At 70.9% G+C, this 461373-nt stretch carries 367 protein-coding genes, 1 tRNA gene and 7 pseudogenes; 176 read left to right on the forward strand and 199 right to left on the reverse strand.

Annotation, left to right across the window (positions count from 1 at the left end):
• Nucleotides 1-304 precede the first annotated feature (304 nt).
• The gene (locus tag OHT61_RS00265) at nt 305-2692 is read left to right on the forward strand and encodes a ricin-type beta-trefoil lectin domain protein (RefSeq protein WP_443049596.1); all 2388 of its coding nucleotides are present in this window, start codon (nt 305-307) and stop codon (nt 2690-2692) included.
• A 329-nt stretch (nt 2693-3021) separates the two neighbouring features.
• Here the strand turns inward: OHT61_RS00265 and OHT61_RS00270 are convergent, their stop codons facing one another.
• Complete coding sequence (locus OHT61_RS00270) at nt 3022-6702, reverse strand: S8 family serine peptidase (protein WP_329033914.1); 3681 nt, start codon at nt 6700-6702, stop codon at nt 3022-3024.
• On the opposite strand from OHT61_RS00270, the gene OHT61_RS00275 reads away from it, so the two are divergent.
• Nucleotides 6692-7003: a hypothetical protein gene (locus OHT61_RS00275; RefSeq protein ID WP_329033916.1), complete on the forward strand. Its 312-nt coding sequence runs from the start codon at nt 6692-6694 to the stop codon at nt 7001-7003. The genes OHT61_RS00270 and OHT61_RS00275 overlap by 11 nt on opposite strands.
• A 414-nt stretch (nt 7004-7417) precedes the next feature.
• Here OHT61_RS00275 and OHT61_RS00280 read toward each other — a convergent pair whose 3' ends face one another.
• Together OHT61_RS00280 and OHT61_RS00285 are read right to left on the reverse strand one after the other, a co-directional pair.
• Entirely contained in the window at nt 7418-11002 is a 3585-nt protein-coding gene (locus OHT61_RS00280) for a S8 family serine peptidase (RefSeq protein ID WP_329033917.1), read from the reverse strand.
• Nucleotides 11003-11725: 723 nt separating this feature from the next.
• Nucleotides 11726-12126, reverse strand: a pseudogene (locus tag OHT61_RS00285) (ATP-binding protein); the annotation flags it as partial.
• Between the two features lie 116 nt (nt 12127-12242).
• Here OHT61_RS00285 and OHT61_RS00290 point away from each other — a divergent pair.
• Nucleotides 12243-13673, forward strand: a complete 1431-nt coding sequence (locus OHT61_RS00290) for a protein kinase domain-containing protein (RefSeq protein ID WP_329033919.1) — start codon at nt 12243-12245, stop codon at nt 13671-13673.
• Between the two features lie 482 nt (nt 13674-14155).
• Here the strand turns inward: OHT61_RS00290 and uvrA are convergent, their stop codons facing one another.
• Nucleotides 14156-16627, reverse strand: a complete 2472-nt coding sequence (uvrA, locus tag OHT61_RS00295; protein ID WP_329033921.1) for an excinuclease ABC subunit UvrA — start codon at nt 16625-16627, stop codon at nt 14156-14158.
• A 677-nt stretch (nt 16628-17304) separates the two neighbouring features.
• Between uvrA and OHT61_RS00300 the strand changes: the two genes are divergently transcribed.
• The 5 genes and pseudogenes from OHT61_RS00300 to OHT61_RS32450 all read left to right on the forward strand — a co-directional run.
• The gene (locus OHT61_RS00300) at nt 17305-17730 is read left to right on the forward strand and encodes a MarR family winged helix-turn-helix transcriptional regulator (protein WP_329033923.1); all 426 of its coding nucleotides are present in this window, start codon (nt 17305-17307) and stop codon (nt 17728-17730) included.
• A 98-nt stretch (nt 17731-17828) separates the two neighbouring features.
• Entirely contained in the window at nt 17829-18719 is an 891-nt protein-coding gene (locus OHT61_RS00305) for an NmrA family NAD(P)-binding protein (RefSeq protein WP_329033925.1), read from the forward strand.
• Nucleotides 18720-19850: 1131 nt separating this feature from the next.
• Entirely contained in the window at nt 19851-20225 is a 375-nt protein-coding gene (locus OHT61_RS00310) for a hypothetical protein (RefSeq protein WP_329033927.1), read from the forward strand.
• Between the two features lie 108 nt (nt 20226-20333).
• Nucleotides 20334-20717: a hypothetical protein gene (locus tag OHT61_RS00315; protein WP_329033928.1), complete on the forward strand. Its 384-nt coding sequence runs from the start codon at nt 20334-20336 to the stop codon at nt 20715-20717.
• A 112-nt stretch (nt 20718-20829) separates the two neighbouring features.
• Nucleotides 20830-21018 (forward strand): annotated as a pseudogene (locus OHT61_RS32450) (hypothetical protein); the annotation flags it as partial.
• Nucleotides 21019-21684: 666 nt separating this feature from the next.
• Here the strand turns inward: OHT61_RS32450 and OHT61_RS00320 are convergent.
• From OHT61_RS00320 to OHT61_RS00345, 6 genes are all read right to left on the reverse strand, one after another.
• On the reverse strand, nt 21685-23412 hold the full coding sequence (locus OHT61_RS00320) for a ThuA domain-containing protein (RefSeq protein ID WP_329043029.1): 1728 nt from the start codon (nt 23410-23412) through the stop codon (nt 21685-21687).
• Between the two features lie 20 nt (nt 23413-23432).
• Nucleotides 23433-26264 carry a carbohydrate-binding protein gene (locus OHT61_RS00325; protein ID WP_443049333.1) on the reverse strand — a complete coding sequence of 944 codons (2832 nt, stop codon included), beginning with the start codon at nt 26262-26264 and terminating at the stop codon, nt 23433-23435.
• A 1049-nt stretch (nt 26265-27313) separates the two neighbouring features.
• The gene (locus tag OHT61_RS00330) at nt 27314-28615 is read right to left on the reverse strand and encodes an alpha/beta hydrolase family protein (RefSeq protein WP_329033932.1); all 1302 of its coding nucleotides are present in this window, start codon (nt 28613-28615) and stop codon (nt 27314-27316) included.
• A 278-nt stretch (nt 28616-28893) separates the two neighbouring features.
• Entirely contained in the window at nt 28894-29295 is a 402-nt protein-coding gene (locus OHT61_RS00335) for a hypothetical protein (RefSeq protein ID WP_329033933.1), read from the reverse strand.
• Nucleotides 29296-29518: 223 nt separating this feature from the next.
• Entirely contained in the window at nt 29519-30259 is a 741-nt protein-coding gene (locus tag OHT61_RS00340; RefSeq protein ID WP_329033935.1) for an SDR family oxidoreductase, read from the reverse strand.
• 294 nt (nt 30260-30553) lie between these two features.
• Nucleotides 30554-32524 carry a discoidin domain-containing protein gene (locus OHT61_RS00345; protein ID WP_329033937.1) on the reverse strand — a complete coding sequence of 657 codons (1971 nt, stop codon included), beginning with the start codon at nt 32522-32524 and terminating at the stop codon, nt 30554-30556.
• A 250-nt stretch (nt 32525-32774) separates the two neighbouring features.
• On the opposite strand from OHT61_RS00345, the gene OHT61_RS00350 reads away from it, so the two are divergent.
• Nucleotides 32775-33014, forward strand: coding sequence for a hypothetical protein (locus OHT61_RS00350; RefSeq protein WP_329033939.1), 240 nt, complete (start codon nt 32775-32777; stop codon nt 33012-33014).
• 343 nt (nt 33015-33357) lie between these two features.
• Here OHT61_RS00350 and OHT61_RS00355 read toward each other — a convergent pair whose 3' ends face one another.
• From OHT61_RS00355 to OHT61_RS00370, 4 genes are all read right to left on the reverse strand, one after another.
• Complete coding sequence (locus tag OHT61_RS00355) at nt 33358-34026, reverse strand: SGNH/GDSL hydrolase family protein (protein ID WP_329033941.1); 669 nt, start codon at nt 34024-34026, stop codon at nt 33358-33360.
• A 373-nt stretch (nt 34027-34399) separates the two neighbouring features.
• Entirely contained in the window at nt 34400-35452 is a 1053-nt protein-coding gene (locus OHT61_RS00360; RefSeq protein WP_329033944.1) for a phosphatidylinositol-specific phospholipase C1-like protein, read from the reverse strand.
• 1192 nt (nt 35453-36644) lie between these two features.
• Nucleotides 36645-37109 carry a hypothetical protein gene (locus OHT61_RS00365; protein WP_329033946.1) on the reverse strand — a complete coding sequence of 155 codons (465 nt, stop codon included), beginning with the start codon at nt 37107-37109 and terminating at the stop codon, nt 36645-36647.
• A 34-nt stretch (nt 37110-37143) separates the two neighbouring features.
• Complete coding sequence (locus tag OHT61_RS00370; protein ID WP_329033949.1) at nt 37144-37884, reverse strand: hypothetical protein; 741 nt, start codon at nt 37882-37884, stop codon at nt 37144-37146.
• Nucleotides 37885-38395: 511 nt separating this feature from the next.
• Between OHT61_RS00370 and OHT61_RS00375 the strand changes: the two genes are divergently transcribed.
• Nucleotides 38396-39322 (forward strand): LysR family transcriptional regulator, encoded by a 927-nt coding sequence (locus OHT61_RS00375; RefSeq protein ID WP_329043030.1) that lies wholly within the window; start codon nt 38396-38398, stop codon nt 39320-39322.
• A gap of 663 nt (nt 39323-39985) precedes the next feature.
• Nucleotides 39986-40579, forward strand: coding sequence for a hypothetical protein (locus OHT61_RS00380; RefSeq protein ID WP_329033950.1), 594 nt, complete (start codon nt 39986-39988; stop codon nt 40577-40579).
• A gap of 182 nt (nt 40580-40761) precedes the next feature.
• Here OHT61_RS00380 and OHT61_RS00385 read toward each other — a convergent pair whose 3' ends face one another.
• Nucleotides 40762-41145: a hypothetical protein gene (locus OHT61_RS00385; protein WP_329033951.1), complete on the reverse strand. Its 384-nt coding sequence runs from the start codon at nt 41143-41145 to the stop codon at nt 40762-40764.
• A 347-nt stretch (nt 41146-41492) separates the two neighbouring features.
• Complete coding sequence (locus tag OHT61_RS00390; RefSeq protein ID WP_329033953.1) at nt 41493-42458, reverse strand: TDT family transporter; 966 nt, start codon at nt 42456-42458, stop codon at nt 41493-41495.
• A gap of 968 nt (nt 42459-43426) precedes the next feature.
• Between OHT61_RS00390 and tatA the strand changes: the two genes are divergently transcribed.
• A complete protein-coding gene (gene tatA, locus OHT61_RS00395; protein WP_329033954.1) occupies nt 43427-43696 on the forward strand; it encodes a Sec-independent protein translocase subunit TatA in 270 nt (89 codons plus the stop codon).
• Between the two features lie 486 nt (nt 43697-44182).
• On the opposite strand, the gene OHT61_RS00400 is transcribed toward tatA, so the two are convergent.
• Entirely contained in the window at nt 44183-44698 is a 516-nt protein-coding gene (locus OHT61_RS00400) for a winged helix-turn-helix transcriptional regulator (RefSeq protein WP_329033956.1), read from the reverse strand.
• 145 nt (nt 44699-44843) lie between these two features.
• Between OHT61_RS00400 and OHT61_RS00405 the strand changes: the two genes are divergently transcribed.
• Nucleotides 44844-45200, forward strand: a complete 357-nt coding sequence (locus tag OHT61_RS00405; protein WP_329033958.1) for a nuclear transport factor 2 family protein — start codon at nt 44844-44846, stop codon at nt 45198-45200.
• 415 nt (nt 45201-45615) lie between these two features.
• On the opposite strand, the gene OHT61_RS00410 is transcribed toward OHT61_RS00405, so the two are convergent.
• Together OHT61_RS00410 and OHT61_RS00415 are read right to left on the reverse strand one after the other, a co-directional pair.
• Nucleotides 45616-46248 (reverse strand): dihydrofolate reductase family protein, encoded by a 633-nt coding sequence (locus OHT61_RS00410; protein WP_329033959.1) that lies wholly within the window; start codon nt 46246-46248, stop codon nt 45616-45618.
• A gap of 480 nt (nt 46249-46728) precedes the next feature.
• Nucleotides 46729-47010, reverse strand: a complete 282-nt coding sequence (locus tag OHT61_RS00415) for a hypothetical protein (RefSeq protein ID WP_329043453.1) — start codon at nt 47008-47010, stop codon at nt 46729-46731.
• Between OHT61_RS00415 and OHT61_RS00420 the strand changes: the two genes are divergently transcribed.
• The 5 genes from OHT61_RS00420 (at nt 46916) to OHT61_RS00440 (ending at nt 51584) form a co-directional block, all read left to right on the forward strand.
• Nucleotides 46916-47440, forward strand: coding sequence for a DUF4232 domain-containing protein (locus OHT61_RS00420; protein ID WP_329033961.1), 525 nt, complete (start codon nt 46916-46918; stop codon nt 47438-47440). The two genes, OHT61_RS00415 and OHT61_RS00420, sit on opposite strands and share 95 nt — an antisense overlap.
• 249 nt (nt 47441-47689) lie before the next feature.
• Nucleotides 47690-48055 (forward strand): hypothetical protein, encoded by a 366-nt coding sequence (locus OHT61_RS00425; protein ID WP_329033962.1) that lies wholly within the window; start codon nt 47690-47692, stop codon nt 48053-48055.
• Between the two features lie 518 nt (nt 48056-48573).
• A complete protein-coding gene (locus tag OHT61_RS00430; protein ID WP_329033964.1) occupies nt 48574-49410 on the forward strand; it encodes an alpha/beta fold hydrolase in 837 nt (278 codons plus the stop codon).
• Between the two features lie 22 nt (nt 49411-49432).
• Nucleotides 49433-49966, forward strand: coding sequence for a TetR/AcrR family transcriptional regulator (locus OHT61_RS00435; RefSeq protein WP_329043031.1), 534 nt, complete (start codon nt 49433-49435; stop codon nt 49964-49966).
• A 325-nt stretch (nt 49967-50291) separates the two neighbouring features.
• Nucleotides 50292-51584, forward strand: coding sequence for an alkaline phosphatase (locus OHT61_RS00440; protein WP_329033965.1), 1293 nt, complete (start codon nt 50292-50294; stop codon nt 51582-51584).
• A 163-nt stretch (nt 51585-51747) separates the two neighbouring features.
• Here OHT61_RS00440 and OHT61_RS00445 read toward each other — a convergent pair whose 3' ends face one another.
• Nucleotides 51748-55419 (reverse strand): S8 family serine peptidase, encoded by a 3672-nt coding sequence (locus OHT61_RS00445; RefSeq protein ID WP_329033966.1) that lies wholly within the window; start codon nt 55417-55419, stop codon nt 51748-51750.
• An 818-nt stretch (nt 55420-56237) separates the two neighbouring features.
• Between OHT61_RS00445 and OHT61_RS00450 the strand changes: the two genes are divergently transcribed.
• Nucleotides 56238-59513, forward strand: coding sequence for a S8 family serine peptidase (locus tag OHT61_RS00450; RefSeq protein WP_329033967.1), 3276 nt, complete (start codon nt 56238-56240; stop codon nt 59511-59513).
• 304 nt (nt 59514-59817) lie between these two features.
• Here OHT61_RS00450 and OHT61_RS00455 read toward each other — a convergent pair whose 3' ends face one another.
• Nucleotides 59818-61011, reverse strand: a complete 1194-nt coding sequence (locus OHT61_RS00455; protein ID WP_329033970.1) for a L,D-transpeptidase — start codon at nt 61009-61011, stop codon at nt 59818-59820.
• A gap of 191 nt (nt 61012-61202) precedes the next feature.
• Between OHT61_RS00455 and OHT61_RS00460 the strand changes: the two genes are divergently transcribed.
• The 5 genes from OHT61_RS00460 to OHT61_RS00480 all read left to right on the forward strand — a co-directional run bounded on the left by OHT61_RS00460 (nt 61203) and on the right by OHT61_RS00480 (nt 67003).
• Nucleotides 61203-62375: a lipid II:glycine glycyltransferase FemX gene (locus tag OHT61_RS00460; RefSeq protein WP_443049334.1), complete on the forward strand. Its 1173-nt coding sequence runs from the start codon at nt 61203-61205 to the stop codon at nt 62373-62375.
• Complete coding sequence (murJ, locus tag OHT61_RS00465; protein WP_329033971.1) at nt 62372-64039, forward strand: murein biosynthesis integral membrane protein MurJ; 1668 nt, start codon at nt 62372-62374, stop codon at nt 64037-64039. Before OHT61_RS00460 ends, murJ begins: the two co-directional genes overlap by 4 nt.
• 131 nt (nt 64040-64170) lie before the next feature.
• A complete protein-coding gene (locus tag OHT61_RS00470; protein ID WP_329033973.1) occupies nt 64171-64854 on the forward strand; it encodes a response regulator transcription factor in 684 nt (227 codons plus the stop codon).
• Nucleotides 64851-66374 carry an ATP-binding protein gene (locus OHT61_RS00475; protein ID WP_443049335.1) on the forward strand — a complete coding sequence of 508 codons (1524 nt, stop codon included), beginning with the start codon at nt 64851-64853 and terminating at the stop codon, nt 66372-66374. The genes OHT61_RS00470 and OHT61_RS00475 overlap by 4 nt, the downstream gene beginning before the upstream one ends.
• A complete protein-coding gene (locus tag OHT61_RS00480) occupies nt 66371-67003 on the forward strand; it encodes a hypothetical protein (RefSeq protein WP_329033975.1) in 633 nt (210 codons plus the stop codon). Before OHT61_RS00475 ends, OHT61_RS00480 begins: the two co-directional genes overlap by 4 nt.
• A gap of 198 nt (nt 67004-67201) precedes the next feature.
• Here OHT61_RS00480 and OHT61_RS00485 read toward each other — a convergent pair whose 3' ends face one another.
• A complete protein-coding gene (locus tag OHT61_RS00485; protein WP_329033977.1) occupies nt 67202-69730 on the reverse strand; it encodes an alkaline phosphatase D family protein in 2529 nt (842 codons plus the stop codon).
• A gap of 221 nt (nt 69731-69951) precedes the next feature.
• Between OHT61_RS00485 and OHT61_RS00490 the strand changes: the two genes are divergently transcribed.
• Complete coding sequence (locus OHT61_RS00490; protein ID WP_443049336.1) at nt 69952-70488, forward strand: hypothetical protein; 537 nt, start codon at nt 69952-69954, stop codon at nt 70486-70488.
• Nucleotides 70489-70984: 496 nt separating this feature from the next.
• On the forward strand, nt 70985-71896 hold the full coding sequence (locus OHT61_RS00495; protein ID WP_329033980.1) for a hypothetical protein: 912 nt from the start codon (nt 70985-70987) through the stop codon (nt 71894-71896).
• 309 nt (nt 71897-72205) lie between these two features.
• On the opposite strand, the gene OHT61_RS00500 is transcribed toward OHT61_RS00495, so the two are convergent.
• The 4 genes from OHT61_RS00500 to OHT61_RS00515 form a co-directional block, all read right to left on the reverse strand.
• Nucleotides 72206-72646 (reverse strand): VOC family protein, encoded by a 441-nt coding sequence (locus OHT61_RS00500; RefSeq protein ID WP_329033982.1) that lies wholly within the window; start codon nt 72644-72646, stop codon nt 72206-72208.
• Nucleotides 72647-73197: 551 nt separating this feature from the next.
• Nucleotides 73198-73271, reverse strand: a tRNA-Ala gene (locus tag OHT61_RS00505).
• 316 nt (nt 73272-73587) lie between these two features.
• Nucleotides 73588-75540 (reverse strand): APC family permease, encoded by a 1953-nt coding sequence (locus OHT61_RS00510; RefSeq protein ID WP_329033983.1) that lies wholly within the window; start codon nt 75538-75540, stop codon nt 73588-73590.
• A 241-nt stretch (nt 75541-75781) separates the two neighbouring features.
• Entirely contained in the window at nt 75782-76462 is a 681-nt protein-coding gene (locus tag OHT61_RS00515; RefSeq protein ID WP_329033986.1) for an HAD family hydrolase, read from the reverse strand.
• 536 nt (nt 76463-76998) lie between these two features.
• Between OHT61_RS00515 and OHT61_RS00520 the strand changes: the two genes are divergently transcribed.
• From OHT61_RS00520 to OHT61_RS00535, 4 genes and pseudogenes are all read left to right on the forward strand, one after another.
• Nucleotides 76999-77661, forward strand: a complete 663-nt coding sequence (locus tag OHT61_RS00520; protein ID WP_329033988.1) for a ScbR family autoregulator-binding transcription factor — start codon at nt 76999-77001, stop codon at nt 77659-77661.
• Between the two features lie 234 nt (nt 77662-77895).
• A pseudogene (locus tag OHT61_RS00525) lies at nt 77896-78270 on the forward strand (antibiotic biosynthesis monooxygenase family protein); the annotation flags it as partial.
• A gap of 159 nt (nt 78271-78429) precedes the next feature.
• Nucleotides 78430-79362, forward strand: a complete 933-nt coding sequence (locus OHT61_RS00530; protein ID WP_329033990.1) for a hypothetical protein — start codon at nt 78430-78432, stop codon at nt 79360-79362.
• Between the two features lie 173 nt (nt 79363-79535).
• Nucleotides 79536-80042 carry a DinB family protein gene (locus OHT61_RS00535; protein ID WP_329033992.1) on the forward strand — a complete coding sequence of 169 codons (507 nt, stop codon included), beginning with the start codon at nt 79536-79538 and terminating at the stop codon, nt 80040-80042.
• A 196-nt stretch (nt 80043-80238) separates the two neighbouring features.
• Here OHT61_RS00535 and OHT61_RS00540 read toward each other — a convergent pair whose 3' ends face one another.
• Nucleotides 80239-80496 (reverse strand): MMPL family transporter, encoded by a 258-nt coding sequence (locus tag OHT61_RS00540; protein ID WP_329033993.1) that lies wholly within the window; start codon nt 80494-80496, stop codon nt 80239-80241.
• Between OHT61_RS00540 and OHT61_RS00545 the strand changes: the two are divergent.
• A pseudogene (locus OHT61_RS00545) lies at nt 80411-80587 on the forward strand (response regulator transcription factor); the annotation flags it as partial. The gene OHT61_RS00540 and the pseudogene OHT61_RS00545 sit on opposite strands and share 86 nt — an antisense overlap.
• Nucleotides 80588-80790: 203 nt before the next feature.
• Here OHT61_RS00545 and OHT61_RS00550 read toward each other — a convergent pair.
• From OHT61_RS00550 to OHT61_RS00600, 11 genes are all read right to left on the reverse strand, one after another.
• Nucleotides 80791-81132, reverse strand: a complete 342-nt coding sequence (locus OHT61_RS00550; RefSeq protein ID WP_329033994.1) for a hypothetical protein — start codon at nt 81130-81132, stop codon at nt 80791-80793.
• Nucleotides 81133-81457: 325 nt separating this feature from the next.
• Entirely contained in the window at nt 81458-82339 is an 882-nt protein-coding gene (locus OHT61_RS00555; protein ID WP_329033996.1) for an alpha/beta fold hydrolase, read from the reverse strand.
• Between the two features lie 198 nt (nt 82340-82537).
• Nucleotides 82538-83197 (reverse strand): bifunctional 4-hydroxy-2-oxoglutarate aldolase/2-dehydro-3-deoxy-phosphogluconate aldolase, encoded by a 660-nt coding sequence (locus OHT61_RS00560; RefSeq protein WP_329033997.1) that lies wholly within the window; start codon nt 83195-83197, stop codon nt 82538-82540.
• Nucleotides 83198-83217: 20 nt separating this feature from the next.
• Nucleotides 83218-83547: an HPr family phosphocarrier protein gene (locus OHT61_RS00565; protein WP_329033998.1), complete on the reverse strand. Its 330-nt coding sequence runs from the start codon at nt 83545-83547 to the stop codon at nt 83218-83220.
• 284 nt (nt 83548-83831) lie between these two features.
• Nucleotides 83832-84932, reverse strand: a complete 1101-nt coding sequence (locus tag OHT61_RS00570) for a DgaE family pyridoxal phosphate-dependent ammonia lyase (RefSeq protein ID WP_329034000.1) — start codon at nt 84930-84932, stop codon at nt 83832-83834.
• 66 nt (nt 84933-84998) lie between these two features.
• Nucleotides 84999-85709 carry a DUF4310 family protein gene (locus OHT61_RS00575; protein WP_329034001.1) on the reverse strand — a complete coding sequence of 237 codons (711 nt, stop codon included), beginning with the start codon at nt 85707-85709 and terminating at the stop codon, nt 84999-85001.
• Between the two features lie 13 nt (nt 85710-85722).
• Complete coding sequence (locus tag OHT61_RS00580) at nt 85723-86511, reverse strand: DUF4311 domain-containing protein (protein ID WP_329034002.1); 789 nt, start codon at nt 86509-86511, stop codon at nt 85723-85725.
• 140 nt (nt 86512-86651) lie between these two features.
• Nucleotides 86652-86987, reverse strand: coding sequence for a DUF4312 family protein (locus OHT61_RS00585; RefSeq protein WP_329034003.1), 336 nt, complete (start codon nt 86985-86987; stop codon nt 86652-86654).
• On the reverse strand, nt 86987-87367 hold the full coding sequence (locus OHT61_RS00590; RefSeq protein WP_329034005.1) for an SFCGS family glycine-rich protein: 381 nt from the start codon (nt 87365-87367) through the stop codon (nt 86987-86989). The genes OHT61_RS00585 and OHT61_RS00590 overlap by 1 nt, the downstream gene beginning before the upstream one ends.
• Nucleotides 87368-87418: 51 nt before the next feature.
• Nucleotides 87419-87829 carry a hypothetical protein gene (locus OHT61_RS00595; RefSeq protein WP_329034006.1) on the reverse strand — a complete coding sequence of 137 codons (411 nt, stop codon included), beginning with the start codon at nt 87827-87829 and terminating at the stop codon, nt 87419-87421.
• Nucleotides 87826-89085, reverse strand: a complete 1260-nt coding sequence (locus OHT61_RS00600) for an amidohydrolase/deacetylase family metallohydrolase (protein WP_329034007.1) — start codon at nt 89083-89085, stop codon at nt 87826-87828. The genes OHT61_RS00595 and OHT61_RS00600 overlap by 4 nt, the downstream gene beginning before the upstream one ends.
• Nucleotides 89086-89249: 164 nt before the next feature.
• Here OHT61_RS00600 and OHT61_RS00605 point away from each other — a divergent pair, with 164 nt between their 5' ends.
• Entirely contained in the window at nt 89250-89987 is a 738-nt protein-coding gene (locus OHT61_RS00605) for an IclR family transcriptional regulator (protein ID WP_329034009.1), read from the forward strand.
• A gap of 142 nt (nt 89988-90129) precedes the next feature.
• Nucleotides 90130-90453 (forward strand): plastocyanin, encoded by a 324-nt coding sequence (gene petE, locus OHT61_RS00610; RefSeq protein ID WP_329034010.1) that lies wholly within the window; start codon nt 90130-90132, stop codon nt 90451-90453.
• A gap of 369 nt (nt 90454-90822) precedes the next feature.
• On the opposite strand, the gene OHT61_RS00615 is transcribed toward petE, so the two are convergent.
• Nucleotides 90823-92259, reverse strand: coding sequence for an FtsW/RodA/SpoVE family cell cycle protein (locus OHT61_RS00615; RefSeq protein ID WP_329034011.1), 1437 nt, complete (start codon nt 92257-92259; stop codon nt 90823-90825).
• Between the two features lie 394 nt (nt 92260-92653).
• Nucleotides 92654-93214 carry a hypothetical protein gene (locus OHT61_RS00620; RefSeq protein ID WP_329034012.1) on the reverse strand — a complete coding sequence of 187 codons (561 nt, stop codon included), beginning with the start codon at nt 93212-93214 and terminating at the stop codon, nt 92654-92656.
• A gap of 196 nt (nt 93215-93410) precedes the next feature.
• Between OHT61_RS00620 and OHT61_RS00625 the strand changes: the two genes are divergently transcribed.
• Nucleotides 93411-93995, forward strand: a complete 585-nt coding sequence (locus OHT61_RS00625; RefSeq protein ID WP_329034015.1) for a TetR/AcrR family transcriptional regulator — start codon at nt 93411-93413, stop codon at nt 93993-93995.
• Between the two features lie 56 nt (nt 93996-94051).
• Complete coding sequence (locus OHT61_RS00630; protein ID WP_329034016.1) at nt 94052-94762, forward strand: 2-phosphosulfolactate phosphatase; 711 nt, start codon at nt 94052-94054, stop codon at nt 94760-94762.
• Between the two features lie 119 nt (nt 94763-94881).
• Here OHT61_RS00630 and OHT61_RS00635 read toward each other — a convergent pair whose 3' ends face one another.
• The gene (locus tag OHT61_RS00635; protein WP_329034018.1) at nt 94882-95319 is read right to left on the reverse strand and encodes a hypothetical protein; all 438 of its coding nucleotides are present in this window, start codon (nt 95317-95319) and stop codon (nt 94882-94884) included.
• 285 nt (nt 95320-95604) lie between these two features.
• The gene (locus tag OHT61_RS00640; RefSeq protein WP_329034021.1) at nt 95605-96279 is read right to left on the reverse strand and encodes an ArsR/SmtB family transcription factor; all 675 of its coding nucleotides are present in this window, start codon (nt 96277-96279) and stop codon (nt 95605-95607) included.
• Nucleotides 96280-96646: 367 nt separating this feature from the next.
• On the opposite strand from OHT61_RS00640, the gene OHT61_RS00645 reads away from it, so the two are divergent.
• Genes OHT61_RS00645 through OHT61_RS00655 form a run of 3 tightly spaced genes read left to right on the forward strand, consistent with a single transcriptional unit; the run spans nt 96647 to nt 99598 of the window.
• Entirely contained in the window at nt 96647-97342 is a 696-nt protein-coding gene (locus OHT61_RS00645; RefSeq protein ID WP_329034023.1) for a response regulator transcription factor, read from the forward strand.
• Nucleotides 97335-98456 (forward strand): sensor histidine kinase, encoded by a 1122-nt coding sequence (locus tag OHT61_RS00650; RefSeq protein ID WP_329034026.1) that lies wholly within the window; start codon nt 97335-97337, stop codon nt 98454-98456. The genes OHT61_RS00645 and OHT61_RS00650 overlap by 8 nt, the downstream gene beginning before the upstream one ends.
• A complete protein-coding gene (locus tag OHT61_RS00655; RefSeq protein WP_443049337.1) occupies nt 98453-99598 on the forward strand; it encodes an endonuclease/exonuclease/phosphatase family protein in 1146 nt (381 codons plus the stop codon). The genes OHT61_RS00650 and OHT61_RS00655 overlap by 4 nt, the downstream gene beginning before the upstream one ends.
• Before the next feature lie 89 nt (nt 99599-99687).
• On the opposite strand, the gene OHT61_RS00660 is transcribed toward OHT61_RS00655, so the two are convergent.
• The 3 genes from OHT61_RS00660 to OHT61_RS00670 form a co-directional block, all read right to left on the reverse strand.
• Nucleotides 99688-100527, reverse strand: coding sequence for a maleylpyruvate isomerase family mycothiol-dependent enzyme (locus OHT61_RS00660; RefSeq protein WP_329034027.1), 840 nt, complete (start codon nt 100525-100527; stop codon nt 99688-99690).
• A gap of 187 nt (nt 100528-100714) precedes the next feature.
• On the reverse strand, nt 100715-101047 hold the full coding sequence (locus tag OHT61_RS00665; protein ID WP_329034029.1) for a hypothetical protein: 333 nt from the start codon (nt 101045-101047) through the stop codon (nt 100715-100717).
• Between the two features lie 492 nt (nt 101048-101539).
• Nucleotides 101540-102160, reverse strand: a complete 621-nt coding sequence (locus tag OHT61_RS00670) for a YceI family protein (protein ID WP_329034030.1) — start codon at nt 102158-102160, stop codon at nt 101540-101542.
• Between the two features lie 247 nt (nt 102161-102407).
• On the opposite strand from OHT61_RS00670, the gene OHT61_RS00675 reads away from it, so the two are divergent.
• Entirely contained in the window at nt 102408-102635 is a 228-nt protein-coding gene (locus OHT61_RS00675) for a hypothetical protein (protein WP_329034031.1), read from the forward strand.
• Nucleotides 102636-102933: 298 nt separating this feature from the next.
• On the opposite strand, the pseudogene OHT61_RS00680 reads toward OHT61_RS00675, so the two are convergent.
• A pseudogene (locus OHT61_RS00680) lies at nt 102934-104520 on the reverse strand (ABC transporter substrate-binding protein).
• Nucleotides 104521-105760: 1240 nt separating this feature from the next.
• On the opposite strand from OHT61_RS00680, the gene OHT61_RS00685 reads away from it, so the two are divergent.
• The 3 genes from OHT61_RS00685 (at nt 105761) to OHT61_RS00695 (ending at nt 120120) form a co-directional block, all read left to right on the forward strand.
• A complete protein-coding gene (locus OHT61_RS00685; RefSeq protein ID WP_329034033.1) occupies nt 105761-109756 on the forward strand; it encodes a non-ribosomal peptide synthetase in 3996 nt (1331 codons plus the stop codon).
• Complete coding sequence (locus tag OHT61_RS00690) at nt 109753-119145, forward strand: non-ribosomal peptide synthetase (protein ID WP_329034034.1); 9393 nt, start codon at nt 109753-109755, stop codon at nt 119143-119145. The genes OHT61_RS00685 and OHT61_RS00690 overlap by 4 nt, the downstream gene beginning before the upstream one ends.
• Before the next feature lie 102 nt (nt 119146-119247).
• Nucleotides 119248-120120, forward strand: coding sequence for a TauD/TfdA dioxygenase family protein (locus OHT61_RS00695; RefSeq protein ID WP_329034035.1), 873 nt, complete (start codon nt 119248-119250; stop codon nt 120118-120120).
• A 197-nt stretch (nt 120121-120317) separates the two neighbouring features.
• Here OHT61_RS00695 and OHT61_RS00700 read toward each other — a convergent pair whose 3' ends face one another.
• Nucleotides 120318-121022: an NTP transferase domain-containing protein gene (locus OHT61_RS00700; protein WP_329034037.1), complete on the reverse strand. Its 705-nt coding sequence runs from the start codon at nt 121020-121022 to the stop codon at nt 120318-120320.
• A gap of 434 nt (nt 121023-121456) precedes the next feature.
• Here OHT61_RS00700 and OHT61_RS00705 point away from each other — a divergent pair, with 434 nt between their 5' ends.
• Complete coding sequence (locus OHT61_RS00705) at nt 121457-122662, forward strand: glycosyltransferase (protein WP_329034039.1); 1206 nt, start codon at nt 121457-121459, stop codon at nt 122660-122662.
• A gap of 440 nt (nt 122663-123102) precedes the next feature.
• Entirely contained in the window at nt 123103-123948 is an 846-nt protein-coding gene (locus OHT61_RS00710; RefSeq protein WP_443049338.1) for a DUF3152 domain-containing protein, read from the forward strand.
• Nucleotides 123949-124230: 282 nt separating this feature from the next.
• Here the strand turns inward: OHT61_RS00710 and OHT61_RS00715 are convergent, their stop codons facing one another.
• The 4 genes from OHT61_RS00715 to OHT61_RS00730 all read right to left on the reverse strand — a co-directional run bounded on the left by OHT61_RS00715 (nt 124231) and on the right by OHT61_RS00730 (nt 131363).
• Nucleotides 124231-127692 carry a phosphodiester glycosidase family protein gene (locus tag OHT61_RS00715; protein ID WP_329034042.1) on the reverse strand — a complete coding sequence of 1154 codons (3462 nt, stop codon included), beginning with the start codon at nt 127690-127692 and terminating at the stop codon, nt 124231-124233.
• Between the two features lie 238 nt (nt 127693-127930).
• On the reverse strand, nt 127931-129124 hold the full coding sequence (locus tag OHT61_RS00720; protein WP_329034044.1) for an MFS transporter: 1194 nt from the start codon (nt 129122-129124) through the stop codon (nt 127931-127933).
• A gap of 544 nt (nt 129125-129668) precedes the next feature.
• Entirely contained in the window at nt 129669-130289 is a 621-nt protein-coding gene (locus OHT61_RS00725) for a YceI family protein (RefSeq protein ID WP_329034046.1), read from the reverse strand.
• 387 nt (nt 130290-130676) lie between these two features.
• On the reverse strand, nt 130677-131363 hold the full coding sequence (locus OHT61_RS00730; RefSeq protein WP_329034047.1) for an SDR family oxidoreductase: 687 nt from the start codon (nt 131361-131363) through the stop codon (nt 130677-130679).
• 112 nt (nt 131364-131475) lie between these two features.
• Between OHT61_RS00730 and OHT61_RS00735 the strand changes: the two genes are divergently transcribed.
• Nucleotides 131476-132036, forward strand: coding sequence for a TetR/AcrR family transcriptional regulator (locus tag OHT61_RS00735; RefSeq protein ID WP_329034049.1), 561 nt, complete (start codon nt 131476-131478; stop codon nt 132034-132036).
• A gap of 292 nt (nt 132037-132328) precedes the next feature.
• Here OHT61_RS00735 and OHT61_RS00740 read toward each other — a convergent pair whose 3' ends face one another.
• The 7 genes from OHT61_RS00740 to OHT61_RS00770 form a co-directional block, all read right to left on the reverse strand.
• The gene (locus OHT61_RS00740; RefSeq protein WP_329034051.1) at nt 132329-133387 is read right to left on the reverse strand and encodes a hypothetical protein; all 1059 of its coding nucleotides are present in this window, start codon (nt 133385-133387) and stop codon (nt 132329-132331) included.
• A 211-nt stretch (nt 133388-133598) separates the two neighbouring features.
• Entirely contained in the window at nt 133599-135161 is a 1563-nt protein-coding gene (locus OHT61_RS00745) for an MFS transporter (protein WP_329034053.1), read from the reverse strand.
• Nucleotides 135162-135471: 310 nt separating this feature from the next.
• Nucleotides 135472-136050, reverse strand: a complete 579-nt coding sequence (locus OHT61_RS00750) for a dihydrofolate reductase family protein (RefSeq protein WP_329034055.1) — start codon at nt 136048-136050, stop codon at nt 135472-135474.
• 363 nt (nt 136051-136413) lie between these two features.
• Nucleotides 136414-138225: a vWA domain-containing protein gene (locus OHT61_RS00755; RefSeq protein WP_329034057.1), complete on the reverse strand. Its 1812-nt coding sequence runs from the start codon at nt 138223-138225 to the stop codon at nt 136414-136416.
• Nucleotides 138222-139283, reverse strand: a complete 1062-nt coding sequence (locus tag OHT61_RS00760) for an ATP-binding protein (RefSeq protein WP_329034058.1) — start codon at nt 139281-139283, stop codon at nt 138222-138224. Before OHT61_RS00760 ends, OHT61_RS00755 begins: the two co-directional genes overlap by 4 nt.
• A 130-nt stretch (nt 139284-139413) precedes the next feature.
• The gene (locus OHT61_RS00765; protein WP_329034059.1) at nt 139414-140052 is read right to left on the reverse strand and encodes an HAD family hydrolase; all 639 of its coding nucleotides are present in this window, start codon (nt 140050-140052) and stop codon (nt 139414-139416) included.
• Between the two features lie 255 nt (nt 140053-140307).
• Nucleotides 140308-142647 (reverse strand): M4 family metallopeptidase, encoded by a 2340-nt coding sequence (locus OHT61_RS00770; RefSeq protein ID WP_329034061.1) that lies wholly within the window; start codon nt 142645-142647, stop codon nt 140308-140310.
• Nucleotides 142648-143401: 754 nt separating this feature from the next.
• On the opposite strand from OHT61_RS00770, the gene OHT61_RS00775 reads away from it, so the two are divergent.
• The gene (locus OHT61_RS00775) at nt 143402-147433 is read left to right on the forward strand and encodes a carboxypeptidase regulatory-like domain-containing protein (protein ID WP_329034063.1); all 4032 of its coding nucleotides are present in this window, start codon (nt 143402-143404) and stop codon (nt 147431-147433) included.
• Nucleotides 147434-147801: 368 nt separating this feature from the next.
• Here the strand turns inward: OHT61_RS00775 and OHT61_RS00780 are convergent, their stop codons facing one another.
• Nucleotides 147802-148428, reverse strand: a complete 627-nt coding sequence (locus tag OHT61_RS00780) for a class I SAM-dependent methyltransferase (RefSeq protein WP_329034064.1) — start codon at nt 148426-148428, stop codon at nt 147802-147804.
• Between the two features lie 156 nt (nt 148429-148584).
• Here OHT61_RS00780 and OHT61_RS00785 point away from each other — a divergent pair, with 156 nt between their 5' ends.
• On the forward strand, nt 148585-149253 hold the full coding sequence (locus OHT61_RS00785; RefSeq protein ID WP_329034066.1) for a lysophospholipid acyltransferase family protein: 669 nt from the start codon (nt 148585-148587) through the stop codon (nt 149251-149253).
• Nucleotides 149254-149501: 248 nt separating this feature from the next.
• Here the strand turns inward: OHT61_RS00785 and OHT61_RS00790 are convergent, their stop codons facing one another.
• The 5 genes from OHT61_RS00790 to OHT61_RS00805 form a co-directional block, all read right to left on the reverse strand.
• Nucleotides 149502-150551: a cytochrome P450 gene (locus OHT61_RS00790; protein WP_329034067.1), complete on the reverse strand. Its 1050-nt coding sequence runs from the start codon at nt 150549-150551 to the stop codon at nt 149502-149504.
• A gap of 131 nt (nt 150552-150682) precedes the next feature.
• Nucleotides 150683-150763: a tryptorubin family RiPP precursor gene (locus tag OHT61_RS32455; RefSeq protein WP_399829682.1), complete on the reverse strand. Its 81-nt coding sequence runs from the start codon at nt 150761-150763 to the stop codon at nt 150683-150685.
• A 627-nt stretch (nt 150764-151390) separates the two neighbouring features.
• Nucleotides 151391-151519 (reverse strand): hypothetical protein, encoded by a 129-nt coding sequence (locus OHT61_RS00795; protein ID WP_329034068.1) that lies wholly within the window; start codon nt 151517-151519, stop codon nt 151391-151393.
• A gap of 137 nt (nt 151520-151656) precedes the next feature.
• Nucleotides 151657-152349 (reverse strand): hypothetical protein, encoded by a 693-nt coding sequence (locus OHT61_RS00800; RefSeq protein WP_329034069.1) that lies wholly within the window; start codon nt 152347-152349, stop codon nt 151657-151659.
• Between the two features lie 362 nt (nt 152350-152711).
• Nucleotides 152712-152963, reverse strand: a complete 252-nt coding sequence (locus OHT61_RS00805; protein WP_329034071.1) for a hypothetical protein — start codon at nt 152961-152963, stop codon at nt 152712-152714.
• Between the two features lie 504 nt (nt 152964-153467).
• Between OHT61_RS00805 and OHT61_RS00810 the strand changes: the two genes are divergently transcribed.
• The 5 genes from OHT61_RS00810 (at nt 153468) to OHT61_RS00830 (ending at nt 156330) form a co-directional block, all read left to right on the forward strand.
• A complete protein-coding gene (locus OHT61_RS00810; RefSeq protein WP_329034072.1) occupies nt 153468-153785 on the forward strand; it encodes a hypothetical protein in 318 nt (105 codons plus the stop codon).
• A gap of 31 nt (nt 153786-153816) precedes the next feature.
• Complete coding sequence (locus tag OHT61_RS00815; protein ID WP_329034073.1) at nt 153817-154104, forward strand: hypothetical protein; 288 nt, start codon at nt 153817-153819, stop codon at nt 154102-154104.
• A 167-nt stretch (nt 154105-154271) separates the two neighbouring features.
• Complete coding sequence (locus OHT61_RS00820) at nt 154272-154745, forward strand: carboxymuconolactone decarboxylase family protein (RefSeq protein ID WP_329034075.1); 474 nt, start codon at nt 154272-154274, stop codon at nt 154743-154745.
• A gap of 187 nt (nt 154746-154932) precedes the next feature.
• Nucleotides 154933-155208, forward strand: a complete 276-nt coding sequence (locus tag OHT61_RS00825) for a GlsB/YeaQ/YmgE family stress response membrane protein (RefSeq protein WP_329034077.1) — start codon at nt 154933-154935, stop codon at nt 155206-155208.
• Between the two features lie 408 nt (nt 155209-155616).
• A complete protein-coding gene (locus tag OHT61_RS00830) occupies nt 155617-156330 on the forward strand; it encodes an SDR family NAD(P)-dependent oxidoreductase (RefSeq protein ID WP_329034079.1) in 714 nt (237 codons plus the stop codon).
• Between the two features lie 63 nt (nt 156331-156393).
• On the opposite strand, the gene OHT61_RS00835 is transcribed toward OHT61_RS00830, so the two are convergent.
• Entirely contained in the window at nt 156394-157089 is a 696-nt protein-coding gene (locus tag OHT61_RS00835; protein ID WP_329034080.1) for a type 1 glutamine amidotransferase domain-containing protein, read from the reverse strand.
• Between the two features lie 394 nt (nt 157090-157483).
• Here OHT61_RS00835 and OHT61_RS00840 point away from each other — a divergent pair, with 394 nt between their 5' ends.
• Nucleotides 157484-158173 (forward strand): hypothetical protein, encoded by a 690-nt coding sequence (locus OHT61_RS00840; protein WP_329034082.1) that lies wholly within the window; start codon nt 157484-157486, stop codon nt 158171-158173.
• 23 nt (nt 158174-158196) lie between these two features.
• Here the strand turns inward: OHT61_RS00840 and bla are convergent, their stop codons facing one another.
• Together bla and OHT61_RS00850 are read right to left on the reverse strand one after the other, a co-directional pair.
• Complete coding sequence (gene bla, locus OHT61_RS00845) at nt 158197-159144, reverse strand: class A beta-lactamase (RefSeq protein ID WP_329034084.1); 948 nt, start codon at nt 159142-159144, stop codon at nt 158197-158199.
• Between the two features lie 213 nt (nt 159145-159357).
• Complete coding sequence (locus OHT61_RS00850; RefSeq protein WP_443049339.1) at nt 159358-160620, reverse strand: amidohydrolase; 1263 nt, start codon at nt 160618-160620, stop codon at nt 159358-159360.
• A gap of 165 nt (nt 160621-160785) precedes the next feature.
• Here OHT61_RS00850 and OHT61_RS00855 point away from each other — a divergent pair, with 165 nt between their 5' ends.
• Complete coding sequence (locus OHT61_RS00855; protein WP_327121942.1) at nt 160786-160956, forward strand: thiazolylpeptide-type bacteriocin; 171 nt, start codon at nt 160786-160788, stop codon at nt 160954-160956.
• Nucleotides 160957-161039: 83 nt separating this feature from the next.
• Here OHT61_RS00855 and OHT61_RS00860 read toward each other — a convergent pair whose 3' ends face one another.
• The 10 genes from OHT61_RS00860 to OHT61_RS00905 all read right to left on the reverse strand — a co-directional run bounded on the left by OHT61_RS00860 (nt 161040) and on the right by OHT61_RS00905 (nt 177854).
• Nucleotides 161040-162962, reverse strand: a complete 1923-nt coding sequence (locus OHT61_RS00860) for a TOMM precursor leader peptide-binding protein (protein WP_329043038.1) — start codon at nt 162960-162962, stop codon at nt 161040-161042.
• A gap of 29 nt (nt 162963-162991) precedes the next feature.
• Nucleotides 162992-163747 (reverse strand): ABC transporter permease, encoded by a 756-nt coding sequence (locus OHT61_RS00865; protein WP_329034090.1) that lies wholly within the window; start codon nt 163745-163747, stop codon nt 162992-162994.
• Nucleotides 163744-164721, reverse strand: a complete 978-nt coding sequence (locus tag OHT61_RS00870; RefSeq protein ID WP_329034091.1) for an ABC transporter ATP-binding protein — start codon at nt 164719-164721, stop codon at nt 163744-163746. Before OHT61_RS00870 ends, OHT61_RS00865 begins: the two co-directional genes overlap by 4 nt.
• Nucleotides 164722-164765: 44 nt before the next feature.
• The gene (locus OHT61_RS00875; protein WP_329034092.1) at nt 164766-165890 is read right to left on the reverse strand and encodes a metalloprotease; all 1125 of its coding nucleotides are present in this window, start codon (nt 165888-165890) and stop codon (nt 164766-164768) included.
• On the reverse strand, nt 165887-167029 hold the full coding sequence (locus OHT61_RS00880; protein ID WP_329034094.1) for a lantibiotic dehydratase C-terminal domain-containing protein: 1143 nt from the start codon (nt 167027-167029) through the stop codon (nt 165887-165889). The genes OHT61_RS00875 and OHT61_RS00880 overlap by 4 nt, the downstream gene beginning before the upstream one ends.
• On the reverse strand, nt 167017-169788 hold the full coding sequence (locus tag OHT61_RS00885; protein ID WP_329034096.1) for a lantibiotic dehydratase: 2772 nt from the start codon (nt 169786-169788) through the stop codon (nt 167017-167019). Before OHT61_RS00885 ends, OHT61_RS00880 begins: the two co-directional genes overlap by 13 nt.
• Before the next feature lie 12 nt (nt 169789-169800).
• The gene (locus OHT61_RS00890) at nt 169801-171426 is read right to left on the reverse strand and encodes a nitroreductase family protein (protein WP_329034097.1); all 1626 of its coding nucleotides are present in this window, start codon (nt 171424-171426) and stop codon (nt 169801-169803) included.
• 44 nt (nt 171427-171470) lie between these two features.
• The gene (locus OHT61_RS00895; protein WP_329034099.1) at nt 171471-173453 is read right to left on the reverse strand and encodes a TOMM precursor leader peptide-binding protein; all 1983 of its coding nucleotides are present in this window, start codon (nt 173451-173453) and stop codon (nt 171471-171473) included.
• The gene (locus OHT61_RS00900) at nt 173443-175686 is read right to left on the reverse strand and encodes a TOMM precursor leader peptide-binding protein (RefSeq protein ID WP_329034100.1); all 2244 of its coding nucleotides are present in this window, start codon (nt 175684-175686) and stop codon (nt 173443-173445) included. Before OHT61_RS00900 ends, OHT61_RS00895 begins: the two co-directional genes overlap by 11 nt.
• 269 nt (nt 175687-175955) lie before the next feature.
• Nucleotides 175956-177854, reverse strand: coding sequence for a BTAD domain-containing putative transcriptional regulator (locus OHT61_RS00905; RefSeq protein WP_329034101.1), 1899 nt, complete (start codon nt 177852-177854; stop codon nt 175956-175958).
• 595 nt (nt 177855-178449) lie between these two features.
• Between OHT61_RS00905 and OHT61_RS00910 the strand changes: the two genes are divergently transcribed.
• A complete protein-coding gene (locus OHT61_RS00910) occupies nt 178450-179457 on the forward strand; it encodes a helix-turn-helix transcriptional regulator (RefSeq protein WP_329034102.1) in 1008 nt (335 codons plus the stop codon).
• A gap of 154 nt (nt 179458-179611) precedes the next feature.
• Here the strand turns inward: OHT61_RS00910 and OHT61_RS00915 are convergent, their stop codons facing one another.
• Complete coding sequence (locus tag OHT61_RS00915) at nt 179612-180490, reverse strand: Bax inhibitor-1/YccA family protein (protein ID WP_329043039.1); 879 nt, start codon at nt 180488-180490, stop codon at nt 179612-179614.
• A 226-nt stretch (nt 180491-180716) separates the two neighbouring features.
• On the opposite strand from OHT61_RS00915, the gene OHT61_RS00920 reads away from it, so the two are divergent.
• The 6 genes from OHT61_RS00920 to OHT61_RS00945 all read left to right on the forward strand — a co-directional run bounded on the left by OHT61_RS00920 (nt 180717) and on the right by OHT61_RS00945 (nt 188381).
• Nucleotides 180717-181295: a CGNR zinc finger domain-containing protein gene (locus OHT61_RS00920; protein WP_329034103.1), complete on the forward strand. Its 579-nt coding sequence runs from the start codon at nt 180717-180719 to the stop codon at nt 181293-181295.
• A gap of 605 nt (nt 181296-181900) precedes the next feature.
• Complete coding sequence (locus OHT61_RS00925) at nt 181901-183250, forward strand: ABC transporter substrate-binding protein (protein ID WP_329034105.1); 1350 nt, start codon at nt 181901-181903, stop codon at nt 183248-183250.
• A gap of 79 nt (nt 183251-183329) precedes the next feature.
• Nucleotides 183330-184241, forward strand: a complete 912-nt coding sequence (locus OHT61_RS00930) for a carbohydrate ABC transporter permease (protein WP_329034107.1) — start codon at nt 183330-183332, stop codon at nt 184239-184241.
• The gene (locus OHT61_RS00935; protein ID WP_329034108.1) at nt 184238-185137 is read left to right on the forward strand and encodes a carbohydrate ABC transporter permease; all 900 of its coding nucleotides are present in this window, start codon (nt 184238-184240) and stop codon (nt 185135-185137) included. The genes OHT61_RS00930 and OHT61_RS00935 overlap by 4 nt, the downstream gene beginning before the upstream one ends.
• Nucleotides 185134-187206, forward strand: a complete 2073-nt coding sequence (locus OHT61_RS00940) for a beta-galactosidase (RefSeq protein WP_329034110.1) — start codon at nt 185134-185136, stop codon at nt 187204-187206. Before OHT61_RS00935 ends, OHT61_RS00940 begins: the two co-directional genes overlap by 4 nt.
• Before the next feature lie 197 nt (nt 187207-187403).
• Nucleotides 187404-188381, forward strand: coding sequence for a LacI family DNA-binding transcriptional regulator (locus tag OHT61_RS00945; protein WP_329034111.1), 978 nt, complete (start codon nt 187404-187406; stop codon nt 188379-188381).
• Nucleotides 188382-188445: 64 nt separating this feature from the next.
• Here OHT61_RS00945 and OHT61_RS00950 read toward each other — a convergent pair whose 3' ends face one another.
• Both OHT61_RS00950 and OHT61_RS00955 read right to left on the reverse strand, forming a co-directional pair.
• On the reverse strand, nt 188446-189102 hold the full coding sequence (locus OHT61_RS00950) for a hypothetical protein (RefSeq protein ID WP_329034112.1): 657 nt from the start codon (nt 189100-189102) through the stop codon (nt 188446-188448).
• Nucleotides 189103-189220: 118 nt separating this feature from the next.
• Nucleotides 189221-189643, reverse strand: a complete 423-nt coding sequence (locus OHT61_RS00955) for an organic hydroperoxide resistance protein (RefSeq protein WP_329034113.1) — start codon at nt 189641-189643, stop codon at nt 189221-189223.
• A gap of 761 nt (nt 189644-190404) precedes the next feature.
• On the opposite strand from OHT61_RS00955, the gene OHT61_RS00960 reads away from it, so the two are divergent.
• Nucleotides 190405-190656, forward strand: a complete 252-nt coding sequence (locus OHT61_RS00960) for a hypothetical protein (RefSeq protein ID WP_329043040.1) — start codon at nt 190405-190407, stop codon at nt 190654-190656.
• 77 nt (nt 190657-190733) lie between these two features.
• Here the strand turns inward: OHT61_RS00960 and OHT61_RS00965 are convergent, their stop codons facing one another.
• Nucleotides 190734-192971, reverse strand: a complete 2238-nt coding sequence (locus tag OHT61_RS00965) for a SpoIIE family protein phosphatase (protein ID WP_329034114.1) — start codon at nt 192969-192971, stop codon at nt 190734-190736.
• A gap of 305 nt (nt 192972-193276) precedes the next feature.
• Entirely contained in the window at nt 193277-193564 is a 288-nt protein-coding gene (locus OHT61_RS00970; protein WP_329034115.1) for a hypothetical protein, read from the reverse strand.
• Between the two features lie 344 nt (nt 193565-193908).
• Between OHT61_RS00970 and OHT61_RS00975 the strand changes: the two genes are divergently transcribed.
• Nucleotides 193909-194742 carry an SDR family oxidoreductase gene (locus OHT61_RS00975; protein ID WP_329034116.1) on the forward strand — a complete coding sequence of 278 codons (834 nt, stop codon included), beginning with the start codon at nt 193909-193911 and terminating at the stop codon, nt 194740-194742.
• A 112-nt stretch (nt 194743-194854) separates the two neighbouring features.
• Here OHT61_RS00975 and OHT61_RS00980 read toward each other — a convergent pair whose 3' ends face one another.
• Nucleotides 194855-196576 (reverse strand): cytochrome c biogenesis protein CcdA, encoded by a 1722-nt coding sequence (locus OHT61_RS00980; protein WP_329034118.1) that lies wholly within the window; start codon nt 196574-196576, stop codon nt 194855-194857.
• Between the two features lie 584 nt (nt 196577-197160).
• Here OHT61_RS00980 and OHT61_RS00985 point away from each other — a divergent pair.
• Nucleotides 197161-197553: a TOBE domain-containing protein gene (locus OHT61_RS00985; RefSeq protein ID WP_329034120.1), complete on the forward strand. Its 393-nt coding sequence runs from the start codon at nt 197161-197163 to the stop codon at nt 197551-197553.
• A 131-nt stretch (nt 197554-197684) separates the two neighbouring features.
• Here OHT61_RS00985 and OHT61_RS00990 read toward each other — a convergent pair whose 3' ends face one another.
• Complete coding sequence (locus tag OHT61_RS00990; RefSeq protein ID WP_329043041.1) at nt 197685-198125, reverse strand: molybdopterin-dependent oxidoreductase; 441 nt, start codon at nt 198123-198125, stop codon at nt 197685-197687.
• 459 nt (nt 198126-198584) lie between these two features.
• Here OHT61_RS00990 and modA point away from each other — a divergent pair, with 459 nt between their 5' ends.
• The 3 genes from modA to OHT61_RS01005 all read left to right on the forward strand — a co-directional run bounded on the left by modA (nt 198585) and on the right by OHT61_RS01005 (nt 201398).
• Nucleotides 198585-199367, forward strand: a complete 783-nt coding sequence (gene modA / locus OHT61_RS00995) for a molybdate ABC transporter substrate-binding protein (protein WP_329043042.1) — start codon at nt 198585-198587, stop codon at nt 199365-199367.
• Nucleotides 199364-200242 (forward strand): molybdate ABC transporter permease subunit, encoded by an 879-nt coding sequence (gene modB / locus OHT61_RS01000; protein ID WP_329034123.1) that lies wholly within the window; start codon nt 199364-199366, stop codon nt 200240-200242. Before modA ends, modB begins: the two co-directional genes overlap by 4 nt.
• Before the next feature lie 61 nt (nt 200243-200303).
• Nucleotides 200304-201398 carry an ABC transporter ATP-binding protein gene (locus OHT61_RS01005; protein ID WP_329034125.1) on the forward strand — a complete coding sequence of 365 codons (1095 nt, stop codon included), beginning with the start codon at nt 200304-200306 and terminating at the stop codon, nt 201396-201398.
• A 47-nt stretch (nt 201399-201445) separates the two neighbouring features.
• Here the strand turns inward: OHT61_RS01005 and OHT61_RS01010 are convergent, their stop codons facing one another.
• Nucleotides 201446-202396 carry an EamA family transporter gene (locus OHT61_RS01010; protein WP_329034127.1) on the reverse strand — a complete coding sequence of 317 codons (951 nt, stop codon included), beginning with the start codon at nt 202394-202396 and terminating at the stop codon, nt 201446-201448.
• A gap of 69 nt (nt 202397-202465) precedes the next feature.
• Here OHT61_RS01010 and OHT61_RS01015 point away from each other — a divergent pair, with 69 nt between their 5' ends.
• The 5 genes from OHT61_RS01015 to OHT61_RS01035 all read left to right on the forward strand — a co-directional run bounded on the left by OHT61_RS01015 (nt 202466) and on the right by OHT61_RS01035 (nt 210128).
• Entirely contained in the window at nt 202466-203341 is an 876-nt protein-coding gene (locus tag OHT61_RS01015; protein WP_329034128.1) for a LysR family transcriptional regulator, read from the forward strand.
• A 149-nt stretch (nt 203342-203490) separates the two neighbouring features.
• Entirely contained in the window at nt 203491-204318 is an 828-nt protein-coding gene (locus OHT61_RS01020; protein ID WP_329034130.1) for a siderophore-interacting protein, read from the forward strand.
• A 400-nt stretch (nt 204319-204718) separates the two neighbouring features.
• On the forward strand, nt 204719-207310 hold the full coding sequence (rph, locus tag OHT61_RS01025) for a rifamycin-inactivating phosphotransferase (RefSeq protein WP_329034131.1): 2592 nt from the start codon (nt 204719-204721) through the stop codon (nt 207308-207310).
• Between the two features lie 177 nt (nt 207311-207487).
• Nucleotides 207488-207748: a hypothetical protein gene (locus OHT61_RS01030; RefSeq protein ID WP_329034132.1), complete on the forward strand. Its 261-nt coding sequence runs from the start codon at nt 207488-207490 to the stop codon at nt 207746-207748.
• Between the two features lie 319 nt (nt 207749-208067).
• Nucleotides 208068-210128 carry a phosphocholine-specific phospholipase C gene (locus OHT61_RS01035; protein WP_329034134.1) on the forward strand — a complete coding sequence of 687 codons (2061 nt, stop codon included), beginning with the start codon at nt 208068-208070 and terminating at the stop codon, nt 210126-210128.
• A gap of 567 nt (nt 210129-210695) precedes the next feature.
• On the opposite strand, the gene OHT61_RS01040 is transcribed toward OHT61_RS01035, so the two are convergent.
• Complete coding sequence (locus OHT61_RS01040; protein ID WP_329034136.1) at nt 210696-211586, reverse strand: class I SAM-dependent methyltransferase; 891 nt, start codon at nt 211584-211586, stop codon at nt 210696-210698.
• 353 nt (nt 211587-211939) lie between these two features.
• On the opposite strand from OHT61_RS01040, the gene OHT61_RS01045 reads away from it, so the two are divergent.
• The 4 genes from OHT61_RS01045 (at nt 211940) to OHT61_RS01060 (ending at nt 214851) form a co-directional block, all read left to right on the forward strand.
• Complete coding sequence (locus OHT61_RS01045; protein ID WP_329034138.1) at nt 211940-212116, forward strand: hypothetical protein; 177 nt, start codon at nt 211940-211942, stop codon at nt 212114-212116.
• Nucleotides 212117-212405: 289 nt separating this feature from the next.
• A complete protein-coding gene (locus tag OHT61_RS01050) occupies nt 212406-212738 on the forward strand; it encodes a BatC protein (RefSeq protein WP_329034139.1) in 333 nt (110 codons plus the stop codon).
• Nucleotides 212739-212803: 65 nt separating this feature from the next.
• A complete protein-coding gene (locus OHT61_RS01055) occupies nt 212804-213940 on the forward strand; it encodes a cupin domain-containing protein (protein WP_443049597.1) in 1137 nt (378 codons plus the stop codon).
• 5 nt (nt 213941-213945) lie between these two features.
• On the forward strand, nt 213946-214851 hold the full coding sequence (locus OHT61_RS01060) for a sucrase ferredoxin (RefSeq protein WP_443049598.1): 906 nt from the start codon (nt 213946-213948) through the stop codon (nt 214849-214851).
• Here OHT61_RS01060 and OHT61_RS01065 read toward each other — a convergent pair.
• Entirely contained in the window at nt 214821-215006 is a 186-nt protein-coding gene (locus tag OHT61_RS01065) for a hypothetical protein (protein ID WP_329034143.1), read from the reverse strand. The two genes, OHT61_RS01060 and OHT61_RS01065, sit on opposite strands and share 31 nt — an antisense overlap.
• Nucleotides 215007-215756: 750 nt before the next feature.
• On the opposite strand from OHT61_RS01065, the gene OHT61_RS01070 reads away from it, so the two are divergent.
• Nucleotides 215757-216521, forward strand: a complete 765-nt coding sequence (locus OHT61_RS01070) for an SDR family NAD(P)-dependent oxidoreductase (RefSeq protein ID WP_329034145.1) — start codon at nt 215757-215759, stop codon at nt 216519-216521.
• Between the two features lie 154 nt (nt 216522-216675).
• On the opposite strand, the gene OHT61_RS01075 is transcribed toward OHT61_RS01070, so the two are convergent.
• Nucleotides 216676-217614, reverse strand: coding sequence for a LysR family transcriptional regulator (locus OHT61_RS01075; RefSeq protein WP_329034147.1), 939 nt, complete (start codon nt 217612-217614; stop codon nt 216676-216678).
• A gap of 133 nt (nt 217615-217747) precedes the next feature.
• Here OHT61_RS01075 and OHT61_RS01080 point away from each other — a divergent pair, with 133 nt between their 5' ends.
• From OHT61_RS01080 to OHT61_RS01090, 3 genes are all read left to right on the forward strand, one after another.
• The gene (locus OHT61_RS01080; protein WP_329034148.1) at nt 217748-218995 is read left to right on the forward strand and encodes an MFS transporter; all 1248 of its coding nucleotides are present in this window, start codon (nt 217748-217750) and stop codon (nt 218993-218995) included.
• 44 nt (nt 218996-219039) lie between these two features.
• Entirely contained in the window at nt 219040-219576 is a 537-nt protein-coding gene (locus OHT61_RS01085; protein ID WP_329034150.1) for an NUDIX hydrolase family protein, read from the forward strand.
• A 100-nt stretch (nt 219577-219676) separates the two neighbouring features.
• A complete protein-coding gene (locus OHT61_RS01090) occupies nt 219677-220339 on the forward strand; it encodes a DedA family protein (protein WP_329034152.1) in 663 nt (220 codons plus the stop codon).
• Between the two features lie 190 nt (nt 220340-220529).
• Here the strand turns inward: OHT61_RS01090 and OHT61_RS01095 are convergent, their stop codons facing one another.
• Nucleotides 220530-223046: a carboxypeptidase regulatory-like domain-containing protein gene (locus tag OHT61_RS01095; RefSeq protein WP_329034153.1), complete on the reverse strand. Its 2517-nt coding sequence runs from the start codon at nt 223044-223046 to the stop codon at nt 220530-220532.
• Nucleotides 223047-223948: 902 nt separating this feature from the next.
• On the opposite strand from OHT61_RS01095, the gene OHT61_RS01100 reads away from it, so the two are divergent.
• The 4 genes from OHT61_RS01100 to OHT61_RS01115 all read left to right on the forward strand — a co-directional run bounded on the left by OHT61_RS01100 (nt 223949) and on the right by OHT61_RS01115 (nt 226969).
• Nucleotides 223949-225133 (forward strand): globin domain-containing protein, encoded by a 1185-nt coding sequence (locus tag OHT61_RS01100; protein WP_329034154.1) that lies wholly within the window; start codon nt 223949-223951, stop codon nt 225131-225133.
• Complete coding sequence (locus OHT61_RS01105; protein WP_329034156.1) at nt 225130-225792, forward strand: pyridoxamine 5'-phosphate oxidase family protein; 663 nt, start codon at nt 225130-225132, stop codon at nt 225790-225792. Before OHT61_RS01100 ends, OHT61_RS01105 begins: the two co-directional genes overlap by 4 nt.
• A 419-nt stretch (nt 225793-226211) precedes the next feature.
• Nucleotides 226212-226709 carry a DUF2975 domain-containing protein gene (locus tag OHT61_RS01110; protein ID WP_329034159.1) on the forward strand — a complete coding sequence of 166 codons (498 nt, stop codon included), beginning with the start codon at nt 226212-226214 and terminating at the stop codon, nt 226707-226709.
• Nucleotides 226709-226969, forward strand: coding sequence for a helix-turn-helix domain-containing protein (locus OHT61_RS01115; protein WP_329034161.1), 261 nt, complete (start codon nt 226709-226711; stop codon nt 226967-226969). The genes OHT61_RS01110 and OHT61_RS01115 overlap by 1 nt, the downstream gene beginning before the upstream one ends.
• A gap of 360 nt (nt 226970-227329) precedes the next feature.
• Here OHT61_RS01115 and OHT61_RS01120 read toward each other — a convergent pair whose 3' ends face one another.
• Nucleotides 227330-228355, reverse strand: coding sequence for a C40 family peptidase (locus OHT61_RS01120; protein ID WP_329034163.1), 1026 nt, complete (start codon nt 228353-228355; stop codon nt 227330-227332).
• A gap of 365 nt (nt 228356-228720) precedes the next feature.
• Between OHT61_RS01120 and OHT61_RS01125 the strand changes: the two genes are divergently transcribed.
• Nucleotides 228721-229401, forward strand: a complete 681-nt coding sequence (locus OHT61_RS01125) for a HEAT repeat domain-containing protein (protein ID WP_329034165.1) — start codon at nt 228721-228723, stop codon at nt 229399-229401.
• Nucleotides 229401-230411 carry a HEAT repeat domain-containing protein gene (locus OHT61_RS01130; protein WP_329034168.1) on the forward strand — a complete coding sequence of 337 codons (1011 nt, stop codon included), beginning with the start codon at nt 229401-229403 and terminating at the stop codon, nt 230409-230411. The genes OHT61_RS01125 and OHT61_RS01130 overlap by 1 nt, the downstream gene beginning before the upstream one ends.
• 52 nt (nt 230412-230463) lie before the next feature.
• Here the strand turns inward: OHT61_RS01130 and OHT61_RS01135 are convergent, their stop codons facing one another.
• From OHT61_RS01135 to OHT61_RS01195, 13 genes are all read right to left on the reverse strand, one after another.
• The gene (locus OHT61_RS01135) at nt 230464-231852 is read right to left on the reverse strand and encodes a phosphomannomutase/phosphoglucomutase (protein WP_329034170.1); all 1389 of its coding nucleotides are present in this window, start codon (nt 231850-231852) and stop codon (nt 230464-230466) included.
• Nucleotides 231836-233458: a glycoside hydrolase family 13 protein gene (locus tag OHT61_RS01140; RefSeq protein WP_329034172.1), complete on the reverse strand. Its 1623-nt coding sequence runs from the start codon at nt 233456-233458 to the stop codon at nt 231836-231838. The genes OHT61_RS01135 and OHT61_RS01140 overlap by 17 nt, the downstream gene beginning before the upstream one ends.
• On the reverse strand, nt 233455-234699 hold the full coding sequence (locus OHT61_RS01145; protein WP_329034174.1) for a Gfo/Idh/MocA family protein: 1245 nt from the start codon (nt 234697-234699) through the stop codon (nt 233455-233457). Before OHT61_RS01145 ends, OHT61_RS01140 begins: the two co-directional genes overlap by 4 nt.
• A complete protein-coding gene (locus OHT61_RS01150; RefSeq protein WP_329034176.1) occupies nt 234696-235772 on the reverse strand; it encodes a glycoside hydrolase family 130 protein in 1077 nt (358 codons plus the stop codon). The genes OHT61_RS01145 and OHT61_RS01150 overlap by 4 nt, the downstream gene beginning before the upstream one ends.
• An 8-nt stretch (nt 235773-235780) precedes the next feature.
• On the reverse strand, nt 235781-236713 hold the full coding sequence (locus tag OHT61_RS01155; RefSeq protein ID WP_329034179.1) for a carbohydrate ABC transporter permease: 933 nt from the start codon (nt 236711-236713) through the stop codon (nt 235781-235783).
• Between the two features lies 1 nt (nt 236714).
• Nucleotides 236715-237677: a carbohydrate ABC transporter permease gene (locus tag OHT61_RS01160; RefSeq protein ID WP_329034180.1), complete on the reverse strand. Its 963-nt coding sequence runs from the start codon at nt 237675-237677 to the stop codon at nt 236715-236717.
• Nucleotides 237674-238978 (reverse strand): extracellular solute-binding protein, encoded by a 1305-nt coding sequence (locus tag OHT61_RS01165; protein WP_329034181.1) that lies wholly within the window; start codon nt 238976-238978, stop codon nt 237674-237676. The genes OHT61_RS01160 and OHT61_RS01165 overlap by 4 nt, the downstream gene beginning before the upstream one ends.
• Before the next feature lie 85 nt (nt 238979-239063).
• Nucleotides 239064-240083, reverse strand: coding sequence for a LacI family DNA-binding transcriptional regulator (locus OHT61_RS01170; protein ID WP_329034183.1), 1020 nt, complete (start codon nt 240081-240083; stop codon nt 239064-239066).
• A 355-nt stretch (nt 240084-240438) separates the two neighbouring features.
• Entirely contained in the window at nt 240439-241341 is a 903-nt protein-coding gene (locus OHT61_RS01175) for a class I SAM-dependent methyltransferase (RefSeq protein ID WP_329034184.1), read from the reverse strand.
• A 79-nt stretch (nt 241342-241420) separates the two neighbouring features.
• On the reverse strand, nt 241421-242530 hold the full coding sequence (locus tag OHT61_RS01180) for an NAD(P)-dependent alcohol dehydrogenase (RefSeq protein ID WP_329034186.1): 1110 nt from the start codon (nt 242528-242530) through the stop codon (nt 241421-241423).
• Complete coding sequence (locus OHT61_RS01185) at nt 242527-243930, reverse strand: aldehyde dehydrogenase family protein (RefSeq protein ID WP_329034188.1); 1404 nt, start codon at nt 243928-243930, stop codon at nt 242527-242529. Before OHT61_RS01185 ends, OHT61_RS01180 begins: the two co-directional genes overlap by 4 nt.
• Before the next feature lie 9 nt (nt 243931-243939).
• Nucleotides 243940-244686 carry a (5-formylfuran-3-yl)methyl phosphate synthase gene (locus tag OHT61_RS01190; protein WP_329034190.1) on the reverse strand — a complete coding sequence of 249 codons (747 nt, stop codon included), beginning with the start codon at nt 244684-244686 and terminating at the stop codon, nt 243940-243942.
• 572 nt (nt 244687-245258) lie between these two features.
• A complete protein-coding gene (locus OHT61_RS01195; RefSeq protein WP_329034191.1) occupies nt 245259-245684 on the reverse strand; it encodes a PGPGW domain-containing protein in 426 nt (141 codons plus the stop codon).
• Nucleotides 245685-246089: 405 nt separating this feature from the next.
• On the opposite strand from OHT61_RS01195, the gene OHT61_RS01200 reads away from it, so the two are divergent.
• A complete protein-coding gene (locus tag OHT61_RS01200) occupies nt 246090-247463 on the forward strand; it encodes an FAD-dependent oxidoreductase (RefSeq protein WP_329034193.1) in 1374 nt (457 codons plus the stop codon).
• A 28-nt stretch (nt 247464-247491) separates the two neighbouring features.
• Here the strand turns inward: OHT61_RS01200 and OHT61_RS01205 are convergent, their stop codons facing one another.
• The gene (locus OHT61_RS01205; RefSeq protein WP_329034195.1) at nt 247492-247866 is read right to left on the reverse strand and encodes a hypothetical protein; all 375 of its coding nucleotides are present in this window, start codon (nt 247864-247866) and stop codon (nt 247492-247494) included.
• A 101-nt stretch (nt 247867-247967) separates the two neighbouring features.
• On the opposite strand from OHT61_RS01205, the gene sigJ reads away from it, so the two are divergent.
• Both sigJ and OHT61_RS01215 read left to right on the forward strand, forming a co-directional pair.
• The gene (gene sigJ, locus OHT61_RS01210; protein ID WP_329034197.1) at nt 247968-248885 is read left to right on the forward strand and encodes an RNA polymerase sigma factor SigJ; all 918 of its coding nucleotides are present in this window, start codon (nt 247968-247970) and stop codon (nt 248883-248885) included.
• A gap of 262 nt (nt 248886-249147) precedes the next feature.
• Nucleotides 249148-249891, forward strand: a complete 744-nt coding sequence (locus tag OHT61_RS01215) for a DUF1838 family protein (RefSeq protein ID WP_329034199.1) — start codon at nt 249148-249150, stop codon at nt 249889-249891.
• A 154-nt stretch (nt 249892-250045) separates the two neighbouring features.
• Here OHT61_RS01215 and OHT61_RS01220 read toward each other — a convergent pair.
• Nucleotides 250046-250875, reverse strand: a pseudogene (locus OHT61_RS01220) (glycoside hydrolase domain-containing protein).
• 411 nt (nt 250876-251286) lie between these two features.
• Here OHT61_RS01220 and OHT61_RS01225 point away from each other — a divergent pair.
• From OHT61_RS01225 to OHT61_RS01245, 5 genes are all read left to right on the forward strand, one after another.
• Nucleotides 251287-251817, forward strand: a complete 531-nt coding sequence (locus OHT61_RS01225; protein ID WP_329034201.1) for a GNAT family N-acetyltransferase — start codon at nt 251287-251289, stop codon at nt 251815-251817.
• 222 nt (nt 251818-252039) lie between these two features.
• Entirely contained in the window at nt 252040-255207 is a 3168-nt protein-coding gene (locus OHT61_RS01230; protein WP_329034203.1) for a discoidin domain-containing protein, read from the forward strand.
• Nucleotides 255208-255668: 461 nt separating this feature from the next.
• On the forward strand, nt 255669-257174 hold the full coding sequence (proP, locus tag OHT61_RS01235; protein ID WP_329034205.1) for a glycine betaine/L-proline transporter ProP: 1506 nt from the start codon (nt 255669-255671) through the stop codon (nt 257172-257174).
• Nucleotides 257175-257322: 148 nt separating this feature from the next.
• A complete protein-coding gene (locus OHT61_RS01240; RefSeq protein WP_329034207.1) occupies nt 257323-258735 on the forward strand; it encodes a S8 family serine peptidase in 1413 nt (470 codons plus the stop codon).
• Nucleotides 258736-258780: 45 nt separating this feature from the next.
• Complete coding sequence (locus OHT61_RS01245) at nt 258781-259353, forward strand: hypothetical protein (protein ID WP_329034209.1); 573 nt, start codon at nt 258781-258783, stop codon at nt 259351-259353.
• Between the two features lie 166 nt (nt 259354-259519).
• Here the strand turns inward: OHT61_RS01245 and OHT61_RS01250 are convergent, their stop codons facing one another.
• The 3 genes from OHT61_RS01250 to OHT61_RS01260 form a co-directional block, all read right to left on the reverse strand.
• The gene (locus OHT61_RS01250; RefSeq protein ID WP_329034211.1) at nt 259520-261472 is read right to left on the reverse strand and encodes a LamG-like jellyroll fold domain-containing protein; all 1953 of its coding nucleotides are present in this window, start codon (nt 261470-261472) and stop codon (nt 259520-259522) included.
• Between the two features lie 250 nt (nt 261473-261722).
• The gene (locus tag OHT61_RS01255; RefSeq protein WP_329034214.1) at nt 261723-262427 is read right to left on the reverse strand and encodes a GPR1/FUN34/YaaH family transporter; all 705 of its coding nucleotides are present in this window, start codon (nt 262425-262427) and stop codon (nt 261723-261725) included.
• Nucleotides 262428-262684: 257 nt separating this feature from the next.
• A complete protein-coding gene (locus OHT61_RS01260; RefSeq protein WP_329034216.1) occupies nt 262685-264040 on the reverse strand; it encodes an MFS transporter in 1356 nt (451 codons plus the stop codon).
• Between the two features lie 109 nt (nt 264041-264149).
• Between OHT61_RS01260 and OHT61_RS01265 the strand changes: the two genes are divergently transcribed.
• From OHT61_RS01265 to OHT61_RS01295, 7 genes are all read left to right on the forward strand, one after another.
• Nucleotides 264150-264635, forward strand: a complete 486-nt coding sequence (locus OHT61_RS01265; protein WP_329034218.1) for a MarR family winged helix-turn-helix transcriptional regulator — start codon at nt 264150-264152, stop codon at nt 264633-264635.
• A gap of 62 nt (nt 264636-264697) precedes the next feature.
• Nucleotides 264698-265624 (forward strand): hydroxymethylglutaryl-CoA lyase, encoded by a 927-nt coding sequence (locus OHT61_RS01270; protein ID WP_329034220.1) that lies wholly within the window; start codon nt 264698-264700, stop codon nt 265622-265624.
• A 25-nt stretch (nt 265625-265649) separates the two neighbouring features.
• Nucleotides 265650-266420 carry an enoyl-CoA hydratase/isomerase family protein gene (locus OHT61_RS01275; RefSeq protein ID WP_329034222.1) on the forward strand — a complete coding sequence of 257 codons (771 nt, stop codon included), beginning with the start codon at nt 265650-265652 and terminating at the stop codon, nt 266418-266420.
• Entirely contained in the window at nt 266417-267622 is a 1206-nt protein-coding gene (locus OHT61_RS01280; protein ID WP_329034224.1) for a CaiB/BaiF CoA transferase family protein, read from the forward strand. The genes OHT61_RS01275 and OHT61_RS01280 overlap by 4 nt, the downstream gene beginning before the upstream one ends.
• Before the next feature lies 1 nt (nt 267623).
• Nucleotides 267624-268496 (forward strand): enoyl-CoA hydratase/isomerase family protein, encoded by an 873-nt coding sequence (locus tag OHT61_RS01285; protein WP_329034226.1) that lies wholly within the window; start codon nt 267624-267626, stop codon nt 268494-268496.
• Nucleotides 268493-270112, forward strand: coding sequence for an AMP-binding protein (locus tag OHT61_RS01290; protein ID WP_329034228.1), 1620 nt, complete (start codon nt 268493-268495; stop codon nt 270110-270112). Before OHT61_RS01285 ends, OHT61_RS01290 begins: the two co-directional genes overlap by 4 nt.
• Nucleotides 270109-271098 (forward strand): NAD(P)H-dependent flavin oxidoreductase, encoded by a 990-nt coding sequence (locus OHT61_RS01295; protein ID WP_329034229.1) that lies wholly within the window; start codon nt 270109-270111, stop codon nt 271096-271098. The genes OHT61_RS01290 and OHT61_RS01295 overlap by 4 nt, the downstream gene beginning before the upstream one ends.
• A 62-nt stretch (nt 271099-271160) precedes the next feature.
• Here OHT61_RS01295 and OHT61_RS01300 read toward each other — a convergent pair whose 3' ends face one another.
• Nucleotides 271161-272741 carry a purple acid phosphatase family protein gene (locus OHT61_RS01300; RefSeq protein WP_329034230.1) on the reverse strand — a complete coding sequence of 527 codons (1581 nt, stop codon included), beginning with the start codon at nt 272739-272741 and terminating at the stop codon, nt 271161-271163.
• 458 nt (nt 272742-273199) lie between these two features.
• Between OHT61_RS01300 and OHT61_RS01305 the strand changes: the two genes are divergently transcribed.
• Complete coding sequence (locus OHT61_RS01305; protein WP_329034232.1) at nt 273200-276022, forward strand: PQQ-dependent sugar dehydrogenase; 2823 nt, start codon at nt 273200-273202, stop codon at nt 276020-276022.
• The gene (locus tag OHT61_RS01310; protein ID WP_329034234.1) at nt 276019-277782 is read left to right on the forward strand and encodes a ThuA domain-containing protein; all 1764 of its coding nucleotides are present in this window, start codon (nt 276019-276021) and stop codon (nt 277780-277782) included. The genes OHT61_RS01305 and OHT61_RS01310 overlap by 4 nt, the downstream gene beginning before the upstream one ends.
• Nucleotides 277783-277910: 128 nt before the next feature.
• Here the strand turns inward: OHT61_RS01310 and OHT61_RS01315 are convergent, their stop codons facing one another.
• From OHT61_RS01315 to OHT61_RS01340, 6 genes are all read right to left on the reverse strand, one after another.
• Entirely contained in the window at nt 277911-278735 is an 825-nt protein-coding gene (locus OHT61_RS01315; RefSeq protein ID WP_329034235.1) for an enoyl-CoA hydratase/isomerase family protein, read from the reverse strand.
• Nucleotides 278736-278924: 189 nt separating this feature from the next.
• A complete protein-coding gene (locus tag OHT61_RS01320) occupies nt 278925-279197 on the reverse strand; it encodes a DUF3253 domain-containing protein (protein ID WP_329034236.1) in 273 nt (90 codons plus the stop codon).
• 51 nt (nt 279198-279248) lie between these two features.
• Nucleotides 279249-281024 carry an MOSC and FAD-binding oxidoreductase domain-containing protein gene (locus OHT61_RS01325; protein WP_329034237.1) on the reverse strand — a complete coding sequence of 592 codons (1776 nt, stop codon included), beginning with the start codon at nt 281022-281024 and terminating at the stop codon, nt 279249-279251.
• 161 nt (nt 281025-281185) lie between these two features.
• Nucleotides 281186-282265, reverse strand: a complete 1080-nt coding sequence (locus tag OHT61_RS01330) for a WxL protein peptidoglycan domain-containing protein (RefSeq protein WP_329034238.1) — start codon at nt 282263-282265, stop codon at nt 281186-281188.
• Between the two features lie 73 nt (nt 282266-282338).
• Nucleotides 282339-284315, reverse strand: coding sequence for a metallophosphoesterase family protein (locus OHT61_RS01335; RefSeq protein ID WP_329034240.1), 1977 nt, complete (start codon nt 284313-284315; stop codon nt 282339-282341).
• A gap of 149 nt (nt 284316-284464) precedes the next feature.
• Nucleotides 284465-285676 (reverse strand): HupE/UreJ family protein, encoded by a 1212-nt coding sequence (locus OHT61_RS01340; protein ID WP_329034243.1) that lies wholly within the window; start codon nt 285674-285676, stop codon nt 284465-284467.
• A gap of 172 nt (nt 285677-285848) precedes the next feature.
• On the opposite strand from OHT61_RS01340, the gene OHT61_RS01345 reads away from it, so the two are divergent.
• From OHT61_RS01345 to OHT61_RS01360, 4 genes are all read left to right on the forward strand, one after another.
• Nucleotides 285849-286520: a hypothetical protein gene (locus OHT61_RS01345; RefSeq protein WP_329034245.1), complete on the forward strand. Its 672-nt coding sequence runs from the start codon at nt 285849-285851 to the stop codon at nt 286518-286520.
• 210 nt (nt 286521-286730) lie between these two features.
• The gene (locus OHT61_RS01350; protein WP_329034247.1) at nt 286731-288173 is read left to right on the forward strand and encodes a Gfo/Idh/MocA family protein; all 1443 of its coding nucleotides are present in this window, start codon (nt 286731-286733) and stop codon (nt 288171-288173) included.
• A gap of 55 nt (nt 288174-288228) precedes the next feature.
• Complete coding sequence (locus tag OHT61_RS01355) at nt 288229-289260, forward strand: NEW3 domain-containing protein (RefSeq protein WP_329034249.1); 1032 nt, start codon at nt 288229-288231, stop codon at nt 289258-289260.
• A 225-nt stretch (nt 289261-289485) separates the two neighbouring features.
• Nucleotides 289486-290184, forward strand: coding sequence for a class I SAM-dependent methyltransferase (locus OHT61_RS01360; RefSeq protein ID WP_329034251.1), 699 nt, complete (start codon nt 289486-289488; stop codon nt 290182-290184).
• Between the two features lie 30 nt (nt 290185-290214).
• Here OHT61_RS01360 and OHT61_RS01365 read toward each other — a convergent pair whose 3' ends face one another.
• The 3 genes from OHT61_RS01365 to OHT61_RS01375 are packed head-to-tail and all read right to left on the reverse strand — an operon-like array spanning nt 290215 to nt 292694.
• The gene (locus OHT61_RS01365; RefSeq protein ID WP_329043046.1) at nt 290215-290928 is read right to left on the reverse strand and encodes a polysaccharide deacetylase family protein; all 714 of its coding nucleotides are present in this window, start codon (nt 290926-290928) and stop codon (nt 290215-290217) included.
• Between the two features lie 38 nt (nt 290929-290966).
• Nucleotides 290967-291833, reverse strand: coding sequence for a DMT family transporter (locus OHT61_RS01370; RefSeq protein ID WP_329034253.1), 867 nt, complete (start codon nt 291831-291833; stop codon nt 290967-290969).
• A gap of 39 nt (nt 291834-291872) precedes the next feature.
• Entirely contained in the window at nt 291873-292694 is an 822-nt protein-coding gene (locus OHT61_RS01375) for an SDR family NAD(P)-dependent oxidoreductase (RefSeq protein WP_329034255.1), read from the reverse strand.
• Nucleotides 292695-292874: 180 nt separating this feature from the next.
• Here OHT61_RS01375 and OHT61_RS01380 point away from each other — a divergent pair, with 180 nt between their 5' ends.
• Entirely contained in the window at nt 292875-294089 is a 1215-nt protein-coding gene (locus OHT61_RS01380; protein ID WP_329034257.1) for an MGDG synthase family glycosyltransferase, read from the forward strand.
• Between the two features lie 27 nt (nt 294090-294116).
• Here OHT61_RS01380 and OHT61_RS01385 read toward each other — a convergent pair whose 3' ends face one another.
• On the reverse strand, nt 294117-295355 hold the full coding sequence (locus OHT61_RS01385; RefSeq protein ID WP_329034259.1) for a SpoIIE family protein phosphatase: 1239 nt from the start codon (nt 295353-295355) through the stop codon (nt 294117-294119).
• Nucleotides 295356-295503: 148 nt separating this feature from the next.
• Entirely contained in the window at nt 295504-297504 is a 2001-nt protein-coding gene (locus OHT61_RS01390; RefSeq protein ID WP_329034260.1) for a CASTOR/POLLUX-related putative ion channel, read from the reverse strand.
• Between the two features lie 389 nt (nt 297505-297893).
• Here OHT61_RS01390 and OHT61_RS01395 point away from each other — a divergent pair, with 389 nt between their 5' ends.
• From OHT61_RS01395 to OHT61_RS01420, 6 genes are all read left to right on the forward strand, one after another.
• Nucleotides 297894-298436: a GNAT family N-acetyltransferase gene (locus OHT61_RS01395; protein WP_329034263.1), complete on the forward strand. Its 543-nt coding sequence runs from the start codon at nt 297894-297896 to the stop codon at nt 298434-298436.
• A 157-nt stretch (nt 298437-298593) separates the two neighbouring features.
• Complete coding sequence (locus OHT61_RS01400; RefSeq protein ID WP_329034264.1) at nt 298594-299445, forward strand: enoyl-CoA hydratase/isomerase family protein; 852 nt, start codon at nt 298594-298596, stop codon at nt 299443-299445.
• Nucleotides 299446-299675: 230 nt separating this feature from the next.
• Nucleotides 299676-300620: an MIP/aquaporin family protein gene (locus OHT61_RS01405; RefSeq protein WP_329043048.1), complete on the forward strand. Its 945-nt coding sequence runs from the start codon at nt 299676-299678 to the stop codon at nt 300618-300620.
• A 217-nt stretch (nt 300621-300837) separates the two neighbouring features.
• A complete protein-coding gene (locus tag OHT61_RS01410; RefSeq protein ID WP_329034266.1) occupies nt 300838-302091 on the forward strand; it encodes a GAF domain-containing protein in 1254 nt (417 codons plus the stop codon).
• 104 nt (nt 302092-302195) lie between these two features.
• Nucleotides 302196-303719, forward strand: a complete 1524-nt coding sequence (gene exaC / locus OHT61_RS01415) for an acetaldehyde dehydrogenase ExaC (RefSeq protein ID WP_329034268.1) — start codon at nt 302196-302198, stop codon at nt 303717-303719.
• 379 nt (nt 303720-304098) lie between these two features.
• Nucleotides 304099-305244: an SMI1/KNR4 family protein gene (locus OHT61_RS01420; RefSeq protein WP_329034269.1), complete on the forward strand. Its 1146-nt coding sequence runs from the start codon at nt 304099-304101 to the stop codon at nt 305242-305244.
• A gap of 1 nt (nt 305245) precedes the next feature.
• Here the strand turns inward: OHT61_RS01420 and OHT61_RS01425 are convergent.
• From OHT61_RS01425 to OHT61_RS01440, 4 genes and pseudogenes are all read right to left on the reverse strand, one after another.
• A pseudogene (locus tag OHT61_RS01425) lies at nt 305246-305401 on the reverse strand (IS5/IS1182 family transposase); the annotation flags it as partial.
• Between the two features lie 206 nt (nt 305402-305607).
• Complete coding sequence (locus OHT61_RS01430) at nt 305608-306219, reverse strand: DUF6461 domain-containing protein (RefSeq protein WP_329034271.1); 612 nt, start codon at nt 306217-306219, stop codon at nt 305608-305610.
• 269 nt (nt 306220-306488) lie between these two features.
• Nucleotides 306489-307049: a DoxX family protein gene (locus tag OHT61_RS01435; RefSeq protein WP_329034272.1), complete on the reverse strand. Its 561-nt coding sequence runs from the start codon at nt 307047-307049 to the stop codon at nt 306489-306491.
• Between the two features lie 216 nt (nt 307050-307265).
• Entirely contained in the window at nt 307266-307829 is a 564-nt protein-coding gene (locus OHT61_RS01440; RefSeq protein WP_329034274.1) for an NADPH-dependent FMN reductase, read from the reverse strand.
• A 400-nt stretch (nt 307830-308229) separates the two neighbouring features.
• Here OHT61_RS01440 and OHT61_RS01445 point away from each other — a divergent pair, with 400 nt between their 5' ends.
• From OHT61_RS01445 to OHT61_RS01455, 3 genes are all read left to right on the forward strand, one after another.
• A complete protein-coding gene (locus OHT61_RS01445) occupies nt 308230-308787 on the forward strand; it encodes a MarR family winged helix-turn-helix transcriptional regulator (protein WP_329034276.1) in 558 nt (185 codons plus the stop codon).
• A 216-nt stretch (nt 308788-309003) separates the two neighbouring features.
• Nucleotides 309004-309414, forward strand: coding sequence for a DsbA family oxidoreductase (locus tag OHT61_RS01450; protein ID WP_329034277.1), 411 nt, complete (start codon nt 309004-309006; stop codon nt 309412-309414).
• Between the two features lie 316 nt (nt 309415-309730).
• Nucleotides 309731-310933, forward strand: coding sequence for a metal-dependent hydrolase family protein (locus OHT61_RS01455; RefSeq protein WP_329034279.1), 1203 nt, complete (start codon nt 309731-309733; stop codon nt 310931-310933).
• Between the two features lie 433 nt (nt 310934-311366).
• Here the strand turns inward: OHT61_RS01455 and OHT61_RS01460 are convergent, their stop codons facing one another.
• From OHT61_RS01460 to OHT61_RS01485, 6 genes are all read right to left on the reverse strand, one after another.
• On the reverse strand, nt 311367-311912 hold the full coding sequence (locus tag OHT61_RS01460) for a hypothetical protein (RefSeq protein WP_329034281.1): 546 nt from the start codon (nt 311910-311912) through the stop codon (nt 311367-311369).
• A 553-nt stretch (nt 311913-312465) separates the two neighbouring features.
• Nucleotides 312466-315591: an alpha-mannosidase gene (locus OHT61_RS01465; protein WP_329034283.1), complete on the reverse strand. Its 3126-nt coding sequence runs from the start codon at nt 315589-315591 to the stop codon at nt 312466-312468.
• Nucleotides 315592-315659: 68 nt separating this feature from the next.
• Entirely contained in the window at nt 315660-316835 is a 1176-nt protein-coding gene (locus OHT61_RS01470) for a glycoside hydrolase family 76 protein (RefSeq protein WP_329034284.1), read from the reverse strand.
• 47 nt (nt 316836-316882) lie between these two features.
• Nucleotides 316883-317743 (reverse strand): carbohydrate ABC transporter permease, encoded by an 861-nt coding sequence (locus OHT61_RS01475; protein WP_329034285.1) that lies wholly within the window; start codon nt 317741-317743, stop codon nt 316883-316885.
• Nucleotides 317744-317745: 2 nt separating this feature from the next.
• Nucleotides 317746-318708: a carbohydrate ABC transporter permease gene (locus tag OHT61_RS01480; RefSeq protein WP_329034287.1), complete on the reverse strand. Its 963-nt coding sequence runs from the start codon at nt 318706-318708 to the stop codon at nt 317746-317748.
• The gene (locus OHT61_RS01485; RefSeq protein WP_329034288.1) at nt 318705-320018 is read right to left on the reverse strand and encodes an ABC transporter substrate-binding protein; all 1314 of its coding nucleotides are present in this window, start codon (nt 320016-320018) and stop codon (nt 318705-318707) included. Before OHT61_RS01485 ends, OHT61_RS01480 begins: the two co-directional genes overlap by 4 nt.
• Nucleotides 320019-320304: 286 nt before the next feature.
• Here OHT61_RS01485 and OHT61_RS01490 point away from each other — a divergent pair, with 286 nt between their 5' ends.
• The 5 genes from OHT61_RS01490 (at nt 320305) to OHT61_RS01510 (ending at nt 328851) form a co-directional block, all read left to right on the forward strand.
• Entirely contained in the window at nt 320305-322017 is a 1713-nt protein-coding gene (locus OHT61_RS01490) for a class I mannose-6-phosphate isomerase (protein ID WP_443049340.1), read from the forward strand.
• A complete protein-coding gene (locus tag OHT61_RS01495) occupies nt 322014-323012 on the forward strand; it encodes an ROK family protein (RefSeq protein ID WP_329034290.1) in 999 nt (332 codons plus the stop codon). Before OHT61_RS01490 ends, OHT61_RS01495 begins: the two co-directional genes overlap by 4 nt.
• 188 nt (nt 323013-323200) lie before the next feature.
• Nucleotides 323201-324184 (forward strand): LacI family DNA-binding transcriptional regulator, encoded by a 984-nt coding sequence (locus OHT61_RS01500; protein ID WP_329043053.1) that lies wholly within the window; start codon nt 323201-323203, stop codon nt 324182-324184.
• A gap of 97 nt (nt 324185-324281) precedes the next feature.
• The gene (locus OHT61_RS01505; protein ID WP_329034292.1) at nt 324282-327344 is read left to right on the forward strand and encodes an alpha-mannosidase; all 3063 of its coding nucleotides are present in this window, start codon (nt 324282-324284) and stop codon (nt 327342-327344) included.
• Between the two features lie 292 nt (nt 327345-327636).
• The gene (locus OHT61_RS01510; RefSeq protein WP_329034294.1) at nt 327637-328851 is read left to right on the forward strand and encodes a glycoside hydrolase family 3 N-terminal domain-containing protein; all 1215 of its coding nucleotides are present in this window, start codon (nt 327637-327639) and stop codon (nt 328849-328851) included.
• A 115-nt stretch (nt 328852-328966) separates the two neighbouring features.
• Here OHT61_RS01510 and OHT61_RS01515 read toward each other — a convergent pair whose 3' ends face one another.
• From OHT61_RS01515 to OHT61_RS01570, 12 genes are all read right to left on the reverse strand, one after another.
• On the reverse strand, nt 328967-330319 hold the full coding sequence (locus tag OHT61_RS01515; protein ID WP_329034296.1) for an LLM class flavin-dependent oxidoreductase: 1353 nt from the start codon (nt 330317-330319) through the stop codon (nt 328967-328969).
• Nucleotides 330316-331716 (reverse strand): NtaA/DmoA family FMN-dependent monooxygenase, encoded by a 1401-nt coding sequence (locus OHT61_RS01520; RefSeq protein WP_329034298.1) that lies wholly within the window; start codon nt 331714-331716, stop codon nt 330316-330318. The genes OHT61_RS01515 and OHT61_RS01520 overlap by 4 nt, the downstream gene beginning before the upstream one ends.
• A 123-nt stretch (nt 331717-331839) precedes the next feature.
• Nucleotides 331840-332802, reverse strand: coding sequence for a fumarylacetoacetate (FAA) hydrolase (locus OHT61_RS01525; RefSeq protein ID WP_329034300.1), 963 nt, complete (start codon nt 332800-332802; stop codon nt 331840-331842).
• Between the two features lie 36 nt (nt 332803-332838).
• The gene (locus tag OHT61_RS01530) at nt 332839-334137 is read right to left on the reverse strand and encodes a pyridoxal phosphate-dependent aminotransferase (protein WP_329034301.1); all 1299 of its coding nucleotides are present in this window, start codon (nt 334135-334137) and stop codon (nt 332839-332841) included.
• Between the two features lie 14 nt (nt 334138-334151).
• Nucleotides 334152-335900: an AMP-binding protein gene (locus OHT61_RS01535; RefSeq protein ID WP_329034303.1), complete on the reverse strand. Its 1749-nt coding sequence runs from the start codon at nt 335898-335900 to the stop codon at nt 334152-334154.
• A complete protein-coding gene (locus OHT61_RS01540; protein ID WP_329034305.1) occupies nt 335900-337015 on the reverse strand; it encodes a Glu/Leu/Phe/Val dehydrogenase dimerization domain-containing protein in 1116 nt (371 codons plus the stop codon). Before OHT61_RS01540 ends, OHT61_RS01535 begins: the two co-directional genes overlap by 1 nt.
• Before the next feature lie 56 nt (nt 337016-337071).
• Entirely contained in the window at nt 337072-337635 is a 564-nt protein-coding gene (locus tag OHT61_RS01545; RefSeq protein WP_329034308.1) for a type 1 glutamine amidotransferase, read from the reverse strand.
• Nucleotides 337632-338462 carry an amino acid kinase family protein gene (locus tag OHT61_RS01550; RefSeq protein ID WP_329034310.1) on the reverse strand — a complete coding sequence of 277 codons (831 nt, stop codon included), beginning with the start codon at nt 338460-338462 and terminating at the stop codon, nt 337632-337634. Before OHT61_RS01550 ends, OHT61_RS01545 begins: the two co-directional genes overlap by 4 nt.
• A complete protein-coding gene (gene argC, locus OHT61_RS01555) occupies nt 338459-339514 on the reverse strand; it encodes an N-acetyl-gamma-glutamyl-phosphate reductase (protein WP_329034311.1) in 1056 nt (351 codons plus the stop codon). Before argC ends, OHT61_RS01550 begins: the two co-directional genes overlap by 4 nt.
• The gene (locus OHT61_RS01560; protein WP_329043055.1) at nt 339511-340365 is read right to left on the reverse strand and encodes an ATP-grasp domain-containing protein; all 855 of its coding nucleotides are present in this window, start codon (nt 340363-340365) and stop codon (nt 339511-339513) included. Before OHT61_RS01560 ends, argC begins: the two co-directional genes overlap by 4 nt.
• Nucleotide 340366: 1 nt before the next feature.
• Complete coding sequence (locus OHT61_RS01565; protein ID WP_329034314.1) at nt 340367-340552, reverse strand: lysine biosynthesis protein LysW; 186 nt, start codon at nt 340550-340552, stop codon at nt 340367-340369.
• A 37-nt stretch (nt 340553-340589) separates the two neighbouring features.
• Nucleotides 340590-341747: an isopropylmalate synthase gene (locus tag OHT61_RS01570; protein WP_329034316.1), complete on the reverse strand. Its 1158-nt coding sequence runs from the start codon at nt 341745-341747 to the stop codon at nt 340590-340592.
• Between the two features lie 260 nt (nt 341748-342007).
• Between OHT61_RS01570 and OHT61_RS01575 the strand changes: the two genes are divergently transcribed.
• A complete protein-coding gene (locus OHT61_RS01575) occupies nt 342008-342766 on the forward strand; it encodes a maleate cis-trans isomerase family protein (RefSeq protein ID WP_329034317.1) in 759 nt (252 codons plus the stop codon).
• A gap of 108 nt (nt 342767-342874) precedes the next feature.
• On the opposite strand, the gene OHT61_RS01580 is transcribed toward OHT61_RS01575, so the two are convergent.
• The 4 genes from OHT61_RS01580 to OHT61_RS01595 form a co-directional block, all read right to left on the reverse strand.
• Nucleotides 342875-343591: a response regulator transcription factor gene (locus tag OHT61_RS01580; RefSeq protein ID WP_329034319.1), complete on the reverse strand. Its 717-nt coding sequence runs from the start codon at nt 343589-343591 to the stop codon at nt 342875-342877.
• Nucleotides 343575-344807, reverse strand: a complete 1233-nt coding sequence (locus OHT61_RS01585; RefSeq protein ID WP_329034321.1) for an IS701 family transposase — start codon at nt 344805-344807, stop codon at nt 343575-343577. Before OHT61_RS01585 ends, OHT61_RS01580 begins: the two co-directional genes overlap by 17 nt.
• Before the next feature lie 376 nt (nt 344808-345183).
• Entirely contained in the window at nt 345184-346446 is a 1263-nt protein-coding gene (locus tag OHT61_RS01590; RefSeq protein ID WP_329034323.1) for an MFS transporter, read from the reverse strand.
• Nucleotides 346447-346525: 79 nt separating this feature from the next.
• Nucleotides 346526-347095, reverse strand: coding sequence for an SDR family NAD(P)-dependent oxidoreductase (locus OHT61_RS01595; RefSeq protein ID WP_329034324.1), 570 nt, complete (start codon nt 347093-347095; stop codon nt 346526-346528).
• Between the two features lie 187 nt (nt 347096-347282).
• Here OHT61_RS01595 and OHT61_RS01600 point away from each other — a divergent pair, with 187 nt between their 5' ends.
• The gene (locus tag OHT61_RS01600; protein WP_329034325.1) at nt 347283-350786 is read left to right on the forward strand and encodes an AfsR/SARP family transcriptional regulator; all 3504 of its coding nucleotides are present in this window, start codon (nt 347283-347285) and stop codon (nt 350784-350786) included.
• A 35-nt stretch (nt 350787-350821) separates the two neighbouring features.
• Here OHT61_RS01600 and OHT61_RS01605 read toward each other — a convergent pair whose 3' ends face one another.
• Entirely contained in the window at nt 350822-352954 is a 2133-nt protein-coding gene (locus OHT61_RS01605) for an alpha-galactosidase (RefSeq protein ID WP_329034327.1), read from the reverse strand.
• Between the two features lie 180 nt (nt 352955-353134).
• On the opposite strand from OHT61_RS01605, the gene OHT61_RS01610 reads away from it, so the two are divergent.
• The 7 genes from OHT61_RS01610 to OHT61_RS01640 all read left to right on the forward strand — a co-directional run bounded on the left by OHT61_RS01610 (nt 353135) and on the right by OHT61_RS01640 (nt 363322).
• Complete coding sequence (locus OHT61_RS01610; protein WP_329034329.1) at nt 353135-354322, forward strand: ROK family transcriptional regulator; 1188 nt, start codon at nt 353135-353137, stop codon at nt 354320-354322.
• Nucleotides 354319-355629 (forward strand): ABC transporter substrate-binding protein, encoded by a 1311-nt coding sequence (locus tag OHT61_RS01615; protein WP_329034331.1) that lies wholly within the window; start codon nt 354319-354321, stop codon nt 355627-355629. The genes OHT61_RS01610 and OHT61_RS01615 overlap by 4 nt, the downstream gene beginning before the upstream one ends.
• Nucleotides 355630-355688: 59 nt before the next feature.
• Nucleotides 355689-356663 carry a carbohydrate ABC transporter permease gene (locus tag OHT61_RS01620; RefSeq protein ID WP_329034333.1) on the forward strand — a complete coding sequence of 325 codons (975 nt, stop codon included), beginning with the start codon at nt 355689-355691 and terminating at the stop codon, nt 356661-356663.
• Nucleotides 356660-357580: a carbohydrate ABC transporter permease gene (locus tag OHT61_RS01625; protein ID WP_443049341.1), complete on the forward strand. Its 921-nt coding sequence runs from the start codon at nt 356660-356662 to the stop codon at nt 357578-357580. The genes OHT61_RS01620 and OHT61_RS01625 overlap by 4 nt, the downstream gene beginning before the upstream one ends.
• Before the next feature lie 56 nt (nt 357581-357636).
• Nucleotides 357637-359469 (forward strand): alpha-galactosidase D, encoded by a 1833-nt coding sequence (locus OHT61_RS01630; protein ID WP_329034336.1) that lies wholly within the window; start codon nt 357637-357639, stop codon nt 359467-359469.
• A 176-nt stretch (nt 359470-359645) separates the two neighbouring features.
• Nucleotides 359646-362084: a glycosyl hydrolase family 95 catalytic domain-containing protein gene (locus tag OHT61_RS01635; protein ID WP_329034337.1), complete on the forward strand. Its 2439-nt coding sequence runs from the start codon at nt 359646-359648 to the stop codon at nt 362082-362084.
• Complete coding sequence (locus OHT61_RS01640; RefSeq protein WP_329034339.1) at nt 362081-363322, forward strand: SGNH/GDSL hydrolase family protein; 1242 nt, start codon at nt 362081-362083, stop codon at nt 363320-363322. The genes OHT61_RS01635 and OHT61_RS01640 overlap by 4 nt, the downstream gene beginning before the upstream one ends.
• 59 nt (nt 363323-363381) lie before the next feature.
• Here OHT61_RS01640 and OHT61_RS01645 read toward each other — a convergent pair whose 3' ends face one another.
• On the reverse strand, nt 363382-364206 hold the full coding sequence (locus OHT61_RS01645) for a class I SAM-dependent methyltransferase (protein WP_329034341.1): 825 nt from the start codon (nt 364204-364206) through the stop codon (nt 363382-363384).
• A 180-nt stretch (nt 364207-364386) separates the two neighbouring features.
• On the opposite strand from OHT61_RS01645, the gene OHT61_RS01650 reads away from it, so the two are divergent.
• Nucleotides 364387-364725 (forward strand): lysine transporter LysE, encoded by a 339-nt coding sequence (locus OHT61_RS01650; RefSeq protein ID WP_329034343.1) that lies wholly within the window; start codon nt 364387-364389, stop codon nt 364723-364725.
• A gap of 73 nt (nt 364726-364798) precedes the next feature.
• Here the strand turns inward: OHT61_RS01650 and OHT61_RS01655 are convergent, their stop codons facing one another.
• The 4 genes from OHT61_RS01655 to OHT61_RS01670 form a co-directional block, all read right to left on the reverse strand.
• The gene (locus tag OHT61_RS01655) at nt 364799-367732 is read right to left on the reverse strand and encodes a hypothetical protein (protein ID WP_329034345.1); all 2934 of its coding nucleotides are present in this window, start codon (nt 367730-367732) and stop codon (nt 364799-364801) included.
• 2 nt (nt 367733-367734) lie between these two features.
• Nucleotides 367735-369582, reverse strand: coding sequence for an HSP90 family protein (locus OHT61_RS01660; protein WP_329034347.1), 1848 nt, complete (start codon nt 369580-369582; stop codon nt 367735-367737).
• Between the two features lie 111 nt (nt 369583-369693).
• Nucleotides 369694-370683: a hypothetical protein gene (locus OHT61_RS01665; protein WP_329034349.1), complete on the reverse strand. Its 990-nt coding sequence runs from the start codon at nt 370681-370683 to the stop codon at nt 369694-369696.
• A gap of 225 nt (nt 370684-370908) precedes the next feature.
• Nucleotides 370909-371382, reverse strand: coding sequence for a VOC family protein (locus tag OHT61_RS01670; protein ID WP_329034351.1), 474 nt, complete (start codon nt 371380-371382; stop codon nt 370909-370911).
• 794 nt (nt 371383-372176) lie between these two features.
• Between OHT61_RS01670 and OHT61_RS01675 the strand changes: the two genes are divergently transcribed.
• On the forward strand, nt 372177-372611 hold the full coding sequence (locus OHT61_RS01675) for a hypothetical protein (protein ID WP_329034353.1): 435 nt from the start codon (nt 372177-372179) through the stop codon (nt 372609-372611).
• Nucleotides 372612-372833: 222 nt separating this feature from the next.
• Here OHT61_RS01675 and OHT61_RS01680 read toward each other — a convergent pair whose 3' ends face one another.
• From OHT61_RS01680 to OHT61_RS01695, 4 genes are all read right to left on the reverse strand, one after another.
• On the reverse strand, nt 372834-373010 hold the full coding sequence (locus tag OHT61_RS01680) for a CsbD family protein (protein WP_329034355.1): 177 nt from the start codon (nt 373008-373010) through the stop codon (nt 372834-372836).
• 373 nt (nt 373011-373383) lie between these two features.
• Nucleotides 373384-373677 carry a hypothetical protein gene (locus OHT61_RS01685; protein ID WP_329034357.1) on the reverse strand — a complete coding sequence of 98 codons (294 nt, stop codon included), beginning with the start codon at nt 373675-373677 and terminating at the stop codon, nt 373384-373386.
• Between the two features lie 131 nt (nt 373678-373808).
• Nucleotides 373809-374651 (reverse strand): alpha/beta fold hydrolase, encoded by an 843-nt coding sequence (locus tag OHT61_RS01690; protein ID WP_329034358.1) that lies wholly within the window; start codon nt 374649-374651, stop codon nt 373809-373811.
• 211 nt (nt 374652-374862) lie between these two features.
• On the reverse strand, nt 374863-375714 hold the full coding sequence (locus OHT61_RS01695; RefSeq protein ID WP_329034360.1) for an endonuclease/exonuclease/phosphatase family protein: 852 nt from the start codon (nt 375712-375714) through the stop codon (nt 374863-374865).
• Between the two features lie 178 nt (nt 375715-375892).
• Between OHT61_RS01695 and OHT61_RS01700 the strand changes: the two genes are divergently transcribed.
• A complete protein-coding gene (locus OHT61_RS01700) occupies nt 375893-376363 on the forward strand; it encodes a DIP1984 family protein (protein WP_329034362.1) in 471 nt (156 codons plus the stop codon).
• A 460-nt stretch (nt 376364-376823) separates the two neighbouring features.
• Nucleotides 376824-377645 (forward strand): thioesterase II family protein, encoded by an 822-nt coding sequence (locus OHT61_RS01705; protein ID WP_329034363.1) that lies wholly within the window; start codon nt 376824-376826, stop codon nt 377643-377645.
• 27 nt (nt 377646-377672) lie between these two features.
• Here the strand turns inward: OHT61_RS01705 and OHT61_RS01710 are convergent, their stop codons facing one another.
• A complete protein-coding gene (locus OHT61_RS01710) occupies nt 377673-378221 on the reverse strand; it encodes a GNAT family N-acetyltransferase (RefSeq protein WP_329034365.1) in 549 nt (182 codons plus the stop codon).
• A gap of 176 nt (nt 378222-378397) precedes the next feature.
• Here OHT61_RS01710 and OHT61_RS01715 point away from each other — a divergent pair, with 176 nt between their 5' ends.
• On the forward strand, nt 378398-378619 hold the full coding sequence (locus tag OHT61_RS01715) for a hypothetical protein (RefSeq protein WP_329034367.1): 222 nt from the start codon (nt 378398-378400) through the stop codon (nt 378617-378619).
• Between the two features lie 244 nt (nt 378620-378863).
• Here OHT61_RS01715 and OHT61_RS01720 read toward each other — a convergent pair whose 3' ends face one another.
• Entirely contained in the window at nt 378864-379259 is a 396-nt protein-coding gene (locus OHT61_RS01720) for a TraR/DksA family transcriptional regulator (protein WP_329034369.1), read from the reverse strand.
• 126 nt (nt 379260-379385) lie between these two features.
• Nucleotides 379386-379889, reverse strand: a complete 504-nt coding sequence (locus tag OHT61_RS01725; RefSeq protein WP_329034371.1) for a metallophosphoesterase family protein — start codon at nt 379887-379889, stop codon at nt 379386-379388.
• A gap of 268 nt (nt 379890-380157) precedes the next feature.
• Here OHT61_RS01725 and OHT61_RS01730 point away from each other — a divergent pair, with 268 nt between their 5' ends.
• Nucleotides 380158-380547 carry a DoxX family protein gene (locus OHT61_RS01730; protein WP_329034373.1) on the forward strand — a complete coding sequence of 130 codons (390 nt, stop codon included), beginning with the start codon at nt 380158-380160 and terminating at the stop codon, nt 380545-380547.
• 118 nt (nt 380548-380665) lie between these two features.
• Here the strand turns inward: OHT61_RS01730 and OHT61_RS01735 are convergent, their stop codons facing one another.
• Nucleotides 380666-381052, reverse strand: coding sequence for a hypothetical protein (locus tag OHT61_RS01735; RefSeq protein ID WP_329034375.1), 387 nt, complete (start codon nt 381050-381052; stop codon nt 380666-380668).
• Between the two features lie 84 nt (nt 381053-381136).
• On the opposite strand from OHT61_RS01735, the gene OHT61_RS01740 reads away from it, so the two are divergent.
• The 3 genes from OHT61_RS01740 to OHT61_RS01750 all read left to right on the forward strand — a co-directional run bounded on the left by OHT61_RS01740 (nt 381137) and on the right by OHT61_RS01750 (nt 383636).
• Entirely contained in the window at nt 381137-381571 is a 435-nt protein-coding gene (locus OHT61_RS01740; protein ID WP_329034377.1) for an RICIN domain-containing protein, read from the forward strand.
• Between the two features lie 160 nt (nt 381572-381731).
• Nucleotides 381732-382145, forward strand: a complete 414-nt coding sequence (locus OHT61_RS01745; protein WP_329034379.1) for an SRPBCC family protein — start codon at nt 381732-381734, stop codon at nt 382143-382145.
• Between the two features lie 162 nt (nt 382146-382307).
• Nucleotides 382308-383636: a cation:proton antiporter domain-containing protein gene (locus tag OHT61_RS01750; RefSeq protein WP_329034380.1), complete on the forward strand. Its 1329-nt coding sequence runs from the start codon at nt 382308-382310 to the stop codon at nt 383634-383636.
• Nucleotides 383637-383845: 209 nt separating this feature from the next.
• Here OHT61_RS01750 and OHT61_RS01755 read toward each other — a convergent pair whose 3' ends face one another.
• From OHT61_RS01755 to OHT61_RS01780, 6 genes are all read right to left on the reverse strand, one after another.
• Nucleotides 383846-384124: a hypothetical protein gene (locus OHT61_RS01755; protein WP_329034382.1), complete on the reverse strand. Its 279-nt coding sequence runs from the start codon at nt 384122-384124 to the stop codon at nt 383846-383848.
• Between the two features lie 142 nt (nt 384125-384266).
• Nucleotides 384267-384518: a hypothetical protein gene (locus OHT61_RS01760; RefSeq protein ID WP_329034384.1), complete on the reverse strand. Its 252-nt coding sequence runs from the start codon at nt 384516-384518 to the stop codon at nt 384267-384269.
• A 62-nt stretch (nt 384519-384580) separates the two neighbouring features.
• A complete protein-coding gene (locus OHT61_RS01765) occupies nt 384581-385315 on the reverse strand; it encodes a hypothetical protein (RefSeq protein WP_329034385.1) in 735 nt (244 codons plus the stop codon).
• Nucleotides 385316-385448: 133 nt separating this feature from the next.
• The gene (locus OHT61_RS01770) at nt 385449-385802 is read right to left on the reverse strand and encodes a PRC-barrel domain-containing protein (RefSeq protein WP_329034387.1); all 354 of its coding nucleotides are present in this window, start codon (nt 385800-385802) and stop codon (nt 385449-385451) included.
• Between the two features lie 466 nt (nt 385803-386268).
• Entirely contained in the window at nt 386269-386583 is a 315-nt protein-coding gene (gene mihF / locus OHT61_RS01775; protein WP_329034389.1) for an integration host factor, actinobacterial type, read from the reverse strand.
• Nucleotides 386584-386748: 165 nt separating this feature from the next.
• Complete coding sequence (locus tag OHT61_RS01780) at nt 386749-387858, reverse strand: AI-2E family transporter (protein WP_329034390.1); 1110 nt, start codon at nt 387856-387858, stop codon at nt 386749-386751.
• A gap of 241 nt (nt 387859-388099) precedes the next feature.
• Between OHT61_RS01780 and OHT61_RS01785 the strand changes: the two genes are divergently transcribed.
• Both OHT61_RS01785 and OHT61_RS01790 read left to right on the forward strand, forming a co-directional pair.
• The gene (locus OHT61_RS01785; protein ID WP_329034392.1) at nt 388100-388603 is read left to right on the forward strand and encodes an MSMEG_6728 family protein; all 504 of its coding nucleotides are present in this window, start codon (nt 388100-388102) and stop codon (nt 388601-388603) included.
• 402 nt (nt 388604-389005) lie between these two features.
• The gene (locus OHT61_RS01790) at nt 389006-389833 is read left to right on the forward strand and encodes an aldo/keto reductase (RefSeq protein ID WP_329034394.1); all 828 of its coding nucleotides are present in this window, start codon (nt 389006-389008) and stop codon (nt 389831-389833) included.
• Between the two features lie 190 nt (nt 389834-390023).
• Here OHT61_RS01790 and OHT61_RS01795 read toward each other — a convergent pair whose 3' ends face one another.
• Nucleotides 390024-390731, reverse strand: coding sequence for an NUDIX domain-containing protein (locus OHT61_RS01795; RefSeq protein ID WP_443049342.1), 708 nt, complete (start codon nt 390729-390731; stop codon nt 390024-390026).
• A gap of 151 nt (nt 390732-390882) precedes the next feature.
• Between OHT61_RS01795 and OHT61_RS01800 the strand changes: the two genes are divergently transcribed.
• Together OHT61_RS01800 and OHT61_RS01805 are read left to right on the forward strand one after the other, a co-directional pair.
• On the forward strand, nt 390883-391644 hold the full coding sequence (locus OHT61_RS01800) for a DeoR/GlpR family DNA-binding transcription regulator (RefSeq protein ID WP_329034398.1): 762 nt from the start codon (nt 390883-390885) through the stop codon (nt 391642-391644).
• 149 nt (nt 391645-391793) lie between these two features.
• Entirely contained in the window at nt 391794-392603 is an 810-nt protein-coding gene (locus OHT61_RS01805; RefSeq protein ID WP_329034400.1) for a hypothetical protein, read from the forward strand.
• Nucleotides 392604-392695: 92 nt separating this feature from the next.
• Here the strand turns inward: OHT61_RS01805 and OHT61_RS01810 are convergent, their stop codons facing one another.
• The gene (locus OHT61_RS01810) at nt 392696-395704 is read right to left on the reverse strand and encodes a family 16 glycoside hydrolase (protein ID WP_329034401.1); all 3009 of its coding nucleotides are present in this window, start codon (nt 395702-395704) and stop codon (nt 392696-392698) included.
• Between the two features lie 377 nt (nt 395705-396081).
• On the opposite strand from OHT61_RS01810, the gene OHT61_RS01815 reads away from it, so the two are divergent.
• Nucleotides 396082-396726: a dihydrofolate reductase family protein gene (locus tag OHT61_RS01815; RefSeq protein ID WP_329034403.1), complete on the forward strand. Its 645-nt coding sequence runs from the start codon at nt 396082-396084 to the stop codon at nt 396724-396726.
• 184 nt (nt 396727-396910) lie between these two features.
• Here OHT61_RS01815 and OHT61_RS01820 read toward each other — a convergent pair whose 3' ends face one another.
• Nucleotides 396911-397525, reverse strand: coding sequence for a hypothetical protein (locus tag OHT61_RS01820; protein ID WP_329034404.1), 615 nt, complete (start codon nt 397523-397525; stop codon nt 396911-396913).
• Nucleotides 397526-397729: 204 nt separating this feature from the next.
• Here OHT61_RS01820 and OHT61_RS01825 point away from each other — a divergent pair, with 204 nt between their 5' ends.
• Together OHT61_RS01825 and OHT61_RS01830 are read left to right on the forward strand one after the other, a co-directional pair.
• Nucleotides 397730-398221: an ATP-binding protein gene (locus OHT61_RS01825; RefSeq protein ID WP_443049343.1), complete on the forward strand. Its 492-nt coding sequence runs from the start codon at nt 397730-397732 to the stop codon at nt 398219-398221.
• Nucleotides 398222-398472: 251 nt separating this feature from the next.
• Nucleotides 398473-398889, forward strand: a complete 417-nt coding sequence (locus OHT61_RS01830) for an ATP-binding protein (protein ID WP_329034405.1) — start codon at nt 398473-398475, stop codon at nt 398887-398889.
• Nucleotides 398890-398966: 77 nt separating this feature from the next.
• Here the strand turns inward: OHT61_RS01830 and OHT61_RS01835 are convergent, their stop codons facing one another.
• The 4 genes from OHT61_RS01835 to OHT61_RS01850 form a co-directional block, all read right to left on the reverse strand.
• Nucleotides 398967-399392, reverse strand: a complete 426-nt coding sequence (locus tag OHT61_RS01835) for a DUF6003 family protein (RefSeq protein ID WP_329034408.1) — start codon at nt 399390-399392, stop codon at nt 398967-398969.
• A gap of 421 nt (nt 399393-399813) precedes the next feature.
• Entirely contained in the window at nt 399814-399975 is a 162-nt protein-coding gene (locus OHT61_RS01840) for a hypothetical protein (RefSeq protein ID WP_329034409.1), read from the reverse strand.
• A 301-nt stretch (nt 399976-400276) separates the two neighbouring features.
• The gene (locus OHT61_RS01845) at nt 400277-401617 is read right to left on the reverse strand and encodes a geranylgeranyl reductase family protein (protein WP_443049344.1); all 1341 of its coding nucleotides are present in this window, start codon (nt 401615-401617) and stop codon (nt 400277-400279) included.
• Nucleotides 401618-401967: 350 nt separating this feature from the next.
• The gene (locus tag OHT61_RS01850; protein WP_329034412.1) at nt 401968-403431 is read right to left on the reverse strand and encodes an L-fucose/L-arabinose isomerase family protein; all 1464 of its coding nucleotides are present in this window, start codon (nt 403429-403431) and stop codon (nt 401968-401970) included.
• 928 nt (nt 403432-404359) lie between these two features.
• On the opposite strand from OHT61_RS01850, the gene OHT61_RS01855 reads away from it, so the two are divergent.
• Together OHT61_RS01855 and OHT61_RS01860 are read left to right on the forward strand one after the other, a co-directional pair.
• Nucleotides 404360-405226: an isocitrate lyase/PEP mutase family protein gene (locus tag OHT61_RS01855; RefSeq protein ID WP_329034414.1), complete on the forward strand. Its 867-nt coding sequence runs from the start codon at nt 404360-404362 to the stop codon at nt 405224-405226.
• A 61-nt stretch (nt 405227-405287) separates the two neighbouring features.
• Nucleotides 405288-405926: a LysE family translocator gene (locus tag OHT61_RS01860; protein WP_329034415.1), complete on the forward strand. Its 639-nt coding sequence runs from the start codon at nt 405288-405290 to the stop codon at nt 405924-405926.
• Nucleotides 405927-406035: 109 nt separating this feature from the next.
• On the opposite strand, the gene OHT61_RS01865 is transcribed toward OHT61_RS01860, so the two are convergent.
• A complete protein-coding gene (locus OHT61_RS01865) occupies nt 406036-406587 on the reverse strand; it encodes a DoxX family protein (RefSeq protein ID WP_329034416.1) in 552 nt (183 codons plus the stop codon).
• 264 nt (nt 406588-406851) lie between these two features.
• On the opposite strand from OHT61_RS01865, the gene OHT61_RS01870 reads away from it, so the two are divergent.
• On the forward strand, nt 406852-409164 hold the full coding sequence (locus tag OHT61_RS01870; protein WP_443049345.1) for an FUSC family protein: 2313 nt from the start codon (nt 406852-406854) through the stop codon (nt 409162-409164).
• A 57-nt stretch (nt 409165-409221) separates the two neighbouring features.
• Here OHT61_RS01870 and OHT61_RS01875 read toward each other — a convergent pair whose 3' ends face one another.
• Entirely contained in the window at nt 409222-409479 is a 258-nt protein-coding gene (locus OHT61_RS01875; RefSeq protein ID WP_329034420.1) for a hypothetical protein, read from the reverse strand.
• Nucleotides 409480-409617: 138 nt separating this feature from the next.
• On the opposite strand from OHT61_RS01875, the gene OHT61_RS01880 reads away from it, so the two are divergent.
• Nucleotides 409618-410094, forward strand: coding sequence for a DUF6924 domain-containing protein (locus OHT61_RS01880; RefSeq protein WP_329034422.1), 477 nt, complete (start codon nt 409618-409620; stop codon nt 410092-410094).
• 132 nt (nt 410095-410226) lie between these two features.
• On the opposite strand, the gene OHT61_RS01885 is transcribed toward OHT61_RS01880, so the two are convergent.
• The 3 genes from OHT61_RS01885 to OHT61_RS01895 form a co-directional block, all read right to left on the reverse strand.
• Nucleotides 410227-411027 (reverse strand): class I SAM-dependent methyltransferase, encoded by an 801-nt coding sequence (locus OHT61_RS01885; protein WP_329034424.1) that lies wholly within the window; start codon nt 411025-411027, stop codon nt 410227-410229.
• A gap of 208 nt (nt 411028-411235) precedes the next feature.
• A complete protein-coding gene (locus OHT61_RS01890) occupies nt 411236-412324 on the reverse strand; it encodes a polyprenyl synthetase family protein (protein WP_329034427.1) in 1089 nt (362 codons plus the stop codon).
• A 422-nt stretch (nt 412325-412746) separates the two neighbouring features.
• A complete protein-coding gene (locus tag OHT61_RS01895; RefSeq protein ID WP_329034428.1) occupies nt 412747-413430 on the reverse strand; it encodes an alpha/beta fold hydrolase in 684 nt (227 codons plus the stop codon).
• Nucleotides 413431-413932: 502 nt separating this feature from the next.
• Here OHT61_RS01895 and OHT61_RS01900 point away from each other — a divergent pair.
• Nucleotides 413933-414292 carry a UBP-type zinc finger domain-containing protein gene (locus tag OHT61_RS01900; RefSeq protein WP_329034430.1) on the forward strand — a complete coding sequence of 120 codons (360 nt, stop codon included), beginning with the start codon at nt 413933-413935 and terminating at the stop codon, nt 414290-414292.
• Nucleotides 414293-414388: 96 nt separating this feature from the next.
• Here OHT61_RS01900 and OHT61_RS01905 read toward each other — a convergent pair whose 3' ends face one another.
• The gene (locus OHT61_RS01905; RefSeq protein WP_329034432.1) at nt 414389-415018 is read right to left on the reverse strand and encodes a TOPRIM nucleotidyl transferase/hydrolase domain-containing protein; all 630 of its coding nucleotides are present in this window, start codon (nt 415016-415018) and stop codon (nt 414389-414391) included.
• A 154-nt stretch (nt 415019-415172) separates the two neighbouring features.
• Here OHT61_RS01905 and OHT61_RS01910 point away from each other — a divergent pair, with 154 nt between their 5' ends.
• From OHT61_RS01910 to OHT61_RS01925, 4 genes are all read left to right on the forward strand, one after another.
• Nucleotides 415173-417272: a DUF4139 domain-containing protein gene (locus OHT61_RS01910; protein WP_329034434.1), complete on the forward strand. Its 2100-nt coding sequence runs from the start codon at nt 415173-415175 to the stop codon at nt 417270-417272.
• A 7-nt stretch (nt 417273-417279) separates the two neighbouring features.
• Nucleotides 417280-418839, forward strand: a complete 1560-nt coding sequence (locus OHT61_RS01915; protein WP_329034436.1) for a mucoidy inhibitor MuiA family protein — start codon at nt 417280-417282, stop codon at nt 418837-418839.
• A gap of 209 nt (nt 418840-419048) precedes the next feature.
• Nucleotides 419049-419969, forward strand: coding sequence for an AEC family transporter (locus OHT61_RS01920; protein ID WP_329034437.1), 921 nt, complete (start codon nt 419049-419051; stop codon nt 419967-419969).
• A gap of 89 nt (nt 419970-420058) precedes the next feature.
• Nucleotides 420059-420418, forward strand: a complete 360-nt coding sequence (locus OHT61_RS01925) for a DUF6204 family protein (protein WP_329034439.1) — start codon at nt 420059-420061, stop codon at nt 420416-420418.
• A 90-nt stretch (nt 420419-420508) separates the two neighbouring features.
• Here the strand turns inward: OHT61_RS01925 and OHT61_RS01930 are convergent, their stop codons facing one another.
• On the reverse strand, nt 420509-420799 hold the full coding sequence (locus OHT61_RS01930; protein ID WP_329034440.1) for a hypothetical protein: 291 nt from the start codon (nt 420797-420799) through the stop codon (nt 420509-420511).
• A gap of 521 nt (nt 420800-421320) precedes the next feature.
• On the opposite strand from OHT61_RS01930, the gene OHT61_RS01935 reads away from it, so the two are divergent.
• The 5 genes from OHT61_RS01935 to sbnA all read left to right on the forward strand — a co-directional run bounded on the left by OHT61_RS01935 (nt 421321) and on the right by sbnA (nt 429602).
• Nucleotides 421321-423852, forward strand: coding sequence for a Pls/PosA family non-ribosomal peptide synthetase (locus OHT61_RS01935; RefSeq protein WP_329034442.1), 2532 nt, complete (start codon nt 421321-421323; stop codon nt 423850-423852).
• Nucleotides 423849-426326 carry a non-ribosomal peptide synthetase gene (locus OHT61_RS01940; RefSeq protein WP_329034444.1) on the forward strand — a complete coding sequence of 826 codons (2478 nt, stop codon included), beginning with the start codon at nt 423849-423851 and terminating at the stop codon, nt 426324-426326. The genes OHT61_RS01935 and OHT61_RS01940 overlap by 4 nt, the downstream gene beginning before the upstream one ends.
• 27 nt (nt 426327-426353) lie before the next feature.
• Entirely contained in the window at nt 426354-427361 is a 1008-nt protein-coding gene (locus tag OHT61_RS01945; protein ID WP_329034446.1) for a TauD/TfdA family dioxygenase, read from the forward strand.
• Entirely contained in the window at nt 427358-428428 is a 1071-nt protein-coding gene (sbnB, locus tag OHT61_RS01950; protein WP_329034448.1) for a 2,3-diaminopropionate biosynthesis protein SbnB, read from the forward strand. The genes OHT61_RS01945 and sbnB overlap by 4 nt, the downstream gene beginning before the upstream one ends.
• A gap of 115 nt (nt 428429-428543) precedes the next feature.
• Nucleotides 428544-429602: a 2,3-diaminopropionate biosynthesis protein SbnA gene (sbnA, locus tag OHT61_RS01955; RefSeq protein ID WP_329034450.1), complete on the forward strand. Its 1059-nt coding sequence runs from the start codon at nt 428544-428546 to the stop codon at nt 429600-429602.
• Between the two features lie 288 nt (nt 429603-429890).
• On the opposite strand, the gene OHT61_RS01960 is transcribed toward sbnA, so the two are convergent.
• Complete coding sequence (locus OHT61_RS01960) at nt 429891-430436, reverse strand: MOSC domain-containing protein (protein WP_329034453.1); 546 nt, start codon at nt 430434-430436, stop codon at nt 429891-429893.
• Between the two features lie 334 nt (nt 430437-430770).
• Between OHT61_RS01960 and OHT61_RS01965 the strand changes: the two genes are divergently transcribed.
• A complete protein-coding gene (locus tag OHT61_RS01965; RefSeq protein ID WP_329034454.1) occupies nt 430771-430974 on the forward strand; it encodes a cold-shock protein in 204 nt (67 codons plus the stop codon).
• Nucleotides 430975-431044: 70 nt separating this feature from the next.
• On the opposite strand, the gene OHT61_RS01970 is transcribed toward OHT61_RS01965, so the two are convergent.
• The gene (locus OHT61_RS01970) at nt 431045-431461 is read right to left on the reverse strand and encodes an SRPBCC family protein (protein ID WP_329034456.1); all 417 of its coding nucleotides are present in this window, start codon (nt 431459-431461) and stop codon (nt 431045-431047) included.
• A 77-nt stretch (nt 431462-431538) separates the two neighbouring features.
• On the reverse strand, nt 431539-432549 hold the full coding sequence (locus tag OHT61_RS01975) for an aldo/keto reductase (protein WP_329034458.1): 1011 nt from the start codon (nt 432547-432549) through the stop codon (nt 431539-431541).
• A 147-nt stretch (nt 432550-432696) separates the two neighbouring features.
• On the opposite strand from OHT61_RS01975, the gene OHT61_RS01980 reads away from it, so the two are divergent.
• The 4 genes from OHT61_RS01980 to OHT61_RS01995 all read left to right on the forward strand — a co-directional run bounded on the left by OHT61_RS01980 (nt 432697) and on the right by OHT61_RS01995 (nt 436415).
• Nucleotides 432697-433599, forward strand: coding sequence for a LysR substrate-binding domain-containing protein (locus tag OHT61_RS01980; protein WP_329034460.1), 903 nt, complete (start codon nt 432697-432699; stop codon nt 433597-433599).
• 161 nt (nt 433600-433760) lie between these two features.
• A complete protein-coding gene (locus OHT61_RS01985) occupies nt 433761-434267 on the forward strand; it encodes a GNAT family N-acetyltransferase (protein WP_329034461.1) in 507 nt (168 codons plus the stop codon).
• Between the two features lie 118 nt (nt 434268-434385).
• Nucleotides 434386-434766: a hypothetical protein gene (locus tag OHT61_RS01990; protein WP_329034463.1), complete on the forward strand. Its 381-nt coding sequence runs from the start codon at nt 434386-434388 to the stop codon at nt 434764-434766.
• A 143-nt stretch (nt 434767-434909) separates the two neighbouring features.
• On the forward strand, nt 434910-436415 hold the full coding sequence (locus tag OHT61_RS01995; RefSeq protein WP_329034465.1) for an alpha/beta hydrolase: 1506 nt from the start codon (nt 434910-434912) through the stop codon (nt 436413-436415).
• An 81-nt stretch (nt 436416-436496) separates the two neighbouring features.
• On the opposite strand, the gene OHT61_RS02000 is transcribed toward OHT61_RS01995, so the two are convergent.
• Nucleotides 436497-436763, reverse strand: a complete 267-nt coding sequence (locus OHT61_RS02000) for a hypothetical protein (protein ID WP_329034467.1) — start codon at nt 436761-436763, stop codon at nt 436497-436499.
• A gap of 288 nt (nt 436764-437051) precedes the next feature.
• Between OHT61_RS02000 and OHT61_RS02005 the strand changes: the two genes are divergently transcribed.
• On the forward strand, nt 437052-437483 hold the full coding sequence (locus OHT61_RS02005) for a VOC family protein (RefSeq protein WP_329034470.1): 432 nt from the start codon (nt 437052-437054) through the stop codon (nt 437481-437483).
• A 56-nt stretch (nt 437484-437539) separates the two neighbouring features.
• Here the strand turns inward: OHT61_RS02005 and OHT61_RS02010 are convergent, their stop codons facing one another.
• Both OHT61_RS02010 and OHT61_RS02015 read right to left on the reverse strand, forming a co-directional pair.
• On the reverse strand, nt 437540-438307 hold the full coding sequence (locus OHT61_RS02010; RefSeq protein ID WP_329034472.1) for an NPP1 family protein: 768 nt from the start codon (nt 438305-438307) through the stop codon (nt 437540-437542).
• A 208-nt stretch (nt 438308-438515) separates the two neighbouring features.
• Nucleotides 438516-439526: a hypothetical protein gene (locus OHT61_RS02015; RefSeq protein WP_329034474.1), complete on the reverse strand. Its 1011-nt coding sequence runs from the start codon at nt 439524-439526 to the stop codon at nt 438516-438518.
• Between the two features lie 279 nt (nt 439527-439805).
• Here OHT61_RS02015 and OHT61_RS02020 point away from each other — a divergent pair, with 279 nt between their 5' ends.
• Complete coding sequence (locus OHT61_RS02020) at nt 439806-440315, forward strand: GNAT family N-acetyltransferase (protein ID WP_329034476.1); 510 nt, start codon at nt 439806-439808, stop codon at nt 440313-440315.
• 147 nt (nt 440316-440462) lie between these two features.
• Here the strand turns inward: OHT61_RS02020 and OHT61_RS02025 are convergent, their stop codons facing one another.
• Both OHT61_RS02025 and OHT61_RS02030 read right to left on the reverse strand, forming a co-directional pair.
• A complete protein-coding gene (locus tag OHT61_RS02025; protein ID WP_329034478.1) occupies nt 440463-441275 on the reverse strand; it encodes a PepSY domain-containing protein in 813 nt (270 codons plus the stop codon).
• 225 nt (nt 441276-441500) lie between these two features.
• Nucleotides 441501-441755 carry a DUF5133 domain-containing protein gene (locus OHT61_RS02030; protein WP_329034480.1) on the reverse strand — a complete coding sequence of 85 codons (255 nt, stop codon included), beginning with the start codon at nt 441753-441755 and terminating at the stop codon, nt 441501-441503.
• A 276-nt stretch (nt 441756-442031) separates the two neighbouring features.
• Between OHT61_RS02030 and OHT61_RS02035 the strand changes: the two genes are divergently transcribed.
• From OHT61_RS02035 to OHT61_RS02045, 3 genes are all read left to right on the forward strand, one after another.
• The gene (locus OHT61_RS02035; protein WP_329034482.1) at nt 442032-442286 is read left to right on the forward strand and encodes a DUF6296 family protein; all 255 of its coding nucleotides are present in this window, start codon (nt 442032-442034) and stop codon (nt 442284-442286) included.
• 222 nt (nt 442287-442508) lie between these two features.
• Nucleotides 442509-443456, forward strand: coding sequence for a 1-phosphofructokinase (gene pfkB, locus OHT61_RS02040; RefSeq protein WP_329034484.1), 948 nt, complete (start codon nt 442509-442511; stop codon nt 443454-443456).
• A 137-nt stretch (nt 443457-443593) separates the two neighbouring features.
• Entirely contained in the window at nt 443594-444028 is a 435-nt protein-coding gene (locus OHT61_RS02045; RefSeq protein ID WP_329034486.1) for a protein-tyrosine phosphatase family protein, read from the forward strand.
• Here the strand turns inward: OHT61_RS02045 and OHT61_RS02050 are convergent.
• Nucleotides 444001-444336, reverse strand: a complete 336-nt coding sequence (locus OHT61_RS02050; RefSeq protein WP_329034487.1) for a hypothetical protein — start codon at nt 444334-444336, stop codon at nt 444001-444003. The genes OHT61_RS02045 and OHT61_RS02050 overlap by 28 nt on opposite strands.
• A 123-nt stretch (nt 444337-444459) precedes the next feature.
• Nucleotides 444460-444891: a DUF2000 domain-containing protein gene (locus OHT61_RS02055; RefSeq protein WP_329034489.1), complete on the reverse strand. Its 432-nt coding sequence runs from the start codon at nt 444889-444891 to the stop codon at nt 444460-444462.
• 85 nt (nt 444892-444976) lie between these two features.
• Here OHT61_RS02055 and OHT61_RS02060 point away from each other — a divergent pair, with 85 nt between their 5' ends.
• A complete protein-coding gene (locus OHT61_RS02060) occupies nt 444977-445783 on the forward strand; it encodes a helix-turn-helix transcriptional regulator (RefSeq protein ID WP_329034491.1) in 807 nt (268 codons plus the stop codon).
• Between the two features lie 142 nt (nt 445784-445925).
• Here the strand turns inward: OHT61_RS02060 and OHT61_RS02065 are convergent, their stop codons facing one another.
• From OHT61_RS02065 to OHT61_RS02090, 5 genes are all read right to left on the reverse strand, one after another.
• Complete coding sequence (locus tag OHT61_RS02065; protein ID WP_329034493.1) at nt 445926-446558, reverse strand: FG-GAP repeat domain-containing protein; 633 nt, start codon at nt 446556-446558, stop codon at nt 445926-445928.
• Nucleotides 446559-446995: 437 nt separating this feature from the next.
• Nucleotides 446996-447502 (reverse strand): mycothiol transferase, encoded by a 507-nt coding sequence (locus OHT61_RS02075; RefSeq protein ID WP_329034496.1) that lies wholly within the window; start codon nt 447500-447502, stop codon nt 446996-446998.
• An 87-nt stretch (nt 447503-447589) separates the two neighbouring features.
• The gene (locus OHT61_RS02080) at nt 447590-448597 is read right to left on the reverse strand and encodes an alpha/beta fold hydrolase (protein WP_329034498.1); all 1008 of its coding nucleotides are present in this window, start codon (nt 448595-448597) and stop codon (nt 447590-447592) included.
• A 168-nt stretch (nt 448598-448765) separates the two neighbouring features.
• Nucleotides 448766-449203 carry a nuclear transport factor 2 family protein gene (locus OHT61_RS02085; RefSeq protein WP_443049346.1) on the reverse strand — a complete coding sequence of 146 codons (438 nt, stop codon included), beginning with the start codon at nt 449201-449203 and terminating at the stop codon, nt 448766-448768.
• A gap of 98 nt (nt 449204-449301) precedes the next feature.
• A complete protein-coding gene (locus OHT61_RS02090; RefSeq protein WP_329034502.1) occupies nt 449302-450006 on the reverse strand; it encodes a DUF4230 domain-containing protein in 705 nt (234 codons plus the stop codon).
• Between the two features lie 1213 nt (nt 450007-451219).
• On the opposite strand from OHT61_RS02090, the gene OHT61_RS02095 reads away from it, so the two are divergent.
• The gene (locus OHT61_RS02095) at nt 451220-452965 is read left to right on the forward strand and encodes a glycoside hydrolase family 6 protein (RefSeq protein WP_329034504.1); all 1746 of its coding nucleotides are present in this window, start codon (nt 451220-451222) and stop codon (nt 452963-452965) included.
• Between the two features lie 233 nt (nt 452966-453198).
• Here the strand turns inward: OHT61_RS02095 and OHT61_RS02100 are convergent, their stop codons facing one another.
• Nucleotides 453199-453990, reverse strand: a complete 792-nt coding sequence (locus OHT61_RS02100) for a VanZ family protein (RefSeq protein WP_329034506.1) — start codon at nt 453988-453990, stop codon at nt 453199-453201.
• Between the two features lie 62 nt (nt 453991-454052).
• Between OHT61_RS02100 and OHT61_RS02105 the strand changes: the two genes are divergently transcribed.
• A complete protein-coding gene (locus OHT61_RS02105) occupies nt 454053-454553 on the forward strand; it encodes a tetratricopeptide repeat protein (protein WP_329034508.1) in 501 nt (166 codons plus the stop codon).
• Between the two features lie 252 nt (nt 454554-454805).
• Here the strand turns inward: OHT61_RS02105 and rpmG are convergent, their stop codons facing one another.
• The gene (gene rpmG / locus OHT61_RS02110; RefSeq protein WP_329034510.1) at nt 454806-454970 is read right to left on the reverse strand and encodes a 50S ribosomal protein L33; all 165 of its coding nucleotides are present in this window, start codon (nt 454968-454970) and stop codon (nt 454806-454808) included.
• Between the two features lie 509 nt (nt 454971-455479).
• On the opposite strand from rpmG, the gene OHT61_RS02115 reads away from it, so the two are divergent.
• Nucleotides 455480-456913 (forward strand): PP2C family protein-serine/threonine phosphatase, encoded by a 1434-nt coding sequence (locus OHT61_RS02115; protein WP_329034511.1) that lies wholly within the window; start codon nt 455480-455482, stop codon nt 456911-456913.
• A 100-nt stretch (nt 456914-457013) separates the two neighbouring features.
• Here the strand turns inward: OHT61_RS02115 and OHT61_RS02120 are convergent, their stop codons facing one another.
• Complete coding sequence (locus OHT61_RS02120) at nt 457014-458510, reverse strand: DNA-binding protein NsdB (protein ID WP_329034512.1); 1497 nt, start codon at nt 458508-458510, stop codon at nt 457014-457016.
• Between the two features lie 231 nt (nt 458511-458741).
• On the opposite strand from OHT61_RS02120, the gene OHT61_RS02125 reads away from it, so the two are divergent.
• Nucleotides 458742-459878, forward strand: a complete 1137-nt coding sequence (locus OHT61_RS02125) for an aminoglycoside phosphotransferase family protein (protein WP_329034513.1) — start codon at nt 458742-458744, stop codon at nt 459876-459878.
• A gap of 99 nt (nt 459879-459977) precedes the next feature.
• On the opposite strand, the gene OHT61_RS02130 is transcribed toward OHT61_RS02125, so the two are convergent.
• Complete coding sequence (locus OHT61_RS02130; protein ID WP_329034515.1) at nt 459978-461309, reverse strand: N-acetylmuramoyl-L-alanine amidase; 1332 nt, start codon at nt 461307-461309, stop codon at nt 459978-459980.
• Between the last annotated feature and the right edge of the window lie 64 nt (nt 461310-461373).

The following is a 461373-nucleotide window of genomic DNA, read 5'->3' on the forward strand; positions in this document are numbered from 1 at the left end:
GCGCAGGGTCCAGCCGTCCGGTTTGACCGCGCGGTGCGCCTGGTCGGTGATCTCGACCCACTCCGCGGATTTCACGGAACTTTGTACGCGCTCATGACAAAGCATGGACGTGCCCGGAGGAAGTCCCTACTGTGTGCGACGCGGCGGTGAGGCGATGGTACGTGCCTCACGCATCACCGTCCGCATATCCGCAACTCTCCGTATCCGGAACGACGGCGCGCTCCGGCGGCGGTGGATCCTGCACCTTGCCCCATTTGCGTTCCCCGGCATCGGGGGACCTACAGGAGGTCACGTGTATCCAAGGATGTTCTCCCACCGACTCGGCAGACGTCTGGCCGTAGCGCTCACCGTTCCGTTACTGGCCCTCGGCCTGTCGCGTCCCGCGATCGCGGCCGCCCCGCAGGTGGAGCCCCTTCCCCCGCAGGAACCCGGTGTGACGCTCCGCGTCTTCGACGTACAGGCGTCGCTGAAGACGCTCTGCACCCTCAAGCCCGGACAGACGCCGAACATCGACAAGAAGATGTCGGTGATCAACTGGACTTCCGACGCGGACTTCGGGCTTGCGTCCAACTTCGTCAGCCAGGTCACCGCAAACCTCAACGTCGTCACGAACGGCAGTCACACCTTCCGGCTGGCCAGCGACGACGGCTCCCGCCTCTACGTCGATGACCAACTGGTCATCGACCACGACGGCCTGCACGGTTCCGACCTGCCCAAGGACGCCACGGTCTCACTCACGGCCGGCCACCACTCCCTGCGGATCGAGCATTTCGAGGCGGGCGGCGGCCAGCAGATCACGCTCTCCTGGAAGCCCCCAGGCGCCACCGGCTTCAGCGTCGTACCGAACTCGGTGCTGAGCACCGACGCCGGCGTCGTGCGCGTGACATCGCCAGGTCGCAAGGAGTGCGAAGGTGCCCTTGATACGCCAGGGGACGGCCTGCCCCTGACCGGGGTGCACCCGAACTACACCCTGACGAACCTGCGGCCGGCCGGCTTCGAACCGCAGGTCTCCGCCATGGACTGGCTGCCCGACGGCCGCCTCGCGGTGACCACCTGGGGCGGCACGGACAACAGCACGGGCGAGGTGTACCTGCTGAGCAACGTGACCGGGGCAACCGGACCCGACAAGGTGACGTACAAGAAGATCGCGAGTGGGCTGAAGGAGCCCATGGGCGTCAAGTACGTGGACGGCAAGCTCTACGTCTCCCAGAAGCACGAGCTGACCGAACTGAACGACACCAACGGCGACGGCGTCATCGACGAGTACAAGCGCATCGCCACCTGGCCGTTCGGCAACAACTTTCACGAGTTCGCCTTCGGCCTGCTGTACAAGGACGGGTTCTTCTACCTGAACCTGTCGGTGTCGATCAACTACGGCGGCGCAACCACGGACCCCCAGCCGGCACCGAACCGCGGCACCACGATCAAGGTGAACAAGTCGAACGGCGCGATCAGTTACGTCGCGGGCGGCCTGCGTACCCCCAACGGCATCGGATGGGGCCCGGACGGCGACATGTTCGTCACCGACAACCAGGGCGGCTGGCTGCCCTCGTCGAAGTTGGTGCACATCAAGCAAGACCGCTTCTTCAACCACTACATGAACCCGGGCGGGCCCTTCGACTCTCGCCCGGTGAGCAAGCCGGTGCTGTGGCTCCCACAGAACGAGATAGCCAACTCGCCGAGCACTCCCCTCCAGTTGAAGGAAGGCCCCTTCGCCGGCCAGATGCTGTTCGGTGACGTGACGTACGGCGGCATCCAGCGCGCGTTCCTGGAGAAGGTCGGCGGTGAGTACCAGGGCGCGGTCTTCCGTCTCACGCAGGGGCTGGAGGCCGGCGTCACCCGGATCAGCGTCGGCCCGGACGGTGCCCTCTACGCAGGCGGACTGGGTGCGGGCGGCAACTGGGGCCAGGAAGGCAAGCTCAGCTACGGTCTGCAGAAGCTGACACCGAACGGCACCGACGCCCTCGACATCCGCTCCATGCGCGCAGTGCCGGGCGGCTTCGAGCTGGAGTACACCCAGCCCGTGTCGACGGAGACCGCGGCCAACCTTGCCGGGCACTACAAGTTGAGACAGTGGCGCTACGTGCCGACCGCGGCCTACGGCGGCCCCAAAGTCGACGAGGAGAGCCTCACCGCCCAGTCGGCCACCCTCTCGGCCGACCGCAAGACGGTCACGCTGGCGGTCCCGGGGCTCAAGGCCGACCGAGTCGTCCATGTGCGCTCGGCCCGTCCGTTCAGTACGACCGACGGCAGACAGCTCTGGAGCACCGAGGCCTGGTACACGATGAACCAGCTGCCCGGAGTCACTTCGCGGACCGGCGAGGTGACGGGGGTCGCCGGCAAGTGCCTGGACGTGGACAACAGCAGCACAGCCGACGGCACGAAGATCCAGCTGTGGACGTGCAACGGCACCGCGGCCCAACGGTGGACGGTTTCCGGAGACGGGACCGTGCGCGCCCTGGACAAGTGCCTGGATGTCGACAACGCCGGCACCGCTGACGGCACCAAGGTGCAGTTGTGGACCTGCAACGGAACCGCGGCGCAGACCTGGCAGCCCCAGGCCGACGGCTCTGTACGCAACCCGCAGTCCGGCAAGTGCCTCGACGCCTCCGGGGGCGTCTGGAACGACGGCACACAGGTCCATTTGTGGGCCTGCCACACCGGTTCCAACCAGAAGTGGGTACTGCCGTAGGACGGCGGGCGGCACGCGTAACCCGTGAGGGTTGACCCCAGGGGGCAAGGGGCGGAGCGCACGTCCCTTGCCCTCGCTTCGGACCGCGCTCCCCCGGCCTCTGGTTCGGTACTGTCGGCGGGCCCCCTCACCTCCGTCTGTGGGTTGTGCAGGTCATCACCTTTCCGTATTCCCGCCGAGGTGAGTGGTGGCCTGTAGGGGGAAATCGGCGGGTCCCTCCCCCTCGGGTCGCCGCTGCCGCCGTCGATCAGCCCAGCCCGAGCCAGCCCTGGGACCTGTCGACCGGACGGGCCGTTGAGCGCGGTCCCCGACCGGTCGACAGGAGGGTGCTACTTCAGCCCGAAGGCGCGGGTGATCTTCTGCGTCACGCTGTTGCCCCGGCGGTCGTGTGCCGACGTGCGCAGGGTGGCGTACGAGGCTCTGGAGGAGGCGTGGAGCCTGGTCTCCCAGCTGTCACCTCTGCGGGTGAGGCTCGTCTTCTGCCAGGTGGTGCCGTCGTCGTAGGAGATGTCGAGAGTGAGTGCCCTGATGTCCTTGGAACTCGGTCCTCCGGGGAGATGGGAAGGGGTGACCAAGAGTGTGGCGTTGCGTCGTGCCTTGCCCTCGGGATCGGTGTCGACCCCGTAGTCCAGCTGGATCAGAGGCAGTACCGTGGCCTTTCCGGGCACATCGGCCGCCGAGGTGAAACCCCATTCGGTCCGGGTGCTGGTGGAATACGGATTCGTCCAGTAGCCCCGTGCGTTCTCGGAGACGAGCCGGTAGGCAAGGGGGTCGGGGTTGAGTCCCGCGAAGGCAACATAGTCGGAGTACTCCTGGGTCAGGAGCGTGTCTCCCTGGTACAGCGACACCATGTTGTCCACTCCCGGATTGCCCAATGTGCTCCCGACGTGGCCGCCACCGGAGTCGCCCCAGCCCGGGACGTTGACGTAGAACGCGTCGTCGGTCCGCTGCTGCACTCCTGTCCGGTTGTCGAGGCGCGGGCGGTGGATGGGGCCGAACCAGTGGAGATCGGTGGTACTGCCCGCTCTGTAGCGCACCGCAGCGGACGACTCCTGGACCTCGCCGGGAATCTGGACCCGCTCCAGCCATGGGGTGTCCGTGTCGGCCGAGACCCAGTCGGTGCGATGTCCCTGGGCCGGAACCTCGTGCAGGAAGGACGCGCCCATGGCAACACCCTCCCAGATGTCCGAACGGTAGTCGGACGCCCGGGCCTGCCGGTGGTTGCGGAAGGAGACGTCGACTCGGGCGAGGTCGTCCGTGTCCGGCCGATAGGTCGGGTCGGCGGGTATCGAGCCTTCGTAGCGACGGACGAGGTCGTAGAGGTAGTCGGTGACACGGCTCGCGTGCAGTGTGAGCGGGGTCCTTCCACGCCGGATCCGGGCCATCAGCTCCTCACCCCCGTCTCGGGTGAGGGTGGCCACCGTGACGGGTGGCGGGGTGGCGAAGGACTGTACCCCGGTGGGCCACGGCTCGAGGCGGCCGGATCCGTCGTTGACCACCAGCAGCAGTCGTGCGCCCGCCTGCGCGGCCGCGGAAGCCTGCTCCTCCACCGTGGCGGCATCACTGCGCAGCACTACGGCGGCCTTGCCCCTGGCATCGAGTCCGGCATAGTCGGCCGCGGCGCCCTGGCCGGCGAGAACCGGCGCAAGGGTCGTCCGTCCGTCGGGAAGCGGAGTGCCGCCCCGCTGGACCCTGAGGTCGTCGAATCCCACGCCCCCGGCGTCCACCGTCAGTGCCGGTTCCTCCTTGCGCCAGCGCGCGCCGAAGGCGAACTCGCCCTTGGTGACCTTCTTGCCCGTGGGCAGCACCCACATACTGTCGTAACCCGGAGTTCCGGGATCCAGGGTGCCGAGGGTGTAGTGGTCGGAGTCGAAGGACCGGTACAGGTCCATGCGGACTTCGGAGTCGGTGGTCTTCTTCGGGACCACAGCGCTGACCTGGCGGGCCTCGGTGGCGTCCAGCACCACATGCCGGTCGCGGTCGAGCCTGATCTCGGGGACGCTCAGCATGGCTTTGCCCAGGGAGTGCGGGCCGTGCGTGCCCTGTACGTCCGCATCGAGCCACAGGGCGTACGTACCGACCGGGAGCCGCACGGCGGATGTGCCCGACTCACCCAGCGTGTACTGATGGAAGTAGTTCCTGGCCGCCACGGTGAGCACCCCGGAGAGCGGCTTGCCGCCGCGGTCCTTGGCGGTGACTGACAGGTTGTAGCGCTCGGCTTCCTTGCCGACCCCGACAAGGGTGTGGGCGACGGCCTTTCCGTCCTTGCCGACGGCGTTGATCACACCGCTGAAGTGGCTGTCCGGCGGGGCTTGGTCCAGGTCTGCCGTGAGCGTCACATCGACGGCTCCGTGTGCGGGTACGGTCACCATCCTGGTGGACAGGCTGAAGAGACCCTGCGGTGCGTTCGGGGCATGGACCGTCAGGTCCAGAGTGATAGGGGTTGGTGCGATGTTGGTGTAGGTCACCGACCTGTCGGTCTTCTCCCCCCTCGGGTGCGGCCACAGGTGGTAACCGGAGTAGGCGCTGCCGGTCGCGAAGACCGTGTTCCGCACGGCGGCCGCGACGTCGAGGCGGCCGGCGCCGGCCTCGTAGGGTGTGTACTTCGGGGTGGGTGCGGCGGTACTGATCAGAGCGTCCTTGAGCATCGAGCCGGTCCAGTCCGGGTGCGCCGCAGCGAGCAGGGCGGCGGCTCCCGCGACGTGCGGGGCGGCCATCGAGGTACCGCTCATCGTCCGGTACAGGCCGTCGCCCTCGGACAGGTGCGAACGTGCCGCGAGGACGTCTACTCCCGGTGCGGTCAGCTCCGGTTTGAGTCCGTAATCGCCCGCGCGCGGACCCTGGCTGGAGAAGCCTGCGAGCTGATCCGAGGCGTTTACGGCCCCGACGGTGAGCGCGGCGTCCGCGGCGCCCGGCGAGCCGACGGTGGAAGGGGCACCACTGTTGCCGGCCGAGATCACGAAGAGCGCGCCGGTCTCCGCGCTGAGCCGGTTGACGGCCTGGCTCATCGGGTCGTCACCGCTGGACGGGGCACCGCCCAGGCTCATGTTGATGATCTTGGCGTGCCGGTCACGGGCGGCCCACTCCATGCCGGCCAGGATCCACGACTCCTTGCCCTGGGCTCCGCAGCCGCCGACGTCACATGTCGTAGCAAGGACCTTGCCGATGTGGAGGACCGCACCGGGGGCGACACCTTTCTCCCTGCCGTCCGAGGCGGCGCCGGTTCCCGCGACGGTCGAGGCGACGTGTGTGCCGTGGCCGACGTAGTCGTCGAAGACGCTCTCGTCGGGCACGAAGCTGACGGCGCTTTTGATGCGGTCAACCAGATCCGGGTGGCCCGAGTCCACGCCCGTATCCAGTACGGCGACGTCGACACCCTTGCCCGTATTGCCTGCTGCCCATACCTCGGGTGCACCGATCTGCCCGGTGCTGTCCGCCAGTGCGGCTTCGACCTTCCCGTCCAGCCAGACCTTGGCGATGCCGTGGGCGAGCGTGGGCGAGGCGCCGGCGGCGCGTTCGGTGCCTCGTTCCCCTGGTTCGCCGGTGAGCCCTGACCAGAAGGCATCCGCCCGGTCACGCTCCTCGGTCAGCGCTGCGCCACGGATGCTGGTCAGTGTGCGGACCTTCGTGGCTCCCGCGGGAAGCGCCCGCACGCGGGCGGCGCTGCTGTCGGTAAAGCTGACAAGCAGAGGGAGGCCGTTGGTGTGCGCGTCGTCGTATCCGTCGGCCAGAAGGCGCGTGACGTTGAACAGACTCTTGTCGAGGAGACCGGCGGAGACATACGGCAGGGCGGAGTGGGGGTAGACGTAGGTGTCCTTCCCCGCCTTGTTGATCTCGAAGGCGATGCCCTCGCCTTGCGGGCCCTCGACCTGCCGGGGCTCGGTGCCGTCGGCGTCGAGGGTGACGGTGTCTCCGGTGATCAGGGTGACGGTACGAACGGCGGCGGCACGCTCTCGGACGGCGTCGGACGTACCCGGCGCCGCGGGCGGTGTGTCCGGGGTGGTGGCCATCGCCGGTGGCACGGCCGCGAAAATCGCGAGGGCGGATCCGAGAGCCAATAGCTTCGATCTGCGAAGGATCGGGGTCGACAAAGAGAACTCCCGTCAAAAGGGCACACTTGGCGGCCAACTGGCCGTTCAGGGTGCGTTGTTATACGTTTCGGACCTCAGCGGGCCGAACAACCTGCCCATGATCACGTCGTTTTGCCCGCTGCGCGTCTTCCCGGTAGTACAGGTAGTGCAAAATCAGGCCACCAGGGGCTCCCGGCTCGTACCAGAAATCACCATCTCGGTTGATCTGTCTGCACGTTGAGACCAGCCGCCCACTCGGACGAACCGCAGCTCAAACCCTCCGCGTTCGCGCGGTGACCTCTCCCGGCACCGGCCGCCGCCGCTCCCGCCGCCGCCCGTCAACGCGGGACACGCGTCGTCCGCGACGGGGCACACGTCGGGAGCACGACCTGGCGCGGCACCGCCCTCCTCGACACACACTTGGCAACTACGTGTGCCCGATCCGCGTCGCTTCGCTGCGCCGCTCCGGCCCGTTGTCGAGTACCGGCCCGCCCGATGCGGGTGCGCGGCCCCTTGGGTGTGATCGTTCACGGCCGGAGCTCGATCACCGTCACGGCTGAGACCGAATCCGGAAGGAGCCCGCCCCGCGGCCAGGCCTTTCGGCCTGGCCGCGGGGCGGGTGACCGCTATGCGCGGATCGGATCGCCCCTGTCGCTCATCGGACGATGCCCGCGGCTCTCACCACGGTCTGTGTGACGGTGTTGCCGCGGCTGTCCCCGGCGTGCACGCGCAGTGTGAGGTACCGCGCGGACTTGGGCGCAGCGAGCGTGGTACTCACCTTTCCGTCGCCACGGCCACTGATGCGTGCCGTCGTCCAGGTGGTGCCTTCGTCATAGGAGACCTCCACCTTTCGTGTGTGCAGCGCCGCACGCGGGCCACCCTGCAGGTGTACGGGCTTGACGATCAATGCCGCGTCCCGGGCAGCCCTGCCGTCCGCGTCGGTGGGCAGGTCGTAGTCCACCTGGATCAAGGGGAGTTGCTCGGTCCCATCGGCACTGCGGGGTGTGGATGAGACGAACGACCACTCGGTGCGGGTACGGGTCGAGTAGGGATACTCGGAAGTGCCGTCCCGGGTTCCCGTGTACACCAGACGGTAGGCGCCCTTGGCGGGCGGAACCGTGATCCAGACTCCGTTCTCGCTCGTGCCGAGCAGGGAGGAGCCTCGGTACAACTCGGTTTTGCCCGTGGTCTCGGCACTCCCGAAGGAGGAGAAGTTTGCGTGGTCACTGCCCGAGTCGCCCCAGCCCGGGATGACGACATCGATGAGGTCGCCGGTTCGGGTGGGCCGCTGGACCGTGCTGTTGATGCGTGGGCGGATCACCGCTCCGAACCAGTGCACGTCGGTGGTGCGGCCGGCCGGGTAACGCACCTGGTCGGAGGTGCTGAAAGCGACGGGGAAGAGCAATGCCTCCTCGGACCAGCTGAACGCGTCATCGGCCGTGACGTAGTCGGTGCGGTGCGTGCCGGCCGTGCTCAGTCGGGTGGTGTCGACGTTGTACGCCGTCCACGGGTGGATGTCGTAACGGTTCTCGTACACCTCGCGCCCGTTCGGGTTGCGGAAGTCCGTCTCGACGCGGGCGAGTTGCCGGTCCTTGGGGGCATAGGTGAGATCTGCGGGGATACGTCCCTTCCAGGTGCGGACGAGGTCGTACAGGTAGTCGCTGTCGGGGTGGGACGCGGCGCGTAGGGACACGCCGGCCGAGGGACTAGCGTCGACGCGAGCCATCAGCTTCTCGCCCTGGGTGCGGGACAGGCCCACGACCTGGATGCTCGACTTGATGATGGGTTCCCGCAGACGCCCGTCGAGGTCGTTCACGAACAGGAGCAATTTCACACCGGCTGCCTGCGCGGCCCTGATCTGGTCGTCCGCGGTGTCGTCGTCGCTGGAGTCCCAGGGCACGACGGCGGCCTTGCCGTTGGCGTCGACACCCTTGTAGTCCGCCGCCATGCCGGCGCCGGGGTGGATCAGGTCGAAGCCGTGGTCGCCGTCAGGGAGACTTGCGGATCCGGGCAGGATCCACAGGTCGTCGAACTCCTGGGATCCGGCGGTCACCGACAGCAGCGGCTGCTGGTCGCGCCAGCGGACAGTGAGGTACTGGGAGCCGTCGGCGCCCGGTGCGGTGGGCGCCGTCCAGATGCTGTCGTAGCCGTCACCGAGCTGGACGCTGTCGGTCAGCGAACTGTGGTCGTCGAACTGACGGTGGAAGTCGAGGCGCCGGAAGAGGTTCTCCGTCTTCCGCGCCGTCCTGGCGGAGACCTCACGCAGTTTCGTGCCGTCGAAGACGAGGTCGGTGTCTTCGGTGATGTCCACCTGCGGGAGGACCATGCGTGCATAGCCGGCCGAGGCCGCGCCGTGCGTGCCTTCTACGCGGAAGTCCGCGTAGACGGTGTACCGGCCGGACGGCAGCAGTTGGTCGGAGACACCTCCGCCATAGATGTAGGTACCCGCGTAGTCGTCACCCTTGCGATAGAAGGTGAGGGCGCCGGAGGTGGCCTCACCTGAGCGCCCGGTGATCTTCGCGTTGACGTGGGTGAGCCGCTGGCGGGTGCTGACGCCGAGCAGGGTTCGGGTGCGAACCTTGCCGTCGGCGGACGCGGTGAGCCGACCGGTCCAGCGCTGCAGTTCGCCGGCCTTGCCGCGGTCGGTGCGGACGGTCACGGCCGCGGTGCCGTGGGCGGGGACCTCCTGCCGGTCCTGGGACAGGGTGAAGACGCCCGCCGGGACACCAGGTGCGTCCACCGCCAGGTCCACGGTGACGGCCCGGTCCGATGTGTTGGTCCAGGTGACCGTGGACTCGACGACGGCCTGTCCCTCGCCGGGCGCGTGGATCCCGGCGTCCGCCGTCCCGGTCGCGGTGAGGGTTCCCACTGCTGCGGCGGCGTCGACGCGACCGTTGCCGCCGTCGTCGATGGTGTTACCGGGCGTCGGATGGACCGTGCTGACCAGCGCGTCCTTGAGGCGGGTGCCGCTCCAGTCCGGGTGGGCGGCGGCCACCAGGGCCGCTACGCCGGCCACGTGCGGTGTGGCCATGGAGGTACCGCTGAGAGTGAGATAGGAGCCGGATCCCGTAGGAGCGTACTGCGATCTGGCGGCGAGGATTCCGACGCCGGGCGCGGTTATCTCGGGCTTGAGGGCGTCGTCGCCGTAGCGCGGGCCGCGGCTGGAGAAGTCCGCGACCGCGTCGGCGGAGTCCACCGCGCCGACGGTCAGTGCAGAGTCCGCGGTGCCCGGCGACCTGACGGTCTGGGCTTCGGGTCCGCTGTTGCCGGCCGCGATCGTGAACAGCGCACCGGTCTCCGAGCTGAGCGCGTTCACCGAACGGGCGAGAAGGGTCTCGCCGTCGGCGCTCTCGTTGCTGCCGAGGCTCATGCTGACGACTCGGGCGTGCACGTCCCGCGCGGCCCATTCCATGCCGGCGACGATCCAGGAGTCGTAGCCCGACCCCGCGTTGTCGAGGACCTTGCCGACATGCAGGTCCACGCCGGGCGCGACACCCTTCTCCTTGCCCTCGGAGGCAGCGCCGCTGCCCGCGATGGTGGAGGCCACGTGCGTGCCGTGCCCGTTGCGGTCGGTGACATCCTCGCCGGGCACGAAGCTGTCGCTGTCCTCCACGGCCCCCTTCAGATCAGGGTGGCCGGGGTCGTAACCCGTGTCCAGGACGGCCACGTCGACGCCGTCGCCGGTGTTGCCGCCGGCCCAGACGTCGGGGGCACCGATCTGGGCGGCCGAATCGTTCAGCACGGCCTCGGCCTTGCCGTCGAGCCACACCTTGGAGATGCCGCCCTTGAACGTCGCGTCGGCGTCCCGGGCCGAGCTTGCGGAACCGGAGCCGGTCAGAGCGGCCCACAGGGCGCCACCGTCCTCCCGGTCCCCGGCCAGCGCGACACCGTTGACGCTGCTGAGCGGCACCGTGACGTCACCCGGGATCGCGTCACCACGGCGGCGCAGGGTTGCCGCACCCGCGTCCTTGCCGCCATAGGTCACGATGAGGGGCAGATGATCGAGACGGGCGTCGTCGTAACCCTCAGCAATGAGCTGGGTGACGTTGAACAGCCGCCGGTCCAGGGATCCGGCCGCCAGGTACGGGCGGGCTGAGTCCGGATAGACATAGGTGTCGCCGCCCACCGTCATCACCCGGGCACCCGCGGGCTGACCATCGGGATCTTCTACGGCTACGGTGCCGGGGCCGCCGTCAGCGGCGGGAGTGACGGTGACCTTGTCTCCGGTGAGGAGGGTCACGGCCACTGCGGTAGGTCGGCCGGTGGAGGTTCGGGCAACGATGTCGGACTGCGCGGAGTTGGCCGCGCCTGGAGCCGGGGAAGGGTTTGCCGACGCGGGCACGAGCGGGGTCGCCGCTGTGACCAGGACGGCGGCCGCGAGCACGAGCAGGCGGTTCCGTCTTCCAGAAGGTTGGTGTGTCAACGGGAATCCTGACTTGAATGATCTTACAGGCCGACGGGAATGTATGTCCTGGAGGTCGATCTTGGGAACCCCCTGCGCCAGACGCAACACACCGTCAATTCCCAGGTGACAAAGGCTAGTTGCCGTTCGATATTTCGATCACCGGTAGGCGGTAGGCGGTAGGCGGAACGGTTGCCGCTGGTTTCGGTTCCGGCCCGCACCGTCGGTGCATCGGTCGGTCATGGCCTGGGCGGAAGTCCGACCCGGAAGCAAGGTGGTCACACCGCCGGGGCGTTTCCGTGGACCGCGTCGCCGTGAGCCCACGCAGCGGCCAGGTGCGGATGGGACGTGAGACCGCCGGGGTGTACACCGGCCCTTCGCAGCTCGTCGTTGGCCGAACCTCCCGTGACGGCGTTCTGTGAAAGAGCCCGCCGGCCGGGGCGGTTCCTCCGGTACTCCTCGTCATGAAGCTGACGTCAGTGCGGTCGTACGCCTCCGCCTCGTCGTGGTAGCTCGAGTCCCGGTCTCCCCTGCCGGAGCGCTGCACCCTGGTGAGCCTGCTGCGGGCTTGAGGTTGCGGACCATGTGTCGTCGAGGCTGGTGAAGTAGATCGAGTAGCCCGTCCGACAGGCGGCGATCGCGAGAGCGACGGCGACGGCGATGTGCGTCTGGCCCGCTCCTGGCGGCCCGAGCAAGGCGGCGTTGGCTTTGGCCTCGACGAACGACGACGTGGCGAGATCCTTGACCTTGCGCGGGTCGAGTTCGGGCTGAAAAGAGAAGTCGTAGTCGTCCAGCGTCTTGTGGTGAGGCGGCTTCGAGATTCGCAGACCGGTGCGAAAGCGGCGGTCTTCGCGGACGGCGAGACCTTCGGAGAGGACCAGGTCGATGAAATCGAGGTGACCCATCTTGGCCTCGTCGGCGCGCTGGGCGGATTACGTCGGGTCTTCGGCCAGGTGTGGCAGGTGCCGGCGTACACGTGAATGCGTGAGGCTACTCCAGTTCCTGGCGGGTACCCGTGGCGGAGGCGCGTCGTCACGGACTCGCCAAGGGTGCGAGCCCTCCGACGCAGGGAGTGGAAATGAGGCTGCGCGACTTCGCTCGAGCCACGGCTTCCCGGGGTTCAGCAGAGGTGCTGAGCGGCCGGTACCGTTTGGACGGCCGCCTCGGCTCGGGCGGCGCCGCGGACGTGCACCGTGGGTTCGATCTGCGGCTGAGACGACCGGTCGCGGTCAAGATTTTCCGGCCCGATGCAAGTATCAGCGGGAAGGAGGGCTTGGACAGCGAAGCGCTGATCTTGGCCCGGCTCCACCACCCCGCACTCGTTACCGCTTTCGACGCCGGGCAGCACGACGGGCGTGCCTTCCTGGTCATGCAACTGATCGAAGGCATCACGCTGAAGGAGCGCATAGCCCAGGGACCGCTGACCCCTGAGGTCGCTGCCTCACTCGGGGCCGCTGTCGCTCTGGCTCTGGATCACGCGCACGCAGCCGGAATCATCCACCGCGACGTGAAACCCTCCAACATTCTTCTGGACCACGCCGACCACCCCTACCTGGCTGACTTCGGCATTTCCCGTCTTCTAGACACCACCAGTCACACGGCCACTGGCACACTCATCGGCACGCCCGCTTACCTCTCGCCCGAGCAGGTCCTCGGCCGGACCGTCGGCCGGCCTGCCGATATCTACGCCCTCGGCCTGGTACTCCTCGAATGCCTCACGGGAACGCTCGAATACGAGGGCTCCCCTCTGGAGGCCGCGATCGCACGACTGCACCGTCCCCCGATCCTGCCCCCTGAGCTCCCCGAACAACTAAGCCGCCTGCTGAGCAGGATGACGGCCCTGGACGAACAGGACCGTCCACCGGCCCGCGACTGTGCCCGCGAACTGCGCGCAGTAGCCGACACAACAGCCCCCCGTCCCCTCGTTCCTGTGCCCCCCACCACGAGCCTCGTCGCCACAGGACCGTCATCACAAACGGGCGGCTACACGCACCCCCGTCCCGGGCTCGGCGAAAGGCAATACACCAGCCCACCTCCGCCCGCGCGGAGGCGCACCCTCGTCGCCGGCACGGCCGTCGCACTCACCACTGTCGTGGCGACCGCACTCGGCGTCACCGGCACCTCCACACCGCAAGACAACGACCGCATCGCCACCAGGGCCACAGGTGCCCCCAGCGGCATGACGGACACACCCGGCAACACAACCCAGCAAAGGACACGCGGTGCCTCGCCGACGGCGTCGTCCCCTGACCACAATGCCTCTTCCGACAAGCGCCCCGACGCATCCGCAGGCAACTCAGCGGACGGGTCAACACGACCCACACCAAGGAACAAGGACACTCCAAGAGTGCCAACGGCAAGTGACAAGGCGACCCACTACCGCCCCCAACCACCCGGTCATGCAAAGAAGGCAGACACGGAGGACAGCAAGGCCCGAAAGAAGAACAATCAGCGGCCCCGAAACGCTGACGTAACACCCCCCGGGAAGGAGCATCCGGACGGGCCGTAAAAGTACTTAGTCAGGGCCGCTTACACCATCGCCGGGAGGTATCCGGCCCGTAATTCGCGTGACCCGCTATTTCCGGCGAATGACAGCCGCCTGTATGAGCGCTCTGCGGCCGGCTGCCTCACGAGCGCCCAACCAGGTGCGGATTCCGGTAGCGCCCCTCTGCTACAGGTGGCTGACAAGGCATGGTGGGTGAGGATGTGACGTGGCGACACCTTGGAGCGGGTCGGGTGGAAGGGAGTGAAGCTTGCGCCGCCGTCTCGCTCCCTCGGCCCAGCCCACCGCAGTGCCGTACTGGTGAGTGACACCATTGGCGGGGCCGCGCGGTGGCCGCGGTAGGCCGGGGCGGTTCGGCTGAGCACCCCGCCTACCGCGTGGCGAAAAGCGGTCACGGCCCGGCAGGCTCTGGGTTCGGCCGGGCCCCGCGTTGTCCTTCTCGCTTCCCCCGGTGCCGGGATGTGACCGGTGCTCAGCTCATCGCGCCGTCAGGAGCCCGCGAGTCGGGCCGCGAGGTAGGGCGCGGTGGCGCTGCGGCGGGCCTTCGCCACCTTGGCCGGCGGGCCCACCGCGACCACCCGCCCGCCCGCGTCGCCGCCGCCCGGCCCGAGGTCGATGACCCAGTCGGCGGTGACGATCGTGTCGAGATCGTGCTCGACGAGGACGACGGTGTTGCCGGCGTCGACGAGCCGATGCAGTTGTCGCAGCAGCAGTGCGACGTCCGAGGGGTGCAGCCCCGCAGTCGGCTCGTCGAGCAGGTAGAGCGCGTGGCCGCGGCGGGCTCGCTGCAGTTCGGTGGCCAGTTTGATGCGTTGTGCCTCACCACCGCTGAGTTCCGTCGCGGGCTGTCCCAGCCGCAGGTATCCCAGTCCCACCTCGCGCAGCGTCTCCAGGCTGCGGGAGGCGGCCGGGTTGGCGGACAGGAACGTGGCGGCGGTGTCGACGGACAGCCCCAGGACTTCCGCGATGTTCTTACCGCGGTAGGTGATTTCCAGCGTCTCGGCGTTGTACCGGGCGCCCCGGCAGGTCGGGCACGGTGCGTAGGTACCGGGAAGGAACAGCAGTTCCACCGCGACGAAGCCCTCGCCCTGACAGGTATCGCACCGCCCTTCGGGCACGTTGAAGGAGAACCGTCCGGCCGAGTAACCGCGCGCCGTCGCCTCGTCCGTCGCCGCATACAGCTTGCGGACCGCGTCGAACATCCCTGTGTACGTGGCCAGGTTGGACCGGGGAGTGCGGCCGATGGGCCGTTGGTCGACGCGGACCAGCCGGTCGAACGACTCGACCCCTGAGGCGTCTTGGACGTCGACCTCCAGCTGCGCCTCGTCTGGCTCCTCGGGTACGAGTCCGAGGTGTCCGCGGACGACCTCGGCGAGCACCTGGGTCACCAGCGTCGACTTCCCGGAACCGGACACGCCCGTCACCGCCGTCAGTACGCAGAGCGGTACGTCGATGGACACGTCGTGCAGATTGTGGCGGGAGACGCCGCTCAGGTGCAGCCAGCCTTGCGGAGTGCGCGGGCGGTGATCGAGTGGCGTGGCGCGCCCGAACAGGTACTGGCTGGTGGCCGACTCCCTCACCCGCTCCAGACCGGCGACCGGACCGCTGTGCAGCACGCGCCCGCCGCCCTCGCCCGCGCCGGGGCCGATGTCGACCACCCAGTCGGCCCGACGTACGACGTCCATGTCGTGTTCCACGACGAACAGAGAGTTGCCCGCCGCCTTGAGGCGGTCCAGCACGTTCAGCAGCGGTTCCGCGTCAGCCGGGTGCAGGCCCGCGGAGGGCTCGTCGAGTACGTAGACGACGCCGAACAGCCCCGAGCGCAGCTGGGTGGCGATCCGCAGGCGCTGCGCTTCGCCGGGCGACAGGGTCGTCGAGCGGCGCCGGAGGCTGAGATATCCGAGGCCCAGGTCGAGCAGTACATCGACCCGCGCGACCAGATCACCGCAGATGCGGACCGCGACCTCGGTCGTCTCCCCGGATCGGGCGGTCGACGTGGTCGCGTCTGCCTCGTCCCGCCTCGCGACGGGCCGCAAAAGGACCGCGACCTCGGTGAGCGGCATCGCGTTGATCTCCGCGATGGAGTGTCCGGCAAAGGTCACGGCGAGCGCTTCGGGACGTAGTCCGCTGCCCTGGCACTCCGGGCATGGCACACTCCTGACGAACCGGAGCGCCCGTTCGCGCATCTTCTCGCTCTTGGAGTCGGCGAGGACGTGCATGACGTGCTTGCGGGCACTCCAGAATTTGCCCTGGTAGCCGTAGTCGACGCGGTCCTCCTCCGGCTCGATGTACACGGAGGGCTGCTCGTCCGTGTACAGCAGCCAGTCCCGGTCCTTCTTCCTGAGTCTGCGCCACGGGCGGTCGATGTCGATCCCCAGGCCGTTCACGACGCTGCGAAGGTTGGCGCCCTGCCAGGCGCCCGGCCAGGCGGCGATCGCTCCCTCGCGGATGCTCAGCGAGGGGTCCGGGACGAGGAGGTCCTCAGCGACGTCGTGTACGACGCCCAGTCCGTGGCATTCCGGGCAGGCGCCGGCCACGGTGTTGGGTGAGAACGATTCGGCTTCCAGCCGTGCGCTCCGGGGCGGATACGTGCCGGCGCGGGAGTACAGCATGCGCAGCAGATTGGACAGCGTGGTGATGGTGCCGACCGTCGAGCGCGAACTGGGCGCCCCGCGTCGCTGCTGCAGGGCCACGGCCGGTGGCAGTCCGGTGATGTCCTGCACGTGGGGTGCACCGACTTGTTGCAACAGCCTTCGGGCGTACGGTGCTACGGACTCGAAGTAGCGCCGCTGGGCCTCAGCGTAGAGCGTGCCGAACGCGAGCGAGGACTTGCCCGAACCGGAGACACCTGTGAAGGCGACCATCGCGTCCCGCGGGACGTCGACATCGATGTTCCGCAGGTTGTTCTCACTGGCGCCCCGAACATGCACATAGGGGTCGACCGTGTCCTTGTTCACCATTCCTGAGTACCTGATTGCGCCCGGAACCGCGCGACGGGCGCTGTCACCGTGCCTCGCTCACACGAGCGTCCGGCGTGCGTCCGGCGTGTCCCGGACCCACTTCGACGCACGACCTGGCCGGGTGTTCGTGTCGTCACGGCGGGTCACGTGAGCCCTGCCCGGGTGACGAACACGGCGGAAACGACGAGCGTCCAGCGGGCACGGGTAGCGCGGCAGAGGCCTGGAGGCCACAGTCGCCGGTCGCGCGGCGGCAGGGACGGGCGGCCCGGGCTTCCCTGTGGCTCCGTAGGGCGCCCGGCCCGGTGGCTCGTCGAACGTTCGCCACGCCGCCCGGCCGGTGCCACACTGGTCGGACGAGCCCGGCACGGGCCGGCGCCGGTACGAGCGGCCGCGACGGGTGCCCTGAAGAAGCGTGCGGATCACTCGGGCCGCCTCTGGCAGCCTAGCTGTACCGCCTGCCCGGCCGGGATGGTCTGACGCGACGGTGAGCGGCCGTTCGCGGACCCGTGCCCGCGGGGCTCAACGCGCCAGGACCGGCCGGGAGGCGGCCAGTGATTCCGCCATCACTCACATTGTGGGGACGAGCATTGATCGCCGAGCCCGGAAGGCCGCCCAGTGCAGACTGCCGGCCCGCGACGAGTAGGCTGATCGTTCGTGGTCGGACCGGGGAGGTCGGCGTGGACTATGGCGACAAGCTCTTCTGGCTTTCGGTAGTGATTCAACGCAAGTACGCGCAGATCTGCGCCGAGTTCGACCTGACCTCCTCGCAGGCCACGCTGCTCTGCGCAATCAGGGACGAGCCGCGGCGGATGGCCGACCTCGCCGCGTCGTTGGGTATGACCAAGAACGCATTGAGCCAGCTGGTGGATCGCACCGCTCGGCGCGAGTTGGTCGGCAGGGCAGGTTCGGCGCAGGACCGGCGGGTCGTCATGCTCAGTGTGACACCCACGGGGAAGGTGCTGGCCGAGGCCGTTTACGCCGAGGTCGCCAAGCGCCTGCCCGAGATCGCGAGGAGCCTGGACGCCGACGACCAGCGCGACTTCGAGCGCCTGGCCACCGCCATCGTGGACACCTCGGACCTCTCTTCGCCCACCTCGGACTGACGCATCACGCCGCGAGGTCCCTCTTTACCCGCACCTTGACGTAGTTCATGCCGTGAACTAATTTCGTTCACGCCGTGAACTAGTGAAGGGTGGCAGCGATGAGCACACAGACGACCGGCACGATCGCGGTCTTCGGCGCAACGGGGCAACAGGGCGGGGCGGTGGTCGACGCACTGCTGGACCACAAGGCACGGGTGCGGGCCTTGGTCCGCAACCCGCAGTCCGACCGGGCTCAGGAGCTGACCGCCCGCGGCGTCGAGCTGGCGGCCATCCGGGTCGACGACCCGGCGTCGCTGGCCGCCGCGCTGGCGACGGTCGAGGGGTTCTACTTCATGACCCCGGAGGCGAACAGTCTCGAAGAGGTCGAGGCGGAGATCCGCATCGGGACAGCACTCGTCGACGCGGCGGTCGAGGCAGGCGTCCCGCACGTCGTGTTCAACTCGGTCTTCGGAGCGGAACGGGAGTCGGGTGTGCCGCACCACGACTCGAAGCACTGGATCGAAGAGCACCTGAGGAAGTCCGGCCTCAGGGCCACGATGGTTCGCGCGACCGCCTTCATGGAGAACTTCGCGAGCGTGATGGCACCGAGCCTGGAGCACGGGGAGATCGTGCTGAGGCTGCCGCTGCCGGAGGACGTCGCCCTGAAGATGATCTCTGTCAGGGACATCGGCCGGGTCGCCGCCGCGCTCCTGCTCGACCCCGCAAAGGCGCCCGGCGGAGCCGTCGCGCTCGTCGGCGACGAGCTGACAGGCCCCCGGATCGCCGCGGCGTTCGGGACGCGCGCCGGGCTCCCGGCACGCTACGAGGCCCTCCCGTTGAGTGTGCTTCCCAACGACCTCGACCAGGCGATGTTCCGCGAGTTCGCGACGGCGGCGCAACACACTTCGGACCCCGCGGCGGTGCGCTCGATCGAGCCGGCCACCCTGGACCTGGTCGGGTGGATCCGCGCTACCGGCTGGACCGCGTCCAAAGACGTGGCTGGATCCTGAGCCTCCGGCCGCGAAGCCACGCTCTCTACCTGCCTCGCGGCCTTCGGTCCGGACGGGTCCGGACAGGTCCGGACGGAGACTCTCTGCAGCAATTCCGCGCCCTGGGACCTGCACGTCTCCGTACGCTCGAAGAGCATGCAGGAGGGATTTTCCCGCCACCCGGACCCGGACCCGGACGACGAGTCGGCGTTCTTCTACCGTCACTTGGCCGCTGTAGGGACCAGGCACTCGTATGAGACATCGCAGGAGGCTGCCGGCTACCGGGCGCAGCCAGCCGTCCGGGCCTGGGTGGATGTAGCGCCGGTACTGGCCCGGCCCGACGTCGCGGACGACCACCTTTGGTTGGGACCCGGTAGGAATCGGACAACGCAGCCGCGAGGAATACGCCAGGACCTACGAGCTCAGCCTGCTGCCCCTGCGCGACGTGCTGACGCTCGGTGGGTGGTGGTACGAACTTGGTGATGCTCCCCTGCACCGGGCGCATGCCACGGTCCCCTCGAATGCGTCCACGAGCCGTACTTCGGCTTGGAACGCGAAGGGGTTCAGGCGTATCTCATCGCGCTCCCCGTCGACACTCTGCTCGTCAACGTGCACGGCCACGTCTGATCCACCCCACCCCTACGGCCGTTCGACGTCAACTCGTGCCCGGCCCCCGCACCGCGCCCGAGGCGGAAGTCGCCCGTCGGCGGCGGACGGTGGGTCCGGGTCGGCGACCTGAAGTGCAGCCCGCCCGGCATCGCTCCCGGTCGGCTGGATCGTCGACCGGTGTGGCGCCCGGCCGGGGAGGGCCCGAAGCCACCGTTCTCGCGGACGGCTCGATTGGGCTACGCGTCGCACCCACTCCGCCCTGTCGCGGATCCAGCCGTTCCGTCCCGCGACGTCCCGCCCCAGGGACTCGGAGAGTGGCGTCTGCGCAGGTCAGCGCGCGGGACGTCTCGGGACGAGGCCACTTCTGCGTTGGCTGTGGCCAGTCACCGCACCGCACCCTCAGTCTCGTTGTTGTGGCGGCCGGCACGTTGGACACCGCCCGTCTCGGGTCAATCGAGGGACACGGCCTTCACCGCCATGGCCGGGGTCGCCGCCGGCGACAGCAATCCCGTTCGACGCACAACTGAGCAAAGGAAGAGTCCGATGAAGAAACGCGTGAGTCTGCGGAGCGGGCTGGCCGCCAGTGTGGCCGCCTCGGTTCTGGCCGGGGGGTCCGTGGTCTTCGGAGCGTCTCCTGCGGCGGCTGCCGCCTGTGGCGCATCGCTCAGCGCTCAAACGGCAGGAGCTTCGGCCGCGTGGGACGTGGCCTGCGACGCCGGCCATATCCGCGTCGTCGGATGGGTCAAGGACACCGACAACGACGGCCAGTGCGCCCGGGTGCGCGTGGAGTACGCCAACGGGGACAAATGGTATAGCCCCCGGGCGTGCCCCAAGGGAACGAAGGTCAGCTTCGGGTCGCCCTGGAGCAGCACCAAGTCCCAGATCATCAACGCGTATCTGTACGAGTTCGACGTCTGAGTGCGGCGGGCGGCCCGCTGCCCGGAGAAGGCTGATCGAGGACTCCGGCAAGTGCATTGCCTGGCCCCGGGGTTCCTATGAGGAAAACACGAAAGTAGGGAACTCGCAGTGAAGGCTTCACGGAAGATCCGCACACTCACCGCTGGTACGGCGGCCTCGCTCGTCTTGGGCGTCGGTGCGACCCTGCTGACTGCCGGCCCTGCCGCGGCTGCCGGCTGCGGGGCCGTTTTGAACCCCGAGACGACCGGTGCCGAGGCGTTCTGGGAGGTGAAGTGCATCACCGAAAGCAACGGAGCCAAGCGCGTAGGCATCGCCGGATGGGTGAAGGACACCGACAACGACGGCCAGTGCGCCCGTGTCAAGGCGACCTTCCCGAACGGGACGACCTACTACAGCCCGCAGGCCTGCCCCAAAGGCACCAAGGTGAACTTCAGCTCCGGCTGGCGCAGCGGAGCACTCGTCGACGCGTACCTGTACGAGTACGACGTATGACGTCCTGACCACGGTCATGCCCGTACGGCAGCGGGGCCGGACACGACGTTCCGACGCCGTTGGTCAATTCTGGCTCTTGCCTGACGTCGGCTCCCAAGGCCTGGTTGTGGTCTTGGGAGCCGACGTTGTTGTTCGGGGGGGCCGGTGTCGATGCGGCCGCAGGAGGCGGGAAACTCCGGTGGAGACCGTGCGGGTGGCGCGGGCGGCCTTCCCGAAGAGGAACCTGGCGATTCGGGTTCAGGATGGCCTGGTTGTTCTGTTCACCGATGAGCAGTTCGAGAGTCTGTTTCCAGTGCGGGGGAATAGTGGTGGTCAGCGCTGTCCGATCGAGGCGCAGCGGATGGTGAGCTCCTGGACTTGCACTTCCTGCTCGGCGGGTTCCTCCCCAGCTCCGCACGTTCCGTCTCGGACGCGGACAGCTCATCGGCGCGCGTGCGCCGCTCCGCCTTCGTACGGTGAAGGGCCTGTTCACGACCGCGCTCTAGGTCCTGCGACGTCTGGCGCAGGGCGACGATCGCGCCTCCTTGCCGATCATTGGGCCTTGTCAGCGGGGCGAGCTCGTTGGTCAGTGCGGTGTGCTGCCGCTCCAGGGCGGCCAACTGCGACGTGAAGGAGGCGCGCTCGTCGCTGAGAGTGCATAGCCGCCTCGCACATGGCAGCTCCCCTATGGAGCGGAATGGCACCGCAGGCGAGCGGTGTCGAGGCGAACGGGCGGGCAGGAAGCGATGTTCGGGCTGAGCACGCACCGAGTGGGTGATGGAGGGGGCGTCGAGGAGGCCGTGGACGTCGTCGTAAGCCTGGGCGGAGGTGCTGTAGCCCCAGATGATTGCGGGCGCCTTGCGAAGCTGGTCCGTCTCACCGCTGCTTTCGGTGCACGGCGGCGGACGGGCCCCGGTCTGTCCGGACCCCGCCCGCCGGCCGGGGCGCCGACGCCCCGTCAATTCCTCCAGGTGTACTCTGCCGGCGCCTACCTCCCGAGGGTGAAGGTGTCGATGTCGAACAGGGATCCCGCGCCGCCGGTGAAGGTGAGGAACACCGGTCCGGTCGGTGTGCCGGAGAGCGCTGTGGAGACCGTGCTGAAGGTCTCCCAGCCTCCGGTGTTGGGCACGGAGACCGTCCCGATCACCGGTCCGGTGGCCGAGCCGGAGCGGACCTGTACGGTGCCGCCCGCCCCGGCCGAGGAGACCTTGGCGGTGAAGGTCTTCGCACCCGTCAGTGATGCCTGGGCGTAGCCCGCCCAGTCGCCGTTCTCGATGTAGCCGAGCGTCCTGCCGCCGCTGGCCGGGGCGTGGTCCGCTGCCTGGACCCCCTGCGAGGAGGTGTAGGACTCCCCCTCGTAGGTGGTCGAGGTGGGCGGGTTCGTGCCGCCCAGTTCCTTGATCCGGATGTTGCGGAAGGCCACGTCGTCACCGGTGCCGTGGTTCTGGATCCCGATGTATCCCTGCGCGAGCGAGCGAACGGGGTCGGTGTTGGTGAAGTCGTTGACCCTCGTTCCGTTCAGGAACACCTGGAGCCGTTCGCCCTCCACCCGGATCTCGTACGTGTTCCAGCTCCCCGGCGGGTTCAGCGCCGCGTCGCGCGCCGCGATGTCCGCCGACTTGAAGCCGTAGACGGCCCCTGTGGTGCGGTCGGCGGAGTCGGTGGCGTCGATCTGGATCTCGTACCCCTGGCTGACGGCCGAGTTGGGGTCGTCGGAGGCCGGGAAGCCGACGAACACGCCGGAGTTGTCGTCTCCCGGCATCCGCCAGTCCAGCTTGAGCGAGTAGGAGGCGAACTCCTTGGCACGGTACCAGTACAGGCCCATACCGCCCGTCGACGTGAGGGTGGCGTCGGTGTTGGTGAAGCTGCCGGGCCCTGCCTGGGACCAGCCGGTGGTGGAGCCGTTGTAGAGGCTCGTGTAGCCGGTCTCTGGGCGGCAGTCCGCCTTGGCGAAGCCCGCCGCGTACCGGATGCCGCCGAGCAGCAGCGAACGGAAGGCGGGGTCGGCGTACGACTCCTGGGTGTGGCCGAGTCCCGTGTAGAAGGAACGGCCGCTGCCCTGCGGGTGGCACCACGTGATGGGGTGGTCGCCGCTCATCTCGCCGCCGTTGTAGCTGCCCTCGTCCAGGCTCTGGAGCACCCGCACGTCGGGGCGCGGGTTGGTGCGGTAGTTGTACCACTCGTCGGTGCGGCTCCAGGTCTGGCCGAGGTGGGAGGTGGCCGGGTTGGCCCGGTCCTCGGTCCGTACCGTGGCCTGCTGGATCGCCGGGTGGCTCTTGAACCAGGCGCCGACGAGCTGCTGGTACTGCGGCCATTCGTACTCGGTGTCGGCCGCGGCGTGGATGCCCAGGTAGCCGCCGCCCCCGTCCACGTAGGACTGGAGGGCTGACTGCTGGGTCGTGTTCAGGACGTCACCGGTGGTCGAGAGGAAGACCACCGCCTTGAAGCCTGCCAGGTTGGCCGTGGTGAAGGCGTTGCTGTCCTCGGTGGCGGTGACGGTGAAGTTGTTGGCCGATCCAAGATCGCGGATGGTCTGGGTGCCGGCCGGGATGGAGTCGTGGCGGAAGCCGGCCGTCTTGGAGAAGACCAGCACCTTGTAGGCGGGGTCGGCGGCGGGCGCCGCCGAGGCGGGCGTCAGGAGCGAGCCCGCGAGGCCGAGCGCGACGGCGAGGGACGAGGCCGCCCTCGTCGACAGCCGGCTGAGTCGAGGAAACATCATGGTCCCTTTCCCGTCCGTCACTTGGTGAGGGTGAGGGTGTCGATGTCGAACAGCGACCCTGCACCACCGGTGAAGGTGAGGAACAGAGCGCCCGAGGACGCCGTACCGGTCAGTGTGGTCGAGACCGTGGTGAAGGTCTCCCAGCCGCCGGTGTTGGCGACCGCCACCGAGCCGAGCACGGCGCCGGTCGCCGAGCCGGAGCGGATCTGGACGGTGCCGCCCGCGCCGGCCGAGGACACCTTCGCACTGAAGGTCTTGGTCCCGGCCGTCGGGACCGCCGCGTAACCCGCCCAGTCGCCGTTCTCGATGTAGCCGAGCGTCCTGCCGCCGCTCGCGGGGGCGTGGTCGGCGGCCTGAACACCCTGCCCGGAACTGAACGACTCGCCCTCGACCGTCTGACTCGATCCGGTGCTGCCCGTGGCGAGGGTGAACGCGTCGAGATCGAAGAGGTTGCCCTGTCCGGTCGCACCCTTGAAGACGAGGAACAACTCTGTGCTGGCTGTGGGAACGTTGGTGAGGTTCGCCGATACGTCGACGAAGTTCTCCCAGCCGCCGGTCGGTGCGACGGCGGCGCTACCCAGCAGCGTGCCGGTGGCGGAGCCCGCGCGCACCTCGATCGTGCCGCCGGCACCTCCCGAGGAGACCCGGGCGGTGAAGCGGGTGGCGTTGGCGAGGTTGTACGGCGTGAAGGACACCCAGTCGTTGTTGTCGGTGAACCCGACGGTGCTGCCGCCCTCCGCCGTGCCGTGCGCGGCGATCTGGATGCCATTCTGCGCGCCGAAGTGCTCGCCCTGCCGGTGGCGCGGCTGGAGGATGCGCGCGCTGTGCGTCGTCAGTCCGGCGGCGTCGGTGTACTCGGCGTCGAACACTCCGTAGATGTTGGCCGCACTGTCGTGCTCGCCGTCGGCGGGCACGGTCAGGTTGCCGGAGCATCCGGTGGTCTGGGTGATCTGATGCCGGTGCTCGTCGTGGCCGAGGAGGTAGGTGACCTTGACCTTGGAGCAGTCGATGGTGCCGTCCTCGGGGTCGCTGACCGACACCTGGAAGGGCACGGTGTCACTGAAGGAGAACAGCTGGCCGTCCTTCGGGGACTGGAGCGTGACCGTCGGTGCGGTGTTCCCCGCGGTCACCACGAGACTGGCCGAACCGGTCAGCCCTTCGGGGTCCTTGACCGTGAGGGTGGGACGGAAGGTGCCGTTGGTGGTGTACGTGTGGCTCGGGCTGGCCGCGGTGGAGCTGGTGCCGTCACCGAAGTCCCAGGCGTACGTGAGGGCTCGGCCCTCGGGGTCGGAGCTGCCGGCCGAGGAGAACGCGACGGTCAGCGGCGTCGGTCCCGAGACCTTGTCGGCGGCTGCCTTGGCGACCGGGTTGCGGTTGGCGGCGCCGATGTACTCGACCCGGTAGAGGGCCTGGTTGTTGCCGCCGGTGCCGTAATCGAGGACGTAGAGGGCTCCGTCGGGCCCGAAGGCCTGGTCCATCACCTGCGTACCGGTCCAGGGGAAGGCCTCGATGACACCCGGAGTTCCGTCGGACTTGACCTCGATGGCCTTGATCCACTTACGGCCGTACTCGCCCGCGAAGAAGCGTCCGTCGAGGGACTGGGGGAACTTGACGTTGGAGTTCAGCGCCGCGTCGTAGCGGTAGACCGGGCCGCCCATGGGGGATTCGGAACCGCTGCCGAACTCGGACGGCGAGCCGGCGTCCCCGGCGTACCGGATCCACGCCGGCTTGGCGGCGGGGAGGGTCGGCAGGCCGGTGTTGCGGAAGGAGTTGTTGGCCGGGCCGGAGCCGCAGTTGTACTTCCCCGCGGACGGACCGCTCGGGAAGGTGTACTCGCCGTACGTCTCGGTGGCGGTGTTCGTACCCGTGCAGTAGGGCCAGCCGTAGTTGCCCGGGGCGGTGATCCGGTTGAACTCGACCTGTCCGCTCGGGCCCCTGCTGCCGTCGGTGACGCCCGCGTCGGGGCCGTAGTCACCGAGGTAGACGGCACCGGTGGCCTTGTCGACGGACATCCGGAACGGGTTGCGGAACCCCATCGCGTAGATCTCGGGGCGGGTCCTCGCCGTGCCGGGCGCGAAGAGGTTCCCGGCGGGCACGGTGTAGCCACCGGCGGCGGTGGGCTTGATCCGCAGCACCTTGCCACGCAGGTCGTTGGTGTTGCCCGAGGAGCGCTGGGCGTCGAACTGCGGGTTGCGGTCGGTCCGTTCGTCGATGGGCGAGTAGCCACTCGACTCGAAGGGGTTGGTGTCGTCACCGGTCGTCAGATAGAGGTTCCCGGCGGCGTCGAAGTCGATATCGCCGCCCACGTGACAGCACTGGCCACGGTCGTTGGGGACTTCCAGCACGACCTTCTCGCTGGCGAGGTCGAGGGTGCCGTCGGCCTTGAGAGTGAAGCGGGACAGGTTGAGGTGACCCTTCCACGCCTCGAACGTGGCGGCGCTGCCGGTGACGGGGGCGTCACCGCCCGGGGTGCTGAGCTTGGGTGAGTAATACAGGTACAGGTAGCGGTTGGAGGAGAAGCCCGGGTCGGCGGCTATACCCTGGAGGCCCTCCTCGTCGTGCGTGTAGACGTCCAGCTTGCCGGCAGTCTTGGTGTTGCCCGCGGCGTCGGTGTAGCGGACCGTGCCGTCCCTGGCCGTGTGCACAACGGCCCGGTCAGGCAGCACTGCGAGCGACATGGCTTCGCCCAACTCTGCTGCGCCCAAGGCGAGTTGTACTTGCTGGTAGTCGCCGGCCGGGATGGCCGCAGCAGCGGCCTCGTGCTCGGGGTGGCCGGGGTGGGCTGAGGCTGCGGGGCCGCCGAGGGCACCGCCGCTGATCACCAGGCCGAGTACCGTGAGCCACCTCAACCACGTACGTCTCGGCCGTGACCGTCCTGACAGTCCTGACATGGAGCGTCCTTCCTGACCTTGGGGGGAGTGAGTCAGGCATGAGCGCGCGGCTAACACGCTGCCGTGTCACTGAGGGAGGAACCTGCGCCCGGGTGATGTCCCGTCAGCCGGGAAGCAGCCGTACCGATCTGTGCTGAAGCTGCGAGAGCTTTCGTTGCGCCATCGGGATACGTGCGGATACTCGCGAGATTTTGCATGCTGGCAATGCGGGCTTAATTTGTCAAGCGTGTGGTCAAATTCCCGGAGCCCCTCTGGGCAGCGGACGCGCATCGGCCTCAGTGAGCCGCGCATGGATGCGATATCACCGCGCGAACGCTTTAGTTCTTAATTCAAACTAAATGTCCGCATCCCCTCCCGGCCGAACCGGGCACCTGCGGAGGAAGCCAGAACGACATCAGCCGTGCCGGCCACCAGGACGGCCACGGGACGGGGGGGGCGGCGCACCCGGCGAGGAGGCCACGCGCGTGAGTTGGCATCAGCGCCACGATCGCCCTCACTGGTGGCCGCAGGACGTCTGACCATCGCGGCCGAGAAGATCGACGGCAGCAGGCCGAACGTTCGGGTTCTCGTCCTGCACAAGCTCGCGGGCCCGGCGTCGCTCCGGCGGCATCTGCTGGAGCTCGGTGAAGTGGATTCCAGGGGGCCACCGTTGTGGCCGGTGACCGCGAGGGTCGCCGAGGGGTCTTCGACGAGGGCTCGCCGGTGCCGCATCGCGACGTCCAGGGCCTCACGAAGTCGCCGTCGCTCAGGCTGTTGGCGTCGAGCCGCCGAGGGGCTGGGCCGGCCTGCCCGAGGGTCGCACCCAGGATCATGGAGTCGCTCTCGGCCGCTTTCCCGAGAAGGCGTCGGGCACACGCCGTGTCTTGGCCGCCGCAAAGGCACCACCAGCCCTGGCACGCTGGAGATGCCGCGAGGTGTGACCGAGATTGCGACGATGCCGAGCGCTGTGACTGCTGTGCTTCGCCGGTTGAGAGGGAGGACCGGCAACACGATCGAGTGGACGGGACTCAGATGATGCGGGTGACGTCGGGGAAGCGCCGGGTGGGGTTGTCCAGCAGCGGGCGCCGCCGGTTCTTCAGGGACTGGTCGAAGAAGGCGGTGAGGCAGGCCCGACGTGCGTCGGTGAAGCTGACCGGGTCGATGTCTCCGATCATGGCGGCTACGGCAGCGGGCGGTGGGGTGCCGAACTGGGCGGCAAGCGCGGGAATGAGTGTCTGGAAATCGCTGTAGGACTGGTGACGTGCCTGTGCGGTCCACACATCACGCTTCCAACCGGTGGAGTTCCTCCACAGAGCCTGCCAGGCGGGCACGTGGGTGTGCGTGAAGGGAAGCTCAGGTGTGTACGAACTACCCGCCAAGAGAAAGGGTTGCCGCAGTCCCGTACGTGTGACAGGTGCGAACAGTTCCGGGTCGTCCAGGCCGTAGCCGAGCGGGCCCTCCATTATCGCACCGGCGCTGATACGTCGGTCCAGGCGCATCGCCTCGGCTGCGGCCGTGCCGCCCAGGGAATGGCCGAAGATGCCGACCGAAGACAGGTCGAGTGCGGCTCCGAGTCCGGCCGGAAGTGCGCGGCCGCCGGAGTCGAGGTGACGACCACGGGCGAGCAGCCGCAACTGGTCCAACAGGAATCGCAGGTCCGCCACCCGACAGTCCACGGCAGCCTTCATTACCTCTGGTGACAGCGTGCCGACCAGCGCAGGAGCGGGGGTCATGACACGGCCGTCGGGAAACTCGACGGCGAGCGCTTCGTATGTGTGGTCGACGGCTACGACCGCGTACCCGTGGCTGGCCAAGTCGGCGGCGATGGTGGTGTCAAGGAAGCGCGGGTTGAGTCGGCCGGGCGTGTAGAGCACGACAGGCAGCCGTTCGGCCAGGTGCGCTGCCGGGGCGCCGACGGTCGCATGTGTGCCTATGTGGGTCCAGTCGACGGAGCGGGCGGGGATGCCCAGGGACCCCGCGAAGGTGTCGAAGGCCGGTCCGAGACCGGACGTGGCGTAGGGCGCTGCCGGTCCCTCGGCGTTCGGCCGCGCGGGATACCAGACGGTGATCATGAGTTCTCGTGGCTGGACGGCATCGTCGACCCATGGGTCGCTTCGCCGAGGGTCGACCAGGTGCAGGTCAACAGTGCTGACCGAGTGGGGTCCGGTGGGAGCGGGAAGGTCGCAGCGGAAGAGTCCATTTCCCGGGTTCGCCGCGGCAAGGGCGGCGGACGCGGGGAGCACGAGGGTGGCGGCGGTGGCCGTGAGACCGCCAAGGATTCGGCGACGGGTGACTGAACGACCCGGTGCGCCTGCAGTAGTTGGGATCATGACTTGATAATGGCAGGGGCCCCGGCCCGTGCTCACGACTTTCTTGAATTGACGGCAGCACGTGAGGGCACGCGAGGGCTGTCCATCGAAAGCGGACCTTGAACATTGAATGATCGAGGCTCACGGTGCGGGGAGAGCACACGGCTGAGCACTGGGCAATGCTGAGGCCGTTGCTGCCGAAGTGGGCGAAGGGGTAACGGCCGCCGGTGTGGCCCCGGCGGCGGTTGACCGAGGCATACGGTTCCGGATCCGGACCGAGCAGGTCCGCGCGCCCCGCGTCAGGGCGGCTGCCGCGCGTCCGCGCCGATGCGGGGCACGCCCACGAGGCGAACGCGTCCCGCAAGAACCGCGACCACCTGCGTCGTCGCGACATCCGCTGCGCCATCCCGGACAAGGCCGGCCAGACAGGTCATCGCAAGAAGCTTGGTTCCCGCAGTGGCCGACCGCCACGTTTCGACCCGGCCGACCGGCGCGGGCTGCACGCCGTCGAGTGCGGGATCAACCGCCGCAAGGGGCAACGTGCCGTTGCCACGCGGCACGACAAGCTCGCCGTCCGCTCCGAGGCGGCCGTCCGGCTTGCTCGGGTAACCCTCCAGCATCCCGTCACAGGTCGAAGACATCCGCAGCTCAGCGAGCTCGATCGAACGACCGGACGAGAGGACTGTGCGGCTCAGCGGCATGCCGGGAACCTATGCACATGATCCGCTTCCGATACCCGGCCTGGTTCTCGCCGACAGAAGTTCTCGGCACCCCGCAGGACTCTGGAGGCCCACCGTCGCCTGCACACCCGCGCTGCAACCACGGGCAATCGGAGCCGGGCCGCAGCGAGGGGAAGAATGAGCACTCACCACCCGACAACCTGGGCTTGACCTGCGACTGTGCAGGTCTGCGCTGCGGTGGGCGTCAGCCGGTCTGACCGGTCGGCATGATGACCGTCTGCTGCAGGGTCACGTGGGCGGGCAGGCTGACGGTGAAGGTGACGACGTCAGCGATGTTCTCCTCCTGCAGCCACTTGAAGTTTTCCTTGGTTCCGCTCAGCCATGCATTCACGTCGTCGTGCTGGACATGGTTGTAGAGCTCGGTCTCGGTCAGTCCGGGCTCGATGGCCGAGACGCGGATGCCCTTGGGGCCGAACTCCTCACGCAGGGTCCGCGAGAAGTGGGTCACGAACGCCTTGGTGCCGGCGTAGACCGCGAATGGCATGAAGAGGTTCTGCGCGGCAATGGAGGAGGTGTTGATCACGTCGGCGACACCACCGCGTGCAGCCGATTCGACGAGCTGATCGGTGAACGCCGCGATCACGGACACCACCGCGGTGGTGTTGAGGTCGATCTGGCGGTTCGAGTCCTCGATCCTCTCGCGCCCGAAGGGAATGGTCGGCAGCATGACGCCGGCGTTGTTGATCAAGATGCTCGCCGGTCCCAGCTGGTCCTTGACGTGCCGCGCGGCACGGGCGACGGCTTCGGCGTCGGTCACGTCCGTAGTGATCGCGATGGCCCGGCCCCCGGCCGCGGTCAGCTCCTCGACCAGCGCGTTCAGGCGGTCCTCACGGCGGGCGACGAGCGCGACGGCCGCGCCGCGGGCGACGAGCTGGCGTGCGGTCGCCTGCCCGATGCCGCTGGATGCCCCGGTGATGACCGCCACTCGTCCACTGAGGTTGGATTCCAGTGTCATGGTGACTTCTCTCCGTTAGTTTCTGTGACTTTTACCTTCACCTCCATCCAATCTCAGCCAAAGGCGCTCTACGACCCTGAAAGTGGTACACCTCTGCCTAGGTCCGGCAGTACCACCCTGTGCAGCCCGGCCGGCTTCCCTGTGCGCTGCTCCGACCTGCCCTGGTGCGTTTCGGACCCGAGAACTCACCACACCCCAAAGTTCCCCCCACCACGGTCGCCACCAGAACGCCGGCGAATGAGGCCGCGGCCACTCGGGGCTCGATCACGCGCCGTACACCCGCAACTCCGAGAGCTGGCCGGCCGGCCAGCCGGTGTTGGCCGTGAAGATCAGGCGCAGGTGACGTGCAGTCGCGCCGGTGGGCAGGGTCAGGATGGCGGTGTTCCCGGTGGATGGGTCGAAGGTGTACGGGGAGGCGCCGAGCAGGGAGGTATAGGACGTGCCGTTGGTACTGCCCTGGACGGTGATGGTCTGGGTGCGGGTGGCCCAGGCGGTGGCCGGGGGGAGGGTCAGCACGATGTCGCGGGCGCCGATGGCGGTGCCCAGGTCGACCTCAAGCCACTGCGGGAAGGAATTGTTGGCACTCTCCCAGTATGTGTGCGGGCTGCCGTCGACCGCGTTTCCCGGGCCGTAGGACTGGGTGGAGCTGCTTGCCGTCGCCGGTCGGTGCAGAGCCCGGTTGACGATGGCGGAGCCGTTGGTGGTCACGACGACCTGAGTCGACGGTTCCGAGACGGTGCCGGCCGCGTCGACGGCCTGGACGTCGAAGGTGTACGAGGTCGACGCGGTGAGCCCGGTCACCGTGAACGCGGAGACGTTCGCAGGGGTGGTTCCGATCGGGGTGGCCGTGCCGTCAGTGATCCGGCGGATGCGGTAAGCCGTTACGCCCACGTTGTCGGTGGAGGCGGTCCAGGCGAGCGCCACGGTGGTATCGGATACTGCGGTCACCCGGAAGTTCCCCGGCACGGTGGGCGGTTCGGCGTCGCCACCGAGAACCGGCGGTGTGGGCCGGAGAGGGGTGAGGGGGGTCTGGCCCTTCAGCATCCGACCGCCGTCGCCGGTCAGGCGGAGGTAGTAGTCGGAGGAGCAGGCGATTCCGTCCTCGTCGAGTGCGAGGAAGCCCGAGCCGGCCGGTACCCAGGCCTGGGACTCGGCGGTCTTGGCGATCTGGTTTCCCTCGTTGTACTCGTCGAACATGGAGATGTAGACGCTCGGTACCCCGGCCCGGCCCATGTTGTAGAACTGTCGCCACATGAAGTCGCCATGAGCGCGTTGGCGTTCGGTGACGCCGCCGGGCAGCACGCAGGGCTGGTAGTCGATGCCGTGTGCGGCACATTCGGTGAGGTCGGGCACCGTCGCTACGTTGTAGAAGTGGTCGGCTTCTCCCGCGTTGCCGATACGGCCGACCAGCCAGGGCGAGAGCATGTCGAAGGCGTGGTAGACGCCGGAGAACCCCGGCCGGGAGTCCCGGTCACCCGTCCGCCACCAGGTCGGGACACCGCCGACCACGTAACATCCCTGCGTTTTGAACCAGTTGACGACATCCAAGCACTGGTCCGGGGTGAAGGGGCGCTGGGCATCATTGAAGCCGAAGCCCCAGATGCAGACCACCGGCTTGCCGTTCTGCTTCGCGTAGGCGGGCGAGGCCGTATGGGATCGCATCTTGGCGGTCCAGTCAGCCTTGATGTCGCTCTGCATGGTCGTCCAGTCCGAGACGTCATACATGATGTAGAACTTCACCCCCTGGGACTCGGCTGCGCTGCGCACTCTGGCGGCCATGGCGTCGCGGGTCGGGCCCTCGCCGCCGGTGGGGTTGAAGCGCTGGAGAGCAGCGGTGTCGATGCCGTACTCCTTCATCCAGCGGAAGTGCAGGTCGACCGTCGACTGGTCGTAGGAGGAGAACAGCGAGGCCGGCTGCCCGTTGCCGAGGTTGCTGAAGGCGGTGAGGTAAGTGGTCGGATAGTCACGCACATCGGGCCAGGCGACGATGGCCTTGTTGCTCGTGGACGGTGACTGGCCCCAGTTCTGAGCCCAGTGCCACCAGCCGTTTATCGGAGCGCTGTCCCCGGCGCAGGCGAACCATCCCTGGTACCCCACAGTCACCTTGCCGACCACGTCGCCGGGCGGACTCGCCGCGACAGCGGGGCGGGCCAGTGCGGTCTGTCCCAGCCCCACGGCGCTGACGGCCCCTGCCGCTGTGACCGCTTGCAGGATCGCACGACGTGTAACACCCATCTGCTTCCTCCGACTATGACGAACTCGCTGGCGGCCGACTGAATCGTCCATGCCGACAGGGTGGGGCGGTGACACGGAAGCGTATTGTCAGGGACACGAAGACGCAATGCGCGGCGCAGAACTTGCAAAAAGACGCGAAGGTTGAGAAACAGGCCGACCGTCTCAGTCAGACCGCCAGGCTGCGGACGAAGCAACCGGCCGCTGCCGGACGTGGGGTGCGGCGGCCGGGGACAGGAAGGACCACCACGCCATGCTCGATATCAACGGTCCGCACAGCCTCACCTGCACCGTTCGCGCGGGTCAGGTCCGTCCGCAAGCGCAGCACGGGCGACCAGCTCTCGGCCGGCAGGCCGTCACGCCCACCGGCACGGTGACCGGCGCGGAGAAGCGCGCACGCGGTCACATCCCGGGGCCGCTCCACTCCGACGTGGGCAGCTCTTACAGTGCCTTCGTCCAGGCGGCACGGCTGGTCGCCACGGTCGGCATCTGACATAAGGTCACATCTTGACAGGCAGCCAACGGCCTCTGCCCGCCGCTCAGATCAGCTGCACCAACACGATCACGGTCGGCGGTGGCCCTGCGACCAGCCGGGGCCCACCTCGAGGCCGAACTCGTCCTCTACCGGATCCAGAGCAGCGAGGGCGTCATCGGAATCCTCCTCCGTCTCGTCCTCCCGGAAGAATCCAGCTCGCCCCAGAGCCGCGTTTAGTCGGTCGGGGCCGAACTGCTCACAGGCTCGAGCATCCACGTGCCGCAGGTCGCGACAACTTCACCATCACAAGCCTGGGTAACACGTGTGGACCAGCCCTCGAGGGGGTGCTGCGGCTGAGCCGTCATGCGACCAGGCGCAGCCAGGCCGCCGCTAGTGCGGCGTGGCCGGCCGGTGTCGGGTGTACACCGTCTGCGGCCCAGTGTTCCGGCCCGACCGTCGCGGAGAGCTCGGCGAACATGTCGTCGGCGGGGAGCAGATGGGCGCCGTACGTGCGGGCCAGCTTGCGCACGACCTTGATCTTGGGGTTCAGGTCGGTACGCCATTCCTTTCGCTCGGCGTCCCCGATGAGCGCGTAACCGGCGCCGGCCTCGACGACACCGTGGATCGGCAGGAGGAAGGGCTCGATGAGAACCAGCTGCGTGCCGGCTTCGGCGAGGGGCGCGAGTAGACGCTCATAACCCGCCTCGAACTCCTCCACGGTGATCACGTATCCCTTCGGGTCCAGTGTGTGCCAACCCATGTCGTTGACTCCGACGAGGATCGACACCACGTCCGGGCGTGCGTCGAGTACGTCTGCCTGCCAGCGGGCTTCGAGATCCATCACCTTGTGGCCTCCGATCCCGGTGTTCAGCCAGGTAACGGGCCGATCCGGGTGCCTGAGGCCCCACTCGCCCGCGACGCGCAGCGGGTAGCCGAACCCGAGACCGTCCTCGATCTCCCGTCGTTGGCAGTCGGTGATCGAATCGCCGGTGAACATCACGGTTGTTCCCGGACGGAGGGTGATGGACATGTGTGCGCTCCTTGGACTCGGCGAAGGGGAGGACCAGTCGAAAGGTGTCAGGGCCCGCCGACATCGGACCTACGGTTCCCCGATACGCCGCCGACTCCACGACACCTGGCCGCAGCCGTGCGAGGACGCGGGTCTCGACGCGCGGACTCCGACGGTTGCCGGAAGTTGGTGCGGAGAAGCGCGTGGCCGCTGTGCACGGCGCCCCGCTGATCTGCAGGCTTGAGCATCAACTCCTCAAAAGGCAGCCCGTGATTGCGACTCCCTCGTGCTCCTCCGGCCCGTGGGAAGTTTCGACACCGCCCACCGTGCCTCCGAACCCCGAGAGGGAAGGCGGCCGTCCACATACGACGGCCGCCCCCCTGTCAGGAAGCGCTCATCGGTCGGACGAGGGCTCCAATTTGCTGTCGTGACAGTTGTGCGGTGCCGTCACCGGATTGCAGCGCACCGGGTCGTTGCCGGGCAGCTCGGCCACGAAGTCGCTGCTGTAGCGGGCGGCCATGCCGACGCTCGGGAAGTCCGTCGTCACCATCTGCGCGCCGCTGGCCAGTGCCGTCCGGACTCGGCTGGACTCGTTGCCGATGACCGTCTTCAGCGGCTCGTCCGACCGGGTGCGGACGATGTAGCCCCGCTCGACCAGGTCGCGGATGACGGCCTCGTTCGCGCCACGCGGGTCGTTGACCATCGTGATGGCCGCATCCGCGTCTCCGGGGTTGCCACGGGTGAAGACCGCACGGCCCTGCAGGCTCGGGTGCCCGTCGAGGTACATGTCGCGAAGGGTGCCCGGGCCGCCGTTGTCGAAGAAGAACATCACCTTGCCGCGCGCCTGGTTGAGGGTCGGCCAGCCCTTCTTCAGGACCGACTGCTCCAGCGTCATGCCAGGGCGGCGCAGGTCGTCTGCGGTGATCAACTGTGACTCGGAGAAGACCGAGCGGATCTCCTCGTCGACGTCGTCGAGGAGTTTGCCGCTCCATGCGGGGCTGACCGCGCCGCCCAACTGCTCCCAGCGGTCGTCGGTCTGCTTGAGCTCCAGCTGCAAGATGATCGGCACGTGCTGGGGATGGTCCTCGGACCAGGTCTTCACCTGCTGCATGCAGACGACGAAAGTGCGGCAGGTCGAGTTGTAGTCCTGGTCGGCGACGTGGATGACCTTCATGCCCGGTGCGGCCATCGCGGGGTCATCGATCGGGCCGAGACCTGCCCGCTTTCGAGCCAGCGGGTGTTGGTACAGGCCGCCGTCGGGGTCGGGGAGCAGGTCGAACTCGAGCGCGCGCACGTTCTGGCGGCCCAGCAGGTCGGGGACGGACGCGTGCGAGTAGAAGCCCCATGACGGGTAGCCGGGGTCGATCTTGATCGACTCGGCCAGTTCGACGCCCTGCATCTCCCGGTGGAACGCGTTGTGGGCGCCCATGAACTGGATCTCGTTCATGCGCACTTTGCCGGATTGCGTGGCGGCGCTCGCAGCGTCCGGGTCCGGCTGATGCGCCGAGACGGCGCTCGGCGCTACGGCGCTCGTGAAGACGGTCGTCAACACGGCAGCAAGTATGACGCCCAGGCGGGCACGAGTGATCATCAGTCCTCCATAAGTGATAACCCCCGCAAACTAGAGATCAGTTATGTCCCGGCAGTGCCTTCCACTCTCTGGAAGATCACCGGCAGAGTGAATCCTGTGTGAACTGGCGGCAGGATCCGGAGCCGGCAGGACCACGCGCTCCTCGGACGCGAGTGCGGTGCGACAGCAGGGGTTCGCTCGGCGCGAATGACGCGCTGCCACCGCCCGGTTCAGGACGGTGCCGTTGCCATCCCGGGCGGTCACACATGCCCGATCGAGGCGGCACTCGCGGTCATGCTGTACACGCTGCGCACCTGTGCCGCCAGGATCGGTGTCCCTGCGAAGATCGCAGGCGCTCCGAGGCGTCGGGCCCGGCGCCGACTACGTACAAGATCCGGGAGTTCGGCACGGCCCGGGCAAGATCCTGGACACCATGGACGGGTCGGCTGGTGGCGGCCCCGTTTCACATGGTCCTGGTGGGCACGAAGGCACACATCCCGCTGGGCCACCGCATCGAAGGTGCCACGCACCTGAACCACGGACTTGAGGTCAGTTCGAAGGCGGGGGGGACGATTTCGCCCTTACGCCGGACATCCCGCCACAGTCGGCTGCGACTCCAGCCACCTGGCCCTCATGCGTACGCCTGGCATACGGCACGGCAGCCGGCCAGCATCCTCCAAGGACCGTCTACTGCCCCCATCCGCTCTGGCACTGGTACTCAAGCGCAGGCCTCGACGAAGCGCTGCTCGGAGACACCCTCAGGCCGCGAACTCCGGGTTCGGCAGGACACATCACCCGCGCGGCAAACCGCTCACATGCCGGCACTTTTGTGGACTTTCGACCGATTGGGCAGCTGGTCTTCCCCCTCCGCCACTGCAGCAGCGGGGCACCACCCGCGTCTCAGAGCCGTCCAAGCATCGGCATCAACACGATCTTGCGGGTAGAAAGATCAAATGTATGGCAGGCGACGGCCACTTCAGGCCGTCGCCTGCCCCGGGCCGAGGGTCCCAGGCCCGTCCCCGGCCGCCGGAGAGACCTTGAAGTCCCTCCGGCGGTCACCTGTGGACCGTCAGCAACTGTCCGTCCATTCGTGCGAGGCAATGTTGTCGTTCACCGACTTGCCGTAGCCCTCCCACCACGACCAGCCGTGGCTGAAGACCTCACGGCCGAGCGTCAGGTCCAGCCACATGTCGCCGTTGCCGAGGCACGCGTACACGCCGCTCTGGTCCTCGTTGTAGTACAGGTTGACGTCGTCGTAGTCACCGGCGTACCCCCGGTTCTCCACCGAGGAGACGAGGTTGCGCAGCGGCGGGCAACCAGGGCCCGGATAGTCCCAGTTCCGGTTGGCCCCGCTCCAGGCGCAATGACCGCCCTCCCGGTAGGGATGCTCCCAGACGTGCAGTTTTCCGTCGGGTGCGGCCGCGGCGAGGGTGCGGGACTCTCTCGGTGCCGGCTCGGAGGCCTGGGCCGTGGGAATCGCGAATGCGACCGCCATGAAGGCCACCACACCGGCCAGTGAAGCGAGCTTGCTCACGTCGTGTTCCTCTCGTTGACTGCTTTCGGGTTACTCAGCCGCGGCGGACGATGTCCCGGGCCCGGCTCAGCGCCGCGCGCTCGAGCACTCGGCGATCCTCGACCTCGGCGCGATGGTGTGATTCCAGTTCCTCCTGATGTGCACGGCTCACCTTTCGGACTGCTGCGGCCAGGCCCGAGGTCTGCGCACACGCGGCCTCAGCCCGGGCCGTGGCGAACTCACCTGCCTCCGGGCGCCGTGCGAAACGGTCGCGTGCCTCCTGAGGCATGTCGTACGGGTGGCCCTCTTCCCGCATGCAGATGGCCCACTGCCGAGTGCTGGGTACGAGCTCGGGGTCGCCGGCGGCCACTGCCATGGCCGATCGATGCAGGGCGTCAGTGACCTTCTTGGCGCGGTACCAGGCGTGGAGATCGGCGTAGAGCATGCGCTGGGCGTCGGAGGCGCATCCTTCATCGCTGTGCCGGACCTTGCCCATCCCGGGAATGTCGGCTTCCAGCCCTTCCGCGGTCGTCCCGTTGAGTGCCGTGACCGCGGCCGCCTTGCCAGCCTTCGTGAGTCCTTCGAAATAGGAACGGTTGGGATCGCGGCGAGCCAATTCATCCCTGCGTTCCCGGACGCCTCGGCCGTATCCGTTTGCGGCAGCCCACTGTTCGTCGTCGATGACGTAAGGGAACAACCGCTCAACGGGTACGGGAAGTTCTGGAGTGACCCAGAAGGAGAAGCCCGCCCTGCGCATACAATCGCGCGTAAGTATCTTCTCCGCCTGGGCCAGCACCTCTCGCTCTGTGACTGTGACACCTCGTGGCAACTGTTCTCGTTGAGATTCATCCGAACCGCTCGGTGCGCAGGCCGTAGTCCATAGGGCAGTTACGGACAGGAGAGCGGCAAGGACCCGGGAGGCCGCTCCGTAGCGGGAAATGCACCGGCGATCAACGCGCGAGCTGGGTCCGCTGTCGTTCCCGGCGGCCTGCCGGACCGTGCTGTCATGGACTCTGCGCAGGCGAAGGCGTGCGGGCATGCGTGGTGGTCCCCCTCTGTGCCGCCATTTCCCGTCTGCTGGGGATCGTCGCTGCACGACAGGGAACCGGTAGCGCTCCCGTAACCGTCTTCCGACCGGTGACAGAGCACTAAGCCGCCCCCCGTGTGCACCGTCACTCCGATCAGGACGGCCCATTGACTGTCGCATGGCCGATGCAGGCTTGTCGCGCAAATCGAAGCATGGGATGCGTGCTGATCGATACATTATTGATTATGACTGCATGTTGAAACACGAAAGGGTTCATGGGATGAGAGTGCCCCGCTCCAAGGAACCAAGCATTCATCAGCTTCGTCTCTATCTCGCGTTGAGCGAAGAGCTCCATTTCGGTCAAGCCGCCGCCCGTCTGTTCATCACGCAACCGGCACTGAGCCAGCAAATCAGGGAGCTGGAAAAGCGTTTGGGGGTGCGCGTGGTGGAGCGGACGAGTCGGGCGCTCACGCTGACCGACGAAGGGCAGGCACTGCTGCCCGAAGCCCGTGCGGCGGTCGCGGCCGTCGACCGGCTCAGGCGCGTCGCCGATGCACAGTTACGGCAGACGTCCAGACGACTCATCGTGGGAACCATCGGCGCTGAGGCCTCAATGACGCACACCCGCGCCGTCCTTCGCCTGCTCAAGGAACGCCACCCGGCAACGACTTTGGATCTGGTCAACCTCAGCTTCGGCGATCACATGGGCGCACTGGCTCAACAGGAGGTCGATGTGATCTTCCTCCGCCCTCCGGTGACGGACGACATCGAACTGCACCACCTGGCCACCGAACCACGCGTGGCCTGCCTCGCAGCCGATCACCCCCTGGCAGCGCTGCCGCAACTCAGCCTGGCCCAGCTCTCCGGCGTCCCCGTGGTAGACGTGCCTGTCCAGGTCCCGCGGATGTGGTGGGACTTCTGGGCGGTCGACCCCCGCCCGGACGGCTCTCGTGTGCGATACGGGCCAGTGGTCACCGACATGGAGTCGCTTCTGCACACGGTGGCCACCGGGGAAGCGATGTGCTTTCTCCCGGCCGCCGCCTGTGAGTACTTCCCGCGCCCGGGCATCCGGTACATCAAGGTGGTCGACCTCGAGCCCTCCACATCCGCTGTCGCCTGGTTGCGTCGACGGCGCTGCGAATCGACCATCAAGGCGGTTCGGCTCGCTGCCCGTGAAGTCACCGACATGGCCGGCGACAGCCTCTGAGTACGCCTCGAGCAGCGCCCCGTCGTCTCGCGCACGGCGGAGCACGCCAGAGAAGTGACACGGTGGTGTGCGCGGTCGAAGAGACTCGGGTGGGGACAGGGCTGGCTGCCGCCGCGAGCAACCCCTGTCCATGGGTGCTGTTCTGACGGGCGGTCGCAGCCCGAAGGAAGGGGGATGCCTGCCCGGGCGGGTCCCCGTGCCCTTCAGGGGGGTGCTCGCGACGGCGGGGCCGGAGGGGCCACTTGCGACACCGGTGCGGTAGTGCTGATCGTCCTTACCGAACACTGGCTGCGGCGCGAGGGGGTTAGCACCGCGTCAGTTCTCGACCCGAGCCGACGAGTAGCCGGACATGAGGATCGCTGTCGGGCTTGGTCGGTCGGCCTTCGGCGGCGACGGGTGTTCTGGACGCGATCCCTCACCTCACGACGCCAGAAGGTGGATCGACCAGAAGCCCTGACGGTAGGTAGTGCCGTGTCAGGCAATGTTCGCCCTGCTCTGTTGGGTGGGTTTCGGCCTGGTAGCGTCGGTCTCTTCGGCCGGGTGCAGTCGGCTGGAGTCTTGATGGGGTGCACGGTGACTTCTCCAGATGGCGATTCCCTTGCCGCTGCGGTTGCGAGGGTCGCGACGACCTTCGGCGGCATAACTGTCCAAGCGGACGAGACCATGTGCGGCCGGTGCTTCAATGAGGTCGAGATCGAGCTGCTGCGGACTCCTGACGCCCGCCTCCCGACGGATCTTGTCGGCCGGGTCGCGCGGAAAGATCCCTTCCACTGGGAGGACCAGCCCGCGATCATCCGTCGGATCCTGCCGCAGCTCGTCGTGGTGCTCGCCGAGGGCGCCGTCGATTCGGCTCTCATGGCTCGTGGACTGGCTGCGGCGGGCTGGTCACGGTGGCCCCGCGAGCAGGCGGGCGCAGTGGCCGGTTTCCTGGAGGCATGGTGGACACAGGTCCTGCGGATGAAGTCGCCACCGACCCCGGCGTACGAGGTCTTCGAGAGCTGTGTGACCGCGAGTTCCTCGGTCGCCCCGTGGCTCGCCCGTTGGGAGGCAGAAAGGGGCACGATCGCCCGCCGCCATCTGACTGAGGGCGTCGGATGGTGGCGGGAGGAGTTGATGTCCGACGACTCGCCGTTCACCTGGTGGCGGGGCACCGCGACGGAGGAACGGGCCGCCTGGCACGAGGTGAAGACATGGCTGGCGGCTCAGACCCAGGCAACCCTGCTGCCGGCGGACGGACTGTGGCCTGACCGGCAGTAACCGCCGACGAGGTCGGGTTCAGGCGACATTCGCTCTGGCCACGACCTTCCGGAGGCACTGGTCAGCAGTGTGAGCGCTCCGCCAGACGATGTAGCGACGGAGAATGCCGCCCCCACCGACAACAAGCGCCTCGCTGCCATCGTGAGTAAGGCGAACGTCGCCTGACCACACCCGTGGACGCCTCACCACAGATGAAGGAAGCTCCGGACATCGTCATATCCATCGAGAGCCCGACCGTCCACGTCCGAGGGGTCCACTTCAGCACGGGCCGCAAGCGACGCCGCCAGCACAAGAGCCCCGTCGCCCAGACGCCCGAAACGCCGAGCAGCGTGCCCCAAGCACAGGCCCGCCAGCCCGAGCAGAGGGCTTCCTGGAACAGCCCGCATCCCGACCTCCGCACACCAGTGCTCGACGAACACCTGATCGTCGTCGTTCAACGCGGTCCCGACCAGGACGCTTGCTGCCTCGGCCTCCGCCGAGCGGTCACACAGGGCCCGTTCCAACACCTCCGCCACCGCCTCGTGAGGCAGCGCGGAAGGGTTCTCGAAGATCAGATGCGAGTGCATCCCGCGAGACTACGCGCCCCGGGCGAGCCACGCTCGACCTGCCTGAACAGGGCGAACGTTGCCTGATGCGGCAGTAGTTACTCGCACGGCGCCCCCGTGCCGCTGGTTCAGCTCCCTCGAGCCTGTCAGCCCCACCCACGCCGTCGGATCCACGATCAGCGGGGGCGCAGCGCGACCATCAGGTCACCCGGCCCCTCCGCAGGCTGTCAGCCTCACACTCACAAAAGCTTCGTCCCCTCACCCGCCCCCGCTCCGAACACGGGACAGCCTCGCCGATGAACTCCGGCACAGACCTGATGCTCCTTGTGCGCGAGCCCCGGCTCCACGGGAGTCGCAGTCGAGGCCCGTCAAACCCTCGCCGCGCCCCCGGCCGCCCCTGAAGCGGCCGGGGCCAGAGGCAGGAAAGTGCCCTTCCTCAAGCCGATGAGGGTGCGAATCGCAAGAGCCGCCAGAGCCAGTGTGATGACCGCCAGGGCGACATACGTCAGCGCTCTGCGGCCGTCCACCTGCTCCACGTCCAGCCAGTGGATTCCGTTGGTGAAGGCTGCCGCGTACGAGAAGGAGAAGGCCCAGTGGCCCGGGCCGAAGGGCACACGCGCGTAGACGCCGACCAGACAGATCTGGACCAGAGCCATCAGGATCGCGTAACCGCCGAGGAACTCGGCCACGAAGTCGAGCCGGCCACCGTTGATGGCGAACCACGCGTTTCCGGCAACCACCGGTGGGGCGATTTCGATCGCCAGAGTCGGCAGGAGCGGCGGTGGCAGCATCGGCTGTGTGAAGAGCCGAAGGAGGAGAATCGACCCGAGGACGAACCAGCAGACGACCCCGTATCCGAACATCACATGCGCCAATGTCGTCCATCCCAGGGCAGCGCTGCAGGCAGCTGCGATCAGACCGCCCGCGACCGTGGGAAGGAAGTACCCGGGGTGCCACTGGGCGAGATCGGTATCGGCGCGGATCCACACACTGGTCAGCCATCCGCCCAACGCGACCGTGAGCACAAGGCTTACCGCGTAGACAACCTCCCCCGCCACGCGGGCGTGCGATGCCAGCGCCACGCCCAGCAGCATGGGCACGATGACCACGAGCGCGGTGAAGGGCCCGGTGGTCGCATTCGCCACCTCCGTGCGCAACCGCCCCTGTGAGATCGCGTTGCGCAGGTACGCCGCGAGCGTCCCCAGCCAGATCAACGCTGTCAGAATCCACAGAACATGGGACGGCCAACCAGGTGTGCCAACGGTGTCCACCGCGGCACTCCAGGCCTGCGCGAGACCGGCAAAACCGAAACCGATACCGAACAGGTTGGGCAAGAGCTGGTATCGCGACGTTCGCGTCCGCGTCATAGCGCCTCAATCCCACCGGTGAGCCTGTCGGCTGCCACTTGTATCCCGAAAGATGCCAGGAACACGAAGCCTTCGCTTATGCCGCTGGCCAGATCTCCCGAATGGCCGCATGCAGCGCGGCGCGTCCCCGCACCATGAACTCCATCAGAAGTCGCTGTCCCGCCGCTGGCAGCGAACAAGAACTGGGGCTCCAGCACAAGCGGAGATCACCGCTCTCGAGAACTCAGCCGTCGTGTCGGCTGAGCATGGAAGGAGGACATCACCCCGCTCCCACGCCGCTCTCACCGATCTCCCCCAGATATCTCATTCGATGAGGGGCTACTGCGGCGGCCTGCACGCTGCCTGCGAAGAGTGCGACACAGCCCCCTCCAGCCCCACCCGCGCGCGTACACGTATGGGACGGGAGTCGTCGCGTCTGCCGGTGCAGAGGTTGGCGTCCGTGGGCGCTGAGCCACGGCCGGCAGGAGGGCGGCGAAAGGAATCCACTGACCACTAATTCCAGGACCTGGAACGATCCCCACCAGTCACCTACAGGCCGACGGAAAGCAAAATCTCAAGCCATGCAATCGCAATCGCCGGCCTTTGCGGCAGAGATGAGACCTGCCCGAAACCGTTGACCTCTCGCCCGATTCCTTTCCTCAGGCGGAATCAACCGCTACTCGTGCGAGAAGCGTTGCGGTGGCGGAAGGAACAGCTCAAGCCCCGGCCGGATCGATGCGCTTGGGCGCGAACAGCAGCGCGGCGGGACGAGCCGGCCATGCATCTCGGGGATGGGATTCCTGTCATGCACCCTGCTACACCGCGCCCACTCCCCCTCTGGTCGCAGGCATGCGTGACCCCGCCGAGCCATACTAGTTGCATCTTGCAGTAATCTCGTCCACGCGCGCGTACCTGGCGCGCATCTCATTCCATGAGACCGAAAGGGTGTGCTGTAAATGCTGCGTAATGGACTGGAGCCTTGGCACCTGTTGGTAGTGGCGGTCGTCGTCATCGCGCTGTTCGGTTCGAAGAGGCTGCCGGACACAGCCCGAGCGATGGGGCAGTCGCTGCGCATACTCAAGAGCGAGACCCGAGCCATGAAAGAGGATGACCGGTCAGGCGCAGCCCAGGGTGCCGGCAGGGCCGACCGGTCGCCCGTCGAGGCGACCGAGGGTGAGGCCGTCCCGGTTCGAGCCACGGAGGGAAGCCCGACCAGCACCCACTGAACGGCCGAGGGCGGTGCCGACAGGGGTCGGCACCGCCGACGCCGTACCCAGCGAATCACTTCACTCCCCCGCTGTTCGACTCATCCTCCCTACTGGACTGTTCGGGAGGTCGCCGCGCAACACCTGCCGCCACTCCAAGGTCGCTTCTTGGCGGCTTGACCGTTCGTTGACCTTCGCAAATGGCCGATCCGGTTGAGCGGCTTATGCCGGAGGCATGGGTGTTGTTCCGGCGCGTGGTGGCGTACACGGAGATGAGGCGTCCGCAGGGCGGAGGCCTCATCGGGCCGGCAAGGGGGCGGCCGGCGGGACCGAATCCGACCGGCCACGGCAAGCCGGGATCGACAATCCAACTACCCCATGTAGACCCAAGCCCTGCACGCGTGCCTGCGCTGACGCAACGCCAACACCCGCCACGGCGACGGCTTGGCCTCCGAGCGCGCCGCAACTCCCGAACCTGGTTGCCCGCACCGAGCAGCACGCCGCCTGCTATGCCTCGGCGCCGCCCGGCCGCACGCTGCCCGTCCCCGTGTACCGCGAGCGCATTGCGGTGCTCGCGGCCGGGCCGGCGGCGAAGACGAACGCCTCGCTGTCGTCGAGGTTCCGTCCCGTATGGGCGTCGACGAGGACCGGCTCGACCTCCTCGCCGCTGGCGGCATCCACGAGGACCATGGATCGCTCCTGCGGCGCCAGGTGGCGGTTTCCCCAGGCGGCCAGTGCCACGATCACCGGCCGGAGGGAGCGGCCCCGCTCGGTGAGCACGTACTCATAGCGGGCCGGCTTGTGCTGGTAGAGCCGCCGCTCCAGCAGGTTGTCCGCGACCAGCGCCTTCAACCGCGCGGTGAGCATGCTGGTGGAGATGTTCAGATTCTGCTGGAACTGGTCGAAGCGTGAGTAGCCGTCGAAGGCGTCGTGCAAGATCAGCAGAGTCCACCACTCGCCGACGTGCTGCACCGTCGTCGACAGCGGACACTCCCGGTCCTCCAGTCGTACGCGGCTCGGCATGCCATCCTCCAAAGGTTACTGCTAATGTGAAAGTGACTTGATTCTATTTTAGCAGTCTCTGAACCTGTGGACACCCCTGCGTGCCCACAGGTCGGTGCCCGATCCGCAGACCGTGACCGCACGCACGGACACACAGGAGGAACCCATGGCCCAGAACCGCACGTCCATCGATCCCAGCGAGTTGCCCGAAGCCATCACCCGCTACCTGACGGGCCGCGCCGCCAAGGACGTCTCCGCTGCCGCCCCGGCCTTCGCGCCGCGCGCCACGGTCACCGACGACGGACACACCTACGAGGGAGTCGAGGCCATCACACGATGGCTCTCGCAGACCGACAGCGAGTACACGTACACGACCACCCTCACCGGTGCGGAACGCGACACAACCGACCGGTACACCGTCCACCAGCACCTCGAAGGAAACTTCCCCGGCGGGGAGGTCGGCCTGCACTTCCGCTTCGTCCTCGCCGACGGACTGATCAGCGAACTGAGCATCGCCCCCTGACCACTCCCGGCCATTGCGGCCACTGCGGCCACTGCGGCCACTGCGGAGGGTGGTCCCGTGGACGGCTTTTTCGCGCTGCGGCTCGGCTCGCCGGCCTCCCGCGCCACGAGGCAGGCCAGTGGCGCAAAAGGCCGGTCATGCGCGCGAAGCGCGCGGGCCTTCTCGGGCGCGGCTGTGGGGTCGGCAGAGTATCGCCTCCGGACCCCAGCGATCGCGGCGCAATCCGAGGCTCCCTGGTGACGCTGCTCACCGAGCCACCACCCACTGCCGGCTCGCATGTCATGCCGCCGCCCTGGTCGGTGCGACTGCCGGACACCGCCGCGTCTCGGGCCGGGCCCGCGGTTGGGGCGGTGGGCACGCAAGGTCCGTGCGCGAGGCCTCACGCCGCGGGTCACCGAATTGCCTCGTCTTCGTGTCACACGCCGCGATCGGGTGCGCCCATGTCTCCCGTGGCGGGGATGCCGTCCGCGAGCCCGTAGCGGAGGTACACGGTGCCTTGCGGACCGGCGACGGGAGGTGCGAGGAGGGCGAGGTTGGTGGGTACCGCACCGCCGTCGAACATCTTCTTCCCGACGCCGAGCGTGATCGGATGAAGCCAGAGGTCGAGGCGGTCGAAGAGCTTCTCGCGCAGAAGGCTCTGGACGAGGTTCAGACTTCCGACGACTTTCACGTGCGCGTGCCGGTCCCGGATCTCTCTCACCGAGTCGGCGAGGTCCGTGCCGAGTTGCGTGGACCCCGCCCACGGGAGGTCAGGTGTGCCGCGAGACGCAACGTACTTCGGGACGCTGTTGAACAGTGTGGCGATCTCGTTGTCCTGGCCGCCCTCCTGGTGAGGCCAGTACGCGGCGAACAGGTCGTACGTCCGCCGGCCGAGCAGGAGAGCGTTTGTGCCCTCGTACGCGGCAGCGACCTGCGCCCCGGCGACGTCGTCCAGCAGGGGGGCCTGCCAGCCGCCGTAGGGGAATCCCTCCGGGTCTTCGTCAGGGCCGCCGGGCGCCTGGCCGACCAGGTCGAGGGTGGTGAACAGTTCGATATGGATGAGGCCCATGGCTAGCTCCCGCTGAGTCGCTTTACCCCTTCATGAGGTAGACCCGCGCTGTCCCGCGAACTCATCGCCGCGGCGGATGCCGGCTCCCGGTTTCCCTGCGGGGTGACGTACGGGAAGGCGGCCTCGTGAAGGCCGGCTGCAGCACCCCCCTCCGGGCTGCTTGCCGAGAACGGCTCAGGTGCCGTCCGTGGCCTCAGCCATGCGTGCGTGTCCCGGGTCGGCCGCGTCCTGGGGCATCGCGCCCCCGCGCTCGCGCGACAACCAGGCCGCCCGTGGGTGCAGGAGGGGCGAGCTCGTACGGATCGGTGTGTTCCGTCAGCAGGCCCTCCTCACCACGCACAGCCCGCCGACTGGTGGGCGAGAGCTGGTTTCCGCAGGGCTCGCACACGCGGCTCGTACCGCGCGCGCACGACACACGGGTAGGAGCGGTGGATCAGGGGTTCGACCGCCGGCGAATGGGAAGCTGCGCCCTATGCCAGATCATGCACGGTTCTCCGTTCCCGCATCCCTCCGCAGCGCCCGCGCCCTTTCCACGAAGAAGCGCAGAGCCTCGCGAACCGCTGTCGCGTGCGCGGCGGCAGCCTTGCTTGCCACGGTCACGGCCGGCTGTGGAGACGACGGCGACGGCGGATCCTCCTCCGCCTCCAGCGCCCCCGCTTCGCCCTCGGTGACCGAGAATCCGGTCTCCTCCCCGCCGGCCACGCCGCCAGCCACACCGACGGCCACCACCGCGTCTCCCACGGAGTCGAAGCCCGCTTCCACAACGTCACCCAGTGGCGGAGCGGGGACACCTGAGCGCTGCGCGGCCGGCGACCTGAAGCCGCGGCTGGGCTCCGCCGATGTGGGAGCGGGCAACATCCGGTTCGACCTCGAGCTCATCAACGAGGGCGACGCCCCCTGCTCACTGCAGGGCTTCCCCGGCGTCTCACTTCTCCGGGGCGACGGCAGCACGATCGGTGTTCCCGCCACCCGTGAGGGGGCACAGGGCACGCTGGTGAAACTGGCACCCGGCAAGAGTGCGCACGCCACCCTGCACACCCTCAACAAGGGCATCAAAGGCCCGGACTGCTGGCCGGCGCCCACCCTGCTCAAGGTGTTCCCGCCCGGGCTCAAGGACTCGCTCACTCTGCGATCGTCCACGCCGGTCGTCTGCGGTGACACGTTCACCGTGACCGCACTCCGAGCCGAGTAGTCACGGGTTCCGGGCCGACTGGACGCTCAGCCCTTTCGCGCACGCGCCCCCGCCGTACACGCGACGGGCGCGGCGGTGAGTTGCAGGCTCCCCCGCCGCACCGCAAGGTACGGACTGCCACCCAACTGCCTGACGCCGCAGTCCCTTTCTGACAGTCTGTGTCAGAGGCCTGCACGGCAAAGCGGGGCGGCCCCGGATGGTCCGGCGCATCCGGGTCCGCCCCCGGCAGGACAGGGGGAAGAGGCGGGCATGGAGTGGTTCTGGTGGGTGCTCATCATCTTCTGGACGGGCGGCTTCGCGTGGGCCGCCGACAACGTCCGCACCGCCCTGCGCAATCGGCATGAGCGGAAGCTGCAGCTACTTGAGGCAGCGAAGCAGGAACGTCTGGCCATCGAGGCGGCGCACAAGGCGCCGGAACCGGTGTGCGGATGCACGCACCACCTGGCCAAGCACGACAAGGAAGGCCGGTGCCACGAACGCGTGGAGGTGCCGACCGCGTGGGACGAGACCAAGAAGCCGCTGCGGTACGAGGCCGGCCGGTGCAACTGTCAGCAGTACGTGGGACCCCTGCCCCTGTCACAGGTGTACGCGGAGGACCTCACGGATCTCGCCTGACAGCAACGGCGGACCCGGGGCGCACGGCGACCACCGACGTCCGCCGCAGGAGATCCCCGGCCCGGCGGGCCGGCCAACGGCTCCTCGTGGCGGGCGTGGCCGGTGCCGTCCAAGGTTCACGCTCGGGGTCCTGGTGCCTGCCTTCGCGCACGGATGAGGGGGCGCCCCTCCCCCTGAAGCCGGAGCCGACCCCGTCGTCCTCGCTCCCGCGAGTCCGAACTCGTGCTGCCACCCACACAGCTCGGCGGACGGCGGGCCAGAGTCCTCGGCCACCGTCCCTCTGTGTGCGTCACGCTCCGCACTGCGTGGTGATCACCTGTGCTGCGGTCCGTAGAGCGCGCGGGACCCACAGGGAACCGCAGGCGGTCATCACCAAGTCGGTCGCGTCCGGGTCTCCCTGACACTGCGCCTGGTTCCTACGCCCTTGCCTCCACGAGTCTGCTTGACAGGTTTAGTTAATGAGATTAGCTTGTGGCTAACGTCATTAGCTTTTATCAGCTTGCACCCCTGGAGATGTCATGACCGAGTACCTTGCCGTCGATGGCGGGACGATCGCTTACGAGGTGGCGGGGTCCGGCCCGCTGGTCGTGCTCGCGCACGGCATCGGCGACAGCCGCGCCGCCTACCGTTCCGTGATCCCGCAGCTGGTGGCGGCGGGCTACCGGGTCGCCGCGGTCGACCTGCGCGGCTGCGGCGAGTCCAGCGTCGACTGGTCGGACTGGAGCCGTACCGCCGTCGCCGGAGACCTGCTCGCCGTCATCCGCCACCTGGGCGGCCCGGCCGTGCTCGTGGGCCACTCGTTCTCCGGTGGCGCCGCCACCATCGCCGCGGCCCAGGAGCCCTCGCTGATCACCGCGGTCGTCGAGGTGGCACCGTTCACCCGCAAGCAGACGATCCGCCTCGGGGACCTTCGGGTGAAGCGCTTCAGGCAGGGCATGCTGCGGCTGCTCGGCACGGTCGTGTTCGGCAGCGTGCCGCGCTGGCGCTCGTACCTCGACGTCGCCTACCCCGGCGCGAAGCCGGCCGACTGGGCGGAGCGGCTCGGCCGCATCGACTCCCTGCTGCGGGAGCCGGGCCGGATGAAGGCGCTGCAGGGCATGGGCCGCAACGCACCCACCGACGCCGGAGCTCAGCTCGCAGGTGTCCGCTGCCCGGTCCTGGTCATGATGGGCACGCTCGACCCCGACTGGGCCGACCCGCACGCCGAGGGCTCGGCGATCGTCGAGGCGCTGCCGTCCGGCCTCGGCCGGCTCGAGATGATCGACGGGGCCGGGCACTACCCCCACGACCAGTTGCCCGACCAGGTGGTCTCGCTCATCCTCCCCTTCCTCCGATCGGCCGCTGCCCGTGCCTAGGGTGGGTCTGGACGCGGCGGCCGTGGTCGCGGCCGGTGCCGCCCTGGCGGACGAGGTGGGTTTCGCCGGTCTCACGATGGGTCTCCTGGCCGAGCGGGTGGGGGTGCGCACCCCCTCCCTGTACAAGCACGTGGGCGGCCAGGAAGACCTCAACCGGCGCATCGCGGCGCTGGCGTTGAACGAGGCGGCAGATGCCGTCGGCGGCGCGGTCCAGGGGTACGCGGGCCGCGACGCCCTGGCAGCCGCGGCACGCGCCTTCCGTGCCTTCGTCCTGGACCACCCCGGGCGGTATGCCGCGACGATCGGCGTGGCACCGTCCGGCCCGGACGACCCCCTGGCCTCGGCGGGTCAGCGCCTGCTCGGCGCCTTCACGGCGGTCCTGCGCGGCTACGAGATCGCGGAGCCGGACGTGGACCACGCCCTGCGTACGCTCCGCAGTCTCTGCCACGGCTTCGCCACGCTGCAGGCGGCCAACGGCTTCCAGCTGAGCACCGACATCGACGAGAGCTTCGAGTGGCTGATCGCCATGGCCGACCGGGGCCTGCGCGCCATGTGAGAGTGCTGCTGCCGCCGGCCTTGCCCGAAAGCAGGGCCGAGCCGTTCGCCGGGCCACGACTCCCCCGCCGAGGCCGCCCGGCGCTCCCGGTGCGGTTGGGTGGCGGGCTTCGCCCGGCGGCCGAAGCCGGATTCTCGCCCCCTGGGCCATGGGGGCCGAGTGGTCAGGGCGAGGGAATGCGGAGCTCGTGGCTCTGTTCACGTGCGACCCCGTGAACAGAACCGGCCTCGATCGCTTCCCCTCCCGGATACCTCCGGTTCACGACACGTACCGTCCCCACACCTACGTTCTCGTGCGAAAGCTATGCAATTCATGAGGAGCTGTTGTGAACGTACGTGTTCGTAGTGCGCGCTGGGGAGCGCCCGTCGCCGCGGCCGTCGTGGCCGGCCTCGCGACGATGGTGCTGAACCCGACGCTCGGCGCGTCGGCGGCCGCTCCGCAGTCGACGGCGAAGGCGAAGACCCCCGCGGCCAGGAACGTCATCTTCATCAACGGTGACGGCATGGGCGCCGCGATGCGCGAGGCCGCGAGGCTGCACCTCGCCGGCCTGGAGGGCCAGCTGGCGATGGACCGCCTCACGGCGTCCGGTCAGCTCACCACCACCCCCCGCGATCCGAAGGCGGTCGTGACGGACTCCGCCGCGGCGGCCACCGCGTGGGCCACGGGCGAGAAGACCTACAACGGCGCGATCAGCGTCGATGTCGACGGCAACCCGCTGGCGACCCTCGGCCAGCAGGCCAAGGCGGCCGGCAAGGCCACCGGTCTGGTGACGACCGCGCAGGTCACCGACGCGTCGCCGGCGGCGTTCTTCGCCAACACCGCGGACCGTGGCAAGCAGGACGAGATCGCGCGTCAGTACCTGGACGTCAGCAAGCCCGACGTCATCCTGGGCGGTGGCGAGGACTGGTGGCTGCCCGCTGGTACGCCGGGTGCCTTCCAGGACAAGCCGGCCGAGGACCCGTCCGAGGCGAGCAAGGGCAGCAAGGGCAACCTGATCAAGAAGGCTCAGAAGGCCGGTTACTCCTACGTCAACAGCGCGAAGGGCCTGAGCAAGGCCAAGGACGGCAAGCTCCTCGGGCTGTTCAGCAACGAGGAGATGTTCCAGCAGCGCCCCGAGGGCCAGGGTGACGTCTACAGCCCGGTCGTGGACCTGGGCACGATGACCAGCAAGGCGCTGACCAACCTGGACAAGAACAAGAAGGGCTTCTTCCTCATGGTCGAGGAGGAAGGCACGGACGAGTTCGCCCACTCCGACAACGGAACTCGCGTCCTCCAGTCGATGCAGCAGCTGGAGAAGGCCGTCGCCGTGGCGCGTGCGTACATCGCGACGCACCCCGACACGCTGCTGGTCGTCACCGGTGACCACGAGACCGGCGGTCTCTCGGTCGAGGACGTCGACGCCGCCGACGAGTCCGGCGACGGCATCTCCGCCGAGGACGGTCCGTTCTCGATCCGCGGCAGCGACCGCACGTTCACCATGGACTGGACCACCTCGGGCCACACCAGCGTGGACGTGCCGGTGACGGCGAGCGGCCCGCTCTCCGAGGAGTTCTCGGGCAAGCACCCGAACACGTACGTCCACGACGTGCTCAAGCAGGTACTGGCGCCGCGCCGCTGAACGCGGTGACGGGAAGCGGGCCCCAGGAGGCGTGTCCTCCCGGGGCCCGCTTCACGCGTCCAGGTGACTGCACGACAAGAGCGTTGCTGCTGTCGGGGATGACCACGGAGCGGCCGGTGCCCCGCCACCCTCGCGGAAGTGGTCACCGGCCTTTGTGGAGCGGCTACCTGAGTCCGAAGGCCCTGTTGACCGTCTGACTGATGCCGCCACCGTTGTGCTGCCCGGCGGTGACCCGGACGGACACGTAACCCGCCCCTGCCGGAGCGTGGAGCTTCGCTCGCCAGGTGCCCTTGTCCTTCTTCAGGTCCTGCGGCCGCCAGGTCGCCCCGTCGTCGTAGGACACGTCGAGCGCGACCGAGGAGACGGCGTCCCTCGCGGCGTCACTGCCGAGCACGACCGGCTTGACGGAGAAGGTCGATGTGCGTGCCGCACGGCCGTCGGGGTCCAGTTCCGTACCGTAGTCGAGCTGGACCAGTGGGACCGCCTGGGCGTCGGCGGTGCCGGATTCGAAACGCCACTCGGTGTGCGTGGTGGAGGAGTAGGGCGTGAACCCCGGGTCTCCCTTCGTGTCGACCACGAGGCGGTAGGGCAGCTTCTGCGGTGCGAGGTCGGTGACCCCGAAGTCCGGCCTCGGCCCGCTCCGCATCAGCACGCGGTCGCCCTGGTGGAGCGCGAAACTCCTCGACATCGGGATGCTGTCGCCGCTGTGGGCGGACCCGCCGTCACCGAAGCCCGACACCATGCCGCCCATCGCGTCGCCGTACCTGCGCGGGAGCTCGAAGCCGACCATGCGAGGCCGGATGACGGGACCGAACCAGTGTTCGCTCTGCGTGCTGCGCGGCCGGTAGCTCACGATGTCGGTGAAGGTGGACCAGCCGTCGACGGAGGCGTACTGCTGCCACTGGGCGCCGTTCCCGGCGGAGACCCAGTCGGTGCGGTGCCCCGGGGCGACCGGCTCCCTCGGGAACGGCGGCACGCGCACCATGCCGTACCCGGCGTAGGGGTAGGCGGCCGGCCAGTACTCGTAGGGCGGGCTGTCCTCCCTGCTCTCCGTGACCTGCAGACCCGCGGGGGGCGCGAAGTCGTTGTCGATACGGGCGAGACTGCCGGGGTCGGTCGCCGCCGAAGGATCGTCGGGCACCGCCCCGTGGTGGTAGTCGGCCAGGTCGTACAGGTACTCAGGCGAGGGATGTGCCTCGACGGTGAGCCTGGTCCCGCGCGGTCCCGCGGATCGGATGCGCTTGATCAGGTCCTCGCCTTCGTCCGTGGTGAGCGAGGCGACAGGGATCTGTCCGCCGGCCACGCCGTCCGGGCCGCCGTACCAGTCGCTCGATCGTCCGTCACCGTCGCTGACGACCAGGACCATCGCCGCACCGGCGTCGTGCGCCGCGGCCGCCTGGTCGACCGGGGCCACGGTGGAGCCGCCACGGACCACCACGGCCCTGCCGCGGGCGGACAGCCCCGCGTAGTCGGAGGGCCTGCCGGCACCCGCGAAGACGGCATCGACCTGCGATGTCCCAGCACGGAACCGGGCGGATCCAGGCTGGACCAGCAGCGTGTCGTCGAGGCTGCGACCGCCGTAGGTGATCTTCAGCGGCGTCTGCTTGGCGCGGATCCGGGTGGTGAAGACGAAGCTGCCCCGCTTTACCTTGGTCCCGGTCGGAAGAGCCCACAGGCTGTCGTAGGCGGGGGACGGCAGGAGGATCTGGTGCAGCGCCTGGTTGTCGTCCGGGGTGGGGACGGCCGAGGCGAACGAGCGGTAGATGTCGAGCCTGCCGGCGGTCACCGCGGTGGGTTGGGGTGTCGCCACCTTCACCTGGCGGACGCGCGTGGCGTCCAGTTCCACCGTCCGGTCCGCGTGCAGGTCGACCTCCGGCGCGGTCAGTACCGCGAATCCGAGGGAGTGCGGCCCATGGTTCCCCCGCACGTCCATGACGGAGACGATGGTGTAGGAGCCCGGAGCCCAGCGGCTGTCGAGCGTACCGTTCTCGGCCCACATGACGGTCGTCCTCCCGTCCGCACCGGTGATTTCCACCTCGCCGCTGACGGGCGCACCGGAGCGGTCCTTCAGGTGGACGGTCAGGCCGTACTTCTCGGATTCGACGGACAGACCCACGGCCGTGTGCACGGTGCCGGCCGAGGAGCGGGCCGTGACCTGCGCCGCGTACTGGCCGGGGGCCAGTCCGTGCGGGTCCGCGACCATACCGACCGCCGCCGTTCCACGCGCTGGTACCGTCAGACGTTCGGCGGCCGGCGTGAACACCCCTGCGGGCGAGTCACCGCCGTCCACCGAGAGACGCAACGTGAGGGGCCGATCGGTGGTGTTGGTGTAGGTGATCTTCCGCTCGACCGGCTTCGGCTGTTTGCCGGGTGCCCATCGGGCAAGCCCGGCGTCCACCGATCCGCTGGCGATGAGGCTGTCCCCGACATAGGCGGCGGCGACGTCGAGACGACCGGTGCCTGCCTGGTACGGGGAGTAGGCAGGGGTCGGGACGCTGGTGCTCATCAGGGCGTCCTTGATACGCCGACCGGTCCACTCGGGGTGCTTCTGCGCGAGCAGTGCCGCGGCCCCGGCAACATGGGGAGCGGCCATGGAAGTGCCGCTCTCCGGCCGGTAGTAGCCTTCACCCCCGCCGTTCATGTGCTGCGAGCGCGCCGCCAGCACGTCCACTCCGGGGGCCGTCAGATCAGGCTTCAGGGCGTCGTCCGTGAGGCGCGGTCCGGTGCTGGAGAATTCGGCGAGCCGGTCCGACGAGTCGACCGCGCCGACGGTGAGCGCCGCGTCCGCGGTCCCGGGTGCGCCCAGACTGTGAGGGGAGTTCCCCGAGTTGCCCGCGGCGATGACGAAGAGGGCGCCCGTTTCGGCGCTCAGGCGGTTGACCGCCTGGCTCAGCGGATCATCCTGGGTGTGCCAGGCCGGGACTCCCAGGCTCATGTTGACGACCTTGGCGTGGGCCGTTCGCGCCGCCCACTCCATTCCGGCGATGATCCCCGAGATGGGCCCCGATCCCGTGTCGTCGAGCACCTTGCCCACGAGCAGGTCGGCGCCGGGGGCCACGCCGCGCTCCTTGCCGTGGGAGGCGGCGCCTGTTCCCGCAACGGTGGAGGAGGTGTGAGTGCCGTGGCCGTTCCGGTCGGTGACGTCCGCGCCCTCGACGAAGCTGCGGGATTCCACGATGCGATCGGCGATGTCGGGGTGGGTGGTGTCCGCCCCGGAGTCCAGCACCGCGACCCGGACCCCCGCACCCGTGCCCCCGGCCTTCCACGCCTGCGGAGCACCGATCTGCGCCGTGGTGTCGGCCAGGGTGGCCGTCGCCTTGCCGTCCAGCCACACCTGGTCGACGCCTGAGGCGAAGGCCGGGGTGACGGAGTTCGCCGGGGCTGAACCCGTCGGCGCTGCCGACCGGTTGGAGGTCCGCGCTCCACCGGCGGTGAGAGCCGACCAGAGGTCGGCGGCCTTCGAGCGCTGCGCGTCGACGGCTGTGCCGTTGACGGACGGCAGGGCCAGGGTGGTCCTCGCTCCCGGCAGTGCGGCCCCGGAGCGCAGTACGTGGTCGGAGGTGTCCCCGCGCCGGGCGGCGACGGTCTCGGTGTGGGTGATGATCAGCGGGAGCGCGCCGCCGGCACGGGCGTCGTCGTAACCCTGCGCCAAGAGCTGTGTGATGTTGAAGAGTTGCTTGTCCAGCTTGCCCGCTGCGATGTAGGGCATGGCGCTGTCCGGATACACATAGGTGTCGTCGCCCTGAACCGTGACACGTACCGCCCCCTTGGCGCCCGGTGCCCGCTCGACGCCGTTCACCGACACGGCTTGGCCACGATTCTGAGAGACCGTCACCTTGTCACCCGTGATCAGCGTCAACGTCGCGGTAGTGGTTGCCGCACGGCGTTCACCACCGGGTGTGCCGACAGAGGTCCCCGGGTTCGGCGGCGTGGCGCCGCGGGCTGCCACCGGGGCGAACGTCGCGGCAACGAGTGATACGGCCACCAGGAGTGCGGATTTTCGGGCATTGGGACGCAAGGTTTCCTCCCGAGCTGATGATCGACCGAATCTGACCACCACCGAAGAGAAAATGTAAGTACTTGATCTACCGAATATCTCGCTGTAATCTCCGAGTCACTTGACCCCTGTGCACACCAACTCCTTTGCTCAGAAACCTCATTGCCGCCGCTTGCACCGCAGACGCGCCCCCGTGACCCTTGCGGCCCGACGCACGAAGCAGCGAGTCCCATGAGCTTGCCCCGCCTGGTCTCCAGCCGCCCGGCCCCCTGCCCTCCCGGTCTCCTGCACTCCTGCTCCGATCGGCAGCGAATGCTCGTCCCAGCACTCACCGTTGCGCGGGACCCCGACAAGACCGTCGGCCTCCCAGGTGTGTGCGACCGCCCGGAACCGCACCGTGGTCACGCGGGGCCGTGTTCGCGGTGCTCCACGAAGAGACACCTACTCACGTGCCCCACCCACCACTCTTGTCATGTATTTCGCGGGAATCGGCCCGTTGACCGACGCATTCGCCTCGTCCTACGTTGACGCGCGCACAGGCAGGACCACGGCCCGTGCTGCGCACATCCAAGACGCGGGCAACCCACGGCGTTCCCCGCGACGGACCGGGTGAGGACGACTTGCGAAGACGACAGAGAGCACCACTGCCGACCCTCGTGGCAGCCGCCACACTCCTGAGCCTGAGCGTCGGTCTGCCCGCCGCGACCTCCTCGGCAGCGGACGAACCCCCAGGTACCGCACGGGTGTTACCTCAGCCGCCGACGGAGCGGGAGATCACACTGATCACCGGCGACCGGGTCAGACTGACCTCCGGAGGGACGTACGCCGGGCTGATCCCCGCCAAGGGCCGGGAGAAGATCCCCGCCCAGATACAGAACATGAAGGGGCACACCTACGTGCTCCCCACCGACATCGCCGGCCTGGTCGCCTCCGATCGGCTGGACCTGAGGCTCTTCGACGTGACGGAACTGAGCCGTCCCGCCTACCGGAGCGTGGCCGGCGACGGACTGCCGCTCATCGTCACCTACAACGGGGCGCGTCCGGCGGCCCGGGCCCGGATGGCCGGCGAGTCCGGCTCGACGGTGCGGGCCACACTCGACAGTGTCAACGGCGATGCGCTGACCGTGGGGAAGGAGGGCGCGGCCGGCATCTGGCGTTCCCTCACTGCCGAGAACGGCACCCGGCGCCAACTGGTGCCCGGTGTGAAAAAGGTCAGTCTCGACGGCCTGGTGCGCCCCTCCCTGGACATCAGCGTCCCGCAGATCGGCGCACCGGTCGCCTGGCAGGCGGGCTACGACGGCAAGGGCGTCAAGATCGCGGTGCTGGACACCGGCATCGACACCGGACACCCCGACGTGGGCGCCAAGGTGACGCAGGTCCGTGACTTCACCGGCTCTCCCGACGCGCTCGACCACTACGGGCACGGAACGCACGTCGCGTCGATCGTCGCGGGCTCCGGCGTCCAGTCGCAGGGGAAGTACCGCGGGGTGGCGCCCGGAGCAGAACTCATCAGCGGCAAGGTGCTCGACGACAAGGGCTCCGGTGCGGAGTCCGAGATCATCGTCGGCATGGAGTGGGCCGTCGAGCAGGGTGCCACGGTCGTCAACATGTCGCTGAGCGGCGATGACACCCCGGGGGTCGACCCCCTGGAAGAAGCTGTGAACCGCCTGTCCGACGACGCGCTCTTCGTCATCGCAGCGGGCAACGCGGGACCGGACGCGTCCTCCGTCGGCTCACCCGGTTCGGCGGATGACGCCCTCACCGTGGGCGCGGTGGACAGGACGGAAGCGCTGGCCGACTTCTCCTCGCGGGGGCCAGGCGGCGACACCGATATGCTCAAGCCCGACCTGACCGCCCCCGGTGTCGACATCACGGCGGCGAGTTCGGCAGGCAGCCTGCTCGACACGCGCCCCGGGGCCGTCCATCCCGCTCCGGGCTACCTCCAGATCTCCGGCACCTCCATGGCGACCCCGCACGTGGCGGGGGCCGCGGCCGTACTGGCGCAGCGGCACCCGGAGTGGACAAGCCGGCAGGTCAAGGCCGCGCTGGTCGGCTCGGTCTCGCCGGGCCCCTACCGGGTCGTGGAGGGTGGCGGCGGCCGGGTGGACGTGGCCGCCGCGATCCGGCAGACCGTGCTGACCGAACCCGTCTCGCTGAACTTCGGGACCCAGGCCTGGCCGCACGAGGCCGGTGAAGCACCGATCACCAGGACCGTCACGTACCGGAACACCGGCGACGAGGACGCGACGCTCGACCTCGCGGTCTCCGGCACCGGCCCGGGCAATACGCCCGCCCCGGCCGGCTTCTTCACCCTCGGCGTCCCGCGGCTCACCGTCCCCGCCGGTGGCACCGCCTCCACCGAGGTCACCGCCCACACCTCAGCGGGCGGATCTGCGTACGGCATCTACGATCTGGCGGTCACCGCCACCGGTGCCGGAGCCCCGGTCCGCACCGTGGGTGCGGTGACGTACGAGTCCCCGATGTTCGACCTCACCCTGAAGGCCGTCGGCCGCGACGGCCGGAGCCCGGGGTTGTACGAGTGGTCCACCTGGGTGAGCGACGCCGAGACCGGGATGCTCGTCAAGATCGTCAGCGGCGACGACGGCAACGGCAGCGTGAGACTTCCGCAAGGGGACTACTCCATCACCGGCAGCCTGCCGGTTGAGCGTTGGCGCGGACAGGACTGGTTCAGCGCACCGAAACTGCGCCTGCGGGCGGACACCACGCTCACCTTCGACGCACGTGAGGCCAAGCCGATCGACGTCGCACTGCCGGACTCCCCCACGGCCACCCTCACCACGGGTGCGATCGCGGTGACCACCACGACGAAGGGCACGGAGCGGTCGCTCTTCCTGACCCTGGGCAACCTGGAACTGGGCAACCGCACGCAGCAGGTCGGTCCGCCCGTGCCGCGGAATGAGCTGACGTCGTACCTGAACGAGCAGTGGAACGCGCCGGGAGCGGAGTACCAGATCGCGCACACCAGAAAGGGGTCCTTCTACACCGGCCACACCCAGCGGGTGAAGCGCTCCGATCTGGCCGAACTGATCGTCAGGCACGGCTCGTCGATCGAGGGCGCCATGCTGCGCAACGAGACGTTCCCGGCCAAGGGCGCCACGACCGGCTTCACCTACGTGTCGCCCGCGCGGGGTGAGACCAGGGCGTACCTCCAGGGCGGTTACAGCTGGCGGCGGACCTCCCAGTACGCCAGCGGCGGCTGGATCCAGAACACCCTGACCACACCGTTCCGCACGTACACGGCAGGCCGGACCTATCACCAGGACGTCAACATCGGGGTGTTCGGCCCGACGGCCGCGAGGGGCGCCGGCCTCGTCCGTGACGGCGATGTCCTGACGGGCAGGATCAGTCCCTTCTCCGACGGTGCGGGCAACACCGGCAGCGGCAGGTACGTCCCCGAGACCGCGTCCACGACGCTCTACCGCGACGGGAAGAAGTACGCCGTGGCCGAGGACGTCCTGGACTCCGTCAGCTTCACCCTCCCGCCCGGCAAGGCGGACTACCGGCTGGTCACCACCGTCGGCCGGAGCGAGGAGCTGGGCGGCGAGAGGGTGAGCTCCCGGATCAGCGCCGAGTACACCTTCACCTCGTCCCGCACCGACCGCGCCGTCACCCTCCCGGCGCGCGCGGTCCGCTACTCCCCGGCGCTCGCCGCCGATTCGACCGCCCCCGGCGAAGCCAACATGGCGGTTCCGGTCAGGGTCGAGGGTGTTCCGGCGGGCGCCGGGCCCGTCTCCCTCCGCGTGTCCGTCTCGTACGACGGCGGCGTCACCTGGGCCGGCAGCACGGTACGGAAGGGCAGGATCACCGTGCACAACCCGCCGGCGGGGGGCTCTGTCTCCTTCAGGGCGGAGGTCGGGGACCGGAAGGGCACCACGACCCAGACGATCATCGACGCCTACCGCACCAGCTAGGACACCTGCGGCGGGCCGGGCTGCGCGTGGGCCGGCCCGCCGCACCGGCACGCACGAACCGCGTGGCGCCGCCCGCCCGACGGGACCGCGGCGGTTCACCAGCCCGCAAGCCGTCGGTCGGCGGTGCCGGGCTCCGCTCCACGGGACCGGTGTCAGCAGGTGTGTTCGGTACGGCGACCGGCCGTTCCGTACGGCGCTCGGACGATGCGCGGAACGGTCTCGTCGGTTTCTGTGCTGTCTCTGTCGGATGCTGTGGTCGACGAGAGGCAACAGGAATGGGTGAAGAAATCCTGGAGAGCGGTGTTCAGCGCAGCGCGCTCATCTCCTGCCACCGGTCCCAGGGCACGTTCCAGTCCCCGAAGCCGTTCCCCGGCGCGACCGTGCCTTTGGTGTCCCGGCCCTTGATCTCGAACGGGTCGCCGGGGCGTACCTGTTCGTAGAACCAAGCGGCGTCGGCCTTGCTCATGCCGATGCAGCCGGAGCTCATGTTGGCCCTGCCGAACCACCGGTCGTTCCAGGGCGCGGCGTGGGCGTACATGCCGGACCAGGTGAGCCGCATCGAATGGTCCACCATCTTGTCGTAGGCGTCGCCGAGGCCGACCGTCTCCGAGTTCATGTTGATCGTGCCCTCCTTGGCCATGAGCACCGCCGTGCCCCGCCAGGAACGCTTGTCGCCGCCGGGGGTCCCGCCCGAGACGGGAAGGGTGCGCACCGTCCTGCCGTCCCTCTTGAACGTCAGCAGCTTGCGGTCGAGGTCGACCACGGCCGTCCGGCTCGCCCCGACGGTGAACGTGGTCGTGTAGTCGCGGACGAACCACCCGCCGTCACCGGAGTGCGTGCCGTTCAGCTCGGCGTGGAGCGTGACCCTCGTGCCGGGCTTCCAGTACTCCTTCGGCCGCCAGTCGACCCGGTCCCGGCCGGACCAGTCCTTCAGCCAGGCCCAGGAGCCCTCGGTGCGGTCGGTGGTGGTGATCTTCAGCTGTCTCTCGACCTCGGCTCTGTCGGTGACCGGGTGGTCGAAGACGAGGGATACGGGTTGTGCGACACCGACGGACGTGTCCGTGCCCGGCCGCCAGTCCACCTTGTTGACCTTGTCCGCCCCGGCGGTGGTGAATGCGGAAGTAGCCGTGCTCTTCCGGCCGCCCTCGGCGACGGTGGTGGCGGTCACCGTGTACGAGGTGCCCGGTGCCGACTTCCGCCGGGACACCCAGCTCGTCCCGTCCGGCGAGAGCGAGCCGGTCAGCGTTCCGCCGTCGCTGTCGGCGACGGTGACCGAGGTGAGCGCGCCCCCCGTCGCCGTCACCTTCACCGGGCCGCCGGCGCGGACTCCTCGGCCCCCGGGCACGACGGTCACCGTCGCCTCCCGTCCCCCATTCGCCTCCACGCCGTGCCGGCCGCCGCCCGCGGGCGTGGCGTCGGACCGGGGTCCCGGCGAACAGGCGCTGAGCGGTGCCACGAGCACCGCAACTGCCGCGATACACACGCGTATATGGCTCAACGGAGCCTCCGTCCATGGTCGATCGGTGGGGATGACAGCGACTGTAGGACGGAGAAGACGCAGGTGAAGGGTGATGCAGCCGTGTGACGGCGACCGTGGGGAAACCGTCGTCGTCCGGTCACATACAGCGCGCGGAGCGGTCACGGAGCGCTGTGAGCATCGACGGTATTCCGCCCGAAGGGAGGCTCACCGTGTCAGCAATGCTCGTGACGGCCGGCCGCGGCCACGAGATGCCGCTGGGGCTCGTCACCCCTGCCGTGTACCGCGCGTTCCTGGGTTCAGGGGAGGGCGAGGCGCTGGGTCCCGGGTTCCTGCAGTGCCCGTCCTGGGCGCAGGTCAAGGACGGCTGGCGCGCGCAACTGGTCGGCTGGGGGCCGGAGCAGGAGACCGGCAGGCTGTCCGGTGCGGCGCTCGTCCTGCTGCGTCAGCTTCCCGGCACCCGGAAGTACTTCGCGTACCTGCCGGAGGGCCCGGTCGCCGACTGGGCGGATCCGGACATCGACGGCTGGCTCGGTCCGCTGCTGCGGCATCTGCGCGCGACGGGCGCCTTCGCCGTACGGATCGGGCCCTCGCCGGTGTACCGGCGCTGGAGCGCGCCACGGGTCAAGTCCGGGACGGGGCCCGGCCGGCGCCTCTCCGACGTGCTCGCGAGCGAGGTCGATCCGCTGGGCGCGGCGGTCGCCGAGCGTCTGCGTGCCAGGGGGTGGCAGAGGTGCGGCGGCGAGGAGGACGGGGACGCTCAGCCGCGTCATGTCTTCCGGGTGCCGCTGGCGGGCCGCGGGCCGGACGACCTGTGGGCCGGGCTGAACCAGGAGTGGCGACGCAACGTCCGCCGAGCCGAGAGGTCCGGGGTCGAGGTCGTGGTCGGCGGTGCGGCGGACCTGCCCGAGTTCTACCGTCTGCTGCGGATCACGGAGGAGCGCGACGGTTTCCGGCTCGGCAGGTCGCTGGAGTACTACGAGCGCCAGTACGCGGCGCTCAACTCGGAGGAGCCCGGCCGGATGAGGCTGTACCTCGCGCGGCACGCCGGTGAGATCCTCGCCGCGCACACGATGGTCCATGTGGGCCGCCGGGTCTGGTACCAGACGGGTGCGTCCGCCGGCCACCGCCGTGAGGTCCGTCCCTCCAACCTGCTGCAGTGGCGCATGCTGCTCGATGCCCGTGCCCTGGGCGCCCACGTCTACGACATGCGCGGGGTACCCTCGACCCTCGATCCGGACGACCGTTCCCACGGATTGCTGCGCTGGAAGCTCGGCACGGGCGGGGAGGTCGTCGAGACGCTGGGCGAGTGGGAGAGACCTCTGGACGGCACGGCCAACCACGCGCTGTACCGGGCGTTCCAGGCGTACTTGGCGCGCCGATGAGTACGCCGGCCTCCACGGCGCCCGCACCCGACGGCACGGTGGCGCCCCGGAACCCGTCGATACTGCGCAGCGGCGCGATCATGGCTGCGGGGTCGGTCGTTTCGCGGGCCACCGGGTTCGCGCGGTCCGCGGTGATCGCCGCCGCCATCGGAATCGGGCTGACCGCCGACGGATACGCGGTCGGCAACTCGGTTCCGACCATCGTCTACATGCTGCTCCTGGGGGGTGCGCTCAACGCCGTCTTCGTGCCCGAACTGGTCAAGGCCGCCAAGCGGCACGAGGACGGCGGGGCGGCCTACACCGACCGTCTGCTCACCGTCTGCGTGCTCGCCCTGCTGGTGGTCACCGGGACGGCGGTGTGGGCAGCGCCGGCGATCGTCGGCGCGTACACCGACTACACGGGTGCGCAGGCCGCCGTGACGGTCGCCTTCGCGCGCTACTGCCTGCCGCAGATCTTCTTCCTCGGGCTGTTCACCCTGCTCGGCCAAGTGCTCAACGCACGCGGCCGGTTCGGCGCGATGATGTGGACGCCCGTCCTGAACAACGTCGTCGTGATAGCCGTCTTCGGCCTGTACCTCGCCACCGGCGACGGCGGTTCGCTCACCGGGGCCGAGACCGCGATGCTCGGCTGGGGCACGACCGCCGGCATCGCCGTCCAGGCCCTGGCGCTGGTGCCGTCACTGCGCGCGGCACGCTTCGGCTTCCGTCCCCGCTTCGACTGGCGTGGCAGCGGGCTCGGCCGCCCGCTGCGGTCGGCCGGCTGGCTCGTGCTGCTGGTACTCACCAACCAGGCGGCCTACTGGGTCACGACCCGGCTGGCCACGGCCGCGGGCGTGCGCGCGCACGCGGCCGGCGTCGACGGGGGTGCCGGTTTCAGCGCGTACAACAACGCCTATCTGCTGTGGGCCGTACCGCACGGCATCATCACGGTGTCGCTGGTCACCGCGCTGATGCCCAGGATGAGCGCGGCGGCCGCCGACGGGGACACGGCGGGGGTGCGGCGCGACCTCGCGTACTCGCTGCGCACGAGCGCGGCGGCCGTCGTCCCCGCCGCCTGCGCCCTGTTCGCCCTGGCGCAGCCCTTGACGGCGCTCGTCTTCCAGTACGGCGAGGCCGGGGCGGGTGACATCGAGGTCATGGCGGGCACGCTGATGGCGTTCGCCCCGGGGCTGATCGCCTTCTCGGGTCAGTACGTCCTCAGCCGTACCTTCTACGCCCTGTCCGACACCCGCACCCCCTTCCTGCTCAACCTGGTGATCGCCGGCCTGAACGCGGGCCTGTCCGTGACCGTGTACGTGCTTCTCCCCGCGCGCTGGGCGGTGACCGGTATCGCCGGGGCGTATTCGCTGGCGCTGTTCGCGGGCTGGGCCGTCACCGCCTTCGTGCTGAACCGCAGGCTCGGAGCGCAGGACACACGGGCGGCCGGCCTGTGGCGCTCCGCCACCCTTGCCGCGCAGGCACGGCTGTTGCTGGCCGCCGTCCCCGCGACCCTGCTCGGACACGTCACCGCGCGCTGGGCGGCGCCCGGTGGAACGGCCGCGTCCGCCGGAGCGGGGGCCGTCGTCATCGGCGCCGTCTTCCTCCTGCTCGCAGGCCCCCAGCGGCTGACCGGGATCTCCGCGGTCGTCGCGGGCGCGGCCGCCCGCTTCCGCCGGAGGCCATGACCGGCCGCACCGCCGTCCGTCGCGGTTCGCCGTCCGTCGCGGTTCGCCGTCCGTCGCGGTTCGCCGTCCGTGAGCGGATCCACTCCGCCTCCGGACCCCCTCCGCCTCCGGCCCCCAGGGATACTGTGTCCATGTCACGCGTGCTCCTCATCGAAGACGATCCCTCCGTGCGCGAAGGCGTCGAGCTCGGACTGCGCCGCCGGGGCCACGAGGTGCGGACAGCCGCCACCGGTGAGGCCGGGCTCACCGCTCTCGGCGAGTTCCGGCCGGATCTGCTCCTGCTCGATCTGATGCTCCCCGGCATGAACGGCGTGCAGGTCTGCCGCCGGGTGCGGGAGGAGAGCCAGCTCCCGATCATCATGCTCACCGCTCGTGGCGACGACTTCGACGTGGTCGTCGGCCTCGAGGCCGGTGCCGACGACTACATCGTCAAACCCGCGCGGACCGAGGTCATCGAGGCCCGCATCCGTGCCGTGCTGCGCCGGATCGAGGCCCCCGGCGGCGGCCGGCCCGCGGTGGAGTTCCACGGTGATCTCGTCGTCGACCGGGCCGGGCTCACCGTGGTCAAGAAGGGGGACCGCGTCGCGCTCGCCCCCTCCGAGATGAAACTGCTCCTCCATCTGTCCGCCGCTCCCGAACAGGTGTTCAGCCGCCAGCAGTTGCTCGAGCACGTGTGGGAGCACAGCTACCACGGCGACGCGCGGCTCGTGGACGCCTGCGTACGGCGGCTGCGCAACAAGATCGAGGACACACCCGGGACTCCGCGCTACATACAGACCCTGCGGGGCTTCGGCTACCGCTTCGGACCGCTGTGAGCGCCCTCCGCGCACGCTCCCGGCGCGGCCCCTCCCCCGCTCCCCCCGCCGGCCGGCGACGCGGGGCGGCTCCGTTCGGACTGCGTTCCCGACTCGTCCTGGCGTTCCTGCTGGTCGCCGCGGTCAGTGCCGGGACGACTGCCGCCCTCACCTACCGCGAGGCGCGCAACGCCGTGCTCGCCGGGGCTCAGGACACCGCGATGACGTCCTTCCGCGAGCAGGCCGAGACCCTCGCCCCCGCACTGCCGGTGGACCCGGAGATGCTCCGGGAGTCGCTCTTCGTCATCGCGGGCAAGGCAAAGCCACACCCCTGGATCGTGTTCGCCGAATACGGTTCGCTGCGGGTCTCCTCCGGCACGAGACCCACCTCCTCGGTGGTCACACCCGAGCTGCGTCGCATCACTCTGTCCTCACCGCACGGCGGCTTCCAGCGGGTCGTCAGCAACGGCGTCCCCTACCTCACCATCGGCGTCGCCGTCGTCACCAGAACCGGCGTCAGTGACGGCAGCCTGCCCACCGGGCTCCTCCTGTTCGCGGTGATGCGGATGACGGACGAACAGGACGACGTCGACGCCTTGCTCACCGCCGCGCGGAACGGCGCGCTGCCCGGCCTCGCCATCGCCCTCGTGCCCGCGCTGGTCGCGGCGCGCAGTGTGCTGCGGCCGGTGCGCGCGCTGAACAGGGCGGCCCGTTCCATGGGCAGCGGCCACCTGGACACGCGTATCGAGGTCCGGGGCAGCGACGAACTCGCGGACCTCGCCGACACGTTCAACGAGTCCGCCGCTCTGCTGGAGCGGTCCGTCGACGCGCTGCAACAGGCCGAGGCACGGGCGCGCCGGTTCGCCTCCGACGTCTCGCACGAACTGCGCACCCCCCTCGCGGGAATGCTGGCCGTCACCGAGGTCCTGGACGAGGACGCCGACCATCTGGACTCCGACACCGCGCGGGCGGTCCGGCTGATCAGCGCGGAGACGGGGAAGCTCGCCGTACTCGTCGAGGACCTGATCGAGATCTCCCGGTTCGACGCCCGTGCCGCCGAGCTGAACACGGACGAGGTCGATGCCGCGGAGGCCGTGCGCAAGACCCTCCACCACCGGCACTGGGACGATCGCGTGCGCACCGAGCTGCCCGACGGCATCCGGATCCGTCTCGACCCGCGCCGGTACGACGTCGTGGTGGCCAACCTGGTCGGCAACGCGCTGCGGCACGGGAGCGATCCCGTCACGGTGCGGCTGACCACGGATGTGGCCGCCGACGGCGCGGCCGTGCTGATCACGGAAGTCACCGACAGCGGTCCGGGCATCCGGACCGAGGTCCTGCCGCACATCTTCGACCGCTTCTACAAGGCCGACGCGGCCCGTAGCCGCTCGGCCGGCAGTGGTCTCGGACTCGCGATCACGCGGGAGAACATACGGCTGCACGGCGGCAGCGTGCGTGCCGCGAACCGGCCGGAGGGCGGCGCGGTCTTCACGGTCGAGCTGCCGCTGCGCGCCCACCACACGGAAGAGGCGGCCGAATGAGACAGCTGCTCCGGATCGCGGCGGCGGCGACGGCTCTGGCGGCCCTCACCGCGTGCGGCATCCAGGAAACGGATGTCATAGGGGCGAACGGCCCGGCCACCATCGACGTACTGCCGGCGCGGCAGGTCCGCATGATGCTCTTCTTCCTCTCCCCCGACGGCGCGCTGATGCCGGTGCCACGGGTGGTGGGCGGCGGCGACGCGACGGGGTTCGGCGAGGACTACGGTGGCGAGGAGGAGAGCGGGGAGGGCTCGGCGGACGCCGGACGGCCGCCGACCGTGAAGGTCGTCGCCGCCTTGGCGGCGGGCCCTCAGGAAGCGGAGCGCAGGGCCGGCTTGCGCAATGATCCCGCCCTGGCCGCCCTGCATACCGCTGTCCGCGTCTCACGCTCCGGTGACGGCGTCGACGTCGCCGCGGCGGCCCCGCTGAGCGGTCTGTCCGAGGCGGCCCGACGCCAGCTCGTCTGCACCATCGCGTTCGCCGAGAGCACCGACGGCACTGTCATGGTGACGCTCCGCGGGAGCGATGGCGCCCGGGCGCCGGAGCGGTGCGATGCGTGGGCGGTTCCGACGCCGTCCGGGCCTTCGGAGAAGCGGGCCGCGAGCACCGTCGCGGGGGATCCTGGCTGACGCGAACACGGCCCACGCCCGACACCAGGTGCTGGTGTCCACTGCCACCCCGGCCCCCTCTCCGACGGCGCCCTCGAACAGCTCACCCGCGCGGACGACACGCCCCTCGCCACTGTGAAGGAGGGGCTACGGATTGCCGGAGCGGGCTGTGGGCAAACCCCTCCACACGCACCCACGGCATGACCCCTGCTCCAGCCGTCACAGGGTAGCGAGCACCGCGAACGGGTCGGCCGCGCCACCGTTGTCGACGGCGGCAATCCTGCGGCGCAGCGTGAACGTGGCGCCGGGCTCGATCGTGATCCTGCGCTGGCTCATCACCCAGATACCCGTGGCGTAGGCGGTGAAGCCCGGCTCGTCGTAGAGCAGGCCGTACGTCTGGGCGTCCGAACCCGTCATGCCGATCCACGGCTGGGTCGGGGTGAAGTCCGCGGGGGCCGAGGCCGTGATGGTCCCGTGCCCGGACACGCCGCTGCGCTGCCCGGCCCCGTCGTGGTCGAGGACGTCGCCCACCCAGAAGCTGCGCGGCACCGTGCCGCTGTTGGTGAAGGTGGTGCCGGCCGCGACCCACGGTTCGTCCTGGCGGATGGTGAAGGTGGTGGACACGAGGATGTCCGGCACCTGGGTGCTGACGCCGGTGAAGCGGGCGGATGCCTCGGCACCGTCCGCAGAAAGCACCTCGAACGCCGTGGAGCGTACGGTCAGCTGCTGCCAGGCGTTGGTTCCGCGCGGCTGGGCGGCCGAAGCGTAGGGCAGGTTCATCCAGTCCAGTTGGTCCAGGTGCCCGACGGCCGCGAGGTCCAGCGGCTTGCCGAGCGTCACGCCGGACAGCTGGGGGTCCTCCGAACCCGCCGAGACCGCCATGGCCATCATGCTGTTGGACAGGACGAGGTCACCGGCCGTCGCCTGGGACTGCGGGCCCGGCACCGAGCGGCCGGCAGCCGCGCGTACCGCCGCCTGGCGCAGCGCGATGTCGACCCGGGTCTGCCTGTCGGCGCGCACGCTCACCGCGACGGTCTCCGGCTCGTAGCCGACGCCGTTGACGGTGACCGTGTAGTCGCCGGGTGGCGCGAAGGCCAGGAACTCACCGTCAGGGTCGGTGATGCTGGTGCCGAGGGCCGTTCCGTCCGGCGTCCTGACCGCGACCTGGACATTCGGTGCGCTCCGGCCCGTGGCCTTGCTGGTCACCCGGCCGACGAGTCCGTCCCCCGCGTCGATGCGCCGGGCCCCGGGCTTGCCGTCCTTCACCTTGAACGCGGCGATGGTGTAGGCGGGCGAGGCCCCGTCACCCGCGGCGAGGACGATGCGCAGATCGGAACGCCAGCGTTCGGGCGTCACGTCACAGATCAGGTAGCCGCGATACGTGCCGTTGTAGAACCGTACGTGCGGGTTGGCGGGCAGGCCGGCTCGGACGTCGGCGTCCCAGCCGGCACCCGAGGAGATCGAGGTGCCGACGAACTCGGTGGCGAGGGTCTCGGACGTGGGCACGTCGAAGTCGGCCTTGAGGTCGTTGACCCAGTGGGTGTGCCAGTCACCGCCGAGCACGACGGGGTTGGACGGCCGCTCCTCGGCGATGAAGTCGAGGATGCGGTCGCGGGCGCCCGCATACCCGTCCCACTGGTCCAGGTTGACGATCGTCTCGGGTCCCAGGTCGTAGTCGAACTGCGCCATGATGGTCTGCTGGGCGATGACGTTCCAACGGGCCTTCGAGGTGGCCAGGTTGTTCAGGAGCCAGTTCTCCTGCCCGGGTCCGGTCATCGTGCGTGCCGGGTCCCAGACGTCCGGAGTCCGGGGCTTGCGCCCGTCCCCGTTGGCCTGGTCGGTGCGGTACTGACGGGTGTCGAGCACACTGAACTCGGCGAGCCGGCCGAACTGGACCTTGCGGTACATCAGCGCGTCGGGGCCCTTCGGCTTCTGCGCGGGCCGCATCGGCAGGTGCTCGTAGTAGGCCTGGTAGCCGTTGGCCCGCCGCTCCAGGAACGGGCGGCCGTCACCGGCAGCGCCCTGCACGTCGCCGGCGTAGTTGTTCTGTACCTCGTGGTCGTCCCAGGTGAGGATGAAGGGGAATCGGGCGTGCGCGACACGCAGGTCCGGCGAGGTCTTGTAGAGCGCGTGCAGCCGGCGGAACTCGGCCAGGCTGCCGCCGGACGTCTCGTATATGTAGTCACCGAGGTGGAGTACGAAGTCGAGGTCCTGCTCTGCCATGTCGCGGTAGGCGGCGTAGCGGCCCCCCGTCCACGACTGGCAGGAGGCGACGGCGAACCGCATGTGGTCCGCCTTCCTTCCCTGCGCCGGCAGGGTGCGGGTGCGTCCGGTGCGGCTGACCGTCCCGCCGGACCGGAACCGGTACCAGTACCAGCGGTCCGGTGCGAGACCGTCGACCACCACGTGCACGGTGTGGGCGGCTTCCGGCAGCGCGGAGACGGCCCCGCTCCGGATCACCTTCCTGAACCCCTCGTCGCGCGCCACTTCCCACCGCACGTCGACGGGTTCCGCCGGCATGCCACCGGTCTCCGCGTCCAGCGGGTCCGGCACCAGGCGGGTCCACAGCACGACACTCTCATGGTCGGGGTCACCCGAGGCGACACCGAGGGTGAAGGGCGCGACGTCGAGTTCAGCGGCCTGGGCGGCGAGTGCCTCGCTGAGCTGAGTGGTGGTCAGGGCGACGACGGTGCCGCCGGCCAGGGCGAGGAACTGGCGCCTGTCGAGTGTTCTCAAGGGGTTGGTCATGGTGCGTGAGACTGCAACACGAAGATCACCGACCGGTTGGCCGCGAGGCGAACGGCGTATGTCCGGATCCGGTCGATCTTGATTCGGCGGCACCATCCGCAGCCGTCGCCGGCCGCGGCCACATCTGCCCCCGCAACGCTTCGCGCGTGGCGCCGCGTCCCCCGACGTCACACGGGTGATCATGTCCGGACACAGCCCTCTCCCCGCACCGAGGCGATGCGATGCCCCACCGCGCCGATCCCGCCCGCCGAAAGGGCGTCCTGCCGACGATGGCCTTGCCTCACCGGCCCACGGAGTCGTCACTGTTCAGCGGCATCTACGGCCTCGTCCTGGCAAGCGCGCTGGTGGCCGCCCTGGACGGGACGGGCGAGGATGCCGATCCTGGACCGGACGCCCTGTGGGTACTGCTCACCGCGCTGGCGGCGGGCGCCGCCCATGGGTACGCGCACGTCATCGCCCTGCGCGCGTCGGCCGACGGGGCGACCACCGTCAGCAGGCTGCGACTGGTGCTCGCCGAGTGGCCGCTGGTCGCCGCCGTCCTGCCGACGGTGGCGATGCTGCTCGCCGCCATGGCCGGGTGGTGGTCGGAGGCCGCGGCTGCCGACACGGCCCTGCTGCTCAACACGGTCGCTCTGTTCGGCTGGGGAACCTGGGCCGCCCGCACCGCCGGGTACGGGTGGCTGTCCTCGTGCCGGGCAGGGTTCATGGACATGTTGATCGGTCTGGCGGTCATCATCGCGGACACTCTGATCGAGTAGACCGTCGGCTGTCATCGCCATGGGCGCGGCATGCGGGACAGCCGCAACCGGACGCCCCCGCCGGATCTCCCGCGCGCATCCTGAGGTAGCCCCTCCGCTCGCGGGATCCCTCGTGAGCACGGCTACGCAAGAGCGGTCCGCGGGCGTCGACGACCGCGGCAGGCGTTTCAGGACGAGCCGGCGTGGCGCCGCCGTGCGGTGGAGCGCGCCGACCGCGAGCCGGCGCGGGTTGAGACAACACCGCTGCGTGCGTGGGCCGATGGAAGTACTGGCACAGGTGGACGACCCGCGAAGCGCGGACGTCCGGGACGTGCTCCCAGGTACCTGATCATCTATGACGTGCTCCCCAGGTACCTGATCATCTATTAGGCTGACGCCACAAAGGCAGACATGTCCCTCGGAGGCGGAGAGGTCGCGCACGTGCCATGACCGGACGCACCGACACGACGTCGCCAACTGCTGTCATACCCGCCCCCGGCAACCCGGAGCCTGAACGGTGTCTCACGCACTGACACCCCGCGACAAGAGGAACCTGCCCGCGCTCAGCGCTCCTCCGCTCATCCGCCTCGACGCCTACGTCGCCGAGGACGGATCGACAGTGGTCAACGGCCATCTGCTCGAAATGGGGGGGACGCGGCCGGCGAACGAGGCGATCCTGGATGCCGTTGCCATGTTCGCCCGCACACTCGGTGCTCCGGTGGCGGCGACCGTCATCGACCGGAGCGTGCGGCAGGTCGCGCGGCTCCGGGTGCATCCCGATGGGTCCAGCCGGACCATCGCCGACGAGGATGACCTGCCGCCGGGGCGTGAGCGGACCATGGCGGAGGAAGAGGCGTTTCCTCCGCTCGCCCGCGTCGAGCGGATCATCGAGCACGCCCGGCGTGAGGAACTCCACGCCGCATTCGTCCTCGCGGGCGCACTGCGGGAGCACCTGACGCTCCGCCGCGGCGCCGAGGACGAGCTGTCGCTGGAGGCCAGGGCGATCGAGGCGTACATCGCCTATCTGCGCGGCGACTACTTGATCTCCACCGTGCTCGCGTTGACGGTCGCGCGCATCCGCTGCGGCAGGGATCCGCATCGCGCTGCACCCGAGGTGGCTCGCGCCACTGCCGCGTGGCAACGCCTCCAGGACGAAGGCCAGGTGGCGACCAGAGGAAAAGAACTGCTCCATATGTGGGAGCGGTTGGCCGCAGAGGGGCTTGTGCACGAGGAGTCCCATCACGCCATGGCTCGAGCCGTCCGGAGCCGGCTGGCACGAGGCGTGCGGCATGTCCGAGGACCGGCACCCACTCCCGCGCCGTCATTGCCTGCGGCTCCGAGCGTGGTCGCCCCGGAGGACCAGCCCTTGAAGCCCACCCGGAGAGGACTGCGCCGCTTCACCAGGCGGCCGAACCGAGCCGGCGACTGACCGGCCACCCTGCGAGGGAGGCGTGCGCGTACCTCACGCCCACCCGGGCACGGGCGGGTTTCACGGCCCTCAGGCACGCCCGGACGAAGGCCAGTTGACCGCCCTCAGCGCGCAGCCCCCCGCGCTGCCGTCCACGGCGCAGGCTGCGCAGCGGCCTGCCCCCGGCGGCCCCGCCGCCCGGACGCGCACGGCTCCGTCCGTGCCGTCGCGTCGTGCCTCGGCGCCCAGAACCAGGCGCCCTGTCGCGAAGCCTGGCGGAACCGGACCGACGGGCGCCGCGTGACCGGCGTGGCCCGGATCGGGCCGCCCTCAGTTCAGCTGCTCGGCGAGTCCGACGATGATCCCCTCCGGGCCACGGACGTAGGCGAGCAGGTAGCTGTCCTCGAACCGGGCGATCTTCCCGAGGAGCTCGCCGCCGCGAGGACGCAGCCGGGCAACCGTGTCCTCGATGTCATCGACCGCGAACATGACACGGTGCGTGCCCAGAATGTTGTGGGGCTTGTTGCGCGGTCCGGCGTCGGTCACCGCGGGACTGCGGTACTTCGCCAGCTCGAGCCGACTGTGCCCGTCGGGGGTTCGGAGCATCGCGATGTCGCAGTGGACGCCGCTGAGTCCGGTGCACTGGTCGGCGACCGGGCCCTGAACCTCGGCCCGTCCCTCCAACTCCATTCCCAGCTCCTCGAAGTACGCGACGGCGGCGTCCAGGTCCTCGACGACGATGCCGACGTTGTCCATCCGGTGAATCGCCATGCTGGCCTCTCCTTCTCCTCGCGCGGCCGCCGGTGGCCGCTGACATCCCTGGGACGGAGGCGGCGAGGCGTTCTCGACATCCTCTGACCATCGAACTACGAACTGCCGGCTCTTCCCCCGGCATCGTCGCAGCAGAACGGACCACCGTGCGCAACTGACGCGGGTGATCACGGCGCAGATCGCCGCTACCCGGCCACGGCTGGACACGGCGTGCCCCCACCCACCTCCCGCCCAAGCAGCTCAGCAGTCGCGCGAGCGTTCGACAGCCTCGCCGGCCGGGGCGCCGATCCGCACGAGGTCTTCGGCGTATCGACCCCGGCGGCCAGCAAGCTGCCGCCGCTGCGGAAGGCCGCCACGTGATCGCGTGACCCGGAGCAGGGGGAGTCCCGGCAGGCCCGCCGCAGGCCGGAGCTTCGGGCCACACATCCCTCCACTGTTCGGCTCCATGCATTCGGGCAGGTACGCCCTCGCGCACCATGCACCGAGCAGCCACCCCGCCCTCGGGCGAAGGGTCGTAGCATGCAGCCGCGACGAAGCAGGGTCGGACGGGACGGGGCCGACCGGATTCGAACCGGCGTCCTCCTACATGCCGTGAAGGCGCGACAACCACTGCGCTACGGGCCCCGTCCCTGCCGCGATCCTAGAACGTCCCGCCCCTGGTGCGCACTCACATTCCTGAGTGCACAACGGCCTGCTCGGAGCCGCGCATCGGCCGTACGACCGGGCTCGTCAGGGACGTCCGGAGCCTGCACGCAACGCACTCCCGCAGAGGTTGAGGCCCGCCGCCCGGGCCTCGACCCACGGCCCCGTGCACCGCGTCCCGGGCCTCGACCCACGGCCCCGTGCACCGCGTCCCGGGCCTCGACCGACGGCACCGTCCCCCGCGTCCCGGGCCCGGCGCCTCGTGCCAGGAGTGCCTGCCCTGTCACTCCCTGCTCGGTTCAGTCCGCCTGTGGCTTGTGGCCCGCCCGCAGCATCCGCAGTGCGCGCGACGCGTCGAACGGCATGATGGTCACGGCGACGTGCGGCAACTGGCTCAGGGTCCTTGCCATCTTCTCGCCCGTGCCACGGTGGAGGAGCTTGCCCAGGGCGTTGGCGTACATCCGACGAGGCACCAGCACGGTCAGGGACGTCTCCGCGTCCTCCGTCGTGCGGACGGCCAGTTCCCGCATGGCGTGGCGCAGTCGGCGGTCCGGGCAGGCGACGAGTTCGAGAGCCACGGATGTCGCGGATGTCGACTCCCAGACCTCGCACAGGTGTCGTGCGTAGGCCTCGTCGATGGCGAAGTGCACGGCCCGGACCTTGTCGGGACGCAGTTCATGGGCGTAGCGCAGGGCCTTGAGCGTGGCAAGGTCCAGCGTTTCGACGAGGACGAACACCTGGTGACGGCGTACACGCGGCCGGTCCGCGCCTGCGGGCAGTCGTTCGAGAGCGGCCGCTTCGTGCCGGTACTCACCGTTGATCCGGACGAGCGCCCAGACACCGACCGGGAAGATCACCGCCACCAGCCAGGCGCCTTCGGTGAATTTGGTGACCAGGAAGATCACGACGACGGCCGCGGAGACGACGGCCGCGAGGGCGTTGACCACGATCTTCACGCGCCGCAGCGATTCGCGCCGGCGGAGGTGGTGGACCGTGAGTCCGGCTCCCGCCATGGTGAAGGCGGTGAACACGCCGATCGCGTACAGGGCCACCAGTCTGTCCACGCTGGCGCCCGTGGCGAGGAGCAACGCCAGCGAGACGACCGTGAGCGCGATGATGCCGTTGGAGAACGCGAGCCGGTGGCCTCTGCGGGTCAGCACGCGCGGCAGGAACCGGTCTTCCGCGACGAAGCTGGCCAGGAACGGGAAGCCGGTGAAGGGGGTGTTGGCACCGGTGTAGAGGACCAGCGCCGTCGAGAGCTGGACGAAGACGAGTCCGATCGTGCCGAGCGTCCCCGGGCCGAAGGCGAGCCGGGCCTCCTGCGCGATGACGGTCGGGGTGCCGTCGGTGTACGGGACCGCGTGCGTGTAGTGGGCGAGAGTGGAGACACCGAGGACCAGGACGGCGAGCACGCAGCTCATGGCGATGAGGGTGTGGCGGGCGTTGCGGCCCTGGGGCTCGCGGAGCGCGGAGATCCCGTTCGAGATCGCCTCGAGGCCGGTGAGGGAGGACCCGCCGTTGGCGAAGGACCGCAGGACGATGAAGAGCGAGGCGCCGTAGAGCCACCCCTCCCCCGGCGTCCCCGACGGAACCACTCCGTCGGCCTGGAGGTCGGCACGCGGCAGCCCGCCTGTGAGCCCGCGCACGACCGCGACGACGAGGACGAGGCCGATGGCGGTCATGAAGAGGTATGCGGGCAGCGCGAACATCCGACCCGCCTCGCGCAACCCGCGCAGATTTCCGTAGGCCAGCAGGACGATCACCGCCACGGACACCGGCAGTTGCAGGTGGTCCAGGCCTGTCCAGCCGTTTCCGGCCAGGTGGGCCAACGAGATGAGCGCGTTGGTCCCGGCGGACACCTGGACGGCGACGGTGACGATGTAGTCGACGAGCAGGGCCACGGCGGCGATCTGCGCGACGTTCGGCCCGAAGTTCTCGCGGGCCACCACGTAGGAGCCGCCGGCCCGGGTGTAGATGGTGACGACGTCGCTGTAGCAGAGCGTCAGGAGCAGCAGTACCAGCAGGATGGCGCCGGTCACCGGCATGATCAGTGTGAAGGCGGCGACCCCGATGACGGGTACGAGGACACGGAGGATCTCCTCGGAACCGTAGGCCGACGAGCTGATGCAGTCGGAGGCGAGGACGCCGAGCGCCGTCCGGTTGCCCAGCTTCTCGTCACTGATGTGCTCAGTGGTGAGCGGCCTGCCGAGCAGGTGCCGCTTCACCCGGTACATCGTCCGGTCGACAGTCATGCCCCCCATCAGAGCGGGCTCTCGCTGCACGGCCTCGCCGACACCACCGGCGGAGCACTCTCATGGAGGCGCCCACGGCCTCGTGCGGGAATCCGTGGGCTCGCCGAGTGGGTGGGGTGTCAGTCACGACTGAGTGGTGTTGCACAGCCCGGGCCGAGGGGCCACCGGGCATGCACGAGCCGCACCCCCGGGCCGCCCCGGGCAGCACCGGGACGGCCTGGCTTCCCGAGAACCGCTGTGTCTATGTACCGATATGACGGTCCGTCCAGGTCAGCAGTTCCGGAGCGGTGAGGCTCTCCACCCAGAGATCGGCGAGCTGCCCCTCAGGGCCCGCCGGGCTTTCGCCGAGGCCCAGGACTCGCAGTCCCGCGCGTCGCGCCGAGTCCATTCCGGTGAGCGAGTCCTCGACCGCGAGGGCCTCGTGCGGGGGAACGCCGCACAACTCGGCGGCGATCCGGTACACGTCCGGCTGCGGTTTGGGCCGCGCGTTCTCGCCGGCGACCACCACGTGACCGAAGTACGAGAGCAGCCCGGCGCGGTCGAGACAGGACTCGACCATCGTGCGGGGACAGTTGCTCGCGACGGCGAGGGGAAGGTGCTCGGCGGCGAGCCTGACCAGCGCGGCCGCACCAGGCATCGTCACCGGCTCCTCGTGGACGAGCGCCGTGAAGTTGCCGAGGAGTGCGTCGGTCAGGTCGTCGGCGAGGTCCGGCTTCCCCGTCTCCTCCGCCATGAGGATGCCGCACTCGGCGTAGTGGACGCCCTTCGCGCGTTCGGCGAAACCCGCGGGCGGCTTGAGACCGAACGACCGGAAGGTGATGCTGCGAGCTTCTTGCCAATGGCGTTCGGTGTCCATGAGCGTGCCGTCGCAGTCGAACACGATGGCGGACGGGGACCAGTCGAGGATGTACTGAGCTGTCATGTCTCTGCCGTTCTCAGTGATTACGTCACCAGTTCGGGTCGCGGGCGCGCCTGAGCGCGGGGCGACTCAATGACCGGGCCGCGGATTTCGGGGATGCCGGACGCTCTTCGAGGGCCTCGCCCTGGGGTGCGTCCGCACGACGTCGTCCGTCGACTCCGAAAACATCGTGACCGTTACGTTAATTTCGCGCCGCAGATTCCCGCAATCACCAATTCGAGTGCAACTGGACGATCGGCCCATCGGCCACCCCCGCCGATGCCGCAGATCATGAAAAGGCGTACGGCCCACGGAATCCAGTTCCCCGAAAGCCCCACCTGGCTGCACTTTCCCGCCGCCCGGGCGCGATCCGACCCGGCATGCGGGCTCGACGCCAGAAACGTCTCCGTTCACGGAATCGAGAGATCACGCGAAACCGGCGACCCAGGCACACGGTCGAAGAATAATAAAATCCTCGCGCACCGCGACCGTCTCCCCCGGGGGCGGGATAAATCCGGCTGTGCATATTTATCGAATATGTTCTCGAAAGGGGAACGTGAGTGCAGGACAGGGCGCGTACGACCCGCAGGGTTCTACTGGAGTCCGCAGCGCATCTTTTTCTCGAACGGGGCTATGTCGGGACGAGCGTCAACGACATAAGCGAGCACTCGGGGCGGACCAGCGGGGCGATCTATTTCCATTACTCCAGCAAGGAAAAGCTGGCACTGGCCGTCGTGCGGGAGCAGTTCGCCACCTGGCCGCAACTCGTCGTCCCCTACTCGACTCCGGGCATTCCGCCTCTGGAGAAGCTGGTGGCGCTGAGTTTCGACATCGCCCGGGCGCTGAGTGAGGACACCGTGGCACGAGCGGGTGCGCGGCTCTGGGCGGAACGCCGCAGCATCGACGCTGCCGTCCCGGCCCCTTTCGACGCCTGGGTGTCGGCGGTGACCCGGCTCCTGGCGGAAGCGAGGGTCCGCGGCGAACTCGCAGAGGGGGTGGAGCCGTCGGGAACGGCTGTAACCCTCGTCTGTGCCTTCTTCGGGGTCTGCGCGCTGGCGGAGGACGTGCAGGGCGGACTGGACTGGGACGATCGGCTGCGACGCTGGTGGACGCTCACGCTCCGGGCGCTCCAGTCGGAACCGGAACCCGGCGCTCTGCTCGCACGAGCGCAGAACCCGCCGCGTGGCCGGCGGGACGAGTCACTCCCCCTCGGCCTGCGATGAGAGGGACGCCGTCGGCTCGCAGAGGCCCTCTGCCCAGGTCCTGGGGTGTCCGCCCGGCCCCGCGCTCACCGGCGGGGCCGGGCGGACGGCGAGCGCCGGCGGTGGTGACCCGGCCGGGATCACCCGAGTAGTGCGGACAGGTCGCGCCGCTTCCTGCCCTGAAGCAGGATCGAGGCCGTAGTCGCGCCGTGGAGCGGCCGACGCACTCGCCGCCACTGAAGGAGATTCCGGTCGATGAGCACCATCTCCAGCTCCGCGTCAGAACCCCTCACGGGAGAGACGCCGGGTCGCGTCTCCCAGTCCGTCTTCGACGGCTCCGCCCTCCGCGTCATCCTGATGCTGGACGTGAACGACGGGGCCCAGGAACAGTTCCTCGAGACGTACGAGGAACTGCGCAAGCACGTGCGGGCCATCCCCGGACACATCAGCGAGCAGCTGTGCCAGTCGGTCGAGAACCCCTCCCAGTGGCTCATCACCAGCGAATGGGAGAACGCGCCGGCGTTCCTGGGCTGGGTGAACAGTGAGGAGCACGTGCGCATGGTGAAGCCGTTGCACCGGTGCGCGGGGGCCACCAGGTCGCTCCGTTTCCACGTGATCCGGGAGACCGGCATCTGACCTGGCGCCACGTTCGGAGGGCGGGTCGGCGGTCGCCGGTGCCTGACTGGTGGCCGCCGGCCCTCACACCGGTCGCGCCGCGTACCACTCCGCCGGCGCCCCTCCGGGAACGTCGGCGAACCGCTATCGGCGCAGCCGACTACCCTCTCCGGCATGCGGCGCGGGAACCTCACTCGGGATGACGGCACGTGGACGGGTCTGTCGTTGGACGTACGGGACCGCCACGTGCCGGGGCTCCGCGTGCTGCAAGCCGGGCCGCGGCTGCTGATCTCGCAGCTTTCGCGCACCGCGCTGCTCGCCGTGGTGGAGGAGCCCCTTCAGGGCGTGGATTTCTGGCGTACCGACGCGTACCGGTCCTTCGTCCCACCGTTGCGTGCCGATGCGGTGCGGGCCCTGTCCGGCAGGACGGAGCGGTGGGCTCACCACTTCGTCCGACATCTCGACGGCTCACCGGGCGGTCCGTTGCATGAGGGCCGATGGCTGCTCTCCAGCGAGAGCCCGCTCCAGCGCTGGCGCCCTCCCTCGACTTCGCACGCCGAGTACTGGGGTTCGATGCTGGTCGAGGGTCATCCGGACGGATACATCGACTGGTTCCTCCACTCCGTGTCGATGGAGATTCTGCCGCTGCGACCCATGCCCGGTCCGGACGACAGCCGGGTCAAGGCGTACCGCAAGCAGGCCCGGGAGGGCACACTCCCACCCGTGCTGCTGTGGTGGGTGAGCGGCCTGGACTGTCATCTGATTCTGGACGGGCACGCCCGGCTCGCCGCGGCGATCTCCGAGTCCGTCGAACCTCCGCTCCTGCAGTTGCACCGCACGCTGTCACGTGACGACCTCGCCGCCCGCGTCTCCGGCGCTGTGGGCTTCTACGAGCGCGAACTGGACCGCCACGCCGAACTCCGTGGTGTACACGGGCCCGCTGTCCCGGACGGCGCCGCCACCGCCGGACCGCGGCTCGGCCGCCTTCTCCATGAGCTGGACACCGCAGCCCGGCCGACATGGGCCTGGCCCATGGCCGGAGGGGATGACGAGTGGCGCCGGATCGCGCACGAGGTGACCGGCGGCCGGAAGTGGCCCGCCGGATGACCTCCATGCCGTTGCCGGGACGATCCGCGGCCGGGGTACGTCCGGCCGATCACCGCGCGGCACCGTTGCCCGATCGCTGTATCGGCCTGCCGCAGGAGGAACTGGACGGCACTGATCCGGCCTGTCGGAAATTGCCTCGACATCCGGCACGGTGATCGGGGACGCTTCGCGCGATGACCAGAATCGACGACACACCGCCCGCGTGGGACGAGCGCACGCAGCTCACCACCTTCCTCGACTACGCACGTGACACCGCCCGCGCCAAGTGCGAGGGCGTCTCCGCGGAGAACGCGCGCAGGGCTCTTCTGCCGGGCTCGCCGCTGATGACCGTCAGCGGAGTGATCAACCACCTTCGCTGGGTCGAGTACTACTGGTTCCACGTGGTGTTCCTCGGCGAGGAGGACCGGGCCCCCATGACGGACGAGGACCCCGACCGCGAGATGCGGATCGCCGTCGGATTTCCGCTCACGCAGCTGCTCGACGAGTACGCCGAACACAGCGCCCGGTACCGCGAACTCGTCGCCAGGCACGGCCTGGACGAGCAGGCCAGGGGAACCATCCGTGGCGGCCTCCACGTCGACCTGCGATGGATCCTGCTCCACCTCACCGAGGAGACGGCCCGCCACAACGGGCACCTGGACATCCTGCGCGAGATGCTCGACGGCACCACCGGCAACTGAACGGGGCGGAGACCACGGACGGGGCCCTGTTCGTGTCGCGGCGACGGTGAGAGCGGCGTGGTGCACGACGGATGCGGGCGGGGGCCGGATCGGCCGTCGACGGCGACACGTCGATCCGGCTCCTTCGCTTCGGCGGCCGCCTCGTCGGCCATGCGGGGGCAGGACCCCGCATGGCCGGCCCCGCACTCAGCTCCCGTCAGGTGTGATCAGGCCGTTCGATCGACAGCCGGGGCAGCTTGCGCGCCAGGACCGGGGGCAGCCACCAGGCCCGGGTGCCCAGCATCTCCATGACGGCCGGCGCGATCAGGCACCGGATGACCACGGCGTCGAGGAGGATGGCGACGGCCGGCCCGAGTCCGAACTGCTGGATGATCGCCGCCGGACGCACCGACGACGAGATCGCCGCACAGCTGGAGGTCTCCCCGTTAACCGCGAAAACCCATGTCAGCCGCATCATGGCCAAGCTGGGAGCCCGCGACAGATCACAGGTCGTCGTCATGGCCTACGAGTACCGCATGGTCACGCCCGGGTGGCTCGCCCGCTGAGGGCCCCACAGCAACCGGATTCACCACGGCCGACGCCCGGCCCGCGCGGGACGACCGGCCGCCGCTCACCGTCCGTCGCTCGCGCGAACCGTCGGCTCGACACCACCGCCCCGGGCCGGCCGCTCGTGGAACGGACGGCCCGGGGCGGGCCTGGCAGCAGAGGCCGGTGCGGCGCGCGACCCGGTGGGGGGCGTGCGGCGGTCTCAGTTGCCGATGCCGGAACTGCCGATGCCGGAGTTCCCGATGCCGGAGCTGCCGATACCCGTGTTGCCCAGGCCCGCATTGCCCAGACCCCAGTTCGCGACACCCGCGTTGCCGATGCCGTCGTTGAACGCTCCGGCGTTGCCGACGCCGTCGTTGAAGGCTCCGGCGTTCCCGATGCCGTCGTTGAAGACGCCCGCGTTGCCGATGCCGGTGTTACCGAAGCCGGAGCTGCCTACGCTCCCGGCCGGCCCTTCATGGGCGCAGGCCACGCCGGCGCCGACAACAGCCAGCGCAGCCGCCGCACCCAGCGTGGCCGTCGCACGGAGCAGAATTGCACGCATCGTCGCATACCTCCTGTATAGGGGCTCTTTGCCCGCTATCTCTAGCACGCGGTCATCCCTGATCCGAGGATGCTCGACCGCACTGCCGTGTCGCCGCAGGTCCTGTGCGCGCCGACCTGTGCGGCTCGGGACCGCCGCCCCCTGGGGGAAGACACAACCTGAGGATTCCTCATCGGTCGTGCGAGCACGGCAGGTTGATCCCGTCGCCCAATGGCCCAAAGCTCTCGAACCGGCATCTGAACCCGTACGCCGGGGAAGAGGCGACGGGAGCTGGTGCACGATGGCGGTCCCGGCTGAGAGGGGCGTCTTCCGCCGGTGGCAGTGCTCAAGCGGTGTGGGCCGCCACGGCTTCGATGATCTCGGGCCAGAGTTGGCGCGGCCGGTCGTGGCCCATGTCGGGAATCAGCAGGAGTTCCGCACCTGGGACCAGTTCCGCGGTCCGCTCTCCCCCGCTGGGATCGATCAGGGTGTCGTCCAGGCCGTGGATCACCAGGGTCGGCACGCGCAGTTCACGGAGTGCGTCCGCGCGTGAGCCTGCGAGGACCATCGCGCCGAGCTGCCGACCGGCGCCCGCGGGGTGGAAGGACCGGTCGTAGCTGCGGCCGGCCAGGTCACGGAGTGAGGCCGCGTCGCCGTATCGCTTGGAGGACCAGACGAGTTCCTTCTCGGCCGCGGCGACGTATCCCTCTCGGTCGGTGGGCCTGGGGCTGGACAGCACCGCTTGGGATTCCGGGCTGGCCTTGCCGTACTCGCGTTCGCCGGTCGAGGACATCATCGACGTCAACGTCAGCACTCGCTCCGGGAAGGTGAGTGCCATCGTCTGGGCGATCATCCCTCCCATCGAACTGCCGACCACGTGGGCGCGTTCGATACCGAGCGCCGTGAGCAGGCCGAGGCCGTCAGCGGCCATGTCGTGAAGCCGGTAGGGCGCCATCGCCAGGGCGGCGGGGATGTCGCCCGCACTCACGGCGAGCATGAACGTGCCCACGTCCACAGGGTGATCGTCGAACTTGGTGGACAGCCCGCTGTCTCGGTTGTCGTAGCGGATCACGTACCGGCCGCGCTCGGCCAGCGCCCGGCAGAAGTCCTCGTGCCACGCCAGCATCTGCGCGCCGAAGCCCATCACGAGCAGGACGGGCGGGTCGCCGACGTCTCCGAAGGTCTCGTACGCAAGGGCTACCTCGGAGGACACGTCGACGATCGGCATGCATGGAGCTTGCCATGTTCGGAAGGCGATCGCACATGGATGGCGCGTGGTCAGGGACGGACCCGTCCCTGACCACGCGAGGCGGGTACGGGGCGCACCGGACGGAAAGGCCGTTCGGCCGGGCCGCCCACCGGTGCGGCCGCACGCGGCGGACGGCGAGCGGCTCCGGCGAAGCGCGGGGCTCCCGCGGCCCGCCCCCTACCGGTCCGGTCGGTTCCCGGACGGTGTGCCGCGATCACCGGATGTGAGGGACCGCGTCAGCCGGGCTACATTGCCCCGGATGTCGCCGCCCCGGTAGAGGTCGCTTCCGATGCTGGCGGTGAACGCTCCCGCGGCGAGCCAGTCCCCGGCGTTCGCGACGGTCACACCGCCCGTGGCCATGATCCTGGCGCCGGGCAGCACGGCGAGCAGCGAGGTGAGGTAGGCGATGCCGCCCACGTGGGCCGGGAAGAGTTTGGCGACCCCGCGCTCGGCCGACGCGCGCAGTTCCGTGGGGGTGTGTCCGCCCTCGACGAAGAGCCGGTCGGCGGCGTCGGCGACCGGCCGCACCTCGGGTACCTGGAAGGGGCTGACCAGGAAGCGGGCGCCCGCTTCCAGGGCCTGTTCCGCCGTCTCCGTCGATGTCACGGTGCCGAGCCCGACCGTGGCTTCGGGGTGGTCGCGGGTCCAGGTGGCGAGGAGGGCCTGCCATCCGGGGGTGGTGGCGGTGAACTCGAAGGTGGTGAGGCCGCCGGCGACGAGTTCGCGGGCCAGGCCGTCGGCGGCTTCGGCGTCGGGTGCCCGTACGGTCGGTACGACGCGCGCCTCGCGCAGCCGGTCGATGACATCGAGTACCGCCGGGGTGAGTGTCTGTGTCATGGGGTGGTTCCGTCTCGGTGTCAGGAAGGGTCGGGCGCGGCGATGACGGCGAGGGCGTCCAGGGCTTCGGTGCCGTCCTCTCCCCGGGCTGTGAGGACGATCTCGTCGCCGTACCTGATGTTGAGCGTCATCAGGGACAGCATGCTCCGGGCGGACGCCTCCGGGCCCGGCACGGCGGACGCCTCGGAGGACCGGGGGCGTGCCACGGTGATCTCTGCCTGGTAGCGAGCGGCGGTCTGCGCGAAGAGGGCTGCCGGCCGGGCGTGGAGCCCCGCCTTCTCTGTCACGACGAGTCGGCGTTCAACGGTGCGGATGGCCTGCTCCTTGGTGTCATATGGACTGTGGGTCACGGCAGTTGACGGCGCGGTCGGTGGGGCGCGACGGGGTGTCGGGTTGCGAGTGGTGCGCCGTGGATGCCCGGGCGGGGACGCAGCGTCGCTCCCCAACCGGCGTCGTACGCCAAGGGGGACGGCGGGGGTCGCGGGGCGACGGTCCGGCGCGGCGTACATCCGGGGCCGGCAGGGAGGCCGGCCTCGTCGGGCGCGAGGCCCGTAGTCGATGACGGGTCGCGGGCGCTCGTTCACCGGCAGCGCGGTGGGCGGCCGGGTGACACATGGGTGGTGGGTGCTCCCGGTCAGCCGGCTCCGAGCAGTGCGCTTATACGGGTCACCAGTTCGGCCTCCTCCGCCACCGTGATGGGGCGGGGGTCGATGGAAAGGCGGCCGGTGTTCGCCTGGTGGTCGCGGAGGAAGACCGGCGGGCTGCCGGCCGCGAGTTCGCGCGCGACGCCCTGCGCGTCGAGTCGGGCGGTGACGGGGTCGACGGTCAGGACCGCCCGGTGGATGTTCCGGCCCGCCTCGTCGCGTTCCACGGTGGCCGTGACCCCCGGCAGCCCGCCCAGCTGTGCGGCGAGGGCGGCCATGCGTTCCCTGCCTCCGTCGCCGACCTCGTCGTCGCCGTACGTGCGCAGGGCCTGAAGGAGGCCGAGCACGGTCTCCTTGCCCACCTTCATCGGCCGCGCGATGCCCGTGTACTGGGCGCGACACGCTTCGATGAGGGTGCGGCGGCCGCAGACGAGGCCTGACGTGGGGCCGCCGATCGCCTTGCCACCACTGAAGACGACCAGGTCGGCTCCGGTGGCCGGCCAGTGACGGAGGTCGTCCTCGGCAGCGGCGTCCACGATCACGGGGATGTCGTGCCGGCGTCCCATCGCGATCATGTCGGCGAGGGAAACGCTCCCCTTGTGCACCGTATGGTGTGACTGGACGTAGAGGAGTGCGGCGGTCCGCCCGGTGATGGCGCCCTCCACGTGGGCGGCGGTCACCTTGTTCACGGAGCCGACCTCGACGACCCGTCCGCCGCCGAGTGCGACCATCTGCCGCACGGGGGCGCCGAAGTTCACGGAGTGGCCCTTGAGGAGCAGGACTTCGTGCGGCCGGTCGCCCGGGTCGGGGAGCCGCTCGATGCGGTCCGGCTCCATGCCCGCGACGAGGGCGGCGACGGCTATGGCGATTCCCGAGGCCGCGCCGGTGGTGGGGCAGCCGTCCTCGGCTCCGGTGGCCTTCGCGATGACCTCACCTGCGACCTTCATCAGGTCGTCCATGACCACGTGGTTCCTGGCCGCCTCCGCCATCGCGGCAACCACCGTGTCGTCGAGCACACTTCCTCCGAGGGCGGTCATCTTTCCGCTGGCGTTGATGGCGGGCGAGATCCCCAGTTCCTCGTACACACCCATGTGGGACTGCTCCTTCGGTGTCGTTCGTCGGTCGGTTCCAGGCACGCAAACGCTGCGCGGGGCAGGTCACTTGGCGATGGGGAAGAACAGGCCGGCGGCCATGGCGCCGAGAATGGCACCGCCCGTCAGGGGCTTCTTCCACCAGTAGAAGAGGATCGCTCCGAGGGTCGACCCGAGGCCGACGGGGACGGATGCGGTCGCCGCGGCGAGAATGACGAGCGGGCCCAGATAGCGTCCCGCGGAGTTGCCCGCGCCCATCATCACGTCGGCGCCGAAGGTCGATCCCGCGTCGGGCGAGTTCAGGGTGGCCCTGCGGATCACCAGCACCAACCACCCGATGGCCAGTCCGATGACCGCGCCGGTGGGGAGCGCGAGCCAGAAGTGTTCGAGGGGCGCGGTGACTCCGGCGGCCAGGAGCATGGCGGGGATGCCGATGCCGACCCCGGTCTGCAGCGAGCCGCCGATGTCGAGGATCCCCACCATCGGGGCCTCGATGATCCGGGCGAACAGGAATCCCGCGCCGAAGGCGGCGGCTGCTCCGTAACTCCCGTTCTCCATACCCGCTTTGAGCAGTGCGACCACTGCGACTTCGTTGAAGACGCCGGTCTGGTAGGTGTAGTAGAGGTGTGTTCCCGCGAAGATGCCCGAGGCAAGTGAGGCGACCAAGAGCGGGAAGGCCCATTCGGAGAGCCAGAAGCCGCCTTCCCAGGGGCGGGGGCGCCGGCCGTCCGCGCCCTGTCCGGTGTCGTCGTTCACGCCGATGTCGGTGGTGGTCACGTCACTGGCTCCTTCACTGACCGGCCGTGCCGGTGCTCTCGTGCAGCTGGTGCAGCCAGCCGGGCACGCCGATCTTCATCTGTTCGAGCAGGTCCATGTCGACACCGCGCAGGAAGGAGCTGGCCACGAAGAGCGCGACGACCGCTGCGGTGAGGCTCTTGGTGATGCGGTTCCAGCCCATGTCGTCGATGCCCTTGCCGACGACGATGCCGAGCACGATGCCGGGTACGGCGTTGCCCATCACGATGTGGGCGATGCCGCCGAGGACCGTCCCCCACCCGCCGGTACGCCGGCCGGCGTCCACGGCGGCCATCCAGAAGATGATCGGCATGACCGGGTTGAGCAGCCAGTCCGAGGCCGGTCCGAGCACCTGGGAGGCGACGCTCTGGAGCGAGTGCGGGATGGAGGCGGCGGTGGTGTTGAGAAGGGAGATGAGCACGATCCCGACGGCGGCGCCCGTGAGGGCCATGCGACGGGGGTTGTGCAGGGTCTCGGCGAGGTTCCTGTTCTTGAACATCGCGATCGAGGCCGCCCAGTGCGGCACGATCCGGTGGTCGACGTCTCCGGAGAGCGCGCCGGCGCCGACGGTGCTCGCCCAGGCGTTGAAGAAGAAGCCGAAACCGAAGGAGAAGTGGGCGATCGGGTCGTTCTCACAGGCGTTGAGTTCGCCCAGGGTGCGGAAGGCGCCCATGCCCTGGGCTTTCGGGGCGTGGAACATGCGGGCGACGCCCGCGCCCGCACCGAAGCCGATGAGTGCCCCGATGACGGCGGATTCCAGCAGGATGGTGAGTGTTTCGTTCATGGAAAGGGTTCCACTTCAGAGCCGACGAGGAGCCTCTAGGGGTGTCCGGCCCGGCGGCCTGCGGTACGGACGGACCGCCGGACCGGATGTGCGGTGTGCGCGCGGGGCACGCTCCCGTTTCCGGGAGCCGCTTCGGCGGATCACCTCATCTGGAGCAGATGCTTGGTGGTGCTCAACTTCTCCTCGCGTACGGCGAAGTCCACCGCGTCGAGGTCGAGGGAGGTCACGCGCACCCGCACGTTCATGCTGATCTCGTAGTGCACGCGCGTTCTGGGGAAGAGCAGTCCGAGGAACCGCTCGGTTCTGCGGTGTTCCGCTGCCGACAGGACCTCCAGCGCCAAAGGCTCCACCCGGAAGGTGACGCCGCCCTCCTTCCCTGCCGCGGCCGACTGGACCTGCCGCATGACGGCGCCGAAGGCCCGTTCCTTGGTGGGACCGGTGCCGGTCAGCCGCAGGGTCTGTTCGGAATGGTGCATCAGGCGCTCCCGGCCTGCGCGTCCAGTTCCTTCTGCAGGGCCTGGGCGATCTTGAAGCCGAGTTCCTCGGTGTCGAGAAAGCCGAAACCGAGGACTCGCTTGCCCTGTTGGACGGCGGTGACGCCCGCCTCCGGGCTGCGCATGCCGAACTCGATGTCGTGGCCGTACTTCGCCTTGGCCGTCACGGCGCCGGCGCCGCCGCTGCCGCAGAAGCTCAGCCCGAGTACCGCGCCCTCGGCGGCCATCACGTCGCCGACCTTCATGTCGGCGCCGGGTCCCGGTATCAGGACGGGCACGAGGCCCGCCTTCCTGACTCCCTCCGCGACCGCCTGGCCCTTGCCGAGCCGATTGCCGATGACGATTTTCGCAGTGTCCGACACGGTGTGTTCCTGTCTGGTAGCCGAATTCGTGGTGGTGTTCGTGCGGGGAGGTCAGGCGCGATCGCCGTGGTCGCGCGCGTTCTCGTGCAGCGCCGCCTCGAAGTGGAGGGTGAGGAGCAGCACTTCGGCATCGGTGACGGTGTGGTCGCGGTTCGCGCAATAGGCGTCGAGCAGCGCCCGCACCGACGCGAGCTGCGCGGCGCCGACCTCGTCGTAGAGGTGCCGGTCGAGTTCCGGTGGGTACTCGTGGTCGCGGACCCGTCGTACGAAGGCCACGCTGTGGGCGGCGAGTGCCAGTCTGCGGACGTCGTTCATGGGGATGGAGCGGTCGGCGGCGTAGGCGTCCGCCGCGGTCAGCAGTTCCTCGGCGTCGGCCACGTCCTCCTCCGTGAGGGGGGTGTCGTCCGCCAGCCGGTCGAGTGTCCGGCGGGGGTCGGTGGCGCTCGGCGTGGTGCCGGTCATGCGTCGGCCTTTCGGATGCGGTGCGTGATGCCTGCCCGTACGGCGGCCACCGCGGTGAGCCGGTGCCCTGCGGTGCGCGTGCGGCCTTCGGCGTCCACGAGGGGGGTGGCGTCCTCCACTCGCTCCAGGAGCGTGATGTCCGCGACGGAGCCGGTGGCGAAGGAGCCGATCTCGCCTGCGAGTCCGATGGACTCGGCGGCCGCGGAAGTCGCCGCGCGGACCGTCTCGTCGAGCGTCAGTCCTGCGGCGATGAGCTTCGTCATGGTGGTGGTGAGGTCGTGGACCGGGCCCACGAGACTCCGCCCGTGGATGTCGGTGCTGACGGTGTGCGGGCGGATCCCGTGTTCCAGCGCGCGTTCCATGGTGTCGAAGGCGAAGCTGGCACTACCGTGTCCGACATCGAGGCGGACCCCGCGCTCCACGGCGTCGCGGGCCTGCCGAAGAGGCCCGGAGTCCGCTTCGGGGAAGAGACCTCCGGCCTTGCCGTGAAAGGCATGGGTGACGACGTCGCCGGGGCCGAGGAGGTCGAGTACGTCACCGAACGCGGGGGGAGCGTTTCCGACATGCACCATCACGGGGAAGGGTGCGCCGGTCTCCGCGGCGATCTGCTCCGTGATGCGTTTGGCCGCGCGCAGTGGTTCCAGACCGTTCCGCCCGACCACCGACCGGCTCATGCGTATCTTGATGCCGCGGATGACGTCGCGGCGCGCGAGGATCGTTCTGACGGTGTCCGCCGACCGGATGTCGTCGTGCCCCGCGAGTTCGGTCGTTCCCCGAGTCAGGCCGTGCCGGGAGATGTTGAGCCAGCTGAGGACGCGCGTGGTGCTGGGCGCCACGACGGTCCGCTCGAAGTCCTCGAAGGTGTCGGATCCCGAACTGCCCGCGTCGACCACGGTGGTCACACCCGACCCGATCCCGGCCAGATCTGCCGCGATACCGAGGCCGGTGGCACCGTCGTAGACGTGCGCGTGCAGGTCGATGAGGCCGGGCGTGACCAGCAGTCCGTGCGCGTCGACGTACTCGGCGCACGCGCCGCCCGCCGTGCCGGATGCGAGCACGGCGGAGATACGGCCGTCGCGGACGGCGATGTCGCCCACCGTGGACGTGCCCTTCTCAGGGTCGATCAGCAGACCGCCGCCGACGACCAGATCGTAGGGGCCGGCCTCGACGCGGGTGAGCTCCGCTCGAGAGGAGTTCGTCCCGTGGAGGGCCTCGGGCCTGCGGCTCGTCGCCGACTCGCCAGGGGAACCAGACATGAACAACCTCCTTGGGTGGGGGTTCGGGGCCGAGAAGCGGCCCTGACCGGCGTTCCGTAGGGTAGATTGCCGTTCCGTGGAGCGGACCAGGGTCACGTTAGCTGAGAGGTAACCGGGAAACAATGGATTCCGACAGGGCAGTTGCCGGAACGGAAACGGGGGAGGTGCCGGCTTCCAACTCCGTGGCCAAGGCACTGCGGGTGCTGGACGCGCTGGCCCAGCCGGACGCACCGCACCGGCTGGGTGAGATCGCGGAACGCGCCGGCGTACCGAAGGCGAGCGCCCACCGCATCCTCGGCACGCTGGTGGCGGAGGGGTTCGCGGCGCCGGACGGTGAGGGCCGCTACGGCATCGGGGACCGGCTCCAGGCGATGGCCGCGCGTGTCCTGTCGGAGGACACGGTCGGGATCGGCGCGGTACTGCGCACACTTCAGCAGCGACTCGGCCTGACGGTGCACCTTGCCGTCCTGAACGGCGATCACGCCACCTACACGCACAAGGTGGACCCCGACCGCGCCTACCGCATCGCCACGGAGGTCGGCATGCGGCTGCCGCTGCACGCGACCGCCGCGGGCAAGGCGCTGCTCGCCCATCTCCCCGCGGCGGAAGCATCGGTGCTGATCGACGGCACACCGCTGATGGCCAGGACCGCACACACGGTGACGGATCCCGCGGAGGTGCACCGGGAGCTCGAGACGGCGCGTGCCGACGGTTTCGCCATCGACTACGAGGAACACGAACAGTCGATCTGCTCGCTGGCCGCGCCGGTGCTCGACAGCGACGGCTACCCGGTGGGCGCCGTCTCGATCTCGGCGCTCACCTTCCTCGTCACCCGGGACCAACTTCCCTCGTTCGCCGACGCGGTGCGACAGGCGGCGGCGGACGTGGCGAGGCGCCTCTGAGAGCGTCACGGGGCCATCGACGCGGCGGGGGCGGCCGAGCTCACACGCGCTCGCCCCTTGGTGATGCCGGCGGGCGCCCGACCGGGTGCGGGCCGGGGAACACGCCCGTGACCAGCTGCACGGCTCACTCGTTCCAGCAGGCATGAACACCTACACCGTCAAAGTCGGCTCGGACGCGGGCCGGCTCGCCTTCCAGCCCGGGAAACTGACCGTGGCACCCGGGGACACCATCGAGTGGGTGTGCAACGCGCAGCCCCCGCACAACATCGTGTTCGACCCCGCCAAGAACCCGAACGGCGACAGCAGAATGGCTAAGACCCTCAGCCACACCACGCCCATGACAAACCCCGGTGACGTCCAGGCAACCGTCGTCCCCCGTGATGCACCCCCCGGTGACTACCACTTCTACAGCGAGCCCCATCGCGACGCGGGTATGGAGGGCATCCTCACCGTCACGCACGCATGACCGGGCCGAGGCCGAGTCACCCGGCCCTGTGTCCGGCGGACGACGGCCATGCTGCCGACGCCCGTGCGCGGGGGCGGCGTGCCCTCGGGCGGCGGTCCGCCGTGATGCGCTGACCTCGGTCCGTACGACGCGCGCGGGCCGGACGCCCGGCCAGGGAGCCCGGCCCGTGGCCCGTGCACGGTTCACGGAGGTCTCCGGCGCGCTCGTTCCAGGCTCGTTCACGGTGCGCCGGCCCGTACGCCGCCTCGGCAGACGACTCCGGATCCGGATCCGGAATGGCGTACCGCCCACCGTCACACGCATGGAGCCGCTGCCGTCGCCCGTCCCTGGCCGGAGCCGTGCGGACGGATCCGGCCGAGCGTGCTCAGCTCATCGTCGGCCGGAGGGCTCCCGGACCGGCGCGTGGTCCGGCTCGGGCGACGGAGCCGGTGCGGGTCGGCGCGCGGCATCACTGATCCGGATCAGGATGCCCACGAGAGCCCAGTTGGCGATGACGGAGGAACCGCCGTACGCCACGAACGGCAGCGTCATCCCGGTCAGCGGGATCAGGCCCATGACGCCTCCCGCGACCACGAAGACCTGGAGCCCGAAAGCTCCCGAGAGGCCTGCCGCGAGCAGTTTCCCGAACGGGTCGCGGGCGGCGAGCGCCGTGCGGATCCCCCGCTCCACGATCAGGCCGTACACGAGCAGGATGGCCATGACACCGGTGAGACCCAGCTCCTCGGCGAACGCGGCCAGGATGAAGTCGGAGTTGGCGGCGAATCCGATGAGGTCGGAGTCTCCCTGGCCCAGTCCCGTGCCGAGGACGCCGCCGGAGCCGAAGGCCCACAGTGCCTCCATGGACTGCTCGGAGTGACCCACCACTCCCTGCCTGCTGAGGCTGTATTCACGCAGCGGGTCCAGCCACGCCTGAACCCGCTGCTGGACGTGCGACTCGAAGGAGGCGACCCCCACCGCGCCGCCCGCGGCCATGAGCAGGCCGAAGACGATCCAGCTGGTGCGCTCGGTGGCCACGTACACCATGACGACGAACATCCCGAAGAACAGCAGCGACGTGCCCAGGTCGGTCTCGAAGACCAGGATCAGGATGGACATCGCCCAGACCACGAGAATGGGACCGAGATCGCGGCCGCGGGGCAGATGCAGACCCAGGAACCGGCGGCTGGCCAGCGCCATCGCGTCCCTCTTCACCATGAGGTACCCGGCGAAGAAGACGGCGATGACGATCTTCACGAACTCCCCCGGCTGCAGTGTGCCGAGCCCGGGGATCCTGATCCAGATCTTCGCCCCGTAGCTGTCGGCGCTCAGTCCGGGTACGAGGGGGAGCACGAGCAGGATCATGGACAGTGCCATGGAGATGTAGGTATAACGCTGCAGGACACGGTGATCCTTGAGGAGGACAACCACCGCCACGAAGAGCGCCATACCGAGCGCGGAGTTGAGGAGCTGCCGGGGCGACGCCTCGAAGAACTCACCGCGTGCCTGGAGCCGTTCGGACTGGTCCAGCCGCCAGATGAGCACGAGGCCGAGGCCGTTCAGCAGCGCGGCCAGGGGTAACAGCAGCGGATCAGCGAACGGCGCGAACCGACGGACCACGAGATGGCCGACACCTGCCAGGACGCCGATTCCGAGTCCGTACGCGAGCAGGCCCGCAGGGAGGCCGCCGTCGAGGGCGAGGCCCACGTTGGCGTAGGCCAGTACAGGGATGAGGACGGCCAGCGCCAGCAGGCCGAGCTCGGTGTTGCGCCAGTTCTCCCCGCCGGCTGCGGGCGTGGAGTGCGCCGAGACGCCTGAATGCCTGCTCATCACTGTCGGCCTTTCGCTGCTTCCCACGACTCACCGCGCAGTGGCCCAAGCCCTGCAACCGAGGCACTGCACACCTCGATGCCGCCACCGGCGCGGTCCTGGCTTGCCGCCGACGCGAGGATCGCGGTCTGCGGTCGTGCCCGCGAAGACACCGAAATCGATCATCCGGTTCCCGTCGACGGCCGCCCGCGCCCGGCAGGTCCGACTGCGCGCGATACGGGTTGCGTGCGGCAGGGCGCACGCGCCGTCGCCGGTGCGGCACTCGGTGCGCGCACCGGCCCGCCCGGAGGGTGGCCACCCTCCGGGCGGCGGCACGGGCGCCCGAGCGGCCGGTACCCACCCGTACCGCGCGTATGAGCCGGCCCGGTCCGGCTTCCGCCGGCCGAGACCGCGTTCACGCCCTCGCGCGGCCGCGCCCCAGGCGAAGGGCGGACACGAGGAAGAAGACGCCGCCGAGGAACGCGTAGCCGGCCAGGCTGCTCAGCGAGGCCCCGTCACCACCCGACTGGGCGATGAACGACGCTCCGGCCAGGGTGGAGATGAAGCCGCTGGCGATCATCGCCCACTGGCCTCCGAGCGCGCGCCGGGTCGCGCCGACGACGAGTTGGGTCACGCCCGCGGTGATCGCCCAGGCGCCCCAGACCCGCAGCACGGCGGGGACGCCCGAGGTCGCGGCGATGGCCAGACCGATACCTGTGAGGGCGCTGAGCACGGTGTTCACGTAAAGACCGCTCACCGATCCGCCGTTCACCCGTGCGGACCTGATGTCGATGACCGCGCACGCCACGTCGAACAACGGGTAGATCACCAGCAGTACGACCGTGACCGCGCCCAATGTGCCCGCGAACGCGACCAGAAGCGCGGCCCAGACCGCGGCGAACGCGAAGCGCAGGAAGTAGAGCGTGCGCAGGGCATCGGAGGCATGGGGACGAGTGGCGCCGACGAGGGTGTCCATGGGAGTTCCTTTCAGGCAGGGCGTGTCGCGGTCGGCCGGCCGGGCCGTCAGGGGCCTGCTGCCCACGTACCGACCGGCGTGCGGAGACCCGCCCCTTGACGAGGGAGAACGTTCGGTCTCCTCGGGTATTCAAGAGGACGGGATCCACGACGTCAAGACCGAACGTTCTCCCTCGCTGGTGAGGTAGCCTGACCGCATGAGTGAGGGCACAGGAGGCGGCAGTACGTCGGCTGCGCGGGCACGGCTGCTGGACGCGGCGACCAGGGTCTTCTACCTGGAGGGAATCCACTCCGTCGGCGTCGACCGGGTCATCGCCGAGGCACAGGTCACCCGGGCCACGCTGTACCGGCACTTCGCGGGCAAGGACGACCTCGTCCTCGCCTATCTCGACCGAGCCGACCGGGGAATCCGAGCGGGCGTCGAGGCGGCTCGGGCGGGAAAGGGGTCGGCCGCCGACGAGGTGCGGGCGGTCGGCCGATTCATCACCGAGGGCATCCAGAGCCCAGGGTTCCGCGGCTGCGCCTTCCTCAACGCCGCGGCGGAATACCCCGATCCCGCCCACCCCATCCACCAGGCCGTCCTGGCCCACCGTCAGTGGTTCCTGGATACGGTCACCGCGTTGCTGGAGCAGGTCGGCGACATACCTGCCGTCGAAGCCGGCCGGCACCTCGTCATGCTCCGGGACGGCGCCATGGCCGGCGGCTGCCTCTTCGACCCGAGGCTGATCTCCGAGAGTTTCCTGCTGGGGGTCGAGGGAATTCTGCGGGCACGCGGAGCCTGACGCACGATCGGGAAAACGGACTTGCGGGTCCTGCGGCAGGCTGTCAGCCTCTCGGCATGCGCTCGCGAACCGTCGCAACGTCCGACGTGGACGGCACCGAGAAGGTAGCCGTGGTGATCGATGTGATGCGGGCGTTCACCACTGCGGCGTGGGTCTTCCACCGCGGGGCGGACAGGATAGTCCTCGCCGCCGACGGCGACCGGGCACTGGCACTCAAGGCGTCGAATCCCGGCTGGCTCGCGCTCAAGGACGGGACGCCCGCACGCGGCTTCGACCTGACCAACTCGCCGGAACTGGTCAGGCGCGCCGACCTTGCCGGGCGGACCGTCGTACAGACGACGACCGCAGGTACGGTCGGGGCGCTCGCGGTCACCGAGGCCGAGTGGGCGCTCTGCGGCAGTTTCGTCGTGGCAGGTGCGACGGCCCGCCTCCTGGCGAGCACCGGCGCCGACGCGGTGACCTTCGTGGCGACCGGCGAGGGCGGCCGAGCAGCGGAGGATCGGGCCTGCGCCGACTACCTGGCAGAACTGTTGGGCGGAGGCCACGTCGACCCTGCGCCCTATGTCCGACGGGCCCGGGACTCCACCGCCGCCCAGGAGCTGCGTGACGGGCGCCGCCATGGAAGTCGCTCCGCCGATGTGGGGTTGTGCCTAGAGGTGGACCGCTTCGACTTCGCCATGAGGGTCACACTCAAGGCCGGGATGGCGGTCCTGCGACCGGTTGCCGCCCGGCCGGGTGCGGGGCTCGCCGGACACCGGGCACGGTGACCGGCGAGCCCCGCTCCCCCACCGGCTCGCCACGGCCCCGCAACACGCCGGCCACGGCCCCGTGAACGGACCACCGATCGCCGGCAGCCGGAGCGAAGCGCCGGTGACGCCTCCTTCCGTCAGGCCAGGAGGCCGTTCAGCCACTGCTGCCAGGCGGCCTCGGCTCCATCCGTATCCGGTCCGAACAGGTGGTGGAACATCAGCAGGACACCCGAGCCGAAGTGGAAGGTGTAGATGCCGTCGGCGGTACGGACCGCGATCCGCTCGTCGTCGGCCCAGACGACCTCGCCGTCCATCGGTGCCAGGCCGGACGGTTCGGCATGCGCCCGCGCACCGGCCGGGACCGGGACGGTCAGCGCCAGCCCGTGCGCGAGGGCCGCGCCGACGTCGCCCGCCGCCCTGCCGGGCGTCGGAACCATGGCGAACACGGGGAAGCCGGTCCGTCCGGGAAAACGGGTCAGGTACTCGCCGAGCGTGTGGAGGTGGAAGGGCCACCCGCGGCGCAGCGCGTCGTACTCGTCCTGCCAGTCGTCTCCGAGCAGGCCGCTGTGGACCACGCGGAGGACGGTACTGCCCTGCTCCTTCCCCTCGATCAGGTACTCGAAGGCCGTCCTCGCCGGGAGATGTCCGGGTCGCGAGGCGTCTGCCGGGTTCGTAGGCCGTGATCACGGCCTGCTCACGGTGCCCCGCGATGTCCATCGACGCGACACCGCCTTCCCGGGGTTCCACCTCGTTGCGGCCCATGAACCAGGAGTCGATGCCCGGGCCTGTGGCGATGGCCTGCCAGACCTCGTCCGGGCCCACCGGCAGGGTCGTCTCCAGCTCGATCTCGAATGGGTGCGTCATGATCGCTCTTCCTGTTCGGCTGACGGTTCTTGTTCGTTGCCCCCCATGGCTTCCGACAGCGGGCCGGGCCCACTCGACGGAACGTCCGGACGGGCGTCGGGGATCTGGTGCACGCCGACGATCACGCGGTTGCGCCGGCCTCCCGGGGCGGACTCGTCGTGGTAGCGGCCGACCAGGGCAGCCACCGCCTCGGTGAGCTCCTCGGCGAAGGCCGACCGGTCGGCCGCGGACGCGAAGCGCACCTCGGCATCGATCCCGAAGCTCGCGACCCGCCGCTGGGCCCGGGCGGCGCCGGTCAGCAGTGCGCCGACCTCTCGCACCATCCGGGCCCCCAGCGCCAGAAGCCAGTGTCCGGAGAGCTGGTCGGGGGACCGGGAGGGATCCGGGCTGACGGCTGCCAGGGCGCTGGGCGAGATCACGTAGGAGGAGGCGGTGGCGCGGTACACGCGCTCGGTGACATTGCCCTTGCGCCGCTCCTCGGCGAGCTCGACGAGTCCGTGGCGCTCCAGCTCCTTCAGGTGGTAGTTGACCTTCTGCCGAGGCAGCCCCAGGCGCGCGGCCAGCATGGCCGCGGACCCCGGCTCGGTCAGGGCGGCGAGGATCCGGGACCGCATGGGGTCCAGGGATGCCATCGCCGCGGCGGGCTCTTCGATCACAGCTACATCCAGCACTCCCCCAGGATTACCCGGACAATAATTCTTGTCAAGACAAAAAATATTGTCGGTGCATCTCGGGCCGCTCGTTCGACGGGTGGAGTCGAGTGCCCGTGAAGGGTTCGTCGGGCTTCGCCCGGAAGGCGCACGGCGCAACCCGTCTCCGGTGCACACAGGGGCTCGACCGGCGAAGCGTCCGACGTTCACGGGGGGGGGCGGGCGTCCACGAACGCGGCCGGCGCGCGAGTACGTCCGGCCACTGCCGTTCCGGACGCCGGACTCGGCGCGTTCCCGGGACCGGCCCGGAGATGCGGCACAACGGTGGCTGCGGCTCCCCGGAGCTTTCGATACGCCGACGATATGTGGCGGCTCGTAACCTCGGGTCATGCGAGTGCTGATCGTCGAGGACGAGCCCTACATGGCGGAAGCCATCCGTGACGGCCTGCGCCTGGAGGCGATCGCGTCCGACGTCGCCGGTGACGGTGACACCGCCTGGGAGCTGCTGAGCACGAACACGTACGACATCGCCGTCCTCGACCGCGACATTCCCGGCCCCTCCGGCGATGAGATCGCCGAACGCATCGTCCGCTCCGGCAGCGGCATGCCGATCCTCATGCTCACCGCCGCCGACCGGCTCGACGACAAGGCTTCGGGCTTCGGACTCGGCGCCGACGACTACCTCACCAAGCCGTTCGAGCTCCGCGAGCTCGTACTCAGACTCAGAGCGCTCGACCGCAGGCGTGCGCACAACCGGCCTCCCGTGCGGGAGATCGCGGGCCTGCGGCTCGATCCGTTCCGCCGCGAGGTCCACCGCGACGGCAGGCACGTCGCACTGACCAGGAAGCAGTTCGCGGTGCTCGAAGTCCTCGTCGCCGCCGAGGGCGGTGTCGTCAGCGCCGAGGAGCTCCTGGAGCGGGCGTGGGACGTGAACGCCGACCCCTTCACCAACGCCGTGCGCATCACGGTCTCGGCCCTGCGCAAGAGACTCGGCGAACCCCAGGTCATCGCCACGGTGTCCGGCGCCGGGTACCGCATCGACGCGCATCCCGCTCGCATCCGGGAGGGCAGGGAACGTGGCTAGGCGGCCAGGGCTCAGCGTCCGCTTCAAACTCACTCTCAGCTACGCCGGGTTCCTCATGATCGCCGGCATCCTGCTGCTCGCGGCGGTGTGGGTGTTCCTCCTGCGCTACGTCCCCGACCGCGCGATGCTGATCAACCCCGACGACAGACTCCGTGGCGTCTTTCCCGTCCGGTCCGCCCTCCTGGACGTCTTCGCTCCGAGGGCGGCAGCCGTCCTGGCGTTCCTGCTGGTGTTCGGTCTCGTGGGTGGGTGGATCCTCGCCGGTCGCATGCTCGCGCCGCTGACCCGGATCACGGACGCCACCGGCATGGTCGCGAAAGGCGCGCTCTCGCACCGGATCCGGCTGCCCGGGCGCAGGGACGAGTTCCGTGAGCTCGCCGACGCCTTCGACACCATGCTCGTCCGCCTCGAAGATCACGTGGCCGAGCAGCGGAGGTTCGCGGCCAACGCCTCCCACGAACTGCGCACCCCGCTGGCCGTCTCGCAGGCGCTTCTCGACGTGGCCCGCAAGGATCCGGAACAGGACCTGAGCAAGGTGATCGACCGTCTGTACGCGGTCAATGCGCGGGCGATCGACCTGACCGAGGCGCTGCTCGTGCTCAGCCGCGCCGATCAGAGGACCTTCGTCCGGGAGACCGTGGACCTCTCCCTGCTCGCGGAGGAGGCCATCGAGACGCTGCTCCCACTCGCCGAGAGACGTGGTGTCGGGATCGAGACCGCCGGCGGGATCGCCCCGGCTTTCGGCTCACCGGCACTCCTGCTGCAGTTGACGACGAACCTCGTCCACAACGCGATCGTGCACAACCTGCCTTCCGGGGGACGGGTGTGGCTCAGCACGGAAGTGAACTCCGGGTACGGGGTGCTGACGGTCGAGAACCGCGGCGGGAAACTCTCCGCCCGGTCGGTGTCGACCCTCACCGAGCCCTTCCAGCGGGCCACCGAGCGGGTCCGCAACGACCACGCGGGGGTCGGACTGGGCCTGGCCATCGTCAGGCGGATCACCGAGGTGCATGACGGCTCACTCACGATCGCCGCACGCGCCGAGGGCGGCCTCCGGATCACCGTTCGACTGCCCCTGCCACCCGCCCGATCCCCGAAGGACTCCGACCGATGAGTAAAGCTCTACAAGACATCGAGGGTGCTCGGGAAGATGACGAGGCGCGCGAGCGCGTCGCGGCTCCCGGCACGGCCCGAGCCCGCCGCTTCTCCGCGGGCCGGGGCATCCGCTCCGGTGCCCGGGCGGCGGCACGGCGTGCACGTCGAGCCGTACGGAGTCTCGGCACACCTGAGCCGTGGAAGCGCGGCCGCTGGGCGGCGGCGTCGGCACTGGTGCTCGGTCTGCTCATGCTGCTCCACGGGAAGATCACCGACCGGGGCGGCGCGGGCAGCTTCGTCGAGACGCTGCTGCCGTGGTCCGGCGTGTTCATCCCGGTGCTCCTCGTCCAGGCCCTGTGGCGCAGGTCGGCCGCGGCGACGACGGCGCTGGTGCTGCCGGCCGTGGCGTGGTCGAGCCTGTTCGGAGGGCTGCTCATCGACAAGTCGACCCCTGGCGGGGACCTGACGGTGGCCAGCCACAACGTCAGCGCCGAGAACCCCGACCCTGTGCGTACCGCCCGCGCCCTCATGGCGTCCGGGGCGGATCTGCTGGCGCTCGAGGAGCTGACCCCGCAGGCCACGATCGCGTACGGGAAGGAACTGGCCGGCACCTACCCGTACCGCACGACACAGGGCACGGTCGGCCTGTGGAGCAAGCTGCCCCTGTCGGCCTCCCGGCCGGTCGACGTCCTGCGGGGAAACGCCGGACCGCTCGCGGAGAGCCGGCGGGCGGAGGACCTTCCGGTGGACCCGCCCCGGGCCCTGCGCACGACGGTGGCCACCGACCGGGGGCCACTGGTGGTGTTCGTGACCCACCTGGGGTCGGTGCGGCTGATGCCCCGGCACGGCTTCTGGACGGACTCGCGGGACGTCGGCGCCGCAGCGCTCACCAGGGCCGTCGGCGCCGAGCGGAGCGAACGGGTGGTGGTGCTCGGCGACTTGAACGGGACCACCGACGACCGCGTGTTCGCCAGGCTCACCTCGCAGCTGCGCTCGGCGCAGGAAGAAGCGGGACACGGTTTCGGTCTCACCTGGCCGGCAGCGTTCCCGGTGGCGCGGATCGACCAGATCCTGGTCCGGGGTGTGGAGCCTCGCAGCTCGTGGGTACTGCCGGACACCGGCAGCGATCATCTTCCGGTGGCGGCCCGCCTCAGCTGGTGACAGCGGCTGCGCCCGTATTCCAGAAGACCGGCCGGGCGGGCCGGCGCCGGTCTCCCGGGGCCGGCTCCCGTGGCGGGCCGGACCGCGCGCTACGGAGCCGTGAAGTACCGCGGGAACCGGGGACCCATCCACGGCCTGCGGCCCCATGCGAAGACCCGCCCCCGGACCATGGCACCCACCGGGGAGCAGCGGCCGAGCGCCATCAGGAGGAAGGTGACCGGCTCGATGGATATCGTGCAGTCCGGTCGGTCCGGACGATGCCGGGATGCGGTCGCCGCGCCCTCGGTGAACGTCACGCCGAATCCTCCGCCACCCCACAACCGCACCGCATAGCGCGCGTTCAGACCTGCGGTGGCCGCGGCGGCCGTCACGCGTGGCATGGCCTCGATCATGAAGGGAAGCGCCAGGGCGACCCGGTCCGGGGTCACTCCGTGCGGGCGCCCGAGGGCACGGGCGATGTCGTAGCCATGGCCCAGCATGTGCGTCAGCAGGTACGAGCCGAGGACCGCCCGGTTCATCGGGCCCATCGGCGTCATCAGCATCTCGCCCGCGGGGCGTCCGGCCACCGCGTCGACGTACGCATCGGCCTGCGTCACGATCATCGCGGCCAGCGGTTCCGCTCCCCGCTCGCCGAATGCGGCGAGCGCCTGCTCGTTCGCCGCGGCGATGCTCTGCGGAGTGCCGTCGCCGTGGTTGCGGGACAGCCCGGCTCCCACGTGCGCCATCAACTCGTTCGCCTGCGCCAGATGCGCGGCCGCCTCCCCCACCGTCCACTGTGAACCCGGCACCGGAGCGCCCGTGTCGGGGGCGCCGCGCAACAGCTCCGCGATCTCCTCGGCCGTGGCGCGCAGCGCGTCGGCGAGCCCGACGGGCAGGACCCCTGTGCGCACCGCCGGGATGTGCCGCCCCTGATCCGCCGTTGCGCTCATGTCGCCGTCGCTCCCCGATACCGCCGTACCCGCCAACCGAGCCTCTTGCCCGCGCGTACACAAGAGCAGCCCGGACACCTTCTCGGCAAGGGGCGGTCGCATGCGTCCCGCACGTCCCGTCCGAGCCCGGCAGGAGTCGAGGGGCGTTGTCTCGGCCGATTCAGGGCCGGGAAGACGCCGATGGCGGTCAGGCGGCAGCGGCGTCGGAGCCCAGCGTGGAGCGCAGACGCGCAAGGCCGGGGGTGGGAGCGATCTCCTCGGTCAGGACCAGCAGGCCCAGGGGCTGGCGTGCCAGGTTCCTCACCGACGTCTCCCGGCGCGGATCGGCTTGCTGTTCGAGGAGCAGGTGCAGACCCGCGACATCCATGAAGAGCGTGTCGTGCAGGTCCCAGATCACCGCGGTCACGCCGGGCGGCAGAGCGGCAGCGGCGGCCCGGAGCGAGGGCAGAGTGTCGTAGTCGATCTCGCCGTGAGGAGTGATCCGGGCGGTCGAACCGGCGATCCTGGTGGTGGTGTTCATGGCGGGCATGCCCCCTTCCGGGGGTGGTGAGCCCAAAGGCGAGGCGCCCCGAGGGCGGCCGACGATGGCGGGAGCTGGATGCCCGTGGTGGGGGCAACGCCCAGAACCCAAAGTCCGGCACCTGGAGTGCCGGACGGTCTCGTGTCCGTTCATCGTTGCACAGCGGCAACCGTTCGCGCCATGCCCCGAGGGTGGCATCGACACCGTGCCTGGCAGAGCGGGTGAAGCCCCGGAGTGGGCACGGGAGCCGTCAGCCGGCCTAGGTCATGACGTCGTGGCGCCTGTGACAGTGCCTCGCCAGGTGTACGGTGCGGGGCTCCCCGGGTGGTGTGCGACACCCACCACCCTCAGGGAGCACGGCCCGGCAGGCAGGTCCGGGCCGGTCCAGGTGCTCCGGCCGGTCCGCATGCCCCGGCCGGTTCAGGTTCCGCCAGCCGGTTCGGTGCTCCGGCCGGTTCCGGTTCCGCCGGCCGGTTGGGTGCTCCGGTCGGTTCAGGCCTGCCGGATCGCGGAGATGTCGAAGGTGAGCTTGATCTTGTCACTGATCAGCACACCCCCACCCTCCAGCGCCGCGTTGTAGGTCAGACCCCAGTCACTACGGTTGACCGTCGCCGAACCATCGAAACCGACCCGCACATTACCCATCGGGTCCACAACCTCACCGTTCAGCGTCAGCTCCAACGACACCGGACGACTCACACCCTTGATCGTCAGCTCACCATCCATCCGGAACGTGTCCTCATCCACCCGCTCCGCACCCGTACTCCGAAAGACCATCTCCGGAAACTCCTCCACCGCGAAGAAATCACCGTTCAACAGGTGCTCATCACGACCGGCCAGCGCCGTATCGATACTCGCAACCTTGATCACGACCTCCGCCGTCGACGCCGACGGCTCCGAACCATCCAGACGCAGCCGACCGTCATACTCCGTGAAACGCCCACGCATCGTCGTGACCTTCGCATACTTCAACGAAAACCCGATCTCACTGTGCGTCGAATCGATCACGTAGTCACCCGTCAGATGCGACAGACCCGAACCCGACACACCAGCAGAAACACCAGCCACGACAGGAGCGACAACAGCAGCACTCCTACGGTTGAACAGACCCATGACGTACTCCTTCAAAGGGATGACGATTGCTGCACTTGTCAACCTTTGCCCCCTTTGCGCCATTCCCCAGGACGTCGACGACGAGCGTGATGGCCGTCACCACCCTCCTCCCCCTTACGGCGGCCTCTCGGTTCCTCCGAGGCGGCACAACTCCCCCTCTCCCCGATCGCCTGCCACCGCGCGCGGCACAGGCAGGCGATCACTGCGGCGATCTCGGGGTAGCCGCTGCTGGAGGAGGTTCACAACCATGAGTGCAGCAAGCAAGAAGAAGTCCCGGTCCAGGGTGTACCTGTCGCTCGCCACCACCGCTTTCGGTGCACTGGGCGTCGTGAAGCAAGCCAAGATCGCCCGGGAGGAGAACGACACCCTGCGGCTGGTGGACGCCGCGGTGTCGACCGCCAAGGTCGTCACCGGTCTGGCGATTCTCTATCGCGAGCTCAAGCGTCTCGGTGACGACGACGTCCTGCTGGGCTGAAGGCGTCCCGGGCACACGAGCGGATCAGGAACCGGCGTAGAGCCCCCGGCTGCCCCCGGGCGGACCGTATCGCGCGGTCGCCCGGGGGCACCCGGTGGCACCGGGCCGGGGGGACGCCCCGGAGCGCCGGCCCTCGTCGTGAGCCCCCACAGCCACGGCTTCCGCCCCTCGCCCCCTCCGCTTCTCGAACGCTTGAGTCCCAGGGCCCGACTACCGGCACTCGGCCGGAGCCGGAGCCGGAGACCCGGTCGAGCCCGTCGAGCCCGTCGAGCCCGTCGAGCCCGTCGAGCCGGCAACGCTACGAGAACTTACTGATCTCCCAGAAGCGGAAGACGGTCGAAGCGTCCAGAGTCCATTCCAGGCCGGACACGTCGTCACTCGCCACCGCGTACTGCTTGCCCTGCCACAGCGGCAGGATCGGCAGCTCCTCCGCCACCTTGTCCTGGAGCTCGCCGAAGGCCTCCTGAGTCGTACCCCGGTCGGCCTGGGCAGCGGTACCGGGGATGATCCGGCTCGCGATGTCCCCACTCGCGTAGCCGTTCTGCAGGACGTTGTCCTTGCCGAAGAACGGCTGGGTGAAGTTGTCCGGATCGGGGTAGTCCGGAACCCAGCCCTTCACGTAGACGCCGAGTTCACCGGCCTCGATCCGCTTCTCGTACTGCTCGAAGGGCAGGGACTCGACCTTCGCGTCGAACAGACCGCTCTCGTTGAGCTGCTGCGCGATCGCGCCCAGTTCGTTGTCCGTGGCGGGGCCGTAACGACTCGGCGTGGACCACAGCGTGAGCTTCACCTTCCCGGTGATACCCGCGCCACGCAGCACCTGCTCCGCCTTGGCCGGCTGCGGGCTCCCCCCGTACGTGTCGAAGAACGCGGTGTTGTGGGCCGTGATTCCGGCCGGGACGATCGAGTACAGCGGGGTGGCGGTGGAGTGGTAGACCTCGCTGACGAGCGCGTCGCGATTCACCAGGTACGCGATGGCCTTGCGCACCGGAAGCCTGCCGGCCACCGGGTGGTTCAGGTTGAACACCAGGTGGTGCACCTCGGCGCTCGAGCCCTCGACGATGTGGATGCCGTTGTGGGACGCAGCGCTCGATTCCTCCAGTTGCTCGATGTCCTGCGCCGCCAGCCCGCGGTAGGCGACGTCCACCTTCCCCTTCTGCAGCGCGGACACCAGACCCGCCTGGTCACCCCGGAAGAAGTCGAGGGTGATGCCCGAGTTCTTCGCCCGCGCCGTGCCGCGGTAGTCGGAGTTGACGGAGAACACGGCTTTCGACTTGTCGAAGGACTTCAGCTCGTACGGGCCGGATCCCACCGCCTTGCCGTCCTTGCGCAGTGCGTCCGCCGGATACTCGCTGTGGTCCACGATGGACCCGGCACCCGACGCGATCTTGCTGGGGAAGGTGGCGTCGGGGGCCTTGAGCCGGAAGACGACCGTCTGAGGATCCGGAGCCGTGATGTTCTCGATGGCGGTGAGCAGCGGCACGGGCCCCGAGGGGTCGTTGATCCTGATCGCCCGCTCGAAGGAGTACTTGACGTCCTCGGATGAGGCTGTTGCCGTTGCTGAAGGTCAGGCCGTCGCGGAGCGTGCACCGGTACACCGTGTTGCCGCTCTCGAACACGCAGGACTTCGCCGCCTCCGGCTCGGGCGTCGAGCCCCCTCGCGGGAAATGAGCAGCGACTGGAAGACATTGTTGAAGAGCAGCCACGAACCGGGGTCGTAACCCGAGGCCGGATCCACCGCCAGGACCTCGTCCGACATTCCCACGACGACGGAGTCACCATGTCCGGCCGCGTCGCCGTCGCCCTGGAAGCCGCAGCCGCCCAGCAGGACCACCGCAAGACCCGCCCCGACGGGGGCCTTCGCTCCCCATTTACGCACGTTCACAGAACTGCCTCTTGCTTTCCGACCGGTCGTTCGAGGGCGTGGCCCCTCGTGACCTCAGCCCGCAGGCCCCCTCAGACACACAGAGGCCCGTTACTCGACTCGACAAACATTTACTTGACTCGGCAAGCATAACGTCGGAGCGGCCACCCCCGCGCCACACACTCGAACCACCGGGAAGCACGCCTGTGCGCCTGGACACCCGGGTGCCCGGTAATGGCCTACACAGCAAGGGAGTTGGAGCCCAGCCGAATCGATCCGGAACTCGACAGCACGGCGAGTCGCACCTCACCTCGACGTGCAGACGTCACCGAGGTCCGACCCGGACCGGACGCCCGACAGCAGTCACGCGCTCACCCTGCCCAGCAGTGCACACGCACGCCGCCGTCGGCGGCAGCGCCAGCCATGAGCACGCCGCCTGAACTTCCCACCCGCCCCGCACCGTGCCCCTTTCAAGGCACGCAGCCGAACAAGCACGACACGCAGTCATGCCAGGCGGGCGCCGGGACTGGAGACCACGGGCGACCTCGACACCGCTCTCCGCGGGGGCCGAAGTCGCCTGATATCGCGCACGCGAGTAACGACACCCGAATGGCCCGAACAAAGAGAAGCGGAATATGTGATTCCATTTCTGGTTGTCACCGGAGCCTCGGCTGACGCCCGATCAGTCCCGTCCCACAATGATATGTATAGCCATTGCGTGCTTAATGGACTGATGCCGGACAGGCGAGAGAGACGCCGGCCTTCCGCCGCCGGAAATCCACCGACCGGGCCATGTGGCGTGGGTCACTGTTGACCATCCAATCGACACCCAATTAATATCAGCGGATATTGCCCACCCCCGTCGGGCGACCGAAAAGCAGACGTGCCATCGGCCGCTCCCCCCATCGCGCACAACTGGCACAAAGCAATGGAGTCCCGGTACGAGATGGCGGCACCCAGGAGCGCTGTTCGGCTTACCGAACGAAGCCGTGAGCACGTAAGTCCTGTACCGACGGCCGACCTGCCGCACTCACCGAAAACCGTCAGACAGAATGCGTCGATCAGGTCCCACCATCACCCCCGCCTTTTAATACAGCCGATACAGCACGCGCCGTGAGTCCCTGACAGCAAATTCCAGGGCCCTGATGAATCGTTCGAAATAGCACACACCACGCATGCCTCCACGCGTTTTCGGGAGTGCCGGATTCCCCGATACGCAGGGCGGATTTCCGTCGTGTCCTTTTCTACTGAGGGGTAATCCGTGCCTTCCCCCCGCATCACCGCCGCCCACCACCGCGGCACCGAGGCATTACCCGCACCCCTTTCGCTGTCGCAGGAGCGCCTTTGGGTCACGGCGCGCATGGACGGAGCCGCAGGCGCCGCCTACAACGAACCGATGCCCTTCGACATCCGGGGGCCGCTGGATCGCGATCTGCTCCTCCGCGCACTGCACCTGCTGGCGGCTCGGCACGAAGCCCTGCGGACCCGCCTGGTGCCCTCCGGCGGTTCGGCGCTTCAGATCGTGGATCCGCCGGACACCGGCTTTCCCGTGGCCTTCGAGGACCTGACAGGGCTGCCGGACGCGGCCGAACAGTTCGCGCGCATACGGCTGGAGGTGGAGGGAAGGCCCTTCCGCCTGGGCGAGGAGCCCATGGTGCGAGGCTGCCTGGTGGCACTCGAACCCGACCACCACGTACTACTTCTGACAGCACATCACATCGTCTTCGACGGCTGGTCCCGGACCTTGCTGCTGCGCGAGCTGGGGCTCGTCTACACCGCACTCCGGCACGGGCACGACGCGTCACTGCCGGAACTGACATGGCAGTACGGCGACTACACCCGCTGGCAGTGGGACTGGATGTCCGGTGAGGAACCCACCGCACACGCCGACTACTGGGTCTCCACGCTGACCGGCGCTCCCGCTGTGCTCTCCCTTCCCACGGACCGGCCCCGGCCACCCGAGCAGGCCTTCGAGGGCGACCGGGTACCCGTGATCGTGGAGGAGGACCTGACGCGAGCCCTCCGCGCACTCGCCGCAGACAACGGCGTCTCCCTGTACGCGACCGTCCTGACCGGCTGGACGCTGTTGTTGTCGCTCCTCTCCGGGCAGGACGACATCGTTGTCGGCGCGCCGACGTCGAACCGGCGCCGCGGGGACGTCGAGGGCCTGATCGGCTTCTTCGTCAACACACTCGCCCTGCGGACGGAACTGTCCGGCTCGCCCAGCGTGAGTGACGTCCTGGCGCAGGTGAACCAGCGGATCCGCGACGCGCTCACGCACGTCGACCTGCCCTTCGAGCGCGTCGTGGAGCTGGTCAACCCACCGCGGAGCCCTGCGTACACGGCGCTGTTCCAGGTCATGTTCGCATGGGTCCCCTCCATGCGGGGGGAACTGGAACTCCATGATCTCGAAGTGGAGTTGCGCGAGGATGCCACGCACGTCCCCGCGAAGTTCGACATGGTCCTCGCGCTGGCGGACGAGGGTGCGTCCCTCGCGGGCGAGATCGACTACGCGGTGGCTCTCCTCGACCGCGCCACCGTCGAGCGGTACATACGCCAGTTCCTCCGCGTGCTGCGCCTGATGACCGAGCGTCCCGAGGCCGGGATCGCCGACCTGACGCTGCTGGACGAGGACGAGCAACGCGAACTCCTCGCCACCTTCAGTACCGGGCCACTCGCCGCGTCCGGCGCGTCGGCGCCGGCGGGTCTCCTGGAGCGTTTCGCGGCACACGTACGCGAACGCCCGCAGCAGCTCGCGATGGTCGCGGGAGACGTGGAGGTCGACTACGCCACGCTGGACCGCCGTTCGAGCCGGCTCGCCCAGGCACTGATCGCCCGCGGTGCCGGGCCGGACCGCGTGGTGGGCCTGCACGCCGGGCGTACGGCCGGGCTCGTCGTCGGCGTGCTCGGCATCCTGAAGGCGGGGGCCGCCTATCTTCCCCTCGACCCCGGGCAGCCGCCGGAGCGGCTCACGTCCATGGTGAGCGACGCCGCACCGGTACTCGTACTGACCGACCAGGAGGTCGCCACGGGCGACGACCGTCACCTGTGGAAGGACCTTGCCGAGACGGAGGCCGAGGGTGCGCTCGACGAACCGCCGGTGACCGATGCGGACCCCGCCCGGCTCGCCTACGTCATCTACACCTCGGGATCGACCGGTCGTCCCAAGGGCGTGGCGGTGACGCACGGCAGTGTCGTCAACCTCTTCGACCACTGGCATGAGCTCATGGGAAGCGCCCCGGGCGAGGCGTCCTCCGCGTGGTCGAGCATCGGCTTCGACGCGTCGGTGCACGAAATCCTCGTGCCGCTGACCACCGGGGCGGTGCTGCACATGGTTCCGGACGATATCCGGGGCGATCCCGGAGCCCTGATGGACTGGCTTCGCGACCACACGGTGACCCAGGCGTTCCTGCCGCCGTCCTACGTCCTGTGGATCGACGAGGATCCGGCCGAACGACTGGCCGGGCTGAGTCTGCGTCAGCTTCTGACCGGGGTGGAGTCCCTGCCCGAGCGCGCCCTGCACCGCATGCGCGAGCTGCTGCCGGGCCTGCGTATCTGCTTCGGATACGGTCCGACCGAGGCGACGCTGTATTCCACCGCCTACACCGACCCGCGTCCGTACGACCGGTCGTGTCCCATCGGGCGGCCGCTGCGGGGCACGCGCCTGTACATCCTCGATACGCGCATGCGCCCCGTGCCGGTCGGGGTGGCCGGCGAGGTCTACATCGGCGGAGCGAGCCTGGCCCGCGGATACCTGAACCGGCCCGACCTCACCGACGAGCGTTTCGGACCCGACCCCTTCGTGCCCGGCGAACGCGTCTACCGCACCGGCGATCTGGCTCGCTGGCTGCCCGACGGGAACGCCGAGTACGCCGGGCGCGGCGACGACCAGCTCAAGCTGCGGGGCTTCCGCATCGAGCCGGGCGAGATCGAGGCGGCGCTGCTGGCGGTTCCCGGCGTGCGGGAGGCCGTCGTCATGGCCGATCGGGACACCCCGGTCGGCCCCCGCCTGGTCGCCGGAGTGGGCTGTGACCTCGATACCACGCGGACGGCGTACGAGTGGCGCGCGACCCTCCGGGACCGGCTGCCGGACTACATGATCCCCGTCGTGGTGGCCGAGTTCATGCGTCTGCCGCTCAACCGCAGCGGGAAGGTGGACCGGACCGAGGTGCTGGCCGCCGTCGCACGGACCCACTCGGGGCGGGTCAACACGCTCGCGCCCCGCGACGACGTGGAGATGGCTCTGTACCGCATCTGGCGGGGGGTTCTCCTGCACACCGAGGTCGGCATCGACGACAACTTCTTCGAACTCGGCGGCACGTCGATCTCGGCCATCAAGATGGCGTCCGCCGTCCAGGAGGAGCTCGGTGTCACGCTGCCGGTCCGGGACGTGATGCTGCACCCCACCATCGAGGCGCTCGCCGAGAGGGTGCGCAGCGTCGGCACCGGACTTCCGCGGGCCGCCGAGTCCAGCAGCCTGGTGGAGTTCCGCGCGGGCAGTGGCCGCAGGCGACTGGTGTGCGTGCATCCCGCCGGTGGCACGGCCTTCTGCTATCTGCCGCTGTCCTCGGCGCTGCCCGACGATGTCGGCGTGGTGGGCCTCCAGGCACCCGGGATCAATCCCGGCGAGTCCACCCTGCCCGGTGTCGAGGCGATGGCCGAGGAGTATCTGCGGCTCGTCGGTCCCCGCCATGACGAGGCACTGGTGCTGTGCGGGCTCTCGTACGGCGGCCTGATCGCCTACGAGATGGGCCGCCGCCTGGTGGAGGCCGGGCACGGGAGCGTGAGCGTGGTCCTGCTCGACACCCACGGCGCGGAGGACGCGGCACAGCGTGCCGCGATCGCACCGGTGGGCATGGCCGAGTTCCGGGACAAGCTGGTGCGGTTCAACGGCATGTACCCAGGCATCGACGACGACCAGGTGGCGCGCTACCTGAACGTCTACAACCACCATCGCGAGACGGCGCGCGACTACGCCGTACCGGAGTCACCGGCCCGCGTCGTGCTGCTGCAGGCGACGGCCGTGGATGAAGGGGACGGGGGCGAGGCGGGGGAACGGATGCGCGCGTTCTGGCAGCGCCGCGTCAGCGGTGAGTTCGTCGTCGAGCCCGTGGCCTGCGGCCACTGGGACATGTTGGAGAGCGACGAACTGCCGCGCGTCGCCGGCGTCCTCGCCGCCGAACTGGAACGGACGGCAGCTGGACCGGGCGTGACCGGCACGCAGCGCACGACACTTTCTGGCACGTCGGAGGCATGATGGAACCCCACGTCGAGACGTCTCCCGCCGGTCTGGCGGAAGACCTGAGCGCACGGGCCGGGATCGCCCTCGGGATCCACCGACGGGCCCTGCGCACACCACGGGCCGACGCGGTCGCGGACGGTGAGGTACGGCTGGACTACGCGACGTTGAACGCCGCCGCGGCCTCGGTGGCGGCGGAGTTGGGCCGCCGGGGTGTGACTGCCGGACAGGCGGTCGCGGTGGCGCTGCCGCGCTCGTGGCAGCTGGTCTGCGTGATGCTGGGCGTTCTTCGGCTGGGCGCGCGGGTGGTGCCGCTCGACACGCAGAGTCCTGCCGAGCGCCGTCTCTTCATGCTGCGGGACTCCGCCGCGGTCGCCCTGGTGTGTGCCGCATCCGGGGATGTCTCCGAACTTCCGGAAGGCGTACCGGCGTTCGCCGTGGACACGTTGCTGCCCGGACTCCCCGATGCGGCAGTCGCCGTAGAGGAGCCGTCCGCCTCGGGCGATGTGACCTTCCTGTTCTACACCTCGGGCACGACCGGGCGGCCCAAGGGTGTCGAGGTCCGCGAGGCCGGGATCATGCGGCTGGCCCGGCCCGGCTACATCAGGGTCGAGCCCGGCCTGCGCTACTCCTGCCTGGCCAATCCGGCGTTCGACGCGCTGAGCTTCGAGGTCTGGGCGCCCCTGCTGACGGGCGGCTGCTGTGTGATCCTGCGGGACGCGGATGCGCAGACGCCCGAGAGCCTCGCTCAGGCGCTGCGGCGGGAGCGGGTGGACACCGTCTTCATCACGACCGCGCTGTTCAACGCCGTGGTCACGGCCGTGCCGGACTGCTTCGCCGCAGCGGGCGAGGTGCTGGTGGGCGGCGAGCAGCTCGACCCGCGGGTGATGCGCCGCTGGTACCGGGACAACACCGGCAGCAACACCCGTCTGTTCAACATCTACGGTCCCACGGAGTGCTCCACGTTCGCTCTGTGCCATCCGATCCCCCGGGATTTCGACGGTGACGTGGTGCCGATCGGCGGGCCCCTCCCGCAGACCGGCGCCGTCCTGGTCGTGCCGGGCCGGGAGAGGGTCGCCGCCCCGGGTGAGGTGGCCGAACTCCTGCTGAGCGGGGCCGGGCTCGCGGCCGGTTACCGCAACCTCCCCGAGGAGACCGAACGCCGCTTCGTGCGGCTCGAATGGCTCGACGGGGGCGAGGCGCGGTACTACCGCACCGGTGACCTCGTCAGGACCGATGCCCGGGGCCGGGTGGAGTACATCGGGCGGACCGACCGTCAGGTCAAGGTACGCGGCTTCAGAATCGAGCCGGGCGAGGTGGAGCGCCGTGTTCTCGCCCACCCCGCGGTCGGTCGGGCGCATGTGTGCGCACGGCGTTCGGGCGAGGCCGGGCCGAACGAACTTCTGGCGTTCGTCGTCCTGGGGCAGGATCTGGCCTACGAGGAGTTCGAGAGGCATCTCGCTGCCCACCTGCCCGCCTACATGCGTCCGCACCGGATCCACCTCGTGCAGGACATGCCGCTCAACGCCAACGGCAAGGTCGACGAGGGCTCCCTGCTGCGGCAGGCCGGCCGTCCCTGGCGGCCGGACGCGGCTGACGGCGCGGTGACGACGGACACGGAGCGAGAGGTCCTCGCACTCGCCGAGGAGATCCTGGGGGCCGGCGGCCTCGGTCTCGGCGACCGGTGGATCGCCAATGGCGGCGACTCGTTGAAGGCCCTGCGGCTCCGCTTCGCCGTCCGGAAGCGGTGGGGCCGCGACCTGGCGCAGGAGGTCGTCCTGCACGGTGACCTCGCCGCGGTCGCCCGGGCCGTCGCCTCGGCGGGCCCGGCCGGGGAGTACGCCGTTCCGGTGCCGGTCGTCGCGGGCGCCCGCTCCGCACCGGCCACGAGTGAACAGCAGCGGATGTGGCTGCTGCAGCGCCGTGCACCGGGCTCCCGGGCGTACTCCGTCCACCAGGCGTTCCGGGTGGACGGGTCGGTGGACGCCGTAGCCCTCCGGGCGGCCCTGCGGTCCCTGGTGGCCCGGCACGCGGCACTGCGGACGGGCTTCTCCCTCGGGCCGGAGGGCCTGTTGCAGACCGTCGGCGAGCCGTACGACCCCTGGCAGGAGCCGGGGGCGGAGCGGATGTGGGACGAGGGCGCGGCGCGGTCCTTCGCCGACACCTTCTTCGCCGAGACCTTCGACCTCGCCGTGCCCCGGATGCTCCGGGTCTGCTGGCTGCCCCACGAGGGCGGCGGGACGCTCCTGCTGCACCTGCACCACATCGCCGTCGACGGCTGGTCGTTGAGCGTCCTGCTGCGGGATCTGTCCGCCGGCTATGCCGACGCCACGGGCGTACCGGCCAACCGGCACGATCCGTCGGCTCCGACGCCGCTGGACTACTCGGTCTGGCAGCGCGACTGGTTCGCGTCGGCGGCGTACCGGGCCCAGCGCGACGAACTGCTGTCCTACTACCGGGACCTGACGGAAACGCAGGAGTCGCTGCCCTTCGAGGGCACAGATCCGGCACCACGAGCACGGCTGCTGCACACCTCCCTCGACGCCGACCGGCGGGCCACGCTCGATCTGCTCTGCGCCGAACTCGGGCTGACCCGCTTCCAGGTGCTGCTGAGCCTGTTCTCCGTGACGGTGTACGGCGTCACGGGCCTGGTCCGCCCGCGCATCGCCGCCCCGGTCGCCAACCGCCCGGTCCGCGAGTTCGAGGACAGCGTGGGCATGATGGCGAACACCGTCCTGCTTCCCCTGGCCGTCGCCCCGCGCGAGGACCTGCGCGCGCACCTCGTCCGCGCGTCGGAGGCCATCGGTCAGATGCTGCGGCATCACGAGGTGGCCTTGACCGACGTGCTGACCGGTTGGGAGGGGGCCGGCGACGGCACCCCCTTCGACCTGCTGTTCGTGCTGGAGAACACCGACTTCGAGGCGCTGCGGCTGCCCGGCTGCGTCCAGCGCCCCCTGTGGTGGGCCGCGTCGGAGGCGAAGTGCCCGATGACGGTCTCGGTCCTCGAGCACGCCGACGGCCTCGACCTGCTGTGGGAGTACGCCGAGGACCGGTTCACCGACGAGGCCGTCGAGGCGATGGCCGCATTGTTCGGCAGGTGTGTGGACGCGCTCGCCTCCGGTGGCCGCTCCACCCCGCAGGAACTGATCGCGCCGTACCGGCGGTCCCTGCCGGCGCACGGTCGCGGGCCCGTCCCAGAACCGGGCTTCACCACGGTCGCCGAGGGCTTCGCGCGCCAGGTGACCCGGAACCCGGAGGCCCCCGCCGTCCTCACCGCGGACGGCAGCACGCTGAGCTACGCGACCCTCGACGCGCTCGCCACGGCCCTGGCCGCAGAACTGACGGGCCGTCACCCTATCCCGGCGGATGGGAGCCCTTGCCGGGCCGCTCTGTACCTGAGCCCCTCCGTCGAGCATGTGGTGGCCCTGCTGGCACTGGCCCGGCTGAACATCACCGCTGTCCCCCTGGACCCCTCCTACCCGCTCGAAGCGCTGCGCCGCGTCGTGGAGCGCGTCGACCCCCTGTGCGTCCTGGTCGCGGACGAGGACTCCCCGGTTCTGGACGCGCTGCTCGCCGACGGCGTGGTACGCCACCCCGTCCTGCTGGGTGTCCCGGAGCCGCACGCGGGTGCGGCCCCGCCCACGCCGTACGACGGGCGCGGGCACGACGGCGCCCGGCCGCTCTACACCCTGTTCACCTCCGGCTCCACCGGCGTGCCCAAGGGCGTCCAGATCTCCGACCGCACCCTGTGCGACCTGATCCGGTGGCAGTCCGGTCCCGGCGGCCTGACCGCGCCGGCGGCGACCCAGCAGTTCTCCGCGCTGGCGTTCGACGTGTCGTTCCAGGAGATCTTCGGAACGCTCTGCACGGGCGGCACCCTCCAGCTCGTACGTACCGAGTGGCGCCAGGACGTCCCCGCGCTGCTGGAGCGGCTGGAGTCCGCGGGCACGGAGCGGATCTTCATGCCGTACGTGGGCCTGCAACTGCTCGCCGACTACGCCGTCCGCCTGGGCAGGTTCCCCTCCCGGCTGCGCGAGGTCGTCACGGCGGGCGAACAGCTCGTGTGCACCGACAGCATCCGCCGCTGGTTCGCCGGACTGCCCGGTGCCCGCCTGTTCAACCACTACGGGCCGAGCGAGACGCACGTCGTCAGCGCCCTGTGTCTGGAGGGGGACCCCTGCCTCTGGCCCGAGCGGCCCGCCATCGGCCGCCCGGTGGCCGGCGCCGACCTGCGCGTGGTGGATGCCCAGGGCGATCCGGTTCCTCCCATGTGCACGGGCGAGCTGCTGATCGGGGGCACCATGACCACCCGCTGCTACCTCGGCGAACCGGCCCTCGACGGCACGCGTTTCGTCGAGGTGCCGGGTGAGGGTCTCTTCTACCGCAGCGGCGACCGGGCGTGGTTCGACAGCGAAGGGCTGCTGCACCATGCGGGCCGCGACGACCAGCAGATCAAGCTGAGCGGGCACCGGCTGGAACTCGGGGCGGTCGAGGCGGCGCTGCTGCGCCATCCGGCGGTGGTCAACGCGGTCGTCGTCTCCGACGGCGACCGGTTGACCGCCTGTCTGGAGACCGGGGACGAGTGCCCGGACGCGGAGGACCTCAGCGCCCACCTCTCGTCGCTGCTTCCCTCCTACGTCCGGGTGGACCGCTTCAGAAGACTGGAGACGCTCCCGCGCACCCCGAGCGGCAAACTGGACCGGCGCGCGGCGCTCCGGGCGGGGGGCGAGGAGCTGGGCCGCCCGGCCGTCGTCCGCACCGGGCTCTCCGCCGAGGAGGAACTGCTCACCGTCGCCTTCGAGGAGGTCACCGGGGCGGTGATCCGCCCGGATCAGACCTTCTTCGACGCGGGTGCTTCCAGTCTCACCCTCATGCGCTTCCACCTCCGCTGCACCACGGCGCTCGGCATGCGCTTCGACATCGCGGATCTGTTCGAGCACGTCACCGTCCGCTCCCTGGCCCGCCACCTCTCCGCCGGCGGCCCCTCCCCCGTCCGGGCAGCCGCCGCACCGGCCGGGTACGGCACGGGAGCCCCGGAGCCCGGCGAACCGATCGCGGTCGTCGGCATGGCGGTACGGGTGCCCGGCGCCCCGGACCTGGCGGCCTTCTGGGACCTGGTGGTCTCCGGCGGTACGGGCATACGGCGCGTCGACGCCCCTGAGGGCGTCATCGGCGCGCACAGCACCCTCGACGGGATGCTCGACTTCGACCCGGGTCACTTCGGCATCAGTCCTCAGGAAGCGCGCCTGATGGATCCTCAGCAGCGCCATCTGCTGATGGCGTGCGTCCAGGCGCTGGCCCACGCCGGAGTCGCCGACACGTCCGCCGCCCGGGTGGGCCTGGTCGCCGGCGCCGGGGAGAACACCTACTTTCAGACCCTGCTCCGCGAGGCCGGCCCCGGCCGCCTGCCCGACGGCTTCCAGCTCGCCCTGCACCACGAGAAGGACTTCCTGGCGACCAAGGTCGCCTACCACCTCGGGCTGACCGGTCCCGCCTTCAGCGCCCAGACGGCGTGCTCCAGTTCCCTCGTCGCCGTCCATCTCGCGGCAGGCCTGCTGCGGCAGGGCGATGCCGAGGTGATGCTCGCCGGAGGGGTGCTCGTCGACCCGGGGCTCAGCGGCGGCTACCGCTACCGCCCGCAGCACATATTCTCCGCGGACGGCGACTGCCGTCCCTTCAGCGACGACGCGACCGGGACGATCGGAGCGAGTGGCGTCGGCGTCGTGGTCCTGAAACCACTGAGCCGGGCGCGCCGGGACGGCGACACCGTCTACGGGGTCGTCACGGGCTCCGCGATCAACAACGACGGCGCGCAGAAGATGAGTTACACGGCTCCGTCGCTGGCCGGGCAGCGCGAGGTGATCCGGGCGGCACTGAGCCGTGCGGGCCGTACCGGGGCCGACCTCGGCTACGTGGAGGCGCACGGCACCGGGACCCGGCTGGGCGACCCGATCGAAGTGAGCGCACTGCGCCAGGCGTTCGACGTGGGCGAGTCCGGTCGATGCGCCCTCAGCTCCGTCAAGAGTCAGCTCGGCCACATGGGAGCGGCGGCGGGTGTGGTGGGGCTCGTGCGCGCCGTCCTCGCCGTGCACCACGGCAGTATCCCGCCGAACCTCAACTTCCGCGCCTTCAACCCGGAGATCGGTTCCGACCCCACCCCCTTCTTCGTTCCGGCCCGGGCCACCCCCTGGCCCGATGGGCGCGGACGGGTCGCCGCGGTGAGCAGCTTCGGGATCGGCGGCACCAACGCCCATGTCGTCGTGGAGCAGGACACCGGGACCGGCCCAGCCGTGCCGGGTGCGACCCCCCTGTGCCTGGTGCTGTCCGCGTCCAGCGCGGAGGCGCTCGCCGCCGACGCTGCGCGGATCGCCGACTACCTGCACCTGCGGCCCGGGTGCTTCGAGCCTGTGCTGCGCCACCTGCAGTCGGGACGTCCGGCCCGCGCCCTTCGCGTCGCGTCTCCGGTCGCGGACGCCGCGTCCGCCGTGCGGTGGCTTCGTGCGGTGGCCGCCGGAGAGATCGGGCATGCCACAGCGGATCCGGACGCCCCGCCGGTCTCCTCCGCCGGCCTCCCGGTCCGCGCACTCGCCGAGGCGTGGGCCGCGGGGGCACCCGTCGACTGGTGGGCGGGCTCCGCCCCGGCGCCCTGGGACTTCCCGCCTCCGTCCTTCGCACTCGCGGAGTACGACTTCGACCGCGCACCCGAGGCCCCCGCCGCAGTGGCCCAGCGACTGCCCAGGGCCGAGTGGCTGCACCAGCCTCACTGGGTCAGACTCCGGCGCGCCGCCGTCGCGGGCGCCACCACGCGGTCCGATCGCGTGCCGGTCGTGGTCGTCGTGGCTCACGCGAGCACTCCGCAGGAGGCGCTCGGACCTTTCCAGGACGTGGCCTCGCGCGTGGTGCGGGTGCACCCGTCCGGCGCGTTCGCCCGCAGGGGGCCCGACGCCTTCGACGCCGACCCTGCCGACCCGGTCTCCCTGGGCCGGCTGCTCGACGCGCTGTCCGTGGACGGCACCGCGGGTCCGGACGACGTGGAGTGGGTGCACGCGCTGCCCCTGGACGTGACGGGTCCGGTCGGTCCCGCCACACTGCGACGGGCCCGGATCGCCTGTCTTGACACCAGCGCGGCCCTGGCCAAGGCGCTGGCCGGGCGGACCTGCTCTCCGCGCGTGTGGTGGCTGTCCCACGGCGCCCGGCCCGTCGAGGGCACCGTCCGCAGACCCGAACTGGCGCTCCTGGCCGGGCCGGTCGAGTCCGGCGCCCAGGAGGCCGCTTTGGACGGCCACTGGCTCGACCTCCCCGACCACGACCTCGCCCGGTGGGGCGGGCAGGTGGCCTCCGTCCTCGCCGTGGCACGCCGGGCGGCCCTTCCCGGCGGTTCGGTCCTGCCCAGGCAGCTCGCGCTGCGGCAGGGCTACTGGTGGGTGCCCGGCACGGCGCCCGTGGCGGCGCCGTCGGGCCCGGAGCCCCTCGCACCGTCCGGTGAGGGGACGGCGTGGGAGCCGGAGCCACTCATCGCGTCCGGCGAGGAGGCGGTCCACCTGGTGCTGGGCGGCACGGGTGGCATCGGCCGTGCCATCGCCGCCTGGCTCCTGGAACACACCCGCGGCCGGGTCCTCCTGCTGTCGCGGAGTCCGCGGCTGCCCGCCGAGCTGACCTCCTGGGCCGACCGCGTGGACCTCGTCCCGGCTGACCTCGCGGCCATGACCGTGCACGACGTGGCGGCTGCCGTCGCCCGCCGGACGCAGCGGGTGGACGGGGTGATCCATGCCGCCGGGCTGGGACACGGAGGACTGCTCGTCCGGCGTGACGCCGACGCGATGCGCGACGCAGCCGCGGTCCGGGAGAACGGTGCACTCGTCATGGAGCACCTGATCGAGACCTTCCGGCCGGACTTCGCGGTCTACTGCTCCTCCATGTCCGCCCTGCTCGGCGGTGTCGGTCAGAGCGACTACGCGGCCGGCGCGAGCCTCCTCGACGCGTTCGCCCACCACCGCGCCGCACAGACGGAGAGGACGGTGAGGATCGGCATCGACTGGGACATCTGGAGCGAGACCGGTATGGCGACCCGGGTCCAGAACCCGGACAGCCGCCACCGGGCGCACCTGGAGGTCGGTATGTCGGTCGAGGACGGCAAGGCGGTCTTCGGCCACGCCCTGACCCTGCAACTGCCTCAGCTCCTCGTCTCCACGACCGGGATCGAGGCCGCCCGCGCGTTCTACGCCCCCACCGGCGGCGAGCGGGCGGAGGAGCCGGCCCCGCGGGCCGGGCACGAGCACGGCGGGGACGCCGCGGCGGATCGGTCCGGCGGGGACGGTGCCGTGGAGCGGGCCGCCGCCCTGACCCGGCTGATCCAGGATCTGCTGGGCGTGGACGAACTGGCCCCGGACGACTCCCTCTACGACCTCGGAGCCGACTCACTCACCCTGATCACGCTGATCGCCCAGATCGAGGACGCCTACGGCGTCGCGTTCGACCTGGCTGCCTTCAGCTACCGGGTCAGCCTCACCGAGATCCTCAAGCACGTCGAGGCCGCCGTCAGCCCCGCCGGTCCCCGGGCGGGGGCGGCAGCGGGCGCCGGCTCGCGCGTCGTCCTGGACGTATGGCAGGAGGGAACGGGCGCCGCCGTCCTGTGCCTGGTGCACCCCGTGGGCGGGGACATCCAGGCCTACCGGACGCTGGTGGCGGCGCTGGGTCCCGAACCGACCGTGTGCCTGATCGCCGATCCGGCGCTGCGGGACGCCACGATGCCCGCCTGGTCACTGGCCGAGCGCGCCCGCCAGTACGAAGCCGGGCTGCGCGACCGGTTCGGAGGACCCGGTCACCGGCTGCACCTGGCCGGATGGTCCTTCGGCGCGCGGGTGGCCATGGAGATGGCCGCCCTGGCCGAATCCGACGGGCGCCCGTTCGAAGGGCTCCACCTGCTGGACCCGCCACCGCCGCAGGCGCACGGGCTGGTCGCGTCCTACGACAAGGACGACCTGGAGAAGGTGTTCGCCGCGGAACTCGGCACCGGCTCGGTTCCGGGGACGGGCTCGGCGGCGGCGTCGGCGTCGGCGTCGGCCGAGCACGTGCGGGCATACGCCGAGAGTCTGGCCCGCTGCTGCCGGGCGAACCTGCACAGCCTGGGTGAGCACCAGGTGCGGCCCTTGCTCCTCACCTCAACCTGCCTGTGGCTGGCCGAACGGCCCACGGCCGGCATGCCTTCACCCGGCGATCCCGAGGAGACGGACCGTCAGTGGAGCGCCTGTCTGCCGTCCTCCGCCGTCCGGCGGTCCCTGCCCACCGACCACTACGGCATCGTCGCGGCCCCGCACGTCCGCGCGGTCGCCGAGGGCATCACGGCAGCGCTGGCGGAAGCAACCACCGGCATGCACGACGGGAAGGCGCCGGGGCGCGCCCGGTGAGGCCATGCCCGTCCCACGAGTTCCACAGCGGCCACGCCGTACGCCGCACCATCCTCGCCGAACTGCTCGGCCGAGGCCCTGTAACCCCTTCTGGAGGATGCCATGGAACCTTACGAACGCGAAGCCCTGGAAGCGGTGACCACGCGTCCCGTCCACCCCTACCGCACGCTCACCGTGGAGCGGATCACCCCCGTTCTGGGTGCTGAGGTCTCGGGAGTCGACCTGTCGAAGGAGGTGCCGGCGGAGCAACTCGACGAGATCCGGACCGCGTTCCGCGATCACCACGTGCTGGTCTTCCGCGACCAGGAGCTCACGGTGGAGGGTCACAAGCGTTTCGCCGGCGCCTTCGGAGAGCTGCGTCCGGTGAACCCGCCGCCCGAGGAGGGCGACCCCTACATCCTGGAGATCCGCACCACGTCGGCCGCGGCGAACGTGGCGGGCAACGGCTGGCACGCCGACGGCACGGCCGACGCCGAACCGTCGCTCGGCTCGATGCTGTACATCACCGAGATCCCCGAGCCGGGCTGCGGCGGCGACACCCTGTTCGCCAACATGCACCTGGCCTACGAACTGCTCTCCCCCGCGATGCGCTCGCTGCTGGACCAGCTCACCGCCGTACACGACGGCGCCCATGCCCTGGCGGGTTACACCCCGCCCGCCGACTACGTCATACCCAAGAGCGAGCACCCGCTCGTCGCCCGGCACCCCGAGACCGACCGCAAACTGCTCTACGTCAACAAGGCATACACCAGCCGCGTCCCGCAGCTCTCCGACCAGGAGAGCCGGGCCCTGCTCGACATGCTCTTCGACACCATCGCGCGTACGCCGATCCTGCACTGCCGTGTTCGCTGGACCCCGAACACCCTCGTGCTCTGGGACAACCGCTGCGTCCAGCACCACGCGACGTACGACTACTACCCCTACGCGCGCTACGGCCGGCGCGTCGCCATCAACGGCGGTCCCGTGAAGGGCTGACGGCGCACACGGAGGAGGAGTCGTGCGAGCAGCGGCAGGCCGCACGCACGACTCCTCGCTACGGCCTCGTGCTCGGGGTGCGGTGGCCTCGCCGTGCCGGCGAGGCCACCACATCCGTTGCCGGGTGCTCCGATGGACACATCGTCTCCGGCATCGGTCGTATGCGGCACCCCTACGCCGCGCCGTCGGTGCCGGATTCAGTCCGTGAGGGTGTTGTGGTTGACGATTCCCTCCACCATGTGGGCGATCGCCCCGGTCAACGGGCTGTCCACGCCGCCGCCCACCACGTCCGGGAGTCCGTGTGCCTCGGACTCGCCGGCTACCACCATGCCCCAGAACGCGTTGAAGCCCGAGGGGTCCTTCGGTTTGTCGGTGGCGGCGTTCACCGTCATCACTCCACCCACGTCGGCGACGGCGAGCGCACCCATCTGCCGCAGTGTGTCCGGGTCGTGCTCCTCGGCCGCGACCACGCTCCAGCCGGTCGCCTCGGTGTGCCGCAACGCCGCGGCGAGACTGCCGGCCGTGTCGGACCCGGTGAGGACGATGTCGGGCAGCACGAGGGCGACCGGGCCCTGCGTCAGCGGCAGGGCCGACCTGATCGCTCCCTCGAGCCCCGGTTGGATCGTGTCGTCCTGGTGGACGAAGACCGTCTGAAAAGTCTCGGAGTAGCGCGTCAGATAGCGCACGGTGTCGAGCTTGTGCGCGCCGAACACGACGACCAGGCGCACGTGAAGTCCGCTCTTGGCCAGCTCGACCACTGCTTCCAGACTGCGGTCCAGGATGGTGACCCCGGGAGCCAGACAGTGCAGCTCCTTCGGGTAGGGCGCGCCGAAACGTGTTCCGAATCCCGCACAGGGGAGGATGACCGAAACATCGGGGGCGGGCACGGACGAACCAGGCATTGAGTAGTTCTCCGTCTGTGTCGGCGATCGAATACCTTGCACACCCTGCCTGGCCCCGGCACTTGAGGCCAGACCTTCACGCCACACGACAGTCCGGCACACATCGCTGTCGACACCTCCGGACGGAGTCGGCCCGCGAGCGGACAGGGACCACCATCCGGGTACGGCGGGGCCTGGGGCTCCCTACCCATGCCGACCACCGGCAACTCCGAATTCCGCGGGTTCATTTGGGATTCCGGTAACGCCGCCCGCGCGGGGGCGGAGCACCGGCCTGACGGTGTGTCGGCCACGCCACCACGTCGAGCGACACACGCGGCCTACACTGCTGCCGCACAGTCGTGAAGACCGGCACATCAACGTCACAGGGCCGCCGTGTGCGGAACGTCGGCCGCACGGCACGACACCTGGGACGACGTAGCGAAAGAAGGCGCGGAATGCGGGTGTTGTTGTCCACGTACGGGACACGGGGCGATGTCCAGCCGCTGATGGCACTCGCCGTGCGATTGCGGACACTCGGTGCGGAGGTCCGGATGTGCGCACCGCCGGACGACGAGTTCGCCGATCGGCTCGCGGACATCGGAGTGCAACTCGTTCCGCTCTGTCCGCCGGTGGGAGAGCTGATGCGTGGATCGAGTCTGCCGTCGGCGGCGGAGCTGTCCCGGTACCGGACCGAGATGGTCGCCGCGCAGTTCGACGTCTTCCCCACCGCTGCCGACGGGTGTGACGTACTGGTGGCGGCCGGCCTGGCCCAGATCGCCGCACGGTCCGTGGCCGAGGCCGCGGGCATCCACTACGTGTACGCCAGCTACGCGGCCGTGCATCTGCCGTCCCCGCACCATGCGCCTCCCCCGCGGCCGGGCTGGCCGGAGCCCGAGGTGCACGACAACCGGACACGGTGGGAGCTGGACGCCGGCCATGTGAACGCGCAGTTCGGCGAGACCCTCAACAACCACCGGGCAGCGATCGGCCTCGCCCCGGTGGACAACGTCCGCGACCACGTCATCACCGACCGGCCGTGGCTGGCCGCCGATCCGGTCCTGGGCCCGTGGCTGCCCACGCCGGGCCTCGACGTCGTACACACGGGTGCGTGGAGCCTGCCGGACGAACGCCCGCTCCCGGACGACGTGACGGCGTTCCTGGACGCGGGCGCGCCCCCCGTCTACGTGGGGTTCGGCAGCATGCGTCCGTCGCAGGACGTCGTCCGCATGGCCACCGAGGCGATCCGCTCGCGGGGACACCGCGTCCTCGTGTCCTCCGGGTGGGCCGATCTTGAGCTGACCGACGGCCGGGACGACTGTTTCGCCGTCTCCGAGGTCAATCACCAGCGCCTGTTCACCAGGGTGGCCGCCGTGGTGCACCACGGCGGCGCGGGTACGACGTCGACGGCGGCCCGGGCGGGCGCGCCGCAGGTGGTGATACCGCTCCAGCTGTCGGACAACCCGTACTGGGCGAGCCGGGTGGCGGACCTGGACCTCGGTGCGGCACTGGACGGACCGCCTCCCACCGCCGAATCCCTGGACGTCGCGTTCAAGGCGGCCCTGGCGCCCGAGACCAGGGCACGGGCACGGGCTCTGGGAGGCCGGATACGCACGGACGGGGCGGCGGTGGCCGCAGGCCTGCTGGTCGAGGCGATTCGGTGAGGTGAACGGGCGGGGCGGCCTTTCTGCCGGGCGGATCGCCGACGCGGGCGCCGACACGTGGGTCCCCCGGCCCCGCCGAGCGCGCCGGCCGAAGGGTCGGGCACATACGGCCGGTGGGCGCCCGCGCCCCGGTGCCGGCCGACTGCCCGGCACTGCAGCACTCTCGGGCGCGGAGTCGCCGGTGAGGCGGCTCGCCGTCTCCCGGAGCCTGGGGTGGCGCCGCAGCAGAGGCGCTGCCACAGGAACCCCGGATGGCTGAAAGCAGCACGCGATCGCACCGGACCACTCGCGATGTCACCGCCTAGACCGGTGCATTTTTGACCATACGAGATCGAATCCACTGCCGGTCTCATCTCCGAATGAACAAATCCAGCCATCCGGCTCGTGGGAGAACGGGAGGACATTTCACCTAGGAACTCGGATATGGACCGGCACCAGACATGGCACGTCAGACTGCTTCATCCTCAAGGGCGCAACGACGCACGGAGCCCGGATCAGCCGGTTCCCGGCCACGGCCCGGACAGAGCCGCAGGAAACCGGTGAAGCGCCTCCTGCTCGTCCTGCTGCTGGCAGTGGTCGCCGTGGGCGCCGCACCGCACCTGCTGCACGCGCACGGCAGCCGGTCCGCAGGTGTGGCCGCCGTCGCACACAAGGAGGCTCCCAGCACTCCCCCGGCCACAGCAGCGGCGCCGTCGCCCTCATCGGCGGCGCCGTCGCCTGCCGTCGCCGGGGACACGGACGGATTCGTGACCGCGAGGATCTCCGCCCCACCGATCGGCACCGGCACCATCCGGCGTTTCAAGGTCCGGGTGGAGGACGGCATCGGAGTGTCGGCCGACGAGGTGGCCCGCGAGGTGTACGGGACTCTGGCTGACCGCAGATCCTGGACGGCGGACGGTCATGACGGCTTCCAGCTCGTCTCCGAGGGGGCCCGGGACTTCGTGGTCGTCGTCGCCTCGCCCGCGACGGTGGACAGGATCTGCGGAGCCGCGGGACTCCAGACACAGGGAGAGGTGAACTGCGACGTCGGCTCCCGCGTCATCGTCAATCTGAAGCGCTGGAACTCGGGATCCCCCAATTTCCACGGCCCGCTGGCCGACTACCGGGCACTGATCATCAACCACGAGGTCGGACACCGCATCGGGCACGGGCACGAAGGCTGCCCCGGGCCCGGCAGGCCGGCGCCCGCCATGATGCAGCAGATCGACGGCCTTCACGGCTGTCTGCCCAACGCCTGGCCGTACGACGAGCACGGCACGTATCTCGGTGGCCCCAAGGTGCCGTGAGCCGCGGTGAACGCCGCTGACGCGGAACATTCCGCGGACCGCCTGCGCGGCGGAGGTCAGGACGGCCTGTGTGTGACAAGACGCACACCCTGTCGGAAACGCGCATGGCCCCCGGCCTGCCGCCGGCATCGGGAGCACGGCGGTGATCGCCCCGCCGGATCACCGCCCGGCGACGTCACGATCCGCGACGTCGCCGAGCCGGGTACGGAATCGGGCCGCCGGCCCTCACCGGAGGTGTCCGCGGCCGACCCGCGACGTCAGGCGTCCGCCGACCCGACAGGTTCAGCTCAAGCGGCGCGTCACCGTGATCGTCCTCTGGGCGGCGGTGCCGTTGACGGTCACTCGGAGAATTGCGGTGCCCGGACGGAGTGCGGTGACCAGGCCGGTGGCAGGGTCGTAGGAGATGACCGATGCGGCCGCCCGGGACGCGTCCGTCCCGGCGGTCGAGCTCGTGATCTTGGCGCGGATACCGGACCAGTCCGCCCCGACCGGCCATGCGACCGGGACGGTTCGGGTGCCGTCCTGGGTCAGGGTGGCCGCCGCACGGGCCTGGTCACCGACTGCGAGCCGGTCCGGAGCGGTCAGGTTCACGGAGTCGGTGCGGGCGTGCATCTCCACCTGGAGCCACCGCTGTGCGTCGCGCGCAGGGACATCGAACCGGTCGTCGATGCGGCCCTTCCGCGGGTCGATGCCCAGCATGGTCCAGCCGGTGAAACCACCGTTGTCGGGCGTACTGGCCGGGTTCTTGCCGGAGTTGCCGTTGACGAGGTAGGGCACACCGTCGACCGTGGTCGCCGCGAACGCTCCTACGTGGCCGGCGACGAAGGCGGCGGACTTGTGGGCACCGGCCCGGAAGTCGGACAGCCACTTCTCGACCAGCTCCGCTTCCTTGCGGTCACCGAGTTGGCTGGCCTTGTCCGGCAGCGGGTCCTGGGTGGGGTGGTGCTCGAACACCACGACGCCGCTCACCGATCGGTCGTTCCGCGCAGCCTTCAACTGGTCGTGCAGGAGCTGGAGCTGTGCGAATCCGCCGCCGCGCAGGGTACCGCTGGAGCTGTCGAGGGTGATGAAGCGGGTGTGTTCCACGTCGAAGACGGAAGTGGTGTCGCCGAAGGCGGCTTCGAAGTTGACCGTGGACCCGGGGCCCATCGCCTCATGATTGCCCGGGACGTAGTGCCACGGGACTTTCCACCCGGTCCGCCTGTCGAACTCGTCGAGCAGGGTACGGGCGAGAGCGAAGTCGGCGGGTGCCCCCTCGTCGACGAGGTCACCGTTGATGACCAGTGCGTCGGGCTTGGTCCTGGCGATCTCGGCAAGGGTGCGGCGGGCGGCCTCGACGAGCGGACTGTCCGGGTCACGGGCGACGAACTGGGCGTCCGACATCACCGCGACCCGAAGCGGCCGGCCGTCGACGGTGCCGTCGGTGACCACCACAGGGTCGGTGAGCCTCGGCCCGGCCGGCAGTTCCACATCGGGCGCGACCTTGACGCGCAGATCGCTGATGGTCACCTCGCCCGTGTAGGAGCGGGCGGCACTGGTCTCCAGCAGACGGACGCGCTGCAGCGTGAGGGGGTAGGGGGTGCCCACCGGCACCGGGAACTCGACCTTGCGCCAGCCGGTCCAGGTGATCATGGGCCCGTCGAGGTTGGCGGTCACGCCGGCGGCCGTGCGGTACTGCAGGCGCGGCCATGAGCCGTTGCCGTCGCCGTCGATCCACATGGTGACCGCCTGCGGCTGTCCCGGGAGGGGAATCGCCTGCGGAGGGACCGCGTACTGCCCGCGGGTGGCCGTCGACCTGGTGAAGTCGTAGCCGAGGCGCAGTCCAGGTGTGCCGTCGTGCCCGAAGGCCGGGGCGACCGATCCGCCGGGAGCGCGGTCGTCGGCCGACGTCCAGGAGGCGGCGTCGGTGAGGTCCGCGAACGTGTTCTCGGCCAGGCCCACCGTGACGGCGACCTGCGTGGTCATCCTGCCCACGGTGAGACGCAGGGTGGTGGACGCCGCGTCCTTCAGACCTCGCAGGGTGAAGGTCGCGTCGCCTGCCGGCTGCAGCGACACCACACCGTCGCCACCGGCGATCTTGACGTCCGACGCATCGACGGGGGCGGAGTCCCCGAGGCCGTCGTAGCCGGTGACGGTGAGCCGGGCGGTGTCCTGGACGCCGTCGAGTGCGATCACGCTGCTGCTCGGAGCGATACGCACGGCGGGGGCCAGGACGGTCAGTGCAGCCTCTCCCGCAGCTCCGTGGCCACCGGAGACCTTCACACGGGTGACGCCGGGACGCCGGCCGGTGACGAGCGCGGTTCCGCTCCCGGAAGGCGTGACCGACACCTTGCCGGAGTCCTTCCACCTCAGCCGGCCCGCCGGCACCGGAGCGTACGTCTCGTCGTGGGCGAGCGCGCGAACGGTGCGGTGCAGGTGGGGGAACAGCTTGTCGGAGCCGTCCGCCGTGAGGGCGGGCCGGACACGGAACCCGTGGACCGCGCCGGAGCCGGGTGCGGCGAACAGACCGAGACCGTTGGCGACCTGGCGCTCCGAACCGTCCGACGGGCTGCTGATCAGGCCTGTGGTGGCTTCGCCGGGAAGCCGCGCGGCCATCGTGGTCGAACCGCCGCCGTCCATGTTCAGCGCGTTGGCGGCTCCGAGCCCCTTCATGAGGTCGCCGAGTTCGTTGAGGTCCATGCCCCTGCTGTCCGTCTGCTTGCCGTCGATCGCGACCATGAACATGGTGCGTCCGTCGGCGGAGAATCCGACGGCCGTACGCGAGGTCGCGGTGACCGTGTCGCCCTCGGTGAAGCGCCGGACGGTGCCGTTGTCGACCAGCACCTGGCCGCCCCCGACCGCGACGGCCACCTTCCCGAAGTCTGCTCTCGGCCGGTACGCGACGGACACCGCGTCGCCCACGCGCAGAACCGCCAGGCTGTCGGCACCCGCCTCGCGGCCGAGCAGCACACTCGTACCTGCGGGGATCGGATCCGAGCCGGCCGCGTGGCGTACCTCCGTGACCCTGCCGCCGCGCATCCTCACTTCGGTGACTCGTTCCGCGCCGGTCACGGGCTTGGTGTGAGGGGCCGGGCCCCATACGTCGGTGAACAGCCCGATCCCGTCGCGCGTGAGCTGCGGGGTGTTGACGCCGGAGAGCTTCAGCGGTCCGCTTCCCGGAAGGGTGACCTCCCCCTCCAGGAACACCTGGGCCAGTCCGCCGAGGCCGTCCGCACCGATGGCGACGGACTGGGCACGGCCCTCCGTCGCCGAGTTGACCATGCCGGCCTTGCGGGACACCGCCGCGCCGATGGGGGCGTCGGTGTCGTTCATGTCGAAGTAGTCGCCGTTGATGGCGGCGATCGCGCCGGTCCGGGCTGCCTGTTCGGTCACCTTCGATTTGCCGGTGACCGTGCCGGACGTGATGTGGTCCACCCGCAGGCGGTCTTCGGCCAGATCGGCGACGAGCACCTGCCCACGGACCCATCCATCGGTACCGAAGCGGTCGAAGCGCGTGAGGTCCAGGCCGGGCGCGACGGGTGTGCGGGTCTCGTCGGTCACGAGCGAGCGACCGGGGGTGCTGGGGATCAGGTTGTGGTTCCGCTCGGGCGAGGGTGCCGCCAACGGGATTGCGGGACCGAGGGCCTGAGCGGTCGTCATCATGCCCGCTCCGATGCTGAGCGAGGTCGCCAGGGCGAGGACGACGACGCTGCGCCGCACGGCGGATCGCGCTCGGGGACGGTTGGGATCAAGAGGGAGCGCCACGGGGTGACTTCCTTCGAAGCTGTAGGGAGTGGGGCACTCCGAGTGGACGCGCGGCTCATGTCCTGGCACCGCGTCTCGCATGATCACAAGGGAGGCGCGAGATGAACACTGGCTGACATCCAGCGTGTGAGGGCCGCTCATGCTGTAGAGGAGAGGCCCCCCTTCTCGGCCTCCGGAGCCAGGCTGCCCACCGCTTCCTGCGCGCCCGTTCGAGAAGGCGGCGAGGTGACGCATCAAGTCACCGGGATGGCCCGGTGGACACAGCGTCGGCGCGTAGAGCACGCATCGCGAAGGCACCGGCGAGGGGCCCGGGCGCGAGCAGGAGGAAGGCGTACTGCCAGTCGACGACTTCGGCCAGAAGGGGGGTGAGCTGGATGGTGACGACGGTGAGGGCAAACCCGATCGCGGTCTGGGCGGTCAGGGCGGTTCCCACGTACCGCTGATCGGCGACCTCGCTGAGGGTGGTGGAGAAGACCCCGGAGTCCGCGATCACGGCGGCGCCCCACAGCGTGCAGAAGGCCAGGAGGACCGCGGGCGAGGAATGGAAGAGGAACGGGGAGAGCAGGCAGCACACGCCGCTGACGAGGAGCGCGACCAGGGCGGCCGGCGGGCGGCCGTACCGGTCGGCGCCCCAGCCGCCGAGCAGACAGCCGACCACTCCGCCGATCCCCATGGTGAGGAACACCGCGATCTCGACCGAGCCGGGCAGCTCTTCGGCAGCTCTCGTGGCCAGCAGGAACGACGGGATCCAGGTCCACAGGGCGTAGAGCTCCCACATGTGGCCGAAGTAGCCGAGGTTCGTCAGGCGCGGCCCGCGTTCGGTGAACATCGTCAGCGCGTAGCGAGGGTTGCGGATCGTGGCGGCAGGCGCCACATGCGGACCGAGCCGGACGAGGAGCAGGCAGATCGCGGAACCCAGCAGACCGGCGGCCGCAGCCGCGAGCAGGACGCCCCGCCACGGCAGCGAACCCACGCCGGCGATGAGATGGGGAAGCGTGGAGCCTAGGGTGAGCGCGGCGATGAGGATGCCCATCGTGAGCCCGCGCCCTGAGCGTGCGGCCCAGGAGGCCATGAGTTTCATTCCGACGGGGTAGACGCCGGCCAGGAACACACCGGTCAGGAAGCGCAGCGGGATGGCGAGGGCGAGTCCGTGCACCGATACGGCCAGCACGACGGTGCAGGCGGCTGCGGCGGCCGCGCAGGCGGAGAGAAGGCGCGGGGCCGGAATCCGGTCCGCCAGGTTCAGGGTGGTCGACGTGAGTGCCCCGGCGACGAAGCCGAACTGCACGGAGGCGGTCAGCCATACGGCCCCGCCGGAGGTGAGTCCCCATTCGTTCCGCAGACTCGGCACGACAGCCGACATGGAGAACCACACGGCGAGACCGAGCACCTGCACGGTTGCGATCGCGCCGCGCTGCACACCGACGTTCAAAGTTGTTTCCCCGCATACCTCGTGGTTGCTCCGGACCACCCCGCACGGTAGCCGAGCCACGCCGCATCAAGTCGGGTGCGGGGGGCTGCGCCCTGCCACGCGTTCTCGTCCTGCCCGTCCCTGCGGGTTGCGGGCTGCGGGCTGCGGGCTGCGGGCTGCGGGCTGCGGGCTGCGGGCTGCGGGCTGCGGGCTGCCCAGACGATCACGGTCGTGGGTGCCGGGGCACGGAGCCCGCATCAGCATCATCGTCGAGTTCTTCGCCCGGAGTGATCCACATGGATCTGGCGGAGCCGTCAGCAGCGCCCGGCGCCGAGGCCAGCGTGTCTACTGCTGGGTCGCGTAGGGATCGGGGCTCCCCGGGTGGTGTGCGACACCCACCACCCTCAGGGAGCACGGCCCGGCAGGCAGGTCCGGGCCGGTCCAGGTGCTCCGGCCGGTTCGCATGCTCCGGCCGGTTGGGTGCTCCGGCCGGTCTGTGTACGCCGGCCGGTTCGGTGCTTCGGCCGGTTCAGGTTCCGCCGGCCGGTTGGGTGCTCCGGTCGGTTCAGGCCTGCCGGATCGCGGAGATGTCGAAGGTGAGCTTGATCTTGTCACTGATCAGCACACCCCCACCCTCCAGCGCCGCGTTGTAGGTCAGACCCCAGTCACTACGGTTGACCGTCGCCGAACCATCGAAACCGACCCGCACATTACCCATCGGGTCCACAACCTCACCGTTCAGCGTCAGCTCCAACGACACCGGACGACTCACACCCTTGATCGTCAGCTCACCATCCATCCGGAACGTGTCCTCATCCACCCGCTCCGCACCCGTACTCCGAAAGACCATCTCCGGAAACTCCTCCACCGCGAAGAAATCACCGTTCAACAGGTGCTCATCACGACCGGCCAGCGCCGTATCGATACTCGCAACCTTGATCACGACCTCCGCCGTCGACGCCGACGGCTCCGAACCATCCAGACGCAGCCGACCGTCATACTCCGTGAAACGCCCACGCATCGTCGTGACCTTCGCATACTTCAACGAAAACCCGATCTCGCTGTGCGTCGAATCGATCACGTAGTCACCCGTCAGATGCGACAGACTCGAACCCGACACACCAGCAGAAACACCAGCCACGACAGGAGCGACAACAGCAGCACTCCTACGGTTGAACAGACCCATGACGTACTCCTCCAAAGAGATGACAATTGCTGCACTTGTCAACCTTTGCCCCCTTTGCACCATTCCCCAGGACGCACTCATGCCCTGTGACGGCCATCACCGTGTCTCGAGTCACAAGGCAAGGCGCACCGATCGCTCACAGCCACCGGTCTCGCGGACACCGGCGGTGCGGCCACTCCAGGCCTCGCGACAGCGGCACGACCCCACTACCGGCGTCCGGCACGACGCCGGTTCCGCGCAAGAAGAACGCCGACCCCGCACAGAGAGAACGGGGTCGGCGTAGTCGCACAGGGAGCGAGCCCCACACGGGCGAGCAAGCCACTCGTCCGCCTGTCGCGCCGAGAGCACCCGGGAAGTGCCGCTAATGGGTGGGGCAGGGTGTGCGTCTCAGGCCGCATTCAGCGACGCGGACAGGTTTCCCTTGACGGCGCGGGTGGTCTCGTCAGCCAGGATCTCGGACAAGCCGGCTTCGATGCCGTCCAGCGCCTGCCTCGCGACGTCCGAGGGGTCACTCTTCCGGTCGGCGGGGACGTCTGCGGCCATGTCGGTGTCCATATAGGCGACGTGCAGCGCCGAGACGGCGATGCCGCGAGGCTCCAGTTCCTGCCGCGTCGCGTTGGTCAGCGCCCATGCGGCCGCCTTGGTCGCGGCGTAGGACCCGAGGGCGGCCGGATGCAGCCAGGACAGGACGGACAGGACATTGAGCACGACACCTCCGCCGTTGCCCTCGATGACGGGGGCGAACGCCCTGGTCGCGGCGAGCGGCCCGAAGAAGTTCGTCTCCATCTCCAGCCGGACGGCATCCAGGTCGCCCGCAGCCAGGGAGGCGCCCGTGGACATGCCCGCGTTGTTGACCAGGAGCGTCGCGTCGGACGCGGCGCGGGCCGCCGCCCGGATGGACTCCTCGTCCGTCACGTCCACCCGCAGGGGGATGACGCCCGGGAGGTCGATCGTCTCGGGACGGCGCGCCGTGCCGTACACCTTCGCTCCACGCTCCACGAGCTGTGCGGCCAGGTGCCGCCCCAGGCCGCGGTTGGCACCGGTGACGACGACGACTGCGTTCTTCAGTTCCATGTCAGTTCCTTGCCCTGAGGGTGGATCGATCCGCCCGGAGATTTAGATTACATCCACAATCTAAGCACTGGTCTACGATAGATGCCAGTCGACATCCCATCGGAGGTGGATCATGGGCCGGGTATCGCAGGCTCAGGCGGAGGAGAACCGCCGACGGGTGGTGGAGACCGCTTCCCGGCTGTTCCGGGAGCGCGGAACCCACGTCAGCGTGGCCGACCTCATGAAGGCGTCCGGTCTCACCCACGGCGGCTTCTACAAGCAGTTCGACTCCAAGGAGGCGCTCGTCGACGAGGCCACCTCCCACGCCTTCGACGAGTTCACCCGGCTCCAGCAGGGCAGGACGGAGCGGCAGGCAGCGACACGCGACGCCGCCCAGCAGGCGTTGATCGACAACTACCTCTCCGTCGAGCACCGCGACAATCCGGCGCGGGGATGCCCCGTCGCCGCCCTCGCCACCGACGTGGCCCGACAGCCCGACGACCGCGAAGGACGCCGCATCTTCACCGACGGAGTCGGCGCGTTCGCCGAACAGCTCGCCACCGACGACCAGGACGGCATCGCCCGACTGTGCACCATGGTCGGGGCGCTCGTCCTGGCGCGGGCGACCGAGGGCTCCCCGCTCTCCGAGGACATCCTCAGCGCCGCGCGCGCGGCGCTGACCGGCGCCGGCTGACGAAGGCAGCCGGCGCCTCGTGCGCGGAGCGCGCGAGGCGCCGGCCCGTGGGCCGCAGGCAGCTACGCGGGCGTGCGTATCGCGCGTACGTGGATGTCGGCCGGTTGCGGTCCAGGTTCACGCCGAGGCAGCCGCAAGGCAGACGTGACCACCAAGCCCTGCCGGGCCCCCGGTATCTCACCCCTGACCGGACGCGAACTCGCCAGGACCGCCTGGCAGCCGACGTGACCGAGCCCGTCCCTGCGGGGCATGTCCGGGCGTCCGGGCTGTGCCTCCTTCCGGCAGGGACAGCTCAGGAAAGCAGCGCTCGCATGCGCTCCACGGCCGACTCCGCCTGTTCTCGGCTCCGCCTGCCCAGGCCGCAGGCCGTGGCGATATCGACCTCCATGCCGGTTTCGCGCTCGACGAGATCCCTCACCGCACGCTGGTCCTCGACCGTCGCGCCCTCGTGCGCGAGTCCGGCGACGAGCGTTGTATTCGGCGCAATGTCCAGCTCGCGCAGGGGCGCGTAGAAGGTGGGGTCGGTCGTGGGAGGCTCCTCCCCACCGCACAGGGGGATGTGCACGAACTCCAGGGTCCGGCCGTCCGGCCAGCGCCGGGCCAGTACGTTGGTCAGCCTTACGAGCGGCGCGACCGACGAGGGCCTGACCCGGGCCTTGTGACCCATGTCCCCCACACAGAGGTGCATCCCGAGCCTCGCCCCCTGCGGAGCCCGGCGGACCTGACGAAGCACCAGCCCGCCGAGCGCATCCGCTGCCCGTCGCTGCAGCGACGACGGCATCGACGCCACAGCGATCGCTGCCGCGGGCGTCTCGATCTGTATCACCACCCGGTTCCCTGCATGCGCCACCATCCGCTCGACCTGCGCGGTCACTGCGTCGAGGAAGACCCCCGCCCACCGCAGCGCGCCGATCGGACCGAAGATGAACAGCGCCAGGTCGAGATAGCTGGGTACGCCGACCTGCAGTGGACGTTCTGCCGTCGCCGGCGTACCCGCGGCCTGCAGCGCGTCGAGCTCCTCTTCTGCCCACTCTGCGAGATGCAGTGGTATGTCCCCGGGGGTCAGTCGGTGCCCGCGTCGCACGGCAAGGCGGTCGACGTCGTCGTAGTCGCTCCAGTCACCTTCCTGACGAGCCGTGACTTTGGGGCCGGCCTTGAGCTCCTTCACCAGTGGGACGAACCACGAGAGCCGAGGGCCGGTCTCGCCACCGGACAGGCGCCTGATCTCTCCATGGAGTTGCCCGGTCTGTGCGGCGAAGGCGGCTGCTGCGGTGTCGAATTGCGGTAACGTCCCGACGAAGTGCAGTCGGCGCCCCTGCGAGCCCGCCGCGCGAGAGTTGATCATCATCACATCGTGCCACCAGCGCCGTCGCGAGGAAATGCCCGGCCCTCGTCGAGCAACAAGACCGCGGGACGTCAGCCGGGCGGGGCGAGTGCGCGGACCCCGTTCGATCGCCGCCCGTCCAGCCGGCCGCGCGACGTCTTGCCGGACACAGGCCGATCGCCGGACGCCTTCGTACCCAAGGTGCGACGCACGGCCCTCCTGCCGCCGCCCGCAGACCTCAGAGCGCGGCTGCTTCCTCCGCCGCTCGGGCTCGGGGCGACTTGCCGTTGATCATGACTGCGCCGATGAGCGCCGCGGCGAGGAGGATGATCGCCGCCCAGGCGATGGCCACCGTGAAGCCGTGGACGGTTCCGGCGTTCACGATCCGCATGCGTTCGGCAGGTGTCAGGCCGCCCTCGCGGGCCGCCGCGGCGAGGTGGCTGGTCAGGTAGGTGGCGGTCACGGTGGTCGCGATCGTGTTCAGGAGCGACGTACCGATGGAACCGCCCACCTGCTGGGCGGTGTTGACGGTTGCCGAGGTGACCCCCGAGTCCCTCGCCGGAACCCCGCTCGTGGCCGTGGAGATGATGGGGAGGAAGGTCAGCCCGAGTCCGAAGCCCAGCAGGATGGTGCCCGGCAGGATGTGACCTGCGTAGGTGGAGTCGACGTCGAGGAACGTCAGCGAGTACATGCCGCCGGCGCTCAGCAGCAGACCGGGCACCAACAGCAGACGTGGCGCCACCAGAGGGAGCAGCCGGGCGGAGATCTGGGTGGAGCCGATGATGATTCCGGCTGACAGCGGCAGGAACGCCAGGCCTGCGCTGAGCGGCGAGTACCCGAGGATGTTCTGCAGGAAGTACGTGAGGAAGAGGAACGCGCCGAAGAGACCGATCGTCGTCATCGCCATCACGATCATCGAGCCGCCGCGGTTGCGGTCGCGGACGATCCGCAGGGGCAGCAGTGGAGCCGATGCCCTGGTCTGCCACCAGGCGAACGCGACCAGCAGTGCGACGCCGACGCTCAGCACGGCGAGGACCTCCGCGGAGCTCCATCCGAGTGCCTCGGCCCGGCTGAACCCGTACACGATCGCGACGAGGCCGGTGCTGCCGAGGAGCGCGCCCAGGATGTCGAGATGCGCGCCCGTGGTTCCTCTGCGGTCCCTGAGCAGGGTCAGCGCGCCGATGACGGTGAGAATGGCGATGGGTACGTTGACGTACAGACACCAGCGCCAGCTGAGCCATTCGGTGAGGATGCCGCCGAGCAGCAGCCCGATGGCCGAGCCGCCGCCCGCGATGGCACTGAAGATGCCGAAGGCCTGCGCGCGTTCCTTGCCGGCGGGGAACGTCGTGGTGAGCAGGGAGAGGGCGGAGGGCGCCAGGAGGGCGGCGAACACTCCCTGGAGCGCGCGGGAGAGGTAGAGCATCTCCTGACCGCCGGACGCCCCGCCGATCGCGGAGGCGCCGGCGAAACCGATGAGCCCGATGATGAACGTACGCCTGCGGCCCACGAGGTCGGCGACTCTTCCGCCCAGCAGCAGGAGACCGCCGAAGGCCAGGGTGTAGGCGGTGATCACCCACTGGCGGTTCCCGTTGCTGATGCCGAGAGCGCGCTGTGCGGAGGGGAGGGCGATGTTGACGATCGTCGCGTCGAGCACCACCATGAGCTGCGCGGTCGCGATGACGGCCAGGGCCCACCAGCGGTGCGGATCGGGTCGGTCCGCCTCGGATTCGTAAGCCTGCGACTCACCCGGTCTGCCGCTCTGCGTACCGCCGGGCTGGTGCGGGCTCGACGGATCGCTCATCGACGTCTTCCTTCGCAGTGGACCGGTTGACCTGTGCCGCCGTGCCGCGTCTGCACAACACTGGGGACAGAACATCATGAATCGGGCCGTTCTGCGTGTCCGTGCGTAGGCCGGTCCGGTGGGCCCGCCCACTCCCCTCACACGTCCGGCTCACATCCGGCCCACGCCGATGACCGCTCCACGGTGTCCGGGCGGCTGCCCCGTCCCGGGCCGGGCCACCGGTCAGCCGCCCCCACGCCCGACGACGCACCGGGACGGACAGATCCGCCGGCCGGGTTCCGCCGCTCGGCCGGCGGGATGCGGGACGGACTCAGTCGTGCACGGTGGGCCGGTAGGTGAGTTCCTGGATGTGGCCGTCCAGGGTCCGGTGTTCGATCAGTTCGAGGTCGAAGTCGGCCGCACCTCCGAAGACCGGTTCCATCCCGGTCCGGCCGGTGATCACGGGGAAGATCGTCACCTGGACGCGGTCGACCAGCCCGGCCTCCATCAGCGCCCGGTTCATCGACAGGCTGCCGTGCGAGCGCAGCGGGACCCCCGAATCCTGCTTGAGCCGCGCGACGACGTCGACGGCATCGCCGCTCACGACGCTCGCCTCCGGCCAGTCGAGAGGATCTCGGAGCGTGCGCGACACCACCGTCGCCGGGAGGCTCCTCATCCGTGTGACCCACGGGTCGCGCACCTCGGACGTCTCGGTGCTCGACGCCAGCATCCGGGCGAACGCCCGGTAGGTGTTGGCCCCGAAGACCATCCGCTGTTCCTCGTCGTACAGGGCGAGGCGGCGTTCGAGGAGCTCGGGGCCTTGTCTGCCCCAGTACCCGGACCACGTGCCGCCGGCGGCACCGTAGCCGTCCAGGCTGGAGAAGACATCGAAGGTGTAGGTGGCGGTCATGGTGCTCTCCTCGCGTACGGATGATCGTGTGCCGCCGCGCGTCGGCCACGCGTGCACGGCGTGCGTCGTCGCCGTCCCCTCCCTGCGCCCCCCTGCCCCTCGGGCCCGGCGCTGTGGCGGGCAGGTCCGAGTTCCTGCGGTGGAGGTGATCGCAGTGTGACACCTGGGCGCCGTGGAGTCCGGTGCGACATGGCCCCCTTCCGATCGTTTCGGAGCGGCCATCGCCGGTCGGTCGGCGGGCGGGGGCACATCGGTCTGCCGGTGCGCGCCGGCCGCCACCCGCTGCGGTATCGCCGCGCCTGAGCCATGAAGTGTCACCGTCACGCAGGCGACGGTGGCCGGCCGTGCGCCGAACCGCTCAGTTCAGCTCAGCCGGAACACCGGACCTCGGGGTGTGAACGGCAGTCTCGCACCCTCGGGAATCAGGTAGGCGTGCTCGCGGCGGACACGCAGTGTGTCGCACCATCCGTCGGTGATGACGAGTACCGGAGCCGTCGGCGGGAAGTCGTCGGCTCTGCACAACAGGTCGATGCCCGGCTGCAGTTCGGTTCCGCCACGACCACGGACTCGCACCCGGCCCGCGATCTCGGCCGGAGGAAGGTATCCCGCGTCGTACGGCGCCGCGTCGCAGAAGACCACCCGCGCCGCCGGCACGTCACGTGCCTCCGCGTACGAGGCGATCGCCCCGAGCGCCTTGCCGAGCAGGGTGGCGCTCATCGAGCCGGAGGTGTCGAGTACGACTCCGAAGGTGCAACGCGCCGCCTCCTCGTCGGGGAAGTACCGGCCGGCGCGCGGTATGTCCGGGGTCGAAGCCTGCCGCCGGGCTGGGCGGGCGTAGGAACGCACGGGCTGAGGCCGGGGTACGTATGCGTCGAACCACCGGGCGAGTTGCGCGTCCCACGGCACCGGCGGGTGGGCCAGCGCCCGTATCTCCTGGACCAGCCCGGCGGGCAGCAGACCACGTCCGCCGTACTGGTGCAGGTCGAATCCCTGGACGAGGCCGCGCCGGTAGAAGTCGTCGAGGTCCGCGTACGGGCGGGCGGCGGGGTGTCGCAGTGGCTCGCCGAGTACGTCACCGAGCCCCTTGCCCCGCAGGGTCGCGAGCCGTCGCCGGCGGCGCAGGTCGCCCGCCATCCGGTCGTACACCTCCTCCGCCGAGAGGTCGCGCAGCTGTGGGTCGTACAGCACGCCGTCCGGCATGTCGCCCACGCGCATGCGGACCAGCCAGTCGTTGACGACGTAGTCGGCGGCGACGTTGAAGAGGAACGGGTCCCGGCCACCCCGGCGTTCGCCGTGGCGCAGGGCGGCGTGCAGTATCTCGTGGGCGAGGACGAAACGCCACTGCTCGTCGGTGAGTTCACGCAGAGGATTGATGTAGATCTCCCCGACGGCGGAGTTCACCGCGGCGGTGGTGATGCCGTGGGTCCGGGCCAGTTCCGCGTCGGCGACGACGGTGATTCCCGCGGCGATTCCGCCGAGCAGCGGGTAGGAGGACACGAACCAGTTCAGGGCGCGGTTCCACGGCTGCTGCGGGGCGCGTTCGCCGGTCTCCCGGTCGACGCGGCCGCCTGCCGTGTCCATGGCGGTGGAGACGGCACGGGTGAGCGCGCGGGCGAAGGCCGCCTCCCAGTCGGGGACCGTGGTGTTCCAGCCGTTCCAGGTCGTGAGGATCTGGTCCGGCTGCCCGCCTGCGGTGCCGCACCTCTCGTACTCTGCGGGAATGCCGTCGCGGCGCCAGCGGGCGGCGAGTTCCCCCTCGTCGCCGGATGGGTAGGCCGCGGGGAGGTCGTCGGGGGGACGGCCCATCGGAAAGGTGAGCAGGAAGCGGTTGACGACCGTGCAGCGGGCTGCCAGGTCGTACCGGTCGGGCTGGACGCGCGGGTCGTCCTTGGACGCCGGCACGTGGCCGAAGCCCAGGTGCAGCACGCAGTGAGCGAGGACCCAGGCCCATTCGGCCGGCTCCGCCCGCTTCGTGGGGTGTACGTGCACCTTGCCGCCGGAGGTGACGGCGGCCAGTCCCCCGGCCGGGGTCAGGGCACACGGGTGCTCACGGCAGACGGAGAAGGCGACCGCACCGAAGGCGGGATTCCGCTTGAGCAGCACGAGTCCCGCCGCGAAGGCCTCGGCGGCTGGATCCGGCTTGTCGCCGTTCTTCCTGCCACGGCCGGCCTTCATCGTCGGGCCTCGACCAGCCGGGGCATGTCGCGCGCCGCCTCGACGAGAAACCAGGCGGGCAGCACCGGCTGACCGTCGGCGTCGTCGGCGATGACGGTCTGCGCCACCTCGACCGAGATCTCGGCGAGCTGTACGAGCAGCGACTTGGCCCGGTAGGAGGTCTGCCGCATCGACTCGGACACGTGCTCCCTCTGCCGCGGGAGATCCTTCACCAGCCGCCCGCGGAACGCGTCGGCCAGGTAGTAGAGGAGGTCGCGGTCCCCGAGTCCGGCCGGCCACGAGGCATCGCCCTTGAGGATCGCCTCGATGCCGAAGGTGTGGCGCACGATCTTTGCATAGCCGCAGAAGGACACGGCGTGCGCCGGCGTCAGTGTGCCGTGCACGATCACCTTCAGGGTGTCCTCGTCGATGTCCGGCCCGAAGGAGTGCAGGGCGTCGGACAGCATGTGCCAGGACCGGGGGGTGGAGAACGGCTCCTCGGTCTTGGGCGGCTGGGACCACAGGTGGTCGGGGCGGTCGGTGACGTAGTCGGTCACCCAGGGGTGGATTCCGTTCTCCCCCGCCCAGATCAGCCAGTCCGCGGCCGAAGCACGCAGATGGACGTGCGTGAGCCGGTTGACGAGGGCGGACGCGACAGGCCTGGCCAGCGCGTTGTCGGTGGCGCGGTTCCCGGCCCCGATGACGATCGATCCGGCGGGCAGCTCGTACGATCCGATGCGCCGGTCCAGGATCAGCGAGTAGAAGGCCTTCTGGACGTCCGGGGTGGCGGCGTTGAGCTCGTCGAGGAACAGGCAGTACGGTTCGTCGCGCGCGATGGCCTCCGGCGGGCAGAACACGGACCGCCCGTCGCGGATCTGCGGCACACCGATCAGGTCCTCGGGGGCGAGCTGCGTTCCCAGGAGACTGACGCACTCGAGTCCCAGCGACTCCGCGAAGTCGCGGACGAGCGACGACTTGCCGATTCCGGGCGCTCCCCACAGGAACACGGGCCGCACGGTGGCGAGTCCGAGCAGCAGGTCGGGAATGCGGGCGGGAGTGACGGTGACGGCGGACTGCACGCGGAGGTTTCCTTCGGGACGTCGGAGGTCGAGCACGCTCAGTATGGGAGGCGCGCCGGGCCGTCGCAGCCGAATATGGGGCCGCCCGACGGGGCGGAGAGGAACCCGGACGGCGTCCGTGCGGCAGGTGTCAGTCGTGCGGATCGCGCCAGTCGTCCTGGCCGTCGGTGTACAGATGAGCCTCGATGCGTGCGATCGTCCGGGCGTTGTCCTCGAAGAGGAACGCCTGCATGCCCGCGGCCCGGGCGGCCTCGACGTTGACGGCGAAGTCGTCGATGAGAAGGCATACTTCAGGCCGCACATCCAGGACGCCGCACAGGGCCTCGAAGGCACGTGGGTCAGGCTTCTCGATGCCGGTCTCGTGCGAGTAGACGATCCGGTCGACCAGTTCGTCGAAGCCGTACAGTGCCGTCTCGCGCTGCCGGGCGCCGACGAAACTGTTGCTCAGGATGCCCAGTCGGCAACGTCCGCGCAGCGCTCGCACATACGCGATCAGTTCCTCGTTCGGCGTCCCGAGGTACTCCGTCCAGAGATCGGTCATGAAAGCGTGCACCTCGGAGCCGTCGAGCCCGAGGCGCCTGCCCACCTGGTCGTGCACCTCCTGCTCGCTGATGGTCCCGACGCTCCCCGCTTTCCAGACATCTCCCATCCGCTCGTGCACGGTGCCCGGTCGAAGGCCGAGCCGCTCCTCCCACCGCTGCACCCACCCCGTCTCCGGGGTCAACTCCAGCACACCTCCGATGTCGAGTACGACGCAGGTCCTGCTCACCCGAACTCCCTCCCCGTCCTGCCGGGTCGCCGACCGCGTACAGCCGCTTCCGTGATCCGATCACTGTCGTCCTCCCTTCCTGGGCAAGTCAAGCAATGCGGGAAGCCGCGACGGCCCTGTTGCGGACTGAACAGTCGGACCACCGCCGTGCGCGGTCGGGGACGGCCACCCGAGCGTGCCGCACCCGGGCCCCGGCAACACCGGGAGGCCCGGGACGACGTGACGTCGTCCCGGGCCTCCCGGTCGGAACACGGGTCAGATGGCGCTGACCGTGGTGTCGTCGATGAGGAAGGTGGTCTTGGATACGGAGTCCTCGGTGCCCGTGAACGTGAGGGTGACGGTCTTGCCCACGTACGGGGTCAGGTCGACCGTCCGCTGGAGGTATCCGGTGCTCTTGTCCAGGTTGGACCACGTACCCAGGGTGGAACTGCCCGCCTTGACGGTCAGCTTGTCGTACGCGGCCGACTTCGGGGCCTCGTCGGTCGTGACGAGGAGGTGGAAGGAAAGGGTCGCGAAGGTGCAGGAGGCCGGGACGGTCACCTTCTGGGACAGTGTGTCTGTGTGGGTGGTGCCGTAGCCACCGAGCCATGCCTTGTAGCGGCCGGTGCGCGCCGGGGTCTCGGAACTGTTGTCGATCACACCGGGGCTCTGCGACCAGGCCGTGGGCCCGCTCTCGAAGCCGGGGTTCGCGAACAGCTGGCTGACGCCGCAGCCGCTGCCCTGGGGCTGGACGGTCCACGTGAAGCGCGCGTTGGCCACGGTGTTCTTCGAGTCGCGCACCGTCACGATCGCGTGGAAGGTCCCGGCCTTCGTCGGGGTGCCCGAGATCAGCCCGGTGGTGGCATTGATCGCCAGGCCGGTCGGGAGACCGGTCGCGGAGCGGGTCACACCGGGGTTGGTGCTGCCCGTACGCGGTTGCAGGGAGACCGGCGTGCCGACCACACTGTGCTGGTCACCGGGGTTGGTGACGTAGGCACCGTTGGGGCGGCTGCCGACGCTGATCGCTGCCCAGGTGTCGGCGACCGTCGTGTAGGTCGCGCTCCCCTCACCCCAGAGATCGGCGGCTGCCTGGAGCGACTGCACGCGGGCGGCGGCGTAGCCGGTGGTGGAGGTGAAGCGCTCGGTGAGTGCCTTGTACCAGAGCTTGAGGGCGTTCTCCCGGCCGATTCCGGGCACGGGGAGGCCGTCGGCCGTGGGGCTGTTGTAGGTGACGCCGTTGATCGTCTTTTCGCCGCTGCCCTCGGCCAGCAGGTAGAAGAAGTGGTTGGCGGGACCGGAGGAGGAATGCACCTCGACCTGCTCAAGACCGCTGAACCAGTAGTCGGGTGACGAGCCGTCCCTGCTCGGCCTGTCCATGTAGCGCAGCGGCTCGCCGTTGCCGAAGAGCTTCTCGCCGATGAGGTAGTCGCCGGCGTCGGCCTGGTTGTCGGCGTAGAACTCCACCCCGGTGCCCATGATGTCCGAGGTGGCCTCGTTCAGACCACCGGACTCTCCCTCGTAGATCAGACCGGCTGTGTTGGAGGTGACGCCGTGGGTCATCTCGTGGCCCGCCACGTCCAGTTCGGTCAGCGGACGGGAGTCGTCCGCCCCGTCGCCGTAGGTCATGCAGAAGCAGTCGTCGTCCCAGAAGGCGTTGGCGTACGAGGTGCCGAAATGGGTGCGGGAGGTCGCACCGACACCGTCGTCACGGATCCCCCGGCGCCCGAACATGTCCTTGTAGAAGTCCCAGGTCTTCTGGGCGCCGTAGGCCGCGTCGACACCGGCGGTCTGCACGCTGGCGCCGTTGCCGTCGCCCCAGACGTCGTCGTCGTCGCGGTACGGGTTGAGGGTGTCGCCGTGGTTCAGGTCGAACGTCTCATGACCGCCACGACTGGCATCGCTCAAGGTGAACGTCTGCCCCGTGGGTGTCGTGGTCAGGTCGACCTGGCCACTGTACTGGCTGTGGCCCGTACCGGTCTGGATGTCCTGGTAGTGGCGGATCTCGACGCCGGTCGTGGCGTCGGTGATCACGTGCAGACGGCTCGGGGTGCCGTCGTGCTGCGTCCCCTCGACCACCGACTCCCAGGCGAGCTTCGGCTTCCCCTTCGCCGCCCAGACGACAGCGCGGGGCGTGGCTGCGGACGGGCGGGCGACACCGTCCTTCCTCGCGGCCCACAGGGCGTAACGCCTGGCCGAGGCGGCGCTCTTGACGGCCTTGCCGTCGGTCGTCGCGATCGAGGTCCTGGTGGCCATGTCGGTGCCGGTGACAGCGCCGTCCGGGTTCCGGTGGACGATCAGGTCACCGCCGAGGACCGGCATTCCCGAGTACGTGCGTTCGTAATGCGTGTGAGTCGTTCCGTCCCTGTTCTTGCCGACCGACCTGACGACCAGTTGCTCCTTGGCGCTGAGGCGCAACTGGGCGGCCGTGTCGGCCCTTTGGGACCGCGCCCGGGTCAGCAGGGCCGCCCGCTCGGTCGGGGAGAGCGTGGCCGGCAGCGCGCCCGCGCGAGGCGCGGGAGTGGCTGCGGGGCGGGCGTTCGTACGTCCTGCCGTCACAGCGGTGTGGCTGTCGGCCGAGGCCGGGCCGACGGGAAGACCGACGGCGATCACAGCCATTCCCGATATGAGGGCACTTGCGGTGAATCTGGGTGTGCGCACGTATCACTCTCTCTGCGGCCTCCGCCGAGGGTGGCCGGGGCGGTCCGGGCAGATCGCCATGTGCCTATGGACCGCCCGGATGACGTGTGTTGCGAAACTACATGGCTTAGAAACGGGCACAGAGTGACATCTTCTGCTGGTTGGTGTCATGTAGCCATGATCACTTCGGCTGAAAATCGACCCCACCCCATCACTGCGCGTACACCATCAGGCGCAGTATCTCCGCATTCACCAGCACTTGATGTGACTTTCCGCCACCCATGAAGACCGGGTTCCACGTCGTAGAGCGCTTTCCAGCCATTACATGATCATTGCCATGCTTGCCCTATCAAGTTTGCCGAGGTGGCCTGCATACTCACGGCTGGCAACACGTTCGTACGGGGCGCCGGGACAACGTCGCACCGAGGAGCGTTCGTGCGCAGGAGACTCGTCCGGCTGGACGAGCGCCTTCGAAGCCGTGAGACGGGTTGGCACCGCGACCAAGTGGTGCCACACGCCGGGAGCCTTCCGGATCGGCTTGACCCGCCCCGCCTGGATTCGAAGGGTCAACTTGTTCATGGAAAGACGTGGGCGTTCTCGCGCCCTGCCGGCGCTGATAGCCGCCGCCTGTCTCGGGATCCTCGCCGCAGCGCCGACGCCCGCCCTGGGGGCCGGACCGGCAGCACGGGCCGGAAGTTCGCTGTCCCCCGGCGACCGGGCAAAGATCGACAAAATGATCGCCGACCAGAAACGCGCACGGAAGGAGGCAGCCGCCTCTGCCGACCGGACGCCGGACAACGTGGACGCGGCGTGCGACGTCCCGAAGTCGGCGCACGAGGCGGTCTGCTTCGCCATGCGGGTCAAGGACGTGCACGGCGGGAAGGGGCTCCGCGCGGCCTCCGACACCCCGGCAGGCCTGGCGCCCGGTGACCTGCTGAACGCCTACAACCTGCCTGCCGGTGGCGGCGCCGGCGCGACCATCGCCGTCGTCGCGGCCTACGACAATCCGAAGGCCGCCGCCGACCTCGCCCTGTACCGGGAGCAGTTCGGCCTCCCCCCGCTCGAAGAAGGCCAGTTCGTCAAGGTCAACCAGCGCGGTGACCAGGGGGATTACCCCTCACCCGAGAGCGGATGGGCCGCGGAGATCTCCCTCGACCTGGACATGGTGTCGGCCGTCGCGCCGAAGGCCAAGATCATCCTTGTCGAGGCCGACAGCTCCAGGCACACCGATCTCGGTGCGAGCGTGAACACCGCGGTCGAACTGGGTGCGACCTACGTGTCCAACAGCTACGGACTGCCTTACTCCGCGACGTCGGGCACCGGCGAGGCCGCCGAGTTCACGGACCTCGCGGAGCAGTATTACGACCACCCCGGGGTGGCAGTGGTCGCAAGCAGTGGTGACAGCGGCCACGGCGTCACGTTCCCCGCTTCCGCCTCCACTGTCACGTCCGTCGGTGGTACCTCCCTGGTGCGGGACGGGTCCACCACGCGCGGCTGGAACGAGACGGTCTGGGCAGGTGCCGGTTCGGGCTGCTCCGCCTTCGCGCCGAAGCCCGCCTACCAGAAGGACACCGGGTGCGACCGGCGCTCGGTCTCCGACGTCTCGGCGGTCGCCGACCCGGAGACCGGCGTCGCCGTCTACAACACGTACGGCGAATACGGCGTGGGCTGGAGTCAGTACGGCGGAACCAGCGCCGCGGCCCCGATCATCACGGCGACCTACGCACTCGCCGGTCCGGTGGCGGAGGGGGCCCGGCCCGCCGGCTTCCCCTATGCGAACCCCCGCCTCAACGACATCACGTCGGGTTCGAACGGCTCCTGCTCCCCCGCCTATCTCTGTAACGGCGCCGTGGGTTACGACGGGCCCACCGGTCTCGGCACGCCCAATGGAACCGCGGCTTTCCGCCAGGGACCGACCGGCACGCTGAGCGGCAAGGTCACCGACGGGGCACACAAGCCGCTGCCGGGTCGACGCGTGACTCTGGCCGACGGCTCCGGACGACTCGTCTACTCCACGAGGAGCGACGGCGACGGCGCGTACCGGCTCAACGTCTCGCCCGGGACGTACAAGGCGTCCGCGACCCTCTTCGGACACAAGACCGCCACGGGCAGCGCCCTCGTCTCCGCGGGCAAGACCGCCAAGGCGGACCTCGCACTCGTGAAGCTCCCCACGCGGAGGGTGTCCGGCAAGATCGTGGACGGCTCCGGTCAGGGCTGGCCGCTTCACGCGAAGATCACGTTCGACGAGGTGCCGGACGGGGTGTTCTACACCGATCCCAAGACCGGCGTCTACTCGGTGGATCTGCCGAGTGGAAGCACGTACACACTGCACGCCACACCGGTCTATCCCGGTTACAGGACGCCGTCCGACGCGAGGATCGCTCTCGGCACGAAGGACGTGCGCCACGACATCTCCGTCAAAGCCGACGTCACGTCATGTGTGGCACCCGGCTACGGCTACGACACACAAGCCGCCTTCGAGGACTGGAGCACCGGACCCCGCAACGGGTGGAGCGCCTCGAACGCCGACGGGACCACCAGCGGCTGGCGGTTCGATCAGCCCGGCACGGCCAATCTGACCGGTGGCACGGGCGGCTTCGCAACTGCCTCTCCGGGAATCGACGGAGACACGGATGCCGTCGAGGACACCACTCTGACCTCGCCGGTGTTCGATCTGAGCCGGCGCACACATGCCGACCTCCACTTCGACACGACCATGTACGACGCGTTCGAGGCCGGCGCCACCTTCGATGCCGCAGTCAGCGTCGACGACGGTCGGACGTGGAACAGCGTGTTCAACGAGGCCCGCCCGATCGTGGTGCCGCACCACGTGACCGTTCCGCTTGCTTCGGCCCTCGGCCACAGCGAGGTCCGGCTGCGCTTCCGCTTCAAGGGCAAGGGTTGGTCCCAGGTCCAGCTCGACAACGTGCTGGTCGGGGAGTGCCGACGACTCGGCGGCGGGCTGATCACCGGCGTCGTCAGGGACGCGAACACCCAGCGCCCGCTCAACGGTGCCGAAGTGACGGCCACCTGGGCCCCGAAGTCGGACCCGTACCGCACCGCCGTCAGCGCGAGGCTGCCGGGCGACAACGGGTCCGACGGCTCCTACTGGCTGTACAGCCCGCACGCCGGACGCGGCTCGATCAGCACCTCGGCACCTCGCTACTCCACGGGCGTCGGCAGGGTCGCCGCTTCCGGCAAGGTGAGTGAGTACAACCCCGCTCTGAACGCAGGTCGTCTGAAGGTGACGCCCGGAGCGGTGGGACTGAGCGCGGCCCTGGACGGCAGGGCCGGTCAGGACATCACTCTCACCAACACCGGGCGTGCGCCGCTCACGGTCGCCTTGTGGGAGCAGAGCGGGAGCGCCGCCGCGAAGGCGGGGACGACACCCGAGGCCGCAGCGTGGCGCGACCTTCCCGGTCACCCGAAGGCGGTCAAGGACAACGTCATCAGCTCCTACGAGGGCAGCATCTACTCGGTGGGCGGCTACGCCGGCACGACCATCTACGCAAGCGGATACGTCCTGGCTCCCGGTGCCGGGTCCTGGTCGCGCATCGCGCCGCTTCCTGAACCGCGCACGGATGCCACAGGCGTCTTCCTCGACGGCACGCTCTACGTCGTCGGCGGCTACCACTTCGGTGCCAACGGCGTGTCCGTCCCTTCGTCGACCGCGTTCGCCTACCACCCCCGGAGCAACAGCTGGTCCCGGGTGGCCGACCTTCCGGAGGCGTCCGGCTCCGGCTCGGCTGCGGTTCTCGACGGGAAGCTCTACTACGTAGGCGGAAAGGACAGCTCACTCGACGACACGAAAGCCTCCTACAGCTACGATGCCGCTCGCGACCGGTGGAGCCGAATCGCGGACTATCCGATCGCGCTCACGCACGGCGGGTGCGGTGGCGTGATGAGCGCTCTCGTGTGCGCGGCCGGCGGATCCGTCGTGCAGACCGACAGCGGTGCCCACATCGAAATGACGGCCCGCGCCTTCACCTACAGCCCTGAAGCGGACGTCTGGCGTCGGGTCGCCGACATGCCCTACGCGACGGCAGGGGCGTCCTATGCGGCGACCGGGGGCAGACTGCAGGTCGTGGGAGGTCACATCTGGGGGGACAGCGCCCCCAAGCAACCCCGCACGGTCGAGTACGACCCCGTCACGGACGCCTGGACGACCCTGCCCGAGACGCCCCGCTGGACGAACCGGGGAGGACACAGCACCGGCTGCGGACTCGTCGACATCGGCGGCCAGGACGCGCCCACGGGAACCACCACGACAGGCGCCGCCATCCTGACCGGGACCGACCAGTGTGCCGGCGACGACGTCCACTGGCTGTCCACGAGTGCGACGAAGGTGACCCTGGCACCGGGCCGCTCCACCCGGGTCCGCGTCACGGCGGATGCCCGGACGCTCACCGCTCCGGGCGGCTACGCCGCCGCCCTGTCGATGATCGACGACTCGCCCTACCGGAACGCGCCTGTTGCGGTCACGCTGAAGGCGACCGCCCCCGCGTCGTACGCGGAGATCACCGGTACGGTCACCGGCGGAAGCCGCACCACGCTCCCCGGCGCGAAGATCACCCTGTCCCGCGGCGGCAAGCAGCTCGTCACCACCACCACGAACGCCGAGGGCGTGTACCGCGTGTGGGTGAAGAGCGCCGCGGACAAGACCACGGTCACGGTCACGAACGACGGTTACGCCCCGAGCAGCAAGGAGGTGAACACCGTCGTCGGCGGCCGCACTACGGCCGACTTCGCCCTGCGGACCCAGTAGCAGGACCGTGTCGGCGGGTGAGTACGCCGACCGGATGAGAGCGTGTGCCCGACCGGACTCCTCGGTCGGGCACACGTGTTGAGGACGGGTATCGCAGCGCGTTCGCCCGCACCGGGACCGTGTGGGGCAACGGGCTCGGGCTCACGGGCCCGCGCACAGGGCGTCGGTCGGCCACGGGACCGTCGGCGCCGGGCAGACATCCCCGTCCCGTCGACACGATCAACTCACCTGGTGCGACTCGGGCGTGGGGACTCCTCCCCCGCCCGACGGCTCTCCGTGCGGTCGTTCCGGCGGTCGTCGCGGCCCTGGCGCTGCTGTCGTCTTCGGCCCGCAGAGCTGAGGGACGGCGGCCCGTCGGCGAGGACGGCTCACGCAGTGGGACGCGCATGCACGCTGACGGCGTATCCGCAGTCCTGGTCGTAGGCTTCGCCGCTCCAGGTCCCGTAGCGCCCGCGCAAAGTCAGTCCGGCCTGCGTACACCACGCGTCGACTTCTTCGAGGGTGACCGGGGGTTCGGGCAGGGGCAGGTGCGCGGCATCCAGCCCCATGCCCGTGACCAGCAGGCCGCCGGGCCGCAGCAGGCCCGCCAGCTGCCGGATCACGGCGGGCTCGGTGCCGGGGGCCAGCAGGGGGATCACGTTTCCCGCGGCGAGCGCCAGGTCGAAGCCCGGCTCCAGGCCCAGGGCGTCCAGCCGGGCCAGGTCACCGAGGAGCCACTCCTGTCCGGGTGCCTGGCGTCGGGCGACGGCGAGCATGGAGGGATCGAGGTCCACACCCGTGCAGTGGTGGCCCAGCTCGGCGAGCCGGATCGCGATGCGACCGGTGCCGCATCCGGCATCGAGCACCCGGGCTCCAGGCTTCAGCAGGGCGGCGCAGAAGGCGGCCTCGCCGTGGACGTCCTGCCCGGATTCGGCGAGCCGGGCGAAGCGCCGGGCGTATTCCTCCCCCGCCTGACCGCCGGTCAGTTCGGCCCAACGGTCACGTTGCCCAGTCATCTTCGGCGTGCCTTCCGGTCGGCCCCGCGCATCCGGAGCGAGGGGGTCCCATCACTGTTCCTCGGCGATCCGCCACGAATGAGTAGGACGACTCATGTCCGCGCGGTGTCCGCCCACGATGATGGAGATCAACACTACCGAAACCCGGGGGCCCTCATGCTCAGTCGTATCGCCGACATCCTCGTGCCGGTCGTCGGCCGCTTGTCGGTGACCTGCGACCCCGGTGCCCACCTCGCGCCGGGCAGCATCGTCGCGGCCAACCACACGTCTCTCGCCGACCCCGCCATCGTGGTCGCGGCCCTGCGACGCCTCGGGGCCGAGCCGGTCATCATGGCGGCCGCGGGCCTGTGGCGCATCCCGCTCCTCGGCCGCGCGCTCGCACGCGAAGGGCACATCCCCGTCGTACGAGGGGACCGCCGCGCCGCCGCTTCGCTGGACGCCGCGGCGGAAGCCCTGGAGCGGGGACGGCTCGTCCTCATCTACGCCGAGGGCGGGCTGCCGCGCCGCAAGGACGCCGCGGAAGCGGCACCCGGAACCTTCCGGAGCGGCCTGGCCCGGCTCGCCGAGCGCACCGGCGCACCCATCGTGCCCGTGGGCCAGGCCGGCGCCCGCCGGGTCACCTCGGGGAGCCCGGTCAAACAGTTCGGCGGCCTGGTCACAGCGCCCCTGCGCCGACCGGACCTTCATGTGCACATCGGAGCGCCGCTCGAACCGACCGGTGGCCGCGTACTCCGGACGTCCACGGCGCACACGGCGGTGACCGCCGCCTGGCGCACGGCCGCCCACCGCCTGGGCGAGGCATCCGCCTCCGCTGTCCCGTCGTAGGGTTCACGGTGCGGAGCGGTTCGCCCGGCCCACTCCGCACCGGTTCGGCCGCGTGGTGGTGCACACCTCGATGGCGGCCAGGTGGCGCGCGCTCGGGCCCGGTTCGAGCGCCTCGCACGCCGGGCGTCAGCCGGAGCCGCCCACGCAGAGGCGCCGATGGCGCGGTAGTCCCCGGCTGGCACCCTGTGACGCCGTGAACGGCGTCGGCCGCGTGTACGCCGACTCGTGGATCTCTCCCAGGGCAGCCCTCAGGAGGCTTGCGTGAGGTGTACGTCTTCGACGCCGAGGAGGCCGAGGAGAGGTACTTTGCCGGTGGTCTGCGCCGGGTCGACTGTGAGACCGGTGCGGCGTACGTGGTCCAGCAGGAGTTCGGCGAGGGGATGGACCATGTGTCGACCCCAGCAGCGTTCGGAGGTGTGGCCGAAGGGGAGGTACCCGGGCGTGTTGTCGGGGTCCAGGTCGTTCCAGCGTTCGGGGCGGAAGCTCTCGGGGTCGTCCCAGAGGGCTGGGTCGCGGTGGGACAGCAGCGGCAGTACGAGTACGTCGTCGCGGGTGCCGATGCGGTCGTCGATGGCCGGGTACTCGGGCGAGGCGTTGCGCAGGATGTTCCAGGACGGCGGCAGGAGGCGCAGGGATTCCAGAATGATGTTCCGGTTCGACGTCGCGTCGTCGAACGGGGCGCCGAGCCAGAGGGCGTTGGCGACGAGGGTGGAGACGGTGAAGCACACCGGCGCCGCGGCTCTGCGATAGATACCCATGGCGTAGCGGCGTTCCTGGTAGCCGGTGGCCTGGGCCGCGCGGGTGGCGAGACCGGTGAGGCCGTCGTCGCCGGGCCGGGGCCAGCCGGGCAGCGCAGCGCCGACGGCGATCACCGACCAGGTGAGCTTGGGCGTCAGTTCCAGGTAGCGGCTCATGAGGATGCGCAGCCGGTAGGGGTCACGGCCCAGGATGAGGTCGCGCAGGAAGAGGTGTCCGGTCAGTGGCCAGGGGCCCGACAGGTCCACGTTCGTGGGCAGCGGGCCCGCCAGGGCCTGGCGCACGTCGCTGCCGACGGTGCGGGTCACCGAGGATGCCTCGGTGCGGGTGATGGAGCGCCCGTGGAGCGGTTTGAAGGTCGGCCGTTCCGTCTCCGTGGCCCGGCGTGCAGCGAGTACGCGGTCGGTGATTTCGGGGCCGGCGACCCCGATGGTGTCCGGCTCCAGCCGGAAGACGTCCTGGCCGAGGTGATTGCTGATGAGTGCGGCCAGCCGCGGGGCGAACACGGTGGTGCGCGTGCGCGCGGCGGATGACGACGGCATGGATTCTCCGGTGCGGTCAGCGACGAGGTCGGTCGGGGCGGAACGGGGGGAGGAGAGTCGGCGGCACCGTCGTCCGGTGGCCCGCTGAGGGCACACCGGACAACGATGTCACCGCGTGTGTGGCGGCGGGATCAGTACCAGATGTACCAGGCGCTGGCCTTCAGGCTCTTGCCGGCCGCGACCTTGTTGCGAATGGAGAAGAGAAGCTTCATGGTGCACCTCCGTGTGGAGTGGACGGTCGCACGTGGTCGCGCCTGCCGGAGCCGGAATCGATCACGTGCTTTGGACGTCGAGAAGCTTCCCTGATCCGATAACCGGATAGTGGTCACCGCTGGCAAAGATTTCCTCTGCAACGTTTCCCGGCCTGTCGGCAACTGACGGGTAACGATGGCACCGCACCCTCCGGGGGACGTGGGGATGCCGGTGTGATCGCCCTTCCGTGCTGGCCAAGCACACGAAGAGGACTGCGTGCAGAGCCCGCAACCGATGCCGCGCGGGATGAACTCCGCTTCGTTGCTTCCGCGTTCAGCGCTCAACGATTGGCCGAATAGGTGCACAGCCCCTATGGGTGCATTGTCCGATTGAGGGCATGCGGTACGCCGGAAGGGCCGTCACACCCCGGCCGTGTCGCGCGAGCGGCCGCCCGGGCCTGCAACGGCTGCAAGACCGAAGCCGTCGAACACTCCGCCCAACTCGGCTTCGGCCTGGGGAGCGTCCAGCGTGATCCCACCGTCCGCGACGTCCACCGTCCCACCCCGACACCGCGTCATCGAACGCACCCTCGGCCGGCTGAGGGACCACCACCGCTCGGCCGCCAACAGGAGACCCGCTTGCCCCGTTCAGCCGGTCATGACGAGGTCGCGCATCGTGGCGACGGCTTGCACGCCGGGAGCAGCCGGGCGAGGGGTGAGCGCGTCCCGCGAGGGCATCGGCCTTCGGGCCAGGACGGTGGCGATGAACGTGGTCACGGCCTGGGGCGTGGGCACCGTACGCAGTCGTGATCACGGGCCGTGCGGGCGCTGTAGCGCCGGCGGGTCGTGTCCCGCGCGGACCACCGTGTCGCGGGCGTTCCTGTGCGTTCAGGTGGCCCCGCGTTCCGCGTGGGTCACCTCTGCCTGCCGCGGGGCGGCTGCCCCGTTCCCCGTGTGCGCGGCGCCTTCTTCCCGGCCGCCCGGTCGTCCGCCGCCTTGCGGGCCATCGCCTTCCTGGCGGGGGGATTCTTCGGTCCAGGCTTCCGTTGCGCCGCCTTCCGGGCCATGGCCCGCTTCGCAGGGGGGTTCTCCGGCCCGGGTTTCCTGTCCGTGGGTTGCTCGGGGGTCACTCTCGTCGTCCGACGGCGACGGCGACTCGGGGACCGCGATTCTTCGAGAACCTCGTCCGCCGGCTCGTCTTCCGGCCCCTCGTCCTCGAGTTCCTCGTCCTCCGGCCCCTCGTCGAGTTCGTCATCGGCGTATCGGTCTTCGAGTTCGCCCTCGAGTACGTCGTCGGGCGCCCCGGTCAGGGCCAGCAACCGCTGCTGCAGGTTCTCGCTCAGCGACGCGACCCCTCGATCGGCCGCCTCGGAAAGCGCTCCACGCCCGGAAGTGAGCAGTTCCTCCCGCACTTGATCAGCGAGCTGGGCGAACTGCGGATTCTCGGTGAGCTTCTGCATCCCCGCATCGGCCAGGCGTTTCGGGTCGAGTGACTTTCCGGAAGCGAGGGCGAGGAGGCCCAGCACGAGTTTCCCCTGCCTCGTCCTGCCGACGACGTATCCGGCCGCGAGTGCGGCCACGAGACTTGCCCTGGTGGTGGTGTCCATAGCAGTGCGCCTCACACGGTTGTGACGGGCGACGGTCCGGCCCGCACGATCGTCGTGCGGGCACCTCGCCCCTATGCCTGAGCATCGGCGGCCCTTCTCCATTGTGCGCGGTGCGCCGGATACGTGCGCAGGAAGGGGAGGGCTGGTTGCCACCGGTGTTCCGAGCGAGCGACGTTCTTCACCGCAGGCGACGGCCCTTCCTCCGACCCCGCGCACGGCGAAGGCCCGGACTCCTGAATTGCGCCAGGGGTCCGGGCCTTCGTGCGTCATCGGTCGCCGACCGAACGGCCCGGGTACGGCCCAGGCACCGCAGGAGCCCTGATTCGGCCCTGCCGGATACCTGCGAGCACCGGGTCGGTCGTTCAGTTCCCGTGCAGGTACTGGGTGTAGTAGTAGCCGCTCTCCCCCGCGAAGTGCGCCCTCTTCTCCTTGCCGTAGGTGATCCCGTACGGGCCACCGAGGTTCAGGTACTCCCCGGCCTCGCGAGCGCCCTCGGTCTTCTGGTAGCCGGCGCCCTCGGTCACGCCCTCCCAGTCGTTGGCGGCCGCGGGTGCGGCAGCCACGAATCCGGCGGCGGCGACGGTGGCAAGGGTGATCGCAATACGACGAAGCATGGGGCTCCCTCTCAGGACGTACGCAACGAATGTGGCGAGGCTCCAGGCTCTACCTCAAGCCGTGCGGCAGAGCCGACGGCGCACTCACCGGGCGGAGAATCAACCTGATCGGGCGCAGACCCCGGACCGACAGCCGGGTTGGTCGCTCGACGGGCGGTTCACCGGCCTCGTGGGTGGGGTCGCCCCCGCACAGGCGCACCCCGGTGCAGTGTTCCCGTGAGCAACTCGGCGCGGGATGGGCATCGGTGAGGGACTGGGGCGGGAGGACCGCGTACAGCCTGACGCGACCCACGACCCGTTCGGCTCGCCCTGAGAGGCTGAGGGATGTGGGACGGCGAGAGGTCCCGCCGGCCAGGTCTCCCGGGCGGGGCGCTCCACCTCGACCGCCGCGGGACCGGCCCTCGTACACCGGATGTGAGCCCCACCTGACGTCGCACCACACGTCACACCGCACGGCGCCCCGCCGTCTCGACGCGGCGGCGATCACGGTTCATGATGTAGGTCATGAACACGCCTCGCGCGCTCTGCTTCGCCCTGTCCGCCGCCGCCGCGTCGACACTGATGGCCTCCGGTTCCGCGCGCGCGGAACCGACGGTGCCCGACCACGCGGTCATCGTCTGCGACAGTGCGAGCTTCTACGCCAACTACGACAGCTCCTCCGGTCCGGTCACCCTGAAGCGGGTCCTGACGCGCGGCAACAAGGTCGGGCACACCCGCGGCGCCCATCCGGTCTACAACGGATGGGCGGCCACGTTCGACTTCGGGCCCGACGACTGGGGTTTCGTCAGGCAGGAGTGCCTGGGTGGGTACGGATCCTGGTGACCGGACACCCCGACGACGAGAGGACATCCCGATGACCCGCCCGAGAAGGATCGGTGCCCTGACCCTGGCCCTGACGGCCGCCGTGACCGCCATGACCGTCGGCCCGGCCGCTGCCGCCGACGGCACGGTCGGACAACGTGAAACCGTCTGCGCCCAGGACCTGTTCGTCCGGGTCACCGCCCCTCACGGGGCATGGATGGGCACGCTCTACCGGGGCCAGACGTTCCTGGTCGAGCAGGGCGGCGGAGAGTGGGTCTACGGATTCGCCTACGGAGACATCAATCGCCGCGGCTGGGTGCAGAACGGCTGGTTCTGCTGACCGTCCGGTGCCGGCACCCGGCGCCCGTCCCGTCCGGCCCGGGCAGCGGGTGGCCGGCCGGCGCGCGTCCCCGCGGCTCATCGGCCCGCTCACGACTCCGTGTCACAGAACGTCCGGCTGTCTCGTCCCAGGGAGTGAAGCCACCGACGAGCACGGAGGACGACTCCATGGACACGCGACTGAACTACTTCGCCGACCCGATCGCCGCCAAGGCCCTCAAGCACCTGATGTCCGCCGGCAAGGCTCTCAAGGAATCGAGGCTGCCGGCAGCGACGCAGGAACTCGTGGCGCTGCGCGTCAGCCAGATCAACGGCTGCGCGGTCTGCATCGACATGCACACCAAGGAAGCCGCCGCGGCCGGCGAGACCCCGGTGAGGCTGCACCTGGTGGCGGCGTGGCGGCACGCCACGGTCTTCACCGAGGCCGAGCGTGCCGCCCTGGAACTGGCGGAGCAGGGAACCCGGATCACCGACACGCCCGGAGGGATCAGCGACGCCGTCTGGGCACGAGGTGCGCAGCACTACGACGAGGAGCAGCTCACCGCGCTGGTGGTCCTGATCTCCTTCATGAACACGGCGAACCGGCTGAACATCATCGCCCGTCAGCCCGCCGGCGACTACGAGGTGGGCCGCTTCCACTGACGGACGAGGCGCCCCTGGCCCCGCGCTGAACGGTACGGGGGGTTGTACCGACGGACAGGTACGAGCGCCGGGTGCAGGGGGCGCGCAGAGGACGCGGAAAGCAGTTGTGAACGGTGTGTTTGGAAACGCCGAAGCGGTAAAGACGGTGCGTTGACACAATCTTTATACGAGAGGTAGGAGACGCATCATGGGCATCCTCGCCTGGATCATCATCGGACTGCTCGCCGGCCTCATCGCCAAGGCGCTGATGCCGGGCAAGGACCCCGGCGGCATCATCATCACGATGCTCATCGGCATCGCGGGCGGACTCCTCGGCGGGTGGCTCGGCAAGGTCATATTCGGCGTCGACTCCATCGACGGGTTCTTCGACGTCTCCACCTGGATCGCCGCCATCGTCGGGTCGATCATCCTCCTGGCCGTGTACCGGGTCATCACAGGCAACCGGCACTCCCGTCGCGCCTGACACCGCACAGGCGGACACGAAAAGGGATGCGCGCCCCCCGAGGGGGCGCGCATCCCTTTTCTCCCGTCCCCCGAGCGGCGAAGTCCGAAGCGGGGCGGGCCCGCCGCGAACACCGTCTCCGCGGCCCCGCCGACCGCCTCGGTGGACCGCTCTCACGCCGCACAGCCGGATCAGTGGCCCGGAGCTGGTGAACCCGGGCCTGGTCGGGGGTGCGCCGCGCGGGCGATCCGGCAGCGGGCCGGGTGGGCCGGCCCCCGGGACACACGCCGCTCATCCCCGCGCTCTGCTCGCCATGCGGTCGCGGACCGGCGGATTTATCGTGGCCTGGCAGTCGTCGGGTCCCACCCCTCCGAGGAATATCGAACTTGCGTTCCTTCTGGCGAAGTTCGGAATCGACAGGAGCCGTCCATGAACGCCACACGGAAAGTCGCCGTCATCACCGGTGCGTCGGGGGGCATCGGGGCGGCACTGGTGAAGGCCTACCGCGCCTTGGGATACGCCGTGACCGCGACCGGCCGTACCGCCCCGTCGACGAGCGATCCCGGGGTGCTCGCCGTGGCCGCCGACGTGGCCGAACCCGGTACCGGCGCGCGACTGGTCGAGGCGACCCTCGAGCGTTTCGGCCGTGTCGACACCTTGGTCAACTGCGCCGGGGTCTTCGTGTCGAAACCCTTCACCGAGTACACCGACGCGGACTACGAGGTGGTCATGGGGTCGAACGTCCGCAGCTTCTTCGAGGTGTCGCGCAGCGTCATCTCCGCGATGCTCGCGCGCGACGACGGTGGTCACGTCGTCAACATCTCGACCAGCCTCGTCGACAACGCCGACGTAGAGGTCCCCTCGGCACTCGCGTCCCTCACCAAGGGGGGTCTCAACGGCGTCACGAAGTCACTCGCGATCGAGTACGCCACCCGCGGGATCCGGGTGAACACCGTCGCTCTCGGCGTCATCCGGACACCGATGCACCCGACCGATCCCGACGGCTTCCAGGCGGCACGCCACCCGGTGCGTCGCATGGGCGAGGTGGACGACGTGGTCAGGGCCGTGCTCTACCTGGAGCAGGCACCGTTCGTGACCGGCGAGATCTCGCACGTGGACGGCGGCCAGAGCGCAGGTCACTGACACACGGACGGCGTCGGAGCGCAGGGCACTCATGAGGCGCGCGCTCCGCCGCCGCCCGGGCGGTCAGCCGAGGATTGCCAGCATCCGCTCACCCAGCACGGCGGCGGATGCGGGGTTCTGACCGGTGACGAGGTTGCGGTCCTCGACCATGTAGGGCTCCCACATCGGCCCTCGGCTGTACTGGACGCCGACCTTCTCCTTGAGTTCCGTCTCCAGCAGCCAGGTCGCCCTGGAGGCCAGGCCGACGCCCTCCTCCTCCTCGTTGGTGAAGCCGGTGACCTTGTAGCCCTTGAAGGGCGACACGCCGTGGATCCTCGTGGCCAGCAGCGCCGCCGGGGCGTGGCAGACGATGAAGAGGGGATTGCCCGACGCGAGCTGCGCCGTCAGGAGCCGCCCCGCGTCCGCGTCGTAGGCGAGGTCCGACATGGGACCGTGGCCGCCGGGCAGGTAGACCGCGTCGTAGTCCTCGAGGCGGACGTCGGACAGCTTGAGCGGCCGCCGCATCACTTCGGCGTCGCGGATGATGGCCTCCAGATCGAGGGCCCCCTGCTCGCCGCCCGCCATGGAGGGGCGCAGGCTCATCATGTCGACGTTGGGGGTCGTACCGCCCGGTGTCGCGACGACGACCTCATGGCCGGCGTCGGTCAGTTGCTTGTACGGGCTGGCGAACTCCTCGGCCCAGTACCCGGTGGCGTACCTCGTGCCGTCCTTGAGCACCCAGTACGTCGCTCCGCTCACGATGAACAGGATCTTCGCCATCACTCATGCGCCTCCACTCAGGCCCTTTGGTGCGATTTGCCTACCTTTAGCCTAGGGGGGTGCTCGTTCGGGCGCACGCGTTGCGGATTCCGGCCGCCCGCGCGGTGCGGCACGGGCGGGCGGCAGCCGGGGAGGCGGCCGGTGGCGTGCACTTCGGCCTGTGTCAGGATGGCCGGGCCGAAACCGGTCGTGTCGCCCGCGAACCGCAGGCCGGACGCCACACCGGGAGGCAGCGGCAGCTGTCGACGACGCCCTTGACCGCACGGATCCGTGCATGGGTCGGGCTCGCGTCCGGCACCGCGGGGCAGCGGGCGCCGGACCGCCTCGCACCGGCTTTCGGGCCGATGCGCACACACCGCCGACCCGGCGCCCACCGCACCCGAGGAGCACACCCATGGCGCAGAAGACACCCGATGCTGTCCTCGCCGACAGCTGCCGGTGGGTCGCGCACTCCACGTGGGAGGCGGCCTACCGTGCCGCGCACGACGACGCTCCCGCGGAACCCGACGTGCAGAAGCGTGTGGAGATCCTCGTGCACGACACGGACTTCATCGACCTGGCGCTTCGCGGCAACCAGTGGCGCAACATCAGCCGTCTCCTGGCCGCGTTCGCGGAGGCCGGCACCGCGGGCGACCCGGACGTCTCCACGTTCTACACCCACACCTATTACCTGGCCCCCGGCGAGAACCCGCCGGAGCATCCGGAGCAGTGGAAGGGCAAGCTCACGTTTCCCGCCCCTCCTGAGACCGTCGTCCCGCCGACCGCGAGAAAGGTGTCAGCGGTGCCCGCCGTCGCTTCCCGCCGGTCCCAGCGCGAGGCGGCGTACAACGATCTCCTCGTCGTCGCCGCGAAACTGGACAGCACCCGCCGGAAGGGCGGCAGGAAGGTGCTGCCGCACGACACCGCGGCCATGCACGCCGTGCGCCTCGCCGCCAGTCTCCTGTGGCCGCGGGTGGACGCCCCGGCCCCGCCGTTCTCGCCCCGGCGGACCGACCGCCTCGTGAAACTGGTCGGGCGATGGCACGATGCCGCTCTCCACCCGGAACGGCTCGACCGGGATGAGGCGGCCGACAGCGCGTCCTGAGGCGCGGGGCGCCGGCTCCCCGGTCACAGCCCCTGCGCGGCGAGTGCGGTGAGCGCGACGCGGGCCGCTCGCGCGACGAGCGTGTCCTGCGGTTCCGCTTCGCGGGTGGCGCGCCGGGTGAGCACGGCCAGCGTGACCGGCTCGGCGTCCGGCGGCCAGAGGACGGCGATGTCGTTGCGCGTGCCGTAGCCGCCCGTGCCGGTCTTGTCTCCCACCACCCAGCCGTCGGGGGCACCGGCGCGGATCAGTGCGTCGCCGGTCGTGTTGCGCTTGAGCCAGTCGGTCAGCACCGCCCGCTTGTCCGCCCCGAGGACGTCGCCGAGTACGTCGCCGAGCGCGTAGGCACGCAGGTCGGCGGCGAGGGCGCGCGGTGAGCTGGTGTCGCGGGGATCGCCGGGCGCCGCCTCGCTGAGTTCGGTCTCGTAACGGTCGCAGCGGGTGGTGAGGTCGCCGAGGGCGGCCAGTGCGTTCTGCAGTCCGGCGGGGCCGCCGAGTTCCCGCAGGAGGAGGTTGGCCGCGGTGTTGTCGCTGTGACGCACGGCCGCGTCGCACAGCGCCCGCAGACCGAGTCCTGTGCGCACGTGCTGTTCGGTGACCGGGGAGTTGGCGACGAGGTCCCCGGGACCGTACCGGACGTGCCGGTCGAGTCCCTGGAGCGGATGGGCCTCCAGCAGCGCGCCCGCCATGAGCGCCTTGCAGGTGGAGGCGTAGGCGAAGCGCTCGTCGGGGCGGTGGCCGACGGAGCGGCCGCTTCCCGTGGCGAGCGCGTACACGCCCAGGCGGGCGCCGTACTTCCGCTCCAGTCCCTGGAAGGCGCGCGCCGTGCGGTGTGCGGAGGTCCGCGAGGGCGCGGTGCCGGACGGGTACGGCGGAGCGGCGGCCGGGGCGGGCGCATCGCACGCCGTCAGGGGGAGCGCCACGAGACCGGCCAGTACGGCGAACGCGGATCGGCGGCTGGGAGGGGTGGGCACGGGGGTGGCGGTGTCCTGCCTTCAGGGGGTCGGTGCACGGCCGGCTGATCGATCTCCGGCGACGGGTGGGGTTCCGCGGCGCAAGAAGCGTCCGACGTGCTTCTCCTCGCCAGCGTAGGCCGGACGCGCCCGTCGCCTGCGGACAGGACCGCCCGTGTCGCGCCTCCCCTCCCGCGGCTCACCCGACGATGTCCTGTGACGCCGCGGCGCGTCTCACCGCACGTCCGGGCGGGTGGCCGGATCGTCGCCCAGCCGGTCCAGTGCCGCGGCCGTCAGCGCCGCGATCGCCGCCGGCAGGGCGGTGCGGACGTCCGGGGCGAAGCGCGGGGAGTGGTTCGGCGGTATCTCGGCCGGTGACTCCGCCCACTGCCTGCGGCCCGTCGTGCCGAGCATCCAGTAGGCCAGGGGGATTCCGGCTTCACCGTGTACGGTCACGCCGGCGTCGCCGTAGAGGGGGAAGTCCTCGGCCGCCATGGACGCGGGCCAGGTCATGACGCGTTCCGGCCCGTACAGGGCCGTGTGCGCGGACCGGATCGCCTCGGTCGCCACCGGGTCGGTCCGGAGGGCCGGGGAGCGGGACAGCGCGGTCAGGTCCGGGTCGCGCGGGCACGCGGAGGCCGAGCACTCGGCCCGGACGATCCGGTCCAGGGCTCCCAGCGCCCGGTCCAGGGTCTCGTCGGTGAGCGCGCGCAGGCCGATGCCGAGTTCCGCGGTGTCGGGGACGACGTTGACCGCGGTGCCCGCCCGGACGGTGCCGACGGTGAGCGTGAGCCGGTCCCCCGGTGCGGTCTCGCGGGAGGCGATCGTCTGCAGACGGCCGATCACGGCAGCCGCCGTGACGACGGGGTCGACGGTGAGGTGCGGGGTGGCGGCGTGACCGCCCCTCCCGTGCAGGACCACGCGCAGGGCGGCGCTCGCCGCGGCCATCGGGGTGTGCGGACCGCCGTGGGCGATCATTCCGGCGGGCAGGGGCGCCGCGTGCTGGGCGAGCACGATGTCCGGGCGGCCGCAGCGCGCGTACAGGCCGTCCGCCAGCATCGCCCGTGCCCCCGTGAGCGTCTCCTCGGCCGGCTGGCCGACGACGACCAGGGTGCCGCGCCAGTGGGCGGTCGTGCGGGCCAGCAGATCGGCCGCGCCGGTCGCGGCGGCCAGATGGAGGTCGTGACCGCATGCGTGCATGGCCCCGTTCCCGCTGGCGTACGGCAGGCCGGTCCGCTCGGTCAGGGGCAGGGCGTCCAGTTCGGCGCGCAGGTACACCCGCGGGCCCTCGCCGTTGCGCAGGACGCCCGCGACCCCGTGGCCGCCCATCCCCCGCAGGACGTCGAACCCGGTGGCGGTGAGCCGGTCCGCGAACAGGGCGGCCGTGCGGCTCTCCCGGCCCGACAGTTCCGGTGTGCGGTGGACGTCCAGGTAGAGGGTGAGGGCCGGGCGGACCGCCGGCGCGAGGTGGGTGAGCGCGGGATGGTTCTCGGTCACGGACATCCTCCGCGGTGGGCCGGCTTCGGACCGCTGGCGTCGCGTGCCAGCGATGTGTGAGTGCGGGGCGTGCCGAACGGTGAGCGGCGGGCGGTGGAATGGGGCCGTACACCCCACGCAGGCGGCCTTCCCCATCCCGGCGGGCCCGACCCGGAGGAGACACCCATGGACAAGGACCTGAGCACCCTCGCCGACGAGATCCTGGAGCTCGAGGCCGAGACCTTCGAGATCTCCGACTACTCGGACGCGAGCGAGGTCGTGCTCGCCGGTTCCACCAGCACCAGTTCCACGTCGACGTGCAGCTCCACCACCAGCACCACCTCCTGCTCGGCCTGACCGGACGTCGGTCAGCTTGCAGGCGCGAACGCCCGGGATCCGTCCGCTCGACGGATCCCGGGCTTCTCCGTGCCCGCACGGGTTCACGGGAAAGGGTGCGGGACTCTCCGGATCTCGGCGTCCGTCAGGTCCGTCGTCCGGTGGCCGCCGCGCCTCAGCGCCGTACGCAGCCGGGGCATGAGCGGGGCCCGCTGCCGGTTCCAGCCGAAGTCGATCGGCAGGAGTCCCGGCACGAGGGTGCTGACGGTGCGCAGGCCCATGCGCGCCTGTTCCGGCGTGGTCTGGTCGACCGCGATCACGTCGTGGCCGGCCCCGGCGAGCTCGCCCACGACGGCGTGCACGTCGTCGCGCAGGTCCCCCGTGCGAGGGCGCCGCGAGGTCTCCCACCGCCGGTAGACGTCGTCGAAGGGGCGCACCGCCAATGGTTCCAGGTAGCTGCGGGCATGGGCGGCCATCCTGGGCAGGCCGTACAGCTGGGCGTGGTCCTTGAGGTGGCGGACGCGGTGGAAGTCGTCGGCCATGGCCTCCAGTTCTCCGCGGCGCTCCGCGGTCTGGCGGGCCAGGTGCGGGATGTAGGTGAGGACTTCCGAAAGGGCGCCCTCGACAGCGGACCGGGGGTCGAGCGAGGCGGCTGCCGCGAAGGACAGGGTGCCGGGGCCGCCGTCGCGGCGTACGGCGACGGCGGTGGCGACCGGGATCTCCAGGTCGATCCGGTTGTCCAGGACGTGGACGTCGTAGCCCTGGAGTGCGGCCCGTTCGGCCATGGCGGCGGCGGTTCGGCCGCCGACGGTCGCCAGGTCGACCTCGGTGAGGCGGGCGTTGCCGTACCAGGCGTTCAGGAACGCGTCCCGTTCGACGAGTTCGAGGAGGCCGCCGAGGACCGCCTCCTCCAGGCAGCCGCCGATCGCGCATCCGTTGGAGCATTCGAAGACGAAGTTGTCGGCCGCCAGCCCCGCGCTGTAGTAGACGAGGCGGGAGGGGACGAGGACCGGGCGGTCGTCGCGCAGGGACCAGCCCCACTCCCAGGGAATGGCCCGCTCCGGGTCGAAGGGATCGACCAGGGGGTCGTCGCGATACGTACGCGGATCGTAGAACCCGCAGGTGGCGGGGTCCACGGCGTCGGCCTTGAGGTCGTTCCAGGAGCCGGTGACGGGCGTGGTGCGGCCTCGCCGGTGGGTTCCGGCGTAGCGTTCCAGGCCTTCGAGGAAGGCCAGGGTGCGGCTGGTGGAGAAGGCGTTCTCCTGTCCGCTCCAGGTCACGTCGTTGAGTCCGGCGTAGCCGCGTACGAAGACGCTGCCGGCGACCGGGGCGGTGGTCGGTGAGGTGACGTTCAGCCAGGTGCCGCCGCCGAGAGCTCCGCAGACCGGGTTGGCGAGGGCGTTCTCGGGGATCGGGTACGAGGAGGCGGCGCGCAGCCGGTAGGTGCCGGGGTCGGGTTTGGGGCGGGTCTCCAGGGTGAGCGGGCGCGGCCACGCCGGGGTGGTCCGCGGCGCGCAGTCCGGGCAGAGGGGATCGGCCAGGAGCGGGTACGTCCGCACCTGGAGCGTCGCCAGGTCGAGCCGGGACACCTGCGGGAGGGTGCGGTCGGCCGGGCCGGTCGCGGGCGGTTCCGGGGCCGGGCCGTCGTCCAGCAGTGCGGCGCACAGCGCGGCGACGGCGTCGTAGGTGTGCGCGCTGAACAGGGGCCAGGCGCCCGCCGGGCGGGGGCCGTCCGGGCCGCCCGTCTCCAGGGCGTCGCGTTCCGAGCGGCTGCGGAGGCGTTGCCAGCGCAGGGCGAGGCAGCGTCCGCAGGCGGGGGCGGTGCCGTCACCGCCCCAGGGGCCGATCAGCACGGCGGAGGCCGTGAGGTGGACACGTGCCTCGGCCCGCAGGTGGGCCCAGGTGTCGGCGGCGCCCCGGTGTCCGAGGGTGGCCGCCGCGTCGGTGGCGCCGACGGGGACGACGGGGACCTCCCGGCCGAGGCGGTCGGCCAGTGCCGTGCGGAGCGCGTCGCGTGCCGTCTCCATGGGCCGGGGCAGCGCCCGCGCGGGGGCGCTCACGAGGACCTCGTCCAGCGGAACGTCCTGACGGCGATCACGCCGAGGACGAGCGCGAACGCGGCGAGTCCGGCGCAGCCCACGGCGACGTCGGAGCCGTCGCCCCGGCCCGTCAGTGCGTGGGACACCGCGTCGTTGAGGTAGCGCAGCGGCATGACCAGGGAGATCTTCTGCAGCCAGGTGGGCATGGCGTCCAGCGGGAAGAACGATCCCGACAGGAACGCCATGGGCAGCATCAGGAAATTGGCGACGGCGGCGACCGATTCGGGCGTGTCGGCGAACGAGCCGATGATCACGCCGAGCATGAGGAAGGTGGTGATGCCGAGCACCATCACCGGGACCAGCAAGGGCCATCCGGATGCGGGTTCGAGGCCGAACGGCGGCAGCATCGCCACTCCGACGAACAGCAGCGACTGCACCAGGCCCACACCCAGCGCGAGGACGTAGCGGGATCCGATCACGGCGGACAGCGGGGCCGGGGACATCCGGATCAGCCGCAGGATGTCGTCGGAGCGCCACTGCATCAGGGTGAACGCGATCCCGAACACTGCGGCGTTGGCGACGCCCCAGGACAGCACCCCGGCGGCCGTGTACGAGATGTAGGACAGGCCGCTCTGCTCGACGGCCTGGCCCCGGAAGATCAGGCCGAAGACGACGAGGAAGAGGAGCGGGAAGGCGAAGGTGAAGAACAGGGTCGTCCTGTCGCGGACCTGGGCGCGGTAGCCCGCTGCGGTCAGTGCGGCGTACGCGCTCATGGCCGGCGCTCCGGGGTGGTCTCGGGGATGCTGCGGTCGGTGTGGGGGCTCTGGGTCGCTCCGGCGGTGAGGTCGAGGTAGACGTCCTCCAGGCTGGGGGTGCGGGTCTGCACCCCGTCCAGGCCCACGAGCCGGTCGAGCGCGCTGAGCACCCGGCCGGTGGTACGGGTCTCCAGGACGAGTGAGCCGCCCTGGACGGTGACGCGGTCGACGCCGGCGACGTCCGCCGCCTTCCGTTCGTCCAGCCGGCCGAGCGGCAGCAGCAGCCGGCTCGGTGCCCGGGAGGCGTCCACGAGGGCGTGCGGACTGTCGGTGACGACGATCCGGCCGTCCACGAGGATGGCGATGCGGTCGCAGAGCTCCTGCGCCTCGTCCAGGTGGTGCGTGGTGTGGACGATGGTGCGGCCTTGCTCCTTCAGTGAGCGCAGTACGTCCCAGAGGTCGCGCCGGGCCTGCGGGTCGAGCGCGGCGGTCGGCTCGTCCAGGAAGATCAGTTCGGGGCCGTGGACGAGCGCGGAGGCGATGGCGAGCCGCTGGCGCTGGCCGCCGGAGAGTTTCTCCACCTGCACGTCCCGCCGGCCGGTGAGCCCCACGGAGTCGAGGGCCGCCTCGGCCGCCTCGCGCGGGGCTCCGTAGAGCGCGGCGACGGTGCTCAGGTGCTCGCGGGCGGTCTGCCGGACGAAGAAGGCCGAGGACTGGGTCTGTATGCCGATGCGGGGCAGCAGGGCGGTGTTGCGGGGCCAGGGGGACTCGCCGAACAGTGCGACGGAGCCCGTGTCGGCCCGGCGAAGCCCCTCCATGATCTCCACCAGGGTCGACTTGCCCGCTCCGTTGGGGCCGAGGAGCCCGAAGAACTCGCCCCGGCCGATGTCGAGGGACACGTCGTCCACGGCCTGCCGGTCGCCGTAGCGTTTGGAGACCCCCTGCACGTGGACGGTGGCGGGTGTGGGTCGCATGGCCTCTTCCTCACTCATGTGGTGCGTGGTTCCTTCGGGTCGGGCGTGGTCGCGCGGGTGGGTCATGCGAGCAGCAGGAGCGCCGCCGCGCAGGTGCCGGTCACCGCGAGCAGGATCAGGAGGACCGACCCGGCGCCGTACGCCGTGTAGATCAGCCGGGCGCGGCGGGGGTAGGCGGAAGCTGCCTCGGAGCCGGCCCGGCGCAGTGCCAGGTAGGTGCGCGTCTCGGGGGCGAGGTGGGCGGTGCCGAGGAGGTGGCCCAGCATGCGGTAGCCGTCCAGCGGCGGGAGCGGGACCAGGTTGCTGAGGGCCTGGATACCGCCGAGCAGCAGCAGTCCCGCGAGCAGGGGGCGGGCAGGATCGGTGGCGGGGAGCGTGGACCACCAGATCCCGAACGGCAGCAGCAGGACCAGGTTGACGTACGCGCCGGCGCCGGCGATCACGAGTCTGGCGCGGCGGCCGGGGATGAAGAGGTAGTCGTCGACGGTGCAGTACAGCATCGCGGCCGGGAACCGCCACCTCAGGCCGATCTCGGCTACGTGTCCGCCGAAGTGCTGGGCGGCGACGCCGTGGGCCAGTTCGTGGACGGTGATGCTGAACCACAGGAACAGCGCGGCGGCTCCCAGGACGACGGGGTCCCGGATCAGCACCGCCGCGCCGTGGCCGAGTTCAGCCGCGTGCACGGCGAGGACCAGCGCCATGACCGACACGGCGGCCAGCAGCGGCAGTTGGACGGCGGGGTGCAGCAGGGGGCGCAGCGCCCGGTGCAGTCGCGCGGTGGTCGCGTCGGCGTCGGCGACCATGCGGCGTGTGCCGCGCCAGAAGGTGACGTCAGGAGCGGGGTGTGCCGGCGGCGGTGGGTCGGGGGCGCCCTCCAGCAGGCCGCGCGCGCCGAGGAGGCCCAGGAGCCGGTTCCAGCTCTCCTCGGCGAGCCGGCGGCCGAAGCGGGCGGCGTATTCGGGGGCGAGGTCGTCCAGGTTCCTGGTGCCGTCGAGCCGGGAGATGACGAAGTGTTCCCTCGTCCCCACTTCCGACACGGCCCCGGTGACGGGGTGCCGGATGAGGTGCACGGTGCGGGGGCCGCGCAGCAGGGGCGGGCCGATCCGGACACCGGCCCGCAGCACGGGGCGGTGGGCCCGGGCCGCGCTGCGGGCGGCGGGAGCGGGCACGCCGGGGGTGGCGCTCATGCCCCGGCCGCCTTCCGCGTGGCCGCCTGGACCGGCTCGCGCAGGACCTGGCCCAGCATGAAGGACAGGTAGGCCTCGTCGCGGATCGTCACGTGGAGCCTGTTGTTGGTCATGTGCATGTATGGGGACAGGAGCCTCGGCAGCACGGCGGGCACATGGGTGACGACCTCCAGCACAACCACGCCCCCGGGTTCCGTGCGCTCCTGCCCGGCGTCCTCCCGTGCGGGCCCTTCCCGGACCGGGAAGGCCAGGTCACCCCGCGTCACGAGATCCTCGATACGGCCTCGCAGTTCGAGGCAGTGTTCGGCCCAGCCGCGCAGGAAACGCGGCAGGCGTCCCGTTTCGCGGCTCCGGACGGCGGCGCGGATCTCGGCGAACCGGCTCCCCAGCTGGGGGGCCGTCCGCGCGTACCTGGCCTCGTATTCCTGGGAACCGATGAAACCGGTGCCGGGGAAGGCCCGGTGCCAGAAGGCGTAGTAGCCGTCCAGATAGTCCGCGAGGTGATCCTCCTCGGGCAGGAAGCAGCTCGCCATCACCATCATCAGCTGGGCGGAAGTGCCGAGCAGTACCGTCCGCAGATGCAGGTTCATGGTGCGGAACGCGTCGATGACCAGGTCGCTGGAGTGCCGGAAGTGCCATTCGGCGAGCTCGACCCCGGCCGGGCCGCCGTACTTCGCGTACTCCGGGGCGTAGGGCTCGTGGCTGAAGGAGTTGTTCGGCCGCAGGTTCATCCGGCCGTCCGCACCCATGAAACGGGCACGGTCCTCGCCGGGGAACTCGATGTCGAACAGCGCGTTGTAGAAGTCCTTCAGGAAGCCGGAGTCGACCTCGTACAGGGCCGGACGGCTGCGGAGGAAGCCGGTGAGCGCCTCCTCCGCCCGGCGCCTGACCTCGGGCGCGTCCTCGGCGCGGGCCGGGCGGAGCCGGAGGCGGACGTGCGGGCCCTCCAGCCAGTAGTTGATGAAGAAGTGGCCCGCGAGGAGTCCGTCGGCGGTCAGCCCGTCCACGAGCGGGCGGACGCAGTCGACCAGCATCGGCTGGGGGCTGGCGGCGTAGAAGACGTGGAGTGCGATCCACTCCCCGGGCTGCTCGGCGGCCGGGGAGGCGGTGGCGGGGCGGGGGGCGGTCAGTTCCGGCATGTGGGGCCGTCCTCGGTGCGGGAGGGGCGGGTGGTGAAGGTCTCGACGGCCAGTTCGGCCACGTGGCGGCCGTGCGCGGAGGTCAGGTGCAGCCCGTCCTCGGTCGGCAGCATCTCGCGCAGGATCACCGAGGCGCCCGGTGTCCGGTCCACGAGGGCGTCGAAGGCGGTCAGGGAGAGGGGGCTGTCGAAGTCCACGTACAGCGGCTTGGCGCCCGGGGTGCGGCGGCCGGTGCCGTGCACGGTGGCGAAGACCTGGTCGGGCAGTCCGTGTGCGCGGCGCCACCGCTGCCAGTCCAGGTACCACAGCGCTTCGTCCGCCTCGGGACGGCGGACCGGGAGGGTGGCGGCGTCAGCCGTCCAGCTGCGGCGGCTGACGACCACGTCACCGTGGGCCACCCGTGGACGGCGGGTCACGCCGTCCACGGCAGGGCCGTCCGGCACACCGCCCCAGAGGTCGGTCGGCGTCATGGTGCTGGGAGACATCAGCAGCAGGGTGCGGGGGATCTCCGGCAGCGCCACCGGGACGAGGTAGCCCAGGTAGACGGGAATGACCTCGCGGTCCAGCCGGCGCGAGCGCAGCACGAGGCGGTCGGCCGCTTCGTCGTGGACGAGGTGGAGATCGTCGAGGTGGATGCGGTCGGCCTCCGGGACGGTGGACGTCTCACCGGGGCACACGATCTGATAGTCCGTCATCCTGCCGTGCAGATTCAGGTTGCTGGTGACGGTGCCGCCCGTCACTTCGGCGAACACCGCGCCGTGGGGCTGCCGTTCGCGCAGCTCGTCCCGGAGCCGGGCGGAGAGACCGGCACCGGCGGGGCCGTCCGAAGTGTCGTAGGCGTGAGTGAAACGGCTGAAGGGGAAGGCGAGTCCGCCGTACGAGCGGTTGAGGACGACCAACGGGCCCTCCGGGTGCCCTGGGACAGGCCCCGACACCTGGATGTGGTGGCTCTGCGGCGTGAACCCGGCCGTCAGGGGTGAGAGTCGGCCGGCCACCGTGGCGAGGAGGCCGTCCGGCAGCTGCACCTCCTCCGCCGCCCCCTCCTCGGCCCACAGCTCCCTCATGCCGGCCACGAAGCCGCGGCGGGCGTCGTCCAGGGTCCGCAGCGCGCTCTGGCCGAGCCAGTTCTCCTCCGGGACGTAGGCGCCGTCGTCGTCGAAGGCGGTGCGCTTGGAGGTGAACGAGATGTACTGGTCGAAGAAGTCCTCATGGAAGTCGTGGACCAGTCCGAGCAGGTCGTCGCAGCGTCCGCCGCGCCCATAGCGGGCCGTGAAGAAGCCGCGCAGAGTGATGCGCTGGGGCAGGGTGATGTCGAAAATCGGCAGGATGCTCTCGACCGCCCGCAGGGCCCGCCCGGTCTCCCCGGCCAGCAGGCCCGGCGCACAGACCAGGTCGCCCCCCGCGCTGACGTCCTCGTACAACAGGGTCTGCGGGAGGGCGGGTTCGGCGGCACCGAGGTCCCTCTGCGCCTGGAGGAGTCCTTCGCGCAGGGTGCGCAGCAGCGTCCGGCGGGTGCGGACGTCGGCGGCGGGGTAGGCCGCGAGGCAGGCTGCCGGGCCGTCCAGGCTGTCGGCAGCGGTGTCGGCCCAGGGCACCCCCAGCCCGCGCAGGGCCTCCTGGAAGGAGCGCAGCGGGTCCGGGGTGTGCACGTCGGTGCGCAGCCCCGGCACCCGGACCATGCCGAGCTGGTGGAGCGCAGCGGCGTAGCGCTCGCACTCCCGGCGATCGGCGCCGTGCTCGGCGCTCAGCCAGTCGACGAGGTCGCGGTGACGAAGCCCGTCGCGGCCCGCGAACAGGGTGAGCAGCCGCTCCAGGGTGCCGCTGGTGCGCAGGTAGAACAGCCGGTCGCGTACGGCGTCGAAGGTCACGGCCGCGCTGTCGTCCCCGGCGGTCACCCATTGGCGTACGTAGCGCACGCGGTCCGCGTCGCGGGCCCAGCCCGGGGAGAGCACGACGGGCAGGTCCTGGCGGCGCACCGGGTCGGCCAGGACCAGATCGGCGATCCGGTTCAGGGCGACGACACTGAGCCGGACGTGACTGGTCCACTCCTCGCCGACCCGCAGGGCGGCTGTGGTGTCGGCCGGTTCGCCGTCGAAGGTACCGGCGGCGATCGCGGTGAGCGTGGAGAAGGGGCTGGTCTTGCACGCGGTGCGGTAGAGGTAGGTGAGCGCGGACCGCTCGATCTTCCGCATCCGGCCGCCGGGTTCGGCCCGCGTGTCGGCCAGGTAGCCGTCGATCCGGCCGTCCAGGGCGGGTGAGGCGAGCAACAAGCCCTTGCGGAATCGGTCATGGGAGAGATACCTGCGCAACTCGGCGCGCGCGCGGCGCATTTCCTCGCCCCACAGGGCGGCCCGCTGCTCCAGCTGCCCGGCGTGGAGCGCCCGCTCGGCGAGCCAGTCCGATGTGCGGTCGCCGACGGCCTTGTCGAGCCCGGTGACCAGGCGCACGGAGGCCGGGGGGTCGGCGGGCAGACGGTTGTTGTACACCTGCCGGCGAAGGGCGAGCAGGCTCCGGCGGGCGGTACCGCCCACGGCGTCCGCGGCCGGGACCAGCCCGTGCAGGAGGTCGCTCAGCGCGGCGCCGTCGCGGGCGAGGCGCTCCTCCCGGGCCAGGATCTCGTCGGCCCACCGCCGGGTGCGGGGGCTGCGGAGTCCGTGGACCGCCTCCACGGGCAGTCCGGCGGCCCGGAGCATGAATCGCCGGCCGGGCTCCCACCGGGTGGTCCCGGCGGGAGGGGTGTCGGACGTCAAGAGGGTCATCAGGTCTCCCCGTCAGGCGATCTCGTGGCGGAAGTCGGCGGGCCGGGGGCGTTCGTTCCCGAGCGGCATGATCAGGAGGGGCGCTTCGTCGCCCCCGGCCAGGCCGAGCTTCTCGATGAAGGAGATGTTGTCGAAGCCCAGCGCCACGCCCGCGCCGATCCCGAGGGCCGCCGCGGCGACGTAGAACGTCTGGGCCACGGCGCCCGCCGTACCGACGGCGAGCCGGTAGCCGCGGTCCCCGACCGCGTCGAGGACGGCGGTGGTCCGGACGGTGGGCACGAGGACGGCACCCGCCTGCTCGAGGTTGTAGTTGGCCAGGAAGTAGTTCTCCTGGAGGAAGGCGCCCTGGTGGCCCGCTTCGACGAGCCTCAGGTCGCCCGCCTCCGGGTCGTAGGCGTAGGCCCCCGGCTCGATGCCCGTCACATGGTTGACGAAGGCGTAGAGCCGTGCCTGCCGGACGGTGCCCTCGGGGTCGGCGTCGCTCTCCAGCGAGGTCGCCGCGCAGGCCGCGAGGACCGACGAGAGCTGGGCCGGGGTGAGCGGCCGGGCGGCGTCGAAGCGGCCGAAGCTGCTGCGCCGCTCGCGCAGGGTCCGGCGTACGGGTTTGCCGGGGAAGGCAGCGGCGGGCAGGGCGACGCGGGTGCCCCCGGCGGGCACCGGGAGGGCGGCGGCCGGGGCGAGTGCGCCGGGAGCGGGGCGACGGGCGGCGTGGGCGGTGGTCGCGGTGTGCATGGCCCGTACGGTCGGGAAGTCCAGGACGGTGCGCGAGCGTTCGACGTCCCGGTGCCGGACGGCGGGGTCGGGTCCGGGGGCCGTCACCGTCGCCGTGGTCCCCGACGGGGTCGCCCAGCGCAGCGGGACGACGGCGAAGACGGCCTCCTCCTCCCCCGCGGTGCCGAGCAGCCCGTTGAGCCGGGGCTCGTCGAACCACAGGACGGGCGCGGTCCGCAGTCCCCGGGCGCCTGCCCAGATCCGCCAGGTCTGGACGAGTGTGCCGAGGTCGGTGGAGACCACGTGGTACGAGAAACTGTTGTACTTGAACGTGTTCTGCCAGTACTTGACGCCGAGGATCAGGTACTGGTCGGTCTCCAGCGCGTCGGCGGGCGCGTCCGGGCCGAGGGCTTCGCGGATCCGTGCCGAGACGTCACCGGTCAGCAGCCGCTGCACGGCATGCCGCTGGACGTCGTAGTAGTGGATACCGGGGGTCAGCGGGCCGGACGGGCCGGCCGCCCAGTAGATGCTGACCGGATAGAGCCCGCCACCGCCCGCCGTCCCGCGTGACCAGTTGGCGTGGGTGTAGAAGGGCAGGCCGGACAGGTCGCTGTTGGCCTGGACGCCCAGACGGCGGCCGGTCAGCCCGTACGAGTCCTTGAGCATGGCGGAGAGCAGCGGCAGCGTGAAGCCCGCCGGGTCGGCTGCCGCGGCCGGATCCTGCGCGGGCGCGAGGGCCGGGAGCAGGCCGCAGGCGACGGGAACGTCGGGCAGGCCGTCGCCGTCGGGCAGGCGGTGAGGGCTCACGCCGGGGTAGAACTTGCCCTTGCGTGGCCCGTCGGACCAGTCGGGCAGGAAGTCCGCCGGCTCCATCGGGACGCGGCCCCGGTGCAGGACGGCGTCGGCGTACTCGTGGGCGTACCCCATCGGGGCGGCCCCCTTTCGAATCGGCGGACGGTGCGGACGGGCCGTCACGGGAACGGGTGCGGAGCGGGGTTGAGGCCGGCGGCCCCGAGGACGGCGCGCATGCGGGGCATGTGCCGGGCGCGCTGACGGGACCAGCCGAAGTCGATGGGGACGAGGCCGGGCACCAGGACCTTCACGGTGTGCAGCCCGACCGCGCGTTGCTCGGGCAGGGTCTGGTCGACGACGACGACGTCGTAGCCGGCGGCCGTGACCGCGCCGACCGCACGCAGCAGGTCCTCGCGCAGGTCCGTGGAGGCGGGGGCGCCGGCGGCGTCCGGCCACACCAGGTCGGCCACGGCGAGCGCGGGCCGCGGGGTCTCCTGGCGCAGCAGGAAGTCGGCGTGCCGCCCCATCTCCGGGACACCGTAGGCGAGCGGGTGGTCGTGCAAGGTGGTGACGCGGTCGAAGTCGGCTGCCATGGCGCGCAGCCGGGACTCGTCGCGGCGGGTGCGGCCGACCAGGTTGACCGAGTCGGTCGCTATCTCGCAGAGCGCCGAGTCGAGCGCGGACTCCGGGTCGAGTCCCGCGCCGGCCCCGAAGCACATGCGGCCCACTCCCCCGTCGAACCGTTCGGCGACGGCGGTGACGACGGGGACCGGGAAGCTGATGCGGGTGTCGAAGAAGCGGGCCCGGTAGCCGTACATGGCGAGCCGGTCGACGGTGTGCCGGGTCGCGGGCCGGACGCTGGTCCCGGGGTCGATCTCCCGCAGCGGCACCTGCCCGTACCAGGCGAGCAGGAAGGCGTCGCGCTCCACGACCTCCATCAGGCCGAAGTAGGCCGCCTCCTCGGTACTCCCGCCGGAGGCGCAGCCGTTGGAGCTCTCCTGGACGAAGCGGTTCTCCAGCCCGGGGGCGTGGTAATAGGCCAGGATCTCGGGGACCGGGCGCGGCTTGGCGTCGCGCAGGGACCAGCCCCACACCCAGGGGATCTCCCGGTCCGGCGTGAAGGGGCGCACCCGGGGGTTGGCGCGGTGGAACTCCTCGGAGTAGAGCCCGGTTTCGCGGGGGTCGACGGCGTCGGGGCCGAGGTCGTCGAGGGAGGCGGTGAGCCGGGTGGTCTTCGCCCGGGCGCGCATCCCGGCGTAGCGCTCCAGCCCTTCCAGGACGCCGATGCGCCGGCTGTGCGCGAAGGTGCCCGCGTGGCCGCCCCAGAAGGTCTCGCGCAGGTACTCCCCGGAGCGGGTGGAGAAGCAGCCGACGGTCGCGGACGTGGTGGTGGAGGCCACGTCGCAGATGACCGACGGGCCGAGCGCACCCCAGTACGGATTGGCGTAGGCGTCCAGGGGCAGCGGGTAGTCCTCGATCCGCCGCACCCGGAAGCTGCCGGGCCGGTACTTGGGCGCGGGCTCGGGGGCGTGGCCGGCGCCCTCGGCGGTGTCCGGCCGGGGCGCCCCGCAGTCGGGGCACTCCGGGTCGGGGACCAGCGGATGGCTGCGTACGGTCATGCCGTCCAGGTCCATCAGGTACACCCTGGGGTACGGCCCGGGGTCCGGTTCCGCACTCGCGAGCCCGGCGAGCAGCGCCGCCACAGCGGCCGCCGCGAAGGGCGTGGCATACGGCCACGCGCCCACCGACCGTGTGCCGGAGCGCAGTTCGAGTCCTTCGCGCAGCGGCACGGAGCGCACGCCCTGCCAACGGCGGGCCAGGCAGGTCCCGCAGCCGGCCGCCCGGGCGTCGCGGGGCCAGGGCCCGACCAGCACCTGCCGCCCGTACAGGTGGACGGGGACGGCGTCCCGCCTCGCCGGGCCGGCCTCCTGCGGCGCCGGTTCGGCCTTCCGTGACGCCAGGCCGGTCTTCCGCGGCGCCGGGCCGGCCGCCTGCTTCGCGCCGTACGCGTCGCGGACACCGAGCGGGATCACGGTCGCCGCCGGCCCGTTGGGGGCGACCTCGCCGAGGGCGCCGTTCAGAGCCGCGGCGAAGCGGCGCGCGGACCCTGCCCGCGCGGTGGTCCCGGGGGTCTCCGCCGGAGCGGAGGTGTCAGCCCGCATGGGTGACAGTCCGGGTGAGGAGGACGCGCACGGTGAAGATGCCGGCGGTGGGCAGGTCGGCCGCGTGCGTGGGGACGACCAGGGCGTCGCGGCCGGCGGCACGCAGGCGGTCCAGGACGCGGGTCCACTCAGTGGCCGGTGCGGGCGGCGCCGGTTCGGAGCGGGTGACCGCGATGAGGGCCGCGTCCAGGTCGCGCAGCAGGGGGTCACCGGTGTCGGGCGCGGCTCCGGCCCCGCCCTCGGCGTCGGCCGCGTACTGCGCCTCGCCGAGGAGGTCCCGGACGGCGTCGACGACGGCGCCCGCACGGTCCAGCGCCGCGCCGACCGCCCACCGGGCGGGCCCCGCGGTACGGGCCAGCACGACGTGGGCGCCCGAGTGAAGGCTTTCGCCGAGGTCGAGCAGTTCCACGGCCGACCCCAGGTGGGCGGCGGAGCGGAGGAGGAACCTCGCCTCGGGGTCGTCACCGAGCGCCTCGTGCGGGATCACGGCCACTTCCCCCATCTGCCTCACGGCCCGGCACAGGGCGTCATGGGCGAGTGCGGAGAGCAGGCCGCAGCCGGCCGCCTCCGGCAGGTCGGCCCCGGCCCCGGCGCCGGCCCGGGTGGGTTCGAAGCGCCGGCCGGCGTTGTCGCGGCCGAAGGGCCGCACGGCCCCCGCGGGCACCCGCAGCTGCTCCTTGGTGACGAGCGAGGTGGCGGTGCTCCAGGCGGTGGGGGCCGCGAGGCCGGTGCCCGAGGCGATGGTGAGGGTTGCGGGGTCCACCGCGGGCACCGTGTCGTCCACGGCGGGCGTCGCCGGCACCACGTGCTCGGCGTAGACGGCCGCCGCGGCGTTCAGCGCGCGCAGCCGGGCCCCTGCGGTGTGGTGGACATCGAAGGCGGTGACGGTACGCAGGCCGTGCGGGCCCAGACCGAGGGTCACGGAACCGGCCTTCAGCGGGGTCTGCGTCAGCGGCTCGTCCGCGTACTGGGTGAAGATCCCGGCGTGCGGGTGGACCAGCGCGGACCGGCGCTCCAGTTCGGCCAGCGGGCCTTGGGCGGCGTCGTCGTCCGGTGCGGTGGCCACGGTCGGCAGGAAGGCCGGGCGCGCCGGGGCCGAGGACAGGTCGACCGGCTCCGGGGGGACGGGGACGGGGGCGCAGAACGGGCAGCGGGGGTGCGGCAGCAGGGGCTCGGAGGCCACGTCGAACGAGGCCATGTCCTGGATGAGCAGCTTGTTCCGGGTCTCGAGCGGAAGAGCCCCGGTGAGCAGGCGGAACACCTCGTAGCCCAGTAGGTTGCCGAGCATGGCCGCGAGCGGCCCCGCCGGCTGGGCACCCGACGTGCCGGTGCCCAGCGCGAGGCCGCTCCACAGGTCGGCGGCAGCCCCTTCGGGACTTCCGGGGGCGCCGAGGCGCAGGGCCGCGCACGACCAGCACCCCGTCGAACCCGCGGTCATCACCGGGCCGACCACGGCACGGTGCCCGAACGTCCAGGCGGGCAGCAGCGTCCGGCCCTCGGGGACGCCTTCCCGCAGCAGGGCGAGCACGGTCGCGGGTACACCGGGTCCGGCGGCGGCCACCACGACGTCGTACCCCTCGTACGCCGCCCAGCCCGCCGGTCCGGCCGTGGTGTCCGGCAGGGCCGCCAGCTCCACGGGGCAGCCCTGGCCGGTGAGTTCGGCCGCTTCACGCAAGGCGGTCGCGAACGCGTCGGAGGCGACGCCTCCGGAGCCGTCGAGCAGCGCGGGGGCGACGGCCACACCGGCGCAGCCGTTGCGTATCAGGGACAGCACGCACCAGCGGGCGACCGGGCCGTCGCCGAGGACCGCCACCCGGGTGGTGCGATAGCGCGCGAACCGGGCACCCGCGTCGTCGGCGTAGTGGTCGATGTAGGCGATCTGCTCGGCGAAGCGTGAGGTGACGGCGGGGGGGACGGCGGGAACGCCGGCCGGGTCCTCCACGGGCGGCGGGACCGGACGCGCGAAGCCACGCGCGTAGAGCGCCGTGACGAGTTCGCCCACCATCGCCTTCTGCCGCTCCCCGAAGCCCTGGCAGATCTCCTCCACGGTCCGGCTGCCGTCCAGGTGCGGCACGAGAAGTGTGGCGAACCGGTAACCGGACTTGGCGGTGAGCTGGAACCCGCCGTCCGCGTTGTGGAAGATCACCCCGCTGGGTGTCTCGGTGAACAGGACGTCGCGCCGGACTCGCGGCCGGGTCCCGGCGGTCTGTGCGTACGGCGTTGTGGTTGCCATGCGTGCGTCACACCTCTTGTTCGGGGGCGGGGGGCGGCCCGGGGTCGGGACCTGTGCGGTTGTGGTGCTGAGCGCCGAGCGGTTGCCGAGTGCCGTGCGGTGGTGGTGGTGCCGAGTGCCTTGCGGTGCCGGCGCCGAATGCCGTGCGGTGTCGTGGTGACGCGTGCACGGACCCCGGTGCCCGCCGGTCCGGCGGTCGGGACTCGTGGTGAGCGAAGTGGCGCGTGGTGGGCGTCGGTCCGGCGGGGGCCGGATGGGGCGGGTCCGCGTCAGCGCAGCGCGGGGGTGCTGCCCACCGAGGGAATCTCCGCACGCCGGGGCGGGCGCATCAGGGCAGTCGGCGCGTCATTCGTGCCGGATGCCGTGGTGTGCCGGGCGTGCGCCCGGAGCAGGTCGTGCATCCAGAACGCCCCGGCCCGGTCCTCCTCCAGGAGGCCGGCGTCCAGAAGGCGCTCCATCACCTCCTCGGCCCTTTCCTCCGGCACACCGAGGACGTCGGCCGCGCCGATGGCGGTCAGCGGACCCGATGCTCCGGCCCCGAGTCGCAGGTGCGCCTCTGCCAACGCCGGGGGGAGCCGCTCCAGCGCCTCGTCCAGGGTCAGCGGAACCGACATGCGCGGGTCGTCCGCCAGGGTCAGCCGGGCGGGCAGATCACGGCGCAGCCAGTCCGCGCAGTCGGCCAGGGGCAGCCGGGGACGGGTGAGCAGGCGGGCGGCGGCGATGCGCAGGGCGAGCGGGTGGTGCCCGCACACGGAGGCCAGCAGGCGGGCGGCGGCGGGTTCGCTCCCCACCCGTTCACGCCCGAGAACGGCGGTGAGCAGGGCGAAGGACTCCCCCGGCTCGAGGGCGCCGAGCCGGTGCACGGTGCCACCGTGCGTGGCGACGAGGGCGGCGAGGCCCATCCGGCTGGTGATGATGGCGGCGCCCCCCGCGTTGGCGGTGAGCAACGCGCGTACCTGGTCGGGGTGGACGACGTCGTCCAGGATCAGCAAGGCCCGGCCGCGCCCGGTGACCGGGGCGGTGAGCGACCTCCGCAGATGCTCGGTGGCCTCACGCACGGGCTGAGGGGTGCCGTCGGGACGGGTGAGGGGGAGCAGGACACAGCCGCCGGGGTAGTGGGCGGCGACCGTGTGGGCGGCGTGCAGGGCGAGCGCGGTCTTGCCGATTCCGGGCGCACCGGAGAGAACGGCGAAGGTCGCACGCTCTGCGTCTTCCGGATGCGACGTCAACAGCTGTGCGAGTAGAGCGACTTCACGTTCACGCCCGGTGAAGCAGGGCACCGTGGGCAACGGGGCGAGCCCGGCACCGCCACCCCGCACGTCGGGGCGGACCGGCTCCACGGTGAGAGCCGCCGCGCCTGCCCCGGACGCGGCGCCGCCCCTCCGGAAGTCCGGTGCGAGCGAGTCGGGCGCACGGCCGGCGTCGATGCCGCCGAGTTCTTCCCCTCGCAGGATCGCGAGTTCGAGCCGCTGGAGGCCGGCCCGCGGACCGACGCCGAGTTCGTCCCGCAGGTACCCCTTGATCCGGCGGCACTCCGCCAGCGCCTCGCTCTGCCGGCCGGTGCGGTAGAGCGCCAGCATCAGCTGTTCGGCGAACCGCTCGTGGCCCGGGTATACGCGCGTAACCTCCCAAAGATCAACGAGTGTCTCGCGGCAACGACCATGATCCAGTTCGATGTCGCAGACCCGCTCCAGCACCCGCAGCCGCTCCTCCGCGAGCCGGGGCACCTCATCGCGGTGCAGCAGGTCGGACGGCACGTTGGCGAGCAGCGGGCCCCGCCACAGCGCGAGGGCCTGGCGCAGGGTGTAGAGCTCGGACTCGTCGCCGGAGGCGCCGGCCCGGTCGACGAGCTGCCGGAAATGCAGCAGGTCGAGGGTGTCGGCGTCCGCGCTCATGCGGTAACCGCCGGCCTCGGCCACGACCGCCTGGTCCTCGATGCCGTACTTGGCGAAGATCCGACGGAGCCTGAGGACGCAGCTCTGCAGCGCGGCCTTGGCGGTGGCCGGCTGCTCCTCACCCCAGACGACTCCGCGCAGGTGCTCGGTGGAGACCACGGAGCCCGGGCGGATGAGCAGTGCCGCCAGCAGAGCGGTCGGCTTGGAGGGCGGCAGGACCACGACTTCCCGCCCGTCGGTGATGCTCAGTGGCCCGAGCAGTTGGAATCGCACTCTCGACGCCTCCCCTTCGTACCTCGCCTCGGCCCCAACGGCCCGCACGGTGCCGTAGCCGCCCGGCCTACTGCCAGCCGAAGTCGTGTCGGCCCCGGCCGTGCACCGGCGGGCCGGGGGGAGCAGAGGGGCGGACATGGCCGGAGTCGCAGCCGGCCGGGGACTTCGCGGCGGCGGGAACGGAACCGGTGGACACGGCAGCGCCGGCAGGAGCCCCGGTCGCGGCCTGGGCCGGTACGGCGAGGGTGACGACGGCGATCCCGGCGAGGACGAGGGATCTGAGTCCCGGACAGGAAGCGCGGTGGAGGCGAGTCATATGAGGAGCCTTCCGACTGTCTGTGGGAAACGGTCTGCAGCAGGGCGAGTTTTGTATGAAGCGATGCAACGGTGAAGGTCGGGCCCGTGGACCGATGAGGCCATGGCCCCTTCCGTCCAGCCCTCGTGAGACCGCCGCATTGGCGCGAAAGGCCCCCTGCCCGAAGCGGCGCGGCCGTGTCATGATCTCTGCCGAAGCATCATCGGAGAGTCGAAGACAATCCATCGTGACCTGCGCCGACGAACCACGAAGGCGCCTGTCTCCTGGCTAGGAGAGGCGATGCTCGGCCCCTTGGGTCTGGATGCCACGGCGGAGGCCGTGTACCGCGCGCTGCTCTGCGATCCACACGCGACGGCCCCGGAACACTGCAAGCGTCTTGACCTGACGCCTGAACAGTTCGACAGCGTACTGAGCGAGTTGACGGATCTGTCGCTCGTCCGGCCGGCGACCGGGGAGGGCGCCCACCGCGTCCACGTGGTCAATCCGAAGCTCGCGCTCGAGACGCTGCTGGCCCGCCAGCGGGCCGAACTCGCCGCGCGCGAACAGCAGGTACGGGCGGGCGAGGCGGCGGTGGCCGACCTGCTCAGCAGGCTGCCCGCCTCGGACCCCGTCACGGGCGGGCCCCCGGTGGTGCACCTGGACGGCGTGGACCACGTACGGGACTACCTGGCCCGGCTGCACGAGGAGGTGGAGGAGGAGATCCGGACCTTCGCCACGGGCGGGGCGCAGACCGTGGAGAACATGACCGCCTCCCGCCCGCTCAACCAGCGGCTGCTCGGGCGCGGGGTGCGGATGCGCACGGTCTACCTGGACAGCATCCACAACCACGCCCCCACGGTGACCCATGTGACCTGGCTGGCCTCACTGGGCGCCGAGGTCCGTACCGCGCCGTCCCTCAGCACCCGCATGATCATCGCCGACCACCGTCTGGCGCTGGTGGCACTGGACGACCAGGACTCCTCGCTGGGGGCGCTGGTGGTGGGCGGGCGGGGCCTCATCGCCGCCCTGGAGGCACTGTTCGACAGTGTCTGGGAGCGCGCGGAACCGCTGGGCCGCGAGGAGAAGCAGGAGGAGGACGCGCTGACCCGCCAGCAGCAGGAGACGCTGCGGTTGCTCGCCCGGGGGTACACGGACGAGGCGATAGCCAAGCGGCTGGGAGTCTCCCCGCGCACCGCCCGCCGCATCGCCACGGGCCTGCTCGGGCACCTGGAAGCCCGCAGTCGCTTCCAGGCGGGGGTGCACGCGGCGCAGCAGGGCTACCTGCGCACGGCCGGGCCGAAGCCGTAGGCCGGCCGCGCCCCGGCGCTGCCCGCCCGGCGCCGGAACAGGGCCCGGCGCGGAACAGGGGCCCGCGCGCTCCGGCCCGCGCCGCCCGTCCTGCCGGGCCCGCGGCCCGGCGACGTGTGCCCCGGCGACGTGTGCCCCGGCGGCAAGCCGCTGGTCAGAAGACGTCCTCCTCCCGCACCAGGGTGAGCAGGTTGAGCAGTTCCACGTAGAGCCACACCAGGGTGAGGGTGAGCCCGAAGGCGGCGAGCCAGGAGTCCTCACGGGGAGCGCCGTGCCGGACCTCGTCCTCGACCTGCTTGAAGTGCAGGGCCAGGAACGCTGCCGCCAGTACGACGCCGAGGAGGCCGAAGGCGATGCCGGGACCGCCGCTGCGGAAGCCGAGTCCGTCGTGGCCTCCGAAGGCGGAGAACAGAAGGTTCGCCAGGGTGAGCAGCGCGTAGCCGAGGCCCGCGGCGGCCACGAAGCCGTAGAAGCGGCGGGTGACGCGGATCCAGCCCAGCCGGTACGCGATCAGCACTCCGGCGAAGACCGCCATCGTGCCCAGGACGGCCTGGATGACCGTGCCGGGGGCGATGTAGGTGGAGACCGTGGCGGAGACGACTCCGAGGAACACGCCCTCGAGCGCCGCGTACGCAAGGATCAGAGCCGGGCTCGGCCGGCGCTTGAACGCCTGCACCATGGACAGCGTGAAGGCGGCCAGGGCGGCGGCGCCGGCGATTCCGTACGACGTACCGATCCGCATCGGATCCACCGGCAGCAGGACCCAGGACAGGACCGCCGCGAGGACGACCGTCCCAAGCGTCATGGCCGTACGGACGATCACGTCGTCCATCGTCATGATCCCGTCGGCACCTCGCGCGGAGGGGGCGGATCCGGGGCCGTAGGCGGCTCCGGCGTCCTTGCGCAGGTCGATCGTGGCCAGCGACGGCGTCACCACACCCCTCCCGCCCGCCACGGCGGTGGGGCGCGCCGCTCCGCCGGAGGTGTCGCCCCGGGTCATCCACTGTCGGAGGAGCGGATTACTGCTCTTCAGTGATCGTGTGCCTGTGTCCACCATCCGACTGCCTTCTCTGCTTGTCCGTCCGCGGTCGCGCCATGCGTCGCTCCTGTACAGTCACACGCAGAACGTCACCCGTCAAGGCGGTGACGCAGGAGGTGTTCCTTGAGGCCGGGAATCAGGCGACAGCCGCCCCGCACGAGGGCACGGGCCCTGCGGGCGACTTCTTGCATCGCCAAATGTCACCATTTAGAGTGGTGACATGATGCACGCGTTCGCAGGTGGCGCCCCGGCCCTCGACTTCGCAGGGACACTGCGCTATCGACACAGGTCCGAGCCCCGCGAAGACATGCACTCACCTCTGGCCCTCAGCGTGTGGTTCCGCGAGAGCGGCATCCTGGACCGTGACATCCCGTGCGACGCGGCTGACCTCCGCGAGGCCTGGACACTCCGGGAGGCCGTCTACCACCTGATCCTGGCGAAGATGTCCGACAGGACCCCGGACCAGGGCACCCTGACGCTCGTCAACGACTACGCCCGCAGGCCGGCACCCGTCCCGCAGCTCACCCCGGACGGACAGCGGCACGTCGTCGACCCGTCGGCCGCCCAGGCCTTCGCCGCCATCGCACAGGACACCGTGTCGGTCCTCGGCGGCCCCGAGGCGGCACTGCTCAAGGAATGCGGAAACCCCGAGTGCTCACAGGTCTACATCGACCGCTCCCGGGGGTCGCGGCGGGAATGGTGCGCCATGGACCCGTGCGGCAACAAGATCAAAGCCGCGGCGTACCGGGCCCGCAAGCGGATGAACGCCCTGAAGGCGGCCTCCACCCGCTCGCGATAGCCGGAATCCACGCCCGACGCACCGGTGGCGCGCACCGACGACGGGCGACTCCCCGTCGACCGGTTGGCGCCGGGGCACCCGGATGCCTCCTGCACGCCTTCCGATGCCGCGACCAACAGAGCTGACGGGCCGCGCGCCGATGGGTTCCGCACCGTCAGCGCTGCGACAGGTCAGCCCCCGAGGCGGCGCCATCCTGGCGATGTCGCCACGGCCGGGCCGCCCTTCCCGGCCGACCGCACCCGGGCCGGACGACCGAGGCCGAAGTAGCCCCTCACGCCCGGCAGGAGAAGCACCCCCTTCTGCCACCATCCCGCAATCCGCCTCGGCCGCCCGGAGGTTCGCCCCTCCCGGGGCGACGTCGGCACACCGTAACGTAATCGATTCCGCAAGGCGAGACACTGCGGGGAATCAGTCGGGGCTGACGTAAACACAGCAGGTCAGAGGCATTTGACCACCCCTCAGCATCGAGCCGGAAGAGGTCACGAAGGGGACTCGGAAGTGACGAGTTCCAGCGAACCTGTTGACTTCTGTCGATTCCTGTTGTGAATGTTGCGCCCACCGCTTCGTCGGAGCGGCATCCCGGTGTTAGGAGCAACCTCATGGCGATGCGCGATCGCACTTCCCTGGCCAGGCGCTGCACGCTCGGCGTGGCGGTGCTGGCCCTCACGGCCGCGACGGCGTGCGGCAGCGGCGACGGCGATCAGGGCGGTGCGGACTCCGCATCGTGCAAGCCGTCCGAAGACAAGGTCACGCTGGACTACTGGTCCTGGGTGCCGGGCATGCAGAAGGCCGTCGACGTCTGGAACGAGAAGAACCCGGACGTCCAGGTCACGTTGAAGACGACCCCCTCCGGCAACGCCGGCACCTACCAGAACCTCTCCAATGCCCTCAAGGCGGACAAGGCCCCGGACCTCGGCCAGATCGAGTACGACTCACTCGCCAGCTTCCGGATGAAGAGCGGCCTGCGGGACATCTCCGCCTGCCCCGGTGTGAGCGACGCCGGGCAGAAGTTCGTGGACTGGACGTGGTCGCAGGTCGAGTTCGGGGCCGACGGCAAGGACGGCGTCTGGGCCGTGCCCCAGGACACCGGCCCCATGGCCCTGTTCTACCGCAAGGACATATTCGACAAGCTGGGCCTCAAGGCGCCCACCACGTGGGAGGAGTACGCGGCGGACGCCCGCACGCTGAAGACGGCGGGCAAGTACATCACCCACTACTCGCAGACCGACCCGAACTGGTTCACCGGCCTCCTGTGGCAGAACAAGGCCACGATGTTCGAGCGCGAGGGCGACAAGTGGAAGGTGACCGTGGACCGGCCGGAAAGCCGTCAGGTCGCCGACTACTGGCAGAAGATGATCGACGACAAGCTCGTCGCCACCGACCTCCAGGGCTTCTCCCCCGCGTTGTACAAGGCGTGGAACGACGGCGAGGTCGTCACCTGGATCAGCGCGGCATGGGGCTACAGCACCATCCGGGACAACGCGAAGAGCACCGGCGGAAAGTGGGCCGTCGCCCCGATGCCGCAGTGGAAGGCGGGTGACCGGCAGGCGGGCAACTGGGGCGGTTCCACCACGGCGGTGCTCGGCGGCAGCGAACACCCGGCGGAGGCGGCCGAGTTCGCGCTCTGGCTCAACTCCGACCCCGAGGCCCTGGCGATCCTCAACCGGGAAGGCGGTCTCTACCCGGCTCTGAAGGCCGGCCTCGACCTGCCGGCCCTCGAGCAGCCGGTCGACTTCTACGGCAAGCAGAAGATCTTCGACGTCTTCGCCCAGGCCTCGGCCGACGTGGACACCGACTTCACGTGGGGCCCCACGATGACCGACACCTACCGCTACCTCAGCGACGGGACCGCCGACGTCATCGGCGGCAAGGGCACCCTCGGCGACGTGCTCGAGCGCACCGGCGCACAGAGCGTGGACTCCCTACGCAAGCAGTCGCTCGACGTGACCGGCTGACCGGACCGGTCACCCTCCCTGTGACTCCTCGCCGCCCGCGCGGGCGGCGAGGAACAGCACCCGCAAAGGCTGCCACCACGTGATACCCACCAGAACACCGGCCGGGGCGCGCCGCCGCCCGCGCCGCACCCTCGCCCCCTACGCCTTCCTCGCCCCCTTCCTCATCCCCTTCGTCCTCTTCACCCTCGCGCCGGTCGGATACGCGTTCTGGCAGAGCCTGCACAGGACCGAGCGCACCGGCGGGACCTTCGGCCGGACCCACTCCGTCTTCGCCGGATCCGACCAGTACGCGGCGGTCGTGAAGGAGCCCTTCTTCGCCGACAGCGTGCTCCGTGTCGTGGGGTTCGCTCTCGTCCAGATCCCGGTCATGCTCCTGCTGGCCCTGGTCCTTGCCCTGCTCCTGGACTCGGCCGTCGCACGCGCCAAGCGCTTCTTCCGGCTGGTCTACTTCGTCCCATACGGCATTCCGGGTGTCGTGGCCGCACTGATGTGGGCCTTCCTCTACGACCCGCGGCTGTCGCCCGTCGTCGACCTGCTGCACTCGGCGGGAACCCACGTCGACCTTCTCGGGCCCGGCGCGATCCTGTGGTCCATCGGCAACGTCGTGACCTGGACGTACACCGGCTACAACATGCTGATCCTCTACGCCGCCCTGCAGGCCGTGCCCGCCGACATCGGGGAGGCCGCCCGGGTGGACGGTGCGAGTGGATGGACCGTCGCCCTGCGCATCAAGATCCCGATCATCCGTCCCGCCCTCGTACTCACCGGGGTGTTCTCCATCATCGGCACCTTCCAGCTCTTCACGGAACCACAGGTCTTCCGGTCGATCGCCACGAGCGTGACGAGCACCTACACGCCCAACCTCGCCGCCTACTCCCTGGCATCCGGGGACAACTACAGCGAGGCGGCCGCCCTGTCGGTCCTGCTCGCGGTGGTGACGTTCGCACTGTCCTTCGCGTTCCTCCGCTTCACCTCCCGGGGGCAGGCATGAGCATCCTCACCCGCACCGACGGGTCCCACGCTCCCTCGGCGGCGGCCGGCCGCAGGCCCCGTGCGGGCGCCTCGACCGTGATCGCCATGGTCTTCATGGTCCTGATCGCCGGTTACATGCTGCTCCCCGTGTACTGGCTGCTGGTGTCGTCCACCAAGAGCCAGGGCGACCTCGTCACGACACCCGGGCTCCTGCCGGCCCGGTGGCACCTCGGTGAGAACCTCGCCGCGCTCTTCGACCACCAGGACGGCGTGTACTCCCGATGGCTGCTGAACAGCCTGCTGTACGCGGGTGCGGGATCGGCCGTCGCGACGGTGCTCGCCGCCGCGGCCGGCTACGCCCTGGCCACGTACGCGTTCCGGGGCCGTGAAGCGGTGTTCTCGGTCATCCTCGGCGGGGTGCTCGTGCCGGCGACCGCGCTCGCGCTGCCGCTGTTCCTGCTGTTCGCCGAGTTCGACGCCACCAACACGTTCTGGTCCGTGTTCCTGCCCAGCGTCGTCAGCCCCTTCGGCGTCTACCTCTCGCGCATCTTCGCCGCCGCGTCCGTCCCGGACGAAGTGGTGGAGGCCGCGCGCATGGACGGCGCGAGCGAGTTCCGGATCTTCCGCACGATCGCGATGCGCCTGATGTCCCCGGCGCTCGTCACGGTTTTCCTGTTCCAGTTCGTCGTCATCTGGAACAACTTCCTTCTCCCCCTGGTGATGCTGCAGGACGAGCGTCTCTACCCCGTCACGCTCGGCCTGTTCACCTGGCAGTCCCAGACCAGCCGCCTGCCCGAGCTGCAGACGCTCACCATCGTCGGCGCCCTGGTGTCCGTCGTACCCATCGTGCTCACGTTCCTCCTCCTGCAGCGCTACTGGCGCGCCGGACTCGCCGCCGGAGCCGTCAAGTCATGAACCCCTCCCTGGCCGACCTCACCCGCCGCCTCGGCGGCATCGCCTACGGCGGCGACTACAACCCCGAGCAGTGGCCTCGCGAGACCTGGGCGGAGGACGCCCGTCTGATGCGCCGGGCGGGCGTCAACCTCGTCACCCTCGGCGTGTTCTCCTGGTCCCGGATCCAGCCACGACCCGGTGTCCGCACATGGGACCTGCTCGACGAGGTCATGGACCTGTTGCACCGTCACGGCATCGCCGTGGACCTCGCCACCCCCACGGCCGCCCCGCCGCCCTGGTTCACGCGTATGCACCCGGATGCCAGGCCCGTGACCGCCTCCGGAACCCGGCTGGCGCAAGGCAGCAGGCAGGTCTTCTGCCCCAGCAGCCCCGCCTACGCCCGAGCGGCCGACGCCCTCGTCGCGGAACTGGCGTCCCGCTACGCCGACCACCCCGCGCTCGCCCTGTGGCACGTCCACAACGAGTGGGGGAACCACAACGCGCTCTGCTACTGCGACACCAGCGCCGGAGCTTTCCGGGCCTGGCTGCGGGACCGGTACAAAACACTCGACGCGGTCAACGAGGCCTGGGGCACCGACTTCTGGAGTCAGCGCTACGGCGAGTGGGAGGAGATCGATCCTCCTCGTGACACGACCGCGTTCCGCAACCCCGGACAGGAACTCGACTACCGCCGCTTCTCGTCGGACGCCCTGCTCGAACGGCATCGCGCCGAGACGGCCCTGCTGCGCCGGGCCGCTCCGCACATCCCCGTCACGACCAACCTGATGGGGACGCTGGAGAAGAAGGTCGACGGATACGCCTTCGCCGCCGAGTGCGACGCCGTCTCGATCGACCACTACCTTCCCGCCGCCGATCCCGGCGGACACATCGATCTGGCACTCAACGCGGATCTCGCGCGGGGCATGGCCGCCGGCCGGCCCTGGCTGCTCATGGAACACTCCACCTCCGCCGTCAACTGGCAGCCGGTCAACGTGGCGAAGCGGCCGGGTGAGACACGACGCAACAGCCTCACCCACCTGGCGCGGGGTGCGGACGGGCTGATGTTCTTCCAGTGGCGGCAGTCCCGTGCGGGGGCGGAGAAATGGCACTCCGCGATGCTGCCCCACGCGGGAACCGACAGCCGCGTCTTCAAGGAGGTCACCGCGCTCGGCGCCGAACTGCGGTCCCTCCGTGAAGTGGCCGGCACCCATGTGGCCGGTGACGTGGCCGTGCTGTTCGACTGGCACAGCTGGTGGGCTCTGGAACTCCAGGCCCGCCCCTCCGGCGAGTTCCGTTACCTGGACGCGGTGCGCGACTGGTACGAGGCGCTCTGGAGGCTCAACGTCACCTGCGACGTCGTCGCTCCGGGCGCCGACCTCACGTCGTACCGGGCCGTCGTCGCGCCCGGCCTCTACCTCCTGTCAGGGCAGGATGCCGGCAACCTCACCCGTTACGTCGAGCGGGGCGGGCACCTCGCGGTCGGCTGCTTCGGCGGCGTCGTCGACGCGTACGACCGCGTGCATCCCGGCGCCCACCCGGGCGCGCTGCGGGAGACGCTCGGCCTCGTCGTCGACGAGTACCTGCCCCTGAGACCCGACGACGAGGTCCGGCTGGAGGACGGCACCGGCGTGCGCCAATGGGCGGAACGCGTGGAGTCCCGCGGCTGCCGCACGGTCCTCGGCTTCGCCGACGGCCCCGAGGGTGGTCCGGCCCGCGGTGGTCCCGCGGTGACGCGCCACGATTTCGGGCAGGGCGTCGGCTGGTACACGGCGGCCCGGCTGTCGGCGGACGCGCTGCTCCCCGTGGTGCGTGCGCTGTGCGACGAGGCCGGAGTCACTCCCGCGGCGTCCACCCCGCCGGGCGTGGAGGCGGTGCGGCGTGTGGGCGGGAAGGGGTCGTACCTGTTCCTGATCAATCACACCGAGGACACCGTGTCGGTCGCGGTCGACGGCGTGGGCCTGGCGGACGCCGAGATCCTGGAGGGCGAGGCGCGGGTGCCTCCCGGGGGCGTGGTCGTGGTGCGCGAGAGCACCCCGCCGGGTGGCTGCGGCACGCGGCGCTCGTCGGCCCCTCGGGGAGTCCTCGCCTGACAGCTGCCGTGGCGAGGGCGGCGGTGCACGGGCGGCCCGAACGCCTCGCTCCGGCACCGCGATCGGGCGCGCCGCGCCGTCCTCCCCCGGCGCGGCGCGCTCCGGTGTCCTGCCGCGAGAGCGCTTTCACCGCGTTCGGCCTGGTGAAGTAGGGTGACCTTCCGAAAGGGAGGGGTAGCGTGCCGGAGCGGGTCACCATGGCCGATGTCGCTCGTGTGGCCGGAGTGTCCTCCGCCACGGTCTCGTACGTTCTGTCGGGCAAGCGCCCGGTCGCACCCGAGACCCGAGCCGCGGTCGAAAGCGCCATCTCGGATCTGGGGTTCTCCGTGAACGCCACGGCACGCAGCCTGCGGACGGGCAGGTCGAGTCTCGTCGCGCTGATCGTGTCCGACATCGCGAACCCGTTCTTCGCGCAACTCGCCGCCACTCTGCAGGAGGAGTTGCGGGGGCTCGGACTGCACGTGGTCGTGTGCAGCACCTGGGCGCGGCGCGACGAGGAGCGTGCGCTGCTGGCCGAGGCGGTGCAGCAGCGGTTCGCCGGGGTCGTGATCACGCCGTTCCGGCTGCGGCCGCAGGACTTCCAGCTGATCGCGGACGCCGGAATACCCGTCGTGGTCAGCGCCGACGTCTCGTTCGGTCCGCTCGACCTCGTGACGCCCGACGCGCGGGCGGCCACCCGGAGCGCCCTGGAGCGGGTCGCCTCGGCACAGCGCCGGCGCATAGCCGTGATCGCGGGCCCCCGGGACGCGACGGGCGGGGATCCGCGTCTGGAGCTCCTGCGCTCCCTGGCCCTCCAGTACGGCATGCCGCTGCCGCACGAGCTGGTGGTGAGGGGCGAGCACACCCGTCAAGCCGGAGCTGCCGGGTTCGAGGAACTCATGAGCCGGCCGCACCGACCCGACGCCGTCTTCTGCAGCAACGACGTCATCGCCGTCGGCGCGATGGACAAGGCCCACGAGATGGGCATCGACATCCCCGGTGACGTGGCGCTCGTCGGCCACGACGACGCCTCCTTCGCATCGTTGGTGAGGCCCCGGCTGACGACGATCCGGTATCCGGCGGCAGACGTGGGCCGTGCGGCCGCCCGCCTGCTGACCGAACGCCTGCACGGCGGACGCGACGTGCACAGGACCGTGCGGATCAAGGCGGAGTTCGTCGCACGCGCGACCGTCTGATCGGTCCGGCAGGACCGGTGCGGCGGTCACTGAAGGCAATTTCGGCGACGATGCGTCAACTTCCTTACGGGAGAACACCGTCGAGCCAGGCGGCAAGAGCGGCCACTGAGGCGGCGTCGGCGTCCGCGAGCCGTTCGACGAAGGGCTGGGCACACGCGTCCACCGGCGCGCCGGCCCGGGCGAGCGCCGAGAGGAGTGCGGCATGTGCGCGTGCGGGGGTGGGTGGGCCGGCAGGATCGGGGAAGCCGCCGTGGTCGGCGAGGGCCTGCGCGAGCCACGCGTCGATCCTGTCGTGTCGGCGGCTTCCGCTTCGCGCATCGGAGGTCCGGGGCTCCTCGGCGCCGGTCACGCTCGTCACCGTGGCTGCGGGGCCGGTGAGTTGAAGGGCCGCCGGGGCGGCACCGCCGGTGGTTCGGCGGCCCGCCCCGTGCTCCGACAGCACGTCCTCCTGCTGACGAGACCCGGCCGCGCGCTCCTCCTGGACGAGGGGGTCGGAATCGGGCAGGTAGACGGCCGTGGTGCCGGCGAGCAACCGCTCGATACGTTCCCACTCGGCCAGTACCGCCGCACCGTGGCCGCCGTCACCGTCCGCCTCGTCGTGGCGCATGCCGAGGTGGTCGATGCGCGCGTCCTCGAGTGCCCTGCGGACGTCGGAGTGGGTCAGGCCCACTGCCCTCCGTCGCACCGAGGCCCGGCCGCGGAGGGATGGTGAGGTGGCCACGGCTTCTTCCCCTTCGTTCGTTCGCGCACGCCGGTCCGGGCGAACCGCGGGTCCCGCATATGAGTGTGACGGCCGGTGCGGTCCCCGCGGTACGCGGCACCGGACGATGCCCGGCGGGTCAGACGGCGACGGCGTTGACCGTGACGGGTATGTTCCCGCGGACGGCCTTGGAGTAGGGGCAGATCTGGTGGGCGGCGTCGGCGAGGTCCTCGGCCTCGGTCTGCGTGATTCCACCGACTCGGAGGTTGAGCACGGCGGCAAGGGAGAACCCGTCGTCGCCGTGGTCCAGCGACACCTCGGTGTCGATCTCGGTGCTGGTCAGCCGGATCTTGCGCTCAGCGGCCGCGAGGCGGACAGCGCCCAGGAAGCAGGCGGACCAGCCCGCCGCGAAGAGCTGCTCGGGGTTGGTGGCCGTGCCGGCGCCGCCGAGTTCCTTCGGGAGTGACAGGCCGGTGTCCAGCAGACCGTCGTCGGATCGGGCGTGGCCGCCGTTGCGGCCCTCGCCGGTGACCTTCACGGCGGCGGTGTAGGTGTGCGGCATGTGAATCGTCCTTCTTCGAGTGGAGGGACACACGGATCCCGTGCGTCGCGGGCCGCTCGGCGAGGAAAGACGTTTCCGTCACCCGTTCGAGCGGTGACTTGATCCTCACAGGATCGACGTCACCTGTCAAACAGGTGACGATTCCGATAGCCCTCCGGCCGCCGCGCGCCCACTCCGCCGACAGGGGCGCGAGACACCCCGCGACGGACGCAGAACGCCGGACCCGTCGCCGGATCCAGGAACCGCCGCCCGGCCCTCGACGGTCTCGCCACGCAACTCCCCTCCCGGCATGCACAGTTGTCGTTACATCCACCCTCCCAGCCCTGCAGTCGCGGTGGACCGGCTCCGCTCCCTGACGCATCAGGCCACCCCCTGCGACGCCACCGGCACCCGATATCGCTCTTGCGACATGTCACCGCGACACGTCCGGGACCGACGGCACGCATACCGGCGGCCGGGGCGCCGCAGTGGCCGTACGACTGCTGACCGTTGGCCCGGTGCGGTGATCCTGACCCCGGGGTCCGACGGACGGCGCACCGCCGTGGTCGAGCCAGGAGCCGGAACGGGTGGGTGCGGGCGCCGCTGCGGATCCCCGCAGCAACCTGGCGCATGCGTTCGAACTCCGCTGCAGGGTGGAAGACTTGAAGTGAACGCGGTCGCACACCGGCCGCATCTCCAGGGGAAGGTGGCCAGACGTGAACTCCGCCCGCCGTGCCTTTGCACCCTTGCGAAGGGTCTTCACCGCCCATCCGCCCGTCCCCGTGCCGCCGAAGGACCCGGCCCGGCCGCGCCACAACGTCTTCGAAGCCGCAGCGGCCTACGTGACCGCGAGCGTCGAGGAGAACCCGGACCGGCTCGACGAGGCGGCGGGGTGGGTAGCACCGGACGCGCTGGCCTTCGGGATCAACGAACTCGCCTGCCGGGCGGTGGTCGCCCTGGCCAGGGAACGTGACGAGCCAGTCGAGGCGGTGGCGCGCCGGCTCCTCGGCCTGCCCGGAGCGGGGCCGGCCTGACGACGCCCGGGCCCGGCTCGCCAGGCGGCCGTGGACCGGGCGGCGGACGTTCCGCACAGCGCGCGGGCCCCGTGCTCTCAGGCGTCCGGGATCAGCACGTCCAGCGAGACCGTCTTGCCCCTGCCGTTGGGGTAGCTCTTCCACCCCTCGGTCAGGGCGTCGACGATGAAGAGGCCGCGGCCGTGCTCGGCCTGCGAGAGTCCTTCCTCGGAGAGCGACAGCGGTGAGGGGACCGGCGGGTTGCTGGCGGAGTCGCGTACCTCGACCCGGATGCGTTCCGCGAAGACCCGCAGACGGAGTTCGACGTCACTGCCCGCGTGGACGAGCGCGTTCGTCACGACCTCGGAGACCACGAGCTGGAGGCTGTCCGCCATCCCGGCCAGCCCCCAGTCGTGCATCCGGTCGTCCACGAAATCACGTGCCGCCTTGACGCCGCGCAGGTCGCGGCGCTGGATGCGGAGGCTGTCGGCCCGTGGCACCACCTCCCCCTCGGCGTGTTCGCACCGCGCCAGGAGCAGGACCGCGTCGTCGCGCCGGTACTGGGGGGCCGACGTGTCGGCGATGAGGTGGTCGGCCAGTTCCTCGAGATCGGCGGGCGCAACGGTGTCGGCCGAACCGAGCAGCGCCCTCGCTCCGGCCATGGGGTCGGCCGTGCTCCAGTCCAGCAATCCGTCGGAGTACAGCATCAGAACCGATGCGGGCAGGAGGGTGTGCTCGCGCGCCAGGCTCCCCGCATCCACGGTGACCCCGAGGGGCACGTTGGCGGGCGCCTCCAGGGTGTCGCTGCTTCCGTCGGGCAGCAGCACGAGCGGCGCGGGATGCCCGGCCAGCGCCACCTCGGCCACACCCGCGACGGTGTCGAGCGCGACGACGCAGCAGGTGACCAGCAGGCCCGCGCCCATGGCGGTGAGCCACCTGCCGGCCCTGTCGATCACCGCCGCCGGGCGGTGGCCCTCGGTCACGTAGGCCACCAGTGCGCTGCGGACCTGCCCCATGACGGCGGCGCTCTCCATGGAGTGGCCTTCCACGTCTCCGACGACCAGGACCACCCGGTCGTCCGGAAGCATGATCACGTCGTACCAGTCCCCACCCGCTTCGGAGGTGACGACGGCGGGCCGGTAGCGGGCCGTGGTGGTGAGTCTGGGCAGTTCGGAGAGGGTGGGCGGCAGCAGCTGCCTCTGCAGGGTCTCGGCCGCCGCGCGCTGTCGCCTGCCCAGCTCGACGCGTTCCACCGCCGCGCCCAGTGACCCGGCCATCATGTTCAGGATCGCTCTCTCCTCGGGCGGGAAGTCGCGGGTCCTCTCGAACGTCAGGCAGCAGAGGCCCACCACGTCCGTGCCCTCCTCGGGAGGCAGGTCCGTGGCGTGCCTGCTGCCCAGAAGGGGGAGGTAGACCTCCGTCCGCGACTCGTCCGCCGAAGGGCGGGAGATGAACACGGGACGGTCGCGCACCGACTTCGCGGCCGGCATCGAGTCGTCGAGGACAGCGCCGTGGAGGTCCTTGGCGATGCCCGAGGAGTCGCCGGTGTGTCCGAGGACCCAGAGGCGCCCTTCCCTGGCCGAGACGAGGGCCAGGGCACTGGCGCGGAAGGGGGTCATGACGCAGAATCTGGCCGCCCGGACGATCTGGTCCATGGTCGTGGCCCGGTTCAGCATGTCGGCGAGCCGCCGCATCGGGTAGACGAGGCTCATCCCCGCGGATCCCGGAACGTCGGGGATGCCCCAGCCGGGGGTGCTGTTCTCCGCGTGTGCGCTGAACACCGGCACGAGCACGGGCATGTGCCCGGGTGTGACGGCGACGCCCGCGTCCGCGAGCGCCGCGAGGTCGAGCCCGAGTCCGGCCCCGATGTCCCGCATCGCCTCGGCATCCGCCGGCGTGCAGCCGCCGTGGGTCTCCGGCCTGAGCACGGTGATGGCGCCGAAGCGGTGCCCCGGGGCGGTGACGGGCGCCGAGAGGGCGACGTACGGATACGGTGCCCCGTCGCCGTTCTCCCCCTCGGCCAGATCGGGATCGGTCAGAACCTCGACGTTCCCGGAGGCTAGGGCCCGTGCGGAGGCGTAGGACGCGTCGAGGGGCATGCGGCCGGGAAGGGTGAACGCCGACGGAGGACTGCCGCCGATCATCACCGCACGGAGTTGCGTGCCGCCCTCGTCGAGGAGGTACACGACGGCCGAGGCGGCGTCCAGCCGGCGGACCGCACCCTGCAGCGCGCGGTGGAGAACAGCCGCCGGACCACTCTTTCCGGTCTGCGGAAGGGGGTCCCGGCGGTCGGTCCCGACCTCCGCGCTGCTGCCATCGACGGACCGGCTGCCCATGCGGAAAATACTAGGCGGCCCTCCGCTGCCGGGCGACCTGTGCGCCGCCGGCCGTGCGTCCATCCGCTGGGCGGGCCGCACCCGAGGGGGCGGCCCGCCCAGTCGGCCGGCTCACTCAGCGGAGACCGAAAGCCCTGGTCACGGACTGGGTGACGGCGTTGTGGGCGACATCCCGGGCGGGCGCCCGGACGGACACGAAGCGGGCCCTGTGCGGTGCGGCCGGCGCGTAGCGCCCGTCGTGCGCCCGTCGTGCGCACGGCGGGCAAGCTGCCGGGCGCGCCCGTCGTCGTACGAGTGGTCCACCATCAGGGAGGACACGGCACCCGCACCCGCCGCGCCCGGCAGGTGCGAGGCGGGGACAGCCGGTTTCGCGCCCCTCCCGCTCGGCCCGACGCGTCGGTGTCGACCGCGTAGTCGAGCTGGAGCAGCGGCGGGAAGGCGGGACGGTCCGTGGCGGTGGCCGGCCAGTCGGCACGCCGGCTGTTCATGGGCTCGCGTGTCGTCAGGCCGATGCCCCGGTCCGAGTGGACGGGCTCGAGGCGGGACTCGCCGCCTCGGCGTGCCGGATCGGGGTTGTCGAAACCGACGTCCACCAGGGCCTGGTTCTCTGGACGACGAGGTTCCTGTGGATCTCGTCGTGCCGCGTACGCATCAGTTCGTCTGCCGGCCGACGGGAAGCGCGCCGGTCCGTGCGCCTCGGTGCCTCCGCGCGCCCCCGCCGGAGGGATGACCTCGTCCCGGTACCCCCGTGAACATGAACTGCCGCCCCCGGCGGGGCAGTCGCGGCCTCGGCGGTCAGGATGGACCACCGGCGCGCCGCACGACGACGGCACCACCGCCCACCGGTGGAGCCACCCGCGGCCGGGGCGGCTACGGCACGACGCACACAGCGCCGCCACAGCCATCCGGAACCGGATCGGACATCACGGGGGAACACATGGGACGACGTTGGTTGATCACGGGCTGTTCCTCGGGCCTCGGGCACGCCCTCGCCGGCGCCGCGGCCCGTGCCGGGGACGAGGTGGCTGTCACCGCACGCAAGACGGCCGACCTGGAGGACCTCGTCGGCGCGTGGCCCGGCCGCATCACCCCGGTCCCCCTCGAACTGCGTGACGCCGAATCCTGCGAACAGGCCGTACGCACCGCGTCCGACCGCCTCGGCGGAATCGACGTCCTCGTCAACAACGCCGGCGTCGGTCTGTTCGGCGCCGTCGAGGAGGTGTCGGACACGGAACTTCGGGACCAGTTGGAGACCCTGGTCGTCGGCCCCTGGAGACTCGTCCGCCTCGTCCTGCCCCTGATGCGGGCCCAGGGGCATGGCCACATCCTCAACGTCTCGTCGGTGGTCGGCCGGATATCCTTCCCCGGCCTCGCCGCCTACACCGCCGGGAAACACGCCCTGGAGGGCATGAGCCAGACCCTCGCGGCCGAGGCCGCGCCACACGGTATCCGCGTCACCGTGCTCGAACCGGGCATGTTCGCGACGCGCTACGGGGTCTCCATGACCGAAGCCGGCCGGAGGGTCCCCGCCTACGACGGGACGAACCGCGCGATGCTGGAAGGCTCCCGCGGCCTGGCGACCAACCCGGGAACAGGCCGCCCCGAGGACTTCGCGGCACGCGTTCTCGGCATCGTCGGCGCGGAGGCCCCCACCCCGCTGCGGATCCCGGTCGGCGACGACGCGTACGGGTTTCTGGAGCATGCCGGGCAGGCGTCCCGCGAAGAGCTCGCGGCGGCCCGGATCCTCACGGCGAGCCCGCCCCCGGTCTGACCGAGACGGGGAACGGCCCGGCCCGGCGGACGCCGGACCGGGCACGGCCGTATGCGCCCGATCGGGGGACGACCCGCAAGGCCATCCCCCGATCAGGCAGCCGGACGGCGGCTCACCCGAAGGTGAAGGAGTACGCCTTGAGGCCGGGTGAGAGCGTGAGCGTCACCACCCCGTCCCGGGATCCGTGGCCACTCACCACACGGCGGATGTTTGGCGCACCCGAAACCTTGTACGTGGTCTTCCTGCCGTCGACGGTCGCGGTGACGGTGCCGGTCCCGCCCACGTCCAGGTAGACCTCACGAGCGGAGTAGTTCAGCTTGATCGCGGCGTCGTGGCCACTGGTCACCGACTCCTTGCCCACGTCCCAGCCTCCCGTGAGGGCGTACTGGCCGAGTGCGGGCGTGTCCGCGTAGCTGAAGTCTTCGCGTCCCCCTTCGAGCGGCCCGTTGGCGACGGCGTCACTGCGCCCCACGCCCAGGCCGATCTCCGGGGTCTGCGTGCGGTCGGTCGGGGTGTTGTCCGGCACGCCCGTGGGCGCCGGCAGGGTCGCCCCGGGGTGCGCCTCGGTCAGCAGTTCCCGGATCAGCTTCTCCCTGTCCGCGTAGCCGCCCTCGCCGACGGCGACGTTCCGCACCCGCCCGTGTGCGTCGATCAGGTACTGGGCAGGCCAGGCGACGTTGCTGTAGTTCTGCCAGGTCGCGAAGTCGTTGTCCAGTGCCACCGGGTACTTGATACCCAGGCGCGCGGCTCCGGCCTTGACGTTTCCGCGGTCGTGCTCGAAGGCGTACTCGGGGGTGTGCACACCGACGACCTCCAGGCCGCTCCGCTTGTACGTGTCGTACCAGGCGTTGATGTGCTCGCCCGCGCGGTGGCAGTTGATGCAGGAGTACGCCCAGAAGTCGACCAGGACGACCTTGCCCTTGAGGGAGCTACGGGTCAGCGGTGCGTCCTTGGGTGTGTTCAGCCACGACTGGATCCCGGCGAACTCGGGTGCCTCGCCGCAGTCGTGCAGACCGGAGGACGGCTGCTGGACGCACTGGCTCAGCTTCTCGCTTCCGCCCGAGCCGAGCGCCCCGGTCACGGCGGAACCGGAGATCGCCTTGTTGACGCTCGCCGTGTAGTCGGGGACCGCGCGCTGCAGGGCGTCGGTGACGTTGAACGTGAGACCGATGGCCAGCGCGACGAAGGTCAGCCCCGCGATGAACTGGACGCGGCGCTGCCGGCCGCGGAACGCGCGCACGCGCTCCCCCATGCGCTGGCCGGCCAGCGCGAAGAAGGTCAGCGGGACGGCCGTGCCGACCGCGAACGCGACGGCGAGGGCGACCGTGTCCACGCCGATCCGGTGCGTCGCACCCGCCACCGTGATGGCGGCGAGCACGGGCCCGGCGCAGGGCACGTAGACGGCCCCGAGGGCCAGGCCGAGGAAGAAACCGCCGCGCGTCCCGCCGACCTGCCGCTGCCCGATGCGCGCGAAGGGGCGTTCCAGCAGGTCCTGCAGCCTCGGGAACATCATGGCGACGCCGAGCACGAGCAGCACCACGAGGCCGGCCCACCGGATGATGTCCTGGGGAAGCGGCAGGGCACTGAGCACCAGCGTGCCGAAGAGCGTGATCAGCGTGAAGCTGACGACGAGTCCGGCTATCACCGCGTACGGCCGCCGGCTGCGGGTCGCGGTCTCTTCCGGCTTCCCTCCCTGGACTCCGCCGGAGAGGAAGACCAGCGGGAGGACGGGGAGGATGCACGGAGAAATGGCGGTGATGAAGCCGCCTGTCAGCCCGATGAGGACCAGCGTGATCAAAACTACCTCCGGGCGGGACCGCCGGGTGTTGGGCATCCCGGCGAGGTTCGTGAGCGGAGAACCGCGGCGGTCGCGGCTTCTCGGACTGCTGTGCGGCCCGCGTCACCAGGACTCGGCGCGTCGGACTCCGGCCGCGGGACACGCGCCTCGTACCGGCGCGGCTCCCTCGGGCACGGGCCGCCGAAGTGCGGCGGTCGCCTGTCGGCGACGTCGCGGCCTCGGTTCCGGGCGACGGAGGCTCCACGCCCCGGTCGAACCGGTGGATTCGACGAGGCCCCGGCCGGGCACGCCACACTGGACGCCCGTCCGACACCTCCTTGAACAGTGACGACTCTGACCTAGTCTTCGTCACCTGTCAAGATGGTGACGAAGGGGAGCCGGGGCAGCACAACCCGCACCGGCAGGGGCCCGCCGTCGCGGCGGCCGGGCGTATCGTGAGCGGCATCCACCGAACGGATCACGCGGGACGGCGACGTCACGCGAGCGCATCCGGCACCGGCGCACCGAAGTCGACGCGCCCTGTAGACACGGGCAGCTATTGGCTCTCGACCTCGCATTTGCCCATACAGATGAGCGTTTTAGCTTGCATATGCGCGCCCAAGGGTCCTAGTTTTGAGGCCATGCAGCTCTACACGATTGGCCAGGCGGCTCGACTGCTGGGCGTCAGTCCGGACACGGCCCGGCGCTGGGCGGACGCGGGCAGGGTGGCGACCCATCGTGACGAAGGCGGGCGCCGCCTCATCGAGGGAAAGGACCTCGCGGCCTTCTCGGTGGAGATCGCCGGCACGAGCGAGAGCGAGGAAGTCCCGTACACCTCGGTCCGCAACGCCTTTCCCGGCATCGTCACCGCCGTGAAGCTGGGAGACGTGGCGGCGCAGGTGGAGATCCAGGCGGGGCCTCATCGTCTGGTGTCGCTGCTCACGCGTGAGGCCGTGGAGGAGCTCGCCCTGGAGGTCGGGGTGGAGGCGACCGCCCGCGTGAAGTCGACCAGCGTGCACATCGACCGTTCCTGAACGGACACTCCGTCGGCTCCGCACTCGCGCGGGTGACGGAAGCACTGTCCCCACCCGCCCTGTCTCCGCCTGCGCAGCCGCCCGCACCACGCCGTGACCGCGCCGCGGCGCGGTCACGGCGCGCGCCCGCCTCAGGCAGCCGACCGGTATCCGCCGTCCACGCGGATACCGGTGATTCCGCTGACGTGCCTGGCGCCGCAGCGGTCCTGCGGCAGCACGAGCTGGGGACCGGCCCGGTCCAGAGGCGTCTCGTCGATGCTCACCGCGAGCAGGACGGGCGCCCTTCCGAAATCCGGGTCGATCTCCGCCCAGGAGAGCAGCACATGGTGTCCGTCCGCTCCCGACAACACGATCAGGAAGCGCAGGCGGTCCTTACGCCGGCCAGGGTCGAAGGCCGGACCCGCGTCGGCCAGGACGTCGTGCAGGAGAGGCCCCGCGAACCGGTGGTGCCGGGCGCCGCTGGTGGCACATTCGAAGCGCACCCGCGTCTGATGCTGCGGCCAGGCGAGCAGGTCCGCCACCGTCAGCCGGGCGGGGCGTGCGACATCACCGCTCAGGGCGAGTTCCGCCATGGGACCGGCTGCTGTGACGGACGGATTCACGGGCGACCACCTCCGGGAATGACGTACCCGGACAGCAGGACCGTATAAACGCACATGCCTACCTCTTCCGCACTCAGTCCAGCTCATGCAATGTGACAAGAGACTTACACCTTGAATCTGCGGCAGTATGATCAGCGCACGCCAACGAACCGGACCGGGGGTGGAGGGCTTGACCGGGTACCTCGTCCGCGCGGCCTCGGACCCTGCCCTCGGCAGGAGACCGGCCCGCCGGACAGGGCGGCAGTCCTCCGTCGGCCGGGCATCGTCCCGGCGGGCGGTCCCGGCGTCGCCGTGGCCGAGCCGGGCGGCCTGGCCGCCGAGAGAGGGGGAAGGACCCGCCGGGCCCTTCCCGGACATGCAGACGGACTCTTCCGAAGAGTCAGAGGGAGTGGACCCGTGACGACCCGTTCAGCACAGCGGACCCTGCGGATGGCCGGAGCAGGCGTGGCCGCGCTGCTGGCCCTGAGCGCCTGTTCCTCCTCCGGCGACGCGTCGCCGACGTCGGATCCTTCGGCGGCGAGCGCGTCGGAGAAGGTGTCGGGCACCGTGACCGTGTTCGCCGCGGCTTCCCTCAAGGAGAGCTTCACGACCCTGGGCGAGGACTTCGAGAAGGCGCACCCCGGCACGAAGGTCACCTTCAGCTTCGGCGGCAGCGACTCTCTCGCGGCGAGCATCACGGGGGGCGCCCCCACGGACGTCTTCGCCGCCGCCAGCCCCAAGACGATGGCGATCGTCACCGACGCGGGTGACGTGACCGGCACCCCCGCGACCTTCGTGCGCAACCAACTGGAGATCGCCACCCTCCCCGGCAATCCCGACGGGATCGAGTCCCTCAAGGACCTCACCGATCCGAAGCTCAAGGTCGTCCTCTGCGACAGGACGGTGCCGTGCGGAGCAGCCGCGCAGAAGGCCCTCGACGGTGCCGGGCTGAAACTCACCCCGGTCTCCTACGAACAGGACGTCAAGAGCGCCCTGACGAAGGTCGAGCTGAAGGAGGCCGACGCCGCCGTCGTGTACAAGACCGACGTGAGGGCAGCGGGTGACAAGGTGGAGGGTGTGGAATTCCCCGAGTCCGCCGACGCCGTCAACGACTACCCGATCGCCCTGCTCAAGGACGCGCCCAACGCCGCGGCCGCCAAGGCGTTCATCGGGTACGTGCAGTCCGCCGAAGGGCAGAAGGTTCTGACCTCGGCGGGATTCCTCGAGCCGTGACCGGGACGGACGAGCCGGGTGCCACGGTCGGCGCCGCCGCGGGTGGCGGCGCCCGCGGCGGCGGGTCGCGGCGGCGCGACCGGCCGGCCGGGGGCCGCCGCGGGGTGCCTCTCGCGCTGCTGCTGCCCGCACTCGTCGGCCTCGTGTTCCTCCTGCTGCCGCTGGCGGCCCTCCTCGTACGGGCACCCTGGCGCAGCCTGCCCGAGCAGCTGACCAGCCCGGAGGTCTGGGACGCCCTCCGGTTGTCGCTGATCTGTGCGAGCGCCGCGACGGCAGTGAGCGTGGTGCTGGGGGTGCCGCTGGCATGGCTGCTGGCACGGACGGACTTTCCGGGGCGGGGCTTCGTACGCGCCCTCGTGACGCTGCCTCTGGTCCTGCCCCCGGTGGTGGGCGGTGTCGCCCTTCTGCTGGCACTCGGCCGCAACGGCATCGTGGGGCAGTGGCTGGACTCGTGGTTCGGGGTCACCCTTCCCTTCACCACCGCCGGCGTCGTGGTCGCGGAGTCGTTCGTGGCGCTGCCGTTCCTCGTCATCAGCGTCGAGGGCACGCTGCGCGCGGCGGACCCCCGCTTCGAAGAGGCTGCCATGACACTCGGCGCCTCCCGGTTCACGGCGTTCAGACGGGTCACGCTGCCGCTGATCATGCCTGGCGTCGCCGCAGGTTCCGTCCTCGCGTGGGCTCGCGCACTCGGCGAGTTCGGGGCCACCATCACCTTCGCGGGCAACTTCCCGGGCCGTACGCAGACCATGCCACTGGCCGTCTACCTCGCGCTCCAGAGCGATCCCGCCGCGGCCATCGCGCTGAGCCTGGTCCTGCTCGCCGTCTCCATCGCGGTCCTGGCCGGGCTGCGCGACCGGTGGATGACCGCGACATGACCCGCCTCACCCACTCCCCCGCGGTCCGCACCGGACCGCCCGACAGCTGGACGGCCTCCTCATGACACACACGGGCCGGGAGTCCGGCCGTACCCGCCGCGCCGGGCACGGCGGTTCGGAGGGACTGGACGCCCACCTCGTCCTGGACCGCGGCACCTTCCGCCTCGACATGGCGCTGGCCGTCGCCCCGGGGGAAGTCGTCGCGCTCCTCGGGCCGAACGGCGCGGGAAAGACCACCGCTCTGCGTGCCCTGGCGGGCCTCACCCCGCTCACCGGAGGTCACCTGCGCCTGGACGGTGTCGCTTTGGACGGGACACCGCCCGAGCGGCGTCCGGTGGGGGTGGTCTTCCAGGACTATCTGCTGTTCCCCCACCTGACGGCCTTGGACAACGTCGCGTTCGGGCCCCGGTGCCGGGGCGCGTCCAAGTCGGAGGCCCGCGCGCAGGCCGCCCCGTTGCTGGAGCGGATGGGGCTCGCCGAGTACGCGGGTTCCAAGCCGCGTCTGCTCTCCGGTGGTCAGGCCCAGCGCGTCGCCCTCGCCCGTGCCCTGGCGACGCGTCCCCGGCTGCTCCTCCTGGACGAACCGCTGGCCGCGCTCGACGCCCGTACACGCCTCGGCGTGCGTTCCCGGCTGCGGCAGCACCTGGCGGACTTCGAGGCCGTCGCCGTCCTGGTCACGCACGATCCCCTGGACGCCATGGTGCTGGCCGACCGGCTCGTCGTGATCGAGCACGGGCACGTCGTCCAGGAGGGAACCCCTTCGGACATCGCCCGTCATCCGCGTACGGACTACATCGCCCAACTCGTCGGACTGAACCTCTACAAGGGGCAGGCCGACGGACATCGCGTACGGCTCGACTCGGGGACGGAGATCATCACCACCGAAGACCTCGCCGGCCCCGCCTTCGTCGCCTTCTCCCCGGGCGCGGTCACGCTGTACCGGGAACGGCCCACCGGTTCGAGCGCCCGCAACCTGTGGCACTGCGAGGTCGCGGGTCTGGAGACGCACGGCGATCAGATCCGTGCGGACCTCACGGGCGGTCTGCCCCTCGCCGCGGACCTGACGACCGTCGCCGCGGCCGAACTCGACCTGCATCCGGGCGCCCCGGTCTGGGCCGCGGTCAAAGCCGCGCAGACCCACGCCTATCCCGCCTGACGCGGCCGCCGGTGGGCGGGAGGCGCCGCCGTGGCGACAACCGCGGTTCACGCATCCGCCGGGGCGGCCGCACCGCCGGGGACACGGCGGTGCGCGAGGGAGACGACCACGGCGTCGGCCGTGACGATCACCGCGACGGCGAGCCACGAGGCTGCGTCGAGGTGCTGGCCCAGCACGGCAAGGCCGATCAGCGCGGCCAGAACGGGATTGACGCTCATGAAGACGCCGAAGAGGTGCGGCGGAACCCGGCGCAGGGCCAGCAGGTCGGATGCGAACGGCACGACGGAGGAGAGGACCCCGGCTGCCAGCGCGCAGCCCAGCGACGCCGCCGTCGGGGGGTGCTGCCAGAGCGCCCACCCGCCCACGGGCAGATAGAGCACACCGGAGACGAGCGCCGCGGCTGCCGGCCCCTCCATGCCGGGCAGCCGGGCACCGACGACGCGGTTGCACAGGATGTAGCAGGCCCAGCAGGCCGCTGCCAGCAGTGCGAGGGAGATGCCGAGGTAGTCCGTGGACGGGGTGGGCCTCGCGAGTACCGCGACCGCGACCGCCGCGGCCGAGGCGGCCCACAGGTCCGTCCGGCGGCGGGAGCCGGCGAGTGCCACGGTCAGCGGACCGAGGAACTCCAGCGTGACCGCCAGCCCGAGACCGATCCGGCCGATCGCCGTGTACAGCGACAGGTTCATCGCGGCGAACACGACGGCCAGCGCGAGCACCGGACGCCACTGCGCGGCCGTGAACCCCCGCAGCCGCGGCCGGGCCGTCGCGCCGAGCACCGCTGCCGCCACCCACTGACGCACCGCCACGACACCGGCCGGTCCGAGCACCGGGAAGGCCAGGGCCGCGACGGCCGCCCCGCTCTGGTTGGACAGCCCGCTGCCCAGCATCAGCCCGATCCCGCTCCAGCGCCCACCTCGCCGGGCGGACCCGGGCGTGGGCGCGGCTCGCGCAGCGGTGGGTGTCGTGGCGATGCCCGGCGGAGCGGAGGGGGAGGTCATGCACCCCACGATGTGGCGGGGGCCCGCATGCGCAAAATGCAATCGACGCTCCGTCTATACGCTGGACGCATGGATGCCACGCGGCGAACGGCCGGGACAGCGCTCGAACTGAGACATCTGCGGTGCCTGGTCGCCATCGTCGACACGGGCAGCCTCACCGACGCCGCTCATGAACTGGGCGTCTCCCAGGCCGCGGTGTCGCGCACCCTGGCCGCCCTGGAGGGCGTGCTCGGCGTGCGGCTGCTGCACCGCACCAGCCGAGACGTCGCGCCGACCACCGTCGGCGTGCGGGTCCTGGCCCGTGCACGGTCCCTGCTCACGGGCGCGGACGAACTCGTCCGCGAGGCCACCGTCGGGCACACCCGCCTCCACATCGGTCACGCCTGGTCCGCCTTCGGGCGACACACCACCGAGTTCCAGCGCCGCTGGCACGAACAGCACCCCGAGACCGAACTGCGCCTGGTCCGCCACAACAGTCCGACCGGCGGCCTCGCGGAAGGACGTTGCGACCTCGCCGTCGTCCGCGCTCCGCTCGACCTCCGCGCCTGGTCCCACGCGCTGATCGGTTACGAGACGCGCTACGTCGCCATGGCCTCCGACGACCCCTGGTCCCGTCGTCGCGGCATCCGTCTCGATGAGGTCTTCGGCCGCACTCTGGCGATCGACCGCCGCACCGGGACCACGACGCTCGACCTGTGGCCCGAACCCGGCCGGCCCACGGTCGAGTACACCCAGGACATCGACGACTGGCTCAGCGCCGTCGCGACCGGCAGATGCGTGGGCCTCACGCCCGAGTCGACCGCCGCCCAGTACCGTCGCGACGGCATCGCCTACCGGCCGCTGCGGGACGCCGGTCCGGTACCCGTGCACCTCATCTGGCGGGCTCGCGACGCCCACCCGGCCACCCACACCGTCATCGCGCTCGCCGCCGACCTCTACCGGTAGACGGGCGGCGCACGGCACGGCGACTTCGCGGGGGTCCGACGCTCGCGGCGCCGGCACACGCCGGACAGATCGCGAGGGGGTCGGGCGGTGGAGACGCGTCGGGCACACGGGGGGTGGGGGTGAGAGTTAGCTTAGGCTAACCTTCACTTGTGTCGAAGACCCCCAGGCTCATGCCCAAGCACCCCGGTCTGTTCCGCGGCGAGGTGGTGCGGACCACGCGCTACTCGCCGTCGATGCAGCGCGTGACGATCACCGGCAGCAATCTCGGCGACTTCCCGTGGCGGGGATACGACCACTGGTTCCGCCTGTTCCTGCGCCTGCCGCACCAGGCCGACTTCGTGCTTCCGGAACTCACCGGCCAGCGGTGGTGGGACCCCTACTTCGCCATCCCCGAGGCCGTGCGGCCGCACTGCGCCAACTACACCGTCGCCGGCTTCCGCCCCCGGGAGGCCGAGATGGACGTCGACTTCGTGGTCCACTGCGGACCGGAGGGTGAGCCGGAGGGCGCGGCGGCGATCTGGGCCTGCGGGACCAGCCCGGGCGACCCGGTCGCCCTGCTGGACCAGGGACTCATATTCGACCGCCCCGAGGACGCCACCGAGGTCCTCGTGGTCGCCGACGAGAGCGGCCTGCCCTCGACCGCGGGCATCCTGCGCTCCCTCCCGCGGGACACCGTGGGGCGGGTCATCCAGGAGATCCCGCTCGACGCCGACCGGCGTCCTCTCGCCGCTCCTGACGGCGTCTCGGTGACCTGGGTGGTCCGGAACGACGCGACGGCGGTGCCGGGCGCGGCGGCCCTCGCGGAGCTCTGCCGCCACGACACGGTCGACCGGGCTGGCTACGCGTTCGTCGTCGGCGAGTCGACGCTCGCCACCGAGGGCCGGCGCCACCTCGTCCGCGCGGGCCTTCCCAAGGACCGCATCACGTTCTCCGGTTTCTGGAAGAGCGAGAAGAAGGAGAAGCTCGTACGCGTGTGACGTGCGGGGAGAACCGCCGGGCCCTCGGACGTGACCACGGGGCCCGGCCGACGGATGCGGAGAGCTGACGGGGCGGCAGCGTCGCGCGGGCAGGGCACATGACGAAGGCAAGGAGTCTCCCACTCCTTGCCTTTTCCAAGTTATAGCGCAGAGGGGGGCTTGCGGCAAGGCCCCCGGGACGGCGCAGAATGACCGGCCGAGGCCACCACCTGCGGAAATGGGAGCACGAAGTGCGCGTGTTGTTGTCGGCGTCCGGAAAGCGCTGTGCTGAGCGACCACGGGGAGGGCTGTCGGAGGACGGAGCACGCCCGGGGACGGGTCCGACGAATCGGGAGGGGTCGGTGGTTCGATCGGCGTGCACGGGGCGACCGGGCATGACGGACACTTCGGGGGTATCGGAATGACCGGACAGTACGTGATGGATCTTCGCGAGGCCGACGCGACACGGCTCACCGCGGTCGGCGGGAAGGCGGCGCACCTGGGCGAGCTGTCGTCGATCGACGGCATCCGGGTACCGGCCGGCTTCTGCGTGACGACGTACGCCTTCCGCCGGGTCCTCGCGCAGGCGCCGACGATCGACGACCGGCTCGACGAGCTGTCGCGCGTGGACCCGGAGGACGGTACGGCGATCCGCCTGCTCAGCGCGGAGATTCGGCGGATCGTCGAGGGGACCCCGGTCCCGGGCGAGATCGTCGCCGCGGTCACCGGCGCGCTCGCACCCTTCGGCGATGAGACCGCCTACGCCGTGCGGTCCAGTGCGACGGCGGAGGACCTGCCGACGGCCTCCTTCGCCGGCCAGCAGGACACCTACCTCAACGTCGTGGGCCGCTCGGCGGTCCTTCAGCACGTCAGCCGGTGCTGGGCCTCGCTCTTCACCGAGCGGGCCGTGGTCTACCGCCGGCGGAACGGGATCGACCACCGCGCGGTGGAGATGGCCGTGGTCGTGCAGCGGATGGTCTTCCCGGAGGCGGCAGGCGTCATGTTCACGGCCGATCCCGTGACGGGCAACCGCAAGGTGGCCACCGTGGATGCCGGCTTCGGTCTCGGCGAGGCCCTGGTCTCCGGCCTGGTGAACCCGGACGTCTTCAGGATCAGGGAGGGCGAAGTCGTCGGAAGGACGGTGGCAGCCAAACAGCGTGCCGTCGTCGCCGTGCCCGGTGGCGGGACGAAGGAGGTGACGGTCGCCCCGGAACGGCAGGGGCAGCCGGCTCTGACGGACGCACAGGCGGTACGGCTCGTGGAGCTCGGGCGCCGCGTCGAACGGCACTTCGCCCGCCCGCAGGACATCGAGTGGTGCCTGAGCGACGGCGGCTTCCAGATCGTGCAGAGCCGCCCGATCACCACGCTGTTCCCCGTCCCCCGCGCCGATGACCGGGGAAATCACGTCTACGTGTCCGTCGGTCATCAGCAGATGATGACCGACCCCATGAAACGGCTGGGGTCCTCGATGTGGGCACTGACGGCCATGGTGCCGATGCACGAGGCCGGCGGGAGGCTGTTCGTCGACGTCACGCGGCGCCTGGCCTCACCGGCGAGCCGGGCCGGGCTTCTGGAGATCATGGGGAAGGGGGACCCCCTGATCAGGGACGCCCTGGAGACGGTGCTCGAGGACGACGCCTTCATCCCATCGCTGCCGGACACGGCCCCCGGCGGGGCTCCGGCGGGCGCCCCGCCGATCGAGACCGATCCGGAGATCGTCACCGAGCTGATCGAGCGCGGCCGGGCGTCGACCGCGGCGCTGAAGCGCGACATCCGGGCCAGGACGGGACCGGCCCTGTTCGACTTCCTGCTCGAAGCCTTCGAGGAGCACAAGCGGGTCCTCAGCGATCCTTTGAGCATCCAGGTGATCCTGGCGGGGATGGAGGCCACCTGGTGGCTCAACGACAACCTGCGGGAATGGCTGGGTGAGAAGAACGCCGCTGACACCCTCACGCTGTCCGCCCCCGGCAACGTGACCTCGGAGATGGGACTGGCGCTCCTCGACGTCGCGGACGCGATCCGTCCGCACCCGGAGGTGGTGGACTTCCTGCGGGGCGCCGACGACGCAGACCTGCTGGACGGGCTGGACGGACTCGCGGGCGGGAGGGAGGCGCGCGAGGCCATCGAGGGCTTTCTCGAGCGGTACGGCATGCGCTGCGCCGGCGAGATCGACATCACGAGGCCGCGTTGGGCCGAACGCCCCGGCACGCTCGTGCCGGCGATCCTCGACAACGTCAGGAACTTCGGGCCGGGAGCCGCCGCGAAGCGCTTCGAGCAGGGGCGCGATGCGGCCCTGGAGAAGGAACATGACGTGCTGTCACGTGTGCGGGACCTGCCCGACGGCGCACGCCTGGCCGAGGAGACCAAGCGGATGATCGACCGCGTCCGTACGTTCATCGGGTATCGGGAGTACCCCAAGTACAACATCGTCAGCCGCTACTCCGTCTACAAGCAGGCTCTGCTGGAAGAGGCCGGGCGCCTGGAGCGGGCCGGTGTCCTCAGGGAGAAGGAGGACGTCTTCCATCTCACCTTCGAGGAGTTCGGCGAGGTCGCGCGGTCGGGGCGGGTGGACGAGCAGCTCATCCAGCGGCGCAGGGAGGCATTCCGGTCGTACCGGGCACTCACCCCGCCGCGGGTGCTCACCTCGGACGGCGAAGCCGTCAACGGGGCCTACCGGCGCCACGACGCACCTGCCGGAGCCCTGATCGGCCTGCCGGTGTCCACCGGGACCGTCGAGGGGAGGGCCCGCGTCGTCCTCGACATGGCGGACGCCGATCTGGAGCCGGGCGACATCCTCGTGACGACTTTCACGGATCCGAGCTGGTCGGCGCTGTTCGTCGGAATCGCGGGTCTGGTCACGGAGGTGGGCGGCCTGATGACCCACGGGGCGGTGATCGCCCGTGAGTACGGCTTGCCGGCCGTCGTGGGCGTGGAGCACGCCACCCGGCTGATCCGCGACGGACAGCGCATCCGCGTGGACGGGACCGACGGACACGTCGAGATCCTGCGGTGACGGCACGGCCGGAAGGGGCCGGCCGGGGCGTCCGCCCGTCGGTGACCCGGCTGCCGGACACGACCCCGGACACGGCTCGCCTCCGGGCACCCGCTCGTGCGGCGGCGGCGACGACGCACGCGGACGCCGGCCCGGCGGCGTGCGTGTCCTACGGGAGCACGCCGCGTTGTACCGATCATGAACGTATGCCGAGCCCTCACCCTTGCCGCAGCCGGTTCCTTCCTGCTGGCGGCCGCCCCCACCGCCCAGGCCGACGGTCTGGCTCCGGCCCTGACCGATACCGCGCTGACCGCTAGCAGCATCGGGCAGGAGACCGGCACGGCCGCCCACGGAGTGGCGGAGCGGACCGGAGTCGCGGACAACGCCTCGACCGTCACGGGCCTCGTGGAGGCGGGGGTCGAGGCGGTGAGCGCGCGCGACCGGTCCGTCGACGGCTGATCCGGGGACTCCCCCGCGACGGTTGCCGGTGCGCCGGCGCCGGCGTGCCCTGCGCGAACCGTCCCGCGGTGGTGGGATCCCGCCACCGCCCGACTCGCGCATCACCGGCACCTGTTGCACGGGCAGATCGTGCACGTACCCTCCCACGAGCCGCAGGCGTGGGAGGGTACGTGCCGTTCGTGTGCAGGCAGGTGCCGCTGGAGGGCTACGTTCTCCAGGTGTACGGCCGGGTGTCACGGACCCGCCCCCGCCCGGTACCCCGGGACCGCTGTCCTTGGGGCGCCCCTGACACCCCCCATCACACCAGAGGTCGTCACCCATGACAGAGCTCGACCGCCGCAGGTTCCTGCAGATCGCGGGAGGCACGGCTGCCTTCGCGATGCTGAACGAGAGCATCGCGAAGGCGGCCGCCATTCCGGCGCAGGGAGGCACCGGCACGATCCAGGACATCGAGCACGTGGTCGTCCTGATGCAGGAGAACCGTTCCTTCGACCACTACTTCGGTGCGATGAAGGGCGTACGAGGCTTCGGGGACCCCCGGCCCGTGCTCCAGGACAACGGCGCGTCGGTCTTCCACCAGTCCGACGGGACGAAGGAGGTCCTCCCCTTCAACCCGAAGGTGGCCGACCTCGGGATGCAGTTCCTCGAAGGCCTGAACCACGACTGGGCCGGTGGCCACCAGGCGTACAACAACGGCAAGTACGACAAGTGGATTCCGGCCAAGACGGCGACCACCATGTCGTACATGACGCGGAACGACATACCGTTCCACTACGCACTCGCCGACGCCTTCACCGTGTGCGACGCCTACCACTGCTCCATGATCGGAGCGACCGACCCCAACCGGTACTACCTCTGGTCCGGTCACACCGGCAACGACGGCACGGGCGGCGGCCCCGTCCTGGGCAATCAGGAGGCGGGCTACAGCTGGAAGACCTACCCCGAGCGGCTCGAGGCGGCGGGGGTCTCCTGGAAGGTCTACCAGGACATCGGCGACGGCCTGGACGCAGCCGGGTCCTGGGGCTGGATCAACGACGCCTTCCGAGGCAACTACGGTGACAACTCCCTGCTGTACTTCGACAACTACCGAAACGCCAAGCCCGGCAGCGCCCTGTACGAGAAGGCCCGCACGGGCACCGACGTCAAGGCGGGCGGCACCTACTTCGACCGGCTGCGGGCGGACGTCGTCAACGGCACGCTCCCGAAGGTCTCCTGGATCGCCGCCCCCGAAGCGTTCAGCGAACACGCCAACTGGCCCACGAATTTCGGCGCTTGGTACATCTCACAGGTCCTGGACGCCCTGACGGCCAACCCGGCGGTGTGGGCGAGGACCGCCCTGTTCATCACCTACGACGAGAACGACGGCCTCTTCGATCACGTCGTCCCGCCCTACCCACCGTCGTCCTCCGCGTGGGGCCTGTCCACGGTGGACGTGTCGAAGGACCTCTACCCGGGCGGCGGGGGGTACGGGGCCGGACCCTACGGGCTCGGCCCGCGCGTACCCATGATCGTGGTCTCGCCCTACAGCAAGGGCGGTTACGTCTGCTCCGAGACCTTCGACCACACCTCGGTGATCCGCTTCATGGAGAAGCGCTTCGGGGTGCAGGAGCCCAACATCTCGCCGTGGCGCAGGGCGGTCTGCGGGGATCTGACCTCGGCCTTCGACTTCGCCCGCCCGGACACGGCACCCGCGGCGCTGCCCTCCACGGCGGGATACCTCCCGCCGGACAGGAACCGTCACCCCTCCTACCACCCGACCCCGCCCGGGACGGGCACCCTGCCGAAGCAGGAGGCGGGCTCGAAGCCGACCCGCGCCCTCGGCTACCACCCGTACGTGGACGGCAAGGCCACCGTGTCCACCGGCAAGTTCACCCTGACCTTCTGCGGTGGCCCGAGCCTCGGCGCGCACTTCCACAGCACCTCGGGCAACCGTACGGACGGCCCCTGGCCCTACACCGTCGAGGCGGGAAAGACCCTCTCGGACACCTGGAGCACCAGCAGCGCCACCGGCAACCGGATAGACCTCACGGTCTGGGGCCCCAACGGTTTCCTCCGCACCTGGAAGGGCCCGGCAAAGAAGTCAGGTCCCGAGGTCACCGCTCGCCACGTCCCGGGCGGGGGCAACCTGGCGCTCAGCATGACGAACTCGGGCCCCGCCGCGGTCAACCTGACCGTGACCAACGCCTACGGCGGCGCGGCTCAGACGTTCAAGGTCAACCCCGGCGCGACCGTGTCCCACACGGTCGACCTGCGTGCGACGGCCCGGTGGTACGACGTGAAAGTCGTCTCCGACGCCGACGGCACCTACCTGCGCCGCTTCGCCGGTCATGTGGAGACCGGGGCACCTGGCGTCTCGGACCCGGCGATCAGGACGTCCTGACGCCTCACGCGGCGTCGGCGGTGGTCGTCGGCCGCTCCGGGACCGACCGGTCCGATGGACGTGGACGGCGTACGGGTACGACGCTCTCGTCCTTGCCGAGGAGGGCTGGAGGCGGAGTCCGGTACCTGCCCCAGGACAGGTACCGGACTCCGCGCCCCGGCCGGCCCGTCCCCCCACGGGCCGGACCGGCCGGGGAGCATCGATGAGGCCCACTCGCGGTCGGAGATGCCGACGGTCCGCACCGCCACTCGCGAAGCGGTCCGGGCGAACCCCCGGGAAGCCGGGTGGGGCGGCCCGCCCCGCAACGGGGGAAGGGGGCGGAGCCGCCGTGGCCGCCGCACCCGCAGCCCGGGGACGAACATCGTCCTCACTGCCGGAAGCGGAGGGGTGAGCCGTCGCCGCCCAGCGCCGGACTGGGCGGCAACAGCCCCCGGGCGCCTCGCCCTTCGCCGATGGCGAGTGCGGGACGCCTCCGATCAGAACACGTGGGAAGCGGCCCTCAGGGTTCACATCTTCTTCGCCGGGCTCTCACGTGGCCCACGCCGGTCCGCCCCAGGTGACAGCCGATCACCGTGTCGGCGCGCCCCCGGCCGGGTCGGGCGTCCTGCACCAGGCGGTGACGGCGGTCGGCATGATCACCGTCGCGGGCTCCTCGGTGAGCTCCTCGCGCACACGGTGGAGCAGCGTGTCGACGTCACCGATCGTTCGTTCGCGCTCCTCTGCCCCGGAGTTGCCGGGGAGGGCCATCCGGGACAGCGCCCGGTAGGTCTGCACGACGAGCGGGAGCACGGTGGCGTCCTCCACTCCGCCCATCGGTGTCGTCGCGGAAAGCCCCACCGGAGGTAGGCCGGCCCGGTGGAAGACCGAGTAGAGGCGCGCCCCCGCGCCCAGACTGGTTCCGCCCACCGTGAGGGCTTCGGCGATGGCCTCGAGCACGGCGCCCGCCAACGGGGTCGGCGGTTCGACGCGCAGGGGGAAGTTGTCGAAGTCCTGGAAGAGGATGAGCCCGCCCGGACGCACGAGTCCGGACAGGAGGCGCAGCGCGGCGACGGGGTCGGGGAGATGACCCAGCACCAGGCGACCGATCACCGCGTCCACCGGTTCTTCGAGGGTGATGTCCGGCAGGGTCATCCGCTCGAAGCGGAGGCTCCCGAGCGCCCCCGGCCGGCTCCGCCTGCGCGCCGCGGCGCGTGAACGTGCGACCTCCAGCACGTCCGCAGCCGCGTCGACCCCCGTCACCGCGCCCGTGGGACCGACGATCCCGGCCGCCAGGAACGACACGTCCCCGGCGCCGCATCCGACGTCGAGGACACGCATCCCGGGGCGGATCCCCGCCTGACGCAGCACCTGCTCCGTGATCGGATCGTAGAGGCGGGCCTGCAGGACGAGCCGGTCGGTCTCCGTGGGTGAGTGACTCAGCAGGTAGTCCGAGGAGGGCTGTTCGAGGGCGCGTGACATAGGGCGTTCTCCCGGGACAAGAGCATCGGATCGGCGGGCCCGTGCCGGGTGCGTGCGCAGCGGCCCAGATTGCTTGTTAGGTAAAGTAAATTACGGTGGTCGGGGTGTCAAAGGCGTACATCGGGGGTGCGTCGCACGACGACCGCGACAGACGGGGAACCCGCGCCCGAGGGACGCCGGACGGACACGCCGCCCCCTTCCCGCGTCTCGCGCAACCGGCCCGTCCCGCGCGCGCGGCGTTGCCCCTGGGAGGTCGATTCACTCAAGTCCCAGGACGCCCAACGGATTTACTCTCTGCACGGCGCAACCACGCGCCCCGTTCGGATGTCTGACCGGGTGCCCTGGCGTCCGCCATGGACCTGCCGGCAAGCGCGCTCCGCCCCGGCCCCGCCGGTGACGGGCCGGGCGCCGCGATGACGCTCACCCTGGGTGGCGACCACCAGGGTGCGGGTGAACCACTGGTAGACCCCGCGGGGCCGCCGACCGACCTCCGTCAGGCGACGGCCGGCAAGGCCGAGTGCGTCGGCTGAGAAGGCCGCCGAGGAGACGGCACGTCCGGCCGTCCGGCCACGCGCGACGGCGCATCCTGTCGGCGCCGGGACGATGACGCGGCCGGTCACTCCAATGGCCCAAAGGAGCTCTTGCCCGCACAGGGGCCGAACTGCGCGACGCACATGTCCGCGGCAGGACTTCCCGAATCGATGCATCCGCCGGGCGGCAGTACGCTGACCAAGGCGACGTCCTGACGATGTCGCACTCCCACACGCTTTCTGTCACCAAGGGAATTCGGCTGCAACCTTTCCATTCACTGGAGGAAGCATGACCAACCCCGAACAGGATCCGAACCAGCAAGAGGGCCCGGCGGACGGCGGAGCGGCGGGCACACCCGGCGTCCACGACGGCGGAGCCGACGGAGGCGCCGAAGGCCCCGCGGACGGCGGAGCAGCCGGCACACCCGGCGTCCACGACGGCGGAGCCGACGGAGGCGCCGAAGGCCCCGCGGACGGCGGAGCAGCCGGCACACCCGGCGTCCACGACGGCGGAGCCGACGGAGGCGCCGAAGGCCCCGCGGACGGCGGAGCAGCCGGCACACCCGGCGTCCACGACGGCGGAGCCGACGGAGGCGCCGAGGAGTCCGGCAGCCGGTCTTGAGTGCGCCCCGGAGAGGTGCCGGGGGCGCGGCCGACCCGGCGGACACCGCCGCGTCGGTCTCGCGTCTGACCGGCCTCGGTCCGCGCGAGTTCGCCCGGGACGTGTGGGGCCGTGCGGCGTTCCTGGCCCGCGGCGCCGGCGACTTCTCCGACCTGTTCTCCGCCGACGCGGTGGATGAGCTGGTGTCACGCCGTGGGCTGCGCACGCCGTTCATCCGTGTCGCCAAGGACGGCGCGACCCTTCCCGAGTCCTCGTACACGTCTTCGGCGGGTGTCGGGGCCGGGATCGGCGATCAGGTGGACGACACCGCGCTGTGGCGTGCGTTCGCCGACGGCGCCACTCTGGTGCTGCAGGCGTTGCAGCGCACCTGGGCGCCGGTCGCGGACTTCGGCGCCGGGCTCGGCTCGGAACTGGGGCATCCGGTGCAGGTCAACGCTTACGTCACTCCGCCGCAGAGCCGTGGCTTCGACGACCACTTCGACGTCCACGACGTCTTCGTGGTGCAGATCGCGGGCACCAAGCGCTGGGTCGTCCACCGGCCCGTGCATATCGATCCCCTCCGCGACCAGCCCTGGACGGCGTTCCGGTCCGCGGTGGCCGAGGCCGCGGACGGCGAGGCACACACCGACGCGGTGCTGGAGCCGGGCGACGTTCTCTATCTGCCGCGAGGCTGGCTGCACGCCGCCCGGGCGCAGGGCGAGATCTCGATCCACCTGACGCTCGGAGTCCACACCTGGACACGTCACGCGCTGGCCGAACAGCTCGTTCGGGCCGCGCTCGACGCACTGCGGGACGATCCCGACATGCGCGCGTCCCTGCCGCTGGGCGTGGACGGGCCGGACGACGAGATCGGGATCGTCAGGAAGAGGCTCCTGGCCGCGGTCGCCGACGCGGACGCCGCGCCCGGTTTCCAGCTGGCCCGGCGGCGGCAGGCACGTCCGGCGCCGCTGGGTCCGCTGGCTCAGCTGCGGGCGGTGGACCGTCTCGGCCCCGCTTCACGCGTCCGGCTCCGCGAGGCGCTGGAAGCGCGGCTGGACGGCGTACGGCTGTTCACCCGCGTGGGATGGCTCGACTTCCCGCCGGCGGACCTGCCCTCCGTCGAGCGGCTGCTGGACGGCGCCGCCCACCTCGCGGGTGATCTCGGCGTCGACCTCGTCGGGAGACTGCTGCACGCGGGTGTGGTCGTACCCGCCGGGCGGTGAAGGCGGTGCCGGCCCCCGAGCGCTTCTTCTGCTCGGACGCGGCCCGCGTGCGAGGTGACTCGATCATGGGCACGGCGCCGCACGGGACGGTCTGGGTCCTCGTCGAGTACCGCGGCGGCTGGCCGGCCAACGGCTTCGACGGTCTCGACATCGAGCCGGCCACGAAAGCGCTCGTGTTCTCCGCCGCCCAGGCGGTCAGGGCCCGGGTGCTGCTGGTCAGACGCCATGGACGGCTCGGCCGGGAACAGGAACAACCGCCCCGGTGGGCGGTCCTGCACTTCGACGGCCTCGGCGCGTACCGCCAGCGGTGGGGGACGTGGCGCCGTGACGAGGACCTGGCCGGGATCGCCACCGCCCTCGGCGGCCCCGGCGTACTGGGCCGCCCTCCCGTGGTCCTCGTCTGCACCCACGGCAGGCACGACACCTGCTGCGCGGTGCGCGGACGCCCCGTGAGTCGCGCCCTCAGCGAGCGCTGGCCCGATCTGGTGTGGGAGTGCACGCACGTCGGCGGTGACAGGTTCGCCGCGAACGTCGTCATCGCGCCCGACGGCGTCTACTTCGGCGATCTCGACGCCCACTCCGCGGTCACCGCCGTCCGGGAGTATCTGGCCGGCCTCGTCCGCGCGGAGCATCTGCGCGGGTACACGAACCTCTTCCCACCCCAGCAGGCGGCCGTGGCGGCCGTGCTCCGGCGCTTCGGTCCCGCCGGACGGCACGACTACACCGTCGCCGCGACCTCCCGCGTCGCTGACGACCACTGGCGGATCCGCGTCGACGGCCGCCTGCCGCACCTTTCCGGCCTCTGTGTCGATGTACGCACCTTCCGGACACCGCCACGGCAGTTGACCTGCAACGGGCCGTCCATGAGCCGCGCCGTCACCTACGAGGTCACATCCGTCCGGGCGCGGTGAACCGGCTCCCGCACCGTGGTCGCCGCGTAGCCGAGCTCGGCGATGGTGTCGAGGCCGCGTCGCAGGATCTCGCTCTCGTCCAGCCGGGCCGGGGCGTAAGTGCCACGCTTCCGTGGCCTCCGCGGCTGCGAGGCCACCGGGGTTCCGTCCGTCACTCCGTCACCACCTCACGCATCGAGCGCCCGCTGTGACATCGGTCATTCACATGCGTCCCTCGCCCGCCCTTCCAGCCCATGACGCCTCCTCGCGCTGCTGCCGGACCAAGCCCTTTCCGGCCCCGCGCGCCGGGCCTGCGGGGCACTCGCCGGAGTCCCGCGACCCTTCCGCGACCGGCAAGTCTTCCATGCCTCCCAGCCCTGCGAGCGAGGCCCCGGTACACAGGAGGGGAATCGCTTGACGGCTGTCAAGCAGAGGGACATGCTTGCTTAGTCAAGTAAATGCCGGTTCGCGAGATGCCGGCCCGCACATCGGAGGTGCCCATGTACGGCGCGAGGGACAGTGAAGCCATGACGACGCGCGTCCGGGAACCCGGAGCTCACCCGCTCCACAGGGGCGATACGACCGGCACAGCCAGAGGTGCCGAGGTGTTACTCACGGGGACGGTGCTCGGGATGACCGCGTCCGGCCGCACGGCCGGGTACAGCGGCACCCTCATCGACCACGTGATCCACGGCCGGTCCCCGTCGAGCACCGATCCGACGGCACCCATGACGGGTTCCCGGGCGAAGCGGACACCACGCCGCCGCCCCGAACCGTCACACCAGTACGGAGCAGGACTGCGCCGAGGCCGACCGGGCCCCCGACGCAGCAACGGGCCGAGGCGGAGCCATTCCGCGCATCCCCGGCTCACACAGGCACAGGGGGCCTCGAAGCCCCAGGACGATTCACGAAACCGGAGCAGGACCATGGGAACACTTGACGGAAAGAACGTGCTCATCACCGGCACCAGCGGCGGCATGGGGCGCGTCGCGGCACTGATCTTCGCCAGAGAGGGCGCCAGGATCATCGGTACCGACATCGAGGCGGAGGCCAACGCCGAGACGGCAGACCTCGTGCGTCGCGCCGGCGGGGAGATGACGAGCCTCGCGCCGGTCGACCTCACCGACCCGGAGCAGGTGCGCCTCATGGCCGAGGACGCGGTCGACGCGTACGGCGGCCTCGACGTCGTCTACAACAACGCGGCCATGCAGCGCTTCGGCCCGATGCCGGACTTCTCCGTCGAGGACTGGCGGGCGACGGAGGCCGGCGAACTCGACATCCCCTTCTTCGTGTCCAAGTACACCTGGTCCCACCTCGTCCGGCGCGGTGGCGGAGTGATCATCAACGTAGCGTCGGAGGCCGGGCTGATCGCGGGCTCCACTCCCCCGATGGTCGCCCACACCGCGGCCAACGCGGGCGTCATCGGAATGACGCGGCAGCTCGCACTGGAGGGCGCACCCCACGGGATCCGGGCCGTGGCCATCAGCCCGGGGCCCGTTCTGACTCCGGCGAGCGACCGGGACCTCGGCGACGACCAGACCATGAGGGACGCCATCACCAGCAAGGTCCTCCTCAAGCGCTTCGCGCGGCCCGAGGAGATCGTCGAACTCGCCGCGTTCCTCGCCTCCGACCGGGCGTCCTTCATCACCGGCGCCAACTACCCCGTCGACGGCGGAGCGAGCGCCTGGTAGGGCGTCCTGGCTCATCGCACGGGGCACGCCGCGCGCGGGCGTGCCCACGTCCCTCCGCTCTCCCCGCCCGGTGCGGTCGGCGTCCGGGTGGCCACGGCCGCGGGCGCCGCCGGGAGCGGACCGGCCCGCCGTGTACGGCGTACGAGGATGGGGCTCAGCGGGGAAGGGCCCAGCCCGGCGTCCAGGTGTCCGCCGCACCGTGGCCGGCAGTGGCGGAGTCGGCGAGGTGGGCGCGGAGCGAGCTGAGCGCCGGGTGCGGGCTGTCCCGGTGCCAGAGGAGCGAATGCGGGTAGACCGGTGTCGGGGAGGTCACCGGGATACGGCGCAGGCCGTGGCCCGACGGCCAGACGAGGCGGGTCTGTCCGCCCATGAAGGTGGCCAGGGCCGGGGTGTCGGCGATGGTGTCCAGGAGCGCGTCGGAACCGAAGTTGGGGCCCGTCGCCTCGATGGTGAGGCCGAACTCGGCGACGAGATCGTCGTAGTAGGCGGCCCACTCGGTGCCCGGGACGATGCCGGGCATCCAGATACGGTGCCCCGCGAGCTGGGCGACGGTGACCGACCGGGCGCCGGCCAGCGCGTGGGCGGGGCCGGTGAGGAGCTGGAGCGGTTCGTCCAGCACCCGGACGGACTCGACGTCCTCAGGGAGGGGCCGGCCCGGCACGGACACGGCACGGAAGGACGCGTCGATCGCGCCGGACCGGATCGCGGCCACGGCCGTCTCGATGTCGAACAGCATGACCACGTCGAGCTCGGTCTCGGGGTGCGCGCGGTGGAAGCCGCGCATCAGACCGGTCGCCGCACCGCGCGAGGCGATCACGTCGACGCGCAGCGGGCGTCGGCCGCTGCGTACGGACCCGACCGCACGCTCGGCGACGCGCGTCAGCTCCCGCGCGTGGGTCAGGAACGCCTGGCCGTCGATGGTGAGCTCGGCGCCCCGTGCCGTGCGGGTGAAGAGCCGTACACCGAGTGTCCGCTCCAGCGCGGCGATGCGTTTCGAGACGGCCTGCTGGGTGACCGCCAGCTCGGCGGCGGCTTCCTGGAACCGGCCCGCGTCGGCGACGGCGACGAAGGTCCGGACGGTCTCGAGGTCCATGCCCCCAGCGTAGGCGGACAACCAATGGTTGTGGCCGACGGCCCCGCGGTTGTTTGATCCGCAGGTGCGGCGCTCGCTTTGATGCTCTCCGACGGCGATTCGGTTGTACGGGTGGGTGGCGAGGGGCGTGGGCATGAAGAGCGGGTACCGGCTGGGGCGGCGGTTCGGCTGGCTCTGGGGCGCTTACGGGACCAGCGCGCTCGGCACCTGGCTGGCCTTCGGCGCGTTCCCGCTGATCGCCGTCCAGGTCCTGGACGCGGGTCCGGCCGAGGTCGCCGCACTCGCCTCCGTGAGCTCCCTGGTGGGCGCCGCCGCGGCGGTGCCGCTCGGGCCCTGGGTGGAGTTCCGCCCCAAGCGGCCCGTGCTCATCACGATGGATCTGGTGCGCTTCGCAGTACTGCTGACGGTCCCTGCCGCGTTCGCGCTCGGCGTGCTCACCTTCGTACAACTCCTGCTGGTCTCCGTCACCGTCGCGGCGGCGGACATCACCTTCCGGGCCGCGTCCGGCGCGTACCTGAAGACGCTGCTGCCGGCCGAGCACCTCCTCGTCGCCAATGCCCGTCTGGAGTCGACCGCCTGGACGACCACGATGATCGGGCCGCCGCTGGGCGGCGTCGCCGTGGGCCTCCTCGGCCCGGTGGCGACGGTGGTGGCCGACGCGGCCAGTCACCTGCTCTCCGCCCTCGGCATTCGCGCGATGGGCGGCGGTGACGAGCCGCAGCCCGCGCGCAGCGGAACCACGCGGATGCGGCCGGGGGACGTCTTCGACGGCTGGCGCCACATCCGCGCCGACGTGGCGCTGCGTGCGCTGTTCCTCAACACCGCCCTGTTCAACGGTTTGGTGATGGCCACCCAGCCGCTGCTCGCCGTCCTGATGCTCGGTCCGCTCGGCTTCGCACCGTGGCAGTACGGCCCCGCGTTCGCCGCGCCGTCGATCGGCGGGCTGCTCGGTTCACGGCTGGCCCGCCCCCTCGTCACGCGCTTCGGGCAGCACCGCGTCCTCGTCGTCGCCGGCGCGTCCCGGGCGGTCTGGCCCGTCGGTCTGGTCTTCCTGGGACCCGGAACCGAGGGCCTCCTGCTGGTGGTCGGCGTCGAGTTCGCACTCATCTTCTGCTGCGGGGTCTTCAACCCCGTCTGCACCACGTACCGGCTCGATCGCACCGCGACGGACCGGGTCGCCCGCACCCTGACCGCCTGGGCGGCGACGTCCAAGGCCGCGGCCGCACTCCTGACGGCTCTCTGGGGCGTGCTGGGCGGCCTGTTCGGCTCCCGCACCGCCGTCGGCCTGGCCGGGGTTCTCCTGCTGGCGACCCCGTTCCTGCTCCCCCGTGCCGAGACGGCGTCGAGGGCGGCGGGCGAGGCCCCGGCCGGGTGTTCCTGAGCAGGACGGGCCCCCGGACGCGCCCCGGTACGTATGATCGGGCGATGTCTGACTTGACCGAGACCACGCCCGGCTGGCTCAGCACGGACGAACTGCACATGGCCCGCGCTCGCATGCCCGTCCTGTACGTCGAGGCCGTGCCCGTGCGAGTGGACGAGAGCGGAGAAGTGACGAGCATCGGGGTGCTCCTCCGGATCGGCTCCGACGGCACGATCAGCCGTAATCTCGTCTCCGGCCGCGTGATGCACCACGAGCGCGTCCGCGACGCACTCCTGCGTCACCTGGAGAAGGACCTGGGTCCGGTGGCCCTCCCCCATGTCCCGGCCTCTCTGCAGCCCTTCACGGTCGCGGAGTACTTCCCCACGGCGGGCATCACACCGTTCCACGATCCCCGCCAGCACGCGGTGTCCCTGGCGTACGTCGTCCCGGTCACCGGCGACTGCCGCCCCCGGCAGGACGCTCTGGACCTGGTGTGGCTCAGCCCGCAGGAGGCGGCGTCACCCGCCGTCCAGGGAGAGATGCCCGGCGGCCAGGGCGTCCTGCTGAAGCAGGCACTCGCCCACACGGGACACATGTACTGATCCTCCCGGACCGACGGGCGGGCACCTCCTGCCCGTCGGCTTCGCGGCCCGCTCCCCTTCTTCAGGGTGGCTTCAGGTTGGGGTCACTAGCGTGGTGCGCATGATCGACAGCGGCGCGACGCAGTGGGTGACGGACCTGATGGCCACCCTCGGGGCACCCGGGGCCGGACTGGCCATCGCATTGGAGAACATCTTCCCGCCGCTCCCCAGCGAGGTGATCCTCCCGCTGGCCGGGTTCACCGCGAGCACCGGCGGGATGAACCTCTACGCCGCTCTGGTGTGGACCACCGTCGGATCGGTCGTGGGCGCGCTCGCGCTCTACGGCATCGGCGCCGCGCTGGGCCGGGACCGGGTGGTCGCCGTGGCGGCCAGGATCCCGCTGGTGAAGGTCGCGGATCTCGAGAGGACGGAGGCGTGGTTCGAGCGCCACGGCACGAAGGCGGTCTTCTTCGGCCGGATGATCCCGGTGTTCCGCAGCCTGATCTCCGTGCCCGCGGGACTGGAACGCATGCGCCTGCCGGTCTTCCTCACGCTGACCACCCTCGGCAGCGCACTGTGGAACACCGTGTTCGTGCTGGCCGGCTTCTTCCTCGGCGAGCGATGGGAAGTGGTCTCCGGCTACGTGTCCACCTACTCCAAGGTGGTCCTCGCAGCAGCCGCCGTCGCACTCCTCGTCTTCATCGCGATCCGCGTGTTCCGCGGGTCCAAGGCAGGAGGTCCGGGCGGCCGGGCCGCCGAGGAGGCGCGGACCGACCGCACGTGAAGCGTGCTGCGGGGGGCCGCGGGACGGCTGTCGCCCCTTGTGGGCGACGTGTCGCGGGCCGCTGCCCGCAGGAGCAGCCCGTACGGAGGGCGGGCCGGGAGTCGGCCGAACCGACTCCGGGCCCGCCCGGTGCATCGTGGATCTCCAGGCGCCGACGTCGCCTGGACCCGTCCGTGGGAAGCCGGGCCGGTCAGCCCGGCGGGAGGCGGAAGTTCTGACGGACCACGTCGTCCCGGCGCACCTTGGCCTTGTTCTCAGCGGTGGCGTGGCCCGGGGCGCTCGCCCGCAGGGTGACCTTGCCGGTGGCCCTGTCCGGGGCCGCGACGAACAGCGTGTAGAGGCCGTCGCCGGTCTCCGGGTCGTCCGGCGTCGCGACGGTGAGGGCGACGGCTGCCGGGTACCGCGGGTCGGCGACGGTGGCGCCCGTCAGTCCGGCGCCCGTGACACGGTCGCGGACCGTGCCGACGGCCAGGCCGCCCGGCACCGGAGTGAGGTTCCGGGTGCCGACGTACACGTCGTCTACGGACCAGAAGTACCCCCAGTCGGCGACGAAGTGGAAGCGCAGTCGCACCGCCGCCTCACCCGCCCAGGCACGCAGGCCCACGTGCACGGTACGTCGCTCGGCCGGGCCGCCGCCCGAGGGGGAGGAGGCCCAGGCCGTCTCCCAGGTCGTGCCGCCGTCCGTGGTGACGTCCACACTCATGCGCTGGTTGGACGGGCTGTACAGGTAGGCCGTCTTGAACTCCAGCTCTGCCGACTGGGCGCCCGAAAGATCGTAGACCGGGCTGATCAGCTCGCTGTTCTGGTGGGGACCGATCGACCCGTTGTCACTCTCCACGACGGCGAAGGACCCGCTGCCGCCGGTCCCGTTGCCGCGCCGGGTGGGGTCGTCGAACTGCCAGCCGTTGTGCGTGCCGGGGGCGTTGGCGACGGACCATCCGTGCGGGGCCGAGGTCGTGGAGTCGAAGGTCTCGGTCGCACCGTCACGACGGAGCGTGTAGCCCGCGGCCTTGGCGGTGTCCGGGTCCGCCGTCAGGCCGAAGTCCGCGGTGACCGCCCGCTTCCCCACCGTCACCTCGCGCTCGGCGGGCTCGTAGCCGGGCAGGTCGGGGGTGACGTCCAGGGTGTAGGTGGCGCCCATGGGCAGGGAGAGCTCGTAGCGTCCGGTGGCGGCATCGGTCCAGACGGGGGCCTCGGGCGAGCCGTTCACCGCGACCCGCGCGTAGAGCGGCCAGCCGTGGCCGGAGCCGTCCTCGACCGTGCCGCGGATCTTCTTGCGCTTGATGACGTCCAGCCGGAAGTTCCGAGTGACCGACTGCCCGTCCGAGAGCGAGATGCGGGCCGGCGCCGAGGTGGTGTAGCCGAAGGCACGTGCCGTCAGGCCGTCGACCGCTCCCGCCGGAAGGTCGAGCTTGTACACGCCCTGGTCGTCGGTGGTGGCCACGTCCAGGCCCGATCCGACGGTGGCCCGGGCTACCGGCTTGCCGGTAGCGGCGTCCTTGACGGTGCCGGTGAGCGTGCCGTGCGGGCCGCTGCGGAAGGCGGCGAGGCCCGCGGGAGTGCCGAGCCCGGTCGGACCGTCGTAGCCGGGGCCGGCCGTGCAGAGGTAGTCGGTGTCGCAGGGGCCGTTGGTGCCGGAGGTGATGTCGTTGAGTCCGCCGCCGGCCGCGTACGGGTAGGCGGCGGGCCGGGTGCCGGGCCGGGGGCTTCCCGCAAGCGCGTAGACCGAGGCGATCAGCGGGGCGGAGACGCTCGTGCCGCCGTACCGCTGCCAGCCGATGCCCTCGCTGCCGTACGTGTGGTAGACGGCGACGTTGTCCGCGACCGCGGAGACGTCGGCGACGCTTCGGCCGGTGCAGCCGGTGTCCTTCTGGTAGTCGGGCCTGGCCTGGAACTGCGCGCAGCCGGAACCGGGGCCGTAGTTTCCGCGGGTCCAGACCGACTCCGTCCAGCCGCGGGGGGTGTCCGGGGCCGGGGTGAGGTTCGTGCCGCCGACCGCCGTCACGAAGGGCAGCGTCGAGGGGAACTGGAGCCCGTACCGGTAGTCGCCGCTGGCCACGACCACGGCGACACCGGGGTGGTCGTAGTGCGCGCCGTAGGTGGCCAGGTCGGAGGCGAGGTCACCTGACCTGCCGTAGGAGTTCGACACGAACCGGGCACCGAGGGCGACCGCCCTGTCGACGCCCGCGGCGAGGTTCTCCAGACCGGCGTTGTCGGTCTCGATCAGGAGGATGTGCGCGCCCGGGGCGGCCGCGGAGACCATGTCGAGGTCCAGCGCGATCTCGCCTGCCCACGAGTTGTCCGTCTGCGGGTAGTCGGTGCCTCCGCGCTGGTCGACCTTCTTGAAGCAGCCGTTCGCGGTCGTGCAGGGCGGCAGGCCGTACTGCGCGCGGTAGACGGCCAGGTCGGCCTCGGCGTTGGGGTTGTCGTACGCGTCGACGATGGCGATCGTCTGCCCCGCTCCCCCGTCGGCGGGCAGGCTGTACGCGCTCTGGATGTCCTTCGGGCCCAGCCCGGGAGGAGTCGCGGCGGCAGCGAGCCTCAGCATCGGCGTCTGGCCGGCGGCGCGCAGAGCGAGGCACGCCGCTTCGCTCCTACCCGGAGAACCGCACAGTGGTTCCAGGGCTGCCGGGGAGGGCGCGGCCTCGGCCGGTGCCGGGAGGGCGGCGGCGGGTGCCGCTGCCTGCGCGCTCGGCTGAGCGCCCATCAGGACCAGGGCAGCGGCGCAGAGGGTGGCAGCGCCGCGGCCGAGTATGCGGAAGACCGGATGGGTTCTTCTCGCGGAGGATGTTGACACAGTTCACCGATTCGTACCGGGGACCCCCGAACGGGTCCGATCACAGATGGGGTGTGACCCACCGGTGATCAATTACGTGTCCCGTCAAGTTACGTGTCAATACATCCGGCGTTGCTTCTCCGTTTCGCCGGGGACGAATGAATGCACCCTTCCCGGAGGGGACTTACCGCGCGAAGACCTCTCGTATCCGGCAGACGGCACCGGGCGTGGAACGCCTGTGACACCAGGACACGGACGCGCCGGCCCCATGGACGCAGGGCCCGTGCCGGACGTGTCGTCAGCCGGGAAAGGACGGGCGGCTTCGGCGGGTTGCACCGTGTCTCCTGGCGCTCCACTCGCTTCCGGCTGCGAGGTGTCCGCAGCCGCTGCGCTCCGGGCCGCCGTGTTCTGCACGCCGGCGGCGGGCGGGGATCCGCGGCAGCGGGCCCGCGTCTTTTCCACCCCGCGCTTTGCTTTGGCAAGCAGGCCGACGGAGCGGGCTCCCTGCTTCTTCCCCCGTCCGTTTCAGCGGTGTCGTTGGTTCACACTCGTCCCGATACTTCCGCACGACACACTTGTGAAGGTGTTGCGCAGGATCCCGGGTGGTCGGTTGGCAGGGTCAGAGGCGGGCACAAAGATGCGTCCGTTGCACATCATGTTTCACCACTCCTGGCACGCCGGGATCGGAAGCACCTCACGAATGCGAAGCACCTCTTGCTTGCACAGCCGTTCAGCCTGGTCCTCCCCGCGTCCGGCCAGGACTGTCATCCCCCCCACACGCTTCACGTGCGGCCCTCCCCCCTCACCCACCTTCCGTCGGACGGTGGCAGGAGATGATGCCCACGGCACCCACGGACCGAGAGATCCTCCTGGTGCGCTCCAGCGTCGCCGCGGTCGAACCGCAGGCCGCGGAGATGACCGTGTACTTCTACGCCATCCTGTTCGCACGGTACCCGGAGGTCCGGGGGCTGTTCCCCGAGAACATGGACGTGCAGCGCGACCGGCTGCTGCGCGGCCTGCTGCGCATCATCGACCTGGTCGACGACGTGGACAAGCTGGTCGAATTCTGCTCGCGGCTGGGGCGTGACCACCGCAAGTTCGGGACGATGGACGCTCATTACCCCGCTGTGGGCGAGTGTCTGCTCGCCGCCGTGGCCCGGTACGCGGGACCTGCCTGGAACGACGAGCTCGCCACGGCCTGGACCCGCTCCTACACCGTCGCCGCCCACGTGATGATGGCAGCGGCGGCCGATGACGTCCGGCTCCGCCCGGCGACCTGGGAAGCCCAGATCATCCACCACGCCTACCGCGGACACGGGATCGCGGAGGTCACCGTGCGCCCCGACCTTCCCTACCCCTTCGTGGCCGGGCAGTACGTGAGCCTGGAGACCCCCTGGCATCCGCGCGCCTGGCGGCACTACTCCCCCTGCCACCCACCGCGTCCGGACGGCACCCTGACCTTCCACGTACGCGCCGTCCCCGACGGGCCGGTCAGCAGCGCCCTGGTGTATCACGCCGCCCCGGGCCATATCGTGCGGCTGGGGCCGCCACAGGGCGACATGACACTCGCGTCGGCAGGCGACCGCGATCTGGTGTGTGTGGCCGGCGGTACCGGCCTCGCCCCGGTTCGCGCCCTTCTGGAGGAGGCCGCCGCCCACGACATGCGCCGGTACGTCGACCTGTTCGTGGGCGCCCGCACCGCCGAGGAGCTCTACGGCCTGGACGACATGCTGCGCATGGCCCAGCGGCACCACTGGCTGACGGTCCGCGCTTCCGTCTCCCACCAGGAGATCCCCGGCCAGCAGGGAACGCTCCCCCAGGTCCTGCGTGAATTCGGCCCCTGGGACCGCCACGAAGCCTTTCTGTGCGGGCCGCCCGACATGGTCACGACCGCCGTCGACACACTCCTGCGCCAGGGCACACCGCGGGCCCACATCCACCACGACCCGATCGAGACCCCCGTCCTCACTGCTCCCCTCACCCCGCCGCGAACCAGTCTGGAGAACGCCCCCCAGTGACGCACCACGACGCCACCCCCTCCGACGGAGAACGCCGGCTACAGGCGCACCTGGGGAGCCGAGAGCGAGCCGACGCCTTCTACGACCGGCAGGTCCACCCATACCTCACCGCGGCCATGCGCGATTTCGTCCACCGCCAGTCCATGGTCTTCCTCTCCACCGCCGACGCCCGTGGACAGTGCGACGCGACGTTCCGTGCGGGCCCCCCGGGTTTCGTCGTCACCCTGGACGACCGGACCCTGGCCTACCCGGAGTACCGGGGCAACGGCGTACTCGCCAGCGCGGGCAACATCACCGAGAACCCGCACATCGGACTGCTCTTCATGGACTTCACCCACGACCACATCGGATTGCACGTCAACGGTTCCGCCGGGCTCGTCAGTGACTACGACCTGCGCGGCGCGCACCCCCGCCTCCCCACCGACACCGCCCCCGGCCGCAGGCCCCTGCTGTGGACACTGGTGAACGTGCACGAGGCGTACGTGCACTGCTCCAAACACATACCGCACCTCGAACCCGCGCCCCGGACGGCATCCGGCCACAAACGCCCCAAGGACGCCGACTACTTCACCGAGAATCCCGCCGCAACGGCCGGCGTGCCCGGACTCACCCGTGAAGGCCCGCTCGGTCACCCTCACGCGGGCATACTGGACCGCTGAGCCTGGACCCCCGCAGTGGCCGGAGCGGGCTTCCCCTGTACCCGGTGAAGGTGTTGCGTCGCCCGCTGTGGCGGCGCAGCTGCGCGGAGCCCCCACCGCACCGGAAGCCGCCCTCGGGCCGGCAACCGCCTCTCATGAGCGCCGCCCGGGCGCCGGCTCCGGCGGCTTCCGGCACCGGGTGACGCTGTGCCGGACGAACCCCGGGTGGCCCGTCCGTAGCGGTGAGGCCGTGCACCGCTCCTCTCCGTCGCGCGTGTCCCCCTCGTCGACAGCGCGGCCGGCCCGGCCGTTCCACATCACCCCGCCACGCGCTTGTCCGCCGCGGGGCAGGGGGCACGGAGCTCTCTCGGCCTCACCCCACTTGCCCGACCTATCGAATCTCGATACATTCCCATCGTTATTCGATCGAGGGAGAAGTGATGGGACGGATTACGGTGCTCGCGCTCCGTGTCGTGATCGCGATGCTGCTGGCGGGCTCACTGCTCATTCAGACGGTGATGGTGCCCTTGCTCAGCGCCGACATGGACGAGGCCGGTGGAGAACTCGGCCACCTGCGCATCCCCGTCTCGCTGATCGTCCTCCTCGGCCTGCTCTCGGTCGAGGTGGTACTGGTCTGCGTGTGGCGACTGGTGACGATGGCGCGCCTCGGGACGGTGTTCTCCTTCGAAGCCTTTCGCCATGTCGACATCGTGATGACCGCCGTCGTGGCCGCCGCCGTCCTCGTCTTCTCGCTCGGATTCGTCCTCGCCCCCGGGGAGGCCGTCGCGCCGGGTATCGTGCTCATGATCGGTGGCGCAGGTGTGGCCGTCCTCGGGGTGGCACTCATCGTCCTGGTGCTTCGCACGTTGCTGTCCCAGGCGGTCGCGCGAGATGTGGAGGCAGCGCGGATGCAGGCCGAGTTGGACGAGGTGATCTGATGCCGATCACCGTGGACATCGACGTGATGCTCGTCCGGCGCAAGATGTCGGTGGGTGAACTGGCGGACCGCGTCGGCATCACCCCGGCCAACCTCGCGGTGCTCAAGAACGGCCGCGCCAAGGCAGTACGGTTCGCGACCCTCGCCGCGCTCTGCGCGGCGCTCGACTGTCAGCCGGGCGACCTGCTGCGCTGGGAGCCCGCCGACGGCGAGCAGGCTCCGGACAGCGTCACACGCATCGGGGGCCCTGAGCGCGGCTGACCTCGCGGGCCGCCGGAAGCCGCCCACGAAGTCCATCGGCCCGGGCCCCCGACGTCGCGCCGTCCGCGTCGGCGCTCCTGGTTGTTCGACCACCCGGCGGGCTCCCGGTTCTTCGACCACCCGGCGGCCGGCTTCGGCGTCCCCACGTCCCGGCGCGGGCCACTCGCCGCACGACCGCGATCGGCCCGCCCGGGAAAGACGTGGCGCAGCACCCGAGAACGGGCCTACGGGGGCGAGACGGCCGGCCGCCCTACCTTCTGCCGCCTGCCGCCGGGAGGGCACCCGACCGGGGACGGGCCTCGGCCGGCCGAAGGCGCGGCAGGTGCGCGGCAGCGGCACAGAGCCCGGGTACCCGACCGGTCAGATGCGGACCGCGGCCTGGTAACTGCCGACGGTGTTCATCGACTCGTAGCGGACGTAGGCACCCGGGTAGGGGGCGTGCAGCACGGTGTTGTTGCCGGCGTAGAGGCCCACGTGCTGGGTGTTGCTGAAGAAGACCAGGTCACCGGGCTTGAGCTGGCTGCGCGCGATGCGAGTGCCCTCGTTGATCTGGGTGAACGTGGTGCGGGTGATGTTGGCACCCGCCTGGGCGTAGGCCCACATGGTCAGGCCCGAGCAGTCGAAGGAGTCGGGGCCGGTGGCGGCGCGCACGTACGGCTTGCCCACCCGCGAGTCGGCGGCCGCGAGCGCGGCAGCGCCGAGAGCGGACGCGGGGACCTCGTTGCCGAGGTTCACCCGGTCGCCGGCATCGCGGCTGGCACGCTGCTCGTCGGCGGTTATCCTGGCCCGCTCGGCGGCGGTGAGGGTGTTGAGCAGCTTCTGCGCCTCGGCGAGCTTGCCCTGGAACTTCTGCTTGTTCTTGCCCAGGGCCTCCCGGACGTCGTCGAGGTCGGCGAGCTTGGCCTGCGCCTCCTTGCGCTGCTGCGCGAGGGTGCGCTGCTTCGCCTGGATCTTCTGCAGGGACTCGGCCTGCTTGGCGGTCAGCTGGTCGAGCGCGGAGGCCTGGTCGAGGAAGCTGTCCGGGTCCGAGGAGAGCAGCAGCTGGACCGACGGGTCGAGACCACCGGAGCGGTACTGCGCCGTCGCCAGCGAACCGAGCTGGCCGCGCAGGATGTTGAGCTCGTCCTGGCCGCGGGCGACCGTGTCCTGGAGTGCCTCGGCCTGCTTCTTCAGCTTGTCCTGCTGCTCCTTGGCGCCGTTGTACTTCTCCGTGGCCTCCTCGGCCTCGTGGTACAGCTTGTCGACCTTCGCCTTGACCTCTTTCGTGGTCGGCTTGGGGTCGGCGTGCGCGGCCTGGGAGGTCAGCGCCACGGCCGCTGCGGCGGTCGCGGTGAGCACGGTCACGCGGGTGCGACTCGGCTGCTTGGGACGACGGTGGGACGCCACGAAGGCGAGCTCCTTCTTCCTCGAGCCGCCTACCGGGCTGTGGGGGACAGGATCCCCGGCTCCGTACACATCACACGGAATCGGCGGTTCCTCCGCCGCCACCACCCCGGATGGGTGACGATCATGCGAAGGTCAGAGGCCTGACTTTAGTGACCATCTTGTAATCAGTTCAATGTTCGAGTGAATAATGTCGACACTCCGCGCACTTCTTTACCCGCAACACACAGCCGGTGATCACGACTTGACGGCCAGTCGCGCCCCATCGGCCGTCCCCGCCGTCCACGCCCCCGGACCACGGTGCCACCCGCGCCCGCTTGACCTTCACACGGTGACAAGGTCTTCGCTGGAGCGAGGAGGTGGTCCCCATGACCTTGCCGGAGCACGGTCCGGATACGAGCGGAGTTCTGCGGGAGCTCGAGAGCGGCAGTTCGTCGGCGCGGCTGCGTGCGGCGCTGGCACTCGGCACGGTCCCCGACCCACGGTCCGTCGGCCCGCTCATCGAGCGCTGCGCGATCGAGCCCGAATTCCTGGTGCGCGACATGCTCACATGGGCGCTCACCCGTCACGCCTCCTCGACGACCGTCCCGCGACTGGTCGCGGAGCTGCGCTCGGAGCGGCCCCAGGCACGGAGCCAGGCGCTGCACACGCTGTCCAAGATCGGTGATGGCCGGGCGTGGCCGGCCCTCACCCGGGCACTCCTGACCGATGCCGACGACGAAGTGGCACGGAGCGCCTGGCGGGCGGCGGTCGTACTCGTGCCCGAAGGCGAGGAGGGCGAGTTGGCGGCGGTCCTGTCGACGCAGCTCGGTCGTGGCGGGCTCGAGACGCGGCGGAGTCTCAGCCGGGCGCTCATCGCCCTCGGCGACGTGGTCGTGCCGGCGTTGAGCGCGGCGACGGCGGACACGGACGCCGAGCCCGGCGTACGCGAGCACGCGATGGCCACCGAACGGCTGTTGCGCGACCCCGACGCGGGATTCGCGTTCGCGATCGAGGACGCGAAGCGCATCATGGTCCTCGGGCCGGCAGGACAGGAGGGTGGCGGGTAGTGCTGATCGGTGAGGTCGCGCGGCGGTCCGGGGTCAGCGCACGCATGCTCAGGCACTACGACGCGCTCGGCCTGGTGCGGCCGACCGGCCGTACCGGGTCGGGCTACCGCGAGTACTCCGGCGACGACATCCGGCGGATCTTCCACATCGAGAGCCTGCGGTCCCTGGGCCTGTCGCTGCGTGACGTCGGACGCGCACTGGACGACCCCGGTTTCGAGCCCTCGGAGCTGGTCGACGACCTGATCCGCCGTACCCGGGAACGCATCGCCGACGAGACGGCTCTGCTGACGCGGCTCCGCCGGATCGGGGCTGCGCGACCCGGTGACTGGGAGGACGTCCTCCAGACCGTCTCGCTGCTCCAGTCGCTGGGGTCGAAGAGCGCGGGGACGCGTCAGCGTGCGGCCCTGTCCGCCGTGGGAGAGGTGCCGGTCGAGGCGCTGGCCGAGGCCGCCCTGCGCGAGGAGGACCCGCATGTGGCCGGCGCCCTCCGGTGGGCCCTGGCCCGGTCGGGCAAAGGCGCCCCGGCGCTTTTGGCGGAGGGGCTCGGCTCGACGGCGGCCCAGGTCCGCAAGCGTGCCGTCCGGTCGCTCGCGGAGATCCCGGGCGACGAGTCGACGGCACTGCTGCGGGGCGCCCTCGCGCACACGGACGTCGTGGTCCGCGGGTACGCGGCCCTGGCACTCGGAGAACGCGGGGACGCCGACGCCGTCCCGGCCCTCGTCGACATGGTCGTCGGCGAGACGAACGACGTCGACGCGGCCGACGTCCTCGGCACACTGGCGCGTCGTCCCGGTCAGGCGGACCGGATCGCCACGCTCCTCGTCGAGCGCCTCGACCACGGCGCTCCGGAGGCCGCCGCCCGCAGACGTCTGGCGCAGGCACTCGCGGACGTACCAGGAGACACCGCCTCGGCCGCCCTCGAACGACTGACGCACGACGACGACCGCGCCGTCTCCCTGACCGCGGCGTACGTCCTGCGACTGCGTGAGGGTGATCCGCCCGCACCGTGAGACCGGCGCGCGTGCGGGCTGCGCCGGTCCCAGGGCGGCCGCGAGGGCCGGCTCACGAGCGGACGAGAGCCAGGACCTCGTCGCGCAGGTTCCGCATGGTGTGCGGGTCGCGCGCCTCGACGTTCAGCCGGAGAAGGGGCTCCGTGTTGGACGGCCGGAGGTTGAACCACCAGCTGTCGCCCTCGACGGTGAGACCGTCGAGTTCGTCGAGGGTGACGCCGGTCCGGTCGCGCCAGGCCGTACGGACGGCGGTGAGGCGTTCGGCCGGGTCCCCGACGGTGGAGTTGATCTCTCCTGAGGCGGCGTACCGCTCGAAACCGCGCGTGAGGGCGGAGAGGGTGCCGTCCTGTCCGCCGAGCGCGGCAAGGACGTGGAGTGCGGCGAGCATCCCGGTGTCGGCGTTCCAGAAGTCCGCGAAGTAGTAGTGCGCGGAGTGCTCGCCGCCGAAGACGGCACCGGTGCGGGCCATCTCGGCCTTGATGAAGGAGTGTCCGACGCGGGTGCGCACCGGTGTGCCCCCGGCCTCGCGGATCACCTCGGGGACCGCGCGCGAGGTGATCAGGTTGTGCAGGACGGTGGCGCCGGGCCTGCGTGCGAGCTCGCGGGACGCGACGAGCGCGGTGACGGCTGAGGGTGAGACGGGCTCGCCCCGTTCGTCGACGACGAAGCAGCGGTCGGCGTCACCGTCGAAGGCGAGGCCGAGGTCGGCGTGCTCGGCACGCACACGGGCCTGGAGGTCGACGATGTTGGCCGGGTCGAGCGGGTTGGCCTCGTGGTTGGGGAAGCTGCCGTCGAGCTCGAAGTACAGGGGTACGACATCGAGGGGGAGCCCGGCGAGAACGGTCGGCACGGTGTGGCCGCCCATGCCGTTGCCCGCGTCCACGACGACCTTGAGCGGGCGGATCGCCGTCAGGTCCACGAGGGTGCGCAGGTGTCGTGCGTACTCCTCCAGGGTGTCGTGGTGCGTGACGGTGCCGGTGCGTTCGGGGGACGGTGCGGGCGCGCCGGTGTCGGACCACTGCTCGACGAGTGTGCGGATCTCGGCCAGGCCGCTGTCCTGACCGATCGGCGAGGCGCCGGCGCGGCACATCTTGATCCCGTTGTAGCGGGCGGGGTTGTGCGAGGCGGTGAACATGGCGCCGGGCAGGCCGAGCGCGCCGGAGGCGTAGTAGAGCTGGTCCGTGGAGCACAGGCCGGTCTCGGTGACATCGGCTCCCTGGGCGGCGGCGCCTCGTGCGAAGGCACGCGCGAGGCCGGGCGAGGTGCTGCGCATGTCGTGTCCGGTGACGAGCGCACGCGCCCCGGTGACCCGTACGAACGCGGCACCGAACAGTTCGGCCGTCGACTCGTCCCACTGGTCGGGGACGACGCCGCGCACGTCGTACGCCTTGACCAGCGAGGAGAGGTCGGTGCGCGGTGAGGGGTCAGTGGACGGGGCCATGGCCGTCTCCTTCGTTGTGCTGTGGTTCGGTGTCGTCGACGAGCCACAGAGCTGTGTCGGGCGGGATCGTGCCGCCGTCGAACGGCCCGCTCGCCAGCACCGGACTGCCCGTGAGACCGAGCCCGGCCAACGGCAGTGGTTGCGTGCCGAGGTTGACGACGCAGGTCAGCGCCGAGCGGCGGAAGGCGAGGTACGGGTCGGTGGGTGCCGAGTACCAACGCGGCGCGGCCGTCGGGTCGTACGCGGGGTGTGCGCGGCGCAGGCGGAGTGCTTCGCGGTACAGGGTGAGTGTGGAGGCGGGGTCCCGTTCCTGGGCGGCCACGGTGTACGGGGCCCAGTCGTCCGGCTGCGGCAGCCAGGTGCGCTCGGCCTTCGCTGTGGTGAAACCGTACGGGGGCAGGTCGCCGGACCAGGGCAGCGGCACGCGGGAGCCGTCACGTCCCCGGTCGGTGTGACCGGAGCGTTCCCACAGGGGGTCGAGGATGCGGTGGTCGGGGATGGTGGCCTGTGGCAGGCCCAGTTCCTCGCCCTGGTACAGGTAGGCGGAGCCGGGCAGCGCGAGCATGAGCAGCGCGGCGGCCCGCGCCCGCATGGCGGAACCGAGGCGGGTCACCGGCCGTACCGCGTCGTGGCTGGAGAGCAGCCAGGTGACGGCTCCTCCGCCTGGTGCGGAAAGGGAGGCGTCGATGACGCGACGGAGCTCGGCCGGGTCCCAGGCGGCTTCCAGGAACGCGAAGTTGAAGGCCTGGTGCATCTCGTCGGGGCGGATGTAGCGGGCGAGCCTGGCCGGGTCGAACACGGCGGATTCGGCGACCATGACGCGGTCGTGCGGGGCCACCGCGCCCGGCGGCGCGGGGTGGGTGTCCAGGAGTTTGCGCCATTCGCGGTACAGCGGGTGCAGTTCCTCCTGGTCGTAGTAGGGCATGAGGTGGTTGCGCAGCGGGTCCTGGTGCTGGCCGGGACCGGCGTCGGGCATGCCCTCGGCCTTGAAAAGAGCGTGCGCCACGTCGACGCGGAAGCCGTCCACCCCGCGGTCCAGCCAGTACCGCAGGACGTCGGAGAACGCGGAACGCACCTCCTGCTCACGCCAGTTGAGGTCGGGTTGCTCGGGGGCGTGCAGGTGGCAGTACCACTCGCCGTCGGCCACGCGGGTCCACGCGGGGCCACCGAAGGCGGACTGCCAGTCGTTGGGCGGGAGTTCACCGGCGAGGCCGCGGCCCGGGCGGAAGAGGTACCGGCCGCGGGCGGTGGAGCCGGGGCCCGCTGCGAGCGCCTCCCGGAACCAGGGGTGCTGGTCGGAGGTGTGGTTGGGGACGAGGTCGACGATGAGCTTCAGGCCCAGGTCGTGGGCGCGGGCGGTGAGCCGGTCGAAGTCCTCGGAGGTGCCGAGGTCGGGCGCGACGGCCGTGTAGTCGGCGATGTCGTATCCGCCGTCCGCGAGCGGCGAGGGGTAGAACGGCGTGATCCACACGGCGTCCGCGCCCAGTTCCGCGATGTGGCCGAGGCGGGCCGTCGCTCCGGCGAGGTCGCCGGTCCCGTCACCGTCCCAGTCGGCGAAGGCGCGGGGGTACAACTCGTAGCAGACGGTGTCCTGCCACCAGCTCATGAGGACTCCTGGATGTGCGGTGGAGCGAGGGTGTCCGCGAGGCCGTCGGGGCCGGGGACACGTTGTTCCGTACCGGTCTCGGCGGCCACGGTGGCGGCCTCCGCGACGGCGACGGCCGTGAGACCGGAGATCGCGTCGGCGACGGGGGTGCCTCCGTCACGCGCGACACGGACCAGATCGGCCACGGCGGCGCGGACGCTCTCGGTGTAGACGTGCGGCTTGCGGGGCTCACCGCCGAGGTCGAGGACGGCTCGCACGCGGTGCGGCGCGAAGCGTGCCTCGTCGCGTCCGCGCGTGAGGTCGGCCCCTCCGGCGCCGCGTTCGACCGTGACGGTGACGCGTTCGCCGCCGTGCGGCCGGAAGCCGTCGACGTGGAGCAGCGCCTCCGCACGGGCCGGGAGCTTCTCCCACGCCTCTGCGCCGGCGTCGCCGGTCCACGCCGAGATCTCCGCGTGGACCGGTATCCAGCCGTCGATCCTCGTCTCGGCGAAACCGTGGTCCAGGCGCATCAGCTGGCGTTCGCAGCGGTGCGCGTGGGTGAAGGAGTGCAGGTGTGAGGCGAGAACACCGCCGGGGTGGAGGACGTCGGCGCTGACCATGTCGACGGGCCCGCCCGGCCGGCGTACCTCGGTCGCACGCACGCTGAGCGGGTCGGAGCCCAGCAGGGCTCGCGCCGCGTCGAAGAAGTGCACGCCGTGCTCGACGAAGATGCCTCCGCTGTGCCCCGGGTCCCAGAACCAGTGGCCGGCGCCGAGGTCCTCGTCGGAGGCGTCGTTCTCGAAGAGGAACCGGCGCGGGGGCGCGAGCAGCCCTTCCCCGATGAGTCCCTGCAGGGCCCTGAGGAGCGGGTTGTAGCGCAGGACGTGGTCGACGACGAGGGCACGCCCGGCGCGTTCGGCCTCGCGGGCAACCTGGCGGGCGTCCTCGGTGGTGGTCGCGAGCGGCTTCTCGCAGAAGACGTGCCGGCCGGCGCGCAGGGCGGCCGTGGCCATCGCGGCGTGCGCGGCCGGCGGTGTGGCGATGGCGACGGCCTCCACGTCCTCGCGCTCCAGCATGTCCTCCAGGGAGCCGAGCGCGGGGACGCCGTGCCGCTCGCCGAGGGCCTTCGCCCGTACGGGGTCGGGGTCGGCGACGGCGGTCAGGCGCAGCCCGGGCAGGCCCGCCACGGCGTCCAGGACATACGCCCCGAAGCCGCCGCAGCCGACCAGTCCGAGGCCGAGGGGGGCCGGCGCGGATGTCATGCCGTGCGCTCCAGGAGAGCGACGCCGATGTGCGCGTCGGCCATGCCGTAGAACACGTACAGCTGCCCGTCGATCTCCTCGATGGCGGTCGGGAAGACGACGTTCGGGACGGTGCCCGCGCGTTCCTCCTCCGTCTCGGGTGCCATCAGCGGCTCCTCGGAGCGGGCCAGGACCTTCGAGGGGTCAGCGGGGTCGAGGATCATCGCACCGGCCGCGTAGGACACCGACTGGTTCTGCGCGAAGGGGTCCTCGATGTGGCCGGAGACGCCGTGGTGGATGAGGAGCCAGCCCTCGGGCACACGGATCGGGGCGGGGCCGCCGCCGATCTTCAGCTCCTCCCACGGGTGCTCCGACAGGGCGACGAGGCGGTGGTCGCGGGGGCGCGCCAGGGCGCGGATGTCGGCCTCGACCTCGGCGACGGGCACGTACGAGATCCAGATGCCGGGCCGTTCGTCGGTGATCCCGGCCGGGAGGTGGACACCCTCGCCGGGGCGGAACCAGCCGAGGTCCCACATGGGGCGGTGCAGCATGGCGTACGCGGGCTCGCCGTCCGGGCCCGGGACGGGCTCGGGGAAGTGGACGACGTCCTTGTTCGGGAAGAGGTTGAGATCGGTGTCGAGGTCGGGCTGGTAGGCGAACTGGACCGGTCCGATGCGGGTCCAGCTGGTCAGGTCCTCGGACACGGCGAGGGCCGGCTTGGGGCCGAGCGGGCCGTAGGCGACGTAGGACATGACGTGCTTGCCGAGCGAGGGTATCCAGGTGACGCGCGGGTCCTCGACGCCGGCGTTGTTCTTGCCGCGCTCCCAGCCCTCGTCGGGCGAGAGGACGACTCCGCGCCGCTCGACGCCGCTGGGCACGCCGTCGGTGAAGGTGACCTCGGCGAGGCCGACACGGGACACGTTGCCCTCGGCCACGAGGCGCGGCAGCAGGTGCAGGCGGCCGTCGGGGGTACGGCCGGACGCGGGGTTCAGGACTCCCTCGGCCTCGTTCGCCTCGCCGGGCAGCGGGGACATGATCAGGCCTTTGCGCACCAGTCGGTACGGGATGTTCGAGGTGGTGCTGGTGGTGCTCATGGGGGAAATCAGCCCTTTACTCCGGAGTCGATGTCGGTCGAGGTGAAGTGGCGCTGGAACACGATGAACAGCGCCACTGCGGGGGCGGCCAGCACACAGGCGCCGGCCAGGAGGGCACCGGTCGGGTTGGCGACCGTGCCCTGGAGGTTGGACAGGAAGCTGGCGAGGGACACGGCCAGCGGCTGCATGTCGGCGTTCTTGGTGACGAGGAACGGCCACAGGAACTCGTTCCACGGTCCGATGAAGGTGAGCAGCATCGCGGTGAGCACCGCGGGGCGCGCCATCGGCAGGGCGATCTTCCAGAGGATGCGCAGTTCGCCGGCGCCGTCCAGACGGGCCGCCTCGAAGAGGGACTGCGGCAGCTGGAGGAAGAACTGGCGGAAGAGGAAGACGGCCGTGGAGTTGATCGCGAACGGGAGGATCATCCCGACGTAGTTGTCGCCCAGCCCGTAGTCGCGGACCACGAGGACGTACAGCGGCAGTGTCAGGAGCTGGAAGGGCACCATCTGCACGAGCAGCAGCGAGGCGAACACGGTTCCCCGGCCGCGGAACTGCAGCTGGGCGAGCGCGTAGCCGGCGAGCACCCCGAAGACGAGGGTGCACAGGAGGACACCGATCGTCATGATGCCGGAGTTGAGCAGGGACCGCCCCAGGGAGATCGCGCCGTTGACGGCCGTGTAGCTGCCGCCGGTCAGTCCGCTGGGCACGGCGGAGGACAGGTCGCCCGTCGTCGTCTTCCGCAGCGAGCCGACGATCATGTAGTAGAAGGGGAAGAGGAAGGCGACGGCGCCCAGCGAGAGGACGGCGTACTTGACGACCGTCCCCCGGGTGCGGTGCGTGCCCGTCGGCGGCGTGGCCGTCCTCCGGGTTCCGGAGGACGGTGCTTCCGCGGCCGGGCCCACCGGGGTACGGGATCCCGGGGCCGGAGTGGAGACGCTCATGTCAGTTGCCCCTCTCGGTGAGCTTGCGGGCGGCCAGCGAGATGACGAGGACGAAGGCCACCAGGACCACGCCCAGGGCGGCTGCGAAGTCGGGGTGACCCTGCTCGATGCCCTTCTGGTACATGAGCAGGACCGGCGAGGTGGAAGCGTGGTCGGGACCGCCGCCGCCCGTCAGCAGGTAGGGCTCGCTGAAGAGGTTGGCGCCGGTGATGATCGCGTAGATCACGACGAGGGTCGTGGCCGGACGCACCCCGGGCACGGTCACCGAGAAGAACTGCCGGATGCGGCCGGCTCCGTCCACGGAGGCCGCCTCGTACAGTTCCTTGCCGACGTTCTGGAGTGCGGCGAGGTACAGCATCACGAAGAAGCCGAGCTGCTTCCAGGTGACGAAGACCGCGATCATCGGCATAGCGAGGTGCGAGTTGACCAGCCACGAGGGATCCGGTGCGTGCGAGCCGAGAAGGTGGTTGACGAAGCCGTCCGAGCCGAACAGGAACTGCCACACCGCGACCAGCGCGACGCTCGCCGTGATGTACGGCAGGTAGTAGGCGGCACGGAAGAACGCACGGAATCGGATCTTCGCGTTGAGCGCGGCGGCCAGGACGAGCGCCAGGAGCACCGTGAGGGGCACGTTGATCACGAGGAAGACGGCGATGTTCAGGAAGGCGCGCCCCACCACGGGGTCGGTGAAGACGTCCCGGTAGTTGGAGAGCCCGACCCACGGCGAGTCCGCGTGCGTGCCGGGAGCCGTGAAGTAGAAGCGGTGGACCGAGATCCACAGCGTGTACACCATGGGGATCGCGAACACGACGAGCAGGAACAGCACGTACGGCGTCACGAACAGCGCGCCGGTACGGGTGGTGAGCCGTCGGTGGCGGGAGGCCGCGCCTTCGGCCGGCGCGTGGCCGCCGGCGACGGCGGTACCCGCGCGAGGGGCGGTGACGGCGGATGGGAGGTTCGTCATGACTGGTCCCCGTACTCGTCGAGCAGCTCGGATATCTTCTCCGAGGCCTTGCGCAGACCGGTGTCGGTGGGCTGGTCGCCGAAGACGACGGACTTCGTCCACTCGTCACGGAAGGCCTGCCAGATGTCGACGGAACCCGGCACGTTGGGTACCTCGACCACGTGCTCGGCCTGCCGTGCGAACGCCTTGTACAGCGGCTTCTTCGCGAAGAAGCCGGCGTAGCGATCGGTGAGGTCCTCGCGCATCGGCATCTGGCCGGTCGCTTCGAGGAACTTCCCGTCCTCCTGGGCGGAACTGGCGAACTTCAGCAGATCCCAGGCGGTGCCCCGGTTGCGGCAGGCGCTGAACATGGCGGCGGACTTCTCGTCGCTGAAGGAGTACGTGTCGTCGGGCGACTTCCCGTCGGCCGTCGGCACGGGGGCCACCCCGATGTCGACGCTGTCCTTGTAGGCGGACACCGCCCAGGCTCCGACGGTCGCCATGGCGGACTTCCCGTCGTTCACCGCGTCACCGGGGTACAGCTCCTGCGGCGCGAGCTTCTCCGAGTACATCGTGCGCCAGAACGCCGCGACCTGGCGGCCGGCCGGCGAGTCGAACTGCGGCTTGCCGTCCTCGATGAGCTGCTTGCCGCCGGTCTGGGCGGCGAAGGCAGGGTAGAAGTCGAGCCAGGACTGGAAGAACTCGCTGCTGGGCGCCGGCCAGATCGCCGCCTTGGCGGCGCCGCTGTGCACCAGGGTGCGGGAGGTCTTCAGGAACTGCTCGTAGGTCGCGAGCTGAGGGTGCTCGGGGTCGAGGCCGGCCTTCTTGAAGATCTTCTTGTTGTAGAGGATCATCACCGGATTGCTCTTCCAGGGCAGCTGGTAGAACTTGCCGTCCTGCGACTTGTACTGGTCGGTGAGAGCGCCACCCCGCTTCTGGATGTAGGCGTCACCGTCGGGGAAGTCGCTGAGCGGCACGAGACCGTTCTGCTTCTGGAAGGTGGGCACCGAAGCGGGCGCCGTGTTGAAGACCAGGCAGGCGCTGGTGCCGGCGATGATCGAGGCGCTGATGGCCTCCTCGGAGGTCTTGCCCGCCGGGATCTGCTGGACCGTGACGTGCTGGCCCGGATGGCTCTTGTTCCAGGCGCCGACCATGTTCTTGCCCCAGGCCACTTCCTGGGCGTTGTTCGACAGCCAGATCGTGATGGGACCGTGGGCATTCGCCGCGGTCGTCGCGTCCGGGGCCGCCCGTCCACAGGCGGTCGCGGTCGCGGCACCCGCGAGCGCGAGCGCGACCAGCGAGTACGCCGTTCTCCTCAGCATGCAAACTCTCCGAACTGTTCACGCCCGGCCTCGTCGCCGGACGCACATTCCTTGCCGTGCCCCGATCGGCCCGGCGACCCGGCCGTCAGGTGCGGGGCGCGGGGCCGATCGAGGCGCGGGGGATGAACTCGGCGGGGGGCAGCACGACGTGTGCCACCTCCTCGCCGGCAAGCACCCGGTCCAGAGCACGGGCCGCGGCCTCGCCCCAGCCGCGCGCGTCGGCACGGGCGGAGGAGAGCGGCGGGTGGGTGTAGCGGGTGAGACTGGTGTCGTCGTAGCCGACGACCGAGAGGCGGTCCGGTACCGAGACGCCGAGTTCCTGTGCCACGGACAGTCCCGCCGTGGCGGCGAGGTCGTTGCCGTAGACGATCGCGGTGGGCGGCTCGGCCAGCGACAGCAGCTCGCGGGTGGCGCGGGCGCCGCCCTCGGCCGTGAAGCCACCGGGCCGCACGGGTCCTTCCGGCAGCCCCAGGACGTGCAGTGTCTGCTCCCAGGCCACCCGGCGGCGGTGCGCGTGGCGGAGCTCCTGGGGGCCTTCGACATGGGCGATGCGCCGGTGCCCCAGCTCGGCGAGGCGCCGTACGGCGTCGACGTAGGCGGGCCGGTCGTCGAGGCCGACGGAGCTGAGCCCGTCGCTCCACTCGCTCTGACCCACCACGACCGCGGGCAGCCCGAGCCGGTGGATGAGCGCGGGCCGGGGATCGTCGTGACGCAGGTCGGTCAGGAGCACCCCGTCCACCCGGCGGTCGGCGGCCAGCCGTTCGTACACGGACCGCTCCCGCTCGGGAGTGGTGAGGTGAACCATGAGCCCGTCGCCGCGCTCCCCCAGGGCGACCTCGACACCCGCTATGAAAGCCGGGAAGAACAGGTCGGCGCCGATCAGGTCCGGATCCCTCGCGAGCACGAGGCCGAAGGCGCCGGCCTTGCCGAGCGACAGCGCCCGGGCGGGACGGCTCGGGGTCCACCCGAGTTCCGCCGCGACCGCCAGGATGCGTTGCTTGGTCTCCTCGGCGATCCCGGGCCGGTCGTTCAGGGCGAACGAGACGGAACTGCGCGAGACACCCGCACGCTGTGCGACGTCGTCGATGGTGGGCTTCCGAGCCATGGCGCCTTCCGCTCTCATGCGCGCCCGGGGAACCGGGCGACCGTTGGAGAACGTCCCCCCACTGGCTTCTAAACCGGTTTAGACGTTCAACTGGTGTTCACTAAACCGGTTTGAAACACATGCGTCAACGGTTGACACGATGTGATCTGGAGCACGTGTGTGTGGCCGCCCCGCTGCTCAGGAGCCGTGGATCATGGCCGTCCGGCCGGGCCGGGCGTATGCCGCCACGCGTTCCGGCAGCACGCACCGTGACGGAAACCCCGCCGACGGCAGCGCCTCACCACGGCACCACGGGTCGTGGACGTGCCGAAGGGCGGGCCCGATGACGGGGCCGCCCGACGGCATGTGGGTGGAGTCATCCCTTCTCGGCGAACACCCAGCGGTTGCCCTCCAGCGCGTCGTTCTGCTCGGGGAGCGGGCCGCGTCCGTGCCGGTGGGTGAACTCGAAGGGGGTGTGCACCGAGGTGAACCAGCCCTTGCCCGCGAGACTGCCTGCCGAGTCCGGTCGCGGTTCCGTGTCGAACAGGTCGAGGAGGTCGATGCCGAGCTGCTCCTTCGTCGCCACGTAGAGCGGGCTGTGCCGGTAGGAGAGCAGGTCCTTCTCGAGTTTGACCTCGTAGGCCAGGGAGCTGCCCCCCGCGCTCAGCCGGTGCACCGTGTCCACGAGGTGGGTCTCGGCGGCAGCCGGCAGGTAGAACAGCAGCCCCTCGGCCAGCCAGACACTCGGTGCGGCCGGGTCGAAGCCCGACTCGGTCAGTGCCGCGGCCCAGTCGGCCCGCAGATCCAGGGCGATCGCCACACGGGCCGCCTTCGGCCGGGCGGACGTGCCGTCCAGCACGTCACGCTTGAAGGCCAGGACGCCCGCCCTGTCGATCTCGTAGACCACACAGCCCGAGGGCAGGTCGAGCCGGTACGCCCGTGTGTCGAGTCCCGCGCCGAACAGCACGACTTGGCGCATGCCCTTGCCGTGCACCGAACGCAGCACGAAGTCGTCCAGGACCCGCGTCCGAAGGCCGAAGTAGCGCGCGAAGCGCCCCCACAGCGGGTCCGCGTCGCCGTCCGGCACCTGCTGGATCCGGACGGGCCAGTTGGCGGAGGCGGGTGCGGCGCGCACGAAGTGCTCGGCGTGGACGTCCCGGGCCAGGCTGTCGTGGCGATGGGTCTCGATCGCCCGCGCCGCGGCCACCAGGAGTGCGGTCACACCCACTCCCCCGTCCACGCCCTCCACTCCGGTGCTCTGCTGTGCGGTCTCTGTCATGTGCGGGACTCCTCTGGGTGTGAGTGCGGACGGCGCGTGTGTGCTCCGCGGCGCAGGCGCCGCGGGCCGGGCACCGCGGTCATCGGCCGGTCCCCTCAGGAATGAGGACGGGTTTGACCACGCGGCCGGCGTCGCAGTCGCGTTCGGCCTCGTCGATGTCGGCGAGGGGATAGGTCCGGATCAGCTGGTCGAAGGGGAAGCGCCCCGCCTGCCACAGCGCGGTCAGGCGTGGAATCAGCAGGGCGGGTACCGCGTCCCCCTCGCAGATGTGGGAGATCCTCCGGCCGCGGTCCAATGTCCCCGGCTGCAGTGCGAGCGGGCTGTGGAGGCGCGCCACCAGACCGAGGCGGCCGGTGGGACGCAGGGCACGCAGAGCGTCGTTGATCAGTCGGGCGGAACCAGTGGTGTCCAGCGCGAACTGGGCTCCCCCATCGGTCAGACGGCGGATACGTTCGTCGAGGCCGGCCGAGGCGGAGTGCACGGGCACGGCGTGGAAGCGCTCGGCGAGGGCCAGCCGCTCCGGGTGCCGGTCGACGGCCACCACGACCGCGCCGGCGGCTGCGGCGGCCATCACCGCTGCCAGGCCCACGGCTCCCGTGCCGAAGACGGCGACGGTGTCACCGGGACCGGCCGCGAAGGAGTTGAGGACCGCTCCCGCTCCGGTGAGGAAGCCGCAGCCGAGCGGTCCCAGCAGTTCGAGCGGCAGTGCGGGATCGACCCGCACAGCGTTGCGGGCACGGACCACCGCGTATTCCGCGAAGGAGGACTGTCCGAACCACCGCGGGGCCAGTGCGGCTCCGTCGAAGGCGGTGAACCGGGCGCCGTCCTCCTCGCGCCCCCCGAAGAGGTTCAGAGAGGCGAAGGAGTCGCAGTAGGCGGGAGCCGCCCGCACGCAGTTCCGGCAGCGCCCGCACGAGTCGAAGCTCAGCACGACGTGGTCCCCGGGACTCAGGCCGGTGTGCGGCCCTCCCACCTCCGTCACGACTCCGGCGCCCTCGTGACCGAGCACCGCGGGCAAGGGCGTGCGGCCGGCCGAGTGCCGGACCGCGAGGTCGGTCCGGCACATGCCGCAGCCCGCGATTCTGACCAGGACCTCCCCGTCGGCCGGCCCCTCGATGAGGTTCACCTCCTCCAAGGAGAACCGGCCTTCGTAGGTGCGGAGCACCGCGGCCTCGAAGGTGCGCGTCACATGTCCTCCGGGCGGTGCATGACGAACGGCCTGAGGTTCCCGTAGAGCCCCCACGGCCCGCCCGCGACGCCGACCCCGCTCTCCTTGATGCCCGCGAAGGGCTGGGCGAGGGAGAGTTCCGCGTGATGGTTGATCCAGGCGGTGCCGCACTCCAGCCGCCCCGCGACGGCCTCGGCACGGTCGAGGTCGGTTCCCCAAACCGAGCCGCCCAGTCCGAATCCGGTGTCGTTGGCGGCCTCCACCGCCTCGTCGATGTTCCTGTAGGGCAACACGGGCAGGACGGGGCCGAACTGTTCCTCCGTCACCACCGCGCTCCGGGTGGGCACGTCGGCCAGGACGGTGGGAGCGAAGAAGTAGCCCGGCCGGTCGATCCGGTGGCCGCCCGTCACGGCCCGCGCGCCGTCGGCGACGGCCTGCGCCGTGTACTTCTCCACGCGGGCGAGTTGGGGGGCGTTGTTGACGGGACCGAGCTCCGAGCCGGGATCGAGTCCGGCTCCGACGACCGCGGACTTCGCGCGTTGCGCGAGGGCCTCGACCACCTCGGAGTAGAGCCGGACCGGGGCGTAGACGCGCTTGACGGCCATGCAGACCTGTCCGCAGTTGCGGAAGGCCGCCCAGAACAGCCGGTCGGCGATACGGTCCACCTCCACGTCGTCGAGCAGGACCGCGGCGTCGTTGCCACCGAGTTCCAGGGTGACGCGGGCGAGTGTGGCGGCCGCTCCCCCGGCGACCGCCCGTCCCGTGGGGATGGAGCCCGTGAAGGTCACGTGCCGGATCCCGGGGTGGGACGCGAGGCGCGCGCCCAGGGCCTCGCCGCCCGTGACGATCGTCAGTACGTGCTCGGGGAGCGCGGTGGACACGATGGACCCGAGCAGCCGTGTGGCGAGGGGTGTGAAGGGTGAGGGTTTGAGCACCATCGTGTTGCCGGCGGCAAGGGCGGGGGCGAACTTCGCCGAGGCGAGCTGGAGCGGGAAGTTCCACGGGGTGATCGCTGCGACGGGTCCGAGGGGCCGCCACCGGAGTTCGCTGCGTACCGGCCGTCCGTCCGAGATGGCCTCGCGGCCGGGCCGCAGCTCGGCGAAGTAGCGCAGGCGGGCCGCGGTGCGGCCCACTTCGGCGTAGGACTCGCGCAGTGGCTTTCCCTGCTCGCGGGTGAGCAGGGGCGCGAGGTCCGGTGCGGCGGCTTCGACCGCACCGGCCGCCGCCAGCAGGGCGTGTCTCCGGGCGGACGGGTCGGCACGCCAGCGGTGCCAGGCGGTGTGGGCCCGGTCGACGACTGTGTCCAGCTCGTCCGGGTGCTGGTCGGGTGCCTCGTCGAAGGCCTCGCCCGTCGCCGGGTCGAGGACCGGGATGCTGCGGCCTCGGGTGGCGGGCTGGCGGACCGAGCGGGTCGTCGGCATACGGGGGCGTCAGCTCGCGGCCGCTGCGTGTTCACGGGCGTGCCGGTCCATCTCGGCCCGGAACGCGGCCACCAACTGGGGCTGGATCCTTCCGGTGTTCCGGTCGCCCCCCTGGCAGACCGCGCCGCGCACGCCGACGATGTCCGTGCCGATCCGGGTCAGCTCCGCGAGGTCGGCCGCCTTGATGCTGCCGGCGAGGGCGGCGAGGAGGCCGCTGTCGTGGGCGGCCCGGACGAACTCGGCGCAGGCGTCGGGCGGGACGTGGTCGAAGAGCCGTGTGCCGTCCTTGATCGCCGTGTCGAGCATCGCCGCGTCCGAACCGGAGCGGCGGGCGATGTCGGGGATCGCGAGCGGGTTGACGCAGCCGATGCGGTGGGCGTCGGCATAGCCCGAGGCGACGACGAAGGCGTCGGGCCGGTAGTCCTTCACCGCACGGACGACACCTCTCATGACGTCGACCGCCTGGTCGGGCGTCGTGCATCCGTAGAGGCCCACCTTGATGTACGTGGCGCCGGAGACCGCGGCGCCGAGCGCCGCCTGGGCGACCGTCCCGGGCTTGTAGGGGACGTCGCCCACCGTGGCCGAGACCGGCTTGTCCGCGGGGACCGCGGCGCGGATCTCCTTGATGACCCAGGGGAAGTTCGCACCGAGCGAGCCTTCGTCGGGTTTCTTGACGTCGACGATGTCGAGGTGTTCCGCCGCGCGGGCGCATTCGAGGGCTTCGTCGACACCGTCGGGAGAGATGAGGAGCAACAACGTGTTTCCTTCCACCGGATGGGCCTGCCGGGAGACAGGTGTGCGGAGTCGTCGGGATCACGTGCGGTCCACTCATCATCACCGCGGCCCGTGGTCGCGGGCAGGGCGCGCGGAGTACCGAACGGATCACTGCCGCCGTGTGTCCGCGCCCCTGCAGGCGCGCCGTCCACGCCGGTCGGGAACAAGCCGCTGTGGCCTGCCGACACACGGACCCCGGTGCGGGTGTGAACACTCATGCCACCACCGGCTGGTGGTTGACTCCCGTGAGTGCGCCGCGGCGGGGAGCCACCTGCCCGGGGCTCACACGTGCACGTCTCGAGGCGCGGCACGCCGGTGCCGTGGCGGCCCGGTGCGGGCGGTGGCGCCCAGGCGCACTCGGGTGGCCGAGCCACGTGTACGACGGGGGGAGGGCGAAACAGCCCGCGGCCGGCCCGGATGACGGACCGGCGCGAGGTCGTGGGCACTGGGTACGCGGCGACCGGCTCCCGCCACTCATCCGGTGATGCCCGCAGCCCTCACCACGGTCCGGGTGACGGTGGTGACGTGGTTGTGCCAGGCCTGCACCCGCAGGGTCAGGTAGCGCGCCGGCTTCGGGGCCCAGGGCGGTCGGCACGCGCCGTGCGGTAGCTGTACACCAGCAGGGCCACGAGGATGAGGCTCGAGAGGATCAGCCCGGCGCCGGTGGGCCAGCCGCCGAAGGGCAGACCGGGCATCAGGCCCCAGACCAGCCCCGCTGCCAGCAGAACCGCCGCCGTGAGGGACGACCCCGCGATCCGGACCGGCGACGCCACACTCTCCCTGGCCGCACGCATGGCGCGGTCGCGCACCGGGTCGACGTAGCGGGCCACGGAGGGGAACTGGTCGGCGAGGACCAGCAGGCCCGCAAGGATCAGCAGCAGTCCCGGGCCGGGCAGGACGAGCAGCGCGACACCCAGGATCAGCAGGGCGGCGCCCGCCACGAGCGCGGCGCCCCGGCGCAGGGGGTTCCGACTCGGCACCTCACATCCCTCCTGGTCGCGCCGGACGACTCCAGGGACGGCTCCGGCTCTCACTCCGCCGGCCGGTGGGATCGCTCCCGCCCGCCACGGCACCCCTCCATGCTGCGGCTGGACCGGTCCGCGCGCAATCGACGCGGAGGGTGGTCGCGCGGACACGCCGAAGGCGTCCTCCCGCGGCGGTGGCGACAGGCCGGCGTCACACGGCCTGCCGGGCGGACAGGAAGCGGCCACGGCGGGCAAGGTGTCCGCGGCTCGGCTGTGCGCGACGGGCGGGGCGGCCGGTGGTGTGTTGCAGGGCTGTCCGAGGCATGCCGTGCTGACCTGCGACCGAGGACAGGGCTGGTGTCCGGTCGATGATCATCGCTCGGTAGGCTCGCCCCGCAACACGACGCGAAGGAGAACGCGGTGGCGCGGGTTGCGGTGATCGGTGGGGGCGTCAGCGGGCTGGGGTCGGCGCTCATGCTCGGCCGGCGGGGACATGCGGTCACGGTGTTCGAGCAGGACCCCCGCGAGGCGGGGGAGGATCTGGACCAGGACTTCATCGACTGGCGCCGACCGCGCGTCGCGCAGGCCGTCCAGCCCCACTCACTCCTCGCGCCGGTGCGCACGGTGCTGCTCGCCGAGGCCCCCGACGTCCACGCGGACATGCTGGCGCGCGGCGCCCGGGAGTACCACGAGTTCGACTGGTTCGACGCCCGTCCGCAGCACCGCCCCGGCGACGAGGACCTGGTGACCCTGCGCAGCCGTCGCATCGTGCTGGAGACCGCCCTGAGCGCCGCCGTGCGGCGGGAACGCACCGTCGAGGTGCGGCGAGGCATGCGCGTGCACGGTCTCACCCTGGCGGAAGGCGGCCCGGCCCGGGCCACCGGCCTCCGCGTGGGCGCCGAAACCCACCCGGCGGACCTCGTCGTCGACACGTCCGGCCGCCGCTCGCCCGTACCCGCCTGGCTGGTCGCGGCCGGCTGCCGGCCTCCCGCGGTCGACAGCCACCGCTCCGGGATCGCGTACGTGTGCCGCTGGTACCGGCTGCGTCCCACGGGCCCGCTCGGCCCGGGGCGGGTGAAGACCGGCTCCGCCGCGGCGTTCGCGCTCGCGGGCGTCTTCCCGTCCGACAACGGCACCTTCGCGGTGAGCCTGGTGCTGTCCACCGGGGACCCGACCCGCGGCGCGCTCACCGACCCCGCCGTGTTCGAGGCCGTGGCCCGCCGCTTCCCCGCCACCGCCGCCTGGCTCGGCCTGGCCCCCGAACCGATGTCGGGCGTCCTGGCCATGGCCGGCCTGGACAACCGCTGGACAGCTCTCCACGACGAGGACGGGCCGGTGGTCACCGGTCTGGTCAACGCCGGCGACAGCCTCATCCACACCAATCCGACCTTCGGTCACGGCGTCGCCCTCGGCCTGCGCGCCGCCCGGTACCTCGCCACCCACGTCGAGCGCATCGCGGCAGACCCGGCCTGCTACCACGCCTGGACGGCCCGGGCCCTCCGTCCCTGGTTCGACGCGCAGGTGACGGCCGACCGCACCAACGGGCAACGCCTCGCCGAAAGCACGTCGCCCTCCGACCGGCGAGCCGCGGCGCTGGCCCACTGCGCCTTCGACGACCCCGTCGTGATGCGCGCACGGGCCCAGGTGCGCCATCTCGTGCGCACGCCCCAGGACGCCTACGGCACCGACGAGGTGGACCGTCACCTCACCGCCTGGCTGGCCGCCCGCCCCGGCTTCGTACCGCGCCACGACGGACCGACCCGGGAGCAGTGGGATGCGCTCGTCCCGGGATGACGGGACGAGCGCCCGCCGGGCATCCGCCTCAGCGCCGGGCGAGTGCCAGCACACTCAGGCCGAACATCAGGACTCCCAGCGGGAGATGCACCGCCGGGACGTGCGCGATGCCGAGCACGACCTGGACCGAGGCGAGCACCAGGAAGCCGCACGCGTACAGGACCGGTCCGACCGGTCCGCCGCCCGGCTTCCACGCCAGGCTCGCCGCCAGAACGTACAGCATCGACGCTCCGTACATCACGCGGGCGCCGACGCTGTGCAGCAGTTCCCCGTACGACGTGGTGAGCAGCAGCCCGGCGGACACCGCCTGGAGGAAGATGGTCAGGGTCTGCAGGGCGATCGCCGTCCGCACCAGCGATGTAGTGCGCCGTTCCGTCACGCTCGCCGTCATCTGCGTGGCCATGTCGTGGTCTCCTTCCCGCCCTCGGGCGGCAGATCGGTAGGGTCTCTCGACAACCCGACGACGCGGGCCCGCGAAAGGTAAGGCGAAGGAGCGGCGACAGCATGGGGACTGCCGGGGCCGAAGCGGACGAGATCGCCGGTGAGCGGCGTCAACTGATCAACGTCGCCTACCGGTTGCTCGGATCCGTCACCGAGGCCGAGGACGCGGTGCAGGACGCCTTCGCGCGCTGGTACGCGCTGTCACGGGGCAGGCGGCAGGAGATCCGGTCCCCCGGTGCCTGGCTGACGACGGTGACCAGCCGCATCTGCCTGGATGTGCTCGGCTCCGCACGGGCACGGCGTGAGCGCTACGCCGTTATGTGGCTGCCCGAGCCGCTGCCCGACCGGACCGGGGAGCGCCGCGACGGCGCGGGCCCCGCAGGACACGCGGATCCCGCCGACCAGATCGTCCTGGACGACTCGGTGACGACGGCCTTCCTCGTCGTCCTCGAATCGATGACGCCCGCCGAGCGGGTGGCCTTCGTCCTGCATGACGTCTTCAGGTATCCGTATCTCGAGATTGCGCCCGTTCTCGGCCGGACGCCCACGGCGTGCAAGCAACTGGCGGCCTCCGCCCGCAAGCGGGTGCCCGCCCCACGCGGGCAGGGGGAGGTGAACGGCCGGGCCGGGGTGGTGAGAAGCGTCAAGCAGGCGTGGGAGGCCCAGGACATCGCGGCCCTCGTGGGCATCCTCGATCCGGCCGCCGTCATGACCGCCGACGGCGGCGGCGCGGTCGGTGCCGCCCTGCACCCGGTCGTGGGCGGCGCCCGCATCGCCCAGTACATGGCAGCCATGGCCGACAGGGCCCCCGGGCTCGAACTCCTGGAGCGGTCGGTGAACGGCGCGCCCGGGCTGGTGGCCCTGCACGCCGGGGTCGTCATGACCGTCGCCTCGATCGACGTGGCCGACGACCGCGTCGCCCGCATCTGGGCGGTCCGCAACCCGGAGAAGCTACGGCTGTGGTCGGCGGCCGGCCGATGACGGCGTCTCAGGCCCACGGCGGGGTGTGCCGCCCCTGAGACATGTACGGGTCGGACGGCGGGCGTCCGGGCGGAGGCACATGGCCGGGCGGCGGATACGCGGGGCCGGGCGTTTCCGGCCCCGCGGGCATCCGGAGGTGTGTCGTCGAGCCCCGGGGAACACTCCTCCCGTACCGCGCGGGAGGCGGTGTCTCCACACCGCCATCTCACGTGTCCCCGGCGCGACTTGCCGGTCGGGGCGGCCGTCACGCACAGTACGCCGTATGACGAATCCCGCAGAACTGCTCCGCTCGCTCGCCCGCACCAGGGCCTCGCTCGACGGCGAGGAGGTCACGTACTGGTGGTCGGGAGATGTCTACTCCTGGGCGCCCGACGAGCCCTACCAGCGCGTCTTCGGGTTCGAGGGCCTCAACGTCGCACGGCTCGTCCAGGACGGCACCGGCCCGGACACGTATCAACTGCTGACCCGCGAGGCCGCTTTCTATCTGGATCCCGTCACGCGTGAGATCCTGGAGACCTGGCAGGACCTGCCGGTCGTGCACGTCTGGAACGATCCGGCGAACCAGAAGTGGCGGCCCTTCCCGGTCCCGACGACCGATCTCGGCGACCAGGTGTGTTTCAGTCTGGAGATCCCGCTCTCCTACCCCTCGCCGCTGCCGGTGGCCGACTACCCCGTCCACTCGGCGGGTGACACGTACAAGGCCCTGGAGCTGTTCCAGTTCTTCGCCGACCGCGCCGACCTGGCGGGCCCGGCGCCGAGTGTCCCGGCGGCCATGTCGTGGACGCGGATGTCTCCGTGGCTGCCGTGGATGGCCCGTGGGCAGCGGCCCGGCGGTCTCACCTATCACTGCCGGGGCCGGAAGCTGGGTTCGTACGCGGAGGTCCCCGAGCGCACGCGCGCCTACGTCGCGGACCGCAACCCGGAGTTCGCCCACGCACCCGAGAAGTGGACCGAGCCCAACGAGACCAGCTGGACGTACTTCCGGAAGCTCAACCCGCCCGCCTGATCCACTCACCCCGCCGGAGCGCGCACGGCTCCTCGTGGGGCCACGGCGTGCCGAAGCCCGGATGCGGTCCGCGCCCCGATTCGCTTCCGGCCCCCGCCCGGCGACGCCCCGGCCGGCCTCCCCGCCGGGCCGAGGCGTCGCCGGGCGCGGGTCCTCAGCCGATGATCGCGACGGGGGCGTCCCACGCGTTGCGGTCGACGGTGATGGTGTAACCGCCGCGCTTCTCCTTGCTGTTGACCATGTACTGGTGTGCGCGGCTGTGGCCGGTGAACTGGGACGGCTTCCACGGCCAGTCCGCGGTGGTCGTGTTCTTCTTGTCCCACAGCGCGTACCAGAGGTTCCCTGGCAGATCGGTCGTGTTCGTGGCGGTGGCGACGGCCTTGGCGCTGGAGCTGCTGAAGCCGTAGAACCCACCGCGGTAGGTGGCGTTGCGCAGGGTCTTGGTGAAGGCCCGCACGTAGGTCAGGACGGCGTCGTTGCACGCCTTGTCGGTGATGTCGTACGGCTCCATGTCCAGGTAGACGGCGCTACCCGTCTTCATCCCCAGGGCCGATGCCTTCGCCACCGCGTCCTTTCCGTTGCTCGCGCCGAGGGAGGCGGCCGTGGAGGCCGTGAACCTCTCGGGGTTCGAGCTCTTCTGGCAGGGCGGCTGAGCTCCGACGTAGAGCGGGATCAGCTTCCATCCGGTGGCACTGACCGACTTGACCCAGGACTTCGTCAGATTGGGCTGGGCGCAGCCACGGTTCCTGCCGCCGATGTAGACCGCGGCAGCGCCGTAGAAGCCCGTGTTCCACGCCTTCATCGCGCCGAGCGAGGGCGCGGTGCAGGCGTCGAAGGCGCGTCCGGTGTAGGTCTTCTGCGCGGGCCAGGCCGTGGCGGCCATGGTCGTCTGCGCCGCGATCCCGGCGCCCGTTCGGCGACGACGACCCCTGTCGTCGCCCAGGCGACGTAGCGGCCCTTCCTGGACAGCCGATGACTGGACATTCCCCACCCCGTTCACTGGGCGACCCCCCGGTCGCACCGAATCCGACGCGCCTGCTGACGCGGTGCTGCCCCGGGCCGGTCCCACCTGACAGGTGCGGCGCCCGCACACGGCGGTGCGGCGGCCCCCTTCCGGACATCCGGAGCGCACCGCAGGATAGCCGACGGGAGCGCGTCCACCGGTGGCGTTCCCGGGCGCACCACGGCTCTCGTCCCGGGGCGGCGGCCTCGGCCGAGGAGTCCCGGCCGCCCGGGGCGCCGCACTCTCCTGCCGGACGTGCGTCCGCCGTGCCCCGTGACGGTGCTGCCGTGCCCCGTGACGTTGCCGGCGTGCCCCGTGACGGTGCTGCCGTGCCCCGCGACGGCCGGCTTATCCGATTGCCGTCGGCGCGTCCCGTCGGCTAGGAATTCCGCATGCTAAAGGGCAGCAAGGTCGGGCTGAGGGCCCGGCACGAGGACGACGTCCCGATCCTGCAGGCGGAGCTCCACGACGACGTCGTCAACCACTCGCGGGCCCAGAGCCGCCCGTGGCGGCCGGTCACGCCGGGGTCGAAGCGCTCGCACTTCGTCGTGGACGACGACGAGGAGCGCCATGTCCAGTTCTCGGTGGTGCGTGCGGCCGACGGCATGCTCGCCGGTTCCGCGGCGCTGTGGGGCATCGACACCCACAACCGGTCCGCGCACGTCGGACTGGGTCTGCTGCCGTCCGCCCGCGGACAGGGCCTCGGGACGGACGTGGTCGCTGTGCTGTGTCACTACGGCTTCGTCGTGCGCGGCCTGCGGCGGCTGCAGATCGAGGCCCTCTCGGACAACACGGCCATGCTGCGCGCCGCCGAGCGCAACGGCTTCGTCCGCGAGGGCGTGCTGCGCTCCTCGGCCTGGGTGATGGGCGATTTCCTGGACGAGGTACTTCTCGGGCTCCTCGTCGAGGACTGGTCCCCGTAGGCCGGAAAGCCCGGTCCGAGCAGCGCTGTCGAACGGTGCCGTCGCACGTCGGTCCACGCGGCGCCGGTGCCGGGGGCCGGCCTCCCGCCGCACGTCGGACGGCCGGGACCCGCGACCGCCTGCCGTCGCACATCGGACGGTCGGGACCCTTGACGGCCGTCCGCACGGGGTAAAAAATGAGCCACTACTTTGACAACGTTGTCAGCACTCTTCGGAGGACCCATGTCAAGCGACCCGGCTCACTACGACAGGCGTCGTTTCGTCCAACTCGCAGGACTGGCAGGCCTTCTGGCCGCGAGTCCCCTGTCCTTCTCCGCCGGGTCGGCAGCAGCCGCGGCGCCGGACGGCCCCGGTGGCCGGCCCGCCGGCGTCGCGGACCGTGACACCGTCGCGGCCACGTACTACAAGGTCCTGCTCACCCACACCCGCTGGGCGGAGACCCAGTGGGACGAGTCGCTCGGCCATTACACGGCCAAGGACTTCGGTTTCGCCGTCGTGCTCGGCCACGCGGTGCTCCTCACCCAGGGGACCTACGACGCCGAGCGCGCCGGCATCGGCAAGGACGTCCTTCTGAGCCGGACACTGGCCACCATCAAGCACTTCGCCGCGTCCAACCGCCTCACAGGCGGTACGGAGTGGGGCCGGAAACTGTTCTTCGACACCACCTTCCAGCTCTACTTCGTGCTCGCGGCCCGGCTGCTCTGGGACCGGCTGGACGCCGCCACCCGGCAGCACATCGAGACGATCACCGCCGAACAGGCGCAGTACACGACGGCGCTGGGTACCGCGGCCGACCCCGCGTCCGGAAGCTGGACGGCCAACGGCCTCAAGGGCGGCTACGTCGGGGACACGAAGCTGGAGGAGATGGGCGTCTACGCCCAGTCCCTGGCGCCCGGCCTCGCCTGGTCCTCCGCCGATCCGCGCCACGGCGACTGGGCGGCGGCCTTCGGCCGCTGGACCAGGAACGAAGCGGGCCTGCCCGCCGCCGACCTGGCCAACCCCGCTCTGGTCGACGGCGTGGCGGTGAACACGAACACCGCGACGAACCTCTACGACACGTTCATCGTCGAGAACCACGAGTCCTTCGGCCCGCACTACCAGGAGGAGCTGTGGCGCACCTCCGGCCGTAACGCGGCGCATTTCATCACCGCGGGACGGCCCATGCCACAGGTGCTGACGGCGCAGCCGAACGCGGGACCGCTGTGGCGGACCCTCCTGATGGTCATGAGTGACGCGGGTGAACCACTGATGCCCATGGTGGCCGACCGTGAGCACCTCTACGGCCGGGATGTGATTCCGCTGGCCTTCCTCGCCCAGGTGACGGGCGACCGGTCCGCCGCGTGGGCCGAGGCCGCCATGGCCGAACGGCTGGTCCCCTACCAGGGCTACGCACCGGTCAACCGGCTGGCCAAGTTCTCGGGTGAGGCGAAGTACGAGCCCGAGGCCCGGGCCGAGATCGCCATCAGCTATCTGCTGCACCGGTGGAGGGCGGCGCACGGCGGAACCGTACGCCCGCTGTCCGACGCGGAGTTCTTCGAGAAGGCGGCAGGGGTACAGGACTTCGGTCCCGGCCCCGGGATCGTGGTCCAGCAGTCCCCCGCGGCGTGGGCGGCGTCGGTGAGCAAGCCCGGCTTCGTCAAGTTCGCCTGGCAGCCCGCCCACGACGACTGGCTGTTCGCGCTGAGCGGCAACAGCCCGGTGTTCCTGCCCTCCACCGGTGCGAAGGTGCTGCACCGCTCGGTCACCACGTACACGAACGTGCGCGACGGCCTCGACGCCACCGCCACGCTGCTCCGGCTCGACACGGGATTCGCGGGGTTCACCACACTGCCCTCCGGGGCGGTCGTCTATGCCACCAGCGGGACCGCCGCCGGTGAGGGGCGCCTGCGGGTGCACAACCTCACCATGCCGGGACTCGCCGGTCTGGACGGCAGGCGCAGGTACACCGCGGCCGACGGCTCGGCCGAGGTGGGCTCCGCGGACAGCGGGGCGACCGGGGTCGTACCCGGGCCGCGCGTCGACACACTGGCGCTCCCCGGGAGTTCCTGCCGCCACGTGCGCATGCAGGGCGTCTCCGGTCACCCGCAGTACGGGTACTCGCTCTACAGCTTCGGCGTCACGAACGGCGAAGGCGGCCCCGACCTCGCCCGCGGCCGCACCGCCACCGCGTCGTCCGCGGCGACGGGTTACGGGGCGGAGCGCGTGGTCGACGGTGACGCGGCGACCCGCTGGGCCGTGGCCGTCGGCGAACGGAGCCGCCAGGACAGCTGGCTGAGCGTGGACCTCGGCGGCGTCACGGTGTTCGACCGGCTCACCCTGGCATGGGAGTCCGCGGCCGCCACCGCCTACCGGGTGCAGGGGTCCGACGACGGGCAGACCTGGACGGACCTCGCCCGGTTCCCCGAAGCGGACCTCACGAGCCGTGGTGGCTGGCTCTCGGTGGACGGCCGGGCCGGACTGGTCGTGCGAGGCGGCGAGAACCCCCTGGCCGTCTACGGCGACGTCGTCATCCTGTCCGACGGTCCCGCCGAGGCCGTGACCGTGGAGGGCCACCCCTCCGGGGATCCCGCCGAGGTGAAGGCCGCGGCGTCCCGGAAGGCTCCCCTGGCCCAGAACCCCGTCGTGCACGCCAGCACCGCCGGCGGCCACCTGAGTCTGTTCAACCTCTCTCCTGAGCCGGTGGCCACCGTGGTCTCGGTGCCCGGACAGGACGACGGCCTGCGCCTGTACGCCGGCTCCCAGACGGTGACGGCCGCGGGGACCGACTTCACCGCCGAACTCGCCGCGGCGACGGCCGAGGTGGCCGCCGCGCGGTTCACCCTGCGTTCGGCGACGAGGAGGGCGGTCCCGGCGGGCGTCCGCGCGGAGGTCGTCGACGCCGCGACGGTGCGGCTGACCGGACCGGACTGCGACCTGGTCGTGATCGCCGAGGACGGCCGGCGGGCCCGGGTCAGGCTGCGCCGGGGCAGGACCGGTGAGGTGTCCGTGCGGGGCACGACCGCCTACCCGCTCGCCGACGCCGCCCTCGGCTGCGTGACGTTCCCCACCGGGCCTCTCCCCGACGGCATGTCCGATCCGGCCGCCGCGGTGGACGGGGATGCCCGGACCTCGTGGACGCCCGGCTCGGACGAAGCCCGGCTGGTCGTCGATCTCGGTTCCTCCCGGCCCATCGGGCGGATTCTGACGGAGTGGACCCCGGGGCGCGTTCCGGGCGCGACGATCGAGTTCAGCGACGACGGTGTCACCTACGGGCAGAGGGAGGCCCTCCGGGGACTCACCGCCGTGCGAGGTCTGACGACCGAGGCCACCGCCCGCTACGTGGCGCTCGACGTGTCGGGGTGGCGCAGGGGTCACGCACGGCTGCGGTCGCTGTCGGTGGTGCCCGGGTAGGCGGGCCTCGGTCCGTCACGACGTGACGCCCCGTCGAGGACCCGCGTCCCACGGGTGTGCCGCCCCGCCGGGAGCCTCGGCTCCCGGCGGGGCGGCTTCACGTGCGCCACCCGGCGAGAAGGAGCACGCGACCACCGCACGGCACGACGGTCGAGGGCCCGGAACAGCGGCTCGCCGGCTCCTGCTTCCCGTCCCGTGGCCGCCGCCCCCGGCGGTGACCCTCGTACGCGATCACCCGTCCGGCCTCGTCCGTACGGGTCCCCTGACTCACTCCTGCGGCACAGTCACGCGACGTTCGCGGGGACGGGCGGACAAGGTGGGCCCCTACGGAGGACCAGAGGCGGAGCCGCGCGGTGCGGCGACATGTGCGGGCTACAGCAGAGGGCGGAACAGTCATGCCGGGACCGAGACGACAGCCGGGTGCACCCCGCCGCCGAGGTGACCGCGGGGCGACGGACCGGATGCTGCGGACGCTCCTGCGGCGCCGCAAGAAGGCACTGGCCGCCGAGGACGTGACGGTCACCGACCCCCCGAAGGTACGCCGCGCAGTGACGGCGGCGGCACTCGGCAACATGATGGAGTGGTTCGACTTCGGTGTGTACGCCTACCTGGCGGGCACCCTCGGAAAGGTCTTCTTCCCGTCGAGTTCGCCCGGCGCGCAGGTGGTGTCCACCTTCGCCACCTTCGCCGCCGCCTTCCTCGTACGTCCGCTCGGCGGCCTGGTGTTCGGCCCGTTGGGCGACCGTGTGGGGCGTCAGAAGGTACTCGCCATCACCATGATCATGATGGCGGCGAGCACCTTCGCCGTCGGCTTCCTCCCCTCGTACGCGACGATCGGGTTCGCGGCACCCTTGCTGCTGCTGGTGTGCCGTCTGGTCCAGGGCTTCTCCACCGGAGGTGAGTACGCGGGCGCCACGACGTACATCGCGGAGTACGCGCCGGACAAGCGCCGTGGGTTCCTCGGCAGTTGGCTGGACTTCGGGACCTTCGTCGGCTACTCGCTGGGCTCGGGGCTGGTGACCGTGCTGACCGCGGTCCTCGGTGCGGACGGGATGACGGACTGGGGGTGGCGCATCCCCTTCTTCGTCGCCGGGCCGCTCGGCCTGATCGGCCTGTACATGCGGCTGAAGCTGGAGGAGACACCCGTCTTCCAGCGCGAGGAGGAGGCACAGGCCGAGGCCCTGGCCGAGGGCGACCCCGTCGAGCAGGCGCGTCAGTCGGGCAAGGGCCGGCTCAAGGAGATCTTCACCGGCCACTGGCAGGCGGTGCTGATCTGCATGGGCCTGGTCCTGGTCTACAACGTCACCAACTACATGGTGACTTCCTACCTGCCGACGTACATGTCGGAGACCCTCGGCGAGCCCGACACGACGTCCCAGCTGCTGGTCCTGGGCACGATGCTGCTCGTGGTCCTGACGATCACGACGGTCGGCAGGTCCTCGGACCGCTGGGGCAGGCGCCCCGTCTTCCTGGCGGGAAGCGTGGCGCTCGTCGTCTTCGCTATCCCGGCGTTCCTTCTCATCCAGGAGGGCGGCATCCTGCTGCCGGCGATCGGCTGCTGCGTCCTCGGACTGCTGCTGGTCTGTTTCGCGGGCGCCTCGGCCTCGACGCTCCCGGCCCTCTTCCCGACCCGCATCCGCTACGGAGCCCTGTCGATCGCCTTCAACATCTCGGTGTCCGTGTTCGGCGGTACCACGCCGCTGTTCGCCTCCGCCCTCGTGGAGGCGACCGGCGACGACATGGTACCGGCGTACTACCTGATGGTCGCGGGAGTCGTCGGGCTCGTCGCCACGTTCTTCCTGCACGAGACCGCGGGCAAGCCGCTGCGCGGCTCCGGGCCGATGGTGGAGACCGCGGAACAGGCGCGCGTCCTCGTCGCCCGGAGCAGGACACGTGCGGGCAGACAGGCACGTGACGTGTGGATCCGGATGCGCCATCCGTGGGGCGGGGACGACGGCGGGAAGTGACCGCACACGCCGGTCCCGGAACACCATGACGGCGGTGTGATCACAAACACACAACTCGAAGGGGGCGAAGCCCCGTTGCAAGGGTGTCAGGGGTTCTCCATGCCGAAACGGCGACGAACCCCGAACCCACCGGACGAAGTGAGGGCGCGTGAGGCGACGAATACGGACATGGGCAGGACCGGGTACGGGGACACGCCGGTGGGCGTTCACCGCGGCGGCGGTCACCGGGCTGGTGTGCTCGGCGCTCACGGTGAACACCGCGCCGTCCTCGGCGGCGTCCACCGCGGACGCGGCCGTCATTCCCCCACTGCCCGTCACACGGCTCACCGGGGAGGCGAATTCGGGTGAGGGCGTCGCCCGGCTTCACCAGCAGGTGAAGGAGGGGACGCTGCTCGAACACCACGGCTCGCGCCCGGTGTGCCCCACGTGTCACGCCCAGGTCGTCACCGAGGGCGTCAAGGGTGACACCCCCCTGCGGTCCGCGGCTCCCGCGGGCTACGGTCCGGCCGAACTGCAGGCGGCCTACGGGCTGCCCGCGGCCTCGCGCGGCACCGGGACCATCGCCATCATCGACGCGGGTGTCTATCCGACGCTGGAGAAGGACCTCGCGGTCTACCGCAGGACGTTCGGCCTGCCGGCGTGCACCGTCGCCTCCGGCTGCCTGTCCCTGCTGAACTACGACGGCGGCAAGCAGCCCGCCCCGCAGACCGGTTCGCAGGGCCGGCTCATGGAGGAGGGAGCCGCCCTCGAGACGGCGCTCGACCTCGACATGGCCTCCGCCGCCTGCCCCTCCTGCCGGCTCCTCGAGATCTCCGTGCCCTGGCAGGACGCCCAGGACGACAACGACGTGTCGACGGGCGACTTCGCCCAGGCGGTCGACACGGCGGTGGCAGCGGGCGCGTCGGCGGTCAGCATCAGCTACGGCTTCCGTGCGGATGTCCAGAACACGCACGGCTTCCGCCGTACCGCACTCGACCACAAGGGCGTGGCCATCACCGCCTCGACCGGCGACGGAGGCTTCAACGGCGGCGTGCACCAGCTCTGGCCGTCCGCCCTGCCGTCGGTGATCAGCGTGGGTGGCGTCTCCCTTCCTGCCGCCGGTGAGGAGCCGGCGGCCTGGTACGCCGCGGGCAGCGGGTGCGAGCAGGCCTTCGGCGCGGCCAAGGGCCAGCCGTCCGCGGTCACCGCGGCCTGCGGAGGCCACCGGGCGGCCTCCGACATCTCCGCGGACGCGGATCCCGCCACCGGTGTCGCCGTGTACGACACCTACGCGCCCCTGAGCGAGGAGCCCAACAACTGGGTGGTGGCGGGCGGGACCAGCGCGTCGGCGCCCTACGTGGCCGGCCTGTTCACCCGCGCCGGCCGCCTCTCGGCCGTCGACGGGCCCTCGGGCCTCTACCGGGCGCCGAAGACCGCCTTCACGGACGTCACGAGCGGCAACACCGAGGTCTACCACCAGTGCGCCTCGTACCCCGCGATCAGCCCCGCCCTGTGCAACGCGGGACCCGGCTGGGACGGACCGACCGGTCTGGGTGTTCCGCACGGGCTCGGCGCGTTCTGACCGCACGCGCCTGTCCGCATTTCCTACTGTTCGTGGAGGTACCCCATGCGTATCAACTCCCGTGCCGCCGCGGTCGCGGCGGCCGTCGCCGCCCTGCTGCTGAGCGGTACAGCGGTGGCGAGCGCCACCATCGGTGACCGTGCGACGGCGGGCGGGCCCGCCGCGACCCGGACGTCCGCCGAGCAGGCGAAACCCCGTCCGTGCACCATCGACGACGTCTCGTTCCACTTCGGCGGCTACACGGCCGGGCTCAGCAAGCGCAGATTCGACCTGACCCTCCTCGCCCACGACGGCGTGGTCTGCACACTCACCGACACCCCGCTGATCACCCTCAGGAAGGCCGGCGACGGCACACCGGCTCCGGTCACGGTCAACGGCCGGGGCGGCACCCTCGTGCTCAGGCCCGACTCGCCGCTGCACACCACGGCGATCTACAACATCGCGGACTCCCCCGAACACGCCCTCAAGATAAACGCGTTGAAGCTGTCCATGCCCGACGGCAGCAGCCGGAGTACGTACTTCTACGCACCGGGCGACACCGACGTCTATCAGGCGGGCGTGTCGTTCACGTCCTGGACCACCGGCCTCGGACTGGGGCAGGGCGAGGAGGCGTTCTGACGCCTTCCTGATCCGGCCCCGCAGCGGCAGCGACCGCTGCGGGGCCGGGTCGGGCCGGTGGACGACGGATGGGCCGGTCCTCCTGGACCGGCCCATCCGTCTCCGCGCACGAGGGTGTCTCCCCCGTCGCCCGGCCCGGCGGCACAGCCGGAGCCGGGTGACGAGGCTACTCGGCGGTCAGGAACTCACGGTGGGACAGCGGCCGGTCGACGATGCGGATGTCGCCGACGTTGCCGTGGAAGACGACGTCGACCGCGCCCGCGTACTCGTGGCCGCCCACGAGCCAGGGCAGTCCGAGCGAGGTCAGGCCCGCGGACACCCGGCTCGGGTTGTCGAGCACCGGAGCGCCGTCGACGTACAGCTTGGTGTGGCGGCCGTCGTTGACGACTGCCAGGTGGAACCACTTGAGTTCCGGCATGCCGTGGCCCCAGTTGGTCGTGGGGTAGGTGGTGTTCGTCGGGTAGTGGTTGAACTGCGCCTCGCGGCCGTTGTTCGTGATGGCGAGCTGGGCCAGCGGCTCCTTCGGGTCCGTGTTCTTGCCGTGCTTGCCCGCGTCCCCCGCGGCGCCGCGGCGGCTGAGGATGGAGGCGTTGCCGTTCCTGCCCCCGTCCCAGTCCAGCGGCATCATGACGAAGGTCTCGATCGTGTACCCGCCCTTGAACGTCTCGGTGTTCAGAGGTGCCTTCGCCCCGGTGGTCAGATACGAGCCGTTGACCGGGTTCCTGCCGCCGGCGAACTTCAGGCTGGCGTGGCCGGGCTGGTCGGGGTGGTGTCCGGCGGACCAGGACAGCGCGCCGTCAGCCGTGCCCGGCACGGTCACCACGGTCAGGTCGTTGCCCTTGCCCGACAGGTCACGGATCTTCTGGCCCGCGCCGAGCGAGGCGCCGGGGGCGCCCTGTCCGTCGAAGCGCCAGTACGCCACTGTGCCCTTCACCAGCTGGCGGTGGGCCGGGCGGGACGGGCGGACCGGGATCGGGATGAAGCCGGAGAACCGCTGCTCGAAGTCGATCGGGACCGAGAAGTTGTCGACGGGACCGGTGATCCGGGCGTGCCCCGCGGCCTGGTCGTTGCGGGTGTCGGGGTCCTGGGCCATGATCCAGGGGTTGATCGTCTCGACGTCGATCGTGTCCCGGGCCAGGTCGAAGTGGTACAGCCGGATCATGCCGCCGCCACCGAAGTAGCGGTTCTGGTAGTTCGTGATGTGCATGTCGACGTCGTTGCCGGCGCTGTTCTTCTTGGTCGTGCGCCCGGGCGGCCAGTAGTGACCGTTGAGGGTCAGGAAGATCTGGTCGTTGTCGTTGATCAGCTTGTCCCAGACGGTCTGCCCGTAGCCGGAGAGTACGGCGTTGTTCTCGGGGTCGCCGGACTCGTAAGGGAAAACGTTGTCATCGTACGGCGAGGCGACGATGTCGTGCGAGGTGAGGATCACCGGCATCTTGGGGTGCGCCTTGATGACGTCGTTCGCCCAGGCGAAACCCTGGTCGGTGGTCCGCCAGTCCAGGGCGAGGAGGAGCCAGGAGCGGCCGGCCGCCTCGAAGACGTGGGCGGTGTTGTAGCCGGTCCGGTCCGCGCCGGCGAACGTCTTCGCCCGCTTGAAGCGCTGCGGGCCCATGGTGCGCAGGTAGGGCGTGTCGCCGCGGCTGTCGTCGCCGGTCACGTCGTGGTTCCCGGCCAGCACGCTGTATGCGGCGCCGTGCTTGTCCATCACCCCGAACGCCTTGTCGACCTGCTCGAACGACGAGGGGTCGGCGTCCTGCGTGAGGTCACCGAGATGCGCCATGAAGACGATGTTGGCCTCGGGGTTGCCGCTGTTCTCGATGATGTAGCGGAAGGACTCCTCCTGCGGGGTCCTGTTGACGCTGTCCTGGCTTCCCCAGTAGAGGAACTGGGTGTCCGGCATGACGGCGAGGGTGAACTGCAGGGAGGTGGGGTCCGGACTCCAGGTGCCGGTCCCGCCGTGTCTCGGAGCGTCCGCGGCCGAGGCGGGCGCCGCGGAGAGCGCGGTCACGCCGACGCTCGCGGCGGCCGCGCCCGCTCCGGCCAGAGCCGCGTTGCGCAGGAAGACCCGCCTGTCGTGTCCGCTCGGCTCGTGTGACTCGGTGTCACCGGTGTGGGGCATGTGAGGTCCTTCTCGGGTCGATGGTTCACGAAGCAATGACGTGGGTCAAAAGCTCCTCGACCTGGGCATACGCGAGATGACCACCGGAGGTCAGGCGTCTGTATACGACGAGAAGTGCCTATCGGGTCCCATGGCCGCAAAACAGCCGGTAGGTGCGGAAGGCGCGGCCGGAGCGGGTCGCGCTCCGTCACGGCCGCCGGGCAGACGGGCGGCGGCCGTGATCCTGGAGTCGCCGCGGGAAGCGACCTCCTCACAACTGGTGGCGGACTCCGGCTTCCTGCTGCGCGGGGGTGAGCTGTTCACGCAGGTCGCCCTCGATGGACCTGCGGGCGGCCCCGCGCCGGAAGAGCGGCAGTACGGTGCGCTGCTTGCCGTCCTCCACGAGGAGCGCCAGTCCGCCGTACAGCGCGTAGACGCCGATGACGACGCCGGTCCAGCCCGCCGCGGCCTGGAGCGCGTTGCCCGCGCCCGCCTCGTAGAGACCGGTCAGGCCGAAGCGCAGCGCGGTGAGGGTGAGCAGCACGGCGAACAGCGGCTTGGACTGCACGGCCGCACCCGCGAGCGCGAGGACGAAGGGGACGAGCGCCAGGAGGAAGACGGCCTGTGCCACGACGGGCCGGCCGGGCGGGGAGTCGAGTGAGGTCACGCTCGTGCCGGCCCAGGCGGCGGCGAGCAGGAGCAGCGCCGTGCCGGCACCCGCGTCGCGGGCGACGAGCGCGAAGAGTCCGGCGACGAACTGCAGGGGGACGACGAAGATGAGGACCAGGAGCAGCAGCATCTCGCTCTGCGCGGTCGGCACCCACCCGAGCTGGAGCGAGGAGAGCACCACGCTGCCGATGCCGAGGGCGAAGAAGCCCAGCGGCAGAGGGCTGGCGACGGGCCGCAGCACGATACGGGTGACCGCGTCGGTGGTCAGGGGTTCGGACGGGCCGGATGTCTCAGGGGTCTGGGGCATCGTTGAAGGGTACGGGCCGGGACTCCGGCGCATCGCGCCGCTCACGCGCTCCCGCCCGTCCGCGACCGGTGCCGCGCCGCCGGTTAAGGGCCCTTCGGTCCGCCGCGGGGGAACGACGTTCTCCCCGCGGCTCCGGTTCGGGGCGGCGGGGAGAACTCCGGCGCGGCGTCGCGCGGTCGCGCGGTGGCGCGGTGGCGCGGTGGCGCGGTCGCGCCGGGAATCGCGGGCGTGCCGTCCCCCGGTGCCGGCCCGCGGCCTCAGGAGGGGCGCTCCTCCCGCAGGTCCTTCGCCTTGACCCCGACGAGCAGGAGGACGACGGCGAGCATCACGATTCCCGCGCTGATCTGCAGGCCGAGCGACAGGCTTCCCGTGCTGCTCTGGATGAACCCGAGCAGGGAGGGTGACGCGGCGGCGGCGAAGGAGCCCATGGAGGTGACCAGGGCGATTCCGGTGGCCGCCGCGCGTTCACCGAGGTAGATGGACGGGATGGAGTAGAAGACGGTGAGGCCGGAGTAGTGGGCTGCGGCCATGACGGCGAGGAGGGCGACGACCAGCGCGACGTCGTCCCCCGACAGCGAGATCGCGACCATGGCCAGGGCCGCCACGGTCCAGCTGACGGCCGCGTGCCAGCGGCGTTCCAGGGTGCGGTCGGAGTGCCGTCCCACGATCAGCATGACGACGATGCCGAGCAGCGGCGGAAGCGCCGAGAACAGGCCCAGGTCCAGGACGTCACCCACGCCGGCGTCGGCGATGATCCGCGGCGTCCAGAACGACACCGCGTTGGCGAGGGTGTAGGCGCCGCAGGCGCAGAGCCCGATGGTCCACACCTTCGGGTCCCTGAGCGCGAGGAGAAGTCCGCCGTGCCCCTTCCCGGTCGCCCTCCCGGCCTTGCGCCGCTGGTCCGCGTCGAGGTCCGCGCGGACGGCGGCCCGTTGGGCGGGGCTCAGCCAGCGGGCCTGCTCCGGTTCGTCGACGAGCCACAGCAACACCGCGCCGGCGAGGAGGATCGGGGGAATCCCCTCGATGATGAACAGCCACTGCCAGTCGGCGAGCCCCGTACTGCCGTCGAAGGCCTTCATGATGCTGCCGGACATGAGCGAGCCCAGCACGCCGGAGACGGGTACGCCCGCGAAGAACACGGCGGTCATCCGGGTGCGCCGCGCGGAGGGGAACCAGCGCGACAGGAAGTAGAGGGCGCCGGGGAAGAAGCCGGCCTCGGCCACTCCGAGGAGGAACCTCGCGAGGTAGAAGGTCACCTCGCTGTGGACCAGTGACGTGCCCAGGGTGACGACGCCCCAGGACACCATGATGCGGACCATCGTCCTGCGTGCGCCGAGCCGGGCCAGCAGGGCGCTGCTCGGCACTTCGAAGAGGATGAAGCCGACGAAGAACAGGGTGACGCCGAGACCGTAGACGGCCGAGCCGAAGCCGAGGTCCCTCTCGAGACCCTGCTGGGCTATCCCGATGTTGGTGCGGTCGATGAAGCTGACGACGTAGCAGGTGACCAGGAGCGGCATGACGCGCCAGGCGATGGTGCGGTAGGTCGCCGCGCGGTCGACTTCGGGGGTGTCGACAGCGTCCTGCGGTGCGATGGAGGTCGAGGGGTCGGCCACGACGTACGACTCCTTTGTCGAGGTATGTCGCCGAGAGCGGCGGGCATGGCGAGTTTCCGATGCTCAAGTTGATAAAGTCAACACCTCCGACGGAGATACCATGCGGCCCATGGTGAAACGTGATGACGGCCGGGACCTGGCACCGATCTCCGAACTGCTGTCCTACCGACTCTCGCGGACATCGTCGGCCCTGTCGCGCAGCGCGGCACTCAGGTACCGCCGCGAGTTCGACGTGAGCCTCGGTGAATGGCGCACCATCGCCCTCATCGCGGCCGACCCCACCCTGACGCTCAACCGGCTCGCCCGCCGGGCCGGTCTGGACAAGGCACAGATGAGCCGGGTCGTACGCGGCCTGGTCGAACGCGGCCTGGTCCGCCGCACCGAGGGCGCCGGCCGCAGCCGTCAACTCGCCCTGACCGACACCGGGGTCGAGGCGTACCGGGGCCTCATCGCGGCTGCCAACGAACGGGACGCGACCTTCACGGCGCTGCTCTCCGACGAGGAGGCCGAGGTCCTGGGGCGGGCCCTGGAGAAGCTCGCGGACCTGGCGCTGGCCCTCGAGAAGCGGGAGCGGGATCACCTCGACGAGGGGTGACTGTTGACATTATCAACACGTGGGGCGTACAAGTTGTCGAGTCATCCTGAGGAGGTGGCTCGATGACCGACATGGTCACCATCTGCGAGTGTTTCGCCCGGGACGGGCTTCAGCACGAACCCACGTTCGTGCCGACCGCGGACAAGATCGCCCTGCTGGACAGCTTCGCCGACGCCGGCTTCCGCCGCATCGAGGCGACCAGTTACAGCCATCCGAAGTGGGTGCCCGCCTTCGCGGACGCCCGTGAGGTCCTGGAGGGCGTGAGCCGACGCCCCGGCGTGGCGTTCAAGGCGACGTGCCCGAACCCGCGCGCCGTCGAGCGGGCGCTGGCCGATCTCGACCGCGGCGCGGGCGCCGAGGAACTGAGCCTGCTGGTCTCGGCCAGCGAGAGCCATACGCGCAAGAACCTGCGCAGCACACGCGCGCAGCAGTGGGAGCGCGTCGAGGAGATGACCGCCCTCGCGGGCGGGCGCTTCCGGCTCGTGGGCGTCGTGTCCGTCGCGTTCGGCTGTCCTTTCGAGGGGCGGGTGGATCCTGGGCGCGTGGCCGAGGACGTCGCCCGTTTCGTCGAACTCGGAGCGGACGCCGTGACCCTCGGGGACACGACGGGCGTCGCCACGCCCAGGTCGGTCGCCTCGCTCTTCGACCGCCTGGACCGCGCCCACCCCGGGTTCGCGCTCATCGCCCACTTCCACAACACACGCGGGACGGCCGTCGCCAACGCGGTCGCCGCCCTGGAGGCAGGGTGCCGGCACTTCGACAGCGCCCTGGGAGGAGTCGGCGGCCATCCGTCGAAGATCGGCTATGGAGCCGGACTCACGGGGAACGTGTGCACGGAGGACCTGGTGTCCCTGTTCGAGAGCATGGGCGTGGACACCGGTATCGACCCGGACGCACTCGCGACCGCGTCCCGGGCCTGCGAGGCGGCGTTGGGCCGCCCCCTGCACAGCATGGTGGCCCGTGCCGGATTCCGTCCCGCAGCCGCCTGACCCCGCCCACCGAGGAGAACCTTCTGTGACCGTCACGACCAGCGGGCAGCAGGCCGACGCGGCTGCGACCGCCTCCGGCACACTGCTCGCCGAGGACCGCGGAGCCGTCCGCGTCCTCACCCTCAACCGCCCCGACAAGCTCAACGCCCTGGACACCGCGCTCACCCGCGCCCTGAGCGCCGCGCTCACCGCGGCGGAGGACGACGAGCGGGTCCGCGCGGTCGTCCTCACCGGCGCGGGCCGCGCCTTCTGCGCGGGCGCCGACCTGTCGGAGTTCTCCACCCTCACACCGGACCGGCCGGAAGCCGTCCTGGAGCGGGCGGAACTGACCGCACGCCTGCAGACGCAGATGCAGCGGATGGGCACGCCGGTCGTCGCCGCCGTGCGTGGTGCGGCCGTGGGCGGCGGGGCCGGACTGGCGATCGGCGCCGACATGACGGTCGTGGCGACGGATCTGAAGTTCGGCTATCCCGAGCTGCGGCACTCCATCGTCCCGGCCCTCGTCATGACGGGCCTCCAGCGGCACCTGAACCGCAAGCTGGCCTTCGAACTGATCAGCACGGGCAGGCTGCTGACCGCCGCCGAGGCCCTGGAGCACGGGCTTGCCAACCGCGTCGTGGAACCGGACCTGGTGGTCGAATCCGCCCTGGAGACGGCGCAGCGGTGGGCGGCGGTCGAACCGCGCGCGCTCCGGGCGGCGAAGGACCTGTTCTACCGTGTCGCGGACCTGCCCACCGAGGCCGCGATGCGGGCGGGCCAGGACGTCAACGCACTGATGCGGGGGTTCCGCAAGTGACGGACAGCACCGCGTCGGGGCCTCTCGACGGCATCACCGTCCTCGACTTCTCCCGGGTGCTCGCCGCCCCGATGGCCACCCAGATCCTCGCCGAGCAGGGAGCCACCGTCATCAAGGTCGAACGACCGGGCGGCGGCGACGAGACGCGGGGTTTCGAGCCCCGTCTCCCCCACGGTGAGAGCGCCTACTTCTTCGCCTTCAACCGCGGGAAGCACTCGGTCACCCTGGACCTCAAGGACCCCCGCGGCAGGGACGTCGCCCGCCGGCTCGCCGCCAGGGCCGACATCGTCGTGGAGAACTTCCTCCCCGGCGCCATGGACCGTCTGGGTCTGGGCTACGACGATCTCAGCACCGGGAACCCGGGGCTCGTGTACATCTCGGCCACCGGTTTCGGGCAGAGCGGACCCGACCGCCTGCGCAAGGGCTACGACACCGTCTTCCAGGCCCTCTCCGGTGTGATGGACATGACCGGCGAACCCGAAGGGCCGCCCAGCAAGACCGGCATACCGGTGGCGGACATGACGTCCGGCCTCTGGATCGCGATAGCCGCCCTCACCGGGCTGGCCGGTCGCGGTGTCACCGGTCGCGGACGACACTTCGACGTCTCCATGATGGATGTCCAGCTCAGTCTGCACGCCCTCAACGCGGCCCGGCTGTTCGCGCTGGACGAGGACCCGGTGCGCACGGGCACCCAGCACCCGGGGCGTGTCCCGTCCGCCGCGTTCCGGGCGGCGGACGGCGGCTGGCTGCACATCAGCGGGAGCGACCAGCACTGGGCGCCCCTGTGCTCCGTACTCGGCCTCGCCGAACTCGGCGCCGATCCGGCGCTGCGGTCCAACGCGGGGCGGGTGGCCCAGCGGGACCGGGTCATGACCGCCCTGCGCGCGGCGGTCGGCGGCCGGGACCGCGAGCGGCTCCTGAAGGAACTGCGGGCGGCGGACGTCCCGGCCGGTGAGGTCCGGGACGTCCGCGAGGCCCTGGCCGCCCCGCAGGCACGGGCGCGGGGCGTGGTCACCGACTTCGAGCACCCCACCGAGGGCACCTTCAAGGCCCTGCGCACACCGCTGCGCGAGACCGGCGGCGAACCCCTGCCCGCGGGGACACCGCCACTGCTCGGCGCCGACACCGAAGCCGTGCTCGCACGGTTCGCCGGCCTGGACGACCACGAGATCGACGGCCTGCGGGCCGCGGGGGTGATCTGAGATGACCACGACCGACGAACCGTCCCGTCCGACGACGCCCCGCGTGACGTACGCGGTCTCCGACGGCATCGCCCGGGTCGAGCTGGCCCGGCCCGAAGCCCGTAACGCGGTCGACCTCCGCATGTGCCGCGAACTGCGGTCCGCTTTCGAGGAACTCGACGCCGCGGACGACGTACGCGTGGTGCTCCTGTCCGCCCGCGGCCCCGCCTTCTGCGCCGGAGCCGACCTCAAGGAGCGGGCCGGCCGGGACGCCGCCTGGGTCCGCCGCCGACGGCTCGCCTCCTTCGCCGCCTACCAGGCCGTCCAGGAGTGCCGCCGACCCGTCGTCGCCCTCGTGCACGGCGCGGTCGTGGGATCCGGCGGTGAGATCACGCTGGCCGCGGACTTCGCCCTCGCCGCCGAGGGAACCACCTTCCGCTTCCCCGAACCGCACTGGGGCACGGTCGGCGCCACCCAGCGCCTGCAGCGGGCCGTCGGCAGGCGCCGCGCCAAGGAACTCCTCTTCACGGGGCGGTCCATGTCCGCCGCGGAGGCCCTGGACCTGGGCGTCGTCTCCCGTGTCGTGGAGGCCGGCCGGCTGGCGCAGGCCGGGGAGGACGTCGCCGCGGCCATCGCCGGCGCGCCCCCGCTGGCCATGGCCCTGACCAAGCGGGCCATCGACCTCGGCGGCGAGACGGACCTCGACCGAGGCATCCGGATCGAGATGTCCGCCATCGAGCAGTGCCTCTCCGACGGCGGCTGGCGCGACGGCGTGGACCGCTTCGCACGCCGCGGTTCCGGCGGCGCGGAAGCCGGCCCCTCCCTGATCGACGATTCGGCGCACGCCGCGTTCGTGACCGACGCCCCCACGACGACCGACGAGGAGCACCGATGAACCTCAGGCAGGCCTGCCCCCTGACCGCCCATGAGGCGCTGGAGCGCGCGGCGCTGCTCGCCCCCGACGTGGAGGCGGTGGTCACGGCCGGGGAGCGTCTCACCTACGCCGAGCTCGCCGCCGAGGTCAGCCGGATCCGGTCCGCTCTGGCCGGCGCCGGCATCGGCCGGGGCGACCGCGTCGGTCTGTGCCTGGGGAACGGACCGCGCTGGGTGGCCCTGTTCGTCGCTCTGGGATCGGTCGGAGCGGTGACGGTTCCGGTCAACACCCGGTACACCGCCGACGAGGTGGAGCACACCCTCGTCCACGCCGGGGTCACCACCCTGTTCACCGCCGACCGGGTGCTGCGCGTCGACCTCCTCGACATCCTCCGTGACCTCGGCGTCGGCGCCGACGGCACCCCCACCGGGGCCCGCCTTCCCGGCCTTGGCCGGGTCGTCGTGTGCGGCGACGAGGTGCCCGGCTGGGCGACGTCCTGGCCGGATTTCCTGTCCGAGGGCACCGACGAGGTCCCCGCGACCGGCACCCCGGACGACATCCTGCTCGTCCAGTACACCTCCGGTACGACCTCCCGGCCCAAGGGCGTGCTCCTCACCCACCGGAGCATGTGCGCCGACGCGTTCTTCTCCGGCGCCCGTCTCGGCCTGCGCCCCGGGGACCGCTTCCACAGCGCCCGGCCCTTCTTCCACGTCGCCGGCAGCACCCTGTCCGTACTGGCTGCCATGCAGCACGCCACCACGCTGGTGACGATGCCGAAGTTCGAGCCGGCCGAGGCACTGCGGCTGATGGAGCAGGAGGGCTGCACCCACTTCTCCGGCAACGACACCATCGCCCTGATGCTGCTCAACCACCCCGACCGTGCGCGGCGCACACTCAGGCTCCGGGGTGCGTGGGTCGCGGCCTCCCCCACGGTGATCCGCAGGGTGATCGACGAGCTGGGAGCCGGCGAGTGCGTGGCGGGATACGGGCTGTCGGAGGCGTCCCCGAACGTCGCCCAGTCCTGCTGGTGGGAGGACGACGAGGTGAGGGCGTCCGGAGCGATGCTGGTGCAGCCCGGTGTCGAGGTCCGGATCCGCGCCGCGGACGACACCCGTGACTGCGCCCCCGGTGAGCCCGGTGCGATCCTGGTACGCGGATGGAACGTCATGCGGGGTTACCTCGACGCCCCCGAGGCGACGGCGGCCGTCGTCGACTCCGACGGCTGGCTGGACACCGGTGACGTCGGCGCACTGGACGTCACGGGGCGCCTGCACTTCGTGGGACGGACCAAGGACATCATCCGGGTGGGCGGTGAGAACGTCGCACCCGCCGATCTGGAGAACACGCTCCACCGCCACCCGGACGTCCGGCAGGCGGTCGTGGTGGGCGTTCCCGACGAGCGGCTGGTGGAGGTGCCCTTCGCGTTCGTGGTGCTCACCGGGCCGGGCACCACCGAGGACGAGCTGATCGCGTGGGCGCGTACCCGCATGGCGGGCTTCAAGGTTCCCCGTCACCTGCGCATCGTCGACGGCTTCGAGAGCATCGGCATGACCGCGAGTTCCAAGATCCAGCGCAACCGGCTGGCCGCGCACGCCCGCCATCTCCTCGCCGGGCAGGACCACGAGGTGTCCGCATGACCAGCATCCCCACTCCGGTCACCCGTCTCCTCGGCACCCGCCTGCCCGTGGTCCAGGCGGGCATGTCCTGGGCCTCGTCGAGCTCGGCCCTTCCCGTTGCCGTCAGCCGGGCCGGCGGGCTGGGGGTCGTCGCCGCGGGTCCCATGCGCCTGGACGACCTCGCCCGTGTGCTCGACGAGACGGCGGCGGGGACCGACCGGCCCTGGGGCGTGAACCTGCCGCTGTACCGGGCGGGGGCCGACGACGTCATCGACCTGCTCCTCGCGCGCCGTCCCCCGGTGCTGATCGCCTCGCAGGGCGGACCGCGCCGCTATCTGCGGCGGTTCCAGGACGTCGGCACGGTGTGCCTGCACGTCGTGGCGGGTGTCGAGCACGCCCGCAAGGCCGCCGACGCGGGGGTGGACGGCCTGGTCGTCGTCGGTGCGGAGGCCGGAGGCCATCCGCCGCCCGGGATGGTGACCACCCAGGTGCTCGTCCGGGCGGTCGTCTCGGCCGTGCCGGACCTTCCCGTGATCGCCTCGGGAGGTGTGGCGGACGGCGCGGGGCTGGCCGCGATGCTCGCCCTGGGAGCGGGGGCCGCCCAGTTCGGGACTCGGTTCCTCGCCACGGATGAGGCCACCGTGCACGCGGACTACAAGGCGGCGGTCCTCGCGGCGGGTGTGGAGGACACCCGTACCGTCGGCCGCGGCCTGGGCCTCGTACGCGCCCTGGACAACGACTTCACCGCGCGCATGCAGCGGCTTGAGGAGTCCGGCGCCGAACTGGACGTGCGGCGGGAGGCGTTCGTGGCCGCCAGCCTCAAGGACGCCGCGCTGCACGGCCTGATCGGCGAAGGGAAGGTCGAGGCGGGCCAGTCCGCAGGGCTCGTCGACGCGGTCCTCCCCGCGGCGGAGGTGGTCGAGCGCATCGTCGCCGAGTACCGGACCGCGCTCGGCCGTCTGCCGCTGCCCCAGGTCACCGGGGCGCGGCACGTCGTGGCCGGCTGACAGCCGGGCAGGGACCACGGGGCCCGGCCGGTGCCTCCGCGGAGGCACCGGCCGGGCTCCCGTCAGCCCCGGCGGATCTCGAAGTGGTCGATGCGCTCTCCCGACTCGGCGAGCGCGGTGACCTTCATCCGGGGATGCCGGCCGGCCTCCACCTCCACCGCGAGGAAGGAGAATCCGGTGTAGCGGACCCGGGACCACTCGACCGTCTCGGTGGCCTTTCCGCCGCCCTTGACCACGTGGTAGGTGTTCACGCTCTCCAGGTCCTTGACATGGCCCTCGTAGCTGTCCGGTGCCGGGAAGTCGTACAGCGCCTTGCCGGCACCGCCCGCGGTGACGTACACGATGCCGTCCCGCGTCGGGTCGGTGCGCTCCCCGATCGGGACCGGGCGCTTGACCGCACTCTTGAGGATCGCGTCGGTGCGCTCGTAGACGTGGTTGTGGCCGTTGATGACCAGGTCCACCTGGTGCTTCTCGAAGAGCGGCACCCAGGCGTCCCGGACGCCGCCGTCCGAGGCGTGGGCGTTGGTCGTGGAGAACGCGCAGTGGTGGAAGAAGACCACCACGAAGTCGATGTCGTGGCGGGCCCGCAGTTCTCCCAGACGCCGGTCCAGCCAGCGCGTCTGCTTGCCGTCGCTGATGCCGAAGTTGGCCGGGATCTCGTACGAGACGTCGTTGGCGTCGAGTGCGATCACGCCGACGTTGCCGTGCGTGAAGGAGTAGGCGCCGGGCTGGTGGACGGGGTCCGGGCCGTTGTCCGGCAGGGTCCAGCGGGCGTTCTGGCCGCCGTAGCCGTTCGGCGAGTACCAGGCCTCCATGTCGTGGTTGCCGGTGGTCACCATCCACGGCACGGTCTTGGACACCGTCTCGGTCTGCGCCAGGAACTGGTCCCAGGTGCGGGCGTCGTAGGTGTCGGTGCTCTGCCCGGAGCCGGAGGGGTCGGCGTAGCAGATGTCACCGGCGTGCAGGTGGAAGGCGGGGTTCTGCCCGAGGATCAGCTGGTCGTTGCCGAGCGCGTGGTAGCTGACGCCCTGGTCGCCGAAGGCCGTGAAGGTGAACGCCTCGGCGCGCTCCGGCGCGGTGGTGAAGGTGCCGAGCGTGCCGAGGTTACGGGTGTCGGCGGGGTCGAAACCGTCGTGGCCGACGCCGTAGTAGTACGTCGTGCCGGGCTTCAGCCGCTCCAGGGAGGCGTGCACGTAGTACTGCTCGGCGGCCGCGATCTTGCCGCCGTTCAGCATCGGTGTCGTCAGGTGCCGTACCTCGGCGTCGATCCTGCGGCTGAGTGCCCACGGCTTGTTCCCGATGCGGATGAAGGGCCGCTTCACGGCGAAGGGGACCTGCCAGGACACCGCCATCTGGGTCTTGGGGTCCGCCCCGTACGCGAGGTGCCTGCCGAAGGGGGCGACCAGCGAACCGTCCACCTGCGTCGTGCTGTGGTGCGACGTGATCACGTCCGGCCCGGCGGCGTACGCGGACGGGGAGACCAGTCCCGACGCCGCCAGTCCGGTGCCCGCGACGGCCGCGGTGGCCACGCCGGTGCGGAGGACACCGCGGCGGGTCAGCTTGGTACGCAGGTATTCGTGCTGCTCGGCCATGCTCATGCGGTCGGCGAGCTTCTCGGGGATTCCGAAACGGGGGATGTCCATGGCCGAAAACATCCACCGGAATACTGACCGGATTCCTTCAGGTACATGAACACTACACGTACAGCCCTCCATGAGTTCCTATAGCGGACACGGAGCGAGGCGGCGGACACGCTCCCGGCCGGTGCGCACGGCGGGGGTCACCGACCCCCCTCACCTGGGTCTTCCTCACGAGCACGGCCTGCCCGCGGGCAGGCGGCGGGCGTCCCGCACCTTCCCGCGCGGGGCTCACGCCGGTTCCCGGCAGGCGGATTCCCGGCCGGCCGCTTTGTCTCCCCACTAGAAGAAGTTGCGTTCCGGTGCGTCAAAGGGGTTTCTGGCCGGTGCAAAAGCCATTACCTTCCTGATCTGAACCGGACAACAACGGCCGGGTGCCCACCCCTCCCCCGGGCACCCGGCTCGTCGGCGCGACGGCGCGCGCCTGTGCTTCACCCCGCCCCGTCACCACACGGAGGTAACGCGTGCACAGGAGATTCACCCGGCCTCTCGCGGCGCTCGCCTGCACCCTGCTCGCCGCCGCGGGCGCCCTCACCGCCCAGCAGAGACCCGCCGAGGCCGCACCCGCGGCGGCCGACGAGTTCCAGCAGGTCACCCTGGCCAAGGGGGTGGCCGAGACCGGTGAGCCCATGACACTCGCCGTCCTGCCCGACAGATCCGTCCTGCACACCTCGCGGGACGGCACCCTGCGGCTGACCGACGCCGCGGGCACCACCAAGGTCACCGGCAAGCTCGACGTCTACTCCCACGACGAGGAAGGCCTCCAAGGCGTCGGAGTGGACCCGGGCTTCACCGGCAACCGCTTCGTCTACCTCTACTACGCGCCGAAGCTGTCGACGCCGTCGGGGGACGCGCCCGCAGGCGGCTCCGCGGCCGACTTCGCACCGTTCGACGGCGTGAACCGCCTGTCGCGCTTCGTGCTCAGGACCGACGGCACACTGGACCTCGGTTCGGAGACGAAGGTCATCGACGTCCCGGCCAGCCGAGGGCTGTGCTGCCACGTCGGCGGTGACATCGACTTCGACGCCCAGGGCAACCTGTACCTCTCCACGGGCGACGACAGCAACCCCTTCGCGTCCGACGGCTACACCCCCATCGACGAGCGGGCGGACCGCAACCCCGCGTACGACGCCCAGCGTTCGGCGGGCAACACCAACGACCTCCGCGGCAAGGTGCTGCGCATCAAGGTCAACGCCGCGGGCGGCTACTCCATCCCGTCGGGCAACCTGTTCGCTCCGGGGACCGCGAAGACCAGGCCCGAGATCTACGCGATGGGCTTCCGCAACCCGTTCCGGATGTCGGTCGACAAGCCCACCGGCATCGTCTACCTCGGCGACTACGGCCCCGACGCCGGTACCGCGAACGCGGGCCGCGGGCCGGCCGGCCAGGTCGAGTTCAACCGGATCACCAAGGCGGGCAACTACGGCTGGCCCTACTGCACCGGCAACAACAACGCCTACGTCGACTACAACTTCGCCACCTCGACGTCGGGCTCGGCCTTCTCCTGCGCCGCCCCGAAGAACACCTCGCCGAACAACACCGGCCTGACCGACCTCCCGCCGGCCCAGGCCGCCTGGATCCCCTACGACGGCGGCTCGGTACCCGAGTTCGGCAGCGGCTCGGAATCGCCCATGGGCGGCCCCGTCTACCGCTACGACGCGGCGTCCTCCTCGGCGGTCAAGTTCCCCCAGAGCTACGACGGCGACTTCTTCGCCGGTGAGTTCGGCCGCAGGTGGATCAAGCGGATCGAGCAGGGCTCCGACGGAACCGTCCAGTCGATCAACGCCTTCCCCTGGCAGGGCACCCAGGTCATGGACTCGGCCTTCGGGCCGGACGGCGCCCTCTACGTGCTCGACTACGGCACCGGCTACTTCAACGGGGACGCGAACAGCGCGGTCTACCGCATCGAGTACGTCACCGGAGGGCGCGCCCCGCTCGCCAAGGCCACCGCCGACCGCACCTCCGGCACCGCCCCGCTCGCCGTGAAGTTCTCCTCCGCCGGCAGCTCCGACCCGGACGGGGACCCGCTCACCTACGCATGGAAGTTCGGCGACGGCACGACCTCGACCGCCGCCCAGCCCTCGCACACCTACACGGCGAACGGCCGGTACACGGCCGAGCTGACGGTGTCCGACGGGACGGGCAACACGGCGACCGCCTCGGTGATCATCACCGTCGGCAACACCGCGCCCACGGTCACCCTCGACCTGCCCACCGACGGTTCCATCATCGACCCCGGCGCCGCCGTCCCGTTCAAGGTCACCGTCACCGATCCCGAGGACGGTGCGATCGACTGCTCCAAGGTCAAGGTCACCTTCATCATCGGCCACGACAGCCACGGACACCCGCAGACCTCCGCGACCGGGTGCTCGGGCACGGTGCAGACCATCGCCGACGGTGAACACGACCCCAACGCCAACATCTTCGGCGTCTGGGACGCCGAGTACACCGACAAGGGCGCGAACGGCCAGCCCGCCCTCACCACGCACGACCAGAACCTCAGCCAGGGCAGTCAGCGCCAGGCCGAGCACTTCGGGGAGTCCGCCGGCGTCCAGATCGTCGACAAGACGGCGGCGCACGGGGGCAAGGCGGTCGGCCACATCGAGAACGGCGACTGGATCTCCTTCAAGCCGTACCTCCTGGCCGACGCCACACGGATGACGGCCCGCATCGCCTCGGGCGGCGTGGGCGGGACACTGGAGGTCCGGGCGGGCACACCCACCGGAACCCTCCTCGGATCGGTGGCGGTACCGGTCACCGGAGGCTGGGAGAACTTCCAGAACGTGTCCGTGGACCTCACCAACCGCCCCGCCGGCACCACCACCCTCCACCTCGTCTTCAAGGGAGGGAGCGGATCCCTCTTCGACGTCGACGACTTCACCTTCACGACCGGTGGAACGACCGTGCGGACGGGGGCGATCACCGGAATCGCCGGCAAGTGCGTCGACGTCGCTTCGGGGGCCAGTGCCGACGGCACGCAGATACAGCTGTACGGCTGCAACAACACCGCCGCGCAGACGTGGACCGTGGCCGCCGACAGCACGCTGCGCGCGCTCGGCAAGTGCCTGGACATCAGCGGCGCCGGCACGGCCGACGGCACGAAGATCCAGCTGTACACGTGCAACAACACCGGAGCCCAGAAATGGGCACCGCAGTCCGACGGCACCCTGAGGAACCCCGCGACGGGCAAGTGCCTGGACGCGGCGGGGGGAGCATCCGCGGACGGCACGAAGCTCCACCTGTGGACCTGCACCGCCGGCGCCAACCAGAAGTGGACCCTGCCATGAGCCGACGACTCCGGCGCCTTGCCTCCTGGGGCACCTGCGCCTTACTGAGCACCGCCATGCTGCCCGCCGCGGCCACCGCCGCGGCCGGGACGGACGCACGACCGGCACCCTCCCCGGTGGCGGCCGCCGCCGCGGCCGACCCGGCGTACGACGTGCTGGTCTTCTCGAAGACGGCCGGCTTCCGCCATTCCTCCATCGACGAGGGTGTCACCGCCCTGCGCGAACTGGGCACGGCCAACAACTTCACCGTGACCGCGACCGAGGACGCGGCGGTCTTCACCCCCGCGTCCCTGGCCGGCTACGAGGCCGTCGTCTTCCTCTCCACCACGGGCGACGTGCTCAACGCCTCGCAGCAGACCGCCTTCGAGGGCTACATCCAGGCCGGCGGCGGATACGTCGGCATCCACGCGGCGGCCGACACCGAGTACGACTGGACCTGGTACGGCGGCCTGGCCGGTGCCCTCTTCCGGGCACATCCGCAGATCCAGCCCGCCACGGTCACGGTCGAGGACCGGGCGCACGACGCGACCGCCCATCTCGGCAGGACGTGGCAGCGCACCGACGAGTGGTACGACTACCGCACCAACCCGCGCACCACCGCGCACGTCCTGGCCTCGCTCGACGAGTCGACGTACAGCGGCGGGGGCATGGGCGGCGACCACCCGATCGCCTGGTGCAAGGACTACCAGGGCGGGCGTGCCTTCTACACGGGCGGCGGTCACACCGAGGACTCGTACGCCGATCCGGCCTTCCGCCGCCATCTCCTCGGCGGAATCCGCTGGGCCGCGCGCCTGACGGAGGCCGACTGCCGTCCCGAGACGGGCTACACCAGCCTGTACGGCGGCACCGGCACCACCGGATGGAAGCAGGCCGGCCCCGGTTCCTTCGCCGAGAGCGACGCCACGCTCACCTCCCGCGGCGGCCTCGGTCTGCTCTGGTACCAGGCCAAGGAGTACAAGGCGTACTCCCTGAAGCTCGACTGGCGGCAGGCCGGTGACGACAACTCCGGTGTCTTCGTGGGCTTCCCGGCCTCCGACGATCCGTGGTCGGCCGTCGACAACGGCTACGAGATCCAGATCGACGCGACGGACACCCCGGACCGCACCACGGGATCCGTCTACGGTTTCAAGTCGGCCGATCTCGCGGCGCGCGACGCGGCGCTGAACCCGCCGGGTGAGTGGAACACCTACGAGATCCGGGTCGAGGGCGAGCGCCTCCAGCTCTTCCTCAACGGGCAGAAGATCAACGACTTCACCAACACCGACCCCGCCCGGAGTCTCCAGCAGGGGCACATCGGACTGCAGAACCACGGCACCGACGACGACGTGTCCTTCCGCAACATCCGCATCAAGGAGATCGGCGGCACGACGGGGCCGAGGGAGGGTGCCATCAAGGGACTGGGCTCCAAGTGCGTGGACGTCGCGAACGGTTCCAGCGCCGACGGCACCCAGATCCAGCTGTGGACGTGCAACCAGTCCGCCGCCCAGAAGTGGACGGTGGGCACGGACGACACGCTGCGCGCGCTCGGCAAGTGCCTGGACATCAGTGGCGCGGGCACGGCCGACGGCACGAAGATCCAGCTGTACGGGTGCAACAACACCGGAGCCCAGAAGTGGGTCGCCCAGGCCGACGGCACCCTGAAGAACCCTCAGTCGGGCAAGTGCCTCGACGCCTCGGGCAACTCCTCGGCGGACGGCACCAAGCTGCACCTCTGGGCATGCCACACCGGCGCCAACCAGAAGTGGGTCCTGCCCGGGTGACGTTCCCCCGATTCCGTCGCCACCGCGGGAGGCGGTGGCGACGGGAACCGGCCGCGGTACCGGGCCGGTGACGGCGGCGGGGTGCGACGCCGAAGCACCCCGCCGCCGTTCCTCCGGGCCCGCCGGAGTCAGGAGAGGTCCGCGACCTGCCTGCCGAGGTCGCGCTCCACCCCGTCCGCCCGCTGCAGGCCGCCGTCCAGGAGCCGCTTCACCCGGAAGGTGTTCTCGGGCCTGCCCGAGGTGCCGAAGAACGCTGCCAGCGCCGCACCGAACTCCTCGACCGGAGGCTGGGTGCCGGCGTCGACGAGCTCCTTGGTCTTCCGCAGCGCCACCTTGTCGAAACTGGCGATCCGGCGGGCGAAGGTGTCGACGAACTGCTCGAGTTCGTTCCCGGGCAGGACGCGATTGACGTATCCGTAGGCTGCCGCGAGATCGGCGGGGAAGTCGTCGGCACCCAGCAGGATCTCCAGGGCCCGCGACCGCCCGACCAGACGGGGCAGCCGGCCGGTGGGGTTCCCGCCCGGGACGGACCCGACCCCCACCTCGAACTGCCCGAGGATGGCGTCCGGTCCGGCGAAACGGATGTCGGTCGCCAGGACGAACTCGCTGCCGGCGCCGCGGGCACGGCCGTTGATCTCGCTGACCGTGACGCACGGCACCCTGCCGAGCCGGTACACGTTGTCGGCGTACGGGTGCAGGCCGGACGCACCGGGCTTCATGGCGGCCACACGGGCGCGGTCCGACAGCATGTCCCAGTGCGCCATGAAGAAGTCCGGGTTGCCGCTCCTGAACACGACGACCGACAGCTCGGGGTCCTGCTCGATGCGGGTGATCAGCTCGGCCAGCTGCTCCACGGTGTCGGGATCCACCAGATTGATCTCACCGTTGGTGAACGTCACCCTCCAGTAGGACGGGCTGACCTCCTGGACGGCGAACTGCTCGTCTGCGCTCATGAGACCGGTCCCTCCAGATCCTTCGGATTCCGAGATGTCAGTATTTCACCGGTTTCACGAGGCTGCATCCGCCCTCTTCGGCGTGCCCTCTCCCCCGCCCGCGCGGCGCCGGTTTCCTCCCGTCCGGCGGATCTTCACGACGCGTCCGCGCATCAGGTCGGTACCGGCAGGCCGCCGACCCCGGGTGCGTCAGTGGACGCGTCGGATGCGGATCGGTCCCCGGGCTTCGGACGGCTCGACGGGGCGGCCCGCCTGGGTGATCTCCACCTCGCCGGCCGCGACAAGCCTCCGGGCCGCGGCCCGGGCCGGCTCCATGAGCGCCCGCCAGCCGTCGTCGTCGCCGTCGTACGCCGCCCGCGCGGCGTCCGAGGGGCAGATCGTGGCACCCGGGCGACGGTCGCCGAGCAGATCCAGAATGGTCCGCTCCAGGCGTGCGGCCGTCCGCTCCTCGCTGTCCGTCACTCCGCCAGTGTCGCACCGCCGGGAGCGGGGTGACGGGCGCACGGGCCCGGTTCACAGGTCGAGGACCACCGGCTCGGACGGCGTGGAGCAGCAGATGAGGACGTTGCCCTCCGCCGGCGGCTCGACGGGTTCGGGGTCGTAGTCCACGGCCCCCGCGAGCAGGCCCAGTTCGCAGGTGTGGCAGACGCCCGTGCGGCACGACCACCGGACGGGGACGTCGCATGCCTCCGCCAGTTCCAGGAGCGACCCCTGGGCCGCCCCCCAGCGGACGCTCAGCCCGCTGCGTGCGAAGGAGACCTGCGTTCCGTCCTGCGGCATGCCCTCCGGCGGGTGCGGCGCACGGCCGGCTCCGGGCCGCGTCACACCGGGCGTGAGGCTCGCGCCCGAACCGAAGGTCTCCGTGTGGACCTTCCCCGCGGCGAGTCCCGCCTCACCCAGCGCCTCCGAAGCCTCGCTCATGAAGGCTGCGGGTCCGCAGATGTACACATCGGCACCGTCGGGGAGCGACAGGTCCCGGATCCGCTCGGCGGACAGCCTGCCGGCCTCGTCGTAGTCGGTCCCTGCCCGGTCCGTGGCCGTGGGTCTGCTGTAGAACACCGTCGCATGTGCGTCAGGCAGATCCCTGAGCAGGCTGCGCGCCTCCTCGGCGAACGGGTGCTCCGTGCTGTCGTGGGCGCCGTGGAGCCACCACACGGGCCGCGGTGACCGTTCGTCCGCGAGGGCGTGCAGCATCGCCATGACGGGTGTGACACCCACTCCGGCCGACATCAGCACCACCGGGTCACTGCCCGGCACGAGCCGGAAGCTGCCGCGCGGTGCCGCTGTGTCGAGCGTGTCCCCGACGCGCACCGTGTCGTGGAGCCAGGCACTGGCCGAACCGTGCGGTTCGCGCTTCACGCTGATGCGGTACGCGTCGGCCCCGGGTTCGCCCGACAGCGAGTAGCTCCGGATCAGCGGAACGCCGGCTCCTGCGGGGGTGAGCCTCACCGTCAGGAACTGTCCCGGCGCTGCGGCCGGCAGCGCTGTTCCGTCCGGCGCCGACAGGTACAGCGAGCGGACCCTCCGGCTCTCCGCACGGACCGCCGTGACCGTCAGGGGGCGGAATCCCGGCCATCCGGGTGCGGGTGACGCCGCGGCCTCGCTCAGTCCCACGGCGCCCGTGGAGCCGGCCGGGTCCGCGCCGTCCGCGGCCTCCAGGAGCGCCCGCATCGATCCCTGCCAGCCGGGGCTGAGGGCGGGGATGCGCAGCGCGCGCTCGACCTGTTCGCGGGTGTGCCCGGGCAGGTAGAGCACCCCGTCGATCTCCTCGATGGTCATCCGCTCGGGCCCGGACGCGACCTTGGCGATCTCCTGACCGGCCTCGATCTCACCCTCCCGCAGGACCCGCATGTAGAAGCCCGGCCTCCGGTGGGCGACCAGCAGCGCGGCCATGCGGGGCTCGCCCAGGCGCAGCCCCACCCGGTAGCAGGTGACGCGGGGCTGGGTGACCTCGAAGAGCGCGTCGCCGATGCGATACCTGTCTCCGACACACACCTGGTCGTCGGCAAGGCCCTCGACGGTGAGGTTCTCCCCGAAGCCTCCGGGATCGAGATCGCCGCGCCCCAGTCGCCTCTTCCAGAAGGCGTAGGAGTCGAGCTGGTAGACGAGTACGGCGCGCTCTTCACCCCCGTGCCCGCCGAGGTCGCCCTGTCCGTCGCCGTCGATGTTGAGGCGGCGCACCATCCGCGGACCGGTGACGGGCCGCTTGTAGACCCCCGTGTGCACGGTCCGGCCGCGCCACGGCACGTCCGCGGGCATTCCGACGTTGACGGAGACCAGCCTGCCCATATCGCTCCTCCTTACCTCCGGTGGAGGGCGAGGATCACTTCTGTCACGTTAAGCCCGGTCGGGGCCGGGGGCAACAGCCCCTCCGTGCGGGCGGAGGGAGGGTCCGGTTCATCGCGACGCGCACTCGGGCGGGGCCTGGGGAGCGGCCCGGCCGGCGTGTGTCAGCCCTCCTGCTTCGTCAGGTCGCCGAGCGCCCGCTCGACGGCCTGGCGTACGAGGGTGTCCTCACGCCGCAGGCGCTGTGCCCGTCGTCGGCGCGCGAGGACGGCCGTCACGGCGGCAGCGGCGCCGAGAAGGACGACCGCCAGCATCGGTGTCCAGGGGACGGCCCATCCGTGGGCCGTGATCCGGACCGGGGCGAGCGGTGTGACGGACCCGGAGGCGTCGGTGAGTGACGGCGTCAGGGTCACGGTCGCGGCGAGCCTGAACGCGGGTGCGACGCCGTGGACGTGCACCGTGACGTCACGGCTCTCGCCCGGCAGCAGTTCGGGCGGCGCGGCGATGGGGCCCGCCCCGGTCCGGAACCAGCCGAAGGGCCCGGAGACGGACGCAGCCTGGCGTCCGGAAAGGACGGTGTTCCCGGTGTTGTGGATCCTGTAGGTGAGGGTGGCGTCGCCCTTGGCGAACGGGCTGGGCGAGCCCGCGTAGTCCACGTGCGCGTCCTCGATCCGGAGGTGCGGCGTGAGCGTGCCGCCGACCCGGAGTGCGACCCGGATCCCGAGGCGGCGGTCCACGTTGATCCCCTGGGCGTCGCCGGACTGCTTCAGGGAGGTGAGGATGCCGCCCACGTAGTCTCCGGGCGTGGCGTCGGCCGGGACGTCCGCCGTGAACGGGACTTCGGCGGTCCTGCCGGGCGCGATCACGACGGCGGACGTGCTGGAGCGGATCCAGGCACCGACGCCGACGGACTTCTCGTCCTTGGTGAGCAGGTCGAGCTGCCCCGCGTCGGTGGTGTACCCGTCGGCGGCGTAGACGGCGAGTTCGAGCGGGGTCCTGCCGTGGTTGGCGACGACCATGGAGTCCTTGATCCGCCCGCCCGGGTTGACGGCGTAGCTGAAGCTGGAGCGGTCGTCGCCGTAGCTGTTCACACCGGTGCGGACCGTCCAGGTGGCGGCACCCTCCGCGGCGCGGGCGGGCCCGGCCGGCAGGCAGGCGAGCCCGAGGGCGGCGAGCAGCACCGGCACGGCGGTGCGGGCGAGGCTCAGGATGCGGATGAGTCGGTGCGTGACGGGCGCGTGCATATGGGGATCTCCTGGAACGGGAGGCGGGACAGGCCCCCGCAAGGGCCTGCCCCGCCCGGTGGAACGGGTTCGATCAGCTGCTCAGTGCGGTGATCGTGAGGGTGGCGCGGTAGGCACCCTTCTGGACGCTGTCCGGGATCTTGAGATCCAGGTCGGCGCCGAGCCGGGCCGAGCCGCGGGCGTGGCCCTGCTCGGCCGAGCCGAGGCCGCGCGAGACGACCAGGCCCTTGCCCTTGTCGTCGTAGCCGGAGGCGACGGGGGCGCCCGCCTTCGCGCCCGCACCGCCGTCGAGGACGTACGGGCTCCAGCCGAGGTTGGCGCCGGAGAACGTCTTGCCCGCGTCCTGGAAGTCGCTCACGTTGGCCGAGACCGACCACGGGGAGAGCGAGCGGCGGCTGTCCGAGACCAGGAGCGGGTTGATCTTGCCCGTGGCCTCGAAGTGGTCGCCGCCGTGCTCCTTGGCGGTACCGAGGTCCACCAGACCGTTGTAGCCGTCGATCGTCCAGCCGAACTCACCGGGAGCGGGGTTCGGCACGTTGACCTGGAGGGACTGGCTGTCGCCGTGGTACGGGTGCACCGTGACCTTGTCGACGATCGAGCCGACCGGCTGGTTCGCCGGTGTGTTGTTGCACCAGTTGCCGTTCTCGACGGACGGGTTCGGTGCGGCGCACGTGCCGCTGCGGACGTCCTCGAGGACCAGCTTGTCGGCCCTGACCTGGACCTTGACGTAGCTGCGGACGTGCTCCTGGTTCTCCACGGAGTTGTACCAGTGCTTGTCCGGATCCAGCGGGTCCGGGCCGATCCCGTTGGGGTCCGTGTCGGCGGGGTTCGGCTTCTCGATGTCGTAGTACTTCGAGCCCGACGCCGTGTTGGCCGTCACGTACAGGACACCGCCGGGCCCGGGGTACACCTCGGCCGCGCCGGGCTGCTCCGCGGGGTCGGCCTTGCGGCCGTTCTTGATGAGGTAGCTGCGGGAGTAGCTGTGGTCGTGGCCCTGGAGGACCATGTCGACGCCGAGGTCGGAGAAGGCGGTCGTGAAGTCCTGGCGCCGGGTCCTGTTGTCGTTGTCCTTGGAGTGGTCCGCGGGCGAGTAGATCGAGTGGTGGAAGACCAGCACCTTCCACTTCGCCTCGGAGCCGTGCTTGTTGATGACGTCGGTCACGTACTTGACGTGGGCCGCGTCACCGCCACCGCCCGACGAGGGGTTGTAGCTGTTGCTGTTGAGGTCGATGAACAGGACATCCTTGTGGATGAACCAGTAGTCACCGCCGGACTTGCTCCCGGCCGGGTTCCCGTTGTCGTAGTACGGGGCCGAGCGGTCGGTGTTCGGGGTGAAGTGGTGCTGCTCGTAGGCCTTGCCACCGACGTCGTGGTTGCCGATGGTGGCGACCAGCGGGTACTGGCGGAGCTGGTCGGGTGCCAGGAAGGAGTTCCACTGGGCTTCGTTGTTGGCGCTCTCGACGTGGTCGCCGCCGGAGACCAGGAGTTCGGCGTCCGGGTTGGCCCCGGTGGCGATCTTGAGGGTGTCCTCCCAGCCCGCCTGGTCCTTCAGCGCGTTGCCGGAGGCCCCGATCTGCGGGTCGCCGAGGAACAGGAAGTCGTAGTCGCCCTCGAAGTCCTGCGTCGTGAAGGAGTACGTCGGCGACCAGTTGCCGACGGAACCGACGCGGTAGGAGTACGCCGTGTTCTCCTTGAGGTTGGTGATCGTGGCGTGGCGGTTGAAGCCGCCGCTCGCTGCTATGTTCGCCGACCCGGTGGCGCCGAAGGCAGCCGCGCCGGGAGGGAGTTCACCGTTGACGAGTTCCGCGGTCGGGGAGACCTGGAGTGTCTGGGCGGTGTCGGCCGAGGAGTACCACGTCACGGTGCGCTGGGTCTCGTTCGCGCCGACGCCGAGGATGATGCCGGTGAGCGCGGCGGGCTCGGCGGCGGTGGCGGGAGACGCCAGTCCGCTGCCGAGCGCGACGGACACGCCCAGAACTGCCGCGGTGACCCCGGTGGCCACACGGCGCCGCACAAGCCCGGAGGCTTGCGTCGAGGTGCTCAAATTCATCGAGTCTTCGTTCCTTTGGTGCACGGGTTGTGCATGTGATGACCTCGTAAAGGTGCTGTGTCCCGGTGAACGCCTCGCGAATTCGGACTCCGTTCCGGCTGAACTTCGCGATCGGCGGCAAACCGCCCGACCTGCCCAGATGTCAGGAATCAGGCACCGAGGAGACGTTGCACGCACCACACCATTCCCATGACCGCCACACCCGCCGAAACCGCTCCCGTGACCCGGAGGCCCGCCGTGGGCGCGCGTCCGCGCAGCAGGACCAGCAGGGGGAAGACGGCGGCGATGATGGTCAACTGCACCACCTCGATACCGATGTTGAAGACCAGCAGTGACCACAGCAGCGTCCATGACCACGCTTCGTCGATGCCCAGCGCGCCCGCGAAACCCAGGCCGTGCACGAGACCGAAGCAGAACACGACACCGAGGCGCGTCCAGCCCGCGCGGTCCAGGCTGAAGTGCCCGTCCCCGGCGGGTTCGAGGTCGGTGGCGTGATCGCCCTGCCGCCATATCCGCCACAGGTACCACCCGGCCACCACGGCGATCGACAGGGCGATCACGGGTTCCACGGCGCGCGCGGGCACCTCGACCAGGCCGAGGGCGGCGAGCATGAAGGTCACCGAGTGGGCGAGTGTGAAGCTCGTGGCCGCGAGCACGATCTCGCGCAGCCGCCGCGACCCCGCGATGAGCGCCAGCAGGAACAGGATGTGGTCGATTCCGCTCAACAGGTGCTCCGCGCCCAGGCGGAAGAACTCCCAGAAGCGCTCGTACCACGTCTGCGCCGTCGAGAAGGACGGGTGGGCGGCATCGAGAGCGGCGCTGCCCGAGTGGCCGTCGATCGTATACGTGACGATCGTCTTCGTGCCCTTGACGAAGCCCTCGGCATCGGGGAACAGACCGCTGCGCACCTCATGGGCACGGCCTCCGCCCGCGCAGGCCCAGTCGACGACGAGTCCGGCGTACGGCACACCTTCGCGCTGCCCCATCGAGAAGCCGCCGCTCCGCCGCGGCGCGCAGTCCTTGCCGTCGGACGTCAGCGAGAAGTGGCGGCCGACGTAGGCCGTCACGGACTTCGCATGGCCGTCCAGGGCCGCCGCCTGCCCCGCCGTGTCCCCCGACTCGAATGCCGCGGTGCCGGCCCTGAACAGAGGGTCGTCCTTCTCGGAGTCCGCGGCGGACACGACGAGCAGGTCGTATTCGAGCGCGAGTTCCGTGCGTATGTGGCCGCCGTCGCCCGACGTCACGTCGGCGTAGGCGGTCGAGGTGAATCCATGGGCGGAGGCCGGCTGGGCGGCGGTGCTCAGGATCGCGATCAGTACCGCGACGACACCCACGAGGGCGCGGCGGATCCGCTGTGACATGTTGCTCCTTCAGGTTGCCTGTGCACGCTGCATGTCACGGATGAACGGAAACCGGCTGATCGGCGAACCGTGGAACAACATGCGCGAGAACGGCACCGGAGGAGGAAGCGGGCACGGGATCGGATAGCAGGATGGAGCCGCACCTTCCACCACCTCCCGGAGGACGATCGCCTTGCGCCCCCACCTTCCGTTCGTCGCCGCGCTGGCGGCCGCCGCCGCGCTGACCACCGGATGCGGCTCCGGCGACGACTGGTCACGACCGCACCCGGAGCCCGTCGCCGTCGGCACCCTCGGTCCGGAGTTCGTGGACCGTGCCTCACCGCCCGCCCCCGAGGCGACGATCACGCCACGGCCGGGATCCTGGAGTGAGGTGCATCCCTCGGAGGACTACCGCGTGGTGCTGCTCACCGCCGGCGACGACCGTCCCACCAAGGCCCTCGTGAAGGCGGTCGACGACTGGGCGGACGACGAGGGCGTCGCCATCAGGACGGTGGTCGCCGACTCACCGGCCGACTACATACCGAGCGTCGTGGAGGCCATGGAGATGACTCCCGACCTCATCGTCACCGCGGGGAACGACCTGATCGATCCCCTCGCCACGGTCACCCCGAACCACCTGGACCAGCCGTTCCTGGTGGTGGGTGCGGAACTGGCCGAGCCCACCCACAACGTGACCGCGGTCGACTGGCCCGGCGCGTCCTTCCGGGGCGAGGGGCTCGGCATGTCCTCGACGTACGACGCCACTTCGTTCACCGAGGCGCGCTGCGCCGCGGCCGTCAGAGCGGGGGTCGCGGCCGTGCTCAACGACCTCACCGGGATCGTGGTCCGGCTCGACGGACACTGACGGGCGCACCGTCACGGCATGGCCGGAACGCCCCGAGCCGCTGCGACCTCGCCCCTTCCTCCAACTCCTCGAAGCGCGCCAACTGGCCACCGCATGCTTGATTTTGTTCGTAACGCACTTCTTTCGAGCATCTATTGACACACAAGTGGCGTCACGGCCAGAGTCGTCCCCGCCAGTGCTGCCGGTCGACGCATCGAGGAGTGTCTCGCCATGCCCGGAATCCCCGCCGTCTCACGTCGCTTGCTACTCGGAGGAACACTGGCCACGGGAGCCGCCGCTGCCGGCCTCGGACCCGGGTCGGCCGCTGCCGCCGAAGCGGCACCGGCACAAGCGGTGCCGGCCGCGGCCCCGGGCCGCCGGCCGGGTCAGAAGTCGATGATCAACGTGCCGTTCGAGCCGTACAGGACGGTCCGGGTCGGTGTGATCGGGCTGGGCAACCGGGGCTCGTTCATGACCACGGGCTGGTCCGTGGTTCCCGGCTGTGTCGTCACGGCCGTGTGCGACATCCGCGCGGACCGCGCCGCACGCACGGCCGACGGGCTGGTCGCCGCCGGCAAGCCCCGCCCCGCCGAGTACGGCGGATCGGCGGAGGCGTACGCCAGGATGCTGCGGCGTGACGACATCGACCTCGTCTACATCGCCACCCCGTGGGAGTTCCACTTCGAACAGGGCAAGGCCGCCCTGCTGGCCGGCAAGCACGCGGTCGTGGAACTGCCGGTCGCGACCGAACTGCACGAGCTGTGGGACCTCGTGGACACCTCGGAGCGCACCCGCCGGAATCTGATGCTGTCGGAGAACTGCAGCTACGGCCGCAACGAGCTGGCCATGCTGAAGATGGCGCACGAGGGACTGTTCGGCGACGTCACGAACGGCCACGGCGGCTATCTGCACGACCTGCGTGAACTGCTCTTCTCGGACACGTACTACACCGACGCGTGGCGGCGGCGCTGGCACACCCGCAGTACGGCGTCCTTCTACGCCATGCACGGGCTGGCGCCGATCGCCGCGGCGATGGACATCAACCGCGGCGACCGCATGACGACGCTCAAGGCGACCGCGACCGCCCCGAAGGGGCTCGCCGACTACCGGGAGCGCTTCGTACCCAGGTCGCACCCGTCGTGGCGCGAGACGTACATCAACGGCGACCTGGTCAGCTGTGCGATCGAGACGGCCAACGGCAGGACCATCAGGGCCGAGCACGACGTGAGTTCACCGCGTCCGTACAGCCGTATCAACTCGCTCGCGGGCAGCCGCGGGATCTTCGAGGACTACGCCGGCACGTCGGCCACCGGCGGACGCATCTACGTCGAGCCGGACCACGGGGGCCACACGTGGCGGGACTTCGACACGTACCTCAAGGAGTTCGACCACTGGCTCTGGAAGAAGATCGGCGACGATGCCGCGAGCAACGGCGGCCACGGGGGCATGGACTACGTACTCCAGTGGCGCACCGTGCAGCTGATGCGTGCGGGACTGGTGCCGGACATCGACGTGTACGACTCTGCCTCCTGGTGCGCCCCGGTCCCCCTGAGTGTCATGTCCCTGGAAAAGGAGGGCCGGCCGGTCGCGGTCCCGGACTTCACACGAGGAAGTTGGGTCAACCTCCGCACCGGCCTCGACTCGCGCAGCACGGACATGCCGCCGGCGTCGTGACCGCCACCGCTCCGCCCGCTCCGCCTCCGCCCCCGGCCATTCGAAGGAGCACGTGATGAGACCAGCACGACGGTTCGGTCCGCTCAGAACACTGGCGGCGGTGGTCGCGGCTGTGGGCGTGACCGCCCTCATGCCCGCCCAGGCGACGGCGTCCGTCCGGGAGGTCCCGGCCGTGGTGGCGACCACCGAGGTGACCACCGAGGCAACCACCGAGGTGACCATCGCACCCGTGGACCTCGAGGGTCCCGCCATCTCGGCGGTGACGGTCACGGTCAGGAACTCCGGCCCGCAGCGCCTTCGTTCACTCGAAGTGGCCTTCGCGGGACCGAAGGGCTGGGCCGTACAGCCGGCCGTGCGCAGCGTCGGCGGTTCGCTCGCGGCCGGCGCGTCGGCCGACGCGTCCTTCCGGATCCAGGTCCCTGAGAAGCGCCCGGGCTTCGTCATCCGTACGTTCACCGCGACCGCGACGTACAAGGGCGGCGACGGCCGGGGCACGGCGACCGGCACCCGCACCGAGCGCTCCGGCTCCCCGCAGACGAACCTGGCGGCGGCGTACAACAACGTCGGCATCACGGACGAATCGGCGACCGGGCCGGGCGACTACGACGGCGAGGGGAACAGCTTCTCCGCCCAACGCCTGGCGGCGGCGGGCCTGCCGCGCGGCGCGAGGGTCGAGGCACTGGGAGCCGAACTCACCTGGCCGGACGTGGCGGCGGGTACGAAGGACAACGTGTCCAGCGGCGGTCAGGCGGTGGAGCTCGACGGGAGCGGCGGCAAGCTGGTCTTCCTCGGCTCGGGTGTCACGAGCGCCGCGACGGGGAACGCCACCGTCCACTACACCGACGGCACGTCGAGCACCGGGACGATCGGCTTCCCGAACTGGTCCTTCGACCCGGCGGACGCACACGGCGCCACACTGGTGAAGTCGACGGACGGACGCAACCGGCCGGACGGCTACGGCAATGCCACGGTGCAGTACCGGGTGTTCGCCCACTCGATCCCGCTCGACCCGTCCAGAACGCCCGACTTCGTGGTCCTGCCCGCGAACGCCGATATCCACATCTTCGCCATGGCGATCGCCGCGTGAGCACGGGGGCCGCCACGGCAACGGCCCCGGACTGAGTGTGGTCGGCTCCGCCCGGGGCGCGGAGCCGACCCTCATGCGGGCGACAGGCGCGGGGCCTGCGCGTGAGCCCACCGCCACGATCCGCGCCCGCGCTCCGCGCATCCCGCACCCGCGCCACGGAGCACGCGGCAGGATGGCCGGAGCCGAACCGCGGTGAGCCGATACGGCGTCAGGATGGGGTGACGGATGACCGCACAACGGGAACCTCTGCGGACCTGGACCGTCTACGGACAGCGGCAGCTGGACCGCGGCCACGTACCGCCCGTACCCGAGCGCATCGACTGGGGGTTCTGGCCGGGCGTCGGTCCGGGGGCCGAACTGCTCGGAGACCTCAGCGGAAAGCGCGTCCTCGACATCGGCTCCGGGCCTGGCCACCACGCGGTCCACCTGGCCCGCGCCCACGGTGCCCTGGTGGACGGCGTGGACGCGTCGCCGACCCAGCACGAGCGCGCCACGAGGACCTATCCCGCAGAACCGGGAGTGCGGTTCGTCTGCGCCGACATCGCCGAGCATCTGGACCGCGTCGAACCGTACGAGGCCGCCTACGGCCTCCGCACCTTCGGCTGTGTCGACCCGCTCCATCTCCTGCCGGCGCTGCGCGACGGACTGGCCGACGGCGCGACCCTCGTCTTCTCCGCGCTCCACACCGACCATGAGGGTCGAGGACCGGCCGCCACGGTGTCACCTCGGTCCGGCTTCATCCGGCTCCGCGACGAGGAACCCATCCCGGTGCAGATCTGGGCTCTCACCCCCGACTGCTGGACGGGCCTGCTCACCGCACACGGCTTCGCCGTGGACCGGGTGGAGCTGATCCGGGCGCCGGAACCCCGGGATCCCGTAGTGGTCCAGCTCATCCGCGCCGTGCGTCGGCACACGGCTGACTGACGGCTCGATGCCCCTTCAAGCCCGTAACGGTCACGCGTCCGCGCGCCCGATCCCGTGCTCGTTCAGCGGGCCGGCGCTCAGGCCGAGCCGGCGGCACTCCGCCAGCAGGCCGGGGAGGGCGCCCAGCGTCGCACGCCACGCACCGGGCGCGCTCCACCCGTCCGCGTCGTGCAGCAGCACGGTGCCACCGCCTGTCAGGTCCGCGAGGACCGAGGCCTCCACCGACCGCGCGTCGGCGTCCGCCGTCCAGTCGCGGCCCCACGACGACCACAGCACCGGCCGCAGCCCCGCGCGCCGGGCGGCGGCCAGGCGGCCGCCGCTGAGGATCCCGTACGGGGGTCGGTACCACTGCGGGTCCGTCCCGCAGATCCTGCGCACCGCATCGGCCGTTCGGGCGACCTCGCGCGCATCGCGCAGTGGCGCGGGGAACCACGGGCGGTCGTGATGCCATCCGTGCACCGCGACCTCGTGCCCCGCCGCCACCAGGGCACGGCCGAGCGCGGGATGGCGCTCCAGTGAGGTGCCGACGACGAAGAAGGTCGCCCGTACGCCGTGATCGGCCAGGGCACCCAGGAAGTGCGGGGTGCTGGCCGGGTCCGGTCCGTCGTCGAAGGTCAGCGCGACATGGCCGGGACGGCCCCGGCCGTCCAGCGCGGGGCTGAGCGCCTTCCGCACGGGGGGCAGCCAGGTGGCTGCGGGCCCGATGTGCCAGGCGGCCACCAGACCGAGCGCGCACGCGGCCATGCCGGACGCACGTCCCGCACTTGCCGTAGCACCACGTCTCACCACCGCTGTGCCTCCTTCCCCGAGACGAGGGGTGATCTGCTCAGATGTACGCACGCGAACGCGATGAGCCCGAGGGACGCCAGTTCCGGGAGCACCCGCCAGCCGAGGGAGATGCTCTCGTCGAACAGCGAGACGCCCAGGATGACGCTCAGCAGTGAGTCGCCGAGCGTGAGCGCGGGCTGGGACGCGGCGAGTGATCCCGCCCGCAGGGTCGCCTGCAGCAGCAGGAAGGAACCCAGGCCGACGGCTGCGGCCGTGTACAACTGCCACGCGCTGATCACCTCCCCCAGGCCGTCGGGCAGCAGACCCAGCGTGTCCTTGATCAGAGCCGCGGTGAAGGAGAATCCGATGGCGGTCACCGTGCCCAGCACGGCCGCCCGCGCGGAGCCCTTCTGCCGCATGCCCACGAAGATCAGTGCGGCGGAAACGACCACGGCCGGCACCGCGCTGACCAGCCATCTCCCCGGTGGCACGCTGTCCATGCCGCCCCCCGGACCGGCGAGCAGGAGGAAGGCCGCGAGACCCAGCGCCATCGCGAGGAACGCGGCCCAGGTGCCCGCGCCCGGCGGCCACCGGAACACGGCTGCGGCCAGGACCAGCGTGAACAGGAGTTCGGTCGTCATCACCGGCTGCACCACCGCCAGTGGCCCGGCCGCCAGGGCGAGGGCCTGCGCCACGCCCGAGAGGGCGAGCAGCCCAGCCCCCCAGCGCCAGACCCGGAGACGGACGAAGCCGAACCGCCCGGCCGCGCGGCCCCAGGCGGACGTGGACAGGTCGGTCGCCGCGGCGCGGCGCTGGAGGACGGAGGCCGCCGCGTTCCCCAGAGCGGCCACCAGGGCCAGCACCACGCAGAGGACGATCATGTGTCGCCCCCCGCCCGGGCCGGCCGGCCGGAAGTCAGCTCAGCCAAAGCGCGTGGCCAGCCTGCGAAAGAGGTTCGGCGCCATGCCCTGCACCCGCGCGGGCGCGCCCAGCCAGCGCGGCACGGTGATCTGGTCCCGGCCGCCCACCAGAGCTTCCTCGACCGCCGCCGCGACCCGCCCGGCAGGCACCGGCCGAGGCCAGGAACGCGTGTAGGGGGCGTCGCGGCGGGCGAAGAACGGTGTCGCCACAGGACCCGGCTGCACCAGGCACAGCTGGACCCCTGTGCCCTGGAGCTCGTAGCGCAGGCTCTCCGCGAAGGGGATCAGCGCTCCCTTCGTCGCCGCGTACGCCGCCTCGCCCCGCACGCCGTACCGTCCCGCGACGGAGCCCAGCAGGACGAGCCGGCCCGACCCGCGGGCGACCATCTGCGGCAGCACGAGCCCGACGAGGTGGAGCACGGCGCAGACGTTGACGTTCACGAGGCGGTCGACGGTGGCGGGTGTCATGTCCGTATACGCCCCGGCCCAGCCGAGGCCCGCCGCGGCGACGAGTGCGTCGACTCGGCCGCTGTGCGCCAGTGCGGCCTCGGCGAGCTTCCGGCAGCCCTCCTGGGTGGCCAGATCCATCGGCAGCGCGGCTCCGGCGGTGCGGGCGGCGACCGCGCCGAGCCGGGCCTCGTCGCGCCCGTTCAGCAGCAGCTCCCAGCGTGGGTCGGCCGACAGACGTGACGCGACCTCCGCACCGATCCCGGACGAGGCACCGGTGATCAGCACGACCCGCCGCCCGCTGCGGGCAGGCCCGGCATCGGGCGTCGCGTCTCCGGCTTCGGGGTTACTGCGAGGTGGGGGGCTCGCGCGCATGGCTTTCCGTCCTCCGTCGCCGCCGACAGGCGAGCTCCTCTCCGAGCCCACCGACACCGGACCGTTCTGACTCATCCTTCATGGAACCGGCCCACCGGCAAACGCGCGTGACCGCTTCGGGCTAACGACGCGGCCTGTCCGGATGTGGCGGACCTGCCGCTCTGCGAGGAATATTCAGGAATGAGCAGGTTCCTGCTATTCAGCGCCAGCATGGGCGCGGGACATGACGCCGTCGCACGCGAACTGGCCGGACGGCTGCGCGCGTCCGGGCACCGGACCGCCCACCTGGACTTCCTGGACCTGCTGCCCGCGGGTACCGGCCGCGGGCTGCGCGCCGCCTATCGCACGGCCGTACGCCGCTGTCCGTGGGCCTACCAGGCCGTCTACTCGGCGTTCTTCCGTGATCGCGGGGACCCTCCACCGGGCGGACGGAAAGGCTGGACGCCGGACACGGGGCCCCTGGCCGCCGTCCTGGAGTCCCGCCTGCTCCACGTCGTCGACCGCTGGGCGCCGGACGTCCTCGTGCCGACCTTCCACCAGGCCGCCCAGGTCACCGGGCGGCTGCGGGCCACCCGCGGCGCGGGGTGTCCGCCGAGCGCGGTCGTGGTCACCGACTTCGCGGTGCACCGGCAGTGGCTCCACCGGGGGAACGACCTGCACCTGTGCCTGACGGACGCCGCCGCGGCACGGGTCCGCGCGTCGACCGGGCGCCCGGCGGAGGTGTGCGGCCCGGTCGTCCCGGCCGCCTTCACCGAGGCTTCCGGGACACCCGCGGACGGCCATCGGTCGTCGCGGTGGGCGGGCGAGGTCGCGCGGAGGGGCGGGGACCGGCCTGTGGTGCTCGTGTCGGCCGGAGCCTGGGGGGTGGGGCGGGGGCTGACCGCGACGGCCCGCCTGCTCGCGGACGCGGGGCATCTGCCGGTGCTGCTGTGCGGCAGGGACGAGGGCCTGCGGGCCCGTGCGGCCGGCCTCCCCGGCGTCCTCGCCCTGGGCTGGGTGGACGACCTGCCCGGTCTGATGGCGGTGTCGTGCGCGCTGGTCGACAACGCGGCGGGGCAGACAGCCGTGCAGGCCCTCGCCGCGGGCGTACCCGTCGTCGGATACCGGCCGATCCCCGGACACGGAGCCGAGGGGGTCGGCGAGATGGCCGCCGAGGGCATCACCGAGCTCGCGTACGACGGGAACGCACTGCTCGGCGCGCTGGAACGGCTGGTGCTTCCCGGCCCCGAACGGGAACGCCGGATCGCCGCTGGCCGGGCCGTCTTCACCGCGGACCCGGCCGTGCTCCTGGCCCGGTGGGCCGATCCGCGCACCCGTACGGAGACCGCCGCCGGAGAGGGAGGAGAGGGACGGCATGCCGTGCGGGAACGGCGCGGCGCCCCGGATGACGTATGAAGCCCTCGGCGCCGGAATGACGTCGCACTACAGCCGGATGACGACGAGCGCGACGTCGTCGGCGGCGCCCTCCGAGATGCCCAGGCGGTTCAGCACCGAGTCGGCGAGCCGGGCGGGAGCGAGGGTGCTGTCTTGGGCCAGGGCTGCGGTCAACCGGGCCAGGCTGACGTCGATGTCCTCGGTACGGCGCTCGATCAGGCCGTCGGTGTACAGCACGAGGGTGTCCCCGGGGGTGTAGGCCAGGCCGGCCTGCGGGCGGGGGACGTGGTGGGGACGGGCGCCCAGCGGTGGATCGGTCGCCTTGTCCAGCAGTTCGTGGCTTCCGTCGGGGTGCAGCAGGACCGGCGGCGGGTGCCCGGCGTTGCTGTAGATGATCAGACTGCTGCGGGTGTCGACCAGTACCTTGACGGCGGTCGCGGCGGTCGCGCCCTCCAGCGACCGGGCGTAGAGCCCGAGGACTTCCAGGGCCTGGGCGGGGCTGGGAATGGCCCGGATGACCGCGCTCAGGGCACTGCGGAGCATGCCCATCACCGCCGCCGCCTGCAGGCCGTGCCCCACGACGTCTCCGACGGCTGCGGCGAAGCGGTCGGGTGGCAGGTCGACGACGTCGTACCAGTCCCCGCACACGTTCAGCGAGGTCGTCGCCGGCAGATAGCGCACGGCGATGTTGTCGTCGTGCCGGTCCAGGTCGGGCACGGTGAGCATGGCTTCCTGCAGGGTGACGGCGACCTGGCGTTCGCGGGCGTTGGACTCACGGAGCTTCTGGTTGAGCCTCTGGAGCTCGCCGGCGCGGGCGTACAGTTCGGCCGCCATGCCCTTCTCCCGCTCGGTGAACGCCTCGGTGAGCCGGCGCGCCCGGCGGGAGTGGACGAAGGCCGTGACGTCCTCGGCGCGCTGGACGACCCACTTCACCTCGCCGTCGGCACCGCGCAGGGGTGTGTGGATCGCGGACCACCAGCGCTCCTCGAAGCCGTCCGGCTGGTCGGGAGCGGGGATGTCGTAGCGCTGGAGCACCAGGGTGTCCGGTTTCCCGGTCGTGAGGACCAGGCGCATCGAGGCCTTCAGGTTCTGCTGCGTCTCACCGTTTGAACCGGGGCGTTGTGGGAGCGCGTCGAAGAAGTACCGGCCGATGAGCTGGTCCCTGGTCCGCCCGGTGCTGTGCAGGTACGCCTCGTTGACGTAGCAGATACTCAGGTCCGCATCCAGCATCACGTAGGGGCTCGGCGTGGCATCGAAGAATGCCGTGAAATCAACATCGATCGTCATACGCGCTCTCCATGGACGTGGAGGGCCGCCTCTCCTTCCCACCAATCTACGCGCGATCCGCCGACCCGGCTCGGGTGCCGGGAGGGGCCGGTCGCCGCCCCGGGCCGCATGTCCCCGTCGCCCGGGCGAGTGTCCCCGTCACGGCGGGTCACCGCGCCGTGATCACGATGACGTCGTCGTCCGCGCTCCAGCGACGGACCGCCGTCTTGGAAGGATTCACGTGGACGCGATGACCGGACCGGTCCCACCCCTGGTCCCGGGTACGGAAACCGATGGCGCACTCCCCGCGCCTCGAAGCCGATTCCACGACCGTGGCGAACGAGGTGTGACCTCCCTCCCGGATGTAGTCGCCGGACGGTCTGAGGTGGATGCCGTCGCCGCCGGGGGCGAGGAGGCTCTCGAACACGCCGGCGAGGAGCCAGTTCTGGGAGATCTGCGTCATCAGGAGTCCGATCAGCTTCCCGCTGACGACGAAGTCGGCACCCGGGCCGACCGGTGCGATCGACCTGTTGCGGTCGTCGGTCATCTCGGTGACCACGGAGACCGGCCGGCCCGCTCCCTCTTCCAGGGCGCGCAGGAGCAGCAGGGTGACGAGTGTCCGGTCGTCGGGCGATCCGTTCCCGGCCGGACGGTCGGGCCCCAGGACGATGACGCCGTCGTACGCGGCGGGCGTGAGGGCGTTCACCGTCCCGGGGAGCGTCGGATCTCCGCGGCGGAAGGTGATCCGCAGGCCGGTGTCCTCGACGGTCGCGCTTCGCATCTCCTCGCGCGCCCACTCCGTGTGCTCGGTCACCACGTGAAGGACGGTGCCGGCCGTCACGTGGCCGGACAGGTGGTCGACGATGCGCCGCGCCCTGCGGTTCCACCCGAGCAGGAGCAGGCGCCCGGGCCGCGGCGGCGCCAGCGGGCCCGACACGATCAGTGACTCGTCGAAGGCCGCCGGCATGCCGGTCGCCGACGCCGCGACACCGTCCCTCGCGATGACGACGAGTCTGTCGCCGGAGTGGACGACGGCGTCCCGAGCCGGGTTCAGGCGTACCGCTCCGTCCGCGCCCACCAGGCCCACCACACTGGCGGCGGGGCGGGACAGCACCACCTCCCCGAAGGTGAGGCCCGTCTGCGCCGGGGTGTCGACGACGTAGAACTCGTCGCCCGCGAAGTCGAACAACTCCTGGTAGACGAGGGAGAGGCCGGGCTGCCGCACACACTGCGAGACCAGGCGCGCGGTGATGTCGTCGACCTCGAGGACGACGGCGTTCGCACCCGCGGCGAGCCGGGCGGCGAGCCGGTAGCGCTCGTCCCGGACCACGGCCACGATCCGCACCCGGCAGTCCTCGCCGACCAACGCCCGCAGTGACAGGAGGGTCTTCACCACCTCCGCGTCCTCGTCCGGTTCGTCGGGGGGAAGCACCAGGACGACTTCGGCCGTGCCGGGGCTGACCCGTGCGAGCGCCACGGGGTCGGTGGCGCGTCCGTTCCGGCAGATGATCCGCGTACGCCCGGTGTCGCCCACCTCGGCGCTCAGCTCCTCCTCCATCTCGGTCTTGTCCACGTCGGCCAGCACCGCGATCGCCCTCGGCCGTCCGCTCGTGCCGGCGGCGACGAGTTCGGCCGCCACCGTGTGGATCTGCGCCGACCAGCCGAGCACGACGGTGTGCCCCTGCTCCAGGACCGTGGAGTGTCCCAGCCGCAACGCGACCAGTTCCTCGGTGATCGCCGTGGTGATGAGACTGACAAGGGTGGAGACGTAGAACAGGGCCACCAACGCGAGGAGGACGGACAACGCGACACGCAGCGGTGAACCGACCTCGCCGCCAAGCCGGAGCGTCTGCCCGACGGTCCGCCACACCGCCGCGACCTTCGACCAAGGCGCCGGGGGCGCGCTGTCGTCCGTCCACACCAGGACGGCACTCACGGGCACGACGATGGCCAGACAGGCGATGGCGAGCCAGCCGATGAGAGCGGCCACACCGCCGGTCAGTGTGTTGTCGAACCAGTACCGCACGTGATCGTTCCAGGGGGGCCTGCGCGTGTCTCCGGCCTTCACGCGCACCGCGGCCAGCGGAGCGCGCTTCGGCTGTCGCTGCCTGCCCACCCGGGCGCTGCCGGCGTGGGGACGCCGGTCGATACCACCTCTTGTCCTCTGCACAGGAGCAGCGTGAGGAATCGGTGTCCCCGGCACGTGGATATCGGGCCGGGGTTCATCCTTTCGGGATGCGTTGCCAGGGGCACGTTCCGGCCGGGAAAGCGCCACGACGCCGCCGGGCCGGGGCTCCGGTGCGGCTTCGGACCCGGCCTCGGCCTCGGCGGGGAACACCGCGAGGTGTGACGGGCAGGTGTGTGCGCCCGCTCCGGAGCACGCCGGTCACGCCCTCGCACCACCGGGTGCGCTTCGGCCCGAATGCCGTTCATCCGGACGGGAGATGACAGTCGGTCCCCCGGAACCGGCACCGCCGGGGGCGGCGTACGATCGGTCGCGGCCGCGCGGGACTCCCCCGCACCTGACCGGCCGTCCCACCCGACAAGGCGGCAGAACACGTGCGTCCGACCCTGATCCGCCTCGTCGAGCCGTCCGACGGCCCCGCACTCGCCGACCTGCTCGCCCGGGACAGGCAGCTCCGTGCGCGCCTGCTGCCCGCGCGGCCCGCGGAGTTCTACACGCCCGAGGGCCAGGCCTCGGTCATCGCGTCCCTCCTGGCCTCCCACGGCGACGGGCTGGCCTGGCCCGGCGTCGTGGTCACGGACGGGACCGTCATCGGACAGATCGGCATCAGCTCGATCCTGCGCGGCCCGTTCCAGAAGGGGTATCTCGGCTACTGGGTCTCGTCCCCGCACGAGGGGCGGGGACACACGAGCCGTGCCGTCGGCCTCGCGCTGCGGATCGCCGAGGACGAATTGCACCTCCACCGCCTGGAGGCGCACACCCAGCTGGAGAACCTCGCGTCCCAGGCGATCCTCCGCAAGCACGGATTCAGACCCTGGGGCATCGCGCACGAGCACTTCTACGCGGACGGCGCATGGCGTGACGAAATGTTCTGGGAGAAGAAACTGTCCGCCGCCATGCGGCGTCCTGTCCACTGAACGGGCCCGCAGGACCGGATTCCGAAATCGGCGGCAGGAATTCCCAGAAGTTGTGGAGCGGGTGCACACACCCGGAATTCGTGTGACAACACGACTCTGCACTTCATTGGGCGAGTCCCGGATCCGGCACGGACATCGGGAGTTAGCGTCACGTCCCATGGCCTCCCCCACCCGGTTCACCCTGACCGAACATTCCCCCACCCTGTGGCGCGTGACGTTCGACAATCCTCCGGTCAATCTCATCGACTCGACCATGACGAGCGAACTCGACGAGGTGTTCACGCGTGCGGAGAAGAGCGACCGCGTCGCGGTCATCGTCTTCGACAGCGCCGACCCCGAGTTCTTCATGGCGCACTACGACCTGTCGGCGAAGGACGAGCTCGATCACGTCCTCGCCCACCCCGAGGAAGTCCATCCGTACACCGCTCTCCTGACCCGCCTCACGAAATTGCCGTTCGCGACGATCTCCTCCGTCAGGGGGATCGCGCGTGGCGCGGGCAGTGAGTTCCTGCTCGCCACGGACATGCGATTCGCAAGCCTGGAGAAGGCGGTCATCGGTCAGTTCGAGATCGGCATGAGCGCGATCGCGGGCGGCGGTCCCGCAACGCGACTGCCCGGGCTGGTCGGACGGGGCCGCACCTTCGAGATCCTGTACGGCGGTCTCGATCTGGACGGGGCGCGCGCCGAGCAGTACGGCTACGTGAACCGGGCCTTCCCCGACGCGGAACTCGACTCCTTCGTCGATGAGTTGGCGACTCGCATCTCCTCCTTCGACCTGCAGACGATCAGGGACGTCAAGCGCTTCGTGAACGTCGCGACCCTGCGGCCGGACGCCGAGTTCAAGGATCAGATGGACGCGTTCTGGGCCGCGGTGAACCGTCCCGCGCAGCAACACGTCGCAGGCAAGCTGTTCGAGGCCGGCCTCCAGCAGCGAAGCGAACTGGAACGCGACCTCCCCCAGTGGGTGACGCGCTTCCAGTACCGCGCGGGAGCCGGCGAAGGACAGTGATCCCCCTCCGGACGGACCTCATCGGCCCGGCCGGATCTCCCGGCGTCGTCGCCCGAGTCGCCGAGGGCGCCGCCGCGCTTCGGCGCCCCGCGGTCTCGTGACGCCGGTCCGCCCCACACCGTGCGCGCCGTGCCGGCCCCCGTGCCTCGAGGCCGAACCGGCACGACGCGCCGGGTGGGCACCCGCCGGTGACACGGCCGGCCGGATCAGTCCGTCCCAGAGGAGCCATGATGGCTGTTGAAATTCCCCCCTTGGTCAAGCCCTCACGGCTGAGACGTCGTGGAGGGCTGCTCGGCGAGTGCCTCGCGGAGTTCCTCGGCATGTTCGTCCTCATCTCCTTCGGATGCGGGGTGGCGGCCATGGCCGTGGCCGCCCTGCCGGGCTCGGGGCGTTCCGCGGGACCCACGACGAGCTTCCTGGCGGCAGGCGACTGGGTGATGCCCGTGATGGGGTGGGGCCTGGCCGTGACCCTCGGCATCTATGTCGCCGGAGGCGTCAGCGGGGCCCACCTCAACCCGGCGGTGACGCTCGCCTTCGCGGTGCGCCGCCGGTTCCCCTGGCCGAAGGTGATCCCGTACATCGCCGCGCAGGTGGTCGGGGCCTTCGCCGGAGCGGCGCTGGTGTACGCGGTCTACCACGACGCGATCAACGCCCTGGACCTGGCGATGAAGGGGCCCAAGACGAACGGCCACACGCTCGCCACCTTCTCCATCTTCGGCACCTTCCCCGCGTCGTACTTCAACGGGGGCGTCTGGGGCCCGTTCGTCGATCAGGTGGTCGGTACCGCGTTCATGCTCATGTTCGTGATGGCGATCATCGATCTGCGCAACCCCGCGGTGAGGGTCGCCCTCGGGCCGCTCCTGATCGGCCTGGCGGTCGCCGCGATCGGCCTGTCCTACGGTGCGAACGCCGGTTACGCGATCAACCCGGCGCGCGACCTGGGACCGCGGCTGTTCGCGTACGCCCTGGGTTGGCAGGAACTCGCCTTGCCCGGGACGCTGCCGGGCGCCTTCAGTGACTACTTCTGGATTCCTCTTGTCGCGCCCCTGGTCGGCGGAGTGGTCGGGGTGCTGGTCTACGACCTGTTCATCGGGGACTCCCTGTTCACCCGTACGCAGATGGCCAAGCCTCCGGAGGTCGGCTGCACCCGGCCCGTGACGAGTTCGAAGGGCTGACACGCTCGACCGGTCCGCGGCCGCTCGGACGGCCCGGCCCAGGTCGTGACCGCCTCGTCCGCGCGGCCGCGGACCGGTCGGCGGCCCGGCAGGGACGGAGTGCGCGTTCCGCCGGGGCGGACCGGCGGCGATTGCCCCGCGCCCGGTGCTTGTCGGGGACGCCCGCTGCCCCGACGATGGGAGCCACGCGCCACGCCGGCCGGGACGGGAGGGCGAGTTGACGGACCCCTGGGTGGCTCTGCCACCGGACGCCGATCCCGGTGTCCGGCTCGGTGAACTGCGCCGCGCACACGAGGCGTTCACCTCCGGCGGCCGGGTGGAGACACCGGTGCGCTCCGTGGTCGGCCAGTCCTGGCGGCGGTCCGCGCGGGCGCGGGTCTGCCCGGACGGTGCGGCCCGGGTCGAACTGCGCGCGGACGAGCTCGGGCCGTACCGGGACGCCCACCCCCTGGCGCGCGTCATGCCCATGATCCGTGAACTCATGAGTGCGTACGCGATGGACGGCGAGCACCTCCTCGCGGTCTGCGATGCCCACGGCCGGCTGCTGTGGGTGGAAGGACATGCGCGGGCACGCCGGCGCGCGGAGCGGATGAACTTCGTGGAGGGCGCCCGCTGGGCCGAATCCGAGGCCGGGACGAACGCACCGGGTACGGCGCTCGCCGTGGACCGCCCGGTCCAGGTGTTCGCGGCCGAGCACTTTCTGCGGCCGGTCCAGCAGTGGACGTGCGCGGCGGCGCCGCTGCACGACCCGCATACGGGCCGGGTGCTGGGCGCCGTCGACATCACGGGAGGCAACGGACTCGCGCATCCGCACAGCCTGGCCTTCGTGCACGCGGTGGCCCGGGCGGCCGAGTCCCACCTCGCGCTCGTCGCGCCGGAGCCCGCCGGGGCGCCGGTGCGGCTGCGCGCACTCGGCCGGGACGAGGCACTCCTGGTCCTCGGCGGACGCAGGATCCGGCTCGGCCGACGCCACAGCGAGATCCTGGTGACGCTGGCCCTCCACCCCGAGGGGCTCGGTGGCGACGAGCTGCTGATCGAGCTGTACGAGGACGAGTCGGTGTCCCCGGTGACCCTGCGGGCCGAACTCGCCCGGCTCCGGCGGCTTCTGGGACCGGAAGCGCTGGACTCACGACCGTACCGGTTGCGCGCGGCGGTCGACGCGGACTTCGAGACCGTCACACGCCGGCTGGACTCCGGCGCGGTCGCGGCGGCCCTCGGTGCCTACGCGGGCCCCCTGCTGCCGCGTTCGCAGGCGCCTGCCGTCGTCCGGCTGCGCAGCAGGATCGCGGACCAGCTGCGGGCCGCGCTCATCGCACGGGGCGATCCGGGACTGCTCGCCGACTGGGCGTACAGCCCGTGGGGTGCCGAGGATCTCGCCGTGTGGCGGGCCCTCGCCGCGGCGGCGTCGCCGGAGCGGCGCGCGGCCCTGCTGGCGAGGGCCAGGGGGATCGACGCGGAGCAGCGCGCGTAGGGGGCCCCGGTCGCCCCGCGCAACGGCGTTGCAACGTCCCGCTGCCTAGCGTCGGGCCGAGGGCTGTCCACGGCGGGCGGCACCGGATCCGGGAGGCCACAGAGATGACCCGTTACGCTGCTCCGGGCACCGAGGGTGCCATCGTCTCGTACGAGTCCCGCTACGACCACTGGATCGGTGGGGCCTACGTCCCACCGGCCCGTGGCCAGTACTTCGAGAACCCGAGCCCCGTCAACGGCCGGCCCTTCACCGAGATCGCCCGTGGCACGGCGGACGACGTGGAACGCGCCCTGGACGCGGCCCATGCTGCGGCCCCGGCCTGGGCAGCGGTCTCCGCGGGTGACCGGGCGACGGTCCTGAACCGGATCGCGGACCGCATGGAGCAGCACCTCGAGGCGCTGGCGGTCGCCGAGAGCTGGGAGAACGGCAAGCCGGTGCGCGAGACACTCGCGGCCGACATACCGCTCGCCGTCGACCACTTCCGGTACTTCGCCGGTGCGCTCCGGGCCCAGGAGGGCTCCCTGAGTGAGATCGACGAGGACACCGTCGCCTACCACTTCCACGAGCCGCTGGGTGTGGTCGGTCAGATCATCCCGTGGAACTTCCCCATCCTGATGGCCACCTGGAAGCTGGCCCCCGCGCTCGCGGCGGGCAACGCGGTGGTCCTCAAACCGGCCGAACAGACCCCGGCCTCCATCCACGTGTGGATGGACCTGGTCGCGGATCTGCTTCCGCCCGGTGTCGTGAACATCGTCAACGGTTTCGGCGAGGAGGCGGGCAAGCCCCTCGCCTCCAGTCCCCGGGTCGCGAAGATCGCCTTCACCGGCGAGACCACGACGGGGCGGCTGATCATGCAGTACGCCTCCGAGAACCTCAAGCCCGTCACGCTGGAACTGGGCGGGAAGTCGCCGAACCTCTTCTTCGACGACGTGTGGGCGCTGGACGACGACTTCCGCGACAAGGCCCTCGAGGGGTTCACCATGTTCGCCCTCAACCAGGGCGAGGTGTGCACGTGTCCGTCCAGGGCGCTGATCCAGCGCGGGCACTACGGCGATTTCCTCGAGGCGGCCATCGCCCGGACCGAGAAGATCGTCGCGGGTCACCCGCTGGACACGGACACGATGATCGGTGCGCAGGCGTCCGGCGAACAACTGCGGAAGATCCTCTCGTACCTGGAGATCGGGCAGCAGGAGGGCGCGAAGGTCCTGACTGGTGGTCAGCTCGTCGAGCACGGCGGTGAACTGCAGGGCGGCTTCTACGTCCAGCCGACGATCTTCGAGGGCGACAACCGGATGCGGGTGTTCCAGGAGGAGATCTTCGGTCCCGTGGTCGCCGTGACGTCCTTCTCGGACTTCGACGACGCCATCACGACCGCCAACGACACGCTGTACGGGCTCGGAGCAGGCGTGTGGACCCGGGACACCAACACCGCCTACCGGGCGGGCCGGGCCATCAAGGCGGGCCGGGTCTGGACCAACTGCTACCACGCCTACCCCGCCCACGCCGCGTTCGGCGGATACAAGCAGTCGGGCATCGGCAGGGAGAACCACAAGATGATGCTGGAGCACTACCAGCAGACGAAGAATCTGCTGGTGAGCTACTCGCCGAAGAAGCTGGGCTTCTTCTAGACGCCAGAAATGGGCGCCTGAGCAGGAAGTTCACCTGTCAGGCGCCCTTCTCGGCGTGCATCAAAGCCACGGGGGGGAGGGAAGCGCGGAGTGAATCCCCTAAGTCCGTCACGCCGCGCACACCTCTGACCTGCGGGGCAGCGGCCTTCTCCGGAGGCCAAAGGGGCACCACGCACTGAGCCTCTTCGAGTTGGCCACCGATCGAGTGATTGCGACTGAGCGCTTCAGCGTCGAGTGGGCGGATGCAGCGTCCGGTGCCAGCAACTTGGTGAGCCGGGACAAGGGTCACTCGAAGCTTGGCGGCCTCAACACAACCCGGTGTCAGGGCCGGTGAGCGACGATCGAGCCGTTGTCAGCCGCTGGTTCTAAGGTCGGCCCTATGACATCAGACCTGATCAAGGAGTCATGGACTCGCATCGACGCGTGGCTGCGCGAGCACGCGCCCCGCACGTTTGCCACGCTTCGGCCGCCCGCAGGAGACGAGGAGATCGCCGCAGCGCAACAGGAACTGGGGGTCACCTTTCCTCCGGACCTGGTCGCTTCACTCCACCGGCACAACGGGGCGCTGGAGGGACCTGAGGCCTTCCGCTTCAGCACGGGCGACCGGCTGCTCGGAGTGAGCGGAATCCTCCAGGACACCGGATTCATGCGCGGCATCGACCAGGGCTTCGACGGGGAGACCGAGAACTACTGGCTTCACGATTACGTGAAGTTCGGTTCTTACGACGTGACTTCGGACGGTCTTCTGATGGATTGCCGTACCGGGCGGGACTCCTTCGGCGCGATCGGACGGTTCTTCGACGAGACCGGCGCCAGTTTCGGGCAGGCCGACTCGCTGGGTGAGTATCTGGCCGAACTGGCCGGCACGCTTGAGCGCGGCCAGGACGCCGGTGTCGTCACCTTCAACGGTCGGCTGTTCTGGGAGGGACATCCGCCTGCCAGGCCGCAGTACGGTGCGGACGAGCCCTGTCCCACACCGGACGAGCAACTGCCGGAGCTGGACCTCTCCTACAGTCCCACCGACATCCTCCACGTGAGCCACCTGGACGGGCATGAGGAACTCGGTGCGCTGATCGCAATCCTGCCGTATGAGCAGGTGGTCGACGCCGCGCGGAAGCAGCTGCGCAGACTGGCGGTCGAAACGGGCCTGGCCAACTACCCGGAGGTCAAGACAGCCCTGGACGCGTGGGAGCGCGGTGTGGCCCCGCCGCAGCCGGACCAGACCGGCCCGCTCGCCCTGCGACTCCGCATGGCGCTCGCACAGGCCGACGCCGGCCGAGACCACACGCGCAGGTGGGCCGTGGAGAAGATCGCCCTCGGGATCTGGGGGTCCCCGTACAGGTCCGTGTGCGAGAGCGCGGAGACCCGGAGCCACTTCACTCCCGACTGGCGTGCGGACCTGCACGCAGACCTGGGCAATCAGCCCCTGCCAGCGATACCTGACGACCGATTCTGGGGGGCGCTGCGCAACCCCGCCATCGACTCCAGTTGGTACGCGGCCCAGTACAGCCAAGATCAGGACTGACCAGAGTGGTGTGCTCTCGCAGGTACACCGGTGCCACCCTCGCCCGCTGAGACGGACCGAGCTTGCAGCGCCGGTCGCCCTCACGAGTGACCACCAGCATGGAGACCCACTCCACGAGCGCGCGAGGCAGGTCAAGCGCGACAGGATGGACGACCAACGAGGCCCCCGAGCAACGTGATCGAGACGTCAGACATCTCGATCAACAGCTCCGGGGCCTCGTTCGTTGTGCTTCACGACCATCACCCGATCGGTGGCCGACTCGAAGAAGCTCACTGATACGCCCATGAAACAGGTCGACGCGACCTTCCCGGTTTCCCGGCGCCTGGATGCCTGGGCGGTGAGCTCCGATCGTGTCCACCCGGCTTACCCGAGTGGATCCGGCACACGGCCGCAGGTGAACTCCGCTGAGGCCAAGACTTCGGGCGTCAGGCGTACGCCTGTGAGGCGTTCGGCAAGGGCGAAGGCCGCTTCGGTGTGCCGTTCGAAGTTGCACTCGTCCGTTTCGTCCATGTCGAAACCCGCCCCCTCCATCTCCGTGAGGATCCCGTCCGGGTGGCTCCCGTCGCGCTGGTGGGCGAAGAGAGGCTCGAAGTGCAGGCGGGTGGTTCCGTCCTCGAACCAGCAGAAGTGATCGACCGCGTTGACATTGCGAAAGTGGGAGACCACCTCCCGCCCCCGCGAGATGGGCAGCATGAGCGCGTCCGTGACGCCCACAAAGCCGTTGTACTCGACCATCAGCGACCAGTCACCAACGGCAGTCACTCCTACGAAGTGCCCGTCGTCCTCGAACCGTTCGTACGCCGGCACCTCCATGGCGCGAACGCCGGTCACGCGCTCCCCGGTGGCGACGCCGAGCGCCGCGAGCAGCGCGTCGGGGGTCAAGCCTCGGGCGAGGGTGACGCAGTACGCCTCCATGAGGGACGGGTACTGCTCCTCGAGCCACCCGTAGTCGGCGGCGGTGCTCCTGTCGGCCATGCCCACAGCATTACAGCCGCCTCTGACAGCCGGCGCCACGCTCTCTTGCCCGAGATCCTTCTCCAGGTGATGGCGGCGTCCTGCTTCTCGGAGTGCGCCGGTACCAGCACGCGGTCCGGATCCACGATCACGTGGCCGTCCATGAAGGCTATGGTCCGGCGCTCGCTGCTTCCCGGAAGGTGACGACCGCCTCGCTGTCCTCCCGCGCCACAGCGAGGCGGTGGTCCACCGGACGTGGCCGCGACGACCGCGTCGCGGAACGGACCTGGTCAGGCGCGGAACAGCAGCACCACCGCAGCCACAAGGACACCCAGTGCGACCGCCGCGAAGCCGTAGCGCGAACGGTGCTTCCGCAGGCCGGGCAGGTGGGCGTCAATCGCCCATTGCCCCGGGCCGCTGATCGCCAGGGCCGCCGCGCCCGCGGCAAGGGTGAGTTCGTACTCCACGCCGGTGGGGGCGAAGAAGCCGCCGCCCCACTTGACGGCCACGGCGTTCACCATGATTCCGACGATCGCCGCTCCGGCGAGCGGCGTCAGCAGTCCCAGGGCCAGGCCTGTCCCTCCGAGCACTTCGGTCAGCCCCGCGATCACGGCCATCGCCTTGCCGGAGGGATAGCCCACAGAGGTGAAGAACTGGGCCGTACCGTCCACTCCTCCCCCCGAGAACCAGCCGAACAGCTTCTGGGTTCCGTGGCTTGCCATCGTCGCACCGAGGGCCAGGCGTATCAGCAGCAGCCCCGCGTCGTGGGCGTGCAGCGGGACACCCCGCTCATGGGTAGCGGAAGCGCCGGGTGCGGAGCGATCGAGGGCGTCGAGGTCTGACACGGACATTTTGGAGTCCTTTCTGATGATGCTGGGCGCAGCCTGCGGACCCGACGCCGCTGAGCACGGGTCGCGTGTGAGGGCACAGGAATGAGGCCTGGTCGCATGGCCGTAGTGGTCAAGGCCGCCCGGGCGCGGCCCCGGAACCTGGGTGCAGTCGGCTCCGGGGCGCCCCTGGGGTGGTGGAACGGTCTCGCGATGCCCGCCCTTCGGCGGGCGGGGATGTCAGACCCGGACTGTCTTGAGGGCGCGGGCCCACGACTCCAACTGGTCGAACAGCGTGGTCGCGGCAGCGTCGTGCTGCTCGGCCGGCTTGAAGACGGAAAAGTTCTCGAAGTCGGTGAACAGGGAGAAGGACAACTGCTGTCGCACATGGGCGAGTTGCAGTTCGCTGGCCACGGTCCGCAGGTGCTCGACGGCTCGAGCGCCACCGAGGGAGCCGTAGGAGACGAAGGCGGCGGACTTGTTGTTCCACTCGCCGTACAGGTAGTCGATCGCGTTCTTGAGGACGCCGGAGGTCGAGTGGTTGTACTCGGGGGTCACGAAGATGTACCCGTCGAACTCCGCGATCTTGGCCGCCCATGTCTTGGTGTGCTCACCCTGGTACTGACCCATGGCCGGCGGGATGGCCTCGTCCAGGTGAGGCAGCGGGTAGTCGACGAGGTCGACCAACTCGTACTCGACGCCGGCGCGGGCGCCGGACCGGTCCACCACCCAGTCGGCGACGGCCTTGCCGTTGCGGCCGGGGCGGGTGCTGCCGAGGATGACAGCGATCTTGAGGTCGTTCATGGGTCTCTCCCTTGGTGGGCCGGCCGCGTGACGCCGGGCCGGCGGGTGTGCGGCGGGCCGGAACGCGGCACTGAGCCACATGTACCGACCCGCCGTTCGTCAAGGCGGTGATGTCGTGCGCCCGACAGCCCCTGCGTCGGACACCTCCGGTCGAAGTCGAGACCGAGCATCCGGGCAGGGCCGGAACCATGCGAACGCGGGAGCGCCCGCATTCCACCGGTCGCGGAGGGCAGTTCGGCTGGTTCGTGCCACGCGGGAGCCAGCCACGCGCAATGGACGCAACGGTGACCTTCAGCGCCGGAACCCCTCTCACTTGAACCGTCAAGTGAGACCTTAGACCGTGTCACATGAACGTTCAAGTGAGTGGCGCTTGAACGTTCACGCCCAGTAGACTCGGCGCATGCCCGAAGATCATCCACATCCGAACGATCAGCCGCGCTGGCTGACGCCCGCGGAGCGGGCCACGTGGCTGCAATTCGGCCTGATGCTGCACAAGCTGCCGGCGGCTCTGGAAGCGCAGCTGCAACAGGACGCGGAGCTGCGTTACGTGGAGTACTACGTCCTCGCCGGCCTGTCCGACCAGCCGGACCAACGCATGCGCATGAGCGACCTGGCCATCCTCGTCAACTCCGAGCTGTCCCGCCTTTCCCACATGGCCGGCAGGCTGGAACGACGGGGACTCATTCGCCGTGAACCCGATCCCGCCAACGGCCGTTACACCCAGGCGATCCTGACCGAAGCAGGTCATGCCCACCTCATCGAGGCCGCACCCGGTCACGTCGCCCGGGTTCGCGACCTCGTCTACGACGTTCTCGACCCCGCCGAACTGGACGCCTTGGGCGTCATCGCCGAGAAGATCAGCAAGAGGATCGACGAGAGAATCGACGGGCAGGAGCAGGAGGCGTGCTCAGGCCGGGAAGCGGCCCCGCAGCACCCTCATGGAGACGCCACGCGATGACGGGCCTCACGGTGGACCGGGCCCAGCGTCCGGTATCCCCCGCGAGCCCTCAAGAGGGACACCGAGCCCCTCCATGGCAGTCCGAACAGGAGAGCGACTGAGGCGGCCTGCGGACTCAGGCCGACGAGCGATGCGCTTTCCGACCGGACACGCACGGCCCCGGCGCGGGAGAGAGCGGCCGGTGAAACCACCCACCCCCCAGCGAGATCGCCAGGGGTGAGGAGCGCGCCGCGGGCCGGACTGCAGGACGGACTGGCGGACCTCGCGCTCCGGGCGAGCTTCGGCGAGGAGCGCTCCGTCCACGACCGACAGACCCAGTTCGGCGTGGCCGTCGCAGCGGGACTGGGCGAGGCCGAGGTCGCGGCGGTCCTCGACGACCCGAAGGCGTATACCGACGAGGTCCGGAGCGACGAGCGGGAGGCCGTGGAACTCGGCGCCCGGGGCGGACCGTTCGTCGCACCCGACCGGCACCACGGTGTCGGCGGCGTTCAGTCGGCCGACGCCTGCACGAAGGCGCTGGAGCAGGCCCGGGCCAACCGGTCCGCCGCGGAGCGACGTCACCGAGCACGCCGTCGTCGACGAGGCGCGGGAACCGGCAATGAAGTGGAGCAACGCTCCGTTGACTGACGGAGCACCGCTCCGTTATGGTTTTCGTCCGGAGCGCCGCTCCGGACACTGGCATCTCACGGATCGGCGCCCCGCTGTGCGACCCGTCCGAAGAGTGAACCCGATGCCGCGGAAGCGAGGGTGCCGGTCACGAGGCCCGAAAACCACGTGCGAGGCAGCGCTGAAGCGGCACCGGCGGCCACCTCGGAGAAGGCGTTCGCATGACGCGCCGGACGCTGCCGCACCGGCTGGGGTGCGCCGTTCGTCCCCTGGACGGCACACGGCGTACGCCGACCCCCCACAGCACCGAGACACATAGCGAACAGTGAGAACTACCTTGCATTCCTTTGCTCTGCACGCGGGCATGATGTTCGACGGATTCACGATGTCGGGACCCACGACCGTGCATGTCCGAGGTGACCGCATCGTGCGGGTCGACCGTTCCGGAGAGGTGCCGGCCGACGGCAGTGAGGTCATCGACCTCGGTCCGGACGCATGTCTGCTGCCTGGTCTGATCGACAGCCACATCCACTTGGCGTTCGACGCCGGCGCAGACCCCGTGGCCTCGGTGACCGAGATCAGCGACGAAGACCTGCTGAAGCAGATGCGGACGATGGCGTGGACCGCGCTGCAAGCCGGGGTGACCACCGTCCGCGACCTCGGTGACCGGAACTACCTCTCCCTGGATCTGGTCCAGGAGTACGCCGTGCACCCGGAGTCGGGCCCGGAGATCCTTGCCGCGGGCCCGCCGCTGACCACACACGGCGGACACTGCCACTTCTTCGGCGGCGAGACCGAGGGCGCCGACGCACTCCGGGCAGCCGTACGCGAACGGCACGCCCGCGGCTGCGCCGTCATCAAGATCATGGCCAGCGGCGGCACGATGACCCCTGACTCCGTACCCCCGCACGCTTCGCAGTACAGCCTGGAGGATCTGCGGGCGGTGGTCGAGGAGGCACACGGCCTCGGGCTGCCGGTGGCTGCCCACGCCCATGGTGCACAGGCCATCAAGGACGCCCTCGAAGCCGGCGTCGACAGCCTGGAGCACGTCACCTTCCTGAGCGCGGACGGTGTGGACCCGGTCGAAGAGATCGTCGACGCCGTGGCGGCGAGCGACGCCTTCGTCAGTCTGTCGCTCGGCGTGGACCCCGGCGTCGCCGTCACTCCGCCCAAGGCCATGGCCGCGGTGGTGGGCAAGATGAGTGTCACGAACCGCGAGCTCTACCGTCGTGGGGCCAGGGTCGTCATCGGTTCGGATGCGGGCATCGCGCCTTTCAAGCCGCACGACGTCCTCCCGCACGGCGTCGCCGCTCTGACCCACTTGGGCGTCACGCCCCTCGAAGCACTGAAGTCCGTGACGAGTCTGGCCGCCCGGCTGTGCCGCGTGGAGGGCCGAAAGGGCCGCCTCGCGGCCGGGGCCGATGCGGACCTGCTCGTGGTGCGCGGAAATCCGGCCGCGGACACCGCTGCTCTGCTCGACGTCGAGGCGGTCTTCAGGGCGGGTGTGCAGGTGCGCGGCACCCGGGGAGACGCCCGCTGACTCCGGGGGTGGGGCGCCCGCCCTGCGGGGGCGTGGCGCCCCACCGCCCTTAGCCGGGGTGGCGAGAGCGCGAAGGAATCAGCGGGTGCGCTCCTGACCCGGCTCATCGGAAACCTCGAGGTGTCAGTCCCACGACCGGCACCGTCCGGCGACGTCCGGCGACGCCCCAGGCTCCGACGACGCGCCCGGCTCAGGCTCCGGCGGCAAGCAGGACGACTGAGTCGGCTCGGCGACGTACCGCGTGACGGGCCGTGTACACCCGGCGGTTCCGGCCGCCCCCGGAACCCACGACGGCCGGGACCCGCGACGACCGGATTCCCGCCCTCTTCGCGCACGCGCCGTGCGGCGCCGGTGTCACGGGCGCGAAGAGGCAGGACGTCGGCTCATGTCACACGACGCGCCGTCCCGGGGGGACAGCGCGTCGGTGTGGTGATCAGGCGCAGGGGGAGGACGGCGTGTCCACCGCGAAGACGTAGCCGCCCTTCCAGTTGATCAGATTCGAGGTACCGGCCTCGTTCTTCATGAGTGCCGTGATGGTGACGCAACGGCCGCCCGCGGCCTGTGTGCTGCTGCGCACAGGGCCCGCGTACTCGGAGAAGTTCCCGTAGTCGCGCTCGCCCGCACTCGGGGTGTCGCCGGGGTACATCCGCAGGTCCATGTAGTTGGCGCCGCCGGGCGTGTTGTTGTCCAGGATCGCGCAGGCGCTGTTGCCCTTCATGTAGAAGAAGAGCGTCCCATAGCGCTTGTCGGCGTTCGGGAGCGCCTTGGCGTCCACGAACTCGTAGCCGTCGCCGCACACGGTGGCCGACGCGAGGACGGACGCCTCGTTCTCGGCGGCGAAAGCACGGGCGGGCGCACCCGCTTCGGCGGAGATCGCCGGGGCCTCGACGGCGGTGGCCGCGGGCGCTGAGACACCGACGGCGGCCAGCGCCGTGACAGCCACACACGCACGCATGAGCTGGAATCGAACAGAAGACATTTTTTCTCCCCCGTGAAAGAAAGCCGACCCTCTCCCCAGGTGTGGAGTGAAGGCGGGGTGACGTTAGCCACTCGGGTTCTTCACGGGCAAGTGGTCTATACCTAGCGTCTTCTAACCGTGCGTCACATAGGGAGGCAACCGCTTTCACCGTCAACCACCTGCAAAGAGTTTGCCCGATATGCCTTCCGTCCGGTACTGCCGGACCGTGACCCTCTGTGCAACCGTGAGTCACGTCACAGCGCGACGCGGATGCCCTGAAGTGCGCCCGCGATCAAGGGCCTTCACCGCCACACCGCCCGAACCCGCGACAACACCGGACGACTCCAGGCAATTCGCGGGCTCGTGGCTGCCGTCGAGGCCCTCAGGGACCGGACGAAGAACTCCCCTGGTGCCGGACGCGCGGACGAAACCGGGCTCCCTCCGGACACCGGAGAGGGGCACCCGACAGGGTGTTCACCTGTCGGGCGCCCGTCTCGGGGAGCGTGGTGGGACGGACCGGTCGGCGACGGTCGGGCCGCTCCACCCGCCCGTCAGGCGTTCGGGTGCCCCTCCGTCACTCCTGCTCGCTGCCCTTTCCCCACGACAGCGACACCGCTGTCACACCGAGACGGGGCACCGGTACGGGCAGGGAGCCGTCCGCCTCGCTGTGCAGCGGGGCGATCACGGCGCCGAGCAGGTCCGCGGACATGGCCCCGGTCGCCGGGAACCCCGGGGTCAGCCGGCAGGTGACGGCCTCCTCCGCGAAGGACTGCAACCGTACGAGCACCCGCCCCGGCTCCGGCACGGTCAGACCGAGGACCCGCACGCGGGGATCGTCGAGGGTCAGGAGCCGGCTGGAGGTACCGGGGCCGGCTTCGGCCGCTCCCGTCGCCCGGACCGCGACCAGGGGACGGCTGCCGACAGCCGCCGTGCGCATGCCCAGCACCGGCCCGGTGACGGCGTGTGCGTCCTCCCAGCCGACGCTGTAGCGGAAGACATGGTCGAAGGCCTGCTCGGAGGGGAAGTTGGTGTCCCAGATGTTGTTGTGCACCCAGGAGAAGACCGTTCCCGGTTCCTCCTGGGCCAGCGACTGCGGGTAGGGCACATAGGGAATGGCGACCCCGCCCAGTTGGACCAGGGGCGCGTCGTGCGTGGCCAGTGCCGCGGCCGTCCCGCCCTCCTGGAGGCTGACCCAGCGACGCACCGCGCGCATGTGGCGGGCCGATCCGGGCACCGTGGGCAGGCCGGATCCGGTGACGCCGCCCGTGGCCTCCATGCGGACGTGGGGGGAGCCCATCGCGAACGGGAAGGCGAAGAAGGCGCTCTCCTTCGTCAGTGTGGCGGTCTTGTCGATCCGGTTCTCCAGATCGATCCGCGCACTCCCCCGGGGCAGGTGGACGCGCACGCGCAGCCGCCGGGTGCCGGCCGGGGCGCACTCGTACACCAGTGTCTCGCCGGTGGCGTCGGAGGTACGCTCGACCAGAGCCGCCGGAGGCGCGGTCCTGCGGGTGGCCAGCAGGTGCATGGAGTCGTCGGCCGTGGTCTTGCTCGACTGGTGGTTGAAGCCGCCGGCCGTGGCGTACTCGTCGTAGAGGTACCCGTTGAAGCCGACCGTCGCGTCCTGGCGGACGAGTTCGCTTCCCGTCCGCTTGTCCAGGATCGAGCCGATGCAGGCGGACGACAGGTCGACGCGGACGCGAAGGAACTCGTTCTCCAGCACCACCGCTTCCGGGGCCGGTGACTCGGCCGGTGCGGAGCGGTCCGCGGAGGGCGTGGAGGCGGGCTCGATGTCCACCCGCACGGCACCGTTCGCCGGCACCCGCGCCAACCGGAACAGCAGGAACCGGCCTGCCGCCCGGTGGAGTTCGTTGCTCTGCTGCTCCTCCGTCACCTCCAGCGCTGTGCCGTCGCGCGAGTCGACGACCCGGACCGCGTCGGTGAGCGGCACCGTGCTCTCCGGGAGGAACAGCCGGACCGTCTCGGCCCGCTGCCAGCTGCACGTGTTGACGACGTAGTACCCGGCGAGCGCGCCCTCGCGCGGCGCCAGGCGCTCCCCCAGTGCCGCACTCGCGGAGTCCAGCAGGGTGTTCGCCCCGTCATGGGCCCGCAGGGCCTGGGCGTACTTCCAGTGCCACTGGCGCTCACCGGAGGCGTGGCCGTGGTCGCCGTGCGTCCAGGGGTCACCGGCGCCCCAGGTGTGCTCGTTGAAGAGCGACGCGGCGCGGTACACCTCCGGGGCGGCCTTCACGATCTCCGCCCCGCCCTCGGCACCCAGGATCTCGGCGTAGCCGGCGAGGGTCTGGGCGTCGGCCAGGGCCGCCTGCCCGTCGCGGGTGGCCGCCAGGGGCACGGCTCCGGCACCGACGCCGTCGACCCACCAGTCGGTCCAGTCGCCCTCGTAGGTCTCGATGCGGTCGCCGAGCCGCTCCTCGGCGTCGACGAAGAAGTCCTCGTTGCGTGAGGTGCGCAGTACGGGGAAGGCCCACTCCTTGTTCCACCGGTGCACGGTGTCCGCGATGATGCGGCGCGGCGGCCCGTTGTCGGCGAACTTGCCCAGGACCCTCAGGTGCAGGATGTCCCAGGGGTACGGATCGCCCTTGAACTCCTCGTCCAGGACCGGGAATCCCGGGATGCCCTTGCCTTCGTGCGGGTACTGGTGGTTCGCCATCGCCGAGAGGTAGTCCGGGAGCAGGTCGTCGACTCGGTCGAACGATTCGTCGAAGCCGAGGATCGAGCCTTCCATGTAGGCGAGCCCGTGGGGTGTGTCGGTGCGCCACACCAGGACCTCGTTCCCGCTCGGCGCCCGCCAGCGGAACAGGCGGGGCAGGTCCTGGCCCCCCACGTGGTGCGGCACGGCGCGGCCCGCCCAGTTGTGCGCGACCGACAGGTACCGGATCCCCGCGGCGGCCAGGACGTCGGGCAGGCCCACGACCTGGCCCGGGACGTCCGTCTGCATGGCCGTGGTGATGTCGATGCCCTCGCGCTCGCGCAGCTCCCGTATCGGGCGCGTGAGTTCGTGCAGCTCGTCGGTGGAACAGGTCTCGGTGTGCAGGTTGAAGGGCATCGCCGTCAGTTCGATGCGGCCTTCGCGTACCCGGTCCAGGAACTCGGCGACCAGTCGCGGGGGCCGGTTCTGCGCCCAGTTCTCGTAGCTGAAGTGGCCTTCCACCGCCCAGCGGAACTTCGACGCGTCGGGACGGTCGTCGGTCGTCCGGCACAGTTCGAGGAGGGAGTCGAGGTACTTGCGTCCCTCGGCCAGGACGGTGCTCTGCGGGTCGGTGTAGCCGATGTCCAGGTGGGCGTGCTGGACCAGGTGCAGCGTCCAGTGGCGCTGCGGGGTGAGCAGGACTTCGATGCCCTCGTCCTCGGCGAGTTCGGGGAGGGCGATCCGGACAGGCGTGGGGGTCTCGACCTCCGGGAGCAGCAGTCGGGTGTCAACGCCCGGACCTGCGACGATGTCGCACCGCAGCACGGTGCCGGTGACCGTGGCGGCGTGGGCACGGGTGAGCGGCCGGCCCGCCGTGACGCGGACGGACTGGAGGAGGCCGCCGGTGCCGTCGTGGCGCAGGAGGGGCTCGCAGGAGAGCAGGACCCGGTGTCCGCCGAGGTCTCCCTCGGCGGACACCGAGCGCCGGCGCAGGATGTCTCGGGCCATGTTCGAGTCCCACCAGGAGGGACGGGCAAGTGCGGGGCGGGGCATGGGAGAGGTCTCCACTCGTGTGTGGTGCCGGGACGTGCTGCTCGGGGCGCGGGAGGGGTCGGGAGGCGTCAGGACGGGTCGGAGGCGAGACCGGCGAAGATCTGGACCATCGCGGACTGTTCGAGCGTCTCGGCCTGTGCGTCCGGGGCGTGGTCGCCGCCTCCCGACGGCTGGAAGCGGAACAGTCCGTCGGACGGTGTCCGGTTCTCCGTCCAGGTCCGCTCGGCGTACGCGGCGGCCGCCGCCCGGTAGGCGGGATCGGGCCGCACCTCGTCGAGGATGCGGAGGTTGTCGAAGTAGAAGGCGTTGAAGATCGCCGGCTGGTCGTGCAGCCGGTCGTCCTGCCCCCAGTGGCTGAGCGAGCCCTTGGCGTCGTCGACGGCGCGGTCGAGGTAGCGCCGGTCCCCCGTCGCGCGGTAGAGCGTGGTCGCGGTGCCGATCATCGCACCGGAGTTGTACGACCACAGGGCTTCGTTCACGGTGCCGTCGTCGTCACGGCTGTTGTTGTAGAGGCCAGGTGAGCGCCGCAGGCACGACCAGTTCCACTCGTACCACTTCTTCGCGCTCTCCAGGACCCGGTCGTCGCGGCCGATGGCGTAGAGCTCGGCGGCGAGCTGGGCGGAGAGACCGGTGACGTTGGCGGCCCGCATGGTGTTGTCCGGCGAGTCGACCCAGTGCATGCCTCCTGGGCACGGCTTCGTGGGGTCCTCGTCCCATGCCCGGCCGACGGTGGCGTAGGTCTCCCGCGCGCGGTCGAGGTAGACCCTCTTTCCGGTGGCGCGGTACTGGTCGAGGAAGGTGAGTCCGACGACGGCGTTGTCGTCGTAGAAGACGTCACCGCCCTGGCCGAGGGGTGCGGGCAGGTAGGAGTCGTATCCGGGGCGGCCGTCGCGGGGGTCGAAGTACCTCCGCAGGGTCGTGAAGCGTTCCGCGGCGTCGCGGCGGTAGCGGGGGCCGGCGTGCGGCAGTTCCGACATGTCGACGGTTGCGGCGGCGGCCTCACGCAGCGGCCAGAGGTAGGAGTGCGGGTTCTCCCCCTCCTTGCGCGGCGTCTTCTCCAGGTACAGGCCGTGCTCCTGCGGGCCCTGGTAGAGGTGCTGTTGCAGCGCACCGTAGGTGACCTCGGCGCGGCGGGCCCACGTCGAGGGCGTGCTGTCCCGGCCGGCGGCCGAGGCGGGCCCGGCCCACAGGGTGCCGGAGAGGACGGCGAGGGCCAGCGCGGCGTATACGGGTGTCTTCACCATGGTCTGCCTTTCGGAGCAGGTGTGAAGGGCGGGGTGGGCGAGGTGTGTCAGCCGTGCAGCTTGAGGCTGCTGACGAAGAAGCGCTGCGCGGAGAAGAACAGGACGACGGTCGGCAGGGAGACGAGCAGCGCGCCGCCGAGGACGACCGGCGGTCCCACGCTGGAGTAGTTGCCCTGCAGTTCGGCCAGCGCGGCCATGACCGGCCGGATGTTCCTGCTGGTGGACAGGGTGATGCCGAACAGCAGATCGTTCCAGACGGCGACGAACTGGAAGACGAAGGCGGCCACCATCGCGGACCTGGACAGGGGCACGTGGATCTGCCGGAAGATTCTCCACCAGGACGCGCCGTCCATCCGGGCCGCCTCGATGATCTCGGGCGCGAGCGTCAGGGCGAAGTTCCGCATGATGAAGTAGGCGAACGGGATGGCGATCGCCGCGTACACCAGGAACAGTCCGAACTGGGCGTCGTAGAGCCCGGTGCCGGCGTACGCGAGGAAGAGCGGGCGCAGGAACACCTGGAGCGGCAGCAGGGTCCCCGAGTAGATCAGCCAGAACCACAGCGTGCGGTGCCTGACCGGCATGACGACGGTCGCGAACGCGGCGGTGGTCGCCACCACGATGGCGGCGGCGGCGCTGGTGACGGCGTAGAGCAGGCTGTTGGCCATGGAGGGGCCCAGCTGCGCCTTCGTCCAGGCCTGCGACATGTTGTCGAGGAGGCCGAAGCCCTGCGGCCACCAGTGGGGTGTTCCGCCGTAGTCGGCGGCCGGTACGAAGGCGTTGACCAGCAGCAGCCAGGTGGGCAGCGCCCAGACGAGGGAGATGACCGTCAGGGTCACGTTGCGCAGGATCCGGCCGGGCGTGAGCCGTGCCCGCCGGGCACGACGGGGCGCGTCGGGGAAGGTGGGCATGATCAGTTGCCTTTCGGGGTCAGCTGACGCCGCAGATACAGCCAGGAGGTGAGGAGCACGATCACGGTGAGGATGACCGCCACCGCCGCGCCGGCCCCGGGGTGGAGGGCGAGGAACGTCTCCTGGTACATCGAGACCGCGAGGGTCTCCGACTGCCTGCCCGGTCCGCCCTGGGTGAGCACCCAGATCAGGTCGAAGGACTTGAGTCCGTTGACCAGGCTCGTGCCGACGACGATGACCGAGACGGTCCGCAGCTGCGGCAGCACCACGAACCAGAACTTCCGCCAGCCCGCCGCACCGTCCAGGGAGGCCGCCTCGAGGGTCTCGGGCGGGATGGTCTGGAGGCCGACCAGGAACAGGATGACCGCGACGCCCGCGGACTGCCAGGTGTTGGCGACGATCATCACCAGGGTGTTCCCCGGCCATTCGAGCAGCCAGCCCTGGGCGAGGGACCCCAGGCCGAAGGCCTTGAGGACCTGGTTCGCGGCGCCGTCGGTGTTGAGGACGAAGTTCCACACCACCGCCACGGCCGAGCCGGACAGGGCGTAGGGCAGGACGACGAGCAGCCGGGCGGCGCGGGACCAGCCGGCGCCCTGGGTCAGCACGGCGATGGCCAGGCCCAGTACGAGCGGGAGCGCGACCGTGCCGCCCACCCACATCAGGGTGTTCTCGATCGAGCGGGTCAGCACCGGGTCGTCGAGGAAGAGGACGTAGTTGTCGAATCCGGCGAAACCCGAGACGCGCCGGTCGTCGAAGAGGCTCCGGTAGACGGTCGTGACGAAGGGGAGCAGGAGCAGCGCACCCACCAGCACCAGCGCGGGGGCGAGGAAGCCGGCCGCGGCGAAGCGGTCACGGGTCCGCCGGGTGGGAGGGCGCTCCGGCCCGGAGCGGGCCGGGCCGCCGGAGCCTTTCCGCGGGTGCGGCCCGGCGAGGGGGGACCGCCGCTGGTCGAGGGAAGAACTCATGCCTCGTCCCTCTCCCATGCCGCCCACTCCTCGGCCGCCCGGCCCGCCATGCTGCGCAGCGTGCTCTCGGCGGAGGATGCGCCGGTCATGAAGGCTCCCAGGTCGTCGGTGTTCCCCTGGATGAGGTTGGGCGGACCGGATTCGCCGTAGCGGGGCAGCAGCGTCCAGTGCTCGCGGAGCGCCCGGTCCTTGAGGCCGGCTATCACCGGGTTGCCGGGCCGGGAACGCGGGTTGGCCGAGGCATCCTGGAGGAAGTCGGTCCACACCTTCTGGACCTTCGGGTCGAGCCAGTTGGCCGCGTTGGCCATCGCCGCGTCGTGCGAGGCCGCCTTGCGCGGGACGGCGAGCACGCCGGACTCCGTGATGACGGAGCGGCGCGTGGAGGCCTCGACCGGTGGCATGACGAAGGCGTCGAAGTCGACACCCGGCTTCAGGCCGGTGGCGGCGATCCCCTGCGACTGCCAGGACCCGTGCAGGAACATGCCGACGCGGCCCGACTTCAGCGCCGCGGCGCCGTTGTTCTGGTCGAAGTCCGCGGCCGTCATCCAGCCCTTGCGCATGAAGTCCTGCCAGATCTGCAGGGCCTTCCGCGCCTGCGGATCGGTGTACTGGGCCTTCCCGCTGGTCAGCCGCGTGTAGAACTCCGGGTCCACCTTGCTGACGAGTTCCTGGAACCACTCGTAGGCGGGCCAGTTGCCGTTCTGGGTGGCCACGAACGGGACGACGCCCGCCTTCTTCAGCACCTCGGCGTTGTGCAGCATCTCCTCCCAGGTCGCGGGGGCCCGGAGACCGTGCTTGCGGAAGAGGGAGGTGTTGTAGAAGAGCACGTAGTACGACTCGTAGAGCGGTATTCCGTAGACGGAGCCGCGGTAGGACATGGAGTCGCGGGTCTGCGCCGTGATCCAGCCCTTGCGCTCGTAGTCGGCCCAGACGGAGGACAGGTCGCTGAGCTCTCCGGTGCGGGCGAGTGACTTGAGGAAGTAGCCCGAAGCCCACTTGATCATGTCGGTGGCCTTGGTCGTCTGGAGCGAGATCTGCGTGACCTGCCTGTACGACGTGGGGTTCGGGTTGGACAGCGGCCGCAGTGAGTGGCCGGTGAGCTTCTTCAGCTCGCGTCCGGCAGCGACGTAGCCCTGGTCCCAGGTGGCGTTGTCGTTGGCGAGCGAGGTGGTGCCGGGCTCGACCGCGGTGCTGTCGCCCCGGGCGCAGCCGGAGAGCACGGCGGCCCCGCCGGCGGCGACGCCCGCGAGGACGCTGCGGCGGCCGAGCGGGTGGGACGGCCATCGGGCCGCCCCGCCGATTGATCTCATGGGTTCCCTTCCCTCTGGATCCCGGCAGGGATCCCTGGCTCTGGGGTGTGGTGGGTGAGGAGCCGTACGGCCCTCCGAGAGATCTCGCCGTACCGCGTGAATCAGCGGTCCGGATTGCCAGGATGTTAACGACACCATGGGGCCAATACAAGACTCCGTGACGAGATAACGACCGAAACGATGATCTAGCTGCGGCTATGGATCTACATCAGCCGCCCACCTTGTTCTCGACGAATGTTATCGATACCATCCTGCCGGTCGCCCGATCGTCTCCTCTGGAGGACCTGTGCACTCAGAGCCCCGCCCGTACGAACGCAACCCCCGCTACCCGGCCGCCGGCCCCGTGGTCCCCGGCTGGGACGGGGCGGTCGCTGCCCTGCCGGCCGGCCCGCTGGTGCTCGCCCTGGACGGTCCGGCGGCCCTGGACTGGGACCGGGCAGCCACGGAGCTCGCCTCGGCGCTGCGGGCACGGGACGTCGCCGTCTCCGCCCTCGACGTGCGGGAGCAGTGGTCACCCGAGGCCGTCGAGCGTCTGTGCGTGCCCGGCCCCGGGGCCGACGCCTTCTTCCTCCCGCTCGCCGAATTCACGATGGCCGACCTCTTCGACGGGGCACCGGCCGTCGAGCGGCCCACCGACGGTGTCGTGCTGGTGTTCGGTCCCGGCGCAGCCGGGTGCGCACCGGATCTGGTCTGGTGGGTGGACCTGCCCAAGCGCTACGCCGAGAGCGCCGTCGCCTCCGGCGTGCTACCCGTGGGAGCCAACCTCGGACGCCCCGGCGTGCCGGGCGAACTCCGCAGCCTCTTCTACACCGACTGGCCCGTCTCCGACCGCCACCGCGATGCGCTCGCACCCGTCATCGACCGGTGGATCGACGTACAGGATCCCCGGACTCCCGTCTCCATGGACGGCGAGACACTCCGCGCCACCCTCGCGGGCCTCGCGCGGCAGCCCGTGCGCACCCGTCCCTACTTCAACTCCACCCCCTGGGGCGGGCAGTGGGCGGCGCGCAACCTCGGGTTCGGGGCCGAGGGCGGCAACACGGCCCTCGGCTACGAGCTGATCGCCCCCGAAGCGGGAGTCCTCGTCGGTCCCGACACCGGCGCCCTGGTGGAACTGCCCTTCCAGCTCCTCTGCGTCCTGCACCCGGAGGAGTTCCTCGGCGCGGAGGTGCACCACAGTCACGGAACCTCCTTCCCCATCCGCTTCGACTACCTCGACACCGTCGGGGGCGGCAGCCTCTCGCTGCACTGCCACCCGCAGGAGCGGTACATGCGGGACGTCTTCGGCTGGCCCTACACCCAGCACGAGACGTACTACGTCACCGCGAGCGAACCCGGGTCCCGGGTCCTCCTCGGGCTGCGGGAGAGTATCGACGTGGACATCCTGCGGAAAGAGGTCGAGGCGTCGGCGGCGCACGGCACGCCTCTGCGCGTGGAGGACCACATCCAGACCTTCCCCGCCGAGCCCGGCCAGCTGTACATGATCCCGGCCGGCACTCCGCACGCCTCCGGTGCGGGGAACCTCGTGCTGGAGATCAGCGCAACGCCGTACCTGTACTCGCTGCGTCTCTACGACTGGCTGCGCCGCTCAGGTTCCGGGGTCCCCAGGCCGCTGTCGCACCGCCACGCCTTCGCCAACCTCGACGCCGGCCGGCGCGGCCGTGACGTCGTCGACGACCTTGTGCAGCGTCCGCGCGTCCTGCGTGAGGGCACGGGCTGGCGTGAGGAGATCATCGGCGCCCTGCCCGAGATGTTCTACGCGGTCCACCGCGTCGTGCTCGACGGGACGCGGCCCTCCGAGGACGACACCGAAGGCCGCTTCCACATCCTCAACGTCGCGGCCGGCGAAGGCGTGGTCGTGGAGACCGCCGACGGCCGGTGCCACGACATGGCGTTCGCCGAGACCCTCACCGTGCCGGCGTCCGTGGGCGGCTATCGCCTCCACCCCGTCGGATCAGGCCCCGTGCAGGTCATCAAGTCCCTGGTGACACCGTCATGACGCGGGTCCCCGTACTGGAGATCGGCGGAACCCATGTCACCGCCGCCGTCGTGGACACCGCCGCCGGGCTGCCGGTGGCCGGTTCGGTCGTCCGCAGGCCGGTGGCCGCCGGCGCCTGCGCCGCGGAACTCCTCGACTCGTTCGCGGAAGCGGCCCGGGGCACGGCGGAGCCCGGCATGGTCGACTGGGGCGTGGCCGTGCCCGGCCCCTTCGACTACGCCTGCGGCGTCGGCCGGTTCCGGGGCATCGGCAAGTTCGAGTCCCTGGACGGCGTCGACGTCGGGGCCGGGCTGCTGGCCAGGATCCCGTACGCGCGGGCCATCCGCTTCCTGAACGACGCGGACGCCTTCGCCATCGGGGAGCACCACAGCGGGGCGGCGGCAGAGCACGGCCGTTCCGTCTGCATCACGCTGGGGACCGGCGTCGGATCGTCCTTCCTGCGGGACGGACGGCCCGTCACCGAGGGGCCGGACGTTCCCCCCGACGGCCGGGCCCACCACATCACGGTCGACGGTCTTCCGCTGGAGGAAGTGGTCTCGCGCAAGGCGGTGCGTGCCCGCTACGCGCGATCCGCGGGGCTCGACGAGACGGCCACGGCTCCGGACGTCCGGGCCATCGCCGAACTCGCCCGTGCGGCGGACCCGCACGCCGTGGCGGCGATCGACGGGTGCTTCACCGCGCTGGGGCGCGCGCTGGCACCCTGGTGCGCCGCCTTCCGGCCGGACGTGATGGTCGTCGGCGGCTCCATGGCGGCGTCCTGGGATCTCATCGGGCCCGCCCTGCGCACCGGGCTCACTGCCGGAGCCGAGGGCCCACGAGCCACCGCCGCGGTCGCGACGATGGCTCTGCGTACCGCGCGACGGCCCGACGACGCACCCTTGATCGGCGCCGCCCAGTGGGTGCTGACGCACGGCGCGCGAAGCCATCCCCCCGCACCGGGGCCTTCGTTGGCCGGATCTCCGGCGCCCGGAGCTCCGTACGCGGCCCGCCCGTGACCGCGGAGCCGGCTCCGCGTCCGGAACACGGACCGACCGCCGGGTCGGACGGCGCGACGGGGCCGGCAGTCTCTACAATGGCGGCGCCCGCGGCTCCGGCAGCCGGCCTGCGGCGGAGAACCCCTGAGGACACGAAGGAAGGATCGGCTGTGGCGCAGCAACGACCGAACGACGCCGCCATGCCGACGATGCGTGACGTCGCCGCCCGTGCCGACGTCAGTGCGATGACGGTCTCCCGGGTGCTCAAGGACGATCCCCGGGTCAGCGAGACCACCCGGGAGCGGGTGCTCAGCGCCGTCGACGCACTCGGCTACCGGCGCAACGAGACCGCTCGCCGGCTGCGGGTCGGCGGCAGCGGAATGATCGGTCTGGTCGTCACCAACCTGGCCAACCCGTTCTACTCACGGCTGGCGCTCGGCGTCCAGGAGGTCGCCGACGAGCACGGCCTGGGTGTCCTGCTGGGCAACACCGCGGAGAAGGCGGACCGCGAGCGCGGACTCGTGGAGGACCTGGCGTCCCGTCAGGTGGACGGGATGATCGTGGTTCCGGCGGGCGGCAGTCACCGCCATCTGACTCCGGCCGCACTCCGTGGCACTCCGATCGTCCTCGCCTCACGGCCGCCCGCCGGAATGGACGCGGACTGCGTGCTGGTGGACGACTTCGGCGGGGCCGAAGCGGCCACCGGCCGCCTGATCGAGGACGGGCACCGGCGGATCGGGTTCCTGGGCAACCCGCCCGCCCTCTACACGGGCGCCGAACGCTTCCGCGGCTACTGGGCCGCCCATGAAGCGGCCGGTCTGGAGCCGGAGGACCGCCACATCCGCCGTGGACTGACCGACGTGGCCACGGCGGAGCGGGCCGCCCGGACGCTGCTCGGGGGCGATGACGCCCCCACCGCTCTCTTCTGCACCAACAACCGTCTGACGCAGGGCGCCATCCGGGCCGTCCGCACGCTCGAAGTCCCCGTGTCCCTGGCCGGCTTCGACGACTTCGACCTCGCGGACGTCCTCGGGCTCCCGCTGACGATCGCGTCGTACGACGCCGACGAGATCGGCCGCAGAGCGGGCCGGATGCTCATCGACCGCATCAAGGCCGACCCCGCCGCGCCCCTGCCCGCCCGGCGCTCCGTGGTCCCCACCGAAGTCATCCGGTACGGGACCGACCGACCGTAAGCCTCACATCCCGTCCGCCCTTCTCCGCCGTCCGGACACCTGACGGCCCGTCGGACGGACTCAGCGCGGCTCGCGCGGAACTCTCGATGGAGTCCCCATGCACGACGACCGTACGCTGACCGAACGCAGGCTCGCCCGGGTGCTCGACCAGCGCCTCAGGCCCGCGGTCCACGCCCTCTCCCTCCCGCTCGACGTGAGCGTCCACCACGTCGAGGGCGAACCCGTTCCCGTGGTCGAGGGCATCGCGGGCCCCTACCGACCCGTCGCGGCCGGAGCACCCTGGGGCCCGGCCTGGTCCACCAGCTGGTTCAGGATCCGTGGAACCGTCCCCGCCGCATGGGCCGGGCGCCGGGTCGAAGCGGTGCTCGACCTCGGCTTCGGCACCACTCAGCCCGGTTTCTCCGCCGAAGGACTCGTCCACCGTCCGGACGGCACCCCGGTGAAGGCCCTGAATCCGCGCAACACCTGGCTTCCGATCGCGGAACGGGCCGAAGGCGGCGAGGAATTCGAGTTCCACATCGAGGCTGCCGCCAACCCGCTGATCTTCGACTTCGACTCGTCGGGCGATCCGTTCGTCCCCACCCGTGCCGGCGACATGGCGCCCTGGCTGCGCGCCGACGGGCAGGGGGCACGGGCGGGCGAGCCGTTGTACCGGCTGGCGCGGATGGATCTCGCCGTCTTCGAGGAGACCGTCTGGGAGCTCGTCCAGGACCTCGACGTCCTGTCAGGACTCATGCACCAGCTGCCCGAGGACTCCACCCGCCGCAGTCGCATCCGGTACGCGATCAGCGCCGCCCTCGACGCGATCGACCTCCAGGACATCGGGGGCACGGCCGGACGGGCCAGGACCTTGCTGGTCCCCGTACTCTCCGCTCCGGCGCACGCCGGCGCCCACCGCGTCTCCGCCGTCGGCCATGCCCACATCGACACGGCCTGGCTGTGGCCGGTGCGCGAGACCGTCCGCAAGGCGGCCCGCACCGTCTCCAACGTGACCGCGCTCATGGACGACCACCCGGACTTCCGGTTCGTCATGTCGCAGGCCCAGCAACTGGCCTGGCTGAAGGAGCAGCGGCCGGAGGTGTACGCCCGGGTGCTGGAGAAGGTGGCGACCGGGCAGTTCATCCCGACCGGCAGCCTCTGGGTCGAGCCCGACACGAATCTGTCCGGCGGCGAGTCCCTGGTCAGGCAGTTCGTCCACGGCAAGCGCTTCTACCAGGAGGAGTTCGGTGTCGAGACGCGTGACATGTGGCTGCCGGACACCTTCGGCTACAACGCGGCGCTGCCCCAGCTGATGAAGCTCGCGGGCATCGACTGGTTCCTCACGCAGAAGATCTCCTGGAACACCACGAACGCCTTCCCGCACCACACCTTCTGGTGGGAGGGGATCGACGGTTCGCGCGTGTTCAGCCACTTCCCGCCGGTCGACTCCTACAACGGCGACCTCTCCGGCGCGGACATCGGCCACACCGAACGCAACTTTCGGGACAAGGGGCCGGCCAACCGCTCCCTGGTGCCGTTCGGTTACGGCGACGGAGGGGGCGGCCCCACGCGGGAAATGCTGGCGCGCGCCGACCGGCTCGCGGATCTGGAGGGTTCCGCGAAGGTCGAGGTGGAGGGACCTGCCGAATTCTTCACCAAGGCGCAGGAGGAGTACCCCGACGCGCCGGTCTGGGTCGGCGAGCTCTACCTGGAGCTCCACCGGGGCACGCTCACCAGCCAGCTCGCCACCAAGCAGGGGAACCGGCGCAGCGAGCACCTGCTGCGGGAGGCGGAACTGTGGTCGGCGACGGCGGCCGTGCGGACCGGTGAGCCCTATCCGTACGCCGCACTCGACCGCATCTGGAAGACGGTGCTGCTGCACCAGTTCCACGACATCCTGCCCGGCTCCTCCATCGCCTGGGTGCACCGTGAGACGGAGGAGGCGTACCGGGAGGTCGCGCGCGAACTCGAGGCCGTCATCGGCAGCGCCCAGCGCGCCCTGGCCGGTCCGGCGGACCCCGAGGGCGGCAGCGTGATCTTCAATGCCGCTCCGCACGACCGTGCCGGCGTGCCCGCGCTCGGCGGCGTCCCGCGCGCCGTAGCCCCGGCGATGACACCCGTCCGACCGGGGCAGGACGGCACCCTGGTCCTGGACAACGGCCTCGTGCGGATCACGGTGGACACGCTCGGGCTGATCACGTCGGCCTACGATCTGGAGGCCGGCCGCGAAGCACTGGCACCGGGATCGGCGGGCAACCTGCTCCAGCTCCATCAGGACTTCCCCAACCAGTGGGACGCGTGGGACGTCGACTCCTTCTACCGCAACACCGTGCAGGACCTCACCCAGGCCGACGAGGTCACGGCACACGGCCACGCCATCGAGGTCGTACGGACCGTCAACCGTTCGCGCATCCGCCAGCTCCTGACGCTGCAGGAGGGTGTCCGGCGGGTCGACGTGGAGACGACCGTCGACTGGCGGGAGCGGGAGAAGATCCTGAAAGCGGCGTTCCCGCTGGACCTCCGTGCCGCCGTCTCCACCAGCGAGATCCCCTTCGGCCACGTGCAGCGGCCGACCCACTCCAACACCAGCTGGGACGCGGCCCGCTTCGAGATCTGCGCCCACCGGTTCCTGCACGTCGAGGAGCGGGGCTGGGGAGCGGCGCTGGTCAACGACTCCACCTACGGCCACGACGTCACCCATGACGTCCGCCCCGACGGGGGCACCACGACCACGGTCAGGCTCTCGCTCCTGCGTGCCCCGCTCTTCCCCGACCCGGAGACCGACCAGGGCGAGCACCGTCTGCGCTACGGCCTGGTGATCGGTGCGGACGTCGCGGACGCCGTCCGCGAGGGCTACCGCTTCAACCTCTCCGAACGCGCCGTCGCCGGAACGGCCGCCGTCGCCCCGCTGGTGGACGTCGACCACGGCGCTGTCGTCATCGAGGCGGTCAAGCTCGCGGACGACGGCTCGGGCGACGTCGTCGTGCGCCTCTACGAGTCGCTCGGCGGGCGGGCCGCCGCGGTCCTGCGAGCAGGTTTCCCACTGGCCGCGGCCACGACGACCGACCTGCTCGAACGCTCGACGGCCGACGGCCCGGCCCTGCCGGTCAGCGCGGACTCCGTGCCACTCGCGCTCCGGCCGTTCCAGATCGTGACCCTGCGGCTGACTCCGCGCGACTGAGCACTCCTCGCTCCCCCGTCCGGCGGCCGTCGTGGCGCCGGACGGGGGAGAGGGCGCGGCACGTGGTGCGATGGCGATCCGTGCGCCGACCAGGTGGTTCCCGCCTCGCGGACTGTCGATTCCACCATGCGAAAGATAGCGGGGATGAGGCGTTCGGAGACCGCCGCACTGCTCGCCCCGCCCGGGCGGGGCGAGCGGCATCCGGGTGATACGGGTTAAATGATGAAGTGACCGTCCTCGACGGCCGAGCAGGCAGTGCCCGGCCCGGGGGCGGTTGTGGAAGGGGTTCCGTATGACTGTGCGTCCGATGCTGTCTCGTGGCTCGAAGGCGCGGCGGGCCGTGTGGCCCGTGCCGCTTCTGACGTTCTCGTTGGTGGCAGCGGGCTTCGGCGTCGCTCACACCTCACAGGCCGTGCCGACGGGTGCGACGTCGGCACGCACCGCTCCGCAGGCCGCGTCGTGCGCCGACACGGTCTTCGCGGCGATGAGCGGTCCGCAACGCGTCGGCCAGCTCTTCATGGGAGGCGTCAACGCCGCGAAGCCGGATCAGAAGCGGATCGCGGTGCTGCGCAAGTACCACGTCGGGGCGGTGTTCCTGGCCGGACGCAGCACGGCCGGCACGAAGGCGACCAAGTCCCTGTCCGACAGTCTCCAGGCGAAGGCCGACACCGCGGGCGGGCACCGAGTCGGCCTGCTGATCTCCACCGACCAGGAGGGCGGCCAGGTCCAGGTGCTGTCCGGCCCGGGATTCTCGACCATACCGAGCGGACTCACCCAGGGGACCTGGTCCACGTCGAAACTCCGCGGCCAGGCCGAGGCCTGGGCGAAGCAGCTCAAGTCCGCCGGTGTGAACCTGAACCTCGCACCCGTCGCCGACGTCGTGCCGGCCTCCCTCGGCAAGAACAACGCTCCGATCGGCCGGTACGACCGCGAGTACGGTCACACGGCCGCGACCGTCGCGCCCCACAGCACCGCCTTCGCCGAGGGCTTCGCCCAGGCCGGTGTACTGGCCACGCTCAAGCACTTCCCCGGACTCGGGTACGTCCGCGGCAACACCGACACCACCGCGAAGGTGGTGGACTCGCAGACCACCAGAACCAGCGCGAGCATCGCGCCGTTCCGTGCGGGGATCAAGGCGGGCGCCCCGTTCGTCATGATCTCCTCGGCCACGTACAGCAAGATCGACCCGAAGCACAGGGCGGCGTTCTCCCCCACGGTGATCCAGGAGATGCTGCGCACCTCCCTCGGCTTCACGGGAGTCGTCATCTCGGACGATCTCGGCAACGCGGTGGCGGTCAAGTCCGTGGCGCCGGCCGACCGCGCCGTGAAGTTCCTGTCCGCCGGCGGCGACCAGGTACTGACCGTCGAGCCGAACCTGGTCCCGGCCATGGCCAAGGCCGTGCAGACCCGGATGGCCACGGACACCGCGTTCCGCACCAAGGTGGACAAGAGTGTCCACCGCATCCTCACCGCGAAGCACAAGGCCGGAGTGCTGCGGTGCGGCTGACCTCCTGATGACCTCTCGGGTGGCCTCCGGTCGAGCGCGGCCGGTGCGACCGGAGGCCGCGCCGGTCGCACCGCCGGTGCCCGGCGGGCGGGTTCGAGGCGGTCGGCAGGACCCGTCAGCCGGCCGCCTCGTAGCGTCCGGCAGGGCGCTGCAGACGCAAGTGGCCGCGCAGGGTCGTGGATTCGTACTCCGTACGGAACACACCGCGTCGCTGCAGCTCAGGGACCAGGCCGCGGGTGATCGCCGTGAGGTCGTGCGGCAGGGTGCCGGGCCTGAGGCGGAAGCCGTCCAGACCGGCGGAACGGCGGTCGAGCAGCAGGTCGGCCAGTTCGGCGGGTGTTCCGGCGAAGACCTGGGCGTCGGAGGTGAGTTCGGCGCCGGCGGTCTCGTCCAGGCGTGCCAGTCGCTCGGCTGCGGCGCCCGGCTCGTCGTCCAGGAGCACGAGGAGGTCGGCGAAGATCCGCAACGGCCTGGCCTCCACGTCCCTGCCGGTGCGCTCCACGGCCTCGGCGACCTGGGCGACGATCGCGGTCGTGCCGGCCCGGTCGTGCGGCGTGATGTGGACGACGTCGGAACCGAGGGCGGCGAATTCGTACGGCGTGGAGGCGTGGGCGAGGCTCACCACCGGCGGCTGGCCCTGGGGGGAGCGCGGGGTGATCGACGGGCCCTTCACGCTGAAGCCGGTGCCCTGGAAGTCGATGTGATGCACCTTGTCACGGTCGATGAAGCGGCCCGTCGCCGCGTCCCGGATCTCCGCGTCGTCGTCCCAGCTGTCCCAGAGCCTGCGTACCGCCTCCACCACCTCCGCGCCCTCCGCGAAGAGTTCGCGCAGCCGCGCGGCGATCAGCTCCGAGTCGGTCACGTCCTCCTCGGTGAGCAGGGGCGTGGTCCGGCGGCCGAAGTGGGCGGCGTCGGCGGCGCGCGACGATATCTGGGGGCGCCAGCCCGCGCGTCCTTCGGCGGCATGGTCGAGGGTGGCGATACCGATGGCCAGGTGGAACGGTTCGGTGTGGGTCACGTTCGTCGTCGGGACCAGGCCGATGCGGGTGGTGAGCGGGGCGAGGTGGGCTGCGAGCAGGACCGCGTCGACACTGCCCCTGACCTGGTCGGTGCGGTCGTCGGGCCGGTGGAAGGCGGCCGACTGGAGGCCGAGGGCGTCCTCGAAGGTGACGAAGTCGAGCAGGCCCCGCTCGGCCTCCGCGACCAGGCCGGCCCAGTAGGCGGCGGTGAGCAGCTCACCGGGCCGGGCTCCCTGCTCGCGCCAGGCCGCAGGGTGCCAGCCCGCGCCGTCGAGCGCGACGGCGAGGTGCAGCGGGGTACCGGAGGCGCCCTTCGTGTGGGCGCCGTTCGAGCCGTGGGCGCCCTTCGAGCCGGGGGCGCCGTTCGAGTCGTGGGCGCTCTTCGAGCCGGGGGTGCCGTTCGAGTCGTGGGCGCCGTTCGAGTCGTGGGTGCCGTTCGTGCCGGTCATGCGGAGGTCTCCTTCTCGTCGCGGCGCCGGCGCACGCCCGGGCCGCCCCACCTGGCCGGGCGGGGTGCGTCGGACAGCCCCAGATGGTCGCGGAGTGTGGTGCCGGTGTAGTCGTCGCGGTGGACCCCCCTCTCCTGGAGGAGCGGCACCACGCGGTCCACGAAGTCGTCGAGCCCGCCGGGGGTCAGGTGGGGTACGAGGACGAAGCCGTCGGCGCCCCCGGTCTGGACGAAGTCGTCGATGGCCCGGGCCACCGTGTGCGGGCTGCCGACGAACGTCTGTCGGCCGCCGACCTCGATGACCAGCTCCCGGATCGAAAGGTTCCGTTCCTCTGCGAGCTTGCGCCACTGCCGCGCGGTCTCCCCCCGGCCCTTGCGGAACACGGAGTGCCCCTTCAGGAGGTGGGCGTCGTCCTCGGGCTCGATACCGGGCAGCGGCCCGTCCGGGTCGTAGGCGGACAGGTCGCGGCCCCAGACGGCTTCCAGGTGGGCGATCGCGGTCTGCGGGCTGACCAGTTCGCGGCTGATCTCCCTCGCGTAGGCCGCGGCCTCCTCGTCGGTGTCCGCGACCACGGCGTTGGCGGTGGGGAGGATGAGCAGGTCGTCGGGGCTGCGGCCGTACCGGGCCAGGCGCTGCTTGACGTCCCGGTAGAAGGAGCGTGCCACGTCGACGCGGTTGTGTTTGCTGAAGATGACCTCGGCGTCGGACGCGGCGAACTCACGGCCGGCGTCGGACTCGCCGGACTGGATGATGACCGGATGGCCCTGAGGTCCGGGCGGGGTGGTGAACCGGCCCGCGATGTCGAAGTGCTGCCCGCGATGGGCGAATCGGCCGGCCCCGGGCCGTACGAACTCCCCTGCCGCCGCGTCGGCCCTCAGGTCGTCCTCGCCCCAGCTGTCCCACAGTTCCCGTGCCGCGCCGAGGAATTCGGCGGCCCGGGTGTACCGGTCGGCCTCCGCCAGGAATCCTCCTCGGCGGAAGTTCTCACCGGTGAAGGCGTCGTAACTGGTGACCACGTTCCAGGCCGCCCGCCCGCCGCTCAGCCGGTCCAGGGTCGCGAACCTGCGGGCCACCTCGTAGGGCTCGTTGAAGGTGGCGTTGACCGTCGCGGCCAGGCCCAGGTGTGTCGTGACGGCGGCGAGGGTGCTCAGCGCGGTGAGGTTCTCCGGGCGTCCCGCGATGTCCAGGTCGTAGACCTGGCCCTTGTGCTCACGCAACCGCAGCCCCTCGGCGAGGAAGAAGAAGTCGAACTTGCCACGTTCGACGGTCTGCGCGAGCCGGATGAAGGAGTCGGGGGATATCTGGCTCCCGGAGCGCGGGTCCGACCAGACGGTCACGTTGTGGATGCCGGGCAGCTGCGCCGCGAGGTGCACCTGTTTCTTGTGGTTGGCGGGCACGGTGCGGTCTCCTCCTGCGAAGTCGGGCATCGGGGCGTTCGGCCGGAGTGGGGGGTGGCTCTCAGAGCGTGCACGGGCCGATCGGTGTCTGCACAGTGCGACGGGCGCTGCTTAACGAGGTGTTCACGCCGTCGCAGCAGGCTCCGGCGCCTTGGTGGCGAGGGGCGCCGGGGTGGTGGCGGGGGCCGGGGAGACGTACCTCACCCGGTTCTCGAAGGTGACCCCGTGACTCTTCACGTCGATGGCGATGCGGTCGCCGTCCGCGATCCGGAACCCGTCGTGGAAGCTGGCCTCGTCGGCGCCCAGGAGGACGTAGTTGACCAGGCCGGGGCGCCGCACCGCCGGGAATGTGAACAGGTGGTCCGCCATGTCCTGCACGCGGTGGTAAAGGGCGTCGTCGCCGCAGTCGAAGGGGCCTTCCCAGGCGGTCGCGCCGTCCCTGACGATGGTGACGCGCCCCGTCACCGTGCGCGGCGGGGGGCCGAGGAAGAGCCAGGGGGTGAGCGCGGTGTCGCACAGTTTGCAGTACGGGTTGTAGCCCGGGTCCTGGCGGTGCAGGCCGATGTCGCACAGGTCGTTGCCGAAGGTGTAGCCCGCGTAATGGGGGGTGCCGTCGCCGTCGTTGACGTAGACGAGGGCGACTTCCGGCTCCTCGATGAGGGCGACCGGCCGTGCGGGGACGTTCAGCACCTCTCCCGGAAGCCGCACCCAGTCGCCGAACCCCTTGAAGAACCACTTGGGCGGGATGAACTCGGCCCCCTCAGGAGCCGTTTCGCCGCCCCACTTCTTCTTGTGCGTGCCCATGAAGCCACTCAGCAGGGCGTTGCCCGTGGCCGCCGGGAGCAATGGGGGCAGGAATCGCAGCCCCGGGTCCCCGGCCGCGACGACGACGGTTGCCGCACCCTCGGTCAGGACGTCCCGCAGTGCCTCCTGGGATCCGTCCGTGGCGATGAAGGCGGCGGCCACCTGTCCGTCCTGCACCCGGTACAGGGTCTGCGGGACGCCTTCTTCGGGGCGGCCGAAACCGACATGGCGTTCGCCGTCGTACAGGGCCTCGAAGAGGACGGGGAGGCGGGCGTGGGACATGGGTGACTCCTCGGTCGTGTCGATGAGTTGCAGGGTTCAGGCGTGGGGTGCGAGGGCAGGGGTCCCCGCGCCCGTGAGGTCGGCCAGGACGTCGCCGATCCGGTCGACCGCCTGCCGTATCCAGGGCAGTGAGACCGGGTCCGCCGACTCCAGCGCGGCGGAACGCCGGTCGTCGGCGTCGCCGTAGAGGCGGCTGGTCGCCACGCGGATGCGCAGGGGCCGGCCCGGCTCCCCGAAGGCGCTCGCCGGCAGCACACCGACCCCGTGTCGCTCGGAGAGCAGCAGGGCCAGGGCATCGCCGTCGTACACGCCGTGCGTCCGGGCCAGGGGTTCGCGCAAAGGCTCGAAGTCCGGGTAGAGGTAGCAGGTCGCGGCGACGGGGAACGGCTCCGCACCCACGGCCCGGAAGCGCGCGGCGACCGCGCGGACCACCTTCTCGTGCAGCCGCCGGCTCGCCGCGATGTGGGCGGTGACCTCGGGTGGCTCCCCGAACGCGTACGCGGCCGCCGTCTGCACCGGGGCGGGCGGGCTGGACCAGATCTGGCTCGCGACGGCGACGAGCCGGTCGTGCAGGGCGCGCCCGGCCTGGCTGTCGGGCAGCCGGGCCACGCCCGTGCGCCAGCCGCCCAGGGCCAGGTTCTTGGTGAGACCGGTGGTGACGACGGTCCGCTCGGGTGCGTAGAGGGCCGGGGAGGAGACCGGCTCGGACGTGTCGTACACCAGATCGCGGTAGATCTCGTCGGACACGACGACGAGGTCCAGCTCCCGGGCCGCCTCCGCCAGCCGTCGCACGGTGGCGGCCGGAGCGACCGTGCCGGTCGGGTTGTCCGGCACGGTCACGACCACGGCACGCGGGTCGCGACCGGCGGCGCGGGCGCCGGCGACTGCCTCGCGCAGGCCATCCGGGTCGGGGACACCGCCCTGCCCCGGCAGGATCGGGACGGGCAGGGGCCGTGCCCCCGCGAGGCGTGTCTGGGCCGCGTAGCTGACCCACCCGGGGACGGGCACGACCACGTCGCCGCCGATGGCCAGCAGCAGTGCGAACAGCAGCGCCTTGCTGCCGGGTCCGGCGACGACCAGGCCCGGGTCGGTCCCCAGGCCGCGCCGTTCCCAGTACCCGGCGGCGGCGGCGCGCAGGGAGTGGCTTCCCGCCACGGAGCCGTACGCGTTCTCGGCGGCGGCCGCCGCGAGCCGTTCGCGGAGCACGGGCAGGACGGGGAGGCCTATCTCGCCGCTGGCCATCGGCAGGACGCTTTCTCCTGCCCTGCGGCGCCGGGCCAGGGCCTCGTCGGCGGCGAGGGTCGCCGACATGGAGACCGGTGCGGGTTCGGGCATGGCAGCTCCAGCCGTCAGGGGTGGGTGGCGGACGTGGATCGAGGTGCGGGTGCGGTTTCGGCGTACCGCTCGCGCAGCTCGGCCTTGCGTACCTTCCCGGTCAGCGTCTTGGGGAGGGCCCCGACCACTTCCAGGCGGTCCGGCAGGAAGCGGATGTCGTGGCCCGCCTCGGTGATGCGGTTCCGTACCTCGTCGAGCGAGGGGCCCTGGCCGCGGCGCCCGACCACGACGGCGACGATCACGTTCGCCGGGCCCGGCGCCTCCTCACGGTCCGTCGGCGCCTCCAGGCCGACCAGCGCTGCCTCGACCGCATCGGGGTGGCTGCCGATCACCGCCTCCAACTCGGCCATGGGCGCCACGTGTCCGTCCCGCACGATCGCGTCGCGCGCCCGGCCGATGATGCGGATGCCGCCGCGGCCGTCGTCATGGGCGAGGTCGCCGGTGTCGAACCAGCCGTCCGCGCCGAGTTCCGCCGCGAATGCCTCCGGACGCCTGTGGTATCCGAGCGCGAGCGACGCGCCACGCACCTTGAGCCGTCCCACCGCCCCCGTGCTCTCCCGGACACCGGTCGTCCCGAACGACTCGGACGTCTCGATGCGCGTCTCCATGGCGTCGATGGCGGTGCCGTTGCTCCGGGACGCCCAGCCCTCGGGGTCCTCGGGCCGGGTGGTGGTCACCGGGCCGTTCTCTGACATGCCCCAGAGCGAGTGGGCACGGGCTCCCAGCGTCTCGCGTACCTCGTCCGCGAGCTCCCGGAGGACCGGCGCCGAGCCGATCACCACGTGTCGCAGCGTGCTGGTGTCGCGCGGATCGGTCCGCTGTGACACCGTCACGTCGGCGAGGGTGGCGGGCGGACCGTACAGGAGGGTGGCGCCGTACCGCTCCACCAGGTCGAGCAGCGCCTCGTTGCGGCGTACGTCCTGGAAGGTGGTCGTGCCGCCGAGCATGACGCCGGCGAGGACGCCCTGCGCGAACCCCGAGTAGTGGACGAGCGGTGTCGAGACGGCCGTGACCCAGCCGTCGGCGCCGCCGAACGCGTCGGCGTACCCGCGTACCGCGGAGTGGACCGTGTTCTGGCTGTGCACGACGCCCTTGGAAAGGCCGGTGGTGCCGGAGGTGAACAGCACCACGAACGGGTCGTCGGCGCCGAGCGCCAGCCCGTCCAGACGGGCGGCCGCTCCCTCCCGCTCTTCACGCGCCTCGGCCACGAAGTGTTCGTGGAAGGGCAGCGCGCCCTCGGAAGCTGGGCCGTCCACCACCATCACGTGTTCCAGGGAAGGCAGTTCACCCATGAGCCGGGTGACGGTCTCGGCCAGCGGAGTGCCGGCCCACTCCGGGAGGGTGACGCACACCCGTGCCCCTGTGAGGCCGAGGCGGTGGCGCAGTTCCGCTTCCGTGCAGACGGGCGAGACGGGGATGACGACGGCGCCGACACGGATGCAGGCGAAGATCAGCGGCACCATCTCCCACCGGTTGGGGAGCTGTACGGCGACGAAGTCCCCCGGCCGCACGCCGAGGTCGAGCAGGCCCAGGGCGAACCGGTCGGTCAGGCGGTCCAGTTCCGCGTAGTCGAGTGTGTCGGTGCGGGATTCAGTGACGCGCCGTCCCGCGACGGCCAGCCGGCGCGGGTGCAGGCGGGCCTGCCGGTGCAGGTCGTCGAGGAAGCTCTCGTCCCGCCACCAGCCGCGCCGGCGGTATGCGGCGGCACGCTCCTCGGGGACGGTCACCGCTGCGGGGACCACGTGTGTGGCCGCTGTGCTCATCAGCGGTCCTTCCGGCGGGCCGCGAGCAGCTCGGGCAGCGGATTCCCCGCCCGTGCGGCCGCGATCTCCAGCAGGTCCCGGGTGTTCTGCCGGACCCGGTCACCGACCCAGTCGAACACCCAGTCCTTGCGCGCCTGGGCGGGCAGGTTGAACGGGACGACCCGGGTGACGGCCAGGGCCGCCGAGGCGGCGCCGCCGATGTTGGCGATCACGCCGGGGACCAGGGAGGCGCCCGAAGCGGCGATCTTCTCCTTCGCCACCGCGCTGGAGGCGAGGTTGGCTCCCTCGACGACGAGGCCGGCCCTCAGACGGTGGGTGTTCTCCGCGGTGAGCGCGTACTTCTGCGCCGCCAGGATCAGCAGGTCCGCGTCGACATCCAGCCAGGCGTCCGCTTCGGCGGAGAGTGTGACGTCACCGGGCAGGCGGCTGCGGTCGATCCGCCCGTACTCGTCCGTGACGGCGGTCAGCCCGGCCACCGGAAGCCGCTCCGCGCTGATGGTGCCCTGCACGTCGGCGACGCCCACGACGACGTGCCCCCGGTCCTCCAGGAACCGCGCCACGGCCCGGCCCACCGCGCCGAAGCCCTGCACCACGACCCGGGCCGGCCCGGTGCGCCCGCTCGACTCCAGGGCGGTGATCGCGGCGACCCCGACGCCGTGCCCGGTGGCGTCGATGAGGGGTTCGTAGTAGGTACGCCAGTCGATCGGCATGTCGGGGGCACCGAGGCGGAAGCGGGGGTCGTAGCCTGCCTCGGCGAAGAAGACGGCCCGGTCGGCGGGGGTGACACCCATGTCGATGCCGAGGTGGATGCCGCCGTGGAGGAGCGGCTTCACCGTGCGGCCGAAGGTGCGGAAGGTCTCCTGGCGGTCGGTGCCGTCGGAGACGATCCCGGCTTTGGCACCGCCGATGCGCAGACCCGCCAGGGTGAACTTCTCGGTCATGTCGCGGGCGAGGCCGGCGACCTCCTCCTCGGTCACCCCGGTGGTCATCCGGGTGCCGCCCATGGCCAGGCCGTCGACGAGCGTGTCGACGACCACCCAGCCCTTGATGTCGCCGCCGCTGCCGTTGAGGTGGACGGTGAGGGCGGGGTCCTGCGGCTCTTCCGGAGCACTCATGGCTGCTTCCTTGCGTCTGGTGTGTACGGGGGTCGGGAGCGGGAGGTGAGGTCCGGTCACCGGTAGAGCTGCGCGAAACCCCGCAGGATCTCCAGGCCGTCCTTGCGGAACTCGAGATGGGCCTGCGAGCCGAAGACGCGGCCGTCGTCGGAGCGGAGGAACTCGACCGGTGCGTGTGCGGAGCGGCCGATGACGCGGTAGCCGGCCGGGGCTTCGCGGAGGTAGAGGGTGTGCCGGTGAAAGACGGTGACCGTCGGTTTCACGTAGGTGAAGATCGGCTCCTTTGTGTCGACCTGCGCCTCGTATCCGCCGACCCGCTGCGGGCCCTCTTCGAGGCGTCCGCCGGCGGCGACGCCGAGGATCTGCAGACCGCCGCAGATGCCGAACACCGGCACGTCCGTTCGGGTGACGAGGTCGATCAGCGGCTTGTAGTACTCGCTGTCGTAGGCGCGCACCTTGGTTCCGCTCAGCACGATGGCCTGGTAGCGGCCGTCCACCCGTGCGGGCACGGAGCGGGCGTCGGTCGCTTCGGTCTGCGACCCCAACGCTTCGAAGCGGGACTGGAGCTGTCTGAGGGACAGCGTTCCGTTGTTGACGACCAGTACACGGGGCCGCGTCATGCGCTCGCTCCTGACGTGTGGGTGGGTGCCTGCGCGTCGGTGATGACCGTGCCGGTCCGGCCGGCGAGCAGGTCCGTGACGGCGGCGCTGCCGATGACGACCCGCTCCACGCCCTGGTCCAGGGCCTCCCCCGCGGCGCGCAGCTTCTTGCGCATGCCGCCCTTCGCGCCCTTGTCCCGGAAGGCTGCCGCTTCCCTGCGGCCGATCAGGCGGACCGGCTCGCCCTCGATCAGGAGGTGGGCGACGTCGGTGACGAGGACGAGGTCGGTCGCGCCGGTGGCTGCGGCGACTGCGGCGGCGGCCCGGTCGGCGTCGGTGTTGACCTCCTGGCCGGCCGCGTTCCGCGCCAGCGGGGTGAGGAGGTAGGCGTGGGAGGGCCGGAGGTTCTTCAGAGGGGAGACGTCCACTCCGGTGATCGGGCCGACGAGGTTGTCCAGTTCGACGAGTCGCTTCTCCCGCCACCACCAGCGCTCGCCCTGGCCCGCGCTCACGAGGCCGTCGCTGCCGAGCAGCCGTTCGGTGGTGATCCCGCGGTGCTCCAGCCGCCGCAGGACGACGTCGGCCAGTTCGCTGCTGACGGTCTTGATGTCGTCGATGACCTCGGGGGTCGTCCACCGGCTCTGGTTGCCGTACCGGTCGCGCAGGATCGCCGACGGTTCGCCGTAGCGGGCGCCGAGCTCCCTGAGCGGCTTGGACCAGCCGTGGACCAGGACCAGAGGGTGCTCCCGGCCGTGGCGGGCGAGGTCGTCCCACCACTCCCCGTCCAGATCGTCGAGGCAGCTCCCGCCGAGCTTCACCACGGTGGGCACATGACTCCGTGCGCTCATGCCGGCATCACCGGCTGCTGCGTCAGCCCGGTCCCCTCCGGCAGGCCGAACCGCAGGTTCGCGGCCTGCACGGCCTGGCCCGCGGCCCCCTTGACGAGGTTGTCGAGTGCGGCGAGCACGACGATCCGGCCGCCCTCCTCGTCGTGCAGGACCGTCACGTCGGCGAAGTTCGACCCGAGCACGGCCTGCGGGTCGGGCACCGGGATCAGCGTCTCGTCGTGCCGTCGCACCCGCACGAACGGGCGTCCCTTGTAGAAGCGCAGATAGGCCCGCGACAGCTCGCGCTGGTCCACCTTCTCGTCGGTGAACACGTACGAGGAGGTCAGCAGCCCGCGTACGTGGGAGACGCCGTACGCCGACATCGACAGGTTGCCTACGGTGCCGGGCTTGCTCCTCTCCAGGAAGTCGGCGACCTCGGCGGCGTGCCGGTGACCTGTCGGGGAGTACGGGGCGATGGCACCGGCCCTGAACGGGTGCAGGTCGGAGGTGCGCAGTTGGAGCCCGCCGCCGCTGGACCCGCTCTTTCCGTCCACCACCACGGTCTTCAGTGCGAGGCCGAGGCCGAGTGTGAGCGGGGCCAGGCCCAGGGTGATCGCCGTGGCGTAGCAGCCGGGCAGCGAGATCAGTGAGGCGTCCTTCAGCTGGTCGCCGACCAGCTCCGGCACGCCGTAGACGAAGCGGTCCGCCAGGTCGGTGCGCCGCGCGACCTTCGGGTACCAGCGGTCGTGGAGGCGCGGAGTCCGGATGCGGAACGCGCCGCTGAGGTCGACGACGGCCGGAATGCGGTCGGCGAACAGGCCGGCCAGCTCGGCCGACACCGCTGCGGGGGTGGCCAGGAAGAGGACATCGACCTGGTCCGCGACGTCCTCGGTGACGGGCCGCACGGTCAGGTTCTGGTGGATGCGCAGGGCGGGATGGAGCTCGGAGGGACGCCTGCCGATGCTGGACGAGCCGCCCAGGAACGTCAGCTCCATGCCGGGGTGCTGGGTGATGAGTCGGATGAGTTCGCCACCGGTGAACCCGGAGGCACCGACGACTCCTGCGCGGATCATGCGAGCAGCTCCTGCAGATGGCGGCCGATGGCCGAGGGGATGTCCGCTCCGGTGGCGGAGGCCACCGCCCGGAAACCGGGCGCGTGGTTCACCTCGTTGACGACGTAGCCGTCGGGGGTGGCGAAGAGGTCGACGCCGTAGATGCCTGGTCCCAGTACGTCCACCACCCCGTCGACGATCTTGAGTACGTCGGGGTCGTGGCCGACGGGGCGGTTCCTGTTGCCGAGGGCGGCGTTGTTGCGCCAGTCGCTCCCGCCGCTCTCGAACTCCGCCGCGCCGACCAGGTCGCGTCCGACGACGAGGCACCGGACCGAGCTGCCGCCCAGGTACGGCTCCACCACACTGGCCTGTTCGAAGGCGTGGGCCAGGTCCTCGATGTAGTCGTAGACCGAGTGCGCGGTGTCGGCGTGCCGTATCAGCGTGACCCGCTTGCCCATGCCGCCGAAGACGGGCTTCAGGACGAGGGGCAGTGGCAGGTCGGCGAGCGCCTTGTCGAAGTCCTTGCGGGACAGCACGAGCCGGTGGTCCGGCACCGGCACGCCCGCGGTGTGCAGCAGGGCGCGCAGGGCGGCCTTGTTCTCGCAGGCGTGGATGGCCCGGGCGGTGTTCAGCGTGGGGATGCCGGCCGCCTCGGCGAGCGTGGCGATGAGCCCGCCGCGGGTGTAGCTGCGGCTTCGGATCAGCAGGGTGTCGTATCCCTTGACGGCGGGGGCGTCCGGGTGGCCGAGGGAGAGCGACTCGTCGTTGATCCAGTCGATACGCAGGCCGAAGGCCGGGGCCGCCTTGATCAGGAGGCGTTCCTCCCAGGCGACGCGGTCGGCGACGAGGGCGACGGCACGGAGACGGCCCATGTCACTGGCCCCAGTCACGGAGCTGCACCTCGACCATCTCCAGCGTCAGCCGGCCGTCCTCGACGGCCTCGACGCGGAGGGTCAGGACGCACTCGGGGCACGAGAGGGTCTCGCCCTCGGTGACCGGGGGCACGGTCAGGTCGGTCTCGCACTCGGGGCATACGCCGGTCAGGGTGGCGGTGGACATGGTTCAACTCCGTTTGGGTGTGCGGGGTGGCGGGTGGTCAGACGTGTACGGGCCGGAAGTCGATGGCGGCCTTGCGGATCGCGTCCCGGTCCAGCAGGGGGCGGCCGACACGCTCCTGCCGGTCGGCCAGCCAGGCGGTGAAGGCTTCGATGTCGACACTCAGGTCCGTTCCGGCGAGGGCCCAGGCGACCAGGGCCGTCGTCAGGCGGCCGCGGACCCGCAGCTCCCGGCTGTTGCCGACGAGCTCGGCCGGCAGCGTCTCGTACGCCTCCGGGTGGCTCAGCTGGCCGGGGAGCTCGTACGCGAAGGCGTGCGGCGTGGTCGGTCCGGACTGGAAGGCGTCTCCGAGGCCTGCGCCCCTGAGGGCGATCCTCGACAGTTCGGTGAGGTGGGTCAGGTCGAAGCGGGTGTCACCGTGGATCACGCGGAGGGACGTGAGCAGTTCGGCCAGCGGGGCGTTGCCGCCGCGCTCGCCGATGCCCCCGACGGTCGCCGAGATCCACTGTGCGCCGGCACGCACGGCGGCGAGGGAGTTGGCGACGGCCATGCCCAGCATGTTGTGCGAGTGGATCTCGATCTCGGAACCGTCGATGGCGACGATGTCCGCGATCACCTCCTGCATCCGCCAGGGGGAGAGGAAGGCGACGGTCTCCGCGAGCCTGAAGCGGTCGGCGCCGGCGCCGAACCCGGCTTCGACATAGGGGACCAGCCGCTCCTTGGGGGTGCGGGCGCCGTCCTCGCCGCTGAAGGTGACGTGGAAGCCACGTTCCTTGGCCTGGGTGATGGCCGAACGGGCGAGCGCCTGGAGGAACTTGGGGCTGTCCGAGCCGAGCTTCAGCCGCGCGTGCTGCTCGGAGGTGGGGATGGAGTACATGATGTGCCGCACGCCCAGGCGCTCGGCCTCGTCGAGGGCCAGCGCGACCTGCCGGCGGTCGCGTACGACGAGAAGGGTCATGCTGCGCTCGGGGCCGACGGCCTCGTGGGTGGCGAGGACCAGGTCGGCGTCCTTGGAGTCCGGGCCGGAGACCATGCCCACCTCGACGAGCTCGACGCCCGTGGCCACCAGCAGCTCCGCGATGGCGGCGGCATCCTCGGGGCCGAACTCCACACCTGCCATGTGTGCGGAGTCCCGCAGTGTCGCATCGGATATGCGGGGCAGCCTCTCCGGTGCCCCGGGGCCTTCTGCTGCTGCCATTTCATTTACTCCTTGTTCCCGAAAGGGGTCTGCATTCCCGAAAATTCTGTGAGGCGGGATTCGGGGGCTTCATAGGCGCTGACCGCCGATCAACATCCTTCGCCCCTCGGAAGGAAAGAGCAACGGCTGCCGGGTCAGGTCTCCGTGATGAAGTGTCAAGGAATGTCAAGAAGGAAAGGGAATGTTGGTCCGGTGTGCGGAGGCGCCAATTCTCGTCCGATCGTGGATCACCTCTGCGACCCACGTCCTACGGTGCGGGCATGGACCTTTTCCCACTGCCCCGCCTCGGTGTCGTCGTGCCACCGGAGAACCCCACGGCGGAACCCGAGTTCAGCCAGCTGCTCGGCGACGCGGTGAACGTCTACGCCTCCCGGTTCCCGGTGACCCCGGGGGCCGGGCTCAGAGCGATGCTGGAGAGGTACAACGAGGTGCTGCCGCACGTGGTCGGCGGTTTCGGCGCGCTGCGCCTGGACGCCATCGTGGTGGCCTGCAGCGCGTCGCACTACCTCCTGGGCCCCGACGGCGACCGGGCCTTCTGCGACGAACTGTCCGAGCGTGCCGGTACTCCCGTGCGGTCCTCCACGCAGGCGATCCTCGCGGCCTGCGAGGCGCTGGGGGTGTCCCGTCTGACGCTGGTGTCCCCCTATCAGCCGTGGCTCACCGACACGTCCCACGCGTTCTGGGAACGAGCCGGCCTGACGGTCGACGGCGTGGTGCTCGTACCGGTGGACGAGGGCCCGGACGTGAACGGCGACCCGCACTACGACCCGTACGCCGTGACGGCCGCAGCGATCCTGCGGCGCATACGGGAGCGGGAGCTGCCCCGCGACACGGCGCTCCTGTTCACGGGTACGGGTATGGGCACGCTCGCCGCCCTCGCCGAGCTGGCCCGGCAGGAGCCGCGGCGCACACTGCTGACGTCGAACCTGGCCTCGGCGTGGTGGGCCCGCCGGTCGGCGGGGATCACCGACGAGGCGCGTCACCCACTGCTGCGAAGACTGGAGCGCGCGGTGGTGTGACGCGGCGGGCGGGGAGGGCCGGTGCGCGCGGGGCTGGGTGCGACCCGCCGGGGCGGCATCACGGGCGCCGGACGCGGCCCTTCCCCCGGAACCCCTCTCCGGGAACGCTCAGCCGACGGCCGACTCGGGCATGCGCCAGGCGTAGCCCATGCGGTAGCCGACTCCCCGGACGGTGATGATCCAGCCGCTGTTGCCGAGCTTGGCGCGGAGGCTGCTCACGTGCGTGTCGATGGTGCGGCTGGTGTGTCCCCAGTCGCTGCCCCAGACGCGCGCCATCAGCTCCTTCCGCGTCACCACCGTTTCCGGGGTGGCGGCCAGCGTGTAGAGCAGTTCGAATTCCTTCGACGTGACGCCGACGAGCCGATGGTGCAGACGCACTTCCCGTAGACGTGGATCGATATGGAGATGGCGCAGGGATATCTCGGCCGGAAGGGCCTGCCGGGGCTGCGCACGACGCAGCACTGCTTCTATGCGGGCACCGACCTCCCGGAATCCCCAGGTCTTCACGACGCAATCGTCCGCGCCCGCATTCAGTGCGAGGACCCGCCCGAGTTCGTCGTCGGCGTCGGTGACGGCCATCAGGGCCGTATTGCCGCTGTTCCGTAGGGAACGGCAGAGTTCCAGACCGTCGATATCGGGAAGTTCGAGGGAGAAGAGCACCAGATCCGCATCGGCGTGCTCCCGCAGGGCCCACCGTCCGGTGCCGACACTGCGAGCGGTGAAACCCTGTCGCCGGAGATCGCTCACCCTGGCGGCGGCGGTTTCGGTGTCGTGTTCCACGACGAGTACCTGTCTCACTGCCCCGTCCTCACTCCGCTGTTTCATGTCGGTTCCCGGCGCCCGTGAGTACTTCGGAAGGAGCCCCGGCCGGTTCCGTCGGTGCGGTGGGTGCATCGCGGGCGCCGAAGAGGCATTGGTAGACGTAGGCGGCCGAGGCCATGGTCATGTGATGGTGCCAGCCGGGGAAGGAGCGGCCCTCGAAGTCGAGGGCCCCGAACCGCCGGCCGAGCACGGTGACCGCCGAGAGCGCCGCGGTGTGGCCGCGGGCGAGCTGGAGCACCTCTTCCACGCGGTGGTCCGCGAGTGTGGTGAGCCAGTACCGGGCAGGCTGTCGGCCGTCGGGGTCCGGCCGCTGCAGAACTCGGTAGGGGCGCGCGCCCGCAACGTCGTTGCCGGGGTGCGCCAGCCCCACCGCGACGGAGTGCGCGGGGACCGGGACGGCCCTGATGCCTCCGGGAGCGCCCTGACGGAGGACCACGTGGGTCTGGCGGGACCGCGGCACCTGCATGAGCGCACTCACCGTGGTCACGACGGGCGTGTGCCGGCCGGCGAGCACCCGTTGGTCCGGGGCGACCTCGCACACGACGTCGGCCCGCAGCCGTGCCAGGCCCGCGAGGACCCCGGCCGCGTCGTCGCACCCGGTGAGGTCGAGCACCCAGGGCAGGCGCGGGATCCGGGGCTGCGCGGCCACCTCGGCGGCGTACCGGAGGACGTGGTCGGCGGCGGTCCGCCCGGCCTCCGTCCCGGGGATGCGCGCCCGGCGCCTGCGCTCCCGGTCCGAGTCCCACACGCCCGGGAGCACCAGGCTCCAGTCCACCGGGTAGCTCCCTGCGCCCGAGGCGAGGAAGAGGCCCAGCGCGCGCTGGCAGTTGACGGTGCGCCCGGTCACCGCGTCCATGCGCCGGTGCACGCCCGCCGAGTGCTCGCCTCGTTTGGGAATGATGAGTTCGGCGACGGTCCAGGCCTGCGGGGCGGTGCGCGCGGCCACCAGGCCGGCGAGCCGTCGGCGCACCGGGACCCAGTCCCACGGACTGGCGTTGATGAAGCGGTGCAGACCCCGTGCGGCGGCGGGGGGCAGGGAGTTCGCCCGTGCGGCGCGGCGCGGCGTCCTCCCGCCGGACAGGTGGATCAGGGTCCAGAGGTACACCTGGGCCCAGCGGCGCTGTTCGGGTCGCTTGAACGCCCCGAAGACCTCATCGACGAAGGTGCGCATGCGTGCGCCATCGTCCGGCAGCCCCGCGCGTACGTCACCTGACGACATCTGACGCCACTCCCCCTCGACACCGGCCGGCGCCCTGCACCCGGGCGGATGCATGGCACATGTGTACGAGGTGAAAGTACCGCCCGGGGCCTCGTTTGCCCGGGCACGCCTTCTACTTCGCTCGTTCGCGGGTCGACCTGCGCAAACGGCCTGCGGCGACGCCCGCTCGGCTGAGGACGGCGGAGGACGGGACCGGCTCCACCTGTGCCGTAACCGCCCCGAGGACATCTCAGGAGGAATATTAACAAATCATGAACATGGCCATTTTACGCGGGCCGTTCCCGCCTCCCGCGCCCGTCGGTGGTGGCGCACGGACGGAACCGCCGGATGACGATCGGTCATCAGCGGCGGCCCCACCGTGCGTGCGGTGCGTACGTCAGGCCGCCGGGTCCGTGACCGCCGTCCCGGCCGGCGACACCGGCCGCCGCGACGGGAAGCCCGCGTTACGGGCGTACAGGACGACCGCGATCACCGGAAGCAGGAGCAGCAGAACCGTCCAGGGGAAGGACGTGCTGCCGACCACGTCGAGCAGGACACCGCCCACGATGCCTCCCCCCGCCATGGCGACGTTCCAGAGCGTGACGAGCATCGCCTGTGCCGAGTCGGCGGATTCGCCCCCCGCGTCGCCGGCGGCGGTCTGGAGCAAGGTGGGCACGCCGCCCCAGCCGAGGCCCCACAGCACCGCGGCGACGTAGACGAGAGCGGTGGTGTCCGAGAGCAGGGCCAGAAGCGCGGCTGCGAGGGCGACCAGCAGGGCGCCGCCGACGGTGAGGCCACGCAGCCTGCGGTTGATCTGCGCGCCCACGATCCAGATGCTCACCAGCGACGCGGCACCGAAGACGAGGAGCAGCAGGCCCGTGCTGCCGCCGAGGCCGAGGTCGTCGAGGTACGTGGCGATGTAGGCGTACAGGATGGTGTGCGCCAGGACGAAGACCAGCGTGACGAAGAGGACCGGGGTCACCCCCGGCACGCGCAGGGTGGGCAGCATCTTCGGCCGCTCGCCGCGCCCCTGCCCGGGGAAGTCCGGTACCGCCACCGCGATCCAGACCAGGAGCAGCACGGTGAGGGCCGTCATGGCCAGGAAGGCGACACTCCAGCCGAGCCAGTCGCCGAGGAACGTACCCGCGGGCACGCCGAGGGAGAGCGCGACGGGAATGCCCGCCATGGCGACGGCCATCGCCTTGCCCTGGAGGTGGGCGGGCGCCATGCGCCGCGCGTAGCCGGCGAGCAGGGCCCACGCGAGGCCGGCCGCCACACCGGCGACGAAGCGGGCCGCCATCGTCAGCTCGTAGACGGTCGACACGGCCGTCACCGTGTTGGCGACGGCGAAGCCGCCCATCGCGGTGAGCAGCAGCTTCTTGCGCCGCCAGCCCGCGGTGGCGGCGGTGAGCGGGATCGCCGTGAGAGCGGTGCCGATGGCGTAGACCGTGACGGTCTGACCGGTCGCGGACTCGCTCACCCGCAGGTCCTGGCTCATCGCGGGGAGCAGACCGGCGGGAAGGGTCTCGGTGAGGCTGGTGATGAAGACTGCGGTGGCCAGGGCGAGCAGGGCGAACAGCGGCAGTTTCCGCTGTGCCTCGCCTCCGCTCGTCGGGTCCGGTGCCGCGGCGGCCGGCGCCGTGTCGGGTGCGGTGCTCATGGGGTGTGCTCCAGGTCTTCCGGAAGGGACGGGGGCGTAGGGGGAGTACGGATGGCGGGGGCGGTGCGCGGGCGCCGGTTCACGCGGGGCCGAGGCCGCCGTCGACCGGGAGCCGGACCCCGGTGGTGAAGGTCGCCTCGGTGGCCAGGAAGAGCGCGGCACGGGCCACTTCCTCCGCCGCGCCGAGCCGGCCCAGCGGAGGCAGGGGTACGGCGCCGGCCCCCGGCGCCTCGATACAGCCGGGCGCCACCGCGTTCACGCGGATGCCCCTGGACGCGAGTTCGGCGGCGAGCGCTTTCACCACGTCCGGGCACGGGGTGGGGGCGGTGAGCACGATCGCGCTGCCGTCCTCGAGATGGGGCAGCAGGCGCCTTGCGGTGGGTACGGCGTCGGAGAAGAGGAGGTCGACGCCTCCCCCGCCGTCCGCCGGTGCGGTCCGGGCCTGCGCGGCGAGGGCGTCCTCGACCATGAGCGGTGCCACGACCCGCGCGGAGGAGCCGAGTTGGGCCACGGCGTGGGCACGCTCCTGCGCGGTTCGGGCCGCGAGCACGACCGTCGCGCCGCCCTCCACGAGCCGCTTGGCGATGGCCAGACCGATGCCGGCCTCCCCCTCGACGACGACGGCGGTCCTGTGCGCGTACCTGGTCATGCGCGCCGCTCCCTCCGGGGTGTCCGTTCCTCGCCGCTGGGTGGTCCCACCCGCACGACGACTCTGCGCCCCGGTGCTTCGGGGAACCTTCCGGAAAACTTCGGGTCCGCCGACGGCCGGGCGGGCGGCCCCCTCCCCCTCGAGGAGCGGCCGAGCGGGGCGTCCCCGGACATGTACGGTGGGCCTCATGCGGTTTGGGGTGCTCGGGCCACTGATGGTGTGGGACACCGAGGGGCGGGAAGTCAGAGTCCCCGAGGCCAAGGTCCGGGCCCTGCTGGCCGACCTCCTGGCGAGCGACGAGGGGCCGGTCTCCGCCGACCGGCTGATCCGGGACCTGTGGGACGACGTGCCTCCCGGTAACCCCAGGGCCGCCCTGCAGGCCAAGGTCTCCCAGCTGCGGCGGGTCGTCGGCAGGGACCGGGTGGTGCGGCAGCCGCCGGGCTACCGGCTGCGGCTCGACGACGGCGACGAGGTGGACGCCGTACGGTTCCGCGCCCTGGCGACCGAGGCGCGCCTCGTCCAGGACCCCCGTTCCCGAGCCGTGCTGCTCACCGAGGCCCTGGAGTTGTGGCGCGGGCCCGCCTACGCGGACTTCGCGGACGGCGGGCTCGTGCGAGGTGCGGCGCAGCGCCTCGCGGAGCAGCGCGTGTCCGTGCGGGAGGACCAGGCGGAGGCGCGCCTGGAGGCACGGGACCACACGCTGCTCGCCGGGGAACTCGCCGACCTCGTGAGGCGCCACCCGCTGAGGGAACGCCTGCGCGCCGTTCAGATGAAGGCCCTGTACGCGACGGGCCGCCAGAGCGAGGCGCTCGCGTCGTACGACGATCTGAGGTGCAGGCTCGTCGAGGAGCTGGGCGTCGATCCCAGCCCCGAACTGGCCGCTCTGCACGCGGCGGTGCTCCGGCAGGACCCGGAACTGAGCGCCGTCTCGGAGGCCGGGGCGGTGACGGTGAGCCGGGCAGCGGCGGCCGCCCCGGGCGACGCGGCAGGCACGCGCGTCCCGCGCGCCGCGGCCGGCGCCGGTGACGCGGCCGCCCCCGCCGTCACGGCTGCGGTCCCCCGCACCGCCACACCGTCCGTGGCGTCGGCGAAACCGGACACCGCGGCGCTCCACGCCGCACCGGTGGGATCGGGCCCCGCGGCGGCCAAGGGCCCGGCCGGCGGCGCCGGGCCGGGCTCCCGCTCGAATCTCCCGGTTCCCCTCACCCCCCTCATCGGCCGCCACGAGGCCCTGGACCAGCTCTCGCGACTGCTCACGGAGAAGCGGCTGGTGACCCTGACGGGCCCCGGGGGCGTCGGGAAGACCCGGCTGGCCGTGGCAGCGGCGTCCGCCGGGCGGGACGGTGCCCGTGCCGGTGAACTGACGGACGGGACCTGGCTCGTGGAGTTCTCCGCGATCCGCACCGGCACGCCCGCCGACCTGGCTCAGGTCGTCGCCGCCACTCTGGGCATCCGGGACGACAGCCCCCGCTCGATGCCGGGCACCGGAAGCCCGGTGGCCTCCCTTCCGCATCGCCTCGCCGCCGCTCTGCGCGACCGCCGGACCCTGCTCGTCCTGGACAACTGCGAGCACGTCGTCGACGCCGCCGCCGGACTCACCGATCTGCTCCTGCGGACCGCCCCCGGACTGCGCGTCCTGGCCACGGGGCAGCAGCCGCTCGGGCTGGCGGGGGAGGCGGTGTTCCTCGTCGAGCCCCTGCCGCCCGCCGACGCCGCCCGCATGTTCATGGAGCGGGCGGCCGCCGCGGCCCCCGGCTTCCCGCGCACCCCGGACGATCCGGACGGGTCGGAACGCCGAGCCGTCGCCGAGATCTGCCGCCGCCTCGACGGCATCCCGCTCGCCCTGGAGCTCGCCGCCACCCGCGTGCGGGCGCTGGGGGTGCGGGGACTCGCCAGCCGGATCAACGACCGCTTCCGGGTGCTGACCCTCGGGCAGCGTGGTGCGCCGGCGCGTCAGCAGACACTGCGGGCGGTGATCGACTGGAGCTGGGAACTCCTGAGCGCGCCCGAACGGATCGTCCTGCGCCGACTGGCCGCGCACAGCGACGGCTGCGACCTGGAGGCGGCCGAGGCGGTCTGCGCGGGCGACGGTGTCACCGGCGACGAGGTGCTGGACCTCGTCACCCGGCTGGTCGACCGGTCCCTGGTGTCCGTCGTGGACGGGCCCATCGGCCCGCGCTACCGCCTGCTGGAGTCCGTCGCCGCGTACGCCACGGAACAGCTCCACGAGATGGAGGACTTCGACGCGGTCCGGGACAGGCACCTGCGCCACTACCGGGCGCTGGCCGAACAGGCCGAACCGCGGCTGCGGGGGGCCGGCCAGCGGACCTGGCTGGCCCGGCTGGACGCCGAGGCCGGCAACCTGCGGACAGCGCTCGACGAGGCGGTGCGGAGGGCGGGAGCGGGCGATCCGGGGGAGGCGGCGCGGCTCGTGACCGCGCTGGCGTGGTGGTGGCTGCTGCGCGGCCGTCTCACCGAGGCCCGGCGCAGCCTGGAGTCGGTGCGGGCCGCGAGCGCCGGCGTGGGCGAGCCCGCCGAACTCACCGTCCTGCACACCGCTTTCGCCCTGCTCACCGGCGACCACGCCGCGGCGGGCTCTCTCGCCGCGAGGGCCGGCGGCCCCGCCGCGGGAAGTCGCCTCCGGGCTGCGGGGGACGCGGTCCCCGAGCCCGTACGCCGGGCCCGTGCGGTGTGGCTCTGCGCATACGGCCTGTTCAGCGCGGGTGACACGGCCGAGGCCGGCGAGCTGAACTCATACGCCCTTTCTCTGTTCACCGCCGCGGACGATCCGTGGGGCACCGCAGCCGCGCTCGGTCTGCGCGCGACACTCTCGCTGGTCCGCGGCGACCTCGACGGGCTCGGCCGCGACGGGACGCGAAGCGCCCTGATCTTCCGTGAACTGGGTGACCGATGGGGCGAGTTGCAGACGGTGTCCCCGCTCGCCGCGCTCGCCGAGATCAAGGGGGACTACGAGGACGCGGAGAGCCGCCAGCGCGAAGGGCTGCGCATGGCTCGGGAACTCGGCCTGGACGCGGAGGTGTCGGCGCGCCTCTCCGGGCTCGGCCGGCTCGCGCTGCTCGCCCGCGACTGGGACCGCGCGCGTGACCTGCACGAACAGGCGCGGCGGATCGCGGCGGAGCAGGGCTACACCTACGGCGAGATCCACTCCGGAATGGGCCTCGCACTCGGCGCGCGCCGCTCGGGCGACCTCGACGGGGCCGAGGCCCACCTGTCGGGCATCCGCGACGGATACGCCGAGGTGTCGTCCCGGGCGGGCGACCACCTGCTCCAGGCCGAGCTCGGCTTCCTCGCCGAGCTGCGGGGAGACGCGCGCGGGGCGGCGGATCACCATCTCGCGGGACTGGAGATCGCCCGCGCCCTGGCCGAGCCCCGCGCCCTGGCGCTGTCCCTGGAAGGGCTTGCAGGTGCGGCGGCCCTGCCCGGCCCCGGATCCGCTCCCGGCTGCGCCGCCCTTCTCCTGGGTGCGGCGGCCGCCGCCCGCAGCGGGGCCGGAGCACCGCTGCCGACGGCGGAACGCGCCGACGTCGACCGCGTCACCGCTGCGGCGCGGGCCGCCCTGGGCGCCGCCGCGTACACCGATGCGTACGACCGGGGTGCGCGGCTGACCACCGGGGAAGCGGTCCGCCGCGCACACGCGGCACTCGGACCGCGACGGGGCACCTCCGCCTGACGGCAGGGGGTCCGTGCCTGACGGGCCGGGGGCTGTCAGGGGGACACGCGCATCAGGTGGATCGCCGTGCTCGCCCAGTCCCCCACCGGGAGTTCGAGCGGCAGACCGTGCTCCATCAGCACCGTCGCGTGGTGCGTCACGCCCGTCGCCACGTCCCGGTAGACGGCCGCCGGGTCGAGACCGGCGAGATGCACGGGGAACTCCGGCCGCCCCCTGCGCGGCGTCCGCTGCCACGCGAGCACCAGGGCCTCCGCCCTGTCGGGCGAGCTGTACTGCACGACCGTGGGCCCGTCGTCGACGGGGCCCCGCAGCCTGTGCTGGACGCCGTGCTGCACCAGATGGCGGACCTGCTTGTAGGCGTCGACGAATCCGGCACCCTCGGCGATCTCCTCGTCCGACCAGCGGGTGAGGTCACCGCCGACGGCCAGGAGCCCGGCCGACGCCACGTGGAACCGGAAGGCCAGCGGCACCGAGCGTGCGGTGAGCTCGTTGGGTACGTCGGTGACCCAGGCGGCCATCGTCGACGCCGGGTAGATCTGGCTGTAGCCGTGCTGGATCGCGATGCGGTCGGCCGCGTCGGTGTTGTCCGAGGGCCACACCTGGTCGGTGCGGGAGAGGATTCCGAGGTCCACGCGGCCGCCGCCGCCGCTGCACGCCTCGATGCGGAGCCGGGGGTGGTCGGCGCGCAGCCGGTCGATGACGCCGTAGAGGTTGTGGACGTACGTGCTCCACAGGCGGTCGTCGCCGTCGGGGCCGGACGGTCCCGCCTCGCTGAACGCCCGGTTCATGTCCCACTTGAGGAAGTCGATGCCGTGGTCGGCGACCAGCGCCGTGAGCCACCTGTACGCCCAGTCGGCGACGTCGTCCCGGGCGAAGTTGAGCACGAGCTGGTTGCGCAGTTCGGTGCGGGTGCGGTGCGGGAAGTGCAGGACCCAGTCGGGGTGGGCGCGGTAGAGGTCGCTGTCGGCGTTGACCATCTCCGGTTCGACCCAGAGGCCGAAGAGCATGCCGAGGCGGTGCACCTCGCCGACCAGCGGGCCGAGGCCGTTCGGAAAGCGCTCGGGGGACGGGGTCCAGTCGCCGAGGCCGGCCCGGTCGCTGCGCCGGGCGCCGAACCAGCCGTCGTCCATGACGTACAGTTCGGCGCCCAGTTCGGCGGCTCGGGCCGCGAGGGCCATCTGGCCCTTCTCGTCGATGTCGAAGCCGGTCGCCTCCCAGGAGTTGTAGAGGACGGGGCGCGTCTCGTCCGGGTGGGGTACGACGTGTGCGCGGGTGTAGGCGTGCCACGCACGGCTCGCCGCGCCGAAGCCGCCCTCGGTGCGGAGTCCTGCGAAGCGCGGGGTGGTGTGTGTCCCGCCGGGTGCCAGGCGCAGGGCCGTCGAGTCGTGTCCCGCGCCCCCGGTGAAGCCCGCACGGCCGTCGGAGGTGCGCTGGGCGGTGATGCGCCAGCTGCCGCTCCAGGCGAGGGCGGCGCTCCACACCTCGCCGTGGTCCTCACTCGCGCCGCCGTCGTCCAGCATGACCCAGGGGTTCGTGTGGTGGCTGGTGATCCCGCGCCGGCTGGTCAGCACGGTCTCGCCGAACGGCAGTGCCTCGCGGTGCAGTTGCGTCTCCGCGGCCCACTGCCCGGTGACGTGGCTGATCCGGTGGTCGCCGCGCGGCGGCAGGGTCCAGGCGGCCGAGTCGGCGCGCAGCAGGACGATATCGTCCGTTCCGGTGTTGTGCAGGGACGTCCAGCGCTCGATCACGTCGCTGTCCCGGTGCACGCGGTAGTGCAGCACGATCCCGAAGCCGTAGTGACGGTCACGGAAGACGAGGTCCAACTCCGCCGCCCCGTCGGGTGTTTCACGGATGTCGTGACGTTCGGGCAGCCACTCGACGGCGCGGGTGCCGTCGGCGAACCGGACCTGGAGGGACGGCACCCCGTAGCGTGCGCCGCCGGCGACCGGCAGCTCCTCGCCGACGGGCGGACGGCCCTCGAAGCTGCTGACCTCGCGGTCGAGCGCGTGTGGCCGGGCGGCTATCTCCCGCGCCTCGTCCAGGGTCAGCCTGCCGCCCCAGGCCACGTGGCAGGGCGCGCCGGTGCCGTCGATCCGCACCGCGTACGAGGTGTGCGGGGTGTTGAGCAACCACAGGCGGACGTCCGGGGCGTAGGAGATCTGGGGCATGGACGTCCTCACGTTCGGGGGCAGCACTGTGACGGCAGGTAGCCAATCCGCCCTTCGATCCGTTGTCAAGTGCCTGCCTGCGGGCAACTTTTGCTCGATACGAGGGTGATCAACTCCTGTTTCGCAGGAGTCCTGCTTTTTTTATTGACAGAGGAAATTAAGTCACCTACGTTTCCGGCCATGTCAACGACCGACCAGGTGGAGGCGTTTCCGGCGGCCACCCCCGCCGCGTCCCTGATCTTCACCACCGTGCTCTCGCAGGGGCCGCTCAGCCGTGTGGAGCTCTCCCGCCGCACCGGCCTCTCCTCGGCCGCGGTCACCAAGGCCGTACGACCGCTCATGGCGGCCGGCTACTTCGTCGAAGCCGTCGACGACAGTGCCCCACCCGCCGTCGGACGGCCGGCCAACCCGGTCCGGGTGGACGGCGGCAGGGCCCTGTTCATCGGCGTGAAGGTGACGGCCGACGAGGTGATCGCGGTCCTGGCGGACCTGTGCTGCCGCATCCGGCTGGCGCGCCATGTGCCGCTCACCGGTCGTGATCCCGGCTCGGTGATCGCCGTGATCACGGAACTGACGGCGGAGCTGAGGGTGGAGGCCGAGGGGTTCGGCGTCTCGGTCCAGGGGCTCGCGATCGCCATGTCCGGGGACGTGGACCGGGCGGCGGGAGTCGTCCGCTACTCGCCCTTCCTGGACTGGCGTGACATCGCGCTCGCCGACCTCGCGACGGCGGCCACCGGACTACCCACCACCGTCGACAACGACGTACGTGCGCTGACGGTCGCCGAGCAGTGGTTCGGCGCGGGCGTCGGACTGTCCGACTTCGCCCTGGTCACCGTCGGCGCCGGAATCGGCTGCGGCCTGGTGGTCAACGGGCGGGTGGTCTCGGGGGCGCACGGCATCGCCGGGGAGATCGGGCATCTGGCCATCGATCCCCGTGGTCCGCTGTGCCACTGCGGCAACCGGGGCTGCGTCGAGGCGATCGCCTCCGACTCGGCCATCGTGCGCAGGATCCGGCACGACACGGGCGAGCAGGTCACCGGACCGGCCCAGGCACTCGAACTGGCGCACAGCGGCAGTCCCGAGGCGCGCGAGGCGTACGCGGACGCCGGTGCGGCGATCGGCCGGGCGATCGGCACGGTGGTCAACCTGCTCGGTCCGGAGCGCGTGATCATCTCGGGCGAAGGACTCGCGGCGTACGACCTGTTCGCCGCCCAGATCAAGGAAGCGTTCTCCGCGACCGCTTTCAGCACAGCAGAACAGTGCGACGTGGTCACACGTCCGCTGCCGTTCGAGGAGTGGGCGCGCGGGGCCGCGGCCACCGCGATCCAGACCTTCACAGGGTCAGACACCATCCAGGAGAAGCGATGACGCAAGCGAGCCGCATACCCGCGACCGGTGGTCCGAGACGACGCACCGTCGTCAACGGGATGATGGGAGTGGGGGCAGCCGCCCTCGCCGGGCCCGCGCTGACGGCCTGCGGCGGCCCGCCGGCCGGTGACGCGAAGAGCGTGACGTTCGGGTCCAACGGCGCCGACGCCACACCCAAGAAGGCCTACGCGGCGGTGACCAAGGCCTTCACCGGGAAGACCGAGCTGAAGGTCAAGACCAACACGGTCGACCACGACACCTTCCAGAAGAGCATCTCGAGCTACCTGCAGGGCACCCCGGACGACACGTTCACCTGGTTCGCCGGCTACCGCATGCAGTACTTCGCGCAGAAGAAGCTCGCCGGTCCCGTCGACGACGTGTGGGAGACGATCGGCTCCGGGTACAGCGAGGCGGCCAAGCAGCTCTCCAAGGGCACGGACGGCAAGTACTACTTCGTCCCGCTGTACAACTACCCGTGGGCCGTCTTCTACCGGAAGAGCGTCTTCAAGGAGCGCGGTTACACGGCGCCGGCCACCTGGTCGCAGTTCGTCGCGCTGGCCAAGCGGATGAAGAAGGACGGGCTCTCGCCCATCGCGTCGGGTTACGGCGGCGGCGACAGCTGGTCCATCCTCGGCGCGTTCGACTACCTGAACCTGCGTGCCAACGGCTACGACTTCCACATGGACCTGATGCACGGCAATGTCGCCTGGAGCGACAAGCGCATGAGCAGGGTCCTGGACCTGTGGCGCGAGATCGCTCCGTACTACCAGCCGGGCGCCGGCGGGCGTTCGTGGCAGGACGCGGCGCAGTCGCTCCTCGAGAAGAAGTCCGGCATGGCCGTCATCGGACTCTTCCTCGGCCAGCAGGTCACCGACCCGGCGCTGCGCGACGACATCGACTTCTTCCCGTTCCCGGAGATCGACCCGGCGCACGGCATGGACAGTGTCGAGGCGCCCACCGACGGTTTCATGCTCAGTCGCAACCCGAAGAACCCCGAAGGGGCCCGGAAGTTCCTCGAGTTCCTCGGCAGCCCCGAGGCGGAGAACCTCTACATGGGTGTCGACCCGAGCAACGTCGCCGTCCACAGCAAGGCCGACACCAGCACGTACAACGCGCTGCAGAAGAAGTCGGCCGAACTCATCGGCGCGGCCAAGCACATCACCCAGTTCAGCGACCGGGACAGCGACCCGGGGTTCATCTCCACGGTCGTGCTGCCCGGGCTGACGCAGTGGCTCAGCCACCCGGACGACGGCACGGCGACGCTGAAGAAGATCGAGTCCCAGCGCGCCCGCTTCTTCTCCAGCTGATCCGACCCCGGATTCCCGAGCCGCCACCCCGACGACCCGCCCGAGGGACGCCCACCCCTATGACTTCCACACTCGAAGCACCGGAGGATCCGGTCACGCCGGCCGCTCGCCGGGTGCCCGCCCGACCGGGCAGGCCGCGCAGGCTGAGTCCGCGCGACAGGCTGTTCCTCGGCGTCATCGTCGGTGTGCCGCTGCTGGCCCTGCTGATCTTCGTCTGGTTGCCCGCACTCGCCTCCTTCGCCCTCTCCTTCACCAGTTGGGACGGCATCTCGCCGTCCGACATCGAATGGATCGGCTGGGAGAACTACGCCGAGATCTTCACCAACTACCCGCCGTTCTGGCCCGCCGTCCAGCACAACGTGATCTGGCTGCTGTTCACGGCGCTGCTGCCCACACCGTTCGGCATATTCCTCGCGTACCAGCTCGACCGGAAGATCCGGTTCACCCGGATCTACCAGACCGCGATCTTCCTGCCCATGGTGCTGTCCCTCGCGGTCGTCGGTCTCATCTGGGAGATCATCTACAACCCGGACAACGGCCTGCTGAACGGCATCATCGGCGCCGTGTCCCCCGGCACCCACATCGACTGGCTGTCCGACCCCGACCTCAACCTGTGGGCCGTGCTCGTCGCGTCCGCGTGGCGTCACACGGGTTACATCATGATCCTCTACCTGGCCGGCCTGAAGGGCTTCGATCCCGCGCTCAAGGAGGCCGCCGCGCTGGACGGCGCCAACGGCCGTCAGACGTTCCTGCGCGTGGTCTTCCCCGCCCTGAAGCCGGTCAACATCGTCATCCTCGTCGTCACGGCCATGGAGTCGCTGCGCGCCTTCGACATCGTGTACGTCCTGGGCGGCGGCATCGGCAGCAAGCCCGGCATGGAACTGCTCTCCCTGCTGATCACCGACAACATCGTCGGTGAGACCAGCCACATCGGCTACGGCTCGGCCATCGCGGTGATCATGCTGCTGGTCTCGCTGACCGCCATCTGCACCTTCCTCGTACAGAACTTCCGCAAGGACAAGGAGGAGGAGTGACCGCGACCGCCACACCTCCGGCCGCCCCGCCCCGGGCACCGCACGGCACACCCGGCGCGAAGCGGTCACGCCCCCGCCGCCAGACCGGCCGGCACGTCTTCCTCGCCGGTGTCTCCCTGCTCTGGCTGGTCCCGCTGCTGTGGGCGATGTACACCTCGCTCCGGCCGTACGAGGACACCGCGGCCAACGGCTACCTGTCCTGGCCGCGCAGCCTCAGCCTCCAGAACTTCAGCGACGCCTGGGCGCAGTCGGGCCTCGTGCACTTCTTCTGGAACTCGGTGCTGGTGACCGTGCCGGCCGTCCTCGGGACGCTGTTCTTCTCCGCCGCGGTCGCCTTCTACGTCTCGCGCTTCGACTTCCGCTGGAACATCGCGCTGCTGATGCTGTTCACCGCGGGCAACCTGCTCCCCGCCCAGGTGCTCATCACCCCGCTGTACCGGCTGTACCTCCAGTGGAACCTGCCCTACTTCCTGAGCGACTCGTACCTGCTCTACAACTCCTACTGGGGCATCATCGCCATCCACATCGCCTATCAGTGCGGCTTCTGCACCTTCGTGCTGAGCAACTACATGAAGACGATCCCCAAGGAGATCACCGAAGCCGCGCTGGTGGACGGCGCCCCCGTCTGGCGTCAGTTCTTCCAGATCGTGCTGCCCCTGTGCCGGCCGGCGTTCGCCGCTCTGGCGACGCTGGAGTCGATCTGGATCTACAACGACTTCTTCTGGCCGCTCGTGCTGATCGAGACCGGTGACAAGCGTCCCGTCACCTCGGCGCTCGCGAGCCTGCAGGGCGAGTACTTCACGAATCCCAACCTCATCGCGGCCGGCGCGCTGATGACCGCGATCCCCACGCTGATCGTGTACTTCGCGCTCCAGCGCCAGTTCATCAGCGGTCTGACGATCGGCGCGGGCAAGTAGCCGCGTTCCCCACCCGCACCTCCCCTCTTCACCGGACAGCAGGAGGCCATTTCCCCATGCGCCCATCCACCCGCACCGCCGCGAGAACCGTGCGCGCCGCGCTCGTCCTCGCCGTCACCGCAGGCCTCGCCGTCGCCGCACCGGCGTCGGCCCAGGGCCGAGGAAAGACCGACAGCCAGGTGCCCGCGGTCGAGGAAGCCGCCACCGGCACGACGGCCGTCGCCGAGAAGCCGTACATGGGCTGGAGCAGCTGGAGCCTCCAGACCACCAAGTACCCGGGGGTGAACAGCAAGGGCGACTACAGCTATCTCACCGAAGAGAACGTGAACAAGCAGACGGACGCCCTGGCGTCCAAGCTGAAGAAGTTCGGCTACGAGTACGTCAACATCGACGCCGGCTGGTGGCGCGGCTGGGACTGGACCCCGGAGTTCGACGAGTTCGGCCGTCAGAAGGCGGACACGGAGCGGTTCCCGAGCGGGATGAAGGCGGTCGCGGACCGTATCCACGGCAAGGGCCTCAAGGCCGGCATCTACCTCCCCGTCGGCCTGGAGAAGGAGGGCTACGGCGAAGGCAAGCTGCGGATCTGGAACACCGACGACTGCACCACCGGGGACATCGTCTACAGCGACCTGCGGACGACCAACGGCTGGGACAGCTCGTACAAGATCGACTTCTCGAAGCCGTGCGCCCAGAAGTACGTCGACTCGCAGGCGAAGCTCATCGCGGACTGGGGATACGACTTCCTCAAGCTCGACGGTGTGGGCCCCGGCTCGTTCAAGAGCGGTGACAACTACGACAACCGCGCCGACGTCGCCGCCTGGCAGAAGGCGATCAAGAGCGCCGGACGTCCCGTCCACCTGGAGATCTCCTGGTCGCTCGACATCGGCCATGCCAAGGACTGGCAGGCCACGTCCAACGGGTGGCGTGTCGACACCGACGTCGAGTGCTACTGCAACACACTGGTGTCGTGGGAGAACTCGGTCGAGGACCGCTGGCGTGACACGCCCGGCTGGACCCGGTACGCCGGTCCCGGTGGCTGGAACGACCTGGACTCCATCAACGTCGGCAACGCGGCCATGAGCGGGCTGACCAAGGCCGAACGCCAGAGCTACATGACGCTCTGGGCGATCGCCAAGTCCCCCCTGTACAGCGGCGACGACCTCACCAAGATCGACGACTACGGTCTGTCGCTCATGACCAACCGCGACGTACTGGCGATCAACCAGCAGCCGGGCCGGCCCGCGAAGCCGGTGACCCCGGTCGGCGACGAGCAGGTCTGGGCCTCCCAGAACCCGGACGGCGGCTACACCGTCGCCCTGTTCAACCAGGGTGACTCGCCCTCGCCGGTGACCGCGGACTGGCAGGCCCTCGGCTTCACGGGGCAGGCCTCCGTGCGTGACGTGTGGAACCACGAGTCCCTCGGCCGGTACAAGGACGGCATCACCCAGGCCGTCCCCGCGCACGGCTCGCGGCTGTTCACCGTGACCCCGCAAGGTCCCGCCCTCAGGACCACGGCCTACGAGGCCGAGTCCCCGGCCAACGTGCTGTCCGGCAACGCGTCCCTCGCCGGCTGTGACGAGTGCTCCGGCGGCAAGAAGGTCGGCAACCTCTACGTCGGCGGCAAGCTCCAGTTCACCGATGTCGTCGTCGCCAAGGCCGGTCGCTACCTGGTCAAGGTCGCCTACACCTCCGGCGACCCGCGGTCGGTCGGCGTCTCCGCCAACGGCACGGCGCCCGTCGCCACCGCCTTCCCCGCCACGGGCGGGTGGTCGGCGGCCGACTCGATCAGCGTGCCGGTCACGCTGAAGGCGGGCAGCAACACCCTCACCTTCGACAGCGGTGACGGGTACGCGCCGGACATCGACAGGATCGACGTGCCGCGCGTCTGACCCCGCCACGTACGAGCACATCCCGGGGGCGCACCGATCGCGGCGCGCCCCCGGGCCCTTTCCCCCGCCCGGCACCGGCGACAACGCTCCGTGCCGTTCACGACCCGCTCCCCCCTCCCGTGCCCTCCCGTCCGCGCACCCGCATGTCCGCATGTCCGCAGGAATGGAGTTCCCCCGTGTTCGACCAGCAGCAGAACAGACCTGTGCAGACCGGTCCCGGTGACGGCCCGGACCCCACCCGGCGCCGTGTGCTCTCCCTCGCCGCCGGCGTCGGCGCGCTCACCGCGCTCGGCGGCCTGCCCGCGTTCGCGGCGACCGCTCCCCCGCGGCGTCCCGCGGTCTCCCCCATGCTCGCCGACGGCGAGGGCTCCACGACCCGGATGTGGTACCGGGCCCCGGCGGGTGCGAAGACCATGCTCGAACGGGCGCTGCCCGTCGGCAACGGCCGGCTCGGCGCGCTCGTCGGCAACGACCCCGGCCAGGAACTCCTCTTCGTCTCGGACGCCACGCTGTGGACCGGCGGCATCAACGACCAGCTGGAGTCGGACGGTCAGTTCCCCTATGGGCGCGGCGACTTCGGAAGCCTCACCCAACTGGCCCACGTGACGGTCGAGATACCCGACCACGACCTCGGCTCGGTCAACGGCTTCCGCCGTGAGCTGGACGTCGAACAGGGACTGGTCGTGTCCGGATACACCAGGTCGGGCGTCACCTACGAGCGCCGCGTGTACGCCAGTCATCCCGACGACGTGATCGTCGTCCACTTCTCCCAGCGCGGCGGCGGCCACTACACCGGGACGATCTCGCTCGACGGCACGCACGGCGAGAAGACGTCGGCGGACGCGAAGAAGGACAGCCTCTTCTTCGGTGCGGAGTTCGCGAACGGGCTGCGCTACGGCGCCGCCGTCACCGCCCGCAGCAGGAGCGGCTCGGTCACTACGAGCGGCTCGCACATCGAGTTCACCCGGTGCGCCGACCTGACCGTGGTCATCAGCGGTGGATCGAACTACGCCCCCGACTCCACCGCCGGCTTCCGCGACCCGGGCCTCGATCCGGCGGCACTCGCCGTGACCAAGGTGCTGGACGCCGTGCGCAACTCCCCCACCTCACTCCTGCACACGCATGTCGCGGACCACCGGGACCAGTTCGGGGGGATGAGCGTCTCGCTGGGCACCTCGACCGCGGATCAGCGTGCGCTCGACACCTGGGAACGGCTCAAGTTCCGTACACAGCAGGACGTGCCCGATCCCGAACTCGAAGCGTTGTACCTACAGTTCGGGCGCTACCTGATGGTCGCCAGTTCACGGGACGGTCTTCCGGTGGCCCTCCAGGGTCCGTGGCTGGACGGCAACGATCCGGACTGGATGGGTGACTACCACACCGACGTCAACATCCAGATGAACTACTGGATGGCCGACCGGACGGGCCTCTCGCGCAACTTCGACGCGTTCACCGACTACTGTCTCGCGCAGCTTCCGGTGTGGTCGGAGCTCACCCGGAAGAACTTCAACGACCCCCGCAACCGGTTCCGCAACTCCTCCGGCAGGGTGGCCGGCTGGACCGTGGCGTACTCCACGAACATCCACGGCGGGCTCGGCTGGTGGTGGCACCCGCCGGGCAACGCCTGGCTCTGCAACTCGCTGTGGGAGCACTACGAGTACACGCGGGACCTCGCGCACGTGAAGAGGATCTACCCCCTGCTCAAGGGCGCGTGCGAGTTCTGGGAGACCCGGCTGGTGACCATGACGGTCACGGACGCGGAGACGGGCGGGCCGCGCGAGGTCCTCGTCGCCGACAAGGACTGGTCGCCCGAGCACGGCCCCCAGGACGCGAAGGGCATCACGTACGCGCAGGAGGTGGTCCGCCAGCTGTTCGTCAACTATCGCGAGGCCTGCCGGCTCCTGGGCAGGGACGCCGCGTTCGCCAGGACCGTGGCGGGGCTCCAGGAGCGGCTGTACATGCCGGAGGTCAGCCCGAAGACCGGCTGGCTGCAGGAGTGGATGTCCCCCGACAACCTCGGCGAGACCACGCACCGCCACCTCTCGCCGCTGATCGGGTTGTTCCCCGGCGACCGCATCCGCCCCGACGCCTCGCCCGCCGCGCTGGTGAAGGGCGCCACCGAGCTCCTGACCGCCCGCGGCATGGAGAGCTTCGGCTGGGCGAACGCGTGGCGTGCCCTGTGCTGGGCACGTCTGAAGCACGCGGACAACGCGTACGCGCTGGTGGTCAACAACCTGCGGCCTTCGGTCGACGGCAGCAACGGCAGTGCGATGAACCTCTTCGACATCTACGAGGTCGAGAAGGGCCGGGGGATCTTCCAGATCGAGTCGAACTTCGGCACCCCCGCCGCGATGATCGAGATGCTGCTCTACTCGCGGCCCGGGCACATCGAGCTGCTGCCCGCGCTGCCGGACGCGTGGGCGCGGTCCGGCTCGGTCACCGGCGTCGGCGCGCGCGGCGGGTTCGTCGTGGACCTGAGCTGGCGCGACGGCACGGTCCGTGAGGCGACGATCCGCAGTGTCGGCGGGCGCACGACGAAGGTCTCGGCCGGCGGCCGCACACGCGACGTGGACGTGCGGCCCGGCACGGCGGTCACCCTGCGGGACTTCGCGTGAGCGCGCCCGTACGCCGCACCGCGCGCCTCGGCCTGGTCGGCGCACTCACCCTCGCGGTCACGCTCCTGGGCCCGGCGCACGTCCCGTCGGCGGGCGCGGCGGGGCCTGCGGCCACTCCTCCCCCGCCCGCGAAGTCGGTCGTCACCTGGGCGGCGAGCGCCGACCGCCTGGGCGACGCCGCCGGCGACCGGAGCTACCGGCTCGTCCTGCGGACGAGCACCGGCGGCAAGGCGCTGCGGATCCGGGTGTCGAACGCCTTCGGCGACCGCCCCCTGGTCATCGGCAGTGCCTACGCCGGGCTGCACGACAGCGGCGCCGTGCTGCGCCGTGGCAGCAACAAGAGGCTCACGTTCGGCGACGAGCCGTCGGTGACCCTGGCGCCCGGCGAGATCCGCTACAGCGATCCTCTGCCCGGCAAGGTCGCGGCGATGAGCGATCTGGCCGTGAGCCTGTACGTGCGTGAAGCGGGTGGCCCGGCGAGCGGGCACGGGATGGCCATGCAGACGTCGTACGCCACGAGTGGCGAGCACGCGGCGGAGGAGACCGGCGGGGCGTACACGGAGCGGCTGGGGTCGTGGTTCTACCTCGACGCGGTCACCGTGGACGCGGACCGGGGCGCCGGCGGCGTGGTGACGCTCGGGGACTCCATCACGGACGGCTGGCAGTCGAGCAGCGACAGGAACCTGCGCTGGCCCGACTATCTGGCCCGACGTCTGCACGCCTCCCCGGCGGCCACGGTGAAGGGTGTGGCCAACGCGGGGATCTCGGGCAACAAGGTCCTGGCCGACGGCGCCGCGCAGAGCGCGCTCGGCCGGCTCGACCGTGACGTGCTGTCACTGCCGGGTGTGCGGACCGTCGTGCTGTTCGAGGGCGTCAACGACCTCAAGTCGCACAGCGGCGTCACCGCGGCCGATCTCATCGCGGGATACCGCGACATCATCGACCGGTCCCACGCGGCGGGCCTGTGTGTCGTGAGCGGCACCGTCCTGCCGTTCAAGGGCTGGTCGGAGTGGGATGCGCAGGCCGAGGCCGTGCGCACCGAGGTGAACGAGTGGATCCGCACGAGCGGAGCCGCGGACGCCGTGGCCGACTTCGACAAGGTGCTGCGCAGCCCGTACGACGCGCAGCGGATCCTGCCGACGTTCGACGGCGGCGACCACCTGCACCCGAACGACAAGGGCATGCAGGCGATGGCCGACTCGGTGGCTCTGCCCTCCCTGGAGTGCGAGCGGGGCTGACGGGGGCGACGGCAGGGGCGGTCCCGGGTCCGGGACCGCCCCTGCCGGTCTGTGGCTTTTCAGGGCAGGCGCGCCGCCGCCACGTGGATCCTGAAGGCGCACGCGATGTGCCCGTCCCCGTCGGCCGTGCCCGCCGTGCCCGCGAGGAAGCCCCTCCTCAGGGCCGCCACGGTGGCGCGGTCCAGCGGACCGAGGTCGTACATGCCGGACAGGGATCCCCACACCTGCTCGGCGGTGCCGCTCAGGTCGATACGTACGGTCTCCCAGTCAGTCGCGCCGAAGCCCGCGCTCCCGAGGACCTCGTCGAGTCCCTCGCGGGAGCGCGTTCTTCCGTCCCCGAGTGCCGGGACGCGCCGTGCCGACGGCACCTCGTCGAGCGCGGACCGCACCGACCCGCTGAACAGCTCGTACGCCTCGCCCCCGACCGCGCCGCCACCCAGCACGCAGGCCAGCACTCCGCCGGGCGACAGCACCCGGGCGACCTCCGCCGCGACCTGCTCGATGTCGGCCATCAGCATCAGCGCCATGTGCGAGACGCAGGCGTCGAAGCTGCCGTCGGCGAACGGAAGTTGCTGGGCCCTCCCCTGCTCCAGCCTCGCCCCGGAGAGGGCGGGCCGCCGGCGGGCCAGCGCCACCGATTCCGGCGAGAGGTCCACCCCGGCGAGGTGCCGCTCCTGGCTCGCGGCCAGGTGTTCGAGCAGCAGCCCGTCCCCGCACCCCAGGTCCAGGACGCGGCTGCTGCCGGTGACCCGGTCGCACAGGATCTCGTAGCTCGACCTCCCGTCCGGGCCACGGCCACGAGCGAACGCCGCGGCGGTGACCGCCGGGTGCTCGGCGTGGAAGGCCCGCAGGAAGGCTTCCTGTGATGCGGTGGTCGTCGTCATCCGCTCAACCTACGACGGCGCGCGACGGCCCGGCGAGGCATCGGCGCGAACCGCCTGTGCACCTCCCCGGGTCTCCTGCCGGGGCCCGAAGGGGTACGGCAACCAACCGGGCCCAGACCGGGTCCTATGCACCAGGGCCCCGTGTCGGCGGGGTGTCGTGCACGAGGGCGGAGCAGCTCTGTGAAGGTCCGCGAGGTGGTCAGGGGCGTCGGCGCCTTCTTGCGCGAGACGGTCGGCGAGGCCGTCGCCGAGGTGGTGCTCGGTGTGCTCGCCTGTGCCGTCCTCGCGGCGTTGGTGCCGGCCGTCGTCCGGAGCTGGTCGCTCAGCCCCGTCTCGACGATCGCGGGCGCCGGTCTGCTGAGTCTCCTCCTGGCCCATGGAGGCTGGAACACGTTCCGCGAACCCGGGAGAAGCCGGGCGAGGCGAGGCGTCGCGGCGGCGGGCACCGTCGGCTTTGCCGTCGCCGCCGGTCTCGCGGGTTTCCTGGTGTTCTACGGCACGGGCTGCGACTGCTTCTGAGGGCGGCCGCAGCGCCGCGTCCGCCGCGCGGCGCCGGACCGGGCGCAGTCCCGGTCCGGCGCCGCGCACCGTGTCACTTCTCGTCGCGCAGGCGCGCCGACAGGGCGGTCAGCGGCTCGGTCTCCTCGGTGTGGCCCGAGGCGGTCAGCCGGGCGACGGCCGCGTCCAGGCGGGTGAGCGCGGGGGCGGGCCGTTCCAGGTAGATGCCCTCCACGGCTCCCGCGAGACGGACGCACTCGGCCCACTCGCCCGCACGGTCCTCGTCCCCGCCGGGGTCGCCGATCAGGGCGAGTGCCTTGTCCAGGGCGGTCAGGGCCTTCTCGTACTCGCCCGTGTAGGCGTAGACCCGCCCGTGTTCGTAGGCCAGGGCGGTGTCCAGGGAGCGGCCGTGTGCCTCGTACTCCGCGGCGCGGGCCTCGTCGGCGATCCTGCCCGCGTCGGCGAGACGTTCGAGTGCCGGCTCCAGGCCGTCGGGGCCCTGGTGCTGGGCCTGGAGCCGCGCGATCTCGCGCAGGCTGTTGCTGACGGGTTCGTAGCGCGGAGCCTTGGCGTGGGCGGCGATCGCCTGCGCGGCGACCTCGGCGGCCCGGTCGAACTCACCGGTCTCGCCGAGGAGCACCGCCGTCTCCGCCGCGATCATGGCATGGCTCCCCGGGTCGTCGTCCCAGCCCGCCGACTCGGCGGCCAGGGCGACGAACTCCACGACGGCGGCCTTGAGGTCCTCGCCCGCGTGCAACGCGCGGGCGCGGGTGAGCCGGAGCTGGGCGGCGAGCCGGTCGTCCAGCTCGCCGGCGGCGACGTCCGGCTCGGTCAGGAGGGAGTCGAGCAGGGCGATGCAGTCCTCGACCCGGCCCAGGTCGAGACTGAGCTGGGCCGCGTTGCTGTACGCGCAGTACGCGTCGGTGCGGCTGCCGCGGCGCAGTTCCGCCTCCGCCGACCGGGTGAGGTGGCGCAGGGCCTCCTCGGGGCGTCCCAGGTGCATGCACGTCTCGGCGAGATCGGCGTGGAGGCGCCCGGTGTCGATGACGTCGAGCGGCCATTCGGCGGCCAGCCGCAGCCCTTCGGACAGGTCCGCGTGGGCTGCGGAGGCGTCGCGGAGTCCGAGCTGGAGACGGCCGCGCAGTCCGAGCGTGCGGGGCAGGTGCCATGCGGGCCCGTGCGTCCTGAGCCGGTGCTGCAACGCGTCGATCTCGGCCACCGCGGCCGGCAGGGCACCGGAGATGGCATGGGTGCTGGCCCGCAGCATCAGGGCGCCGGAGATCTGGCTGACGATGTCGTGCCGGGTGGCGAAGGCGTGGAGCAGGTCAACCTCCGCGAACACCGGCGTGACGTGCTCGTCGCTCCCCGTCGTCTGGAGCCGCAGGCCGAGGGCGGTCGCCCGCAGCCGCAGCAGGCGTGCCTCCTGGTAGGGAGCGAGGCCGACGGCCTCCTCGTGGAGACGTACGACGCGCTCGTGGGCCGTGGTCAGCGCGGCGGCCTTCGTCCGCGCACCGTCGGGGCCCTCCACGGGCACCTCCGCCGCGGAGAGCAGGGCGCAGGCGTGCGCGACGGCCGCCTCACCGGGCATCCCCGCATCCTCGTACAGTCCTGCGGCCTCGGCGTGCAGGTCGGCTGATTCGGCGTACTCGTCCCTCTCCCCGGCCCGGTTCGCCTCGTCGGCCAGCAGGTCGGCGCGCAGGCGTACGAGCGGGCCGACGGCGGGATCGTCCGGGTGGGCGTAGTCCCGGGCGGCGGTGAGGGTGCGCAGGCGCGCCCAGCAGGCCTGCGCCTCCGGGTGGCCCTGCTCGTCCAGCGCCCTTGCCCGGGCGATGAGTTCGGTCAGGGCTTCGGGGAGGGGTGCGGCCGTACGGGCCGCCGGCGCGGCGGCGGGTGCCTCTGCGGCGGTCTCGTCGAGGCTCCGGGTGCGCAGGGTGAGTTCCAGCGCGTCGGTGAGCGGCGCGCGGTCGAGGCGTGCCCTCCGGCGGTCGGTGTGCGCGGTGGTCTCGTTCCGGGCGTCGAACCGGGCGACGAGGGCGTCGGCACGGTCGCACACCTCGGCGCGCAGTCCGGTCACGGTCCAGGTGCGGCCGGCGAATCCGGCGGCGGGCAGATCGCCGTGGCCGAGGTTCTCGACGCGCTGCAGGAGGACTTCCACACCGGTGAGGAAGTCGGCCAGGTCGAGCGGGGAGTCGACGTCGTCGAGCAGGCTGCGGTTCTCGGCCAGCAGTTCCAGTCCGCGCGCCTCGTTCCCCGTCAGCGCGCAGAACTCCAGGTGGCGGCCGACATCGCCGGCCATCGAGGGGTTGCGGCGGCAGCGCCGGTAGCCGGCGAGGTGCAGTTCGCGGGCCCGGTCGGTCGCGCCGGTCCGCAGGAGGGGCAGCAGCGCGTACGAGACGGAGCGGGCGGGCTCCTCCTGGCAGGATTCCTGGCCGTCCAGGACGGGTTCCCAGGCGCGCAGCGCCCGCTCGTCGTCCCCGGCGGCGAGGTGGAAACGGGCCCGCTCGCAGATCTCGCACGCCTCGCAGTCGCTGAGCGGGGTGCGGGCCCGGCCCGCCCACAGCTCGTAGGCGAGGGTGGTGTCCTCGCCCGCGTGGGCGGCGAGCTGGTAGGCCTGCCCGTAGTAGGGCTGGAGGCCGAAGCCCGCCTTCTCGTACCGTTCGCGCATCTCCGTCAGCCACTGGCGCAGGCTGACCAGCGGAATCTCGGGGAGCTGGCGCAGGGCGTTGGCCACCCACTTGAACCGCCAGAACAGGGTGTGCCGCAGGCGTTCGTCGAAGACGTCGGGCTGCTCGTCGAAGAGGGTGAGCAGACGGGCGAAGACGACAGGCGACTTCCGGGGCTCGGAGCCGTAGGTGTACGCCTCCTGAAGCTCGAGGAGGGCGTGCACGAGCGGCACCGGCTCGTCGAACCGCTCGGCGGCGTCGACGAGTTCCTCGGCAGTGACAGTGCGTGTGCGCCCGTACGGGAGCCGGTCGTTCTCCTGGAGTGCCTGGTACAGCTCGTCGGTGGTCTGGGGTGCGGTCGGCATCGTCAGCTGTCCTTGCGGAGGGCGTGGGCGAGGAGGTCGAGGAAGGAGCGGTTGATGAGGCTCGATTCGGAGGGCCTCAGCGGGCGCCGGGACAGCAGTGCGGCCTGCCCGTAGAGTGCTTCGGCGCTGGTGCGCGCCAGCTCGGGCGCGTCGATGGCCACGGCGGTGCGGACCAGCGGGTTGAGCTGGTTGAGGATCAGCTGTGCTCGCGGGGCCTCCTGACGCAGGGCGCCGAGGATGTCGCCCCACAGACCGCCGTCCTGTTCACGGGCGAGCTGTGAGCGTGTGCGTTCGTGCCGCGCTTCCCGGCTGTCCATGAGGAGGGCGGGCGCGGACGCGGGCTGGAAGGTGCGCAGGGCGACGTCGCAGTCGAAGACGGCGAGCGCCTCGCGGGCCAGGGCGAGATAGGCCGCGGCGGCCAGTTCCGTCTCCCGGTCCACGGGGTCGAGGTGGGCCGTGAGGGTCGCCGGATCGAGGTCGGCGACGCTGACCTCCGGCCTGATCTCGGGAAGCCGGTGGACCAGTTCGCGGTCGTAGGTGTAGCCGCCGTTGACCACGCCGAGCCCGGCGGCCGAAGCGATCGCCGCGACCTGCCGGAACTCCTCCACGCTCGACGTCACGAGGACGGTGCGGTGGGCGCGGGCGAAGGCGTCCAGGGTGGTGTGCCCGTCCGTGGTCTCGAACGGCAGCCACGGCAGCAGCATCCGCATGATCTCGTTGTCGTGCACCGCGAGCGACTTGACGGCCAGGTGATGGGCCTGGAGGAAGCGCGTGAGCAGGTCCGGGTCACTGGCCGCCGCCCGGGCGATCCAGGCGCGAAGCCGCTCGGCCAGGGCGTCGCGTACGGCGGCGAGTGTGTCGTCCTCGTACAAGGACTCCCGGGAGGCGGTCGGGCGCAGGCTCTCGGCGTCCACGACGCACCGGACGAAGAAGGCCCACTCGGGCAGGATCTCCTCGGCCTGTTCGGACAGCAGCATGCCTTTGACGTGCACGCGGTGGCCGTGCCGGCGCCCGGCCGGCACCGCCTCGGGCAGCACGCACGCGATGCCCTTGAGGCCGACCGCGGGCAGATCGAGATCGATGGTGTCCAACGGCGTGAAGCCGAAGACCTCCTCGCCGTACGCGGCGAGTGCGCGGGCTCGCGTTCCCGGCGTCGGGTACGTACGCCCCCACGGGGCGGGCTCGGGATTGACGGGGACGCCGGGGCCGCCCGCGCCGTCGTCGAAGGTCACCGGGTGGCGCAGCAGGGCACCGAAGTGCCCGGCCAGGGCGTGCACCTTCGCCGGTCGGGTCCACTCCTCCGCGTCGGCCCGCGGGGTCAGCGTGACCGTGGTGCCGGGCCGGGGGCGGGCGGACGCGGGCAGGGTGCGGATGGTGTAGCTGCCGTCGCCCCGTCCCCGCCACTCCACGGCGGGTGCGTCGGGGGTGCGGGCCGAGCGGCTCACGACGTGGATCTCGTCCGCGACCAGGAAGCACGAGAGCAGCCCGATTCCGAACTGGCCGATGAAGTCGCCCCGTTGTTCCGCGATCCGCTCGGCGCGCTTGCTGCTGCGGCCGATCGTGGCGAGGAAGGTGTGCACGTCGGCCTCGGTGAGGCCGACGCCGTCGTCCTCGACACGGACCACGGCTCCGTCGGCGTACATGCGGATCGCGAAGGCGTCCGCGGGTGCGTCGGGCTCGATCCCGTGCCGCGCGGTCAGTGCGTCGACCGCGTTCTGCAGGAGTTCGCGGAGATAGACCCGCGGGCTTGAGTAGAGGTGGTGGGAGAGGAGGTCGACGAGGCCGCGCAGATCCACCTGGAAGGTGTGGTCGGCGGCGGCCGGGTGTGTGGCGGTGTCGGGCAGAGTCATCGGGCAGTCCGGGGTGGGAGAGGTGGCAGGTGCCGGTGGGCGGGACGGGGGCGCGTACGGGGCGGCGCGTACGGGGGGTGGCTCGGCCGCGGCGGCGCGTGCGGGGTCGGCTCAGCCGCGACGGCGGGAGTGCCGGGCGAACTGCTGCTCGGCCTCCGCCATGTAGGTCCAGGGCCAGCTGGTGTAGGCGCCGTCGAGCGCCCGGAAGATCCGCTTGGCCGCGTGGCGCTCGTCGGCGAGGGACAGCGCCATGCCGAACATGTTGAAGTCCTGCTGCCAGCCGGGGCGCCGCTCGTAGTCGGGGTGGAGGATGCTGTGCTCCGCCGCTTCCCTCAACTCCGCCTGGATGCGGGGAGTCTCCAGGCACTCCTGGTTGTCCGACTCCACCCAGTCCTCGATGTGCGCCATGGCCATCACGCAGCCCAGGCGGTGCCCATGCGGGGTACGGGCTATCGCGTCACGGGCGAACTCCATGCCCTGACCGGGCTCGCCGCCCCAGCGCGGCTGCAACTGCTGGAGCCATTCCACATGGATGTCCAGGTTCAGCGGGTCGCGGCGCATCGCGGCGTCGAGCCGGGTCTCGTTGACCGCGAGGCCCAGCGACATGCCACGGCCGGAGGTGAGCAGATGGCGCCACGGTGTCACCCAGTCTGGGCGCAGCTCCGCGGCCTCGAACAGATGCTGTTCGGCGATGTGGAGACGCTCGTGGAACACCCGCCACTGGTCCCGCGTGACGTTCACGGCGCGGGCGGCCGTGCGTGCCTCCCACCCCCAGCTGACGTGGCGCGCACCGGATATCAGGAGGGCCGTCGCGCGGTGGTCCTTGTCCTCGTCGGCGGCACGGCCTATCCAGTCCTGCAGGCCTTCCCAGGTGGCGAGTTCGCCCAGGACCGGCTGGTCGTGACCGATGTCGAAAGGAGCCAGCGCGGCCTTGACCGCCGCCCAGTCACCCTCGTCGGCCGCCTCCAGCAGGGCCAGCACCCGCGCGTCGCCGAGCGCGCGCAGTGTGTACATCCCGTTCTTGTGTCTGCGGGGGACGGGAAGGGCATGCGGATCCGTCGGCGGCCTCTCCCCGGTCCTGTCGAACAGCTTGCCGAACATGCCGCACCCTCCCCTGGTCCCGCGTGATCATCGGGGTGCAGCATAAGCGGCGCCACCGACAGTGCGTCCACAGGGTATTCACGGGTGCTTCACGTGTTCCCCCCGACCGTCGCCCCCTCCCGGCGACGCTGCGCGCATGCCTGTCGTACGTGGCTCACCGGGGGCGGTTCACCATCCTCCCGGGAGCGCGTGTCCGGTACGGGACGCGGGCGACGACGCAGAGGTTCAACGGCCCGGGAAGCGCTGCGTGATCTCCTGGAGCACCCAACCGTTCCCGTCCGGATCACCGAACGTGGCGTACGAGCCGTAGCTCGCCCGATCGGGGTGCGGGCCACCCTCGCGGCCCTGGCCCGGGACGTCGTGCACTATCTTTCCGGCGTCGTGGCCATGGAAGTAGAGGCCCTTCGCATCGTGGAACACCTCGCTCACGTCGATCCCGCGGTCGACGAGTTCGGTGCGGGATTCCACGATGTCCGTCACGACGAGGTAAAGCCCCTGGGACGAACCCGGGGCCGCCGTCGTGAGCCCTTCACCGAAGATGATCGCGCATTCGGAGTCGGGAGGAGTCATATGGACGACGCGGTACCCATCCGTGATGTCCTTCGCGAGATCCAGACGAAAGCCCGCTTTCTCGTAGAATTCCTTGGCCCGGTCCACGTCGGAGACCGGCAGTACGATGAGTTCGAGTTTGAGCTTCATGTGCCCATTAACCCGCTGAGCGCAACCAGTCGCATCTCGGCCCGGCCCGGCATTCAGAGGTTCGCGCACGCCCGTCGTCGCCCACCGGATTCCATCGCCTCGCCGTGGCCGTCAAGCCCGTTCCCGACAGGCCGGTCACCGAACTCACCTGTCGTCACCCCGCCCACTGCGGACGGGAGATCCCACGCGGCCGGATACGGGTACGCACGGCAGCCCGCCGGACCAAACGCCGCCGTCGACTCCATCCGGCCGGTTCGACCGCCGACGACATCGCATCGGAATCGGGACGCACGAACCGGCAACTGACGCCCCCTCAACAGCTGGTTGCCGGCCCGCACAGCCGACCGCCGTATCGGACGACCCTCCGCGCCCACACCACTCGTCCTTTCCACGCCCTCTCATGACACACGGACCCGCACGGCCGGCCACCCCCGCGTACCCGACGCGCCGTTCCGTCCCTGCGCAACTCGTGGAGGGGGCCCGCAGCGGCACGAGCCGATGCGGCTGCCGGACGGCTGAGTCCGGTCCTCCCCCACCCTGCGCCCCCGACCGGCCCGTGCCCGCCTCGAAGGGCCGGCCCGGAACCGGCGTCACGACCGATACGCGTCGCAGGGTGCGCTACCTGCGGATCTCACGCATCGGCGCGAGGATCTCATCGTCAACATCGTGCGCTACATTCATTCTCCGGAGCGAAGAACACGGGCGGGGACGGGGTTCGGCTCTCGAATCACCGATTCCGCCGGGGCCTTCCGTGTGCGCTCCGGTCCAGTCCGTTGGGGGACGTGCGTACAGCCATGGAGAACAGGCAGGAAGACACCCGGGCCGGACAGAGCCATGAACGCCATGAGGTGACCATGCAACTGCGCGGCGTCCTGCGTCAGCTCTCGGGACCGGTTGCTCGCGCGCACCCGGCGGACGGGCAGGACGGCCCGGTGTTCGTCGACGAGAGCGGCCGCCGGAGCAAGACGCTGCGCAAGGTGGGGTGGCTGATCGCCGCCGTCTGCGCGGCCTTCGCGGCGTCCATCGTGCTGTCCCTCTTCGGCGGCGATTCGACCGCACCGTCGCTTCCGCTCACCACCCAGGAGGGGCACGGCGCGTCTGGGGTCACCGATGGTGAACCCGCGGCCGCCGACGGGACGCAGGATGCGTCCGGCTCACCCGAATCCGGTTCCTCCGTCGCCGGTCGCGACGGCGTCGAGGCCGGCGTCTCCGGCGACGACGAGGGATAGGCGCCACCGCCGCTCCGGGTGGTCCGGCCGGCCGTATGTCGACGCGCCCGGTTTCCCACGATGCCGGGTCGCGGGGGCAAGCATCCCGGCGCCTCCGCTGGGGCTTTCCGCGGCGTGCTCCGGCCGGGGGCCCGGCGGACGTGAACCACCCCTACGGGCTGGACAGGGCTGATCCCGGCGGCCAGGGGGAGGTCCGGCCGCCGGGATCGGTGGGGAGAGACGTCACTTGGACTTGAACGCGTCCTTGGCCTTCTCCTTGGCCTCGCGGAGGTCGCCCTTGGACTCCTCGGCGCGGCCTTCGGCCGTCAGCGACTCGTTGCCCACCGCCCCGCCCACGGTCTTCTTGATCTTGCCCTTGGCCTGCTCGCTCTTCGCCTGAGTCTTCTCGTCCGCAGCCATGAAACTCACATCCCGCCATATTCGACAACATCTTCGCCCACCGTCTGACCTGAGGATCTCGGGCTAAACCACGAAGACGTCCGGACGGCGGACGAGCGCCTCCGGACCGCCGGCGTACACGGAACCCGGACGCCGCCGGGCGGCGGACGCCCGGGCATGCGAAGGCCCCGGGCGGCGGGGGCCGACCGGGGCGAACGGGGATGCGGGTCCGGAGGGCGGTCGCCTCGCGGCGGAGGGCTCCATGGGGCTTCAGCCGAACGATCTTCCCCATGGGCTATAGGTGAGGCCCGGGGACACTGTCCCCTCCGTACCCACGTAGACCCTGCCGCGCCTGGTCACGCCGGGCGGCCCCGGGCGGCACCGGGCGCCGGACTCAACCCGTCGATTCGTCCGGGGTGGGGTGTTCGGGGTGCACACCCGCGTTGCGCGCCGCGTCACGCCCCGAGCCGGCCTCGTCGAGGTCGGGGCCGTCCTCCTCCGGTGCGGCGTCATCGGCGCCGGTCCCGGTGTCCGACTGGCCTCGGGGACGCTCGGTGCCGGGTGGGACGATCACGTCGAGAGCGTCCTCGCCCTCCTGTGCCTGCTGGTCGGGCATGTCGGCGGGAACCGGCGGCGGACTGGCCTCGGCCCCGGTGTAGGCGGTTCCGGAGGGCCTGCGGTCGGTCATGTCGTGCCTCCTGTCGTTGCGTGGCAGCTCGTCTGCGAGCCGGTGTCGCCCTTCGCGTACCCGGAGCGCTCCGCGCGACGCGTGCCGCGCCTCCCGCCCGGTCGCACGCCCACTCCGGCGCGCGCACACGGTCAGCCCACCGCTCCGCCGTCCGCCTCCCCCGGTCGCGCCGCACGCCTGATGGGCAGCATGGTCTCGACCCCGTCCTGCGCGAGGTGCTCCAGGATCAGCCGGTTGACCAGGGCGGACTTCTCCAGCGGCACCAGGTGGGAGGCGCCGGGCACTACTGCGAGTTCGGACCCGGTGACCGCCTGGTACAGGGCGATCGTGTGCTCCAGGGTCATCATGTCGTCGTCGCCGACCATGACCAGGACGGATGCCTCGATCCGGGCGAGGTCCGCGGCGGTGAGCGTCGGCTGGGTCCGCCACATCTCGATCACCTTCGCCGCGACCACCGGCCAGTGCTCCGGCCCGTCCGGAGTGACGGGTGCGTACATCTCCCGGAAGAACTCGAGGTCGTCACCATCGGGCGTCATCGCGTCGAGCATGGACGGTTCGACGAAGCTCTCCGCGGCGGGCCGGACGTTGGCGCCGATCGCCACCACCTTGCGGACCAGGTCGGGCCGCTCCATGGCGACGAGCAGCGCGACGACACCGCCGTCGCTCCAGCCCACCAGGTGCGCCGGTCCCCCGACGACTCCCTCCAGGAAGGCCACCGTGTCGTCGGCCATGTCCTGGTAGGTGAGCGGTCCCGCGACATCGGGGGTGTGCCCGTGCGCGCGTCGCTCGGGGAGGAAGAGCCGGAACTCCGCAGCGAGGTCGGCGCGCTGCGCTCCCCACGTGTCGTTGGTGCAGAACCCGCCGTGGAGCAGGAGCAGCGGATCGCCGCTCCCCTCGGTCTCGTACCACGTCCTGACACCGGGCAGGTCCACGTACTCACCCGCCGCCTGCGGCCTTTCCGGGCTCCCGTTCACCCCGTCAGTCTGCGCCGCGCCCGCGACGGACGCCACGCGGGGCGTCCGCGCCACCGCTCCCGCCTGTGCGCGGCGAGGACAGCGCGGGGCCCGGCCATCGCTCAGGGCGGGGTACGCGCCCGGCGCCCCGGACCCCCGTCCGCCGCGCACGTCGCGGGACCGATGGCGCGCGGCGGGCGGACGGCGGAATCGTGTGCTGCCCGGCCGGCGGTCAGGAGGTGACGAGGACCTTGCTGAGCAGCGGCAGGTGGTCGGACGCGGTCGGCTCGGCCCCCGCGACACGTGTCACGAGCGGTGTGACGCCGCGGGTCGTGTAGACGACGTCGATCCGCTCGGTCGGGGCCTCGGCCGGGTAGGTGGCGCCGTCACCACGTCCGTGCAGGGACGTGGCCCACGCGTCGGTGTAGGCCTTCTGGAGCGGCTGCGACTCCGGCGCGGTCGGCAGGGCGTTGAAGTCACCGACGAGGATTCCGGGCTTCTTCGTGCCGATCATGTCGACGACCTGCGCGGTCTGCTGCAGGCGGTCGGTCTGCGAACTGGCGGACAGGTGGGTGTTGTAGAACTCCACCTTCTTGCCGCGGACGTCGATGGTCGCGTGCAGCAGTCCGCGCTGCTCCTGACCGGGCGTCCTGTAGAGCCAGGTGTTGTCCGACGCGGTGATGGGGTACCGGGAGAGGATCGCGGTTCCGTACTGCACGCGATGACCACCCGGGGCGGGCGGGGCGTTGTCGATGTTGGCGCCGAACACCACGTGGTAGCCGAGCATCGCGGCGAGTTCGGCGGGCTGGTCGGCCCATTCGCTGCGCGCCGAGTAGTGGTTGTCGACCTCCTGCAGGCCCACCACGTCGGCGCCGCTCCGGCGGACGACGGCGGCGATCCGTTCGAGGTCGAGCGCGTCATCGGTGCCCTGGGCATGGTGGATGTTGAAGGACATGACGTCCAGCAGGCGGGGGCCGGTGATGTGGGCGGCCGAGGCGCCGTCGGCGGCCGAGGCCTGACCGGCAGCTCCGGTGGCGGCGAGCGCTACGACAGCGGCGATGACGGACAGGGTCCGGCGAAACATGGGGCCTCCTGGCTCAGGTTCACTTACGTTCGCGATCTTGGTGCGGGCCTCTGACGTGCCCGTGTCCGCCAGATGAAGCCCTGCCCGCCGCCAGATGTCGTCCGTCCCTTCCCGCTGTCGCCCTCGTCCGGATCCGTATACTCGACCGGGTTGTCGGGTGGGACGGGGATGAACGGTAGTGAAGCTCGCTGAGGCACTGGCGGAACGGGCCGAAGCCATGCGTCGCGTGGAGCAGTTGCGCTCACGCGTCGTCGGCAGTGCGCGGTACCAGGAGGGCGAGACGCCCGCCGAGGACGCGACTCTGCTGCTGGCGGAGGCCGGCGAGGTGCTGGACACCCTGGAGACGCTGATGGCCCGCATCAACCGGACCAATTCCGCCGTGGACATGGGCGCGGACGGCACGCTCACCGACGCGCTGGCACGGCGCGACGTGCTGCGGCTGCGCCACTCGGTCGTGACCGCGGCGGCCGATGCGGCGGCGGGTACGAGCGAGCGCGGCTACGGACGGCAGCTCCGGTCCGAGCTGATGATGCTTTCGGCGCTTCCAGTCGCGGAGCTGCGGAGCCGGGCGGACGCGCTCGCGCGGGACATCCGGGAGATCGACGTACGCATCCAGCGGACGAACTGGGAGGTGGACCTGCGGGACTGACCGGTCCGCGCAGGACCTGTCGATGTGGAGCAGGTAGTCGTTTCGGAGGCGTGCACGAACCGCGGGCCGGCGGATTCCGGCTCACTCCTGGCGCGTGAGGAGCAACGCGGGGGTTCGATTCCCCATCAACAGTGCAGCTCAGCATGGCGTACAGGTGACGGTGCACATCACACGGCACATCACCATGTGCAGATCCGAATCGGTGAGGGCGGGCTCGGGGTCTTCCACATCACAGCGGCAACGGGCGGCGTGAGACGTCACCCGCGGCGGTCCGGTCCTCGGCCGAAGCTCTCGGCACCGCGGAGCCGTCGGTCCAGGCGGAGCACGGGGCAGGCGCCGGGCCGGAGCCGGAGTCCGGTCTCTCCGGGAACCACTGAGCGCGCCGGGCGCGGGGTAGGTCCGACCCAGCAGCACCGGACGCCTCCGTGCGGCAGCACCTACAGACGAGGAAGACGCACACGTGAATCGAAGCGCGACGCCGCAACCGCGAAGGGCCGACGGCTGGATCACCAGGCCGCGGCCCCGGACCGCACCTGCCGTCCGGCTCTTCTGCCTCCCCTACGCCGGGGGCGCCGCCTCGGCCTACGCCCGGTGGCCGGCCTCCTTCGGCGCCGACGTGGAGGTCTGCGGCATAGAACCTCCGGGGCGTCAGTCGCGTTTCGGTGAACAGCCCTTCACCCGGATGGACTTGCTGGTCGACGCCCTGGCTACGGCGATCGAGCCCGAACTCGGCCTGCCTTACGCCCTCTTCGGGCACAGCATGGGATCGCTGGTCGCGTTCGAGCTGGCGCGTGAGCTGCGCCGCAGGGGCATCACCGGGCCCAGGGTCCTCTTCGTGTCCGGCGGCACCGCCCCGCAGTCGCGGCAGGCAGGGCCCCGGGTCCACGACCGGACCGACGCGATCGTGATCGACCGCATGCGTTCGCTGGGCGGCCTCTCCGAGGAGATCCTCGCCGAGACCGAACTGCTGAAGCTCCTGCTGCCCACGATCCGCGCCGACTTCGAACTCCTCGACACCTATGCCTACCGTCCGGGTCCCCCACTCGCGTGCCCGGTCGTCGCCTTCTCCGGTACGGAGGACCAGGCGGTACCGGCCTCACGGGTGGAGCCCTGGCGTGAACAGACGTCGGCCGCCTTCACGCACCACGCGTTGCCGGGCGGCCACTTCTTCCTGCGCAGCGCGCAGGAGTCACTTCTGCGGATGGTCCGTGCGTCACTGGCCCGGGAGTGCACCCCGGGCGACCGGCGCAGCGGCCCGGGAGCGGGCCGTACCCCGGCGTAGCCGGCGGCGCCGCGCACCGCCCGCTGATCAGGTGCGGGGGCGGTCGAGTCCCCATGTCTGCAGTTCGAACGCGCGCCCCTTGTCCTCGCCCTGGATCAGAGGGCGGTCGAGGAGTCCGAAGCCCGCCCTGCGGGCGACGGCGACGCTGGCGGCGTTGTCCGCCTCCAGTTCCAGGATGACCTGCTCGGCGCCCAGCTGCTCGAAGGCGTAGGCGGCCATCACACGCACCGCACGCACCGCGAGCCCTTGCCCGCGGTGCGCGGGCCCGACCGCGTAGCCGATCTCCGTCCCTTCGGGGGCGCGGCGCAGCATCACCTCTCCGAGCGGTGCGCCGCCGTCGACGGTGATGGCGAGGAGGATGGTCGTACCCTCCTCGCGCAGCTGCCTGGCCCGCTTCAGCCGGTTCCGGGCCGCCGTCGCGTCGAAGGGCGAGACGATCGGAGTCCAGTAGGCGGTGTCCGGGTTGTCGAAGAGGGCCGGCATCGCTGTCAGGTCCCCCTCCGACCAGTCGCGGAGGACGAGACCCTCGCCCGGGAGCTCGAGCCGCTCGGGCAGGGACGAGGTGGTGCTGCTCATGCTGGGGACCCTCCTGGCCTGTACAGGACGACGAAGGATATCCGGGCCGGGCAGGTGCGCGCGCATCGTTTTCGACGGCTGTTCGCACACCCGCCACGGCGGATCGCAGGCGCCGCACGTCGAGCGTCCCGGGCCAGCGGTGGCGCGCGACCCGCTCCCGGAGGCACCGTGGATGGATGAACCCGCCCGTCACCGTTCACCACCTGAGTCCGGACGGGGGCCGCCGCGTCTCCGTGCGGAGTTCCGTCGACACGCACATCCTCGGCATCGCTTACAGCGACCGCGATGTCGTCGAGTTCCTGCGCCGTACCGGACTCGAGGACCCTGATCTGCTGCTCGACGATCCCGCGTGGGTCAGATGGCGCGGCGGAAGACCGCACGAATGGGCCGCCGCGTAGGGAGGACCGTCCCGCCGGCGCCCTCAGGTACCGGGCGCACCCGGCACCGGCGAACCGGATCGGTGGGCGGTGTGCGTCACCTGGGCATCGGGCGAACCGGGATGGTGCGCGGTGCCAACCGGGATGTGCGCGGTGCGGGCCGGGATGTGTGCGGTGCGGGCCGCCGCCCCGGCGGCGGACGGCCGCCAGGCCAGGCGTCGGGACCCGCCGGGGGCGGCAAAGGCGCCTCGCGGGAGCCTCGCGTTCAGCGGCGGACGGCGGCGCAGCGTACGCAGGTGCTCGCCGCCGGGCGTACCAGCAGGCGTTCTTCCGGAATCGGTCCGCCGCAGTCCTCGCACACCCCGTAGTCACCTGCGTCGAGCCGCTGCACAGCCCGGTCCAGGTCGTCCAGAGAGCTGCGCGCCTGTGCCCGGAGCGACGCGATGTGGGAACGCTCGAAGGCCGTGCTCGATCCCTCCGGGTCGTGTTCGTCGTCGACCGCCACGAGGGCGTTCGCCTCGACGATGCCGTCGTACTCGCGGCTCAACGAGGCGATGCGCGCGAGCGTGTCCGCACGCTCGGCCGTCAGAAGGGCGCGTACGCGCTCGGGCTCGATCGGTGAAGAGGACGAGGAGGACGGTGAGGTGGACGAGTCACTCATCCCGTCGACAACTCTCCCGACAGGGTGAATATTCCCCTGCGGCTCCCATGACCGCCCCGGGAAACGGCCTCCGGGCGGGTGGCCATGACGCGGACGGGGCGGGACCCGCCCCAGGACGGCCAACGGTCACTTCCCGTGAGGAAGACGGTGCAGGCGTACGTCGCCGAGTTGTCCGCCCGAGACCTCGGCGGTCATGTACGTGCGGTAGGGCTGTCTCCGCCGGTCGGTCGGTGAGCCGGGGTTGAGCAACCGCAGCCCGCCGGGAGCGACGGTGTCCCACGGGATGTGACTGTGACCGAACACCAGGACGTCCAGGCCGGGAAAGCGGGCCGCGCAGCGCTGCTCACGCCCCCGAGCCGCCCCCGTCTCGTGCACGACCCCCAGGCGGATCCCCGCGAGCTCGACGCGTGCGGTCTCGTCGAGCCTGGCCCGCAGCTCCGCTCCGTCGTTGTTGCCGAACACGCCCACGAGGCGCCGCGCACGCGCCTCGAAGAGGTCCAGCGTGGCGACATCGACCCAGTCACCGGCGTGAACGACGACATCGGCTGCGTCGACGGCCTCCAGCAGGGCGGCGGGCACCTGCCTGGCGCGCTTGGGTACGTGGGTGTCCGAGGTCAGCAGCAGGCGCACCGTGTCACTCCCGGTCCTTCGGATCGGCGCTGTGAGAAGTGCGGGTCATCGTGGCACGCACCTCCCCTTCGCACCGTTTCAGCCACGCCGGGCCGCGTGCGCCGCAGGTGTCCGCCCATGACCGGGGGCCGGGTACCGCGCGGACAGCAGGGCGTGGAGACAGCGGCGGGGATGCCGGCCCGTGCGGGGCGGGGATGTCGGCCCGTGCGCTCCTTACCGCGGGGTAACCTTTGTGGCCCGGACCGCCGACCCAGCCCCAGGAGCCCTCATGGCACGCGTCGTCCGTCGCACCCCCGGTTCGCCGCTGCTGCTCGCAGGCCTTCTCGCCGCAGCGGGACTCGCACACTTCGCCGTCCCGCGGCCGTTCGACGCGATCGTGCCCCGGGCCCTCCCCGGCAGCCCCAGGGTCTGGACCAGGGCCAGTGGCGTCGTGGAGCTGACGCTTGCGGCAGGACTCGCAGTGCCCCGCACCCGGAAGCTGAGCGCCCGGGCGACCGCGCTCTTCTTCGTCGGAGTCTTCCCCGCCAACGTCCAGATGGCGTACGACTGGCGCGACCGCCCGGCACCGGCGCGGGGGCTCGCCCTCGGCCGGCTCCCCCTGCAGGTCCCCCTGTACCTGTGGGCCCGTGCGGCGGACCGCTCCGCGTCCGCGAAGTAGCTCGCCGGCCGCAGCCGCCAGGGAGACACGGCACGGCCGTGCCGGGGCGGGGTACCGGTCCCGGGCATCCGGCACGGCCGGGCTCCGCATGCCCGGGACGAGCGGGTGCAGGGACGGCTCAGTCCTCGGTGAATTCCTTCTTGGCGCAGATCTCGCCGGGACCGTTCCAGCAGATCTTCATCAGGTACTTGGCCGCGTAGGGAACGACGTTGTAGTCGAAGTACCCGCAACCGGCGTCACCACCGTCCGCCTTCGTCTCCTTGAGCTGCCAGCCACCGATGTAGACGTAGAGCTTTCCTGTCACGCCGTACCCGTCGGCGCGCGTGTCGCAGACCCTGAACGTGTCCGGGTCCGGGTCCAGGTGCGTCATCGTGCCGAGCGAATGGCCGTCGATGTCGGACAGGAACAGCGTGGTGTCGGCCGCGCTGGCGGAACCGGATGTTCCCATCACCAGCGCGAATGCCGCGCCTCCTGCCAACACGGTGCGCGAGACCCATGACTTCACTGCTGGGCCACCTCCAAGGTTCTCGGGTGCGAACGGAAGGCCCCAGTCAAGCGCAACCACCGCGATCACCCGGAGGCGCCCCCCATGTACCGTCCCGGGAGACGTACTTATGGGGCTGTCACCTGCTCGCGGGCATGCCTGGACGTGGCGGCGGACTCGCGGACGGCAGGGGGCGACGTCCAGCGGTGGTCCTTCAACGGGCTGGGCACGCAGGACTGGACACTGCGCGCACGCGGCGGCGGGCACTTCACCCTCACCGGACGCAACAGCGGGCACTGCCCGGACGTCGAGAACGGTTCCGGCACGGCGGGGGCGAACGTCCGGCAGTGGTACTGCAACGCCCAGTCGGCTCAGGACTGGCGCCTGGAGAACGTCGGGCGCGGCTACTACCGTCTGGTCTCCCGGTCGAGCGGCCAGTGCCTCGACGTGGCCGAGGGCTCGCGTGCCCCGGGCGCCGGCGTCCGGCCATGGCCGTGCAACGGCCTCCAGCCGCAGACCTGGCGGCTCGAGCGCGTGTGACCACGGGCGCACGGCGACGCGCCGGCCGTCGCCGTGCGCAGCGGTCCCCCCGGGGCGGTCCTCGGGCGAACGGGTGGATTCCGCCATGCCGAAGCGATCGTTTCGACAGGCGCCGGGCATGGTGTGGGCCGTGTGCATCCAGCCGGTGGACACTGACGCGATGAGCGAGTACGAACGGGCACGGACGATGCCCGCCCTGCCCGAGCACACCTTCGACCAGGCCGCCGACGTGGACGAACTGAACGCCTGGCTGCCGCGGGGCCTGAGCCTGGACGCTCGGGATCTGCCGTCCGTCACCGTGCACGACGGCGCGACGCACCGGGACGTCCCCGCCGTCCTGCACGTCCACTCCGGACGGATGAGGCTCGAATGGGGCTCACGCGAGGCGGAGGGCTACACGGGCTGGCTGCAGGTCACCGACACCGGGTCCGGAGTCAGCGAGGTGACCGTCCACCTGTCCTTCGCCGACGGCGGTCACGACCCCGGTGAGCGGGCCGTGCACGCCGCGCTCGACAGCAGCCTCGAACGGCTGGAGGAGCAGGTACGGCTCCGCATCGACAACGTGGCCGGCTGACCCCGGCGGTAGCCCGACGACCTTCCCCCCCGGCCGGCGCACTCCCCGCGCCCTCCGCCCGTTCCCGGCGCGGCGGCATCACGACTCCCGCATTCCCGCTACAGGCACATGAAAGGGGTAGACGGCGCAGAACAATCGGATCAGGAGAGGGGAGTGGCCGGCGTGGCCATCACTACCACCGGCGCTGTGTACGGATGCCTCGGCCTGGGGGCCCTTCTCGCGGCAGTGCTCCCCCGGCTGCTGTCGCGCCGGCCCGTCTCCCCACCGATGGTGTTCCTGGCGTCGGGTGTGCTCGTCTACGCGCTGCCGCTGTCCCTGCCGCTGCCGCAGGTCGACCCCACGACGCACGGGGCCTGGGTGGAGCACCTGACCGAACTCTGCGTCATCGCCTCGCTGATGGGGGCGGGGCTCGCCATCAACCGTCCTTTCGGCCTGCGGCCCTGGGCGACCACCTGGCGACTGCTCGGCATAGCGATGCCGCTCACGATCGCCGCGACGGCCCTCGCGGCCTGGTGGCTGCTGGACTGGCCGCCGTACGTCGCTCTCCTCGTGGCGGCGGTGCTGGCACCGACCGACCCCGTGCTCGCCTCCGAGGTCCGCGTGGGTGAGCCGACCGACGCCGAGTACGACGAGGACGAGGTGCGCTTCGCCCTCACGAGCGAGGCGGGGCTCAACGACGGGCTGGCGTTCCCGTTCGTCCTCGCCGCGCTCGCACTGGCCGCCTCGGGCCAGGCCTGGTCGACGGACTGGATCGTGCACTGGGCCTGGAGCGACGTGGTCGTACGGCTCGTGGTGGGTGTGGCCGTGGGCATGGGGACGGGGCTGCTCCTCGGCCGCGTCCTCTTCCACGCGGGCGCGGCACCTCTCCGGCTCGCCGAGCACGGTGAGGGCTTCGTGGCGCTGGCCGCCACCCTCACCTCGTACGGCCTCGCCGAGTCGCTGCACGGTTACGGCTTCCTCGCGGTCTTCGTCGCCGCGTGCACCTTGCGCAGGTGCGAGCGGGGCCACGACTACCACCAGGTTCTCCACGAGTTCATCGAGCAGATAGAGCGGCTGCTCATGGCGGTGCTCCTGTTCGCGACGGGTGCCTTCATCGCGACGGGTGCCCTGGCCCACCTCACCTGGCAGGGTGCCGCGACGGGACTGCTGCTCCACCTGCTGATACGGCCGCTGACCGGCTGGCTCGCGCTGCTTCGGGGAACCGGGGCCCGTAAGGAGCGTCTGGTGACGGCGTTCTTCGGGATCCGGGGCATCGGTTCGTTCTTCTACCTCGCCTACGCCTGTGCCCGGGGGGAATTCGGCGGCTACGAGGACGAGATGTGGGCCGTCGTGGTCTTCACCGTGCTGGTCTCCGTGGTGCTCCACGGGGCCGCCGCCTCGCCGGTCACCGCCCGTCTGGACAGGAGGAACGGGGGGACGGGTGAAGGCCCGGCCGGCCAGGAGCCCGAGCGGCTCGGCCAGGGCGACGGTGTGCCCCGGGGGCGTGTCTGAGAACGCCTGGGGCGAGGTGCGGAGTGCTCCGCCCCACGCGGCGGGCACCGCCTTCGCACCGCTTTCTCCCCTCCCGGGCACGACAAGAGCCCCACGGTGTCCTCGGACGCGTGGGGCTCGGCATCGGGCTCACGGGCTCGGTCCGGCGAGGGGATTCGCGGTGTCAGCTCCGCAGCGCGGAGGGTGTCAGCTCCGCAGCGCGGAGGGCGTCAGCTCCGCAGCGCGGAGGGCGTCAGCTTCTGCGCGGTGCTGCAGTGCGCCCTGAGCCGGTGCCGCCGGAGCTGCACCAGTGTCACCCCGAGCAGGACGGTGAACACCGCCAGGAGTACTCCCGCGATCTCCAGCTGCCTGCCGCTCGCCGTCCCGGCCCGCCCCTGGGCGAGCAGACCGAGCAGTGAGAGCAGGGCGCCCACCAGGTAGACGGAGCGCACACGTCGCAACTGCCGCAGCGCACGGGGGGCGAGGGCCACACGCTTCATTGATGCCATGTGCGCCTCATACCCTGAACGACACGGTGCAGACATGGAGTTGCGGATCGGATCAGATTCCCGTACCGGCCGGACACAGGAGTGTCCGGGACTCCTGGGAGTCCCGGACACCGATGACGAGGGCGGTCGGACGGGGGCGCGCTCACTCCCCCACGGGGTGGCCGCCGTCACCTTCGACGACGACACGGTCCTCACCCGGCTCGTCGGAACGCTCCACCATGGTGACATCCACCTCGCCGTCACCGGTGGTGTCGAACTGGTACAGGTCGGCCTTGCCGTCACCGGTGGTGTCGGTCATCCACACGTCGGGCTTGCCGTCGCCGTTGGCGTCGGCCGCCAGAACCATGTGGTGCTCGTTGCCGCGGGTCTCCACAAGCTCTTCGCTTTTGTCCATGAGGGCCGCGTGCCCGGGTCCCGACGGCCGAAACTCGGTGGAGGGTTCGGCCGGCGTGGGCGTCATCCCTCCTCCAGGAGCGCCGGGTCGACGATGTCACCGGCGGCCGGCTCCCGCGCCTCGACCTTCGCACCGTATTCGCTGAACACGGCTTCGCCCGGCTCCGTTCCGCCCTCGGTGACCGTCCTGAGGATGTACGGCTCGCCGTCCGTGGCCACGTACATCGTGACCTTCTCTCCGCCGAGCCGCTTCTTCTCCAGCGTCAGGGCCCTCCTGCCGCCGATGGTGGTCACCGGGCCCCTCGTCATGCCTGTGCGTTCGGACGTGTCGCTGTCCAGGGCGGCGAGGAAGGACTGCTTGTCGCACATGCCCTGGGCGCCGGAGCGCCCGTCCTGAGACCTCATCCACTTCCCCCGGAGTTCACGGACGATCCTGTCCGTGCCCGGACGGCCCTGCAGGGCGTTCTCCCAGAAGGCACGGTCACCCTTCACGTAGAGGTCGCGCCCGGCCCTGAGGATGTCGGCCCGGGCGTCACGACCCGCCAACGACCCTGTGCAGTGGCCACGCCGGTCGACACGGAAGTCGACCGCGACCTCGTCCCCGCCCGACTGGCGGCTGTGACCCCTCACGCGCAGCGACTGCGCGCTCTGCGTGGCCCGCACGGCGTCGGCGGCAATGCGGTCGGCGCTCTTCCCGCCGAACGCCCCCTCCACCGCGCCTTCGCCGCCGCATCCCGTGACCGCTGCCGCGCCCGCACACAGCGCCGCGGCCATGACGAGCGCGTTCTTCGCATGCATCGAGGAACCCCTCCCTGGGTCGACCGGCCCTGGCGTGGGCCACAGGGCGGGTTTCCTCGATACGCCCGCGGAAACCGAAAGGGGCCGGCCGAAGGGATTCCGGCCGGCCCCGTACGCGGGCATTCTGCTGCGGTCAGACGCGACGGTGGCTGGTGTAGTAGCCACCGACCTGCTCGTGGTATCCGGCGTCGCCGACGTGCTTGTCCTTGTCGAACTCGGGCGAGTCCTTGATCTGGTCCTTGGTGAGGTCGACGAATACCTTCCGCTCGGCCTGATCCACGGTACGCACGGTGCCGGCGGGGAGCAGCACGTGCTTCCCGAAGATCCAGACGCCGGTGTCGACCACCAGGTACGCCGAGTTGACCTCGTCGGAGTGCTTGTCGACCTTGCCGATGGTGCCGTCGGTGGCCTCGACCTTGTAGCCGATCAGGTCATTGCCCGCAGTGTGGCCGGCGGTCGGCTGGTAACCCCAGATGTTGTCGGTCATAAGATGCTCCTCAATGGAATTGGCGCGCCCACCGATTGTTCGATGCAATCGGATCGAGCGACCGGCAGATATTCGGTGATTCGCTCTCAGGACACCGCGTGCCCTCGGTCCGGGGCTCCACACATTCCGCACACGAAAATATGCCGACCGAATTCACTTCGCCGCACACGCGTTTGCGGGACGGGGGCCGGTCTCCTGTCCCGCGTGCCCCGAAATACGTCCACCATTGCTCGCACCGGCCGGTTTCCCGTCCCGGGCATCGGTGAAGTGCTCCAGGAGCCGGCACATGCGAGGGGGCCGCGACGACCATGGTCGTCGCGGCCCCCTCGCATGCCTGCCGTGCTGTTCGGGTCCGGCCCCTCGACGGCGGCGGCGGTCCCTCCGCCGTCTCTGCGTCGAGGGACACCCGCGCACCCACCTCAGCGCCCCGCAGGTGCACCTCCGCGTCGCCGCACCCGGTGCCGCATCAGCCCTCAGCCGGAAACAGCGTCAGAAGGCGGCTCTTCTGGTGCGCTCCGAGACCCCGGACGCGGCGCGTCTCGGAGATCCCGTACTCCCGGAGAATCTGGCCCGCCCGGATCTTGCCGATGCGGGGAAGCGATTCGAGAAGGCGTCGGACCGACGTGCGGGCCACGACCGGGTCGCTGCGTCTGAACACGTCCTGCAGGGAGATCCTGCCGGCCTTGAGGTCCGCCAGGAGCTCGGCACGTTCCTGGCGGACGGCGATGGCCCTCTTCAGCGCACTGCTGCGGGCCTCGGCTGTCAGATGGGGCAGAGTCACGGCGGGGTTCCCCTCTCGTGTCGGGTCGGCCACGACGGCTCCTCGCGTCGCGCCTTCGGACCTGGTGCCTCTGCTAGTGCCCGTGAACGGCCCCGATATGACTCTGCGGCAACTGTCCCGCGAAGCAGGTCCGGAGCGTGTCGCGCCCCGCCGTGATCGCCCGCCCTACGCCGAGGAACCTGCCGGTGAGACCTGCGCTTCGGGGTCCTGGGCCGGAACGGCGAGCTGCTCGCGCAGGTAGTTCCAGACCACGGCGATCAGTGCGGCGACGGGTACCGCGAGCAGACTGCCCACGATGCCGGCCAGGCTTCCGCCCAAGGTCACCGCCAGCAGGACCACCGCGGCGTGCAGGCCGAGTCCCCGGCTCTGGATCATGGGCTGGAACACGTTGCCCTCCAGCTGCTGCACCACCACGATGATCGCCAGGACGATCAGCGCGTCGGTCAGGCCGTTCGACACGAGGGCGATGAGTACCGCGACGAAGCCCGCGAACAGCGCCCCCACGATCGGCACGAACGCGGAGACGAAGGTGAGCACCGCCAGGGGCAGCACGAGCGGCACTCCGACGATCCACAGGCCGAGACCGATGAGGACCGCGTCGAGCAGACCGACGTACGCCTGGGAGCGGACGAACTCGCCCAGGGTCGCCCAGCCGCGCGCCGCGACGGTCGGCACGTCCGTGGCGAGCCGCCCGGGCAGCTGACGGGCGAGCCACGGCAGGAAGCGGGGCCCGTCCTTGAGCATGAAGAACATCAGGAAGACCGCCAGCACGGCGGTCACCACGCCGTTGATAACGGTGCTCACCCCGGTGACGACGGTGGTGACCATGCTGCCGATGCTGTCCTGGATGCGGCCGGTCGCCGAGTCGAACGCGCCGGTGATCTGATCGTCACCGATGTTGAGCGGCGGCCCGGAGGCCCACTCCCTCAGCCGTTGGATGCCTTCGACCACGCCGTCGGCGAGTTCACCGGACTGCGAGGCCACCGGCACCGCGATGAGCGCCGCGACGCCGACGGCCACCAGGAGGAACACCAGGGTCACGACGGAGGCCGCCAGGGCCGGGGGCCATCCGCGCCGGCGAAGGTGGCGTGTGACCGGCCACGTCAGTGTGGTCAGCAACAGACCGACTATCAGCGGCCATACGACCGACCACATACGGCCGAGCAGCCACACCACTGCCGCGGCCATGACAAGGACCAACAGCATCTCGCCGGATACGCGCGCCGAGACGCGGAGAGCCGCGCGGGTCTTGGTGGAGCTCAACGTGTCAGACATGCGAGTCACCCTATTCGCCCGGCAGACCTCTTCGCACCGCGTCCGGATCGGTGTACGCGGCCTCGGGCTCCGTCCCGTGGAACGCATCCGGGCCAGGTCCGCCACCTCCCCGCAGCGCCCGTTCCCGCCCGGGAGCCGGGTCGTGACGCCCGGCCGGATGACCGGCACACGGATCGGTGAAATGTCGTGCGCCCCACACATCCGGGGCCGGAGGCGCCCCCGCGCGGGTAGTACACGTCGCATGCAGACCTTCCTCCCGTTTCCGGACTTCACGGCATCGGCCGCGGCACTCGACCCCAGGCGCCTCGGCAAGCAGCGCGTCGAGGCCGTGCAGGTGCTCCGCGGCCTGATCGTGCCGGGATACGGCTGGCGCAGGCACCCCGCGGTCCGGATGTGGGCGGGCTACGAGGAGGCTCTGGTCCGGTACGGGCTGGACATTTGCGAGGCGTGGACACGCGACGGGCGCGCCGATACGTGCGCGGTCACCCTGGTGCACGACTTCATGGCCTGGAAGCCGGACGCGACGATGCGCACCCAGGCCGCGCTCGGGGCGGACGGCGACCTCCCCGACTGGCTCGGAAACCCGGAGTTCCACCGCAGCCACCGCTCGGCCCTGTTGCGCAAGGATCCCGGCTACTACCGCACGCGGTTCCCCGACATGGCGGAGGACGCGACGGACGACGTGCCGTACGTCTGGCCGAAGTCGGACCGCGATCCGGAGGCCGGGGGCCCCGGCCTGCCCTGACCCGGGACGGCGGGCTCGCGCTCCACCGGGGGCGGATGCGGGAGGCCGTCGCGTGGCGGGCCCGTGAACGGCTGCTGCGCGGGCAGGCGCCGGGAGAGCACCCTCGGTGCAACGGACCGTGAGGGAAGGTTACTGGTATAGATACGCGTATCCCGTTTTCAACCCGTATGTTCGGGTACGACCGGGAAAGGTTGATGCCATGCACCCCCGGCCGGGGGTGAGGCCGACTCGCCCGCCGACGCGACAGGGCGGGTCCGGCGGATCCTTCCGGCCCGGAGCCGGAACGCCGGCGGGGTGCTCGAACGGGAGACGGCTCCGCCGTCGACGGCGGCCACCTCCTGGCCCACTCCGGAGACACCCCGGCTCACCGCCCTCCAGGAACAGAACAGCTAAGGAGTGACCGTGCCCTCAGTACCAGACGTGACACTCAACAACGGCGTGAAGATCCCGCAGCTCGGCTTCGGAACCTTCCAGATCCCGCCGGCGCAGACCCGCGAGACCACCCTCGCGGCTCTCAGGGCCGGCTACCGGCACATCGACACCGCGGAGATGTACGGCAACGAGAAGGAGGTGGGCCAGGCCGTCCGTGACTCCGGCCTGGAGCGCGCCGACGTCTTCGTGACCAGCAAGCTGGACAACGGCGCCCACGCGCACGACGCCGCGCTGGCCGCGTTCGAGGGCACGATGGAAGAGCTCGGGCTCGACTATCTCGACCTCTTCCTCATCCACTGGCCGCTGCCGGGTGTCGGGGACTTCGTGGAGACCTGGCACGCCATGGAGGAGATCTACCGCTCAGGACGGGTCAAGGCGATCGGTGTCTCCAACTTCCAGCCGCACCACCTGCGTCGGCTGCTGGAGAGCAGCACGGTGGTCCCGGCGGTGAACCAGATCGAGGTGCACCCCTACCTCACCCAGGACACCGTCCGCTCCTTCGGTGCCGAGCACGGCATCGCCACCGAGGCGTGGTCGCCCATCGCGCAGGGCAAGGTGCTGGACGATCCCGCCATCACCCGTATCGCTGAGCGTGTGGGCAGGTCGACGGCCCAGGTCACGCTGCGCTGGCACCTGCAGCGTGGTGACATCGTGTTCCCCAAGTCGGTCACGCAGAAGCGGATCGAGGAGAACTTCGCGCTCTTCGACTTCGAGCTCACCGACGCAGACGTCGGTGAGATCTCCGCCCTCAACCGTGACGAGCGCACCGGTTTCGACCCTGACACGTTCAACGGCTGACATCCGCCGCGGCGGTCGCGGACCGCGACCGGCCGAGCCGAACACGGCTGCGCGGCGGAGGCGCCGGCCCGGCCGCGCGGCCCTCCGTCCGCGCGGCCGGGCCGGGGCAGGCTCTCGTCGGCCGCGCGGCTTCCTCCCGCCGGAACCTCTCGGTGCGGTCACCCGTCCGGCGCCTCACGCTCCCTTCACGTCATCCCGCTGCCGGCGCGAACGGCCCGTCCAGGGCCGCCCATTGCAGGAGCAGGATGGTCTTGCCGTCCACGATGCGGCCGTCGCGGGTCATGGCGAGCGCTGACGCGAAGGGCAGTTCGAGGACCTCGATGTCCTCACCCTCCTCCTCCAGTCCTCCCCCGGTTCCGACCCGGTCCGCCGCCGTGTAGGGGGCGGCGAAGTAGTGCAGGCACTCGGTGACCGAACCGGGGCTCATGTAGGCGTCGAGGACGCGGGTGAGCGGGCCGAGGACGACCCCCAGTTCCTCGGCGCTCTCGCGCCTGACGGCGGTGACCGGGTCGTCCGCGTCGAGCAGCCCCGCCGCGGCTTCGACGAGCATGCCGTCGGGGTGGCCGTTGACATAGGCGGGGTAACGGAACTGCCGGGTGAGCAGGACGCATCGGCGTTCGGGGTCGTACGGCAGGACGACCGCACCGTTGCCGCGGTCGTACGTCTCGCGCTGCTGGGTGGCCCAGCGCCCGTCGCGACGCCGGTAGTCGAAGGTCGTGCGGCGCAGGACGTGCCAGCCCTGGGACGTGAGCTCGACGTCGCGGATCAGCACGTCCGGGTTGCGGCGCAGATCCCGGCCCACCCGGTCGAGACCGGTGCGGCCACGGTGGTCGGGGGTGTCTGTACCGGGGATGCTCACGCGGTCTCCTGCGGTCGGGGGTAGGGGGTGCGGATCCATGGCGTCCGGGCGGTCCGCTGCGCGGGCCGGGGCCCTCGGCGGACGGACAGCCCCCTGATCACCCGGACCGGCGATCGGGGGTGAGCGCGGGCGTCCGGTCGCGGGACGTTACGATACATGCAGAAACGCGCATGAACAGGAGAGAACGCGGATGCTGGCTGCTGAACGACGCGACCACCTGCTGGGACTGCTCTCCCGCGAAGGAAAGATCGTCGCCAAGACCGTGGCCGCCGAACTGGGGATCTCCGAGGACAGCGTCCGGCGCGACCTGCGCGACCTCGCGGCCGACGGACTGTGCCAGCGGGTCTACGGCGGCGCGCTTCCGGTGTCGCCCGCCGTCGTCGACCATTCCTCCCGTCGGAGCGTGGCCCCCGACGGGAAGCGGAAGGTCGCTTCCGTGGCCGTCGGCCTGGTCCGGGCGGGCGACACACTGATCCTCGACGGGGGCACCACCGCCCTGGCCGTCGCGCGGGCTCTTCCACAGGATCTCGTCTGCACCGTGATCACCCACAGTCCGACCGTCGCAGCCGCCCTGCTCGATCATCCGCACGCGGAACTGTTCCTGCTCGGGGGCCGCGTCTTCAAGCACTCGGCGGTGGCCTGCGGCGCGACCGCGGTCGAAGCGGCCCAGGGGGTCTTTGCCGATCTCTGCCTGCTCGGCGTGACCGGAGTACACCCCGAGGCGGGTCTGACCACGGGCGATTCGGAGGAGGCCGCGATGAAGCGCGCTCTGGCCTCCCGCGCGGCGGACACCTACATCCTCGCCTCCTCCGAGAAGATCGGGACCGCCTCGCGCTTCCGGGTGCTGCCCTGGGACAAGGTCAGCGGCCTCATCACCGACGCCGATCCCCATGACGCGTCGATCGGCGAACTCGCCACACGTGGCGTCGAAATCCTCGGCACCCGCCCCTGACGCGCACGGGCGGACGCCCCGTCGCGCCGCTGCGGCCGATGGCTCCGGGTCTCGTGTCCGGGTGCCACGCCGACCGGCGCGTCGTGGAGACTTGGGAACAGGGGCGGCGCCCGTCGCCCGTGACACGTCGCACGACCGGAGCACGGCCGGTGCGGCACAGGCGCGCACGTGCCGCACCGGCAGCAGGCCGGGCAGACGAGGAGGACACGATCGACACCGCCGAAGCGGGCCGGTACCCGCTGGACTCCGCCAGCGTCGTGAATGCGAAGGAGACCCTCTTCGAGCTCCTGGGCCGGGCCGGGGTCCCCCGGAGCGAGGCCGAGGAGCTCATCGCGCTCGTGCAGGCCGGGGCGATCGCGGACGCGCACAGCGAACTCGGCAAGGCCGGCGGCGCCCCGGGCGACAGCGGGCAGCCCTACGGCAGGGGCTGGCGCGACGGCGCCCGTGCGGCCGGCGACGTGCTCGTCGACGTCGCGGGCCGGGCCCTGGAGCGTGCCATCGGCCCGGCCGATTCCGGGGCCGAGGAGGACCCGTCGCGCAGCCGCCACCCGGTCGGAAGAGTGGACGTGGAGCGCGCGAAGGTCGCCGTGGCACCGGTCTACCTCACCTTCAGCGGCAGCTCGGACCTCGACCCCGAGGTGTCGGACGACGTGCTCACCGCGGTGCTGGGCACCATGAGCGTCGTGGGCCGTGTCGGCTACGCCGGTCAGCTGGAGCGGTTCGCCGGAATCGAGCGCGAGCGGCTGGCCCGGCTGTACGCGCGGTACGGGCCGGGGAGCCACATCGCCCTGCACGGTCGCTACTCCCTCCTCCACTCCCCCACCAGCGTCGCCGTGCTGGAGCGCCTCACCGTCGCACCGACCGCGTTGCGCGCGGAGTGGGAGCACGCGGAGCTGCCGCCGGCGTGGCTGACGGGCCTGTCCTCGGCCTGGGCTGCGACAGAGGCCCGGCCGGGCTGACGCCGACCGGGCGGACCCGGCGGTGAACGCGGACGGAACGGTGCGGGGCACCTGCTTCCGCAGGTGCCCCGCGTCGGTTGCCGCGCCGGACCTCAGCCGAGCGGTTCGATACGGATGTTGCGGAAGCGCACCTTGTTGCCGTGGTCCTGGAGCCGGATCGCTCCGGCCGAGGCGCCCTCGGGGATGCCGGCACCGGTCGGCCCGTCGATCGCGACGTCGTCGTGGACCTTCTTGCCGTTCCACACGACCGTGACCCTGGCGTCGGCGGTCTTGCGGCCGTTGTCGTCGAAACGGGCGGCGCGGAACGTGACGTCGTACTTCTGCCACGTCTCCGGCGCGGTGGCCGCGTTGATGTCCGGCGCCTTCTTCTGGTAGATGGCGCCGGCCTCGTTCGTGTCGAGGGTGGTGTCACCGAACGAGTCGAGGATCTGCAACTCGTAACGGTCCTGGAGGTAGATGCCGCTGTTGCCGCGGTTCTGACCGGTCACGTCGTCGGGCAGCAGCGGTACGCGGAACTCCAGTTGCAGCCTGAAGTCCTGGTAGGCGTCCTTGGTGCGGATGTCCCCGCAGCAGACCTCCATGGCCCCCTCCGAGGCCAGGGGCCACTCGACGCTGCGGCCGTCCGTGTGCTGCCACTGCTCCTGGGAGGCCGCGGTTCCGTCGAAGAGGGCGACGGGGTTCCCGTGCGGACGCACGGTGATCAGATCGAGGTTCACATGGCCCGCGTCACCGGAATCGAAGCGGTACGAGAGGGTGTTGGGCCCGGCGTGCAGGCGGATCCGCTCGGTCTGGGTGGACCAGGCGTCCCAGGTGCCGGTGGAAGCCAGCTGCGTCTGCTTCAGCTTCTTGCCGTTGACGTGGAGGGAGAGCGACTTGGTGCCCTGGTAGGGGTTGGGACCGTTGGAGTAGCGCAGGTTCACGTCGTAGTCGCCGACCTTGGGCACGGTGACGTCGAAGGTCGTGGCCCCCTTGTTCTCCGTGTTGTAACGGTCGACGAATCCGCTGCCCGAATAGCCGGGGTGGTCGGTGTTGACGCCGGCCGTCCCGGTGAGCCTGGCCTCCTCGGCCTCGTACAGGGTGGCCGGCGGCGGCTGCTTGCCCGGCAGGGCGTTCAGCGTGTACCACGCCTCCGTGCTCCAGAGCGTCTCGCCGGAGGCCGAGGCGAAGGGCCGCGGCGAGCGCAGGTGTACGACGCGGCCGGGCTTGAGTCCGTCGAGCCGCAGGCGCACGGTCCGGCCGTCCTCGGCGAGGGTCGCCGACGTGACGCCGAGCTGCTCCTCGGCGATCTTCGGGCCGCCGTAGTCGGCCGTCGGGGTGTAGCGCCACTGCTCGGCCTTGTAGCGGGTCGCGAGCTCCGCGGCCGTGGCCTCGGACAGCGGCTGGGTGTACTCCAGGTCGAAGCCACCGGGCACGGCGCGCATCTCCTGGACGTCGAACGTGTTGCCCCCGTTGGGTGTCAGCTTCTGGAGGCCGAACTTCAGCTTCCCTTCCTGGCCCCAGTTGCCGTCCGCCCCCAGGCCGCCCGCGTAGATCGCACCGTCGGGTCCCATGGTGAGGCGGTTGACACCGGCTTCGAGTCCCTGGGTGTAACGGAACACGGCGCCCTGGTACTCGCCCTTCACCTTCTCCAGGTAGGCGCGCTGCAGTCCGCCGTAGGTGACGTCACCGATGAGCATCTGCCCGGCGAAGCGCCCCTTCGCCAGGTGCAGGGGTGTGCTCGGGGAGTTGCCGATCTCGTTCTGCGGCAGCCAGAGCACCGGCTGGTTCACGGCGCGGTTGTCGAAGGGGCCCGAGGGCTCGGTGTAGTGGTTGAAGAAGCGGTCCTGCTTGATGTGCACGAGCTTGGACGCCGGCAGCCAGCCGCCCTGGTTGTCGGTGGTGAAGATGTCGCCGCCCGGGCCCCAGCCGATCCCGTTCGGAGTCCGCAGACCGCCGGCCACCGCCTTGATCTTGCCGGTCTTCTTGTTCACCTTGTACGTCGTGCCGCGGCCCGGCGCCGGCTGCGGAGTGGTCGTCGCGCCACCGTAGTTGATCGCGACGGACAGGTTCACGTAGAAGGAGCCGTCACGGTACAGCAGCCCGAAGGCGAACTCGTGGAAGTTGCCGCCGTACGGCCAGGTGGCCACCGTGCGGTAGTCGTCGGTGACGAAGTCGCCGTTGGTGTCGACGAGTTGCGTCAGTTCGTGTTTCTGCGAGACGTAGAGCGAGCCGTCGACGTACTTGATGCCCATGGGCTCGCGCAGGCCCTCGGCGACCTTCGTCACCGTCACCTTGTCCCGGCTGGTGTCACCCGTTACGTGGTCCAGGAGGTACACCTCGCCCTTGACCGCTTCGGAACCACCCCAGGTGGACAGCGCCAGGCGCCCGTCCGGGAGCCAGTCCATGCCGGTGACCTGGGGCTCGAATCCGTCCGGCCGCAGGTCGGTGAGGTCGAGATCGGGACGGACGTCCGCGAGCGGCAGGCCGTCCCCGGGGCTGTCGGCACCCGATTCGCATTCCTTGCGCCCCGGCGCCGTGACCCGGACGACCCCGGCGTCCGTACTGAGTGCCTCACGCGGCACGACGGTGAAGTCATCCGCGCCCGGCGGCTTCCAGGCGAGCGTGAGCTGCTGGTCACCGCCCCGCTCGAAGTACTCGACGCGGAACGGGTGGGGGCCCGCCGTGAGCTGGACCGAACCGTCCTTGGGCTCGGCGCCGTGGAGGCCGTCGTGGTCGATGACCTCCTGGTCGTCGATGGTGAGACGCGAGCCGTCGTCGCTGGTGAGGCGGAAGCTGTAGGTCCCGTCGGCGGGGATGACGAGGTAACCGGACGCCTCGGCGACGAAGTTGTCGGCGAAACCGCCGAAGTCGCCCACCGTCGACCAGTTCACGTCGGACATCAGCTTGTCGTAGTTGGGCGTCTGACCGGGCTTGAGTGTGCACAGCTTGCTGAGCGGTACCTGGGTGTCGAAGACGCGCAGTGTCACGCCCGGTTCCTGGGGCGGGATCTCGTCGGGTGCGGCGGCGGACGGCGACGCGGCCCATACGCCTCCGGCGAGAAAACTGCCTACGAGCAGAGTGGTGAGCTGTATTCGGGCACGTTGGAACAGCCGTGGATGCATCGATCCTCCAGAAGGGGGTGGCACTCCGGTAGGGCTGAACGAATCCGCGAGACGGCAGGACGCCTGTGGTTGCGCCGTCACGCTAGGGGACTTCCGCTGGAGAAGTCCATACTTTGTCATCTGTGAGTTCAAAGTTCGGCGACGCCCCTCGTCGGTGCTCGACCCGACACGCACGTGACGACCGTCGAACTCGGCGCACGGCCAGGGAGAATGGGCTGACAGCGGTGCGGCGCCCCCGGCTCTCGAGGGCATCCGAAGGCGAGAACCTCGCAGGTGGGACCATCGGGCCGCTGTTTTCTTGACTGGTCACGGATGCAGCGATGAGTTTGCCCGCCCCGGCGAGTCTCACCACCGATGCGAACAACACAGGAGGACACGTGTCTCAGCTACTGAGAGTCCAGAACTTCAATGTTTCGAGTGACGGGATCGGCGCCGGGGAGGACCAGACTCTGGAGAGGCCGTTCGGTCACGTCGACCCCGGGAAGCTGTTCGCCTGGGCCGGCGACACCGCGAGCTGGCCCATGCGCACCGACCCCGGTGGGAGCCGGGGCCTGGACGACTACCTCACGCGGGACTACGCCCGCAACATCGGCGCGGAGATCATGGGCCGCAACAAGTTCGGCCCCCAGCGCGGGCCTTGGCAGGATCACGAGTGGCAGGGGTGGTGGGGTGACGAGCCGCCGTTCCGCACCCCGGTGTTCGTGATGACCCACCACATGCGCCCCTCGATCACGCTCTCCGACACCACGTTCCACTTCGTCGACGCCGACCCGGCCACGGTCCTCGCACAGGCCCGGGAGGCAGCGCAGGGCAAGGACATCCGGCTCGGCGGCGGGGCCACCACCATCCGGGAGTTCCTCGACGCCGACCTCGTCGACACGATGCACATCGCGGTCTCGCCGATGAAGTTCGGTTCCGGAGTACGGCTCTGGGAGTCGCCCGACGAACTGCGCGACCGCTTCCATCTGGATGTCGTTCCCAGCCCGAGCGGCGTGACGCACCATCTGTTCTGGCGCAAGTAGCCACTCCTCAGGAGCGGCCCCGGAAGCGGTTCCGCTTCCGGGGCCGCCGCGAGGCGGCCCGGGGTCCCGCCCTGGGGCTTCGGGCAGACAGCGCCCGAGGGAGGGACCGGCCTCGCCGCGGACGACGATCCGGAGCCTCACGGCGGAACCGCATGCCGGAGCCGCGCGGCGGATCCGCCGGCCCTCAGGGTGCGGACCGGCCGTGCACGAGGAGGAACTCCGTGGCCCGGGCGATCCCCTCCGTCGACGTCGCGTGCACCGCCGCGGACTCCTCCTCCTGCCCGTCGGCGGCGGTGGCGGTGTACCACCACGCGTCAGCGTCGGGGTCGTGGTGGATGGCGGCGGCTCCCCCCGCGTAGCTCAGCGGGATCGACTCACCCGCGGACCTCTTGACCACCGCGTAGGGCCACTTGAGGCGGGCGGACTGGCGCTTGATCCCGCCCCAGGCCGCTCCCAGCTGGACGTAACTGGCCCCGCCCCGGCCGGCGACGGTGGCCGCACTCTCCGCCAACCGCTCGACGGACAGCTTGGCCTCGTACAACGCCCGCAGAAGCGCCAGTTGGACGTCGGGGGCGGCCATGAGCCCCGGATCGAAGGACTTGCCGGCCGCTCGGTACGCCCGCGCCCGGGTCGAGATGTGCTCGGCGAGTGCACGGACGGCGCCGAGCACATGATCGTCCATCGCGAAGGCGTCGTCCTGGGCGGGCTCACTCCAAGGCGGCTCCACCTGAGTCATGACGCTCGCCCAGAAGTCTTCGTCGTTCTTCTCAGGGGTCGGAACACGCTGCGCATCAACCATGTGACAAAGGTACCTGTCACGACCTCATGCGACAAGGATACCTGTCAAAGGGATGTGACAGTCAGGCCTGTCATGTCGTCCCGCCGCGGATCGACGGGCCTCCGAGACCGCCTCCGCCGCCGACTGGTGTGCAACGCCCGATGGCGGGTAGGCGCGTGTGGCGAAGCAGTTGCAGGGTGCGGCTGGCCTGACGGGGGACATGACATGGAACAGCCGGCGACCGGTGGCGGGGACTTGCTGAACAGCCACGCGATCAGCGCTATCAGCCTCTCGGCCGGTGCCGCGTACGACATGAGTTCGGTGGAGATCGGCAGCGCGCGGAGCTTCGTGCGCGACTTCCTGCTGACCGCCGGATCCGAGCACGGTGTGTCCGTCCCGTCACGGGTCATGGACCTCGCCCGACTCGTCGTGAGCGAGCTGGCCACCAACGTCTGCAAGTACGCGCCGGGTCCCTGCCTCCTGGACGTCGAGGTGATCGACGACATGCTGGCCATCACGATGTGGGATTCCGGTGACGTCCTCCCCATGGCCCATCAGGCCGACCCGGCGCGCGCGGGGCAGCACGGCCTGGAGATCGTCCTCGCGGTCTGCCAGAGCTTCGAGATCCGCCGGGAACCGGTGGGCAAACGCATTCGTGTCCAGATCTCCCTGCTCGACGGCAGGCCGGAGGACCGGGCCGGGCAGTCGCCCTGGTAGATGCACCCGGATATCCGTATCGAAACGCACCGGCGCACCACCCTGCCACTGGCCGATGCGCAATTCCGCGCGCAATTCAGGAACGTGCCGTGCGGGCCCCCGCTCGGCCCGATCGTCACATGGTGCCTTTTCGGTGCACCGTTGTGCTTGGACGGCCCGGAAGGAAATACCGCAGGTGTGCAGACGGAGCCGGAGGGCACACTTCCTGTCACTGCAAAGCGGCACACCGGACAACAGGCGGGTGAACTCGCATGAACGGCCAGAAGACCAACGACGCATCCGCACCCTCCGCTCCGACCAGGGTGCGGGGTGACGGCTCCGACAGCATCCACCAGGCGCGCGAGGCGTCGCGTACCTTCGCCGACAGCCTCACACCGGCCCCGGACCCCATGACAGCCGATTCCCTCGTGCTGGTGGTCTCGGAGCTCACGACGAACGCGGTGCGTCATGGCGGGGGTCGGTACACCCTCGAACTCTCGGCCACGTCGGACTCGCTGACGGCGGAGGTCAGCGACCCCAGCCCCGCACCCCCGCGCGAGCGCGCGCCCGATCTCAACGGTGGCAGCGGTGGGTTCGGCTGGCACATGGTGCGCCGGCTCGCCAGCGAGCTGACCGTCACCTACGGGCCCAGCACCGGCAAGACCATCCGCGCCCGACTCGCGTACTGACGCGGCGGCGCCGCCCAGGCCGGGGCCCTGCGCGGCGGCCTGACGGGCACGGCGGAACACGCCTCACCGGTGCGGGGTCACGCCTGGATCAGACCGCTGATCTCCCGTGCGGACAACCCCGTGAGCTGTGCGATGCGAGGGGCGGGGATCCCGGCGGTGAGCGCGCGGTGCACGAGGGCCTCCGCGCCCTCGGTCATCTCCCGGAACCCGGAGAGCTCTGCCTCCAGGTCCGCGACGGACCGGGGCACGGACTCCCGGTGGATCCGCAGGGCCTCCTCCTCGCTCAGCGGAACGGGCAGGCTTTCGGCGTCCTCGGGCATCAGCGCTTCCGCGTCGGCGAGAAGAATCCTGACCTGGTCCGACGAGGCGGAGACTCCATGCGCCTGCAGCCAGCCGTGCACGGCCGGTGTCTCCGCACACGCCAGGGCGCCGACGGACGCCAGGGCCACGCCCACGCGCGGGTGGTCGTCGGGAAGCAGGAACAAGCGAGCGTCGTGGTCCATCGCGTACAAACACCTTCTCGATCAGGGCATCAACGACGCCCTGATATTAGCCCTCGGACCAGGCACGAATAGCGTCCGGCCACTCCGGCTCGCCCTTCGGGGAATGCGGGTACCGCCGATACGTTCCCCGTAACGGCCGGGGCGCCGCGGCTGTACGACTGCGGCCCCCGGCAATCCGCGTGCGGCGCCTCTCGTCGAACCGCGGCGACGTGGGCTGCGGCCCTTGCGGAATCCGGGAGTTGTCGGCGCCACGTCGCCCGGAATTGGTCCCGTGATCCGGGGTGGATCGGCGTGCCGCTACGGATGCGGTGCATCGCAAGGCGGAGGGACGTCCGCACACTGGCTGTGTTCGGGCGTCGCGACAACGCGGCGCGGTGCCGCAGCCGTCGTCGCACGCCCGCCGGGGAGTACGGGACAGCCCTTACGCGGGGCCCCGTTCCTCACGCGGCAGACCCATCTCCTTGCGGTCCTCCGCCAGGCGTTCGTCGAGTTCCTGATCGTTCGGACGCCTCGGCATTCCGCGGCTGTGTCCGTTGTCCGGGTCGCCCTCGACTTCTTTGTTGGACTTGTGGTGATGCACCATGGCCGTCTCCTTGGCATGGCGGCGCGTCCGTCGAAGGACCCCTGCCACTCGGATCCCCATTGCGCGACGAGTGCGCACCGCCGACGAATCCGTACCGCCGATCCGTGACGAGTCCGTGCCGCCGACTCGTCCCGGCGGCTTGAGGCGGCCCGGCGAAGGGGGCGAGGGGCAGTTCCGCGGCGTCAGCGGGCCGACAGGCCCTGGACCCGCCCTGCCCCACCTCTCGTCCGGGGCACCTGGCTTCCAGTGTCTCCGACGGTACGGCCCGCCGCCATGCAGTTCCCGAGTGCGTGCGTTCGCTTCAGCGAGGCGGTACGCCCGGGCCCCGCACACGGCGGCGGCCCGGTGGGGGAACCAGCCGCACGAGGCCGTGGACGACGGTGTCGATCAGGTCGTCGGGGGGTGCGTCCGTCCCGTGCGTGAGCAGTCGTGCCAGGGTCTGGACCAGTGCGGGCGAGGCCATTACACGGCGGGTGAGCAGAGGGCGGTAGCCGTAGCGGGCGAACACCAGATCGGCGACGGTGTTCCCGAGACGGTAGTAACGCCCCCAGCGGCGATTCACCTCACGCGGGTAGTGGTGCAGAGCCTGTTCCCGCGCCGGGCCCTCTGCCCGGTGCAGGGCGAGCGCCACCGTCTCGGCGGCGACCTCGCCGGCTTCCATCGCCTGGACGATTCCCTCGCCGCTCCACGGGCTGACCATGCCACCGCTGTCGCCGACCAGGAGCAGACCGCGTCGGTACTGCGGCCTGCGGTTGAAGCCCATGGGGAGTGCCGCGCTGCGCAGCGGGGAGTCGGCGTTCTCCTCCCGCAGATCCCAGTGCGCGGGCAGCCGGGCCAGCCACAGGTCCATGGTGGCCCGCAGGTCGACCGCTCCGTGGCGGCGGTGCGGCAGGGCGCCCAGGCCGACGTTCACACGCCCGTCCCCGAGCGGGAAGATCCATCCGTATCCCGGCAGGTCGCGGCCGGTACGGGAGCAGAGGAGGTCGGCCCAGAGTTCGAGGTAGGGGTCGTGCGTGCGGGCTTCGCTGCGGAAGTAGCGACGCGCCGCTGTGGCGATCGGACTGCCCGGGTCCCGTTCCAGCCCCATGGCCAGCGCCGTACGGGCGGACGCTCCGTCCGCCGCGACGACCAGAGGGGCCCGGTAGTCCCTCGGGCGCTTGCCGTCCCCCGCGACGGTGCTCACGCCGACGATACGACCGCGGTGGTCGGTCAGAGGGCCGGTGGCCTTGGTGCCGAGATGCAACCGCGCCCCGGCGGCGACGGCCTGCCGGGCGAGGATGTCGTCGAAGTCGTGCCGGGTGCGGGTGAGGCCGAAGTCCGGGTGACTGCCCGAACGGGGCCAGTCGATGTGGACCTGGCGTCCACCGCACACCCACCGCATCCCTCTGGTCCGCTGCCAGCCCGGCGCCTCGATGTCGATCCCCATGCGGATCAGCTGCTGGACGCCGCGCGGCGTGAGGCCGTCCCCGCACACCTTGTCCCGGGGGAACGTGCCCTTCTCCAGCAGCAGTACGTCCACCCCTGCCCGGGCCAGGTGCAGGGCCGTGGCAGAACCGGCGGGCCCCGCACCCACCACGATCACCTGTGCCTGGTGGTCTTCCGGACCGGCATCCGCGCCTGACTCCACTGACTGACTCCTCATGAGCGAGGCGGGCCGGCTTTTTCCGGCTGCGCGCCAGGACTGCAGTCCGCTCGACGGACCCGGTGCGCGGGCCGGAACCGGCCCGCGCACCGATCACATACCCGCCCGGCCGCTCCGGCATCCGTCCCCCGCTCGGCGGCGGGGTCCGGCGGAACTCCTGACGGCATGATCCCCGCCCTCGCGCGCATGCCCCGCGCCCGGCCGCCGGCGTCCGTGCTTCGGCCGAACGGGCGCCTACCCGCCCGGCACCGACCGGCGGGCGCCTCCCCCGGCGCACGCGGGGAGCGAGGCCGCACGCGTGGAGCGCGGCCGCACGCTGGAGGCGGGCGCCGGACCGCAGGCCGCGATCGTCAGAGGACCTCGGTGCCGTCGACGAGGCGGAAGGGCAGGCCGAGCAGGTCGGCCGCAGCCCTCAGGTCCTTGGCCCGATGACCGGTGCACAGGGCCCAGTGGTGCCCGATTCCGGAGGCGGACCACGCATCCGTCCACTCACCGGGATCGACTCCGAAGTCGACGCGGGACGTGGTGTTGCCGATGGCCAGCAGCGGTCCCGGGACCACCTCGCCCTCCGAGGCGATGAAGACGAACGTACCGTCTGCCTCCTGCCCCAGGCCGAACGTGGTGACCGGTCCGTGGGTGACGTCGAACTCGACGCTCACGCCCCAGCCGCGCTTGCCGTGGTAGACACCCAGGCCGCGCAGCAGGGGGTCCGTGGAGCTGATGGCGAGGTGCGCCGGACCGTCGTGCCCCATCTCCACGACGCCGTCACGGAAGTTGAGGGCCTGCAGCTCGGTGAACGACCCCCCGGCACCGATGGTGTCCGCCACGAGCATCGCCAGGCTGGTGCGCAGTTCGTACTCCCCCGCGACCGGCAGTCCGCGGGCGGTGAGGAGGGATGCGCCGAGGATCATGCCCGCGCCGAGCCGTTCGTGCAGTTCGCCGTCCAGGCCCCGGTGGTAGTACGCCAGGCTGTCCAGGGCGAAGTCCTCGACCAGCCGGTCGAGACCCACCGAGACGCGGGCGGCCCAGTCGAAGTCCTCGGCATCGACGGAGTCGTCCAGTTGGAAGACCTCGCGGGCCAGCTCGACGCGCGCGGCGGCCTGCTGATCGGTGACCGCCGCGACGCGGACGCGCAGGTCGTCGAACTCGATGACCTCCATGTGGCCGCCCAACTGCGCGGAGACCAGGGTCATGTCCGTGGACACGTCGAGCATTCCCGGGTACAGGTGGCCCATCAGGCCGTGGCGGCCGTGGCGCAGCGCGGCGCGCACCCCGGCGGCGTTGATCCAGCGGCCGATGCGGGTCCACGCGTTCTCGTCGCGAAGGTGGCCGGAGACCGAGCGGAACGGGATGCCGCTGCGGCGGAAGACGTTGGCGACCTCGGGCAGCGGGCACTGCCCGCAGTAGGCGAGCCACTTGCCGGTGTCGAAGGTCGAGTGGTCCATCGCCTCGGCCGGCTGCAGATCGATGAGCAGCACCGGCGATCCGCTGCGCTGGGCTATCGGCAGGACCATCGACGAGGTCAGGTACGTCGTGAGGAAGGTGACGATGATGTCGCAGTCCGCGCGTCGCAGCACCTCCGCGGCTCCGGCCGCCTCCACCGGATCGGAGACGAATCCCGCGTCCGTGACCTCGCACCCCATGGATTCCAGACGGCGGGTGACGAATGCGGCGGATTCCTGAAGCTGCTCCAACAGGCCCGGAAACTGCGGCCAGTAAGCACCGAGACCACCGGAGACGAGACCCACCCGCGTCCGACGGCGGGTGATGCGCTCCAGTGCGGCGCTTGACGGAACGGCGGATGCGGCAACCATGCGTGCTTCCCTTCGAGGGGTTCTCTCGGTGGGACGTTAAACGCGGAAGTAGCACTTGAGCAAGGGTTTGAAACGAATCAATGAGGCTCACCGGAGGGGTGTCCCCGCGACGCGCGCGGCGTGGCGACCCCGGCCTGCCGCCTGTTCCCCGCAGCCGTCGACCGCCTCGCCTCGAAGAGCGTCCGGCCCTTGCGGCCGCGTCGGCTTCGCGCCGCCGGATGTCACGCTGAGCAACAGAAGGCGGCCGGCATCGACGCCCTTCGCACCGTCCGGAATCCGGCACGGGCGCTCCGAACCGGCGGGCGGCTTCGACGCGCGCGGACAACCGCGACACGCCCCCGGAAGGCGCCTCCGGGAGGCGCGTCCATCGCCTTTGCACATCCAGATGCAACCGCCACTCGCTCGGCGAATCGTCAGCGCCACGACTTAGGCCGACGGTTGAGCGGCAATTCTCCGAGTCGTGCGTCGTGTGCGGACGGGTGTTCTTGGTGACCGACTTCCATCGGGCCGTGTTCGGGAGCCCGGGAGCCGGCGGGAAGGCATGGTCGTCACACGTCCGTACCTGTGACCTGTACCTGGCTGACAGATCCGGAACAGAAACGGCGCAGGCACCGGGCCGACGACACGGAGCCCGGCAGGACGGCCGGTTGGGGCGAGCGTGTGTCCGCGCGAGGCGCGGCAACCGGACACGGGCCGTCGGCCCGCGCACCGCAGGGCCGGCCGCGCCGCGTGTCGGGGGGCGAAGCCCGCGCGGCGGCGATATACGTAGGAACGCACTCGCAAAGCGATCATGCAAACCGGGTGCGTGCGCCCGTCGTCGTGAACCGCCCCCCGAGGGCGGACCGTCTCGGCCTCGCGCCTCTCTCCCCTCCCACCGCCCCGAGCACCACCCGCCCCGTCCCTTCGCGGGGCGCGGCCAAGGAGAGTCATGCCGTACGGAAGCGCCCTGCGCCATCGCATCCACGCCCCCGGAACCACCCCGCTCGTCGGCATCTACGACATGTATTCCGCGTCGGTCGCGGCCCGCCACTACGACGGCTTCTTCGTGTCCGGCTTCGGGTTCGCCGCATCTCATTACGGACTGCCCGACATCGGTTTCATCGCCTGGCCGGACATGATCGGGTTCGCCGGGAGGCTCCGCCACGCCTTCCCCTCCCACCACCTGCTGGTCGACATCGACGACGGCTACGTCGACTCGGAGGTCGCCTGTCACGTGGTGCGGGAGCTGGAACGGATCGGGGCGTCGGGCGTCATCCTCGAGGACCAGAAGCGCCCGCGCCGCTGCGGGCACGCGGACGGCAAGACGGTGCTCCCCCTCGACGAGTACCTGGAGAAACTGAACCTCGTCCTGGAGAACCGAGGCGATCTCGTCGTCGTGGCGCGGACGGACGCGACCGAGGACGAGGACATCCTGCGCCGCGCCCGGGCGCTCGCCGAGACGGACGCCGACGTGGTGCTGGTCGACGGCGTACGCGACGTGGAGTGGATCCGCCGGATCCGGAAGGTCATCGACGGCAAGCCTCTGCTCTTCAACCAGATCGCCGGCGGCACGTCACCCAGGCTGTCCCTCACGGAACTCACCGAGCTCGAGTGCCAGGCGGCCATCTACAGCACCCCCTGTCTGTTCGCCGCGCACTCCGCGATCGACGCCGCACTCGGGGAACTGAAGGAGGCCGACGGGCGGCTGCCGGAGTTCGTCCCCGGCGTGTCGGTGGGCGTACGTGCCGCGACCGAACTGCTGGAGGGCAACATCAGCAGGCACCACCCGTCCCGGCCCCGGCGCGTGGGCGGGTGAGAAGGACAGCCGACGGAAAAGAGGCTGCGCGTGCACGCCTTGGCCGTGTTGGATGCGCTTCATGGTGTCTGTCGACCGGTTGCTGGCCTTCGCGGCCGTATCGCTCCTGCTGATCGTGGTTCCCGGCCCCAGCGTGCTGTTCGTGATCGGGCGCGCGCTCTCGCAGGGGCGCCGGGCCGCGCTGACCACGGTCGTGGGGAACACACTCGGGTCGTACGTGCTCGTCGTGGCCGTGGCGCTCGGTGTCGGGGCCGTCGTGGAACGCTCGGTCGTGGTCTTCATCTCGCTCAAGCTCTGTGGCGCGGCGTACCTCGTGTACCTGGGTGTGAAGGCGGTGCGTGAACGGGGTTCCCTCCACGCCTCGTTCACCGGTGGGGGCCCCGTCGGCGGAAGTCTGCGCACCTTGCTGGAGGGATTCGCAGTCGGCGTGGCCAATCCCAAGACCATCGTCTTCTTCGCCGCCGTACTCCCGCAGTTCGTCGAGCCGCGCCTCGGGCACGTCGCCGTCCAGATGCTGGTGCTCGGCCTGGTCTTCAACGCCCTCGCGCTGACCTGCGACAGCGCGTGGGGACTGATCGCCTCCACCACCCGCGACTGGTTCACGCATTCCCCTGAGCGGCTCGCCCGCGTGGGGGGAGTCGGCGGCCTGACGATGATCGGACTCGGCGTGACCGTCGCCGTGACGGGCCGCAAGGACTGAACCGCCTCCCGTCGATCCTGAGCGGGCCGGCGCAGGACGAGTACGAAGCCGGACGGACAGTGCCTGGCCGTGGGACGCCCCCGCACGGGGCATGCGGGAACATGGGCGGTCAGCCGATCGGCACGTGCTCCCGCACCGCGTGGCCGGCCGACCTCACTTCGTGCGCCCCGTCGGCCACTACGGCGTTCACGGTGTGACCGGCCTTCCGGGCGCTGCGAAGGCCGGCAGCGGCCGCGGCACGGGACCGGTAGGCGAGTGAGGGCTTTCCGTGGGTATCCGCCACCGCGATCAGCAGCCCGCCGAGGAGGGAGAGGTTCTTGGTGAACTGGACACGCTGACGCGCACGTTCGTCCGCGTCTTCGGCCTTCCACCAGGCATGTCCGGCGAGGGTCGTGGGCACGAGTGAGGCCGCCAGCGCGAGCGCGGACGCGCGGGGGAAGCGTCCGGTCGCCAGGAGGGCGCCGGCGCCGATCTGGACGGCGCTGTTGATCCGCACCAGCCGAACCGTGTCGCCCGGCAGCCTGGGAACACGCGCTGCGGCGAGCTGTGCGACCGGCTCGGCGGCCGGAGCCACGGAGTGCGGGTCGCGGAGCGTACGGAGTCCGCCGGAGATGAAGACGGAGGCGAGCAGGGGGCGGGCGGCTGTCCTCAGAATTGCCATGCTCCGCGCATGCCCGGGTTCATGCGGGACACTCACCCGGATTTCGGGCGATGCCGCAGGACACGGCGGCAGCGCGCGGTCGGTACGCGGAATCGGTCGCGGGTTCGGGCACGCGGGATCGAGTGAGTCCGGCCACGGGTGGGCGTCCGGACGGCGGGTGGGCGGGTGTGTGACCGGACCACGGGTGGGCGACCGGACAGCGGGCGCGGTTGCGGGACCGCGGCCCAGGGGCCCTGCCCTCCCCCGGGCATCGTCGGCCGTGCAATGCTGAGACGGGTACGAGGATCATGGCGGACCGGTGGAAACGGCAGGGTGAGGGCAGTGCGGCGGCGGGGCGGGGCCATCTGGGATCGGTTCGCGGCGTCGGATCCCGGGCTCCTACGGCTGACGGCCGGGGTCAGAACTGTCTCGGCGATCGCGCTCACGCTGGTGGCGCTCGTCATGTTCGACAGCGACGTCACGTACATGGTGGCCGGCGCGATGACGGCGATGACCGCCACCTTCGCGGTGAAGGACACGCTCGTACGCGACCAGGCGATCACCCTCGCACTGGGACTGCCGGTCGCCCTGGCGGCGACGTCGCTGGGGGCGTTCCTCACCTCGCAGGTCGTCCTGGGCGACCTGCTCTTCGTCGTCCTCATCTTCGGTGCCGTCTACTGCCGGAGATTCGGCGAACGCGGCACGGCACTGGGCCTCGTGGGCTTCCAGATCTACTTCCTCTCCCTGTTCGTGGGGGCGTCGGCAGCGACCCTGCCGACGCTCTGCGGGACCCTGGCCCTCGGGTTCGCGTGCAGCGCGGTGGTGAGGTTCGCCGTCGTCCCGGAGACGCCCCGCCGCGTGCTGACGCGTCTGCGCGACGCCTTCCGCACACGGCTCGCCCAGCTCGTGTCCATGCAGATACAGATGCTCGACGCCGATCCCGGTCAGCTGGAGAAGGTGCTCGACGACATGCGCCGTCGCACCGCGCGGCTGCACGAGGCGGCGCTGATGATTCAGGGTCGCCTGGGGGAGGGCACGAAGGACGCGGACAAGGCGGCACTGCTGCAACGACGTGTGGCGGAGGCCGAGATCGCGACGGAGCGGCTGGGCATGCTGCTGCTCAACGCCCGCAGTGCGGAGCGCGCGGACACCCTCACCCTCCATCTGCCGAACGCGCCCGTGCCGCTCACCGGGGACTGGCGGCCGGCGGAGGACGACGCGACCATCGCCCTGCGCCGCGACCTCGCCGCGCTTCACCTCCTGGTCGTCCGGCCCGCGTCGGGCGACGAGGGCACTGCGGTGGCCCACATACGCAACAGGCTGCTCGGTTACCGCGAGGAGGAGAGGCTTCCGGCCGCGTCCCCCGCCCTCCAGGACGCCTTCCGCGGCATCGGCGAGGCGGCGCGTTCCGTCCTGGGCCTGCGACTCGCGCTGGACGGGCCCCAGGACGAGTCGGACGACTCACCCGCGACCACCCGCTCCCGCGAGGAGTTCGACGCCGAGGACATCGCGCTCGCCACGTCGGACGAGGCCGGGGAGGACGACCGCACCGGGCTGCGGCGCCCCACCACCAGGGCGGCGTTCCAGGTGTCTGTGGGGTCCGTACTGGCGATCATCGGGGGCGAACTCCTCTCCAGCCAGCGTTGGTACTGGGCCGTGCTCACCTGCTGGGTGGTCTTCCTCAACACGGCATCCACCGGGGAGATCCTGGTCAAGGGGTACCGGAGACTCATCGGCACGGTGCTGGGCGCGGTGGCGGGTGTCGCCCTGGCGGGGGTGGTCGGGGGCCACACCTGGCTCGCGTTCGCGCTGGTGCTGGTCTTCATCTTCGCGATGTTCTTCACCGCTCCGCTGTCGTACGCGGTGATGTCCTTCTTCGTCACCGCGATGCTGGGGCTGCTGTACACCCTGCTGAACTCGTACAGCTTCGACGTGCTCGTCCTGCGTATCGAGGAGACGGCGATCGGTGCGGCCTGCGGCGTCGTCGCCGCCGTGCTCGTGCTGCCGGTGCACACCGACCGCCGTACGGACGAGTTGCTGGGGACGGTCCTGGACCGCCTGGGCGACGTCGCCTCCGCCGCGGTGGAGCAGCTGAGCGGCGGGCCCGCGTCCGATCTCCTCGGCAAGGCCCGTGACCTGGACACGGCCCTCGACGAACTCAGGGCTTCGACGACCCCTTTGACCTATCCGATCACTCCCCTGCGGGGCAGGCGGCAGACGGTCCGCTACCTGGTGGCGCTGCTGGAGACGTGCGCCTACCAGGCCCGCTCGCTGGCCGCGACGGCGGAGCTGCTGCCGCACAGCAGGACGATCGCAGCCGATCCCCGCCTGCACCGGGCCGGCCGTCGCATCGCCCACAACATCTCGGTACTGGCGGCGCACGTCGGGGACGAGGCGGCGGCAGGCGAGGTCCGGTCCGGCGCCAGCATCGCATCGACGCTGCGCGACGACGGCTCCGGCACCCCGGCGGCAGGCACGGTCACGTCCCGTGTGTTGCGGCACCTGCAGCGGCTCGACGAAGGCGTCGTGGGCCTCGCCCGCCCCCTGAACGTGCCCGTCGCCGATCGTCAGCCCGCCGCGAAGTCCGCGATCGGCTGACGGTGGATGTGCGGTGCCTTCGGATGGCGTTCCTCCTCCCGCGGCTGGGTACGGGCGTCACGTGTGGCCGGCGCCTGTGCCCCTACAGCTCGAAGTCCTGCGCCGGCTCGTCCCGGAGAACGCCGTGGAGCGCAGCACCTCAACCGGGCCGAAGGCGCCGGCGGTCCGGTCCGGGTATTCGACGGAGGGCGTGACGAGATGAACGGGCGCGAAGGAGAACGCATGCTCGGCCCGTCGCAGGAGGCCGGTGACCTGCATGTCGTTGACGCGCCGGCACGGATATCCCTCCAGCAGTTCCCCATAGGTCGTGGACATCCGCCTCATGTCCGTGATCCGCTTCCGATACCCGTCTCGTTCGGCAGGCCGGTCCCGCGAGCGCGGCGGGCAACGGCCCATGAGACAGTCGCGGGCACGGCTCACCGGTCGGCACGGACAAGCAGAGAAACAGGAGCCATGCGAACGTTGCCCGAGGTCACCCGCCGCGATGAATTCGATGCCCTGGTCGTCAGGACCGATCACAGCAGCGAGGAGTCGTGGCAGGCCGTCGCAGCGGCCCTTGCGGAGCCATGGGGTGATGAGCACTACGAACCGCGTGTCCACGTCATCGACGATCCGGCCTGGGGGGAAGCCTCCGTCGACGAGGTGCAAAGGACGCTCGGCGCCGATGAGGACCTGTGCGTCGTCTTCCTTGCCGACCGGGTGACGATGCGGTCCGAGCACCACCCGCTGCTGGCGGTCACCCTGCTGACCCGTGAGGAGTGCGTCGACGACGAGGACTACGAGCGACTGACGGAGTTCGGAGCTGAGTTCCGTACCGTCCCCGCAGGGATCCACGAGATCCACGCGAACCTGAGCATCGGCAACCTGGGCTTCGAGGAGTTCGCGGCATGGGCCCATGACGATCCCGAAGGGATTTTCCGGCACTGCTGACGCACACGCTGGGGCGTTCGTCGGCCGCCCACGCCCCCGACCGCGAGGCGTGGGCGGCCCGCGCCGGTCCGCGGGGATCGGCCGAGGCATGGCGGCGGGCGCAGGGCCGGTCAGTAAGCTGGGAACATCGTGTCACGGGCGCCGGCCCCACGCCGAGATCATCGGAGCCGTGGCCAGATCGAGCAGGCCGGTGGCGACGTTCGCCAGGTGGCGTTCGACCTCCTCGTCGGTGGCGATGCCCTCCCCCACCAGTCGGTCACGGATCTGGCGCACCGTCGCGTCCTCCAGCACCGCGCAGGCCGGCGAGGTGATCGGAAAGTACGCGTCGGCCTGCACATCCTCCAGGCCCGCCTCACGCAGTACCCGGGGCAGAGTCCGCCCGTACGCGAGGTCCGCGCCGCGCGCGGCCATGAGGGTACGGAAGCCGGACCGCAGCCGGTTGGCGAGCCGTTGCTCGGGCCCGGACTCGTCGGGGCACAGGAGCGGCTGCAGCGAAGGGTCCGCGTCCTCCAGGAGAAGGTGACCGCCCGGCCGCAGCGCACCAACCATCCTGCGCACCGCTTCGGCGCGGTCGGCGACGTGCACCAGGACCAGGCGGGCGTGGATCAGGTCGAACCGGCCGGGAGGCGGGTCCGCCGCCACGTCGTGGGCCAGGACCTCGATCGTGCCGTCGGCGATGTCCCGGATCCACGACACGTCGATGTCGGTGGCGGTCACCGAGCCTCCGGGGCCCACTCTCCGTGCCAGCTCCAGCGGGACGGAGGGCCCTCCCGCACCGACTTCCCAGCAGCGCGCACCGGGACCGATGCCGAGCCGGTCGACATGCCGGAAGGTGACCGGATCGAACAGCTCGGCGAGGGCTCCGAAGCGGACCCCCGCCTCCGACTGCGCGTTGTCCAGCAGATAGCCGTGACCGCTGCCGCTCTTCTCCATACGCCGATTCTGGCAGACCCGTCCGACTCGGCCCCGCCTGGCGGGCCTGCGGTCACGGCCGGTGCGCACCGGCCTCCACCGGCGAGCCCGCGGCCGGCACCCCGTGTCCAGGGAAGCGGTCCGCCGGTGGGGCTCCCGGGTGCGCTGCGGTCCCCCGCAGGAGCGTCCGGTCCGCAACGCAGGTGGCTGCCGCACAGCCCCGCACGGCTCACAGCACCCGCTCGACGCTCCACATCGGCAGGTATTCGAAGAACGCGACTGCCTCCTCGCGCCAGTGGGAGCGCCAGCCGGCCGCCTCGGCCGCCTCGCGCTCCGCACAGCGGCGCATCTCTGCCCGCATGGTCTCCTCGACTCCGTGGCGCCGTGCGATGGCGCGGACCGCCTCGATGGCGTCCTCGTCGCACGCGGGGTCGCCGAGGCAGGAGTCCAGCAGCGCCCTCTCCGCCCTGTCGGCCACTTCGAGAATGGCGTGCACGGTGTAGTTGCGGCGCCCGTCCCGGATGTCCGTCCCCGTCGGCTTGCCCATGGTCGTCGCGTCGCCGAACAGGTCCAGGTAGTCGTCACGCATCTGACCGCAGATGCCCGCGAGCATGGCGTAACGACGAAGTTCCTTCTCGAAGGCCGCCGGCTGGACACCGGCCGCCAGCAGACCCAGTTGCATGGGCGCGAGGGCCGAATAGCGCGCGCTCTTGAAGTCCGCGACCTGGTCCAGGATGTCCTTGCCCGGGGAGTCGGTGAAGTCGCGCTCCATGTCGACGATCTGACCGACGAAGGTCGCGGAGGCCGCCCTCGTCTGCACCTCGACCATCGCCTGACGTACGGCGAGCGGTGCTGGGGAGTCCAGCAGCACCTGGAGCGCCGAGGTCAGTGCGAGGTCACCGGCGAGCAGGGCGAGCCCGAGCGCGGCCTGGGGGTGGCCGGGAAACCTGTCCCGGTAGGCGTAGTAGGTCGAGGGACCGCCCCGGCGCGTGGGACTGTCGTCGATGATGTCGTCGTGCACGAGTGCGTGCGTCTGCAACAGTTCGATGCTGAGTGCTGCTTCGTCGAGCCCTTCGAGGGGCTGGTCCGTGACCAGGCGTGCCGCTTCGTAGAGCAGGGCGACCCGCATCCGCTTGCCGCCACGCAGCGACAGGTCTCTGAGGAGATCCACGGCCTCGGGCGTGAAACGACTGAACGACGGCGCCTCCAGCGTGTTGCCCAGTCGCTGGAAGTACGCCTCGAAGAGGTCCGGGAACCGGCGTTGGTATCCGGCCAGGCGGGACCGGATCTGCGCGGTCAGGGCGGCGGTGTCGGTCATCGGTTCTCCAGTTCCCGGGCTACGGAGGTCACGCTGCCAGACATCGGGGACCATGCGCGAACATCGTCCGTGCGACCGGCCCTTGTCCGGGCGATCACGCGCGGAGCCAGTTCGTGAGAGGCGGAAGGTCGTGGTACCGAGGTGGACGTACCGGCGCTTGCCGTGGAATCGCTCGGGCAGGTCACACCCATCCACCCCGGTCCGCGACCGGGGCGGAACCCCCCGATCAGCTGCCGGTGGTCCCGTCACCGGACGCAAGGCGTTGTGCAGAACGGCAGGAACGGCCGTAGCCGTTCCCCTCGGCTACACACTCGGACCACGCCGCCCCCTTGAGGGATGACGCCCCGGACGGACGGCAGGCACACGTCCACGGCTGTCGGGCGGGCCGCGGCCTCAGAGCTCGCCCGGAGAAGTTCTGGCTGCTAGGAGTGGGCCGCCTCGGCGAGGACACGGGCGAGTTCGCGAGGGCGGGTGACCATGGGCCAGTGACCCGAGTCGAGGTCCACGTACTCGACGTGCGCAGCGCGGGCGAGCTCGGGACTCTCGCCGGCGGCGATCCACCCCTCGGCCTGGGCGGGGGTGAACTCGGGACAGACGACCACGACGGGGACGTCGAAGCGGCGCTCGTCGGTCAGGCGCACGACTCCCCTGGCAACCGCCTCGGGGACGGGAACGGCGGAGGCCGCGAAGCGGTCCCGGGCCTGCCGGTCCAGGTCAGCGGCGTCCTCGCCCTCGAACGGACCCCACCCCGGGAAGGGCATGGCGCCGCCCTCGATCGCGAAGTGGTCGGCATAGGCTCGCCCGTCGGCGGCGGGGAACCCGCCGATCAAGGCGATCTTGGCCACCTTCTCCGGTCGCGCGTCGCCGGCCAGCCAGGCCAGGGTCGATGCTGCGGAGTGCCCTACCACCAGAGGCTTTCCGGGCACCGCGTCGATCGCGGCAAGCACTGCTGCCAGTTGGTCGTCGAGCGTCGCGGAGGCGGCGCCGTCACCCTGACCCGGGAGGGTGAGCGGCACCGGATGGTGGCCGAGCGTGGTGAGTTCGGGCACGACGTCGTCCCAGGCGGATCCGTCGAGCCACAAGCCGGCGATGAGCAGGATGTCCACGGCGGTTCTCCCTGGTAGTCGTCAGGTCGGGTTGCGAGCACGCTATCGGGAGGGTCTGACACCGGGCGCCGGTCGGACTGCGGTCTTCGAAAACTGCGGCTCGACCCGACCCAGCCCGGCGGGGGCTTTGCGGTCAGAGGATCCGCCTCAGCGCCCGAGGTGCGAACCTCGCCGATTCGCCGCTCCCGGGTCCGCGCACGCCGCGTGCACCCGCCGCGCGGGTACCGCACGCGCCACCGGGCCCGGCGCGGGCGCGGCGGTATCACTCTACGTGTTCACCGCCTTTCTTTCCGTCGCCGACGGGTGCCACCCGCCGAAGTCTGCCGGTCGGGTGTGCCGGCCGGCGTACAGCGAACCGGCGGCCCCGGGCTCCGCACCGCCCTGGGGTCCCCGCCCGACTCGACTCGCGGCCGGATGCCCGCAGGCGCAGCCTGGAGGAGGGGCCACCGCCCTCCGCCGGCCGGCGTGGGCCGTCCCGGCGCCCACCGTAGGAGGAGTGCAGGTGTCTGACGAACACATTCCGGGCATCAATCCGCAGGCGGCCCCGAGCGGTGAGGGCTGCGCCGACTGTCTGCACGGGGACGGGCCCGGCTGGTGGTTCCATCTACGGCGCTGTGCGGAGTGCGGGCACATAGGCTGCTGCGACACCTCGCCCTCCCAGCACGGCACGAAGCACTTCCAGGAGACCGGCCATGCCGTGGTCACCAGCTTCGAACCGGGAGAGAACTGGTACTACAACTTCGAGACTCAGCAGGTCTTCGACGGGCCGCCCCTCGCCTCACCGACCTCGCACCCGACCGGGCAGCCGGTTCCGGGGCCCGCGGGGTCCGTACCGTCCGAGTGGCAGCAGCGGCTGAACTGACGACGCCGGGGTGACGCCGTCGGGGCTTCGGGCTGCCGACCGCCTCCGCACCGCACACAGGCGGCGAGACCCGTGTGCCCGGGGGGCGTGCGGACGTCAGTCGCGCACGCGCAGAGCGGTGAGCAGATCGTCCAGGGGCGCGGGGGCACGCTCGGGTTCCAGGGCTTCGACGAGGACGCGACCGTACTGGATCTTGCGTCCCTTCTTCGTGCCGAGGAATCGCCGCAACTGCTGCTGTGAGGTGCGGCCCTGTTGTGCGGGCTGCCGCTGGAAGGTCTGGAGGGCACGCAAGTCGCCCTGCTCCTCGACGAGTTCCACCACCCGCGCGACTCCGAGGGCCCGGATCAGCTCATCCTCCAGATCCGCGGCGCAGACGAAGAAACCGTGCGATGCGGCGCCCGCGCGTTCCAGACCACGGGTGTAGAAGTCGCGCTCCGCCTCGTCGCACAGTCCCGTGAGGCGAAGGCCCAGGCAGGGCGGTCCCAGAAGGCGGGCGAACCGCCCCACGCTCATCGCGCCGCCCATGGGCAGCACACAGACACCCTCGTCGGCGAGGTCACGGCCGCGGCTCCCCGCCAGTGCGTCGACCGCGGCGGCGTCGCTGGGCCCCTCGAGCAGGACGACCGCCCGGACACAGAGCGTCCCGGCCAGCTCGCGCGCGGCTGCGCCGTCACTGCCGGCCGCCCATGCGGTGACAGCACTTCTGAACGCCACCATGTCGGTCACGGGCTGAGTCTCCGCCCTCGGCGGCGAGCACGCCAGGCAATTACCGCGGCGCGCCGCGACGTCCGGGCGTCCTGCCGGGCGCGTCAGCCGCGCCATCCACCCGCCGGCAGGGGGGCGTAGGCTTCGCTCCGTGCGGACGGGGGCGGATGATCATATGACGACCGAGACGGCTCAGAGGTGGGGTTCGGCCCTCGACTCCGTGGTGGTGTACGAGCAGGGGGCCCTGTGCCGCCGCCTCGCCCGGGGCAGCGTAGGGCCGTTCGGGACCGTGCGCGTGGTGGGGCTGCCCCGCTCCATGGACCCGGATTCCCTCCGGGTGCGGGTCCTGGGACCTGCCGGTGTCCGGGTGCGTGAGGCGCGGGTGGAGATCGAGGCCGAGTCGCCCGACCCCACCGCCCAGGACGGGTTGCGCGACGAGGTCGAGCGCCTGAGTGAGGCGTGCGCGGCGGCCCGGGGACGACGGGACCGCACGCTCGGTCTCATCGTGGAGATCGGGGCGCTGCGCCCGGTTCCGCCTCCCCGCAGGCGTGACGAGCCGCACCGGCGCACCCCGGTGGACGCCTGGCTGGAGCTCGGCTCCTTCGTGGACGACCGCCTGCGGGACCTGCACGACACGCTCGGGGAGCTGGAGGAGGCCGTGCGGCAGGCCGCGCACGCCCTCGACATCGCTCTCGACCGGCTGGCCCGTGCCTCCACGGACTCCGGAGCCGACGCCCCGTCAGCACATCTGCGCACGACCGTGTCGGCTGTCGTGACGGTCGACGTCGCGGACACCTGCGACGCGCGGACGGAGGTGGAACTCGAGGTGGAGTACGGAGTGCCGGGCGCGGTCTGGGTGCCCGCCTACCGGCTCGCGCACCGGCAGGGCGAACCCACCGGCCGTATGACCCTGCGCGCCTCGATCGCCCAGCGCACCGGCGAGGACTGGACCGGCGTGTCCGTGGGTCTGGCGACCGCTGATCTGCGCCGGGACAACGGGCTGCCGGAACTGCGCTCGATCCGCATCGGCCGTCGTCAGCCCTCCCCCGCGCCCTCGGGCTGGCGCGAGCCGCCGCCCGGACTCGGCGACCTGTTCGCCGGATACGACGTGGCCGGCCCTCGCCCGGCCACGTCGGCGGTGCCGGCGTCCGCGAAGGCCGGGGCCGCTCCGCTGCCGCCGCCGGTCCCGCAGGCCTACGGCGGCCCTCCTCCCGCTGCTCCGGGAGGCCCGGTTGCGGGCGGCCCGGTGGCTGCGGCGCCGGAGCTCTTCGCGGGCGGGGCGCCTGCCCCCGTTCAGCCCGGCCGGGCGCGTTCGGCCGGCAGGCCGGTCACGTCAGCCGCTCCCGTGGCACCCCAGGCTCCGGCCGGGATCGTGCCGCCCGGACCCCCGGCTCCGGGCGGGCCGGTGCCTTCCGCGCCCCGGATTCCCGAGTCGGGCCCGCCGCAGCCGCGTGCTGCCGATCTGGACTACGCCGCCCTCGTCCTGGCGGGGCCCGAGGAGCAAGGCGCGCGCAGGGGGCGCCTGTTCACCGGATCCCCCTCCGATCCGGTGGCCGCGGAGTACCGCAGGCGCGCCGGATCGGTGGCCGGTCTGCCGTTGCCCGGCCACGCCGTGCGGCCGCGGGAGTCGGCAGGCTCCTTCGACCACCGTTTCGACACCGCGTCGCGCGTCGACATCCCGTCGGACGGGACCTGGCACACCGTCACCATCGGCGAGATCCCGCTCGGCCTGGAGACGGAGTACCTGTGCGTCCCGTCGGTCGAGCAGGCGGTGTACGCCACGCTCGTCGTCTCCAACTCCACCGGCCAGGCCCTGCTGGCCGGGCCGGTGGAAGTCACCCTCGACGACGAGTTCCTGCTGACCACCGCGCTCCCCACGCTGGCACCCGGCGGCGTACGCAGAGTCGGGCTCGGACGCGCCGAAGGCATCGAGGTGACCCGGCGCACCTCCGTGCACGAGTCCACCTCGGGACTGCGCAACAACGTCACCGTGCTGGATCACCAGGTCCGTCTGGAACTGGCGAACAGGCTCACCCGGCCGGTCGTCCTCGAGGTCCGCGAGCGGGTGCCCGTCAGTTCCGAGGCGGACGTGCGTATCGAGGAGCGGGCAGGCTGGACCACCCCCGAGGAAGGGCCCGGGCCGGATCGTCATGCCCCGGGCACCCGCATCCGGCGGGTCGACCTGCCCGCCGGGGGCACGGCAGCGCTCGACGGCGGCTACGAGATCAGAATCCCGGCCGGCAAGGCCATCGTCGGCGGAAACCGCAGGAGCTGACCACCTCATGACCACCGCCCCGGAACCCATCGCCCTTCCGGTCACCGCCGTCACCTGCCTGGAGGACCGCGCGCACGTCGAGCGCTCCGCCGAGCTCGATCTGCAGGCGGGCGTCCAGCGGCTGCGTCTGGGGCCCGTCAGCGCCTTGGCTGTCGACCGCACCCTGCACGCCGAACTGACGGCCGAGCACCCGGCCTCCGTGCTCGACCTGCGGATCGTACGCACGTGGACGCCGCGCGAGCCGGTGCCGTCCGCCGACGACTCCGCCCTGCGTCTTCGGATACGGGCGCTCGAAGGGCGGCAGCTCGCGCTCGCCCGGCGCCGAGAGCGCCTTGAGACCCGGATCGACCTGCTCGACCGCCTGGCCGCCGATCTGCTGCGGGAGATCGGCGAGGGTGCCGGCCACGGGGAGACCGACCCGCCCCGCTGGGCCGGTGAACTGGACCGCCTGGACGGCGAGCGCGACACGGCCGGCGAACAACTACGCCTGGTGCAGAAGGAGATGGCCGAGGTTTCCGGTCATCTGGACGAGGTGCGGAGCGCGGTGAACGCTTCGGAGGGGGAACCCGCCGAGCTGACGGCGTACATCGAGCTGACCGTGGAGTCGGCTGCCGCCGGAGGGGTCGGACTGCGGTTGGGCCATCTCACCCCCTGTGCTCTGTGGCGTCCCGCCTACCGTGCGGTGCTGGACGGCGGCTCCGTGACTCTGGAGACCGACGCGATGGTCTGGCAACGCACCGGCGAGGACTGGTCGGACGTGCGGCTGACCCTGTCGACCGCGCGTTCCGCGCTCGCCGGAGATCCGCCGCGTCTCGCCGAGGACCGGCTGACACTCACGGACCGTTCCGCCGCGGACCGCCGCACCGTGGACGTCGAACTGCGCGAGGAGGAGACGGGGAACCTGCGCCCCGCCCCGGTGATCGGGTTGCCCGGGGTGGACGACGGCGGCGAGGCCCGGGTGCTGCGGGCTCCCGCCCCGGTGTCCGTACCCGGTGACGGGCGGGCCCACCGGGTACCGCTCTCCGCCTTCACGACGGCCGCGCGCAGTGAGTACGCGTGTGCGCCGGAGCTCTCCGCTCTGGTCACGAGGGTGGTGCGGTTCGACAACCTGGCCGGCCACGCCCTGCTCGCCGGGCCGGTGGACCTGGTCAGGGACAGCGGTTACAGCGGCCGCGGCACACTGGCGTTCACCGCCCCTGGCGCTTTTGTCGAACTGCCCTTCGGGAGCTGCGACGACCACCGTGTGGTCCGGCGGGCGGAGGAGTCTCGCGACACCACGGGCATCACCCAGCGGACCGTGGTCACGCGCACGGTACGCCTGCACATGTCGCGGTTCAGTGCCCCGGACGCACGGGGAGACAGGGTCGTCGCCCTGCGGGAGAGGATTCCGGTGTCCGAGGTCTCCTCCGTGGAGGTGCGGCTGCGCACGGAGTCCTGCTCGCCCGTGCCCGACGAGGTGGACGCCGAGGGCATCGTCCGCTGGGACGTCCCACTGCCGCCGGACGGCCACCGCACGGTCACCCTGGTCTACGAGGTGTCGGCGAGCGCCAAGGTCACCGGCCTCTGAGCCGGGGCGGCGGCCGGAGCGGGCCTCCACCACCCCGTCGCCGGGCAGTGCGCCCCGCGGCCCCGCTGTGGTTCCCGCGGACCGTTGCCCTTCTCGGCAGGGTGCGGCAACGGTCGGCCGGGAGGGAGGCCGTACCCCCGTGAGCAACCGCCCGGTGGGACGTCTCCGCTCCCGCCCTGCCCCCTTCGAACAGTGCACCGAGGAAAGAAATGCAGGGAGTTCTCACCGGTTTCGCGGTGATCGCCGTGGTCATAGCTGTCGGCTATCTGCTCGGCCGCCGCGGAAGTCTCGGTGACGACGCCCGAACGGTGCTGACCGGCCTCTCGTTCGGTGTCGCAACTCCCGCGCTGCTCTTCACGACGCTGGCGCACGCAGATCTGTCCGTCGTCCTCTCCGAGCGCCTCCTGGTCACCGCCGCCGGTACCGTGGCCGCCGCGTCCGTCTTCATCACCGTAGGACTCCTGCGGGGCTGGGGCACCGGACAGATCACCATCGGTGCCCTGTGCTCCAGTTACGTCAACGCGGGCAACCTCGGGATACCCGTCGCGGTCTACGTCCTGGGGGACGCGTCCCTCGTCGCGCCGGTGCTGCTGTTCCAGCAGATCGTGGTCACCCCGCTGGCGCTGACCGTCCTGGACCTGCAGCGCAACGGGGAACGGATCGCACTGTGGCGGCGGCTGACGACCCCGCTGCGCAATCCGATGGCCGTCGGTTCGCTGTCGGGTGTTGCCGTGGCGGCTTCCGGCTGGACCGTGCCGCAGCCGGCCCTGGAACCTCTCACGCTCATCGGGAACATGTCGGTCCCGGCGGTCCTGCTTGCTTTCGGCATCTCCCTGCGGGGAAGCGGCCTGCCGGCTCGGGGGGAGTACAAGCCGGCCATCGCCCTGTCCGCCGCGCTGAAGACGACCGCCCAGCCCCTCGTCGCCTGGGCGCTCGGGGCGGGCGTCTTCCATCTGCACGGGGCGGCCCTGCTGGACGTGGTCGTCACCGCCGCGCTCCCGGCAGCCCAGAACCTCTACACCTACGCTTCGCACTACCGCGTGGCCGAACAGCTCGCCCGGGATTCCATCCTCCTGTCCACCGCGTTCTCCGTACCGGCGCTGATCGCGATCGCCGCCCTCCTCGGATGACGGTCCGCGCCGCCCGCGCATCCCACGGGCGGACGTGGGCGCGGTTATTCCAGGCGACCCGGCAAGGGTGCGCTGGTTAAGCTCGGTGGATGAGCAACCGCACCTTCCGTGTCACCGTCCGCGGTGTCTTCGACAGCCTGACCGCCGAGCAGCGGGCGGAACTCCTGGCGCACGCCGACGAGCACGACGTCCTGCGCTCCGCCTTCACGGCCGAGGGCCACCTCACCTACGACGTGGCCGCACGAGCCGCCTTCACCTTCCGCTTCCTCGACTCGGGTGAAGAGGAGGAGGACATCCTGCCGGCGTCGGAGCGTGCCGAGGCCGCCGCGCGGGCGTGGCTGGCCGAGCGGGGTTACGGGTACAAGAACCTGCGGAGCAGCGCCGAGGACCTCTCCCAGGCTCCGCTGGGCAAGCGGCAGCGACGGGAAGCCGCCAAGAAGGGCATCTGACGCGGACGGACGCCCCGGCACGGCGCTCGCCCGGCGCCGGGGAACCCCCGGACAGCGCCTCGACCACACCCGGGGCGACCGGCGCCGGGATCACGGCCCGCAGGCCGTACCGGCGGCCTCGATGAGGCGGCGTTGCACGTCCTCCACCAGGTTTCGCAGCCGGCCCGGCCCGACTCCTTCCTGCGCCATCCACCGGTCCAGGCCCGGACGCAGATGCGGCGCCATCCGGAGGCCGTGGCGGCGCAGGACCGAACGGCGGACCGAGATGTCCTCCTGGATCTCCCTGCGGAGGTCATCGGTCCACCCCTGGCTGCGGTCCGCCGCGTCCAAGGGGGCCTTGAGAGCGGCTACCGCTTCACCGAGAGCCGTCAGCAGCTCCATCCATGCCTCCGGCCGGTCGTGGGCGATGCCCCGGGGCGTTCGGCTTCGGGGTCGCCAGTATCCCCCAACAGGGCATCCGGCGAGGGGAGTCGAGGGTGATCCTGCCGTCGGGCGCCGGGCGGTCGGGCATCAGGCGGGGTGACCGGGCCATGCCGGCCAGTGCCCGAGTGCGGGACGCGGCATGCTCTGGTGCGGGACACGGCGTGCACGGCTGACGCCTGACCGTGTCAGTGGCCGGTCGCCCGTACGGCGTCCCCAGGACCCGACCGGACCCCCTTGCAAGGAATGTCAGATTTCTCCCGTTCTGGCCAAACTTTCGCCCTTCTCGCATCGAATGCCTGGTAGACAGCGCCGCGCCTGACCGCACCGAGTCGGTTCGACCAGGTACGCATCCGGTCGCGGAAGGCAACCGTCCGTGATCCCACGGGCTTGCCGGTTCCTCCGGCGGCCCGGGCCCACGGCGGCCCGTCGTCGCCGGAACCACACGCGGCATCACCGAGGAATCTCGCGAGGGAGTTCCCATGACCGCAAAGCAGGTCGCCACGCTCGCCCCTCCGCCCCGGGGCGCACCGCCCCGCGACGGCACACCGTGCGCGGGTGTCGAGGCGGATCTCGCCGAGGTGCTGGCCGAGGTCATGCACCTGGACCGGGTGGCGGCCGACAGTGCGTTCTTCGACGACCTGGGCGCGGATTCCCTGGTGATGGCTCACTTCTGCGCACGCTTGAGGAAACGCGCGGACCTTCCGTCGGTGTCGATGCGGGACGTCTACGCCCACCCCACCATCAAAGGTCTGGCCGCGGCCATGACGGCCGTCGCCCCTCCCGCCCCGGCCGGTCCGGCACCCGCCGCTCCGCCCGCCGCGGCCGCGCCCGCCGTCACCGGCCGCCCGAGGTACGTCCTGTGCGGGGCACTCCAGCTGCTGGCCTTCCTCGTCTACTCGTGCCTCGTCGGTGTCATCGGGGTCCAGGGCTACGAGTGGATATCCGCCGGTTCCGGAGTGCTCGACGTGTATCTGCGCTCGGTCGTCTTCGGCGTGCTGGTGTTCCTGGCGCTGTCGCTCCTGCCGATCGTGGCCAAGTGGCTCCTCGTGGGGCGCTGGAAGCCCGCCCGGATCCGTGTCTGGAGCGCGGCGTACTTCCGGCTGTGGATCGTCAAGACGCTCGTGCGCTCCGACCCGCTCGTGCTGTTCGTGGGCTCGCCGGTCTACACGCTCTACCTGCGGGCGCTGGGAGCCCGGATCGGGCCCGGCGCGGCGGTCTTCTCCCGTCACGTGCCCCTCTGCACCGATCTGCTGTCGGTGGGGGAATCCGCGGTCATCCGCAAGGACTCCTATTTCTCCTGCTACCGCGCGCGTGACGGCGTGATCGAGACCGGCGCCGTCACGCTGGGGAAGGACGCCGTGGTCGCCGAGGCATCGGTGCTCGACATCGGGACGGCCCTCGGCGACGGCGCCCGGCTGGCGCACGCGTCCTCCCTGCACAGCGGTCAGACGGTACCCGCCGGTGAGCACTGGCACGGTTCGCCGGGACAGCGCGCCGGCACCGCCTACGAGGTGGTGGAGGACGTGCCCTGCGGGCCCGTGCGGAGGTCGCTCCACAGCGTCGCGCAGCTGCTGGCGGCCCTGCTGGTCTATCTGCCGCTGGCGGTCGGCGGGATCGGGATCCTGCTCGCCGAGGTGCCCCAGCTCTCCGCGGTGCTGGAGCCGGGTCCGTCGATCCTCACGTCGTGGGTGTTCTACCGCGATGCCCTGTTCGCCTCGTTCGCCCTGCTCTTCGTGATCGCGCCGCTCGGCTTCCTCGTGCTCGCCGTCGTCCCCAGGCTGCTCGGCCGGGCCATCGTGCCGGACAGGGTCTATCCGCTCTACGGCTTCCATTACGGGGTTCACCGCGCGATCACCCTGCTGACCAACCGCCGCTTCCTCACACGTCTGTTCGGCGACAGCTCGGCCATCGTCCCGTACCTGCGGCTGCTCGGGTACGACCTCTCCCGGGTGGAGCAGACGGGTTCGAACTTCGGAACCGAGGTGAAGCACGAGACGCCCTACCTGAGCACGGTCGGGACCGGGACGATGGTCGCCGACGGGCTGTCGGTCAACAACGCCGAGTTCTCCAGCACGTCCTTCCGGGTCTCCCGTACGGCGATCGGTCCGCAGAACTTCCTGGGCAACAGGATCGCCTACCCCTCGCGGGGCCGGACCGGGGCCGACTGCCTGCTCGCGACCAAGGTCATGGTCCCCGTGGACGGCAGGGTGAGGGAGGGCGTCGGCCTCCTGGGCTCGCCCGCCTTCGAGATTCCCCGGTCGGTGCGGCGCGACAGCAGCTTCGACCGTATGAAGAGCGGCGAGGGACTGCGGACCGGCCTGGCCGCCAAGAACAGGCACAACGCCGCCACGATGGGCCTGTACCTGCTCGCCCGCTGGACCTACGCGTTCCTCGTCACGCTGGTCGTGGCCGGCTCCGCCGAGCTCTACACCTCGGTCGGCACCGTGGCGTTCGCGCTGGGCAACGTCCTCGTGGTGCTCGTCAGCGCCGCGTACTTCGTCCTCGTGGAGCGCGCGGTGACGGCCTTCCACCCGCCGGCTCCGCTGTTCTGCTCCATCTACGACCTGCGTTTCTGGCGGCGCGAGCGCTTCTGGAAGGTGCCGTCGGAGATCTATCTCCAGCTCTTCAACGGCACCCCCTTCAAGAACGTGATGTGGCGCCTGCTGGGCGTACGCATCGGGCGCAGGGTCTTCGACGACGGCTGCCACCTGACGGAGCGCACGATGGTGTCCATCGGGAGCGGCTCCACGCTCAACACGGGGAGCGTCGTGCAGTGCCACTCGCAGGAGGACGGCGCCTTCAAGTCCGACCGCTCCGCGATCGGCTCCGGCTGCACGCTCGGTGTGGGTGCCTTCGTGCACTACGGCGTCACGGTGGGCGACGGGGCGGTGCTCGCGCCCGACTCCTTCCTCATGAAGGGCGAGTCGGTCCCGGACGACAGCCAGTGGGGCGGCAACCCCGCCCGCCGGATGGAACGGGTGGCCGCCCGGGGCGAGGAGGCGACGCGATGAACACGCCCGCACACACCGGTGAGGAGTACTGGCGTGAGGTGCTCTCGGCAGGAGGCTCTTCCGCGGTGGCCCCGTGGACGCACGCCCCGAAGCCCGGAACAGCCGTGGCCGAGGCCGTCGTGCCCGCCGGGCTCGTCGACACCTTGGACGGACTCACGACCTCGATGCGGGTCTCCCGCACGGCGCCGCTGCTCGCCGCGCACGCCCGGGTGCTGAGCACGCTGACCGGGGAGTCGGGCGTCACCACGGGCTACGTCGCGGATGCGGCGGCCGGACCGTTGCCCTGCCGGCTGACCACCGGCACCGGCACGTGGCGCACCCTGGTGGTCCACGCGGACCAGGTCGAGTCGGAGCTTCTGGCCCACCGGGACTTCCCCGTGGAGGCGCTCCGGAAGGAGCTGGGCCTGCCCGCCGCCGCACCCCCGACCGTGCTCGATCCGGGGGACGGCTGCGGACCGGTGCGGGGCTGCGCGCTCCACGTCTCGTTCGTACGACGTGGCACCGCCGGCATCCTGCGGCTGAGGTATGGGACCGACGTCGTCGACGACGCGTACGCGAACCGGATCCTCGGCTACCACCTCGCCGCTCTCGGATCGATCGCCGCAGCTCCCGACGCGGCACACGGGCGCCGCAGCCTGCTCTCCCCCGACGAGGTCCGCCACCAGGTGGACGGGCTCGCCGGCCCGCGCCGTGAGCTGCCGGACCTGCGCTTCCACGAACTGTTCGAACAGCGGGTGCGCGCCCATCCGGACCGTGTCGCGGCCGTCCAGGGCGAGCGGCAGTGGACGTACCGGCAGCTCGACGAGCGTGCCGACCGGGTGGCACACGCCCTCGTCGGAGAAGGTCTCGGCCGGCAGGACGTCGTCGCGGTCGTGGCGGAACGCGATCTGGAGTGGCTGGCCGCGGTCGTGGCGGTGTTCAAGGCCGGCGGTGTCTACCTGCCGGTGGAACCGCACTTCCCGGCCGGCCGGATCACCGCCATGCTGACCCGCGCGGACTGCCGGCTGGTGCTCACCGAACCCGGCAGCACCGCGAGCCTCGACCGGGCCACGCGGTCCCTGCCGGCGGTACGCACCTTCCGCATCGGCGCACTCTGCGAGGACGGCGACTCCTCAGGTCCCCGCGTTCCGGTCGCGGCCGGAGACCCGGCGTACGTCTTCTTCACCTCCGGATCGACCGGCGAGCCCAAGGGCGCGATGGTCGAGCACGCCGGAATGCTGAACCACCTCCTCGCGAAGACCGCCGATCTGGAGATCGGCGAGGCCGACGTGGTCGCCCAGACCGCGCCGCAGTGCTTCGACATCTCCGTATGGCAGCTCCTGTCCGCCCTCCTGACCGGCGGACGCACGCTCCTGGTCGGCCAGGACGCGGTCCTCGACGTGGGGCGGTTCGTCGGCACACTGGCCGAGGGGGGTGTGACGGTGCTCCAGGTCGTCCCGTCGTACCTCGACGCCGTCCTCGCCTTCCTGGAGCGGCACCCGCGCGAACTGCCCGACCTGCGCCGTGTCTGCGTCACCGGCGAAGCCCTCAAGAAGGACCTCGTCCGGCGCTGGTTCACCGCCATGCCCGGCATCCCGCTGGTCAACGCGTACGGCCTGACCGAGACGTCCGACGACACGAACCACGCGGTCATGCACCGGGTCCCGGACACGGCCGGCGTCCCGATCGGCCGGCCGGTCGCGAACGTGCGGGTCTACCTCGTCGACGAGCACCTCTCCCCGGTCCCGCTGGGCGCCCCGGGGCAGATCGCCTTCTCCGGTGTCTGCGTCGGCCGCGGCTACATCAACGACCCCGAACGGACCCGGGCGGCGTTCCTGTGCGATCCGCACCGCCCGGGCGAGCGCCTTCACCTCGGTGGTGACTACAGCAGGTGGCTTCCGGACGGGCAGCTGGAGTTCCTCGGCCGCCGGGACGCGCAGGTCAAGATCAACGGCTTCCGGATCGAGACCGGCGAGGTCGAGAACGCGCTCGTGCGGACGCCCGGTGTGCGCGACGCGGCCGTGGTGGTCACCGGGGAGGGCGGCCGGGGACGGCGGCTGGCCGCCTTCTACACCGGCGAGCGCGCACCGGACGCCGCGGCGTTGCGGGACCGGCTCGCCGGGACACTGCCCGCCTACATGGTTCCGTCGGCCCTCCACCGGCTGGACACCCTGCCCCTGACCGCCAACGGCAAGGTCGACCGTCGCGAACTGTCCGCGCGCGCGATCACGCCGGACGCGACCGCCACCGGCGAGGACGACGGCCTTCCCTGCACTCCCACCGAAGAGCGGCTGGCCGCGGCGTGGGCCGACGTGCTCGGTGTTCCCCGGGGCCTCGTGGGCCGCCGGGACAACTTCTTCGACCGCGGAGGCACCTCGCTCTCGGCGGTCGGGGTCGCGATCTCCCTGGACAGGGAGGTCTCGCTCAAGGATCTCGTGCGCCACCCCGTACTCGCCGACCTGGCCTCACTCGTGGACGAACGTTCCGCCTCGTGAACCGATCACAACACCGAGGAGATCACGATGACTTCCCTGGACACGACCCTCCGACCGCTCGACGTACGGCGTGAGCCCGGCAGCCCGGCGCTGCTGCGGGTCACGGAGACCGGCGGCCCGGCCGAATGGGCGGCGGGATCCCGCGACGGGCTGCGTGCCGCACTCGCGGAGCACGGCGCCGTCCTGGTCCGCGGGCTGGGTCTGCGCGACGCGGACGGTGTCGCCGAGGTGCTGCGCGGGCTGGCCCTCGAGCCGGTGACCGAGCGGGAGGCGTTCGCCGCCCGCCGGACGTACTCCCCCGGCGTCTACTCGTCGTCCGTGTGGCCCCCCAACCAGCCGATGTGCATGCACCACGAACTGAGCTACACGCTCGGCTTCCCCGGACTGCTGCTCTTCGCCTGCCTCTCGGAACCCACCGTGGGCGGAGCGACCTGCCTCGCCGACGCCGCGGACGTCCTCGGCGACCTGCCGGCCGGACTGACCGAGCGGTTCGAGCGCGAGGGCTGGCTCCTGACCCGCAGCTACAACGGCGAGATAGGGGCCACGGTGACGGAGGCGTTCGGGACCGACGACAGGGAGACCGTCGAGCGGTACTGCCGGGGGCAGGGCATCTCCTGCGACTGGCAGCCCGACGGCGGGCTGCGCACCGTCCAGCACCGCGCCGCGGTGGTCTCCCACCCTGCCGACGGACGTCGCTGCTGGTTCAACCAGATCGCCTTCCTCAACGAGTGGACGCTGGCACCCGAGGTGCGGGAGTACCTGGTGGACGAGTACGGGCCGGACGGGCTCCCCTTCAACACGCGTCACGGAAACGGCGACCCCATCGGCGAGGACGTCGTCCGGACCGTCAACGCGGTCTACGAGAAGCACACCGTGCGCAGGCCCTGGGAGGCGGGAGACCTGCTCCTCGCCGACAACGTACGCACCGCGCACAGCCGGGAGGCGTACGAGGGGCCCCGCGACGTCGTCGTCGCCATGGCCGCTCCCGCGCGCCCGGACACCTGGGCGCCGGCGATCCAGGAGGAACCGCGATGAACAGGGACCAGGACACCGTCACGGCATCCGCCGCAGCCGGGGACGCCACCGTGCCGTCGTTCGCCGTGATCCCAGGCAGCCAGGTCCGCCATGCCCTCGACGGTCGCGAGAAGGAGATCGTGGAGGTGGTCGAGGCCGCCTACCGGCTGCACGGCGCCGGACGGACCGTCAACCCGCCGTCCTCCTTCCTGCGCTTCCCCGACCGCCCGGCCTCCCGGATGATCGCGCTGCCCGCCTCCCTCGGCGGCGACGCGCCGGTCGACGGGCTGAAGTGGATCTCCAGCTTCCCGGCGAACGTGCGCTCCGGCGTCCCCCGGGCCTCGGCCGTGCTGATCCTCAACGATCCCGTCACCGGCTACCCGTTCGCCTGCCTGGAGAGCTCGATCATCAGCGCGACCAGGACGGCCGCCTCCGCCGCGTCGGCCGCCGACCGGCTCAGCCGCGACCGGCCGCGCCCGACGCGCGTCGGGTTCTTCGGGACGGGCCTGATCGCCCGCTACATCCACACGTTCCTCGAAGGTTCGGGCTGGTCGTTCGACGACGTCGGGATCTACGACCTTTCCGCGGACAGCGCGGCCGGGTTCCGCCTCTACGTGGAGCAGTCCGGTGGCGCCGGCGCCGTCACCGTGCACCACGATCCGGAGGAACTGATCCGCACGAGTGATCTCGTGGTCTTCGCGACCGTGGCCGCGGAGCCCCATGTGCACGATCCGGCGTGGTTCGACCACAACCCCGTGGTGCTGCACGTGTCGTTGCGGGACCTCTCTCCGCAGGTCCTGCTCGCCGCCACCAACGTCGTGGACGACATCGAGCACTGCCTGCGGGCGGCCACCTCCCCCCATCTGACCGAACAGCTCACCGGGAACCGGGACTTCGTGCTCGGCACCCTGGACGACGTGATGGCGGGGCGGGTGACTCCGGCGAGGGACCGGCCGGTGGTCTTCTCACCCTTCGGCCTCGGGGTGCTCGATCTCGCGGTCGGGAGCTACGTCTACGACCGGGTCGCACGCTCCGGCGAACTCGGCGTCGTCGACGACTTCTTCCACGAACGGCGCCGCTACGGATGACGACGGCCGCAGGCCCCGGACCGGGGCCCTGCCACCGCCACACATCACACCTTGCGCACCGCGCACCACGCACCACGCACCACGCACCACGCACCGACCAGAGGAGGAGTTCGCCGTGCCGGTCATCACCGATCCCCAGGCCTTCAACGAGGAGGAGCTCTACGTGGACGTCGAGCCGGTCTTCGGCCACTCACTGCTGCTCAAGTGCGAGGGTTTCAATTTCGCCGGCTCGATCAAGCTGAAGGCGGCCACGGAGATGGTGTCCGCGGCGGAACGGGACGGGTCCCTGAAGGCCGACTCCGTCCTCGTCGAATCATCGTCCGGGAACCTCGGCGTGGCGCTGAGCATGATCGCGGCGAGCAAGGGATACCGGTTCGTCTGTGTGACGGACGCCCGCTGCAACCTGGCCACCCGCCTGATGATGGAGGCCCTGGGCAGCGAGGTCCACATGGTGGCCGGCCAGGAGGCCAACGGCGGTTTTCTGGGTGCGCGGCTGGACTACGTCCGGCGCCTGTGCGCGTCCGACGACAGGTGCGTGTGGCTGAGCCAGTACTCCAACCCGGCCAACTGGAAGGCCCACTACCGGACGACCGCACCCCAGATCGCGCGCGCCTTCCCCCGGCTCGACGTCCTGTTCGTGGGTGCCGGGACCACCGGAACCCTGATGGGCTGCGCACGCTACTTCCGGGACAGGCTCCGGAACTCCGGACGCCCGGTGCGGGTCGTGGCGGTGGACAGCGTGGGCTCCGTGGCCTTCGGCGGGGAGCCCGGCCGAAGGCTGATCCCCGGTCTCGGGATGAGCATGCGCCCGCCGCTCCTGGACGAGTCGTACGTCGACGAGGTGGTGCTGGTCGAGGAGGCCGACACGATCCGCGCCTGCCGGCGCCTCGCCAGGCGCGGCTTCCTCTTCGGCGGATCCACCGGCACGGTGGTGAGCGGGGCGACCGACTGGCTGGCCCGCCGGGAGACCCCGGGCCTCACCGCTGTGGCCGTGGCACCGGACCTGGGTGAGCGGTATCTCGACACCGTGTATCAGGACAACTGGGTCCAGGACCTGTACGGCGACGGGCCGTTGAGGACGGGAGCGCACGCCCGCGCGGCCACCCCGGCGGACGGTCCTCCGCCTGCCCCGTCGGACCCGGGCGTCAGCGCGTCGCGTCGGGGCTTCCCCTGAACCCCGGAGGGTCCTCCGCACCGCCGGCACATGGGGGGAGCGGAGGAAACGGGATCCCGCACGGCGGCTTCCGCCGTGCGGGATCCGCGCGGACAGGGGCACGCCCGTGCGCGTGGCGAAGGGCGGTTGGGGTGGGGAGAGCGCGGTGGCCACCGTCCTCCACTCTCAACGTACAGCGGCACACAGGGCTTGCCGCAGGGCCCCCGGCGTACTGCAGGGTGGCCGCGAAATTGCTGGTCGACGTCATCGGGCGCTGAGGCGGCCGGCGCCACCTGGCCACCCGAGCGCTCAGACGCGTTCCAGAGGGCGGTGCGGGAGGGGAGGGAGTTCGATGCGGACGGAGTCGTCGGGGCGGACGGGGCCGCCGCGGAGCACCACGGCCATGATGCCGGCCTTGAAGGTGAACTCGCCCGAGACCGGGTCCAGTGCGAAGACCTCACCGAGCAGTCCCTGCCGGAAGTCGTTGATCTTCGCGCACGGATTCCGCAGGCCGGTCACCTCGAGCACGGCTTCCGCGCCGATGTGCAGCAGGGCGCCTTCGGGCAGTCCGAGCAGGTCCACGCCACGGGTCGTGATGTTCTCCCCGAGCCCGCCCGCGGCGACGGCGAAGCCCTTCAGAGCGAGCTCGTCGAAGAGTTCCTCGTGCATGAGGTGGACCTGCCGCAGGTTCGGCAGGTCCGGTTCGTAGGTCATGCGGAACTGGTGACGGATCGTCGTCCCCGCGTGCACGTCCCCCTCCACGCCGAGGCCGGCGAGCAGCGTGACGGCCTCACGGTTCGGCTTGCTGAACGAGTACGTCGCATTGCTGCTGACAGCTGTCACCCGGCCCAACACCCTGCACCCACCCGCCCTCGGAAACACGCCGGTCAGACTGTAGGGCAGCGTGCGAGGGGACGTCCGCCCGCCCCTGGGCACAGCGCGAGCGGCGAGCCACCCCTGGGCACGTCACGAGCGGGGAGCCGCCCCGTTCGAGCCGTGAGGGACACCGGCCCCGCACACCGCACACCGCACACCGCACCGGCGAACCGTGCACGGAACCCGCCCTGTTCCCCCGCGGATCGGATAAGAGGGCTGGAGTCGGGGTAGTACGGCTGATGGCTCCTGTGGTCGCGGGGGCCGGGGCACGCTCGACGAGGGCTGCTCCCGGGATGGACGAAGGAAGAACGGTATGGCGAGCGGCACCGTGAAGTGGTTCAACTCCGAAAAGGGCTTCGGTTTCATCTCGCAGGAGGGCGGGGGCCCGGACGTCTTCGCCCACTACTCGGAGATCAACGGCTCCGGGTACCGCGAGCTGACGGAGGGCGAGCACGTCACCTTCGACATCGGCCAGGGGCAGAAGGGTCCTCAGGCGCAGAACATCACCCGGGGCTGACCCGGACGGGCACCAGGGGTGCGGCGGCCGGTTTCCGAGCGGCCGCCGCACCCGACGGGGTCACGCCGCCTCAGTCGGCGAAGGCGCTCTGGAGTGCCGCGAGCCCGTCGGAGTAGATGCCCCGGAACAGGCCGACCGCCTCGGCCTCGTCGACGCCGTCCGGCGTGAACGTGCCGCTCCACTCGACCCGTGAGGTGCCCGGACCGGAGTCCGCGTGCACGGTGAGGGTGGAGAGGTAGGCGGTCACCGGGAAGGGCGCGCTCAGAATCGAGTAACTGTAGGTGCGGGCCTCGTCGTCGAACGTCTCGAGGCGCTCGACGATCACTCCGCCGTCCTGGTCGGTGAGGCTGCGGACCCGCCCGCCCTCACCGAGTTCACTGCCGGGGATGTACGGAAGCCAGTCCGGCAGACTGCCGAATCCGCCGATGAGCTTCCAGACACGGTCCGGCGGGACGGGGATGCGGACGGACACACTGGTCGTGGCCATCAGGTTCTCCTTGTGGGTGTGAGCGGACGCGATGTACGTGGCGGTGGGCACGGCCCGGACCGCGGCGGCGCGCGGGGTCAGTTCGTGGGGACGGGGGCGTCGGCGGCGATCAGCTTCTCGTCGCGGAGTGCCGCCCAGAAGCCCGCCGGGACTCGCTCGCCCAGGGCGGCGACGTCCTCGGCGACACGGCTCGGCCTGGTGGCGCCGGGAATGGCGGCGACGGTTGCCGGGTGGGCGAGTGAGAACTGCAGGGCGGCGGCCTTGATCCCGATGCCGTGGCGCTCGGCGAGAGCCTTGATCCGCTCCACCTTGGCGACGATCTCCGCGGGTGCTTCCTGGTACTCGAAGTGGCGGCCTCCTGCGAGGACGCCCGAGCTGTAGGGTCCGCCGACGACGATGTCGACGTTCTGCTCGGCGGCCGCGGGCAGCAGGCGCTGCAGCGCGCGGTCGTGGTCGAGGAGGGTGTAGCGGCCGGCGAGGAGGAACGCGTCGGGCTTCGGCTCGTCGAGGTCGAGGGTGAGTTCCAGGGGCTCCACCCGGTTGACGCCGAGGCCCCATGCCTTGATGACGCCCTCGGCCCGGAGCTTCTCCAGGGTGCGGAAGGCGCCCGTGCGGGCGGTCTCGTAGCGGGCGAGCCATTCGTCGCCGTAGAAGTCCTGAGCGATGTCGTGCACCCAGACGATGTCGAGGCGGTCGGTCTTCAGCCGGGTGAGGCTGTCCTCGATGGATCGCATCGTCGCGTCGGCCGTGTAGTCGTTCACCATCTTGTTGGGGCGGCCGTGTTCGAAGAGTCCGCCCTTCTCGCCGAGTTCACGTGCCGCCGGATCCTCGGCCTCGTCGAGGACGACGCGCCCCACCTTGGTACTGAGGACGAAGCTCTCCCGGGGGTGGGAGGCGAGGACCTCGCCCAGCCGGATCTCCGCCAGGCCCGCGCCGTAGAAGGGGGCGGTGTCGAAGTAGCGGATGCCGTGGTCCCAGGCGGCCTCGACCGTGGCGGCGGCCTCCGCGTCGGGGATGGCGCGGAACATGTTGCCCAGTGGAGCCGTCCCGAAGCCGAGCGGTCCGGGGAGGAGGGGTGCGATGCCCATGAGGTGATTCCTTACGGGAGGGAATGGATCCGACGCTTTTTCATTCGATATGCGAAGGTTCGTCGGCCTTACGCATTCGAGGTTAGGATCGATACTTGAGACTGTCCAAGACACGCTTGGACTGAGTTGAGTCCCCCGAGGTCTTACATGCTTGACCTGCGACAACTTCGCTATTTCGTGGCCGTGGCCGAGGCCGAGCACGTGGGCCGAGCCGCGGAGGAACTGCACATCTCGCAGTCGCCCCTCAGCCGCCAGATCGCCCAGCTCGAGAAGAACCTGGGCCTCACACTGTTCGAGCGGAGCCAGCAGCGCATCCGCCTGACCGCCGACGGCAAGGTCTTCCTCACCGAGACGCGGGCCCTGCTGCGGCACGCGGACAGGCTGGAGAACCTCGGCCGCCGCCTGGGACGCGGGGAGGAGGGGGGCCTGTGCATCGGATACGTCGCGGACGCCATGCACACCGGCGTGCTGCCGGCGGCGCTGCGCGCGCTCCAGGAGGAGCGCCCCGGCATCCACGTCTCGCTCTACAGCCTGACACCCGAGGAGCAGTTCGTGGGGCTCCGGCAGCGCAGCCTCGACATCGCCCTGGTCCAGCAGCCTCCGCCGGGGGACGACCCCGACCTGCTCGCTGCACCACTGCTGGAGGATCCGCTGCTCCTCGCCCTGCCCGCGGGGCACCCACTGGCCGGTCGTGGCACGCTCACGGCGCCGGATCTGGACGGCATGCCCTGGATCGCGGTCGGGGGTTTTGGCGAGCCGGGAGCCCGGGACGCGTTCGTCGCGTCGTGCGTGGCCTCGGGCTTCACGCCGGACATCCGCCTCGACGCACCCGATCCGCTGACCGCCCTGGGGCTGGTCGCGTCCGGCCTGGGTCTCGCGCTCGTCCAGCGGAGCATGGTCCGCGGGGCCACCGACGGCGTCGTGGTGCGCGAACTCCCCTGGCACCAGGCGTCCGTGCAGTTGTGGGCCGCGTGGCACAGGATCGACCTGCGGCCCGTGGTGGCGTCGTTCCGCGAGACGGTACTGACCGGGGGCCCAGCCGGCTCATGACAAGAATCGGCGCGGACATCGGACGCGGTCTGCACCCGGCCGGAGCGCACACCGGCGCGATGAACGGCGGAACCACCCCGGCTCGTCCTGGGCTTCGCCGACGGGGTGCTCACGACGGGGGACCGGCATGGGGCCGCCCGCTCATCCGGGACAATGGGGCCATGCACATCCGTCCTGCGCGCATCGACGACCCGCCGCTCCTCCAGGAGATCGAGAGGGCAGCCGGCAGGTGCTTCCGGGACGTCGGAATGCCGGAGATCGCGGACGACGAGCCCCTGACCGTGGCGGAGTTGGCCTCGTACGTCGAGCAGGGACTGGCCTGGGTCGCCGTCGACGCCGCCGACCTCCCGGTGGCCTACCTCATCGCCGGCCCGGTCGACGGGAACCTGCACGTGGAGCAGGTGTCGGTACACCCCGACCACGCCCGTCGGGGTATCGGACGTCTGCTGCTCGGCCGCCTCGCGGATCACGCCGCGGCCTCCGGTGTGCCCGCGCTGACCCTCACCACCTTCACGGACGTCCCCTGGAACGCCCCCTACTACGGACGCTGCGGCTTCCGCATCCTGACCGACGACGAACTCGGTCCCGGACTCCGGGAGATCCGCAGGCAGGAAGCCGCCCACGGCCTGGACCGGTGGCCCCGGATCTGCATGCGCCGCGACGTATGAGGCCCCTGGGGACGGTGCCGCCGGGCCGGCTCCGCGCGGCACCATAGGACCGGGTCCGCAACGCAGCCCGAGTCCGCTGCCCGTCGGCACTGTCGTACCCCTTCGTTACGGTCGGATCATGAGTGTCTCCCTCTACTACACCGCGAGCAGGGCGAAGCCCCTGACAGACGCCGAGGCGGCCGACGTCGCCCGAACCGTCGCCGCCCGTACGTCGTCCTTCCCGTACCCGGACGAGGAGAGCCTGTACCTGTACGAGAACGGTGGGGGTGGGCCGCGCGACATCCTGGCCGGGTCCACCAAGCTGCCGTTCGACCCCGGCCGGGCCCTGCCGGTCATCGCCCATGTGCTGGACTCCGTCACCGAGTTGCGCCGGTCCCTGCCGGACGCGGAATGGCGCGTGCACATGGACGACCTCGACGTCCCGTGGGACGCGCACGCCGGTTATGCCCTCCCCGGCATGCGCGACACGGATCTCGCGGGCGGACCGGGCGGCGTCTGAGGGCTGTCCGCCGTGACGACCGGGGCCGGAGGCCGGGCGGATTCCGGGTGTGGTCCGCAGGGTCGCCCCGGGGGCTCTCCACCCCACCGGGCGGCGGGCCTGCCGCATGGGCTCCGGGACCGGACCGCACCAGGCTTGCCGTCATGACGAACTGGACCCGGAAGACCGTTCTGCTGGCCCTCTGCGCAACAGCTCTGGCCACGAGCGTCACCGCCGCCGCCCGCCCGGCCTCCGGCACGGCGGCCCCACGGCTCGACTGGCACGCCTGCGACCTGCCACCGGGCACCGCCCCGGCCGCCGGGCAGGAGTGCGCGACTCTGGCCGTACCCCTCGACCACCTCGACCCGGACGGGCGCAGCGTCCAGGTGTCGGTCACCCGGCTGCTCAGCGACCGTCCGGAGAAGCGGCGGGGCACGCTGCTGGTGGTCCCCGGAGGGCCGGGCTCGTCCGGGGTCCAGCGGCTCGCCCAGAAGGGCGCTGCGCTGCGGGCGGCGCTGGACGGGGCGTACTACCTGGTCAGTCTGGACCCGCGCGGCGTGGGCGGCAGCGTCAGGGCGCGCTGCGGCATTCCCGCGGCGGACCGACGGCTCGTGACGCTGAGGTCCTGGCCCGCGCCGGACGGCGGGATCTCGGAGAACGAGACCCGGTCCCGGCGCACGGCGGAGTCGTGCGCGCGCAACGGCGGTGCGGTCCTGCGGTCGTTCACGACCAGGAACGAGACCCGTGACATCGACCGGTTCCGCGCGGCACTGGGAGAGCGGAAGCTCTCGATATGGGGCACCTCGTACGGGACGTACGTCGGGACCGTCTACGCGCAGACGGAACCCGGGCGGGTCGACCGGATGGTCCTGGACAGCAGTGGCGACCCGGATCCGACGCGGGTCGCGCGCGGGTGGCTGGAGAACATGTCCAGGGGCGCGGCCGACCGTTTCCCGGACTTCGCCGCCTGGGCGTCCGATCCGGCGCGTGAGGCGGAGGGGCTCCGGCTGGCGTCGCGTGCCCAGGACGTGGAACCCCTGTTCCTCGCCCTGGCGGACCGTCTGGACCGGGCTCCGCTCACGTCGGACGTGCCCGGGGTGCCGCTGACCGGCAACGGGCTGCGGCAGGCACTCCAGAACGCGCTCTACGCCGATGCCGCCTTCCCGGCGATGGCACGCCTGATCGAGCAGGCCTCGGCTCCGGAAGGCAGGCCCGTCCTCCCTCCGGATCTCGCGGGGACCATCCCGGACGAGGACGCGTCGCTGATGCTCGCCACGATCTGCAACGACGTGCGCTGGCCCGGCCCCGGTCCGGGATACGCGGAACGGGTGGCCGCCGACCGGGCGGCGTATCCGCTGACGGCCGGAATGCCCGTCAACATCGGCCCCTGCGCGTACTGGAAGGACGCCCCCACCGAGAGGCCCGTGCGCATCACCGCCGACGGCCCGTCGGACATCCTGATGGTCCAGAGCCTCCGCGACCCCGCCACCCCCTACTCCGGCGCGCTGAGGATGCGTTCCGCGCTCGGTGACCGGGCTCGGATGGTCACCTTGGGACGGGGTGGGCACGGGATGTACCTGGGCAACGGAAACGACTGCGGCGACCGCGCGGTGACCAGGTTCCTCGTCACCGGGCACCGCCCGGCCCGGGACATCCACTGCACCGGTTGACGACGCCGCCCGCCCACCGTGTCCGGCCCGGACCGCGCCCGGCTGTCCCTCCCGGGGCGTGGTGCCGGGCCGGCGCCGTGCTCAGGGGCTGTCCGCCTCCCAGGCCCAGCGGCCGGGCCCGGCCGCCGTGGGCCCGTACACGGCGCGGCCGCCTGAGCCGAACTTCCCCAGTTCCGTGCCGAGCGCGGCGCCCACCGCGAGGCGGTCATCGGGCCAGCCGGTGACGTCGAGGAGCAGCCCGTCCAGCGGGCCGCCCACCAACTCCACGTAGTCGTGCCCGGTCCGGGGCCCCGGATCGGGGTCGTCGTGGTCGGCGCCGTAGACGCGCCGCCTCATCAGTTCGTCCATGCACCCAGCATCACAGCCACCACCGACAGTCGTCCGTGGAGCGGTCGCGCCGCAGACCCCGCTCACGCCCTCCGCGCCGGGAACGGCGCCCCGGCGGGCGGAGTGCCGGGCGGGTCAATCGTCACAGTGCGGCGTCCACTGGCGTTTCGGGGCCCGCGGGGAACGCCGCGTGGGTGACGGTGGACCTCTCCGGACCGCGCCCCGGCGCCGTGCCCCGCCCGGCCCGGCCCGGCCCGGCCGGAGGACGATCCGTTCGGCCAGATGCGCTGGCCCTGCTGAGGAGGCTCCATGAACTGGACGCTCGAGGTTGTTCCGGTCCCCGTCACCGACATGGACCGTGCGAAGGAGTTCTACACGGAGAAGGCCGGCTTCAAGCTGGACCTGGACGACGAGGTGGCACCCGGGATGCGGATCATCCAGCTGACTCCCCCCGGCTCCCGGTGCTCGATCGCCATGCTGCAGGGCATGCCGGCCCTCCCCGGGTCGAAGGTGATGGCTCCCGGCACGTTGCAGGGGCTCCAGGTCTGTGTCACCGACATCGAGGCTGCCCGGGAGGAACTGGCCGGCCGGGGCGTGGACGTGTCCCCGGTCAGGCACGTGGGCGCCACGGGCTGGGAGGAAGGCAAGGGTGACACCTGGAACTCGTTCATGGCCTTCGCCGATCCGGACGGGAACGGCTGGGTGGTCCAGGAGGCTCCTTCGGAGCTGACGGAACGCTGACGGACCGTCGGAGGCGGGCGGACGCGCACCGGTGCGCGTCCGCCCGCCCCGCCGGGTCAGGCGTTGGGGTCGAAGGGGATGCCGGCGGGCTTGGCCTTCTCCAGGTGGTAGTTGAAGTTGCCGTCCTTGAGACCGAAGACGGCGCTGCCGAAGTCGGCCTGGCTCAGCCGGTCTCGCAGGCCGGCCGGATAGCCGTTCCAGCCCACCAGTGCGGGAAAGCGCCAGGTCCCGTAGTGGTTCTCCGGGGGTTCGTCGTTGGAGTTCGCGGGCCGGAAGCAGTGCGTGCCCAGCCCGTCCTTGTGATAGACGACCTTGGGATGGGTTCCGTCCCACCGGATCGCGTCACGGGCGTACACGTTGAAGTTGCCGTGGGCCGAGGTGGAGACGTAGCGGGCTTCGTTGTTCTGCACCCACACCACAACGTGTTCCCAGTCGTGCCGGTGCCCGCCGAGTCCACTGCCGGCCACCGCCTGGTCCTTCTCGAAGTAGAGCCCGTACATGACGGCGCACCAGCCGTTGTTGCACTTCGAGCGGGCGTAGCCGTTGGTGTTGTCGAGGTCGACCGCGTCGCGGCAGCTTCCGTTGACGGCGCCGGTGGTGTTGAGTCCCGGGGCTATCGTGCCGTCGGCGCCGATCGCCGGTGTGGGGTAGCAGCCGTCCGTGTCGTAGTCGAACGCCGGCTGGAAGGTCTGCTCCGTCCCGTCGGCGTTCGCCGGCAGCGCGCCCGGCGGGGCGGCGAGCGCGCTGCCGGCCGTTCCTATGACGAGCACGAGGGCACTGGTCACGACGAGCGAGGCCTTGCTGATCGGTGCGCTGAGTTTCACTGCATCCTCCGGGTCGGCGCGTGGCGGGGACACGCGGCTACGCTTGGCATGCCCATAGCAAGCACCCTGAACCCCACCGGATCCGGAACGTCCGATGACGGGTCAGGGTCCGCCCGGTGCACAGTCGGACGGAGCCGGCCCGATCATGTGGCCCGCGGGTCGCCACGAACCACCCGTCATGTGGCGGACGGGCTCGCACCGAGCACCGTCACCGCCGCCTCGCCGACACCGGGGCAGCCGCGCCTCCCTGAGCGGCACGGCCGGGGCGCAGCGTCCAGGGCACCGGGTCGGTGTTCGTCAGCCAGCCGTCCGCGATAATCCTGCGAACGGCGAAGATCCGCAGGTCGCGGGACATCTTCCCCCAGCCGAGCCCCGCGCACAGCTGCTTGACCGACGGCCCGTGGCCGTGCGCGGCGCGGAACGCCGCCGCGAACTCGGCCGCTTCGGGCCCCTGACCGGGGCGCCCGGCCGCCCATGTCGTATACGCCGCGCGCACCTTCTCGTCGAACTGGGCGGGAACCGCCTTGCGCATGAAGGCCTCGGCGACCCTCACCGTCGGCAGGGCACACTCGGAACAGCCTTCGACGGCTTCGACGTGGCGCCGCAGGGCGACGCTCACGCCGCCCTTCCACTCCTCCCAGGTCGGCGGCTCCGGCTCCTGTCCCGCCCGGGGCGGCACGAACGGCAGGGGCCGCATCCCCGCCAGATGCCGGACGGAGTCCCCCAACAGGTAACGCGTCTGGTCCAGTTCGGTGATGAAGCCCTTGGCGACCAGTTCGGGCAGGGCGTCGCGGCAGACTTCGGGCAGGTTCGCGGGCAGCGTGCCGTAGTCGTCCGCCGGCCAGTGGGCGGCCAGATGGAGCGCGGCCAGCCGGGCCGCGGACGAGGTCTTCTTCACCGGCTTGGCCGACATGGTCCGGGCAGCCCATCCCGACACCCGGGAGCGCATCACCTTGCCGAACGGAAGCCGAGGTTCCGGCCCTTGCGCGAGATCGGGCACACCGATGCCCACGGGAGTGACCGTGTCGTCCCCCAGCAGCCTGTCCTGCCCTTGCCAGCCGAGGGTGGAGAGGCCGGCCACCGCGGCCCGGGCGTCCGCGAGACGCAGGGATCGCAGGTCCTGACCCGTGATGTTCCCGATGCCGCTCCGCGCCGCACGGATGGCGACGACGACGGCGAGAAGCTGCACGTCCGCTTCCTTCAGCGGCAGGCCGCTCACGTAGGCCAGCAGAGTCCGCGCCGCCTGACCTTGATCATGCGTCAGCAGGAAGGGAGGGGCGGCCGGCTTCACGACGGCGGCGGCAGGAGGCTGGGGCGAGCGGAGAGATGAGGAAGGCACACCCTCTACAACGCATGGGAGAGCGCGAGGTCACCCCGCCGGGAGCGTACGGATACGTGACGTCCCGAGCAGGCCTTCGCCGCGAGGGCGTCCCAGGGGCCGTGGGCCGGCCCCGATATCGGGGCGCCCCGAGGGCGGCCCGGTGTATATCGTCGCCCGATGACCGTCCTCCAACGCCTTCGCCCCGATCACGCTCCGGCGCTGCTCGCCTTCGAGCGGGAGAACCGCGCGTACTTCGCCGCTTCGGTTCCCGACAGGGGCGACGACTACTTCAGCGGATTCGCCTCGCGTCACGCCGGGTTGCTGGCCGAACAAGCGGCGGGGACGTGCCACTTCCACATCCTGGCGGACGACGACGGGGCCGTGCTGGGCCGTGTCAATCTCGTCGACGTCGCCGAAGGCTCGGCCGAGCTCGGTTACCGCATGGCCGAACGGGCCACCGGACGTGGCCTGGCCACCGCCGCGGTGCGCGAGGTCTGCAGGCTGGCCCGATCCAGGTACGGCCTGGTCGCGCTCACGGCCCGCACGACCGTCGACAACGCCGGTTCGAGGACGGTGCTCGCGCGTGCGGGGTTCGCGGAGGCCGGGACGATCACCCTGATGGGAAAGCCCGGCTTGCGCTTCGACCGCGATCTGACGGAGCCGTGCGAGGGCGCGGCCGAGCACTGACGGGACAGGGGCCCTCCAGCGGCGACCCGGCGGATGCGTCCGGGGCCCGGCACTCACACCCCGGCACCGAGCGCCCGGACGCGACGCACGACGGTGACGGACCGCGGGGCGGTCCGTCACCGTCGGACGGGTTCGGGGGTGGGGTGATCAGTCGTCGTCGACCTGCTCGGACGTGATCGTGCCCGTGGCGGCGTCCACGTCGAAGGTGGTCTTGTTCCAGTCCTTGGTGACCACGTCCACCTGCCAGACGACGGCCTGGCTGTCGTTCTCGTCGAGCGAGACGGAGGTGACCGTACCCTTCTGCTTGTCCGTGGCGATCTTGGCCGCCTGCTGGGGCGTCTGCTTCGCCTGGGCGAGACGGCCCGCCAGCTCCTGCTTGTCGGAATCGCTCTGGTCCGCGTCCGGCGCGGAGTCGAGGACCTTTCCGGTCACCGCGTCGATGGTCACGATGTGAGCGGTGCCGTCCTTCTCGGCGACCTCGGCGACCCACTTCGGGTTGCCGGTGGAGCTGCCGCTCGGGCTCGGGCTGCCGGAACCGCTCGGGCTGCCGCTGGGGCTGGCACTGCCACTGCCCTCGGGGCTCGGGCTGGCGCTGGAGTCGTCATCGTCGTCGAGGCCCTCGATGTCGAGGTCGGCCAGCTTGCCACCGGACACCTCGCCGACGGCCGTCGTGGCGGCCTTGTCGAAGGGGACCTTGACGGTGGAGAGCAGGTCCTTGCGCTCGGTCTGGTCCTGGGTCAGCTGCGCCGTCCCGGAGGGGCTGACACTGCCGGAAGGGCTCGTCGTCTGCTTCGGAAGGACCTTGGCGGCCTCGGAGGTCTCGGCGGCGGTCTTGTCACCGCTCTCCTGCCCGCAGCCGGTCACGAGAGTGGCGGCAAGGGCGACGCACAGGACGCCGACGACGCGGAGCCGGCGCGTACGCGAGGAAACGGTCTTGGTGCGGCGGGTCTCGAATCTCATACCCGCATGCCTAGCCGCCGCGGCGAACAGTCATGTTGCCCCGCCGGGGGGTGTCACCCGATCGACGGCCCTGTCCGCCCATTCGCCGTGGCCGCTCCCATGGGGCCGTTCGCGGCCCCCCGGACGCGTGATGACGCCGGTCCCGGGGACCGGCGTCATCACGGGGCGGTCGGCGAGCGCCGTGCCTCTGCGGGCCGGGCGTCACCGCTCGGTCCGCGCAGCGTCTCAGGCGGTCAGCTGCACCTCGGACGGCGCCGCCGCAGTGCCCAGTGCGCCCGTCGAGGTCAACGTGCGCAGTTGCGCGGCGGCGACCGCGAGGGCGTCGGTGACGGTCCTCGTGCCGGTGGTGACGCAGAGGGTGTAGGAGACGTCCTCGAGTGTGCGGCTGCTCTGAGAAGTCCCCAGCCGTGCATGGGCGCTTCGCGCCGTCTCGTAGCGCTTGACGAGATTTCGCAGCGTTGCGGGATTGGCCATCAGCACGGCAGTTCCTCTCCACGGGGCGGCCGGGAGCCCGTGGGCCCCGCGCCGACGAAAACCGATCGCGCCGGCGGTTGCGCCTGGCGTCACGGGCGGCCGTGCGAAGCCGACAGCACGCGTCCGATCCCTTGCAGACGATGGTCGCCCCCGTTCACCCTTTCCGCATCCGCAATCACCGAGGGTCACACGACCGTTCTTCCCCAAGCGTCGCGCTCCGGGGTGAGAAACAATGGGTGTGACGGGCCGGCGGCTGCCGCACGAGCCCGGGCGGAGGTCGACATGGAGTATCCGGAGAGTTACGAACTCATCTTCCAGGCGACGGGCGCCACGGACGACGTGGTCGTCGTCCACCTGACGGCGCGATCCGGCGCGGGTGGCTACCCGGTGTACGCCGACGAGACGGGCATCGTACGGGCCGAGATCAGCGAGCGCGGCGAAGTGCGCATGCAAGCCAGCGGAGGTCACCAGGTCCTGGGGGTCCCGCTGCTCGCCCGCCCGCTGAGCCACGGAACGGCGGGACACCGCGCCGACTGAGTGCTTCCGGCACCGGTGCGGGCCCCGGGTCGCGGCCGTCGTCCTTGCCGACTCCCGCCGCACCGGGGTCGAGTTCGTCGTGCTCGTAGCGGCGAGATGGTGCCGTCCTGCGGGGATGCGTCGCACCGGACGAGACAGCGCGCGACCGGCACCGAGGCGGAGGCCCGCACGCCGAGCGCGCACCCGGGCGACCGAGAGCCGGGGAACGGCAGTATGGGGCGCATGATCGTGACCGTCACCCCCAATCCGAGTCTGGACCGCACCTACGAGCTGCCCGTCCTCGAACGCGGCGCCGTCCTGCGCGCGGCCTTCGACCGCGTCGATCCCGGCGGCAAGGGGGTCAACGTCTCGCGGGCGGTCGCGGCGGCCGGACACCGCACCGTCGCCGTCGCGCCGCTCGGCGGACCCGAGGGAGCGCTGCTCGCCCGGCTCCTCGGCGGCCACGGCGTCGAGGCAGCCGGCGTGGAGATCTCCGGCAGCACCCGGGTCAACATCACCCTTGTCGAGCCGGACGGCACCCTCACCAAGGTCAACGCCCCGGGGCCCGAGATCACACCGGCCGAGGCCGAGCGCCTGCTCGAAACCGTCCGGGTCCGGTCGGCCGACGCGGACTGGATCGCCTGCTGCGGGAGCCTGCCCCGCGGACTTCCGCCCAGCTGGTACGCCGAACTGGTCGCCCGCAGCCACCGTGCGGGCGTGCGGGTCGCCCTCGACACCTCGGGCGCGGCGCTCTCGGCAGCCCTGGGCGGACTGCCCGACGTGGTGAAGCCCAACGCGGAGGAGCTCGCCGAGGCCGTGGGCCGTCCCCTCCCGACGGTCGGTGACGCACTGGAGGCGGCGCGGGAGTTGTGCGGGCGCGGGGCCAGGTCCGTGCTCGCGAGCCTCGGCGGCGCGGGCCAGCTGCTGGTGGAACCGTCAGGAGCGTTCTTCGCCGCCGCCCGGGTGCCTGCCGTACGCAGCGATGTCGGGGCGGGAGACGCGTCACTCGCGGGTTTCCTCGCGGCCGGCGGCGCCGGGAGAGCGGCACTCGCCGCCGCTGTCGCGCATGGGGCCGCTGCCGTGCAACTGCCGGGAAGCGTCATGCCGTCCCCGGCCGACCTCGATCCCTCCGCGGTGACCGTCAGCGCCGACATCCCCTTGGACCTGGTCCTCGCGCGGCACGCCCCGTGAAAGCCGCGCCTCCGTCCGAACGACGTTTTCCCCGGGCCCGTGATGTCCGCCGATGTCCGCCGACGACGAAGGCGCGGCCAGGGCCTGGGGCGGCTGGATACCCTTCAGGCACTGATACCGGCCGGAGGGACTGAGTGGTGGAGCAGACCTGGGACCCCGCAGCCGCAGGGGTGATGACGCTTCCCTCGGGCCGGCTGGTCCGTGGACGCGGTCTGAGGCGCCCCTTGCCGCAGGGGCCTGAACCGTCCTTCTCCGTACTCCTCCTCGGGGGACCGCCGCCTCCTGTCGCCTGGGAGTCGCGCTGGGTGCGCTGGCCGGATTTCCGCCTCCCCGCCGACAAGAGCGCGGCCCGCGCCGCCTTCGAGGAGGCGCGGGCACGGGCCGCGGCGGAGCGGGTGGAGTTCGCCTGCTGGGGCGGGCGGGGAAGGACGGGCACGGCGCTCGCCTGCCTCGCCGTGCTGGACGGGGTGCCTGCCGCCGACGCGGTCGCCTTCGTGCGCCGGGCCTATCATCCCAAGGCGGTGGAGACCCCCTGGCAGCGACGTTACGTGCTCGGCTTCGCGGGCGGCTGACCGGCGGTGCCGACGGACGTCATCTCGACGGTGTGCGGAACCGGAACCGTGGCTCCGCCGCCGGCGCGTACCGCCTCGACGACGCTCTGGTGGAATGACCGGCTGGCTTCCTCGGAAGGACACGGCACCGGGCTCCCGGCCAGTGTGAACCAGTCCGAGGCCCCGCTGAACTGCACGGCGACCTCTGCCTGCCCTTCGGTCCAAGTCGTGTGTACGGTCAGATCACCGCTCACGACACCTACCTCTTCGGTGCGCACTCCGCCGGTTCCCGCGAAGACACCGAGGGTGGTCCACGATGCCCAGTTCATGACGCGTCGCCTTTCGGGACGGTGACAAGCCTGTCTAGCGGACTGCTTTCGAGTATGGCACCGGGAACCGTCACCCGCACGGGTGTACCCCTGCGTATCCGGCCGGTGACGCGGCGACGCAGGTCAGGGATGCATGGACGCACCCTTGAGGATCTTGTCGACGGTGTTCCGCGGCCCGTACACGGCCAGCCCCACCAGATCCAGCCCGTCCCGCGGAAGGGCCCGGACGGCCGCCCTGTTCGCCCGGTCGTGGCCGGTCGAGAACAGGTCGGAGGTGAACACCGCGAGAGTGGCGCCGCGGCTCACCGCCCTCGTGTGCGCGCTCGTGAGCAGTTCCTTGGACCCGGCGAACACGAGGACGGGCTGGCGGAACATGGGCAGGTACGGGGTGTCGTCCGCGTCGGCGTACGGTTCGCCGATCACCTCGGGAACGTGCGTGCCCAGACCGCTCACCAGGAAAGCGGTGACGTTCAGGCGCTGCCAGGTCTCCAGGTCGTCGCGGAGCAGCACCGCGATCTTGGTGTCGAAGCGGACGGGTGCGTTGTCATCGGTCATACGGACAGGCTTCCCGGCCGCGCGGTGCGGGTCTTGTACGAAGTTTGCGTCATGGGCGGCCGGTGGCCCTCTGTAAGCTGCACCCATGGGTGCGCGTCCGGACATCACCGCGTGGCGTCCGCGGGTCGAGGGTATCGACGAGGTCTTCCACGCCCACTTCGCGGACCACTCCTACCCCATGCACACGCACGACGCCTGGACGCTTCTGATCGTCGACGAGGGCGTGGTCCGCTACGACCTCGACCGCCATGAGCACGGGGCGCCCAGCTCGGTCGTGACCCTGCTGCCGCCGCACGTTCCGCACAACGGGGGCGCGGTGACGCCCGCGGGATTCCGCAAGCGCGTCCTGTACCTGGACACCGGGCAGATCGACGCGGACCTCGTCGGCAGGGCGGTGGACCGGCCGGTGCTGGACGATCCGCCGCTGCGGCACCGGGTGCACCAGCTGCACCGGACGCTCGAACGGCCCGGCGACGAACTGGAGGCGCAGAGCAGGCTCGCCCTCGTCCGCGAACGCCTCGCCGCACATCTGCGCGACGAACTCGGCGTACGCCCCCGCAAGTCCGACCGCAGGGTCGCCCACGAGCTGCGTGACCTGCTCGACCAGCACTTCGTGGAGGGACTCACCCTCCGCGAGGCGGCCGAGCGCCTGCACTGTCATCACGCCCATCTGGTACGGACGTTCAGCCGCGAGTTCGGCATGGCGCCGCATCAGTACCTGACGGGCCGCCGTGTGGACCTGTCCCGGCGGCTGCTGCTCGGGGGCATGCGCGCACCGGACGTGGCGGCCGCGGCCGGGTTCTACGACCAGTCGCACTTCTCCCGGCACTTCAAGCGGGTGGTGGGCACCAGTCCGGGACACTACGCGCGCACGGGGGCGGCCGCGCTCTAGTGCCGCATCAAGCAACGCTTGCCCTGTTCGCCGGGCGATGGGAACCAGGTGGTCGCCGCCGGTCGATCAAGGACAGTGCTTCCATCTCCCCCGGGTTCGATGGAGAGATCGTCGGCCGGGTGCGGGGCCGCACGCGTCGCCGTCAGCCTTTGTCTTCGTCCTCGCACGACGGGTGGAACGTCCGCAGGCTGGGGGCCGGCATGGAGCCGGGGGTGGGGACGTCGGCTTGCTGGGCCCCGCTCGTGTACGGCAGGTCGGAGGCGGTCTGCTTGCCTTCGAGGCCCTTCGGACCACCGAGGCGGGCCCTCACGGAATACTGCCCGTCCCCGTCGTACACGTAGGCGGCGAGATCCGGGTACCGGTCGTGGTTGTAGTCGGTGACGCCTGCGGCGCGCGGTTCGCTCAGGTCGACGTGATGGTCGCTCTGTCCACGTCCGCGGGCCGAGAACGGGCCGAGGCGCAGTTCGGAGACGGCTGGATCTATCGGGTCGTCGCCCCATGTCTTCCCGGTGGCGGCGATGAACAGGTCCAGCCAGCCGTCCCGGTCGAAGTCCGCCACCGCCGCCGACACGGTCACCGGGTGGTCACCCCGGTCGCCGACCAGTTGCTCGGGGGTCACCGAGGTGTCGGGTCCGTGAGTCGCGCCGAAGGTGATGCGGAGCCCGGAGTCGGTACCGGCGCGGGGAGCGGAGGCGGGCGAGACCTCGTCGGCCGTACCGTCACCGTTCAGGTCGGCCCGCAGACCGCCCGCCGAGGTCACACAGGTGCGGATCACGGGCCCCGCCTTCGGCCTCGGGGGCGGATCGCCGCGGCCGTCGCCGCAACCTGTCAGGAGGACGGCCGCAGACACCAGCATCAGTGCGCCACCGGCTCGGCCGGCCCTCCGTATCCCCTTCGCTGCCACGTAGCCCCCCTCAGGATGGTGATCAAGAGTACGCCCGCGCCGACCCCGGCGTTGTTCTCCGCGGCCCGGGTTCAGACGCGTTGGCACCGCTTCGTGATCAGGTGGGGTGGGAAGCTGTCGCAGACGATCGCGAACCGCACCGTCGGCGGGTGCGGTTGATCCGCAGGAGTCGCTGCCCCTCATCGTCGTCGATCTCGCGTACGCGTCTCGTTCCGCCACCTCGACAGGGTGACGGTCACGCGCCACCTTGCACCGTGACCGGGGTGGCGCGTCGCATCACAACAGGGCGGACGTTGCCCGATGCGGCACTAACGGCGCTGGAGCGAACCCCGGACGAAAGCCGCCTGTCCGGCGTGCTGCAGGTCGTCGGAGATGACGCTGACCAGGCGCACGCCGAGGGTGACGGGCGGCGACCACGCGTCGTCCACGACCCGGTCCAGGGCATGGCCGTCCAGACCCCGCACGAATTCCATGGTCCGCCCGTGCACGGCGTCGAAGTATCCGAGCAGGAGACCGGCCGACGTCACCCGCACCGAGGCGACCTGGGCACTGGTGTGGCCGTATCCGGTCGACCCCCTTTCCAGGGGCAGATCGAAGCGGGGGCCCCAGTCCTGGAACCAGAGCTGCTCCGTCCCCGCCGCGTCGGCGATGTGGTCGTCCTGCACCCGTGTGAGGTGCCAGACGAGCCACGCGATCGAGTTCGCGTCCTTGTCGAGCCTGGCGTTGAGGTCATCAGGTGGAAGTCCCTCGACGACGGCGTGCACCGTTTCGTGGATGCGTTCGAACGCATCGGCGAGAAGCCCTGCACTGTTCATCCAGCCACCATGACCGGTCCGTGGGCGGCTCCGGACGTGCGACACGCGGCCGGCCGGGGTGGCGGGCCACACGGCCCGGGGGACGGCTCAGGCATGCACCGAGCGCAGCCACGTCGTCAGGAGCGCGTTGACCTCCGCGGCGCGCTCCTGCTGGATCCAGTGCCCGGCTCCTTCGAGGATGTGCGAGGAGACCAGGCCGGGAAGCGTGGTGGGATGGGCGGCGATGGCGTCGGCCATCCAGGCCGTCGAGGAGTCGAGGCTCCCGCCGATGAAGAGCGCCGGAGCGGTGAGGCGGGCTCCCGCCCAGACCGAAAGGTCCTCCCAGTCCCGGTCCACGTTGCGGTAGCGGTTGAGCGCGCCGGTCAGCCCGGTCCTGCCGAAGTCCGCGCTGTACACGTCCAGGTCCTCCTCGCTCAGCCAGGCGGGCAGGGCGCCGCCGGTGAACCGGTCGCGCATCCGCGCTCCGGCGGGCACGAAGAAGGGGCTCGGGGTGCCGGGCGGCGGCATCGTGTCGGCGGACAGGGAGGTGTAGAAGCCGGCGAGCCATCCGCGTACGTCGGGGTCGATCTCCGCCTCGGCGCGGCCCGGTTCCTGGAAGTAGCCGACGTAGAACTCCTCGTCGCCGCCGATTCGCGCGAAGCCGTCGGTGGGCCTGAGCGGGTTCCAGGGTGCGTAGGGCACGCTGAGCATGGCCGCCGCGGTGAACATGTCGGGGCGGAGCAGTGCGCTGTTCGCGGCGATGGGCGAGCCCCAGTCGTGGCCCACCACCGTCGCCGTCTCCTCGCCGAGTGCGTGCACGACGCCGACGTTGTCGGCGACGTGGGCCGTCATACGGTAGGCGTCCACGGAGTCGGGGGCCGACGAGCGCCCGTAGCCGCGCACGTCGACGGCGACCGCACGGAACCCCGCCGCGGCGACGGCCGGAAGCTGGTGGCGCCAGGAGTACGACGTCTCGGGGAAGCCGTGGACCATGAGGACGAGTGGGCCGCTCCCCTGTTCCAGGAGGTGGATCCGGCCGCCGGGGACGTCCACCAGCCGGTGCACCGCCCCGGGGACGGCGCTGGAGGGCTCTGCGGCGGGGGCGGGCTGCGGCATGGTTCTCCTCGTTTCCACGGGTGCGTCGGCCCGCCCATCATTCGGCGGGCGGCGCGTCCGGGACAAGGCAACTTGCCGTTACGGCAAACCGGGCCAGCGGGCCCGTGCGGAAGGGCGCGGGGTGCGGCGGCGCCCGGCCCGGCACCTCCCGGGCCGGGCGCACCGGTCTCAGCCCGCGGCCGGGTCCGGCACGAGACCGTCGGCGGCGAGCCCCTTCAGGACGGCTTCGCCCAGGGCCTGCACGGCGGACATCGGGCGGACCATCACCGTGAACTCCTTGATCCGGCCGTCGTCGGCGAACTGGAGCAGGTCGATGCCGTGGATCGCCTTGCCGTTCACCGTGGCCCTGAACAGCAGGATCTCCGACGGCTCCTCGGACTCCCCGGCGCTGGTGAGTGCCTCGCCCTCGAAGTGCCCGATGTACCGGAAGTCCTCGAAGGTGCGCAGGAGCACCCCGAAGAGGCCGAGCACCATCGGCCGCCCCTCGAACGGGGTGAACTTCACCGGGCTGAAGAGGCGGACGTCCTCGGTGAACAACTCCTCCAGGGCCGCCGGGTCGTGCTTCTCGACGGCGGCCCTGAAGCGTTCGGCGGTCTCGGCACTCATGGTCATCACTCCCCGGCTCTGCCGGCCGACGGTACGGCCGGGCGTTCCGGTGAGTGTGCCGCAGGGCCTCCCGGCCGGAACAAGAGGGGTCGGGCGGGTCAGTCGGCGTAGGTGACGGTGACCTTCTCGAACCCGAGCGAGCCGAGCAGCCCCTGGAGCATCGACGTGGTGTTCTTCTCCGCCCGTTTCGTCAGGCCGCTCTCCTTGGCCGCCTCCCCGATGTGCTTGGCCGCGAGCTTGTTGACCGCCTGCTCGCTGCCCGGGTTGTCGGAGAAGAAGTCGCCCAGCCGGTCGAGGATGCCGCGCTGCTTGGACACCGCATAGGAACGGTCCGGATCCAGTGCGGGCTTGCCCAGGACCGCGTGCGGCAGCCGGAGCTCGGCCGTGGTGCGTTCCTCGTTGACCGTCACGCCGTTCTCGCCGACCTCGCCGAGGTTCACGGAGGCTCCGACGGTGCCCGCCCCGACGTACAGGGTGCGCGTGCCGCGGATGGCGTCGGGAAGGTACTTGGCGTCCTTCTCCAGGTCGACGACCACCTGGAAGTTGCCGGAGGCAGCCTCGTACGCGCTCATGTCCTGGATGGACTTGAGCACCGCCGGGCCCGACCGGTCGTTGGTCTTCTCGCCGAAGAGGTCGCCGAAACCGGGCAGCAGGCTGAGCTTGCTGCCCAGGAGCAGCAGGACCAGCGCCGCTGCGACCACCCCGGCGAACGGCAGGCAGCCCCGCGTCCGTGCGCGGCGCCGGGGCGTACTGCCCTGGCCGGGGTCGCCTGTGCTGTCTGTCCTTACGTCAGTGGACGTCATTCCTTACATCTGACCCGGTCCGGCGTTTTCACTCCGCCGAACGGTCACGACTACGTCAATTCCTGTACGGGCGGGGGGTGTCGGGCCCCACCGTGCCGGCGCGGTCACCGCCCCGTCCGCCATCGGCTCCGCCCCTTCCGGGTGTTCTCGGTGACCAGGCGCTGGGCGCGTCCCGATGGCATGCGCGGTACCTCCTCGCGGCTCGGTGGCTTGAGGGCTGCGGGGTCGAGCACAAGCCTTGAACCAATGGGAGCGCTCCCAGAATGGAGACGAGGGCAAAGGGAGTCAAGATGCGCGTTGAGTCCAAATACTTCGACAGCACCGGATCGGAACTGCTGTGTTGACCGACACGACTTGACGCTCTACGGTCAAGCCACACCGGTGGGAGCGGTTCCACGGACGGACGTGCCGTAGGGGGCACAGCCGTTCCGCAAGGAGTCGCCCATGCGACGCCCACGGCACTTCCCGCACCTGTTCGGACCATGTTTCGCAGCAAGCGCACGCCACGACCGGCACAGCGTCACGCCCCCGGCCGCGCCGCTTCCGGGTGCCGTCCCCCACCCACGGTGGAGTACGGCACCGCGCGTCGGCGGACGGCAGGTTCGACCGCACGTCCCGCACCGGATCCGGGAGTCCACCCGTTGCACACCGACGGGCTTCCCGCGACGACCGTTCACCGAGGGCGGGCGTCCCCCGGACGCATCAGGGCCGCCTGGTTCCCCCGACCGAGAGGAGTACCGACTCGTCACGCCATTCACACGTCCGCGCCCCCGCGGCCCCTGCACCACCGCACCCCCGAGGGCCGACCCCAGAAACGCGGCGCGTCAGGGTGAGTCTCCCAACTGCACATCATCGCGCCGCAGTTGCCCCAGCCCTGAGTCGACACAAAGAACGCACCCGCATCGCAGTCCGGTGCTCGCACACGTCCCAAGCCCTCCCCGATCCGGCCGCAGGGAACCCTTCACCCGCCGCGGCCGGCGTCCGGCTCCGCCTCGCACACCACCGTCGGTTCGATGCGAGACCACCCGGCACCCGACCGCGAACGCACCGGGCCGGCGGCCCTCCTTCGCCACGACTTCACCGCACGGAGCCGGAGCACTCGGGACTCTCCGCACCCTTCCCGGATCAGCACCTACGACGGTCACCCCACCCGTACGGAATCGGGCCGCGCGGACATGCGCGCGCCCTCGACAGCTGAGGAAACGGAACTCGTATGAGCCGCACGAGCCGCACCAACCTGCGCCGGTCCAGAATGGCGCTCATAGCCGCGGGAACCCTGGTCGCCGCAGCCGCAGGCTCCGCCGCCGCGGCGGTCCCCTTCGGAGCCACGGCCGCCGCCGCGGCCGGCTGCACGGTCGACTACAAGATCCAGAACCAGTGGAACGGCGGCCTCACCGCCGCCGTGAGCGTCACGAACAACGGTGCCGCGGTTACCAGTTGGCAACTGGAGTGGTCCTTCGCCGGCAGCGAGAGTGTCAGCCAGGGCTGGAACGCCACGATCGCGCAGACCGGGGCCGCCGTCACCGCGAAGAGCCTCTCCTACAACGGCACGCTCGCCACCGGCGGCTCCGCCTCCTTCGGCTTCAACGCGACAGGCAATGGGAACAGCACCGTGCCGGCCGCTTTCAAGCTGAACGGCGTGACCTGCAACGGCGGTACGACGGATCCGACCGACCCCACGGATCCGCCCACCGACCCGCCCGCGGGCAGCCGGGTCGACAACCCGTACGCGGGCGCCAAGGTCTACGTGAACCCGGAGTGGTCGGCGCGGGCGGCGGCCGAGCCGGGGGGCAGCCGGGTGGCCGGCCAGCCGACCGGTGTCTGGCTCGACCGCATCGCGGCGATCGAGGGCGTCAACGGCGGGATGGGCCTGCGCGACCACCTCGACGCGGCCCTGACCCAGAAGGGGTCCGGGGAGCTCGTCGTACAGCTCGTCATCTACAACCTGCCCGGGCGGGACTGCGCGGCGCTCGCGTCCAACGGCGAGCTGGGCCCCACGGAGATCGGCCGCTACAAGTCCGAGTACATCGACCCCATCGCGGCGATCCTGGCGGACTCGAAGTACGCCGGACTGCGCATCGTCACCACGGTGGAGATCGACTCGCTGCCCAACCTGGTCACCAACACCGGCAGCCGCCCGACCGCCACCCCGGCCTGTGACGTCATGAAGGCGAACGGCAACTACGAGAAGGGCGTCGGCTACGCGCTGAACAAGCTCGGCGACGCACCCAACGTCTACAACTACATCGACGCCGGGCACCACGGCTGGATCGGCTGGGACGACAACTTCGGCCCCTCGGCCGACATCTTCAAGATCGCGGCCACCTCGGAGGGCGCGACCGTCGCCGACGTGCACGGATTCATCGTCAACACCGCCAACTACGGGGCGACCAAGGAGACCAACTTCACCATCGACGACTCCGTGAACGGCACGTCCGTACGCCAGTCGAAGTGGGTCGACTGGAACCGCTACACGGACGAGCAGTCCTTCGCCCAGGCGTTCCGCACCAAGCTCGTCTCCGTCGGCTTCGGCTCCGGCATCGGGATGCTGATCGACACCTCGCGCAACGGCTGGGGCGGTGCGAACCGGCCGACCGGGCCGGGTGCCACCACCAGCGTCGACACCTACGTGAACGGCGGCCGGTACGACCGCCGCATCCACCTCGGGAACTGGTGCAACCAGTCCGGAGCCGGCCTCGGCGAACGGCCGAAGGCGGCCCCGGCGGCAGGGATCGACGCGTACGTGTGGATGAAGCCCCCGGGGGAGTCGGACGGTTCCAGCAAGGAGATCCCGAACAACGAGGGCAAGGGGTTCGACCGGATGTGCGATCCGACCTACACGGGTAACTCCCGCAACGGGAACAACCTGTCGGGGGCACTGCCCGACGCTCCGGTCTCAGGGAAGTGGTTCTCGGCCCAGTTCCAGGAGCTCATGAAGAACGCCTACCCGGCGCTCTAGGGCCGTTCCCCAGGATCGGGCGGGGCCCGCCCGATCCTGGGGAAGGACCGGGCGGGGCCCGCCCGATCCTGGGGAAGGACCGGGCGGGGCCCGCCCGATCCTGGGGAAGGACCGGGCGGGGCCCGCCCGATCCTGGGGAAGGACCGGGCGGGGCCCGCCCCTCCCCTACGAGGTCGCTCCCGAAGACTTCCCTCCGGACCATGGCCGACTCGCCGCGATCCGGAGGGAAGTCCCTAAGCCCCACGCCGGCGAGACAGGTTCGCTCCCCCGCCCGCGTTCCCCCGGCGACCGCGCAACTTGTCCAACAGGGCGCGTCCGCGCACCGCGGGCGCGCTCCGGCGCGCGGTGGGCCGGGACCCCGACTTCGCCGCGACGCCGGACGCCGTCCGCGCGCCCACCGGCCCGGGTTTGCCTTCCGCCCCGCCGCGCTTCCCGCCTCGGAACCGGTCCATGAGCCCGGGCTTGGGCCCCGCGCCGGCCCGCACGTCCTTCGCCGGCGTGCGGGATTCCGCCCCGCCCTCGTCGGCCACGACCGGTTCGTCGGCCAGCGCGTGGTAGCGGTGGCTGACACGCCGGCCCACCACCAGGTAGCCGAGCAGCGCGCCGGTCGTATTGAGGATCACGTCGTCGATGTCGAACGCCCGTCCGGCGACAAGGGCACCCTGCGTGAGTTCGACGACCGCCATGACCAGTACGGTCAGCAGCGTCATCCGCAGCATCCGCAGGCGCCGGGGCACCAGGATCGGCAGGAGCACGCCGAAGGGCGTGCCGAGCAGGATGTTCCCGCCGGCCTGCTTGCACGCCGCGAGGAAGGTGTAGTCCTCGGCGTACTGCCGGAGGGAGCGTCCCGGCTTCATGTTGGACGTCACGATGTCCTCGGACGCCGGCGACGGTGTCAGTGTCACCTTCGCCAGGACCACCGAGAACGCCACCAGTGCCAGGAACGCGGCAGCCAGAACTGCTGCGCGCAGCAGAAGGCGTCCCACGCTTCTGCGTCGTGTACTGCGATCCGCCTCTGCTGTCATGGCGGAACTGATGCCCCCAACCCTGTTCCGCACACCCACGGTTCGGATGCGACCATGAGCGCATGAGCGCACAGGACATGGACGAGCGGATCGCGGAGGCCGTGAGGCTGCGTGAGCAGGGTCATCCGGAGCAGGCGAGGGAGCTTCTGCTCGCCCTTACGGCCGAGTTCCCGGACCGCGTGGACGTCGCCTATCAGACCGCCTGGGTCCACGACGTGCTCGGCCTCGAAGCCGAGGCGGTTCCGTACTACGAGCGGTGCCTGCAGGGTGACGGGCTCGGTGACGACGACCGCCGGGGCGCTCTCGTCGGGCTCGGCAGCACCTACCGCGTGCTGGGGCGGTTCGGGCAGGCCGTCGAGACGCTGAGGCGCGGGGTGGAGGAGTTCCCGGACGACGGCGCGTTGCGGACCTTCCTGTCGATGGCCCTGTTCAACACGGGCGAGCACCACGAGGCCATGCAGATTCTGCTGCGCCTGGTCGCGTCGACGAGCGACAGCGACCGCGTGCGGCGCTACCGGCCGGCCATCGAGTACTACGCCGCGGACCTCACGCACACGATGTGACGCTCCGCGCCCCGCGGGCCCGGAAACGCGGGAGCCCCGGCCGGATCGGGGGAATCCAGCCGGGGCGGCTTGTGAGTGTTCGCGGGACGGGTCGCCGGTTCCGGCGGGCTCCGTCATTCACGCCCACGTATAGATGAACGATAAACCACCAGCTCGCGTTCCCGTGAATCCGCATGTCTCCATGTGATCCACGCCACGGTCGGCGCAGGCCAGGGGCCCACACCGGCCGTAGAGGGAGGCGCGTGCCGTCGGTCAGCGGGACTCGCGGAACAGGACGTGACGCCCGGCGGACGGGTCGAACTTGCGCAGTTCCAGCCGGTCCGGGTCGTTGCGCCGGTTCTTCCGCGTGACGTAGGTGTGGCCGGTTCCGGCCGTCGACCGGAGCTGGACGACGGGCCTGGTCTCACTGCGTGCCATGGGACCTCCAGACGGGGTGCCGACCCCAGTCCACGTGGGAATGGGTGTCGTTTTCTTTACTGACCCTCACAACACGAGCGGGGGCGTCCCCATTCCCGGCCGCCCCGACTCCTCGCGCAGCCCTGGGAGCCGTCCGACGAACAGGTGATCGATGCACACACGCGCACCTCATAGAACACGTCTTCGGTCGGGAGTGCGATCGGCGTACCCGCGCCACGATCCGCTTCCGGCACACAACACCTCATCGCCCCTGATCGGATGCCGGTGAGCCGCGTGGGAGTCGCGCACGCGGGCGCACACCCGGCTCATCACGCCGGTCGACTTGCGTCAACCACCCGCCGGGAGCAAGGGTGTTCGGCGGACCTGAGCCCCACCCCGCCGACGGCATATGCCAGAAGCAACAACCCGTCGAGTGTTGCCAAACCCCTTACGGGCTCCCCCGCCCTGTGCGACAGTCATCTTCGGTCCACCCCCACGAACCGGCCGCACCGCCTGTATCGGAGTACCAGATGCCGTCCCATCTGTTCGCGGACCGCCCCGCCCCACAGCCACCCGAGCGGGATGCCGTCGACGCCCTCATCAACCGGACCCTGCTGTTGCGCGGGGACGTGGACGCCGTGCGCCGGGACACCGCCGTGATCGACGACGACGATCCGCAGGCGCGCTGGCAGAGAGCGCTCTGTGAACTCGCGGTCCACCAGCTGGACGACCTGGGCGAGCACCTGGGCCGGCTGCGGGACGGAATTCCTCACCCGACCGATCCCGGCACCGCCGCGGACGCGTACGGGGACAGCGCCACCGGCCCCCTCGCGGGCTCGCTGCTGAGCCGGGTGGGCAGTGCCGAGTGGAACCTGCTGACGGACGAGGTCAGCTGGTCCGACGAGCTGTACGTGATCTTCGGCCGGGACCCTGCCAAGGGTGCCCTCTCCCTGGACGAGCTGCCTTCCGTGCTCCTCGCCGATGACCAGCCGCTGCTGACCTCGATGGTCACGGACTGCCTTGTGGACGGCAGGCCGATGGACGGCGAGTTCCGCATCCTGCTGCCGGACGGCGGCATGCGCACCCTGCACATGATGGGTGAGCCCGTGCTGGACACGGACGGCTGCACCGCTTCCATGTGGGCGGTCCTGCGCGATGTCAGCCGGCTGCGCCGCAGCCGGCACGCCGTGGACAGGACACAGGAGACGCTGCGGCGCCGGGAACAGCGTGCGCGGGCCGAACACCGGATGGCGGTGGAACTCCAGGAGGCCGTGCTGCCGCCGTGGCGCGGTTCCCTGCCGATAGCCGGTCGGGGGACGGGCGGGCTGGACATCGCCGCCCAGTACCTCCCGTCCGGCGCGAGTGACCTCATCGGCGGCGACTGGTACGACGCACTGCCTCTCCCGGACGGAAAGACCCTCCTGAGCGTCGGCGACCTGACGGGCCACGGCCTGCCCGCCACCTCGTCGATGGCGCTGCTGCTCGGGGCACTGCGCGGCATGGCCGTCGCCGGTGTCGACCCCGGCGCGTTGATGGGACATCTGAACCAGTTGATCGATTGTTCGGCGCAGCCCGCCCTGGGCAGCGCCGTGTGCTGCCGCTTCGATCCGATCACCGGCACACTCGCCTGGGCGCAGGCGGGGCACCCCGCGCCGCTGCTGTTCCGCAACGGAGTGGGGCGTCCTCTGCCGGCGCCGGACGGGGTGCTGCTCGGTGCCGCGAGCGGGGTGACCTACGAGCAGGACCAGGTGGTCCTGCTGCCGGGCGACGTGCTCGTCCTGCACACCGACGGACTGACACGGCGGGACGACCGGAGTGCCGGCCCGGACACGCTGCTGGACCTGGCACCACGTCTCGCCCACGCCCGCACGGCACAGGACTGTGTGCGGATCGTCGTCGAGCGGCTCGGTTCGGCTGAACGGCTGGACGACGCATGCGTGTTGGCGGCGCGCGTGACGGGCTGACGGCACGCCTCGGTGACGTGACGCCCCTACGGAACGCTGTATCCGCGAGCTTCCCCGGTCCGGGCGCTGACGCCCCGCACTGCCCGACGCCCGCGACGAGTCAGATCTGCGGCCCTCGCGTCTTCTTCTTGACCGGGCTCGGCGGCAGAGCGTGCTCGATCTCCTGGCGCAGGTCCTCGATCTTGGCGTAACCCGCGAACTGCCCGGTGAGCCGGTACATCTCACGCAGCCGGTCCCAGGTGCGGTGCGAGGAGGTCTCCCCCATCGACACCAGGGCAAGGCGCGCGTAGCGGTCGGCCTGCTCCGGGTCGTCGCCGATGAAGCACGCCGAGGCGAGTGAGATGTAGTCGAAGATCTTGGACCGCTGGCGACCGTTTATCCGCAGTTCCAGCGCCTGCTTGGCGTGGCGCTGGGCCGTGCCGGCTGCGCGCGGATCGTGCTCCGCCAGTGTCCGGAAGGCCAGGGCCTGCATCCCGTGCATGTCCGCCTCGTCGAACAGCTGCATCCAGCTGGGCGCCGGCACGTCGCGTTTGTCGGAGACGAACAGTTCCTCGGCCTCGCCCAGCGTGCGCCGCATGGCCTGTCCGTGGCCCATCGACGCCTGCGCCCACGCCTCGATGGTGTGGAGCATGGCCCGGGTGCGCGGCAGGGTCTCCTCGCCGGACCCCGACTTGGCGAGCTTCATGAGATCGAGGGCGTCGTCCGGCCGGCCGAGGTGGACCATCTGCCGGGCGGCGCGCGACAGCGCCTCTCCGGCGCGTGGGCGATCCCCGCCCTCGCGCGCGGCGTGGGCGGCGATGATGAAGTACTTCTGTGCGGTGGGCTCGAGGCCGACGTCGTGGGACATCCAGCCGGCGAGCACCGCGAGGTTGGCGGCGACGCCCCACAGGCGGCGCTGCAGATGGTCGGGGTGGCGGTAGGCGAGCATGCCGCCCACCTCATTGAGCTGGCCCACGACGGCCTTGCGCTGGAGTCCGCCGCCCCGCGAGGCGTCCCAGGCCCGGAACACCTCGACCGAGCGCTCGAGAGCCTCGATCTCCTCGGACCCGATGGGGGCGGCCTCGTACCGGTCGAAACCGGCGTTGTCCGCGTGGAGGGTGTCACCTCCGGGGCGGGTCCGGGCCGCCGGGGCGGGCTCGGAGTGCAGCCAGTCGTGCATGGCGCCGGTGAGGGCTGTGCCTGCGGTGAGCGCGGCGCCCGCGCCCACCAAGCCGCGTCGGTTGAGCATGAGGTCCATTCCCGTGAATTCGGTGAGGACCGCTGCCGTCCGTTCGGGCGCCCACGGCAATCCGTCGGGATTGTTCTCCGTCCCGGCTTTCTGCCGCTTTCCCACACGCCCGCGCCGGCCGAACCCGAGGTCCTCGATGGTCACGACACGGCCGAGCCGCTCGGTGAACAGGGCTGCCAGCACTTCGGGCACGGGATCGCGGGGGGACTCCCCCATGTCGATCCAGCGCCGTACCCGCGAGGTGTCGGTGGCGAGTTGGAGGTGGCCCATGGCCGCCGCCTGCCTGTTCACCATTCTCGCGAGCTCGCCCTTGGACCAGCCGGCCAGGCCGAACAGGTCAGATAGGCGGGTGTTGGGTTCTCCGGTCACGTCAAGCCCCCAGGTTCTCGGCTGACTTGACCCTAGCCCCCCGGCGGATGCCGGGCGAATATTCGCCAGGCTTCGCCAGGGGTCGCCAGATGTTGTGCCACCCGCGTCGCGGTGTCAGGTAGGAAAGCGCCACCCCGCCCGGCAGCCCTCGGTACTCCCCAGGGTGCCGAACGGCCGCCGGCCGGGGCGGCGCACGTGACTTGTCGGCGCACGAAGGGATCTGTCTAGCCCATGTACACAGCATCGTCCTCCGTGTCCGCCCCGCCCCGGCCGCTCCGTCCCGCGGGAGCGGGCGGCGGTCCGTATCTCGACCCCCGCGCCGCGTCACCCGCGTCCGCCGCGGGTCGGACCCGGCGGGCGGCGGGACCGGGCACCCACGCGCTCAGCGGACGGCTCGACCTGTCGGGCCCCCAGGGCGCGCAGTTGAGAATGGCCATCGCCTCGGTGCACCGCATCTGCCCGGAGTTCAACCCGGTGCAGGTGCTGCGCCGCAGCGGACGCTCGGTGCTCATCGTGGGCACCACCGGCCGGGCGACCGCGGTGGCCAAGTGTTTACTGGACCACTCCCCCGCCTGGACGGAGAGGTTCCGGCACGAAATAGCGGCATACCGCGCGTTCGTCAGGCACCGCCCGCCGGTCCGCGCCCCGCGCCTCATCGCCGCCGACCCGGAGAACTGCACCCTGGTGATCGAGCGGATGCCCGGCCGCGTCGCGGCGCTGACGAGGCACCCTGCGGAGGCACCGCCCCGCGCGGACCTGCGGGCCGTCCTGGGAGCGATCAGCCGGGTCAACGCGTGGCGGCCGCCGGCGGGCCTGTTCGACGCCCCGCTCGACTACGCCTCGCGCATCGCCCGCTATCACGAGCTGGGTCTCTTCACGGACCGGGACCTCGGTGACCTGCAGAAGCTGCTGCACGGCCTCGCGCACGCGGGCGGCCGTCAGGGGATGGGCCAGTTCTGCCACGGCGACGCGCTTCTCTCCAACATCCTGCTTCCCCCCACGGGCCCGGTGCTCGTCGACTGGGAGCACGCCGGCTGGTACCTCCCGGGGTACGACCTGGCGACGCTCTGGGCCGTGCTCGGCGACGCCCCCGCGTCGCGACGGCAGATCAGCCAGCTGGCGCAGGCGTCCGGCGCCGCGGCCCGCGACGCCTTCCTGATCAACCTGATGATCGTGCTGACCCGCGAGATCCGTACGTACGAGACGGCCGTGCAGCGGGCCATGCGCGAGGGCGCTCCGTCCGGGGGCGGCCAGTCACGGCAGGGCGCGCTCTCGTCCGGCGAGGAGCAGCGGCTCCTGCTGCGCAGGCTGCACGACGACTGTGCGATGGCCCGGCGGGCCGTGCGCGCCGCGGTGGGGACCCGCTGACCGCGCCGGGACGACCGGCCTGACGAACGGGGGAACGCGCTGCGGGACCGGTGCCGACACACGGGTCCCGCAGCGCGCTTGTGTGCCGTCAGCCGACGCTCACGGGTGCGCTCGCACCACATCGACGTCGGAGGCCTTCACGAAGCCGATCCGATGGCCGATCTGCACCGTCACGTACTTCTGGGAGCCGGCGAAGTAGGTGTGGTCGTACGGCTTCGACCCGTCGATCGTCGGGGCGTAGTAGTAGCCGGTGGGCGCCTGTCCACCGCCGGGGAACGCCTGTCCCTCCTTGATGGTGTAGACGAGCGGAGTGCCGACGGTCGGCTTCACGAAGTCCGCGGGGTACTCCGATTTCTCCGGGTAGGCGACCCCGTACACCGGCACTTCCGCCCTGCCCGCCTTGGGCCGGACGACCGTGCCCGAGGTGGGGACGGTGACCCGGGCGCGGTCGGGGGTGCTGAACCACGCCTTCTGCCCGTACCACCAGATCGCCGTCCAGCCGGGGGCGCGGTCGGCCACGACGGCCTGCTGGGTGGCACTGATCTTACTGCCCCAGTCCGCGGCGCAGTTCGTCCCGGGCGATCCGTCCGGGTGCAGTCCGGGGTCGGAGAAGAGCGGTGAGTCCGCGGACGGCTCCGTGTGCAGGGGCACCGCGCTGCTTCCCTGACGCGGCAGGTCCACGCCCTTCTCGCAGTCGCGGAACTCCTGCTGGTTCTTGGCGAAGTCCGGGCTTACGGTGACGAGTTCACTGCTTCTGGGCGCACTCGGCACGCTGGGCCTGCCGAGCAGGGCCATGAAGCGGTTCCAGTCCCAGTACGGGCCCGGGTCCCAGTGCATGTTCTTCGTCCCCGCGGCACTGGTGGGCGGCACACCGTCGTGTCCGATGATGTGCTGCCGGTCGAGCGGGATGTCGTACTTGGCCGCGAGGTGGCGCACCAGACGTGCGGTCGACCGGTACATCTCGGGGGTGTACCACGTGGCGCCCTCGACCGCGACGCCCTCCTGTTCGATGCCGATGGAGTGCGTGTTGAGATACCAGTTGCCGGCCTGCCAGGCCACGTCCTTGTTCTTCACCATCTGCGTGACGTGACCGTCGGACGAACGCACCACGTAGTGCGCCGAGGTCTGGTTGAGCGGGTTCTGGAAGATCTTCAACGTGGTGTCGAAGTCCTCCTCCGTGTCGTGCAGGACGATGAACTTGATCTGGTTGCTGTCCGGGCGGTCCGCGGTGTCGTAGTTGCCGTACGTGTCCTTGTCCGCGGGGTCACCGGTCTGCTGGTAGGCGGCGGGGACCCAGTCGCAGGACAGGCTGCGGGGGCATTCGGTCCGTACGGTGTCCGCGCCGGCGGCCGCCGGGGAGAGGAGCGCCACGCTCAGCGCTCCCGCCGTGGTCAGTGCGAGCGCGAGTCTGGTCCTCTGCTTGGACGTCATGACAACCCTTCTTGGGCCGGGCGGTCGACAAGCGCCTCGGGAGCGCTTTCCGCGTTCGTTCGTC

Source organism: Streptomyces sp. NBC_00178, assembly GCF_036206005.1.
Taxonomy (GTDB): Bacteria; Actinomycetota; Actinomycetes; order Streptomycetales; family Streptomycetaceae; genus Streptomyces.

Bases quoted from the DNA above. Each gene is read 5' to 3' on its own strand.
- OHT61_RS00265 (WP_443049596.1), top strand. From the start codon at position 305: ATGTTCTCCCACCGACTCGGCAGACGTCTGGCCGTAGCGCTCACCGTT.
- OHT61_RS00270 (WP_329033914.1), bottom strand. From the start codon at position 6,702: ATGGCCACCACCCCGGACACACCGCCCGCGGCGCCGGGTACGTCCGAC.
- OHT61_RS00290 (WP_329033919.1), top strand. From the start codon at position 12,243: ATGAGGCTGCGCGACTTCGCTCGAGCCACGGCTTCCCGGGGTTCAGCA.
- uvrA (WP_329033921.1), bottom strand. From the start codon at position 16,627: ATGGTGAACAAGGACACGGTCGACCCCTATGTGCATGTTCGGGGCGCC.
- OHT61_RS00305 (WP_329033925.1), top strand. From the start codon at position 17,829: ATGAGCACACAGACGACCGGCACGATCGCGGTCTTCGGCGCAACGGGG.
- OHT61_RS00310 (WP_329033927.1), top strand. From the start codon at position 19,851: ATGAAGAAACGCGTGAGTCTGCGGAGCGGGCTGGCCGCCAGTGTGGCC.
- OHT61_RS00320 (WP_329043029.1), bottom strand. From the start codon at position 23,412: ATGTTTCCTCGACTCAGCCGGCTGTCGACGAGGGCGGCCTCGTCCCTC.
- OHT61_RS00330 (WP_329033932.1), bottom strand. From the start codon at position 28,615: ATGATCCCAACTACTGCAGGCGCACCGGGTCGTTCAGTCACCCGTCGC.
- OHT61_RS00335 (WP_329033933.1), bottom strand. From the start codon at position 29,295: ATGCCGCTGAGCCGCACAGTCCTCTCGTCCGGTCGTTCGATCGAGCTC.
- OHT61_RS00345 (WP_329033937.1), bottom strand. From the start codon at position 32,524: ATGGGTGTTACACGTCGTGCGATCCTGCAAGCGGTCACAGCGGCAGGG.
- OHT61_RS00350 (WP_329033939.1), top strand. From the start codon at position 32,775: ATGCTCGATATCAACGGTCCGCACAGCCTCACCTGCACCGTTCGCGCG.
- OHT61_RS00355 (WP_329033941.1), bottom strand. From the start codon at position 34,026: ATGTCCATCACCCTCCGTCCGGGAACAACCGTGATGTTCACCGGCGAT.
- OHT61_RS00360 (WP_329033944.1), bottom strand. From the start codon at position 35,452: ATGAACGAGATCCAGTTCATGGGCGCCCACAACGCGTTCCACCGGGAG.
- OHT61_RS00375 (WP_329043030.1), top strand. From the start codon at position 38,396: ATGAGAGTGCCCCGCTCCAAGGAACCAAGCATTCATCAGCTTCGTCTC.
- OHT61_RS00380 (WP_329033950.1), top strand. From the start codon at position 39,986: ATGTGCGGCCGGTGCTTCAATGAGGTCGAGATCGAGCTGCTGCGGACT.
- OHT61_RS00385 (WP_329033951.1), bottom strand. From the start codon at position 41,145: ATGCACTCGCATCTGATCTTCGAGAACCCTTCCGCGCTGCCTCACGAG.
- tatA (WP_329033954.1), top strand. From the start codon at position 43,427: ATGCTGCGTAATGGACTGGAGCCTTGGCACCTGTTGGTAGTGGCGGTC.
- OHT61_RS00400 (WP_329033956.1), bottom strand. From the start codon at position 44,698: ATGCCGAGCCGCGTACGACTGGAGGACCGGGAGTGTCCGCTGTCGACG.
- OHT61_RS00405 (WP_329033958.1), top strand. From the start codon at position 44,844: ATGGCCCAGAACCGCACGTCCATCGATCCCAGCGAGTTGCCCGAAGCC.
- OHT61_RS00410 (WP_329033959.1), bottom strand. From the start codon at position 46,248: ATGGGCCTCATCCATATCGAACTGTTCACCACCCTCGACCTGGTCGGC.
- OHT61_RS00425 (WP_329033962.1), top strand. From the start codon at position 47,690: ATGGAGTGGTTCTGGTGGGTGCTCATCATCTTCTGGACGGGCGGCTTC.
- OHT61_RS00430 (WP_329033964.1), top strand. From the start codon at position 48,574: ATGACCGAGTACCTTGCCGTCGATGGCGGGACGATCGCTTACGAGGTG.
- murJ (WP_329033971.1), top strand. From the start codon at position 62,372: ATGAGTACGCCGGCCTCCACGGCGCCCGCACCCGACGGCACGGTGGCG.
- OHT61_RS00470 (WP_329033973.1), top strand. From the start codon at position 64,171: ATGTCACGCGTGCTCCTCATCGAAGACGATCCCTCCGTGCGCGAAGGC.
- OHT61_RS00480 (WP_329033975.1), top strand. From the start codon at position 66,371: ATGAGACAGCTGCTCCGGATCGCGGCGGCGGCGACGGCTCTGGCGGCC.
- OHT61_RS00485 (WP_329033977.1), bottom strand. From the start codon at position 69,730: ATGACCAACCCCTTGAGAACACTCGACAGGCGCCAGTTCCTCGCCCTG.
- OHT61_RS00490 (WP_443049336.1), top strand. From the start codon at position 69,952: ATGCCCCACCGCGCCGATCCCGCCCGCCGAAAGGGCGTCCTGCCGACG.
- OHT61_RS00500 (WP_329033982.1), bottom strand. From the start codon at position 72,646: ATGGCGATTCACCGGATGGACAACGTCGGCATCGTCGTCGAGGACCTG.
- OHT61_RS00510 (WP_329033983.1), bottom strand. From the start codon at position 75,540: ATGACTGTCGACCGGACGATGTACCGGGTGAAGCGGCACCTGCTCGGC.
- OHT61_RS00515 (WP_329033986.1), bottom strand. From the start codon at position 76,462: ATGACAGCTCAGTACATCCTCGACTGGTCCCCGTCCGCCATCGTGTTC.
- OHT61_RS00530 (WP_329033990.1), top strand. From the start codon at position 78,430: ATGCGGCGCGGGAACCTCACTCGGGATGACGGCACGTGGACGGGTCTG.
- OHT61_RS00535 (WP_329033992.1), top strand. From the start codon at position 79,536: ATGACCAGAATCGACGACACACCGCCCGCGTGGGACGAGCGCACGCAG.
- OHT61_RS00540 (WP_329033993.1), bottom strand. From the start codon at position 80,496: ATGCGGCTGACATGGGTTTTCGCGGTTAACGGGGAGACCTCCAGCTGT.
- OHT61_RS00550 (WP_329033994.1), bottom strand. From the start codon at position 81,132: ATGCGTGCAATTCTGCTCCGTGCGACGGCCACGCTGGGTGCGGCGGCT.
- OHT61_RS00555 (WP_329033996.1), bottom strand. From the start codon at position 82,339: ATGCCGATCGTCGACGTGTCCTCCGAGGTAGCCCTTGCGTACGAGACC.
- OHT61_RS00560 (WP_329033997.1), bottom strand. From the start codon at position 83,197: ATGACACAGACACTCACCCCGGCGGTACTCGATGTCATCGACCGGCTG.
- OHT61_RS00570 (WP_329034000.1), bottom strand. From the start codon at position 84,932: ATGGGTGTGTACGAGGAACTGGGGATCTCGCCCGCCATCAACGCCAGC.
- OHT61_RS00580 (WP_329034002.1), bottom strand. From the start codon at position 86,511: ATGAACGAAACACTCACCATCCTGCTGGAATCCGCCGTCATCGGGGCA.
- OHT61_RS00585 (WP_329034003.1), bottom strand. From the start codon at position 86,987: ATGCACCATTCCGAACAGACCCTGCGGCTGACCGGCACCGGTCCCACC.
- OHT61_RS00595 (WP_329034006.1), bottom strand. From the start codon at position 87,829: ATGACCGGCACCACGCCGAGCGCCACCGACCCCCGCCGGACACTCGAC.
- OHT61_RS00600 (WP_329034007.1), bottom strand. From the start codon at position 89,085: ATGTCTGGTTCCCCTGGCGAGTCGGCGACGAGCCGCAGGCCCGAGGCC.
- petE (WP_329034010.1), top strand. From the start codon at position 90,130: ATGAACACCTACACCGTCAAAGTCGGCTCGGACGCGGGCCGGCTCGCC.
- OHT61_RS00615 (WP_329034011.1), bottom strand. From the start codon at position 92,259: ATGAGCAGGCATTCAGGCGTCTCGGCGCACTCCACGCCCGCAGCCGGC.
- OHT61_RS00620 (WP_329034012.1), bottom strand. From the start codon at position 93,214: ATGGACACCCTCGTCGGCGCCACTCGTCCCCATGCCTCCGATGCCCTG.
- OHT61_RS00625 (WP_329034015.1), top strand. From the start codon at position 93,411: ATGAGTGAGGGCACAGGAGGCGGCAGTACGTCGGCTGCGCGGGCACGG.
- OHT61_RS00630 (WP_329034016.1), top strand. From the start codon at position 94,052: ATGCGCTCGCGAACCGTCGCAACGTCCGACGTGGACGGCACCGAGAAG.
- OHT61_RS00645 (WP_329034023.1), top strand. From the start codon at position 96,647: ATGCGAGTGCTGATCGTCGAGGACGAGCCCTACATGGCGGAAGCCATC.
- OHT61_RS00655 (WP_443049337.1), top strand. From the start codon at position 98,453: ATGAGTAAAGCTCTACAAGACATCGAGGGTGCTCGGGAAGATGACGAG.
- OHT61_RS00660 (WP_329034027.1), bottom strand. From the start codon at position 100,527: ATGAGCGCAACGGCGGATCAGGGGCGGCACATCCCGGCGGTGCGCACA.
- OHT61_RS00665 (WP_329034029.1), bottom strand. From the start codon at position 101,047: ATGAACACCACCACCAGGATCGCCGGTTCGACCGCCCGGATCACTCCT.
- OHT61_RS00670 (WP_329034030.1), bottom strand. From the start codon at position 102,160: ATGGGTCTGTTCAACCGTAGGAGTGCTGCTGTTGTCGCTCCTGTCGTG.
- OHT61_RS00675 (WP_329034031.1), top strand. From the start codon at position 102,408: ATGAGTGCAGCAAGCAAGAAGAAGTCCCGGTCCAGGGTGTACCTGTCG.
- OHT61_RS00690 (WP_329034034.1), top strand. From the start codon at position 109,753: ATGATGGAACCCCACGTCGAGACGTCTCCCGCCGGTCTGGCGGAAGAC.
- OHT61_RS00695 (WP_329034035.1), top strand. From the start codon at position 119,248: ATGGAACCTTACGAACGCGAAGCCCTGGAAGCGGTGACCACGCGTCCC.
- OHT61_RS00700 (WP_329034037.1), bottom strand. From the start codon at position 121,022: ATGCCTGGTTCGTCCGTGCCCGCCCCCGATGTTTCGGTCATCCTCCCC.
- OHT61_RS00705 (WP_329034039.1), top strand. From the start codon at position 121,457: ATGCGGGTGTTGTTGTCCACGTACGGGACACGGGGCGATGTCCAGCCG.
- OHT61_RS00710 (WP_443049338.1), top strand. From the start codon at position 123,103: ATGGCACGTCAGACTGCTTCATCCTCAAGGGCGCAACGACGCACGGAG.
- OHT61_RS00725 (WP_329034046.1), bottom strand. From the start codon at position 130,289: ATGGGTCTGTTCAACCGTAGGAGTGCTGCTGTTGTCGCTCCTGTCGTG.
- OHT61_RS00730 (WP_329034047.1), bottom strand. From the start codon at position 131,363: ATGGAACTGAAGAACGCAGTCGTCGTCGTCACCGGTGCCAACCGCGGC.
- OHT61_RS00735 (WP_329034049.1), top strand. From the start codon at position 131,476: ATGGGCCGGGTATCGCAGGCTCAGGCGGAGGAGAACCGCCGACGGGTG.
- OHT61_RS00745 (WP_329034053.1), bottom strand. From the start codon at position 135,161: ATGAGCGATCCGTCGAGCCCGCACCAGCCCGGCGGTACGCAGAGCGGC.
- OHT61_RS00750 (WP_329034055.1), bottom strand. From the start codon at position 136,050: ATGACCGCCACCTACACCTTCGATGTCTTCTCCAGCCTGGACGGCTAC.
- OHT61_RS00755 (WP_329034057.1), bottom strand. From the start codon at position 138,225: ATGAAGGCCGGCCGTGGCAGGAAGAACGGCGACAAGCCGGATCCAGCC.
- OHT61_RS00770 (WP_329034061.1), bottom strand. From the start codon at position 142,647: ATGGCTGTGATCGCCGTCGGTCTTCCCGTCGGCCCGGCCTCGGCCGAC.
- OHT61_RS00775 (WP_329034063.1), top strand. From the start codon at position 143,402: ATGATCGCCGACCAGAAACGCGCACGGAAGGAGGCAGCCGCCTCTGCC.
- OHT61_RS00780 (WP_329034064.1), bottom strand. From the start codon at position 148,428: ATGACTGGGCAACGTGACCGTTGGGCCGAACTGACCGGCGGTCAGGCG.
- OHT61_RS00785 (WP_329034066.1), top strand. From the start codon at position 148,585: ATGCTCAGTCGTATCGCCGACATCCTCGTGCCGGTCGTCGGCCGCTTG.
- OHT61_RS00790 (WP_329034067.1), bottom strand. From the start codon at position 150,551: ATGCCGTCGTCATCCGCCGCGCGCACGCGCACCACCGTGTTCGCCCCG.
- OHT61_RS32455 (WP_399829682.1), bottom strand. From the start codon at position 150,763: ATGAAGCTTCTCTTCTCCATTCGCAACAAGGTCGCGGCCGGCAAGAGC.
- OHT61_RS00800 (WP_329034069.1), bottom strand. From the start codon at position 152,349: ATGGACACCACCACCAGGGCAAGTCTCGTGGCCGCACTCGCGGCCGGA.
- OHT61_RS00805 (WP_329034071.1), bottom strand. From the start codon at position 152,963: ATGCTTCGTCGTATTGCGATCACCCTTGCCACCGTCGCCGCCGCCGGA.
- OHT61_RS00810 (WP_329034072.1), top strand. From the start codon at position 153,468: ATGAACACGCCTCGCGCGCTCTGCTTCGCCCTGTCCGCCGCCGCCGCG.
- OHT61_RS00815 (WP_329034073.1), top strand. From the start codon at position 153,817: ATGACCCGCCCGAGAAGGATCGGTGCCCTGACCCTGGCCCTGACGGCC.
- OHT61_RS00820 (WP_329034075.1), top strand. From the start codon at position 154,272: ATGGACACGCGACTGAACTACTTCGCCGACCCGATCGCCGCCAAGGCC.
- OHT61_RS00825 (WP_329034077.1), top strand. From the start codon at position 154,933: ATGGGCATCCTCGCCTGGATCATCATCGGACTGCTCGCCGGCCTCATC.
- OHT61_RS00830 (WP_329034079.1), top strand. From the start codon at position 155,617: ATGAACGCCACACGGAAAGTCGCCGTCATCACCGGTGCGTCGGGGGGC.
- OHT61_RS00835 (WP_329034080.1), bottom strand. From the start codon at position 157,089: ATGGCGAAGATCCTGTTCATCGTGAGCGGAGCGACGTACTGGGTGCTC.
- OHT61_RS00840 (WP_329034082.1), top strand. From the start codon at position 157,484: ATGGCGCAGAAGACACCCGATGCTGTCCTCGCCGACAGCTGCCGGTGG.
- OHT61_RS00855 (WP_327121942.1), top strand. From the start codon at position 160,786: ATGGACAAGGACCTGAGCACCCTCGCCGACGAGATCCTGGAGCTCGAG.
- OHT61_RS00860 (WP_329043038.1), bottom strand. From the start codon at position 162,962: ATGGAGACGGCACGCGACGCGCTCCGCACGGCACTGGCCGACCGCCTC.
- OHT61_RS00865 (WP_329034090.1), bottom strand. From the start codon at position 163,747: ATGAGCGCGTACGCCGCACTGACCGCAGCGGGCTACCGCGCCCAGGTC.
- OHT61_RS00870 (WP_329034091.1), bottom strand. From the start codon at position 164,721: ATGAGTGAGGAAGAGGCCATGCGACCCACACCCGCCACCGTCCACGTG.
- OHT61_RS00875 (WP_329034092.1), bottom strand. From the start codon at position 165,890: ATGAGCGCCACCCCCGGCGTGCCCGCTCCCGCCGCCCGCAGCGCGGCC.
- OHT61_RS00880 (WP_329034094.1), bottom strand. From the start codon at position 167,029: ATGCCGGAACTGACCGCCCCCCGCCCCGCCACCGCCTCCCCGGCCGCC.
- OHT61_RS00885 (WP_329034096.1), bottom strand. From the start codon at position 169,788: ATGACCCTCTTGACGTCCGACACCCCTCCCGCCGGGACCACCCGGTGG.
- OHT61_RS00890 (WP_329034097.1), bottom strand. From the start codon at position 171,426: ATGGGGTACGCCCACGAGTACGCCGACGCCGTCCTGCACCGGGGCCGC.
- OHT61_RS00895 (WP_329034099.1), bottom strand. From the start codon at position 173,453: ATGCGGGCTGACACCTCCGCTCCGGCGGAGACCCCCGGGACCACCGCG.
- OHT61_RS00900 (WP_329034100.1), bottom strand. From the start codon at position 175,686: ATGGCAACCACAACGCCGTACGCACAGACCGCCGGGACCCGGCCGCGA.
- OHT61_RS00910 (WP_329034102.1), top strand. From the start codon at position 178,450: ATGCTCGGCCCCTTGGGTCTGGATGCCACGGCGGAGGCCGTGTACCGC.
- OHT61_RS00920 (WP_329034103.1), top strand. From the start codon at position 180,717: ATGATGCACGCGTTCGCAGGTGGCGCCCCGGCCCTCGACTTCGCAGGG.
- OHT61_RS00925 (WP_329034105.1), top strand. From the start codon at position 181,901: ATGCGCGATCGCACTTCCCTGGCCAGGCGCTGCACGCTCGGCGTGGCG.
- OHT61_RS00935 (WP_329034108.1), top strand. From the start codon at position 184,238: ATGAGCATCCTCACCCGCACCGACGGGTCCCACGCTCCCTCGGCGGCG.
- OHT61_RS00940 (WP_329034110.1), top strand. From the start codon at position 185,134: ATGAACCCCTCCCTGGCCGACCTCACCCGCCGCCTCGGCGGCATCGCC.
- OHT61_RS00945 (WP_329034111.1), top strand. From the start codon at position 187,404: ATGGCCGATGTCGCTCGTGTGGCCGGAGTGTCCTCCGCCACGGTCTCG.
- OHT61_RS00955 (WP_329034113.1), bottom strand. From the start codon at position 189,643: ATGCCGCACACCTACACCGCCGCCGTGAAGGTCACCGGCGAGGGCCGC.
- OHT61_RS00965 (WP_329034114.1), bottom strand. From the start codon at position 192,971: ATGGGCAGCCGGTCCGTCGATGGCAGCAGCGCGGAGGTCGGGACCGAC.
- OHT61_RS00975 (WP_329034116.1), top strand. From the start codon at position 193,909: ATGGGACGACGTTGGTTGATCACGGGCTGTTCCTCGGGCCTCGGGCAC.
- OHT61_RS00980 (WP_329034118.1), bottom strand. From the start codon at position 196,576: ATGCCCAACACCCGGCGGTCCCGCCCGGAGGTAGTTTTGATCACGCTG.
- OHT61_RS00985 (WP_329034120.1), top strand. From the start codon at position 197,161: ATGCAGCTCTACACGATTGGCCAGGCGGCTCGACTGCTGGGCGTCAGT.
- OHT61_RS00990 (WP_329043041.1), bottom strand. From the start codon at position 198,125: ATGGCGGAACTCGCCCTGAGCGGTGATGTCGCACGCCCCGCCCGGCTG.
- modA (WP_329043042.1), top strand. From the start codon at position 198,585: ATGGCCGGAGCAGGCGTGGCCGCGCTGCTGGCCCTGAGCGCCTGTTCC.
- OHT61_RS01005 (WP_329034125.1), top strand. From the start codon at position 200,304: ATGACACACACGGGCCGGGAGTCCGGCCGTACCCGCCGCGCCGGGCAC.
- OHT61_RS01010 (WP_329034127.1), bottom strand. From the start codon at position 202,396: ATGACCTCCCCCTCCGCTCCGCCGGGCATCGCCACGACACCCACCGCT.
- OHT61_RS01015 (WP_329034128.1), top strand. From the start codon at position 202,466: ATGGATGCCACGCGGCGAACGGCCGGGACAGCGCTCGAACTGAGACAT.
- rph (WP_329034131.1), top strand. From the start codon at position 204,719: ATGACCGGACAGTACGTGATGGATCTTCGCGAGGCCGACGCGACACGG.
- OHT61_RS01030 (WP_329034132.1), top strand. From the start codon at position 207,488: ATGAACGTATGCCGAGCCCTCACCCTTGCCGCAGCCGGTTCCTTCCTG.
- OHT61_RS01035 (WP_329034134.1), top strand. From the start codon at position 208,068: ATGACAGAGCTCGACCGCCGCAGGTTCCTGCAGATCGCGGGAGGCACG.
- OHT61_RS01040 (WP_329034136.1), bottom strand. From the start codon at position 211,586: ATGTCACGCGCCCTCGAACAGCCCTCCTCGGACTACCTGCTGAGTCAC.
- OHT61_RS01045 (WP_329034138.1), top strand. From the start codon at position 211,940: ATGGACCTGCCGGCAAGCGCGCTCCGCCCCGGCCCCGCCGGTGACGGG.
- OHT61_RS01050 (WP_329034139.1), top strand. From the start codon at position 212,406: ATGACCAACCCCGAACAGGATCCGAACCAGCAAGAGGGCCCGGCGGAC.
- OHT61_RS01070 (WP_329034145.1), top strand. From the start codon at position 215,757: ATGGGAACACTTGACGGAAAGAACGTGCTCATCACCGGCACCAGCGGC.
- OHT61_RS01075 (WP_329034147.1), bottom strand. From the start codon at position 217,614: ATGGACCTCGAGACCGTCCGGACCTTCGTCGCCGTCGCCGACGCGGGC.
- OHT61_RS01080 (WP_329034148.1), top strand. From the start codon at position 217,748: ATGAAGAGCGGGTACCGGCTGGGGCGGCGGTTCGGCTGGCTCTGGGGC.
- OHT61_RS01085 (WP_329034150.1), top strand. From the start codon at position 219,040: ATGTCTGACTTGACCGAGACCACGCCCGGCTGGCTCAGCACGGACGAA.
- OHT61_RS01090 (WP_329034152.1), top strand. From the start codon at position 219,677: ATGATCGACAGCGGCGCGACGCAGTGGGTGACGGACCTGATGGCCACC.
- OHT61_RS01095 (WP_329034153.1), bottom strand. From the start codon at position 223,046: ATGGGCGCTCAGCCGAGCGCGCAGGCAGCGGCACCCGCCGCCGCCCTC.
- OHT61_RS01100 (WP_329034154.1), top strand. From the start codon at position 223,949: ATGATGCCCACGGCACCCACGGACCGAGAGATCCTCCTGGTGCGCTCC.
- OHT61_RS01110 (WP_329034159.1), top strand. From the start codon at position 226,212: ATGGGACGGATTACGGTGCTCGCGCTCCGTGTCGTGATCGCGATGCTG.
- OHT61_RS01115 (WP_329034161.1), top strand. From the start codon at position 226,709: ATGCCGATCACCGTGGACATCGACGTGATGCTCGTCCGGCGCAAGATG.
- OHT61_RS01125 (WP_329034165.1), top strand. From the start codon at position 228,721: ATGACCTTGCCGGAGCACGGTCCGGATACGAGCGGAGTTCTGCGGGAG.
- OHT61_RS01135 (WP_329034170.1), bottom strand. From the start codon at position 231,852: ATGGCCCCGTCCACTGACCCCTCACCGCGCACCGACCTCTCCTCGCTG.
- OHT61_RS01140 (WP_329034172.1), bottom strand. From the start codon at position 233,458: ATGAGCTGGTGGCAGGACACCGTCTGCTACGAGTTGTACCCCCGCGCC.
- OHT61_RS01145 (WP_329034174.1), bottom strand. From the start codon at position 234,699: ATGACATCCGCGCCGGCCCCCCTCGGCCTCGGACTGGTCGGCTGCGGC.
- OHT61_RS01150 (WP_329034176.1), bottom strand. From the start codon at position 235,772: ATGAGCACCACCAGCACCACCTCGAACATCCCGTACCGACTGGTGCGC.
- OHT61_RS01155 (WP_329034179.1), bottom strand. From the start codon at position 236,713: ATGAGCGTCTCCACTCCGGCCCCGGGATCCCGTACCCCGGTGGGCCCG.
- OHT61_RS01160 (WP_329034180.1), bottom strand. From the start codon at position 237,677: ATGACGAACCTCCCATCCGCCGTCACCGCCCCTCGCGCGGGTACCGCC.
- OHT61_RS01165 (WP_329034181.1), bottom strand. From the start codon at position 238,978: ATGCTGAGGAGAACGGCGTACTCGCTGGTCGCGCTCGCGCTCGCGGGT.
- OHT61_RS01170 (WP_329034183.1), bottom strand. From the start codon at position 240,083: ATGGCTCGGAAGCCCACCATCGACGACGTCGCACAGCGTGCGGGTGTC.
- OHT61_RS01175 (WP_329034184.1), bottom strand. From the start codon at position 241,341: ATGACAGAGACCGCACAGCAGAGCACCGGAGTGGAGGGCGTGGACGGG.
- OHT61_RS01185 (WP_329034188.1), bottom strand. From the start codon at position 243,930: ATGCCGACGACCCGCTCGGTCCGCCAGCCCGCCACCCGAGGCCGCAGC.
- OHT61_RS01205 (WP_329034195.1), bottom strand. From the start codon at position 247,866: ATGGCCACGCAGATGACGGCGAGCGTGACGGAACGGCGCACTACATCG.
- sigJ (WP_329034197.1), top strand. From the start codon at position 247,968: ATGGGGACTGCCGGGGCCGAAGCGGACGAGATCGCCGGTGAGCGGCGT.
- OHT61_RS01215 (WP_329034199.1), top strand. From the start codon at position 249,148: ATGACGAATCCCGCAGAACTGCTCCGCTCGCTCGCCCGCACCAGGGCC.
- OHT61_RS01225 (WP_329034201.1), top strand. From the start codon at position 251,287: ATGCTAAAGGGCAGCAAGGTCGGGCTGAGGGCCCGGCACGAGGACGAC.
- OHT61_RS01230 (WP_329034203.1), top strand. From the start codon at position 252,040: ATGTCAAGCGACCCGGCTCACTACGACAGGCGTCGTTTCGTCCAACTC.
- proP (WP_329034205.1), top strand. From the start codon at position 255,669: ATGCTGCGGACGCTCCTGCGGCGCCGCAAGAAGGCACTGGCCGCCGAG.
- OHT61_RS01245 (WP_329034209.1), top strand. From the start codon at position 258,781: ATGCGTATCAACTCCCGTGCCGCCGCGGTCGCGGCGGCCGTCGCCGCC.
- OHT61_RS01250 (WP_329034211.1), bottom strand. From the start codon at position 261,472: ATGCCCCACACCGGTGACACCGAGTCACACGAGCCGAGCGGACACGAC.
- OHT61_RS01255 (WP_329034214.1), bottom strand. From the start codon at position 262,427: ATGCCCCAGACCCCTGAGACATCCGGCCCGTCCGAACCCCTGACCACC.
- OHT61_RS01265 (WP_329034218.1), top strand. From the start codon at position 264,150: ATGGTGAAACGTGATGACGGCCGGGACCTGGCACCGATCTCCGAACTG.
- OHT61_RS01270 (WP_329034220.1), top strand. From the start codon at position 264,698: ATGACCGACATGGTCACCATCTGCGAGTGTTTCGCCCGGGACGGGCTT.
- OHT61_RS01285 (WP_329034226.1), top strand. From the start codon at position 267,624: ATGACCACGACCGACGAACCGTCCCGTCCGACGACGCCCCGCGTGACG.
- OHT61_RS01290 (WP_329034228.1), top strand. From the start codon at position 268,493: ATGAACCTCAGGCAGGCCTGCCCCCTGACCGCCCATGAGGCGCTGGAG.
- OHT61_RS01295 (WP_329034229.1), top strand. From the start codon at position 270,109: ATGACCAGCATCCCCACTCCGGTCACCCGTCTCCTCGGCACCCGCCTG.
- OHT61_RS01300 (WP_329034230.1), bottom strand. From the start codon at position 272,741: ATGGACATCCCCCGTTTCGGAATCCCCGAGAAGCTCGCCGACCGCATG.
- OHT61_RS01310 (WP_329034234.1), top strand. From the start codon at position 276,019: ATGAGCCGACGACTCCGGCGCCTTGCCTCCTGGGGCACCTGCGCCTTA.
- OHT61_RS01315 (WP_329034235.1), bottom strand. From the start codon at position 278,735: ATGAGCGCAGACGAGCAGTTCGCCGTCCAGGAGGTCAGCCCGTCCTAC.
- OHT61_RS01325 (WP_329034237.1), bottom strand. From the start codon at position 281,024: ATGGGCAGGCTGGTCTCCGTCAACGTCGGAATGCCCGCGGACGTGCCG.
- OHT61_RS01330 (WP_329034238.1), bottom strand. From the start codon at position 282,265: ATGCACGCGCCCGTCACGCACCGACTCATCCGCATCCTGAGCCTCGCC.
- OHT61_RS01335 (WP_329034240.1), bottom strand. From the start codon at position 284,315: ATGAATTTGAGCACCTCGACGCAAGCCTCCGGGCTTGTGCGGCGCCGT.
- OHT61_RS01340 (WP_329034243.1), bottom strand. From the start codon at position 285,676: ATGTCACAGCGGATCCGCCGCGCCCTCGTGGGTGTCGTCGCGGTACTG.
- OHT61_RS01350 (WP_329034247.1), top strand. From the start codon at position 286,731: ATGCCCGGAATCCCCGCCGTCTCACGTCGCTTGCTACTCGGAGGAACA.
- OHT61_RS01355 (WP_329034249.1), top strand. From the start codon at position 288,229: ATGAGACCAGCACGACGGTTCGGTCCGCTCAGAACACTGGCGGCGGTG.
- OHT61_RS01360 (WP_329034251.1), top strand. From the start codon at position 289,486: ATGACCGCACAACGGGAACCTCTGCGGACCTGGACCGTCTACGGACAG.
- OHT61_RS01365 (WP_329043046.1), bottom strand. From the start codon at position 290,928: ATGGCCGCGTGCGCGCTCGGTCTGGTGGCCGCCTGGCACATCGGGCCC.
- OHT61_RS01370 (WP_329034253.1), bottom strand. From the start codon at position 291,833: ATGATCGTCCTCTGCGTGGTGCTGGCCCTGGTGGCCGCTCTGGGGAAC.
- OHT61_RS01375 (WP_329034255.1), bottom strand. From the start codon at position 292,694: ATGCGCGCGAGCCCCCCACCTCGCAGTAACCCCGAAGCCGGAGACGCG.
- OHT61_RS01380 (WP_329034257.1), top strand. From the start codon at position 292,875: ATGAGCAGGTTCCTGCTATTCAGCGCCAGCATGGGCGCGGGACATGAC.
- OHT61_RS01385 (WP_329034259.1), bottom strand. From the start codon at position 295,355: ATGACGATCGATGTTGATTTCACGGCATTCTTCGATGCCACGCCGAGC.
- OHT61_RS01400 (WP_329034264.1), top strand. From the start codon at position 298,594: ATGGCCTCCCCCACCCGGTTCACCCTGACCGAACATTCCCCCACCCTG.
- OHT61_RS01405 (WP_329043048.1), top strand. From the start codon at position 299,676: ATGGCTGTTGAAATTCCCCCCTTGGTCAAGCCCTCACGGCTGAGACGT.
- exaC (WP_329034268.1), top strand. From the start codon at position 302,196: ATGACCCGTTACGCTGCTCCGGGCACCGAGGGTGCCATCGTCTCGTAC.
- OHT61_RS01420 (WP_329034269.1), top strand. From the start codon at position 304,099: ATGACATCAGACCTGATCAAGGAGTCATGGACTCGCATCGACGCGTGG.
- OHT61_RS01430 (WP_329034271.1), bottom strand. From the start codon at position 306,219: ATGGCCGACAGGAGCACCGCCGCCGACTACGGGTGGCTCGAGGAGCAG.
- OHT61_RS01435 (WP_329034272.1), bottom strand. From the start codon at position 307,049: ATGTCCGTGTCAGACCTCGACGCCCTCGATCGCTCCGCACCCGGCGCT.
- OHT61_RS01440 (WP_329034274.1), bottom strand. From the start codon at position 307,829: ATGAACGACCTCAAGATCGCTGTCATCCTCGGCAGCACCCGCCCCGGC.
- OHT61_RS01445 (WP_329034276.1), top strand. From the start codon at position 308,230: ATGCCCGAAGATCATCCACATCCGAACGATCAGCCGCGCTGGCTGACG.
- OHT61_RS01460 (WP_329034281.1), bottom strand. From the start codon at position 311,912: ATGTCTTCTGTTCGATTCCAGCTCATGCGTGCGTGTGTGGCTGTCACG.
- OHT61_RS01465 (WP_329034283.1), bottom strand. From the start codon at position 315,591: ATGCCCCGCCCCGCACTTGCCCGTCCCTCCTGGTGGGACTCGAACATG.
- OHT61_RS01470 (WP_329034284.1), bottom strand. From the start codon at position 316,835: ATGGTGAAGACACCCGTATACGCCGCGCTGGCCCTCGCCGTCCTCTCC.
- OHT61_RS01475 (WP_329034285.1), bottom strand. From the start codon at position 317,743: ATGCCCACCTTCCCCGACGCGCCCCGTCGTGCCCGGCGGGCACGGCTC.
- OHT61_RS01480 (WP_329034287.1), bottom strand. From the start codon at position 318,708: ATGAGTTCTTCCCTCGACCAGCGGCGGTCCCCCCTCGCCGGGCCGCAC.
- OHT61_RS01485 (WP_329034288.1), bottom strand. From the start codon at position 320,018: ATGAGATCAATCGGCGGGGCGGCCCGATGGCCGTCCCACCCGCTCGGC.
- OHT61_RS01495 (WP_329034290.1), top strand. From the start codon at position 322,014: ATGACGCGGGTCCCCGTACTGGAGATCGGCGGAACCCATGTCACCGCC.
- OHT61_RS01500 (WP_329043053.1), top strand. From the start codon at position 323,201: ATGCGTGACGTCGCCGCCCGTGCCGACGTCAGTGCGATGACGGTCTCC.
- OHT61_RS01505 (WP_329034292.1), top strand. From the start codon at position 324,282: ATGCACGACGACCGTACGCTGACCGAACGCAGGCTCGCCCGGGTGCTC.
- OHT61_RS01510 (WP_329034294.1), top strand. From the start codon at position 327,637: ATGACTGTGCGTCCGATGCTGTCTCGTGGCTCGAAGGCGCGGCGGGCC.
- OHT61_RS01515 (WP_329034296.1), bottom strand. From the start codon at position 330,319: ATGACCGGCACGAACGGCACCCACGACTCGAACGGCGCCCACGACTCG.
- OHT61_RS01525 (WP_329034300.1), bottom strand. From the start codon at position 332,802: ATGTCCCACGCCCGCCTCCCCGTCCTCTTCGAGGCCCTGTACGACGGC.
- OHT61_RS01530 (WP_329034301.1), bottom strand. From the start codon at position 334,137: ATGCCCGAACCCGCACCGGTCTCCATGTCGGCGACCCTCGCCGCCGAC.
- OHT61_RS01535 (WP_329034303.1), bottom strand. From the start codon at position 335,900: ATGAGCACAGCGGCCACACACGTGGTCCCCGCAGCGGTGACCGTCCCC.
- OHT61_RS01540 (WP_329034305.1), bottom strand. From the start codon at position 337,015: ATGAGTGCTCCGGAAGAGCCGCAGGACCCCGCCCTCACCGTCCACCTC.
- OHT61_RS01545 (WP_329034308.1), bottom strand. From the start codon at position 337,635: ATGACGCGGCCCCGTGTACTGGTCGTCAACAACGGAACGCTGTCCCTC.
- OHT61_RS01550 (WP_329034310.1), bottom strand. From the start codon at position 338,462: ATGAGCGCACGGAGTCATGTGCCCACCGTGGTGAAGCTCGGCGGGAGC.
- argC (WP_329034311.1), bottom strand. From the start codon at position 339,514: ATGATCCGCGCAGGAGTCGTCGGTGCCTCCGGGTTCACCGGTGGCGAA.
- OHT61_RS01560 (WP_329043055.1), bottom strand. From the start codon at position 340,365: ATGGGCCGTCTCCGTGCCGTCGCCCTCGTCGCCGACCGCGTCGCCTGG.
- OHT61_RS01565 (WP_329034314.1), bottom strand. From the start codon at position 340,552: ATGTCCACCGCCACCCTGACCGGCGTATGCCCCGAGTGCGAGACCGAC.
- OHT61_RS01570 (WP_329034316.1), bottom strand. From the start codon at position 341,747: ATGGCAGCAGCAGAAGGCCCCGGGGCACCGGAGAGGCTGCCCCGCATA.
- OHT61_RS01575 (WP_329034317.1), top strand. From the start codon at position 342,008: ATGGACCTTTTCCCACTGCCCCGCCTCGGTGTCGTCGTGCCACCGGAG.
- OHT61_RS01580 (WP_329034319.1), bottom strand. From the start codon at position 343,591: ATGAAACAGCGGAGTGAGGACGGGGCAGTGAGACAGGTACTCGTCGTG.
- OHT61_RS01585 (WP_329034321.1), bottom strand. From the start codon at position 344,807: ATGTCGTCAGGTGACGTACGCGCGGGGCTGCCGGACGATGGCGCACGC.
- OHT61_RS01590 (WP_329034323.1), bottom strand. From the start codon at position 346,446: ATGAGCACCGCACCCGACACGGCGCCGGCCGCCGCGGCACCGGACCCG.
- OHT61_RS01595 (WP_329034324.1), bottom strand. From the start codon at position 347,095: ATGACCAGGTACGCGCACAGGACCGCCGTCGTCGTCGAGGGGGAGGCC.
- OHT61_RS01600 (WP_329034325.1), top strand. From the start codon at position 347,283: ATGCGGTTTGGGGTGCTCGGGCCACTGATGGTGTGGGACACCGAGGGG.
- OHT61_RS01605 (WP_329034327.1), bottom strand. From the start codon at position 352,954: ATGCCCCAGATCTCCTACGCCCCGGACGTCCGCCTGTGGTTGCTCAAC.
- OHT61_RS01610 (WP_329034329.1), top strand. From the start codon at position 353,135: ATGTCAACGACCGACCAGGTGGAGGCGTTTCCGGCGGCCACCCCCGCC.
- OHT61_RS01615 (WP_329034331.1), top strand. From the start codon at position 354,319: ATGACGCAAGCGAGCCGCATACCCGCGACCGGTGGTCCGAGACGACGC.
- OHT61_RS01620 (WP_329034333.1), top strand. From the start codon at position 355,689: ATGACTTCCACACTCGAAGCACCGGAGGATCCGGTCACGCCGGCCGCT.
- OHT61_RS01630 (WP_329034336.1), top strand. From the start codon at position 357,637: ATGCGCCCATCCACCCGCACCGCCGCGAGAACCGTGCGCGCCGCGCTC.
- OHT61_RS01645 (WP_329034341.1), bottom strand. From the start codon at position 364,206: ATGACGACGACCACCGCATCACAGGAAGCCTTCCTGCGGGCCTTCCAC.
- OHT61_RS01655 (WP_329034345.1), bottom strand. From the start codon at position 367,732: ATGCCGACCGCACCCCAGACCACCGACGAGCTGTACCAGGCACTCCAG.
- OHT61_RS01660 (WP_329034347.1), bottom strand. From the start codon at position 369,582: ATGACTCTGCCCGACACCGCCACACACCCGGCCGCCGCCGACCACACC.
- OHT61_RS01665 (WP_329034349.1), bottom strand. From the start codon at position 370,683: ATGTTCGGCAAGCTGTTCGACAGGACCGGGGAGAGGCCGCCGACGGAT.
- OHT61_RS01670 (WP_329034351.1), bottom strand. From the start codon at position 371,382: ATGAAGCTCAAACTCGAACTCATCGTACTGCCGGTCTCCGACGTGGAC.
- OHT61_RS01675 (WP_329034353.1), top strand. From the start codon at position 372,177: ATGGAGAACAGGCAGGAAGACACCCGGGCCGGACAGAGCCATGAACGC.
- OHT61_RS01680 (WP_329034355.1), bottom strand. From the start codon at position 373,010: ATGGCTGCGGACGAGAAGACTCAGGCGAAGAGCGAGCAGGCCAAGGGC.
- OHT61_RS01685 (WP_329034357.1), bottom strand. From the start codon at position 373,677: ATGACCGACCGCAGGCCCTCCGGAACCGCCTACACCGGGGCCGAGGCC.
- OHT61_RS01695 (WP_329034360.1), bottom strand. From the start codon at position 375,714: ATGTTTCGCCGGACCCTGTCCGTCATCGCCGCTGTCGTAGCGCTCGCC.
- OHT61_RS01710 (WP_329034365.1), bottom strand. From the start codon at position 378,221: ATGAGCAGCACCACCTCGTCCCTGCCCGAGCGGCTCGAGCTCCCGGGC.
- OHT61_RS01715 (WP_329034367.1), top strand. From the start codon at position 378,398: ATGAACCCGCCCGTCACCGTTCACCACCTGAGTCCGGACGGGGGCCGC.
- OHT61_RS01720 (WP_329034369.1), bottom strand. From the start codon at position 379,259: ATGAGTGACTCGTCCACCTCACCGTCCTCCTCGTCCTCTTCACCGATC.
- OHT61_RS01730 (WP_329034373.1), top strand. From the start codon at position 380,158: ATGGCACGCGTCGTCCGTCGCACCCCCGGTTCGCCGCTGCTGCTCGCA.
- OHT61_RS01740 (WP_329034377.1), top strand. From the start codon at position 381,137: ATGTACCGTCCCGGGAGACGTACTTATGGGGCTGTCACCTGCTCGCGG.
- OHT61_RS01745 (WP_329034379.1), top strand. From the start codon at position 381,732: ATGAGCGAGTACGAACGGGCACGGACGATGCCCGCCCTGCCCGAGCAC.
- OHT61_RS01755 (WP_329034382.1), bottom strand. From the start codon at position 384,124: ATGGCATCAATGAAGCGTGTGGCCCTCGCCCCCCGTGCGCTGCGGCAG.
- OHT61_RS01760 (WP_329034384.1), bottom strand. From the start codon at position 384,518: ATGGACAAAAGCGAAGAGCTTGTGGAGACCCGCGGCAACGAGCACCAC.
- OHT61_RS01765 (WP_329034385.1), bottom strand. From the start codon at position 385,315: ATGCATGCGAAGAACGCGCTCGTCATGGCCGCGGCGCTGTGTGCGGGC.
- OHT61_RS01770 (WP_329034387.1), bottom strand. From the start codon at position 385,802: ATGACCGACAACATCTGGGGTTACCAGCCGACCGCCGGCCACACTGCG.
- OHT61_RS01780 (WP_329034390.1), bottom strand. From the start codon at position 387,858: ATGTCTGACACGTTGAGCTCCACCAAGACCCGCGCGGCTCTCCGCGTC.
- OHT61_RS01785 (WP_329034392.1), top strand. From the start codon at position 388,100: ATGCAGACCTTCCTCCCGTTTCCGGACTTCACGGCATCGGCCGCGGCA.
- OHT61_RS01795 (WP_443049342.1), bottom strand. From the start codon at position 390,731: ATGGATCCGCACCCCCTACCCCCGACCGCAGGAGACCGCGTGAGCATC.
- OHT61_RS01800 (WP_329034398.1), top strand. From the start codon at position 390,883: ATGCTGGCTGCTGAACGACGCGACCACCTGCTGGGACTGCTCTCCCGC.
- OHT61_RS01810 (WP_329034401.1), bottom strand. From the start codon at position 395,704: ATGCATCCACGGCTGTTCCAACGTGCCCGAATACAGCTCACCACTCTG.
- OHT61_RS01820 (WP_329034404.1), bottom strand. From the start codon at position 397,525: ATGGTTGATGCGCAGCGTGTTCCGACCCCTGAGAAGAACGACGAAGAC.
- OHT61_RS01825 (WP_443049343.1), top strand. From the start codon at position 397,730: ATGGAACAGCCGGCGACCGGTGGCGGGGACTTGCTGAACAGCCACGCG.
- OHT61_RS01830 (WP_329034405.1), top strand. From the start codon at position 398,473: ATGAACGGCCAGAAGACCAACGACGCATCCGCACCCTCCGCTCCGACC.
- OHT61_RS01835 (WP_329034408.1), bottom strand. From the start codon at position 399,392: ATGGACCACGACGCTCGCTTGTTCCTGCTTCCCGACGACCACCCGCGC.
- OHT61_RS01840 (WP_329034409.1), bottom strand. From the start codon at position 399,975: ATGGTGCATCACCACAAGTCCAACAAAGAAGTCGAGGGCGACCCGGAC.
- OHT61_RS01845 (WP_443049344.1), bottom strand. From the start codon at position 401,617: ATGAGGAGTCAGTCAGTGGAGTCAGGCGCGGATGCCGGTCCGGAAGAC.
- OHT61_RS01850 (WP_329034412.1), bottom strand. From the start codon at position 403,431: ATGGTTGCCGCATCCGCCGTTCCGTCAAGCGCCGCACTGGAGCGCATC.
- OHT61_RS01855 (WP_329034414.1), top strand. From the start codon at position 404,360: ATGCCGTACGGAAGCGCCCTGCGCCATCGCATCCACGCCCCCGGAACC.
- OHT61_RS01860 (WP_329034415.1), top strand. From the start codon at position 405,288: ATGGTGTCTGTCGACCGGTTGCTGGCCTTCGCGGCCGTATCGCTCCTG.
- OHT61_RS01865 (WP_329034416.1), bottom strand. From the start codon at position 406,587: ATGGCAATTCTGAGGACAGCCGCCCGCCCCCTGCTCGCCTCCGTCTTC.
- OHT61_RS01870 (WP_443049345.1), top strand. From the start codon at position 406,852: ATGCTGAGACGGGTACGAGGATCATGGCGGACCGGTGGAAACGGCAGG.
- OHT61_RS01875 (WP_329034420.1), bottom strand. From the start codon at position 409,479: ATGTCCACGACCTATGGGGAACTGCTGGAGGGATATCCGTGCCGGCGC.
- OHT61_RS01880 (WP_329034422.1), top strand. From the start codon at position 409,618: ATGCGAACGTTGCCCGAGGTCACCCGCCGCGATGAATTCGATGCCCTG.
- OHT61_RS01885 (WP_329034424.1), bottom strand. From the start codon at position 411,027: ATGGAGAAGAGCGGCAGCGGTCACGGCTATCTGCTGGACAACGCGCAG.
- OHT61_RS01890 (WP_329034427.1), bottom strand. From the start codon at position 412,324: ATGACCGACACCGCCGCCCTGACCGCGCAGATCCGGTCCCGCCTGGCC.
- OHT61_RS01910 (WP_329034434.1), top strand. From the start codon at position 415,173: ATGACGACCGAGACGGCTCAGAGGTGGGGTTCGGCCCTCGACTCCGTG.
- OHT61_RS01915 (WP_329034436.1), top strand. From the start codon at position 417,280: ATGACCACCGCCCCGGAACCCATCGCCCTTCCGGTCACCGCCGTCACC.
- OHT61_RS01920 (WP_329034437.1), top strand. From the start codon at position 419,049: ATGCAGGGAGTTCTCACCGGTTTCGCGGTGATCGCCGTGGTCATAGCT.
- OHT61_RS01925 (WP_329034439.1), top strand. From the start codon at position 420,059: ATGAGCAACCGCACCTTCCGTGTCACCGTCCGCGGTGTCTTCGACAGC.
- OHT61_RS01930 (WP_329034440.1), bottom strand. From the start codon at position 420,799: ATGGAGCTGCTGACGGCTCTCGGTGAAGCGGTAGCCGCTCTCAAGGCC.
- OHT61_RS01935 (WP_329034442.1), top strand. From the start codon at position 421,321: ATGACCGCAAAGCAGGTCGCCACGCTCGCCCCTCCGCCCCGGGGCGCA.
- OHT61_RS01940 (WP_329034444.1), top strand. From the start codon at position 423,849: ATGAACACGCCCGCACACACCGGTGAGGAGTACTGGCGTGAGGTGCTC.
- OHT61_RS01945 (WP_329034446.1), top strand. From the start codon at position 426,354: ATGACTTCCCTGGACACGACCCTCCGACCGCTCGACGTACGGCGTGAG.
- sbnB (WP_329034448.1), top strand. From the start codon at position 427,358: ATGAACAGGGACCAGGACACCGTCACGGCATCCGCCGCAGCCGGGGAC.
- OHT61_RS01965 (WP_329034454.1), top strand. From the start codon at position 430,771: ATGGCGAGCGGCACCGTGAAGTGGTTCAACTCCGAAAAGGGCTTCGGT.
- OHT61_RS01970 (WP_329034456.1), bottom strand. From the start codon at position 431,461: ATGGCCACGACCAGTGTGTCCGTCCGCATCCCCGTCCCGCCGGACCGT.
- OHT61_RS01975 (WP_329034458.1), bottom strand. From the start codon at position 432,549: ATGGGCATCGCACCCCTCCTCCCCGGACCGCTCGGCTTCGGGACGGCT.
- OHT61_RS01980 (WP_329034460.1), top strand. From the start codon at position 432,697: ATGCTTGACCTGCGACAACTTCGCTATTTCGTGGCCGTGGCCGAGGCC.
- OHT61_RS01985 (WP_329034461.1), top strand. From the start codon at position 433,761: ATGCACATCCGTCCTGCGCGCATCGACGACCCGCCGCTCCTCCAGGAG.
- OHT61_RS01990 (WP_329034463.1), top strand. From the start codon at position 434,386: ATGAGTGTCTCCCTCTACTACACCGCGAGCAGGGCGAAGCCCCTGACA.
- OHT61_RS01995 (WP_329034465.1), top strand. From the start codon at position 434,910: ATGACGAACTGGACCCGGAAGACCGTTCTGCTGGCCCTCTGCGCAACA.
- OHT61_RS02000 (WP_329034467.1), bottom strand. From the start codon at position 436,763: ATGGACGAACTGATGAGGCGGCGCGTCTACGGCGCCGACCACGACGAC.
- OHT61_RS02005 (WP_329034470.1), top strand. From the start codon at position 437,052: ATGAACTGGACGCTCGAGGTTGTTCCGGTCCCCGTCACCGACATGGAC.
- OHT61_RS02020 (WP_329034476.1), top strand. From the start codon at position 439,806: ATGACCGTCCTCCAACGCCTTCGCCCCGATCACGCTCCGGCGCTGCTC.
- OHT61_RS02025 (WP_329034478.1), bottom strand. From the start codon at position 441,275: ATGAGATTCGAGACCCGCCGCACCAAGACCGTTTCCTCGCGTACGCGC.
- OHT61_RS02035 (WP_329034482.1), top strand. From the start codon at position 442,032: ATGGAGTATCCGGAGAGTTACGAACTCATCTTCCAGGCGACGGGCGCC.
- pfkB (WP_329034484.1), top strand. From the start codon at position 442,509: ATGATCGTGACCGTCACCCCCAATCCGAGTCTGGACCGCACCTACGAG.
- OHT61_RS02050 (WP_329034487.1), bottom strand. From the start codon at position 444,336: ATGAACTGGGCATCGTGGACCACCCTCGGTGTCTTCGCGGGAACCGGC.
- OHT61_RS02055 (WP_329034489.1), bottom strand. From the start codon at position 444,891: ATGACCGATGACAACGCACCCGTCCGCTTCGACACCAAGATCGCGGTG.
- OHT61_RS02060 (WP_329034491.1), top strand. From the start codon at position 444,977: ATGGGTGCGCGTCCGGACATCACCGCGTGGCGTCCGCGGGTCGAGGGT.
- OHT61_RS02075 (WP_329034496.1), bottom strand. From the start codon at position 447,502: ATGAACAGTGCAGGGCTTCTCGCCGATGCGTTCGAACGCATCCACGAA.
- OHT61_RS02080 (WP_329034498.1), bottom strand. From the start codon at position 448,597: ATGCCGCAGCCCGCCCCCGCCGCAGAGCCCTCCAGCGCCGTCCCCGGG.
- OHT61_RS02085 (WP_443049346.1), bottom strand. From the start codon at position 449,203: ATGAGTGCCGAGACCGCCGAACGCTTCAGGGCCGCCGTCGAGAAGCAC.
- OHT61_RS02090 (WP_329034502.1), bottom strand. From the start codon at position 450,006: ATGACGTCCACTGACGTAAGGACAGACAGCACAGGCGACCCCGGCCAG.
- OHT61_RS02095 (WP_329034504.1), top strand. From the start codon at position 451,220: ATGAGCCGCACGAGCCGCACCAACCTGCGCCGGTCCAGAATGGCGCTC.
- OHT61_RS02100 (WP_329034506.1), bottom strand. From the start codon at position 453,990: ATGACAGCAGAGGCGGATCGCAGTACACGACGCAGAAGCGTGGGACGC.
- OHT61_RS02105 (WP_329034508.1), top strand. From the start codon at position 454,053: ATGAGCGCACAGGACATGGACGAGCGGATCGCGGAGGCCGTGAGGCTG.
- rpmG (WP_329034510.1), bottom strand. From the start codon at position 454,970: ATGGCACGCAGTGAGACCAGGCCCGTCGTCCAGCTCCGGTCGACGGCC.
- OHT61_RS02115 (WP_329034511.1), top strand. From the start codon at position 455,480: ATGCCGTCCCATCTGTTCGCGGACCGCCCCGCCCCACAGCCACCCGAG.
- OHT61_RS02125 (WP_329034513.1), top strand. From the start codon at position 458,742: ATGTACACAGCATCGTCCTCCGTGTCCGCCCCGCCCCGGCCGCTCCGT.
- OHT61_RS02130 (WP_329034515.1), bottom strand. From the start codon at position 461,309: ATGACGTCCAAGCAGAGGACCAGACTCGCGCTCGCACTGACCACGGCG.